Annotated in this window: 376 protein-coding genes, 6 tRNA genes, 3 rRNA genes, 4 pseudogenes and 2 riboswitches (2 of these 391 running past the window's edge); of the genes and pseudogenes, 114 read left to right on the forward strand and 275 right to left on the reverse strand. The window is 71.7% G+C overall.

Features of this window, described 5'->3' with window-relative positions; translation table 11 throughout:
- Both PZB77_RS06515 and PZB77_RS06520 read left to right on the forward strand, forming a co-directional pair.
- A protein-coding gene (locus PZB77_RS06515) for a hypothetical protein (protein WP_275491614.1) crosses the window boundary here: on the forward strand, positions 1 to 216 show its 3' portion. It extends 1,167 nt beyond the left edge of the window; the window shows 216 of its 1,383 coding nt (coding positions 1,168–1,383); its start codon lies off the left edge, out of view; the stop codon is at positions 214 to 216.
- A 49-nt stretch (positions 217 to 265) separates the two neighbouring features.
- Positions 266 to 559, forward strand: a complete 294-nt coding sequence (locus PZB77_RS06520) for a hypothetical protein (RefSeq protein ID WP_275491615.1) — start codon at positions 266 to 268, stop codon at positions 557 to 559.
- A gap of 80 nt (positions 560 to 639) precedes the next feature.
- Here the strand turns inward: PZB77_RS06520 and PZB77_RS06525 are convergent, their stop codons facing one another.
- The gene (locus PZB77_RS06525) at positions 640 to 1,134 is read right to left on the reverse strand and encodes an ATP-binding protein (protein WP_275491616.1); all 495 of its coding nucleotides are present in this window, start codon (positions 1,132 to 1,134) and stop codon (positions 640 to 642) included.
- A gap of 523 nt (positions 1,135 to 1,657) precedes the next feature.
- Here PZB77_RS06525 and PZB77_RS06530 point away from each other — a divergent pair.
- Positions 1,658 to 3,640: an RICIN domain-containing protein gene (locus PZB77_RS06530; protein WP_275491617.1), complete on the forward strand. Its 1,983-nt coding sequence runs from the start codon at positions 1,658 to 1,660 to the stop codon at positions 3,638 to 3,640.
- A gap of 357 nt (positions 3,641 to 3,997) precedes the next feature.
- Here PZB77_RS06530 and PZB77_RS06535 read toward each other — a convergent pair whose 3' ends face one another.
- From PZB77_RS06535 to PZB77_RS06575, 9 genes are all read right to left on the reverse strand, one after another.
- Positions 3,998 to 4,633 (reverse strand): hypothetical protein, encoded by a 636-nt coding sequence (locus tag PZB77_RS06535; protein WP_275491618.1) that lies wholly within the window; start codon positions 4,631 to 4,633, stop codon positions 3,998 to 4,000.
- 83 nt (positions 4,634 to 4,716) lie between these two features.
- Entirely contained in the window at positions 4,717 to 7,044 is a 2,328-nt protein-coding gene (locus tag PZB77_RS06540; RefSeq protein ID WP_275491619.1) for a hypothetical protein, read from the reverse strand.
- Positions 7,045 to 7,063: 19 nt separating this feature from the next.
- Positions 7,064 to 7,492 carry a hypothetical protein gene (locus PZB77_RS06545; protein WP_275491620.1) on the reverse strand — a complete coding sequence of 143 codons (429 nt, stop codon included), beginning with the start codon at positions 7,490 to 7,492 and terminating at the stop codon, positions 7,064 to 7,066.
- A 667-nt stretch (positions 7,493 to 8,159) separates the two neighbouring features.
- Positions 8,160 to 10,517 carry an Orn/Lys/Arg decarboxylase N-terminal domain-containing protein gene (locus PZB77_RS06550; RefSeq protein ID WP_275491621.1) on the reverse strand — a complete coding sequence of 786 codons (2,358 nt, stop codon included), beginning with the start codon at positions 10,515 to 10,517 and terminating at the stop codon, positions 8,160 to 8,162.
- Positions 10,518 to 11,018: 501 nt separating this feature from the next.
- Entirely contained in the window at positions 11,019 to 11,723 is a 705-nt protein-coding gene (locus PZB77_RS06555) for a phosphodiesterase (protein WP_275491622.1), read from the reverse strand.
- Positions 11,724 to 11,989: 266 nt separating this feature from the next.
- Positions 11,990 to 12,490: a metallophosphoesterase gene (locus PZB77_RS06560; RefSeq protein WP_275495935.1), complete on the reverse strand. Its 501-nt coding sequence runs from the start codon at positions 12,488 to 12,490 to the stop codon at positions 11,990 to 11,992.
- 270 nt (positions 12,491 to 12,760) lie between these two features.
- Positions 12,761 to 13,936, reverse strand: coding sequence for a zinc-dependent alcohol dehydrogenase (locus PZB77_RS06565; RefSeq protein ID WP_275491623.1), 1,176 nt, complete (start codon positions 13,934 to 13,936; stop codon positions 12,761 to 12,763).
- Positions 13,933 to 14,400 carry a hypothetical protein gene (locus PZB77_RS06570; RefSeq protein WP_275491624.1) on the reverse strand — a complete coding sequence of 156 codons (468 nt, stop codon included), beginning with the start codon at positions 14,398 to 14,400 and terminating at the stop codon, positions 13,933 to 13,935. The genes PZB77_RS06565 and PZB77_RS06570 overlap by 4 nt, the downstream gene beginning before the upstream one ends.
- A gap of 5 nt (positions 14,401 to 14,405) precedes the next feature.
- On the reverse strand, positions 14,406 to 14,618 hold the full coding sequence (locus PZB77_RS06575; RefSeq protein ID WP_275491625.1) for a hypothetical protein: 213 nt from the start codon (positions 14,616 to 14,618) through the stop codon (positions 14,406 to 14,408).
- Positions 14,619 to 15,010: 392 nt separating this feature from the next.
- On the opposite strand from PZB77_RS06575, the gene PZB77_RS06580 reads away from it, so the two are divergent.
- A complete protein-coding gene (locus PZB77_RS06580; RefSeq protein ID WP_275491626.1) occupies positions 15,011 to 15,586 on the forward strand; it encodes an SsgA family sporulation/cell division regulator in 576 nt (191 codons plus the stop codon).
- Positions 15,587 to 15,776: 190 nt separating this feature from the next.
- On the opposite strand, the gene PZB77_RS06585 is transcribed toward PZB77_RS06580, so the two are convergent.
- Together PZB77_RS06585 and PZB77_RS06590 are read right to left on the reverse strand one after the other, a co-directional pair.
- On the reverse strand, positions 15,777 to 16,385 hold the full coding sequence (locus PZB77_RS06585; protein ID WP_275491627.1) for a hypothetical protein: 609 nt from the start codon (positions 16,383 to 16,385) through the stop codon (positions 15,777 to 15,779).
- Positions 16,386 to 16,700: 315 nt separating this feature from the next.
- Complete coding sequence (locus PZB77_RS06590; protein ID WP_275491628.1) at positions 16,701 to 17,531, reverse strand: sugar nucleotide-binding protein; 831 nt, start codon at positions 17,529 to 17,531, stop codon at positions 16,701 to 16,703.
- 307 nt (positions 17,532 to 17,838) lie between these two features.
- On the opposite strand from PZB77_RS06590, the gene PZB77_RS06595 reads away from it, so the two are divergent.
- On the forward strand, positions 17,839 to 18,465 hold the full coding sequence (locus tag PZB77_RS06595) for a class I SAM-dependent methyltransferase (protein WP_275491629.1): 627 nt from the start codon (positions 17,839 to 17,841) through the stop codon (positions 18,463 to 18,465).
- Between the two features lie 316 nt (positions 18,466 to 18,781).
- Here the strand turns inward: PZB77_RS06595 and PZB77_RS06600 are convergent, their stop codons facing one another.
- Both PZB77_RS06600 and PZB77_RS06605 read right to left on the reverse strand, forming a co-directional pair.
- Positions 18,782 to 19,501, reverse strand: coding sequence for a class I SAM-dependent methyltransferase (locus tag PZB77_RS06600; RefSeq protein ID WP_275491630.1), 720 nt, complete (start codon positions 19,499 to 19,501; stop codon positions 18,782 to 18,784).
- A gap of 245 nt (positions 19,502 to 19,746) precedes the next feature.
- Positions 19,747 to 21,900 (reverse strand): RICIN domain-containing protein, encoded by a 2,154-nt coding sequence (locus PZB77_RS06605; protein WP_275495936.1) that lies wholly within the window; start codon positions 21,898 to 21,900, stop codon positions 19,747 to 19,749.
- A gap of 711 nt (positions 21,901 to 22,611) precedes the next feature.
- On the opposite strand from PZB77_RS06605, the gene PZB77_RS06610 reads away from it, so the two are divergent.
- Both PZB77_RS06610 and PZB77_RS06615 read left to right on the forward strand, forming a co-directional pair.
- Positions 22,612 to 23,643, forward strand: a complete 1,032-nt coding sequence (locus PZB77_RS06610; RefSeq protein ID WP_275491631.1) for a LacI family DNA-binding transcriptional regulator — start codon at positions 22,612 to 22,614, stop codon at positions 23,641 to 23,643.
- 330 nt (positions 23,644 to 23,973) lie between these two features.
- Positions 23,974 to 24,342 (forward strand): VOC family protein, encoded by a 369-nt coding sequence (locus PZB77_RS06615; protein WP_275491632.1) that lies wholly within the window; start codon positions 23,974 to 23,976, stop codon positions 24,340 to 24,342.
- Positions 24,343 to 24,432: 90 nt separating this feature from the next.
- Here PZB77_RS06615 and PZB77_RS06620 read toward each other — a convergent pair whose 3' ends face one another.
- From PZB77_RS06620 to PZB77_RS06635, 4 genes are all read right to left on the reverse strand, one after another.
- Positions 24,433 to 25,659, reverse strand: a complete 1,227-nt coding sequence (locus tag PZB77_RS06620) for an FAD-dependent oxidoreductase (protein ID WP_275491633.1) — start codon at positions 25,657 to 25,659, stop codon at positions 24,433 to 24,435.
- Positions 25,656 to 25,862 (reverse strand): ferredoxin, encoded by a 207-nt coding sequence (locus PZB77_RS06625; protein WP_275491634.1) that lies wholly within the window; start codon positions 25,860 to 25,862, stop codon positions 25,656 to 25,658. Before PZB77_RS06625 ends, PZB77_RS06620 begins: the two co-directional genes overlap by 4 nt.
- 250 nt (positions 25,863 to 26,112) lie before the next feature.
- The gene (locus PZB77_RS06630; protein ID WP_275491635.1) at positions 26,113 to 27,033 is read right to left on the reverse strand and encodes a pyridoxamine 5'-phosphate oxidase family protein; all 921 of its coding nucleotides are present in this window, start codon (positions 27,031 to 27,033) and stop codon (positions 26,113 to 26,115) included.
- 91 nt (positions 27,034 to 27,124) lie between these two features.
- A complete protein-coding gene (locus PZB77_RS06635) occupies positions 27,125 to 27,580 on the reverse strand; it encodes a VOC family protein (RefSeq protein ID WP_275491636.1) in 456 nt (151 codons plus the stop codon).
- A 156-nt stretch (positions 27,581 to 27,736) separates the two neighbouring features.
- On the opposite strand from PZB77_RS06635, the gene PZB77_RS06640 reads away from it, so the two are divergent.
- Positions 27,737 to 28,312, forward strand: coding sequence for a CGNR zinc finger domain-containing protein (locus PZB77_RS06640; protein WP_275491637.1), 576 nt, complete (start codon positions 27,737 to 27,739; stop codon positions 28,310 to 28,312).
- Positions 28,313 to 28,380: 68 nt separating this feature from the next.
- Here PZB77_RS06640 and PZB77_RS06645 read toward each other — a convergent pair whose 3' ends face one another.
- The 6 genes from PZB77_RS06645 to PZB77_RS06670 form a co-directional block, all read right to left on the reverse strand.
- Positions 28,381 to 30,114, reverse strand: coding sequence for an AMP-binding protein (locus tag PZB77_RS06645; protein ID WP_275491638.1), 1,734 nt, complete (start codon positions 30,112 to 30,114; stop codon positions 28,381 to 28,383).
- Positions 30,111 to 32,138, reverse strand: a complete 2,028-nt coding sequence (locus tag PZB77_RS06650; protein WP_275491639.1) for an FAD/NAD(P)-binding protein — start codon at positions 32,136 to 32,138, stop codon at positions 30,111 to 30,113. Before PZB77_RS06650 ends, PZB77_RS06645 begins: the two co-directional genes overlap by 4 nt.
- Before the next feature lie 289 nt (positions 32,139 to 32,427).
- The gene (locus PZB77_RS06655; protein ID WP_275491640.1) at positions 32,428 to 33,762 is read right to left on the reverse strand and encodes a methylaspartate mutase; all 1,335 of its coding nucleotides are present in this window, start codon (positions 33,760 to 33,762) and stop codon (positions 32,428 to 32,430) included.
- Positions 33,759 to 34,175, reverse strand: coding sequence for a cobalamin-dependent protein (locus PZB77_RS06660; protein ID WP_275491641.1), 417 nt, complete (start codon positions 34,173 to 34,175; stop codon positions 33,759 to 33,761). Before PZB77_RS06660 ends, PZB77_RS06655 begins: the two co-directional genes overlap by 4 nt.
- A gap of 183 nt (positions 34,176 to 34,358) precedes the next feature.
- Positions 34,359 to 34,775, reverse strand: coding sequence for a cupin domain-containing protein (locus tag PZB77_RS06665; RefSeq protein ID WP_275491642.1), 417 nt, complete (start codon positions 34,773 to 34,775; stop codon positions 34,359 to 34,361).
- 213 nt (positions 34,776 to 34,988) lie between these two features.
- The gene (locus PZB77_RS06670) at positions 34,989 to 35,906 is read right to left on the reverse strand and encodes a LysR family transcriptional regulator (RefSeq protein WP_275491643.1); all 918 of its coding nucleotides are present in this window, start codon (positions 35,904 to 35,906) and stop codon (positions 34,989 to 34,991) included.
- 276 nt (positions 35,907 to 36,182) lie between these two features.
- Between PZB77_RS06670 and PZB77_RS06675 the strand changes: the two genes are divergently transcribed.
- Together PZB77_RS06675 and PZB77_RS06680 are read left to right on the forward strand one after the other, a co-directional pair.
- Complete coding sequence (locus tag PZB77_RS06675) at positions 36,183 to 36,818, forward strand: CGNR zinc finger domain-containing protein (RefSeq protein WP_275491644.1); 636 nt, start codon at positions 36,183 to 36,185, stop codon at positions 36,816 to 36,818.
- Positions 36,819 to 37,023: 205 nt separating this feature from the next.
- Positions 37,024 to 38,409 carry a vanadium-dependent haloperoxidase gene (locus PZB77_RS06680; RefSeq protein ID WP_275491645.1) on the forward strand — a complete coding sequence of 462 codons (1,386 nt, stop codon included), beginning with the start codon at positions 37,024 to 37,026 and terminating at the stop codon, positions 38,407 to 38,409.
- Between the two features lie 56 nt (positions 38,410 to 38,465).
- On the opposite strand, the gene PZB77_RS06685 is transcribed toward PZB77_RS06680, so the two are convergent.
- Positions 38,466 to 39,104 (reverse strand): ABATE domain-containing protein, encoded by a 639-nt coding sequence (locus PZB77_RS06685; protein WP_275491646.1) that lies wholly within the window; start codon positions 39,102 to 39,104, stop codon positions 38,466 to 38,468.
- 94 nt (positions 39,105 to 39,198) lie between these two features.
- Between PZB77_RS06685 and PZB77_RS06690 the strand changes: the two genes are divergently transcribed.
- Genes PZB77_RS06690 through PZB77_RS06700 form a run of 3 tightly spaced genes read left to right on the forward strand, consistent with a single transcriptional unit; the run spans position 39,199 to position 41,377 of the window.
- Positions 39,199 to 39,732: an HPP family protein gene (locus PZB77_RS06690; protein WP_275491647.1), complete on the forward strand. Its 534-nt coding sequence runs from the start codon at positions 39,199 to 39,201 to the stop codon at positions 39,730 to 39,732.
- 12 nt (positions 39,733 to 39,744) lie between these two features.
- Positions 39,745 to 40,389, forward strand: coding sequence for a pyridoxamine 5'-phosphate oxidase family protein (locus PZB77_RS06695; protein WP_275491648.1), 645 nt, complete (start codon positions 39,745 to 39,747; stop codon positions 40,387 to 40,389).
- On the forward strand, positions 40,379 to 41,377 hold the full coding sequence (locus PZB77_RS06700; protein WP_275491649.1) for a TIGR03571 family LLM class oxidoreductase: 999 nt from the start codon (positions 40,379 to 40,381) through the stop codon (positions 41,375 to 41,377). Before PZB77_RS06695 ends, PZB77_RS06700 begins: the two co-directional genes overlap by 11 nt.
- A 214-nt stretch (positions 41,378 to 41,591) precedes the next feature.
- Here PZB77_RS06700 and PZB77_RS06705 read toward each other — a convergent pair whose 3' ends face one another.
- The 3 genes from PZB77_RS06705 to PZB77_RS06715 all read right to left on the reverse strand — a co-directional run bounded on the left by PZB77_RS06705 (position 41,592) and on the right by PZB77_RS06715 (position 44,676).
- Complete coding sequence (locus tag PZB77_RS06705) at positions 41,592 to 42,575, reverse strand: FAD-dependent monooxygenase (RefSeq protein ID WP_275491650.1); 984 nt, start codon at positions 42,573 to 42,575, stop codon at positions 41,592 to 41,594.
- A 127-nt stretch (positions 42,576 to 42,702) separates the two neighbouring features.
- Entirely contained in the window at positions 42,703 to 43,746 is a 1,044-nt protein-coding gene (locus tag PZB77_RS06710) for a transposase (RefSeq protein WP_275491651.1), read from the reverse strand.
- Positions 43,747 to 43,794: 48 nt separating this feature from the next.
- The gene (locus tag PZB77_RS06715; protein ID WP_275491652.1) at positions 43,795 to 44,676 is read right to left on the reverse strand and encodes a ScbA/BarX family gamma-butyrolactone biosynthesis protein; all 882 of its coding nucleotides are present in this window, start codon (positions 44,674 to 44,676) and stop codon (positions 43,795 to 43,797) included.
- Positions 44,677 to 44,843: 167 nt separating this feature from the next.
- On the opposite strand from PZB77_RS06715, the gene PZB77_RS06720 reads away from it, so the two are divergent.
- Positions 44,844 to 45,479 carry a ScbR family autoregulator-binding transcription factor gene (locus PZB77_RS06720; protein WP_275491653.1) on the forward strand — a complete coding sequence of 212 codons (636 nt, stop codon included), beginning with the start codon at positions 44,844 to 44,846 and terminating at the stop codon, positions 45,477 to 45,479.
- Complete coding sequence (locus PZB77_RS06725) at positions 45,476 to 46,429, forward strand: NAD(P)-dependent oxidoreductase (RefSeq protein WP_275491654.1); 954 nt, start codon at positions 45,476 to 45,478, stop codon at positions 46,427 to 46,429. The genes PZB77_RS06720 and PZB77_RS06725 overlap by 4 nt, the downstream gene beginning before the upstream one ends.
- 473 nt (positions 46,430 to 46,902) lie before the next feature.
- Here the strand turns inward: PZB77_RS06725 and PZB77_RS06730 are convergent, their stop codons facing one another.
- Positions 46,903 to 48,132 carry an MFS transporter gene (locus PZB77_RS06730; protein ID WP_275491655.1) on the reverse strand — a complete coding sequence of 410 codons (1,230 nt, stop codon included), beginning with the start codon at positions 48,130 to 48,132 and terminating at the stop codon, positions 46,903 to 46,905.
- Positions 48,133 to 48,297: 165 nt separating this feature from the next.
- On the opposite strand from PZB77_RS06730, the gene PZB77_RS06735 reads away from it, so the two are divergent.
- The 7 genes from PZB77_RS06735 to PZB77_RS06765 all read left to right on the forward strand — a co-directional run bounded on the left by PZB77_RS06735 (position 48,298) and on the right by PZB77_RS06765 (position 55,042).
- Entirely contained in the window at positions 48,298 to 48,756 is a 459-nt protein-coding gene (locus PZB77_RS06735) for a MarR family transcriptional regulator (RefSeq protein WP_275491656.1), read from the forward strand.
- A 289-nt stretch (positions 48,757 to 49,045) separates the two neighbouring features.
- Entirely contained in the window at positions 49,046 to 50,263 is a 1,218-nt protein-coding gene (locus PZB77_RS06740) for a sedoheptulose 7-phosphate cyclase (protein WP_275491657.1), read from the forward strand.
- A complete protein-coding gene (locus tag PZB77_RS06745; protein WP_275491658.1) occupies positions 50,260 to 51,297 on the forward strand; it encodes an ROK family protein in 1,038 nt (345 codons plus the stop codon). Before PZB77_RS06740 ends, PZB77_RS06745 begins: the two co-directional genes overlap by 4 nt.
- Positions 51,294 to 52,421, forward strand: coding sequence for an alcohol dehydrogenase catalytic domain-containing protein (locus PZB77_RS06750; RefSeq protein WP_275491659.1), 1,128 nt, complete (start codon positions 51,294 to 51,296; stop codon positions 52,419 to 52,421). Before PZB77_RS06745 ends, PZB77_RS06750 begins: the two co-directional genes overlap by 4 nt.
- Positions 52,418 to 53,191 carry an SDR family NAD(P)-dependent oxidoreductase gene (locus PZB77_RS06755; protein ID WP_275491660.1) on the forward strand — a complete coding sequence of 258 codons (774 nt, stop codon included), beginning with the start codon at positions 52,418 to 52,420 and terminating at the stop codon, positions 53,189 to 53,191. The genes PZB77_RS06750 and PZB77_RS06755 overlap by 4 nt, the downstream gene beginning before the upstream one ends.
- Positions 53,188 to 54,066, forward strand: coding sequence for a TIM barrel protein (locus PZB77_RS06760; protein WP_275491661.1), 879 nt, complete (start codon positions 53,188 to 53,190; stop codon positions 54,064 to 54,066). The genes PZB77_RS06755 and PZB77_RS06760 overlap by 4 nt, the downstream gene beginning before the upstream one ends.
- Positions 53,984 to 55,042, forward strand: a complete 1,059-nt coding sequence (locus PZB77_RS06765) for a medium chain dehydrogenase/reductase family protein (protein ID WP_275491662.1) — start codon at positions 53,984 to 53,986, stop codon at positions 55,040 to 55,042. The genes PZB77_RS06760 and PZB77_RS06765 overlap by 83 nt, the downstream gene beginning before the upstream one ends.
- Positions 55,043 to 56,385: 1,343 nt before the next feature.
- Here the strand turns inward: PZB77_RS06765 and PZB77_RS06770 are convergent.
- The 4 genes from PZB77_RS06770 to PZB77_RS06785 all read right to left on the reverse strand — a co-directional run bounded on the left by PZB77_RS06770 (position 56,386) and on the right by PZB77_RS06785 (position 60,883).
- Positions 56,386 to 56,778, reverse strand: coding sequence for a type II toxin-antitoxin system death-on-curing family toxin (locus tag PZB77_RS06770; RefSeq protein ID WP_275491663.1), 393 nt, complete (start codon positions 56,776 to 56,778; stop codon positions 56,386 to 56,388).
- Positions 56,775 to 56,969 carry a ribbon-helix-helix protein, CopG family gene (locus PZB77_RS06775; RefSeq protein WP_275491664.1) on the reverse strand — a complete coding sequence of 65 codons (195 nt, stop codon included), beginning with the start codon at positions 56,967 to 56,969 and terminating at the stop codon, positions 56,775 to 56,777. Before PZB77_RS06775 ends, PZB77_RS06770 begins: the two co-directional genes overlap by 4 nt.
- A 336-nt stretch (positions 56,970 to 57,305) precedes the next feature.
- The gene (locus PZB77_RS06780) at positions 57,306 to 58,634 is read right to left on the reverse strand and encodes a class I SAM-dependent RNA methyltransferase (RefSeq protein WP_275491665.1); all 1,329 of its coding nucleotides are present in this window, start codon (positions 58,632 to 58,634) and stop codon (positions 57,306 to 57,308) included.
- 200 nt (positions 58,635 to 58,834) lie between these two features.
- A complete protein-coding gene (locus tag PZB77_RS06785) occupies positions 58,835 to 60,883 on the reverse strand; it encodes an APC family permease (protein ID WP_275491666.1) in 2,049 nt (682 codons plus the stop codon).
- 478 nt (positions 60,884 to 61,361) lie between these two features.
- Between PZB77_RS06785 and PZB77_RS06790 the strand changes: the two genes are divergently transcribed.
- Both PZB77_RS06790 and PZB77_RS06795 read left to right on the forward strand, forming a co-directional pair.
- Positions 61,362 to 62,030 carry a TrkA family potassium uptake protein gene (locus PZB77_RS06790; RefSeq protein ID WP_275491667.1) on the forward strand — a complete coding sequence of 223 codons (669 nt, stop codon included), beginning with the start codon at positions 61,362 to 61,364 and terminating at the stop codon, positions 62,028 to 62,030.
- A complete protein-coding gene (locus PZB77_RS06795) occupies positions 62,030 to 62,710 on the forward strand; it encodes a TrkA family potassium uptake protein (RefSeq protein WP_275491668.1) in 681 nt (226 codons plus the stop codon). Before PZB77_RS06790 ends, PZB77_RS06795 begins: the two co-directional genes overlap by 1 nt.
- A gap of 103 nt (positions 62,711 to 62,813) precedes the next feature.
- Here the strand turns inward: PZB77_RS06795 and PZB77_RS06800 are convergent, their stop codons facing one another.
- Positions 62,814 to 63,902 carry a LacI family DNA-binding transcriptional regulator gene (locus tag PZB77_RS06800; RefSeq protein ID WP_275491669.1) on the reverse strand — a complete coding sequence of 363 codons (1,089 nt, stop codon included), beginning with the start codon at positions 63,900 to 63,902 and terminating at the stop codon, positions 62,814 to 62,816.
- A gap of 141 nt (positions 63,903 to 64,043) precedes the next feature.
- Here PZB77_RS06800 and PZB77_RS06805 point away from each other — a divergent pair, with 141 nt between their 5' ends.
- Positions 64,044 to 64,865 (forward strand): phytanoyl-CoA dioxygenase family protein, encoded by an 822-nt coding sequence (locus tag PZB77_RS06805; protein ID WP_275495937.1) that lies wholly within the window; start codon positions 64,044 to 64,046, stop codon positions 64,863 to 64,865.
- Positions 64,866 to 64,978: 113 nt separating this feature from the next.
- Here the strand turns inward: PZB77_RS06805 and PZB77_RS06810 are convergent, their stop codons facing one another.
- From PZB77_RS06810 to PZB77_RS06860, 11 genes are all read right to left on the reverse strand, one after another.
- A complete protein-coding gene (locus tag PZB77_RS06810; protein ID WP_275491670.1) occupies positions 64,979 to 65,785 on the reverse strand; it encodes a DUF3159 domain-containing protein in 807 nt (268 codons plus the stop codon).
- A 3-nt stretch (positions 65,786 to 65,788) separates the two neighbouring features.
- Positions 65,789 to 66,139 carry an OB-fold nucleic acid binding domain-containing protein gene (locus PZB77_RS06815; RefSeq protein WP_275495938.1) on the reverse strand — a complete coding sequence of 117 codons (351 nt, stop codon included), beginning with the start codon at positions 66,137 to 66,139 and terminating at the stop codon, positions 65,789 to 65,791.
- Between the two features lie 151 nt (positions 66,140 to 66,290).
- Positions 66,291 to 66,983: a response regulator gene (locus PZB77_RS06820; protein ID WP_275495939.1), complete on the reverse strand. Its 693-nt coding sequence runs from the start codon at positions 66,981 to 66,983 to the stop codon at positions 66,291 to 66,293.
- A gap of 88 nt (positions 66,984 to 67,071) precedes the next feature.
- Positions 67,072 to 69,615, reverse strand: a complete 2,544-nt coding sequence (locus PZB77_RS06825; protein ID WP_275491671.1) for an ATP-binding protein — start codon at positions 69,613 to 69,615, stop codon at positions 67,072 to 67,074.
- 206 nt (positions 69,616 to 69,821) lie between these two features.
- A complete protein-coding gene (locus PZB77_RS06830; protein ID WP_275491672.1) occupies positions 69,822 to 70,490 on the reverse strand; it encodes a potassium-transporting ATPase subunit C in 669 nt (222 codons plus the stop codon).
- Between the two features lie 5 nt (positions 70,491 to 70,495).
- On the reverse strand, positions 70,496 to 72,640 hold the full coding sequence (gene kdpB, locus PZB77_RS06835) for a potassium-transporting ATPase subunit KdpB (RefSeq protein ID WP_275491673.1): 2,145 nt from the start codon (positions 72,638 to 72,640) through the stop codon (positions 70,496 to 70,498).
- Positions 72,637 to 74,301, reverse strand: coding sequence for a potassium-transporting ATPase subunit KdpA (gene kdpA, locus PZB77_RS06840; RefSeq protein ID WP_275491674.1), 1,665 nt, complete (start codon positions 74,299 to 74,301; stop codon positions 72,637 to 72,639). The genes kdpB and kdpA overlap by 4 nt, the downstream gene beginning before the upstream one ends.
- 6 nt (positions 74,302 to 74,307) lie before the next feature.
- Positions 74,308 to 74,397 (reverse strand): K(+)-transporting ATPase subunit F, encoded by a 90-nt coding sequence (gene kdpF / locus PZB77_RS06845; RefSeq protein ID WP_275491675.1) that lies wholly within the window; start codon positions 74,395 to 74,397, stop codon positions 74,308 to 74,310.
- A gap of 392 nt (positions 74,398 to 74,789) precedes the next feature.
- Positions 74,790 to 75,560, reverse strand: a complete 771-nt coding sequence (locus PZB77_RS06850; RefSeq protein WP_275491676.1) for a DUF3710 domain-containing protein — start codon at positions 75,558 to 75,560, stop codon at positions 74,790 to 74,792.
- Position 75,561: 1 nt separating this feature from the next.
- Complete coding sequence (dut, locus tag PZB77_RS06855) at positions 75,562 to 76,092, reverse strand: dUTP diphosphatase (protein WP_275491677.1); 531 nt, start codon at positions 76,090 to 76,092, stop codon at positions 75,562 to 75,564.
- Complete coding sequence (locus PZB77_RS06860) at positions 76,089 to 76,673, reverse strand: PaaI family thioesterase (protein ID WP_275491678.1); 585 nt, start codon at positions 76,671 to 76,673, stop codon at positions 76,089 to 76,091. The genes dut and PZB77_RS06860 overlap by 4 nt, the downstream gene beginning before the upstream one ends.
- A 58-nt stretch (positions 76,674 to 76,731) precedes the next feature.
- On the opposite strand from PZB77_RS06860, the gene PZB77_RS06865 reads away from it, so the two are divergent.
- Positions 76,732 to 77,205: a DUF3093 domain-containing protein gene (locus PZB77_RS06865; protein WP_275491679.1), complete on the forward strand. Its 474-nt coding sequence runs from the start codon at positions 76,732 to 76,734 to the stop codon at positions 77,203 to 77,205.
- 28 nt (positions 77,206 to 77,233) lie between these two features.
- Here the strand turns inward: PZB77_RS06865 and PZB77_RS06870 are convergent, their stop codons facing one another.
- The 4 genes from PZB77_RS06870 to PZB77_RS06885 all read right to left on the reverse strand — a co-directional run bounded on the left by PZB77_RS06870 (position 77,234) and on the right by PZB77_RS06885 (position 80,809).
- Positions 77,234 to 78,190, reverse strand: coding sequence for a hypothetical protein (locus PZB77_RS06870; RefSeq protein WP_275491680.1), 957 nt, complete (start codon positions 78,188 to 78,190; stop codon positions 77,234 to 77,236).
- Between the two features lie 12 nt (positions 78,191 to 78,202).
- A complete protein-coding gene (locus tag PZB77_RS06875; RefSeq protein ID WP_275491681.1) occupies positions 78,203 to 78,499 on the reverse strand; it encodes a DUF4193 domain-containing protein in 297 nt (98 codons plus the stop codon).
- Positions 78,500 to 78,905: 406 nt separating this feature from the next.
- Positions 78,906 to 80,147 carry an ATP-binding protein gene (locus PZB77_RS06880; protein ID WP_275491682.1) on the reverse strand — a complete coding sequence of 414 codons (1,242 nt, stop codon included), beginning with the start codon at positions 80,145 to 80,147 and terminating at the stop codon, positions 78,906 to 78,908.
- 8 nt (positions 80,148 to 80,155) lie between these two features.
- Complete coding sequence (locus tag PZB77_RS06885; RefSeq protein WP_275491683.1) at positions 80,156 to 80,809, reverse strand: response regulator transcription factor; 654 nt, start codon at positions 80,807 to 80,809, stop codon at positions 80,156 to 80,158.
- Between the two features lie 364 nt (positions 80,810 to 81,173).
- On the opposite strand from PZB77_RS06885, the gene PZB77_RS06890 reads away from it, so the two are divergent.
- Complete coding sequence (locus PZB77_RS06890; RefSeq protein WP_275491684.1) at positions 81,174 to 81,347, forward strand: hypothetical protein; 174 nt, start codon at positions 81,174 to 81,176, stop codon at positions 81,345 to 81,347.
- Between the two features lie 261 nt (positions 81,348 to 81,608).
- On the opposite strand, the gene PZB77_RS06895 is transcribed toward PZB77_RS06890, so the two are convergent.
- On the reverse strand, positions 81,609 to 82,409 hold the full coding sequence (locus PZB77_RS06895) for an inositol monophosphatase family protein (protein ID WP_275491685.1): 801 nt from the start codon (positions 82,407 to 82,409) through the stop codon (positions 81,609 to 81,611).
- Between the two features lie 68 nt (positions 82,410 to 82,477).
- On the reverse strand, positions 82,478 to 83,605 hold the full coding sequence (locus tag PZB77_RS06900) for a ferrochelatase (RefSeq protein ID WP_275491686.1): 1,128 nt from the start codon (positions 83,603 to 83,605) through the stop codon (positions 82,478 to 82,480).
- Positions 83,606 to 83,965: 360 nt separating this feature from the next.
- Between PZB77_RS06900 and PZB77_RS06905 the strand changes: the two genes are divergently transcribed.
- Positions 83,966 to 85,285, forward strand: coding sequence for a D-arabinono-1,4-lactone oxidase (locus PZB77_RS06905; protein ID WP_275491687.1), 1,320 nt, complete (start codon positions 83,966 to 83,968; stop codon positions 85,283 to 85,285).
- 91 nt (positions 85,286 to 85,376) lie between these two features.
- Here the strand turns inward: PZB77_RS06905 and PZB77_RS06910 are convergent, their stop codons facing one another.
- The gene (locus PZB77_RS06910) at positions 85,377 to 86,360 is read right to left on the reverse strand and encodes a hypothetical protein (RefSeq protein WP_343299844.1); all 984 of its coding nucleotides are present in this window, start codon (positions 86,358 to 86,360) and stop codon (positions 85,377 to 85,379) included.
- 586 nt (positions 86,361 to 86,946) lie between these two features.
- Here PZB77_RS06910 and sepH point away from each other — a divergent pair.
- Entirely contained in the window at positions 86,947 to 87,996 is a 1,050-nt protein-coding gene (gene sepH / locus PZB77_RS06915) for a septation protein SepH (RefSeq protein ID WP_275491689.1), read from the forward strand.
- 92 nt (positions 87,997 to 88,088) lie between these two features.
- On the opposite strand, the gene PZB77_RS06920 is transcribed toward sepH, so the two are convergent.
- On the reverse strand, positions 88,089 to 88,919 hold the full coding sequence (locus PZB77_RS06920; protein ID WP_275491690.1) for a sulfurtransferase: 831 nt from the start codon (positions 88,917 to 88,919) through the stop codon (positions 88,089 to 88,091).
- Between the two features lie 253 nt (positions 88,920 to 89,172).
- On the opposite strand from PZB77_RS06920, the gene PZB77_RS06925 reads away from it, so the two are divergent.
- A complete protein-coding gene (locus tag PZB77_RS06925) occupies positions 89,173 to 89,949 on the forward strand; it encodes a VOC family protein (protein WP_275491691.1) in 777 nt (258 codons plus the stop codon).
- Between the two features lie 84 nt (positions 89,950 to 90,033).
- Here the strand turns inward: PZB77_RS06925 and PZB77_RS06930 are convergent, their stop codons facing one another.
- From PZB77_RS06930 to PZB77_RS06960, 7 genes are all read right to left on the reverse strand, one after another.
- Positions 90,034 to 90,981: an AsnC family transcriptional regulator gene (locus tag PZB77_RS06930; RefSeq protein WP_275491692.1), complete on the reverse strand. Its 948-nt coding sequence runs from the start codon at positions 90,979 to 90,981 to the stop codon at positions 90,034 to 90,036.
- A gap of 256 nt (positions 90,982 to 91,237) precedes the next feature.
- Positions 91,238 to 92,827, reverse strand: a complete 1,590-nt coding sequence (locus tag PZB77_RS06935; RefSeq protein WP_275495940.1) for an MFS transporter — start codon at positions 92,825 to 92,827, stop codon at positions 91,238 to 91,240.
- Between the two features lie 307 nt (positions 92,828 to 93,134).
- Entirely contained in the window at positions 93,135 to 94,046 is a 912-nt protein-coding gene (locus tag PZB77_RS06940; RefSeq protein ID WP_275491693.1) for a sugar ABC transporter substrate-binding protein, read from the reverse strand.
- A 589-nt stretch (positions 94,047 to 94,635) separates the two neighbouring features.
- The gene (locus PZB77_RS06945) at positions 94,636 to 95,286 is read right to left on the reverse strand and encodes a thymidine kinase (protein ID WP_275491694.1); all 651 of its coding nucleotides are present in this window, start codon (positions 95,284 to 95,286) and stop codon (positions 94,636 to 94,638) included.
- Positions 95,287 to 95,346: 60 nt separating this feature from the next.
- A complete protein-coding gene (locus PZB77_RS06950; RefSeq protein ID WP_275491695.1) occupies positions 95,347 to 96,534 on the reverse strand; it encodes a nucleotide pyrophosphatase/phosphodiesterase family protein in 1,188 nt (395 codons plus the stop codon).
- Positions 96,534 to 97,157, reverse strand: coding sequence for a DUF5998 family protein (locus PZB77_RS06955; RefSeq protein ID WP_275491696.1), 624 nt, complete (start codon positions 97,155 to 97,157; stop codon positions 96,534 to 96,536). The genes PZB77_RS06950 and PZB77_RS06955 overlap by 1 nt, the downstream gene beginning before the upstream one ends.
- Positions 97,158 to 97,216: 59 nt before the next feature.
- Complete coding sequence (locus tag PZB77_RS06960; protein ID WP_275491697.1) at positions 97,217 to 100,108, reverse strand: bifunctional GNAT family N-acetyltransferase/acetate--CoA ligase family protein; 2,892 nt, start codon at positions 100,106 to 100,108, stop codon at positions 97,217 to 97,219.
- A 292-nt stretch (positions 100,109 to 100,400) separates the two neighbouring features.
- Between PZB77_RS06960 and PZB77_RS06965 the strand changes: the two genes are divergently transcribed.
- Positions 100,401 to 100,682: an HPr family phosphocarrier protein gene (locus PZB77_RS06965; RefSeq protein ID WP_275491698.1), complete on the forward strand. Its 282-nt coding sequence runs from the start codon at positions 100,401 to 100,403 to the stop codon at positions 100,680 to 100,682.
- Positions 100,683 to 100,853: 171 nt separating this feature from the next.
- On the opposite strand, the gene PZB77_RS06970 is transcribed toward PZB77_RS06965, so the two are convergent.
- The 4 genes from PZB77_RS06970 to PZB77_RS06985 all read right to left on the reverse strand — a co-directional run bounded on the left by PZB77_RS06970 (position 100,854) and on the right by PZB77_RS06985 (position 105,796).
- Positions 100,854 to 101,549, reverse strand: a complete 696-nt coding sequence (locus PZB77_RS06970; protein ID WP_275491699.1) for a GntR family transcriptional regulator — start codon at positions 101,547 to 101,549, stop codon at positions 100,854 to 100,856.
- A gap of 278 nt (positions 101,550 to 101,827) precedes the next feature.
- Positions 101,828 to 102,610, reverse strand: coding sequence for a M23 family metallopeptidase (locus PZB77_RS06975; protein WP_275491700.1), 783 nt, complete (start codon positions 102,608 to 102,610; stop codon positions 101,828 to 101,830).
- A 12-nt stretch (positions 102,611 to 102,622) separates the two neighbouring features.
- Positions 102,623 to 102,792: riboswitch (cyclic di-AMP (ydaO/yuaA leader) on the reverse strand.
- 218 nt (positions 102,793 to 103,010) lie between these two features.
- The gene (locus tag PZB77_RS06980) at positions 103,011 to 104,393 is read right to left on the reverse strand and encodes a pitrilysin family protein (protein ID WP_275495941.1); all 1,383 of its coding nucleotides are present in this window, start codon (positions 104,391 to 104,393) and stop codon (positions 103,011 to 103,013) included.
- 26 nt (positions 104,394 to 104,419) lie between these two features.
- Positions 104,420 to 105,796, reverse strand: coding sequence for a pitrilysin family protein (locus PZB77_RS06985; RefSeq protein WP_275491701.1), 1,377 nt, complete (start codon positions 105,794 to 105,796; stop codon positions 104,420 to 104,422).
- Positions 105,797 to 106,121: 325 nt separating this feature from the next.
- Here PZB77_RS06985 and PZB77_RS06990 point away from each other — a divergent pair, with 325 nt between their 5' ends.
- The gene (locus PZB77_RS06990; RefSeq protein WP_275491702.1) at positions 106,122 to 108,572 is read left to right on the forward strand and encodes a DNA topoisomerase IV subunit A; all 2,451 of its coding nucleotides are present in this window, start codon (positions 106,122 to 106,124) and stop codon (positions 108,570 to 108,572) included.
- 122 nt (positions 108,573 to 108,694) lie between these two features.
- Here the strand turns inward: PZB77_RS06990 and PZB77_RS06995 are convergent, their stop codons facing one another.
- Complete coding sequence (locus PZB77_RS06995) at positions 108,695 to 109,858, reverse strand: citrate synthase/methylcitrate synthase (RefSeq protein WP_275491703.1); 1,164 nt, start codon at positions 109,856 to 109,858, stop codon at positions 108,695 to 108,697.
- Positions 109,859 to 109,970: 112 nt separating this feature from the next.
- On the opposite strand from PZB77_RS06995, the gene PZB77_RS07000 reads away from it, so the two are divergent.
- The gene (locus tag PZB77_RS07000; RefSeq protein WP_275491704.1) at positions 109,971 to 111,374 is read left to right on the forward strand and encodes a citrate synthase; all 1,404 of its coding nucleotides are present in this window, start codon (positions 109,971 to 109,973) and stop codon (positions 111,372 to 111,374) included.
- A gap of 168 nt (positions 111,375 to 111,542) precedes the next feature.
- On the opposite strand, the gene PZB77_RS07005 is transcribed toward PZB77_RS07000, so the two are convergent.
- The 4 genes from PZB77_RS07005 to PZB77_RS07020 form a co-directional block, all read right to left on the reverse strand.
- On the reverse strand, positions 111,543 to 112,562 hold the full coding sequence (locus PZB77_RS07005) for a LacI family DNA-binding transcriptional regulator (RefSeq protein ID WP_275491705.1): 1,020 nt from the start codon (positions 112,560 to 112,562) through the stop codon (positions 111,543 to 111,545).
- A 160-nt stretch (positions 112,563 to 112,722) separates the two neighbouring features.
- The gene (locus PZB77_RS07010) at positions 112,723 to 114,315 is read right to left on the reverse strand and encodes a cation acetate symporter (RefSeq protein WP_275491706.1); all 1,593 of its coding nucleotides are present in this window, start codon (positions 114,313 to 114,315) and stop codon (positions 112,723 to 112,725) included.
- Positions 114,312 to 114,779: a DUF485 domain-containing protein gene (locus tag PZB77_RS07015; protein WP_275491707.1), complete on the reverse strand. Its 468-nt coding sequence runs from the start codon at positions 114,777 to 114,779 to the stop codon at positions 114,312 to 114,314. Before PZB77_RS07015 ends, PZB77_RS07010 begins: the two co-directional genes overlap by 4 nt.
- A gap of 273 nt (positions 114,780 to 115,052) precedes the next feature.
- A complete protein-coding gene (locus PZB77_RS07020) occupies positions 115,053 to 117,185 on the reverse strand; it encodes a DNA topoisomerase IV subunit B (protein WP_275491708.1) in 2,133 nt (710 codons plus the stop codon).
- Positions 117,186 to 117,626: 441 nt separating this feature from the next.
- Here PZB77_RS07020 and PZB77_RS07025 point away from each other — a divergent pair, with 441 nt between their 5' ends.
- Positions 117,627 to 117,860 carry a hypothetical protein gene (locus tag PZB77_RS07025; protein ID WP_275491709.1) on the forward strand — a complete coding sequence of 78 codons (234 nt, stop codon included), beginning with the start codon at positions 117,627 to 117,629 and terminating at the stop codon, positions 117,858 to 117,860.
- 189 nt (positions 117,861 to 118,049) lie between these two features.
- Here PZB77_RS07025 and PZB77_RS07030 read toward each other — a convergent pair whose 3' ends face one another.
- From PZB77_RS07030 to PZB77_RS07060, 7 genes are all read right to left on the reverse strand, one after another.
- Positions 118,050 to 118,877 carry a serine protease gene (locus PZB77_RS07030; protein ID WP_275491710.1) on the reverse strand — a complete coding sequence of 276 codons (828 nt, stop codon included), beginning with the start codon at positions 118,875 to 118,877 and terminating at the stop codon, positions 118,050 to 118,052.
- Between the two features lie 81 nt (positions 118,878 to 118,958).
- Positions 118,959 to 120,500, reverse strand: a complete 1,542-nt coding sequence (locus PZB77_RS07035; protein ID WP_275491711.1) for an RNA polymerase sigma factor — start codon at positions 120,498 to 120,500, stop codon at positions 118,959 to 118,961.
- Between the two features lie 354 nt (positions 120,501 to 120,854).
- On the reverse strand, positions 120,855 to 121,739 hold the full coding sequence (locus tag PZB77_RS07040) for an FCD domain-containing protein (protein WP_275491712.1): 885 nt from the start codon (positions 121,737 to 121,739) through the stop codon (positions 120,855 to 120,857).
- 183 nt (positions 121,740 to 121,922) lie between these two features.
- The gene (locus PZB77_RS07045) at positions 121,923 to 123,647 is read right to left on the reverse strand and encodes an ABC transporter ATP-binding protein (protein WP_275491713.1); all 1,725 of its coding nucleotides are present in this window, start codon (positions 123,645 to 123,647) and stop codon (positions 121,923 to 121,925) included.
- A 1,364-nt stretch (positions 123,648 to 125,011) separates the two neighbouring features.
- Positions 125,012 to 125,773: an NUDIX domain-containing protein gene (locus PZB77_RS07050; RefSeq protein ID WP_275491714.1), complete on the reverse strand. Its 762-nt coding sequence runs from the start codon at positions 125,771 to 125,773 to the stop codon at positions 125,012 to 125,014.
- A 336-nt stretch (positions 125,774 to 126,109) separates the two neighbouring features.
- Entirely contained in the window at positions 126,110 to 127,480 is a 1,371-nt protein-coding gene (locus PZB77_RS07055; RefSeq protein ID WP_275491715.1) for a DUF4192 domain-containing protein, read from the reverse strand.
- Between the two features lie 305 nt (positions 127,481 to 127,785).
- Positions 127,786 to 129,945 carry a RecQ family ATP-dependent DNA helicase gene (locus tag PZB77_RS07060; RefSeq protein WP_275491716.1) on the reverse strand — a complete coding sequence of 720 codons (2,160 nt, stop codon included), beginning with the start codon at positions 129,943 to 129,945 and terminating at the stop codon, positions 127,786 to 127,788.
- Positions 129,946 to 130,278: 333 nt separating this feature from the next.
- Between PZB77_RS07060 and PZB77_RS07065 the strand changes: the two genes are divergently transcribed.
- Complete coding sequence (locus tag PZB77_RS07065) at positions 130,279 to 130,917, forward strand: hypothetical protein (protein ID WP_275491717.1); 639 nt, start codon at positions 130,279 to 130,281, stop codon at positions 130,915 to 130,917.
- Positions 130,918 to 131,485: 568 nt separating this feature from the next.
- Here the strand turns inward: PZB77_RS07065 and PZB77_RS07070 are convergent.
- From PZB77_RS07070 to PZB77_RS07095, 6 genes are all read right to left on the reverse strand, one after another.
- Complete coding sequence (locus PZB77_RS07070) at positions 131,486 to 132,097, reverse strand: hypothetical protein (RefSeq protein WP_275495942.1); 612 nt, start codon at positions 132,095 to 132,097, stop codon at positions 131,486 to 131,488.
- A 58-nt stretch (positions 132,098 to 132,155) separates the two neighbouring features.
- Positions 132,156 to 132,866 (reverse strand): ribonuclease HII, encoded by a 711-nt coding sequence (locus PZB77_RS07075; protein WP_275491718.1) that lies wholly within the window; start codon positions 132,864 to 132,866, stop codon positions 132,156 to 132,158.
- A gap of 218 nt (positions 132,867 to 133,084) precedes the next feature.
- Positions 133,085 to 134,989, reverse strand: coding sequence for a DUF4173 domain-containing protein (locus tag PZB77_RS07080; RefSeq protein ID WP_275491719.1), 1,905 nt, complete (start codon positions 134,987 to 134,989; stop codon positions 133,085 to 133,087).
- 319 nt (positions 134,990 to 135,308) lie between these two features.
- Positions 135,309 to 136,223: an ADP-ribosylglycohydrolase family protein gene (locus PZB77_RS07085; protein WP_275491720.1), complete on the reverse strand. Its 915-nt coding sequence runs from the start codon at positions 136,221 to 136,223 to the stop codon at positions 135,309 to 135,311.
- A gap of 190 nt (positions 136,224 to 136,413) precedes the next feature.
- Positions 136,414 to 137,073, reverse strand: coding sequence for a histidine phosphatase family protein (locus PZB77_RS07090; RefSeq protein WP_275491721.1), 660 nt, complete (start codon positions 137,071 to 137,073; stop codon positions 136,414 to 136,416).
- Positions 137,074 to 137,150: 77 nt separating this feature from the next.
- Positions 137,151 to 137,759 carry a DUF4937 domain-containing protein gene (locus PZB77_RS07095; protein WP_275491722.1) on the reverse strand — a complete coding sequence of 203 codons (609 nt, stop codon included), beginning with the start codon at positions 137,757 to 137,759 and terminating at the stop codon, positions 137,151 to 137,153.
- 134 nt (positions 137,760 to 137,893) lie between these two features.
- Here PZB77_RS07095 and PZB77_RS07100 point away from each other — a divergent pair.
- Positions 137,894 to 138,106, forward strand: a pseudogene (locus PZB77_RS07100) (hypothetical protein); the annotation flags it as partial.
- 373 nt (positions 138,107 to 138,479) lie between these two features.
- Positions 138,480 to 139,028: a TerD family protein gene (locus PZB77_RS07105; protein WP_275491723.1), complete on the forward strand. Its 549-nt coding sequence runs from the start codon at positions 138,480 to 138,482 to the stop codon at positions 139,026 to 139,028.
- Between the two features lie 205 nt (positions 139,029 to 139,233).
- Here the strand turns inward: PZB77_RS07105 and PZB77_RS07110 are convergent, their stop codons facing one another.
- The 3 genes from PZB77_RS07110 to nrdR form a co-directional block, all read right to left on the reverse strand.
- Positions 139,234 to 140,178 carry a hypothetical protein gene (locus tag PZB77_RS07110; RefSeq protein ID WP_275491724.1) on the reverse strand — a complete coding sequence of 315 codons (945 nt, stop codon included), beginning with the start codon at positions 140,176 to 140,178 and terminating at the stop codon, positions 139,234 to 139,236.
- Between the two features lie 369 nt (positions 140,179 to 140,547).
- Positions 140,548 to 143,442: a vitamin B12-dependent ribonucleotide reductase gene (locus tag PZB77_RS07115; protein ID WP_275491725.1), complete on the reverse strand. Its 2,895-nt coding sequence runs from the start codon at positions 143,440 to 143,442 to the stop codon at positions 140,548 to 140,550.
- Between the two features lie 160 nt (positions 143,443 to 143,602).
- A complete protein-coding gene (gene nrdR / locus PZB77_RS07120) occupies positions 143,603 to 144,109 on the reverse strand; it encodes a transcriptional regulator NrdR (RefSeq protein WP_275491726.1) in 507 nt (168 codons plus the stop codon).
- Positions 144,110 to 144,655: 546 nt separating this feature from the next.
- Between nrdR and lexA the strand changes: the two genes are divergently transcribed.
- A complete protein-coding gene (gene lexA, locus PZB77_RS07125) occupies positions 144,656 to 145,453 on the forward strand; it encodes a transcriptional repressor LexA (RefSeq protein WP_275491727.1) in 798 nt (265 codons plus the stop codon).
- A gap of 144 nt (positions 145,454 to 145,597) precedes the next feature.
- Here the strand turns inward: lexA and PZB77_RS07130 are convergent, their stop codons facing one another.
- From PZB77_RS07130 to PZB77_RS07150, 5 genes are all read right to left on the reverse strand, one after another.
- Positions 145,598 to 147,568: an ATP-dependent DNA helicase gene (locus PZB77_RS07130; protein ID WP_275491728.1), complete on the reverse strand. Its 1,971-nt coding sequence runs from the start codon at positions 147,566 to 147,568 to the stop codon at positions 145,598 to 145,600.
- 38 nt (positions 147,569 to 147,606) lie between these two features.
- Positions 147,607 to 149,505 carry an IucA/IucC family siderophore biosynthesis protein gene (locus tag PZB77_RS07135; protein WP_275491729.1) on the reverse strand — a complete coding sequence of 633 codons (1,899 nt, stop codon included), beginning with the start codon at positions 149,503 to 149,505 and terminating at the stop codon, positions 147,607 to 147,609.
- A 60-nt stretch (positions 149,506 to 149,565) separates the two neighbouring features.
- On the reverse strand, positions 149,566 to 150,294 hold the full coding sequence (locus PZB77_RS07140; protein WP_275491730.1) for a GNAT family N-acetyltransferase: 729 nt from the start codon (positions 150,292 to 150,294) through the stop codon (positions 149,566 to 149,568).
- A gap of 275 nt (positions 150,295 to 150,569) precedes the next feature.
- Positions 150,570 to 152,450, reverse strand: coding sequence for an IucA/IucC family protein (locus PZB77_RS07145; RefSeq protein WP_275491731.1), 1,881 nt, complete (start codon positions 152,448 to 152,450; stop codon positions 150,570 to 150,572).
- 28 nt (positions 152,451 to 152,478) lie between these two features.
- Complete coding sequence (locus tag PZB77_RS07150; RefSeq protein WP_275491732.1) at positions 152,479 to 153,858, reverse strand: diaminobutyrate--2-oxoglutarate transaminase family protein; 1,380 nt, start codon at positions 153,856 to 153,858, stop codon at positions 152,479 to 152,481.
- A gap of 466 nt (positions 153,859 to 154,324) precedes the next feature.
- On the opposite strand from PZB77_RS07150, the gene PZB77_RS07155 reads away from it, so the two are divergent.
- Positions 154,325 to 155,548, forward strand: a complete 1,224-nt coding sequence (locus PZB77_RS07155) for a hypothetical protein (protein WP_275491733.1) — start codon at positions 154,325 to 154,327, stop codon at positions 155,546 to 155,548.
- A 111-nt stretch (positions 155,549 to 155,659) separates the two neighbouring features.
- Here the strand turns inward: PZB77_RS07155 and hflX are convergent, their stop codons facing one another.
- The 6 genes from hflX to miaA form a co-directional block, all read right to left on the reverse strand.
- Positions 155,660 to 157,180: a GTPase HflX gene (hflX, locus tag PZB77_RS07160; RefSeq protein WP_275491734.1), complete on the reverse strand. Its 1,521-nt coding sequence runs from the start codon at positions 157,178 to 157,180 to the stop codon at positions 155,660 to 155,662.
- Positions 157,181 to 157,352: 172 nt separating this feature from the next.
- Positions 157,353 to 158,828, reverse strand: coding sequence for a M1 family metallopeptidase (locus PZB77_RS07165; RefSeq protein ID WP_275491735.1), 1,476 nt, complete (start codon positions 158,826 to 158,828; stop codon positions 157,353 to 157,355).
- Between the two features lie 122 nt (positions 158,829 to 158,950).
- A complete protein-coding gene (locus PZB77_RS07170) occupies positions 158,951 to 160,930 on the reverse strand; it encodes an HD domain-containing protein (RefSeq protein WP_275491736.1) in 1,980 nt (659 codons plus the stop codon).
- 147 nt (positions 160,931 to 161,077) lie between these two features.
- Positions 161,078 to 161,953, reverse strand: coding sequence for a diaminopimelate epimerase (gene dapF, locus PZB77_RS07175; RefSeq protein WP_275491737.1), 876 nt, complete (start codon positions 161,951 to 161,953; stop codon positions 161,078 to 161,080).
- A 31-nt stretch (positions 161,954 to 161,984) separates the two neighbouring features.
- Entirely contained in the window at positions 161,985 to 162,422 is a 438-nt protein-coding gene (locus tag PZB77_RS07180; RefSeq protein ID WP_275495943.1) for a hypothetical protein, read from the reverse strand.
- 109 nt (positions 162,423 to 162,531) lie between these two features.
- Positions 162,532 to 163,470, reverse strand: a complete 939-nt coding sequence (gene miaA / locus PZB77_RS07185) for a tRNA (adenosine(37)-N6)-dimethylallyltransferase MiaA (protein WP_275491738.1) — start codon at positions 163,468 to 163,470, stop codon at positions 162,532 to 162,534.
- Positions 163,471 to 163,630: 160 nt separating this feature from the next.
- On the opposite strand from miaA, the gene PZB77_RS07190 reads away from it, so the two are divergent.
- The gene (locus PZB77_RS07190; RefSeq protein ID WP_275491739.1) at positions 163,631 to 163,936 is read left to right on the forward strand and encodes an antitoxin; all 306 of its coding nucleotides are present in this window, start codon (positions 163,631 to 163,633) and stop codon (positions 163,934 to 163,936) included.
- Positions 163,937 to 164,045: 109 nt separating this feature from the next.
- Here PZB77_RS07190 and PZB77_RS07195 read toward each other — a convergent pair whose 3' ends face one another.
- Positions 164,046 to 164,792: a class III extradiol dioxygenase subunit B-like domain-containing protein gene (locus tag PZB77_RS07195; RefSeq protein ID WP_275491740.1), complete on the reverse strand. Its 747-nt coding sequence runs from the start codon at positions 164,790 to 164,792 to the stop codon at positions 164,046 to 164,048.
- A gap of 66 nt (positions 164,793 to 164,858) precedes the next feature.
- The gene (gene miaB, locus PZB77_RS07200; RefSeq protein WP_275491741.1) at positions 164,859 to 166,382 is read right to left on the reverse strand and encodes a tRNA (N6-isopentenyl adenosine(37)-C2)-methylthiotransferase MiaB; all 1,524 of its coding nucleotides are present in this window, start codon (positions 166,380 to 166,382) and stop codon (positions 164,859 to 164,861) included.
- Between the two features lie 95 nt (positions 166,383 to 166,477).
- Between miaB and PZB77_RS07205 the strand changes: the two genes are divergently transcribed.
- Complete coding sequence (locus PZB77_RS07205; RefSeq protein WP_275491742.1) at positions 166,478 to 167,476, forward strand: TAXI family TRAP transporter solute-binding subunit; 999 nt, start codon at positions 166,478 to 166,480, stop codon at positions 167,474 to 167,476.
- A gap of 21 nt (positions 167,477 to 167,497) precedes the next feature.
- On the opposite strand, the gene PZB77_RS07210 is transcribed toward PZB77_RS07205, so the two are convergent.
- Both PZB77_RS07210 and PZB77_RS07215 read right to left on the reverse strand, forming a co-directional pair.
- Positions 167,498 to 168,892, reverse strand: a complete 1,395-nt coding sequence (locus PZB77_RS07210; protein ID WP_275491743.1) for a HAMP domain-containing sensor histidine kinase — start codon at positions 168,890 to 168,892, stop codon at positions 167,498 to 167,500.
- Between the two features lie 15 nt (positions 168,893 to 168,907).
- Positions 168,908 to 169,600, reverse strand: coding sequence for a response regulator transcription factor (locus tag PZB77_RS07215; RefSeq protein ID WP_275491744.1), 693 nt, complete (start codon positions 169,598 to 169,600; stop codon positions 168,908 to 168,910).
- Between the two features lie 384 nt (positions 169,601 to 169,984).
- Here PZB77_RS07215 and PZB77_RS07220 point away from each other — a divergent pair, with 384 nt between their 5' ends.
- From PZB77_RS07220 to PZB77_RS07260, 10 genes are all read left to right on the forward strand, one after another.
- Positions 169,985 to 170,770 (forward strand): amino acid ABC transporter ATP-binding protein, encoded by a 786-nt coding sequence (locus PZB77_RS07220; protein WP_275491745.1) that lies wholly within the window; start codon positions 169,985 to 169,987, stop codon positions 170,768 to 170,770.
- A gap of 33 nt (positions 170,771 to 170,803) precedes the next feature.
- Entirely contained in the window at positions 170,804 to 171,727 is a 924-nt protein-coding gene (locus PZB77_RS07225) for a glutamate ABC transporter substrate-binding protein (RefSeq protein WP_275491746.1), read from the forward strand.
- A gap of 145 nt (positions 171,728 to 171,872) precedes the next feature.
- Entirely contained in the window at positions 171,873 to 172,520 is a 648-nt protein-coding gene (locus PZB77_RS07230) for an amino acid ABC transporter permease (protein ID WP_275491747.1), read from the forward strand.
- Complete coding sequence (locus PZB77_RS07235; RefSeq protein ID WP_275491748.1) at positions 172,517 to 173,494, forward strand: amino acid ABC transporter permease; 978 nt, start codon at positions 172,517 to 172,519, stop codon at positions 173,492 to 173,494. The genes PZB77_RS07230 and PZB77_RS07235 overlap by 4 nt, the downstream gene beginning before the upstream one ends.
- Positions 173,495 to 173,664: 170 nt before the next feature.
- Entirely contained in the window at positions 173,665 to 175,308 is a 1,644-nt protein-coding gene (locus PZB77_RS07240; RefSeq protein WP_275491749.1) for an FAD-dependent monooxygenase, read from the forward strand.
- A 32-nt stretch (positions 175,309 to 175,340) separates the two neighbouring features.
- A complete protein-coding gene (locus tag PZB77_RS31235; RefSeq protein WP_327268118.1) occupies positions 175,341 to 175,430 on the forward strand; it encodes a putative leader peptide in 90 nt (29 codons plus the stop codon).
- Positions 175,431 to 175,626: 196 nt separating this feature from the next.
- Positions 175,627 to 176,151: a cysteine dioxygenase gene (locus PZB77_RS07245; RefSeq protein WP_275495944.1), complete on the forward strand. Its 525-nt coding sequence runs from the start codon at positions 175,627 to 175,629 to the stop codon at positions 176,149 to 176,151.
- Positions 176,148 to 176,582, forward strand: a complete 435-nt coding sequence (locus PZB77_RS07250) for a rhodanese-like domain-containing protein (RefSeq protein ID WP_275491750.1) — start codon at positions 176,148 to 176,150, stop codon at positions 176,580 to 176,582. Before PZB77_RS07245 ends, PZB77_RS07250 begins: the two co-directional genes overlap by 4 nt.
- Positions 176,579 to 177,100 carry a hypothetical protein gene (locus PZB77_RS07255; RefSeq protein WP_275491751.1) on the forward strand — a complete coding sequence of 174 codons (522 nt, stop codon included), beginning with the start codon at positions 176,579 to 176,581 and terminating at the stop codon, positions 177,098 to 177,100. The genes PZB77_RS07250 and PZB77_RS07255 overlap by 4 nt, the downstream gene beginning before the upstream one ends.
- A 228-nt stretch (positions 177,101 to 177,328) precedes the next feature.
- A complete protein-coding gene (locus tag PZB77_RS07260) occupies positions 177,329 to 178,153 on the forward strand; it encodes a hypothetical protein (RefSeq protein WP_343299848.1) in 825 nt (274 codons plus the stop codon).
- A gap of 131 nt (positions 178,154 to 178,284) precedes the next feature.
- Here the strand turns inward: PZB77_RS07260 and recX are convergent, their stop codons facing one another.
- From recX to PZB77_RS07280, 4 genes are all read right to left on the reverse strand, one after another.
- Positions 178,285 to 178,986, reverse strand: coding sequence for a recombination regulator RecX (gene recX / locus PZB77_RS07265; RefSeq protein WP_275495946.1), 702 nt, complete (start codon positions 178,984 to 178,986; stop codon positions 178,285 to 178,287).
- An 81-nt stretch (positions 178,987 to 179,067) separates the two neighbouring features.
- Positions 179,068 to 180,210: a recombinase RecA gene (gene recA, locus PZB77_RS07270; protein ID WP_275491752.1), complete on the reverse strand. Its 1,143-nt coding sequence runs from the start codon at positions 180,208 to 180,210 to the stop codon at positions 179,068 to 179,070.
- A gap of 471 nt (positions 180,211 to 180,681) precedes the next feature.
- Positions 180,682 to 181,902 carry an AI-2E family transporter gene (locus PZB77_RS07275; protein ID WP_275495947.1) on the reverse strand — a complete coding sequence of 407 codons (1,221 nt, stop codon included), beginning with the start codon at positions 181,900 to 181,902 and terminating at the stop codon, positions 180,682 to 180,684.
- 209 nt (positions 181,903 to 182,111) lie between these two features.
- Positions 182,112 to 182,306 carry a DUF3046 domain-containing protein gene (locus tag PZB77_RS07280; RefSeq protein WP_275491753.1) on the reverse strand — a complete coding sequence of 65 codons (195 nt, stop codon included), beginning with the start codon at positions 182,304 to 182,306 and terminating at the stop codon, positions 182,112 to 182,114.
- 79 nt (positions 182,307 to 182,385) lie between these two features.
- On the opposite strand from PZB77_RS07280, the gene PZB77_RS07285 reads away from it, so the two are divergent.
- From PZB77_RS07285 to PZB77_RS07295, 3 genes are all read left to right on the forward strand, one after another.
- The gene (locus tag PZB77_RS07285; RefSeq protein WP_275491754.1) at positions 182,386 to 183,318 is read left to right on the forward strand and encodes a hypothetical protein; all 933 of its coding nucleotides are present in this window, start codon (positions 182,386 to 182,388) and stop codon (positions 183,316 to 183,318) included.
- A 107-nt stretch (positions 183,319 to 183,425) separates the two neighbouring features.
- A complete protein-coding gene (locus PZB77_RS07290) occupies positions 183,426 to 188,105 on the forward strand; it encodes a DEAD/DEAH box helicase (RefSeq protein WP_275491755.1) in 4,680 nt (1,559 codons plus the stop codon).
- A 124-nt stretch (positions 188,106 to 188,229) separates the two neighbouring features.
- The gene (locus PZB77_RS07295) at positions 188,230 to 189,033 is read left to right on the forward strand and encodes a DNA-formamidopyrimidine glycosylase family protein (RefSeq protein ID WP_275491756.1); all 804 of its coding nucleotides are present in this window, start codon (positions 188,230 to 188,232) and stop codon (positions 189,031 to 189,033) included.
- On the opposite strand, the gene PZB77_RS07300 is transcribed toward PZB77_RS07295, so the two are convergent.
- From PZB77_RS07300 to PZB77_RS07350, 11 genes are all read right to left on the reverse strand, one after another.
- Complete coding sequence (locus PZB77_RS07300; RefSeq protein ID WP_275495948.1) at positions 189,009 to 189,296, reverse strand: hypothetical protein; 288 nt, start codon at positions 189,294 to 189,296, stop codon at positions 189,009 to 189,011. The genes PZB77_RS07295 and PZB77_RS07300 overlap by 25 nt on opposite strands.
- Positions 189,297 to 189,717: 421 nt before the next feature.
- Entirely contained in the window at positions 189,718 to 190,500 is a 783-nt protein-coding gene (locus PZB77_RS07305) for a nucleotidyltransferase domain-containing protein (protein ID WP_275491757.1), read from the reverse strand.
- A gap of 217 nt (positions 190,501 to 190,717) precedes the next feature.
- A complete protein-coding gene (locus PZB77_RS07310; RefSeq protein ID WP_275491758.1) occupies positions 190,718 to 191,188 on the reverse strand; it encodes a DNA starvation/stationary phase protection protein in 471 nt (156 codons plus the stop codon).
- 301 nt (positions 191,189 to 191,489) lie between these two features.
- On the reverse strand, positions 191,490 to 191,873 hold the full coding sequence (locus PZB77_RS07315) for a helix-turn-helix transcriptional regulator (RefSeq protein WP_275491759.1): 384 nt from the start codon (positions 191,871 to 191,873) through the stop codon (positions 191,490 to 191,492).
- Positions 191,874 to 191,982: 109 nt separating this feature from the next.
- The gene (locus PZB77_RS07320) at positions 191,983 to 192,492 is read right to left on the reverse strand and encodes a CinA family protein (RefSeq protein ID WP_275491760.1); all 510 of its coding nucleotides are present in this window, start codon (positions 192,490 to 192,492) and stop codon (positions 191,983 to 191,985) included.
- Positions 192,489 to 193,400: a CDP-diacylglycerol--glycerol-3-phosphate 3-phosphatidyltransferase gene (gene pgsA, locus PZB77_RS07325; protein ID WP_275491761.1), complete on the reverse strand. Its 912-nt coding sequence runs from the start codon at positions 193,398 to 193,400 to the stop codon at positions 192,489 to 192,491. Before pgsA ends, PZB77_RS07320 begins: the two co-directional genes overlap by 4 nt.
- On the reverse strand, positions 193,397 to 194,875 hold the full coding sequence (gene rimO / locus PZB77_RS07330; protein ID WP_275491762.1) for a 30S ribosomal protein S12 methylthiotransferase RimO: 1,479 nt from the start codon (positions 194,873 to 194,875) through the stop codon (positions 193,397 to 193,399). The genes pgsA and rimO overlap by 4 nt, the downstream gene beginning before the upstream one ends.
- A 190-nt stretch (positions 194,876 to 195,065) precedes the next feature.
- Complete coding sequence (locus tag PZB77_RS07335) at positions 195,066 to 195,866, reverse strand: helix-turn-helix domain-containing protein (protein ID WP_275491763.1); 801 nt, start codon at positions 195,864 to 195,866, stop codon at positions 195,066 to 195,068.
- A 234-nt stretch (positions 195,867 to 196,100) separates the two neighbouring features.
- Positions 196,101 to 198,875: a DNA translocase FtsK gene (locus PZB77_RS07340; RefSeq protein WP_275491764.1), complete on the reverse strand. Its 2,775-nt coding sequence runs from the start codon at positions 198,873 to 198,875 to the stop codon at positions 196,101 to 196,103.
- 139 nt (positions 198,876 to 199,014) lie between these two features.
- The gene (locus tag PZB77_RS07345; RefSeq protein WP_275491765.1) at positions 199,015 to 199,689 is read right to left on the reverse strand and encodes a response regulator; all 675 of its coding nucleotides are present in this window, start codon (positions 199,687 to 199,689) and stop codon (positions 199,015 to 199,017) included.
- Between the two features lie 291 nt (positions 199,690 to 199,980).
- Positions 199,981 to 205,410 (reverse strand): HAMP domain-containing protein, encoded by a 5,430-nt coding sequence (locus tag PZB77_RS07350; RefSeq protein ID WP_275491766.1) that lies wholly within the window; start codon positions 205,408 to 205,410, stop codon positions 199,981 to 199,983.
- A 463-nt stretch (positions 205,411 to 205,873) separates the two neighbouring features.
- Between PZB77_RS07350 and PZB77_RS07355 the strand changes: the two genes are divergently transcribed.
- Complete coding sequence (locus tag PZB77_RS07355; RefSeq protein WP_275491767.1) at positions 205,874 to 208,495, forward strand: SpoIIE family protein phosphatase; 2,622 nt, start codon at positions 205,874 to 205,876, stop codon at positions 208,493 to 208,495.
- 84 nt (positions 208,496 to 208,579) lie between these two features.
- Here the strand turns inward: PZB77_RS07355 and PZB77_RS07360 are convergent.
- The 7 genes from PZB77_RS07360 to thyX form a co-directional block, all read right to left on the reverse strand.
- A tRNA-Thr gene (locus PZB77_RS07360) sits at positions 208,580 to 208,652 on the reverse strand.
- A gap of 455 nt (positions 208,653 to 209,107) precedes the next feature.
- Positions 209,108 to 209,224: ribosomal RNA gene (gene rrf / locus PZB77_RS07365) — 5S ribosomal RNA — on the reverse strand.
- 74 nt (positions 209,225 to 209,298) lie between these two features.
- Positions 209,299 to 212,423: ribosomal RNA gene (locus tag PZB77_RS07370) — 23S ribosomal RNA — on the reverse strand.
- Positions 212,424 to 212,720: 297 nt separating this feature from the next.
- Positions 212,721 to 214,246: ribosomal RNA gene (locus tag PZB77_RS07375) — 16S ribosomal RNA — on the reverse strand.
- Together the 16S, 23S and 5S rRNA genes with 1 tRNA gene alongside form the textbook arrangement of a ribosomal RNA operon.
- A gap of 619 nt (positions 214,247 to 214,865) precedes the next feature.
- On the reverse strand, positions 214,866 to 216,551 hold the full coding sequence (locus tag PZB77_RS07380) for a ribonuclease J (protein ID WP_275491768.1): 1,686 nt from the start codon (positions 216,549 to 216,551) through the stop codon (positions 214,866 to 214,868).
- Between the two features lie 130 nt (positions 216,552 to 216,681).
- Positions 216,682 to 217,581 carry a 4-hydroxy-tetrahydrodipicolinate synthase gene (dapA, locus tag PZB77_RS07385; RefSeq protein WP_275491769.1) on the reverse strand — a complete coding sequence of 300 codons (900 nt, stop codon included), beginning with the start codon at positions 217,579 to 217,581 and terminating at the stop codon, positions 216,682 to 216,684.
- A gap of 152 nt (positions 217,582 to 217,733) precedes the next feature.
- Positions 217,734 to 218,471: an FAD-dependent thymidylate synthase gene (gene thyX / locus PZB77_RS07390; RefSeq protein ID WP_275491770.1), complete on the reverse strand. Its 738-nt coding sequence runs from the start codon at positions 218,469 to 218,471 to the stop codon at positions 217,734 to 217,736.
- Between the two features lie 173 nt (positions 218,472 to 218,644).
- Between thyX and PZB77_RS07395 the strand changes: the two genes are divergently transcribed.
- Together PZB77_RS07395 and PZB77_RS07400 are read left to right on the forward strand one after the other, a co-directional pair.
- Positions 218,645 to 218,884: a hypothetical protein gene (locus PZB77_RS07395; protein ID WP_275491771.1), complete on the forward strand. Its 240-nt coding sequence runs from the start codon at positions 218,645 to 218,647 to the stop codon at positions 218,882 to 218,884.
- Positions 218,885 to 218,978: 94 nt separating this feature from the next.
- Positions 218,979 to 219,527: a hypothetical protein gene (locus tag PZB77_RS07400; RefSeq protein WP_275491772.1), complete on the forward strand. Its 549-nt coding sequence runs from the start codon at positions 218,979 to 218,981 to the stop codon at positions 219,525 to 219,527.
- Between the two features lie 85 nt (positions 219,528 to 219,612).
- Here the strand turns inward: PZB77_RS07400 and PZB77_RS07405 are convergent, their stop codons facing one another.
- The 6 genes from PZB77_RS07405 to eccD all read right to left on the reverse strand — a co-directional run bounded on the left by PZB77_RS07405 (position 219,613) and on the right by eccD (position 226,819).
- A complete protein-coding gene (locus tag PZB77_RS07405; RefSeq protein WP_275491773.1) occupies positions 219,613 to 220,065 on the reverse strand; it encodes a hypothetical protein in 453 nt (150 codons plus the stop codon).
- A gap of 10 nt (positions 220,066 to 220,075) precedes the next feature.
- A complete protein-coding gene (gene dapB / locus PZB77_RS07410; RefSeq protein WP_275491774.1) occupies positions 220,076 to 220,828 on the reverse strand; it encodes a 4-hydroxy-tetrahydrodipicolinate reductase in 753 nt (250 codons plus the stop codon).
- Positions 220,829 to 220,888: 60 nt separating this feature from the next.
- Positions 220,889 to 222,268, reverse strand: a complete 1,380-nt coding sequence (locus tag PZB77_RS07415; RefSeq protein WP_275491775.1) for a pitrilysin family protein — start codon at positions 222,266 to 222,268, stop codon at positions 220,889 to 220,891.
- Positions 222,265 to 224,475, reverse strand: coding sequence for a polyribonucleotide nucleotidyltransferase (locus PZB77_RS07420; protein WP_275495949.1), 2,211 nt, complete (start codon positions 224,473 to 224,475; stop codon positions 222,265 to 222,267). The genes PZB77_RS07415 and PZB77_RS07420 overlap by 4 nt, the downstream gene beginning before the upstream one ends.
- Before the next feature lie 323 nt (positions 224,476 to 224,798).
- Entirely contained in the window at positions 224,799 to 225,089 is a 291-nt protein-coding gene (gene rpsO, locus PZB77_RS07425) for a 30S ribosomal protein S15 (protein ID WP_003965855.1), read from the reverse strand.
- A 227-nt stretch (positions 225,090 to 225,316) separates the two neighbouring features.
- Positions 225,317 to 226,819 (reverse strand): type VII secretion integral membrane protein EccD, encoded by a 1,503-nt coding sequence (gene eccD, locus PZB77_RS07430; RefSeq protein ID WP_275495950.1) that lies wholly within the window; start codon positions 226,817 to 226,819, stop codon positions 225,317 to 225,319.
- Between the two features lie 305 nt (positions 226,820 to 227,124).
- Here eccD and eccCa point away from each other — a divergent pair, with 305 nt between their 5' ends.
- Positions 227,125 to 231,096: a type VII secretion protein EccCa gene (eccCa, locus tag PZB77_RS07435; protein WP_275491776.1), complete on the forward strand. Its 3,972-nt coding sequence runs from the start codon at positions 227,125 to 227,127 to the stop codon at positions 231,094 to 231,096.
- A gap of 293 nt (positions 231,097 to 231,389) precedes the next feature.
- On the opposite strand, the gene PZB77_RS07440 is transcribed toward eccCa, so the two are convergent.
- The 7 genes from PZB77_RS07440 to eccB all read right to left on the reverse strand — a co-directional run bounded on the left by PZB77_RS07440 (position 231,390) and on the right by eccB (position 238,685).
- Complete coding sequence (locus PZB77_RS07440) at positions 231,390 to 231,689, reverse strand: WXG100 family type VII secretion target (protein ID WP_275491777.1); 300 nt, start codon at positions 231,687 to 231,689, stop codon at positions 231,390 to 231,392.
- 62 nt (positions 231,690 to 231,751) lie between these two features.
- Positions 231,752 to 232,102 carry a WXG100 family type VII secretion target gene (locus tag PZB77_RS07445; RefSeq protein WP_275491778.1) on the reverse strand — a complete coding sequence of 117 codons (351 nt, stop codon included), beginning with the start codon at positions 232,100 to 232,102 and terminating at the stop codon, positions 231,752 to 231,754.
- A gap of 105 nt (positions 232,103 to 232,207) precedes the next feature.
- Positions 232,208 to 233,497 carry a S8 family serine peptidase gene (locus tag PZB77_RS07450; protein WP_275491779.1) on the reverse strand — a complete coding sequence of 430 codons (1,290 nt, stop codon included), beginning with the start codon at positions 233,495 to 233,497 and terminating at the stop codon, positions 232,208 to 232,210.
- A gap of 25 nt (positions 233,498 to 233,522) precedes the next feature.
- The gene (locus PZB77_RS07455; protein WP_275491780.1) at positions 233,523 to 235,208 is read right to left on the reverse strand and encodes a hypothetical protein; all 1,686 of its coding nucleotides are present in this window, start codon (positions 235,206 to 235,208) and stop codon (positions 233,523 to 233,525) included.
- The gene (locus PZB77_RS07460) at positions 235,205 to 235,651 is read right to left on the reverse strand and encodes a hypothetical protein (protein ID WP_275491781.1); all 447 of its coding nucleotides are present in this window, start codon (positions 235,649 to 235,651) and stop codon (positions 235,205 to 235,207) included. The genes PZB77_RS07455 and PZB77_RS07460 overlap by 4 nt, the downstream gene beginning before the upstream one ends.
- 226 nt (positions 235,652 to 235,877) lie before the next feature.
- Positions 235,878 to 237,137, reverse strand: a complete 1,260-nt coding sequence (gene mycP, locus PZB77_RS07465) for a type VII secretion-associated serine protease mycosin (protein ID WP_275491782.1) — start codon at positions 237,135 to 237,137, stop codon at positions 235,878 to 235,880.
- An 18-nt stretch (positions 237,138 to 237,155) separates the two neighbouring features.
- Positions 237,156 to 238,685, reverse strand: coding sequence for a type VII secretion protein EccB (gene eccB / locus PZB77_RS07470; protein WP_275491783.1), 1,530 nt, complete (start codon positions 238,683 to 238,685; stop codon positions 237,156 to 237,158).
- Positions 238,686 to 238,867: 182 nt separating this feature from the next.
- Between eccB and eccE the strand changes: the two genes are divergently transcribed.
- The 9 genes from eccE to PZB77_RS07515 all read left to right on the forward strand — a co-directional run bounded on the left by eccE (position 238,868) and on the right by PZB77_RS07515 (position 250,822).
- Positions 238,868 to 240,205 carry a type VII secretion protein EccE gene (eccE, locus tag PZB77_RS07475; RefSeq protein ID WP_275491784.1) on the forward strand — a complete coding sequence of 446 codons (1,338 nt, stop codon included), beginning with the start codon at positions 238,868 to 238,870 and terminating at the stop codon, positions 240,203 to 240,205.
- Between the two features lie 8 nt (positions 240,206 to 240,213).
- A complete protein-coding gene (locus PZB77_RS07480) occupies positions 240,214 to 240,909 on the forward strand; it encodes a hypothetical protein (protein ID WP_275491785.1) in 696 nt (231 codons plus the stop codon).
- Between the two features lie 84 nt (positions 240,910 to 240,993).
- Entirely contained in the window at positions 240,994 to 241,227 is a 234-nt protein-coding gene (locus tag PZB77_RS07485) for a DUF397 domain-containing protein (protein ID WP_275491786.1), read from the forward strand.
- Positions 241,228 to 241,550: 323 nt separating this feature from the next.
- Positions 241,551 to 244,586 carry an SCO5717 family growth-regulating ATPase gene (locus PZB77_RS07490; protein ID WP_275491787.1) on the forward strand — a complete coding sequence of 1,012 codons (3,036 nt, stop codon included), beginning with the start codon at positions 241,551 to 241,553 and terminating at the stop codon, positions 244,584 to 244,586.
- Positions 244,587 to 244,783: 197 nt separating this feature from the next.
- Complete coding sequence (locus tag PZB77_RS07495; protein WP_275491788.1) at positions 244,784 to 246,652, forward strand: ABC transporter substrate-binding protein; 1,869 nt, start codon at positions 244,784 to 244,786, stop codon at positions 246,650 to 246,652.
- A gap of 3 nt (positions 246,653 to 246,655) precedes the next feature.
- Positions 246,656 to 247,747, forward strand: coding sequence for an ABC transporter permease (locus PZB77_RS07500; protein ID WP_275491789.1), 1,092 nt, complete (start codon positions 246,656 to 246,658; stop codon positions 247,745 to 247,747).
- Positions 247,744 to 248,667, forward strand: coding sequence for an ABC transporter permease (locus PZB77_RS07505; RefSeq protein ID WP_275491790.1), 924 nt, complete (start codon positions 247,744 to 247,746; stop codon positions 248,665 to 248,667). The genes PZB77_RS07500 and PZB77_RS07505 overlap by 4 nt, the downstream gene beginning before the upstream one ends.
- Positions 248,668 to 248,690: 23 nt before the next feature.
- Positions 248,691 to 249,803, forward strand: coding sequence for an ABC transporter ATP-binding protein (locus PZB77_RS07510; RefSeq protein ID WP_275491791.1), 1,113 nt, complete (start codon positions 248,691 to 248,693; stop codon positions 249,801 to 249,803).
- Entirely contained in the window at positions 249,800 to 250,822 is a 1,023-nt protein-coding gene (locus PZB77_RS07515; RefSeq protein ID WP_275491792.1) for an ABC transporter ATP-binding protein, read from the forward strand. The genes PZB77_RS07510 and PZB77_RS07515 overlap by 4 nt, the downstream gene beginning before the upstream one ends.
- A gap of 28 nt (positions 250,823 to 250,850) precedes the next feature.
- Here the strand turns inward: PZB77_RS07515 and PZB77_RS07520 are convergent, their stop codons facing one another.
- The 9 genes from PZB77_RS07520 to rimP all read right to left on the reverse strand — a co-directional run bounded on the left by PZB77_RS07520 (position 250,851) and on the right by rimP (position 262,930).
- A complete protein-coding gene (locus tag PZB77_RS07520) occupies positions 250,851 to 251,813 on the reverse strand; it encodes a bifunctional riboflavin kinase/FAD synthetase (RefSeq protein ID WP_275491793.1) in 963 nt (320 codons plus the stop codon).
- Between the two features lie 43 nt (positions 251,814 to 251,856).
- Positions 251,857 to 255,564: a trypsin-like peptidase domain-containing protein gene (locus PZB77_RS07525; protein WP_275491794.1), complete on the reverse strand. Its 3,708-nt coding sequence runs from the start codon at positions 255,562 to 255,564 to the stop codon at positions 251,857 to 251,859.
- Positions 255,565 to 255,852: 288 nt separating this feature from the next.
- Positions 255,853 to 256,752 carry a tRNA pseudouridine(55) synthase TruB gene (truB, locus tag PZB77_RS07530; RefSeq protein ID WP_275491795.1) on the reverse strand — a complete coding sequence of 300 codons (900 nt, stop codon included), beginning with the start codon at positions 256,750 to 256,752 and terminating at the stop codon, positions 255,853 to 255,855.
- Positions 256,749 to 257,192: a 30S ribosome-binding factor RbfA gene (gene rbfA, locus PZB77_RS07535; protein ID WP_275491796.1), complete on the reverse strand. Its 444-nt coding sequence runs from the start codon at positions 257,190 to 257,192 to the stop codon at positions 256,749 to 256,751. The genes truB and rbfA overlap by 4 nt, the downstream gene beginning before the upstream one ends.
- Positions 257,193 to 257,215: 23 nt before the next feature.
- Positions 257,216 to 257,512 (reverse strand): DUF503 domain-containing protein, encoded by a 297-nt coding sequence (locus PZB77_RS07540; RefSeq protein WP_275491797.1) that lies wholly within the window; start codon positions 257,510 to 257,512, stop codon positions 257,216 to 257,218.
- Between the two features lie 137 nt (positions 257,513 to 257,649).
- On the reverse strand, positions 257,650 to 260,772 hold the full coding sequence (gene infB, locus PZB77_RS07545; RefSeq protein WP_275491798.1) for a translation initiation factor IF-2: 3,123 nt from the start codon (positions 260,770 to 260,772) through the stop codon (positions 257,650 to 257,652).
- A gap of 140 nt (positions 260,773 to 260,912) precedes the next feature.
- Positions 260,913 to 261,200, reverse strand: coding sequence for a YlxR family protein (locus tag PZB77_RS07550; RefSeq protein WP_275491799.1), 288 nt, complete (start codon positions 261,198 to 261,200; stop codon positions 260,913 to 260,915).
- Positions 261,201 to 261,380: 180 nt separating this feature from the next.
- Positions 261,381 to 262,421, reverse strand: coding sequence for a transcription termination factor NusA (gene nusA, locus PZB77_RS07555; protein WP_275491800.1), 1,041 nt, complete (start codon positions 262,419 to 262,421; stop codon positions 261,381 to 261,383).
- 2 nt (positions 262,422 to 262,423) lie between these two features.
- Positions 262,424 to 262,930, reverse strand: a complete 507-nt coding sequence (rimP, locus tag PZB77_RS07560) for a ribosome maturation factor RimP (RefSeq protein ID WP_275491801.1) — start codon at positions 262,928 to 262,930, stop codon at positions 262,424 to 262,426.
- Positions 262,931 to 263,106: 176 nt separating this feature from the next.
- Here rimP and PZB77_RS07565 point away from each other — a divergent pair, with 176 nt between their 5' ends.
- From PZB77_RS07565 to PZB77_RS07575, 3 genes are read left to right on the forward strand one after another with little or no spacing between them, the layout of a single operon-like run.
- Complete coding sequence (locus PZB77_RS07565; RefSeq protein WP_275491802.1) at positions 263,107 to 263,685, forward strand: hypothetical protein; 579 nt, start codon at positions 263,107 to 263,109, stop codon at positions 263,683 to 263,685.
- Complete coding sequence (locus PZB77_RS07570) at positions 263,682 to 264,164, forward strand: DUF4439 domain-containing protein (RefSeq protein ID WP_275491803.1); 483 nt, start codon at positions 263,682 to 263,684, stop codon at positions 264,162 to 264,164. Before PZB77_RS07565 ends, PZB77_RS07570 begins: the two co-directional genes overlap by 4 nt.
- A gap of 28 nt (positions 264,165 to 264,192) precedes the next feature.
- Complete coding sequence (locus PZB77_RS07575) at positions 264,193 to 265,113, forward strand: aminoglycoside phosphotransferase family protein (RefSeq protein ID WP_275491804.1); 921 nt, start codon at positions 264,193 to 264,195, stop codon at positions 265,111 to 265,113.
- A gap of 79 nt (positions 265,114 to 265,192) precedes the next feature.
- Here the strand turns inward: PZB77_RS07575 and PZB77_RS07580 are convergent, their stop codons facing one another.
- The 12 genes from PZB77_RS07580 to PZB77_RS07635 all read right to left on the reverse strand — a co-directional run bounded on the left by PZB77_RS07580 (position 265,193) and on the right by PZB77_RS07635 (position 283,088).
- On the reverse strand, positions 265,193 to 266,896 hold the full coding sequence (locus tag PZB77_RS07580; protein WP_275491805.1) for a proline--tRNA ligase: 1,704 nt from the start codon (positions 266,894 to 266,896) through the stop codon (positions 265,193 to 265,195).
- 102 nt (positions 266,897 to 266,998) lie between these two features.
- Positions 266,999 to 267,562 (reverse strand): GNAT family N-acetyltransferase, encoded by a 564-nt coding sequence (locus PZB77_RS07585; protein ID WP_275491806.1) that lies wholly within the window; start codon positions 267,560 to 267,562, stop codon positions 266,999 to 267,001.
- A 98-nt stretch (positions 267,563 to 267,660) separates the two neighbouring features.
- Complete coding sequence (locus tag PZB77_RS07590; RefSeq protein WP_275491807.1) at positions 267,661 to 268,422, reverse strand: DUF1684 domain-containing protein; 762 nt, start codon at positions 268,420 to 268,422, stop codon at positions 267,661 to 267,663.
- Positions 268,423 to 268,577: 155 nt separating this feature from the next.
- A complete protein-coding gene (locus PZB77_RS07595; protein WP_275495951.1) occupies positions 268,578 to 269,420 on the reverse strand; it encodes a GNAT family N-acetyltransferase in 843 nt (280 codons plus the stop codon).
- A 214-nt stretch (positions 269,421 to 269,634) separates the two neighbouring features.
- On the reverse strand, positions 269,635 to 270,789 hold the full coding sequence (gene ispG / locus PZB77_RS07600; RefSeq protein ID WP_275491808.1) for a flavodoxin-dependent (E)-4-hydroxy-3-methylbut-2-enyl-diphosphate synthase: 1,155 nt from the start codon (positions 270,787 to 270,789) through the stop codon (positions 269,635 to 269,637).
- A 186-nt stretch (positions 270,790 to 270,975) separates the two neighbouring features.
- Entirely contained in the window at positions 270,976 to 272,286 is a 1,311-nt protein-coding gene (locus PZB77_RS07605; protein ID WP_275491809.1) for a site-2 protease family protein, read from the reverse strand.
- The gene (gene dxr, locus PZB77_RS07610; protein WP_275491810.1) at positions 272,283 to 273,536 is read right to left on the reverse strand and encodes a 1-deoxy-D-xylulose-5-phosphate reductoisomerase; all 1,254 of its coding nucleotides are present in this window, start codon (positions 273,534 to 273,536) and stop codon (positions 272,283 to 272,285) included. The genes PZB77_RS07605 and dxr overlap by 4 nt, the downstream gene beginning before the upstream one ends.
- 107 nt (positions 273,537 to 273,643) lie before the next feature.
- A complete protein-coding gene (gene aroA, locus PZB77_RS07615) occupies positions 273,644 to 274,891 on the reverse strand; it encodes a 3-phosphoshikimate 1-carboxyvinyltransferase (protein ID WP_275491811.1) in 1,248 nt (415 codons plus the stop codon).
- A gap of 78 nt (positions 274,892 to 274,969) precedes the next feature.
- Positions 274,970 to 276,979 (reverse strand): acyl-CoA dehydrogenase family protein, encoded by a 2,010-nt coding sequence (locus PZB77_RS07620; RefSeq protein WP_275491812.1) that lies wholly within the window; start codon positions 276,977 to 276,979, stop codon positions 274,970 to 274,972.
- A gap of 277 nt (positions 276,980 to 277,256) precedes the next feature.
- Positions 277,257 to 278,702 (reverse strand): aldehyde dehydrogenase family protein, encoded by a 1,446-nt coding sequence (locus tag PZB77_RS07625; RefSeq protein ID WP_275491813.1) that lies wholly within the window; start codon positions 278,700 to 278,702, stop codon positions 277,257 to 277,259.
- Between the two features lie 232 nt (positions 278,703 to 278,934).
- Positions 278,935 to 280,542: a PucR family transcriptional regulator gene (locus PZB77_RS07630; protein ID WP_275491814.1), complete on the reverse strand. Its 1,608-nt coding sequence runs from the start codon at positions 280,540 to 280,542 to the stop codon at positions 278,935 to 278,937.
- A gap of 182 nt (positions 280,543 to 280,724) precedes the next feature.
- Positions 280,725 to 283,088 (reverse strand): ATP/GTP-binding protein, encoded by a 2,364-nt coding sequence (locus tag PZB77_RS07635; protein ID WP_275491815.1) that lies wholly within the window; start codon positions 283,086 to 283,088, stop codon positions 280,725 to 280,727.
- Positions 283,089 to 283,427: 339 nt separating this feature from the next.
- Here PZB77_RS07635 and gabT point away from each other — a divergent pair, with 339 nt between their 5' ends.
- Together gabT and PZB77_RS07645 are read left to right on the forward strand one after the other, a co-directional pair.
- Complete coding sequence (gabT, locus tag PZB77_RS07640; RefSeq protein ID WP_275491816.1) at positions 283,428 to 284,768, forward strand: 4-aminobutyrate--2-oxoglutarate transaminase; 1,341 nt, start codon at positions 283,428 to 283,430, stop codon at positions 284,766 to 284,768.
- 392 nt (positions 284,769 to 285,160) lie between these two features.
- Entirely contained in the window at positions 285,161 to 285,862 is a 702-nt protein-coding gene (locus PZB77_RS07645; RefSeq protein ID WP_343299852.1) for a phosphatase PAP2 family protein, read from the forward strand.
- Here PZB77_RS07645 and PZB77_RS07650 read toward each other — a convergent pair.
- Complete coding sequence (locus PZB77_RS07650) at positions 285,850 to 287,679, reverse strand: glycoside hydrolase family 18 protein (protein ID WP_275491817.1); 1,830 nt, start codon at positions 287,677 to 287,679, stop codon at positions 285,850 to 285,852. The two genes, PZB77_RS07645 and PZB77_RS07650, sit on opposite strands and share 13 nt — an antisense overlap.
- Before the next feature lie 138 nt (positions 287,680 to 287,817).
- Positions 287,818 to 288,297, reverse strand: a complete 480-nt coding sequence (locus tag PZB77_RS07655; RefSeq protein ID WP_275491818.1) for a hypothetical protein — start codon at positions 288,295 to 288,297, stop codon at positions 287,818 to 287,820.
- Positions 288,298 to 288,563: 266 nt separating this feature from the next.
- On the opposite strand from PZB77_RS07655, the gene PZB77_RS07660 reads away from it, so the two are divergent.
- Positions 288,564 to 289,184 (forward strand): NADAR family protein, encoded by a 621-nt coding sequence (locus PZB77_RS07660; RefSeq protein ID WP_275491819.1) that lies wholly within the window; start codon positions 288,564 to 288,566, stop codon positions 289,182 to 289,184.
- Here PZB77_RS07660 and PZB77_RS07665 read toward each other — a convergent pair.
- Positions 289,139 to 289,849 (reverse strand): DUF4190 domain-containing protein, encoded by a 711-nt coding sequence (locus tag PZB77_RS07665; RefSeq protein WP_275491820.1) that lies wholly within the window; start codon positions 289,847 to 289,849, stop codon positions 289,139 to 289,141. The genes PZB77_RS07660 and PZB77_RS07665 overlap by 46 nt on opposite strands.
- A 152-nt stretch (positions 289,850 to 290,001) precedes the next feature.
- Between PZB77_RS07665 and PZB77_RS07670 the strand changes: the two genes are divergently transcribed.
- The 5 genes from PZB77_RS07670 to PZB77_RS07690 all read left to right on the forward strand — a co-directional run bounded on the left by PZB77_RS07670 (position 290,002) and on the right by PZB77_RS07690 (position 295,131).
- Positions 290,002 to 291,036, forward strand: coding sequence for an adenosine deaminase (locus PZB77_RS07670; RefSeq protein WP_275491821.1), 1,035 nt, complete (start codon positions 290,002 to 290,004; stop codon positions 291,034 to 291,036).
- A gap of 21 nt (positions 291,037 to 291,057) precedes the next feature.
- Entirely contained in the window at positions 291,058 to 291,762 is a 705-nt protein-coding gene (locus PZB77_RS07675; protein WP_275491822.1) for a glycerophosphodiester phosphodiesterase, read from the forward strand.
- 183 nt (positions 291,763 to 291,945) lie between these two features.
- Complete coding sequence (locus tag PZB77_RS07680) at positions 291,946 to 293,121, forward strand: histidine kinase (RefSeq protein ID WP_275491823.1); 1,176 nt, start codon at positions 291,946 to 291,948, stop codon at positions 293,119 to 293,121.
- Positions 293,118 to 293,777 carry a response regulator transcription factor gene (locus PZB77_RS07685; protein ID WP_275491824.1) on the forward strand — a complete coding sequence of 220 codons (660 nt, stop codon included), beginning with the start codon at positions 293,118 to 293,120 and terminating at the stop codon, positions 293,775 to 293,777. Before PZB77_RS07680 ends, PZB77_RS07685 begins: the two co-directional genes overlap by 4 nt.
- Before the next feature lie 157 nt (positions 293,778 to 293,934).
- Complete coding sequence (locus tag PZB77_RS07690; protein ID WP_275491825.1) at positions 293,935 to 295,131, forward strand: serine hydrolase domain-containing protein; 1,197 nt, start codon at positions 293,935 to 293,937, stop codon at positions 295,129 to 295,131.
- Between the two features lie 65 nt (positions 295,132 to 295,196).
- Here PZB77_RS07690 and PZB77_RS07695 read toward each other — a convergent pair whose 3' ends face one another.
- Together PZB77_RS07695 and PZB77_RS07700 are read right to left on the reverse strand one after the other, a co-directional pair.
- A complete protein-coding gene (locus tag PZB77_RS07695) occupies positions 295,197 to 295,787 on the reverse strand; it encodes a hypothetical protein (protein WP_275491826.1) in 591 nt (196 codons plus the stop codon).
- Between the two features lie 232 nt (positions 295,788 to 296,019).
- Complete coding sequence (locus PZB77_RS07700; protein ID WP_275495952.1) at positions 296,020 to 297,459, reverse strand: gamma-aminobutyraldehyde dehydrogenase; 1,440 nt, start codon at positions 297,457 to 297,459, stop codon at positions 296,020 to 296,022.
- A 527-nt stretch (positions 297,460 to 297,986) separates the two neighbouring features.
- Here PZB77_RS07700 and PZB77_RS07705 point away from each other — a divergent pair.
- Positions 297,987 to 298,724: an ATP-binding cassette domain-containing protein gene (locus tag PZB77_RS07705; protein WP_275491827.1), complete on the forward strand. Its 738-nt coding sequence runs from the start codon at positions 297,987 to 297,989 to the stop codon at positions 298,722 to 298,724.
- Positions 298,706 to 299,875 carry a hypothetical protein gene (locus tag PZB77_RS07710; RefSeq protein WP_275491828.1) on the forward strand — a complete coding sequence of 390 codons (1,170 nt, stop codon included), beginning with the start codon at positions 298,706 to 298,708 and terminating at the stop codon, positions 299,873 to 299,875. Before PZB77_RS07705 ends, PZB77_RS07710 begins: the two co-directional genes overlap by 19 nt.
- A gap of 277 nt (positions 299,876 to 300,152) precedes the next feature.
- On the opposite strand, the gene PZB77_RS07715 is transcribed toward PZB77_RS07710, so the two are convergent.
- The 9 genes from PZB77_RS07715 to rpsB all read right to left on the reverse strand — a co-directional run bounded on the left by PZB77_RS07715 (position 300,153) and on the right by rpsB (position 310,170).
- Positions 300,153 to 301,184 carry an ABC transporter ATP-binding protein gene (locus tag PZB77_RS07715; protein ID WP_275491829.1) on the reverse strand — a complete coding sequence of 344 codons (1,032 nt, stop codon included), beginning with the start codon at positions 301,182 to 301,184 and terminating at the stop codon, positions 300,153 to 300,155.
- Between the two features lie 2 nt (positions 301,185 to 301,186).
- Entirely contained in the window at positions 301,187 to 302,800 is a 1,614-nt protein-coding gene (locus tag PZB77_RS07720) for an iron ABC transporter permease (RefSeq protein WP_275495953.1), read from the reverse strand.
- A gap of 99 nt (positions 302,801 to 302,899) precedes the next feature.
- Positions 302,900 to 303,994 carry a thiamine ABC transporter substrate-binding protein gene (locus PZB77_RS07725; protein WP_275491830.1) on the reverse strand — a complete coding sequence of 365 codons (1,095 nt, stop codon included), beginning with the start codon at positions 303,992 to 303,994 and terminating at the stop codon, positions 302,900 to 302,902.
- 81 nt (positions 303,995 to 304,075) lie between these two features.
- Positions 304,076 to 304,193, reverse strand: a riboswitch (TPP riboswitch).
- Positions 304,194 to 304,297: 104 nt separating this feature from the next.
- Positions 304,298 to 305,404 (reverse strand): 23S rRNA (adenine(2503)-C(2))-methyltransferase RlmN, encoded by a 1,107-nt coding sequence (rlmN, locus tag PZB77_RS07730; protein ID WP_275491831.1) that lies wholly within the window; start codon positions 305,402 to 305,404, stop codon positions 304,298 to 304,300.
- Positions 305,405 to 305,578: 174 nt separating this feature from the next.
- Positions 305,579 to 306,664, reverse strand: coding sequence for a phosphatidate cytidylyltransferase (locus PZB77_RS07735; RefSeq protein ID WP_275491832.1), 1,086 nt, complete (start codon positions 306,662 to 306,664; stop codon positions 305,579 to 305,581).
- A complete protein-coding gene (gene frr / locus PZB77_RS07740; RefSeq protein ID WP_275495954.1) occupies positions 306,664 to 307,221 on the reverse strand; it encodes a ribosome recycling factor in 558 nt (185 codons plus the stop codon). The genes PZB77_RS07735 and frr overlap by 1 nt, the downstream gene beginning before the upstream one ends.
- 120 nt (positions 307,222 to 307,341) lie before the next feature.
- A complete protein-coding gene (pyrH, locus tag PZB77_RS07745) occupies positions 307,342 to 308,115 on the reverse strand; it encodes a UMP kinase (RefSeq protein WP_275491833.1) in 774 nt (257 codons plus the stop codon).
- A gap of 160 nt (positions 308,116 to 308,275) precedes the next feature.
- On the reverse strand, positions 308,276 to 309,112 hold the full coding sequence (tsf, locus tag PZB77_RS07750) for a translation elongation factor Ts (RefSeq protein WP_275491834.1): 837 nt from the start codon (positions 309,110 to 309,112) through the stop codon (positions 308,276 to 308,278).
- Between the two features lie 101 nt (positions 309,113 to 309,213).
- Positions 309,214 to 310,170, reverse strand: a complete 957-nt coding sequence (gene rpsB / locus PZB77_RS07755) for a 30S ribosomal protein S2 (RefSeq protein WP_275491835.1) — start codon at positions 310,168 to 310,170, stop codon at positions 309,214 to 309,216.
- Between the two features lie 276 nt (positions 310,171 to 310,446).
- On the opposite strand from rpsB, the pseudogene PZB77_RS07760 reads away from it, so the two are divergent.
- A pseudogene (locus PZB77_RS07760) lies at positions 310,447 to 311,139 on the forward strand (peptidoglycan DD-metalloendopeptidase family protein); the annotation flags it as partial.
- Positions 311,140 to 311,281: 142 nt separating this feature from the next.
- Here the strand turns inward: PZB77_RS07760 and PZB77_RS07765 are convergent.
- The 17 genes from PZB77_RS07765 to PZB77_RS07845 all read right to left on the reverse strand — a co-directional run bounded on the left by PZB77_RS07765 (position 311,282) and on the right by PZB77_RS07845 (position 324,916).
- Entirely contained in the window at positions 311,282 to 311,839 is a 558-nt protein-coding gene (locus PZB77_RS07765; protein WP_275495955.1) for a TetR/AcrR family transcriptional regulator, read from the reverse strand.
- Positions 311,840 to 311,933: 94 nt separating this feature from the next.
- A complete protein-coding gene (gene whiG / locus PZB77_RS07770; protein WP_275491836.1) occupies positions 311,934 to 312,770 on the reverse strand; it encodes an RNA polymerase sigma factor WhiG in 837 nt (278 codons plus the stop codon).
- Between the two features lie 250 nt (positions 312,771 to 313,020).
- Positions 313,021 to 314,214 (reverse strand): DNA-processing protein DprA, encoded by a 1,194-nt coding sequence (gene dprA, locus PZB77_RS07775; protein WP_275495956.1) that lies wholly within the window; start codon positions 314,212 to 314,214, stop codon positions 313,021 to 313,023.
- Between the two features lie 203 nt (positions 314,215 to 314,417).
- Complete coding sequence (locus PZB77_RS07780; protein ID WP_275491837.1) at positions 314,418 to 316,040, reverse strand: YifB family Mg chelatase-like AAA ATPase; 1,623 nt, start codon at positions 316,038 to 316,040, stop codon at positions 314,418 to 314,420.
- A 1-nt stretch (position 316,041) separates the two neighbouring features.
- Positions 316,042 to 316,404: a YraN family protein gene (locus tag PZB77_RS07785; protein ID WP_275491838.1), complete on the reverse strand. Its 363-nt coding sequence runs from the start codon at positions 316,402 to 316,404 to the stop codon at positions 316,042 to 316,044.
- A gap of 472 nt (positions 316,405 to 316,876) precedes the next feature.
- Positions 316,877 to 317,185, reverse strand: a complete 309-nt coding sequence (locus PZB77_RS07790) for a DUF2469 domain-containing protein (RefSeq protein WP_043444228.1) — start codon at positions 317,183 to 317,185, stop codon at positions 316,877 to 316,879.
- 64 nt (positions 317,186 to 317,249) lie between these two features.
- Positions 317,250 to 317,744 carry an NUDIX hydrolase gene (locus PZB77_RS07795; protein ID WP_275491839.1) on the reverse strand — a complete coding sequence of 165 codons (495 nt, stop codon included), beginning with the start codon at positions 317,742 to 317,744 and terminating at the stop codon, positions 317,250 to 317,252.
- A complete protein-coding gene (lepB, locus tag PZB77_RS07800; protein WP_275491840.1) occupies positions 317,734 to 318,549 on the reverse strand; it encodes a signal peptidase I in 816 nt (271 codons plus the stop codon). The genes PZB77_RS07795 and lepB (PZB77_RS07800) overlap by 11 nt, the downstream gene beginning before the upstream one ends.
- 49 nt (positions 318,550 to 318,598) lie before the next feature.
- Complete coding sequence (lepB, locus tag PZB77_RS07805) at positions 318,599 to 319,486, reverse strand: signal peptidase I (protein ID WP_275495957.1); 888 nt, start codon at positions 319,484 to 319,486, stop codon at positions 318,599 to 318,601.
- Positions 319,389 to 320,504, reverse strand: a complete 1,116-nt coding sequence (lepB, locus tag PZB77_RS07810) for a signal peptidase I (protein WP_275491841.1) — start codon at positions 320,502 to 320,504, stop codon at positions 319,389 to 319,391. Before lepB (PZB77_RS07810) ends, lepB (PZB77_RS07805) begins: the two co-directional genes overlap by 98 nt.
- Complete coding sequence (lepB, locus tag PZB77_RS07815; RefSeq protein WP_275491842.1) at positions 320,497 to 321,339, reverse strand: signal peptidase I; 843 nt, start codon at positions 321,337 to 321,339, stop codon at positions 320,497 to 320,499. Before lepB (PZB77_RS07815) ends, lepB (PZB77_RS07810) begins: the two co-directional genes overlap by 8 nt.
- A gap of 45 nt (positions 321,340 to 321,384) precedes the next feature.
- Positions 321,385 to 321,735, reverse strand: coding sequence for a 50S ribosomal protein L19 (gene rplS, locus PZB77_RS07820; RefSeq protein ID WP_266709644.1), 351 nt, complete (start codon positions 321,733 to 321,735; stop codon positions 321,385 to 321,387).
- Positions 321,736 to 321,865: 130 nt separating this feature from the next.
- Positions 321,866 to 322,687, reverse strand: coding sequence for a tRNA (guanosine(37)-N1)-methyltransferase TrmD (trmD, locus tag PZB77_RS07825; protein ID WP_275495958.1), 822 nt, complete (start codon positions 322,685 to 322,687; stop codon positions 321,866 to 321,868).
- Positions 322,687 to 323,325 carry a ribosome maturation factor RimM gene (gene rimM / locus PZB77_RS07830; RefSeq protein WP_275491843.1) on the reverse strand — a complete coding sequence of 213 codons (639 nt, stop codon included), beginning with the start codon at positions 323,323 to 323,325 and terminating at the stop codon, positions 322,687 to 322,689. Before rimM ends, trmD begins: the two co-directional genes overlap by 1 nt.
- Positions 323,326 to 323,492: 167 nt before the next feature.
- Positions 323,493 to 323,732, reverse strand: a complete 240-nt coding sequence (locus tag PZB77_RS07835; protein ID WP_275491844.1) for an RNA-binding protein — start codon at positions 323,730 to 323,732, stop codon at positions 323,493 to 323,495.
- A gap of 2 nt (positions 323,733 to 323,734) precedes the next feature.
- A complete protein-coding gene (gene rpsP / locus PZB77_RS07840) occupies positions 323,735 to 324,166 on the reverse strand; it encodes a 30S ribosomal protein S16 (RefSeq protein WP_266709635.1) in 432 nt (143 codons plus the stop codon).
- 156 nt (positions 324,167 to 324,322) lie between these two features.
- Complete coding sequence (locus PZB77_RS07845; RefSeq protein WP_275491845.1) at positions 324,323 to 324,916, reverse strand: hypothetical protein; 594 nt, start codon at positions 324,914 to 324,916, stop codon at positions 324,323 to 324,325.
- A 788-nt stretch (positions 324,917 to 325,704) separates the two neighbouring features.
- Here PZB77_RS07845 and PZB77_RS07850 point away from each other — a divergent pair.
- Positions 325,705 to 326,574, forward strand: a complete 870-nt coding sequence (locus PZB77_RS07850; protein ID WP_275491846.1) for a methyltransferase domain-containing protein — start codon at positions 325,705 to 325,707, stop codon at positions 326,572 to 326,574.
- A gap of 79 nt (positions 326,575 to 326,653) precedes the next feature.
- Here the strand turns inward: PZB77_RS07850 and ftsH are convergent, their stop codons facing one another.
- The 6 genes from ftsH to PZB77_RS07880 all read right to left on the reverse strand — a co-directional run bounded on the left by ftsH (position 326,654) and on the right by PZB77_RS07880 (position 336,496).
- Positions 326,654 to 328,573, reverse strand: coding sequence for an ATP-dependent zinc metalloprotease FtsH (gene ftsH, locus PZB77_RS07855; RefSeq protein ID WP_275491847.1), 1,920 nt, complete (start codon positions 328,571 to 328,573; stop codon positions 326,654 to 326,656).
- Between the two features lie 203 nt (positions 328,574 to 328,776).
- Positions 328,777 to 330,333: a signal recognition particle protein gene (gene ffh, locus PZB77_RS07860; RefSeq protein ID WP_275491848.1), complete on the reverse strand. Its 1,557-nt coding sequence runs from the start codon at positions 330,331 to 330,333 to the stop codon at positions 328,777 to 328,779.
- A gap of 167 nt (positions 330,334 to 330,500) precedes the next feature.
- Positions 330,501 to 332,951 (reverse strand): [protein-PII] uridylyltransferase, encoded by a 2,451-nt coding sequence (locus PZB77_RS07865; RefSeq protein ID WP_275491849.1) that lies wholly within the window; start codon positions 332,949 to 332,951, stop codon positions 330,501 to 330,503.
- Positions 332,952 to 332,982: 31 nt separating this feature from the next.
- On the reverse strand, positions 332,983 to 333,321 hold the full coding sequence (locus tag PZB77_RS07870; RefSeq protein WP_275491850.1) for a P-II family nitrogen regulator: 339 nt from the start codon (positions 333,319 to 333,321) through the stop codon (positions 332,983 to 332,985).
- Entirely contained in the window at positions 333,318 to 334,667 is a 1,350-nt protein-coding gene (locus PZB77_RS07875; protein WP_275491851.1) for an ammonium transporter, read from the reverse strand. The genes PZB77_RS07870 and PZB77_RS07875 overlap by 4 nt, the downstream gene beginning before the upstream one ends.
- Positions 334,668 to 335,020: 353 nt before the next feature.
- Complete coding sequence (locus PZB77_RS07880; protein WP_275491852.1) at positions 335,021 to 336,496, reverse strand: hypothetical protein; 1,476 nt, start codon at positions 336,494 to 336,496, stop codon at positions 335,021 to 335,023.
- Positions 336,497 to 336,938: 442 nt separating this feature from the next.
- On the opposite strand from PZB77_RS07880, the gene PZB77_RS07885 reads away from it, so the two are divergent.
- Positions 336,939 to 337,586, forward strand: a complete 648-nt coding sequence (locus PZB77_RS07885; RefSeq protein WP_275491853.1) for a bifunctional DNA primase/polymerase — start codon at positions 336,939 to 336,941, stop codon at positions 337,584 to 337,586.
- A gap of 86 nt (positions 337,587 to 337,672) precedes the next feature.
- Here PZB77_RS07885 and ftsY read toward each other — a convergent pair whose 3' ends face one another.
- From ftsY to PZB77_RS07910, 5 genes are all read right to left on the reverse strand, one after another.
- A complete protein-coding gene (gene ftsY, locus PZB77_RS07890; RefSeq protein ID WP_275491854.1) occupies positions 337,673 to 338,878 on the reverse strand; it encodes a signal recognition particle-docking protein FtsY in 1,206 nt (401 codons plus the stop codon).
- Between the two features lie 276 nt (positions 338,879 to 339,154).
- On the reverse strand, positions 339,155 to 340,573 hold the full coding sequence (locus tag PZB77_RS07895; protein ID WP_275491855.1) for a sugar porter family MFS transporter: 1,419 nt from the start codon (positions 340,571 to 340,573) through the stop codon (positions 339,155 to 339,157).
- A 208-nt stretch (positions 340,574 to 340,781) separates the two neighbouring features.
- The gene (locus tag PZB77_RS07900; protein ID WP_275491856.1) at positions 340,782 to 344,510 is read right to left on the reverse strand and encodes an AAA family ATPase; all 3,729 of its coding nucleotides are present in this window, start codon (positions 344,508 to 344,510) and stop codon (positions 340,782 to 340,784) included.
- 404 nt (positions 344,511 to 344,914) lie between these two features.
- Positions 344,915 to 345,124, reverse strand: a complete 210-nt coding sequence (locus PZB77_RS07905; protein ID WP_275491857.1) for a hypothetical protein — start codon at positions 345,122 to 345,124, stop codon at positions 344,915 to 344,917.
- Between the two features lie 435 nt (positions 345,125 to 345,559).
- Positions 345,560 to 345,841: an acylphosphatase gene (locus PZB77_RS07910; protein WP_275491858.1), complete on the reverse strand. Its 282-nt coding sequence runs from the start codon at positions 345,839 to 345,841 to the stop codon at positions 345,560 to 345,562.
- A gap of 159 nt (positions 345,842 to 346,000) precedes the next feature.
- Here PZB77_RS07910 and PZB77_RS07915 point away from each other — a divergent pair, with 159 nt between their 5' ends.
- A complete protein-coding gene (locus tag PZB77_RS07915; RefSeq protein ID WP_275491859.1) occupies positions 346,001 to 346,906 on the forward strand; it encodes a CAP domain-containing protein in 906 nt (301 codons plus the stop codon).
- A 42-nt stretch (positions 346,907 to 346,948) separates the two neighbouring features.
- Here PZB77_RS07915 and PZB77_RS07920 read toward each other — a convergent pair whose 3' ends face one another.
- The 3 genes from PZB77_RS07920 to PZB77_RS07930 all read right to left on the reverse strand — a co-directional run bounded on the left by PZB77_RS07920 (position 346,949) and on the right by PZB77_RS07930 (position 348,359).
- A complete protein-coding gene (locus PZB77_RS07920) occupies positions 346,949 to 347,770 on the reverse strand; it encodes a site-specific integrase (RefSeq protein WP_275491860.1) in 822 nt (273 codons plus the stop codon).
- Positions 347,767 to 347,982: a hypothetical protein gene (locus tag PZB77_RS07925; RefSeq protein ID WP_275491861.1), complete on the reverse strand. Its 216-nt coding sequence runs from the start codon at positions 347,980 to 347,982 to the stop codon at positions 347,767 to 347,769. Before PZB77_RS07925 ends, PZB77_RS07920 begins: the two co-directional genes overlap by 4 nt.
- Positions 347,983 to 348,065: 83 nt before the next feature.
- The gene (locus PZB77_RS07930) at positions 348,066 to 348,359 is read right to left on the reverse strand and encodes a hypothetical protein (protein WP_275491862.1); all 294 of its coding nucleotides are present in this window, start codon (positions 348,357 to 348,359) and stop codon (positions 348,066 to 348,068) included.
- A 283-nt stretch (positions 348,360 to 348,642) separates the two neighbouring features.
- Here PZB77_RS07930 and PZB77_RS07935 point away from each other — a divergent pair, with 283 nt between their 5' ends.
- Together PZB77_RS07935 and PZB77_RS07940 are read left to right on the forward strand one after the other, a co-directional pair.
- On the forward strand, positions 348,643 to 349,410 hold the full coding sequence (locus PZB77_RS07935) for a GntR family transcriptional regulator (RefSeq protein ID WP_275491863.1): 768 nt from the start codon (positions 348,643 to 348,645) through the stop codon (positions 349,408 to 349,410).
- Positions 349,407 to 349,970, forward strand: coding sequence for a GNAT family N-acetyltransferase (locus tag PZB77_RS07940; RefSeq protein ID WP_275491864.1), 564 nt, complete (start codon positions 349,407 to 349,409; stop codon positions 349,968 to 349,970). Before PZB77_RS07935 ends, PZB77_RS07940 begins: the two co-directional genes overlap by 4 nt.
- Positions 349,971 to 350,542: 572 nt before the next feature.
- Here the strand turns inward: PZB77_RS07940 and PZB77_RS07945 are convergent.
- The 13 genes and pseudogenes from PZB77_RS07945 to PZB77_RS08005 form a co-directional block, all read right to left on the reverse strand.
- Positions 350,543 to 350,917, reverse strand: a complete 375-nt coding sequence (locus PZB77_RS07945) for a DUF2283 domain-containing protein (protein ID WP_275491865.1) — start codon at positions 350,915 to 350,917, stop codon at positions 350,543 to 350,545.
- A 234-nt stretch (positions 350,918 to 351,151) separates the two neighbouring features.
- The gene (locus PZB77_RS07950) at positions 351,152 to 351,565 is read right to left on the reverse strand and encodes a hypothetical protein (RefSeq protein WP_275491866.1); all 414 of its coding nucleotides are present in this window, start codon (positions 351,563 to 351,565) and stop codon (positions 351,152 to 351,154) included.
- Positions 351,566 to 351,890: 325 nt separating this feature from the next.
- Positions 351,891 to 352,061, reverse strand: a pseudogene (locus tag PZB77_RS07955) (site-specific integrase); the annotation flags it as partial.
- Positions 352,062 to 352,274: 213 nt separating this feature from the next.
- Entirely contained in the window at positions 352,275 to 353,225 is a 951-nt protein-coding gene (locus PZB77_RS07960) for an RNA-binding protein (RefSeq protein WP_275491867.1), read from the reverse strand.
- A gap of 188 nt (positions 353,226 to 353,413) precedes the next feature.
- Positions 353,414 to 354,271: a bifunctional DNA-formamidopyrimidine glycosylase/DNA-(apurinic or apyrimidinic site) lyase gene (mutM, locus tag PZB77_RS07965; protein ID WP_275491868.1), complete on the reverse strand. Its 858-nt coding sequence runs from the start codon at positions 354,269 to 354,271 to the stop codon at positions 353,414 to 353,416.
- 84 nt (positions 354,272 to 354,355) lie between these two features.
- Entirely contained in the window at positions 354,356 to 355,180 is an 825-nt protein-coding gene (gene rnc / locus PZB77_RS07970) for a ribonuclease III (RefSeq protein ID WP_275491869.1), read from the reverse strand.
- Positions 355,181 to 355,199: 19 nt separating this feature from the next.
- Complete coding sequence (gene rpmF / locus PZB77_RS07975) at positions 355,200 to 355,373, reverse strand: 50S ribosomal protein L32 (protein WP_003965982.1); 174 nt, start codon at positions 355,371 to 355,373, stop codon at positions 355,200 to 355,202.
- Positions 355,374 to 355,375: 2 nt separating this feature from the next.
- On the reverse strand, positions 355,376 to 355,984 hold the full coding sequence (locus tag PZB77_RS07980; RefSeq protein ID WP_275491870.1) for a DUF177 domain-containing protein: 609 nt from the start codon (positions 355,982 to 355,984) through the stop codon (positions 355,376 to 355,378).
- 217 nt (positions 355,985 to 356,201) lie between these two features.
- A complete protein-coding gene (locus tag PZB77_RS07985) occupies positions 356,202 to 357,338 on the reverse strand; it encodes a cell division initiation protein (RefSeq protein ID WP_275491871.1) in 1,137 nt (378 codons plus the stop codon).
- Between the two features lie 97 nt (positions 357,339 to 357,435).
- Positions 357,436 to 357,915, reverse strand: coding sequence for a pantetheine-phosphate adenylyltransferase (gene coaD, locus PZB77_RS07990; RefSeq protein WP_275495959.1), 480 nt, complete (start codon positions 357,913 to 357,915; stop codon positions 357,436 to 357,438).
- 26 nt (positions 357,916 to 357,941) lie between these two features.
- A complete protein-coding gene (gene rsmD, locus PZB77_RS07995) occupies positions 357,942 to 358,526 on the reverse strand; it encodes a 16S rRNA (guanine(966)-N(2))-methyltransferase RsmD (protein ID WP_275491872.1) in 585 nt (194 codons plus the stop codon).
- 148 nt (positions 358,527 to 358,674) lie between these two features.
- Complete coding sequence (gene recG, locus PZB77_RS08000) at positions 358,675 to 360,930, reverse strand: ATP-dependent DNA helicase RecG (RefSeq protein ID WP_275491873.1); 2,256 nt, start codon at positions 360,928 to 360,930, stop codon at positions 358,675 to 358,677.
- 59 nt (positions 360,931 to 360,989) lie between these two features.
- On the reverse strand, positions 360,990 to 362,654 hold the full coding sequence (locus tag PZB77_RS08005) for a DAK2 domain-containing protein (protein ID WP_275491874.1): 1,665 nt from the start codon (positions 362,652 to 362,654) through the stop codon (positions 360,990 to 360,992).
- A gap of 258 nt (positions 362,655 to 362,912) precedes the next feature.
- Between PZB77_RS08005 and rpmB the strand changes: the two genes are divergently transcribed.
- Complete coding sequence (rpmB, locus tag PZB77_RS08010; RefSeq protein WP_019762972.1) at positions 362,913 to 363,098, forward strand: 50S ribosomal protein L28; 186 nt, start codon at positions 362,913 to 362,915, stop codon at positions 363,096 to 363,098.
- A gap of 125 nt (positions 363,099 to 363,223) precedes the next feature.
- Here rpmB and thiD read toward each other — a convergent pair whose 3' ends face one another.
- Complete coding sequence (gene thiD / locus PZB77_RS08015) at positions 363,224 to 364,030, reverse strand: bifunctional hydroxymethylpyrimidine kinase/phosphomethylpyrimidine kinase (protein WP_275491875.1); 807 nt, start codon at positions 364,028 to 364,030, stop codon at positions 363,224 to 363,226.
- A 117-nt stretch (positions 364,031 to 364,147) separates the two neighbouring features.
- Positions 364,148 to 365,119 (reverse strand): thiamine-phosphate kinase, encoded by a 972-nt coding sequence (locus PZB77_RS08020; protein ID WP_275491876.1) that lies wholly within the window; start codon positions 365,117 to 365,119, stop codon positions 364,148 to 364,150.
- Between the two features lie 284 nt (positions 365,120 to 365,403).
- On the opposite strand from PZB77_RS08020, the gene PZB77_RS08025 reads away from it, so the two are divergent.
- Both PZB77_RS08025 and PZB77_RS08030 read left to right on the forward strand, forming a co-directional pair.
- On the forward strand, positions 365,404 to 365,637 hold the full coding sequence (locus tag PZB77_RS08025; RefSeq protein ID WP_275491877.1) for an Lrp/AsnC ligand binding domain-containing protein: 234 nt from the start codon (positions 365,404 to 365,406) through the stop codon (positions 365,635 to 365,637).
- Positions 365,638 to 365,657: 20 nt separating this feature from the next.
- Complete coding sequence (locus PZB77_RS08030) at positions 365,658 to 366,140, forward strand: DUF3515 domain-containing protein (RefSeq protein ID WP_275491878.1); 483 nt, start codon at positions 365,658 to 365,660, stop codon at positions 366,138 to 366,140.
- A 55-nt stretch (positions 366,141 to 366,195) separates the two neighbouring features.
- Here the strand turns inward: PZB77_RS08030 and PZB77_RS08035 are convergent, their stop codons facing one another.
- Genes PZB77_RS08035 through PZB77_RS08045 form a run of 3 tightly spaced genes read right to left on the reverse strand, consistent with a single transcriptional unit; the run spans position 366,196 to position 369,165 of the window.
- Entirely contained in the window at positions 366,196 to 367,371 is a 1,176-nt protein-coding gene (locus tag PZB77_RS08035) for a D-alanine--D-alanine ligase family protein (RefSeq protein ID WP_275491879.1), read from the reverse strand.
- Positions 367,372 to 367,405: 34 nt separating this feature from the next.
- Positions 367,406 to 368,416, reverse strand: coding sequence for an NAD(P)H-dependent glycerol-3-phosphate dehydrogenase (locus PZB77_RS08040; RefSeq protein ID WP_275491880.1), 1,011 nt, complete (start codon positions 368,414 to 368,416; stop codon positions 367,406 to 367,408).
- Positions 368,413 to 369,165 carry a lysophospholipid acyltransferase family protein gene (locus tag PZB77_RS08045; protein WP_275491881.1) on the reverse strand — a complete coding sequence of 251 codons (753 nt, stop codon included), beginning with the start codon at positions 369,163 to 369,165 and terminating at the stop codon, positions 368,413 to 368,415. Before PZB77_RS08045 ends, PZB77_RS08040 begins: the two co-directional genes overlap by 4 nt.
- A 168-nt stretch (positions 369,166 to 369,333) precedes the next feature.
- Here PZB77_RS08045 and cofC point away from each other — a divergent pair, with 168 nt between their 5' ends.
- Complete coding sequence (gene cofC, locus PZB77_RS08050) at positions 369,334 to 370,029, forward strand: 2-phospho-L-lactate guanylyltransferase (RefSeq protein WP_275495960.1); 696 nt, start codon at positions 369,334 to 369,336, stop codon at positions 370,027 to 370,029.
- A 10-nt stretch (positions 370,030 to 370,039) separates the two neighbouring features.
- Complete coding sequence (locus tag PZB77_RS08055) at positions 370,040 to 370,243, forward strand: hypothetical protein (protein ID WP_275491882.1); 204 nt, start codon at positions 370,040 to 370,042, stop codon at positions 370,241 to 370,243.
- Positions 370,244 to 370,347: 104 nt separating this feature from the next.
- Here PZB77_RS08055 and PZB77_RS08060 read toward each other — a convergent pair whose 3' ends face one another.
- The 4 genes from PZB77_RS08060 to leuC form a co-directional block, all read right to left on the reverse strand.
- Positions 370,348 to 370,998, reverse strand: a complete 651-nt coding sequence (locus PZB77_RS08060) for an HU family DNA-binding protein (RefSeq protein WP_275491883.1) — start codon at positions 370,996 to 370,998, stop codon at positions 370,348 to 370,350.
- Positions 370,999 to 371,141: 143 nt separating this feature from the next.
- Positions 371,142 to 371,369, reverse strand: coding sequence for a hypothetical protein (locus PZB77_RS08065; RefSeq protein WP_275491884.1), 228 nt, complete (start codon positions 371,367 to 371,369; stop codon positions 371,142 to 371,144).
- Positions 371,370 to 371,473: 104 nt separating this feature from the next.
- On the reverse strand, positions 371,474 to 372,067 hold the full coding sequence (leuD, locus tag PZB77_RS08070) for a 3-isopropylmalate dehydratase small subunit (RefSeq protein ID WP_275491885.1): 594 nt from the start codon (positions 372,065 to 372,067) through the stop codon (positions 371,474 to 371,476).
- Positions 372,068 to 372,072: 5 nt separating this feature from the next.
- Positions 372,073 to 373,497, reverse strand: a complete 1,425-nt coding sequence (gene leuC / locus PZB77_RS08075; RefSeq protein ID WP_275491886.1) for a 3-isopropylmalate dehydratase large subunit — start codon at positions 373,495 to 373,497, stop codon at positions 372,073 to 372,075.
- Positions 373,498 to 373,686: 189 nt separating this feature from the next.
- On the opposite strand from leuC, the gene ndgR reads away from it, so the two are divergent.
- The gene (gene ndgR, locus PZB77_RS08080) at positions 373,687 to 374,400 is read left to right on the forward strand and encodes an IclR family transcriptional regulator NdgR (protein ID WP_275491887.1); all 714 of its coding nucleotides are present in this window, start codon (positions 373,687 to 373,689) and stop codon (positions 374,398 to 374,400) included.
- A gap of 306 nt (positions 374,401 to 374,706) precedes the next feature.
- On the opposite strand, the gene PZB77_RS08085 is transcribed toward ndgR, so the two are convergent.
- The 8 genes from PZB77_RS08085 to PZB77_RS08120 form a co-directional block, all read right to left on the reverse strand.
- Positions 374,707 to 374,779: transfer RNA gene (locus tag PZB77_RS08085), tRNA-Glu, on the reverse strand.
- Between the two features lie 38 nt (positions 374,780 to 374,817).
- A tRNA-Gln gene (locus PZB77_RS08090) sits at positions 374,818 to 374,889 on the reverse strand.
- Positions 374,890 to 374,901: 12 nt separating this feature from the next.
- Positions 374,902 to 374,974: transfer RNA gene (locus PZB77_RS08095), tRNA-Glu, on the reverse strand.
- A gap of 62 nt (positions 374,975 to 375,036) precedes the next feature.
- Positions 375,037 to 375,109 (reverse strand) — tRNA-Glu (locus PZB77_RS08100).
- A gap of 38 nt (positions 375,110 to 375,147) precedes the next feature.
- Positions 375,148 to 375,219 (reverse strand) — tRNA-Gln (locus PZB77_RS08105).
- A gap of 85 nt (positions 375,220 to 375,304) precedes the next feature.
- On the reverse strand, positions 375,305 to 376,021 hold the full coding sequence (locus PZB77_RS08110) for an HAD family hydrolase (protein ID WP_275491888.1): 717 nt from the start codon (positions 376,019 to 376,021) through the stop codon (positions 375,305 to 375,307).
- Between the two features lie 174 nt (positions 376,022 to 376,195).
- A complete protein-coding gene (gltX, locus tag PZB77_RS08115; RefSeq protein ID WP_275491889.1) occupies positions 376,196 to 377,671 on the reverse strand; it encodes a glutamate--tRNA ligase in 1,476 nt (491 codons plus the stop codon).
- Complete coding sequence (locus tag PZB77_RS08120; protein ID WP_275491890.1) at positions 377,664 to 378,449, reverse strand: fumarylacetoacetate hydrolase family protein; 786 nt, start codon at positions 378,447 to 378,449, stop codon at positions 377,664 to 377,666. The genes gltX and PZB77_RS08120 overlap by 8 nt, the downstream gene beginning before the upstream one ends.
- Positions 378,450 to 379,330: 881 nt before the next feature.
- Here PZB77_RS08120 and PZB77_RS08125 point away from each other — a divergent pair.
- From PZB77_RS08125 to PZB77_RS08165, 9 genes and pseudogenes are all read left to right on the forward strand, one after another.
- Entirely contained in the window at positions 379,331 to 383,170 is a 3,840-nt protein-coding gene (locus tag PZB77_RS08125; protein WP_275491891.1) for a nitrate- and nitrite sensing domain-containing protein, read from the forward strand.
- A 9-nt stretch (positions 383,171 to 383,179) separates the two neighbouring features.
- Positions 383,180 to 383,593: a roadblock/LC7 domain-containing protein gene (locus tag PZB77_RS08130; protein ID WP_323180487.1), complete on the forward strand. Its 414-nt coding sequence runs from the start codon at positions 383,180 to 383,182 to the stop codon at positions 383,591 to 383,593.
- Positions 383,594 to 383,726: 133 nt separating this feature from the next.
- Positions 383,727 to 384,134, forward strand: coding sequence for a DUF742 domain-containing protein (locus tag PZB77_RS08135; protein WP_266709549.1), 408 nt, complete (start codon positions 383,727 to 383,729; stop codon positions 384,132 to 384,134).
- Complete coding sequence (locus tag PZB77_RS08140; protein ID WP_275491892.1) at positions 384,115 to 384,696, forward strand: ATP/GTP-binding protein; 582 nt, start codon at positions 384,115 to 384,117, stop codon at positions 384,694 to 384,696. The genes PZB77_RS08135 and PZB77_RS08140 overlap by 20 nt, the downstream gene beginning before the upstream one ends.
- Before the next feature lie 351 nt (positions 384,697 to 385,047).
- Positions 385,048 to 388,332, forward strand: coding sequence for a nitrate- and nitrite sensing domain-containing protein (locus PZB77_RS08145; protein WP_275491893.1), 3,285 nt, complete (start codon positions 385,048 to 385,050; stop codon positions 388,330 to 388,332).
- A gap of 10 nt (positions 388,333 to 388,342) precedes the next feature.
- Positions 388,343 to 388,756 (forward strand): roadblock/LC7 domain-containing protein, encoded by a 414-nt coding sequence (locus PZB77_RS08150; RefSeq protein ID WP_266709517.1) that lies wholly within the window; start codon positions 388,343 to 388,345, stop codon positions 388,754 to 388,756.
- A gap of 90 nt (positions 388,757 to 388,846) precedes the next feature.
- Complete coding sequence (locus tag PZB77_RS08155) at positions 388,847 to 389,515, forward strand: DUF742 domain-containing protein (RefSeq protein ID WP_275491894.1); 669 nt, start codon at positions 388,847 to 388,849, stop codon at positions 389,513 to 389,515.
- Positions 389,496 to 390,077: an ATP/GTP-binding protein gene (locus PZB77_RS08160; protein WP_148021028.1), complete on the forward strand. Its 582-nt coding sequence runs from the start codon at positions 389,496 to 389,498 to the stop codon at positions 390,075 to 390,077. Before PZB77_RS08155 ends, PZB77_RS08160 begins: the two co-directional genes overlap by 20 nt.
- A gap of 185 nt (positions 390,078 to 390,262) precedes the next feature.
- A pseudogene (locus PZB77_RS08165) lies at positions 390,263 to 390,526 on the forward strand (pyridoxamine 5'-phosphate oxidase family protein); the annotation flags it as partial.
- A gap of 515 nt (positions 390,527 to 391,041) precedes the next feature.
- Here the strand turns inward: PZB77_RS08165 and PZB77_RS08170 are convergent.
- Positions 391,042 to 391,242: an acyl-CoA carboxylase subunit epsilon gene (locus tag PZB77_RS08170; protein WP_275491895.1), complete on the reverse strand. Its 201-nt coding sequence runs from the start codon at positions 391,240 to 391,242 to the stop codon at positions 391,042 to 391,044.
- 63 nt (positions 391,243 to 391,305) lie between these two features.
- Positions 391,306 to 392,889, reverse strand: a complete 1,584-nt coding sequence (locus tag PZB77_RS08175) for an acyl-CoA carboxylase subunit beta (protein ID WP_275491896.1) — start codon at positions 392,887 to 392,889, stop codon at positions 391,306 to 391,308.
- A gap of 510 nt (positions 392,890 to 393,399) precedes the next feature.
- Between PZB77_RS08175 and PZB77_RS08180 the strand changes: the two genes are divergently transcribed.
- Positions 393,400 to 394,626, forward strand: coding sequence for a glycoside hydrolase family 64 protein (locus tag PZB77_RS08180; protein WP_275491897.1), 1,227 nt, complete (start codon positions 393,400 to 393,402; stop codon positions 394,624 to 394,626).
- A gap of 73 nt (positions 394,627 to 394,699) precedes the next feature.
- On the opposite strand, the gene PZB77_RS08185 is transcribed toward PZB77_RS08180, so the two are convergent.
- Positions 394,700 to 395,221 carry a hypothetical protein gene (locus PZB77_RS08185; protein WP_275491898.1) on the reverse strand — a complete coding sequence of 174 codons (522 nt, stop codon included), beginning with the start codon at positions 395,219 to 395,221 and terminating at the stop codon, positions 394,700 to 394,702.
- A 344-nt stretch (positions 395,222 to 395,565) separates the two neighbouring features.
- Here PZB77_RS08185 and PZB77_RS08190 point away from each other — a divergent pair, with 344 nt between their 5' ends.
- Entirely contained in the window at positions 395,566 to 396,183 is a 618-nt protein-coding gene (locus PZB77_RS08190) for a YceI family protein (RefSeq protein WP_275491899.1), read from the forward strand.
- Positions 396,184 to 396,309: 126 nt separating this feature from the next.
- On the opposite strand, the gene PZB77_RS08195 is transcribed toward PZB77_RS08190, so the two are convergent.
- The 5 genes from PZB77_RS08195 to PZB77_RS08215 form a co-directional block, all read right to left on the reverse strand.
- Positions 396,310 to 396,966 carry a class I SAM-dependent methyltransferase gene (locus PZB77_RS08195; protein WP_275491900.1) on the reverse strand — a complete coding sequence of 219 codons (657 nt, stop codon included), beginning with the start codon at positions 396,964 to 396,966 and terminating at the stop codon, positions 396,310 to 396,312.
- Complete coding sequence (locus tag PZB77_RS08200) at positions 396,963 to 397,958, reverse strand: NAD(P)/FAD-dependent oxidoreductase (RefSeq protein ID WP_275491901.1); 996 nt, start codon at positions 397,956 to 397,958, stop codon at positions 396,963 to 396,965. Before PZB77_RS08200 ends, PZB77_RS08195 begins: the two co-directional genes overlap by 4 nt.
- Before the next feature lie 106 nt (positions 397,959 to 398,064).
- A complete protein-coding gene (locus PZB77_RS08205) occupies positions 398,065 to 399,468 on the reverse strand; it encodes a hypothetical protein (protein ID WP_275491902.1) in 1,404 nt (467 codons plus the stop codon).
- Between the two features lie 166 nt (positions 399,469 to 399,634).
- Positions 399,635 to 402,697, reverse strand: coding sequence for a glycoside hydrolase family 3 N-terminal domain-containing protein (locus PZB77_RS08210; protein ID WP_275491903.1), 3,063 nt, complete (start codon positions 402,695 to 402,697; stop codon positions 399,635 to 399,637).
- A 148-nt stretch (positions 402,698 to 402,845) separates the two neighbouring features.
- Complete coding sequence (locus tag PZB77_RS08215) at positions 402,846 to 403,820, reverse strand: LacI family DNA-binding transcriptional regulator (RefSeq protein WP_275491904.1); 975 nt, start codon at positions 403,818 to 403,820, stop codon at positions 402,846 to 402,848.
- A 400-nt stretch (positions 403,821 to 404,220) separates the two neighbouring features.
- On the opposite strand from PZB77_RS08215, the gene PZB77_RS08220 reads away from it, so the two are divergent.
- Entirely contained in the window at positions 404,221 to 406,098 is a 1,878-nt protein-coding gene (locus tag PZB77_RS08220; RefSeq protein ID WP_275491905.1) for a lectin, read from the forward strand.
- 56 nt (positions 406,099 to 406,154) lie between these two features.
- On the opposite strand, the gene cimA is transcribed toward PZB77_RS08220, so the two are convergent.
- Together cimA and PZB77_RS08230 are read right to left on the reverse strand one after the other, a co-directional pair.
- On the reverse strand, positions 406,155 to 407,762 hold the full coding sequence (cimA, locus tag PZB77_RS08225; protein ID WP_275491906.1) for a citramalate synthase: 1,608 nt from the start codon (positions 407,760 to 407,762) through the stop codon (positions 406,155 to 406,157).
- Positions 407,763 to 408,252: 490 nt separating this feature from the next.
- Positions 408,253 to 408,450 (reverse strand): CsbD family protein, encoded by a 198-nt coding sequence (locus PZB77_RS08230; RefSeq protein WP_275491907.1) that lies wholly within the window; start codon positions 408,448 to 408,450, stop codon positions 408,253 to 408,255.
- A gap of 157 nt (positions 408,451 to 408,607) precedes the next feature.
- Here PZB77_RS08230 and PZB77_RS08235 point away from each other — a divergent pair, with 157 nt between their 5' ends.
- Positions 408,608 to 409,261 (forward strand): HAD family hydrolase, encoded by a 654-nt coding sequence (locus tag PZB77_RS08235; protein WP_275491908.1) that lies wholly within the window; start codon positions 408,608 to 408,610, stop codon positions 409,259 to 409,261.
- 218 nt (positions 409,262 to 409,479) lie between these two features.
- On the opposite strand, the gene PZB77_RS08240 is transcribed toward PZB77_RS08235, so the two are convergent.
- Both PZB77_RS08240 and PZB77_RS08245 read right to left on the reverse strand, forming a co-directional pair.
- Positions 409,480 to 410,571 carry a branched-chain amino acid aminotransferase gene (locus PZB77_RS08240; protein ID WP_275491909.1) on the reverse strand — a complete coding sequence of 364 codons (1,092 nt, stop codon included), beginning with the start codon at positions 410,569 to 410,571 and terminating at the stop codon, positions 409,480 to 409,482.
- Between the two features lie 254 nt (positions 410,572 to 410,825).
- Positions 410,826 to 411,866, reverse strand: coding sequence for a 3-isopropylmalate dehydrogenase (locus tag PZB77_RS08245; protein ID WP_275491910.1), 1,041 nt, complete (start codon positions 411,864 to 411,866; stop codon positions 410,826 to 410,828).
- 129 nt (positions 411,867 to 411,995) lie between these two features.
- On the opposite strand from PZB77_RS08245, the gene PZB77_RS08250 reads away from it, so the two are divergent.
- Positions 411,996 to 413,588 (forward strand): metallophosphoesterase family protein, encoded by a 1,593-nt coding sequence (locus tag PZB77_RS08250; protein WP_275491911.1) that lies wholly within the window; start codon positions 411,996 to 411,998, stop codon positions 413,586 to 413,588.
- A 68-nt stretch (positions 413,589 to 413,656) separates the two neighbouring features.
- On the opposite strand, the gene PZB77_RS08255 is transcribed toward PZB77_RS08250, so the two are convergent.
- The 5 genes from PZB77_RS08255 to PZB77_RS08275 all read right to left on the reverse strand — a co-directional run bounded on the left by PZB77_RS08255 (position 413,657) and on the right by PZB77_RS08275 (position 418,583).
- The gene (locus tag PZB77_RS08255) at positions 413,657 to 413,788 is read right to left on the reverse strand and encodes a hypothetical protein (protein WP_275491912.1); all 132 of its coding nucleotides are present in this window, start codon (positions 413,786 to 413,788) and stop codon (positions 413,657 to 413,659) included.
- Positions 413,789 to 414,228: 440 nt separating this feature from the next.
- Positions 414,229 to 415,293, reverse strand: coding sequence for an iron-siderophore ABC transporter substrate-binding protein (locus PZB77_RS08260; RefSeq protein WP_275491913.1), 1,065 nt, complete (start codon positions 415,291 to 415,293; stop codon positions 414,229 to 414,231).
- Positions 415,294 to 415,441: 148 nt separating this feature from the next.
- Positions 415,442 to 416,269, reverse strand: coding sequence for an ABC transporter ATP-binding protein (locus PZB77_RS08265; protein ID WP_275491914.1), 828 nt, complete (start codon positions 416,267 to 416,269; stop codon positions 415,442 to 415,444).
- A gap of 134 nt (positions 416,270 to 416,403) precedes the next feature.
- Positions 416,404 to 417,450, reverse strand: coding sequence for an iron chelate uptake ABC transporter family permease subunit (locus PZB77_RS08270; RefSeq protein WP_275495961.1), 1,047 nt, complete (start codon positions 417,448 to 417,450; stop codon positions 416,404 to 416,406).
- 80 nt (positions 417,451 to 417,530) lie between these two features.
- Positions 417,531 to 418,583 carry an iron ABC transporter permease gene (locus tag PZB77_RS08275; RefSeq protein ID WP_275495962.1) on the reverse strand — a complete coding sequence of 351 codons (1,053 nt, stop codon included), beginning with the start codon at positions 418,581 to 418,583 and terminating at the stop codon, positions 417,531 to 417,533.
- A gap of 301 nt (positions 418,584 to 418,884) precedes the next feature.
- Here PZB77_RS08275 and PZB77_RS08280 point away from each other — a divergent pair, with 301 nt between their 5' ends.
- A complete protein-coding gene (locus PZB77_RS08280) occupies positions 418,885 to 419,478 on the forward strand; it encodes an MSMEG_1061 family FMN-dependent PPOX-type flavoprotein (protein WP_275491915.1) in 594 nt (197 codons plus the stop codon).
- 374 nt (positions 419,479 to 419,852) lie between these two features.
- On the opposite strand, the gene pruA is transcribed toward PZB77_RS08280, so the two are convergent.
- Positions 419,853 to 421,484, reverse strand: coding sequence for an L-glutamate gamma-semialdehyde dehydrogenase (gene pruA, locus PZB77_RS08285; protein WP_275491916.1), 1,632 nt, complete (start codon positions 421,482 to 421,484; stop codon positions 419,853 to 419,855).
- A 49-nt stretch (positions 421,485 to 421,533) separates the two neighbouring features.
- Positions 421,534 to 422,460, reverse strand: a complete 927-nt coding sequence (locus PZB77_RS08290; RefSeq protein ID WP_275491917.1) for a proline dehydrogenase family protein — start codon at positions 422,458 to 422,460, stop codon at positions 421,534 to 421,536.
- A gap of 223 nt (positions 422,461 to 422,683) precedes the next feature.
- Here PZB77_RS08290 and PZB77_RS08295 point away from each other — a divergent pair, with 223 nt between their 5' ends.
- On the forward strand, positions 422,684 to 423,856 hold the full coding sequence (locus PZB77_RS08295) for a helix-turn-helix domain-containing protein (protein WP_275491918.1): 1,173 nt from the start codon (positions 422,684 to 422,686) through the stop codon (positions 423,854 to 423,856).
- 132 nt (positions 423,857 to 423,988) lie between these two features.
- Here PZB77_RS08295 and PZB77_RS08300 read toward each other — a convergent pair whose 3' ends face one another.
- Positions 423,989 to 424,768, reverse strand: coding sequence for an SDR family oxidoreductase (locus PZB77_RS08300; RefSeq protein WP_275491919.1), 780 nt, complete (start codon positions 424,766 to 424,768; stop codon positions 423,989 to 423,991).
- An 85-nt stretch (positions 424,769 to 424,853) separates the two neighbouring features.
- Here PZB77_RS08300 and PZB77_RS08305 point away from each other — a divergent pair, with 85 nt between their 5' ends.
- Complete coding sequence (locus PZB77_RS08305) at positions 424,854 to 425,705, forward strand: helix-turn-helix transcriptional regulator (protein ID WP_275491920.1); 852 nt, start codon at positions 424,854 to 424,856, stop codon at positions 425,703 to 425,705.
- 81 nt (positions 425,706 to 425,786) lie between these two features.
- On the opposite strand, the gene PZB77_RS08310 is transcribed toward PZB77_RS08305, so the two are convergent.
- The 11 genes from PZB77_RS08310 to PZB77_RS08360 all read right to left on the reverse strand — a co-directional run bounded on the left by PZB77_RS08310 (position 425,787) and on the right by PZB77_RS08360 (position 441,577).
- Positions 425,787 to 426,311: a hypothetical protein gene (locus PZB77_RS08310; RefSeq protein ID WP_275491921.1), complete on the reverse strand. Its 525-nt coding sequence runs from the start codon at positions 426,309 to 426,311 to the stop codon at positions 425,787 to 425,789.
- A complete protein-coding gene (locus PZB77_RS08315; protein ID WP_275491922.1) occupies positions 426,308 to 427,009 on the reverse strand; it encodes a hypothetical protein in 702 nt (233 codons plus the stop codon). Before PZB77_RS08315 ends, PZB77_RS08310 begins: the two co-directional genes overlap by 4 nt.
- A 458-nt stretch (positions 427,010 to 427,467) precedes the next feature.
- Complete coding sequence (locus PZB77_RS08320; RefSeq protein WP_275491923.1) at positions 427,468 to 427,665, reverse strand: hypothetical protein; 198 nt, start codon at positions 427,663 to 427,665, stop codon at positions 427,468 to 427,470.
- 276 nt (positions 427,666 to 427,941) lie between these two features.
- Positions 427,942 to 428,682 carry an alpha/beta hydrolase gene (locus PZB77_RS08325; protein WP_275491924.1) on the reverse strand — a complete coding sequence of 247 codons (741 nt, stop codon included), beginning with the start codon at positions 428,680 to 428,682 and terminating at the stop codon, positions 427,942 to 427,944.
- Positions 428,683 to 429,051: 369 nt separating this feature from the next.
- Positions 429,052 to 431,451 carry a Tox-REase-5 domain-containing protein gene (locus PZB77_RS08330; RefSeq protein ID WP_275491925.1) on the reverse strand — a complete coding sequence of 800 codons (2,400 nt, stop codon included), beginning with the start codon at positions 431,449 to 431,451 and terminating at the stop codon, positions 429,052 to 429,054.
- 307 nt (positions 431,452 to 431,758) lie between these two features.
- Positions 431,759 to 433,351 carry a phosphoglycerate dehydrogenase gene (serA, locus tag PZB77_RS08335; RefSeq protein ID WP_275491926.1) on the reverse strand — a complete coding sequence of 531 codons (1,593 nt, stop codon included), beginning with the start codon at positions 433,349 to 433,351 and terminating at the stop codon, positions 431,759 to 431,761.
- Between the two features lie 341 nt (positions 433,352 to 433,692).
- The gene (gene ilvC / locus PZB77_RS08340) at positions 433,693 to 434,694 is read right to left on the reverse strand and encodes a ketol-acid reductoisomerase (protein WP_275491927.1); all 1,002 of its coding nucleotides are present in this window, start codon (positions 434,692 to 434,694) and stop codon (positions 433,693 to 433,695) included.
- Between the two features lie 135 nt (positions 434,695 to 434,829).
- Positions 434,830 to 435,357, reverse strand: a complete 528-nt coding sequence (gene ilvN / locus PZB77_RS08345; RefSeq protein WP_275491928.1) for an acetolactate synthase small subunit — start codon at positions 435,355 to 435,357, stop codon at positions 434,830 to 434,832.
- Positions 435,358 to 435,379: 22 nt separating this feature from the next.
- Positions 435,380 to 437,239, reverse strand: coding sequence for an acetolactate synthase large subunit (locus tag PZB77_RS08350; RefSeq protein WP_275491929.1), 1,860 nt, complete (start codon positions 437,237 to 437,239; stop codon positions 435,380 to 435,382).
- A gap of 202 nt (positions 437,240 to 437,441) precedes the next feature.
- Positions 437,442 to 440,285, reverse strand: coding sequence for an EAL domain-containing protein (locus PZB77_RS08355; protein ID WP_275491930.1), 2,844 nt, complete (start codon positions 440,283 to 440,285; stop codon positions 437,442 to 437,444).
- 341 nt (positions 440,286 to 440,626) lie between these two features.
- The gene (locus tag PZB77_RS08360; RefSeq protein ID WP_275491931.1) at positions 440,627 to 441,577 is read right to left on the reverse strand and encodes a 2-hydroxyacid dehydrogenase; all 951 of its coding nucleotides are present in this window, start codon (positions 441,575 to 441,577) and stop codon (positions 440,627 to 440,629) included.
- Positions 441,578 to 441,720: 143 nt separating this feature from the next.
- On the opposite strand from PZB77_RS08360, the gene PZB77_RS08365 reads away from it, so the two are divergent.
- Positions 441,721 to 442,713 (forward strand): aldo/keto reductase, encoded by a 993-nt coding sequence (locus PZB77_RS08365; protein WP_275491932.1) that lies wholly within the window; start codon positions 441,721 to 441,723, stop codon positions 442,711 to 442,713.
- A 225-nt stretch (positions 442,714 to 442,938) separates the two neighbouring features.
- A complete protein-coding gene (locus PZB77_RS08370; protein ID WP_275491933.1) occupies positions 442,939 to 444,093 on the forward strand; it encodes a PQQ-dependent sugar dehydrogenase in 1,155 nt (384 codons plus the stop codon).
- Positions 444,094 to 444,361: 268 nt separating this feature from the next.
- On the opposite strand, the gene PZB77_RS08375 is transcribed toward PZB77_RS08370, so the two are convergent.
- From PZB77_RS08375 to PZB77_RS08430, 12 genes are all read right to left on the reverse strand, one after another.
- The gene (locus tag PZB77_RS08375) at positions 444,362 to 445,072 is read right to left on the reverse strand and encodes a hypothetical protein (RefSeq protein ID WP_343299853.1); all 711 of its coding nucleotides are present in this window, start codon (positions 445,070 to 445,072) and stop codon (positions 444,362 to 444,364) included.
- Between the two features lie 138 nt (positions 445,073 to 445,210).
- Entirely contained in the window at positions 445,211 to 445,672 is a 462-nt protein-coding gene (locus PZB77_RS08380; RefSeq protein ID WP_275491934.1) for a signal peptidase I, read from the reverse strand.
- 114 nt (positions 445,673 to 445,786) lie between these two features.
- Positions 445,787 to 447,046 carry an SLC13 family permease gene (locus tag PZB77_RS08385; RefSeq protein ID WP_275495964.1) on the reverse strand — a complete coding sequence of 420 codons (1,260 nt, stop codon included), beginning with the start codon at positions 447,044 to 447,046 and terminating at the stop codon, positions 445,787 to 445,789.
- Between the two features lie 209 nt (positions 447,047 to 447,255).
- Positions 447,256 to 448,764: an Asp-tRNA(Asn)/Glu-tRNA(Gln) amidotransferase subunit GatB gene (gene gatB, locus PZB77_RS08390; RefSeq protein WP_275491935.1), complete on the reverse strand. Its 1,509-nt coding sequence runs from the start codon at positions 448,762 to 448,764 to the stop codon at positions 447,256 to 447,258.
- Between the two features lie 16 nt (positions 448,765 to 448,780).
- Complete coding sequence (locus PZB77_RS08395; protein WP_275495965.1) at positions 448,781 to 449,014, reverse strand: hypothetical protein; 234 nt, start codon at positions 449,012 to 449,014, stop codon at positions 448,781 to 448,783.
- A 5-nt stretch (positions 449,015 to 449,019) separates the two neighbouring features.
- The gene (gatA, locus tag PZB77_RS08400) at positions 449,020 to 450,522 is read right to left on the reverse strand and encodes an Asp-tRNA(Asn)/Glu-tRNA(Gln) amidotransferase subunit GatA (protein ID WP_275491936.1); all 1,503 of its coding nucleotides are present in this window, start codon (positions 450,520 to 450,522) and stop codon (positions 449,020 to 449,022) included.
- Positions 450,523 to 450,527: 5 nt separating this feature from the next.
- Positions 450,528 to 450,824, reverse strand: coding sequence for an Asp-tRNA(Asn)/Glu-tRNA(Gln) amidotransferase subunit GatC (gene gatC / locus PZB77_RS08405; protein WP_275491937.1), 297 nt, complete (start codon positions 450,822 to 450,824; stop codon positions 450,528 to 450,530).
- A 245-nt stretch (positions 450,825 to 451,069) separates the two neighbouring features.
- Positions 451,070 to 453,223, reverse strand: a complete 2,154-nt coding sequence (locus PZB77_RS08410) for a bifunctional diguanylate cyclase/phosphodiesterase (RefSeq protein WP_275491938.1) — start codon at positions 453,221 to 453,223, stop codon at positions 451,070 to 451,072.
- 370 nt (positions 453,224 to 453,593) lie between these two features.
- Positions 453,594 to 455,873, reverse strand: a complete 2,280-nt coding sequence (gene ligA / locus PZB77_RS08415) for an NAD-dependent DNA ligase LigA (RefSeq protein WP_275491939.1) — start codon at positions 455,871 to 455,873, stop codon at positions 453,594 to 453,596.
- An 88-nt stretch (positions 455,874 to 455,961) separates the two neighbouring features.
- Positions 455,962 to 456,987: a methionine synthase gene (locus PZB77_RS08420; protein ID WP_275491940.1), complete on the reverse strand. Its 1,026-nt coding sequence runs from the start codon at positions 456,985 to 456,987 to the stop codon at positions 455,962 to 455,964.
- Positions 456,988 to 457,076: 89 nt separating this feature from the next.
- Complete coding sequence (locus PZB77_RS08425) at positions 457,077 to 457,766, reverse strand: SDR family oxidoreductase (RefSeq protein WP_275491941.1); 690 nt, start codon at positions 457,764 to 457,766, stop codon at positions 457,077 to 457,079.
- A gap of 166 nt (positions 457,767 to 457,932) precedes the next feature.
- Positions 457,933 to 458,472 carry a TIGR00730 family Rossman fold protein gene (locus PZB77_RS08430; RefSeq protein WP_275491942.1) on the reverse strand — a complete coding sequence of 180 codons (540 nt, stop codon included), beginning with the start codon at positions 458,470 to 458,472 and terminating at the stop codon, positions 457,933 to 457,935.
- Between the two features lie 182 nt (positions 458,473 to 458,654).
- Here PZB77_RS08430 and PZB77_RS08435 point away from each other — a divergent pair, with 182 nt between their 5' ends.
- Both PZB77_RS08435 and PZB77_RS08440 read left to right on the forward strand, forming a co-directional pair.
- Positions 458,655 to 458,990: a DUF427 domain-containing protein gene (locus PZB77_RS08435; RefSeq protein WP_275491943.1), complete on the forward strand. Its 336-nt coding sequence runs from the start codon at positions 458,655 to 458,657 to the stop codon at positions 458,988 to 458,990.
- Between the two features lie 110 nt (positions 458,991 to 459,100).
- On the forward strand, positions 459,101 to 459,904 hold the full coding sequence (locus PZB77_RS08440) for an alpha/beta hydrolase (protein ID WP_275491944.1): 804 nt from the start codon (positions 459,101 to 459,103) through the stop codon (positions 459,902 to 459,904).
- A 124-nt stretch (positions 459,905 to 460,028) separates the two neighbouring features.
- Here the strand turns inward: PZB77_RS08440 and mnmA are convergent, their stop codons facing one another.
- On the reverse strand, positions 460,029 to 461,162 hold the full coding sequence (mnmA, locus tag PZB77_RS08445) for a tRNA 2-thiouridine(34) synthase MnmA (protein WP_275491945.1): 1,134 nt from the start codon (positions 461,160 to 461,162) through the stop codon (positions 460,029 to 460,031).
- A gap of 60 nt (positions 461,163 to 461,222) precedes the next feature.
- Here mnmA and PZB77_RS08450 point away from each other — a divergent pair, with 60 nt between their 5' ends.
- On the forward strand, positions 461,223 to 461,373 hold the start of the coding sequence (locus PZB77_RS08450; RefSeq protein WP_275491946.1) for an N-acetylmuramoyl-L-alanine amidase. It continues 536 nt past the right edge of the window; the window shows 151 of its 687 coding nt (coding positions 1–151); it begins with the start codon at positions 461,223 to 461,225; its stop codon lies off the right edge, out of view.

The raw sequence follows: 461,373 nt of genomic DNA on the forward strand, positions 1-461,373 counted from the left end.
GCGACCAATGTGTACATCGCGTCGGAGTACCTCGCGCAGCTGAAAGCGGAGAGCTCGTTCGCCGATGTGCCCGCCGAGCAGATGACTCCCGCCCAGTACCAGGAGCTCGCGGCCCGCTACAACGGCGGCCCGGGATGGCTGACCGACGACGCCCAGGCGTACGGGCGGGGGTTCGGCTACAACCTCGACCGGGCGCGCCAGGCTCTCCGTGACTGACACGCAGGGGAGCCGAGGAGCACGGCGGGCGGAAGGGAGACGACGGCCGGTGGGCGGGACCGCGGCCACCCTCCTCTGCGCGGGAGTCCTGCTGGCGCTGCACGCCCTCGGCGGCTTCCTGCTGCTCAACGCCCTGCTCACCGAGTCCGAGGGGCCGTGGGACCACACGGTCACGGACACCGTCCGTCTGATGGCGGTCCTCGCAGTGGTGACGGAGGCGCTGGCCGCCGGGCTCACCGGCGCCTTCACGAGGCTGGTCGGCCTTGGCCGGTGGTGGTACGCGGTTCCGGCTCTGCTGATCCTGACGGCGCTCACGCGCATGGTGTTCGCCCCGGCTCCCTGACCGGCGGGCGGTCACGCCGTTGGTCGTACGCCGCCCGAGCCGGGAGCCGCGAGGGCTTCGGGCCGCCTCGAGGTCCGGCCTCAGGTCCGGCCCGCAGGTCCCACACCCGGACGTGCTACGGACGGCAGGTCCCACTCCGCCACGACGGTCTTGCCGACAGGCGGACGGTCGAGCACCTCCCAGCGGTCGGCGAGCGCCTCCACCAGGAGCATCCCCCGGCCGCTCTCCGCGAGCGGCGGCATCGCGGGGGGTGGGGCACCCGGCGCGGGCGGCCGGGTTTCGCCCCGGGCGTCGGAGACCGCGAGGCGCGGGGTCCCGTCCACGATCTCCGCGGTGACCTCGAAGTCCCGGCCGGACACGCGGCCGTGCGTGGCCGCGTTGGCGGTGAGTTCGGCGACGAGCCGGGCGGCGGTGTCGGATGCCTCGCTGCCGTACGGGACTCCCCAGCCGTCGAGTTGGTGGAGCACGAACCTGCGGGCGAGGCGTGCGCCGCGCGGCGTGGAACGGAAGCGCTGGACGAACAGGGCTGCCGGAGGGAGCACGTGGCCGGTCGCGGACGAGGACGGAGGTGTCATGCGCCCACGATGGTGGCGCCGAGCCCCCCTGACCAGTGCCGACGCGCGTACGGCACTCCGGCGTACGCTCGGCCCGGCTGATCGGTACGCGGCACCAGCGCGAGGTTGCTCCGGGCTGCGAGCCGCCGGCCGCCTCGCCCCGGCCGGGACACCCGCATTTCGGTCCACTCGACCATGAGCCCGGCGGCCGAGTCCGGTGTGAGGGTGCGTCACCCACCGGCAGGTGCCGCCGCCGTGCGCCTGCCCGTGCACGCGCCGCAGGTGCCTGGCCCCATCGTGAGCCGCAGGGCGGTGGCGGTGACCGTCTGGCCGCTCTCTCCGCCGGACCGGACGCGCTCCTGCCGGACCACCCGGGCCATCGCCCCATGGGGTCCGGCGGCGACGCGATCTCTTGACGCCCTCCGCGTCCGCCCCTAGGGTCCGCAAACGGCAGACGTCAGACGTCTACCACTCCGCTCGACCGGCACCACACGTTCCGCATGACCATCCGGACTTCCACCTGACGTCTTCTCAGGGAGCCACCGTGCGTGTACGAAAACTCGCCTTGTTCCTCGCCGCCTCACTCCTGCCCCTGGCACCCGTGTGGGGGGGCGCCTCGCCCGCGCAGGCCTCGGTCCAGGCCGCGGCCTACTACGTGGATTGCGGGGCCACCGCGGCCGGAGACGGTAGCCAGGCCAGACCCTGGAACACCCTCGCGCCGGTCAACGGCAGCACGTTCCAGCCCGGCGACGCGATCCTCCTCAAACGCGGCGCCACCTGCACGGGACAGCAACTGTTCCCCAAGGGTTCGGGGGTGCAGGGCCGGCCCATCACGGTGGACGCCTACGGCACCGGAGCCAAACCCCGGCTGGCCGGCGCCGGTCAGGTGACCGATGTCGTGCGGCTCGCCGACCAGCAGTACTGGGAGATACACAATCTCGACGTCTCCAACAAGGGCGACACCGCCGCGACACGGCGCGGCGTGCACATCACCCGCACCGACTCCGGGACGGGCACCTACTACCGCCTCAGCGGGCTCGACGTCCACGACGTCAACGGCAACCAGACCAAGAAGGACGACGACGCCAGCGCGGGCATCTTCTTCGAGGTGCTCGGCAATACCACGGCCACCAAGTTCGACGATGTCGCCATCGTGGACAACACGGTCAGGACCGTGGACCGCTACGGCATCCACTTCTGGACCCGGTGGATGCAGCGCCCGGAGCTGAGGAACCCCAACTGCGGTGCGGCCTGCGGTACGTGGGTGCCGCAGACCGGCGTCGTGATCCGCAACAACACGGTCTCCGACATCGGGGGCGACGCGATCGTCCCTCACCACACCGAGAGTGCCGTCGTCGAGTACAACACGGTCGACGGCTTCCGCGAGCGCGAACCCCAGCACTGCGCCGCGGGCATCTGGGGGTGGAACACCAACCGCGCCCTGTACCAGTACAACGAGGTCAGCGGCGGTAAGAGCACCTGCGACGGACAAGGGCTGGACATCGACGAGGCGAACATCGCCACCGTCTACCAGTACAACTACAGCCACGACAACGAGGGTGGCTTCATCCTCCTGTGCAACGGCTCCGGCTCCACGAGCGCCGACAACGTGGTGCGCTACAACGTCAGCCAGAACGACGGCGGGCAGCTCTTCGACATGGTCTGCGCCAAGACCGCCAACACGCAGATCTACAACAACACCTTCTACCTCTCGAAGCCGGTCGACGTCATCAGCAACGGCAACGGCTCCACCGGAGACAACGCCGCCTTCCGCAACAACATCTTCCACGTGGTCACGTCCCAGGCCACCTACCTCAACGCGAGCGCCCTCACCTTCGACGCGAACGTCTTCTACGGCAACCACCCCTCCGGAGAGCCGGCGGACGCCCGCAAGGTGACCACCGACCCCGTGCTCACCGCGCCCGGTACGGCCACCTCCCGCGCCGACGCAGGTGGCTACCGCCTCGGGGCCGGGTCGTCCGCACTGGCCAACGGCGTGGTCATGACCTCCTCCGCCACCCGCGACTACTTCGGCAACCCGGTGCCGGGGAACTGCGCGCCCGACCGGGGCGCCCACCAGCTGTCGACGACGTGCACCCCGCCCCAGGGCCCGGCGAACGGTGTCCACCGGATCTCCGCGGGCACCCAGGCCATCGACGTCCCGGCCAACTCCACGGCGGGCGGGACCCGGTTGACCACCTGGCAATGGCACGGCGGGCAGAACCAGAAGTGGACGGTGACCGCCGACACGGACGGCACGTACGCGCTGAAGAACGTCAACTCCGGACTGTGCGCGGATGTCGGTGACAACTCCACCTCGTCCGGCGCCGCCATCATCCAATGGCCGTGCAGCGGCGCTCCCAACCAACGGTGGACCGCCACGGCCAAGGACGGCGGCTACACCCTCACCGCCCGGTCCAGCGGCCTGCTCCTGACCGCGGCGTCCACCGCTGACGGCGCACTGCTCACCCAGCGTCCGGCGGCTCCCGGGGCCATCCAGACCTGGGCCTTCACCAAAGTGTCCTGAGCCGCACCGCTCCGGACGGCCGTGGCCGGCCCAGCACGTCCGTCCCGAGGGCGGGGCGTGGCGCGGTCCGGCTACGGCGGGGCACCGGGCCGTTTCCCCACACCCCCGCCTGCCTCCCGGATGCTCCGGGTCTCCAAGGACCGGGAGAGCCCTGACCTCGCCCAGTCCCCCGCCGCCTGGCGCGACTTCGTCACCCCCGCCGCCCAGAGCCGAGCCGTACGCCCCGTGCCGGGCGAGCCGTGGTCAGGGGCGGCCCTCCTGCGCACGGGCGGGCCGCCCCTGATCACGGCCGTTCCCGCGTATGCCTGCCTACGGCCAGGGGGCAGGGCGGGTACGGGAGCGGGGCAAGGTCATCCCTTACGCAGGGTCCAGCGAAGGCCGGGCGGGCAGGCCGCCGTTCCCCTCGCAGTGCAGCTCCTTGGCCATGGCCAGCGAGAAGGAGTGGGCCACGGTCGCGTACGCGTCCTTCAACGCCCCGTTACCGTCATCGGGTTTCTCGGGCATACCCCAGCGCTGAACGCCGATCTCGATGTGGGCCGCTCCCGCCGACTGGCCCAACTTGTCGCTCGTGCACGCAAACTGGAGCAGCGCCTTCTCCGGGGAGGTCACGGCCCACTCCCCCATCTTCAGCGCGACGAACTCCTCGCCCGGGACGCCGGTCGAGACCTCGTCGGCCACTCGCCAGCTGATCTTGAGTTCGACCTCCGGCGTTCCGACGGGCGTGAAGACGAGGCAGGCGTCCTCGGTGCCGTCGGTGGGGGTGATCGGGTACTCGGCGACCAGGTTCTCCGCAGCCTGCGTGACGGTGTACTTCTTCCCCGATGCCTCGAAGCGCGAAGAGCCGGTCATCACCTTCAGGGCCTTCGCCGCGTCGGCGGACATCGCGTTCCCGCCGCAGAGTTGTGTCCCTGTCACGGCCTCGTCTGCCGCTTTCGAGGTGTTGTCCTCGTCGCCCCCGCAGCCGGTGGCGCCGACGAACAACGAGCCGGCCATGGCCGCAGCGAGGCACCCCCCGCGCACTGACCTACGACTGATCACTATCCGCATCCTTCTGTTTCCTCGGCCGTCCAGCAGCCTCAGTCGGTCTCCGGGTCGTTGCCCTGCTGGTTCTCGCGGTCGTTGCCCACCCCGTAGCCGATCAGCATCGATTCCTTCAGGTCCTCCCGGAAGGTGGGGCTGGCAGCCAAGCTGTTCCGGTTCAGGAACTCCTCCATCGGAGATTCGGCCATGCTCTCACCGGCCGAGTAGATCTTGGTCTTCTCCTCCCTGGTGAGGTCGTCGAGCTTGTCGGCGTTCGCGTCCACCGAGTTGTCGGAGATGCTGCCGACCACCTGGCCGATGACTTGTTCCGCCGCACCACTGGCGGTGTCGGTCGCCAGCGGGATGAGCACCGCGGCCGCGCCCACGGCCGCGGTCGCGGGCAGGAAGGCGACACCCGCCGCGATGCCCACCCCGGCACCGAACTCGACCCAGCCCGAGCGCTTGGCGACCGCCTTCTCGTACTCCTCGTGGGTCTTGAGGTTCGTCGCCTCGACCTGGTCGGCCCGGGACTGGTCGAGCATGCCCTGCACCTCGGAGCCCACGCGCACGGTCGCCCTGGCGGCGCCCTCGTCGATCTTTCCGTTCGGACCGACCGTCTCTTCCAGTGCACTGCGGGTGTAGACCTGCTCGGCGGTCGAGACCGTCGCGTAGGCGTCCGGGTGCTGGCCGAGGGTGCTGAGGAAGCTCCGGGCTACGCTCCGCCCGTCCTCGCCGGCGCCGGAGAAGCTGATGTGGCCGTCCGGATTCTTGCCCGGCGCGAACACACTGTCCGACGTGTTCTTGTCCAGAGCCCAGTTGATGTCGTCGATGTAGCCGGCGCCCATGGTGCCCAGGCTGTCGGCCATCGCCGCGTTCTCCTTGAGCAGCTTCGGGTCCGCGCCGTACTTCTCCATGACCTGTTGCATGACCTTGGCGTTGTCCGCGTCCCGCACCACGCTGCCGTCCGGCTCCCCCTCCGGGTAGCCGAGGGTCGCCGCCTCCAGGGCGTGGCCCAGCGCGTCGGGCATCTGGTCGAGCGAGGCCTCGAGCTCCTTCTGGTCCAGCGAGTTGACGTCGGGGAAGGACTCCCACTTCTCGTTGCCGAAGAAGTCGAGGTAGTTCTCGATCCCCTTGCCGAGGTCGGCCTTGGCGCCGGCCTTGACCGTGCCGTCCTCGTTGTAGGCGGTCGGCGGGTCCGCGAAGAACCTCTTGGCCGCCTCCGGACTGTTGCCCAGTGCCTCCAGCATGGCGGTGGCCGGGTCGTAGCCGGCCCCGTTCACACCGGAGGGGTTGAACGGGTTCTTGAACGGGCTGTTCACCACCTTGTTGTCGGCGAACATGTACGGGTCCTTCTGGTGCAGCTGCGCCACGTGCTCGGCGATCGGGTTGAGGAACTTCGCGTCGTAGTTCCCGTACCGCATGATCCCGCCGAGCAGCTGGTAGCCGTACGGCCCGTTGTAGTCGTTCTTGCCCAGCGGAACCCGCTCCGTGCCCAACTTGCGGAGCTCGGGGCCCCACTTGTCGGTGAACTCCTTGTCCTGGGAGGCGCTGGCCAGGTTGAGACCGAGGTTCTTCTGGAGCTCCTGGACGTCCTTGAGGCGCTCCGGGTCGACCTTGCCGTACTCGTACGTGTCCGTGGAGAGCTGACCGAAGAAAGCGAGTGACTTCTCCGGGCCGAGCTTGTTGTAGAAGTCCTTGGAGAACTCCACCGACGAACTGTTGTCCTTCAGCAGTTCGTTGAGCTGCTGGAGTTCGGTGTGCGTGAGGTCCCGGCCCTTGGATGCCAGGGCGGCGGCGCGGGCGGCCTCCTCCTGGTCCAGCTTCGTGTACGTCGGGGCCTGGAAGTCCTTGCGGTCGGTGACGTTGGCCTCGAGGGAGTTCTTGAAGGAGAGGTCGGCGTCGTTGCAGTTGTCGACGATGAGGTCGATCCTCTTCTGCCACGACGCGATGTTCGCCTTCTCCTGCCGCAGGAGGTCGGGGTAGTCGGGGTCGTGCCGCGCCGCGTTGCTCTCGGACAACGGGCTCCGTGCGGTGACCTGGCCCTTGCCGTCCACGCGTACGCCGGCTGCGGGACCTTCGTGGTCCCGGATGTTGACCAGGTCGTCCTTGGCCTTCTTGAAGACCGTGTAACCGTCCTCGAAGATCGACTTCACGCCCTTGGCCTCGGCCGCGGCGTCCGAGAACTCCTTGGCCGTCTTGCCGATGAACGACTTGGTGACCCCCGCGTTGACGCCTTCCCAGGTCGCCCCGTCCGCCTTGGCCTTCATGCCGTCGGCGGCGTCGGTGGCGAGCTTGTCCAGCTTCCCCGCCATCTCCGACCAGTCGTCGGCGGCGGCCTTCAGCTTCGCCACCGGAGCGTCGACTATGTCCTCGTACTTCAGCATGCGCGTGCTCCCCCGAGCCCTAGTTCATGTATTCAGTGAGCACGGATATCTTCGCCAGATCGCCCTCGATCTTCGCCTCGTCCTTGGCGTTCTGCGCCTTGCTGTAATCGAGGTGATTCGAGATCTGCGCGCAGGAATCCAGCAGTGTCCGCAGGTGGGTCTGCCAGAAGTCGTGCACCTTTCGCACGGCCCCACCGCTCACGAAGTTCGCGCTGGTCAGCGCCGTCGCCGCGTCGGCCGTGGAGGCGCGGGCGATGTCGCCCTCCTTCGCCAGGCGAACCCGCAGGTCGTAGGCGGCGTTGCCGATGGCGCCGAGGTCGTCCCGATTGACCACCAGGTCCCCGCTGCCACCGCCTCCGCCGCCGTCGGCCGGAACGTGGTCGATCTGCATGGCAGTCCGCTGGGCCGCCGCCGCGCGCAGTTCGGCCCATTCTTGATCGAACGTCACCAATTCCCCCAAGTCCTACCGTGCGGGCCGCTCCACCGTATTCACGCGGCCCCCGACCCGGTCACCGTATCGCTTGTGCCACCGGCGGCGCCCGGAAGGCCTGTGAGGATTGCGCGAACCGAATTCCGGGCGAAAGCGAGCGAACCGGGGAATGGGGCCGAACGGCTGAGCGCCGCCCGATGCCCGGTCAACGTCTGCGCACCAGCTTGCGGAGACCGGCGATGAGCGCCGGAACATGGCGCGCGAGCGGGGCAGGTGCCGCCGCCGGGCCGGGCGACTGCGGCGCCCGGGGATGTCTGGTCCGTCGACGTGGGGTGATCAGCCGGCGACCGCGCGCGGCAGCGTCCGTACCACCTGTTCGCCAAGAGGGACGAGGCGGTGGTGCACACGGTCGAGGCACCCACGGCCACCATGATCCCCGCCCCGCTCACCCTCGGCGACGACGTGCTGTGGCGACTGCGCTGGACGACCCCCGGCCGCCCGCCACTCCCCGCTCGTCACCCCATGACGGTGGGGCCCGCTACCTCGAACGGGGCTCACGGCGTGCTGCCCGGGAACGGAGTCCCCGGGCCTCGCCCCGATTGACCTCACCGTCATGCCCCCTGGGCGGGTGACCGCTGGGGAGACACCGGCGAGTGCGGCCTCCACGGTGGCGCCAGGAGCGGGATCACCGTTCCGGGACGGCGGGTTCCGGCCGTACGCACTCGATCATGTAGTCGCCGTTCTCGTCGACGGTGACTCCGTGGGCTTCGCTGTGGAAGCCGGGGAAGAGGCGGTCGAAAGCCTCGAGCGCGCCGAGATACCGCAGGAGTGGTCCGTCTGGCTCGCCGAGGTGTTCGCCGGGCATGAGGACGGGGATTCCGGGTGGGGTGACGGTGACCATGGCGGCCGCGACGCGGCCTGCGGCCTCGCTGAGGCGTACGCGTTCCGTTCCGCCGCGGATCAGGCGGCGGTAGCAGGCCTGCGGGGGCAGGACGGGGCGTGGCAGTTGTTGGAAGGCATCGTCGAGGGAGGTGATGAGTTCGGCCCGGGTGAGGTGTTCGTGCATGTCCTGGCAGAGACCGCTGAGCGTTGTGCCCGCGTAGCGCCGGGGGTGTTGCGCGGTAAGGGTCGGCAGGACGCGGTCGAGGGGGGTGTCCACGTCGTACAGGGCCTTGAAGTCGATCAGGGCATCGAGGAGGGTGCCCCATTTGCCCTTGGTGATGCCCATGGAGAAGAGGATGAGGGTGCTGTAGGTGTCCGTCTTCTCCACCACGACACCGCGGTCGGCGAGGTAGGCGGTCAGGATGCGGGCGGGGATGCCCCGGCCGGCGACCTGACCGGTGGCGTCCACACCGGGGCAGGTGACGGTGACCTTGACGGGATCCAGCATGCAGTAGCCGTCGTCCAGGTCGGGAAAGCCGTGCCAGTCGGCGCCCGGTTCGAGTTGCCAGCAGGTGGGTTCGCGACCGAGGAGGGCGAGCGGGGCATCGGCGAAGGGAATGCGTTCGCCGTCTGCCGGGTCGGTGACCGTATCGGGTTGCCAGACACCGAAGAACCAAGTCGGCCGGTCACCTGCCTCTGCGATACGGCGTCCGGTGCGGACGACGGCCTGGCGGAAGCGGATGGCCTCGGTCACCGCCTCGTCGATCAGCCACTGGCCCTGCGGGCCGTCCATCATCGCGGTGGCCACGTCCAGCGATGCGATGGCGGGATAGAGCGGTGAGGTGGTGCCGTGCATCATGAACGCCTCGTTGAAGCGCTCGTGCTCGACGGGTGCCCGGGGGGCGGACTTGACGTGGACCATTGCGGTCTGGGAAAGCGCGGCGAGGAGCTTGTGGGTGGACTGGGTGGCGAAGACGGTCGGCCGTTCCGGACCGGTGAAGGTGTCCGGGCCGACGGCCATGCCGTACCGGCCGGCGTACAGGGGGTGGAAGCGTGCGTAGGCGAACCAGGCTTCGTCGAAGTGGAGCCGGGGAGAACTGGGCGCGAGGGCACGGGTGACGTGGAGGGTGTCGTAACACAGGCCGTCATAGGTGGAGTTGGTGATGACGGCGTACTGGGCCGCGTCCGTGACCGCCTGTGCGGTGAGGGGGTTGGCGGCGACGCGCGCTGCGACGGCGTCCCGGTCGAGGACCCGCGGGGGCAGCGGACCCGCCAGCCCGTAGCCGTTGCGGGTCGGGACCAGGTAGACGGGCCGGGCCCCGGAGATGACCAGGCCGTGCAGCACGGACTTGTGGCAGTTGCGGTCCACGAGGGCGATCTCGTCCGCGGTGACGCTGTAGTGCCCCACCATGCGGTCCGCGGTCGAGTCGCCGTGCAGCACGAAGTACGTGCGGTCGGCGCCGAAGACCCGGGCGGCGTTGCGCTCCGCTTCACCGATCGGGCCGGTGTGCTCAAAGAGGGAACCGAGCTCCCCGACCGAGATCGAGAGATCGCTGCGGAAGAGCCGCTCACCGAAGTAGTCGAAGAAGGCACGGCCGACCGGTGACTTGAGGAACGCGACGCCGCCCGAGTGCGCGGGGGTGTGCCAGGAGTACTCGTGCGCGTTGTCGAACCGCTGCAGCGCCTTGAAGAACGGCGGAAGGAGATTGTTCCGGTAGGCCTCCGCAGCGCTGGCGACTCGTCCCGCGATGAAGGGGGCCGTGTCCTCCAGCGGCCACACGTAGCCCACGACGGTCTCGGAGACCCACAGGGGCAGTCGCTCCAGGGCGTGGTCCGACTCGTCCGTCATGGCCAGGAGCACGGGCAGGTCCTTGAAGCGCCGGTTGATCCGGCGCAGCACCTCGGCACCACCGCCGTCTTCGGTGTCGCTGCCGCTGCCGTTGCCGCCGGCGGGAGAGCCGGGCAGGTCCCAGCCCACGAGCGCCGCCGTCAGCACTGACTCGGTCCGCAGGGCGGCGAGAGCGTCACGACCCGTCCTGGCCCAGCGCACTTCGAGCCCGCGGTTCTCCAGCTCCTTCGCGATACGCCGGAGTTGTTCGTCGTCCGCTCCACCTCCGAGGGGATCCGTGCGCAGCGCGAACAGGATCGTGCCCTTCGCCATGAGTTCTTCTTCCTCCGGTCGGCATCCGTTTCCGGAGGATCATCCGGCCGCGAAAGCACCGGCCTCACCCGTGCGCATCCAAACCACCCGTAGGAAGGAGAGCACCGCTCGCAGGGGCTGCCCGGAGACGGGGGTGTTCGCTCGCGGGTCTCACTGCCCGCGCAGGTGTCCCCCGGCGGTCGCGTGCCGGGGGCCTGCTTCCTGTGGGGCAAGTCGCCGGACACGGCGCGGTCCGCGCAGAGGGGCGATCGCGCCACGGGCCGGGACGCGGTCGATGAGGTGCACGGCGTCGTGCGGATGCCGGGCGAGGGACACCCGGACGCCGACGCGGCCGACGGCGACCGCCACGGCGCCGGTCGCGCTGGGGCGGTCGTCGAGCGCTCGGAGCGCTTCCGGCTCGCACGGTGCGCCCGGCGCCGCAGCCGCCGGTGTCTCCGGTGCTCCGCCGGCCACCGGCGGAGTTCGCCCGGCTGCGGGCGTGCCGCGTCGGGAAGGCCGGTCTCAGCCGGGCGGCCCGGCGTGCCGCCCGGCGCGGGAACCCGCGTAAGCGGCGACACGCAGGGAACGCAGACGGTCCACGGGACGGACGTCCGGCAGCAGGTTGCGGTAGGGGTCGAACGCCTCGCCGTCCTCGGACCGCGCGGCGGCATCCGCTCCGAGCAGAATCAGCCGGGCCAGCGGCCGCCAGGCCGCCCTCTCGCCGATACAGAGCCTGAACGCGAGGGGCCGCACGGCGGTGGCGGCCCCCACCGCCGCCGGTCGGGCGGGGACGCGCCCGGTCCGGGGCTCCGGGAAGAGAGCCAGCACCCCACGCCGTCCGCCGACGACGTACGGCAAGAGGGTGGAGTACGGGCCGGCGGTGGCGGATGTGCGGGGAAGCGGCACGTGGCGGGACCAGCGGCCGCGGCCGCTGGTCGTGAGCAGCAGGTCGAGGGGGCGGCCCGGTCCGCCCGCGTCCGCCACCCGGAGCGCCAGTCCCGCGCCGTCGGGCAGGAGTCGGGGAAGCCCGGCGGCACGCGACCAGCGCGCCGTGACCGCGTACGAGCCGGGGGCGCCCAGCCATGGCACGTCCCAGTGGGTCGCTCGCGCGGGCACGTCAAGGCGGCCCACCATGATCACCCCGTCGGGGTGCAGGGCCGGCCGGCTGCCGCGCCGACGGGCGGCGGCGCGAGCCGTGCGGAAGGCGAGCCGCTCCAGACGGTTCATGCGTCTCTCCGTCGGTGTTGTCGGCGGTCGTTTTGTGTCGTCGGCAGCGGTCCGGGCGTTTCCGGGCCCATGGCAGCGGATTCCCGTGCGCGACCGTTCGTCAGGGTTCCCCGTCGCCCGGGCCGCGCCGGCCTGCGGTGGCGTCGCGTGCGGGGATACCGCACGGAGGAGCGCTGCCGGACCGCGACGCTCGCGCCGTGGCGTCCCGGCCGTCCACGCGGCCCGACCCGCCCGACCGCCCGGCACGACGGGAGCGGCGGCTGCGGTCAGCGCCTCGGCAGGCGGTGCAGGACGACCTCGCCGAACACCCCGTCCGCCACCGTGCACGTCATGTAGGTGCAGTACGGCTGCCGTCTGCGGTCCGTCGGCGATCCCGGATTCAGCAGGCGCATACCGCCCGGAGCCTCGGTGTCCCAGGGAATGTGGCTGTGGCCGAAGACGAGGACGTCCAGGTCGGGATAGAGAGCGGCGCAGCGCGCTTCCCGCCCGCGGGCTGACCCCGTCTCATGGACGACACCGAAGCGCAGGCCCCCCAACCGGGCGCGGGCCACCTCCGGCAACCGGTCCCGCAATTCCGGTCCGTCGTTGTTCCCGTACACGCCGACCAGGCGTCGCGCGCGTCCTTCCAGCAGATCCAGAGTGGCTACGTCCACCCAGTCCCCGGCGTGGACGACGACGTCCGCCCGGTCCGCCTCCCTCAGCAGTTCGTCGGGGAGTTGCCTGGCGCGCCGGGGCACATGGGTGTCCGCGACGAGCAGGAGCCGCACGGGAGGGTCCGTCGCCACCCCGGTCGTGTCGTTCTCCATCCGCCTGCCTTCCCGGTTGTCCCGAGTCCCCAGGGTTCCGCCGCTTCCGACGGTTCCGCCGGTTCTCCGGGTTTCTCGCGATTCACCTTGCCCGCCGGGTCCGGTCGGGCGCCCGGAGTGCGTGGTCGAGGGGTCGGCCCCGTGCGCCACGGCCCCGGGGCGGCGACGGGGGTGGAAGGGTTGTCGTTCTCACCCGCCCGCCCCGCACTGCCCCTGTCGCCGCCCGGCCCTTCAGTGTCCGGGGCGGATGACCGCGCGGACGCAGCCGTCGGTCTTGTGCTTGAACATGTCGTACGCGGTGGGCGCCTCGTCCAGAGTGACGCTGTGCGTCGCCAGATGGGACGTGCTCAGCTCACCGGCGGCGACACGGTCCAGCAGCATGGGGATGTAACGCTGGCCGTGCATCTGTGCGCCGCGCAGGGTCAACCCCTTGTTGATCACCGGGCCGAGGGGGAACTTGTCGACAGCGCCGGCGAACACGCCGAGCACGAAGACCGTGCCGCCCTTGCGGCAGGCGTGCACGGCCTGCCGGACGGCGGTGGGGCGGTCCGTCTGGAGCCGTAGTTGCTGCTTGACCTGGTCGTAGAGGTACATCGGACCGTCGCTGTGTGCTTCCATGCCGACCGCCTCGATGCACACGTCCGGGCCGCGACCACCGGTGCGTTCCCGCAGTTCCGCCCCGACGTCCGTGTTCGTGTAGTCGATGACCTCGCTGCCGACGAACCGTTTCGTCATCTCCAGCCGTTCGGGGATCCGGTCGATGGAGATGACCCGCTCCGCACCGAGCAGGATCGCGGCGCGGGCGGCCATCTGTCCCACGGCGCCGCATCCCCACACGGCGACCACGTCACCGGGCTTCACTCCGCCCAGGTCCGCGCCCATCCAGCCGGTCGGCACCGAGTCGGAGACGAAGAGTGCGCTCGTGTCGTCGACGCCTTCGGGAATGGTGAAGGCGCCGTAGTCCGCGAACGGGACGCGCACGTACTCGGCGTGGCTGCCGCGCAGTCCTCCCATGGCGTGGGAGTAACCGAAGATGCCGCCGGTGTCGGCGCCGAAGAGCGCCTGGCCGATACCGGGATTGGTGTTGGTGTTGTCGCACAGGGACCACAGATCATGGGTGCAGTACCAGCAGCGCCCACAGCCCACGAACGAGCAGACGACCACCCGGTCACCCACGGAGTGCCGACGCACGGCAGACCCGACCTCGACGACCTCTCCGACGAACTCGTGGCCGATCACGTCGCCGGCCCGCATGAACGGGATGTAGCCGCCGATGAGGTGGAGGTCCGATCCGCAGGTCGTGCCGGCGACGAGCCGGACGATCACGTCCTGGTCGTTGCGCAGGACCGGGTCGGGCACCTGCTCGACGGACAGCTTGTTGACGCCTTCCCAGCACAGGGCTTTCACAGCACTCCCTCCCCGCCCGAACGGCGGCTCAGCAAGCCGAGCAGTTTCCCGCCGGGGGTGTCGTGGGTGGTGGGTGGCGCGTCGGCCACCATGATCTCGCCGGTCTCCCACAGCGCCTTCGCTTCGCGCAGGGCCAGGCGCAGATCCTGCTGAGGATCGTCGCCGGAGATCCGGGCGATGACGGAGTGGGGGCCTTGCAGCCGCGGCTGCCTGAAGCGGACGGCGATCTCGGTGCCGCGGTCGCCGGGCGCGGGGGTGATGCGCGTCTCGATCCGGTCGCCGAAGTCCCGCAGCGGTGTCGGCAGTGGGTCGGACCGTATCTCGCCCGGACTCCGCTGGACGGTGACCACCAGCCAGCGGTCCTGGCTCGCGGGCTCGGCGTCGCGCACGGTCAGCCGACGCAGTACGAGGGCACTGGCGGCGAGTCCTGCGGCGGTGGCGAGCAGCCTCTTCCCGGTGGACATGGCTCTCACACTCCCGGCGTGCTCGTGGAGCGGGTGGGCAGCGCGATATCGCGCGTGATCACGGCGAGCCCCAGGACGCCGAGCAGCCCCGGGACGAAGTGCGGCCGGTCGACGACCCCCGGAAGGAGGAACGCCGTCCCCACCATCATCGCGCTCATCCGGACCGTCGCCTCCTGGATCGGGGTGCGCCTCCGTGTGGGAGGAGTGTGCGTGGTCATTCGGGCCTCCTTTTTCGAGGGGCTTGTCCCAGCGAACCCGGAGTACCCCGTCGACCGCGGAAATATCGCCGGGAAATCGCCGGAAAAAGGATGGACGCGGCGGAGCCCCGGCTGCCTGGCCGTGGACGGCCCCGCCGGGCAGGTCTGCTCGTTCATGAGGCGGATTCCGTCCGTGGCGTTCTCGTCGCCCGGCGGTTCTCGGTCGGCCGCGCCCTGATCCTCGCCCCGCCCACGCGGCGTCCCGCGACCAGGCTGGAGAGAAGAGCGAAGGTCCGATGGCCTCACCCACGGCTTTGAGCGTGGAAGTGAGTAGGACGCCCGAAGACGGGTACCCCGGAGGGTCCAACGGTCAGGAAGCGGCTGTTCTCCTCCATCTCTTCTCCGGGAGCCTCATGCTCTTCCTGCTCGTTCTCCGTCGCCGGCTGGCCGGCTTCGTCGCGCTGCTCGGGCGTCCGGCGCCTCGCCCCCGAGACATGCGGTCGCGCATCGACCGTTCTCACGCGGATCAGCCGGGAACATCGGCGAGAACGCGGGCCGTGGCCGGCTGTGGCACGCCCGGGTCTCCTCCGTTCTGGGTCCCGGCGCTGCTGCATGTCACCGATGGACGCTGGGCGCCAGTCCTCATAAAACTGCGCTACGAACGCGACGACCCTCTGGCCGTCGAGTTCGTGTTCCACGGCCCGGCCGGGGTCATGGCCAGGTGGCGGTTCTCGCGCGACCTCCTGCTGGAAGGCATGGACAGGATCGTGGGACAGGGCGAAGTGATGATCTGGCCCTCTGCGAAGAACGCACCCGACCGCGCCTTGTTCTTGCGTCTTGGGCTCGAAGAGCGCCAAGCCCTTCTGACGGTACGCCGTTCGCCCGTCCAGCACTGGCTCTCCCGCACCCTCACAGCCGTTCCGGTCGGTCAGGAGATGGCAGAGGTCGACTGGGACGAAGAGCAGCGACAGCTTCTGCGCGCCGTGTGAACGTCACCGTAGGCTCCCAGCGGCCTGGGAGGTCTCTGCGCGGGACCCGGGTGAGCTGCACCGGCACAAGCCGCTGGCGTGCGCGCGGCTTCCGGGGGAGCTGCTGCTGAGAAGAGTTCCGCCGCCGTGAGCGGCGGCGAGCCTCCGCGGACGGCGGATGAGGGATGACCGTGGTGTGCCGACCGGACGGTCAGGAGCGCAGCACGTCGGCGGTGATCTCCGCCAAGGTGCGCCCGGTCGCGAACGCGCGTGCGCGCATGAATGCCAGGGCGTCGTCCGTGTTCATCTCTTTTTTCACGGCCACGACTCCGATGGCACGATGCGTGTCGGACCAGTGTGCGCGCACCACATCGGCCGGCTCCCACGGCGGATGCCCGTCCTGGTCGAGGAGCATCCGCTGTGCGGGCAGGAGAGCTGTCGAGACGGCGTCGGTAGCGGCGGCCATCCGATCGATCGCCTCGGCGGACAGTCCCCCAGGGGTCCGTGTGGCCACGTCCACGGATCCGAGGATGTAGTCGCCGAACCAGAGAGGGAAGGCATGCACCGCCTGGACGTCCGGGTACCGGTCGCGGAAGGCGGACACGAACAGCGGCCACTCCCGCGCCCCGGCGTCCCAATCGGTCAGGTGCACTTCGTCACCGGATTCCGCCGAGGTGATGCACGGCCCCTGCACCACCGTGAACTGCACTTCTTCCAAAGCCGCCGCCATCGCGTTCGACGCGCACAGCAGCTGCCGCGACGGGGTGTCGGTAAGCAACGACATCGTCACCGCGTCCGCCGGAAGTTCCCGGGCCAGCACCCGGCACAGCCGGCGTGGCACTTCTTGAGGGGGACAGCCCGTGGCCGCCCATCCAACCTCACGCGCCAGATCCCCGGACCACATCGATCAGGCCCACCTCTCCCTCGTCCCATGGCTGACATCGGCGCATGAGTACCCGGGACAGTCGCCCGCACACACTCCGCCGCGACTGCCGTCGTCCGCGACACGGGTCAGCATGGAGTCCCTGCGGCGAACCATGGCCCAGGACGGCCCGCGGGTGATTCGCGTCCACGCTGAGAGCGGTCCCCTCGCCCGTAGGTGAGCCGCGGCAAGCACGGGGCCCGCCCGCGCATGTCATCGAGCCTCGCTGAGGAACTCCCTTGCGCCGCGCAGTCGGACACTCAACCGACGCTGTGTGGCGTCGCCGTCCAGGCGCACGTCCAGGGCCCCCAGGAGCTTCGTGTCCGCCCGGCGCCCGGTGGGCAGCAGGGAGGGCTCGATGCCGTCGCGCCGAGCGATGAGCAGACCGAGTTCATGGCGGCTGACGGCATCGGCTCCGCCGAGGTGGAAGACGCCGGCCGCGTCGGAGACCGCGAGTTCCCAGAGGGCGGCCGCCAGATCGGCAACGTGCACGGGACAGCGGATGTCGTCCGTGAACAGGGACCCCTGCCGCGTGCCGGCAGCCAGTTCGTGCACCATTCGCTCGTGGGGGGAACCGCCATCGCCGATGATCAACGAGGTCCGGGCGACGGCCGCTGCGGGATGGAGGAGACGCACAGCGGTCTCGGCGGCGGCCTTCGCGGCGCCGTAGGGAGTCACCGGATCGGGAAGGGCCGTCTCGTCGTAGCGGGCGCGGTGTCTCCCGGAGAAGACGGCGTCACTGGATACGTGCACAAGGCGGATGCCACGCTGTGCGGTGGCTTGGGCAAGGCGGACGGGGCCGTCGGCGGTCACCGCCCAGTTCGCTTCTCCGCTGGACGCGTTGACCACCACGCTGGGTCCCACCGCGTCGATGACCTCGTCAAGGGATCGGGGATCGCCGAAGTCCAGGCGGTGCCACGAGAGGGCGGGCGCGCTGCCTGGGCGGGAGTTGTACGTCGCGGCCGTGGCGCGACCGGCGACAGCCGCCTGGCGCACCAACTCGTTCCCCAGGAATCCACTTCCACCGATGATCAGCACACTCATGCGAGTACACGCTAACGGCACCGCACGCCACCCGTGAGGGAAGAGCCGTCTCGGCTCCCATCCCCCGGACGCTCCTAGGTGATCGGCACAAACGTGGATACTGACCGCTTCACACCGACCCTGACCGCGTCCATCTACGCCGAGCCCACACCGGGCAGGCACTCGGCCGACCACTGCCGGTGGGCCGGTGGGCCGGTGGGCCGGTGTGACCGGAGGTCCTCACTCTCCTCACCTGCGAAAATAGATCGATACAACCGCCCTCGACCTCACTCCCGCGGGACGACGCCGATCGGAAGGCACATCGAACATGACCGGGCAACACGACCGCTGGGCGGATCTGACCGGCGGACAGGCCGGCGAGGAGTACGCCCGGCGTTTCGCGAAGCTTGCCGCATCCGGCCAGGACGTCCACGGCGAGGCCGCCTTCTGCACCACGCTGCTGAACCCGGGCGCCCGCGTACTCGACGCGGGCTGCGGCACCGGTCGGATCGCGATCCGCCTCGCCGAACTGGGCCATCACTGCACCGGCGTGGACGTCGACGCCTCGATGCTCGCCGTCGCCCGGCGCGACGCCCCCACGCATGAATGGCTTCTCGGCGACCTGACGCGTCTGGACACCCTCGGCCTGAAGCCGGGCTACGACCTGGCACTCGCCGCCGGAAACGTCATTCCCCTGCTGGCCCCCGGCACCGAGCCGGGCGTCGTCCGGCAGCTGGCTGCCGCGCTGCGCCCCGGCGGCCTGCTGGTCACGGGCATGGGGCTGGACGCGGCCCACCTGCCGCTGCCGGAACCGCCGTTGACCCTCCCGGACTTCGACGGCTGGTGCACCCGCGCCGGCCTGGTCCTGGACCAGCGCTACGCGACGTGGAGCGGCGATCCGTACCAGCCGGGCTGCGGCTACGCCGTCAGCGTGCACGTGCGCCCCGCCATGTGAGCCCACACCCTGGTCCGCACGGTGAGCACGGCTGACGTGCGGCATCGCCCATGTGTGTCCGCAGGGCCGAAGGACGCCCGAGAGGCAACGGCCATCTCCAGGTCGTCGTGCGTCAGGAAACCGGGAACCAGGGACCGACGACATCCAACGGCTGGGAGCGCGGGGCCGGCCGCAACACCGGGTCCGACAAGACCGCAGGGGCGATCGTCAGCGTCCCTGCTCTCCGGCTCCAGCCCCAGCCGCTGACGACCCTGCCGTCGCCCACGGCGACTCGCGCCGCAGATCACGTCCGGAGACCTGCCGCACAGGATCCGGATCAGGGGCGGCCGGCGACGAACCAGCGGGCGGGAAGTTCCACCGCCGAGCCATCGGTGCGGGTCTCGCTCATGGCGAGGGCAGTGTCACCTTCGGCGAGAACGGTGAGCCCCGCTGCCCCCAGCAGGGCGGCGATTTCGCCCTCAGCGACTTCGCCTGGGCGCAGGTCGTGTTCCTTGACCCGGCGCAGTTTGAGGGAAGGGCCGCCGGGCTGAGCGGCGACGGCGGCGATGACCTCCTTGGCCTGACCCGTCGGCTCCAGGAGCAGGGCCCTGCCGCTCGCGCCGACCAACCGGGCGACGGCGGCGGCCACGGCGGGGCGGTCCTCCCGGTCGCTCTGGTGCAGGACTGCCCGCATGTAGACGTTGCTGTCGCCGAGGCGCTCGTGCAGCGCGCCGGCCTGCACCGGATCGGCGAGGTTGAGCTGCTCGTACGTCGCAACTCCGCTCGGATCGATCCGTCGGGCATGGGCGACAGCGGCGGCGGAGAGATCGACACCGACGGCTCGCGTGAAGCGCGTCGCGAGGAACCTGGTCTGGGTGCCGTTGCCGCAACCGAGGTCGGCGACCGGCAGGGAGGGGTCGGCGTACGGAGTGAGGTGCTCCACGTCGCGCCGCGCCGTCAACGCCGGATCCGCGTCCCAGAAGGGTTCGCCCTGCTCGCCGGAGCTCTGCTCCCAGAAGCCTTCCCAGGCGGTGCGGTAGCGCTCGGACACGGTCATGGGATCTCCGTAGGGTGTGCGGGCGGATCAGTGTGCCGGTGACCCAGCGTCTCTGATGGCTACCCGAGCCGCGTCCTGTTGATGTTGACGGACCTGAAGTACGCCGGGGACATCACCTACCTGCCCACCGCGGGCGGGAAGGCCTACCGGCGACCGTCGTCGACCTCGCATCACGCCGTCCGCCGGAGGGCCACCGCCGGCCGGTCTTCGGACCCGGCCGGCGGCGCTCCTCCAGAGGGCTGGGCTCAGCCGAGCGTCCACCGTTGGAGGGCCGAACCGGTGTCGGTCTGCTGGGTGAGCAGGGCTCCCGGGGCCGTGGACGCCGAGGTCAGCCTCAGGTTGCTCCTGACGGAGGCGACGGTGTAGCTGCCGTCGGACTGGCGGGTGAAGGTCCAGCGCTGGTTGGTACCGCCGGTGCAGGTCCACTGGACGACCTTGGCGCCGGCGGTGGTGGAGCCGTCGGAGACGTCGGCACAGAGTCCGGACTCCGCGTTGCGCAGTTCGTAGGAGCCGTCGGTCTGCCGGGTGAGGGTCCAGGTCTGGTTCGCGCCGCCGTTGGCGGTGTAGGTGATGAGCTGGGTGCCGGGTGTGGTGCTGTGACCGGGGTTGTCCAGCGCCAGCCCGCCGGTGGTGAGGGTGTGGTTGCCGTTCAGCCCGGCGGAGGAGGTGCCGACCGCCGTGACGGTCAGCGTCTGCTCGGCGGCGCCGCGTCCGCCGCCGACCGCACTGCCGCCCGTGTCGGTCCAGGCGCGTACGGGGGTGGTCTCGGCGAGCCTGCCGTTGACGCCGGAGAGGCCGATGACCAGGCCGCTGTAGCGGTTCACCAGTCGGTACGAACCCGTGGCGGCGCCGTCGGCCGAGGAGGTGGTGGGTACGACGAACCACTGCTGGCCGACGGTGGGGCCGGCACTGCCGGGTGCGGTGACGGTGGGCGCGCTGCCCCAGGCGCGTCCCGTCGCGGCGGTGACGGGCACCCCGAGGAGTTGTCCGGTGGCGGCGTTGGCGATGCGGTAGGAGCCGTCGCCGACGCCGGTGAAGGTCCAGGCGTCCAGCCCCGTGCCGGTGGCGGTGGCGGTCGAGGTGGTGGCGGAGGAAGTGGACGACACCTGTGCCAGCACCCGGCCGCCGCCGCCGGCGATGCGATAGGTCTTGGCCGGATCGAAGGGTGCGGCGGCCGGGGCGGTGGAGTTGATCGTCAGGTTGACGTATGCGCCGGAGGCGCCGCCCGAGCAGCCGAAGGAGCAGTAGGACCGGAAGTTCTTGCCGACCATCGATGAGCTGGTCTTGCTGGTGCTGTCGAGAAACCAGCGGTACCAGGAGGCGGTGTGGTAGCTGCCGGTGTCGCCGATCAAGCGCCACTTCTGGGTGGCCAGGTTGTCGGTGGCGTACAGCTGCTGTGGCGCGTTGCCGGACTGGTCGACCGCCTGGGGTTCGCCGATGTAGAGGCCCAGGTAGGCGTTGTAGGTGATGTCCATGACGAACAGCGGCGAGGTGGGCGGGGTCTTCCCCGCGGCGACCTGCTGCTCCACGCTGCCGGTGTTGGCGGGGTCGTACTCCTTGGCGGTGGGTGTGTGACCGGTGGTGTCGGTGGCGGTCACCGGGACCGTGTTGCTCTCCTTCCCGCCGACTCCCGGCTGGGACCAGGAGCCGCCGTACCACTTCTGCCAGGTGCCGGACGCCATCTTGCCGGACAGCGGTGCGCGGGCCACGTGGGAGTAGAACGCCTTCCAGCCGCCGTTCTTGTCGATGAGTCGGGAGCCGTAGAAGACGTAGAAGTAACCCGAGGCGGCGTCGACGTAGAGGCGCTGGTCGCCGTCACCGTAGGAGTAGGTCTGCTGCGGGAAGGCCGCGGTGTCGCCGCGCGTGGTGCTGTACGGGGAGGTGAGGGCGTGGCCCTTGATGGTCCAGTGCCGCCCCTGGTCGGTGGAGACGGCGTAGTCGATGGCGTCGAAGTGGCTGCTGTCACCGAAGGGTTGGGGGGTGAACTCGTTGTGCACCAGGCCGTACCAGTGCCCGGTGTCGGGATCGACCCACACGCCGGCCAGATCGCAGAAGTTGCGCTGCGTGTAGCCGGAGCCGCTGGGCGGGAAGGTCGCTCCGGCGCCGGTCGGACTGTTGTTGCACAGCGTGGTGGTGTCCGCGTTGGTTCCGGAGTCGCTGACCGGGGCCGAGCGGGTGGCGGTGTCGAAATCGGAGCCCGTGTAGAAGGTCCACGCCCGGCTGTCACTCGCGCCGTACAGCGAGTGGGCCTGCTGGTAGTAGAACGTCCCGTCCTTGTCGACGTACGGGTAGGCCGGTGTGTCGTCCGGGTGGGTCCAGCTGCCCTGCGCGCCGACGGTCACCGTGTAGGCGGGGTCGGCGGCCGCGACGGCCGGGACGTCCAGCACCGCGCCGGCCACGGCGATGGCCGCCGCGGCGAGTGCTCCGGCAACTCTGGTGCGCCGTGCGGTCCTTCCGGCGCTTTTGGTGGTGCCGGTACTTCTGCGAGAGGCTGACACGGCGTTCTCCTTGCTGTCGGGGTGTGCCGGCGTGCGGGAATGCAGGGGTTGTCGGGCTCCGCGGGTCAGCCGGAGGTCTCGACGGACACGTGCGGTCCACCGGGTTCCAGCCGGTCGCGTGGAGCGATCTGCGTGCCCGGGTGCTCCGTCCACTCGTCCGGAGGGCGGTACGCACTCAGGCCGTGCACCGGCCGCCGGTCCGCGCCCGCGAAGGACACGCGAGGCACCCGCGCTGTTCGCGTACGGTCCACCGCGCCCGGCGGCGGTGAGCACAGGGGGCTGAGCGCCGGGGAGACAGTGAGCGCCGGGACGACGGTGGTTCCCGCTTCCCGAGCGTGTACGGCCGAACGGTTCATGGCTCCTCCAAAGTGCTGCGGCAGAGCGGGGAGGACCGATCCGAGAAGGCCGCGCGACGAAGGGATGCCGCCGGTCACAGGGACCCGGTGCGATGTCGATGGCCGGAACTATGACAGAGAATGTTAACGATGCCAACAGGGTCTTCCTCGCGAAATCTCCGGCTGCACGCCCAGGAAGAACAGCGAAGAACAGGAACGAGCAGCCCACCGTGGCAGCGATATCATGAGGTCGTCGGAGAGCGGGGGAAGGGAAGCCATGGTGAAGCCGCACGGCAAGAGCGACGACCGTCCGCCGGGCATGCTGGACGTGGCCCGGGTCGCCGGGGTGTCCGCGCAGACGGTCTCGCGGGTCCTCTCGGGACGCCCCCACGTGCAGCCGCAGACGCGGGAACGGGTGCTGGCCGCGGTGGAGAAGCTCGGCTACCGGCGCAACAACGCGGCCCGCGTGCTCTCCTCCGGGCGCAGCCGCACCCTGGGCGTGGTGACCCTGCGGACCACGTTCTACTCGCGGGCGGCCCTCACCGCGGGTATCGAGAACGCCGCGCGGGCCGCCGGGTACGAGGTCAGCACGGCGGCCGCCGCCTCCCTGGACACCTCCGGCATCGAGGCCGCGCTGTCGCGGCTGGCCGACCAGGACGTCGAGGGCGTCATCCTCGCCGTGCCGTTGATCCACACCAGCGCGCGCATCGAACAGTTCACCCGGACCACACCGACGATCGCGGTCGACGGATCCCGCACCGACACCACGGACGTCGTCGCGGTCGACCAGGCGCTCGCGGCCCGCAAGGCCACCCAGCACCTGCTCGACCTCGGGCACGAGACCGTCTGGCACATCGCCGGGCCCGAGCACTGGCTGGAGGCCGCCCGCCGACGCGAAGGATGGCGCGCCACCCTCGAAGAGGCCGGCCGGCCCGTGCCGCCGCAACTGGAGGGGGACTGGTCACCGGCTTCCGGTTACCGCAACGGGCTCCTGCTGGGCCGGATCCCGGAGGCGACCGCCGTCTTCGTGGCCAGCGACGAGATGGCGTTCGGTGTGATCAGGGCGCTGACCGAACTCGGACGGCGCGTGCCCGAGGACGTCTCCCTGGTCAGCGTGGACGACATCGACCTGGCCGCCTACTGCACCCCGCCGCTGACCACGGTCGCCCAGCCGTTCGCCCGGACCGGCGAACTCGCCGTGGCCCATCTGCTGCGGCACATCAACGACCCGGCCGGCACGATCGTCCCGGAGTCGGTCGAACCACGACTCGTGGTGCGCGCGAGCACGGCCCCGTACGCCGGGACGTGACACCGCCTCGACGACGCGCCGGGGCGCTGACGGATCGGCAGGGGGGCGACCCGCGTGCCCCTGCTCCCCGGACGCGATCGCGGGGTGGCCGGAGACCTGCGCGAGGCCGGGCAGGCGTGGTACCCGGCTCAGAAGCCGCGCGCGTCACCTTCGGGGCTGCGGCCTCCTGAAGCGGCTGGTCAGCAGGGGTGGCAGGCCTTCGGTTCGCGGTGCTCGTACGGGTCGTGCGCGGCAGCGTCGACGGTGCGGATCCTCCGGCAGGGCGGCCGATGAGTTCACCGTCCTCGAAGGGTCTACCGGGTGACACGACCGTTCTCGACAAGGAGTGCCATGTCCACCATCCAGCCCGTGATCCTCACGGCGAACCAGGACGGCCTGCTCGGCTTCTACACGCACGTGTTCGGCGCCGAGGAGGTCTTCCGGGAACCGGCGGAAGGCCCGGCCTTCTACCTCGGCCTGCGCATCGGCGACACCGTCCTCGGGCTGGTCGCCAGGACCGATACCGGGACCGGGGCGGCACCGCGGATCCTGCTCGACATCACTGTCGACGACGTCGAGGCGACGCTCGGCCGGGTGACGGCCCTGGGCGGCACGGTCCGCGGCGGCCCCACCGACATGCCGTGGGGACAGCGCGTCGCCCACATCCTGGACCCCGACGGCAACCCGGTGAACCTCACCCAGCCGATCCCGGCCCGGTGACCCCGCACCGGAACATCACCGTCGGGCGACCGTCCGTGGCCGTGCGCGCAGAATTGACGCAGCGGCATGCCGTCCTCCGACAGTCGACCGTCACACGGCCCGGTGGTGTGCGCGGGACGCCTCGGCCAACGACCGGTGGTAGGCCGCGAGACGGGACGTCCGGCCGATCGTCAGGGCACCGACCAGACGTCCCGCCCGGTGGTAACTGGCTTCCAGCCGCCGGGTGGAGGTGTCGATCTCGTGGACCTTCACCGTGTCGGCGACGGCGGGGAGACCCACGGAACGAATCCGGACGCCGTGCAGGTCGGACCAGAAGGACGGCACCTCGTCGAAGGCGGGGCTGTCCGCACCGCGCAGCAGGGTGCGGGCCGCAGTCACCGCCTGATCCACCGCGTTGGTCCAGTGGCCGAGCGCCATGGGCGTTCCGTCCGCCAGGGGTTGCGGAGCCCTGGCGACGTCTCCCGCGACGACGACGTCGGGTACGGGCGTGCCGTCCAGGGCCAGGGCTCGCAGGCGGGTGTCGCAGTGCACGCCGCCCTCGGTGCGCAGGCCGGAGTCGCTGAGCCAGTCGGTGGCGGGCAGAGCGCCGAGGGCCAGGACCGCGGCATCGGCCGTGACCTCGGTGCCGTCGGTCAGTCGCGCGCCGGAGAGGCTGCCGTCGGCGGTGGTCCGGAATTCCGTCACGGCCGTGTCGGTACGGAGGTCGATGCCCGCCTCGCGGTGCAGCATGCCGACGAATGCCCCCACCTCGGGTCCGACGACGCGCTCCAGGGGTGCGGCCCCCGTCTCCACGAGCGTGACGTCGAGGCCGCGGGCCCGGCCGGCCGCGGCGATCTCGCCGCCGAGGAAGCCCGCGCCGACGACGAGCAGGGAGCGGCCCCGGGCGAGTGCGCCCCGCAGCCGCGTGGCGTCGTCGTGGCCGCGCAGGGTGAACACGCCGCTGGACGGAGCCGGGGGCCCGGCGCTCGGGCGGGCCGTGGCACCGGTGGCGATCACCAACCCGTCGTACCGCAGTCGTGCCCCGTCCGAGAACGTGACGGCCCTGTCCCGGAGGTCCAGTGCGACCGCGGTCCGCCCCAGCAGCCAGCGGGCGCGGAGTTCGTCGGAGACCGGGAGTCTCGTGGCCGGCGGATCGTGCTCGGCGGTGAGGAACCCCTTGGACAGCGGGGGGCGGTCGTAGGGGGTGAGGCGTTCGTTCCCCACGAGGGTCAGCCTCCCGGTGAAGCCTTCGGCCCGCAGTGTCTCCGCTGCTCTGACGCCGGCCAGGGAGGCGCCGACGATCACGATGTCCCGGGGGCGGGGCGGGGTGGCGGTCATGAGGCGGTCGCCGGGAGGGGGGACACGGTGATGGCGCGGACGGGGCAGGCGGCGGCGGCCTTCTCGACCTTCTCGCGCAGCGCGTCGTCGGGGGTGGCGTCGTGGACGAGGTAGTCCTCGTCGTCGAAGGAGAAGACCTCGGGCGCCGCGAAGACGCACTGCCCGTGGCTCTCACACAGGTTCATGTCCACGGAGATCTGCATGGGGGCTCCTGCGGTGTTCGGAAGGGGTGGGTGAGCGGCGCGCGCCCGCGGGTCGGCCCGCGCTGCGTGGTGGGACGGTGCCCGGCCTCGCACGCGGTGCGTCCCGCGCGGCGTCGAGGCGGTGCGTCGCCGGGCGGAGGGGCGTCCGCACACGGGACGTACGGGGACGTTCCGGCAAGACGGTGGGACGACAACGCGGCGAGGCGCCGTCACGGACCTCGCGCACCCGGCAGGAAGTGCGGGGCGGCCCTCAGGCGGCCGGCGGGTTGAAGCGGGAGTAGGCGGGGTCGGACCACCGCAGCGGGGAGGCCGCACCGACCTCCCGTACGCCCGTGACGGCGAACTCGACGATGCGCTGCGCGCCGGGGATGCCGGCGGTCTCGTCCGCGTCCCAGACCGTGCGGGCGCTGCCGGTGAGGTGGAGGGCCCTCCCCGTGGTCCAGCCGGGTACGAGGATGCCCGCGGACGCGTTGCGTTCCAGGTTGCCCAGAGTCATGAACATGGCGTTGCCGACGTAGTCGGGCCAACGCAGCAGGGTCGGGGAGAGGACGCGGACGAAACCGGGGTTGCCGCCCCGGTGGGAGGCGTCCGCGTCGCCCCGGTCCGAGGCGGTGGCGATGAAGAAGGTGTCCGCCTCGCGCAGTGTCCGCTGCTGGTCGGCACTGAGTTCGGTGCCGTCGACGACGGTGCGCACGGTTTCCCCGTCGTCCGGTGCGAGCGCGCGGTGGTCTCGTTTCTGTATGTACTTGGGGCAGTTGGCGACCACCAGGTCGAGGGCGACGCGCAGGTGGTCACCGGTTCGGACGGCCCGTCCGTTGACGCGCATCCTGCGGCGGGTGGCCGGTTCGATCGCGATCATGCCGATCCGGGCGGGTGCGCCGGTCCGGGCCTCGGTGAGGAGTCCGGCCAGCGGGTCCTCGGGCGGCGGCAGCGCGCCGATGGTCAGGGTGGAGCCCGCCGCTTCGAGGAAGCCGGGAGGGCCGGTGAGCTGGGTGGCCCAGATACGGCCGTCGCGGTCCGTGCCGCCGATCACGATCATCGGCTGTTGGGCCAGGAAGTCGGCCGCGACGTCGGGGACGGCGTTCTGGATGGCTCCGCGTGAGAACTCCGCCTGCTGGGCGAGGCCCGCTCGCCCCTGCACGGCGATCTCGCCGCTGTGATAAGCGATCACGGCATGTCCTTCCGGCTGCGGAGCCCGTGCGTACGCCCGGGGGACGTGGCGTACGCACGGGGCGGGGTGGTGGCTCGACGCCGTGCGGTGTTTAGAAGAAGCCGCAGGTGGGGGCGCCGGCGGTCGGGGCGTCGGCCGGGTCGGCGCCGGTGGGCGCGTAGATCTCCAGGCGGATGCCGTCGGGGTCGGTGAAGAAGATCCCGCCGGAGGCTCCGCTCTCGCCGTGCGGCACGACTCCCTGGTAGGTGAACTCCGCGCCCAGCGTGCGCAGGACCTCCTCCGTGGCCCTGACCTCCTCGATCGTGTCGACCTGGAAGGACAGGTGGTGCAGGCCGGGCTTGTCGGTCGCGAAGCGGCCCTCGCTCTGCTGCCAGAGGGTGACGAGGAGTCGTGAACCGCGGCCCAGGAACGCCCAGCGCCGGCCGTCCTCCTTGCCCTCGGCCAGCACCTCGAAGTCGAAGACCTCGCGGTAGAAGGCGAGCGAACGGTCCAGATCGGTGACGTTGAGGCCGATGTGGCCGGTCTGCAGGTTCTTCGCCTTGCTCATGGTCTCCCCAAGGTGTCGTGGGGCCGCGAGACGCTCTCGCAACCGTTGAAAATGACTTTAGCGGTTAGAGACGGAGGCGGTCAACCGCTGATCTTCCTTTGGCCGGTTAGTATCGGGAGGGCAGCTCCGACTGCCCCGCGACGGAAGGATCCAGCCATGCCGCACCCCCTCGGCGCCGACCCGCGGCCGCTCACCGGCGAACCGCTCGCGCTCGATCTGCTCAACACCCGCTGGATCGACGCCGAGGGTCCCCACGACCTGCTCGACTCGGTCGACGGGCTCGCCGTATGGCTGGCCGGCGCGTCCGTGCGGTCCCGCACCGGCCCCCTCACACCGACGGCGGACCGCGCCACGCTCGACCGGCTGCTGGAGACCCGCGCGGCGCTCGACGCCCTGGTCCTGCGGGAGGACCCGTCCCCGGCGCGGGCCGTGGCCGCGCTCAACGAGATCCTGGCGAACGGCCGCATACGCCGACGGCTGGAAGCCGACGGAGCACCGGGGTCCGTGGTCGAGCTGACCCGGCCGGAGTGGGCCCCCGCCTGGTACGCGGCCGAGAACTGGCTGCACCTGGTGGCCGAACGGCCCGACCGGATCCGCCCGTGCGCGAACGAGGCGTGCGTACTGCACTTCTACGACGTGTCCAAGAACGGCACCCGCCGCTGGTGCTCGATGGCCGGATGCGGGAACCGGGCGAAAGCGCAGCGCCACTACGCGCGCCGCAGCACTTCCTGAGCCGGCGGCACACGCGGGACTGGCCCGGACCACCCTCAGGTGGTCCGGGCCAGTCGTCGGGCACCGCTTTACGGCTGGGGCGTCGGCCGCGGCTCCCCGGGCGCCAGCGGGAACTCCTCGCCGGCCCGGCGGTCGCGCAGCTGTGCGCGGCGCACCTTGCCGGAGGCGGTGCGTGGCAGCACCGGCACGAACTCCAGCACCTTGATCCACTTCTCCGGGGGGAGCTCGGCACACGCCAGCGCCAGGAGGGTCCGGGCGGTCTCCGGGCCGGGCAGGTGGCCTTCGGCCGGAACCACGTACGCCTTCGGAGCCCACAGGCCCACCGGATCGGGCACCGGCACGACCGCCGCGTCGTCGACCGCCGGATGGTGCAAGAGGACTTCTTCCAGTTCCCGCGGCGAGATCCGGTGGTCGAAGGACTTGAACATGTCGTCCGAGCGCGCCAGGTAGGTGAGCGATCCGTCCGGCTCCCGCCGTGCCAGGTCGCCCGTGCGGTAGTGCCCCCCGCTCAGTACCCTGTGCGTCCGTTCGGGGTCTCCGACGTATCGGCGCATCAGCCCCAGCGGCCGTTCGGAGAGGTCCAGGCAGAGCTCGCCCGGCTCGCCGTCGGGGACGGGCGACCCGGTCTCGGGATCCAGGAGCACGACCGCGTAACCGGGCAGCGGGAAGCCCATGCTGCCCGGCCGGCCGGGGCGACCGGGAGGGTTGCCGATCTGGGCGGTGGTCTCGGTCTGGCCGTATCCGTCGCGCAGGTCGAGTCCCCAGTGCGTGGCCACCAGCTCCACCAGGGCCGGCTCCAGGGGCTCGCCGGCGGCGACGACCTCCCGCAGTTCGGGCGGCCGCTCGCCCAGCCCTCGCGCCGCCAGACCGCGCCATACGGTCGGCGGGGCGCAGAAGGTCGAGACCGCCCGGGTGCGCAGGACGTCGAGCACCTGCTCAGGAGTGCTGCGGGCGGCGTCCAGCGCGAGCACGGTCGCCTCGGCGTTCCACGGTACGAAGAAAGAGCTCCAGGCGTGCTTGGCCCACCCCGGCGCGGAGATGTTGAGGTGCACGTCCCCGGGGCGCACGCCGTTCCAGTACATGCCGGAGAGGTGGCCCACGGGGTAACTGACGTGGGTGTGCTCCACCATCTTCGGCTGGGAGGTGGTGCCGGAGGTGAAGTAGCGGAAGAGCGGGTCGTCCGCCCCGGTCGGGGCGTCGGGGGTGAAGTCCTCGGATGCGGTTTCGGAGTCGGCGTACGGGTGCCAGCCCGCGGCTTCGCCGCCGACGGCGATGCCGGTCCACTCACCCGTACGCGGGCCGAAGAGCGGGGTCAGATGCGCCTCGGCGACGACGTGGCGCACGCCTCCGCGATCCAGGCGGTCCCTCAGCTCGGCGGCCGTCGCCGTGGTGTAGGTCGGGATGACGACGGCCCCCAGTTTGATGGCGGCCAGCATCGTCTCCCAGACCTCGACGCGGTTTCCGAGCATGAGGAGCACGGGGTCGCCGCGGCGCACCCCCTGGGCGCACAGCCAGTTGGCGACCTGGTTCGAGCGGCGGGACAACTCGCGGTACCCGATGAGCCGGTCCGTCCGGGGTCCGCCGGTTCCGACGATGCGCAGTGCGGTGCGGTGGTGCCGGGCGGCGGCCGTGTCGAAGTGGTCCAGGGCCCAGTTGAAGTGCTCGAACCGGGGCCACCGGAAGTCCGCGACGGCTTTCGCGAGGTCCGTGCCGTGCAGCAACAACAGGTCGCGGGCGGCCAGGAACCGCTGGGTGGCCGTCTGCGCCGCGGAGGTGTCGCCGGGTGCGGTGTCACGCGTCATGAGGCGTCGCTCCTTCGCGCGCCGGCGACGGCCTCGACCGCGGTGTCCTTCGGCTGCCGGCCGGGGACGACGACCGGCTCGGCCGCGGGGGCTTCGGCGCGCAGCGGGCGGAGCGCGTCCGAGGCGATGGCGTCGGCGTCCCGGTAGAAAAGGGTGCCGACCCCCGGGCGGCTGCTTCCCACCTGGGTGAACCAGCGGGTGTGCTCGGTGGGGATGCCGAGGGCGTACACGTCCGGGAGGCTGCGGCCGTCCGCGTCGATGACGTGGAACGGGCTCGTGGTGACGTCCAGACCTCCGGTGACGTGGAAGCTGCCGTCCGGTCCTTCGATGGTGTAGGGCCGCACCCTGCCCTCCGCGACGAGTTGCCGGGTCAGGGGGGAGGTGTCCCGGTGCAGATCGGGCGTGGGGATACGGGCGTCGATCAGCGTGTGCACCAGCCGCTCGGAACCCCGCACCTGGGGGGAGACGACGCGGAACGCGCCCTGGGCGTCGTCGGTCTCGAAGCGGGTACCGGGGCCGGCGACCTCGACGACACCCTGGCGGATCAGTGCCCTGAGCTGTTCCACCCGCTCCATGGGCGGACCCGCGGAGAGAAGGGCGTTGACCGGCAGGAAGCGGCCGTGGAAGAACTCGGTGTGCGAGGCGGGCAGCAGGCCTCCGTGGTCGACCGCCTCGCGCACCACGTTCCGGATGTCGCGCAGCACGTCGAGGGCGGCTTTCAGGGGACCGTCGACGGTACCGAGGGCCGCCTGGGCGAGGTCCTCCTCCATCACCTTGAGCAGCTGTTCGCGGAACTCGTCGACGGAGGCGAAGTGCTGGGCGCCGAACGGCCTCGCGAGGGCGTCGAGGTCGATCGGCGGCATCTCCCCGAGCCCCGCGGCGCTGAGCAGCTCCGCCCGGTCCCCGCCCGACCGGAGGATCTCGGCGTACTCACGTGCGAAGCGGTCGGCCGCGTCGGGCCCGTCGACGACGCGCACCTGCGTCGTGCGGTAGACGTGGTCGATCTCCTGCTGCAGCAGGGGCAGCACGTCCTCGGCGAAGTCGAGTTGTCCGCTGCCGCTGCGCAGCGACCGGCTCGCGCGGGCCGACTCCAGGGCGCCCCGGGTGAGGAACTGCGCCTTGTGGCTGTAGTCCGGCCGCTTCTGGTTCCTTCCGCGGGCCGGGATCGGCAGCCCGCTGCGGGATCCGGCCACGATCCGTGGTTCGCGGCCGCTGGGCAGGTAGCACAGCTCGCCGTGCCGGTCGGTGCGGAAGACGCCGCCGCGGCCGACGGTGAGGGAGAGCATCACGTCGTAGAACGACAGGCCGAGACCTTTGACGCCCACGGCGCTGCCCGCCGGGACGGTGTCCTCCCCCAACGCCATGTCGGCTGCCGAGTCACCGCAGAGGTAGTGGGTGCCCGGAGTGCGCCGGGTGAATGCGAGCATCGACTGCTCGAAGGCGTCGGGGGCGTTGAAGGGATGTCCGGTGGCGAGGACGACCCGGTCCGCTTCCAGCAGGTGCGGTGCCGTTTCCAGGCTGAGCAGGTACCCGCCGTCGGGTCCGGGCCGCACGGCCGTCACCCGGCCGGTGACCGGGACCAGTTCGACGTGCGGGGGCAGACCTTCGGCGACCGTCCGGTAGACGTGATTGAGGTACTGGCCGTAGCGGACCCGCGACGCGTAGTCGTCCGGGCCGAGCAGTGTCTCTCCCGCCTGCTCGTGGCGGCGGGCGATCCACTGTCCGAGCGAGGGACCCGCGCCGGCGCGGTCGGGCCCCTCGTCGGGACCGCCGGAGTACATGGTCACCTGGCTGATGACCGTGTTCATGGTGAACCAGTCGTCCTGGTCGGTGCGCCACACCCGGCCGGCGCCGATCTCGGTGGCGTCCACGAGATGGACGCGCACCGGCCGGGGAGCCGGGCCTTCGGTGGCCGCCTCGGCCGCGGCCCGGACCGCGAGGCGTTCCAGGACGGAGATGCCCCGCGGGCCGCTGCCGACGATGACGAGGGAGAGCGGGCGCGTATCGGATGGGTTTCCGGACACAGGAGCTTCCTAGGAGTGAGGAGGTACGAACGTCGATGAGGGCCGCGTCGGCGGACCGTGGCGGAGGAGAAGCGCCGGCCGCCCGGAAGGCGGGGTGGCGCGGGGCCGGTACGGGCGGTCCCGTTCGGCGGAGGGCCGCCGGCAGGACCGAGCCGTGCGCGGTGCGACCGGCGAGGCGTGTCCCTGACGTTCCGGCTCGTCCCGCGCGGGGTGGACCGGATGCGCGTCCTGCCCCCGCACGGATGGCGGGAGCGTGCGGCGCGGGCTCAGCGGGGCCGGCGGCGGGGATTCAGTGGGACAGGGCGTTCCGCGCCGCGGTCCCCTCGTTCCGGGCCAGTGCGGCACGGTCGAACGATTCCTGCGTGTGCGACAGCATGCCGAGCAGGTCGTCGGCGCGCAGCCTCTCGCGTCCCGTCACGGGCAGTGCGGGGATCGGCATGTCACCCGTCGAGTGCCATTGGAGCGCTCCGCGTCCGTCGATGTAACTGCGCGACCGGTTGGCGTTGTCGGCGTGGAGGCAGTAAGGAACGTCGAGCAGTCCGCGCCGGAAGGCCTCGATGAGGGCCTGACCGACGTCGTGATGGAGTTCGAGGACCGCGTGCACCAACGCCCTGGCCTCGGACAGCACACCGAACTCCGCCGGATCCGCGCCCCCTTGGTACGGAGGGGCGGCCGAGGCGGCGGCGGACGCCTCCTCGAGGGCCATGATGTTGTCCTGGATGGTGGGAATGCGGTGGGCCTCGGCCGGCGTCTTCACGATCATGCGCTCGGTCCCGGTCTGCGTGGCCAGCGTCGCACTGGCGCGCAGCAGGTCGAGGGCTCCTGCCGTCGTGCGGGGGAACACGCCCATGTAGGTGTACAGCACGATGTGCCAGTCGAGTCCGGCCAGGTGCTCCCCGGCCAGGGTGCGCAGGGCGAGCAGCGCTTCGACGTCCTGGCCGTGGTGGGTCTGCTGGGCGTAGCTGAGCGAGACGCTGCGCAGTCCGTGCTGCCGGAAGAAGATCCCTTCCAGCACGGAGAGGGCCACGAGGAGTCCGGGCGGGCAGAGTTGGCCCAGCATGCAACCGCCGAAGCTCTCCAGGTGGGTGCCGGGCCGCGACGCGAGCAGTTCGCAACTACGGGCCCACGCCTGGATGGAGCTCTTGATCGGTGTGCGGCTGTAGGGCAGGCAGTAGGAGATCGGGCCGCCCTCCGTCGCGTCGAGACCGGCGGCCAGCAGCGCGCGGATGATGCCGGTGGGATCGGCCGAACCGTGCCGGACCTGGACGGCGAAACGGTCGTCGGTCAGTCCGGCGACCAGTCGGCGGGTCGTCTCGGGGCCGTGGGCGACGATCGGATAGCCGTTGAGGTCGGTCCCTTCCGCGAGGGCGCGGGCGGCGGACTCGTTGTCGCCGACCCGTGTGTAGCTGTCGATCGTCAGGGTCCCCACCGTGCGGGCGTGGGACTGCTGGACGGCGAGCAGTCCTTCGCGCATGCGGGGCAGGTCGGCGAAGCCCATGCGCGGCTGCACCACCAGCTCTCCCGCTTCCTTCGCGGCCGCCACGGCCGCCGCGAAGGCTCCCGGGGACGGCCGGGTTCCGGCCGCCGTGTCGGTGAGGGCTCCCCCAGGGTGCGGGTCCGTCACCGTGCACCGACGAGTTCGGGCTGCTGCGACTGGGCCACGTAGCGGCGGAAGTCCGCGATCCCGGCGGCGTCCTCGAAGACCGCGTCGAATCCGGCGGCGACCAGGTCCGGCCCGTAGGAACCGGCTTCGGCGCCTCGCACACCGAGTTTGCCGCCGATGACGACGCGCAGGTCGAGCAGGTCGGGCTCGTCCCGCAGCCGGCGCACGACACGGGCGCCGTCCAGCGCCCCGTGGCCGTTGACGCTGCTGATGACCACGAGGTCGGGCCGATGGCGCCGGCACTCGGCGATGAGCAGCTCGTCGGGGACGCAAGAACCGATGTTGGTCACTTCGTGCCCCATCTCCTCCAGCAGAAGCTGGAGGAACACGAGATTCCAGGTGTGCGAGTCGGACGAGACGCTGGAGACGAGCACCCTCCGTCCGCGGTGCTCGCTCGGGACCGGGGCGCCGGCCGGGTGCTGGTGCGTTTCCTGCCCACGACGGGCGAGGGGTTGGACGCTGTACGACGACAAGGGACTGCTCTCTCGATGAGTCGGAAGGGATGCGGCACGGGAGGGGCAGGGGCATCCGGCGGGGGACGGATGCCCACCCGCCCCTCAGAGGGCGGCAGTGACGCCGACCCGCCGGAGCGGCTTCTGCGGAGTGCGGGCGGCTGCCGGACGGGTGCGGATGGCAAGCACCGTGCAGCCGGTGCGGCTGGACATCTGGTGCTCGGTGCCCGGACCCTCGACGACGAGATCTCCCTTGACGTAGGAGAGGCCGTCGCTGTGGTCCAGGACCCCGTCGAGCACGAGCATCAGCTCGTGGCCGAGGTGCTCGTGGAAGTCACCGTGGGCGCCGGGCGGGAAGCGCAGGAGCAGACCCACCGAGTCCTCGCCCTTCTCCTCGTCGGGGGCCCACAGGACGTGGTGCTCCACGCCGGCCCTGCCGGGTTCGGACCAGTCGACCCAGTCGAGGTCCTCCAGGTCGTAGCCGCTGCGGAACACGTTGGGTATGTAGCTGATATCGGACACGTGCGTACCTCTCAGTGCGTGGTTCTCGCATTCATGAGAAGGCTATGCAGCCGGACCGGCGGCAGATGCGCGCATTCACCGATAGGCGGTATCACTTTTTTCGATTTCTCCCGCCCCGGAAACGGAAGGGGAGATTCATTCCGAACGAAAGGGCGGGGCAGGAGCGGACCTCCGCTCCTGCCCCGCCCTTTCGGTGGCACTTCCGACCCGTGCCTACGTCAGTTGCCGCACCTTTTCCTGGCCGCTGCGGACCGCGACGTCACGCACCGCGGACACGGCGGCCGCGGACATCTCACGGCCGAGCCAGAAGGCCCGTACCCCCAGCCGCACACGGGGCAGGCCGGGAAGGCCGGCGAGGCCGCTCCCCTCCCCGTCCGGTTTGACCGACTCGGCGGGGAGCATGGCGATGCCGTATCCCATGCGGGCCAACTCCCTCGCCCCACCCATGGAACCGGCCTCGATGACCGGCGGATCGATGCCGTGCACCTCGCGCAGGGCGGTGACCAGCACCTGGTGCGACGCACAGTCGGGATCCACCGCGAGGACCTTCAACATCGGCAGAGCGGCCGCCCAATGGGCCGGATCGGCCAGGGACGCGGCCCCCACCGGGACGACTTCCAGGTCGGGCAGCTCCTCCATGGTGATGCCCGCCGGAGCCACTTCGGCGCCGGTGAAATCCCCGTGCACCAGGGCCATGTCGAGCTCTCCGCCGAGCACCGCCGAGGTGGCGCCGCCGATCGAGAGCTGCCGGGGCGAGACGCTCACCTTGGGGTAGCGGTACCGGCAGTCGCGGATGAGGGAGCCGACCCTCGTCTCCAGCAGCAGGGCCGATGCGCCGACGGCGGTACGCCCCTCGAGCTCACCGGGCGGATTGAGCGCCGTGGCCATTTCGTCGACCACATTGAATATACGCTTCGAGTATTCGTGGAATATTTCTCCGGAGGGCGTCAGACGGACACCGTGCGGTAATCTCTGCACCAACAGCATGCCGACCTTCGATTCCAGCAACCGAATATGCGCGGTGACACTGGACTGGGCATATCCCAGGCTGCGGGCGGCCTTCGTGAAGCTGCCGAGACGCGCAACTTCCCTGAACGTTCTCAACTGGTACATCGCAAGATCTAAAGTCATGTCTCCCCCATGAAACGCAACGCGTCCCGGAAGTACCGGCGCCCCGGCTCCCACGGCTCCGGCCGCGTCGGCGATGACGTGACCGGGCGGGGGGCCGGAATGCGGCCGTTCCGGACAGGGGGCCGGCGCCCCTTCGGGCGGCCCTTCCCCTGCACAGACACCCTGTACTAACGGTTCAAACATACATTTTGCGTTATATTTGCAGTCTACTCACAGGCCTGCGCCGTGAACAACCCGCCTCGCCCCCACGCCCCCCAGTCCCACTCAAGGATCCCCATGACCCGTCCCGGCTGCTCCTGCGCGCCTCCACCGGAGGGCGCCCCTCCGCTCAACGGCCAGCCCCTGCCCCTCGAGTTCGTGAACACCGTCCATCCGGTCCGCGGAGTCATGCGGGACGGCTTCGCCTCGCCCGAGCTGGTGGCCTGGTGGTTGAGCGCGTGCCGCTCCGCGTTCCGGACCGATCTTCCCGATGAGGAGCTCGCGAGGGTCACCGCAGCCGACGCCCACTGCTTCGCGCTGCTGCGTGACTCCGCCCGCCGGCTCACCGAGGCCCTCGTCCGCCGACAGGATCCCGAGCCCTGGGACGTGGCGCAGATCAACCGTGCCTCCGCACTCGGCGGCCGGTGGCCGGCCCTGCGGTGGGAGGCGGGTGGGCGGCCGTCCCCCTTGCAGTGCGGCACCCCGCCCATCGCCGCCGTCCAGTCGGAGATCGCCCAGGCCGTGATCGACATGCTGACCGGCTCCTCCGGCACGGAACCGACCCCCTGCGAGGCCCCCGGCTGCGTCTTCTTCTTCGATGCGAGCCGCTCCCGACGCCAGTGGTGCTCGTCCGGCTGCGGCAATCGCGCCCGCGCCGCCCGGCACTACGCCCGGCACCATGCCCCCTCCTCCGTCCAGTCCTCCGAAGCCTAACGCCTCATGGGGTACGTGGGCATTAGAATTACATGACGAGTGTAGAAACCGCGCCCTGCCACCCGGTGCCATCGGATTTGCCGATGGGCGGCATCTGCGAAGCCATCGGTGACGGAGCCCGGCAGCGATCTACGTTTTCTGTCGAAGCACCCGCCACGGCGACGGCCAGTGACCGTTGCCCGGACTCGACAGACAGGGATCACGCATGCTCCGCTCCGTACACCAGGGCAGAACCTCGCTCCGCACCGCCGTGGTCGGCCTCGCCCTCGCGGGGGTGGCCACCCTGGCACCCGCCACGTCGGCGGTGGCCGAAGACCCCACCGCACCCGCGTCGGCCCGCGGCACCCAGGACCACGTCCTGTACTGGAACAACGCGCTCCTCGACGTCTTCCGCAAGACCGGCGGCACCCCCGGTCCGCTGACCCGGGGCGGCGCGATCATGGACCTGTCGATCTACGACGCGGTCAACTCGATCCGCACGATCGGCAAGCCGTACCTCACCAAGGACACTTCGGCGGCCGGCGCCTACGGTGCGCTCAACTCGGCCATCGACCACGCGGCGTACACCGCTCTTCGCGGCGCCTTCCCGAACTACCCCCAGGCCGACCTCGACGCGAAGCTCGCGGCGGCCAAGGCCCTGCCCGACTTCGGGAACGCCACCGACCGCGCACGGGGCGAAAAGCTCGGCACGAACACGGCCACCGCGCTTCTCGCCGTCCGGGCGAACGACGGCTCCGCCGACACCACGCCCTACGTCGCCACCCTTGCGCCCGGCCACTGGCAGCCCGCACCCGGCAAGCCCGCCGGAGCGCCCAACTGGGGCAAGGTCAAGCCCTTCGCCCTCGCCTCCGGCAGCCAGTTCCGGCCCGGACCGATCGGCGGATTCACCTCCCCCGAGGCCCTCCTGCAGAGCCCCGAGTACGCGGCCCAGGTGAATGAGATCAAGCGCATCGGGGGCAAGAACTCCCCCAACCGGACCGCCGACCAGACGAAGCTCGCCCACTTCTGGGCCAACGACCTGGACGGCACCTACAAGCCCGTCGGCCAGCAGTACGACCACACCGCGACGATCTTCCGCAAGTACCGTCCCTACGGCAGCTCCTTCGAGAGCGCCAAGCTCTTCGGCCTGACCTCGGCCGCCCTCGCCGACGCCGCGATAGCGATCTGGGACTCCAAGTACGGCACCGACTGGGACGTCTGGCGCCCGACGGACGCCATCACCCGCGCCGGCGAGGTCCCGAATCCCGGCATCGTCGCCGATCCGGCCTGGCAGCCCGAGGAGCAGGACATCGCCGGAAACAGCTTCTCGCCCAACTTCCCGACCTACGTCTCCGGCCACTCGGGCGTCGGCGCGGCCTGGGCCGGCATCCTCAAGGACTACTTCGGCACGGACAACCTCTCGTTCACCGGGGGCACGGACGACCCGCTGGCCAAGGGAGTCACCCGCACCTTCACCAGCCTGAGCGCCGCCGCGAAGGAGAAGGCGGACAGCCGCAAGTACATCGGGGTCCACTTCGAGTGGGACAACGCCGCGGCGCTGAACCTCGGGTACAAGGTCGCCGACGAGGTCTACGGCACGATCCTCAACTGATCCCGCGGGCCGGTACCGGCCACCCGCACCGCGACCGGGGCGGCTCCTGACCGCACTCACCGTCCCGCGTCACGGCCGCGTCGGCTGTGCCGCGCCACCCGCACCCGGTTCCCGCAGCCGACCGTGCACCACTCGCGACGGGTGTGGCTCTTGACGAAGTAAAGGACACAACCCGGCGCGGGGCATGCTCTCAGCAGCTCCGCGCCGGTGCCCGCGAACAGCGCCACCGCCTCGGCCGCGATCTGGGCCAGAGCCGCGCGCCGCGGATCGTCCTCGGACCGGCGGCCGACCGCCGTGACGAGCCCTTCCTCCTGCACCAGCTCCTGCCACGAGGCGGCCCGGCGGGCCCAGGTGTTGAGCACCGCGAGATCGTCCGGGGGTGCGGTGCCACCCGCCGTACACACACCGGCGAGTGCCCGCAAGGACCGCCGCACTTCCAGGAAGTCCTCGAAGAGAGACGCATCCGCAGGGCCGGCCCGGAGCATTTCGCCGGCGACCGGGGCGGGGAACCGGACACGCTGCGCGGCAAGCCAGGCATCCAGGTCCGGCGGTCCGGCGAGGGCGTCGATCATCCGACCGCGCACACCGCCCTTGATGAAGACGGTGTTCACCAGATCGAGGGGCAGCGGTTCGCCGGTGAGCGGCAGCTCTCCGATCGCGGTCGACCGCGGGTCCTGCATGTCGCTCTCGCCCATCGGTCCATCCTGCCTCGTGGAAAGCAATGCACCAAGCTAATGGACAGGATACTCTCCATCCATTAGTTCACTCCTGTGTGTGAAGGGATCCTCCGTGTCCGAAACCCAGTTGCCCCTCGCCGCGCCACGACGCTGGACCGCCGCCCTCGCGGGCAAGGCGCCCGCCCGCCCGGCCCCCGCCTTCATCTCCGTGGCCACCCTGGGCGGTGTGACCGCACTGGTGCTGCTCGTCGCGATCGGCACCCTGCTGGACCAGACGGTGCTCATCCCACCGCTCGCCGCCAGCGCCGCCCTCGTGTTCGCCGCCCCCGCCCTGCCCCTGGCCCAGCCGCGCAACGTCATCGGCGGTCAGCTGGTCTCCGCCCTGGTCGGCTTCCTGGTCCTCGCCGTGGCGGACAGCTCGGTGTGGGCCTCGGCCGTCGCCGGCGGCCTGGCCATCGGCGCCATGGCCCTCACCCGCACCTCGCACTCCCCCGCCGCGGCCACCGCCGTCATCGTCGTGGTGGCCGAACCCTCGGCGGTCCTCTTCCTTCCCCTGCTCCTGCTCGCCACCCTGGTGATCGTCGGCGTCGGCATCCTCGCGGGGCGGTCCGGCAAGACGGTCCGCTACCCGTCCTACTGGTGGTAGGACCGGACCCGGATGACCAGCCGATACGCGCAACTGCTCTTCACCCCCGCGGTCCAGGAGCACCAGACGCGCCACGCGAGCAGACGCAATTACGCGGCGATGAGCCAGGGGCCCGCGCGCGCCGACTCCCTCACCCGCGCCGAGACCGAGTTCATCGCAGGCATGGACAGCTTCTACCTGGCGAGCACCGGATCCACCGGCTGGCCGTACGTGCAGCACCGGGGCGGTCCTCCCGGTTTTCTGCGCGTACTCGACGAACAGACCCTCGGCTTCGCCGACTTCCGGGGGAACCGGCAGTACATCACCACCGGCAACCTCGACACCGACGACCGTGTGTCGCTCTTCCTGATGGACTACCCGGCACGCAGACGCCTGAAGGTCCTGGGCCGGGCGAGGACCGCCGGCACGGAGGAATGGCCGAGCACGGCGAGCCCTCTCCTGCCGGACGGCTACTCGGCCGTGGTCGAGCGGATCGTGCTCATCAGCGTGGAGGCGTACGACTGGAACTGCCCTCAGCACATCCAGCCCCGCTTGACCCCCGCCGAACTGGGCGAGGCGCTCGGCCCCGTGCGGGAACGCATGGCCGCCCTGGAAGAGGAGAACGCGCGGCTGAAGCAGGCCCTCGCCGCGGGGAGGGCCCCGGGCCGTGAGCACTGAGACGTCCGCGCCTCCCACGACGGAGAGATCCGCGCGCGACCACCCGGGGATGCGCCGCGCGTTCCCGGGCGGCCGTACCACGCTGGGGCTGATCACACCTCTGGAGTCCTTCACCGGCGACGTCCCCACCATGGCGAACCACCTGGCACTGGCCCGCGCGGCCGAGACAGCGGGGTTCGCCTCGCTGTGGGTGCGCGACGTGCCGCTCCTCGTACCCGGCCAAGGTGACGGCGGACAGCTCTTCGACCCCTGGGTCTACCTCGGAGCCCTCGCCGCCGTCACCGAGCACATCACCCTCGGCACAGCCAGCACGGTCCTTCCGCTGCGCCATCCCGTCCATGTCGCGAAGGCGGCGGCCTCGGTGGACCTGCTCTCGGGCGGCCGCATGCTCCTCGGACTGGCCGCCGGCGACCGGGCCGACGAGGTACCGGCGTTCGGTCTGGCGAAGACGGACCTGCCCACCCGCCTACGGGACGGCTGGGCCTACATCCGGCACCTGCACGACTCCCCGGGAGACCGTCACGCCTCGCCTCTGGGCGAACTGCCGACCGGATCGAGCCTGCTGCCCACCCCCGCCCACGGGCGCATCCCGCTGCTGATGACCGGCAGGGGCGGGCAGCGGCTGGAGTGGACCGCCGCACACGCCGACGGCTGGCTGTACACGGCTCTCGAGCCGGAGGCGCAACGGGCCAACACCGCCCGTTGGCGCAGGCTGACGGGCGAACCGGGAAGCCCTCGGCACAAGCCCTACGCCCAGGCCGGCTACCTCGTCCTCGACGAGGATCCACGCGCCGCGCCCCGCCGCCTCCCCCAGGGGTGGCGAATGGGGCGCGAGCCACTCCTGGACCTCTTCAAGACCTACGAGGCCGGCGGCGTCGACCAGTTGATGCTGAACCTCCGCTTCAACACCCGCCCGGCCGAGGACGTCATGGGGGAACTGGCCTCGTACGTGCTGCCGCACTTCCCGTCCCCGGGCACGGGCGGGTAGGGACTGTCCCGTACACCGTGGTGGCCCCACCAAGGTCGCCTCCCGCATCAACGGCACCCTCGGCGCGGACGTCCGGGTCGGCGTCGTGCAGCGGGGTGACGGATCCGGCCGAGCGGGAGCGCGGCCGCACGGGGCGCGGGGCGGGCACCCGGTCGCGTGGAGCGCGGCGCGGGACGGCGGGCTGACGGACTGCCGGGATCCTGCCGGCAAGAGCTCAGAAGCGCATCATGGCGGCGACGCGCGCGGCGTGCTCGTCACGGTGGGCGGCGTAGCCGGCGAACCAGCGTCGCACCGAGCCGCAGGAGATGTCCCATGACGTGGCGAGTGCGGCGACGTCGGCCAGTGTCTGCTCCACGTCGGCCGTCTCCAGGGGCCAGTGACGGTTCGACGCGCCGCCGACGCGGGCGACTCTGTCGCCCCGGCGGATCATCGGCGCGTGATCGCGGGCCCCGGAAAGACGCCAGTGACGACCCGTGGTGAGGACGTTGCGCGCGAGGTAGCCGATGTCCGGGAACGCCGCGAGCACCTGCTCCAGATCGGCCCTGTCGTCCAGGATGTGGCCGGTGGAGCGGTGGTGGACGGCGGAGAGGGCCACGTACCGGTAATCGGGCAGCGGGTAGTGGGAGACGTGCCAGTCCTCACCCACCCAGTAGGTCGCCGCGTCCGCGTCCCACAGGTCGGCGATCAGCTCCGTCGGCACGACCGTGCTGTAGACCGCCGGCCGTTCCCTGGTGAGGACCAGCGCGTCTCCGGTGATCTCCCGCCCGTCGGCCAGCGCGACGACGACGGACTCGGCGTGCTGGTAGTGATCGACCACTTCGCTGCCGGGGCACAACGAGACGGAGTCCAGCTCCTCACAGGCGTCGAGCAGCGGCTCGTAGAGGTCGAGATGGTGGGCCGACGCGAGCGGCGTGCTGGTGTTGAGGTCCCACGCGAAGAGCGGGTCACGGGCGAGACGGTCCCCGGACACGCCGTCCATGAAGCGGAGATCGTCGATCGTCAGCGACCGGTCGCGCACGGCCTCGCCGACCCCGAGCAGTCCGAGCAGCCGCAGGGTCCGCGGCGTCAGTTGCACACCGGCAGCCCGTCCCAGGAAGTGCAGCCGCGGTTCCAGGACGAGCACATGGTGCCCGCGCCCGCCCAGTGCGACCGCTGCTGCCAGACCGCCGAGGCCGCCCCCGGCTACGAGAATTCGCATGCCTCGATGATGGCGCGCGGTGGTCACACGGGGCGACGAGGTGAGGGCACGTATGTCAGGGCCTGCCGTGAATCTGACACTCTTCGATAAACGATGTTTAGTCAACGCGAAGTCCGTTTCGTGAGCTTCAGGCTGAGAATCCGACGCGTTCCATGGAGGCCATGCACTGGCTCCACGGCCGGACCCGCGACCTGGCCGCCGCGACGACCTGGGCGACGTGCGCGGCGGCCGCCAAGGTCATGTGCCGATGCCATCCGTCGGAACTCCGCCCCTCGTAGTCGAGGGTGCCCACGTGCGAGGCCGACTTGGCGAAATCCTGCTGGGTGCGCTGGGAGAACGTGGTGAGCCGGAGCAGGACCCCGAGCGGCGTACCGGTCAGGTTGGTCAGCCAGCACCGTACCGGCTGCCCCTGGCCCTGATCCCACCGCCCGAGCAGCAACAGCGGATGCCCCGCCCATTCCACTGGGACGCCGGCCACCAGCCCGGTGCGCACGGCGCCCGTGGCCGGGTCCGTCCACTCCACGGGGCGGCGCAGCATCCGGCTCAGCTGGAGGAGACGGGCGGCAGGTACGGCACGGTGCCCGCCGTGCCCCTGGGAGGTGACCGGGAGTCCGGCGGGGATGGCCGCCAGCAGCGGGGAACCGATCCGCATGTGCCGGTCGAAGACGGGACGCAGGCAGAGGCCCGGGAGGTCCAGGACCACCGGACGGGGCCCGACCGCGCTGTGATCGAAACCCACCGTCGCGGCGGCGACGTCATGGGCTCCCGGCTCACCCGGAGGCAACAGCGTCCACCTGACGGGCACGGAGACGTCCTTGGCTATGCCCCATACTCCGAGCGCCTGTTGGCCTCTCCTGGGAATGGGGTGCGCCTGTACCACCCAGGCCCCGAAACCCAGTTCGCGGTCCGCGTAGCGCTGTAGGGAACGGCTGACGGCAGCCCAGTCCCAGGGGGACTCGGCGATGAAGTGGTGCAGGCTCTGCGCCACTTCGGGGCCGCCGATGTGCGAGGCGATGTTGCGGACCGACTTGCGACCCTCGACCGCGGTCAGCCCGCGCAGATACTGGGTCGCCCGGCGCCTCTGGTCGCTGCGCCGCAGCTCGGTGAAGAGCGACTGGGACAACTCGTCCAGAACACCATGATGGTACGGATCGGCCGGTGAACGGCGCATTCGGTCCCCCTGAAGCACGTCTGCGGTGGTCAGCCCCTGGTGACCGGTTCATGCACCGGTGAGGGTGACGAGCGCTGTGAAGATCTCCTGATCGCTCTGCCGGGCGGTGACCAGCACCCGCCGTACTCCGACGTCGTCGTCGGAGTACGGATGGGCCGTTATCCAGCAGGGCGTGTCGAGTTCGGCGTAACGCCGAAAACGCGTCTCCATCCCGATGACCACTGCCGCGTCGGCGACGGACCGCACGGTGGCGTACGCGGCCTGGCGAGCCGCCTCCAGAAGCAGCATGCCGGGGGTGTGGTCGACCGGGTGGTCGAAGAGGAACCGATGCGAGGTGTCCACCCTCAGCTGCCAGCCGGCCCCGGAGGTAGGAGAGAGGACGACGTCGTCGGCACGGCCCCGCCCCACTTGGTCCGCCGGAACGGGTGGGCCGGCGGGGAGGGCTATGGTCCGGACATGGGCGACATCGGCGTAGCCCCCGCGCAGGCGGGCGTAGACTTCGGGGTCCTGAACCGTGAAATCGGTGCGCGCGTCCGCGAGTTGAACTCCATTTCGGTAGACCTCCATGGAGAGGCTGAGGGCCGAGGCTCTTCCCTTCCGGTACTTCACCCGATCGCATCCGATCCTCAGCTCCAGGTCTGCCGCGTCACCGTCGAAACGCAGCAGGGCGGGCAGGAGATTCCAATCGTAGGTCTGCCAGAGCAGGTGATGCCCGAACGGCACGTGGAATGCGGAATGGGAGAGCAGAGGAAATGTCTGCCGCACCGTCTCACTCAGTCGCAGCGGGTCGTGCAGCCCGTGGCGTACTTCGTAGAAGGGGTGCGCTCCAGGCCAGTTGGCGTGAACCGTGAAGTCACTCGGGCCGGTCCGCTGCCAATCGGTGAGCAGGACCTCGGCCGAATCGGTCTTGTGGGTGTGGGCCTGGGGCACGGGTGAGCGGGGCGAATCACCGACTCCTCCTTCACGGACATGCTCAAGTGGCGACAAGGCGTTCTTCCCTGGTGCATCCTTCCGGCGCGGTAGGCACCGGCATCGTGATCCACGATACATATAACATAAAGATCATTATCTTTGTTTTACGGAAAGGATGTACGCAGGTGGACCGGAGTTCACGACCCTTGCAGCCGAGGGCGGCGCGCACACGGGAGATACTCCTCAGAGCTGCGGCGGACGTGTTCGCGGAGGTGGGTTACACCCGCGCGAGCCTCGTCAAGATCATCGACCGAGCCGGGCTCACCACCGGCGCCGTGTACTTCCACTTCAAGTCCAAGGAAGGACTCGCCCGCGCCGTGATCCACGAGCAGGCAGCGGACTTGGAGTTCCCCCAGGGCGAGGCCGGGCTCCAGCGCCTGATCAACACGACCACCTACCTGGCTGTGGAACTGCAGCACAACACGCTGCTGCGCGCGGGGGTACGGCTCGCCGTGGAGCAGAACGAGGTGGACCTCCAGGAGTACGAAATCTACGCCTGGTGGGCCGAACGGTTCCAGGAGGAGCTGTTCGCCGCCCGGTCGAAGGGTCAGTTGCTCCCGTCGGTCGACGAAGCCGCGTTCGCCTCCGTGCTGGTGGCGGCGTACACGGGGACGCAGATCATGTCACAGCTCGCCACCAAGAGGCTCGATCTGCCCCGTCGCATCTGCGACTTGTGGTGCTGTCTGCTTCCTGCCCTCGCTCCCGCCGAGGTCATGGCCCGCCTTATGGTCCCGGTGGCCGCCGCTCAGGACGGCGGATGACCTCTCCGCAGATCGTGCTGACGGGGGCGAGCGGGTTCATCGGTTCCAAGGTCCTGCGCCGTGTACTGGACCAGAACCCCGCGTCCGGGGTCCGCGCCGTCGTCCGGGGCCGCCCTCCCGAAGGGTTCGACCAGGCCCGACTCCACTGGTTCCAGGGCGATCTGACGCGGCCCGGGACACTGGAGGGTCTGTGCGAGGGCGCGGACGTCGTGCTCCATCTGGCGTCGAGGATCGCCGGGACCGAGCCCGAGTGCGCGGCGGTGAACGCCGACGGCACGGCCGCCCTCGTCGAGGAGGCGAGAAGGGGTGGCGTACGGCGGATCGTCCAGCTCTCCACTGCCGCTGTGTACGGCCACGGGCCGCATCGCGGAATCACCGTGGACGAGGTACCCCCCGCACCGGTGTCCCCGGCCAGCCGTACGCGGCTGCGGGCGGAGCGTGTCGTCACGGAGGCGGGAGGCACGGTCCTGCGGCCCGGGCTCGTCACCGGTCACGGCGACCGCTGGGTCGTGCCGGCCCTCGCCGACCTGGTGGAGCGGGTGCCCGCCCGCTGGAACGGCGGCAAGGGGCTCACGTCGATGGTGGACGCCGACGACCTGGCACGGCTCATCGCGCGGATGGCGACGCTGCGGGACGAGCCGCCCGCAGGAGTCCATCACGCCAGCCACCCCGTGCCGGTACGCAACCGGGATCTGATGGCGGAACTCGATCGCCTCGGCATCCTGCCGCTCGCTACGGCGGACTGGACCTGGCAGCAGTGCCTGGACCATCTGCGGCGCTCGCCGGGCCGGGTGGGCGAGCGCCAGTTCGCCCTCCTGTGCGGCGACAACTGGCAGCGCAGTGACACGATCTGGCGGCTGGCCGGGCTTGATGCGGGCCCCGGTCCGCTGGAGCGCCTCACGTCCGCGGCGCCCTGGTACCGCGCGTACCTCGCCGGCCGGAACGGTTGAGGACGAGGACGGGAACCCGGTCGAGGGCTGGAGCGTGCCCCGGCCACCGGTGGGGCGCCCGGCACGGTGGCCGGGTTCGTGCCGGGCCGGGTGGCGGCGACCTCGCTGCCCGTCTTCTCCTCCGGCACCGTGCGAGGAGGCGGCTCCCGGCCAATGCTGCGTAGTGGAGCGCGGGTGCCGCGCCGTCGGGGCCGGCCACGGAGTGGATCAGCAGGCCGGTCGTCCGTGGGTGACGCTCGACGCGCCTGGTCGGCAAGGCGACCAGCGGCCCACCGCCCGCCGTGGGGACGGGGGGGACGGTTACGAGGCGGCCCGCGGTCGAGAGGCTCGTCGCGGGGCCGGCGGAGAGTTCGAGCGGCGTGCCGCTGAGCACGGGTTCGGCCGTGCCCGCACGGAAGACGGCCACGACACAGCCGGTCGGGTCGGGCACGCACGAGAATCCCGGGCGGCGGCAGATGGCGGGGGCACTGCGGTCAGGGCGCCTTCGGGGCGAGCACCGCCTCGTGGGAGGTCTCTTCCAGCGGGGCCGGAGCCGGGACGTCGCGTCGGCCGCGCGCCCACATGGCCAGCGAGAGAACCAGCGCGACGGAGGTGGCGAGCGCGGCGGTGAGGGTGACGTCACGCACTCCGAAGCCGAGGTCGATGGTACTGCCTCCGAGCCAGGCTCCGAACCCGTTGCCGAGGTTGAAGGCGGACACGTTGGCCGAAAGCGCGAGGGCGGGGGCAGCTGCGGCCACGGCCAGGATCCGGGCCTGCAGCGCCGGGATGATGGAGAATCCCGCGGCGCCGAACACGAACAGCGCGGCGGCCGCCGGGATCTGGAAGGGGGCGGCGAACCAGAAGATCACCAGTGCGCCGAGCAGCGCGGCCTGCGCGCCCAGAACCCCGCGCATCACGTTCTTGTCGGCGGCCTTTCCACCCAGGATGTTGCCCAGGACCGAACCGATGCCGAAGACGATGAGCAGTACTCCCACCATGGGAGCCGCGAAGTGGCTGACGTCGCGCAGCAGCGGAGCCAGATACGTCGAGGTCGTGAACACCGCTCCCTGGGCCAGGACGGTGATCAGCATGGAGAGCTGGAGGCTCCCGCTGCGGAACACCTTCATCTGCTCCCGGAGCGAGAGTTCTTCCCCGGTCGCCTCCTGACTCTCGTGGGCGAGCACCCTGGGCACGAACTTCTGGATCAGCAGGCCGCACAGGACGGCGAAGAGCGTGACGTAGACGAAGGTCGCCCGCCAGCCGAACTGCTGGCCGATGACCGTGCCGATGGGAGCGCCGAGGACATTGGCGAAGTTGAAGCCGAGGGCGATCTTGGCCATGGCGGTTGCCTGCTTGTCCGGCGGGGACATGAGCGCGGCCACGTGCCAGGCCACCGCGGCGAAGGTGCCGTGGCTGAGCGAGGTGAAGACGCGCGCGCCCATCAGCGTGCCGTAGTTGGGGGCCAGCGCGGCGATGACGTTGCCCACGATGAACACCCCCATGAGGGTCAGCAGGAGAACCTTCCGGGAGACCTTGGTGGTGAGCAGGGTGATGATCGGGCCGCCGATGGTCACCCCCAGCGCGTAGCCGGTGACCAGCATGCCGACTGTCGGGATGGACACGTTCAGGTCGGCTGACATCTCGGGCAGGATCCCGGCGATGACGACCTCCGCGGTGCCCACGCAGAAGACCCCGAGCATCAGGGCCAGGAGAGGCAACGGCATGATGACCCGATCCTTTCGTAGAAAGCTGGCTTTTTATCAATGCATATGAATGCATGTAGATGATGACCGAACGAGGCTGCCTGGTCAACTCCGCAAGGAGTTAGGCTGGAGGAAGCGGCGACGGAACGCGCTGCATGTCCAAAAAACCACTGGAGGGCCACGTCGATGGAGACTTGGGTACCGGGAGCCGGACGGGACGAGGTCGCGCTCTGGCGACAGCTCACCCTCTTGATGGAGCAGGCCAATGCGACCGCGGGGAAACGGCTGACCCGATGTCATGGCGTCTCCGTGAACGAGCTGCTCCTGCTGCTCCCCCTGGCGGAGCGGCGTGACGGCACTCTCCGGATGTCCGAACTGATCCGGAGCCTGGGCGTCAACCAATCGGTGGTGAGCCGCATGGCCGCCCGGCTGGAGGACGCCGGGTGGGTCACCCGTCGCAGCGCCCCCGACGACAAGCGCGGGGTGGACGTGCAGATCACCGTGGCGGGCCGGCGCCTGGCGGGCGAGGCCGAGCAGACCCTGCGCAGGACGCTCGCCGAGGTTCTCGACGCGGCGGCACTCAACGACCCCACGGCTTCCCTGGTGGCTCGCCTGCGCTACGCGCCGGCCACCCCGCTCGGCTGATCCCGACTCGGCCCGGCCCCGCCTGTACCACCAGGGCTTCTTGAGCAATTACATGCATTCACATGCATTCAAAGTGGCGCGCATCACGTTGCGGTTCATGCGTTCGACGGAATAGTGTCCGGTCTCGTCGGGATGCGGGGTGGCCGGATCCGCCCAAAACCTCCCGCAGCCCTCGCAATGGCTCCTGTACGTGCCGCACCGGCCACACCCCACGAACGGGGTGACCGGCGGTGCGGTGATGTCCCCTGCTTGCTCTCGGCGACTCAGAAGCTTCCCTGGAGGTCCTGCCATGACCACTGCCACCGTGTCCACCGACATGAAGCTGCCCGTCGATCTGCCCAAGCCGCCCGGCCTGCACTGGAACGTCCGCGCGCATCAGCCCGTCGACTACAGCGTCAGGATGGTCCGCGGGCTCCTCGATCTGGACAACCCCGCGCTCGCCCGTGCCTGCGGCGGCGGCCTCGGGACCCCGCAGCGCTGCCTGCTGGCCATCGACGCCGTCGTCGACACCCTCTACCGGGACCGGTTCACGGAGTATTTCGCCCACTGGCAGATCGAGCCGTACTGGCAGGTCGTCCAGGGAGACGAGGACGCCAAGTACCTGGACCAGGCCGTCCGCGTCACCGAGGCCATGTCGTCCATGGGCATCCTGCGCCGCGCCGAGAAGGTCATCGCCATCGGCGGAGGCGTCGTCCTGGACATCGTGGGCTTCGCCGCCAGCATGTACCGCCGGGGCATCCCCTACGTACGGATCCCCACCACGCTGGTCGGGCAGATCGACGCCGGGATCGGCGTCAAGACCGGAATCAACTACGGACACCACAAGAACCGGCTCGGCGCCTACTTCGCCCCCGAACTCGCTCTGATCGACCCGAACTTCCTGCGCACCATCGAGCCGCGCCACGTCGCCAACGGTCTCGCGGAGATAATAAAGATGGCGCTGGTCAAGGACGCCGCGCTCTTCGATCTGCTCGAAACGGCGGTCGGCACCATCACCCCCGAGTCCCTGGCCGTGTGCGGCTCGGCGGTCAGCGAGGTCCTGTCCCGGGCGATCTCGGGCATGCTCGACGAACTGGAGCCCAACCTGTGGGAGCAGGTGCTCGAACGGTCCGTCGACTACGGGCACACCTTCAGCCCTTCCCTCGAACTCCGGGCCGACCCTCCGCTCCTGCACGGCGAGGCGGTCGCCGTCGACATGGCGATCTGCGTGGCCGTCGCCCACCTGCGCGGACACCTGTCGCGGAGTGACGCCGACCGCGTCCTCAAGCTGCTCCAAGGTTTCGAGCTCCCCGTGTCCCACCCGGTCTTCACGCGCGAGCTCCTCGAAGAGGCGCTCGCCGACGCGGTCAAGCACCGCGACGGGCTCCAGCGGGTTCCGCTGACCGAGGGCATCGGCTCCGTCGTCTTCGCCAACGACCTCACCGGCGAAGAGCTGGGCGGGGCTCTGGAGTTCATCGAATCGTGGAAGGCCGGCACCGACGCCGACCTGGTCGGTGCGTCGGCGTGAGCCCTGCCATCACTGTCTTCGACGTGGGCGGAACGCACATACGTCAGGCTTGGTGGCTGAGGGAGGGGGAACTGCGGGGGCGCACCTCGCGCCCGTCCCCCGGCTTCCGCCGCCATCCGGGGGCGAGCGTCGCGGAGCTTCAGCGGATGATGGTCCATGAGCTGTGCGACGCCGTCGCGGAGACGCCCGACCCCGTCGTCGGCGTCTCGTTCGGCGCCGCCCTCGACCACCGCTCCGGAGTCGTCTACGCGTCCGCGCCGCTGTGGGGTGACCACAGCGAGCCGTTCGACTTCAAGGCCGCGCTGTCGGCCCGACGGCCCGACGTCACCTGGCACGTCGTCAACGACGTCACGGCCGCGCTGCTGCACGCGGCTGCCGACCCCGGCCGCGCACGGCACCGCAAGGTTCTGCTGGCCACCATCAGCACCGGCATCGCCTGCCGCACCGTCGACCGGCGACAGGGCCGGGACCGCATCCCGGTGGACGGCTGTGGGCTGCAGGGCGAGATCGGCCACCTGCCGGCGGTCACCGAACTGGCCGGCCGCGCGGTGAAGCTGCCCTGCGACTGCGGGGAGGTGGGGCATCTGGCGGCCTACTCCTCGGGACCCGGCATCGCGCGGATGGCTCAGATCCTCAAGGAGCGGGAACCGGCCGGGTGGAACGCGTCACTGCTCGGCACGCTGACCGCCGACGGCACCGCGTTCGAGCCGGCCCTGCGGCGCGCCCTCGACGAACGGGACGTCCTGGCCGGTGACTTGCTCGACGCGGCGACTTCGCCGGTCGCGGCCGTGCTGCGCACCGCGCTCTGCCTCGACCCGGAGATAGACGAGGCGGTGCTGACGGGCGGTGTGGTCCACGGACTCGGACAGCACTACCGCGACGCCCTGATGAGGCACTTCGACCGGGACGGTCTGTACATGACCAGTGAGCGTGACCCCGCGTGGCTGGAGCGGCGCGTCACCGTCACCGGACCCGGCGAAGCCGACGCCCTGGTGGGCGCGGGGATCGCGGCGTACACCGGAGCGGTGGCATGAGCGGACCGGAGACGAGTCATCTGGCTCTCGTCCGGGAAGCCGGACGGGTCAGGCTGCGCGCCCGGCCCACCCAACGGCCCGCGCCGGGAGAACTGCTGGTGACCACGCCCACCGCGGGTCTGTGCGGCACGGACGTGCAGATGCTGCGCGGCCTCCGCGACGACCCCGCCCCGGTCATCGGCCACGAAGGCGTCTGCCGGGTGGTGGCCGCCGGGGCCGGGGTACCGGACGCGTTGGCACCGGGCACATCGGTCGTCATCAACCCGACGCACGGCTCCGACCCGTCGTTCCTGCTCGGACACAACGTCGACGGACTGCTCCAGGAACGCACACTCATCCCCGCGACCGCGGTACGGGACGGATTGGTCGTTCCGCTCGAAAGAGAGCTGGACCCGGTCCTCGGCGCGCTCGCGGAACCGCTGGCTGCCGTCGGGTACGCCCTCGGTCTGCTCGCCACCGCGGCCCCGCGCACGCTCGTCGTGTACGGCGACGGGACCATCGGACAGCTCGCCGTGCGCGCCGCCCGGCGCGGGCTCGGTGACGACGTCCGTGTCGTCCTCGTGCACCACACCCGTGAGGGCCTCGAGTGGAGCGCCCAGCGCCCCCTGCCGGGCGTCGAGCTGACGCTGGGCGAGGTGTCACGCGCGGAAGGGCCGGTGGCGGTCCTGCTCGCCACGCCCCGCACCGGCACGCTCCAGGCGCTGGAGGCGGCGTTGCGGATCGGCGGCGAGGACCTGACCGTCGACCTGTTCGGCGGTCTGCCGCCCGGCGCCGCCAGCACGCTGCTGCCCGGCGTGGACCTGGCAGCCGTACGGGCCGCCAACTGCGCGGGGCAGCCGGTACCGGCCGTGTTCACCACGGTGCGTACCGCAGAGGGGCACAGAGTCCGGCTGACCGGCCACCGCGGGGTGGCGAACTCCCATCTCCTGCGAGCCGCAGCCGAGTTGAGCGACTCCCCCGCCCTGTACCGCGACGTGGTGACCCACGTCGTGGGACCGCTGGAAGCCGCCGCGATCATGAGCCGTCTCGCGACCGGTCCCGGACGCACCGTCGACGGCGCACGCCTCATCAAACTCGCGGTGCGCTTCGCACAGGCACCGCCGCACTCACGGGAGTCGGCATGACAGACCAGAACGGAAACCGGCGCCGCGCGCTGGTGGTCGGGGGGTCCACCGGCATCGGCCGCGGCGTCGCGGACGCCTGGGCCCGGTCCGGACTCGACGTCACCGTGCTCAGCCGCTCCGTACCGGCGGGAGAGGGCGCCGACCGGCTGCGGTGGCTGCCCACCGACCTCACCGACGGTGCGCGGTTCGCCGAGAACCTGGCGCTCGTCACCGAACGCCCGCTGCACGGCGTGTGCTTCTCGGCCGTCCACTACGGCGACCGCCGAGCCCACTTCCGGGACTGCGGTGAGTCGGAGTGGCGCCGTCAGATCGAAGTCAATCTGCACGGTCTGTGGACGACGCTGTCCCGGACGCTGCCCGCACTGAGCCGTCCGGGCGACCCCGGTGTGTTCCTCGGCATCTCCTCCGAGGTCGTCTACAACGCGGGACCCGGACGTTCGGGTTACGCCGCGTCGAAAGCGGCGGCATCGGCCCTGCTCGACTCGGTCACGCAGGAGGAAGGCGCCCGGGGGCCCGGCACCGAGGCCGTACGCATCATCCAGGCACTGCCCGCCGCGATGGTCGACACGCCCGGCATACGGCGCCGGCGCCCCGACGGATTCGACTACAGCGCCTACATGGAACCCGCGAGCTTCGCACCGCTGGCCCGGGAACTGGCCCTTACCGCGGGTGCCGGGCTCCACGGGGCGCACCTCGTGGTCGACGGCGGAGGGACGTGGTCCCCGGTCGGCGAGCGGCTGCCGGTGTCGCAGAGCCGCGCGGTGTCATGAGCCGCGCTCCCCTCGTGGGGCTGGTCGACTGGCGGCTTCCCGGGGACCACTTCGACGCGGCCACCCTCGCACACGACGTGGGGGCCGACGGCCTCCAGCTCGATCTCGGAGGGCCGGGCCGCGGGCCGTGGCTCGACGCGCCGGGCGTCCTCGACCGCGTACGGGACACCTGCGCCCGGCTCGGTGTACGGCCACTCGCCGTGGCGGGCAACACCCTGAACGACATCGGCCTGCACACTCCCGCGGAAGGGCCCGTCCGCGGCGTCCTGACGCGGGTACTCGACGCGGCCGCGGCCCTCGACGCCCCGCTGGCGTTCGTCCCCAGCTTCCGGCGCAGTGAGATACGCGAGGTGGGGGATCTGCGGCGGACGGCCGCCCGGCTCAGCTGGGCCGCGAAGGAAGCAGCGGCCCGGGGACTGCTCCTGGCGAACGAGAACTCCCTGGCGCCGCGCCGGGCGCTGGCCCTCGTGGAGGAGGTTGCGGAGCCGAACTTCAGGCTGCTCCTGGATACGTACAACCCTCGCGCACACGGCGTCGACGTGGTGGAGCTCATCGAGGCGACCCATGCCTGGATCGCGCCCCAGATCCATCTCAAGGACGGCACGGACGGCGTCGTCGCCCGGGAACCGCTGGGTGAAGGAGACGGCCGCGTGTGGGAGGCACTCACCGCCCTGCACGGAGCAGGGAGCACACCGTACGCGCTGGTCCTAGAAAACGATTACCGCGACGGCGACCTGAGCCGTCTCACGGCAGACATCACACGTACCCTTCGGCACGCTCCTTGGAGTCACGTTGCAGAATCTTCCGTCCGCGTACACCTCGACCACGCTCCTGGACGGCACGGTGAGTCTCAGCAAACGCGTTTTCCCGTATGACGCGCTGCGCGAGGACACCGTCGTGATCAAGACCGAGTACCTCGGCATCTGCCGGGCGGACGCCAAGGAGATCCGTGGCTCCCGCGACGTCCCGCAGGACCGGGGACCGCTGTTCGGCCATGAACTCGTCGGCACCGTCTGCTACGCCGGTTCACGCACCAGGTTCCGGGACGGCGAGACAGTCACCTTCAACCCCAACATCACGCCGACCCGCACCACGGGATTCGCCGAGTACGTCTTCGTCCACGGCAGCGAGGAACAGTTGGAGCAGGCCGTGGTGCGCGTGCCCGCGGCGGGCATGGGGCAGGGCGCTTGGATGCCGGAACCGTTCGCCTGCATCGTGCACGCGGTCAAGAAGCTGCTCGAACTCGCCGGCCCCGCATCGTTGCGGGGAAAGCGGACGGGCATCGTCGGCGCCGGGTGCGCGGGCCTCATGTTCGCCATGTACGCCCGGCACCTGGGTGCCCAGGTCACGGTGTTCAACCGCGGCGAGCAGCGTCGTTCCTTCGCCCGCGAGCAGGAAATACTCGCTGCGCACGAGACACACGCGCTGGCGGACGCCGACTCCTTCCGCGACGAGTTCGATGTCGTCGTCGTCGCGCCCACCATCGCCACGACGCAGATCCTCGAAACCGCGGCCGGCATCACGGCCGACGGAGGACACCTCCTCGTCTACGGCGGCACACGCAAGGGCGACATCTTCCCCGCCGGCCAGGCGGACATCGACACGATCCGCAGGCAGGAACTGATCGAGCCCGTGTCGTACGGGACCAAGAGGTTCCACCTGACGGGTGCCTACGGCTGCTTCAAGGAGGACTACGAGGACGGATTCCGTCTGCGTGCCGAGCACCCGGAAGCGTTTCCCCTGGAACGGCTCGCCTCGCGGTCCATCGGCCTCCATGAGTTCCCCGAACTCATCATGGACATCGCCGCAGGAGCGACGGACCACCCGGGGAAGGTGCTGATCAGGATCTGACCGACCGGGCCGGGTGGCCCGGCGATCGAGGGTGGGGCGGCTGTGGGGGCGGCCGGAGAAATCGGTCGTCCCGCACGAGCGGAACCGCTCCCGCCGTTCACCTGCGCGGCGCAGCCCGGTCGGCCTGCACTCCCTCGTACGACGACCTCCGAAGACGTCCGGCCACCCGGCGGCCAACCCTCACCACCCGGCAAAGCCGCTGGCTGGCGGCGGCGCGACAGGATAAAGGTTGGGAATCAGATGGAGCCCCACGTCACGGTGGGTGGTCCTCGGACGTGCCCGAGCCCCCTGCCGGATTCGAACCGACGACCTACGCACGCCAGGGGCTGCAGGGTGACCCAGGGTGTGCTGGGCGGTGTCCGTGAACCGGCTCTGTCCCGTAATCAGTGGTGGCGCCGTGCAGTGATCGCTGGAGGAGAGAGCCAATTCCCCTGACACTCCCTCGGAACGAGCGTCGAGATATCGCCGCAACTCCCACGACGCACATAACGCACACCACCCAAACCCGCAGGTCAGGAAGCCTGTGCGAGGGGTTCCAGGATCGCCACACACTCCACGTGGTGCGTCATCGGAAAGTGTCGGCCTGGGCTGGTGACCGAAAAGACCAGGTCAGAGCAGTTTTTTCGGCTCGCCGCGCAGCCTGAGTGCACCCAGAGCGTCAAACGAGCGTGACGGTCGACAGCCTGTCCCGCCCACTCGGGCCAGGCCGAGCCGCCACGACCAGTTGCCCCAGCGGCCTCCGTCCCGCCACCGCAGAAGCCGGCCGCGTGGCGGGCGGACAGGCCAGAGCTGCACACGCGACTCCTGGCGAATGCGATCGCCCTCGGCTCCCCCGTATCCGCCGGTCTTCACCGGCGGATACGCCAGGCTTTCGATGTCGCAGCCGAAAATCCGGTATCCGTGGCCGATGGCTGCGCGATGATCGGCGCCCCTGGCGTACGCCCGACCGGTACAGGTCACCAGCTCCGCAACGGGCAGCCAACTGGACAGCGGATGATCCGCTCTTCGCCCGCGGGCCTGACAGCAGCTCGGCGAGCCGGCAAGGCGTGCTTCGCGGGACAGCGCCGCCGTGCGCGTCCTCGGGCAGCGTCTCGGGCATCGCAGAGCAGTGAAGTCGCCCGCCAGCTCCGCGAACGGGGCCGGCTCCAGATGGACCAGCTGGAGGCGTACGGCGACTACCTGTTCGGCGCCGTCGACTTCCTGGAGGGCGAGAGCGTCTGGCACCGCGACATCAAGCCGGACAACGAACGCCCCACCGGACGGGGCCGGCCCCCGGCGGAGCGCCAGAAGCCAGCACCGCACACGGAACCTCGTTCCACCCCGGGACGTCACGACATCGCACGTCAGGGCACTGGGAACCAGGTCGACAGGCGCTTTGCGATGACCGGCACATCGACGTTGTCCTGCGCGACTTCCTCGACGAACGGGCCGGCAATTGAGACCGGCGGCGGGGCAGTACTGGGGCTGACGCCGTTGAACCGCAGAAAGACACGCATGGCAAGCCAGGCCGTGCGTTTGTTGCCGTCAATCAGCGCGTGATTGCGGGCAACGGAGTGCAGAAGTGCCGCCGCCTTCTCGTGCAGGGTGGGATACAGCTCGGCTCCGAACACGTTGGTGCGGGGCCGTTCGATAGCTGACACCAAAAGTCCCATGTCACGCACGCTGTGCTCGGTACCGTTCACCGTGCGAGCGATGGCCAGGATTTCGTCGATCTGGATGTAGCGCACTTCGGTCACTTCAAGTAATCCAGGATCTCCGCGTCACTGTCCATGATCTCGGCCAGGACATCGTCGACCTTCAGCTCGGCCCGGTCCTGGGCGTCGCGGATGGCCTCGACAGCGAGCTCCTGCTTGCTTCGGCCCTCTCGACGAGCACGCTCGGTGAGCTTCGCGTCGAGATCGTCGGGGAGTCGGAGTGTCATCGCCATACAGCGATGATACCGGGCTGGTATCACGGTGGCGAGGTGATACCAGCCACTCGAGACCTCGAACCACAGCGCCACGTCCTGGGGCCCGGACGGGCCACGCGCTCGGCTGCAGAAGCGTGCGGCGGGACGGCAGTTCGCGGCGCCGCTGGGGGTGCGGAGGGACGCTCGTACCGGATTCCTTGACTCCGTGCCGACGGTCCGGTCCGCACAGCCCCAGCCGGAGAGGTCCGTGAGGTGGGGACTTCCGCTCTTCGAGCGTCAAGAATCTCGGATGAGACCCTGAAGGCGTCGCCCACTCAAGCGCGTCGCTGTCCAACCGGACCACAAGAGCGCAGGTCAGGCGCCCTTTGTGGCAGGCTCCAAAATCGCCACGCACTCCACGTGGTGCGTCATCGGGAACAGGTCGAACGCCCGCAGGGTGCGCACCTTGTACCCGCCCTCCCGGAAGTACGCGATGTCCCGGGCGAGCGCCGCCGGGTCGCAGGCGACGTAGGCGATCTTGCGGGCGCCCAGGCCCGAGAGGTGCTTGACGACCTGCTTGCCGGCGCCGGCGCGGGGCGGGTCGAGGACGATGAGGTCGCACTCGGTGATGCCGGTGCGGGGCAGGACCTGGTCGACTTTGCCGTGCTCGATGCGGACCCGGTCGAGGTCCTTCAGGTTGTGTCGGGCGTCCTCGACGGCGCGCTTGCCGGACTCGATGCCGAGGACCGCGCCCTTCTCGCCGATGCGCTGGCCGATGGCACCGGCGAAGAGGCCGACGCCGCAGTAGAGGTCGAGGGCCGTGTCGCTCTTGCGGGGCAGCAGGCCCTGCATGACGGCGCGGACCAGGGTGGTGGCGGCCTGCGGGTGGACCTGCCAGAAGCCGCCGGAGCCGACGCGGTAGGTGCGGTCGTCGGCCACCTCGCGGACGAAGGCGCGGCCGTGGACGCGGTGGACGCCGCCGTCGTGCTCTTCGACGCGCAGCACGGAGACCGGCTTGTCGAGCTCGACCAGGGGCAGTCGGCCGCCGGGCTTCGGGGTGAGGATGACCTGGCGGTCGTGGGAGCCGGTGGCGGAGATTGCCTCGACGCCGGCCAGCGTGGGCCAGGTGCGCTGCTCGATGCCGAGTTCGCTCACCCCGGGGGCGGCGATCATGCAGTGGTCGATCGGCTGCACGTCGTGGGAGCGGTGCTTGCGCAGGCCCGCGCGGCCCTCGTCGTCGACGGCGTACTGGACGCGGGTGCGCCAGGCGGGCACCTCGCCGGCGGGGAGCTTGTCGCCTTCGGCGGGCATGACGGTGCCGTCCCAGCCGGCCTCTTCCGGGGTGAGGCCCGCGAGGCGCTGGAGCTGCTCGGCGATGACCTCGCCCTTGAGCCGGCGCTGGGCGCCCGGCTTGGCGTGCTGCCAGTCGCAGCCGCCGCACATGCCGGGACCGGCGTACGGGCACGGAGCCGGCACGCGGTCCTTGGACGGCTCGATGACGGTGACGGCGTCGGCGCGCAGGAAGCGGGAGTCGGTGTCGCCGTCGGTGACCCGGGCGATGATCTTCTCGCCGGGGAGCGTGTGGCGTACGAAGAGGACCCGGCCCCCGTCGGTACGGGCGATGCAGTGGCCTCCGTGCGCGACGGGGCCGACCTCGACCTCGTACTCCTCCCCGACCAGCGACAACGTGGATTCGTTCTGCATGAGGGGAGGCTCCAGGGATCGGGGAGGACGAACAGGGGGGCCGGCGGCCGCGGACGGTGTTCCCGCGGCCTGAGCCGTACGGCGGTCCGACGCAGGCGGCCGGACAACAGCCCACCAGTCTACGTGGGTGCCGTCCGGCCGTTCACCACCGAAGGGCAGGAGGGCGACGCGCGCGCGGGAAGCCCGCCCGCGTCGCGGCGTCACGGCTTCTTCGCGTGCTCCTTCGGCCGGCGCTCGACCGGTCCGCGACGGACGGAGCCGGGGGCGGTCCACTCGGCGCGCCTGCGGGCCCGCTTCTTGGCGACCTCGGAGGACTCCAGCTGGTACGGCACGGAGGTGACCATGACCCCCGGGGTGAAGAGGAGACGCCCCTTCAGCCGGAGCGCGCTCTGGTTGTGCAGCAGGTGCTCGTACCAGTGCCCGACGACGTACTCGGGGATGTACACGCTCACCACGTCGCGCGGGCTCTCCCGGCGCAGCCCCTTGACGTACTCGATGACCGGGCGGGTCACCTCGCGGTAAGGCGAGTCGAGGATCTTGAGCGGGACGTTGATGCCGCGTCGCTCCCAGTCCTCGCGCAACGCCTTCGTCTCCTGGGCGTCGACGCTGATGGAGAGCGCCTCCAGGTGGTCCGTGCGGATCAGCTTGGCGTAGGCGAGGGCGCGCAGGGTGGGGCGGTGGAGCTTGGAGACCAGCACGATGGCGTGGACGCGCGAGGGCCGGACGGTCTCGTCGGAGGGGGTCTCGTCGGCGGCGATCTCGCGGGCGACGCGGTCGTAGTGCTTGCGGATCGCGGTCATCGTTCCGTAGAAGATGACCATGCCGAGGAGGGCGACCCAGGCGCCGTGGGTGAACTTGGTGGCGAGGACGACGACCAGCACCAGGCCGGTGAAGAACGCGCCGAAGGTGTTGATGGCGCGGGAGCGGATCATGTGGCGGCGCTTGGCCGGGTCCGTCTCGCTGCGCAGGTGGCGGTTCCAGTGCCGGACCATGCCCGTCTGGCTCAGGGTGAACGACACGAAGACGCCGACGATGTAGAGCTGGATCAGGCGGGTGGAGTCGGCGCCGTAGACCCAGACCAGCAGGATGGCCGCCCCGGCCAGCAGCACGATGCCGTTGGAGAAGGCGAGGCGGTCGCCGCGGGTGTGCAGCTGGCGCGGCAGGTAACGGTCCTGGGCGAGGATCGAGCCGAGCAGCGGGAAGCCGTTGTACGCGGTGTTGGCCGCGAGGAAGAGCACCAGGGCGGTGGCCGCCGCGAGGACGATGAAGAGGAACGAGCCGTCCCCGAAGACCGCTGCGGCGACCTGTGAGATCACCGGGTCCTGGACGAAGCCGGAGCCGACCGAGGAGCCGTTGTGGAACAGGTCCTTCGCCGGGTTCTCGGCCATCTTGACGTCGGTGACCATGGCCAGCGCGATGATGCCGCAGAACATGGTGACGGCCAGCAGCCCCATCATCGCGAGCGTGGTCGCGGCGTTCTTGCTCTTGGGCTTGCGGAAGGCGGGCACGCCGTTGCTGATCGCCTCGACACCGGTGAGCGCGGCGCAGCCGGAGGAGAAGGCGCGCAGCAGCAGGAAGACGAGGGCGAAACCGGCGAGGCCGCCCTGCTCCGGCTTGATGGTGAAGTCGGAGGTCGGCGCGTGCATGGAGTCACCGAGGACCAGCGACCGGAAGGCGCCCCAGGCGATCATGATGAAGACGCCCACGACGAAGAGGTACGTCGGGATGGCGAAGAGCTTCCCCGACTCCTTCACCCCGCGCAGGTTCATCAGGGTCAGCAGCACGATCGCGACGATCGCGCAGAGCGTCTTGTGCTCGATGACGAAGGGGATCGCGGAACCGAGGTTCTCCACACCGGAGGCGATCGACACGGCGACGGTGAGGACGTAGTCGACGAGCAGCGCGCTGGCGACGGTGAGTCCGGCCTTGGGGCCGAGGTTGGTGGTGGCGACCTCGTAGTCACCGCCGCCGCTCGGGTAGGCGTGGACGTTCTGCCGGTACGAGGCGACGACCGTGAACATGAGGACCACGACGGCGACCGCGATCCACGGGCTGAAGTGGTAGGCCGACACGCCCGCGATGGAGAGCACCAGGAGAACTTCTCCCGGGGCGTACGCCACCGAGGACAGCGGGTCGGACGCGAAGACGGGGAGGGCGATGCGCTTGGGGAGGAGCGTTTCCCCCAGCTTGTCGCTGCGCAGGGCCCGTCCGATCAGGATCCGCTTGGGCACGTCGGTCAGTTTGGACACGCACAGGATCGTAAGCGTTGCCCGAACGGCCGGTGCCCCCCGCCCGCACGTGGCACCCCAATCTCCTGCGATCAGCGGAGAAGTCGCCGGAATCCTTAACGCAATCCTTGCGCTTCCCCCGATCGGAGTCACGCCGCGCGGCCGGGACAACGCTGGGAGTCACGGGCGGGCGCCGACTCGGTGCGTCATGGCGGCGTACGCGCCCGCCCGAGCCGCTCCGCTCCTTCTCCCCCGCTCCTTTTACTCCGGCTTTGCCGCGGCTTTCACTCCTCTTGCACCGTCCTGGCTCCGCCTTTGCCGGGGCGCCCGGCCGAACGCACACTCGGGTGAGGCGGGCTGGGGGATGCCGCATAAGCTCATCCCCGGGCAACGACGGACGTGGTTGCCCCGTTTCTTTGCCCGGCAAGCCGAGAGAGAGTTGTGAGCACGGTGTTTTCGCAGGTCAGCCGGACGACCAGGACTGCGAGGTAGGCACAGGGTGCATATCGTCATCATGGGCTGCGGGCGAGTCGGAGCCGCTCTCGCGCAGACCCTGGAACAGCAGGGGCACACGGTCGCCGTGATCGACCAGGACCCCACGGCGTTCCGACGCCTCGGGTCCGGGTTCGGTGGCCGTCGTGTCACCGGGGTCGGCTTCGACCAGGACACCCTCCGTGAGGCGGGTATCGAGGAAGCGGGCGCGTTCGCCGCCGTCAGCAGCGGCGACAACTCGAACATCATCGCCGCCCGGGTGGCCCGCGAGATGTTCGGCATCGAGAACGTCGCGGCCCGCATCTACGACCCGCGCCGTGCGGAGGTCTACCAGCGCCTCGGCATCCCCACCGTGGCCACGGTCCGCTGGACCGCGGACCAGATGCTGCGGCGGCTGCTGCCGTCCGGCGCCGAGCCGCTGTGGCGCGACCCCAGCGGTGGCGTCCAGCTCGCCGAGGTGCACACCACTCCGGCGTGGATCGGGCACAAGATCAGCACGCTTCAGGATGAGACGGGGGTGCGCGTGGCCTTCCTCACCCGACTGGGCGAAGCGATCCTGCCGTCGTCCCAGACGGTCCTGCAGGAGGGTGACCTGGTCCACGTGATGATGCGTACGGACGAGGTCGCGAAGGTCGAGGCGGCCTTCGCCGAGGGCCCCGAGGAAGGCGGTCACTGATGCGCGTGGCGATTGCCGGCGCCGGCGCGGTGGGCCGTTCCATCGCGGCCGAGCTGCTGGAGAACGGGCACGAGGTCCTGCTCGTCGACAAGGCCCCCACCGCCATCTCGGTGGAGCGGGTCCCGATGGCCGAGTGGCTGCTCGCGGACGCCTGCGAGATCACCTCGCTCGACGAGGCGGCGCTCCAGCGCTGCAACGTGGTGATCGCGGCGACCGGTGACGACAAGGTCAATCTGGTCGTCTCGCTGCTCGCGAAGACCGAGTACGGCGTGCCGAGGGTCGTGGCCCGCGTCAACAACCCGAAGAACGAGTGGCTCTTCAACGAGTCGTGGGGCGTCGACGTCGCGGTCTCCACGCCGCGGCTGATGTCCGCGCTGGTGGAGGAGGCGGTGAGCGTCGGCGACCTGGTCCGGCTGCTGCGCTTCAGCCACGGCGACGCCAACCTGGTCGAGCTGACCCTGCCCCCGGAGTCGGCTCTGGCCGGTACGCAGGTGGGCGAGGTGGAGTGGCCCGAGGACACCTCTCTGGTGACCATCATCCGCGGTACCCGGGTACTGACCCCGAGCTCCGAGGAGACGCTGGAGGCCGGCGACGAGTTGCTGTTCGTGGCCGCGCAGGCACGCGAGGAGCAGTTGGAAGACCTGCTGTCGGTACGCCGGGGGGTATCGGCCGACGAGTGAGGGGCGCCGCGCCCGCGGCAGCCGTGACGGCGGAGGGGGCCGGGCCCCCGTGCGTACGCACGGGGGCCCGGCCCCCTCCGCCGTTTCCGCGGTGAGCGGGAGCTCACGCCCCGGGGTTCGTGCTCCCCCGGACGATCAGTCGGTGCGGGACCGTCAGGTCGTGGGCGGGGAGCTCGTTGCGGGGGCTGTAGATGCGGTCGGCCAGGCACTGCAGGGCCCGCGCCGCGATCTGGTGCTTGTCGGGCGAGACGGTGGTGAGGCCCGGGAAGCTGAACCGGCCGTCCTCGATGTCGTCGAATCCGACGATCGCCAGGTCCTCCGGCACCCGTACCCCCCGCGCGCGGGCCGTGTGCAGCGCGCCCAGGGCGAGTTCGTCGCTGAACGCGAAGACCGCGTCGGGGACGGGGCCACCGCCTCCGCCACTGCCACCTTCGCCCCCGCCGCTGCCGTCGCCGTCTTCGCCCCTGCCGTCGCCGCCCCCGGCGTCGAGCAGGTCCGCCATGGCGCGGGCCCCGTCGGCGCGGTGCAGCGAGGTCACGGGGCGTTCCCACCCGGGGCGGGGTTCGATGCCGGCTCTCCGCAGCGCCCGGCGGTACCCGGCGGTGCGCTGGTCCGCGGTGCCGTTCTCCAGGTGCGGCTGGAGGCCGATGGCGGCGATGCGGCGGCGACCGCGTTCCAGCAGATGGGTGGTGGCCTCGTCGGCCGCGGCGACGTTGTCCACCGCCACCCGGTCCGCGAGCCCTTCCGGGCTCCGCTCGCCGAGCAGGACGACCGGCAGAGCGCGGGCGGTGGCGGTCAGGTCCTGGGCCCTCAGCGCCCAGGGGCTGATGACGAGCCCGTCCATCACGCGGCCCCCGTCCCCGGTCAGCAGGCGCCGCTCCGCCTCGGCGTCCCCGAGGGTCTGATCGATGATCACGGTCCACGACCGGCGCCGGGCCTCGTCCACCAGGAGCCCGGCGAGCTCGGAGAAGTAGGGCGAGTGCAGCTCCGGGATGGCGAGGCCGATGATGCCGGTGCGGCCGGCCCGCAGGCTGCGGGCGGCGAGGTTGGGCCGGTACCCCAGCTCGTCGATCGCCTCCTGCACCCGCAGGCGGGTCTGCTCCGCGACCGGCGCGGAGCCGTTGACCACGTTCGACACCGTGCGTGCGGAGACCCCCGCGCGGAGGGCCACGTCCTTCAGGCTGCTGCTCACCCCCACATCGTGGCACACCGGCGAACACGGCATTGCCACGTTGCAATCAACGATGTAAAACTACCGGCAGACCACCCCGCTCAGCCATTGCTCAGCCCTCAGGAGGCATCTGTGAGCCGGTATGTCCACCCCCGCACCACCGTGGCCGGACTCGACGTCGACGTGACGCCGGACGTCGAGGCCCTGTACACGGACGGCATCACCGCACGGAAGGGAGCCTTCACCACCGAGTGGACCGACCGGCTCCGCGAGGACGTCGAGGCCGCCTTCCAGGAGGCGCTCGGACGGCCCGGCGGGGCGGTGGGACGCGGGCCGCACCGCTACTACGTGGAGATCCACCCCGAGCAGCTGCGCGGCTTCGTCGACCTCGTCGAACACCCCTGGGTGCGGTCGGTCTGCGAGGCGGTGCTCGGCCCGGAGTACCGCATCGTCGAGCTGGGCTTCGACGTCCCGCTCGAAGGCGCGGTCGACCAGCCGTGGCACCGGGACTTCCCCATGCCCGAGGAGACCCGCGCCGAACGGCGGCTGACCTCGCTCGCCTTCAACGTGACGGCCGTCGACACCGAGGAGGACATGGGCCCCTTCGAGATAGCGCCGGGCACGCAGTGGGACGACGGTCCGGAGTTCGGCCACGGCATGTTCCCGCCCCGGGCGCACTACCCGCGCTACGAGGAGCGGGCGGTCCGCAAGTACCCGCGGCGCGGGGACGTCTCCGCCCGCAGCGCGCTGACCGTCCACCGCGGCACCACGAACCGCTCGGCGAAGCCCCGGCCCGTGCTGGTCCTCGGGGTCGACGGTCCGGAGGCCGCGAACGGAGACCGGCACGACACCGCCGCGACCCGGTCGTACTGGGAGGGTCTGCCCGAGCGGGTCCGGCGCCACCTCGACTGCGCGGTGGTCGACGTGCTGGTCCCCGTGACGCAGAAGCACACCATCGAAGGACTCGTCATGGGCGACGCCTGAGCGGAGCCCTGGACTCCGGGACTCCAGGACCCGGGACTCCGGGAACACAGCGGCGGCAGGCACACCCTGTGCCTGCCGCCGGTGGAGAGAGGTGAGGTGCCCGAAGCGAAGCGTCAGGCGTCGTGGTTCCGTGCCGCCGCGGTCTCCGTGGACCGGGCCTCCGCCTCGCGCTCCGCGGCGCGCTCCGCCTCGCGGTCCTTCTCGGCCTGCTCGGCGGCCTCCATCTCGGCGAAGACGTCGATCGGAGCCGGTGCCTTGGCCAGGAACATCCAGGTGAAGTACACCGCGAGCAGGAACGGCGGGATCTTCAGCCCGACCAGCACCCAGCCGAGCTGCGCCGTGTCGGCCCACCAGTAGAGCGGGAAGAGGATCGCGCACTTGGCGAGCAGGATGAGGCCCCACGCGTAGCTCGCCTTGGCGTAGGCGCGCTTGCGGCCGGGGTTCCTCGTGCGCCAGGAGAGGTTCTCCTTGAAGACCGGGCCGAGGATCAGCCCGATCAGCGGGACTCCCGCGAGGGTGGTGATCAGGTAGGCCAGTGCCAGACCGAGCGTGTACAGCATGCCCGGGAGGTAGAAGTCCTTGGCGTTGCCCGTGATCATCGCGAAGACCACACCGAAGGCCACGCCGAAGACGCCGCTGAAGGCGTGCTTGACGGTGTCCCGGCGCACCAGCCGGACGACGACCAGCAGCAGGGAGACCGCCAGGGCCGCGATGGCCGAGACGTGCAGGTTCTTGTTGACGGTGAAGATGGTGACGAAGAGCAGTCCGGGCAGGACCGTCTCCACCATCCCCCGCAGACCGCCGAACGCCTCGAAGAGGGCGGCCTCGGTGACCGCCTTGTTCGCCGCGGCGTCCTGTTCGTCCGTGTGCGGGGTACGGGTACGGTCCCCGTCGTGCGTCGGCGTGTCGTCAGACGTCACCGGCTACTCCTTGCCGAGCGGTCGCAGTTCGTACGTGGGATTGAACAGCACCCGGCGCCCGTGGCTCATGGCGACGCGGCCCGAGACGATGAGCCTGCGGCCGGGTTCGATGCCGACGATGGAGCGACGGCCGAGCCAGACCACGTCGAGCGGCGCGGTGCCGTCGAAGAGCTCCGCCTCCAGGGCGGGCACTCCGGCGCGCGGACGCAGGGTGACGGTCCGCAACGTACCAGCCACCTTGACGATCTGGCGGTCCGAGCATTCGGAGATGCGGGTGCACCCCGACGCGTGCGCGTCCTCCCGCAGCTCCTCCGACTCCAGGTCCTCCTGGGAGGTGGAGAGCCGGTCGAGCATGCGGCGGAAGCGTCCGGTGGACCGCTCCGTCTTCCCGGCCTTGTCGAAACGGGGAACAGCACTCATACCCGAAGAGTACCGGTCCCGCGAGCGGGTCGCGGGCCCCGGGAAAGTCACTCGAACGAGTGCACCGCCCGGCGCCCGCGCCGGGTCATCCGCGCTCGAAGCGGTAGCCCATCCCCGGCTCCGTGACGAAGTGGCGGGGGTGCGAGGGATCGGCCTCCAGCTTGCGGCGGAGCTGGGCCATGTAGACGCGCAGGTAGTTGGTCTCGGTGCCGTAGGACGGGCCCCAGACCTCCTGGAGGAGCTGCCTCTGGCTGACCAGCCGGCCGCTGTTGCGGACCAGGACCTCCAGCAGGTGCCACTCGGTGGGGGTGAGGCGGACGTCACGGCCGTCGCGGTGGACCTTCTTGGCCGCCAGGTCGACGGTGAAGCCCTCCGTCTCGACGACCACCACGTCGTCGGCGCCTTCCTGGCCGACCGGTTCGGCCCGGCGGACCGAGGCCCGCAGCCGGGCCAGCAACTCGTCCATGCCGAAGGGCTTGGTCACGTAGTCGTCGGCGCCCGCGTCCAGCGCCTCCACCTTCTCGTCCGACGTGTGCCGGGCGGAGAGCACCAGGATGGGCACCCGGGTCCACCCCCGCAGCCCCTTGATGACCTCGACGCCGTCCATGTCGGGCAGCCCGAGGTCCAGCACTACCACGTCGGGGTGGCGGGCGGCGGCGAGCTGGAGCGCGGTGGCCCCGTCGGGCGCGGCGTCGACCTCGTACTTCCGCGCCTTCAGGTTGATCACGAGGGCGCGGACGATCTGCGGCTCGTCGTCGACCACAAGCACCCGGGTCATCGCGGTCCTGCCTTTCTGCTGCTGCACGAATGCTCCACGGAGCTGCTGTACGAAGGAGAGAGTCTGCTGCACGGAGATGTCGTACGTGTCACGACGTGACCTGCGGGGAGAGGTCCGGGGCGGCGGGGACGTGGCCGGCCGCCGTCTTGAGCGTGAGCACCATGGTCATGCCGCCGCCGGGGGTGTCCTCGGCGTCGAGGGTGCCGCTCATGGACTCGGCGAATCCCCGGGCGACCGCGAGGCCGAGGCCGACGCCGGCGCCGCGCGGGGCGTCGCCGTACCGCTGGAAGGGCTCGAAGATCCGCCGCTTGCCCTCGTCGGGGACGCCGGGGCCCCGGTCGGAGACCCGCAGCTCGACACGGTCGCCGAGGGTGCTGGCGGCCACCGTGACGGGGGTGCCGTCCGGGCTGTACTTGACGGCGTTCTCGACGATGTTGGCCACGGCCCGCTCCAGCAGGCCCGGGTCGACGGCGACCATCGGCAGCGTCTCCGGGATGTCGAGGTCGACGCTGCCCTCCGGCACTCCTCCGAGTGCCATCGGGACCACCTCGTCGAGGTCGATCTCGCGGATCAGCGGGGTGACGGTCCCGGTCTGGAGGCGTGACATGTCCAGCAGGTTGCCGACGAGGTGGTCGAGGCGGTCCGCGCCGTCCTCGATGGCTTCGAGGAGTTCGGCCTCGTCGTCCTTCGACCAGGCGACGTCGTCGGCGCGCAGGGAGCTGACGGCGGCCTTGATGGCGGCGAGCGGGGTGCGCAGGTCGTGGCTGACGGCGGCCAGCAGGGCGGTCCTGATGCGATTGCCCTCGGCGAGTCTGCGGGCCTTCTCGGCTTCTCCGACCAGGCGCTGGCGGTCCAGCACCACGGCCGCCTGGGCGGCGAACGCCCCGAGCACGCGGCGGTCCTCGGCGGGCAGCACCCGGCCGGAGAGGGCGAGCGCCATGTGGTCGCCGACCGGCATGTCCACGTCGGCGTCGTCGGGCCGGGTCACCGGGCTGGGCCCCACCGAGCCCGCGCAGGTCCACGGTTCGACGTCGTTCTGGCGCTCCAGCAGCGCGACGGACTCCATGGCGAAGGTCTCGCGGACCCGTTCCAGCAGGGCGTCCAGGCTGGTCTCGCCGCGCAGCACGCTGCCGGCCAGGAAGGAGAGGATCTCCGACTCGGCGCGCAGCCGGGCGGCCTGGTGGGTGCGTCTCGCCGCCAGGTCCACCACGGAGGCGACCGACACCCCCACCGCGAAGAAGATCACGATGGCGACGATGTTCTCCGGGTCCTGCACGGTGAGCGTGTGGGTCGGCGGGGTGAACCAGAAGTTCAGCAGCAGCGACCCGGCGGCGGCGGACGCGAGCGCCGGGAGCAGCCCGCCCAGCAGGGCGGCGGCCACGGTCAGGAAGAGGAAGAGCAGGACGTCGTTGGCGAGCCCGGGGCCGTTCTCCATGCCGCGCAGCAGTACGGCGAGGAGGGCGGGGCCGGCGACACCGACGAACCAGCCCCAGCTGATCCGGGCGCGGCCGAGCCGGGCGCCCCGGGCGATCGGCAGCCCCCGCCCCTTGGCCACTTCGTCGTGGGTGACGATGTGGACGTCGAGGTCCGGGCTGGATTCGCGGGCGACCGTGGCGCCGACCCCGGGGCCGTAGATGTACTGCCAGGTCTTGCGGCGGCTGGAGCCGAGGACGATCTGGGTGGCGTTGACCCCGCGCGCGAAGGCGAGGAGAGCGGCGGGGATGTCGTCGCCGATGACGTGGTGGAAGGTTCCCCCCAGGTCCTCGACGAGGGTCCGCTGGACGGTGAGTTCCTTGGGCGAGGCGGAGGTGAGTCCGTCGCTCCGGGCGATGTAGACGGCGAGGATCTCACTCCCGGAGCCCTTCGCGGCCATCCGGGAGGCGCGGCGTATGAGGGTGCGGCCCTCGGGTCCGCCGGTGAGCCCGACGACGATGCGTTCGCGGGCCTGCCAGGTGGAGCGGATGTCGTGCTCGCCCCGGTACTGCTGGAGGTACTCGTCGACCCGGTCGGCGACCCAGAGCAGGGCCAGTTCGCGCAGGGCGGTGAGGTTGCCGGGGCGGAAGTAGTGGGAGAGCGCGGCGTCGAGCTTGTCGCGCTGGTAGATGTTGCCGTGCGCCATGCGGCGGCGCAGCGCCTGGGGCGACATGTCGACCAGTTCGATCTGGTCGGCGCGGCGGACGACCTCGTCGGGGACGGTCTCGCGCTGGCGGACGCCGGTTATGGACTCGACGACGTCGCCGAGCGACTCCAGGTGCTGGATGTTGACGGTGGAGACGACGTCGATGCCGGCCCGGAGGAGGTCCTCCACGTCCTGCCAGCGCTTGGCGTTGCGGGAGCCGGGGACGTTGGTGTGGGCGAGTTCGTCGACGAGGGCGACCGCGGGGGCCCGCTCCAGCACCGCGTCCACGTCCATCTCGGTGAAGACCGCCGAGCGGTACTCGATCTCCCGGCGCCCGACCTGTTCGAGGCCGTGCAGCATCACCTCGGTGCGGGGCCGGTCGTGGTGCTCGACGAAGGCGACGACGCAGTCGGTGCCCCGCTCGACCCGCCGGTGGGCCTCCGCGAGCATGGCGTAGGTCTTGCCTACGCCGGGGGCCGCCCCCAGATAGATACGAAGCTTGCCGCGTGCCATGGCCCCATTGTCTTCTCTCGCCCTCGCTGCGGCCCACGCGGCAGCCTCGTACGACGCTACTCCCCAGAATTCCGACATTCCGGGCGGTGGCCGGACCCACCGCCCGTCTTTGACGCAACCCTGATGCCGGACGCCGGGCCGACCCGGTGCCGGGCGGGGCGCGGTCCCGCCCGGCGAGGGGCGGTCCCGGCCCGGGCCCCTGGATGTCAGCCGGCGGCGACCATCTCCTTCAGGGCGATGTTCAGGCGGAGGACGTTGACGCGGGGCTCGCCCATGAAGCCGAGGATCCGGCCGGTGGTGTGCGCGGTGACGAGCCGGGCGACGCGGTCGGCCGGGAGGTGGTTCCGCTCGGCGACCCGGCGGACCTGGAGGGCGGCGTACCGGGGGGAGATGTCCGGGTCGAGGCCGGAGCCGGAGGACGTGACCGCGTCGGCCGGCACGTCGTCGGGGTCGACCGGGTGGCCGGGGACGGAGTTGTCCTCGACGACGGCGGCCTTGGCGGCGGTGACCCAGTCGATCAGCTCCTGGTTGTCGCCGGAGCGGTTGGTCGCCCCGGAGAGGATGATCGTGTACTGGGTGTTGACGCTGTTGCTGCCGAGACCGTTGGCCGGGCGGGGCTGGAACCACTTCAGGTCCGGTTCCGCCGTCTCCTGACCGTCCTTCAGGGGCAGGTCGTAGCGCTGCCCGATCAGCTCGGAGCCGACGACCTCGCCGTCGCTGCCGACCTCGGAGCCGTTGGCCTTGCCGGAGAAGAACGCTTGGGCGACACCGGTGACCGCGAGCGGGTAGACGACGCCGCAGACCAGGGTGAGGACGAGCAGGGCCCTCAGCCCGGCCAGCAGCAGCCGGGTCGTGCTTCCTGCGGAGGTGTTCATGCGGATCAGCCGATTCCGGGGATGAGGGAGATGATCAGGTCGATGGTCTTGATGCCGATGAACGGGGCGACCAGGCCGCCGAGTCCGTAGATCCCGAGGTTGCGCCGGAGCATGCTGTCCGCGCCGGACGGGTGGTAGCGGACGCCCTTGAGGGCGAGCGGCACCAGCGCGAGGATGATCAGCGCGTTGAATATCACGGCGGAGAGGATCGCGGTCTGCGGGGAGTCGAGCCGCATGACGTTGAGCTTGTCCAGGCCCGGATGGACCACCGCGAACATGGCCGGGATGATCGCGAAGTACTTCGCGACGTCGTTGGCGAGGGAGAACGTGGTGAGCGCGCCGCGGGTGATCAGGAGTTGCTTGCCGATCGCGACGATCTCGATCAGCTTGGTGGGGTCGGAGTCCAGGTCCACCATGTTCCCGGCCTCCTTGGCGGCCGAGGTGCCGGTGTTCATCGCCACGCCGACGTCGGCCTGGGCGAGGGCGGGGGCGTCGTTCGTCCCGTCACCGGTCATCGCGACGAGCTTGCCGCCCGCCTGCTCCCGCTTGATGAGGGCCATCTTGTCCTCGGGGGTCGCCTCGGCGAGGAAGTCGTCGACCCCCGCCTCCTCGGCGATCGCCTTCGCGGTCAGCGGGTTGTCACCGGTGATCATGACCGTCCGGATGCCCATCCGGCGCAGTTCGTCGAACCGCCCCCGCATCCCCTCCTTGACCACGTCCTTCAGATGGACGACACCGAGGACCCGGGCGCCGTCCGCGTCGTCGACGGCCACCAGCAGCGGGGTGCCGCCGGCCCGGGCGATCGTGTCGGTCAGCGCCCGGGCGTCCTCGGCGACGGTGCCGCCGCGTTCCTCGACCCAGGCGGCCACCGAGCCGGTGGCGCCCTTGCGGACCGAGCGGCCGTCCACGTCCACGCCCGACATACGGGTCTGGGCGGTGAACCCGACCCAGACGGCGTGCGCCAGTTCGCCGCGGTCGCGCTCCGGCACTCCGTACCGTTCTTCGGCGAGGACCACGATCGAGCGCCCCTCGGGGGTCTCGTCGGCGAGTGAGGAGAGCTGGGCGGCGTCGGCGAGTTCGGCCTCGCCCGTCCCCCTCACCGGCAGGAGCCCGGCGGCCCGGCGGTTGCCGAGGGTGATGGTGCCGGTCTTGTCCAGGAGCAGGGTGGAGACGTCTCCGGCCGCCTCGACCGCCCGGCCGGACATGGCCAGGACATTGCGCTGCACCAGCCGGTCCATGCCGGCGATACCGATCGCCGAGAGCAGCGCGCCGATCGTGGTGGGGATCAGGCAGACCAGCAGTGCGGCCAGCACGATCATCGACTGCTCGCCGCCCGCGTAGATCGCGAACGGCTGGAGGGTCACGACGGCGAGCAGGAAGACGATCGTGAGGGAGGCCAGCAGGATGTTGAGGGCGATCTCGTTGGGCGTCTTCTGCCGGGCGGCGCCCTCGACCAGGTTGATCATCCGGTCGATGAAGGTCTCGCCCGGTTTCGTCGTGATCGTGATGACGATGCGGTCGGAGAGGACCTTCGTACCGCCGGTGACGGCGCTGCGGTCCCCGCCGGACTCCCGGATCACCGGGGCGGACTCGCCGGTGATGGCGGACTCGTCGACCGAGGCCACACCCTCCACCACGTCGCCGTCGCCGGGGATCACGTCGCCGGCCTCGCAGACGACGAGATCGCCGATGCGCAGAACGGTGCCGGGGACGCTCTCCTCGCGCGGGCCGTTCAGACGGCGCGCCACCGTGTCGGTCCTGGCCCGGCGCAGGGTGTCGGCCTGCGCCTTGCCGCGGCCCTCGGCCACCGCTTCGGCGAGGTTGGCGAAGATCGTCGTCAGCCAGAGCCACAGGGCGATGGCCCAGCCGAACCAGTCGGTGGGGTCGGTGGCCGCGAGGACCGTGGTGAGGACCGACCCGATCAGGACGACGAACATGACCGGGGACGTGACCATCACCCGTGGGTCGAGCTTGCGTACCGCTTCCGGGAAGGCGGTGAGCAGCTGTTTCGGGTCGAAGAAGCCTCCACCGACGCGGGTGGTGGCCGGCTCGTGGCCGGCGGACTTCGGGCGGTCCGGCCCGTCGTCGGGCGGTGCGGGGATCTGGCCGGGGGTGGACATCGTGTCCTCGTGCGGGGTTCGGACGGTCATGACGCCAGTCCTTCGGCGAGCGGGCCCAGAGCGAGGGCGGGGAAGTAGGTCAGACCGGTGACGATGATGATGGCGCCGACCAGCAGCCCGCTGAAGAGCGGCTTGTGGGTGCTGAGGGTGCCGGTGGTCTCCGGTACGGGCTGCTGCTCGGCGAGCGAGCCGGCCAGGGCCAGCACGAAGACCATGGGGACGAACCGCCCCAGCAGCATCGCGAGACCGATGGTGGTGTTGAACCACTGGGTGTCGGCGTCGAGGCCGGCGAAGGCGGAGCCGTTGTTGTTGGCGCCGGAGGTGTAGGCGTAGAGGATCTCGGAGAAGCCGTGGGCGCCCGTGTTGGTCATGGAGTCGCCGGGGGTGGGCAGCGCCATCGCCGCAGCGGTGAAGCCGAGCGCCAGGGTCGGCGTCACGAGGATGTAGCAGGCCGCGAGCTTGATCTCGCGGGTGCCGATCTTCTTGCCGAGGTACTCCGGCGTCCGACCGACCATCAGGCCGGCCAGGAAGACCGCGATGACCGCCATGACCAGCATGCCGTAGAGGCCGGATCCGACGCCGCCGGGCGCGATCTCGCCGAGTTGCATCCCCAGCAGGGTGATGCCGCCGCCGAAGCCGGTGTACGAGGAGTGGAACGAGTCCACCGCACCGGTGGAGGTGAGGGTGGTGGCGACCGCGAAGATCGAGGACCCGCCGACGCCGAAACGATTCTCCTTGCCTTCCGTCGCCCCGCCGGCGAGGTCGAACGCGGGACCGTGGTGGGCGAATTCGGTCCACATCATCAGGGCGGTGAAGGTCACCCAGATGACGGCCATCGTGCCGAGGATCGCGTACCCCTGCCGGAGCGAGCCGGCCATCCGCCCGAAGGTGCGGGTGATCGCGAAGGGGATGAGGAGGATCAGGAAGACCTCGAAGAGGTTGGTGAAACCGTCGGGGTTCTCGAAGGGGTGGGCGGAGTTGGCGTTGAAGTAGCCACCGCCGTTCGTCCCCAGCTCCTTGATGGCCTCCTGCGAGGCGACCGCGCCGCCGTTCCACTGCTGGGAGCCGCCCAGGAACTGGCCGACCCCGTGGATGCCGGAGAAGTTCTGGATGACGCCGCAGGCAACCAGCACCAGGGCGCCGGCCACCGCGAGGGGCAGCAGGATGCGGACGGTGCCGCGCACCAGATCGGCCCAGAAGTTGCCGAGTTCACCGGTTCGGGACCGGGTGAAGCCGCGTACGAGAGCCACCGCGACGGCCATGCCGACGGCGGCGGAGACGAAGTTCTGCACCGCGAGGCCACCGGTCTGCACGACGTGGCCCATGGCCTGCTCGCCGTAGTAGGACTGCCAGTTGGTGTTGGCGACGAAGGACGCCGCGGTGTTGAACGCCTGGTCCGGGTCGATCGACACGAAGCCGAGAGAACCGGGCAGGCTTCCCTGCGCCCGCTGGAGGAGGTAGAGGAAGAGACAGCTCACCGCGGAGAAGGCGAGGACGCCGCGCAGGTAGGCGGGCCAGCGCATCCGGGTGCCGGGGTCGGCGCCGATGGCGCGGTACATCCACTTCTCGACGCGCAGGTGCTTGTCGGAGGAGTACACGCGCGCCATGTGGTCGCCGAGGGGACGGTAGGCCAGGCCCAGCGCGACGATCAGCGCGAGCACCTGGAGCACACCGGCGAGGAGAGGGCTCATGTCGGGCTAGAACCTCTCCGGGTACAGGAGGGCGAGGACGAGGTAGCCCAGCAGGGCGACGGCCACGACGAGGCCGACGGCGTTCTCGGCAGTCACAGCTTCGCCACCCCCCTGGCGATGAGGGCCACCAGCGCGAAGACCGCGATCGTGGTGACGACGAAGGCCACGTCGGCCATCGTGTGCTCCTAGATGAGGATCGGTTTCTCGGACCCCCTGAGCAAACCCCCGGCCCGCCCCCGCGCAGCCGCCGTTGACGCCTTCCATACGAGGACGGGCGCTCCCTTGACGACGCCCATACGTGGTCCCTACGCGCCCCTGACACCGGCCGGACGCGACGCCGGGCGAGGTGCACCGGCGCGGGCCGGCGGGGTGCGGTCACCGCTGGACCGGACACGGAACGGCACGGGAAAAGGCCGGTGGGCCGCACCCCGGGTGAAGGGGGTGCGACCCACCGGCCCGGCGTCCGCCGGGCTCGTCGGTGCGAGCCCTCAGCGGATCTCGCTGATCTCCGGCCCGCGCTGCAGCTGGCCCATGCCGCCGGAGAACTTGGAACCCTCCTGCTCCTCCTGCTGGACACCCTCGGGCACCATCTGGGCATCGTTGGGGAGCTTGAGGACGATCGGGTCGCGGGGGGCCATCGGGGCCTCTCCACGGACGACCACGGTGTCCCGGAAGATCTGCTCCAGGAGGCCGGCGGCCTGCGGCTGCACGGCGCCCTGGCCCGAGATCACGCCGCGCAGGAACCACCGGGGTCCGTCGACGCCGACGAAGCGCACCAGCTGCACGCCGTTCTTCCCGTCGGGAAGCTGTACGGGTACCTGGGCACGCAGCTCCCAGCCGAGCGGGCCCTCGACCTCGTCGATGATCCCGCCCTGCTTGGTGATGCCCGAGGCGATCTCCTCCCGGACCTCGCCCCAGATGCCCTCCTTCTTGGGGGCGGCGAAGGCCTGCAGTTGGATCGCGCTGTCGCGCAGCACCACGGTGGCGGCGACGATCGCGTCCCCGGCCACCTCCACCCGCAGCTCCATGCCCTCGACACCGGGCACGAAGACGCCGCCCAGGTCGACCCGGCCCTCGCCGGGCCTGGAGACCTCGGAGACGTCCCAGGGTCCGTCCGGCCTCGGAGCCGGCGGGAGGTTCGACCGGCGCCCGCTCACCGCGCCGTCGGCGTCATCGAGCTCGTCGGCGACCTGCTCGGTCTCGCGCGCTTCGTCCACCGTGTCCTCGGCGGAACCACTCTTCTTGCGACGTCCGAACACGTCACTGTCCTTCCCGGTCGGATACGACCGACGTGTAGTTGTTCCCACCCGGGGTGATACCGCCCCCGACGCCGTCCACCGCGGCATGACCGCCGGTGGACCCGAATCCCCCCTCGGCCCGTGCCGAGCCGGGAAGTTCCGCGACCTCGTGGAAGCGCACCTTCTCGACCTGCTGGACGATCAACTGGGCGATCCGGTCGAAACGCTCGAACCGCACGGTCTCGCGCGGATCGAGGTTCACGACGATCACCTTGATCTCTCCACGGTACCCGGCATCCACCGTCCCCGGGGCATTCACGAGGGCTACTCCGCAGCGGGCCGCGAGGCCTGAGCGCGGGTGCACGAAGGCCGCGTAGCCGTCCGGCAGCGCGATCGACACGCCGGTGGGCAGCACCGCCCGCTCCCCCGGGGCGAGCTCCGCGGCCTCGGTGGTCACCAGGTCGGCGCCGGCGTCGCCGGGGTGACCGTAACCGGGAACCGGAACGTCGGGGTCGAGGCGCCGGAGGAGGATGTCGACGGGCGGGCGGGTCACGGGTTCACCTCGAAGGCTCGGGCACGCTTGATCTGGTCGGGGTCGGCCATCGCCGCACGGATCTCGTCGGGGCGGCCGTGGTCGATGAAGTGGTCGACCTTCACCTCGACGAAGAGGGCGTCGGCCCGTACTGCGACGGGGCCCTCGGGACCGCCGATCCGCCCCGTGGCGGTGGAGTAGATCTTCCTGCCGCGCACGGCGACGACCCGTGCGTCGAGGTGCAGCACGGTCCCCACCGGGACGGGCAGCGAGAAGTCGGTCTCCAGCCGGCCGGTGACCGCGATGACCCGCAGCAACCAGCTCAGCGAGCCGAGCGTCTCGTCGAGCGCCGCGGCGAGCACGCCGCCGTGCGCCAGACCGGGCGCGCCCTGGTGCTCGGGCCGGACGGTGAACTCGGCACTCACGCTCACGCCCTCACCGGCGCGGGCCGCGAGGTGCAGGCCGTGGGGCTGCTCGCCGCCGCAGCCGAAACACTGTGCGTAGTGCGAGCCGAGGAGCTCACCGGGCGCGGGCGCCTCGGCGTGCCGCACGGGTGCCACCGCGTCGGCCGGGGGTGTCAGAGCTGCAGATGTTCCACTCACAGGCGCAGACCTTACCCGCGAGTCCGCCCGCGGGCCCCGCCGTGCCAAGCTTGTTCCCATGCAGCCTTCCGCACCGCCCTTCGACGAACGCCTCACCGCGCCCCGCACCTGGTGGCTCCTCGCCCTCGGGGTGGGCGTCGCGTGCGCGCTGATGCTCCTGCCGTTCGGCGGCCTCCCCCTGCTCGCGGGACTGGTCGGCGGTACGGCGGCGACGGCGGTCGTGGTCAGCTCGTACGGCTCCGTCCGCATCCGGGTGGTCGCCGACTCCCTGGTCGCCGGGGACGCGCGGATTCCGCTGTCGGCGCTCGGCGGCGCCGTGGCACTGGACGAGGAGGAGGCGCGGGCCTGGCGGACGTACAAGGCGGACGCGCGGGCCTTCATGCTGCTCCGCGGCTACATCCCGACGGCGGTGCGGGTGGACGTCACCGACCCCGCTGACCCGACGCCCTATCTGTACCTCTCTACCCGTGAGCCCGAGGCCCTGATCGCGGCGCTCTCCGCGGCGCCGGCGACCGCGGCGCAGGAGCGGTAGGGGCGGGCCGCCGGGCCGTGTCCGACCCTCAGCGGCCCTCGGCCTCGGGAGGGACGCCGGTGGGATCGGCGGGCTGTTCCAGCGCCGGCAGGGCGACCAGCCGGTCCCAGGCGACCTGCTGCTCGCGCAGGTCCTTCCTGATGCGCTCGGCCAGCTTCCTGGTGTCACGGCGGTTCATGGCCGCGCCCACCGCCGCACCGATCATGAAGGGGATGAGGTTGGGCAGATCGCGCACCATGCGCTTCATGATCTGCTGGCGCAGCTCGCGCTTCATCTGGCCGCCCAGGGCCGCGTTGAGCGTGGCGGGGCGGATGACGTCGATGCCGCGCTCCTCCGTCCACGACGTGAGGTAGGCGGTGCTGCGCTGGGTGAGGTTGCCCGGGGGGCGCCTGCCGTAGACCTCGTGGAGCTCGGCGACGAGCTTCATCTCTATCGCGGCGACGCCGGTGATCTCGGCCGCCAGCTCGGCGACCATGGCAGGGGGTACAGGCATCATGGCCGCGGCCCCGATGCCGGCGCCGACGGCCGCGGTGGCCTTGCTCGCCCCCGAGACCAGACGGTCCGCGATCTCCTCGGGACCGAGTCCCGGGAAGTGGCGCCGGAGGGTGGCGAGGTCGCGCACGGGAACGCGGGGAGCCGTGTCGATGATCCGGTCGGCCAGATGTCCGGCGACCGCCCTGACGCTCTCCCCGCTCTTGTGCAGGCCCCGTCTGAACGCGTGCGACGGCCCGGTCGGGGCCGCCTCGGGAGCCGGAGCCCCCTGACCGGTCTTCCCGGCCCCGTCCGGCAGGCCGGCCACCGGGGCCACTTCGAGCGAGGCCTGGTGGCCCCGCTCGTCGTCGGTCGAGCCGGAGGGGTCGTACGGGGCCTTGTGACGCCCGTCGGAGGCTGTCGAGCCCTCCGCCGGGCCTGTGCCGCCCTCATTCGCCTCCGGCCCACCACTGCGCCGTGAGCGCCGCTTCCGGAACGGTATGTTGCCTGTCACGGCGTGCCTGCCTCAGTCGCAGTCGCGGCAGATCGGCTGGCCGTTCTTCTCACGAGCCAGCTGGCTGCGGTGGTGCACGAGGAAACAACTCATGCAGGTGAACTCGTCGGCCTGCTTGGGCAGGACGCGAACGGCGAGCTCTTCGTTGGACAGGTCCGCGCCGGGCAGTTCAAGGCCCTCCGCGGCGTCGAACTCGTCGACGTCCACGGCGGACGCGTTCTTGTCGCTCCGCCGGGCCTTCAGCTCCTCCAGGCTGTCCTGATCGACGTCTTCGTCGGTCTTGCGTGGGGTGTCGTAATCCGTTGCCATGGTGCTCTCCCCCTCTTGGGTTTCTGCGGGTGTCTCAGCGCACGTAACGCATGAGAGGCCGGACTTGTGCCCGACCTGAGGCGGAGATTTTGCCTCACATCAAGGTCTGTTACTCGATCGACACCCGAACCGGCCGCCGCTCGGCAGTCGGCTTGGGTGGCGAAGGGGACCGTACACGGTCCCGACGGTGTGTTTCACGGGCGCCACCCCGTGTACTTCCCGTGATACCTCGCCCCGAAAACCCGGGCGATTGCAGGCTTCACACCTGCGGGGAGTTCACGGAGAGTGCAAGCCGCCCCGAGCGTCCCTGTGATCGATCACACAGGGACAAACCGGGGGCGCATCCTGAAAATTCCGCTCAAAGCGAAAGCGTTGGACCCTCCCCGCGCTCCCGCCCCGACCCCGGTCAGACGGGCAGGGTGACGCGCATCACGAGACCGCCACCCTCCCGGGGCTCCGCGATGATACGGCCTCCGTGGGCCCTCGCAACGGATCTCGCGATCGACAGGCCGAGTCCCACGCCCTTGTCGCTCCCCGTCCGCTCCGTACGGAGCCTGCGGAAGGGTTCGAAGAGGTTGTCGATCTCGTACGCGGGGACCACCGGCCCCGTGTTCGAGACCACCAGGAGGGCCTGGCCCGGTCCGAGCCGGGTGGTGACCTCGACCCAGCCCGCCGCCGGGGCGTTGTAGCGCACCGCGTTCTGTACGAGGTTCAGGGCGATCCGCTCCAGCAGGACCCCGTTGCCCTGCACGACGGCCGACACGCGCTCGCCGCGGATCTCCACACCCTTCTGGACGGCCTCCGCGCGCGCCTGGTCGATGGCCCGCTCGGCGACCTCGGCCAGGTCGACCGGTTTCCGCTCGACGATCTGGTTCTCGCTCCGGGCCAGCAGCAGCAGGCCCTCCACCAGTTGCTCGCTCCGCTCGTTGGTGGCGAGCAGTGTCTTGCCCAGCTGCTGGAGCTCGGGCGGGGCCGCCGGGTCGGAGAGGTGGACCTCCAGCAGGGTGCGGTTGATCGCCAACGGGGTCCGCAGCTCGTGCGAGGCGTTGCCGACGAACCGCTGCTGCGCGGTGAACGCGCGCTCCAGGCGGTCCAGCATCTCGTCGAAGGTGTCCGCGAGCTCCTTGAGCTCGTCGTCCGGGCCGTCCAGCTCGATCCGGCGCGACAGGTCGGTCCCGGCCACCCTGCGGGCGGTACGGGTGATCTTGCCGAGCGGCGACAGGACGCGGCCGGCCATCGCGTAGCCGAAGGCGAACGCGATGATGCTGAGGCCGACCAGCGCCAGCAGGGCCCTGTTCAGCAGGCTGTCCAGCGCGTGCTGGCGCTGGGAGGAGGTGCACGCCTTGATGGCGTCGTTGAGCTGGTCGTTGTTCTGCGAGGCCGCGAGCTGCGGGCAGGTCGCGCTGGAGATCCGGACGTTGGTGCCGGACACCTGGAAGGCGGGGCCTCCCGCGTCGTGCAGCGCCTGCGCGGCCAGCATGTAGATGATCGCGAGCAGCACGATGCCCGCGATCAGGAACATCCCGCCGTACAGGAGCGTGAGCCGTATACGGATGGTGGGACGCAGCCAGGGCGGGGTGAGCTCGTGCTGCTTGGGGTCCCAGGTGGGTTTGGGAGGCGCCGGCAGCGGCGCCGAGGACGTGGCCATCGAGTCGCTCAGATCCGGTATCCGGAGCCGGGTACGGTGACGATGACCGGCGGCTCACCCAGCTTGCGGCGCAGGGTCATGACGGTCACCCGCACGACGTTGGTGAAGGGGTCGGTGTTCTCGTCCCACGCCTTCTCCAGCAACTGCTCGGCGGAGACCACCGCGCCCTCGCTGCGCATCAGGACCTCCAGCACGGCGAACTCCTTCGGCGCGAGCTGGATCTCCTGCTCGCCCCGGAAGACCTCACGGCGGTTGGGGTCGAGTTTGATGCCGGCCCGCTCCAGCACGGGCGGCAGCGCCACCGTCGTACGCCGGCCGAGCGCCCGGACCCGGGCGGTCAGCTCGCTGAAGGCGAAGGGCTTGGGGAGGTAGTCGTCGGCTCCCAGCTCCAGCCCTTCGACCCGGTCGCTGACGTCCCCCGAGGCGGTGAGCATGAGCACCCGGGTGGGCATGCCCAGCTCCACGATCTTGCGGCAGACGTCGTCCCCGTGGACGAGCGGGAGGTCCCGGTCGAGCACCACGACGTCGTAGTCGTTGACCTCGACCCGTTCCAGGGCCGCCGCTCCGTCGTAGACCACGTCGACGGCCATCGCCTCACGGCGGAGCCCGGTGGCCACCGCGTCGGCGAGCAGCTGCTCGTCCTCCACGACGAGTACGCGCACGGCACTGTCCCTTCTCTGGTGCGGATCCTGCGGACGTCCCGCGCGGTCCGGCCCGGTCGTCTCCCTCGGGGCACGACGGGCCGGGTGTTCGCGACCATCCTGCCCGCAACACCCATAAACCGGCGGTAAGGCGTCCTCGCCGACCTGCGGCTTCGAGGAAGCGGGCATATTCACGGGCCAGTTGAGGTTTCTCGCGTCCGCGGCCCGGGGAGGACGGATTTACACCCGCGATCACGCCACGTACGTGGCCCGCCACTGCCGTCCCTTTTTCCGGAGGGACCGCGTGACCGACGGACCCTCGGGGCCAGGCCCGAGACATCCCGGCACACCCCCGTGCCACCGACCCACGCCGAGGGGGCGCTTCATGGACGCTTTCACCGCAGGTCTGCTGCACCGCATCAGGACCACCGAGTCCGACCTCACCCACGCCCGCGAGACGGGCGACGACTTCCTCGCGGACGTCGAACAGAGTGAGCTGGACGATCTGCTGCGTCTCGCCGCCGAACACGGCGTCGAGACCGGCGTCACCGCCGTCTGACACCCCTCCTACCCGCACCGCGGAGCCGCACGCGCACCTTCCGCACGACCTGTACCACCCGTGTCACAGGCACCCCCGCACCACGCGCATGCCCCGTACCACCCGAGCCGCCCGTACCAGCAGAGCCGCACCAGGGACCCACTCGCGCCACCGCGCGGAACGCCCGCCGGCACCCCGTCCAGGGGCTCCGGCGGGCGTTCCGCGTGGAGCGGCGGCTTCCGGCCGCCCGTGGCCCGGTCCGTCGGTCCGTCGGATGGCCGGTCAGTCGTGCCAGGCTCCGAGCTCCTCCAGGATCTCCTGGAGTGGCCCGAAGACGCCCGGGGAGGCGGCCACCGTCAGATCCCCGTCGGCGGGCCGCCCCGGACGTCCGCCGGTGAGAGCGCCGGCCTCACGGGCGATCAGGTCGCCCGCCGCCAGGTCCCAGGGGTGGAGTCCGCGTTCGTAGTAGCCGTCGAGACGGCCGGCCGCCACGTCGCACAGGTCGATGGCGGCCGAGCCCCCGCGCCGGATGTCCCGCAGCCGGGGAATGAGCTGCCGGGCCACGTCGGCCTGGTGGGTGCGGACGGTGGCGACGTAGTTGAAGCCGGTCGACACCAGCGCCTGGTCCAGCGGCGGCGCCGGGCGGTACCGCAGGGCGGTGCCGTTCAGGTAGGCGCCGCCGCCGCGCACCGCGTGGAAGGTCTCACCGCGCATCGGCGCCTCCACGACGCCCACCACCCGCTCCCCGTCGAGTTCGGCGGCGATCGAGACCGCCCAGGTCGGCAGGGAGTAGAGGTAGTTCACGGTGCCGTCCAGCGGGTCGATGACCCAGCGCACCCCGCTGGTGCCCTCGCGGCTCGCTCCCTCCTCGCCGAGGAAGCCGTCCTCGGGGCGGTGCTCGGAGAGGTAACCGGTGATCAGCTTCTCGGCGGCGATGTCCATCTCGGTGACGACGTCGATGGGGCTCGACTTGGTGGCGGCCACCCCCAGGTCGGCGGGCCGGCCGTCGCGCAGCAGCGCCCCGGCCCTGGTGGCGGCGGCTCGGGCGAGCCCGAGGAGTTCGGCGAGCAGGGGGTCGGTCACGGCTCTCCCAGAAGGTCGGGGTTCGTTCGTCATCAGCGGCTGCCTCCGCGGCTACGGGCCGGCCGCCCTCAGGCGAACGGGCTGTCGGCGCCCGCGGCGGCCGGCTTCGGCGCCCTGGCCGGGCAGCAGCCGACCGGGCAGAGGTCGTGCGAGGGGCCGAGGGCGCCGAGCGCGCAGCGGTCCACCCGGTACCCCTGTTCGGTGGCGGCGCGCTCCAGCACGAGGTCACGGACGGCGGCGGCGAAGCGGGGGTCGGCTCCGACGGTGGCGGACCGGCGGACGGGCAGCCCGAGCTCGGCTGCCTTGGCCGTGGCCTCGGTGTCGAGGTCGTAGAGGACCTCCATGTGGTCGGAGACGAAACCGATGGGGACCATCACCACCGCCGGCACGCCGTCGCCGTGCAGCGTCTCCAGGTGGTCGCAGATGTCGGGTTCCAGCCACGGGATGTGCGGGGCGCCGCTGCGCGACTGGTAGACGAGCCGCCAGGGGTACGTGACGCCGGTCCGCTCGCGCACCGCTTCGACGATCACCCGGGCGACGTCGAGGTGCTCGGCGACGTAGGCGCCCCCGTCGCCGTGGGCCTCCTCGGGGCCGGAGGTGTCTGCGGCCGACACGGGGATGGAGTGCGTGGTGAACGCCAGGTGGGCTCCGGCGCGCTCCTCGTCGGTGAGGCTCGCGAGCGAGGCGAGGACGCCGTCGGTCATGGGCCCGACGAAGCCGGGGTGGTTGAAGTAGTGGCGCAGCTTGTCCACCCGGGGCACCGTCAGGCCCTCGGCCCGCAGGGTCTCCAGCGCCTCGGCGAGGTTCTCGCGGTACTGCCGGCAGCCGGAGTAGGAGGCGTAGGCGCTGGTGGCGAGGGTGAGGATGCGCCGGTGGCCCGCCCGGGTCATCTCCCGCAGGGTGTCGGTCAGGTACGGGGCCCAGTTGCGGTTGCCCCAGTGGACCGGGAGGTCCAGGCCGTGGGCGGCGAAGTCCTCCCGCAGGGCTTCGAGGAGGTCCCGGTTCTGCCCGTTGATGGGGCTGACGCCGTCGAAGAGGAAGTAGTGCTTGCCGACCTCCTTGAGCCGCTCCTCGGGGATGCCCCGGCCGCGGGTGACGTTCTGTAGGAACGGAACCACGTCGTCCGGGCCTTCGGGGCCGCCGAAGGAGAGCAGCAGCAGGGCGTCGTAGGGAGCGGGGTCGCGCAGATCGGACATGCTCCGATCCTGCCACCCGGGGACGGGAGCACCGCAACCGACATCCGTCGGCGGCCCCGTTCCGCGCTCGCTCCGCGCCGGACGCGGATCCGCCGGGAGGCGTGGCGGGTCCCGGCGGACCGCTCGGCGTCGGCTGGTGGGGAGGGGTGTGCGGGCCGTGAGTATGATCCCCCTCCAACTGGCCGGGAGCCTGCCGTTCCTGGCCGCGGCACTCTTCGTCGCGGGCCTCGTCGTCGGGGCGGCGCCCGGATCCCGGTCTCCGGCCGGACGGCCACCGGGGCGGGAGGGCTCGCGGCCGCTGCGGCGTCCCCGGGTATCGGCGGCCCGTGGGGCCGGCGCAGACGGGAAGGCGCGGGGAAGATGACCAGCACCGAGGCAAGGACCGTGCGAACGTGGCGCAACTGGGCGGGGAACGTCACCGCCCGGCCCGTACGGCAGGTCGCGCCCGCTTCCGTGGAAGAACTCGCCGCCGCCGTGCGCCGGGCCGCCGAGGACGGGCTGCGGGTGAAGCCGGTCGGCACCGGCCACTCGTTCACCGCCGCTGCCGCCACCGACGGGGTGCTCGTCCGCCCCGACCTGCTCACCGGGATCCGCGAGATCGACCGGACGGCGATGACGGTGACCGTCGAGGCCGGCACCCCGCTCAAGCGGCTCAACGCCGCTCTCGCCCGGGAGGGCCTCTCGCTCACCAACATGGGCGACATCATGGAGCAGACGGTCGCCGGGGCCACCTCCACCGGCACGCACGGCACCGGCCGGGACTCGGCGTCCATAGCCGCGCAGATACGGGCCCTGGAACTGGTCACCGCCGACGGCTCGGTGCTGCGCTGCTCCGAGCAGGAGAACCCCGAGGTCTTCGCGGTGGCGCGGATCGGGCTCGGGGCGCTGGGCGTGATCACCGCGATCACCTTCGCCGTGGAGCCGGTCTTCCTGCTGACCGCCCGCGAGGAGCCGATGACCTTCGACGCGGTCACCTCCCGTTTCGACGAACTGGTCACGGAGAACGAGCACTTCGAGTTCTACTGGTTCCCGCACACCGGGAACTGCACCACCAAGCGGAACAACCGCAGCGCCGGCCCCACCGCCCCGCCCGGCCGGATCAGCGGCTGGATCGAGGACGAACTCCTCTCCAACGGGATCTTCCAGGTGGCCTGCTCGGTGGGGCGCGCCTTCCCGGCGGCCATCCCCTCGATCGCCCGGATATCCAGCCGGGCGCTGTCCGCCCGTACGTACACCGACATCCCCTACAAGGTGTTCACCAGCCCCCGCCGGGTGCGCTTCGTGGAGATGGAGTACGCCCTTCCGCGCGAGGCGGCCGTGGTGGCGCTGCGGGAGCTCAAGGCGATGGTGGACGCCTCGCCGCTGCGGATCAGCTTCCCGGTGGAGGTCCGTACCGCTCCCGCCGACGACATCGCCCTCTCCACGGCGTCCGGCCGGGAGAGCGCGTACATCGCCGTCCACCTCTACCGGGGCACGCCCCACCAGGCGTACTTCACGGCCGTCGAGCGGATCATGACGGCGCACGGAGGCCGCCCGCACTGGGGGAAGGTGCACACCCGGGACGCCGCGTACCTCGCCCAGGCCTACCCGAGGTTCGGGGAGTTCACGGCCGTGCGCGACCGGCTGGACCCCGACCGGCTCTTCGGCAACGACTACCTGCGGCGTGTGCTGGGCGACTGACCCGCGGGACAACGGCAGGACTCCGGCCGCCACCCTCCACGGGTGGCGGCCGGAGTCCTGCCGGTACGAGCCGGTGGCGCCGGTATGCCGGTCACTCGCCGCCGGCGCCGGTGTCCGGGGCGTCGGGGACCGCGCCGTCGGCGGTCTCCTGGGGGGAGACGCTCGCACCATCGCCGGGCGCGGACGGGGTCGGCGTCGGGGTCGCGGCGCCGTCGGCCGGGGTGGTGGCCGGCGCCGGAGTGGTGGCCGTGCCGCCGTCGTCGCTGGTCGCGGGGGCCGACGGCCCGTCCTCGTCCTGGTCGGTTCCCGCAGTGGGAGAGGTGGAGGAGCCGGCCGGCCCGCCACCGCTGTCGCCGTCGTCGTTGCCGGTGGACGGGTCGGACGGGCCGGACGGGTTCGGACCGGCCCCACCGCTGTCGTTGCCGCGCACGACGGAGCCGACGGTCGTGCCGCTGCCGCCGCTGAGATCGTTGCCCGAGGCCAGCTCGAACGCCGTGATCCCGAGCATGGACACGAGAAAGACGACGACGGCCGCCACGACGGGCTTCCGGCGGCCCCGGCGGCCGGTGCCGTGGGTGGTCGCCTCGGAGAACTCCGCGGCCGGCCCGCTCCGGGTGATAGGCCCGCGGGGGGTGATCCTGAGCTGCCGGGTGCCCTCGTCCCGCGCGTCCACCGGAGCGGGGAAGGCCCGCAGCAGCCGGGTCCGGTCGTCTTCGGGCGGCATGGCGCCCGCCGGTCCGGTGCCCGGCATCCGGGTCCGGTCGTCGGCGAGGTCCATCGGCCGGGTGCTTTCGCCGGCCCCGGTGCGCTCCGCGGAGAAGGTGGTGACGCCGTCGCCGCGGGTCGTCTCGCGGGTCCGGACGGCGACCTGGCGGCCCCCCGGATGGGTCACCTGCACGGTGACCTCGCGGATCTGCTCGCCCGTACGACGGAAGAAGTGCTGGAAGACGGAGCCTCCGCAGGTGGCGACGACGCTCATCACGCCCGCCCCCACGATCGTCCCGTACACCCCGAGTTGCGAGGCCGCCACGGCGGCCGCGACCGCGGCCACGGCGCTGCCGGCGACCTGGGGCACATTCAGATCTATGCGCCTTTCCTTCGGTTCCGCCTCTGTTTCCGGCTTCCGCACCATTACCAGCCCTTGCTTGACATCTCTCCCACCCTGCACCAGGAAGAGACCTTTGGGCGAAGTGGATAGTTCCGTTTCTGGTGATTCTGTGAAGCAGGACACGCCTCGGGGGCAAACCGCCGCCGCCTGGGTATGCCCTCTTTCATGCCCTTCGCCAACCACCGACGCCCACGACACCCGTCGACAACTCGGACGGCGTGCCGGTCCACCCCGGTGGCCCGAATGGAGTACTGTGACGAGCCCTGGGGCCGGACTCCCGCGAGGGTGATCCGGGTCCTGCGGGAGGGGGCCGAAGGCGGCACTCGAACCGGCGGCGCCGACGCATCGCACGGAGACTCGTTGCACGGGGTGACCGCACCGGTCGCTCCGCGTCACCATGGGTAACCGTGTCACGTCGGCGTACCAGGGCCAAGGCCCGAAACCCGCCGGGCAACTTGGCAAGGTTGTGGCAGGCTGCACCCGGGCAGGCCACACTCGACTAGCGGAAGCAGCGACGCACGTGACGTCGGCAGGCACCACCCGGGAGGTCCCCATGCCCGAACTGCGTGTCGTGGCCGTCTCCAACGACGGCACACGACTGGTGCTCAAGGCTGCGGACAGCACGGAGTACACGCTTCCGATCGACGAGCGTCTCCGTGCCGCGGTGCGCAACGACCGGGCGCGGCTCGGTCAGATCGAGATCGAGGTGGAGAGCCACCTCCGCCCGCGGGACATCCAGGCGCGGATACGAGCCGGTGCCTCCGCCGAGGAGGTCGCCCAGTTCGCCGGCATCCCGGTGGACCGCGTCCGCCGCTTCGAGGGCCCGGTGCTCGCGGAGCGCGCCTTCATGGCCGAGCGGGCCCGCAAGACCCCCGTACGCCGTCCCGGCGAGAACACCGGCCCCCAGCTCGGTGACTCGGTGCAGGAACGTCTGCTGCTGCGCGGCGCCGACAAGGAAACGGTTCAGTGGGACTCCTGGCGCCGTGACGACGGCACCTGGGAAGTGCTGCTGGTCTACCGCGTCGCGGGCGAACCCCACTCCGCGAGCTGGACCTACGACCCGCCGAGGCGGCTGGTCCAGGCCGTGGACGACGAGGCGCGCTCCCTCATCGGTGAGTCGGACGTCGCCGCTCCGGAGCCGAGCTTCCCCTTCGTCCCGAGGATCGCCCGGCTCCCCCGCGACCGGCCCCTGGACCGGGCCCTGGACCGGCAGATGGACCGGTACGCGCCGCAGCACGAGCCGGAGGAGTACTCCGGTCCGACGGCCGCCGAACGCGATTCGCTGACCAGCCTGCTGGAGGCGGTACCGAGCTTCCGGGGCGACATGGTCGTACCGGAACGGCCCTCGCCGCCGGAGCCCGCGGCGATCGAGCCGGTCGACGACGAGCCGGAGGCCGGCGAACCGCCGGCCGCGGCGTCGGCGGGTGCCGGATCCGCGTACGCCGACGTGCTGATGCCGCGCGCCGTCGCCGGTCACCGCGACCGGTTGACCGGCACCACCGACCGGCAGGCCGAAGCGGACGGGGTCCGTCCGGGACGCCGGGCCGCGGTGCCCAGCTGGGACGAGATCGTCTTCGGGACCCGGCGCAAGAAGCAGGACTGACGCGGGACCGAGCCGTACCGGAGGGGCCGCACGCGCGGCCCCTCCGGCGTTTTGGGGGTCGTACCCGCCGGACACTCCCCCGGGGGTCGCGTCTACCGGGGCTCCGGCCCGGTCGCCACCGGGCGGGACTCGTCGGAGGTCCACTCCGACCAGGAGCCCGGGTAGAGCGCCGCCCGCCGGCCGGCGATCTCCAGGGCGAGCACCTCGTGCGCGCCGGAGACGCCCGATCCGCAGTAGACGCCGATCTCCCCGTCCGCCGGGACGCCGAGGGCGGCGAAGCGGTCGGCGAGGCGGTCGGCGGGCAGGTAGCGGCCGTCCTCCGCCACGTTCTCCACGGTCGGCGCGGACAGAGCGCCGGGGATGTGACCGCCCACCCGGTCGATCGGTTCGACGTCGCCCCGGTACCGTTCCGCGGCCCGCGCGTCGAGCAGCGTACCGGTACGGGCCAGGGCCGCCGCGCCGTCGGCGTCGAGCACCGGGAGCGCCCCGGGCTTCGGCCGAAAATCGCCCTCGTGGGGGCGCGGGACCTCGGTCGTCAGCTCGCCGTCCCAGGCGGCGAGACCGCCGTCCAGCACCCGGACGTCCTCGTGGCCGGCCCAGCGCAGCAGCCACCAGGCGCGGGCCGCGGCCCAGCCCTGTCCGCCGTCGTAGACCACCACGGGCCGGTCCGAGGAGACGCCCGCGCGGCGCATCACGGCACCGAAGCTCTCGGTGTCGGGCAGGGGGTGACGGCCGCCCCCGGCTCCCGCGGGACCGGCCAGCTCGGTTTCCAGGTCGACGTAGACGGCGCCGGGAAGGTGGCCGGCCTCGTAGGCGGCCCGGCCGTCGGGGCCGCCGAGCTGCCAGCGGACGTCGAGGACCACGGGCGGACGGGGTCCCGCCGACTCGCCCGCGTAATCGGATGCGGTGATGATGGGCTTCATGAGGGCCATCCTCGCGCAGCGCTCCGCCCGGAGGTGTGGCGTTCACATAAACGCTGACGACAAACCGGCCATATCGAGCGAATCGGTCCTGTTGCGCCGAGAACCGGGGATGCGCGGCGCGGTCGGTGCGTCTCCGGGCCCCGGTGGTGCGAGCATCGGGGCGGGGCACACGAGCCGTACCGCACCCCTGGACGGCGGTCCGTCCCCGATCTGCCGTACGGCCACCACGATGGTCCGAGGAGAGAAAAAGACGATGACCGAGGCTGTCTCCCGGCGCACGCCCGGCACCCCTTGCTGGGTGAGCCTGATCGTGCACGGCCTGAGCGCCACCCAGGACTTCTACGGAGCCCTCTTCGGATGGGAGTTCCAGCCCGGTCCCGAGCAGCTCGGCCCGTACGTGCGCGGCCGGCTCCGGGGCGAGGAGATCGCCGGCATCGGACAGCTGCCCCCGGACCGCCATCTACCGATCGCCTGGACCACCTACCTCGCCACCGAGGACGCGGACGCCACGGCCGAGACGATCCGCTCCTGCGGCGGCACGGTGGCGGTCGGCCCTCTCGACGCGGGCCCGGCCGGCCGGCTGGCCATCGCCTCCGACCCGAACGGGGCCGTCTTCGGCATCTGGCAGGCGGCCCGGCACACCGGAACCCGCATCTGGGGCACCCCCGGCACCCCCGTGTGGAACGAGCTGGTCACCCGGGAGACCTCCTCGGTCGCCAAGTTCTACCAGGCGGTGTTCGGTTACGAGATCCAGGCGGTCGTCTCGGCCGACTTCGACTACCAGACCCTCCACCTCGACGGCCGTCCGGTCGCGGCACTGCACGGCGTCGGGCACGCCCTGCCGCGCGACCGGGGCCCGCACTGGATGACGTACTTCGAGGTCGACGACACCGACCTCGCGGCGGCCCGCGTCGTCGAGCTCGGCGGCCACATCCTGCAGCCGCCCCGCGAGGGGACGAGCGGACGGCTGGCGACGGTCTCGGACCCGGAGGGCGCGGTCTTCACCCTCGTACGGAGCGCCGAGCACTGACCGCGACGCGTACGGGCCGACGGGAGGCCGGCCCGCAAGGCCGACGACCGGTGCACGGGCGGCGTGAGCGCCGGGGATCGCAGCTCAGCGCCTCACCTGGCGCAACGTCAGCGCGGTCTCGACGTGCTGCACGCCGCTCAGCGCGCCGATACCGTCCGTCAGGTAGGTGTAGAGGTGCGGGGTGTCCCGGCAGTGCACGGAGGCGACCGCGTTCTCGCGCCCGCTGACGGCCGCCGCGAACCGCACCTCGGGATGGGCCGCGAGGGCGTTCCCCACCGTCACCAGGGCGGAGGGAGCGACGGTGAGCCAGAGCATGGCCGCGGTTCCGTGGCCGAGCGGCTCCTGGTCGTACTCGACGTCGAAGTAGAGGATGCCGGTGCCCCGCAGCCGGTCCAGCCGCCGTTTGACCACGGCCTCGGACTGGCCGCTCCTGCTCTGCAGTTCCGCCATCGGCGCCCGGCCGTCCCGGCGGAGCACCCCGATCAGCGCCTCGTCGACGGCGTCCAGTGCCACCGGGGTGGCGGGCGGTTCCCCGGGTTCGGGGCGCAGGGCCGCTTCCTGGGCGGGGCTCAGGGCGCTGATCTTGTTGAGATGGCTCAACGGGCCGCCGTAGAAGAGGTTCAGTACGCAGTGGGCGTGGACGGAGACGACGCGCGGGGTGCGCGGAGGCCGTCCCAGGAGCAGCTCGTCGCGCTCCTGCTGGGTGCGTGGCCGCATCGCGCACATGACCTCGGTGCCGCCGGACATGACGCCGATGTAGGAGGTGTCGGCGCGACGGGCGAGCGCCGTGGCGAGCGGCTCCGCGGCGTCGGGCGTGCAGCGCAGCCGGACGATCCAGCTCGGGCGGCCGAGCCTGGTCTCGTCCGTCATGCCGGTGACCCGCAGACCGGTGTCGCGGCGCAGCCGCAGGACCCGGCGGGCCACGGTCTTGTCCGAGACGCCGAGGACCTCGGCGATCCGCACGAAGGAGGCCCGGCCGTCGAGTTGGAGGGCCTGCATCACCTTCAGGTCCAGGGCGTCGGGCAGCGCCACCGTCCTTCTCCGATCCGTCGAATCCGTCCCACACGCCGTCCCGCCGTACGGGCGTGCTGCGGGGGTGTGTGTCCGGGGTGTGGGTCCGTCCCCACAGCATGCCTGCTCCCGGCGGACATGCTGTGGGGACGGATCGAGGGCGGCCCGCGAAGGCCGGTTCGACGGTGTCCTGGGGCGCTCGGCGGACCAGGTTCGGTCCTGCCGCGTCCCCGGTCGCGCCCCTCGGCCGCTGCCCCGGGGGCGGGCAGCGGCTCCGTCAGCGGCGGGAGCCGCCGGGCGTGTTGCCGGCCGCTGCCGGAGCCCCGCCGCGCGGTGGCTCGTCGCCGGCTGCCGGGGCGCCGCGGTCCGTGCTCGCCGCCACCTGGACGGAGGGGGCGGGCCGGCGGGGGCGCAGGGTGACGAGCGCGACCAGCGCGCCGCACAGCATGAGGACGGCCGAGACGAGGAGACAGAGGTGGAGGCCGTCCACGAAGGAGAGCGACAGCGCGTGCAGCGCACGCCCCGTGTCGGCGCCCAGCGGCATCCCTGCGACGGCTTCGAGGCCGTCGCGGTCGACGGCCCCGGTGATGCGTGCGCCGGTGGCCCCCGTCAGCCCCTGGTCGGCCAGGTGCGCGGGCAGCGCGCCCACGGCCTCCGTGGTGAGCAGGGCGCCGAGGATGGCGGGCCCGAGTGCGGCGCCCACCTGGCGGAAGGCGTTGTTCCCGGCCGCCGCCATGCCGGCCTGGTGGGGCGGTACGGATCCGACGGCCGTGGCGGTGATGCAGGGGAACGCGATACCGAGGCCGGTGCCGAGCAGGGCCAGCCGCCAGGCCAGCGAGCCGAAGGAGGTGTCGATGCCGATGGTGGTCAGCGTGCAGAGCGCCACGGTGGTGATCAGCAGCCCGCCGGTGATCAGGAAGCGGGCGGAGAGCCGCTGGGTGAGCCGGCCGAAGACGGCGCCCAACAGGATCGGCATGATCGTGACCATGAGCAGACGCAGGCCGGCCTCCAGGGTGGTGAGTTGTTGCACCATGCCGAAGTAGAGGCTGAGCACGAAGAAGAAACCGATGAGCCCCAGGAAGCTGATCATGACCACCAGGGTGGAGCCGGTGAACGCGGGGCTGCGGAAGATGCGCAGGTCCAGCATCGGGCTGTCGCTCCGGCGTTCCGCCAGGACGAAGACGATGCCGCCGGCCACCGCGAGCGCGAGGGCCACGAGGACCTGCGGCTCGGTGAAGGAGGAGGCGCCGCCCTCGATGACTCCGTAGACCAGCGCCGTGATGGCCACGGCGGCGGTGATCTGACCGGGCCAGTCGAGCTTGCGGGGGTACGGGGACCGGGACTCGTCGAGCAGTCGCGCGCCGGCGGCCATGGCGGCGAGGGAGAGCGGAATGGGCAGCAGGAAGATCCAGCGCCAGTCCGCGTGCGCGGTGATCGAGCCGGCGATCAGCGGACCGACGGCGAGCGCGCCCATGAGGCAGGTCGTCCACAGACCGATGAACTTCCCGCGTTCGCGGTGGTCGGGAACGACGTGGCTGATGAGGGCGAGCGTCATCGGCAGCAGTGCGGCCGCCCCGGCGCCGGAGAGGGCCTGTCCGACCCAGACCGCGGCGATCGACTGCGCGCACAGGGAGACGGTGGCACCGACGGCGCACAGGGCGAGGCCTGCCTGGAACACCTTCTTGCGTCCGTGTACGTCGCCGAAGACGCCGGCCGTCAGGATCAGCGCGGCCACCGGCAGCACGAACGCGTCGGAGACCCAGGACAGGTCCGAGGTGGAGGCACCGAGCGCGCCCTGGATGACCGGCAGGCTCACCGACACCGTCGTGACCGGGAAGTAGGCCACGAACACACCTGTGCAGGCCATGATCAGGGTCGCCGCGCGCCGATCCGGGGCGCGGCCGGCGGTGGGGGGTGCGCTGTTGACTGCGCTGTTCACGTGGAGCTCCTCTGCGGCGGACGCCCGCCGCTGTCTGTCGATTGCCAGACGGAACTATCCGCAAGGAACCGCGCCGGTGCCAGCCAGGACGCCCCGATGCCGGATTCTCGACACGAGAGGTCCCCTGGTGCCGGATTCCCGACGTCTCGGACGGTGTCGCGGTGCGGCGGTTCCCGGCGGACGTGCCCGGCGTCCCGGAGGGCGGGAGCGTCCGCCGGGAGACGTTCCGCAGGCGTCAGGAGCAGTACGCCGGCGCCTCGTCCACGTTCTCCCGGGTGACGAGGAGGATCGGGGCAGAGGTGATCTTGTCGACGGCACCGCCCTCCATCAGTCCGAGACTGTTCTCCACGGCCAGCTCCCCCAGCGTCCGGGCGGAGTTGGCGACCGTGGCGGAGAGACGGCCGTCCTTCACCGCCTTGAGCCCCGTGTCGGTACCGTTGACCGTCACGATCTTGACGTGGGCGCCCGCGGCGTCGAAGACCTGCCGGGCGCTCAGCGCCATCTCCTCGTTCGCCACGAAGGCGTAGTCGAGATCGGGGTGGGCGTCGATCATGTCCCCCGCGACCTCAGCTGCTTTGCCGGGGTCGAACATCCCCGGGAGCTCCGAGACCACCTCCGCGTGGGCCGGGAGCGCCTCCTGGAATCCGGTGACCATCAGGTCCGACGCCGCGCCGGGGGCTCCCCCGATCACTCCCACCTTGACGTGCTGCCCGGCCGCGTCCTCCTCCACCCAGGCGGCGTCGAGCGCACCGAGGCGACGGAGGTCCACGACCACGGCCCCGAGTATCCCCGCCACGTTCTCGGCGTTCACCGAGGTGAGGAAGATCGGGATGCCGGCGGCTTCGGCCTTCGCGATGTCCACGTCGAGCGTGTTCACGTCCACGGTCTGGACGATCAGCGCGTCCACGCCCCGCGCCAGGAGGTCTTCGATGTGGGAGAGCTCGGTGACCGGGTTCTGCTCCGAGTTGGCGGCGATCAGGCGGACGTTCCGGGACGTCGCCGCCTGTTCCACCGCCTTCTGCAGGCAGGTGTGGAAGACGGTGTCGGCTCCGTTGACGAAGCCGATCGTCGTCGCCCCGTCGTCCTCGCCCTCGTCAGCGGTGGAACACCCCGCGAGCAGGGTGACCAGAGCGGCAGCGGCAGTCATCCGCCCGGGAAGACTGCGCGACGAAGAAGTCATGGAGCGGCCTTTTCTGCGGTGGGCGGATCGTACGAGGGGCGGTTGCCGCACGGCCGGCCGGGCACGGCAACGCACCCGCGCGGCAGGCATGGCCGAGTCGCCGTACGGACAGGTCCGAGAGGGCCGGTGCGAGCGCCCGGCCGCCCCGGGACCTCCGGCGGCGGCGCACAACGTAGCGCGCGCCAGGGCAGGTCGACCCCCGCACGGCGTGCAAGGTGTGCTTGCGGAATGCGGGATCGAGACGGGGCGGCATCGAGGAGGGCGGTCGCGGGAAGGGGCCGGTGCCGGGACGGGGCGAGTTCGGGAGGGCGGATTGTTCTCGGCAGGGCCGCGAGGGGCCTCGGCTGGACGGCGAGGGCGGGGTGCGGCCGGTGCGGCCGGAGCCGCCGCGCGCGGGCGGAGCGGCGTCCCGCCGGTCCCGGACACGGGGGAAAACCGGGTGGGGAGGTCGACTCCCGGAGAAGGACGTGTGCGGGGCCTCGACAGGCCGGCGTCGTGTCGTGGTCGGTCCCGTCGGCGACGGGCGGCCCCGGCCCTCACGCCGGGTCTCCCCGGGTCAGGCGGAGGACACCGGCAGGACGTCCGGGGACAGGGTGCCGACGCGGGCGGAGGCGGCGGTCGTTCGGCGGCGGTGGTGGCGCCGGCACAGCACCTCGTAACCGACTTCCTTCGCCGGGCGGTTGACGTCACCGACCACGACCTGTTCGCCCTCGACGACCATCTCCCCGTCCACCGTGCGGGCGTTGTGCGTGGCGCGGGCGCCGCACCAGCAGAGCGCCTCGACCTGGAGCTGCTCCAAGCGGTCGGCCAGTTCGATCAGGCGCTGCGAACCGGGGAAGAGCCTGGTGCGGAAGTCCGTGGTGATCCCGAAGGCGAACACGTCCATGCCGAGGTCGTCCACGATCCGGGCCAGCTGGTCGATCTGCCGCGGGGCGAGGAACTGCGCCTCGTCCACGATGACGTAGTCGGCCTTGCCGCCCTTCGACAGCTGGTTGACCACGTACGCGTAGAGGTCCATGCCGTCCGCGGCCTCGACGGCCTCCGTCACCAACCCCAGCCGGGAGGACAACTTGCCCTCGCCCGCCCGGTCGTCGCGGGTGAAGATCACGCCCTGGAGCCCGCGCGCCGATCTGTTGTGCCCGATCTGGAGGGCCAGCGTGCTCTTTCCGCAGTCCATCGTTCCGGAGAAGAACACAAGCTCGGGCATGAGAGGACGGGCGCCTTTCGGGAGTCGGTGAGGGCGGGGAGGGTGCCGGGGGCGGCAGCGTCAGGTGCGCACTTCGAGGAGCGGGACGAGCTGTTCGACGGGGGTCATCGAACCGTGCATCCCGACCATCTCGGACTCGTGCGGCTCGTTGACCGAGGCGGTGATCACCACGTCGTCGTGGGCGGCGGCGACCACGTCACCGATGCGGCCGTACACGCGCTCGTCGATGTCGGGGCCGAACCAGCCGGCGGCGATCGCCTCGTCCCGGCTCGCCACCCAGAACTGCTCGCCGAGCACCTCCTGCCACACGGTCAGGACATCGGCCTCCGCGCCGGGGACGGCGTAGACGTGGCGGGCGCGGCCCTCGCCGCCCAGCAGGGCGACGCCGGCGCGCAGCTCCCAGTCCTCGTCGAAGTCGATGCGGGACTGCTCGTCGAACGGGATGTCGATCATGCCGTGGTCGGCGGTGATGTAGAGCGCCGACCGGGGCGGGAGTTGCTCGGCGAGGCGCCGGGCGAGCCCGTCCACGTACATCAACTGCCCGCGCCAGGCGTCGGAGTCGATGCCGAAGCGGTGGCCCGCGCCGTCCACCTCGCTGTAGTACGTGTAGACCAGCGAACGGTCGCCCGCGGCCAGCCGCTGCGCCGCGACGTCCATCCGCTCCTCGCCGGCGAGCCGGCCCAGGAACGAGCCACCGCTGAGCGCGACCTTGGTCAGCGGCGTCTGCTCGAACGCGGGCGCCGAGACCTGGGCGGTACGCACCCCGGCGGCGTCGGCGAGACCGAAGACGGTGGGGTACGGCTGCCAGACCTTCGGTGAGGTCCACGGCTTCCAGCGGAGCTGGTTCATCAGCCGGCCGGTGGCCGGATCACGCACGGTGTACCCGGGCAGTCCGTGCTTCCCGGGCGGCAGGCCCGTCCCGACCGAGGCGAGGGAGGTCGCCGTGGTGGCGGGGAACCCGGCGGTGATCGGACGGCCGGTGCCGCCGCGCGAGGTCGGCAGCAGGGAGTGCAGGAAAGGGGCTTCGTCCGGGTGCGCGGTGATCTGTTCCCAGCCGAGGCCGTCGATCAGGAAGACGCAGTTGCGGTCGGCCGGGGTCAGCTCCGGGATCGACGCGGTGAAGCCGGGCACCTGCTGCCCGGCCGCGAGGGTCGGCAGCAGGTCCGCGAGCGAACCGGTGCCGTACTCGGGGAGGGGGGCGGTGCCGATCGGGAGCGGTACGGGATCCTGCCAGGCGGGCTGCACCATCAGCGGGTGGTCGCCGGGCCGGCCGTGCCCGCCGCTGTCGCCGCGATGGCCGCCGTGGCCTCACTGAGCGCCTGGGCGAAGGCGAGCGTCTGGCGCACGGTGTCCGGTCCGTCGCCTGCTTCACTGACACGCAGGCTGAGGTCGTCGGCGGTCGAGCTGCCGGTGTAACCGTGGTCGGCGTCGCAGTCGGGGTCGCCGCAGGCGGCCGGCTCCAGGTCGATCCGGGAGACCGCGCCCCAGCCGATGGTCAGGACGACTTCGCGGGGCAGCGATCCGGCCACGTACTTCTCGGGATCGGCCACGACCCGGCTCACCACGACGGACGAGATCCGGCCGAGGTGCACGGACTCCGTGGAGGTGGTCGCGTACGGCGTCGGGGACTCGGTCTCGGAGGTCTGCTCGTCGGTGTGGCTGACGATGAAGCGGGTGTCCGTCAGGACCAGGACCGTGACGTGGCGCCGCACCTCGTTGGAGTCGAAGGTGGTCTCCTGGTGCACGAGGTACGAGGCGACCGGCTCCCCGCCGACGGCGGCCTCCACCGCCTCGGCCACGAGGGCCGGGTAGTAGCCGCTGCGCTCGATCGCCGCGCGCAGCCCCTGGGTCGTCGTACCGGTCTTTGCCATGACCCCCATCTTACGGGCCCCCGTGACCGCCGGGGACGCTACGGGGAGGGGCGGGCCGGTCAGTAGTTCGGCAGCCGGCGGGGGCCGAGGTCGGTCCGCGCGGGGGGCGGGGCCAGCCGGACGCTCGCGCCGAGAACGGTCAGCCCCCGCGTGGCCACCACGACCGGCTCCAGGGTGACGGAGACCACCTCGGGGTGGTCGTCGACCAGGCGGGAGACGCGGAGCAGCAGCTCTTCTAGCGCCCGGGTGTCGACGGGTGAGGAGCCGCGCCAGCCGAAGAGCACGGGGGCGGCCCGGATGGACCGGATCAGTTCGGCGGCGTCCCGGTCGGTGGCCGGAACGAGTCGGTGGGCGACGTCCCCGAGGAGCTCGGAGGGGGTGCCGGCGAGGCCGAAGGAGAGCACGGCGCCGGCGGCGGCGTCGATCGAGGCGCGCACCACGGTGTCGACGCCCCGGGGCGCCATGGACTGCACGACGGGCTGGAGTTCGGCGGGGTTGCCGAGCAGGTCGGTGAGTTCGCCGTAGGCCCGGCGCAGCGCTTCCTCCCCCGCGAGGTCCAGGCGGACACCGCCCAGGTCGGCGCGGTGGCGCAGGTGGGGCGCGGTGGTCTTGAGGGCGACCGGCCAGCCGAGCCGCGCGGCCGCCGCCACGGCGGCGTCCGGGTCGGGGGCCGGAAGTGTCGCGCGTACCTCGACGCCGTAGCGGTGGAGGAGTTCGCGGGCCTCGTCGTGCCCGAGCGGCCGTCCGCGCGGATCGGGGTCGGGGCCGAGCAGCGCGTCGATGAGCGCGGCGGCGCCCGGTTCGTCGATGGTGTCGTCGAGGAACTCGGGCACCCGGCCGGGCGCGGCGGCCTGGCGGCGCCACTGGGCGTACTTGACCGCCTCGCTCAGCGCACGGACGGCCCGCTCGGCGGCCGGATAGGCGGGGATGCGGCCGGTGGGCGGTCGTACGGAGCCGTCCGGGCCGGGTTCGTCCGGTGCGGGTGGGGCCGGCGCCGACGCGTCCCGCACGGGCGCCTCCGGGGCGGGGTGCCCGGGGGGCGCGGTCCCGTCGGCCGGGGTGGTGCGGGGTCTCCCGGCCGTCGCCGACAGTGCCTCGGCGAGCCCGCCGATCTCCAGGTGGACGACGGCCACCGGTTTCGCCGGCCCGTCGGTCCGGTCCGCCACCGCCTCGCGCAGGGCGGCCGCCAGCACGTCGCCGTCGCCGCTCCGCATCTCCCCCTGGTCCCCGACGAGCGGGATGGCGGTCACGACCACGGCGTCGCAGTCCGGATCGGCGAGCGCTTCGGCGAGGGCCGCGCGGAAGTCCGCGGGTCCGGCCGCCGTGGTCAGGTCGCGGGGCGGCCGGGGGCGCAGTCCTTCCGTGAGGCAGGCGTCGTACGTGAGCAGGCCGAGCGACTCGGAGTTGCCGAGGATCGCCACGCGCGGGCCGGCGGGCAGCGGCTGGTCGGCGAGGAGGAGGGCCGCGTCGATCATCTCGGTCACCGTGTCGACCCGGATCACCCCGGCCTGCCGCATCAGGGCGGAGACGGTGGCGTCGGGGATCCGGCTGACGGGCACCGCGTGACCGGGCGGGGTGGCGCCGCTGTGCCGGGCGCCCTTGACCACCACGACCGGTTTGACGGCGGCGGTGCGGCGGGCCAGCCGGGTGAACTTGCGGGGGTTGCCGAGCGACTCCAGGTAGAGCAGGGCGACATCGGTGTCGGGGTCGTCGAACCAGTACTGGAGGAAGTCGTTGCCGGAGATGTCGGCGCGGTTCCCGGCGGAGATAAAGGTGGAGAGGGCCGCTCCGCTCCGGTGGAGACCGGAGAGGAGGGCGATGCCGATCGCGCCCGACTGGGTGAAGAGGCCGATGCGGCCCGGAGCGGGTGACTCGGGCGCCAGCGAGGCGTTCATCCGCACGGCGGCCGAGGTGTTGATGAGGCCGAAGGCGTTCGGGCCGATGAGCCGCATGCCGTAGGAGCGCGCCTGGCGCAGGAGCGCGCGCTGGCGCTCACGGCCCTGTTCCCCCCGCTCGGCGTAGTCGGCGGTGAGGACGACCAGGCCCCGCACTCCGTGTTCCCCGCAGTCCGCTACGGCGTCGGGGACCCGTGCGGCGGGGACGGCGATGACCGCGAGGTCGACCGGTGCGCCGATCTCCCCCACCGATCGGTGCGCGGGGACGCCGTCGACGGTGCCCTGGTCGGGGGCGTAGGCATGGTTGACGGCGTACAGGCGTCCGGTGAAGCCGGAGTTCGAGAGGTTGCGGAGCACGGTCCGCCCCACTCCGCCCGGGGCGCGGCCGGTGCCGACGACGGCCACCGAGGCGGGGGCCAGGAGTCGCTGGACGGAACGCGCCTCGGCGCGCTGTTCACGGGCGCGCTGCACGGCGAGGGACGCGGCGGTCGGTTCGATGTCGAGCGTGAGGTGGACCGAGCCGTCCTCGAAGCTGCGCTGCTGGGTGTAGCCGGCGTCCCGGAAGACCTTGATCATCTTCGTGTTGGCGGGGAGCACCTCGGCGGCGAACCGCCGGATGCCCCGTTCCCGGGCGACCGCGGCGATGTGTTCGAGCAGCACGGAAGCGACGCCGCGGCCCTGGTGGGCGTCCTGGACGAGGAAGGCGACCTCCGCCTCGTCGGCGGGCGCGGAGGCGGGCCGGCCCCTCTCGTCGATCCGGTCGAAGCGGACGGTGGCGATGAACTCGCCTCCCACGGTGACGGCCAGGCCCACCCGGTCGACGTAGTCGTGGTGGGTGAAGCGGTGCACGTCGCGGTCGGAGAGCCGGGGGTACGGGGCGAAGAAGCGGTAGTACTTCGACTCGTCGGAGACCTGTTCGAAGAAGCTGACCAGCCGTCCGGCGTCGTCCGGGGTGATGGGCCTGATCCGCGCGGTGCCGCCGTCCCGCAGCACCACGTCTGCTTCCCAGTGGTCGGGGTACGCGTGATGCGGACTCTGTTCCGGCGTGGGGTGCATGCGGAAAGCGTACGGCGGGCCCGCGCGGTGGGGCGGGTGCGCGCCGGGCGGGAACGGAGATCGGGGACGGGGATCGGAGAGTACGGACGGAGCGGATCCGCCATGACCCGTGTCGTGCGCCACCCCTGCCCGGCTGGACACGGGTAGCGGCGGATTCGGTGCGGGGGCAGGCTGGGAAACCCACCGGCCGGCGTCCGTCGGCGGGAGGTGGGCCGGTCCGCACCCCGTGACACAATGGTCTAGACAAATCGATCACCGGTCAGGACATCGCAGATTCACGAAGGGCAGAACCATGGTTGAGCGCCGTGTCAACGTCGGATGGGCCGAAGGCCTGCACGCCCGCCCCGCTTCCATCTTCGTCCGCGCCACCACGGCCTCCGGAGTCCCGGTGACCATCGCCAAGGCCGACGGCAGTCCGGTCAACGCCGCGTCCATGCTCGCGGTCCTCGGGCTGGGCGCACAGGGCGGCGAGGAGATCGTCCTCGCCTCCGAGGCGGACGGTGCGGACGCCGCACTGGACCGTCTGGCGAAGCTGGTCTCCGAAGGGCTCGACGAACTCCCGGAAACGGTCTGACTTCCCATAGCCGTCGGGCAGTGCGCCCGAATTCCGCGCACGACCGGGCCGCGCCGCTCCTCAGGGACGGAGCGGCTCCGTCATTTCACCGGGCAGCCGCGGGCGGAGGAATTCGGGCGGCGGGAGAAACTCCCCGGGAATTCGCTCTCCTCTTTGTATACGGCGGCTTTGTTAATGCCGGACACCCGAGGTGTTTACGGGATGTTGCGAAGTACTCACCCGGGTCTGCTTCACCGCACGCGCCGGACGCCGCAACCGGTGGGCGGCCAGCGAGCGTTCCGCGTGCTGCGCGGCCAGACCGCGGGCCCGCTCCGCGTCGCCCCGCGCCACCGCGTCCACGAGAGCGCCGTGCTCGGCCCAGGACTCGACCGGGCGGACCGGCTGGTCGACCGCGTACATCCACGCGATCTTGTGCCGGAGCTGGGTCAGCAGCGCGATGAGACCGGGACTGCCGGATGCCTGCGCGAGCGTCTCGTGGAACCAGCCGCCGAGGGAGCGCAGGTCCTCCCCCTCGCCCCGGCGTGCCCGCTCCTGTCCCAGTTTGACCAGCCCGCGCAGGACCTTGAGGTGCGCCTCGGTGCGCCGCTGCGCGGCCCGGGCCGCGCCCAGCGGCTCCAGCAGCAGCTTCACCTCCAGGAGGTCCGCGGCCTCCTGCTCCGTCGGCTCGGCGACGCATGCCCCGGCGTGTCTGCGGGTCACCACGAAGCCCTCGGACTCCAGGGTTCGCAACGCCTCACGCACCGGCACCCGGGACACGCCGTAGCGCCGGGCCAGGAGCTCCTCGGTGAGGCGGCTGCCGCGTTCGTAGACACCCGAGACGATGTCGTCACGGATTGCCGTGCATACCGAGTGCGCGGGAATACGCATGTCCGAACCTCCGCATTGATCCCCGCGAATCGCGGCCGATCGAAGCCTGCACCGTGACTCTATTGCAATCTGCGTGAATTTCCGATGGCGTACCGGAATTCACACATATCTTTTGCCGAAGGAGTCGGTGGCCGGTGGGGTTTCGGGCGGTATGCCGAAGCCCCGGCACGGGGCCGGGGCTTCGGCAGGTTCGGCCCGCCGCGTCGGGTGGCGCGGCCGACGACACCGCTGGGCGGTGTCCGGCCGGGGCCGTCCCGTCGTTCCTGGCGGGACGCTCGTCACACGGTGAGGCCGCGCGCCCGCAGGTACGCCACCGGGTCCATGTCGGAGCCGTACTCCGGCCCGGTCCGGGCCTCGAAGTGCAGATGGGGGCCGGTGGCGTTGCCGGTGGCGCCGGCGAGGCCGATCCGTTCCCCGGAGGAGACGCGCTGCCCGGCGAAGACGCCGAGGGAGGAGAGGTGGCCGTACTGGGTGTACGTACCGTCCGCCATCCGCAGCACGATGTTGTTGCCGTACGAACCGCCCCAGCCGGCCTCGACGACCGTACCGGCCCCGACGGCGAGGACGGGGGTGCCGACGGCGGCGTGGAAGTCGATGCCCGAGTGGCTGCCGGAGGACCAGAGGGAACCGCTCGACTGGTAGCCGGTGCTGACGTACGAGCCCGCGACGGGCAGGTGGAAGGAGTTCAGGCGGGTGCGCTCGGCGGCCCGGGCGGCTCGCGCCTTCTCCTCGTGGGCCGCCCTGACCCGTGCGGCGGCTTCGGCCCTCGCCCGCGCACGGGCTTCCACGGCGTCGGCGTGACGCTGCTGGGCGGCCGCCTGGTCGGCGATCCGGGCGGCGACGGAGTCACCGAGCGACACGGCCCGGACGAGTCCGGTCGTCTCGGCCGAGGAGGTCGCGGTGTCCGCGGAGGAAGCGGCGGTGTCGGCTGCGAGGGCGGGAGCGGCCGTCGAACCGACGACGCCGGCGGCGGCGAGCGCCGCGACGCCGGCGAACCGGGCGGTGGTACGCGTCAGACGGCCCGGGGCGCGATGCGTCCCGGTGGCACGGGTGAACGCCATGGAGGAGCGGATCCTTTCCTTCCTTCTCGCCTACCGGGTTAGCTGACGGGTTCGGAGCAGGAAGGTCTCCTACGGGCGCTCGCACCTCTCACGAGACGCGGTGCACCCGATTCACCCCAGGGACATCACGGGTCCCCGGCTCCCCAGGCTCGCGCCGGACGGGGACTCGGCGATGACTGTCCGGCACCACGATTGCGGTGCACGGTCGACGGACAGCCGGATCGACGCTAGGCCGAGGCGCTTTCGATCACCAAACGGACAAGGGGTTTTGTCATACATCCCACAGGGCAGACGTGGATCTTCCCATCAAAGCGGACATACGGCGCGGCCCCGGCGAGATCGCTCCCGCCGGGGCCGCGCCGTACGTCCGGGAGCTGCCCGGACCGCCGTTGACGACCGGTCAGCCGTTGACGACCGTCACGTCGCCGATGTTCAGCGCGCGGACCGGCTCGGCGATCTGCGCCGCGTCGCCCACCAGGACCGTCACCAGTCGGTCGACCGGGAACGCGCTGACCACGGCGGCGGTCGCCTCGACCGTGCCGGTCTCGGCGAGTCGCGCGTACAGGTGGGCCTGGAAGTCGTCGGGCAGCTGCTGCTCGACTTGGTCGGCCAGGGTCGCCGCGACGGAGGCCGCCGTCTCGAACTTGAGCGGGGCGACCCCCACGAGGTTTTGCACGGCCGTCTCGCGCTCGGCGTCGGTCAACCCGTCCGCCGCGAGGGTCCGCAGGACCTTCCAGAGGTCGTCGAGGGCGGGGCCGGTGGACTCGGTGTCCACCGAGCCGCTGATGGCCAGCATCGCCGCACCGGCCGGGCCGGAGTCCGGACCACCGGCGGTGGAGCGGAGCACCTGGGCGAAGGCGCGCACGCCGTAGGTGTAGCCCTTCTCCTCGCGCAGCACCTTGTCGAGCCGGGAGGTGAGCGTGCCGCCCAGGCAGTACGTGCCGAGGACCTGCGCCGGCCAGACGCTGTCGTGCCGGTCGGCGCCGATGCGGCCGATGAGCAGCTGCGTCTGCACGGCGCCCGGACGGTTCACGATGACCACGCGGCCGGTGTCGTCGGCGGTGATCGGGGCCACCGGGCGGGGGGTGCCCGCGTTGCCCGACCAGTCGCCGAGGGTGTCGGCGAGCAGGGCGTCCAGGTCGATGCCGGTGAGGTCGCCGACGATGACCGCGACCGCCGTGGCGGGGCGGACGTGGGCGTCGTAGAAGGCGCGCACGGCGGCGGTGTCGATCCGCCGCACGGTCTCCTCGGTGCCCAGGCGCGGGCGTGACATGCGGGCCGTGGCCGGGAACAGCTCCTTGGAGAGCTGCTTGGCGGCGCGGCGCGCGGGGTTGGCCTGCTCGTGCGGGATCTCGTCGAGGCGGTTGCCCACCAGGCGTTCGATCTCGCTGTCGGCGAAGGCGGGGGCCCGCAGCGCTTCGGCCACCAGCCCGAGCGCCTTGGCCAGCCGGGAGGCCGGGACCTCCAGGGAGACCCGCACACCGGGATGGTCGGCGTGCGCGTCGAGCGTGGCACCGCACCGCTCCAGCTCGGCGGCGAACTCCTCCGCGCTGTGCTTGTCGGTCCCCTCGGAGAGGGCCCGCGCCATGATGGTGGCGACACCGTCGAGCCCTTCGGGCTCGGCGTCGAGCGGCGCTTCGAGGTGGATCTCGACGGCGACGACCTGCTGGCCGGGGCGGTGGCTGCGGAGCACGGTCAGCCCGTTGGGCAGGGTGCCGCGTTCGGGGGCCGGGAAGGCCCAGGGGCGGGCGGTACCCGGGGTCGGCTGCGGGTGGAAGTCCATGGCTACTCCAGTCACGGCGGCGTCGCTCACTTGCCGGCCTCCTCGTGGGCGTCGGCGTCCACGCCGTCCTCGCTACCGGCGTCTGCGTCGGCTTCAGCCGGTTCGACGGGCTCGTAGACGAGCACGGCCCGGTTGTCGGGGCGCAGCGTGGCGGCGGCGATCTCCCGGACCTCGTCGGCGGTGACCTCCAGGACCCGCTGGACGGCCGTCAGCGCGAGCTGCGGGTCGCCGAACAGCACGGCGAAGCGGCAGAGTTCGTCCGCGCGGCCGGCGACCGTGCCGAGGCGGTCCAGCCACTCGCGCTCCAACTGGGCCTGCGCGCGTTCCATTTCCTCCGGCGTGGGGCCCTCGGCGGCGAACCGCGCGAGCTCCTCGTCGACCGCGGTCTCGATGCGCTCGACCTCCACGCCGCCGGACGTCTTGACGTCCAGCCAGCCCAGCGAGGGCGCGCCGGCCAGCCGCAGCAGCCCGAACCCGGCGGCCACCGCCGTGCGGTCACGGCGTACCAGGCGGTTGTGGAGCCTGGACGATTCGCCGCCGCCCAGGACGGTCAGGGCCAGGTCGGCGGCGTCCGCCTCGCGGGTGCCGTCGTGCGGCAGGCGGTAGGCCGCCATCAGCGCGCGGGCCGGGACCTCCTCGCGCACCTCCTCGCGCAGCTGCCCGCCGATGGTCCCGGGGAGGGTGCCGTCGCGGGGGGGCTGCTTGCCGTCGTGGGACGGGATGGAGCCGAAGTACTTCTCGATCCAGGCGAGCGTCTGCTCGGGGTCGATGTCGCCGACGACGGAGAGCACCGCGTTGTTGGGCGCGTAGTACGTACGGAAGAACGCCCGGGCGTCCTCCAGCGTCGCCGCGTCCAGGTCCGCCATGGAGCCGATCGGGGTGTGGTGGTACGGATGGCCCTCCGGGTAGGCGAGGGCGGTGAGGCGTTCGAACGCGGTGCCGTACGGGACGTTGTCGTACCGCTGGCGGCGCTCGTTCTTGACGACGTCCCGCTGGTTCTCCATGGACTCCTCGTCGAGCGCGTCGAGGAGGGAGCCCATGCGGTCGGCTTCCAGCCAGAGGGCGAGCTCCAGCTGGTGGGTCGGCATCGTCTCGAAGTAGTTGGTGCGCTCGAAGCTCGTGGTGCCGTTGAGCGAACCGCCCGCGCCCTGGACGAGCTCGAAGTGGCCGTTCCCCTTGACCTGCCCCGAGCCCTGGAACATCAGGTGCTCGAAGAGGTGCGCGAGACCCGTGCGCCCCGCCACTTCGTGGCGGGAGCCGACGTCGTACCAGAGGCAGACAGCGGCGACCGGGGTCAGGTGGTCCTCGGAGAGCACCACGCGCAGGCCATTGGCCAGACGGTGCTCGGTCGCTGTCAGGCCGCCGGAGCCGGCCTGTGCGGTGGCCGTGTGACCCATGGGCATGTACGTCCCTTCGATCGCGGTACTGGACTTTCTGCCAGACCTGCCACTGTAAGCAAGCGCGCGGGGACCTGGCGAAGTTCCCGTTCCTTCGGTGTTGTGGGGTTGTTGTCGACGACTGATGTTGACGCGTGGTGCCGGCGCGTGCGCACCGGGGGTGGGCCGGGGCGTCGATCGCCCTGCGAAGGCCCCGGGGGCGGGCGCTCCGGCGGCCCCGGGCAGGGCGCTGGGACGGGTCGAGGTCGGCGCTGTCGGCGGGGCGGTCCACAATGGTCCGCGTCAGAACCTCAGGTTGCCCGACAGAATCTGTGAAGGAGTCGCAGCCGCGATGGCCCGCCGCAGCACGAAAACCCCGCCGCCGGACGACTTCGAGGAGAAGATCCTCGACATCGACGTCGTCGACGAAATGCAGGGCTCCTTCCTCGAGTACGCGTACTCGGTGATCTACTCCCGGGCCCTGCCCGACGCGCGCGACGGCATGAAGCCCGTCCACCGCCGCATCGTGTCCCAGATGAACGAGATGGGACTGCGCCCCGACCGCGGCTACGTCAAGTGCGCCCGTGTGGTCGGCGAAGTGATGGGCAAGCTGCACCCGCACGGGGACGCGTCGATCTACGACGCCCTGGTGCGCATGGCGCAGCCGTTCTCGATGCGGCTTCCGCTCGTCGACGGACACGGCAACTTCGGTTCCCTCGGCAACGACGACCCGCCGGCCGCCATGCGGTACACCGAGTGCCGGATGGCCGACGCCACGTCCCTCATGACGGAGTCGATCGACGAGGACACCGTCGACTTCCAGTCGAACTACGACGGCCAGGAGCAGGAGCCGGTGGTTCTCCCGGCCGCCTACCCGAACCTGCTGGTCAACGGCGCGTCGGGGATCGCGGTCGGTATGGCGACCAACATGCCGCCGCACAACCTCGGTGAGGTCGTCGCCGCCGCGCGTCACCTCATCCGTTACCCGAACGCCGATCTCGAAGCGCTGATGCGGTTCGTCCCCGGTCCCGACCTGCCGACCGGCGGCCGCATCGTGGGCCTGAGCGGCATCAAGGACGCCTACGCCGCCGGGCGCGGCACGTTCAAGATCCGGGCGACGGTCTCCGTGGAGAACGTCACCGCGCGCCGCAAGGGGCTCGTCGTCACCGAACTGCCCTTCACGGTCGGTCCGGAGAAGGTCATCTCCAAGATCAAGGACCTGGTCTCGTCGAAGAAGCTCCAGGGCATCGCCGACGTCAAGGACCTCACCGACCGCTCGCACGGGCTGCGGCTGGTCATCGAGGTGAAGAACGGCTTCGTGCCCGAGGCCGTGCTGGAGCAGCTCTACAAGCTGACGCCGATGGAGGAGTCCTTCGGCATCAACAACGTCGCGCTCGTCGACGGACAGCCGCTGACGCTGGGGCTCAAGGAACTCCTGGAGGTCTACCTCGACCACCGCTTCGAGGTCGTGCGCCGGCGCAGCGAGTTCCGCCGCACGAAGCGGCGCGACCGGCTGCACCTCGTGGAAGGACTGCTCGTCGCCCTCGTCGACATCGACGAGGTCATCCGGATCATCCGGGACAGCGACAACTCCTCGGCCGCGAAGGAGCGGCTCATGGAGCGCTTCTCGCTGAGTGAGATCCAGACGCAGTACATCCTGGACACGCCGTTGCGCCGGCTGACCCGGTTCGACCGGATCGAGCTGGAGAGCGAGCGCGACCGGCTGAACTCCGAGATCGGGGCGCTGACCGTGATCCTGGAGTCCGACGCGGAGCTGCGCAAGCTCGTCTCGTCCGAACTCGCCTCGGTGGCGAAGAAGTTCGGCACCGACCGGCGCACGGTGCTGCTGGAGTCGGCGGGTTCGCAGGTCTCGGCCGTACCGCTGCAGGTAGCGGACGACCCGTGCCGGGTGCTTCTCTCCTCGACCGGTCTGCTCGCACGGACGGCCAACGCCGACCCGGTCGCGGAGGACGAGGACGCCAAGCGCGTCAAGCACGACGTGATCGTGTCGGCCGTGGCGGCGACCGCCCGCGGGGAGGTGGGGGCGGTGACGTCCACCGGGCGGCTGCTGCGCCTGGCGGTGATCGACCTGCCCCGGCTTCCCGACACCCACGCGGCGCCCAACCTCTCCGGCGGGGCCCCGGTGCCGGAGTTCCTCACCCTGGACGAAGGTGAGGAACTGATCTGCCTGACCACCTTGGAGGAGGCGTCGCCGGGACTGGCGATCGGCACCCTCCAGGGTGTGGTGAAGCGTGTCGTGCCGGACTATCCCGCCAACAAGGACGAGCTGGAGGTCATCTCCCTCAGGGAGGGCGACCGGATCGTCGGCGCGACGGAGCTGCGTTCGGGCGAGGAGGACCTGGTCTTCATCGCGTCCGACGGGCAGCTGCTGCGGTACCCGGCGGCGCAGGTGCGTCCGCAGGGGCGCGCCGCCGGTGGCATGGCCGGCATCAAACTCGCGGACGGCGCCGAGGTGCTGTCCTTCACCGCCGTCGACCCGGCCGCGGACGCGGCGGTGTTCACGGTGGCGGGTTCGCACGGCACGCTGGACGACTCGGTGCTCACCTCGAAGCTGACGCCGTTCGACCAGTACCCGCGCAAGGGCCGCGCCACCGGAGGCGTGCGCTGCCAGCGGTTCCTCAAGGGTGAGGACGTCCTCGTCTTCGCCTGGGCGGGTCCCTTGCCGGCGCGGGCCGCGCAGCAGAACGGCACCCCCGCGCGGCTGCCGGAACCCGACCCGCGCCGCGACGGCTCGGGCACCCCGCTGATCGACCCGGTCGCCTCGGTCGCGGGACCGGTGTGACGACGGCGGAAGCGTGACCGGGAAGGGGGGTGGGTCCGCCGCGGCGGACCCACCCCCCTTCCCGTCCCCGTCGGTCCTCGCGCCCCGGCCGTGGTGCGCCGGGCGCTGCGCGGCACGCCGGTTCAGGGCGCCGGGACCGGCTGCGGCGGAGGCGTCCCGACGTAGCGGGCCGCCGGGCGGATGATCTTCGAGTCCGCCGCCTGTTCCAGGACGTTGGCGCTCCATCCGACCACCCGGGCCGTGCAGAAGGTGGGGGTGAACATGGCCCGCGGCAGTCCGCAGAGCTCCATCACGACCCCGGCGTAGAACTCCACGTTGGTGTGCAGCTCACGGCCCGGCTTGAGCTCGGCGAGGATCACCTCCACCTGCCGTTCCACCTCGACGGCGAAGTCGGCGAGCGGGCCGCCGAACTCCTCCGCGATCCCCCGCAGCATGCGCGAGCGCGGGTCCTCGGTGCGGTACACGGGGTGGCCGAAGCCCATGATCCGTCCGCCGGAGAGGACCTGCTCCCGGATCCAGCCGTCGATCCGGTCCGGGGTGCCGATCGCGTCCAGGGTGTCGAGGGCGCGGCTGGGCGCGCCGCCGTGCAGCGGTCCTGAGAGCGCGCCGACCGCCGCGACCAGACAGGCTGCCATGTCGGCCCCGGTGGAGGCGACGACCCGCGCGGTGAAGGTGGAGGCGTTGAAGCCGTGGTCGACGGTGGAGATGAGGTAGCGCTCGACGGCCCGTGCGCGGACCGGATCGGGTACCTCGCCGGTGAGCATGTAGAGGTAGTTCGCCGCGTGCGGCAGATCGTCGCGCGGCTCGACGGGTTCGAGCCCTTCGCCGAGCCGGTGCAGCGCGGTCAGCAGGGTCGGCACCGCCGCGCAGACGGCGAGCGCGTCGTCGCGCCGGCGGTCGGGCCCGATGTCGTACAGCGGGCGGTGACCGGCCGAGGCTCCGAGCAGTGAGAGCGCGGTACGCAACCCTGCCAGCGGGCCGGAGATCGCTCCGGCGCGGGCGAGGGCGGGCAGCGCCGCGCGCACCTCGTCGGGCAGGTGGCGCAGCTCGGCGACCCGGGCGGCGAAGGCGGCACGGGCCGGGGCGTCGGGCAGCTCGCCGTGGAACATCAGGTGCCAGACGTCCTCGAAGCTCCGGGTCCCGGCCAGCTCCACCGCCGAGTACTGGCGGTAGTGGTAGAAGCCCTCGGCGCCCCGGACATCGCCCAGGACGGTGTCGGTGACGACGACGCCCGCGAGGCCGCGGGGCACTCCGGAGGGCGCGGGGGTGTGGGTGGTGGTGGGCATCGCTGACTCCCTCTTCGGTCCATCCCTAGTATTGATTCGACTATTCATGCTTGACTCCAAATGCGTCAACATTGATTGAATCAACACATGGCGGAGTGGATACGGTGAGCGCATGACGGATCAGGGAGCGCATGACGCCGGCACGGCGGGCGCCGAACGGCTCAGCACGCGCGAGGCGGCCGCCCTGCTGGGCGTGAAGCCGGAGACGGTGTACGCCTATGTCAGCCGGGGCCAGCTCAGCAGCGTCCGCGCGCCCGGCGGCCGGGGCAGTACGTTCGACGCCGACGAGGTCCGCGCGCTGGCCCGCCGTTCCGGCCGACGCGAGGCCGTACCGCCGACGGGCGGCGCCGACCTGGTCTTCCGCACCGGCATCACCCTCATCGACCACGACCGGTACTACTACCGGGGCGTCGACGTCGGCGAACTCGCGCACAGCCACTGCTACGAGGAAGTGGCGGAGTGGCTGTGGACGGGCGAACTCCGCCCGGGAGTCCGGTTCACCGCTCCGGAACAGGCCCTGGCGGCGGCCCGGCGGGCCGTCGCCGCCCTCCCCGCGCACAGTGGGACGACGGACCGGCTCCGGGTCTCCGTCATCGCCGCGTCGGCCGCCGACCCGCTCCGGTTCGACCTCTCCCCCGTCTCGGTCATCGGCGCGGCGCGGGGCCTCGTCCCGACCCTGGTGGGCGCACTGCGCCCGGCGGCCGGCCCACCCGGCGGCACGGTACCGGGAGGGACGGTCCCGCAAGGCACCGGCATCGCGGGGCCGGCCCACGGCGGTACGGACGAAGGTGCCGCGGGGTACGGCGGTACGGGCCCCGGCATCGTGGCGTGCGGTGCGGGCCCCGGCATCGCGGCGTGCTTGTGGCCCGCGCTCACCGCGCGCGCCGCCGACGCCGCGTCACTCGCGGTGCTGGACACGGCGCTGACGCTGCTCATCGACCACGACCTCGCCGCGTCCACCCTCGCCGTCCGGGTGGCCGCCTCCGCACACGCGCATCCGTACGCCGTCGTCTCGGCGGGACTCGGGGTCCTGGAAGGGCCCCTGCACGGTGCGGCCAGCGGGCTCGCCCACCGGATGCTGCGCGAAGTCCTGGAGCGGGGCGGCGCCGCACCGGTGGTCGCCGACCACCTCCGGGCCGGCCGGCGCGTTCCCGGGCTCGGCCACCGCCTCTACGGCGGGGAAGACCCGCGGGCCCGGGTCCTGTTCGGTCTGCTGGAGGAGGTGCCCGAGGCAGCCGCGCCGCTCGCGGCCGCACGCGACGTGGTGTCCACCGCCGCCCGGCACACCCCCCTGCACGCCAATGTCGATCTGGCGCTGGCGGTCCTCTCGGTCTCCGCGGGGATGCCCGCGGAGGCGGGCGAGACCGTCTTCGCGGTGGCCCGTACGGCGGGCTGGATCGCGCACGCCCTGGAGGAGTACGCGGAGCGCCCCCTGCGTCTGCGGCCTCGCGGCCAGTACACCGGACCCCGCCCGCCCCAGGCGCTGCCACGGCCGGCTGGGCCGGGCCGCGCCTGACCCCGCCCGGCATTCCCACCGGGCGCGCACGGCCCGGCACGGCCCGGCAGGGCCGGCGTGCCCTTCGACCGGCGGGGTCGATCGGGGCCCGGGGCCAATCCGGGGAGTGCCGCGTCGCTCCCTGGGAAAGCGCCCTGGAACACCCCGGGGGCGCAAGATAGTGACAGATCAGTGCGAATTCTCGCGCGACGGCGGGGCGGTCGAGCCGCGCACCACCAGTTCGGGCTCGAAGAGCAGTTCGTCGGAGGGCACGGCCTTGCCCCCGATCTGCACGGACAGCAGCTCGACGGCAGCCCGGCCCATGGCCTCGATGGGCTGGCGGACCGTCGTCAGGGGCGGTTCGGTGCAGTTCATGAAGGCGGAGTCGTCGTAGCCGACCACGGAGACGTCACGGGGCACGGAGAGCCCTCGGCGGCGGACCGCCCGGACCGCGCCGAGCGCGAGCGGGTCGCTGCCGCAGATGATGCCGGTGACGCCCTGGTCGAGCAGCCGGGACGCTGCCGCCTGACCGCCCTCCAGCGAGAACATGGCCCGCGCGACCCGCTCGTCGGGGATCGACGTCCCGTACTCACGGGCCAGTTGGCGTGCGGCGTCGAGCTTGCGCTGGGAGGGGACGTGGTCGGCGGGGCCGAGCACCAGACCGATCCGCTCGTGACCGAGTGAGGCGAGGTGCCGCCATGCCTGCTCGACCGCGACGGAGTCGTCGCAGGAGACGCCCGGGAAACCGAGTTCGGCGATGGCCGCGTTGATGAGCACGACGGGGATGCGCCGGTCCGCGAGCAGCTTGTAGTGGTCGTGCGCGGCGTCCGCCTGGTGGTACAGCCCGCCGGCGAAGACCACGCCGGACACCTGCTGCTGGAGCAGCAGGTCCACGTAGTCCGCCTCGGAGACACCGCCCTTGGTCTGCGTGCAGAGCACGGGCGTGAGCCCCTGCTGGGCGAGGGCGCCGCCGACCACCTCCGCGAAGGCGGGGAAGATGGGGTTCTGGAGCTCGGGCAGGACGAGCCCGACCAGCCTGGCCCGCTCGCCCCGCAGCTGGGTCGGGCGCTCGTAACCGAGCACGTCCAACGCGGAGAGCACCGCCTGCCGGGTGGCGTCCGAGACGCCTGGCTTACCGTTCAGCACCCGGCTGACCGTGGCCTCGCTGACCCCGACCTTCTGCGCCACCTGAGCAAGTCTTCGCGTCATGACCGCAAGATTAGCGCAAGTCACGCAAACCAATTGCGTGCTCGTGGCAACTTCTGCCCGTCCGCGGTGTACCGGCTCCCCTGCGCCCCGTCCGTCCGGTCGCGGTCCCCGCACCGAGCTTCGCCGGGCAGCCGTGGGCTCCCCGCCGGGTACCGGCTCCTCAGACCGCGCCCGCTCCGGTCAGCGACCTGACTTCCATCTCCGCGTGCTTGTCCTCGTCGGCCGGGGCGGCGGAGGTGACGGTGCCGATCCACCCCGCGAGGAAGCCGAGCGGAATGGAGACGAGACCGGGATTCTCCAGGGGAAAGAGCTGGAAGTCGACCCCCGGGAAGAGCGAGGCGGGTCCGCCGGAGACGACCGGCGAGAGCAGAACGAGTACGAGCGCGGGGACGAGTCCTCCGTACACCGCCCAGACGGCACCGCGGGTGGTGAAGCTCTTCCAGAAGAGCGAGTACAGCAGCGCCGGGAGGTTGGCCGAGGCGGCCACCGCGAAGGCCAGCCCGACGAGGAAGGCGACGTTGAGGTCCTGGGCGAGCAGCCCGAGACCGATGGCGACCACCCCGATCCCGGCAGCCGCCACCCGGGCCACGGCGACCTCGCCGAACGGCTCGCCGCCCGGGCGGCGGAGCGAGGCGTAGAGGTCGTGGGCGACCGAGGCCGAGGAGGCGAGGGTGATCCCCGCGACCACGGCCAGGATCGTGGCGAAGGCGATGGCGGCGACCACGGCGAAGAGGATCGTCCCGCCGGTGGACCCCTCCCCGCCGCCCAGCTCCAGCGCCAGCAGGGGCACCGCCGTGTTTCCGGCCCCGCCGGAGGCCCGGACCTCCGCGGGACCGACGACCGCGGCGGCGCCGAGGCCGAGCACGATGGTCATCAGGTAGAAGCACCCGATCAGCCCGATCGCCCAGATCACGGACCGGCGGGCCGCGCGGGCCGTCGGGACCGTGTAGAAGCGCGACAGGATGTGCGGCAGCCCGGCCGTCCCGAGCACCAGTGCCACTCCCAGGCTGATGAAGTCGAACCGCGCCGTCCAACTGCCTCCGTACGTGAGGCCCGGCGCCAGGAAGTCCGCACCGTGGCCGCTGCGCTCGGCGGCCGTGGTGAGCAGCGCGTCGACGTCTCCGTGGAAGTGGACCAGCACGGTCACGGTGAGGGCGATCGCGCCCGCCATGAGCAGCACCGCCTTGACGATCTGGATCCAGGTGGTCGCCCGCATGCCGCCCAGGGAGACGTAGACCACCATGAGCGCGCCGACCCCGACCACGGTCCAGGAGCGGGCGGCACCGCTGGTACCCCCGAGGAGCAGGGCGACCAGGCTGCCGGCACCGACCATCTGCGCGACGAGGTACAGCACGGAGACGGTCACCGAGGACGCACCGACCGCGGTGCGCACCGGTCGCTCGGCCATGCGTGCGGCGACCACGTCGGCGAGGGTGAACCGCCCGCAGTTGCGCACCAGTTCGGCCACGAGCAGCAGCACGACCAGCCAGGCGACGAAGAAGCCGACCGAGTACAGCATCCCGTCGTAGCCGAAGAGGGCGATCAGCCCGGAGATACCGAGGAACGAGGCGGCGGACAGGTAGTCGCCCGCGAGGGCGAAACCGTTCTCCATGGGCGAGAACAGGCGACCGCCGGCGTAGAACTCCTCCGCGGAGCCCTGGCGGGTACGGCCCGCCCAGGTGGTGATGCCGAGGGTGACGGCGATGAACGCGCTGAACAGCACCAGCGCCAGGGTCTGCTGGCTCCCGCTCACCGCTCGGCCTCCCGGGTCAGCTCCTGCGTCTCCCAGCGCAGGTCCAGCGCGGCCCGGTCCCGGCGGAGCCGCGCGTGGCGCGCGTACGCCCAGGTCAGCAGGAAGGTGGTGAGGAACTGACCGAGCCCGGCGATCATGGCGACGTTCACCGCCCCGGCCACCGGACGGGCCATCAGCCCGTGCGCACCGGTGGCGGCGACCACGTAGGCGAGGTACCAGAGGAGGAACGCGAAGGTCGTCGGCAGGACGAACCGGCGGTACCTTCGCCGCACTTCACGGAAGGCTTCGCTGCGCTGGACCTCCCGGTAGATGTCGGCAGCGCCGGGGCCGCTCCGCGGAACCCCGGCCACCGGACCCGCGTCGGGCCGCGTGCCGTCCTGCTCGCCCCGTCCCGGGGCAGGCGCGTCGTACCACGGGCCGTCGAGCCGTGTCGCCGCAGCCGCCCGCCCTGCTTCCTTCTCCACCGAACAACTCCCTTGTCCGCGAACCTTTTCGGCCGCTCGGCCAAGAGTGTCCGGACAGGGGGGACCTCGGACGCAGCATGCACCGCTTTCACCTGTTCAGGTGATATCCGCGCCGGGCGCCCGTGCGCGAGCCCGTATGTGTGCGTCCCGCACCGCCGGTACCCGCCGCACCGGCCCGCCGCGGAGCGGCACGGCAACGGCCCCGCGCCACACGACAGCGCGCCGCTGCGCCCCGGTGCGAACCGGCGGGCACAGCGGCGCGGGCGAGGTGGCTCAGGCGTCGATGCGCGAACGGTCCAGGGTCGCCGCCGAGTTGGTGATGAACTCCTTGCGGGGCGCGACCTCGTTGCCCATCAGCAGGTCGAAGACGCTCTCCGCGGAATCCAGGTCGCCGATGTTGATCCGTCGCAGTGTCCGGAAGCGGGGGTCCATCGTGGTCTCGGCCAACTGGTCGGCGTCCATCTCACCGAGACCCTTGTACCGCTGGATGGAGTCCTTGAACCGGACGTTCTTACGCCGCAGGTCCACCAGCGTCTGGCGCAGTTCGCCGTCCGAGTACGTGTAGATGTACTTGTCCTGGCCCTTCTTCGGCTGGACCAGCTCGATGCGGTGGAGCGGGGGCACCGCCGCGAAGACCCGGCCGGCTTCCACCATGGGCCGCATGTACCGCTGGAAGAGCGTCAGCAGCAGGATCCGGATGTGCGCGCCGTCGACGTCGGCGTCCACCAGCAGGACGATCTTGCCGTAGCGGGCGGCGTCGATGTCGAAGGTCCGCCCGGACCCCGCCCCTATGACCTGGATGATCGCCCCGCACTCGGCGTTCTTCAGCATGTCCGAGACGGATGCCTTCTGGACGTTGAGGATCTTGCCCCGGATGGGCAGCAGCGCCTGGAACTCGCTGTTGCGCGCGAGCTTGGCCGTGCCCAGGGCGGAGTCCCCCTCGACGATGAAGAGCTCGCTGCGGTCCACGTCGTCGCTGCGGCAGTCGGCCAGCTTCGCGGGGAGGGAGGAGGACTCCAGAGCCGTCTTGCGGCGCTGGGCGTCCTTGTGCTGCCGCGCGGCGATACGGGTGCGGGCGGCGGCCACGGCCTTGTCGAGCACGGCCCTGGCCTGGGCCTTGGCGTCGCGCTTGGTCGACGTGAGGAAGGCCTTGAGCTCCTTGGCCACCACGGCGGAGACGATCCGGTTGGCGGCCGAGGTGCCGAGCACCTCCTTGGTCTGGCCCTCGAACTGGGGCTCGGCGAGCCGGACGGTGACGACTGCCGTGAGGCCCTCCAGGGCATCGTCCTTGACGACGTCGTCCTCGGCGACCCGGAGCAGCTTGGCGGCGCGCAGCGACTCGTTGACCGTGCGGGTCAGCGAGCGCTCGAATCCGGCCACGTGGGTGCCGCCCTTGGGGGTGGCGATGATGTTCACGAAGGACTTGACCACGGTGTCGTAGCCGGTGCCCCAGCGCAGTGCGATGTCGACGGCCAGCTCGCGGGTGACCTCGGTGGGGGTCATGTGTCCGCGCTCGTCGAGGACCGGGACGGTCTCCTTGAAGGTGCCCTGCCCGGTCAGCCGCTGCACGTCGCAGACGGCCTTGTCCTGGGCGAGGAACTCGCAGAACTCACTGATGCCGCCGTCGAAGCGGAACGTCTCCTCCGACGGGCCCACGCCGTCCAGGCCGCGCTCGTCGCGCACGACGATGGTGAGCCCGTTCACGAGGAAGGCCGTCTGGCGGGCGCGCTGGTACAGCGTCTCCAGGTCGAGCTTGGCGTCCTTGAGGAAGATCTGCCGGTCGGCCCAGTACCTGATCCTGGTCCCGGTGCGCGCCTTGGGCACCCGCTTGGTCTTGCGGAGCCCGTTGGCCGGGTCGAACGGACTCTCCGGCCCCTGCGCGACGAAGGCGCCCGGCACCCCGCGCCGGAAGCTGATGGAGTGGGTGGAGCTGTTGCGGTCCACCTCCACGTCGAGCCGCGCGGAGAGCGCGTTGACGACGGAGGCGCCCACACCGTGCAGACCGCCGGACGCGGCGTAGGAGCCGCCGCCGAACTTGCCGCCCGCGTGGAGCTTGGTCATGACGACCTCGACGCCGGAGAGCCCGGTCTTGGGCTCGACGTCCACGGGGATGCCGCGGCCGTTGTCGCGGACCTCGACCGAGGAGTCGTCGTGGAGGATCACCTCGATGTGGTCGCAGTGGCCGCCGAGGGCCTCGTCGACCGAGTTGTCGATGATCTCCCAGAGGCAGTGCATGAGGCCGCGGCTGTCGGTCGACCCGATGTACATGCCGGGGCGCTTGCGGACGGCCTCCAGCCCTTCGAGGACGAGAAGGTGCCGCGCGGTGTAGTTGGAGCTGTCCTTGTCGACGACGCCGCCGGCTCCGGTCAGCAGCGCAGTGGACGGCACGGACGTATCGGCGGTCACGCGGTTCGCTCCTCGCTGAATTTCATGGGGGCCCGTGGGGGTACCGGGCGCGGCCGTGGTGGCCGCTGAAAGCGTACCGAGGCCTGGTAGAGCGGTTGTCACGCCACCCTCGGGGAATCATCATGCTAGTCGAGCCCCTTCCGGGGTCGCATGGATGTTCGATCATTCCTCGGACTGACGTGTACATCACGTTCCATTCGAGGCATGAACCATTTAGGCTCCGGGCACGTCCTCATGAACAACCGGCAAGCCAGCCGGGGACCGACCGACACCAGCAACGCGAAACCGTAGCGCCCCATGCCACGGCACATTCGCCGCCAACCGTCGGCAGCCCAGCCGTCCGAAAAGAAGTTTCGAAGAAATGCCACGAGCGGGAACGTTTTCGGCCTGGTTGGATGTTGACCCTGGTACGACAGCTCGTCGAGCTAGAGAAGAGGCGACGTGACTACTGTTCTGACCCCCGCGAGTCCGCTGACCGCAGCAGACCGCTGTGACCGTTGCGGCGCCCAGGCCTATCTGCGCGTCGTCCTCGTCAGCGGCGGTGAACTGCTCTTCTGCGCCCACCACGGGCGCAAGTTCGAGCCCGAGCTCAAGAAGATCGCCGCGGATATACAGGATGAGACGGATCGGCTCACCGCCGTACAGGCCGGTGCCGCCGACGAGGCACAACACTGACACCTCGCGTCCACGACGAGCCATGGGCCGGTCCCCGACCGTCCGACGGGCGGCTTCCCCGGTGTGGGGGAAGCCGCCCGTTCTCGTATGCGCTGCGCAGGCCCTTGGTGCGGGCGTCGTTCGTCCGGCGTGCGTGTTCCGTGACCGCTCGTTCGCGCCCCCGGGGGCGGCGGTGCGGTCAGGTGGTGCTCAGATCCTGCCGTCCGCCCACGTGACCGCGGCGGAGACCCGTGTGTAGACCCCCGGGCTGTCGGCGCGGGCGCAGCCGTTGCCCCAGGAGACCAGTCCGATGAGGCGCCCGTCGACCACCAGCGGCCCCCCGCTGTCTCCCTGGCACGCGTCGTAGCCCCCCTGGGGGTCGCCCGCGCAGACCATCGAGGAGGCGTCGTACGTCCCGCGCGTACCACCCGGGTAGGCGAGGGCGCAGGCCTCGTCCGACAGGACCTGTACCTCGGCCGCGCGCAGTGTCGACGCGTACGTGCCGTATCCCGACGTGTCCCCCCACCCGTAGACCAGCGCCTTCGAGCCCGCGAGGTAGGCCGCGTCACCGTCCCGGGCGACCGGGAGAGGACTTTCCTCCGGCAGGGCCGTGGCCAGTGTCAGCACGGCGACGTCCCCCACGTTGGTACCGGGGTCGTACGAGGGGTTGATCCAGGCGTCCTTCACCGGCAGCTCCTGCCCTCCGGCGCCGCGCAGGTCGTCCCGGCCCGCGACGACCCGCAGATCCGGTACGTCGGCCACGTCGCCTCCGAGGACGTCGGGGCCGAGGCAGTGGGCTGCCGTGATCACCTTGGCCGGAGCGATCACCACCGCCCCGCAGAACTGCCCGCCGCGCGACTCCCCGAACAGGGCGCGGCTGGACAGCGCCACCACCCACGGGCTGTCGGCCACGCTGGCGGGCTCCCCTCCGATGATGATGCCGCCGGTCGCCGCCGACGCCTGGGATCCGGCCGCGAGCGCGGCGGCGGTCGACAGCGCGACCGCTCCGGTCAGGGCACGAGCGAACCTGTGGGACATGGACACTCCTGACTCCGAGGTGGATATCACCTACTCAGAGTCATTCAGTCCGAACCGGCCCGTACTCTGCGCCTGCTCGACCTAGTCGAGGTAGTCCCGGAGGACCTGCGACCGCGACGGGTGCCGGAGCTTCGACATCGTCTTCGACTCGATCTGCCGGATGCGCTCGCGCGTCACGCCGTAGACCTTCCCGATCTCGTCCAGCGTCTTCGGCTGGCCGTCGGTGAGACCGAAGCGCATGGAGACCACGCCGGCCTCACGCTCGGAGAGGGTGTCGAGCACCGAGTGCAGCTGCTCCTGGAGGAGGGTGAAGCTCACGGCGTCGGCCGGGACGACTGCCTCGGAGTCCTCGATCAGGTCACCGAACTCGCTGTCCCCGTCCTCACCCAGCGGAGTGTGGAGGGAGATCGGCTCACGCCCGTACTTCTGGACCTCGATGACCTTCTCGGGGGTCATGTCGAGTTCCTTGGCCAGCTCCTCCGGGGTGGGCTCGCGGCCCAGGTCCTGGAGCATCTGCCGCTGGACGCGCGCCAGCTTGTTGATGACCTCGACCATGTGCACCGGGATACGGATGGTGCGGGCCTGGTCGGCCATGGCGCGGGTGATCGCCTGGCGGATCCACCAGGTGGCGTACGTGGAGAACTTGTAGCCCTTGGTGTAGTCGAACTTCTCGACGGCTCGGATCAGACCGAGGTTGCCCTCCTGGATCAGGTCCAGGAAGAGCATGCCGCGACCGGTGTACCGCTTGGCCAGCGAGACCACGAGACGGAGGTTGGCCTCCAGCAGGTGGTTCTTGGCCCGGCGGCCGTCCTCGGCGATGATCTCCAGCTCACGCTTGAGCTTCGGCGCGAGCTTGTCGGCGTTCGCCAGCTTGTCCTCGGCGAAGAGACCCGCCTCGATGCGCTTGGCGAGCTCCACCTCCTGCTCGGCGTTGAGGAGGGGGACCTTGCCGATCTGCTTCAGGTAGTCCTTGACCGGGTCGGCGGTGGCGCCGGCGACGGCGACCTGCTGCGCGGGCGCGTCGTCCTCGTCGTCGTCGGAGAGGACGAAGCCCTTGTTCTCGCCCTCGCCCTCCTCGTCCTCGGCCTTGCCGACCTTGGCGTCCTCGACCGCCTCGTCACCGTCGAGGAGGTCGTCGTCCTGCTTGCCCGACTTCTTGGCGGCGGTCTTCTTGGCCACGGTCTTCTTCGCGGCGGTCTTCTTCACGGCGGCCTTCTTGGCCACCGCCTTCTTGGCGGGGACGGCGCCGGACTCCCCGGCCGCGTCCGCGCTGTCGACGGCGGGGGCGGCGGACGCCGCGACGGTCCTCGTCACGGTCGTCTTCGCCGCGACCGTCTTGGTGGCGGTGCGCTTGACCGGGGTCTTCGCGGCGACGCTCTTGCGGGCGCGCTTCGGCGACTCCGCGGCACTGACCATCAGCGTCACACCCTCTTCCTCGAGGATCTGATTGAGGCTGCGCAGAACATTCTTCCACTGGGTTGGCGGAATCTGGTCAGCCTCGAAGGCCCGACGCACGTCGTCGCCGGCGATCTGCCCATCAGCCTTTCCCCGCTCAATGAGCGCCGTGACGGACTCGGACTCGGCGATCTCCGGCGGGAGCGTACGGGATGTGCTGGCCGACACGAACAACCTCTCGGAACGATGGAAACGGCTTCCGGCCCAGCCCTGGAGAGCTGGAGCCGACGTCCGCCGACTGGAGTGTCGCCGACGGCGCGGGCTTGGCCTGGGATCTGCACAGCACGCCTCTCGGCTGCTGTATTCCTTCCGCGGCGGTCACCTCTTAGGTCATCGCACTGCTTCGAGGAGTGTTACGCCCAATCCGCGTGGCCCGAGTCACACCTCATTTACGACGAAGGGGTCCGGGGATGACATCCCCCCACAATTGTGCCGCCGGACCGCCCGGTCCGGCGGCACAAGGTGCTTGTACCCCGGCCGTACCGCTTTCAGTGCGCTTCCCGGTGCTCGCCCCGGTGTCGCTCAGTGCTCGCGAGGAGCCGGGACCACTCGCTCCACCTCGGGGTGGACGACGAGGAGCTGGCGCATGGCCGACTCGGCGCCGGCCGCGTCGCCGGCGGCGAGGGCGTCGGCGATCCGGGCGTGCTGACCGACCGACGCCTCACTGGGCCGCTCGCATCCGGTGATCGCGTTGCCGGAGACGTGGAGAGCGGCGGAGACGATGCCGGAGAGGTGATCCAGCATCCGGTTCCCCGCGGCCTGGATCAGCAGCGCGTGGAACTCCGCGTCGGCTCGGGAGAAGGTGACCCCGTCCCCCTGGCCCAACGCGTGCCCCATGATCTCCACCATGTCGCCCAGCCGCTGCTGCACGTCCTCCCGGCCGTGCCCGGCGGCGAGCCGTGCCGCGAGCGGCTCGATCGTCCACCGCAGCTCCGCCAGCTCACGGCGCTGGTCGTCCCGCTGGGGGCCGTAGGCTCGCCACTCGATGATGTCGGGGTCGAGGAGATTCCAGTCACTGACCGGGCGTACCCGGGTGCCCACATTGGGCCGGGCACTGACCAGCCCCTTGGCCTCGAGGACGCGGAGGGACTCGCGTACGACGGTGCGGGAAACCTCGAAGCGCTGCCCGATCTCCTCGGGCACGAGAGGACGGTCGGCGCCGAGATCTCCCGAAACGATCATCTGACCGAGCTGCTGGACAAGTTGACCGTGCAGGCCGCGGCCGCGGCTGGCGGACCCCCGCCGACCGGTGCGCCCCAGCTCGGAGTCGGCCCCGCCCCAGGAACGCGGCGCCGCGCGGTCGCCGGCCGGCTCCGTATAGGGATAACGATCGAGATCGCCCGGACCGGCGAGGCCGGAGTCGGCGGAACGGGCGGTGGTCATCATGGTGTGCGCAAGGGTACTCACGCATCCTTTGTCGGCGTGGCTCGCGCGCCCCTTGAGGTCTTTGCTGAAAAGCACACGAAAGGGTGATCGTCGCTCGCGCCACAATTGACGCTTTATCGCCCCAATTCGGTCAAGCGAAGCCAAGTTGAGGTACGGCCCACCCTTCAACCCTCGCCCGCGCGGCCGCCGCGCGCACCGCCGCACTCACCAACGCGCCCTGTTCCGGAGGGCCGTACCGGCATAGGCGCAGATCAGAGCGATCAGTGAGACGAGGAGCGCCAGGCCGACGGGCTGCGCCAGGATCCGACCCACCGCCACCAGCCACCGGTCCGGCCCCGGCGGGATGTCGAGCCAGGCCAGCCCTCGCAGGCGTGCGGGAAGTCCGGTCAACGCGTGAGCGGCGGGGCCGGCGAAGACCTTCTGCAGGAGCGGCACCACGAGGACGGGGACTGCGAGTACCGCCGCCACTCCGGCCCCTGCCACCCGGAAGGTTCCCGCGGCGAGCAGTCCGGCCCAGGCGCAGCCGACCGCCAGTCCGACCCAACTCGCGGCCAGGAGGATCGCGTTGCCGGGTACGGCGCTCACCTGGTCCCCGTAGAAGAGGCGGAGCACCTGCATGTCGCAGACGACGACGAGCAGCGAAAGGGCCGTCGCCGCCGCCCCGGTGACGAGGAGCTTCGCCACGAGCAGTCCCAGCCGCCTCGGCACCGTCCCCCGGCTCGCCGCGAGGGCCGGGTAGCGGAACTCGTCGCCGTAGGAGAGCGCCCCCAGCAGACCCGCTCCGAGCGCCGCCGGGGGAAGCGGCAGCAGCGCGGGCCAGCCGGCCAGCAGATGCGGTCGCGGGGCCCCACCGATGCGCGCCAGGAGCACCGAAGCCGCCGCCGAGGCGAGCAGAACCACCGCCATGATCAGCGTCGTTGTCCGCACCCCCAGCATGCGCCTCACTTCGTAGCGCATCGGGCGCAGCGGACCTCGCGGGGGGCGCACCGTGATCGGCGGCGGCAGCTCCGAGAGCGCGGCGGCGGAGGCCGGAGCGGGAGCGGGGGGTGCGGGCGGGCCGGCGTCGCCGAGTTCGTCGGCGAGGCGGTGCACGGGGATGCCGTGCCGGAACGCGACGTCCCCGATCTCCGCGCAGTTGCTCCCGTACACCGAGAGGCGGGCACCCTCCTCGGCCACGACCTCCACGGACCGGCGCGCGTCCCGGGCTTCCCGGCCGACGACTGCGGCGAGGCGGGCGGCATGGGGGGACTGGACCGCGACGCGGGGGCGGAGCCGGGTCCGTGCGAAGTCGGCGACCTCCTGGTCCGCCACCAGCCTGCCCGCGTCGATGGTGACGACCCGGTCCGCCGAGCGGATGGCCTCCTTGGGATCGCTGGTGGTCCACAGCACCGTGCCGCCCTGGGCCGCGTGCGCCCGCATCAGTCCGTAGAGCCAGCCGCTCTCGCGCGAGGAGAGCCCGTCGGCCGGATCGTCGAGCAGCAACGTATGGGGATCACCCAACAGGGCTGCGGCAAGGCCCAGTCTGCGGTCCATCCCCACGGAGAGGCCGCCGATGCGCTGGTCGCCGAGGCCGGAGAGACCGACGAGGTCGAGCATCTCGTCGGCGCGCGACAACGGCGCTCCAGCGGCGGCGCAGAGCATGCGCAACTGTCCCCGGGCGCTCCGGGCCGGATGCCCCGGTACGTCCCCGAGGAGTACTCCGACCTCCCGGGGCGGGTGCCCGATCCGGTGCAGGGGACGGCCTCGGAAGTAGGTGACTCCACGCCCGGGGTCGAGTTCGAGCATCAGCCGCAGGGCCGCCGTCTTTCCGGCGCCCGGTGCGCCGAGGAGCGCGGTGACACGGCCCGAGCGGGCTTCGAAGGTGAGATCGTCCACCGCGGGCGGCAGGTCGCGGCGGCGGGCACTGGTCAGTCCGATGGCCTGGAGCATCGCTTCTCTCGCGGAAGGTGTGACCGCTCGGCGGCAGGGAGCGTGCGTACCGCAGCAACATAACGCGACATTTACGACTTTTTGTGCAGCGGGAGACTCACGAGTGTTCCGCGCTCGGGGAGCGCGCGGGAGGCATCTCGTGGGCTCGCCCGTGCGAGCCAGGATTCAGGGGAGGACGGGGACGACGAAGACGACGGGGACGACGGGGCGGGTCCGCAGGTGGGGCTCGGGCGTCGGCGAGGGGCAGACGCCACTGGAGGGCGGCCGACCGGTCCTCGTGCTGGTGGCGGATGCTCGCCCGGCGGGCTCCGGATACTCGCCCGGCGGGCTCCGGCGGGCTCCGGCGGGCTCCGGCGGGCTCCGGCGGGCTATGAGGCACGTACCGCAGTGTCGGGCGGCGGGTGTCAGCCGGGTCGCCCCGTCAAGGGGAGAGGCAGCAGGTCACTCGTCGGCTGAGGGGACCTTCGATGGCACGGTGGCACGGTCAGCTGGTAGGCGTGTCGGACCTCGGTCAGGTCCGGCTACTCGCTCCCCCAAGCGCCCCCCGCTCTCATTCACCGGTTCTCGCCGAGCCGGACCCCCTCGGTGACCTGAACCTCAGGCGGCCAAGGCGTTTCTGTGGTGGTGCGCTGCCGGGTGGCGGGCCCGGCCGGCGGCGGAGCGCATACGGTCGGCTCTTCTGGCGACCGACGGTGGAGTCGTGCGCATGGATCGTGTGCGCCCCTCTCGCGGAGAAGGCTGCCACGCCACTCCCCCATGGGCGGTGAGCAGGTGGCTGTGACCGAGATGCTGCCCGTCCGTGACGTCGCATGCCTCCGTCAGCAAGCAGGCGGCACCTTCGACGCCCAGCCCGCCCACGCAGGTACGCGGGTATCGCGGATGCACAGTGCTGCGGGACCGCACAGGCCCACGAGGGCCTCGGCGAGCGTATGCCCCCTCGGCGCGGGACGCCGTGTACACCGCTCGGAACTGTCCACAGCGTCGAGGCGGCCGTCCCGTTCCTGTCCACGTGCGGCCCGGCCACCATCGGGACCAGGAGTGCGCCCTGACTGGCTCCCCAACCGGAGCCGGGCGCCGGGCAGGTCCGGCTTCCCACCGGCCCGATCGGCCGCGACATCGAGATCCACGCGGCGGCAACACCTGCTGAGGTCGTCGCATCCGTTGCCCGCACGGAGCGCCTCACGCGCCCTGCCGTGTCATCGCCGCGACACCCCGAGAGGTCGCTCCCTCGCCTGCCGGCACCGTCGCCAGGCTGCTCGGACCCCGCGCCGCCTGTCGATTTCCAGGGCGCGGACTGGAAACCGAGGGGCGGCGGCACGGACAACCGGCTACCGGCTACCGGCTACCGGCTACCGGCTACCGGCTCAGACTTCCGGCCTCAGCATCGGCGGGTTGAGGACGGTGGCGGAACCCGCGCGGAACAACTGGGCGGGGCGTCCGCCCTGTCGGGTCGTCGTGCCTCCGGAGGGCACCAGAAATCCTGGTGTACCGGTGACCTTGCGGTGGAAGTTCCTGGGATCCAGGACCACTCCCCATACGGCTTCGTAGACGCGCCGCAGTTCTCCGACCGTGAACTCCGGCGGACAGAAAGCTGTGGCGAGCGAGGAGTACTCGATCTTGGACCGCGCCCGCTCCACACCGTCTGCGAGAATCCGGGCGTGGTCGAACGCCAGGGGTGCGGCCTCCGTCTCCCCCACCGGGTCCTCGTCCGCCGCGAGCAGCTCGTCCACCGGCGCCCAGCGCGCGCTGTTGGCATCGCCTCCCGCCCGGGGAGCGGGGAGGTCGGGCGCGAGCGCGAGATGCGCCACGCTGACCACCCGCATGCGGGGGTCGCGGGACGGGGCGCCGTACGTGGCCAGTTGTTCGAGGTGCGCGCCGTGGCCGGCGGAGGGAACGGCCGGATCGTGTGCGCAGAGCCCGGTCTCCTCGACCAACTCGCGCGCGGCCGCGGCGCCCAGGTCCTCGTCCTCGCGGACGAAACCGCCGGGCAGCGCCCAACGGCCCTGAAAGGGCGTTTCTCCGCGCCGCACGACCAGCGCGCAGAGCGCGTGGCGTTGGACTGTCAGCACGACCAGGTCGACGGTGACAGCGAAGGGCGGGAACGTCGACGGGTCGTAGGACGGCATGGCTCGATCATAGTCGTCTCCTTGACGATAAACACTCCGATCCCGCACGCCCGACAACGCGGCGCGGCGCGATCCGCGCGAGGTGGCGGGTGTGGGGGACAGGAGCGAGGTGGGGCGGCGGGCCCCCGCCACCCCAGTGGCGGGGCGGTGCGGTCTCCTGCGGAAAGCCACACCAGCGCGCCGTCCCACCTGCCGCTCTGGCACCCCCGGTCGGCGCGGGCGCGGGCTGCGCCGACCGGGGTGCTCTCCGTCTCTCCCGGCGAGGGCGGAGCAACCCGGGGCTCCCCCGCGGGAGCAGCCCGGGGGCTCTCCCTGCGCACTCGGCTCGGGGCCGGCTCAGCCGCCGGTGGTGCCGTCCCTGTCCTCCTGACCCCGCGGCAGGCGCTCCCTGCGCCGAACGCGTGCCGCCCCCGGGTTGCTCGGAGTGACGGGGCGGGTGCGGCTGGAGATCCTCCTGCTCCGCGCGCCGGCGGAGGGAACCGCCGACGCACCGGCACCCGCGCGACTCGCCTGGCGCGGCACTGTCTTTTGCGGGAGCGGTGCACCGGTCTTGGCGGCGACCTTCCGAGCTTCTTCTTCTTCCTCCTCCCGGAGACAGCGCCGCAACTTCTCCGGGTCCACGCCTTCGTTGCAGGCCTGATGGAGAAGCTGGGCGAAGGTGTAGTCCGGGTCGGCCCGCAGGGCGAGCGACAGGGCCACCCGTGCGCCGGACTCGTCCCCGGTGGACCAGGAGACCCAGGCGGCCAGCGCCAGCGGAGCAGCGGCGTGCTCCACGTACGGGCCCACACAGCGCCGGGCGAGTGCCCGCCAGAGGCGCAGGGCCGCGGGCGCGTCCGGGCCCTCCATCCACCGCGCGGCCCGGTCCCGGGTCTCGCGGTCCTGGAGCCCGAGGATCACGGCGGCCGCTTCGTCATGGCTGATGAGGCCGTCGTCGCAGAAGTCGGCCGCGCCCGCGACCGGGGGCGCGGTGACGGCGCCGACGCGCTGGAGCAGTCCCCCGGCCAGGTCCAGGGTCTCCCTGGCCACCTGCCCGCGTCCGTCGGTGTCGAGGATGCGGACCACCATCGCCGCTCCCACCTCGTCCAGCGCGCGGAGTTGGGCCGAGGCGTGGGTTCCGGTCCAGGGCGTGAGCCGCTGCTCCAATTCGCGCAGTGATCCCCTGACTTGGATCCCTGCGTACGCGGCGGCGGCCGCCATGACCGTGGTGCCCGGAAGGGCGAGCGGAGTGCCCTCCGGCGGACAGCACCGGATGTCGGGGCAGCAGTAGGACCAGTACTTGCCGCCGGAGACGCAGAGCGCCTCCAGCACGGGGACGTCGAGCGCGCCGCAAGCGGTGCGCAGGAGTTGGGTGAAGGGCCGCAGTCGCTCCATGACGTCGCACGGGGTCTCCCCCGGCGCCGGGTCCTGACACAGGAAGAGGACGATCGCGTCCGGGCGGGCCCCGCGCCGCCCGCTCCCCGAGATCAGACAGTCCGCCAACTCCTGCGCGCTCCCGGCCCAATCGGCGTCCGACGGTGGAATGGCATGGCGCAGCCGACCCCCGAAGCGGCCACGGCCGCCGTGCAGGCCCACCATGACGACACTGTCCGTCGGATGGAAGCCCAGCAGATAGGGAAGTGCGTCGGCGAGGTCCGCAGGGCCACGCAGAGTGACGTGCTGAACGTCGGCGGGGCCGGTGGAGCCGGTGGATTCATGGTGCTTGTTCATGGCATGACCGTCTCGCACCACGCCATTTTCCGCGACCCCCTGTGGATAACTTATCCCCAGGCACGCAGGGTCACTGGCGGATTGTCAGAAGCGGGGGTTCTCATGGGTGCATGACCACTCCGCATCACGTGCTGTCACCCGTCGGCCAGGACACCCCGGCGCTCCCCGTCTTCTCCCGCCGTCCGGGCGGCGGCAGTCGGCGCGGCCCGTTCCTCACCCGCGCCCGATGGCCGGGCGGTCGCCGGCACGGGCGCGCGCCGGACGACACCGTGCCGGGGACCAACCGCCCGGGAGGGTCCGACATCTCAGCCCGCGGCGGCCAGCACCAGCGGAAGGACCTGTTCGGCGCCTGCTCGGCGAAGCAGCCGTGCGGCGACCGCGAGGGTCCAGCCCGAGTCGGTGGAGTCGTCCACCAGCAGGACGGGTCCGGGCGAAGCCGCCAGCGCGGTCTTCAGCTCGTCGGAGACGGTGAAGGCGCCCGTCAGCGCACGGACGCGCTGCGCGGAGTTGCTGCGCCGGGCGGTGTGCGCCCCCTCCGGCCCGCTGTACGTCAACGCACCCAGGAGGGGCAGGCGGCCGACGGCCGCGATTCCCTGGGCGAGGGAGCCGACCAACTGCGGGCGCGAGAGGGACGGCACCGCGACGACGCCGACCGGTCGGGCGGAGGCCTCGGGGGAGTTCGACGCCCAACCCCCCGCGGAACGCGCCCAGTCGGCGAGGACGTCCACCGCCGCCCGCAGGACATCGTCCGGCACGGGCCCGTCCGGCGCGTTCTCGGCGAGCAGCGGGCGCAGCCGGTTGCCCCAGCCGATGTCCGAGAGGCGGCCCAGGGCCCGCCCGGTGGAGCACTGCTCCTTGGCCGGGATGCGTCCCTTCAGTTCGATGCCCAGGAGGGGGAGGCCCGTGGGCCACATCCGGCGCGGTTCGACCTCCACGCCCGGGCGGTCCAGTTCCTTCGCCGCGCCCGACAGTGTCTCCGCCGAGACGGAGGAGTCGGCCCAGGCTCCCGCACAGTTGTCGCAGCGTCCGCAGGGGGCCGCGCCCTCGTCGTCCAGCTGGCGGCGCAGGAACTCCATCCGGCATCCGGAAGTGCTCACGTAGTCGCGCATGGCCTGCTGCTCCGCCGCTCGCTGCCGGGCCACCCACGCGTAGCGCTCGGCGTCGTACACCCACGGGGAGCCGGTGGCCGTCCAGCCGCCTTTGACCCGCTTCACCGCGCCGTCGACGTCCAGCACCTTCAGCATCGTCTCCAGCCTGCTGCGCCGGAGATCCACCGACGCCTCGAGGGCGGGGACCGAAAGGGGCCGGCCCGCGCCTTCCAGCGCCGCGAGGGTCTGCCGCACCTGCGGCTCGGGCGGGAAGGCCGTGTCGGCGAAGTAGCGCCAGATGGCCTCGTCCTCCTTGCCCGGCAGCAGCAGCACATCGGCATGGGCCACGCCGCGGCCGGCTCGTCCGACCTGCTGGTAGTAGGCGATGGGCGACGACGGCGAACCGAGGTGGACGACGAAGCCGAGGTCCGGCTTGTCGAAGCCCATGCCCAGGGCCGAGGTGGCGACGAGCGCCTTGACCCGGTTCTCCTGGAGGTCGGTCTCCGCCTGGAGCCGGTCGGCGTTCTCGGTGCGTCCGGTGTAGGAGGCGACCGTGAATCCGCGCTGGCGCAGGAAGGCGGTGGCCTCCTCGGCGGTGGCGACGGTGAGGGCGTAGATGATCCCGGAACCGGGCAGCTCCTCCAGGTGCTCGGCGAGCCAGCCCAGGCGGTGGGCGGCGTCGGGCAGCCGTACGACCCCGAGTCGCAGGCTCTCCCGCTCCAGCGGGCCGCGCAGGACGAGTGCCTCGCCCGCACCCGTACCCAGTTGGTCGGCGACGTCCGCGGTGACCCGCGCGTTGGCGGTGGCGGTGGTGGCCAGGACCGGGACTCCGGGGGCGAGCTCGGCGAGCATCGCCCGCAGGCGGCGGTAGTCCGGGCGGAAGTCGTGGCCCCAGTCGGAGATGCAGTGCGCCTCGTCGACCACCAACAGACCGGTGGTGGCGGCGAGCCGGGGAAGTACCTGGTCGCGGAAGTCGACGGAGTTGAGGCGTTCCGGGCTGACGAGGAGGACGTCGGTCTCGCCGCGCTCGACCTCCCCGTAGATGGTCTCCCACTCCTCCGGGTTGGCCGAGTTGATGGTGCGCGCCTGGATCCCGGCTCGCGCAGCCGAATCGACCTGGTTGCGCATCAGGGCGAGCAGCGGGGAGACGATCACCGTGGGACCGGCGCCGCGCCGGCGCAGCAGGGCCGTCGCGACGAAGTACACCGCCGACTTGCCCCACCCGGTGCGCTGCACCACCAGGGCACGGCGGCGGTCCTCCACCAGGGCCGAGACCGCCTGCCACTGGTCCTCCCGCAGCCTCGCCGAGCCGCCCGGATCACCGACCAGTTCGGCGAGGATGGCGTCTGCTTCGGTGCGGAGTTCCAGGGTGTCCATGCCCCCCATGCAACCCGATGCCCGGGCAGCTCGGCCACCTCACGCAGGGTGACGAACAGAGGTACGGAGAGATCGAGGGCCGATCTCCCTTCCGGGAGGCTCTTTCCGTGCCGTGCTGTTCGGAGGGGACGAAAGGCGTCATCAGAGCCCGCGGCGGGCAGGGATATCCGTGTCTTTACGGTGGATATCCCTCAGGTGTTCCAATTGCTCGTTGCCGCCCGCCGATACGCCAGGAAGAATTGGAGGTGCCTCCCGCACGGTCATCCCACGGCCCGTATGGGCGTGCCCTCTGTCATCCTGCCCGCTCCGTGGGCGCGTAACGAAGGGAGAACCGTGACCTTCGGATTCGCACCGTCGGCAGACACTTCACCGTGGGCGTCCTCGCACCCGGCCGCCTCCACCAGTCGTCTCGCCCGGGTACTCGAGCCCACCGAATGGGCATCGGCGGGCATACCCCTGCTGCGCAACCCGCGTGACGTGGTCGGCGGCCTGCACGCCCGTCATCGCCCCACCCCCGCCACCGCCGTCGTCGCCGTGCTCGACCACGAGGAACGTCTCAGCGCCAGCGCCTCCCTCACCCGGCGAGGCTCCGGAGCAGCGGACGGCTGGGAGTTCCGCAACGCGCTCCTCTCCCACCTGCGGCGGGTCATCCCGCACGACCTGCGACGCCGTACGCCGGTCCGTACGGCTGTCCTGCTCTACTGCCGTGAGGGCGACGAACGCTGGACGGAGGAGGACGGCGCCTGGATGTGGGGGCTGCGGGACGCCTGCACGCTGCACGGGCTGCGCTGCGGGGCGTACATCACGCTGACCAGGGGCGGATGGCAGGTGCTGGGCGAGGGCAGGGGAGGACGGCAGCCGAATTCGCTGTCCACGCCGGCATCGCTCGCGGAGACCTTCACCAGCGCCCCGGTACCGCTGCGTACGGGCGGTGGAGCGGCAGAGGCGATGCTGCGCGCCGCTGCCCGCTGAGCCCGTCCCGCCCGGCGGGCCGGCCGCACGCCCACCGGACACCCGCAGCCCTCCGGCCGACGGAAGCGGCGTCGTAGGACGGTTCCCGGCGTAGCGGACGGCCGCCCGCACGACCGCCCGCCGAAACCGCCGCCCGGTGAACACGTCCCTCCCCGTCTCGCCCGCCTGGCGAAACGGCCCCTCGGCGGATGATCGACCGACCGCCTGGCCGGCCACCCCATCACGTTGCGGGACGGCCGCCCCGCCGATCAGCTACCGCCGCAACGACCCCCGGGCCGACCGGCCACTCACGGGAACGACCTGTTCAGGGAGGTGTCCTCGGGTCACGCGCTGGACCGCCACCACCCGGACCGCCACGCGTACTCGGAGCCACCCCGTACTCCGGACCACTCCGTGCTCCGGACCACTCCGTGCTCCGTCCTGCCCCGGGCCCGACCGCCCAGGGCAGGACGGTCGGGCCCGGCCGCTTCGGGACCCGGCCGCTTCGGGACCCGGCCGCTTCGAGACCGGGGCACGTCGGGGCCGGGCGGTGTCCGCGCGGCCCCGCCCCAGCGGGTTCGCGGTCGGGTCAGACGCCCGCGCCGAGCGCGGCGTTGATCGACTGCGCGTCGCCGCACACGATCAGCAGCGTGCCGGCCCGCTGCCGCGCGAGCGACAGCCGCTCGGCCGCCTCACCGGCGAGCTCACCGTTGACGGCGACGACCACGACCGGCCGAGCCGCCGCACGGCCCACCGCCGACAGATCCGCGAAGAACACGTCGTCGCCGGCCTCGTGCTGCGCCCAGTAGGCGGCCTCACCGAAGGTGAGTTCGTGCATGGCCCACGGGTGCTGCTCGCCCGTGGTGAACACGAGGATGTCGCCGGGGGCGCGGCCGTTGTCGAGCAGCAGGTCGACGGCTTCCTGGGCAGCGTCGAGCGCTCCGGCGGAGGGCGCCGGGATCACCTGCAGTTGCGGCACGGAACGGTTCTCCGCGTGCGCGGCCGGGCCGGGCACGGGGCGAGGGCGCTGCACCGGAGGGGCAGGCCGTGCGGGCCCCGGGTGTCCGGGGCGCGGGGTGGCCGCGGAACGCGGCCCAGGAACGGGACGAGGGGTCGACGCGGTGCGGCCGGCGGCCGGAATGACGCGGGGACCCTGGGCGCTCTCGTGAATCTGAGGCTCCTCGAGGTGAGAGGCATGAATGGTTGTCTGTACGAATGCCGGCACGCCTGGTGTCGGCGGGGTGGGTGCGCAAGCGCGATCAGAAGTCGAAACCGAGCTGGCCCCCGCTTTCGAGTGCTGCCGCCTCGGCGGAGAAGCGGACCTTCTTCAGGTGGTGCCACCGCGGCAGCGCGTCGAGGTACGACCAGGACAGCCGGTGGTGGGGGGTGGGTCCCCGCTCCTCCAGCGCCGCCCGGTGCACCGGCGACGGGTATCCCGCGTTGGCGGCGAAAGCGAAGTCCTCGAACTCCCCGGTGTCCGCGCCCAGTTCCGCCATCATCGAGTCGCGGTGCACCTTGGCGATGACCGAGGCGGCAGCGACCGCGATGCAGGACTGGTCTCCCTTGATGACGGTGCGCACACGCCACGGGCTCCCGAGGTAGTCGTGCTTGCCGTCGAGAATCACCGCGTCCGGACGGACCGGCAGCTCTTCCAGCGCGCGCACCGCCGCGAGCCGCAGGGCAGCCGTCATCCCGAGCGCGTCGATCTCCTCCGGAGAGGAATGGCCGAGACCGTAGGCGGTGACCCAGTCCCGCAGGACGGGTGCCAACTCGGCACGGCGCCGGGGCGTGATCAGCTTGGAGTCGGTGAGTCCCTCGGGGGGCCTGCGCAGGCCGGTGACCGCCGCACAGACGGTTACGGGACCTGCCCACGCTCCGCGTCCGACTTCGTCGACACCGGCGACGGTCCGGGCACCGGTGGTGGCACGGAGCGAGCGCTCAACGGTGTGCGTGGGTGGTTCGTACGGCATGGCGCCAGTCAGCGTACGCCGACCGGGGCAGCGGCGACACCCCGGGGGACCCGCCGACCCGCGAACCGCCCCGCCGACGCACACCCGCACCGGCCGGTCCGGGTGTGCGACCGGGCGGGCACGCTCGCCGTAGCCGGTCCGACCGGCCGCGGTGGACTCCGCGTCAGCGGCTGCGCGGTTCTTCCGTCGGCGGCAGCCGCAGCGGACGGGCCGGCCCGTCAGTAGGGGTCGTACGGGTCGTACTCAGGGTCGGACGGATCGGGCTCGGGAAAATCGCGGTCGCCAAAATCGGGATCTACGGAGTCGCGGTCGACGGAGTCGTCCAGCGGGTAGCACGGCGTCGCGGTCGAGGGAGCGGGACGTTCGGCGAGGATGTCCCGTGCCCGCGCCTCGCTCAGACTCATGGCGTACCACGGTGTGTCCGAGCGCCGGAGCGCGCTCTGGATCTCCCGGAGCGCACAGGCCCGTATCCGCTCGTCTGGGATCGTGTCCAGCGCGGGAACCGCGTCGGCCGACAGCTCCTGCAGGTAGGAGATGTCGATGGCCTTCCCCTCCCGGTAGCGCTGGACGTTCTGCTCGGCGATCAGGCGGTCGGGCGACATCAGCCCGAAGGCGAGGACACCCACCGCGGCGCTGACGGCGACCGCCCGGGGAAGATGCCGTGCGCCGAGGATTCCGGCCGCGACGATCAGCAGCAGGACCACGCCGAGCCAGAGTTCGACCGCCGCGACCGAGATGCGCAGCCGGGTGAGTCCGAAGGCGTCCACGTACAGGTCCATGCGGCGCAGCGCCGAAGCCACGACGACGAGGGTCAGTACGCAGAGGGTGCCGAGCACGCCCTTGACGAGCAGGCGGTCCCGGGCGCCGCCGCGCGGGGCCATGCGGAGGGCCAGCGCGACGACGAGGAGGGTGAGGAGGGTGGCCCAGAGGAGTTGCCAGAAGCCCTCGCGCGCGTACTCGGCGGGCTTCAGACCCGTCTCCCGGAGCACACGGTCGTAGCCGCCGAGGAGCACGACGAGCTGGAGTGCGATGAACGCGGCGAACAGCACGTCGAGCACGATCAGGGGAAGTGCCCATTCCACTCTCCCCCGCGCCCGACCGGGCCGGACGGTGATCCTGTCCCAGTGCGCGGGGGCCGCAGCCGTGTGCGCGGCGGCGAGGGCACCGGCGAGGCCGAGTCCCAGGAGGAAGATCCGCCAGGGCCCCTCCGCCAGGGAGACGTCTGGCAGCACATCGCCGAGAAGGTCCGCGAAAGCCGCGTCGGCGCTCGCGAAGAGCGTTCCGAAGACCAGCAGCAGCACCACCGCGACGGCAACCGTCCGGAACACCGAGCCCCAACGCGCCCGCGAGCCGGTGAGCCGCCCCCGGATGCCGCGCCAACCCCACCCGACGGCCGGGACCACGGCGTCCACGATGCCCAGGGAGCCCGCGATGACGCCGAGCCAGCTCCGGTTGCCGTGCAGGGCGAGCGAGCCCAGCGCGGCGGCGGACACCACGGCGAGGAAGGTCGGCCACCCCGCGTCCAGCAAGGCGGGGACCGCCAGCAGCGCGAGGCCGCCGACCGCCCAGGTCAGTGTCCACGCGCGTGCCCGGCGCCCCGCCCTGCGCGCCTCCAGCCAGGCGGCGACGGCGGCGGGCAGCGCCACGAGGAGAAGGTTGATCCCCAGGCCGTCGCCGAGCAGGAGCGCGCTGAGAACGCCGGTGGCCAGAACCGCCCCGAGCGTCGCGCCGCTGACGGGCAGGGGGGCGACGGGGCGGATGCGCGCGAACCCCCCGGGCTTCGCCGGACGGGTCCGCCCGGGGCCACCGGGTCCCGGCCGATCTCCGGGCCCCGCCCCCGGATGCGGGTACGCAGAGGGGTACGCGGCGCCACCGGGCTGCTGCGCGCGACCCGGGGGTCGCTGCCCCAGGGACCCGCCGGGCTGCCGGGCGGACCCGCCGGGCTGCTGGGCGGACCCGCCGGGCTGCTGGGCGGACCCGCCGGGCGGCGAGCCCGCGGCCTGCGCGGGCGTGCCGTCGGCGGACTGCGCGGGCGGCGCGGCCGCCGATGGGGCTGCCCGGGACGCGTCCGGCGGTCCGGGTATCCCGGGTGGCAGATCTGGCGACTGATCGGACGTGGTCATGGGACCCCTCCCCCGCGCGGGCCCGCCGTACGGCCGTGGCCCGGCGCGTCACCCGCTGTCTCGTTCCTCGGGCGCGCCGGCGCGGATCTCCTGGGCGCGCGAGGACAGAAGCTCGCGCGCCGGTGGAGCTCACCGGCGGACGCGTGGCCGAAACAGTAGCGGCGCACCAGCCGCGCGCACCGGCCTCGGCTCCCCTGTGGCAGGACCGTGACACGGGGGCGGTACGCGTCGCTCCCCGCTCCCGGGGGTGCGGGTCCGTGCACATGCGCGACGACCGCGGAGTGCGACGGGTCGCACGGTCGGACCCGGCCGGAAGGGATCAGCGGGGTTCGGCGGGCACCCAGGACGGCGGGGCCTCGGTCTGCCGCAGCCACGCGGCCGGCGGGGCACCGGCCGCGCCCGCCGCGACGATCCCGCCGACGATGGCGCAGGTGGTGTCCACGTCGCCGCCCGCCTGGGCGGTGACCCAGAACGCGTCCTCGTACGAGCCGAGGGCGCGAGCCGCCGACCACAGGGCGAAGGGAACCGTGTCCTGGGCGCTGGTACGGCGGCCGTTGCCGAGGACGGCGGCGACCGTCGTGGGGTCCTCGTAGTCGAGCATGTCCTTCGCCCGCCGCAGCCCGGCCACCACCGCGCTGCGCGGCAGCAGTGCGATCACCGTGTCGAGCAGTTCTTCCGGCGGGGGCGGCCCGCCGGGGGAAGCGGCGAGCGCCGCTGCGGCAGCCACGGCCATCGACCCGGCCACGGCCTCGCGGTGCTGGTGGGTGGTGTACGAGGAGATCTCGGCCTGGTGGGTGGCCTGCTCGGGGTCGTCGGCGTACCAGGCACCGAGTGGGGCGATGCGCATGGCGGAACCGTTGCCCCAGGATCCCTGGCCCTGGAACAGCCCCGCGGCGAGTTCCCGCCAGTCACCGCCCTCGCGCACGAGCCGCAGCATCCGGTTGACCGCGGGGCCGTAGCCGCGGTCGAAGTCGTGGTGCTCGGCGAAGGAGCGGGCCAGCGCGTCCTGGTCGACGCGGCCGTGCTCGGCGAGCACGGCCACCACCGAGCAGGCCATCTCGGTGTCATCGGTCCACTGCCACGGCCCGGGGGGCAGGGTGCGGCTCCGCAGCAGCGGGTAGTTCACGGGGACGAAGAACTGGGAGCCCAGGGCGTCTCCGACGGAGAGGCCGCGCAGGCTGGCGAGGGTGCGTGCGTACCGACGTCCGAAGGTTTCGGAGGAGTAAGAGGCCATCGTCCCCCCACTCTATCCAGGGACGCCGCACGGGACCGGGTCCGTTCCGTCCCGCGGTGCGGAGTCCGCTCCGTCCGGCGCAACGAGTCCTTCCCTCACCTACGGCGGGTGCGCGCCGTCCCGCGCGACCGGTCCGCTTCGTCCCGTGATGCCGTCCCGCGCGACCGGCCCGCCGTGCGCCCGGTCCGCCCTATCCCGTGATGCCGTACGGCTCCGGGGTCCGCCAGCGCGCGAACGGACGGTCGAGCGTGTAGCGGCCGTCGGGTCCCAGCAGCAGGGTCCGGGTCTCGCCGTTTCCCGGGTTGGAGAGCGACTCGAACTCGGCGACCGACCAGTGCAGCCAGCGCATGCAGAACAGTCTCATCGTCAGCCCGTGCGTCACGAGCAGCACGTTCGGTGGGTGGTCGGGGTCCTGGAAGCTCCGGTGCAGGCTCTCCAGGAAGGCGCCGACCCGGTCGTAGACGTCCGCACCGGACTCACCCTGGGCGAAGCGGTAGAAGAAGTGCCCGTAGGCGTCCCGGTACGCCTTCTGGAGCCGCACGTCGTCCCGGTCCTGCCAGTTGCCCCAGTCCTGTTCCCGCAGCCGGGGCTCCTCGCGCACCCGCACCCGGCTGAGGTCGAGGCCGAGGGCGCGGAAGGTCTCGTGGGTGCGGCGGTAGGGGGAGATGTAGACGCTCACCCGCTCATCGCCGAAGGTCTCGCGCAGCCGGAAGCCCGCCGCCTCCGCCTCGCGCAGCCCGGTGGGCGTCAGCCGCAGGGCGTGGTCGGGCTCACGCTCGTACACCGTGTCGTCTGCGTTGCCCTCGGACTCTCCATGCCGAACGAGGACGATGCGCTGCGGTCGTGCCATGGGAAAACCCTACGGGCTGCGCACACATTCGCCTCGTTCGAACAGCCGCGCGCGGGCTGCCGGGCGCGACGACGGGGTCAGGCGACCGTCCAGGAGGGTTCCAGCTGGACCACGTCCCCGGTCAGCGCCAGTACGTCGGCCTCCGTCTCGGCGCGTTCCGACAGCCGCTCGGCGCTCTGGAGCCGGTATTTCCCGCGCTCCGCGCTCGACTGCCACATGGACAGCACCAGGAACTCGTGGCCCGGGGCCTCCCCGAAAACTCCCCGCAGCATCCCCGGGGAGCCCGCCATGGCCGGGTTCCAGACCCGGTACTGCATGAGCGCGAAGTGCTCCACCCGGTCCTCGCGGACCTTGCTGTGGGCCACCCGGACGACGTCGGCATCGGTGAAGTCGGGCTCGAAGCCCGTCTTCACGTCGAAGCGGTGCTCGAACAGCTTGACCTGTGCGTCCCGGTACGCGCCCGGACGCCCCGCCGGGGTGCCGTCCCCGGTCCGCGCTGCGGAGGAGTCGTAGAAGACCCGGTTCTCCCAGAACGCGAAGACGTGGGCGATGTCCGGGTGCCTTCGGCTCCACCCGCCGCCCTGCCCTCGGAACCCCGGCTCATCGAGCAGCCCCGCCCCCTGTCGCTGCGCCTGTTCGAACCCAGGACGGTCCACCACGGCACAGCGCATCCACTTGACCAGCACCGCTCAATCCTACGGCTCCGGGCGTGGCGCGGGTCACTCTCCGGCAGAGTGGGTCCGAACTCCTCACCTCCTCCGGGACGGGAGCCACAGAATGATCTCCATGACCGGTTCGCGCGCTCGTCCGCCCTTCTCCCGCCTCCGTCGCCGCGCTCGCCGGGATCGACCTGGCACAACGGCTGATCGTCTCCGCGGGCTTCGGCGTGGCCGCCTTCCACGGGGTCGGCCACGGTCTCGTGCGGGAGGACATCGCCGCACTGGAGCGGGACGGCGCCCGCCTCGGCGCATTCCCGCTCTCCGGGTCGCCGCACGAGGGAGCTCTCCACCTCGACGCGGTCGCGCCCGCGCAGGAGCGCAACTGCCTCTGTCTCGACCGCATCGAGGACACCCGGCCGATGCGGCGGAGCAGCAGCAGGATCGAAGCCTTCTCCGCGAGAGACGGCCCTGCACCGCGCCAGACGCATACCCCACTGACGGGACAGGCCGGTCGGCACCGAGAGGGCCGATACGGGGCCGTTACGGGGAAGGCAGGGGGCAGGGCCCCGCAGGAAGGCAGCAGCAGGCCCGCACAGGAAGGCGCAGGCGGGACGGACCGCTTCGCGCCACTTCTGGCCGGACATGGCCCGATCCGGCTGCCCGGGACCAACGCGGTTGGATCCGGGATGCGTTATGGACATCATCAGGTGGTAGGACCGGTGGCACGGCGGCATGAGAGGAAGTCCGATGAGCACCCCCAACAGCACTCCCGACAAGGACATCGACAAGGTCGAAGTACGGCTCAAATGGGACCCCAGCGAACTCGGTGAACCCCCCAACGACCTGGACATCATCGCGGGCACCTACGTCGCCGACGCCCCCTTCGGCGACCCCGCCTACCTCGTGCACTTCGACAGCCGCTCCCCCGACGGCACGATCACCCTCAACCGGGACAGCCGGAACGGCCAGGGGTTCGGGTTCGACGAGGTGATGACCCTGGAACTCGGCCGGCTCGCCGAGCGGTACGTACGGGTCGTCGTCGGTGTGGCGATCCAGCAGCGCGACGGCCGCAAGACGTTCGGCGCGGTGGCCGGGACCGGTGTGCAGATCCGCGAGGGGTACACCGAACTGGCCGAGGACGACTTCTCGCGCGTGGCCTCGGACACGGCGGCGGTCGTGGCGGAGTTCACCCGGGACGGCGCGGGGATCTGGACCTTCCACTCCGTACTGCAGGGCTTCGACGGCGAACCCAGCGCCTTCGCCGCGGAAATGGGCGCCGGAACGCCGCCCGTCTGAGCGCTTCCCGGCAGGACGGAAGCGCATCGCCGGAGAACACCCGCCAGGTGACGGCACCCGGTGGGAGCACCCTGTCGCATGACCGCCGAGGGCGGCGGTCCCGGTCTCCCGGGCCCGCCGCCCTCGGCGGTCATGCACCGCTCACCCGGGGGTCCCCCGGGTGAGCGGACGGATACTGGCGGAGACCACTTGTTCCTGGCGTGCGCTATTCCCCGGCATCCGATCCACGATCGGGAAACGCACGCAGCCTCAACTGGGGCGCCCGGTGATCGGCGAGCCATCGCATCCGGTTGTCATCCGTCGCGAGCCCGGCACGGGCGGCCTGGGTCCACTGTTCTCGGTCGAGCACCTCAAGGTAGGTCGCCCGGAGCGTTTCCTGCTGCGCCGCAGTGCATCCCGCAGCCTCGGGAGGCTCTGTCGTCAGGTGCTGGGCGAGCAACGCGATCGTGAAATAGCGCTCGATCGTCGGGCTGAGCAGACCCACATGGCGAGCATGAGCTTCCAGGACCGTTCCCGAATGGGGGTAGTGAGCGAGGGTGAGTCCCATCCCCCCGCAGTCACTCATCTGATGGAGCAGGCGACCGACGTGGTCGACCATCTCGCTGTCATCGTCGAGGTCTGCCAGTGCCTCATGGAGTTTGGCGACTGTGGCGACGTTGCCGGCGAAGTATCCATTGAGGAAATCGCCGTCACAGGCTCTGCGAAGCAGCCAGGGCCGGGCAGCCGGATCGTCGAGTCTGCAGAGCGTTTCGACGACGTGGACGCGTCCCCAGCCGGTGACGCGCTCGGCCAGCCAAAGCAGGGCCTCGACTCCCCCTGTCTGTCGCGCGAATGCGTGCGCCGCGAGTGGCCCGAAGCGGTGGGAAAGCAGCCCGATCGTCTGAATCAGCGGGATGTCGTCGGCTGTGCCCACGGCAGCCAGCAGGGCAAGTCCAACGGTGACCGCGCATCGATCGGTCCCGCATCGGACCAACCAGCGGCCCGTTTGGCGAACACGTTCTCTGCCCGCCCGCTCAGCCGCAGCGGCAATGTGCCTGTTCCGGTGAATCGGGACGTAGACGTCGTGGAAGGCATCGGCCAATTCGCTGGGCAGGGCCGAAGCCCTGGCGAAATGCGCGTCCAGGACGAGGGCAACGTCCTTGCCGGCCAAGTGCCGGTCCTCAGGCGCCTTCGGGCCTCGCCGACGACGGTGCGACTCGTCGTCGGGAAATGGTTCCCCGTCGCGCGGAAGTGGCTCCCCTGGAGCCAACTGATGTAGCCGGAGGGCGTGATCGAACAGCGATGTCGGTGACCCGGGCAGTCCCGTCCCGGTCGTCTCGCTCATCGGCGGACGGAGGACTCGATTCTCTTGATCATGGCTCGGAGCCTGCCACGACAGCAATCGTCGCGACAAGCCCTCGACTCGCGGGCGGGTTGCATCACACTCAACAGCCAGGCGTCACGAGCGTCAGGGCGGTGAAGCCGCGAGATCGGCTCCACCGCCCTGACCAGCTACTTCACGCCCTCAAGGCGCTCGGTGTCAGCTGCAACCGCTGGTCGAGCCGCAGCCCTCGCAGATGTAGCAGGAACCGGCGCGCTGCATCTTCGTCCCGCAGGAGAAGCAGAGCGGGGCGTCGGCGCTGATGCCGAGCTGCATCTCGACCAGCTCGGCCGAGGTGTGCGCGGTGCGGGGCGCCGGCTTCTCGGCGGCCTGGACCGGGGCGGCGACGGCCTTGAGCGGCTCCACGTGCAGCGGGGCCGACTGGGCCAGCGCCTCCGTGTCGACGTCGTCCTCCTCGGACGGCTCGTAGGAGCCGGTGTCGAGGTGACGCTGACGCTCCTCGGCCGAGTGGATGCCGAGGGCCGAGCGGGTCTCGAAGGGCAGGAAGTCGAGCGCCAGGCGACGGAAGATGTAGTCGACGATCGACTGCGCCATCCGCACGTCCGGGTCGTCCGTCATACCGGCCGGCTCGAAGCGCATGTTGGTGAACTTGGAGACGTACGTCTCCAGCGGGACGCCGTACTGCAGACCGACCGAGACGGCGATGGAGAAGGCGTCCATCATGCCGGCGAGGGTGGAGCCCTGCTTCGACATCTTCAGGAAGACCTCGCCGAGACCGTCGTCCGGGTAGGAGTTGGCGGTCATGTAACCCTCGGCGCCACCGACCGTGAAGGAGGTGGTGATCCCCGGACGGCCCTTGGGCAGACGCTTGCGGACCGGGCGGTACTCGACGACCTTCTCGACCGCGGTGCGGATGGTCTCCTCGGCCTTGGCGGTGACCGCCGCCTTCTCCTTCTCCTTGGTCTTCGCGGAGAGGGGCTGGCCGACCTTGCAGTTGTCGCGGTAGATGGCGAGCGCCTTGACGCCCATCTTCCACGCCTCGAAGTAGACCTCTTCGACGTCCTCGACCGTGGCCGTCTCCGGCAGGTTCACGGTCTTGGAGAGCGCGCCGGAGATCCACGGCTGGATGGCCGCCATCATCCGGACGTGGCCCATGGCCGAGATGGAACGCTCGCCCATGGCGCAGTCGAAGACCTCGTAGTGCTCAGTCTTCAGGGCCGGGGCGTCGACGACGTTCCCGTTCTCCGCGATGTGGGCGACGATCGCCTCGATCTGCTCCGGCTGGTAGCCGAGGCGGCGCAGCGCCTGCGGCACGGTGCCGTTGACGATCTGCATGGAGCCGCCGCCGACCAGCTTCTTGAACTTGACCAGGGCGAGGTCGGGCTCCAGGCCGGTGGTGTCGCAGGACATCGCCAGACCGATGGTGCCGGTCGGGGCGATGACGGACGCCTGGGCGTTACGGAAACCGTTCTTCGCGCCGAGACGGATCACGTCCTGCCAGGCCTCCGTGGCCGCGGCCCAGATCGGCGAGTCCAGGTCGTCCACGTGGACGGCCTTGGTGTTGGCGTCCGCGTGCTGCTGCATGACGCGCTGGTGGGGCTCGGCGTTGCGGGCGTAGCCGTCGTACGGGCCGACGACTGCGGCGAGCTCGGCGGAGCGGCGGTAGGAGGTACCGGTCATCAGCGAGGTGATGGCGCCGGCGAGCGCGCGGCCGCCCTCGCTGTCGTACGCGTGGCCCGTCGCCATCAGCAGGGCGCCGAGGTTGGCGTAGCCGATGCCGAGCTGGCGGAAGGCGCGGGTGTTCTCGCCGATCTTCTGCGTCGGGAAGTCCGCGAAGCAGATCGAGATGTCCATCGCCGTGATGACCAGCTCGACGACCTTGGCGAAGCGCTCGGACTCGAAGGACTGGTGGCCCTCGCCGTCGTCCTTGAGGAACTTCATGAGGTTGAGCGAGGCGAGGTTGCACGAGGTGTTGTCCAGGTGCATGTACTCGCTGCACGGGTTCGAGCCGTTGATGCGCCCGGACTCCGGGCACGTGTGCCAGGCGTTGATGGTGTCGTCGTACTGGATGCCCGGGTCGGCACAGGCCCAGGCGGCCTCGGCCATCTTGCGGAAGAGGGACTTCGCCTCGACCTCTTCGATGACCTCGCCGGTCATGCGGGCGCGCAGGCCGAACTTCCCGCCGGCCTCCACGGCCTTCATGAACTCGTCGTTCACGCGGACGGAGTTGTTGGCGTTCTGGTACTGGACGGACGTGATGTCGTCGCCGCCCAGGTCCATGTCGAAGCCCGCGTCGCGCAGGGCGCGGATCTTCTCTTCTTCCTTCACCTTGGTCTCGATGAAGTTCTCGATGTCGGGGTGGTCGACGTCGAGGATGACCATCTTGGCCGCACGGCGGGTGGCGCCGCCGGACTTGATCGTTCCGGCGGAGGCGTCGGCACCGCGCATGAAGGAGACCGGGCCCGAGGCGTTGCCGCCGGAGGAGAGGAGCTCCTTGGAGGAACGGATGCGGGAGAGGTTCAGGCCGGCGCCGGAGCCGCCCTTGAAGATCATCCCCTCTTCCTTGTACCAGTCGAGGATCGACTCCATGGAGTCGTCGACGGAGAGGATGAAGCAGGCGGAGACCTGCTGCGGCTGGGGGGTGCCGACGTTGAACCAGACCGGGGAGTTGAAGCTGAAGACCTGGTGCAGGAGCGCGTAGGCCAGCTCGTGCTCGAAGATCTCGGCGTCCGCGGGGGAGGCGAAGTACTGGTGCTCCTCGCCGGCCCTGCGGTAGGTCGTCACGATCCGGTCGATCAGCTGACGCAGACCGGTCTCGCGCTGCGGCGTGCCGACAGCTCCGCGGAAGTACTTGCTGGTGACGATGTTGACCGCGTTCACCGACCAGAAGTCGGGGAACTCGACGCCACGCTGCTCGAAGTTGATCGAGCCGTCGCGCCAGTTGGTCATGACGACGTCACGGGACTCCCACGCCACCTCGTCGTACGGATGCACGCCGGGGGTGGTGTGGATGCGCTCGATACGCAGACCCTTGCTCGGCTTGATCCCCTTGGTGCGGGAATTCCGTGCCGGGCCGCTCGTCGTCTCTGTCATTGCCGCCTCCCATACGTGGGCAAAAACGCCCTGAAGTGCCCAGTTCTTCCCGGGGCACGGTGTTCTGTCTGGTGCTCCGACGCCGCCCTCGGCGCCGAAAGCAGGTCTGTGGACCACCCTGCCGCCGTCCGGCAGACCTCAGCCGGACGGCGTGTACCGCTCAGCGGGCGGGAACGGAGGGAGCGGGGACCTCGGGGGTCTCCCCGGCCTCTCCGGCGCGCGGCCGCCGCTCACGCAGTTCCGCGATGGCGGCCTCGAAGTCTTCGAGCGAGTCGAACGCCCGGTACACGGACGCGAAACGCAGGTACGCGACGAGGTCGAGTTCCCGCAGGGGGCCGAGTATGGCGAGTCCCACGTCGTGGGTGGTCAGCTCGGCGCTGCCGGTGGCGCGCACCGCCTCCTCGACCCGCTGGCCGAGCTTGGCGAGGGCGTCCTCGGTGACCGGCCGCCCCTGGCACGCCTTGCGGACGCCGGAGATGACCTTGGTGCGGCTGAAGGGCTCGGTGACCCCGCTGCGCTTGACGACCATGAGCGAACAGGTCTCCACCGTGGTGAACCGGCGGGAGCAGTCGGGGCACTGCCGGCGACGCCGGATCGACGTGCCGTCGTCCGTCGTACGGCTGTCGACGACCCTGCTGTCGGGGTGCCTGCAGAAGGGGCAGTGCATAGTTCCCAAGGCTCCTTCACGGCACGAGTGATAGGCCTCGCCGAGCCTGTTCGGGGCCCTTCGAAGCAGTCACCAGCATAGGGGATGGCCGATGCCCGCGGGACCGCGGACCACAACCTCTGGGCGACGGGGGCAATCCAACCACTAGATCTAGGGTTTTGCTTCGATTCGGCCCCAGGCGTGTCGGATCGGCCCGGGGCGCCCGGGCCGCGCACGGCCAAGGCACGAGGGTACGGGAGACCCCCGCGCGGCGGGACGCCGGGTGGCGGCTTCCCGGGGTTCGGCGGCCACCCCGCCCGCGCCCCCGGAAGCCCCTTCGCCGTCCGCCGCGGGAAGGGCTGGAGAAAGCCCCGACACAACCGTGCAAAGGGGGCGGCGGTACCGTTACGACCGCATTCCCCCGCCGTCGGGGTGCGAGCACATACACCCGGTCACGAATACCTGGCAGGCCTTTATCCGTTTTTCACTCGAACGTGTGTTTGGCGCAACCTTTCGAAAGCTACTACCGTTGTGCCAGCCAGGGAGAACATTTCGAGAGGGGCCGATGTGACCACCAGCGCCGACAGTGCCACGTTCACTGCCCGGGACCACCGCTCTCCGAGCCGACCTGAGCCGGTGCACGCCATGAATGACTCTGTCACGAACCCGGACGGGCCGGAGCCCCCCAGGGCCGCGCGCTCCCTGCCGGGGCGACCTCCCGGTATCCGGGCCGACAGTTCGGGCCTCACCGACCGGCAGCGGCGGGTCATCGAGGTCATCCGCGACTCGGTGCAGCGCCGGGGGTACCCGCCGTCGATGCGGGAGATCGGCCAGGCGGTCGGCCTCTCCAGCACCTCGTCCGTGGCGCATCAGCTGATGGCCCTGGAGCGCAAGGGTTTCCTGCGCAGGGACCCGCACCGTCCGCGTGCGTACGAAGTCCGGGGCTCGGACCAGCCCATCTCGCAGCAGACGGACACCACCGGGAAGCCCGCCGCCTCGTACGTCCCCCTGGTCGGCCGGATCGCGGCCGGCGGCCCGATCCTCGCGGAGGAGTCGGTGGAGGACGTCTTCCCGCTCCCGCGCCAACTGGTCGGGGACGGTGAGCTCTTCGTACTCAAGGTCGTCGGCGACTCCATGATCGAGGCCGCGATCTGTGACGGTGACTGGGTCACCGTACGCCGTCAGCCGGTCGCCGAGAACGGCGACATCGTCGCCGCGATGCTGGAGGGCGAGGCGACGGTCAAGCGGTTCCGCCGCGAGGACGGCCACGTATGGCTCCTCCCGCACAACGCCGCGTACCAGCCGATCCCCGGTGACGAGGCGACCATTCTCGGCAAGGTCGTGGCCGTGCTCCGGCGCGTCTGACGCCCCGGGCGCCACCTCCGCGGACGAACGCGGGACCCACCCGGAAGACCCAGCCCTGGCATGCGGAGCCCCGGTGGCCGGCCCGAAGAATCGGAGACCGGTCGCCGGGGCTCCGCCATGCGCGCGGCGCGGGCCCGGGCGGCGTCAGCGCCCCTCGGCCCGTGCGGCCGCGTCGATCGCCGCCAGTGACCGCCGGGCCTGGTTGCGGTCCGTGGTGTACCAGAAGTCGGGCATGGAGGCCCGCAGATAGCTGCCGTACCGGGCGTTGGCGAGACGGGGGTCGAGGACCGCCACCACGCCCTTGTCGCCGGTGGCCCGGACGAGGCGGCCGGCTCCCTGTGCCATCAGCAGTGCGGCGTGGGTGGCGGCCACGGCCATGAAGCCGTTCCCGCCCGCCTGCTCCACGGCCTTCTGGCGGGCGCTCATCAGCGGGTCGTCGGGCCGGGGGAAGGGGATGCGGTCCATGACCACCAACTGGCACCCGGCGCCCGGCACGTCGACGCCCTGCCAGAGCGACAGGGTGCCGAAGAGACAGGTCTCCGGGTCGGCGGCGAAGTTCTTGATCAGCTCGCCGAGGGTCTCCTCCCCCTGGAGCAGGATCGGCTTCTCCAGCCGCCCGCGCAGCTCCTCGGCCGCCGCCTGGGCCGCGCGCATCGAGGAGAAGAGCCCGAGGGTGCGGCCTCCGGCGGCCTCCACGAGTTCAGCCAGCTCGTCCAGCATGTCGGTGCGGGAGCCCTCCCGGCCCGGGGTGGCCAGATGGCGGGCGACGTAGAGGATCCCCTGTTTCGGGTAGTCGAAGGGGGAGCCGACGTCGAGCCCCTTCCACTGCGGGACGTCCTCCCCCGCGGTGCCTTCGGGGGCGAGGCCCAAGGAGGCGCCGACCCCGTTGAAGTCCCCGCCGAGCTTCAGGGTGGCCGAGGTCAGCACCACCGAGCGATCGGCGAAGAGCTTCTCGCGCAGCAGCCCGGAGACGGAGAGCGGGGCCACCCGCACCGACGCGCCGAACCGGTCGTGGCGTTCGTACCAGACGACGTCCCATTCGGAGCCCTGGGTGATCCGCTCCGCCACCGCGTGAATGGACTCGACCGATGCCAGCGCCTGCTTGCGGACTGCGTCCTCGTCCTGCACGGACTTGTCCCGGGTGGAGCCGAGCGCGGAGATCACGGTGCGGGCGGCGTCGCGCAGCAGCATCAGCGCGTGTCCGAGGTCTTCGGGTACCTCTTCGAGCCGGCCGGGCTGGGCGAGCTCCATGACGCGCTCGAACCCCTCCGACGCGGTCTGGAGCGCGTCGGCCGCCTTCTCGTTGACCAGCTTGGCGGCGCGCCGCACCGCCCGGCCGACCTGGCCGGGGGTGAGCTCGCCGGTCGCGACGCCGGTGACGCGGGAGACCAGCTCGTGCGCCTCGTCGACGATCAGCACCTCGTGCGGCGGAAGGACCGGTGCCCCCTCGATCGCGTCGATGGCGAGCAGGGCGTGGTTGGTGACCACCACGTCGGCCAGCTTGGCCCGCTCCCGGGCGGCCTCCGCGAAGCACTCGGCGCCGTACGCGCACTTCGAGGCGGAGAGGCATTCCCGGGAGGAGACGGAGACCTGGGCCCAGGCACGGTCCGAGACACCGGGGGTCAGGTCGTCACGGTCGCCGGACTCGGTCTCGTCCGACCAGTCGCGCAGCCGCAACAGGTCCTGGCCGAGCTTGCTGGAGGGCGCCGCCGCCTCGAACTGGTCGAAGAGCCCTTCCGCCTCGTCCTGCGGAACGCCCTCGTGGAGGCGGTGCAGACAGAGGTAGTTGGAGCGCCCCTTGAGCATCGCGTACTGGGGGCGGCGGCGCAGCAGCGGGTGCAGCGCCTCCACGGTGCGCGGCAGGTCCCGCTCCACGAGCTGGCGCTGGAGGGCGAGGGTGGCCGTGGCGACCACGACCCTCTCCCCGTGCGCCAGCGCGGGGACGAGATAGCCGAGGGACTTGCCGGTGCCCGTGCCGGCCTGGACGAGGAGGTGCGCGTTGTCGTCCACGGCCCCGGCGACGGCCGCGGCCATCGCCGCCTGGCCGGGCCGTTCCGAACCGCCGACGGCGGTGACGGCGGCGTGGAGGAGCTCGGTGAGGGATGGCTTCGTCATAGCCGTACCAGCCTACGGCGCGGCGGTGACAGCGGCGGTCAGTCCAGGACCGATCCGGCGAAGTGCAGCGGATTGGGGACGTGGCCGTGCACGGCCGCGTGCGGGCGGTCCGGCCGGTCCCGGTAACCGTCCACAAGCAGACGGTTGCGGTTGAGACAGAGGCGCTCGATCTGCGGCGTCATCATGTCGAACATCTCGAACCGTTCCTTCAGTTCCGGGAAGCGGGCGTGGTGGCGCAGCACCTCCGCCCGGACGAGCGACCAGAACTCGTCCTCCGGGACCCCCAGTTGCTCTTCGCAGAGCGGGGAGAGGTAGCGGAAGACTCCCACGAAGAGTCCGGAGTGGATGAACTGCGTGAGGAAGGAGGGTTCCTCGGTCAGCAGGACGGCGCGCACGTCCTCGGGCATGGTGGCGTGCTCGGGCAGCGGGTGGGCGCTGACGTTGACGTCGTCGACGAAGTCCTTGATCGCGAGCCGCACGGGTACGTCCCGGTCGTCGAAGACCACGATGGCGTTCTCCCCGTGCGGCGAGAAGACGGTCCCGTACCGGTAGAGGAAGTGCAGCAGCGGAGGCAGCAGGGCGGCGAAGAGGCGGATCAGCCAGGCTCGGGGGGCCAGCCCCGAGCGTTCGACCAGTTCGGCGGTGAAGGCCCGGCCCGACGGGTCGGTGTGCAGCAGCGAGGCGAGGGTGCGCGCCCGCTCGCCCGCCGCCAGCCTCGGCGGCAGCGGCTCGCGCCAGATGGCGCCGAGAATCTCCTTGAACTGGTAGGGCACCTCGGGCAACCGGTCGTAGAGCGGGTGTTCCACCGCCACGGAGGCGACCTCGCCGAGCAGGATCACCCCGCAGGTGTCGCGCAGGAAGGCGTCGTTCTCGCACAGCCCCCGCACCCATCCGGTGACGGCGGGGGCGGCGAGGGTGCGTTCGGTCGGCAGTCCCCGCCAGACGAGGGTGTTGAGGATCGACAGGGGGAGCTTCACGGTGAAGCGGTCGGGGCGTCCCACGTTGGCGAAGGTTCGGATGGACTGCTGGGGCAGCCGCGGATCGTCGTCGGTGTGCAGGGGGACGATGTCGTTCGCCGCGAGGGCGGGGGCGTAGAGCGGCACGATCCACTCGTCCCACTGCCAGGGATGGACCGGCAGGTAGAGGTACTCCTGCGGGTCGAGGCCGCGGCCGGCGAGCAGGGTCGCGAAGGCGTCGCGTACCGAGGGGTCGAGCTCGCGGGCGTAGAGCTGGTCGGGTGCGGCGAGCGCCGGGACCCCGCGGTAGCCGGCGATCCGGGTACTGACGGCGATCCACGGCAGGGTGGTGGCGGTGCGCGCCTCGGGGGTGAAGCGGGCGGCGTCGGCGGCGGAGAAGCCGAGGCGGCCCTTGTTGGCGACGAGCCAGGGGTGGCCGGTCTGGTGGCCTTCGAGTTCGGCGTAACCGAGTCCGGCGAGCTCAGCCGCGCTGAGGGCGGTGTGGGCGAGGTGCGCGTCGGCGGCGAGGGTGCGGGTGAGTTCGCGCACGAGGTGGCCGAGGGTGGCGCCGTCCAGGCCGAGGAGGCGGCGGGCGCGGGTGAGGAAGAGCAGCGGGTCGCGGAACGGCCGGCCCGGGGCCGCGGGAGCGCCGTCGCCGTCCCGGTCACCGGTTTCGCCGGTCCGCGGGATCTCGCGGACCGAGGCGGCGTCGACGCGCCAGCTGCCGTACACCCCGCGGCGGGCCCGGAAGGCGAGGGTGGCGCCGTCGTCGAGGAGCAGGGCGTACGGGTCGCCCGTGCCGGCCGGGGCGACGAAGGTCTGCTGGGGGACCGGCCGGAGGATCTCCTCGTACGCGAACTCGCCGAGCATCTTCGCGAGCAGTGCGGCCGTGACACGGTCCCAGACGGCTCCGTTCAGTTCCGGGTGGTCCGACAGCGGCCGGCGCTCCGCCGGTTCAGGGCTCACGGGATATGTCTGCACTAGGACTCCTCGGGACGGAACCGACGGGGTTCGAGCGGTGTGCGTGCTGCGGCGTGTTCATCACAGGTGGTCTCGGTGGGCTCGGTCGCGGATCATCAGGGCGGCCCTCTTCTCGGGCAGCTCGACTTCGGCGGAGAAGCGGAATCCCGCGCTCAGGAAGGCTGCGACGGAAGGGGTGTTGCGCAGATCGGGCTCCGCGACGACGCGCGCGCACGGGGGACGATGGTCGAGCACGAGGTCGGCCACGGCGCGCAGCAGGGTGGTGCCGACCCGTCGTCCCCGGTCGCCGACCCCGCCGATCAGCAGGTGCACCCCGGTGTCGTGCGGACGCGCGGGGTAGTGGCGCGCGAGCGGGTCGAGGTCGGCGCGGTAGATCTCCCAGTAGCTCATCGCCTTGCCGTCGAGCACGCCCAGACACGGGACGCTCCGCCCGTCGCCGTCGAGCTGCGCGGCGAGGTGACGCGCCGTCACCTCCTCGGGGCCGGCGAGCTCCCAGAAGGCGGCGACGGCCGGATCGTTCATCCAGCGGGTGAGGACGGGCAGGTCGCGTGGGAGCGTCACGGGCACGAGCCGGAAGATGCCGGCCGAGGTGGTGGCGGGACGCCAGGTACCGGGGGCGTCGAGGAGCGCGGAGTCGGCGGGGCCGCTCGGTGCGGGCGGGGTGTCGGCGGCGAAGAGGGCGAGGAGCTCCTCGGTCAGACGCAGGTCCAGCGTGTCCTCGACGGTGGTGGCGGGCGCGTGCGCGCGGGGCGCTCCCCCGGTCGTCCGGCCGTCCTCGGCTCTCGTCACCCTGGGATCTTGTCCGTCGGCGGCCGTCCGTGAAACCGGTCCGGCCGCGGGGTTCCCGGGCGGGTCTGCGGGTGGCACTGCGGTGCTCTCCTCTCCTGGGTACCGGCGGGTCCGGTGTTCTGGCGGACGAACCTGTCCGGGCGGTGCGCCGGGACTCCGCTGCCGACGGGCGCGCGGGGTCCCGGCGCGGGGGCGCCGTGCGGATCGGGCGGGTTCGTGCGCACGAACCGGCACGAGCCGGACGGGGCGCCTCTGGGGCGGTGTCCGGCGTGCGGTCAGGAATGCAGCGGGTTGGTGAGTGTGACGTAGACGGACTGGGTGTCGACGGGCCCGACGAGCTCGTCCATGCCGTTCAGCCGGGTCAGCAGGTTGGCCTTGCAGCGCAGCTGGGGGGTCTCCAGGAGATACGAGGGAAGCGGCGAGCCCATGGCCGCGGTGGAGCGCAGGAAGCGGCGGAAGGCGTCGAGAAGGAGGCGTTCGTCGGCGAGCCGCTGGGCGCCGAAGGCTCCGATCAGCCCGAAGACGTTGTTGATGCCGAGGTAGTAGGCGAACCGTTCGTCCGTGACCGTGTCGGAGACGAAGGTGTCGCTCTCGGCGCCGATGCCGGGCAGCCGGCGGTCGAGCGCGTCACGGTGCGACTCGCGGAAGTAATACCCCTGGTTGTCCCGGTACCGGCCGCCCACGGGCCAGCCGTCCGCGTCGAGCAGGACGAGGGTGTTCTGCTGGTGGGCTTCGAGCGCGACACCGGCCGTGGCGTCCAGCCAGAGGACGGGGCGCACGACGCGGTCGAGGTAGCGCAGGAACCACTCGGCGCAGACCGCGCCGACGGTGCGGCCGGTCCGCTCGGCCAGGCGGGACACGGTCTCGGCCAGCCGCGAGCGCATGGCGGTGCGCCAGGGCCGGGGACGCAGGGCGGTGAGCCCCGCGATGCAGAGGGCGTCGTCGTGGGGGCCGAAGGGATTGTTCCGCAGCACCACGTCGAGTCCCTGGACGGGGTTGCCGTCCTTGGTGTCGACGGCGAGCCAGGCCGGGTCGCGGACGATGTCGAACCCGGGGTGGGCCCGGCGCCACTCGGCCGACAGGCCGCCGCTGAGGAGCCGGTGCACCTCCGCTCCCCGATGGAGCTCCTTGCGGAGGTTCTCCCGGCGGGAGTTGGTGATGCGCACGCCCAGCGAGAGCTTGAGCATGACCCCCGCGCCCGGTCGGTAGACGGTCCGTACCGACGAGGTCGGGTGCCAGTCGGCGCCCGACCGGCCGAGGTCGTGGAGGAGCCCCGCGTCCAGGAGTTCGGTGACCTCGGGCCGCCGCAGGAGCTCCTCGGCCTGCCAGGGGTGGACGGGCATCGCGACCGTGCCGCCGGGCAGGCGCACTCCTGCCGCGTGCGGGGCGAGGAGTTCCTCGGCGCTGACCGGGCGGCCGTCGGGGGTCCAGGCGGAGTCGGTGGCGAGCACACCGCGGTCGACGGCCATCCAGTGGAGCGGGAAGCTGCCGTGGAGTTCGGGCGAGTAGAGCCGGGCCTCCGACTCGGAAAGCCCTTCGCGGCTCTTGGGCGTGGGGTGGAGCGGGTGCCCGTGCAGCAGGGACTGTTCGGCTGCGAGGAAGGGGTCGGTGCCGGGGGGCTCCTCGGGGGTGCGGCGCCGCTGGGTGAGGAAGTCGGTGGTGTGGCGTACCGAGTCGGCGACGCGGCCCACGAGTTCGGCGGCGGCGTGCTGGTCGCCCTCCCGGCAGAGCAGGGCGGCGACGGTGACCGCGTCGGCCGCCGGGGCCCCGGCGGGGGCGCCTTCGAGGGCGGCCGGTCCGAAACGGTGGTGACCGGTGGGCGACCAGTACAGGACGGGCACGAGGAGGGCGGTGCCGCTGGCGGGGAGGGGGATGCGCAGGGTCTCCCGCTCCGGGCGGAGCAGGTCGTTCTCGCGCGCCCAGCAGCGCAGGAGGCTCTCGGCGCCGGCGACGTCGGCCGCGCGGTACGGGTCCGGATCGTCCAGCGGGTCCCCGCACGGGGCCGGCCCGGCCGGGGCGCTCTCGCCCTCGTGGTGGCCGGCCTTCTGGCGGGGGACGGTCGGCGCGTCGGCCGTACGCGGGCTCCGAGGCTCCTCCTGCCCTCGGAGCTGGCTGGTGAGGGGGGTGACGGCCTCGGACGCGGGGGTGGGGTTCACGGCTTCTTCCTTGTGAGGGGTTGCGGGGTCAGCGGAGCGACCCGGCGGCGGCGCGCCGGTGCGGCGAGCCTTCCGCGGCTTGCAGCGCGTCGGCGAGACGGTCGACGACCGCCGTCGCCTGTTCGTCGGTGAGGGTGAGGGGCGGCAGCAGCCGGACGACGGCGTTGTGGCGGCCGCCGAGTTCGACGATGAGGCCGCGGCGCAGGCATTCCTGCTGGACGGCGGCGGCGAAGGCCGGATCGGCCGGGGGCGGTCCGCCGTCGTGGTCGGGGGCGGCCTCGGGGTCGACGAGTTCGACGCCGATCATCAGGCCGCGCCCCCGGACGTCCCCGATGCCGCGGTGGAGCGCGGCGAGCTCGCGCAGGCGCCCGAGCATGCGCGCCCCGAGCACGGCGGCGCGTTCGGCCAGCCCGTTCTCGCGGACGTACGCGAGGGTGGCCGCGCCCGCCGCCATGGCGAGCTGGTTGCCGCGGAAGGTGCCGGCGTGAGCGCCCGGCTGCCAGAGGTCCAGCGAGGAGCGGTAGACGATCACGGCGAGGGGCAGCGAGCCGCCGATGGCCTTGGAGAGCACCATGACGTCGGGCACCACCCCGCTGTGCTCGACCGCCCAGAAGCGGCCGGTCCTGCCGACGCCGGTCTGCACCTCGTCGGCGATCAGGGGGATGGAGCGGTCGGCCGTGATCTCGCGCATCCGGCGCAGCCAGCCGTCGGGGGCGGGGTTGACGCCGCCCTCGCCCTGCACGGGTTCGAGGATCATGCCGGCCGGCGCGGGCACCCCGCCCTTGGGGTCGTCCAGCAGGTGCCGGGTCCAGTGGGCGGCGACCTCCGCGCCCCGTTCCCCGCCGATGCCGAAGGGGCAGCGGTACTCCTGGGGGAAGGGCAGGCGCGTCACACGGACCTCCTGGGCGCCGCCGGAGGCATCGAGCGCCCCCGCGGTCATGCCGTGGTAGGCACCCGTGAACGCGAGCAGTCCGGTGCGGCCGGTGGCCGCCCGCACCAGCTTGAACGCGGCCTCGACGGCGTCCGTCCCGGCGGGCCCGCAGAACTGGATGCGGGCGTCACGGGCGAGTTCTCCGGGGAGGGTGGCGAAGAGTTCGGTGACGAAGGCGTCCTTCACGGGGGTGGCGAGGTCGAGCACGTGCAGGGGGGCACCGGAGTCGATGACCTTGCGGATGGCCTCCAGCACCACGGGGTGGTTGTGACCGAGCGCCAGGGTCCCCGCGCCGGATAGGCAGTCGAGGTATCTGCGGCCGTCGGCGCCCTCGATGGTCAGTCCGCGCGCCCGCACCGGCACGATCGGCAGGGAGCGCGCGTAGGTGCGCGCCGCCGACTCGCGCAACGACTGGCGCCGGAGAATGCCCTCGTGCGCCGCGGGCAGGACCTCCGGCGCTGATTCGGTCACTGCCACGGCTGCTGGTCCTCCTGCGTTCACGGTTGCGTTGCACGTCGTCGCGTCGCCCCGGAGTACGTTCTCCCGGCGACGGAACGCGCGGGTGAACTCCGAGCACGTGTCCCCCGGACGGTCCAACGAGCCAGGGGGCCGGGGATCACGGGTGCATCGGAAGATCCCCGCGGCAGCGGAAACCGACGGAACGCAACCGCTGCCCTGCCCGGCACGGTCCGGGACGGCACCGGCATAGTAGAGGCCGCTCAGCATAGGGCCGTTGCTCAACCGGGCGCGGGGTAGGGGGGAATGAGGCAGTGTCCACCGGACACCGCCCCGGCCCTCTCCGCCCGTGCGGTCGGATCGGCCCGGTGGTCCCGTGCCCCGCCCCGTGCGGCACGGGACCGCGGTGACGGACGGGCGGGGCGCGCCGGCGACACCGGGGCGCCGTACACAGCGACGAACGACGACGTCCCAGGGGGATCTCCAGATGCGACCCATTCACCCGAACGATGGCGCCCACGACCGGAGGGGCGGGCGCCGCAGGTCCTCGTCCGTGCTGGCCGCCGCCGGTCTGGCCACCGTGCTCGCCCTCACGGCGACCGCCTGCGGTCCCGAGGAGGACGGCGCGGCAGCGGAGCCCAGCGGCTCGGCCGCCGCTTCCCGTGACGGGAAGATCGTCATACCCGACGAGCTGAAGAACCGGCTCAAGGAGCACGGGATCGATCTCGACAAGTGGCGCGACGGGGAGTGGAAGAACTGGGACAAGGACCAGTGGCTCCGTGAGGCGAAGGACTACGTCAACCCGATCATCGAAGACCTCTGGAACCCGGAGCGGATGCGGGACGCGGACACCACCCCGGAGCAGCCGGTCGCCGCCGACATCTCCGGCGACGCGGGGGTGACCGACCCGACCCCCTCCGTCCGGAGGGCGACCGGGGTGAACACCCCGTACCACAAGAACGTGCCGGAGAGCGGCAAGCTGCTGTTCGACGGCCCCGAGGGCTCGATGGTCTGCTCCGCGACCGTGGTCAAGGACCCGGCGCACCCGGGCAAGTCGAACCTCGTGTGGACCGCCGGTCACTGCGTGCACGCGGGCAAGGAGGGCGGCTGGTACCGCAACATCGCCTTCGTCCCCGGTTACAACGACAGCGGCATGGAGCTGTCGGAGCTGGAGACGGCGTCCAAGGAGGAGATCGCTCCGTACGGCGTGTGGTGGAGCGACTGGGCGTCCACCTCGGACCAGTGGATCTCGCAGGGCGCGGCTTCCGGTGGCCAGGGCGCCCCGTACGACTTCGCGGTCCTGCACGTCACGCCGGAGACGGGGGCGTCCGGCACGTCGCTCGAGGAGACGGTGGGATCCGCACTGGCGGTCGACTTCGACGCGCCCGCGGTCTCCGGCATCCCGTCGCTGACGGCGACCGGCTACCCGGCCGCGCCTCCGTACGACGGGCAGAAGGCCCTCCAGTGCGAGGACACCCCGGGCCGGCTCTCGGTCTTCCAGGACCAGCCCACGATGTACCGCATCGGCTGCTCGATGACCGGCGGCGCCTCGGGCGGCGGCTGGGTCGGCGAGGGAGCGGACGGTGAGCCCGCCCTCTTCTCCAACACCTCGATCGGCCCGGTCTCGGCGGGCTGGCTCGCGGGGCCGCACCTGGGCGACGAGGCCCGGGCGGTCTACGAAGAGGTGAGCGGCAAGTACGCGAAGCGGTGACCAACGCCGGAGGCCCGGTCGTTCCCCCGCCGGGGGAACGACCGGGCCTCCGGTCGGTGCACTCGCGCCGCGCCTCGCGCGATCAGCGCGGTGCGGTGCGGGGACGGACGATCAGTGCGGTGCGAGGACGAACACCGCGAGTTCCGCGGCGAGTTCCTCGTGGACCCTCGCCTTGAGCAGGGTGCCCTCCGCGGTGTGCTCCTCGGAGATCACCTCGCCGTCGGCGTGCACCCGCGAGACCAGGGCGCCCTGGATGTACGGGACCAGAGCCTCGATCTCCACGGACGGCCGGGGCAGTTCGGCGTCGACCAGCGCGAGCAGCTCGCCGATCCCGGCGCCGGTACGGGCCGAGACGGCGATGGCGTGCGGCTCCGCGCGCAGCAGCCGTGCCAGGACCAGCGGGTCCGCGGCGTCCGCCTTGTTGATCACGACGATCTCGGGGACGCCGGTGGCGCCGACCTCCCGGATCACTTCACGCACGGCGGCGAGCTGCTCCTCCGGGACGGGGTGCGACCCGTCCACCACGTGCAGGATGAGGTCCGCGTCGCCGACCTCCTCCATGGTGGAGCGGAACGCCTCGACCAGGTGGTGCGGCAGGTGCCGGACGAACCCGACGGTGTCGGCGAGGGTGTAGAGCCGGCCGCTGGGGGTCTCCGCCCGGCGGACGGTCGGGTCCAGGGTGGCGAACAGGGAGTTCTCCACCAGGACACCGGCCCCGGTCAGGCGATTGAGCAGCGACGACTTGCCGGCGTTGGTGTAACCGGCGATCGCGACCGAGGGCACCTTGTTGCGCCGTCGCTCCTGCCGCTTGATCTCGCGGCCGGTCTTCATCTCCGCGATCTCCCGGCGCATCTTCGCCATCTTCTCGCGGATGCGGCGCCGGTCCGTCTCGATCTTGGTCTCACCGGGACCACGCGTGGCCATGCCGCCACCGCCGCTGGAACCGCCGCCGCCCATCTGCCGGGAGAGCGACTGGCCCCAGCCGCGCAGGCGCGGCAGCATGTACTGCATCTGTGCCAGCGAGACCTGCGCCTTGCCCTCACGGGACTTGGCGTGCTGGGCGAAGATGTCGAGGATCAGCGCGGTCCGGTCGACCACCTTGACCTTGACGACGTCTTCGAGGTGGATGAGCTGACCGGGGCTGAGTTCACCGTCGCAGACGACGGTGTCGGCGCCGGATTCGAGCACGAGGTCGCGCAGCTCCAGCGCCTTGCCCGAGCCGATGTAGGTGGCCGGGTCCGGCTTGTCGCGCCGCTGGTAGACGGCGTCGAGCACCTGGGCGCCCGCGGTCTCGGCGAGCGCGGCGAGCTCCGCGAGGGAGATCTCCGCGTCGTGCACGGTCCCGGAGGTCCACACACCGACGAGCACCACGCGCTCCAGACGGAGCTGGCGGTACTCGACCTCGGTGACGTCCTCCAGCTCGGTGGAGAGACCGGCCACGCGTCGCAGCGCGGCACGCTCGGACCGGTCGAACTGGTCGCCGTCCCGCTCTCCGTCGATCTGGTGGCTCCAGGCGACGTCCTCTTCCATCAGGGCGTCGGCCCGAAGGCTCTCGGTGGCACGTGTGGAGTCGGACTCCGTGGCGCTCTGCGCGTCCTGCGCGTCCTGGGGAAGGGAAGAAGAGGAGGTCATTGGATCCTTACGTCGAAGATTTTCCTGGTGACAGTCACAACGCGTCACGTCGCCGGATGATTCCCGCGGGACTCACCGGCCGGGGCCGCGTCGCCGCCCCCTGATAGTGGCACGCGGTCCTCGGGCCCGTCATGCGGTTTCCCCGTGGCGTCGTGGAGAACGGGAGGGGCGGTCAGCCGGTCGGGGACGGTGTCGGGGCGGGCGCGGCGGCACGCCACTCGGGGTGGCCGGGCATGGCGGGAGTCCTCTCCCCGTGGAGCCAGCCGTCGAGGAAAGCGGTGAGGTCGCGGCCGGCCTCCTGGGAGGCGAGCCGGACGAAGTCGGACGTGGTGGCGGACGCGTCGCGGTACCGGCGCGTCCAGGCGCGCTCCAGCCGGTCGAACGCCGGGGCGCCGATCTCCTGGCGCAGCGCGTAGAGGACGAGCGCGCCGCCGTCGTAGACGACCGGCCGGAACAGGTCGAGCTTCTGCCCCGGCTCCGGCGGGAGGGGCCGGGCGGGGGGCCCGCCGGCGGCCCGCCAGCCGTCGGACCGGGTGTAGGCGTCCCGCATGCGCCGCTCCAGCGCCGGGCCGCCCCGTTCCTCGGCGTAGCGCGCCTCGTACCAGCTCGCGTGCCCCTCGTTGAGCCAGAGGTCGGACCAGGACGCCGGGGAGACGCTGTCGCCGAACCACTGGTGCGCCAGCTCGTGGACCATCACCGACTCGACGTGCCAGGCGGGGTGGGCCTCCTCGGTGAAGAGCCGGCGTTCGAAGAGCGACAGGGTCTGGGTCTCCAGCTCGAAGCCGGTGACCGTGTCGGCGACCAGCAGTCCGTACGTCTCGAAGGGGTAGGGACCGACCTGCCGTTCCATCCACTCCATCTGGGCCGGTGTCCTGCTCAGCCAGGGCTCCAGGACCGCCTGGTCGGCCGCCGGGACGACGTCGCGCAGGGGAAGGCCGCCCGGGCCCTCGCGGCGGAGCACCGCGGAGGTGCCGATGGAGACCTGGGCGAGTTCGGTGGCCATCGGGTGCTCGGTGCGGAACGTCCGGGTCGTCGTGGTGCCCCGGTGACGCACCCCGGCCGGCAGGCCGTTGGCGACCGCCGTCAGCGCGTCGGGGGTGGTGATCCGGAAGGTGACGTACGCCTTGTCCGAGGGGTGGTCGTTGCAGGGGAAGACCCGGTGCGCGGCGTCGGCCTGGTTGGCCATGGCGAGGCCGTCGCGGGTGCGGACCCAGCCGCCGCTGTCCGTGCTCGGGCCGGGGTCGCTGGTGTGCCGGACGGTGAGGCGCAGCGGTACTCCGGCCGGGAGCCGCGCGGGCGGGGTGACGATCAGGTCCTCGGCCTCGGTGGTGAACCCGGCGGTGAACCCGTTCACCTCGACCGAGCGGACCTCGCCGCGGGCGAAGTCGAGGTTGATCCGGTCCAGCGGCTCGGTGGTCCGTGCCCTGATGACGGTGGTGGCGTCCAGCGGCTCGGTGTTGCGGCCGCCGTAGGTGAGGCCGATGTCGTACGAGAGGACGTCGTATCCGGGGTTGCCGAGCGTCGGGAAGAGAGGGTCCCCGATTCCGAGGGCGGCGGGGGGCACCGGGGCGGGCGGGGCGGCGGCGATCAGGCCGGCCGACGCGGTGGCCAGCAGGACGGTGCGCAGGCGACGGAGGGAGGGCGGCATGGACCACCGCTATCAACCGGCCCCGTCGTTCGGGGGTGTGACGCGCTGTCGGTCCACCCGAACGAGGTGGCGGGCGGCCCCGCCCGGCGGGGAGTGCCGTGCGGCTCCCGCTCCGCGGGTCCTCAGGCGCGGCTGACGTCGTAGACCCCGGCCACGTCCCGCATCGCGCGCACCAGGGCGGGCAGTCCGTCCGCGTCGGTGAGCTGCAACGTGTAGGTGTGGCGCACCCGTTGTTCGCTGGGCGGCTCGACGGTGGCGGAGACGATGGCGGCGTCGGCGGTCGCGATCGCCTCGGTGAGGTCGGCCAGGAGCCGGGGCCGCCCGAAGGACTCGGCGACGAGGGTGACCAGACATGCGGGGGCGGCGCCGTCCGCCTCTCCCGCGGACCCGGCGAAGACGGCCGGCCCGGGGTGTGCCGGGGGCCAGTCGAGCCCGTCGGGCCCTCCGTCGCCGCCGGCTTCCGTACCGGCCGGGCCGTCGGCGTACGCGGCGTTCCGCGCGTCCTCGGCGTCCTGCGAGGCGGCGTCCTCCGGATGGGCGTCGAACCAGCCGGCGATCGCGATGCGCGCGGCGGGGGTGCGCGCATGGTCGAGCCACTCCCGGGAGGGCCCCGAGGCGGTGTCGCGGGCGAGCAGCAGCTGCACCGTGTCGCCGTCGCCGAGGGCGGTGGCGAGGGTCGCGAGGCGGCCGTTGACGCGTGCCCCGATGCAGCGGTGCGCGCCGTCGCCGTACTGCGCGTAGGCGGCGTCCACGCAGCTGGCGCCGGCGGGGAGGACGAGGGTGCGGCCGTCGGTACGGAAGACGGTGATCTCGCGGTCCTCGGCGAGATCGGCACGGAGCGTGCTCCAGAACGTGTCCGGGTCGGGTGCGGACTCCTGCCAGTCGAGCAGCCGGGAGAGCCATCCGGGCCGGGTGGGGTCGGCGCGTTCGCCGTCGGCCGGTTCCTCCCCGGCGGGGGCCGCGGGGTCCGGAGCGTACGGATTGCCGAGGGCGACGACACCGGCCTCGGCGACCTTGTGCATCCGGTGCGTACGGATGAGGACTTCGGCGACCGCGCCGCCGGGGCCGACGACGGCGGTGTGCAGCGACTGGTACAGGTTGAACTTGGGGGCCGCGACGAAGTCCTTGAACTCGGAGATCACCGGGGTGAAACAGGTGTGGAGCTCGCCGAGGACCGCGTAACAGTCGGCGTCCTCGCCGACCAGCACGAGCAGCCGGCCGAAGTCGGTGCCGCGCAGCTCGCCGCGTTTGGTCCGGACCCGGTGGACGGAGACGAAGTGGCGCGGCCTGATGAGGACTTCGGCCGCGATACCCGCCTCGCGGAGCGTGGTGCGGACGTTCTCGGCGATGGTGGCGAGGGGGTCCTGCCCGCTCTCCGACTCGGCGATCAGCGTCTGGGTGTGCGCGTGTTCCTCGGGGCACAGGATGGCGAAGACGAGGTCTTCCAGCTCGGTCTTGAGCGCCTGTACGCCGAGGCGCTCGGCGAGCGGGATGAGGACGTCCCGGGTGACCTTGGCGATCCGCACCTGCTTCTCCGGGCGCATGACGCCGAGGGTGCGCATGTTGTGGAGGCGGTCGGCGAGTTTGATCGACATCACCCGGACGTCGTTGCCGGTGGCGACGAGCATCTTGCGGAAGGTCTCGGGTTCCGCGGCCGCGCCGTAGTCGACCTTCTCCAGTTTCGTGACCCCGTCGACGAGGTAGCTGACTTCCTCGCCGAACTCCTCGCGTACCTGATCGAGCGTCACCGCCGTGTCCTCGACCGTGTCGTGGAGCAGGGAGGCGGTCAACGTCGTCGTCTCCGCGCCGAGTTCGGCGAGGATCAGCGTGACGGCGAGCGGGTGGGTGATGAAGGGCTCACCACTCTTGCGCATCTGACCGCGGTGGGAGGTCTCGGCGAGGACGTACGCCCGGCTCAGCACGGACAGGTCGGCCTCGGGGTGGTGCGCGCGGTGCGCCTCCGCCACGTGGCCGATGGCGTCCGGCAGCCTTCCCCGGGAAACCGGGCCGAGGAGCGCCACCCGCCCGAGTCTGCGGAGATCGATCCGGGGGCGGGAGCGTTTGCGGACGGGGACACCTGGGCTGGCGGCCTCTGCACTCATGGGCACCTCCGGCGACGTCGACCGGCGGTGAGAGGCAGACCTTGTGTCTCCGGGCCGGTGCTTGATGCTACCGACCCCACCACGTACGGCAGTCCGCCTCTCGTCCAGCGTGAAGCGGATCACCCGTTCGAGCGAAACGGGGTCGGTTTATCGTCCGAGCGCCGATGCGAGCCAGTCGGCGTCGAAGGACCCTTCGGCGACGATGACGGCGGGTCCGGTCATCTCGACGGCCCCGTGGGGGTGTTCGGTGATCACCAGCGTGCCGCCGGGGAGGTCCACCGTGTACACGACGGGCGTACCGGTCACCGCGGGGTCGATGCCGTCCCGGCGGGCCGAGGCGACGGCGACGGCGCAGGCGCCCGTGCCGCAGGAGCGGGTTTCGCCGGAGCCCCGCTCGTGCACCCGCATCGCGACGTGGCGGGTGCCCCGCCGGACGACGAACTCGATGTTCACACCGTCGGGGTAGGCCGACGCGGGGGCGTACGAGGGCTCCGTGAACAGGTTTCCGGCGTGCGCCAGATCGTCCACGAAGGCGACCGCGTGCGGGTTGCCCATGTTGACGTTGCGCGCCTCCCAGTCGCGGCCGCCGACGGTGACGGTGACCCCCTCGGCGGGCAGTTCGGCGCGCCCCATCGACACCGTGACGTCACCGTTCTTGGCGAGGTGCACCCGCTTCACACCGCCGCGGGTCGCGATGGCGAGGTCACCCTGCTCGGCGAGGCCGGCGCGCTGGAGGTGGCGGGCGAAGACACGCACGCCGTTGCCGCACATCTCGGCGATCGAGCCGTCCCCGTTGCGGTAGTCCATGAACCACTCGGCTTCGTCCGCCATGGCGCGGGCCTCGGGATGGGCCGCGGAGCGCACGACGTGCAGGAGGCCGTCCCCACCGATACCGGCCCGGCGGTCGCAGAGGCGCGCGACGGCCGCCGGAGGCAGGTCGAGGGTGTTGTCCGGGTCCGGAATGATCACGAAGTCGTTCTCGGTGCCGTGACCCTTGAAGAAGGTGATCTGCTCGGTGCTCACGGGTCAACTGTACGGGCGAGGAGCGGGCGCGTCAGCGCAGGCGGGCCACGCGCCAGACGGCCAGGGCGACGAGGGCGAGGGTGAGCACTCCGTAGAGGAGGACCACGCGCCAGTCCGGGCGGGTGCCGGAGCCCCTGGCGGGCAGACCGGGCCAGGTGTACCCCACGCGGCGGGCGGCCATCATGCCCCAGCCCGCCGCACAGCCGCTGATCAGCAGGCCCAGCATGGCGACGACGGCGCCGCCGTCACCGATCTCGAAGGCGAGCGGGAAGGCGAACATGAGGGAGCCGACCGCGGCGAGCACCACGATGGGCGCGAGCTGCCAGATCCGCAGTCTGCGGGCCGGCCGGAGCTCGACCTCGACCTCGGGCGCCACCACGCTCTCGTCGGGCAGGTCGGAGCCGAGCGGATCGGCGGCGAGCCGCATCTCCAACGCTTCCCGCTCCGTGTCACGAGGGCCGGCCTCCATCGCCACGCGCCCTCCCGACTCGCAACTTCCCTGGATCGATCGTCGCTCGATGATGGCACGCCCGCACGGGCCGGGAGGACGCGCGGAGCGTCCCGATGCCATCACGTGATCAGAGTGTGACCGCTCGTTCGACCAACGTCAGCGCCCGGTCCGGGAGTTCCTCGCGGTCCGTCTCACCGCCCGCGAGCCAGTGGACCCGCGGATCGCGGCGGAACCAGGAGTCCTGGCGGCGCGCGAACCGCTTGGTGGCGCGCACCGTTTCGACGCGGGCCTCCTCCTCGGTGCACTCGCCGGCCAGCGCCGCCAGCACCTGCTGGTAGCCGAGCGCGCGGGAGGCGGTGAGTCCTTCGCGCAACCCTCCGGCCTCCAGCGTCCGGACCTCGTCCACCAGCCCCGCCTCCCACATCCGGTCGACGCGCAGGGCGATCCGGGCGTCGAGCTCCGGGCGCTCGACGTCCACACCGATCTGCACGGCGTCGTAGACCGGCCGGTCGCCGGGGAGGTTGGCGGTGAACGGCTTGCCGGTGATCTCGATGACCTCGAGGGCGCGGACGATACGGCGGCCGTTGCTGGGCAGGATCGCCCGGCCCGCACCGGGGTCGGCGGCGCTCAGCCGCTCGTGGAGGGCGCCGGGGCCCCGCTCGGCCAGCTCCTCCTCGAGGCGGGCGCGCACGTCGGGGTCGGTGCCCGGGAACTCCAGGGCGTCGATGGTGCCCTTCACGTACAGTCCCGAGCCGCCGACCAGGACGGGGGTCCGGCCCTCGGCGAGCAGCCGGTCGATCTCGGCGCGGGCGAGCCGCTGGTACTCCGCGACGCTGGCCGTCCGGGTCACGTCCCACACGTCCAGCAGGTGGTGCGGGACACCGTCGCGTTCGGGGAGCGTCAGCTTGGCGGTGCCGATGTCCATGCCCCGGTAGAGCTGCATGGAGTCGGCGTTCACCACCTCGCCGCCGAGCCGCTGGGCGAGGAACACCCCCAGATCGGACTTGCCTGCTGCCGTGGGGCCGACGACGGTGATGACACGGGGGGCGGGAACGGGTCTTCTCACCGCCCCAGTCTCCCTGAGCTGCCGCCCGCCACCGCACCGGCCACCCCCTATGGGCACGAAAGCGCGATGTGTCGCCCACGAGTAAAATCGGCGGCACCGGACAGGAGTAACGGTGCGGGAGCGTGTTCGGCCCGGCCAACCACGGCACGGAAGGTGACCCATGGGGTTCCTGGACAATCTGAAGGCCCGGCTCGGGCCGGCCAAGGAGAAGGTCGGCGGCAAGGTGGGCGACCTCGCGCACCAGCACGGGGGCAAGATCGAGCAGGGCCTGGACAAGGCCGCGCGCACGGTCGACCAGAAGACCAAGGGCAAGTACACCGGCAAGATCCAGAGCGGCACGCAGAAGGCCAAGGAGACGGTGGACCGTCTGGGCCACAAGGACACGCCCGGTCCCGGCCCGACGCCCGGCTTCGGCGGCTCCACCGGCGGTACGCCGCCGCCTCCGCCGGCCCCGCCGGTTCCCTGACGCGGTACGGCGCACGGCGCCGGCAGACCCTCTGCCGCACACACGCGCGAAGAGAACGAGACGGCCGCGGAGCCCCGCTCCGCGGCCGTTCCGTGTCCGAGTGCGCGCCTCAGGACCAGACGGCGACGGTGTAGCCCACCCCGTAGGGCGCGTCCTCGTACAGCGGGCGCCCCCGGAGCCCGGCTCCCTCCGCGGCACCGGCGAGTACCTGCCAGGGAGCCCGGCCCGCCGCCTTCAGTTCGTACGCGAGTGACGCGTCCAGTGCCGCGAGGGCGGCCACGTCCGCCGCGCCCAGCGCCCGTGCGGCGAGGGCGTCGAAGCCCTCGGCGCGGGGGTCGAGATAGCCGGGTGCCTTGACCGTGCGGCAGGCACTGCCGTCGCCCATCACCAGCAGGGCCACCCGTTCGGCCCGCTCCGCCAGTCCTCGTCCGGCCTCGGCGCACCGCTGCGGGGAGAGGGACTCGCCGACGCCGAGTCCTTCCACCGGTGACGCGGTCCAGTCGGCCGAAGCGAGCAGCCAGGCGCCCACCGCGAGCGGGGCGGGCAGCGTCCCGGAGGGGGTTGTGGCGGCGCGCGCACCGGCGCCGCCGTCGGCGGCGCGGTCGTCCCGGCCCAGCCGGACGTCGAGGTCCACCCCGAAGCCGCGGAAGGTGCCGGCCGATCCCGCCGGGAAGGGACCGCGCCCGCCCTCGGGAGCCGGGCCGACCACGACCAGCAGACCGGGGCGGGCCGCCGCCAGGACGGCGAGCGCCTCGGCGCAGGCGGCACGGGCCGGTTCGAGCTCGGGGGCGGCCCCGACGGCGACCTCGGGAACCAGCAGGGGCGGGCAGGGGCTCACGGCGGCGGCGACAAGCATGCCGGTCAGCGTACTGGCCGCCGCTCGGCGGGAGACGTCACAGGTCCCGGTGCCCGGCCGCGCGGGTCAGTCGCAGCCGCAGCCGGGGGCGGAGGCGAGCGGGGCGGGTGCTCCGACGGTGGGCAAGCCCAGCATCACCCCGACGGGCTGGGCGGCCGCCGCGGCGTTCCGCTTCTCCCAGGCGTCGCCGGACCGGGTGGAGCGCACGGCGAGCGTGGCGCCCTCGGCGAGCAGGTGGTGCGGGGCCGCGTAGGTGATCCCGACCGTGACGACGTCACCGGGGCGCACGGGGGTCTCCGGCTTGGTGAAGTGGACGAGCCGGTTGTCGGGGGCGCGGCCGGAGAGCCGGTGGGTCGAGCCGTCCTTGCGGCCCTCACCCTCCGCGACCATGACCTCCAGGACGCGTCCGACCTGCTTCTTGTTCTCCTCCCAGGAGATCTCCTCCTGGAGGGCGGAGAGGCGCATGTAGCGCTCCTGCACGACCTCCTTGGGGATCTGCCCGTCCATGTCGGCGGCCGGCGTCCCGGGGCGCTTGGAGTACTGGAAGGTGAAGGCGTTGGCGAAGCGGGCCTCGCGCACGGCGTGCATGGTCTGCTCGAAGTCCTCCTCGGTCTCGCCGGGGAAGCCCACGATGATGTCGGTCGAGATGGCGGCGTCCGGCATGGCGGCGCGCACCTTCTCGATGATGCCGAGGAAGCGTTCCTGCCGGTAGGAGCGGCGCATGGCCTTGAGGATGGTGTCCGAGCCGGACTGCATCGGCATGTGGAGCTGCGGCATGACGTTCGGTGTCTCGGCCATCGCGGCGATCACGTCGTCCGTGAAGTCGCGGGGGTGCGGCGAGGTGAAGCGGACCCGCTCCAGGCCTTCGATCTTCCCGCAGGCCCGCAGCAGCTTGGAGAACGCCTCGCGGTCGCCGATGTCGGAGCCGTAGGCGTTGACGTTCTGGCCGAGCAGGGTGATCTCGGAGACGCCCTCGGCGACCAGCGCCTCGATCTCGGCCAGGATGTCGCCGGTGCGGCGGTCCTTCTCCTTGCCGCGCAGGGCGGGCACGATGCAGAAGGTGCAGGTGTTGTTGCAGCCGACGGAGATGGAGACCCACGCGGCGTAGGCGGACTCGCGGCGGGTGGGGAGCGTGGAGGGGAATGCCTCCAGGGACTCGGCGATCTCGATCTGCGCCTCCTCCTGGACACGGGCGCGCTCCAGCAGCACCGGGAGCTTGCCGATGTTGTGGGTGCCGAAGACCACGTCGACCCAGGGGGCCCGCTCGACGATGGTGTCGCGGTCCTTCTGCGCGAGGCAGCCGCCGACCGCGATCTGCATCCCGGGGCGCTTGGTCTTCATCGGGGCGAGCCGGCCGAGGTTGCCGTAGAGCTTGTTGTCGGCGTTCTCACGGACCGCGCAGGTGTTGAAGACCACGACGTCGGCGTCGCCGTCCGCGTCCCGCGGCGCCCGGACGTACCCGGCCCCCTCCAGCAGACCCGACAGCCGCTCCGAGTCGTGGACGTTCATCTGGCATCCGTACGTACGGATTTCGTAGCTCTTGGGTTCTTGAACGTCCACTGCGAGGCTCCGGTCGCTGCTGCTGGTCATCCCTCAAGGGTAGGCGCTCCGGGGAAGGCGCCTTCCCCGCGGCCGCGGCCACCCGGCCTGGCCGTCGGGGGACCCGGGCTGGCAGGATCGCGGCCATGTCCCCGACAGGCCCGCCCACCAGCCGCCGCCGCCTCCTGCGCGCGGGCGCCGTCGCGGCGGTCGCGGTGGGGCTCCCGCTCTGGTGGGTGCTCCCGCTCGACAGCCCTTCGCCCAGCGGCTCCCTGGTCTTCTCCACCGGTGTGCGCTCAGGCGTCTACCAGCGGTACGGGGAGCGGCTCGAAGGCGCGCTGGCCACCGACATGCCCCGGGTGTCCATACAGCTGCGGACCAGCCAGGGGTCCCAGCAGAACATCGAGCGGGTCGCGACCGGTGAGGCGGACTTCACCATCGCCACCGCCGACGCGGTGGCGACGTACCTGCGCAGCGGCCGGCCGGGGGCGCGGCGGCTGCGCGGGTGTGTGCGGCTCTACGACGACTACGTGCAGCTGCTCGTACCGCGCTCCTCCCCGGTACGCGGCGTCGCCGATCTCCGGGGCAAGCGGGTGGGGGTGGGGCAGCTCGGGTCGGGGGTGAAGCTGGTCGCCGACCGGCTGATGACCGCCGCGGGGGTCGACCCGGCCAAGGGGGTCACGCCGGTGACCGCGGGGATCGACACCATGCCGTCGCTGCTGGTGAAGGGGGAGCTCGACGCCTTCTTCTGGTCCGGCGGTCTGCCGACCAGCGCGGTGCAGCAGCTCTCCGAGCGGTTCGACGTCCGGCTGGTGCCGCTGGAGGACGCGCTGATCCGCCGCCTCCAGGCGGTCGGCGGATCGACCCGCTACTACCGGGCGGCCGTCATGCCGGCGGACGCGTATCCGCGGGTGCAGCGGGGACAGGCCGTGCCCACCCTCGCGGTCGCCAACCTGCTGCTGACCACGGACCGGACGGACGCGACGATGACCGAGGCGTTCACCCGTACCGTGATCAACAGCCGCGACCGGATCGGGCGGGAGGTGCACTCGGCGCAGCTGGTGGACCTGCGGACGGCCATCTACACCGACCCGCTGCGACTGCACGACGGCGCTCAGCAGTACTACCGCTCCGTGAAGCCCTGACCGCCGGGCCGGGACCGCGCGTCAGTCGTGCGGGGCGTCGCGGGGGACGGAGACCGTGACCCGCAGGCCGTGGGGGGTGTTGCGGCCGTACTCGATGGTGGCGCCGCCCGCCGCGAGCAGGACCCGGGAGATGGACAGCCCGAGGCCCGAGCCGCGGACGTTCTGATGGCGGTTGCTGCGCCAGAAGCGGTCGCCCACCCGGGCCAGCTCCTCGTCGGTGAGGCCGGGGCCCAGGTCGGCGACCACGACGGTGGCGACGGGGCCCTCCGCGGCGACGGTGACCCTTACCTCCTGGCCGGGCGGGGTGAACTTCAGCGCGTTGTCGATCACCGCGTCCAGTGCGCTGGAGAGCGCTATGGGATCGGCCCAGGCGGTGACCGCCGGGGCCCCGTCCTGGGTGAGGTCCACCCCGTTCCCGTCGGCGACGGGGTGCCAGGCGGCGACGCGCTCGGCGGTGAGGGCGGCGACGTCGGTGAGGGCGAGGTCGGCCGCGGTGTGCTCGGCGAGCGCCAGGTCCAGCAGGTCGTCGAGGACCTGGGCCAGCCGCTTCCCCTCCAGCCGCACCGAGGCGATCTCCTCGTTCCCCTCGGGGAGTTCGAGGGCGAGCAGCTCGATCCGCAGCAGCAGCGCGGCCAGCGGGTTGCGCAGCTGGTGGGAGGCGTCGGCGACGAACGCCCGCTGCTGTTCGAGGACTTCCTCGACGTTGTCGGCCATCTCGTTGAACGAGTGGGCCAGCCTGCGGAGTTCGGGCGGGCCACCGCCCTCGACCACCCGGGAGCGCATCCGGCCGCGCGCGATGTCGTGGGTGGCGGCGTCCAGGGTCCGCACCGGGAGCAGCACCCAGCCGGTGAGCCGGAACGCGGCTCCGACGGCCACCAGCATGGCCACGGCCTCGCCGGCGGCGATGATCAGCCAGCCGTGCAGGGTGCGGGCCCGCATCTCGTCGGTGGGCGAGTCGATGACGACGACGGCGACGACGTCCCCGTCGCGCACGACGGGTGAGGCGACGACGACGCGTCCGTGCTGCCAGGGCCAGACCTGGGGCGGATCGTGGGAGCGGCGGCCGAGCAGCGCCTCCTGGAAGGCGGCGCGCCCCTCGCCCTCCCGGGGCAGGTTCCAGGTGGAGGGCGCCCGGGCCAGCGAGCGGTCGTCGCGGTAGAAGATCCCGGCCCGGATGCCGTACACGGAGTCGTAGGCGTCGAGGTCCGCCTGGAGGGTCCGGCGGCGTTCGTCGTCGGGGGCGACGGGTTCGCTGATGAACTGGGCGAGCGCGGCGAAGCGCGCGGTGTCGTCGATCCGGTCGATGACGACCTGCTGCTGCTGGGCGCCGGCCACGCTCATGGCGAGCGGGAAGCCGAGCGCGAGCAGCACCGCGGCCATGAGGACGATGAGCAGGGGGAGCAGACGGGTACGCACCGGAGCGGCGAACTCTCAGGCGACCGGCGGGACGAGCCGGTAGCCGACTCCCCGCACCGTCTCGATGAGCGCGGGCAGCCGCAGTTTGGCGCGGAGCGAGGCGACGTGCACCTCCAGGGTGCGGCCCGTGCCCTCCCAACTGGTCTGCCAGACCTCGCTGATGATCTGCTCGCGCCGGAAGACCACACCGGGGCGCTGGGCGAGCAGGGCGAGGAGGTCGAACTCCTTGCGGGTGAGCTGGACTTCGGCACCGTCCACGCTGACCCGGCGGGTGGGCAGCTCCACCCGTACGGCGCCCAGACGCAGTGCGGCGAGCGGGATCGGGCCGGTGTCCTCGCCACCGGTGGTGCGACGGGCGACGGCGTGGATGCGGGCGAGCAGCTCGCCGGTGTCGTAGGGCTTGGTGACGTAGTCGTCGGCGCCGAGGTTGAGCCCGTGGATGCGCGAGCGCACGTCGGCGCGGGCGGTCACCATGATCACGGGGGTGGAGGTGCGTTTGCGGATCTTGCCGCAGACCTCGTAACCGTCCTGGTCGGGCAGCCCGAGGTCCAGCAGGATGACCCCGAAGGGCTCCTTCTCGGCCGGCAGCAGGGCCCGCAGGGCCTCCTCGCCGCTGCGGGCGTGCACGACCCGGAAGCCGTGGCGGGCGAGCACGGCGGACAGGGCCGCGGCGACGTGGTTGTCGTCCTCGACGAGCAGCAGTCTCACAGGCCCTCCTCTCCGTGCACCCGGCACTCGTGTGCGCTCGGCGGTCGCTTTACGGCATTACAGGGCGTTACCCCACGAGGAGACGATAGACGCCGTTCGCGCCCGGTGGCACGAGTCCGGGATCCGGCACCGCTCTCCACTGTGCTCCGTCGCCCCTCCGGGCATCCACGCCGACGGACTCCCCCCAGTCAATACCCCGCCCGTCACAACGGGGTTTCCGTTACCCACCCGGTACGCCACGGCGCTCCACGCGCCTTCGGCGCTCACGCCCCGCGTCCCGGCGCATGCCGGATCGTTATCCTCAAACTTCCCTCAGATCTGCTGACGGTCATCGCACTGCGTCACTAGTGTCCTAGCCACCCGAGGAGGACGGAGCTAGAGCCGATGAGCGGAGTTTCAGTGACGAAGGCCGCCGAGGATGCCACGCCCGAGGCGGACGACCTCGTCGTACTGAGCAACGTCAACAAGCACTTCGGCGCGCTGCATGTGCTCCAGGACATCGATCTGACCATCGCCCGCGGCGAGGTCGTGGTCGTCATCGGGCCGTCGGGGTCCGGCAAGTCCACGCTGTGCCGCACGGTCAACCGCTTGGAGACGATCGACTCGGGAGCGATCACGATCGACGGCCGCCCGCTCCCCCAGGAGGGCAAGGAACTCGCCCGTCTGCGCGCCGATGTGGGCATGGTCTTCCAGTCGTTCAATCTCTTCGCACACAAGACCGTGCTGGAGAACGTCATGCTGGGCCAGATCAAGGTCCGCAAGGCAGACAAGAAGACCGCCCAGGACAAGGCGCGGGCCCTGCTCGACCGGGTCGGCGTGGGCGTGCAGGCGGACAAGTATCCGGCGCAGCTCTCCGGCGGCCAGCAGCAACGCGTCGCCATCGCGAGGGCGTTGGCGATGGACCCGAAGGTCATGCTCTTCGACGAGCCCACGTCGGCGCTCGACCCGGAGATGATCAACGAGGTCCTCGAAGTCATGCAGCAGCTGGCCCGGGACGGCATGACGATGATCGTCGTCACCCACGAGATGGGCTTCGCCCGCTCGGCCGCCAACCGCGTCGTCTTCATGGCGGACGGGAAGATCGTCGAAGAGGCCGCGCCCGACCAGTTCTTCAGCAACCCCCGCAGCGACCGGGCCAAGGACTTCCTGTCGAAGATCCTTCACCACTGACGCCAACGACCTACGACAGAAGGAACGTTCACGATGCAGCTCCGTAAGTCGGCCGCTCTCGCGGCCATCGCCGTCATCGCTTTGACCGCCACCGCCTGCGGGGGCAAGGAAGGCTCGGCCGGTGACAAGCCGGCGGGCACGAAGCCCGGCGCGTCCGACGCCCCCGCCCTGCCCACGTACACCGTCGCCACCGGCGTCGACCTGGACTCGCCGACGTTCAAGGAGGCGAAGTCGCGCGGCAAGCTGATCATCGGCGCCAAGGCCGACCAGCCCTACCTGGGCTTCGAGGACCAGTCGACGAAGGTGCGCTCCGGCTTCGACATCGAGATCGCCAAGATGGTCGCCGCCGACCTCGGCTTCTCGGACAAGCAGATCGAGTGGAAGACCGTCGACTCCGGCATCCGCGAGACGGCGATCTCCAAGGGCCAGGTCGACTACTTCGTCGGTACGTACACGATCAACGACAAGCGCAAGAAGCTGGTCGGCTTCGCTGGTCCGTACTACAAGGCGGGCGCCGACCTGCTGGTCCGCAAGGACGAGAAGGACATCACGAGCAAGGACACGGTGAAGGGCAAGAAGGTCTGCTCGATCGTCGGCTCCACCCCGCTCCAGGAGATCAAGAAGCCGGAGTACGGCGCGAGCGTCGTCGAGCTGGCCAAGTACTCCGACTGCGTCCAGCAGCTGCTCACCAACCAGGTCGACGCGGTCACCACCGACGACTCGATCCTCAAGGGTTACGCCGCGCAGAACCCGGAGAAGCTGCGGGTCATCGGCCAGCCCTTCACCGAGGAGCCCTACGGCGTCGGCCTGAACAAGGACGACAAGGCGCTGCGCGACGCGATCAACGACTCCCTGGAGAAGCACATCCAGGACGGCACCTACAAGAAGATCTACGACGCGACGCTGGGTCTGTCCGGCTCGCAGTACACCGAACCGCCGGCCATCGAGCGCTACTGACGGAACGCCGCCCGGCGTCGCCTCCCCGACTCCGGGCGGTCCCGTCCGCCCCCGCCCGCGTACGCCGCCGCCCCGGTAGGAGCGCGGCGGCGTACGCGGAGCCCGCCCCGGCCCCGATGCCGCTGACTGCCGACGCGGAGACCTCATGAACGTACTGCTCGACAATTTCCCGGAGTTCCGCGACGGCTTCATAGGCACGGTGTCGATCACCGCGGTCAGCTCGGTCATCGCGCTGGTGCTCGGCGTCCTCGTCGCCGGCATGCGGGTGTCACCGGTGCCGCCCCTGCGGTACTTCGGCACGGCCTGGGTGACGCTGCTGCGCAACACCCCGCTGACCCTGCTCTTCCTGATCTTCTTCTTCGTCGTGCCCCAGATCTTCTTCTCCGGCCTGAGCCCGTTCGTCCTCGGCTCGCTGGCCCTGGGCTTCTACACCTCGTCGTTCGTCTGCGAGGCCGTCCGCTCCGGCATCAACACCGTGCCGCTGGGCCAGGCCGAAGCCGCCCGCTCGATCGGCATGTCGTTCCCGCAGACCCTGCGGCTCGTCGTCCTCCCGCAGGCGACCCGCTCCGTGATCCCGCCGCTGAGCAGCATCTTCATCGCCCTCACGAAGAACTCCGCCATCGCCGGAGCCTTCAGCGTCGCCGAGCTCTTCGGCTGGCAGAAGCTGATGAGCGACCGCGGTTACGCGATCACCCCCGTCTTCATCTGGGTCGCCCTCGGCTACCTGGTCGTCACCTTTGTCATCAGCGGTCTCTTCCGGCTGCTGGAGCGCCGTATGGAGGTCGCCCGATGAGTGCCAGCGTTCTCTACGACGCACCGGGTCCCAAGGCCACCGTCCGCAACCGGATCTACGCGGTGGTCGGCGGCGCCGCCATCGTGGCGCTGATCGTCTTCGCCCTCAAACGGCTGTCCGACACGGGCAACCTCGCCCCCGAGATGTGGGACATCTTCAACTACTCGGGAATCCGGCAGAACATCGCCGACGCGGTGCTGGCCACCCTCAAGGTCTTCGGTCTGGCCGCGGTCGGCTCGGTCCTCCTCGGTGTGCTGCTCGCCGTCGGCCGCCTCTCCGACCACCGGCCGGTACGCCTGGTGGCGACCACGTTCATCGAGCTCTTCCGCTCGATCCCGCTCCTCATCACGATCTACGCGATCTGGGTCGGCTTCCTCACCGACTACTCGATGTGGGCACTGGCCCTGGGCCTCTCCGTCTACAACGGCTGTGTCCAGGCCGAGGTGCTGCGGGCCGGCATCAACTCGGTCCCCCGGGGCCAGAGCGAGGCTGCGTACGCCCTGGGCATGAGCAAGACACAGGTGATGCTCGGTGTGCTGATGCCGCAGGCGGTACGGGCGATGCTGCCGACGATCATCAGCCAGCTGGTGGTGACCCTCAAGGACACCTCGCTCGGCTACATCATCCTGTACCCGGAGCTGCTCCAGACCGCGCGGCTGATCGCCTCCAACACCCAGGTCAACGGGCAGTACCCGTACGTCTCGACGATCGTCGTCGTCGGCACCATCTACGTGACGATGTGTCTGCTGCTGTCGGCGCTCGCGACCTGGATCGAGCGGCGCGGCCGCCGGGCGAAGACCGGGCTGGTCCCGGCTCCGGCCGGTGGCGCCGCGGCCCCCGAGGCGACGGTCACCGTTCCGGCCGCCCGTACGGGGGGCGCAGGGGGCGCGGAGGGTGCGCCGGCCGCCGGTACGGGCGCGGCCCAGGAGGCGCCGGGGTCCGAAGGGGACGCCGGGACCGTCGGGAAGCCGTAGCGGACCCATGGTCGGCCAGAGCATTCGAGGCAGCGGCGCGTGCGCCGCTGCCTCGCTCGCTTGACGCGGGCACCCCCAGTGGGTTGCATACGTTCTGTGATCACGCACCGGACTTCGACCGCTTCGACCGCCAGTTTCCGCACGACCCTCCGGGCCGGAGGGCACACGTCGTGGAACCGGTGATCGTCGTCGGCGCCGGGCCCGCGGGTCTGACGCTCGCCCTCGCCCTCGCGGCACAGGGCGTCCCGTCCGTCCTCCTCGACGAGGGCCCCGGGAAGGACGAGCCCCGCCCCGCCCGCACGGTCGTGCTGCGCGAGGACACCGCCGACCTGGTGATGAGGCTCGGCTGCGCCACCCCCGACCGGGCCGCGCTGACCTGGTCCGGCTGGCGTTCGCTCCGCCGTCACCAACTGGTGCGCGAGGTACCGCTCGGCGAGGGGGCGGAGAGCGGATCGCTCCCGGCGCCGGTCCATCTGCCGCAACACGCGCTGACCCGGGGGCTGCGGGCCGCCGTGGCCGCGCACGAACTGGTCCGGCTCGTCCCGCTCAGCCGGGTCGACACCCTGGAGCAGGACGCGTCCGGTGTCACCGTGCACACCCGGGGGACCGACGCGACCTGGTGGCGGGGGAGTTATCTGGTCGGTTGCGACGGAGCGCGCTCCGTCGTGCGCAAACTGCTGGAGGTCAGGTTCCCGGGCCGGACCGCCGTGGAGCGCCATGCCGTCGCGGCGCTGCGGGTCGAACTCCCCTGGTCGGGCGAGGCCGTGCTGCACCGGCAGCCCCCCTGGCGTTCGGGCGGCACCGAGGTGACGGCCCGTCCGCTGCCCGGCGGGGTCTGGCGGCTCGACTGGCTGCTCCCCCCGCGCGGTGAACTGGTCACGCCCGAGGCGCTGATCGCCCGGACCCGCGAGACACTGGCCGGCTGGTGCGGGGAGACCCCGCCCTACGAACTGCTCGACACCGGCGTCTACACCGTCCACCACCGGCTCGCCCTGCGCTGGCGGGTGAAGCGGGCGTTCCTCGCGGGGGACGCCGCGCACCTGCTGGGCGCGCTGGGGACCCAGGGCGTGGACGAAGGGCTGCGGGACGCCGAGAACCTCGCCTGGAAACTCGCCCAGGCCTGGCACCACGGCGCCTCCGAACTGCTCCTCGACAGTTACCAGGCCGAGCGCCGGACCGCCGTGGCGGCCCGGCTGCGCGCCGCCGACCAGTCGCTGCCGATACTGCGCGGTGGGGGTGGTCTGCGGAGCCTGGTGGCGGGCGGCGCACGGGGGCACGACGCCCTCCTCTCCGACGCACATCTGGGGTGCGGCCCGCTGGGCGCGCCCCCTTCGTACACGCACTCCCCTCTCGCACCACAGCACGCCCAGGCGCACGTGGCGGTCGGCACGCCCCCCGGTGCGCCGGTGACCGACGTGCGGGCCACCGCTCCGGACGGCACGTCCGTGCGGCTGCGCGCCCGGCTGGAACACGGCCGGTTCCTGGTGGTGCTGGTCGCTCCGGGCACGGGGGTCTGGGACCGGCGGCACTGGATGACGGCGGGGGTGATGCCGCGTCTCGCGGACGCCGTGCGCGCCCTGCCGGTGGAGAGCGAACTGCTCGTCACGGAGAGCTATCCCGGCGCGACGGCCCATACGGTGCTGCTGATCAGGCCGGACGGGCACCTGGTGGCCTCCTTCTCGGGGGTACGGCCGGCGGACCTCCTCGCCGCCGCGGAGGCCGCGCGGGGTGGACCGCCCGGCGCCACGTCCCCGGACGACGACCCGCCCCCGCGCACCTCTGCGCGCTCCGACAGGGCGGCCACCGTCAATTGACCCGCGTGGACACGCGTGGTGTACTCCAGAACATGACCGACGACAGCTGCGTACGCCTGTGGCGGAGGGTCCACATGGACCTCGTCCGCTACGCGGGCTGCGTCTGTCGCCCTTCCTGCTGACTCGCCTCCCCGCCGTACCGTGCCGCCTGCGCACCGGTGCGCGCCTCTCACGCGAACTCTCAGGACGGTCACCGTGTCTGTGCTCCCCGTTTCCCCCACGCCCTCGCCCGTGCCCCGGGCGTCCTACGAAGGCCTGGCCACCCTCGAACCCCGTCCCGACGCCGTCGCGGCGGCGGTGACGACGACGGCAGGCGTCGTGCCGGCCCGGTCCACCCCGGCCGCTCCGACCGCTCCGACCGTGGCCGAACTGCTCGACTTCGCCCGCCGGACCGCCGCCGACGCGGAGTTGGTCGCCTCGTTGCCCCTCGACCCCGAGGGTCGCACCTGGGTACGGCTCGACGGCCCCGCGGGGAGCGAGGCCTGGCTGATCGGATGGCCTCCCGGTACCGGCACCGGCTGGCACGACCACGCGGACTCGGTCGGCGCCTTCCTCACCGCTTCCGGGACACTCAAGGAGCACTCGCTGGCGGCCCGGCTGCCCACCGAGGGGTGGAAGACGCTGGAGCTGGCCGAAGGGATCGACCGCAGCCGCGAGTTGACCGAGGGTCAGGGACGCGCGTTCGGCCGCCACCACGTGCACGAGGTGCTGAACGAATCCGCCGACGAGCACGCCGTCTCCGTCCACGCCTACTACCCGCCGCTCCCCCGCATCCGCCGCTACAGCCGTACGGGCGCGGTGCTCAGACTGGAGCAGACCGAGGTTCCGGAGGACTGGCAGTGACCACGCACGAGGACGGCCGCACGCACGGCGCCGCCCACCAGGGCGGACCGGTCGGCATCGACGACTACCTCGACCGGGTACGGCAGAGGTACGAGCGGATCGGCCCCCGGCGGGCCGCCGAGGAAGCCGCCGGGGGCGCGCTGCTGGTCGACATCCGCTACGCCGCACTGCGCGAGCGGGACGGCCTGATCCCGGGCGCCCTGGTCGTGGAACGCAATGAACTGGAGTGGCGGCTCGACCCGTGGGGGAGCCACCGCGCGGAGCAGGCGGTGAGCCACGACCTGCGGATCGTGGTCGTCTGCAACGAGGGGTACGCGTCCACCCTCGCGGCGGTCTCCCTGCACCGGCTGGGCCTGAGCCGCGCCACCGACCTGATCGGCGGCTTCCAGGCGTGGCGGAGCGCGGGACTCCCGGTCGTCGGCCCCGGGTGACCGAAGCCGTCCGGAGCTACCGGTACGTGGGGCCGCCCGGGCCGCTGACGACGGTCCGGCCCGGCAGCGCCGGCTGCCGGATCGCCTCTTCGACCGCTTTCGCCCGGTGGGTGGCGCTGCGGCCGGCGCCGGAGCTGTGCGAACCCTTCACCTACGCCGTCGCCGACGACGGGGTGCTGCTCCTGGCGCCACGCCGGAGCGAGCACGTGGCCTGTGCGGGCGGTGGCGCCGTGCTGGGCGCGGGCGAGATCGGCTTCGCCCGCGACGCCGGCGGGTGGATGGTGGACGGGGTCAGCAACCTGTCGACCGGCTACTGCCCGGACACCAGCTCCTGGACCGCCGTCGCGCGGGCGGTGGACCGGACGGGGCTCGCCCGTCCGGACGGCTTCACCCACGAGGTGGTCTTCCGCCGCTGCCCCGGCTGCCAGGAGCACTCCGTCGTCCGCGAGGACCACTTCTTCTGCGTCTTCTGCGACGGAGCGCTGCCCCCGGAGTGGAACGTGGACCCGGCGGGCTGAGACGGTGCGCCGTCCCCCGGGACGCACCGTGCCGTCCCCGTCACCGTGCTGTGCCCGTCCCCGTCCCGTCCCCGCTCGCGGGCCTCCCGCCGACCGGACCCGGACCGCGGGGAGCACCCCTCCGGTGCCGCGCCCCGCGGTGCCCGTTCGCAGTCACGCGCACCCGGGGCCCACCCGATCGGACGCTCCCCGGTGGAGGGGCCCTCGCTCAGGCCCGACATTCGCCTCATGCACCCCGAGGCCGATCTGCACCGACGTGGCACGCCGATGGACCTGGACTCCCCCGTCCTCACCCCGGACGAACTCGACCTCCACGCTTCCCGCCTCCAGGAATCCGACCTCTGGCAGCGGATCGTCACCGGCTGGGACCACTCGGCCCCCGAGCCCGTACGGCTCCGCCCCGCTGATGACGCCGACCCAGTCCCCCGTGCTTCCCTCGCGGTGGCCCCCGCACCCCCCAGCGCCGGTGACCGGGCCGGCAGCGGTCCCGCCGAGGCCGACGCTCCTGCCGGTGCCGGTGCCGGTGCCGGTGCCGAGGCCTGTCCCGGTGCTGTAGCCGCGCTGCCGGCGCGATCGCCGGAGCACTGGCGTGGGCTGCTCTCCGTACCCGTCGACCAGCTCGTGGCGGACTCCCTGCGCGCCCTGCCCGCCCCGTCTCCCGTCGAGCGGCGGCTCCCGGGGCGGCTCGGGGCGATGCTGCCGGACCGGCTCCACTCCTGGCGGCGCATCGGCCGGAGCGACGTACGCCCCTCCGTCCACCTCGCGTACGCGCGGCAGATCCTGACCGAGTGGGGATGGCAGAACACGCCGTACCGGCTGCGCGACGCGCGCGGCGCGCGATGCGTCTGCGGGGCGATGCTCACGGCGCACCGGCTCGGCTACGGCTCCGTCGGCACGGTCGACCGGGCCGGAGCGTGGATGATCACCGAACTGCGCGCCCAGGGCTGGACCGATCTGATCGGCCCGTGGAACCGGGCACCCGGCCGTACCGTTTCCGACGCGCTCGCCCTGATCGACGCCACCATCCGCCGCGCCTCCCGGGCCGGCGACTGACCGCTCGGCCCTGGCCACGCGCAGCCTGACCAGGCCAGTGCCGTGCGACGGACGCGGCCCGGACCTGCCTGGAGGGAGTGGGGGCTCCACCCCCACCGCCGCTCGGGACGGGCGGGACAGGACGGGGCCGGTCAGTACGGCTCGTCCAGTCCTTCCGTGTCCTCCCCCTCGGCCTCCAGCGCCTGGCGCACCACGCGGAGCGCCATACCCTCGCCGTACCCCTTCCGGGCGAGCATCCCCGCCAGACGGCGCAGTCGCTTGTCCCGGTCGAGTCCTCGGGTGGACCGGAGCTTGCGCGCCACCAACTCCCGGGCGGTCTCCTCCTCCTGCGCGGAGTCGAGGTTCCCGACCGCCTCGTCGATCACCGCCGAATCGACGCCCTTGGTACGGAGTTCACGGGCGAGCGCCCGGCGGGCCAGTCCTCTGCCGTGATGTCTCGACTCCACCCAGGAGTCCGCGAACCTCGCGTCGTCGATCAGCCCCACGTCCTCGAACCGGGACAGCACCTCCTCCGCCACCTCGTCGGGAATCTCCCGCTTGCGGAGCGCGTCGGCGAGCTGCTTCCGGGTGCGCGGAGTGCCGGTGAGCAGGCGCAGACAGATGTTCCGCGCCTGCTCGACCGGGTCGCGCGGCTCCCCCTGCTCGGCCCTCGACGAGGAAGGGGAGCCGCCGTTCCTGGAGCGGGAGCGACGGCTCGCCCCCTCGCCGAACCCCGCACCGCCGCCGAATCCCGTCCCCGAGCCCGCCCCCCGACGGGCTCCGGAACGGGATCGCGCTTCGGTTCCGGTGTCCGGCCCCGGCTCCGCAGCCGGTCCGCGCGCGAAGTCGGCCATGCCCCCCGCAGAGGGCTCCGCACCGCTCTCCGCACCGAATCCGGTGGCCGGTTGCGACCACTCCGTACGCCGTGTCACGGACTAGCTCTTGGCCGCCGCGGCGGTCTTGGTGGCCTTCGCCTTGGCCGCCGCGGCCGTGGTCGCGGGCTTCGCGGTGCCGTCGGCCGCCGCCGGCGTCGTGGCGTCCGCCGCGTCCACGCCGGCCGCCGGGGTTTCGGTGCTCTCCGGGCGGACGCCGATGCCGAGCTTCTCCAGGATCTTCCTCTCGATCTCGTTGGCGAGGTCGGGGTTGTCCTTGAGGAAGTTGCGGGCGTTCTCCTTGCCCTGGCCGAGCTGGTCGCCCTCGTACGTGTACCAGGCGCCGGCCTTGCGCACGAAGCCGTGGTCCACGCCCATGTCGATCAGACCGCCCTCGCGGCTGATGCCCTGGCCGTAGAGGATGTCGAACTCGGCCTGCTTGAAGGGCGGCGCGACCTTGTTCTTGACGACCTTGACGCGCGTGCGGTTGCCGACCGCGTCGGTCCCGTCCTTGAGCGTCTCGATACGGCGGATGTCGAGGCGGACCGAGGCGTAGAACTTCAGCGCACGGCCACCGGTCGTGGTCTCCGGGGAGCCGAACATCACGCCGATCTTCTCGCGGAGCTGGTTGATGAAGATCGCGGTGGTCTTGGACTGGTTCAGCGCACTGGTGATCTTGCGGAGCGCCTGGCTCATCAGACGGGCCTGGAGACCCACGTGGGAGTCGCCCATCTCGCCCTCGATCTCCGCGCGCGGCACCAGGGCCGCCACGGAGTCGATGACGATCAGGTCGAGCGCACCGGAGCGGACCAGCATGTCCACGATCTCCAGAGCCTGCTCGCCGTTGTCCGGCTGGGAGAGGATCAGGTTGTCGATGTCGACGCCGAGCTTCTTGGCGTACTCCGGGTCGAGCGCGTGCTCGGCGTCGATGAACGCCACCTGACCGCCCAGCCGCTGCGCGTTGGCCACGGCGTGCAGGGTCAGGGTCGTCTTGCCGGAGGACTCCGGGCCGTACACCTCCACCACGCGGCCGCGCGGCAGCCCGCCGACACCGAGGGCCACGTCGAGCGCGGTGGATCCGGTGGGGATCACCTCGATGGGTTCGTTCGGACGCTCGCCGAGGCGCATGACCGCGCCCTTGCCGAATTGGCGCTCGATCTGGGCGAGAGCGGCGTCCAACGCCTTCTCGCGGTCGTTACCTGCCATGGGTTCCACCCGATTTGCTTGAGTCGATCGCTTCACGTCTCAGACGCTAACCCCTGCCACTGACAATGGCCCTCGACGTCCTCCCGGCCTGTGGACAACTCCACCGCCGCACGCCCGGTCGAGCCGGGCCCGCAGGCCATGCGAACGGATGTTCGATTTTAGTGTCAAGCGCACCACGCCGCAGCCCACACCCCGTCCGACAGGGGTCCCGCGCCCTGTCGCACCCCTCCGCGCCCTGCGCTCCCGGACGCGCACCGGCACTGCTGGACCGTCGAAGGCAGTGAGCGAAGTCATGTTCGCGGGAGGGCTCGTCGCCGGCCCTCTCCGCACCCCGTACCCCGCGATCCCCACGAGCACCGCATCGAAAAGCACCCCCGGCGCGCGGTGCGTCGGGCCGCCGGGGAGACCATCGGGCTCGGGCTGCTCGGCGAAGGCGCCGTCGGAACCGTCGGACCCGCCGGCTACCTCCCGCTACCGCCCGCCCGGCTCCTCGCCCCGCGTACTGCCGCCGTGGCTCCCGTCGCCCGCACCCTCCGCCTCGGGTGTCCGGTTCGGGCCGGCCCCCCGCCCCGGCCCGACCACCAGGTGGCGGACCCGGGAACCGAGCGGCCGGCGCTGCCGCTGTCGCGGCTGCCGGCTGCTTCCGCCGCCCACCCGGGGATCGTCGGTCACCGCGTACCGCTTCACGTACGCACCGAGGAACGCCTGGAGGGTGGCCACCGCGGGGATCGCGATCAGCGCCCCGACCGCGCCGAGCAGGGCGGTTCCGGCGATCACCGAGCCGAAGGCCACCGCGGGATGGATGTCGACGGTCTTCGACGTCAGCTTGGGCTGCAGCACGTAGTTCTCGAACTGCTGGTAGATCAGGACGAAGCCGAGGACCCACAGCGCGTACCAGGGATCGACCGTGAACGCGATCAGCATCGGCAGGGCGCCCGCGAGGTAGGTGCCGATGGTCGGGATGAACTGCGAGACCAGACCGACCCAGACGGCGAGCGCCGGGGCGTACGGCACTCCGAGCACCACGAGCAGGATGTAGTGCGCGACGCCGGAGACGAGGGCCATGAGGCCGCGGGAGTAGAGGTAGCCGCCGGTCTTGTCGACCGCGATCTCCCAGGCCCGCAGCACCTCGGCCTGGCGCGACGGCGGGAGTACCGAGCAGAGCGCCCGCCGCAACCGGGGCCCGTCCGCCGCGAAGTAGAACGAGAACAGGAAGATCGTCAGCAGCCGGAACAGTCCGCCCAGCACCGTGGTGGAGATGTCGAGCACTCCGGTCGCGCTGTTCTGGACGTACTTCTGGAGCCAGTCGGAGTGCAGCAGGCTGTCCTGGACCTCGACCCGGGAGAGTTCCGTGTGGAACGTCTGGTTGACCCACTTGATCACCGAGTCGAGGTACTTCGGGAACTCGTCGACCATGTCGACGATCTGCCCGGCGAGCATCGAACCGAGCAGCACCACGAACCCGATGCCGAACACGAAGACGACGAGGAAGACCAGGAAGGTCGCCAGGCCGCGCCGCATGCCCCGTCCGGCCATGCGGCCGACCGCCGGCTCTATGGCCAGGGCGAGGAAGAAGGCGATCAGGATGTTGATCAGCAGACCGATGAGCTGGTCGAACGCCCAACTCCCCAGCCGGAAGCAGGCGTAGAGCGCCAACGCCATGACGACGGCGCGCGGGAGCCACCGGGGCATGCGCGCGGGCTCGCCGTCCGCAGGCCGCTCCGGAGGCGCGGCAGGGGGAAGGGGAGGCGCGGCGGAGTGCCGCGGGTTCTGCACGGTCTCGTCTGTCGGTGCCACGCCCACCAGTCTCGCCTACCGGCGGGGCCGCCCGTCCCCAGCCCCGTGCCCCCTCGCCCCCCGCGGTCCACCGCGCCGGAGCGCGGTCCGCCGGCGGCGCGGGCTCAGCGCCGGTCGGCGGGGATGTCCATCGCCGCGCAGACCGCTCGCCAGACGTCCTTCGTCTCCCACCCCGCGTCGAGCGCCTGCTGGACGGTGAGGCCGCGCAGCTCGGTCATGACGTGGTCGCGCGCGAAGGAGTCCGCGTACGCACTGCCGAAGTGGTCCGCCATCCGCTCCCAGAAAATCGTCAACCGCATGCCCCCAGTATCCCGCTCCTTGGGGTGCGGTCCCCCCGCCGCAGGCGTCCCGCGGCGCATTCCGCTCTACGGTCGGTCCATGCCAGGAACCGCAGCACGTCCCCTCGCCCGCGCCGAGCAGTTCATCTGGCTCACGGCCCGCGTTCTCGAGCAGCGGAGGTTCGCCCACGACTTCCTCGACGGAGGCGCGGACGCGGTCGAGACCGCGCTCGCCGCCTACCGCAACGAGGACGGCGGCTACGGCCACGCCCTCGAACCCGATCTGCGCGGCCCGGTCAGCCAGCCCCTGCACACCGCGCACGCGCTGAGCGTGCTGGACTCCGTCGGCCGGTGCCACGGGCCCCGGGTGGACCGGATCTGCGGTTACCTGACGGCGGTCTCCACCGGCGAGGGAGCGCTGCCCGCGCTCCGTCCCTCGCAGCGCGGCTACCCCACCGCTCCCTTCATCCCCGTCGTCGACGACCCGCCCGCCGAGCTGCTGGCCACCGGTCCGGTCGTGGGGCTGCTCCACCGCAACCAGGTCTGGCACGCGTGGCTCTTCCGTGCGACGGACTTCTGCTGGTCGGCCGTGGAGTCGCTGACCGTCTCCCACCCGTACGAGATCGAGGCGGCGGTCGCGTTCCTGGACGGGGCGCCGGACCGGGCGCGGGCGCGGGCCGCGGCGGAGCGGCTGGGCCGACTCGTACGCGACCAACGGCTGGCCGTGCTGGACGCGCGCCGGCGCGAGGAGTACCCCCTGGCGCCCGGGTACGCGCCGGGCGAGTACCACTTCCCGTACGACTACGCCCGTCACCCCGCCTCGCTGGCGCGCGGCTGGTTCAGCGAGGCGGAGATGGCGCGCTCCCTCGACCACCTCGCGGCCGAGCAGCGCGAGGACGGCGGCTGGCCGCTCACCTGGCGGCAGTGGGCCCCCGGTACGGCCCTGGAGGGACGCCCTCTGGTCACCCTGCGCGCCCTCCAGATCCTGCGAGCACACGGCCGCGACCTGGGCCGACCGGCGCCCGCGGGGTAGGCGCGGCCCTCCGGACACCGGCCCGGGCGGTGTGCGGCACCTCGGGGCCGACGCACGGTGGCCGCCGCTCACCGGCCGATGTCAGTGCCGGGGTGCACGATGGGGGCATGGTCGGCTCTGCCCTGGATTCGTTCTCGCCCGCGACCCGCAGTTGGTTCGCGGGTGCCTTCCACGCGCCCACCGCCGCGCAGGAGGGCGCCTGGTCCGCGATCGCCGAGGGATCGGACGTGCTGGTCGTCGCGCCGACCGGTTCCGGCAAGACGCTGGCGGCGTTCCTGGCCTCCCTCGACCGACTCGCCTCCGAACCGCCCCCCGCCGAGCCGAAGAAGCGCTGCCGGGTGCTGTACATCTCGCCGCTGAAGGCCCTCGCCGTCGACGTGGAGCGCAACCTCCGGTCGCCGCTGACCGGCATCCGCCAGGAATCGGAGCGGCTGGGGCTCCCGGAGCCGGACATCCGGGTGGGCATCCGCTCCGGCGACACCCCGCCCGCCGAACGCCGCACCCTGGTCACCAAGCCGCCGGACATCCTGATCACCACACCCGAGTCGCTCTTCCTGATGCTGACGTCCTCGGCGCGCGACGCCCTCGCCGGGGTGGAGACGGTGATCCTGGACGAGGTGCACGCCGTCGCCGGCACGAAGCGCGGCGCCCACCTCGCGCTGAGTCTGGAGCGGCTCGACGAGCTGCTGCCGCGCCCGGCCCGCCGGATCGGGCTGTCGGCCACGGTCCGGCCGGTCGACGAGGTGGCGCGGTTCCTGTCGCCGCAGCGCCGGGTGGAGATCGTGCAGCCGCCCTCGGCCAAGGAGTTCGACCTCTCCGTGGTCGTTCCGGTGGAGGACCTGGGTGAACTGGGCGGCTCACCGGCCACCGACAGCGGAGGCGACCCGCCGGACAAGCCCTCGATCTGGCCGCAGGTGGAGGAGCGGATCGCCGATCTCGTGCAGGCGCACCGCTCGACGATCGTCTTCGCCAACTCCCGGCGCCTCGCCGAGCGGCTCTGCAACCGGCTCAACGAGATCGCGTACGAGCGGGCGACCGGCGAGGCGATGCCGGAGGCGCACTCCCCCGCCGACGTCATGGCGCAGTCGGGCGGGGCGAAGGGCGCCCCCGCCCTGCTGGCCCGCGCCCACCACGGCTCCGTCTCCAAGGAGCAGCGGGCCCAGGTGGAGGAGGACCTCAAGGCCGGCCGGCTGCCCGCCGTCGTCGCCACCTCCAGCCTGGAGCTCGGCATCGACATGGGCGCGGTGGACCTGGTGATCCAGGTCGAGTCGCCGCCCTCGGTCGCCTCAGGGCTCCAGCGGGTGGGCCGGGCGGGCCACCAGGTGGGGGCCGTGTCGACGGGCGTGGTCTTCCCGAAGTACCGCGGCGACCTCGTGCAGGCGGCCGTGGTGACCGAGCGGATGCGCGAGGGCGCCATCGAGGCGCTGCGGGTCCCTTCGAACCCGCTGGACGTGCTGGCGCAGCAGCTCGTGGCCATCGTGGCCCTGGACGTCCGGCAGGCGGACGACCTGCTGGCGCTCGTCCGGCGCGCCGCGCCGTTCGCGTCGCTGCCCGAATCCGCGTTCACGGCCGTGCTCGACATGCTGGCCGGCCGCTACCCGTCGGACGCCTTCGCGGAGCTGCGCCCGCGCGTGGTCTGGGACCGCGTGGCGGGGACCGTCACCGGGCGGCCCGGGGCGCAGCGCCTCGCCGTGACGTCCGGGGGCACCATCCCGGACCGCGGACTGTTCGGTGTCTTCCTCGCCGGGTCGGACCCGAAGAAGGGCGGCGGCCGGGTCGGTGAGCTGGACGAGGAGATGGTGTACGAGTCCCGGGTCGGGGACGTCTTCACGCTGGGCACCACGTCCTGGCGGATCGAGGACATCACCCGTGACCGGGTGCTGGTCTCCCCCGCCCCCGGGGTGCCGGGCCGCCTCCCGTTCTGGAAGGGCGACCAGCTGGGGCGCCCGCTGGAGCTGGGCCGTGCGCTGGGCGCCTTCCTGAGGGAGATCGCAGGGCTTTCGCCGGAGGACGCCCGGCTCCGTCTGCTCACCGCCGGTCTGGACGCCTGGGCGGCCGGCAACATCCTCTCCTACCTCGACGAACAGCGGCGGGCCTGCGGCCACGTCCCCGACGACCGCACGATCCTCGTCGAGCGTTTCCGGGACGAGCTGGGCGACTGGCGGGTGGTGGTGCACTCCCCCTTCGGTGCGCAGGTGCACGCCCCGTGGGCACTCGCCCTCTCCGCCCGCCTCGCCGAGCGGTACGGCATGGACGCGCAGGTCATGCACGCGGACGACGGCATCGTGTTGCGGCTGCCGGACGCGGACCTGATGAGCCTGGACCTGCTCGACTTCGACGGCCCCGGTGGGTCCGGCGGCGGCGAGGGAACGGACGCCGACCGGAGTCGGGGTGCCATGCTCCCGGACGCCGCCTACGACAGCGGGCAGCCGCCCGTGGGCGCCGCCGACGTCGCCTTCGACAAGGGCGAGGTCCAGCAGATCGTCACCGACCAGATCGGCGGCTCCGCGCTCTTCGCCTCGCGCTTCCGCGAGTGCGCGGCGCGGGCGCTGCTGCTCCCCCGGCGCAGCCCCGGCAAGCGCACCCCGCTGTGGCAGCAGCGCCAGCGCGCGTCCCAGTTGCTCCAGGTGGCCTCCGAGTTCGGGTCTTTCCCGATCGTCCTCGAAGCAGTGCGCGAATGTCTCCAGGACGTGTTCGACGTACCGGGGCTGACCGAGCTCATGGGCGACCTCGAAGCGCGCCGCATCCGGCTCGTCGAGGTGACCACCACCGAGCCCTCGCCGTTCGCCCGTTCCCTGCTCTTCGGCTACGTCGCGCAGTTCCTGTACGAGGGCGACTCCCCGCTCGCCGAGCGGCGCGCCGCCGCGCTCTCGCTCGACTCGCACCTGCTGGCGGAGCTGCTCGGCCAGGCGGAGCTGCGCGAACTGCTCGACGCCGACGTGCTGACCGAGCTGGAGCAGGAGCTCCAGTGGCTGACCGGGGAGCGGCGGGTCAAAGACGTCGAGGGCGTCGCCGATCTGCTGCGGGTCCTCGGCCCGCTCACCCCGGCGGAGCTGGCCGAACGCGGCGCGGAGCCGTCCTGGGCGCCCGAGCTGGAGACGGCCCGCCGGGCCCTGCGGGTCCGTGTCGCCGGCGCCGACCACTGGGCGGCGGTCGAGGACGCGGGCCGGCTGCGCGACGCGCTGGGCACAGCCCTGCCGGTCGGGGTCCCCGAGGCGTTCACCGAACCGGTCAAGGACCCGCTGGGCGATCTCCTCGCCCGGTACGCCCGCACGCACGGCCCGTTCACCTCGGCGCGGGCGGCGGAGCGCTTCGGGCTCGGTCCGGCGGTGACGGAGGGTGCCCTGCAGCGCCTTGCCGCGTCGGGACGGGTCGTCCAGGGCGAGTTCCATCCGGCGGGCATCGGTCAGGAGTGGTGCGACGCCACGGTGCTGCGCCGGCTGCGCCGCCGTTCGCTCGCGGCGCTCCGGCACGAGCTGGAGCCGGTGCCGCCCGCCGCCCTGGCGACGTTCCTGCCGCAGTGGCAGCACCTGGACGGCCACGGGTTGCGGGGCATCGACGGGCTGGCGCGTGCGATCGAGCAGTTGCAGGGGGCTCCGGTGCCCGCTTCGGCGCTGGAGAAGCTGATCCTGCCGAGCCGGGTCGCCGGGTTCTCCCCCGCGCTGCTGGACGAGCTGACCACGACCGGCGAGGTCGTCTGGGCCGGCGCGGGCGCTCTCCCGGGCAAGGACGGCTGGCTCGCGCTCTACCCGACGGACAACGCCCCGCTGCTGCTGCCGCCGCCCCACCCGCTGGAGCTGACCGCGCTGCACGAGTCCGTCATGGCCTCCCTCCAGGGCGGGTACGGCCTCTTCTTCCGCCAGATCGCCGACCAGGTCCGGGCCACCACGCACCCGGCCGCCTCGGACGCGCAGCTGGCGGACACGCTCTGGGACCTCGCCTGGTCCGGGCGGCTCACCAACGACACGCTGGCGCCGCTGCGCGCACTCCTCGGTTCGGGACGTACGGCCGGGGCGACCGCGCACCGGGCGAGACGTTCGGTGCCGCGCGGCCGGTACGGCTCGCTCACCGCCTCCGCCCGTGCCACGTCCCGGACCGGACCGCCCACGGTCTCCGGACGGTGGGCGCTGCTGCCCGGGCCGGAACCCGAGCCCACCCACCGCGCCCACGCGCTGGCCCGCACCCTGCTGGACCGGCACGGCGTGGTGACCCGGGGCGCGGTGCAGGCCGAGGGGGTGGAGGGCGGCTTCTCGGCGACGTACCGCATCCTCGCCGCCTTCGAGGACAACGGCCAGGCCAGACGCGGGTACGTCGTCGAGGGTCTCGGGGCCGCCCAGTTCGCGATGGACGGTGCCGTGGACCGGCTGCGTGCGGCGTCGACCGCCCGTGACCGCCGTGACCCGGGAAGTGTTCCGCGGGCCGTGGTGCTGGCGGCCGCCGACCCCGCCAACGCCTACGGCGCGGCCCTGCCCTGGCCGGAGTCCCCCGACGGCGCCGGGCACAAGCCCGGCCGCAAGGCGGGCTCCCTCGTGGTCCTCGTCGACGGGGAGCTGACGCTCTACATGGAGCGCGGCGGCAAGTCCTTGCTGGCCTGGCCCCCCGATCCCGAGGCCCCCGCGTTGCGCGCGGCGGCCGAGGCGCTCGCGGCGCAGGCGAAGGCGGGCGTCCTCGGCACCGTCACGGTGGAGCGCACCAACGGCGCGTCCAGCCTGACCTCACCGGTGGGCAAGGTTCTGGAGGCCGCAGGCTTCCTGGCCACCCCGAAGGGCATGCGGCTGCGCGCCTGACCGGACACCTGACGAGCTGGCACACGGACGAACGAGCCCCTTGGTTCCGGCCCGCTCCCCGTAGAAAGCCGTCGGGGCCCGGTGGTACGGGCCGCGCGGGGCGGTGCTGCCGCATGATGGAGGCATGCCCGAAGGAGACACCGTCGCGCGCACGGCGAAGCATCTGCACGCGGCGCTCGCCGGACGCGTCCTCACCCACGCGGATCTGCGGGTGCCCCGGTTCGCGACCGCCGATCTGACCGGTCGCACCGTCCTCGACGTGACGCCGCGCGGCAAGCACCTCCTCACCCGGCTGGAGGGCGGCCTCACCCTCCACAGCCATCTGCGGATGGACGGCGCCTGGCGGATCTTCGCCCCCGGGGAGCGGTGGCGCGGCGGTCCCGCGTACGAGATCCGGGCCGTGCTCGGCAACGCCGACCACACCGCCGTCGGGTACCGCCTCCCCGTGCTGGAGCTTCTGCGCACCCCGGACGAGGACCGGGTGGTCGGCCATCTGGGGCCGGACCTGCTGGGGCCCGACTGGGACCCGGGGAAGGCCCTGGGGAATCTGCTCGCCGCCCCGGACCGCCCTCTCGGGGAGGCCCTCCTCGACCAGCGCAACCTGGCCGGGATCGGCAACGTCTACAAGTGCGAGCTCTGCTTCCTGGCCCGCGTCACGCCCTGGCTGTCGGTCGGCGAACTGCCCCCGGCCCTGCTCCCCCGCATCGTGCGCGCCGCCGAGCGGCTGCTGGACGAGAACCGCGACCGTTCCACCCGCACCACCACCGGCCGGATCGCCGCCCTCAGCCGCACCCGCGAGCCGGTGTACGTGTACGGGCGCGCGGGTCGCCCCTGTCTCCGCTGCGGCACCCCCATCCGCAAGGCGGACCAGGACGACCGCCCCACGTACTGGTGCCCCCGCTGTCAGGAGGGCCCCGTCCCCGGCTGAGCCCGTTCCTCTTCCCCCCGCTCGCCACCGCTCGGGTGTCTCCCGCGCCCGGAACAAGGCCGCCCCCCGCGCCGGGTTCCGCGCCACCACCGGCCGCGGAGGCGCCTGCCGGTCGGTCCCGCGGCAGCCGCGTGGACCGGCAGCAGGCTCAGCCCCCAGCCGCCCGCGGCCACCGCTCCCTCCACCGCTCCGGTCTGCCCGGGGTCGAGGACGAGCCGCAGGACGGCCCACCACCACACGCCGACGCCGGTGCCGGCGCATATGAGGAGGCCGGCGGATATCAAGGCCGGCCGCACCCGTCTCCGTATCACCGCGGCCTCCTCCGGCCGATGCCCGGCCCGCGTCAGCGGTGGACGGGTGACCGCCGCCCCGGGGTGAGGTCTCACGCCGGCACCCCGCGACCGCGACCGGCCCGCCCGGCCAGGTCCTTCCTCCGGCAGTCTGCCCCGGGACCGGGCACGCTGCATCCAGAGGCGACGGCAGGCGCGCCGCAGGGCCTCGCGCCGCCGGCCGCGGGCCGCGGTACGAGGCCCGGTCAGGGCCGCCGGGCCCGGATCCCATCGAAGGCGACGCTGACCCGCGTGCGGCCCGCGTGCGGCCCGCCGGAGGGGGACGGGCGGTCCGTGCCGGGCGGTGCACCGCACACGCCCCCCACGATGCCGCCGCGCGCCCAGCCGTCGCCGCTCACGGGTGTGTACCGGTTCCCGGCCGGAACTCGGCGATCAGCCCGCCGACGGCTGTCCTCGCGAAGTCACGCGCCAGCCGCCCCCGGCGGACGGTCCACCCCTCGGTGGCCGGTGCGGGGGATCCGTACCGGCGCTCCTCGATGTCGGCCACCACCTCCGGCGGCGCGTCCCACGAACGGAGGACCTCCAGTGCCTCGCCCTTGGTGATGAGCCGGCCGGTCCGCAACGTGACGGCCGCCCGGGCCGGTGTCAGCAGGGCGAGGTCGACCCAGATGTCGTGGCGCATGTACTCGGTGTGATCGGGATGGTCGAGCGCGGGCAACCAGAAGCCCTCCAGGTCGCCGAGGATGAACTCCGCCAGCTCCTCGTCGGTCACCGGCGGCAGCACGGAGGCGACGGGCCGCCCGTGCAGGACGGCCCCGAACGACGCGAGTTCGCGCCGGGTCACCGGGGTGACGGACCGCCGTGTCAGCTCCTCGTGCGCCCACGTCGTGTGGGTGAGCGCCGTGTCCGCCAACTCGGGCACCGCGACGTAGCTGCAGTGCAGCTTCGCCGCCAGGGGATCACCGTGGGCGACCGCGTGGTGCACCGCTGCCAGCCGCCGCTCCTGCTGCGGGGTCGGGGGCAGATCGGTGACGGCGATGAGGTCGAGGTCGCTGCGGCCGGGCCGGTAGTCACCGCCGGCGAGGGAGCCGTGGGCCCACAGGGTGACTCCCGGCAGGACCTCCCTGATCCCGCGCAGGAAACGATCGATGAGCGCCAGGGTGGCGGAGTCGTCCATGCGCCACACCCTGCCCCGGGGAGGACGGGTGCGACAAGGCCGGGGTCGGCACGCGGTCCCGCCTGTCCCACCGGCCCCCGTCCCGCCCGGCGGAAGGGCCGGGGCCGGACGGACGCGGGAAAGCCCCGATCCGGATGTTCCGGAATCGGGGCCTTCGGCCACTCCCGCGCGGTCCGGGGCTCGACGAGCCCTTCGTGCGCGCAGGCGCTGAGCCTGCTCAGGCACTCTCCGCCTGGAACATCCAGGCGTGCTTCTCGAGGTCGGCCGTCACGGCGATCAGGATGTCCTGGCTCACCGGATCGGGGTCGGCGGTGACTTCGATGCGCTGCCGCATCCGGCCGATCACGATCTCCAGGGCGTCGACGAGGACCTTCACCGCGTCGGCGTCCTTGATCCAGCCGTCCGGTACGACGTCGATGGCCGTCGTACGGGCGATGGTGGCGGACCGGCCGTCCGGGTTGACGCCGACTGCGGAGGCGCGCTCGGCCACCGTGTCGGAGTGCTGCCGGGCGGTGTCCACGACGTCGTCGAGCTGCAGGTGCACGGAGCGGAAGCGCGGACCGACGACGTTCCAGTGGACCTGCTTGGCGGCCAGCGAGAGGTCGACCAGGTCGACCAGGGCGCCTTGGAGCGCTTCGCCCACCGTCTTGAGGTCGGCATCGGAAAGCGGGCTCTTCACGACAGACATGCACTCTCTCCGTTCTGTCAGCGTCCAGGGGGCCACCCGCAGGGGGCCTGCTCCCGTCGCGCCGGCGGTTGCGTCGGCTGGTTCGACAGCCGCTGTCAGCACGCCATCCACGATGGCACACAAGGCGACAAAGCGACCATCCCGCAGCCTCGTTCTCCGTGTGCCCCGCGCACCGCGCCGCACACCCGGCGAACTGCCGCACGCGTCTCCACCGCACCCGTCGGCCCCGGCCCGCACATGACGGAACCCCGGCCGGCCCACGAGGGGCCGACCGGGGTTCACTGTCACCGGACCGCGCGGTTCAGGCAGCGACGACATCCACCGCTTCCGCGGGCGCCTTGATCGTCACCCGTCCCGCCGGCACACCCGCCACCGAAGCCACGGAGACGGAGTTGAGCATGGGGCGTACCGGCACATGGACCGGATCACTGGCTGCCGCCGACTCGGCGAGTTCGGCGAGTGACAGCTCATCGCTCACTTCACGCATGAGCTCGGACATCCGTACGTCAAGCGCGTCGCAAATCGCGGAGAGCAGCTCGGAGGATGCCTCCTTCTGCCCCCGCTCCACCTCGGAGAGATAGCCGAGCGAGACCCGGGCGGACGAGGAGACTTCGCGCAGAGTACGGCCTTGGCGCTGGCGCTGCCGACGCAGCACGTCACCCAGCAGGCGACGGAGCAGAATCATCGGTGGCTCCCTCCTCGGACCGCGTAGCCGCATCCTTCACGCCCCACCGTACCGCTAAGCGCTGCGGCCGTGCGGGGAGCGATGTCGTGTTCTCTCAGGGCTGCAAACATCAATTCCCCCCGTTCTGTTCCGTATCCTGTGTCCCCGCGTCTTCCGCGAGTTCGCCGGAGAGCAGTTCCAGGACGCCGAGCACGCTCTCTCTACGGATGTCCGTCCGGTCGCCGTTCAACCGCAGTGCCGTGACTTTACCGAGTCCACGCGGTCCCGCGACCGCGACGAAGACCGTGCCCACCGGCTGCCCGTCCTGGGGTTCGGGCCCGGCGACCCCGGTCGTCGAGATGCCCCAGTCGGCGCCGAGCGCCGCGCGCACCCCCGACGCCATACCGCGGGCGACGTCGGAGTCCACCGCCCCGCGCTCCGCGAGCAGACCCGGGTCGACCCCCAGCAACCGGTGCTTCAGCGGAGTCGCGTAGGCGGTCACGGATCCCCGGAAGGCTCGCGACGCGCCCGGCACGGAGGTGATTTCCGCCGCGACCAGGCCACCGGTCAGGGACTCGGCCACGGCGAGGGTCTCACCGCGCTCCACGAGCTGCCGCAATACCCGGGCGGCGGCCGTCACCTCTCGGCCTCCGCGGGGTCTCCCACCACGGCTCCCGGGGCGTCGCCGCCGGTCTTCGCCGCCACACCGGGGAGGTCGTGGTGGGCCGCGGCCACCGGAGCCCGGCCCGGAACGGCCTCCCCTCCGGCGACCACCGGGTCACCGGCAGCAGCCGCGGCCACGGCTCCACCCGCGGCGCCCACCGGCTCCGCGGAGCCGGCCACGTCGGCGTCCGCGTTCGCGTGCGGGTCCAGCGCCAGAGCGACCGCTTCCAGCGCCGCGACCCGCTCGGCCGCCAGCCCTTTGCGGCGCAGCGAGACCGCTTGGCGTACGTAGTCGAGACCGGTGACCACCGTCAGCACGACGGCGACCATCATCACCCAGAAGCGGAGGGTGGCCAGGGGGCCGGTGAGGGCCAGTACGTACATTCCGGCGGCCGTCCCCTGGGCCAGGGTCTTCAGCTTGCCGCCCCGGCTCGCCGGGATCACCGCGTGCCGGATCACCCAGAACCGCATGAGCGTGATGCCCAGCTCCCGGAAGAGGATCACGCCGGTGATCCACCACGGCAGGTCGCCCAGACACGACAGGGAGATCAGCGCGGCACCCATGATCGCCTTGTCGGCGATGGGGTCGGCGATCTTCCCGAAGTCGGTGACCAGGTTGTACGTCCGCGCGAGGTGGCCGTCGAACAGGTCCGTGATCATCGCGACGGCGAAGGCCGCCCACGCGAAGGAGCGCCAGGCGGGGTCGTCCCCGCCGTTCGCCAGCAGCAGCATCACGAAGCCCGGCACCAGCAGGAGCCGGAGCATGGTGAGGATGTTGGCGATGTTCCAGAGGCTGGCCTGATTGACGGCCGCGGTGCCCAGCTTGCCGCCGCGGACCTGTGTCGCGCCGGAACCGCCTGTCGCGGATGCCGGGGCTCCCGTCATCTGGCCGCCTCCGAGAGTGTGTGATGTTCGGCCACCAGGTCGACGCCCTCGGTGCCCACTGCCTTCGCCTCGACCATAAGGCCCGGGACGAGCCCTTCGCGTGTGGTGAAGACCACCTGTCCGTCCGTTTCGGGTGCCTGGTGGGCGGCACGGCCGAACGCGACCGGGCCGTCCTCCTCGGATCCCACGGACTCGACGAGCACCTGGAGGGTCTCGCCCACCCGCTCCTCGGCACGCTGCGAGGTGAGTTCCTCGGCGAGCCTGCTGATGTGGGCGAGGCGTTCGGCGATGGTGTCGGCGTCGAGCTTGTTCTCGTAGCCGACCGCTTCGGTGCCCTCCTCGTCGGAGTAGCCGAAGACGCCGATCGCGTCGAGCCGGGCACCGGTGAGGAAGCGCTCGAGTTCGGCGAGGTCGGCCTCGGTCTCGCCGGGGAAGCCGACGATGAAGTTGGACCGGGCGCCGGCCTGCGGGGCCTTGCCGCGGATGGTGTCCAGGAGTTCGAGGAAACGGTCCGTGTCGCCGAAGCGGCGCATGGCGCGCAGCACGCCGGGAGCGGAGTGCTGGAAGGAGAGGTCGAAGTAGGGGGCGACCTTCGGCGTGGAGGTCAGGACGTCGATGAGCCCGGGGCGCATCTCGGCGGGCTGGAGGTAGCTGACCCGGATGCGCTCGATGCCGTGGATGTCGGCGAGCTCGGGCAGCAGGGTCTCCAGCAGGCGGATGTCGCCGAGGTCCTTGCCGTAGGAGGTGTTGTTCTCGGAGACCAGCATGACCTCCTTGACGCCCTGCTCGGCGAGCCAGCGGGTCTCGCCCAGCACGTCGGAGGGGCGGCGGGAGATGAAGGAGCCGCGGAAGGACGGGATGGCGCAGAAGGTGCACCGGCGGTCGCAGCCGGAGGCCAGCTTCACCGAGGCGACGGGGCTGGTGCCCAGCCGGCGGCGCAGCGGGGCGCGAGGTCCGGAGACCGGAGCGACGCCTTCCGGAAGGTCCGCGGGGGCGGCGGCGATCTCCTGGGCGTGGCCGGGCAGGGCCACGGCGGCGTCCTGCCGTTCGGCCGGGCTGATCGGGAGGAGCTTGCGCCGGTCGCGCGGGGTGTGCGAGGCGTGGATACCGCCGTTGAGGATGGTCTGGAGCCGGTCGGAGATGTCGGCGTAGTCGTCGAATCCGAGGACCCCGTCCGCCTCCGGCAGCGCTTCGGCCAGGTCCTTGCCGTAGCGCTCGGCCATGCAGCCGACAGCGACGACGGCCTGGGTCCTGCCGTGATCCTTCAGATCATTGGCTTCGAGGAGGGCATCGACGGAGTCCTTCTTGGCGGCTTCGACGAAGCCGCAGGTGTTGACGACGGCGACATCCGCGTCGGAGGCGTCCTCGACGAGCTCCCAGCCGTCCGCTGCCAAGCGGCCTGCAAGCTCCTCCGAGTCCACCTCGTTACGGGCGCAGCCAAGCGTGACGAGGGCGACGGTACGGCGTTCGGGCATGGAATCAAGACTACTTCGTCGCAGCGGACCCCCCGCCGCGCAGGGTTCCCGCTACCCAAAGTCACCTCCATCGCGCCGGAGTCGACGCCGCTCCCGCGCGCGGACGGGCCAGAACGCGGCGAGCGCCCGGCCGCGTGGGCCGGGCGCTCGTCGTGATCGGGTAGGCACGTGTACGTGAGGCGGGGTGTTCTCAGCCCGCCTCGGGGTCACCCTTCGTGTACGAAAGCCGCTCGACCTGTCCAGATTCGAACTGGTCTTCGACCTTTTTCCCGTTCACGAAGAGTTCGATGGAGCCGGCGTTCCCGAGGACGAGATCGACGCGCTCCTCGTCCTGGAACGTCTTCGACTGACCCTGCAGGAGCAGTCCGTCGAAGAGTGTCTGCCCGCTGTGGTCCTTGGCGGAGATCCAGCTCTTGCCCTGTGTGGCGCTGAGCTTGACCGTCACCTTGTCCAGCGGAGCCGCCGCGATGGCGCTCTCCGACGGCACGGGCTTGGGGTCGGCGGGCTTGGTGGGGGTCGGTTTGGCCGTGGCCTTGTCGGGCGAGGAGCCCTCGGCCACATGGGCGGTACTGGTTCCCTCGTCCTCACCGCTGAAGAGGGTGAATCCGACGAAACCGACGACGGCGACGATGGCCGCGACCATGGCCGCGGTCCAGTTGGGCCGCCGGGGCTCGGATCGGATGCGTTCCGCTTCGAAGAGCGGAGCCGCGGGCGTGGGCACAGGACGGCCGCCGTGTTCGGCGTCGTACTGCTGAACCAGAGGTTCCGGATCGATGCCGACGGCACGCGCGACGGTCCGGATGTGACCGCGCGCGTAGACGTCGCCGCCGCAGCGCGAGAAGTCGTCGTCCTCGATCGCGTGCACGATGGGGATGCGCACCCGGGTGGAGCTGCTGACTTCTTCGACCGTCAGACCTGCGGCGATACGCGCCTGCTGAAGCACACGACCGATCGAAGGCCGGTCGTCTTCGGGGGAGTTGCCGATGGACACGGGGGCGCCTTTCGAGCGTGAGCCACCTGCTGGATGTTCAGTCTAGGGGGGGTGCGAAAGGGTGGGGCAACCGGGCGCGACGACTTTGTACGCCATCGGGTCCGCCGGACAACCCCTTGGGCCGAATGGCGGGAGCGGCCGGGCCGCACCCTCCACGTGAACTTGACGTACGGCCGCGGGAAACGGTTGCCCCCGTTCCGCCGTGAAAGCCCTTCCGCGACACTTCCGTGACCGTCAGGGAGCTGTTTCCCCGCGGATCAGCGCCAACACCCCGTCCAGCTCTTCCGGTTTCACCATCACGTCGCGGGCCTTCGACCCCTCGCTGGGGCCGACGATGTTCCGTGACTCCATCAGGTCCATCAGCCGGCCCGCCTTGGCGAACCCGACCCTCAGCTTCCGCTGGAGCATCGAGGTCGAGCCGAACTGCGTCGAGACGACGAGCTCCGCCGCCTGGCAGAGCAGGTCGAGGTCGTCGCCGATGTCCTCGTCGATCTCCTTCTTCTGCTTCGTGCCGACCACCACGTCGTCGCGGAAGACCGGGGTCATCTGGTCCTTGCAGTGCTGGACGACGGCGGCGACCTCGTCCTCGGTGACGAAGGCCCCCTGCATGCGGGTCGGCTTGTTCGCCCCCATCGGAAGGAACAGGCCGTCACCCTTTCCGATGAGCTTTTCGGCGCCCGGCTGGTCCAGGATGACCCGGCTGTCCGCCAGCGACGACGTCGCGAACGCCAGCCGGGAGGGCACGTTGGCCTTGATGAGACCGGTGACCACGTCCACGGAGGGCCGCTGGGTCGCGAGCACGAGGTGGATCCCGGCGGCGCGCGCCAGCTGGGTGATGCGGACGATCGAGTCCTCCACGTCACGCGGCGCGACCATCATCAGGTCCGCCAGCTCGTCCACGATGACCAGCAGGTACGGGTACGGGGAGAGCTCGCGCCCGCTGCCCTCGGGCACCTTCACCTTGCCGTCGCGCACCGCCCGGTTGAAGTCGTCGATGTGCCGGAAACCGTACGCGGCGAGGTCGTCATAGCGCAGATCCATCTCCCGCACCACCCACTGGAGCGCCTCCGCCGCCTTCTTCGGGTTGGTGATGATCGGCGTGATCAGGTGCGGGATGCCCTCGTAGGCGGTGAGCTCGACCCGCTTCGGGTCGACGAGGACCATACGGACGTCCTCCGGGGTGGCCCGGACCATGATCGAGGTGATCAGACAGTTGATGCAGGACGACTTCCCGGAGCCCGTCGCCCCCGCCACCAGCACGTGCGGCATCTGCGCGAGGTTGGCCATCTCGTAGCCGCCCTCGACGTTCTTGCCGAGCGCGACCAGCATCGGGTGGTCGTCCTCGGCCGCGTCCGCGAGGCGCAGCACGTCACCGAGGTTGACCATCTCCCGGTCCGAGTTGGGAATCTCGATGCCGACCGCCGACTTGCCGGGGATCGGCGAGATGATCCGGACGTCGGGGCTGGCGACCGCGTAGGCGATGTTCTTGGTGAGCGCGGTGATCCGCTCGACCTTCACCGCCGGCCCGAGCTCCACCTCGTAGCGGGTGACCGTCGGGCCCCGGGTGAAGCCGGTGACGGCCGCGTCGACCTTGAACTCGGTGAAGACGTTGGTCAGCGAGGCGACCACCGCGTCGTTGGCGGCGCTCCGCGTCTTGCCCGGGCCACCGCGCTCCAGCAGGTCGAGGGAGGGCAGCGCGTAGGTGATGTCACCGGAGAGCTGGAGCTGCTCGGCCCGGGCGGGCAGTGCCCGGGTCTGCTCCGGCGCGGGCTTGGTCAGATCCGGTACGCCGGCGGGCGGAGCACCGGCGGGCCCGCGCCCGGTCCGCTCCCGGCCGGTGACCTCGGAGGGACGCGCACCGGGCACGGGGGTCCGCTCCCCCGTCCGGTCGCGGTCGGCCACGCCGTGGGTGAGGTCGGCGACGACGGGTGAGGGCGAGATGCCGTTGAGCACCGCTCCGTCCAGGGCTGCTGCGGCCGCCGCCGCGACGTCGACGGCGTCCATCGGCCGGTTCGCCCCGGGCTGCGCCGACTGCCGCCGGGGCCTGCGACGCCTGGCCGGCGCCTCGGTCTCCGCGTCCTTCGGGTCGTACACCCCGGCGGGACCTCGCCCGGGGGCGTGGCGCGTCCGGCCGGGAAGCGCCTCGCGCCACTGGTCGTCGTACCGCTCGTCGTCCGCGTACCCCTCGTAGCCGTCCTCCGGTACCGGGGAGGCGACGATGCCCAGCTTCACCCCGAGCAGCCTGAGCCGCTGCGGAATCGCGTTGACCGGAGTGGCCGTGACGACGAGGAGGCCGAACACCGTCAGCAGGAGCAGCAGCGGAACGGCGAGGACGTCGCCCATGGCGAAGACGAGTGGGGTGGAGGCGCCCCAGCCGATCAGACCGCCCGCGTCCTGTATGGCCTCCGTGCCCTCCCCGCGTCCCGGGCTGCCGCAGGCGATGTGGACCTGGCCGAGGACACCGATGACCAGCGCGGAGAGGCCGATGACGATCCGTCCGTTGGCCTCCGGCCGCTGCGGATAGAGGATCAGCCGCACGGCGACCGCCCCCAGCAGAACCGGCACGAGCAGGTCGAGCCGGCCGAACGCCCCGGTCACCAGCATCTGCACCAGGTCGCCGACGGGGCCGCGCAGGTTCGACCAGGTGCCCGCGGCGACGATCAGTGCGAGTCCCAGCAGCAGCAGTGCCAGACCGTCCTTGCGGTGGGCCGGGTCGAGCCCTTTGGCGCCACGCCCTATGGAGCGGAGCAGCGCGCCCACGCCGTGCGCCATGCCCAGCCAGACGGCACGCACCAGCCGGAACACCCCGTTGACGGGAGGCGCGACGGGCTTCGGCGCGGGCCTCCTGGCCACCGCCTTCTTGACGGGCGCCTTGCGCGGGGGCGCCGGTCTGCCGGCCGGGGCCCTCTTGGCGGGCGCGGCTTTTCTCGCCGGCGCCGGAGTACGGCCGACGTTCTTGGCGGTGCCCGCCGTGCCCTGGGAACCCTTGCCGGACGTACGTGAAGCCATGGTGCCGAGGTTACCGGTGCCGGCGCGTCCGTACACGTGCCCGTCGGGTTCACCCGACCGTGTCGGCCTGCGGACGCGACGAACTGACGTCGTCTCACCGCGGGACGCGGGTGCGGGGAGGGTGAGTGGCGGGGTGGGATCAGTTCGGCGAGGGCAGGATGCCCGGGGAGCCGGTCGTGCCGGGCTCCAGCGCGTCGAGCGCCCGCCGCAGGCCGGTCAGCTTCCGTTCGAGATGGGCGGCGGTGGCCACCGCCGCCGCGTCGGCCGACTCGTCGTCCAACTGCTTGGAGAGCGCCTCGGCCTGTTCCTCCACCGCGGCGAGCCGTGCGGAGAGTTCGGCGAGCAGCCCGGCGGGTTCGCGGTCCTCGCCGGACCGGCCGCCGTCGAGCTGGGCCCGCAACAGGGCCGCCTGCTCGCGCAGCTTGCAGTTCTTCATGTAGAGCTCGACGAAGACGGACACCTTGGCGCGCAGCACCCAGGGGTCGAACGGCTTCGAGATGTAGTCGACGGCACCGGCCGCGTAACCCCGGAAGGTGTGGTGCGGGCCGTGGTTGATGGCGGTGAGGAAGATGATCGGGATGTCCCGGGTCCGCTCGCGGCGCTTGATGTGCGCCGCCGTCTCGAAGCCGTCCATGCCCGGCATCTGGACGTCGAGCAGAATGACCGCGAAGTCGTCCGTGAGCAGCGCCTTGAGCGCTTCCTCCCCTGACGATGCCCGCACCAGCGTCTGATCCAGCGCGGAGAGGATGGCCTCCAGCGCGAGCAGATTCTCCGGCCGGTCATCGACCAGGAGGATCTTGGCCTTCTGCATCATGGCCCGCCCTCCTCATCCCGGCGTCGCACCGGGTGCCGCCCCAGGGAACGGCTCTGATTCGCCGTCCGTCTTGTGCCGGTCATCGTAGCCGCACCCCGGCCGTCGCCACACCCTGTCACCGCGATGTCACTGTGCACATATCAAGAACGCGGCGGGAGTTCAGAAAGTTCCCGCAATCGGGCACCTCCACACTTCCCCCGCACGCGGAAAGTGCGGGAAAGGCTGGCCGCGGTGTCCGGGGAGGGCCGACGGCACCGCTCCCCCGCCGCCCTCCCGGACATCGTGGCCGGATCATTCGCCCCGCATCCACCGCTCCATGACGCCCAGCAGGTAGTCCGGATCGACCGGTTTGGTGACGTAGTCGGAGGCACCGCAGTCGAGCGCCTTCTCCTTGTCGCCCTTCATGGCCTTCGCGGTCAGCGCGATGATCGGCAGGGCGGCGAACTGCGGCATCCGCCGGATCGCCGTCGTCGTCGCGTACCCGTCCATCTCGGGCATCATGATGTCCATCAGCACGACTGCCACGTCGTCGTGCTGCTCCAGCACCTCGATCCCCTCGCGGCCGTTCTCCGCGTAGAGCACCGAGAGTCCGTGCTGTTCCAGGGCGCTGGTGAGGGCGAAGACGTTGCGGATGTCGTCGTCGACGATCAGCACCTTCTCGCCGCGGAACCGGAAGGTCTTGCGGGCCGCGGGCGTCTGCGCCCCCTGGACCCACTCCTCCTGCGCGGCGTTCTCCACTCCAGCGGCCGCCCCGGCACCGGGCCGGTCGGGCGCGGGGAGCGCCGGACGGCGGCGCGGATCGCCGAGAGCCTGGCGCCGCCGCCGGAACACCCCGGCGGAGTTGGCCGGGTCGCCCAGCGGAGCCGAGCCCGCCGGAGACCCGTACTCCCCGTCGGCGGAGGGCAGTTCGATTCCGCCCTGGCCCGGCTGCGGGTATCCCTGGGCCGGGGCCTCACCGCGGCGCAGCGGGAGGTAGAGGGTGAAGGTGGAACCGCGGCCCGGCTCGCTCGCCGCGTGGATCTCCCCGCCCAGCAGCCGCGCGATCTCCCGGCTGATGGAGAGGCCGAGGCCGGTGCCGCCGTACTTGCGGCTGGTGGTGCCGTCGGCCTGCTTGAACGCCTCGAAGATCACCATCATCTTGCTGGACGCGATCCCGATCCCGGTGTCGGTGACCGAGAAGGCGATCAGGTCGGCGTCGGCGTCCCGCAGCGATCCCGTCTCCAGCAGGTTCTCCCGGATGGCGTTCGGGACGTCCGGTCCGGCCGGGCGGATCACCAGCTCCACCGCCCCGCCGTCGGTGAACTTGACCGCGTTGGAGAGCAGGTTGCGCAGCACCTGCAGGAGGCGCTGCTCGTCGGTGTGGAGGGTGGCGGGCAGCTCGGGCGAGACGCGTACGGAGAAGTCGAGTCCCTTCTCGGCGGTGAGGGGCCGGAAGGTCGCCTCCACGTAGTCGACCAGCTGGACCAGCGCGATGCGGGTCGGGCTGACGTCCATCTTCCCGGCCTCGACCTTGGAGAGGTCGAGGATGTCGTTGATCAGCTGGAGCAGGTCGGAGCCGGCCCCGTGGATCGTCTCGGCGAACTCCACCTGCTTGGGCGAGAGGTTGCCCTCCGCGTTGTCCGCGAGCAGTTTGGCCAGGATCAGCAGGGAGTTGAGCGGGGTCCGCAGCTCGTGCGACATGTTCGCCAGGAACTCCGACTTGTACCGCATCGAGACGGCGAGCTGTTCGGCGCGCTCCTGCAGGACCTGCCGGGCCTCCTCGATCTCGGTGTTCTTCAGCTCGATGTCGCGGTTCTGCCGGGCCAGCAGCTCGGCCTTGTCCTCGAGTTCGGCGTTGGAGGCCTGGAGGGCCTTCTGCCGGTTCTCCAGCTCCTCGGAGCGGTCCCGGAGCTGTTCGGTCAGCTCCTGCGACTGCTCCAGCAGCTTCTCCGTGCGGGTGTTGACGCTGATGGTGTTGACGCTCGTGGCGATCATCTCGGCCAGCTGGTTGAGGAAGTCCTGCTGGATCTGGGTGAAGGGCTGGAACGAGGCGAGTTCGATCACCCCGAGGACCTTGCCCTCGAAGAGGACCGGCAGCACGATCACGTGGGCCGGGGGCGCTTCGCCGAGTCCGGAGGAGATCTTCAGGTAGGCGGGCGGCGCGCTGTCCACCTGGATCGTCCGCTTCTCGTAGGCGGAGGTGCCGATGAGCGACTCGCCGGGCCGGAAGGAGGTCGGCATCGAGCCCGCCGAGTACCCGTAACTCCCTCGCATGCGCAACTCGTACGCGTCCTCGTCGCCCCCGTCCGCGCCCACCTCGTCGGTGTCGCCCGCCGCCATCGCCATGAAGAACGCGCCGTGCTGGGCGGAGACGACCGGGGTCAGCTCGCTCATGATCAGCGAGGCGACGTCGTCCAGGTCGCGGCGGCCCTGCATCAGGCCGGAGATCCGGGCGAGGTTGCCCTTCAGCCAGTCCTGCTCCTTGTTGGCGAGGGTGGTGTCGCGCAGGTTGGCGATCATCGTGTTGATGTTGTCCTGCAGCACCTGGATCTCGCCGGCCGCGTCCACGTCGATCTTGAGATTGAGGTCGCCGCGCGTCACCGCGGTGGCGACGGCGGCGATGGCCCGCACCTGCCGGGTGAGGTTCCCGGCCATCTCGTTCACCGACTCGGTGAGGTCGCGCCAGGTGCCGTCGACGTCCCGCACCCGGGCCTGACCGCCCAACTGACCCTCGGTACCGACCTCGCGGGCCACCCGGGTCACCTGCTCGGCGAACGACGACAGCTGGTCGACCATCGTGTTGATGGTGTCCTTCAGCTGCAGGATCTCGCCCTGCGCGTCGATGTCGATCTTCTTGGTGAGGTCGCCCTTGGCGATGGCGGTGGTGACCGTCGCGATCTGCCGCACCTGTCCGGTGAGGTTGGAGGCCATCGAGTTCACCGACTCGGTGAGGTCCTTCCAGGTCCCCGAGACGCCGGGGACGCGTGCCTGGCCGCCGAGGATGCCCTCGGTGCCCACCTCGCGGGCCACCCGGGTCACCTCGTCGGCGAACGAGGAGAGCGTCGTCACCATGGTGTTGACGGTGTCGGCCAGCTCCGCGACCTCGCCGCGCGCCTCGACGGTGACCTTCTTCGTCAGGTCGCCGTTGGCGACCGCCGAGGAGACCCGGGAGATGTTGCGCACCTGACTGGTCAGGTTGTTGGCCATCAGGTTGACGTTGTCGCTGAGGTCCTTCCAGATGCCCGTCGCGCCGCGCACCCGGGCCTGCCCGCCGAGGATGCCTTCGGTACCCACCTCACGGGCCACCCGGGCGACCTCGTCGGCGAAGTTCATCAACTGGTCGACCATGGTGTTCACGGTCGTGACCAGTTCGAGGATCTCGCCCTTGGCGTCGACGGTGATCTTCTTCGACAGGTCGCCCTTGGCCACCGCCGTCGTCACCTCGGCGATGTTCCGCACCTGCAGGGTGAGGTTGTTGGCCATGCCGTTGACGGACTGGGTGAGGTCCTTCCACGTACCGGAGACCCCCTGCACCTCGGCCTGACCGCCGAGCATGCCCTCCGTACCCACCTCGCGGGCCACCCGGGTCACCTGCTCCGCGAAGTTCGAGAGCTGGTCGACCATCGTGTTGAGGGTGTTCTTCAGCTCCAGGATCTCGCCGCGCGCGTCCACGTCGATCTTCTGCGACAGGTCACCGCGCGCCACCGCCGTGGCGACCTGCGCGATGTTGCGGACCTGGGCGGTGAGGTTGCCGGCCATGCCGTTCACCGAGTCGGTCAGATCGCGCCACACGCCCGCCACACCGGGCACCTGCGCCTGGCCGCCGAGCCGGCCGTCCGTACCCACCTCGCGGGCGACCCTGGTCACCTGTTCCGCGAAGGCGGAGAGCTGGTCGACCATCGTGTTGATGGTGTTCTTCAGTTCCAGGATCTCGCCGCGCGCGTCCACGTCGATCTTCTGCGACAGGTCACCGCGCGCCACCGCCGTCGTCACCTGGGCGATCTGGCGGACCTGGTCGGTGAGGTTGCCCGCCATGAAGTTGACGGAGTCGGTGAGCTCCTTCCACGTACCGGAGACACCGTCGACGCGGGCCTGACCGCCGAGGCGCCCCTCGGTGCCCACGTCACGCGCCATCCGGGTCACCTGGTCGGCGAAGGAGGAGAGCTGCGACACCATCGTGTTGACGGTGTTCTTCAGCTCCAGCATCTCCCCGGCGACATCGACGGTGACCTTCTGCGACAGGTCGCCGTTGGCCACCGCCGTCGTCACCTGCGCGATGTCGCGCACCTGGCCGGTGAGGTTGCGGAACGCCGTGTTGACGGAGTCGGTGAGGTCCTTCCAGGTGCCGGCGGCCCCGGGCACCTCCGCCTGGCCGCCCAGCCTGCCTTCCACCCCGACTTCCCGCGCGACCCGCGTCACCTCGGAACCGAAGGACTGGAGTTGCGACACCATCGTGTTGACGGTGTTCTTCAGCTCCAGCATCTCCCCGGCCACGTCCACGGTGACCTTCTGCGACAGGTCCCCGCTGGCCACCGCCGTCGTCACCTGCGCGATGTCGCGCACCTGGGTGGTCAGGTTCCGGAAGACGGTGTTGACCGAGTCGGTCAGGTCCTTCCAGGTCCCCGCGGCGCCGGGCACTTGGGCCTGGCCGCCGAGCAGCCCCTCGCCACCGACCTCGCTGGCGACCCGGGTCACCTCGTCCGCGAAGGTGCGCAGCGTCTCGGTCATCTGGTTGATCGTCTCGGCGAGCTGCGCCACCTCGCCGCGCGCGCTCACGGTGACCTTCTGCGACAGGTCGCCGTTGGCCACCGCCGTCGTCACCTCGGCAATGCCGCGCACCTGGCTGGTGAGGTTTCCCGCCATGGTGTTGACCGAGTCGGTGAGGTCCTTCCACACCCCCGCGACGCCGGGCACGGTGGCCTGGCCGCCGAGCTCGCCCTCCGTGCCGACCTCGCGGGCGACCCGGGTGACCTCGGAGGAGAAGGAGGATAGCTGCTCCACCATCGTGTTGACGGTGTTCTTCAGCTGGAGCATCTCCCCGGACACATGGACGGTGACCTTCCGCGACAGGTCGCCCTTGGCCACCGCCGTCGTCACCAGCGCGATGTCCCGCACCTGGGCGGTGAGCCGGTACGCCATCGTGTTGACGGAGTCCGTGAGGTCCTTCCAGGAGCCGGACATGCCGCGCACCTGCGCCTGGCCGCCCAGCTTGCCCTCGGTCCCCACCTCGACCGCGACCCGCGTCACCTGCTCGGTGAACGCCGACAACTGGTCGACGAGGTTGTTGACCGTACGGGCGACCTTCAGGAACTCGCCGCGCAGTGGCCGTACCGTCTCGTCCGCGGTGTGGGAGCGCAGCTCCATCCGCTGGTCGAGATCGCCCTCCGCCACCGCGGACAGCACCCGGCCGACCTCGGAGACGGGACGCGCGAGGTCGTCGACCAGGTCGTTGGACGCGTCGATCGCGGCGGCCCAGGAACCCTCGCAGGCACCGGTCTCCAGCCGCTCGGTGAGCTTCCCCTCCCGGCCGACCACCCGCCGGACGCGGGCGAGTTCACCCGTGAGGTGGAGGTTGCGGTCGGCGACCTCGTTGAAGACGGCGGCGATCTCCGTCAGAGGGCCCTCGCCGGTGACGGTGAGCCGTCTGCGGAAGTTGCCGTCACGCATCGCGAGCAGAGCGGCGAGCAGTCTGTTCAGAGCTGCCGCGTCCACCTCGACAGTTCCTTGACGCTGATTTTTCACGGGCTGTCCGCCTCTTGTACGCGTGCTTGAACCCCGCGCCGCCACGTCAGACTCCACCGTGTCCCTCCCGCAGGGTTGACCGTTTCGCTCGGGTGACTCTGGGAGCTTTCCCAGTCCCGAGGCACCTCACCGCCACAGCACACCGTCGACGAGTGCCCATGGGGACGTCAAATCCTTGAAACGTACCAGGCCGGACCCCGCCCGAGGGGACCGATGTGGTCCGTCCGGCCTCCGTCCCTCCCGGGTGACGCCCGCAGGAACGGCTTCCGTGCGCCCGCCTGCGCCATTCCCCCCGTCCGGGGTGAAGTCCGGCCTCGTGTACCCGGCGGCCCCGGCGAGCGTCTAGCCTGGCGGAGGGCCGGCCACCGGTCCGTCGCCCACCACCAGGGACGCGACGGACGGCTCCGGCGGATCGAAGCGGCGACATACGGGCTCTGGACTCGGGGAAGCGACGCGACACCATATGGGGAGTGCAGTGATCACCGCGCGGGCGGCCGCCACCTTCGAGCCTGCCGGGCGTTCGGTCGCGACGGCGCGCGCCTTCGTCCGGGACACGCTCCAGGGATGGGGCTACACCGATCTCATCGACGACGCCGTCGTCCTCACCAGCGAACTCGTGACCAACGCGGTGGTGCACGCGGGTACGGCCGCGGACGTCCTGTGCCTGCGCGCGGAGGACGGGGTGCGCGTCGAGGTCGCCGATCACTACCCCGAGCGTGAGGTCCCGCTCCAGAGCACGGCGGTCGACTTCGGCAGCCCCGACCGGGAGAGTGGCCGGGGGCTGCTGCTCTGCGCCGCCCTGGCGGCCCGCTGGGGCGTGGAGTACACCCCCACCCGCAAACACGTCTGGTTCCAGCTGGACCTGCCCGACCGGCCGGTCGGCATCCGCTCCGCCGGCCCGCTGCTTCCCGTCGAGAGCCTGCCGGTCGCCGACCGGCGCGTCCGGGTCGCCGTGGTGCAGATCGACACCTCCGGTGCCGTGGACTCGTGGAACGAGGACGCCTCCTTCCTCTTCGGGTACGCCCCCGAGCAGGTCGTCGGCAAGCAGCTCACCGACTTCGCCGCCTGGCCGCAGACCCCCGGCACCAGCACCGGCATCGCCGCCGCCCTCCAGCTCTCCCGGTGGGAGGGGAGCTACGGCTTCCGGTGCGCGGACGGGCGGGTCGTCCCCGTCTACGCTTCGCACCTGCGGGTCCGGGACACCGGCGGTTCTCCGTCCACGGTCTGCCTGATGGTCCGCGACGACGAACGGGCCGTGCTGCAGAGCCCGGTACGGGCACCGGTCGGCGACGGCGAGAGCCGTTCGGCGGACCCCTTCGAGGTGTTCATCGGCTCCCCCGCCCCCGACGACCTCGACGGGCTGCTCCAGCGCACCGTCGAGCGCGCCCGGGACATGCTCGACGCGGACGCCGCCTTCCTGCTCCTGGCCACCGACGACGAGACGGAACTCGAAGTCCGCGCCACCACCGGCCTGCCCTCCGCCCGCCAGCGCTTCGCCCGGGTCCCCGTCGAGGCGGGCGCGGGCCGCTACGGCTCCGCCCGGATGCCGGCCGTCCACGACGACCTGATGGCCGTGGAGGGAGCCGTGCCGCTGCTGGGCGGCACGGGTATGCGCTCGGTGGTGACGGTCCCGCTGAAGGTGGAGGGCCGCCTCACCGGCTCGCTGGGCGTCGCGACCGAGGCGCCCGGGCGGTACACCAACGAAGAGGCGCTGCGTCTCCAGTTCGCCGCCGACCGCATCGCGCTCGCCGTCGAGTCGGCCCGCCTGGGCGAGTTGGAACGTCTGCGCAGGGGCTCCCTCTCCTTCCTCGTTGAGGCGTCCGACCTGCTCGCGGGAACACTGGACCGGGACCAGACGCTGGCTCTCATGGCCCAGATGACCGTGCCGAAGCTCGCCACCTGGTGCGCCGTCTACACCATCGCGGACCCTTCCTCGGACCCGTTCCTCTCCTTCGTCCTGCACGAGGACGAGGATCTGATCGACGGGATCAAAGCACTGCTCTCCCGTATCGATCCGCCGGACCCGGTGCCGTCCCCGGGTGCCCGTGTGTGGGGCGCCCCGGCCAAGGCGGCCCACGAGGCCGCGTTGCGCACCTCGATGCGGAGCCTGAGCGACGACGCCCCGCTGAGCATGGCGAACTCCACCCGCACGACGCTCGCCACGGCAGCGGCGGTGGGTGGGGAGACGGTCGTGGTGCCCCTCGTCGCCCGCAACCGCGTCATCGGGATGCTGACGCTGGGCAAGCCGTCGGACGACCACTTCCGCCAGGAGATCCTGGAGCTCGCGGAGGACCTCTCCCGCCGGGCCGCCCTCGCGCTGGACAACGCCCGTCTCTATTCCGAGCGCACGGCCATCAGCCAGGCCCTCCAGCGCAGCCTGCTGCCCCCGAGTCAGCCCGTGGTGCCCAACCTGGAGATCGAGGTCATCTACCGGGCGGCCGGCGAGGGCAACGAGGTCGGCGGCGACTTCTACGACGTCTTCCCGATCCGCGACGGCGTCTACGGCTTCGCCATCGGCGACGTCTGCGGTACGGGCCCCGAGGCCGCGGCCGTCACGGGCCTGGCCCGGCACGCCCTGCGCCTGCTGGCCCGCGAGGGCTTCAGCGGCCCGGCGGTACTGGAGCGGCTCAACGCGGCCATCCTCGACGAGGGTTCCCGCAGCCGCTTCCTCACCCTGCTGTACGGGGAGCTCCGCCCCCAGGAGGACGGCAGTGCCGTCCTGAAGGTGGTGTGCGCCGGTCACCCCCTGCCGCTCCGCCTCCGCCAGGACGGATCGGTCCAGGCCGCCGCCGAGCCACAGCCGCTCCTCGGCGTCATCGAGGACCTGGAACTGTACGAGGAGGAGATCACGCTCGCCCCGGGCGACGTGCTGCTCTGCGTCACGGACGGCATCACCGAACGCCGCGAGGGCACCCGCATGCTGGGCGACGACGGTCTGGCGGAGGTCCTCGCCAACTGCACGGGCCTGACGGCCGGTGCGGTGGCCGCGAGGGTCCTGCGGGCGGTGGAGCGGTTCGCCGCCGAGCCGGCCTCGGACGACATGGCCATCCTCGCCATGCGCGTCCCGGAGCCCCAGAACCTCTGACCGAAGGTTGACCGTCCTGGCCGCCCTCGGGCGGCCAGGAAAAGCAAGAAGGCCCCCACCGAATGGTGGGGGCCTTCTTTGCCGAGCCCCAATGCGGAATCGAACCGCAGACCTTCTCCTTACCATGGAGACGCTCTACCGACTGAGCTATTGGGGCCTGCTGCGCTGTGCAACGAGATAAAGCATACCCCAGTTCGGGGCCGTCCAGAGCCACCGCGCGCACAGCGTTCGGGACGGCCGGGGAACGCCCCGCGCGAGCTCGTTCCGGGCCGCCGTCTCCTCGCACGCCCGCCGGCGAACGGGACCGGGCGCCCCGGTCGGGCACCTGGGCAGGCCTGTGAGCTGACGTGCGTCAAAAGCGCCTTCGGCGGTCACCGATCGTCCAGCCCTCGCGCCCGCAGCTCCAGGGGCAAAGGCCCCATCGGGTCGTCCGGTCGAGCGGACCGGTACGGCTCGGCGAGTCTCGTCAGCTCGCGGTGGGCGCCGGCGGTGGTGGACTGCCCCTGGAATCACACGCTCCGGGAAACGGCCCCCAGCCGGGGTGGGTGAGGAATGACCCCGGAACGCAGAAGACCCCCGTGCCCAAAGGCACGGGGGTCTCCCGGAAAAATTGTTCGGCGGCGTCCTACTCTCCCACAGGGTCCCCCCTGCAGTACCATCGGCGCTGAAAGGCTTAGCTTCCGGGTTCGGAATGTAACCGGGCGTTTCCCTAACGCAATGACCACCGAAACACTATGAAATCAACCAACCGGAAAAACACAGCGGATTGTTATTTCAGAACAACACAGTGGACGCGAGCAACTGAGGACAAGCCCTCGGCCTATTAGTACCAGTCAGCTCCACCCGTTACCGGGCTTCCACATCTGGCCTATCAACCCAGTCGTCTACTGGGAGCCTTAACCCCTCAAAGGGGGTGGGAATACTCATCTCGAAGCAGGCTTCCCGCTTAGATGCTTTCAGCGGTTATCCTTTCCGAACGTAGCCAACCAGCCATGCCCTTGGCAGGACAACTGGCACACCAGAGGTTCGTCCGTCCCGGTCCTCTCGTACTAGGGACAGCCCTTCTCAATATTCCTACGCGCACAGCGGATAGGGACCGAACTGTCTCACGACGTTCTAAACCCAGCTCGCGTACCGCTTTAATGGGCGAACAGCCCAACCCTTGGGACCGACTCCAGCCCCAGGATGCGACGAGCCGACATCGAGGTGCCAAACCATCCCGTCGATATGGACTCTTGGGGAAGATCAGCCTGTTATCCCCGGGGTACCTTTTATCCGTTGAGCGACAGCGCTTCCACAAGCCACTGCCGGATCACTAGTCCCGACTTTCGTCCCTGCTCGACCCGTCGGTCTCACAGTCAAGCTCCCTTGTGCACTTACACTCAACACCTGATTACCAACCAGGCTGAGGGAACCTTTGGGCGCCTCCGTTACTCTTTAGGAGGCAACCGCCCCAGTTAAACTACCCATCAGACACTGTCCCTGATCCGGATCACGGACCGAGGTTAGACATCCAGCACGACCAGAGTGGTATTTCAACGGCGACTCCACAACCACTGGCGTGGCCGCTTCAAAGTCTCCCACCTATCCTACACAAGCCGAACCGAACACCAATATCAAACTGTAGTAAAGGTCCCGGGGTCTTTCCGTCCTGCTGCGCGAAACGAGCATCTTTACTCGTAGTGCAATTTCACCGGGCCTATGGTTGAGACAGTCGAGAAGTCGTTACGCCATTCGTGCAGGTCGGAACTTACCCGACAAGGAATTTCGCTACCTTAGGATGGTTATAGTTACCACCGCCGTTTACTGGCGCTTAAGTTCTCAGCTTCGCCGACCCGAAAGTCAGCTAACCGGTCCCCTTAACGTTCCAGCACCGGGCAGGCGTCAGTCCGTATACATCGCCTTACGGCTTCGCACGGACCTGTGTTTTTAGTAAACAGTCGCTTCTCGCTGGTCTCTGCGGCCACCCCCAGCTCATGGAGTAAATCCAATCACCAGTGATGGCCCCCCTTCTCCCGAAGTTACGGGGGCATTTTGCCGAGTTCCTTAACCATAGTTCACCCGAACGCCTCGGTATTCTCTACCTGACCACCTGAGTCGGTTTAGGGTACGGGCCGCCATGAAACTCGCTAGAGGCTTTTCTCGACAGCATAGGATCATCCACTTCGCCACAATCGGCTCGGCATCAGGTCTCAGCCTCATGTGTGACGGATTTGCCTACCACACGGCCTACACCCTTACCCCGGGACAACCACCGCCCGGGCTGGACTACCTTCCTGCGTCACCCCATCGCTTACCTACTACAAGTCTGGTTCATCGGCTCCACCACTACCCTCAACTCCGAAGAGATCGGGCCGGCTTCACGGACTTAGCATCGCCTGATTCAGTACTGGGCGTTTCAAAGCGGGTACCGGAATATCAACCGGTTGTCCATCGACTACGCCTGTCGGCCTCGCCTTAGGTCCCGACTTACCCTGGGCAGATCAGCTTGACCCAGGAACCCTTAGTCAATCGGCGCACACGTTTCTCACGTGTGTATCGCTACTCATGCCTGCATTCTCACTCGTGAACCGTCCACAACTCGCTTCCGCGGCTGCTTCACCCGGCACACGACGCTCCCCTACCCATCCCAGCCCCCGTTGGGGGTATGTGCTGGAATGACACGACTTCGGCGGTACGCTTGAGCCCCGCTACATTGTCGGCGCGGAATCACTTGACCAGTGAGCTATTACGCACTCTTTCAAGGGTGGCTGCTTCTAAGCCAACCTCCTGGTTGTCTCTGCGACTCCACATCCTTTCCCACTTAGCGTACGCTTAGGGGCCTTAGTCGATGCTCTGGGCTGTTTCCCTCTCGACCATGGAGCTTATCCCCCACAGTCTCACTGCCGCGCTCTCACTTACCGGCATTCGGAGTTTGGCTAAGGTCAGTAACCCGTTGGGGCCCATCGCCTATCCAGTGCTCTACCTCCGGCAAGAAACACACGACGCTGCACCTAAATGCATTTCGGGGAGAACCAGCTATCACGGAGTTTGATTGGCCTTTCACCCCTAACCACAGGTCATCCCCCAGGTTTTCAACCCTGGTGGGTTCGGTCCTCCACGAAGTCTTACCTCCGCTTCAACCTGCCCATGGCTAGATCACTCCGCTTCGGGTCTAGAGCGTGCAACTCAATCGCCCTGTTCGGACTCGCTTTCGCTACGGCTTCCCCACACGGGTTAACCTCGCTACACACCGCTAACTCGCAGGCTCATTCTTCAAAAGGCACGCAGTCACGACTGCATGTGCAAGCACATACAGCGACGCTCCCACGGCTTGTAGGCACACGGTTTCAGGTACTATTTCACTCCGCTCCCGCGGTACTTTTCACCATTCCCTCACGGTACTATCCGCTATCGGTCACCAGGGAATATTTAGGCTTAGCGGGTGGTCCCGCCAGATTCACACGGGATTTCTCGGGCCCCGTGCTACTTGGGTGTCTCTCAAACGAGCCGTTGATGTTTCAGCTACGGGGGTCTTACCCTCTACGCCGGACCTTTCGCATGTCCTTCGCCTACATCAACGGTTTCTGACTCGTCTCACAGTCGGCAGACTATGAAAGAGAGATCCCACAACCCCGCATGCGCAACCCCTGCCGGGTATCACACACATACGGTTTGGCCTGTTCCAGTTTCGCTCGCCACTACTCCCGGAATCACGGTTGTTTTCTCTTCCTGAGGGTACTGAGATGTTTCACTTCCCCTCGTTCCCTCCACACTGCCTATGTGTTCAGCAGTGGGTGACAGCCCATGACGACTGCCGGGTTTCCCCATTCGGAAACCCCCGGATCAAAGCTAGGTTGACAGCTCCCCGGGGACTATCGTGGCCTCCCACGTCCTTCATCGGTTCCTGGTGCCAAGGCATCCACCGTGCGCCCTTAAAAACTTGGCCACAGATGCTCGCGTCCACTGTGCAGTTCTCAAACAACAACCAGCCACCCGTCACACACCACTACGTGATGCTTCACCGGGACCGGACTGAAGGCAGCCTTACGGCCGTACCCTCAGATACCCAACAACGTGCCCGACACAATCGATCCATCATTACTTTCCACGCCGAAGCAGTACTCGCAACAACCAACCAACCGTGCCGAATAGTCAACGTTCCACCCATGAGCAACCAGCACCGAACATTCGCCGGTGTACTGGCCTCTGACCCAGCCGAAACCGGGTAAGAAATGCTCCTTAGAAAGGAGGTGATCCAGCCGCACCTTCCGGTACGGCTACCTTGTTACGACTTCGTCCCAATCGCCAGTCCCACCTTCGACAGCTCCCTCCCACAAGGGGTTGGGCCACCGGCTTCGGGTGTTACCGACTTTCGTGACGTGACGGGCGGTGTGTACAAGGCCCGGGAACGTATTCACCGCAGCAATGCTGATCTGCGATTACTAGCAACTCCGACTTCATGGGGTCGAGTTGCAGACCCCAATCCGAACTGAGACCGGCTTTTTGAGATTCGCTCCGCCTCGCGGCATCGCAGCTCATTGTACCGGCCATTGTAGCACGTGTGCAGCCCAAGACATAAGGGGCATGATGACTTGACGTCGTCCCCACCTTCCTCCGAGTTGACCCCGGCAGTCTCCTGTGAGTCCCCATCACCCCGAAGGGCATGCTGGCAACACAGAACAAGGGTTGCGCTCGTTGCGGGACTTAACCCAACATCTCACGACACGAGCTGACGACAGCCATGCACCACCTGTATACCGACCACAAGGGGGGCACCATCTCTGATGCTTTCCGGTATATGTCAAGCCTTGGTAAGGTTCTTCGCGTTGCGTCGAATTAAGCCACATGCTCCGCTGCTTGTGCGGGCCCCCGTCAATTCCTTTGAGTTTTAGCCTTGCGGCCGTACTCCCCAGGCGGGGAACTTAATGCGTTAGCTGCGGCACCGACGACGTGGAATGTCGCCAACACCTAGTTCCCAACGTTTACGGCGTGGACTACCAGGGTATCTAATCCTGTTCGCTCCCCACGCTTTCGCTCCTCAGCGTCAGTAATGGCCCAGAGATCCGCCTTCGCCACCGGTGTTCCTCCTGATATCTGCGCATTTCACCGCTACACCAGGAATTCCGATCTCCCCTACCACACTCTAGCTAGCCCGTATCGAATGCAGACCCGGGGTTAAGCCCCGGGCTTTCACATCCGACGTGACAAGCCGCCTACGAGCTCTTTACGCCCAATAATTCCGGACAACGCTTGCGCCCTACGTATTACCGCGGCTGCTGGCACGTAGTTAGCCGGCGCTTCTTCTGCAGGTACCGTCACTTTCGCTTCTTCCCTGCTGAAAGAGGTTTACAACCCGAAGGCCGTCATCCCTCACGCGGCGTCGCTGCATCAGGCTTTCGCCCATTGTGCAATATTCCCCACTGCTGCCTCCCGTAGGAGTCTGGGCCGTGTCTCAGTCCCAGTGTGGCCGGTCGCCCTCTCAGGCCGGCTACCCGTCGTCGCCTTGGTAGGCCATTACCCCACCAACAAGCTGATAGGCCGCGGGCTCATCCTTCACCGCCGGAGCTTTTAACCCCGTCCCATGCGGGACAGAGTGTTATCCGGTATTAGACCCCGTTTCCAGGGCTTGTCCCAGAGTGAAGGGCAGATTGCCCACGTGTTACTCACCCGTTCGCCACTAATCCACCCCGAAAGGCTTCATCGTTCGACTTGCATGTGTTAAGCACGCCGCCAGCGTTCGTCCTGAGCCAGGATCAAACTCTCCGTGAATGTTTTCCCGTAATCGGGATCACAACACGAGAGCGGAACGACCAGGTCGGAATATGACCGGTCGTTCACAGCGTCCTCGCTGTTGTTGCCCACCGGACCGTTAAGTGCCGACAGGACTTTTCAAAGGAACCACCAACCTGCCGAAGCAGGCCGGGGTATCAACATATCTGGCGTTGACTTTTGGCACGCTGTTGAGTTCTCAAGGAACGGACGCTTCCTTCGGTCCCGTTTCACCGGGGCCCTCCGGGCGCTTCCCTTCGTTCTTGCGTTTCCGACTCTATCAGACGCTTTCGTGTCTGTTTCCCGGTCGAAGCGGGAGGAACATTCTCGCTTTCCAGTTCTTCGCTTTCGCGTTTCCCTTTCCGGCGAGTCCGACTTTACCAGAGCCATTTTCGTTCCGTCTCCGGTCCGAAAGTAATTCCAGCGGCCTGTCGGGGGCCTTTGCCTTTCGGCGGATCCGACTTTATCAGAACTACTGAGTCGTCATCCCCGCACCGAATCGGACGGCCCGCGCGCACCAGTGCGCGCTGCTTCCCGTTCTGCGGAGGCCCAAACGTACTGGAGCGGGGTGCCTCGATGCAAATCGAGGCACCCCGCTCCAGTGGGCGGTCGGCGAGGGTCAGACCTCGACGACGACCGGGAGGATCATCGGGCGCCGACGGTAGGTGTCGGAGACCCACTTGCCCACGGTGCGACGGATCATCTGCTGGAGCTGGTGCGGCTCCATGACGCCGTCCTGGGCCTGCTTGTTGAGGGATTCCTCGATCTTCGGAACGACGGCGGTGAACGCCGCGTCGTCGATACCGGAGCCCCGGGCCTGGATGTGGGGGCCGCCCACGATCTTGCCGGTGTTGGTGTCGACCACGATGAAGACCGAGATGATGCCCTCGTCGCCGAGGATCCGGCGGTCCTTGAGGGAGGTCTCGGTGACGTCGCCGACCGAGAGGCCGTCCACGTAGACGTAGCCGGCCTGGACCTTGCCGACGATCTTCGCCTTGCCGTCGATGAGGTCGACGACCACGCCGTCCTCGGCGATGACGATGTGGTCCTTGGGGACCCCCGTCAACGCGCCGAGTTCGGCGTTGGCCCGCAGGTGGCGCCATTCGCCGTGCACCGGCATCAGGTTCTTCGGCTTGCAGATGTTGTAGAAGTACAGCAGCTCGCCGGCCGAGGCGTGGCCCGAGACGTGGACCTTGGCGTTGCCCTTGTGGACGACGTTGGCGCCCCAGCGGGTCAGGCCGTTGATCACGCGGTAGACCGCGTTCTCGTTGCCCGGGATGAGCGAGGACGCCAGGATGACGGTGTCGCCCTGGACGATCCGGATCTGGTGGTCGCGGTTGGCCATGCGCGACAGCGCGGCCATGGGCTCGCCCTGCGAACCCGTGCAGACCAGCACCACCTCGTCGTCCGGGAGGTCGTCGAGCGCCTTGACGTCGACGACGAGGCCGGCCGGCACCTTGAGGTAGCCCAGGTCACGGGCGATGCCCATGTTGCGGACCATCGAGCGGCCGACGAAGGCGACCCTGCGGCCGTACTCGTGGGCGGCGTCCAGGATCTGCTGGATGCGGTGGACGTGGCTGGCGAAGCTCGCCACGATGATCCGCTTCTGCGCGTTGGCGAAGACCGTGCGCAGGACGTTGGAGATGTCCTTCTCCGGCGGGACGAAGCCCGGGACCTCGGCGTTCGTCGAGTCGGCGAGGAGGAGGTCGATGCCCTCCTCGCTGAGCCGGGCGAAGGCGTGCAGGTCGGTGAGCCGGCCGTCCAGCGGCAGCTGGTCCATCTTGAAGTCGCCGGTGGCGACCGCCATGCCCGCGGGGGTGCGGATGGCGACCGCGAGGGCGTCCGGGATGGAGTGGTTGACCGCGATGAACTCGCAGTCGAAGACGCCGATGCGCTCGCGCTGGCCCTCGATGACCTCGAGGGTGTACGGGCGGATGCGGTGCTCCTGGAGCTTCGCCTCGATCAGCGCGAGCGTCAGCTTGGAGCCGATCAGCGGGATTTCCGGCTTCAGGCGCAGCAGGTAGGGCACGCCACCGATGTGGTCCTCGTGGCCGTGCGTGAGGACGATGCCCTCCACGTCGTCCAGGCGGTCCCGGATCGTGGTGAAGTCCGGCAGGATCAGGTCGATGCCCGGCTGCTCCTCCTCGGGGAAGAGGACGCCGCAGTCGACGATGAGCAGGCGGCCGCCGTATTCGAAGACCGTCATGTTGCGGCCGATCTCGCCGAGGCCGCCGAGGGGGGTGACCCTCAGGGCGCCCTTGGGGAGCTTCGGCGGCGTACCGAGTTCGGGATGCGGATGACTCAAAAGACTCTCCTTACCACGCACGCCACGTACCGCTTGGGCACGTGGCGCGTGTGTCATTCGTGCACTTGCTGTTGTCAGGGGATGAACGTGTGCGAGCTCTTCCTCGCGTATTCAGTTGTGAAGTCCGTGGTTACAGCTCTACCCCACCGGCGGCCAGGTCGACCTTGAGCTGTGCCGTCTCCTGGGCGGTGAGTTCCACCAGGGGCAGACGCAGGGGTCCGGCCGGGAGTCCCTGCAGGGTGAGGGCCGCCTTGGTGGTGATGACGCCCTGCGTGCGGAACACGCCGGTGAAGACCGGGAGCAGCTTCTGGTGGATCTCGGTGGCCTTCTGCACGTCGCCGCCGAGGTAGGCGTCGATCAGGGCCCGCAGGTCGGGGGTGACCACGTGGCCGACGACGGAGACGACGCCCACCGCGCCGACCGAGAGGAGCGGCAGGTTGAGCATGTCGTCGCCGGAGTACCAGGCGAGGCCGGAGCGTGCGATGGCCCAGCCGGCGCGGCCGAGGTCGCCCTTGGCGTCCTTGTTGGCCACGATGCGCGGGTGCTCCGCGAGCCGGACGAGCGTCTCGGTCTCGATCGGCACGCCGCTGCGCCCGGGGATGTCGTACAGCATCACGGGGAGGCCGGTGGAGTCGGCGATCGCGGTGAAGTGCCGGTACAGGCCCTCCTGCGGCGGCTTGTTGTAGTACGGGGTGACCGCGAGAAGACCGTGCGCACCGGCGTGCTCGGCGGCGCGGGCCAGTTCGACGCTGTGGCGGGTGTCGTTGGTGCCGATGCCGGCGACGACGTGGGCCCGGTCTCCGACCGCGTCGAGTACGGCTCGTACGAGCTGGTCTTTCTCCGCGTCGCTGGTGGTGGGCGACTCGCCCGTGGTGCCGTTGACGACGAGGCCGTCGTTGCCGGCGTCCACCAGGTGGGTCGCGAGCCGCTGGGCGCCGTCGAGGTCGAGCGCGCCGTCCGCCGTGAACGGCGTGACCATCGCGGTGAGGACCCGCCCGAAGGGGGTCTGCGGAGTGGAGATCGGAGCCATGGGTAACACGCTACTCGTTGCTCGGCCCGGGTTGTCCCCTCGGGGGACTTCGATCGTGGAACCCGGCACTGCCTGCTCGGGGGTTCAAGCAGTGCCGGGTCCGTTTGATCAGCCTAGATGAACTTCACGAAAGGCCGCAATACGGACACCGCCTACGGGGCTACCCGTCCGTTTTTGTTGAAGGCGGCATGAGTCAGGGGCATGAGCCGCGCCCAGTGCTCCTCCATCCGCTCGCCGACCATCTCGATCTCGCGCTGCGGGAAGGACGGGACCGTCGCCAGTTCGTGCTGGGTGCGCAGGCCGAGGAAGTGCATCAGCGAGCGCGCGTTGCAGGTGGCGTACATCGACGAGAAGAGGCCGACGGGCAGGACGGCCCGGGCCACCTCACGGGCGACACCGGCGGCGAGCATCTCCTGGTAGGCGTCGTACGCCTGGCGGTACGAGTCCTCCATGGCGCGACCCGTGAGTTCGGCCTGCTCGGCGGTTCCGTCGACGAACTCGTACTTCCCGGGGCGGCCCTGCTGGACGAGTTTGCGGGATTCGCCGGGTACGTAGAAGACGGGCTGCAGCTCCCGGTAGCGGCCCGATTCCTCGTTGTACGACCAGCCGACCCGGTGCCGCATGAACTCACGGAAGACGAAGATGGGGGCGCTGATGAAAAACGTCATCGAGTTGTGCTCGAAAGGGCTGCCGTGGCGGTCACGCATCAGATAATTGATGAGACCCTTGGAACGCTCCGGATCCTTGGTGACCTCCTCCAACGACTGCTCCCCCGCCGTCGAGACGCGGGCGGCGAAGAGGACATCGGCATCGCCCGCGGCGTGTTTCACCAGCTCCACGGTGACGTCGCTGCGGAAACTCGGCTTCGCGGGTTCGGGGATGTCGCTCACCGGCGGGGTCCTTCCAGTTGCTTCGCTCGGGCGGCGTCCACTCTACGGGGCCGCGTACCGGGCTCGGTCCGGGGAAAACTCCGAAAGGTGCGGCCGAGTGGGCACCGATCCGGTGTTCCGCGCGTCTGACACTTCAGCAGCACCTTCACCCCAGCTCCAAGGAGATCTTCCTCATGTTCCGCCGGCGTGAATCCGTACCGTTCTCGTTCGTTGCCGAGGCCGAGCGATTCCGCAGCAATGTCACTCCGCCGCCCCGGGAACGCGCCAGCGTCTCCGAGTTGGCGGCCCGCTCCCTCGTGGGACTCACCGTGGTCGCCGGTCTGGTGGGTTCGCTCCTCTTCGGCCTGCCCGCCCTCGACCCCGGTCAGGCGCCCGCGCACCACCAGAAGTCCGAGGCGTCCCAGGGGCGCTGACTCGTACGGCCCCCTGGGGTGGTCGGACCGGGGACCCGTCGGTAGCCTCACCGGGCACAGCAATAACGAGCGTGCTTGTGAGTGAGGATCAGTCGTGCCCCTGCCCTTCCTGACGGCCGACCGCGCGTTCGACGCGGGCGCGGAGGACGTCGCGCTGCCGTTCGACGACCACGACAGCTGGAGACGGCCCTACCGTCCCGGGCCCTGGCGGGTCTCGGCGGCGGCGGGGCTGCTGCTGCTGGCGTCGTTCGTCCTGTTCGCAGCGGTGATCATCGGTGTGGCCGGTGAGCCTTCGGGCGCACTGCTCTGCATGACGCTCGCCGCGGTGGTGATCGCCGGCGCGCTGCGGTTGCTCCGCGTCGGCGCGTGGGTGAGCCGGCACGGTGTGCGCCGGGTCGGTTTCTTCCGCACCACCACGGTGGCGTGGAGCCGGACCGGAGCGGTGCGTACGGTTCAGCAGCCCGTGAAGTGGCTCGGTCTGCCCCGGACCGTGCAGGGTCAGGCCCTGGTCGTGGCCCGTCGGAGCGGTGGCTCGCTGCCGCCCCTGATGACGGACCGCAACGCGGACTTCCTGGCCCGGCCCGAGGCGTTCGACCGGGCCACCGACACCATCGAGGCCTGGGCGGACGAGTACCGGCGCTGACGCGCCGCTCCCCGTCCCACCAGGTCTTCCGCTTTCCCGTGGTACCCCCGGTGAGTCCGGGGCCGACAAGCCGGTACGGCGCCGATCAGGCGCGTACCGGCTTGTTCGCGTGCAGGGCGATGGCGCGCTGCATCGCCTTGCGGGCCCTGGGCGTGTCACGGGCGTCCTGGTAGGCGACGGCCAGCCGGAACCAGCAGCGCCAGTCGTCCGGCGCGTCCTCGGTCTCCTCCCGGCGGCGGGCGAAGACGGCGTCGGCGGAGTCGCGGTCGACCCGGCCGGACGGGGTCCGGACGAGTTCGTCGACCGGGAGCCCGCCCTCGGCGTCCAGCTCCGCCGCGAGCGCGTTGGCCCGCCGGACGAACTGGGTGTTCTTCCAGAGGAACCAGACGCCGATCACCGGCAGGATCAGCACCGCCACCCCGAAGGCGACGGTGATCAGGGTGCCGTGCCGGATGAGGAGGAGACCCCGGCTGCCGGCCAGGACGAAGTAGAAGACCAGGACGGCGGCGGTGACGAAGTACGAGATCTTTGCGCGCATGGCGGGACCGTCAGTTCAGATCGAGGAAGTGTTCCAGCCCGAACGTCAGGCCGGGGGTGGTGACCACGCGGCGGACCCCCAGCAGGATGCCGGGCATGAAGCTGCTGTGGTGCAGGGAGTCGTGGCGCAGGGTGAAGGTCTCCCCCTCGCCACCGAGCAGCACCTCCTGGTGCGCGAGGAGCCCGCGCAGCCGCACGGAGTGCACCGGTACGCCGTCGACGTCGGCGCCCCGGGCGCCCTGGAGGCCGGTCGCTGTGGCGTCCGGCTGGGGGGCGAGTCCTGCCTCGGCGCGGGCGGCGGCGATGAGCTGAGCCGTCCGGGTCGCGGTCCCGGAGGGGGCGTCGGCCTTGTTCGGGTGGTGGAGCTCGATGACCTCGACCGACTCGAACCAGACCGCCGCCGCCTGAGCGAACTTCATGGTGAGGACGGCTCCGATGGAGAAGTTCGGCGCGATGAGCACGCCGGTCCCCGGGGACGCGTCCAGCCGGCCGGTGAGCCGGGTGAGGCGCTCCTCGGTCCAGCCGGTGGTGCCGACGACGGCGTGGACACCGTTGCCTACGCAGAACTCCAGGTTCTCCATCACCGCGTCGGGGTGGGTGAGTTCCACCGCGACCTCCGCGCCGGCGTCGGTGAGGGCGTCCAGCGAGTCGCCCCGGCCGAGAGCCGCCACCAGCTCCATGTCCTCGGCGGCCTCCACGGCCCGTACCGCTTCCGATCCGATGCGGCCCTTGGCGCCGATGACGGCCACGCGCAGCTTGCTCATGTGCTCTGCTTTCCTGATCGAAGGGAGGGTACGGGCCGGCGGAGCCCACCCGGCGCGGTCTTAGGACACCGCTGTGTGGAGACGGTCCGCCTGCTTGTCCTTGAGCGGGCCGATGACCGCGAGCGAGGGGCGCTGACCGAGGAGGTCGGCGGCGACCGCGCGCACGTCGTCGGGGGTGACCGCCGCGATCTCCGCCAGCATCGCGTCGACCGACATCTGTTCGCCCCAGCAGAGCTCGCTCTTGCCGATGCGGTTCATCAGCGCGCCGGTGTCCTCCAGGCCGAGGACGGTCGAGCCGGAGAGCTGCCCGATGGCGCGGACGATCTCGTCGTCGGGCAGGCCGTCGGCCGCGACCTTGTCGAGCTCGTCGCGGCAGATCTTCAGGACGTCGTGGACCTGGCTCGGGCGGCAGCCCGCGTACACGCCGAAGAGGCCGCAGTCGGCGAAGCCCGAGGTGTACGCGTACACGCTGTAGGCCAGACCGCGCTTCTCGCGGACCTCCTGGAAGAGGCGCGAACTCATGCCGCCGCCCAGAGCGGTGTTGAGGACGCCCAGCGCCCAGCGGCGCTCGTCGGTGCGGGGAAGGCCGGGCATGCCGAGGACGACGTGCGCCTGCTCGGTCTTGCGGCCGAGGACCTCGACCTTGCCGGCGGTGCGCAGGGTGCGGGAGCCCGCGCGGGGGCCCACCGGCACCGCCTCGGTGCGCGAGAGCGCGCCGGCCCGGTCGAAGGCCCTGCGCACCTGGCGTACGACCGTGGCGTGGTCGACGTTGCCCGCGGCCGCGACGACCAGGTTGGTGGGGTCGTAGTGCTTCTTGTAGAAGCGGGCGACCTGCCCCCGGTCCAGCGCGTTGATCGTGTCGACGGTGCCGAGGACCGGGCGGCCGAGGGGGGTGTCGCCGAACATGGTGTGCGCGAACAGGTCGTGCACGCAGTCGCCCGGGTCGTCCTCGGTCATCGCGATCTCTTCGAGGATGACGCCGCGCTCGGCGTCCACGTCCTCGGCCCTGATCAGCGAGCCGGTCAGCATGTCGCAGACCACGTCGACGGCGAGCGGCAGGTCGGTGTCGAGGACCCGCGCGTAGTAGCAGGTGTACTCCTTCGCCGTGAAGGCGTTCATCTCGCCGCCGACCGCGTCGATCGCGGACGAGATGTCCAGGGCGCTGCGCCGGCCGGTGCCCTTGAAGAGGAGGTGTTCGAGGTAGTGGGTCGCGCCGTTCAGGGTGGGGGTCTCGTCGCGCGAACCGACGTTGACCCAGATCCCGAAGGTGGCGGAGCGTACGGAGGGCAGGGTCTCGGTGACGACACGGAGACCGCCGGGGAGCACCGTACGGCGGACCGTACCGATGCCGTTGGCGCCCTTGAGAAGCGTTTGGGTACGGGCGACGGCCCGCGCCTTCGAAGAGGCGCGGGCCGTCGTCACGGAACTACGGGACGTCACTTGGAGGCGTCGTCCTTCTCGTCGTTTTCACCCTCGACGACGGGGATGAGGGAGAGCTTGCCGCGGGAGTCGATCTCCGCGATCTCGACCTGGACCTTGGAGCCGACCGCGAGCACGTCCTCGACGTTCTCCACGCGCTTGCCACCGGCGAGCTTGCGGATCTGCGAGATGTGCAGCAGACCGTCCTTGCCGGGCATGAGGGAGACGAAGGCACCGAAGGTGGTGGTCTTGACGACCGTACCCAGGTACCGCTCGCCGACCTCCGGCATGGTCGGGTTGGCGATCGCGTTGATCGTGGCGCGGGCGGCCTCGGCCTGCGAGCCCTGCTGGGCACCGATGTAGATGGTGCCGTCGTCCTCGATCGTGATGTCGGCGCCGGTGTCCTCCTGGATCTGGTTGATCATCTTGCCCTTGGGGCCGATGACCTCACCGATCTTGTCCACCGGGATCTTGACGGTGATGATCCGCGGGGCGTTCGGGGACATCTCGTCCGGGACGTCGATGGCCTCGTTCATGACGTCCAGGATGTGCAGACGCGCGTCACGGGCCTGCTTCAGCGCGGCGGCCAGGACCGAGGCGGGGATGCCGTCGAGCTTGGTGTCGAGCTGGAGCGCGGTCACGAACTGCTTCGTGCCGGCGACCTTGAAGTCCATGTCGCCGAAGGCGTCCTCCGCACCGAGGATGTCGGTGAGGGCGACGTAGTGGGTCTTGCCGTCGATCTCCTCGGAGATGAGGCCCATGGCGATACCGGCGACGGCGGCCTTGAGGGGCACACCGGCGTTCAGCAGCGACATGGTCGAGGCGCAGACCGAGCCCATGGAGGTGGAGCCGTTGGAGCCCAGCGCCTCGGAGACCTGGCGGATCGCGTAGGGGAACTCCTCGCGCGAGGGCAGGACCGGGACGATGGCGCGCTCGGCGAGCGCTCCGTGGCCGATCTCGCGGCGCTTGGGCGAACCCACGCGGCCGGTCTCGCCGACCGAGTACGGCGGGAAGTTGTAGTTGTGCATGTAGCGCTTGCGGGTCACCGGGGAGAGGGTGTCCAGCTGCTGCTCCATACGGAGCATGTTGAGGGTGGTGACGCCCAGGATCTGGGTCTCGCCACGCTCGAAGAGCGCCGAGCCGTGCACGCGCGGGATGGCCTCGACCTCGGCGGCGAGCGTACGGATGTCCGTGACGCCGCGGCCGTCGATGCGGACCTTGTCCTTGATGACGCGCTCGCGGACCAGCTTCTTGGTCAGCGCGCGGTAGGCACCGGAGATCTCCTTCTCGCGGCCCTCGAAGGCCGGGAGGAGCTTCTCGGCCGCGATGTCCTTGATGCGGTCGAGCTCGGCCTCGCGGTCCTGCTTGCCGGCGATGGTGAGCGCCTTGGCGAGCTCGGTGGAGACGGCCTTGGCGAGGGCCTCCAGGACGTCGTCCTGGTAGTCCAGGAAGACCGGGAAGTCGCCGACCGGCTTGGCGGCCTTGGCGGCGAGCTCGGCCTGCGCCTTGCAGAGGGCCTTGATGAAGGGCTTGGCGGCTTCCAGACCGGCTGCCACGACCTCTTCGGTGGGGGCTTCCGCACCGTCCTGGACGAGCTGGACGGTCTTCTCGGTGGCCTCGGCCTCGACCATCATGATCGCGACGTCGCCGTCCTCCAGGACGCGGCCCGCGACGACCATGTCGAAGACGGCGTCCTCGAGCTCGGTGTGCGTCGGGAAGGCGACCCACTGGCCCTTGATCAGGGCGACGCGGGTGGCGCCGATCGGGCCGGAGAAGGGCAGGCCCGCCAGGATCGTGGACGCCGAGGCGGCGTTGATCGCGACCACGTCGTACAGGTGGTCGGGGTTGAGCGCCATGATCGTCTCGACGATCTGGATCTCGTTGCGCAGGCCCTTCTTGAAGGAGGGGCGCAGCGGCCGGTCGATCAGGCGGCAGGTGAGGATCGCGTCCTCGGAGGGGCGTCCCTCGCGGCGGAAGAAGGAGCCGGGGATCTTGCCGGCTGCGTACTGCCGCTCCTCGACGTCCACCGTGAGGGGGAAGAAGTCGAGCTGGTCCTTGGGCCGCTTGGAAGCGGTGGTGGCCGACAGCACCATGGTGTCGTCGTCCAGGTACGCGACGGCGGAGCCGGCGGCCTGCTTGGCCAGGCGGCCCGTCTCGAAGCGGATGGTGCGGGTGCCGAAGGTGCCGTTGTCGATCACGGCTTCGGCGTAGTGGGTCTCGTTCTCCACTAGTGATTTCTCCATACTCGTCGTCATCATCGTCTTTCGTCCTCACGCCCGTGTGGCGGAGGACGGTGCGGGGAGAAGCGCACCTGGTGTGCGGGCCGGTCTTCGATCGAAGCCCCCGGGCGTTCTTTCCCGGGCGCCACTACCGAGGACCGGCGGCTGCGGGAGCGCGCTTCTCCTCGTGTCGTTCGGTCCTGCTGGTCGTGCGGTGGTGCTGGTGGTGCGGTGGTGCCTACGCCCAGGGTACGGAGATTGCCCCCGGTGGCGCACGTACGGCAAAGGGAGCGGCCCCCGGGAAGTGGGCGCCGCTCCCTCTCACAGCGTGCTTACTTGGCGCCGCCGGCGGCACCGCGGCGGATGCCGAGGCGGTCGACGAGGGCGCGGAAGCGCTGGATGTCCTTCTTGGCCAGGTACTGCAGGAGGCGGCGACGCTGGCCGACCAGGATCAGCAGACCACGACGGGAGTGGTGGTCGTGCTTGTGCGTCTTGAGGTGCTCCGTCAGGTCCGAGATCCGGCGGGAGAGCATGGCGACCTGGACCTCGGGGGATCCGGTGTCACCCTCCTTCTGGGCGAACTCGGACATGATCTGCTTCTTCGTAGCGGCGTCGAGCGGCACGCGTACTCCTCTTGGTGTTCGATGCGCCCACGAGTGCCCCTGGTCTTGATCTCAGGGGAGCTTCCGTGACTCGGAGGCGAAGGTCCGATGGGCGCTGCCCCCAGAAGGAAACCGGGGACGCGTACACAAACGGCCACCGCACAGACTACCAGCCGTACGACAGCGCCCTCGCCGGTCCCCCCTCGCGCGGGGAGGCGGACCGGCGAGGGCGCGGCAGCGGGCCGGAATCAGCTGGTGAGCGACCGTATCGACGTGTACACATCGAAGACGGCGAGGCAGAGCGGCAGGAGCGTCAGCAGGACGAACGCCTCGGCGATCTCCAGGAAGCGGCCCCAGAACGGGGTCACCCCCTTGCGGGGCACGATGAGCCCGATGGCGGTGATCAGCGCGGCGGTCGCGGCGACGGCCGCGGTGAGCCAGATCGTCCGGATGTCGAGCGCCGCGGTGTCGCCCCGCAGCGCGTCGATCATGATGCCCGCCGGGGGGCGCAGGCAGAGCCCGAGGCCGAGCAGGACCAGCGCGCCGAGGCCCGCCGCCAGGGTGCAGGCGACCTGGGCGGTGTAGCGGAAGAGGTGGGCGCGCATCAGCATGGCGCAGCCCGTGGCGAGCGCCAGCAGTTGTCCGTAGACGTTCGCGGAGAAGCCGAGGACCGCCGCGCCGGAGACGGCCACCATGGCGCAGCCGCCGGCCAGGCCGAGCAGCAGTTCGTGGCCGCGCCGGGCCTGCGCGGCGATGCGGACCGCGTCCACCGGTCCCTGGGGGGCCTGCTCGGTGGCCCCGTAGTCGCCGACGGTGGTGCGGGGCGGCTCGAAGCCGATGGGGAGGCGGGCGAAACGGGTGGAGAGGCCCGGCAGGAAGCCCAGCGCCCCGACGGAGAGCGGGGCGCAGACGGCGGCGGTCTCGGTGGGCTTTAGGTCGGTGAGGATCGCGGCGAAGGTCACCAGCACCCCCACGGCGGAGGCGAAGACGAACGCGACGAAGGGGCCGTCGCCGGTGGGGGCGACGATCACCAGGATCACCGAGACGACGAGCACGGCGGCGCAGGCCAACAGGAACTGCAGGCGGCCGATCCCCTCACCGGCGCCGAGCGGCAGCAGTCCGGAGCCGGCGACCGCGGCGTGGACCAGGGCGCCCGTGCCGAGCGCGACGGCCGAGCCCCGGTCCTCGTACACCCGGGCGCGCACTCCGGCGACGGCGAGCAGCAGGACGGCGGCGACGGCGGCGAGGACGCCGGGGAGGCCGTGCATGTCGTGCAGCGGGTCGGCGGTCCACAGGACGAAGCCGAGGAGGACGAGCAGGACCGCGCCGCCGAAGAGGCCGGAACCGCGCATCAGCGCGTCGCCCCAGAGCGTGCGGTCGCGGGCCACCGCGGAGGCGACCGCGTCGGAGACGTCGTCGAAGACGGCGGGGGGCAGCGATTCGGAGAACGGGCGCAGCGAGAGGAGCTCGCCGTCGAGTATGCGCTGGGCGGACAGGGTGCGTCCGCTGTCGAGCACGGTGCCGTCGCGGCGCACGAGGTGGTAGCCGACGGGGGCGCCCTCGGCGGGGCTCTGCCCCGAGAGCCGGAGGATCTCCGGGTAGAGGTCGGCGAGGGGGACGTCCTCGGGCAGGGCGACGTCGACGCGGCTGTCGGGCGCGACGACGGTCACCCTGCAGAATCCGGTTCCGTTGCCGGCCGGGACCCCGGGGCCGGTCCGGCCGGGTCCGGTGGTCGCCGCTCGGGCCGTCATGGTCACCTGTTGCTCCCCCTGCTTCGCGATGTCTCCGGGCCGAGACGTGCCGGTGCCTTTCCGCCGAGACGTGTCACCGTCTCTCCGCCGAAACGTGCCGCTGTCTCTCCGCTGATGTGCGCGTGGTCGCCGCCCGTCCCGAATGACCGGTTTTTTGGCGGTAGTTCGCGGGTGCGTACACGCGTCGCGCTACCCTACCGCTCTCCGTCGGGCCGCTCCCTCAGTAGGATCTTTGCCCGGGCGGGGCCCGTCGCCACGGGGGCGTCGAGAGGAACAGTTCTGTCCGGCAAGGGAATTGGTGAGCTGTGAGCCACATCGTCGTCAAGCGCCCTCCGCGCGCACTGCCCTCCGAAGTGCCGGACGTGGAGGTGCAGTTGCAACCTCCTCCGGAACTGCCGCGCGGGCAGCAGGAGGGCGCGATGATGCAGCTGCTGCCGATGCTCGGCATGGGTGGCTCGGTGGTCTTCTTCTTCATGACGCCGAACCCGATCATGCGGATCATGGGGATGGTGATGATCGCGTCGACGATCGCCATGGCCATCTCGATGCTGGTCCGTCACCGGCGGGGGACGCAGGGACAACTCGCCGACATGCGGCGCGACTACCTGAAGTACCTCACCCAGACCCGCCGCGAGGTGTTGCGGACGGCACGCCTCCAGCGCGACGCGCAGTTCTACCTGCACCCCTCCCCCGAGCAGTTGTGGGCGCTGGTCGCCGAGGGCAGCCGGGTCTGGGAGCGGCGGGTGGGCGACGGTGACTTCGGGCAGGTCCGCATCGGTCTGGGTGTCCAGGAGCTGTCCACTCCACTGGTCCCGCCGCAGACGGCGCCGGTGGACGAACTGGAGCCGCTGACCGCCGGGGCGATGCAGCAGTTCCTGACGACCCATTCGACGCTCGACGGGCTGCCGATGGCCGTCTCGCTGCGCGCCTTCTACCACGTGACGGTCAGCGGTGATCCGGAGTCCGTGCGCGCGGCGGCCCGGGCGATGATCGGCTCGCTCGCCTCGCTGCACTCCCCCGAGGACCTGGTCGTCGCGATCGCGGCCGGCCGGCAGTCGTCCGCGCACTGGGAGTGGGCGAAGTGGCTCCCGCACGTCCAGCTCCCGGACTCCACGGACGGGGCGGGCAGCAGGCGGCTCATCTCGACGAGCTCCTCCGAACTGGAGGAGCTGCTCGGCAGCCGCCTCGAAGGGCGGCCGCGGTTCCAGTCCGGCGGGCAGCCGCTGATGGACCAGCCGCACGTGGTGGTGGTGCTCGACGGGGAGTCCGTGCCGCCGATGTCGGTGCTGGCCTCCCCCGAGGGTGTGCAGGGCGTCACGGTCGTCGAGGTCGTCCCGGGTGAGGTGACCGGCGCGCGCGGCGGGCTCTCCGTGGTGGTCCACCCGCACTCGCTCCAGCTGGAGTCGGGCCACGGGCTGGTCTACGAGGGCGTGCCCGACCTGCTGAGTTACGAGACCGCGGAGGCGCTGGCCCGCCAGCTCGCCCCGCTGAACGTGGCGGCGGGCGGCGACGACGACGAACCACTGCTGGCCAACCTGGAGTTCACCGACCTGCTCAACCTGGGGGACGCCTCCTCGGTGGACGTCTCGCGGACCTGGCGTCCCCGCTCGCAGGCGGAACGGCTGCGCGTCCCGATCGGCGTCGGCGAGGACGGCACCCCCGTCATGCTCGACCTCAAGGAGGCCGCGCAGGAGGGCATGGGCCCGCACGGGCTGTGCGTGGGCGCGACGGGTTCCGGCAAGTCGGAGCTGCTGCGCACCCTGGTGCTGGGGCTCGCCGTCACGCACTCCTCGGAGACGCTCAACTTCGTCCTCGCCGACTTCAAGGGCGGTGCCACCTTCGCCGGGATGGCGCAGATGCCGCACGTCGCCGCGGTGATCACCAACCTCGCGGACGACCTGACGCTGGTCGACCGCATGGGCGACTCCATCCGCGGTGAGCTGAACCGCCGGCAGGAGATGCTCCGCGACGCCGGCAACTACGCCAACATCCACGACTACGAGAAGGCGCGCGCGGCGGGTGCCCCGCTGCGGCCGATCCCCTCGCTGGTGCTGGTGATCGACGAGTTCAGCGAGTTGCTGACCGCCAAGCCGGACTTCATCGAGATGTTCGTGCAGATCGGCCGTATCGGGCGTTCCCTCGGGGTGCACCTGCTGCTCGCCTCGCAGCGCCTGGAGGAGGGCCGGCTGCGCGGGCTGGAGACGTACCTGTCGTACCGGATCGGTCTGCGGACCTTCTCGGCGGGCGAGTCCCGTGCGGCGCTCGGGGTGCCGGACGCCTACCACCTGCCGAACGTGCCGGGTTCCGGCTATCTGAAGTACGGCACCGACGAGATGGTCCGCTTCAAGGCGGCGTACGTCTCCGGGGTCTACCGCACGGGCGCGGAGCGGGCGTCACTGCCCGGCGGGCCGCTGCCGGTGGACCGCAGGCCGGTCGTGTTCACGGCGGCGCCGGTGCCGGTGCGGTACGTCGAGCGGGAGCCGCAGCCGGAGGTGCCGGAGGCCCGCAAGCCCGAGGACGACGCGCTCGCGGACACCGTGCTGGACGTGATCGTGCGCCGGCTGGAGGGGCGCGGAGCCTCGGCGCACCAGGTGTGGCTGCCGCCGCTGGACAACCCGCCGTCGCTGGACGAGCTGCTGCCCGGCCTGGCGCCGGTCCAGGGCCGGGGGCTGACCCAGCCGGGGTTCGAGGGCGCGGGGCGCCTGGTCGTCCCACTCGGTGTGGTGGACAAGCCGTTCGAGCAGCGGCGCGACACGCTGTACCGGGACTTCTCCGGTGCCGCCGGTCACATGCAGATCACCGGCGGGCCGCAGTCGGGGAAGTCGACACTGCTGCGGACGCTCATCGCGGGGTTCGCCCTCACCCACACCCCGCACGAGGTGCAGATCTACGGACTGGACTTCGGCGGTGGCGGCATGGCCTCGGTCAGCGGTCTCCCGCACGTCGGCGGGGTCGCCTCCCGTCTGGACCCCGAGCGGGTGCGCCGCACGGTCGCCGAGGTGTACGGCATCCTGACCCGGCGCGAGGAGTACTTCCGCAGCTCGGGGATCGACTCGATCGCCACCTTCCGCCGGATGCGCGAGCGCGGCCAGGTGTCGGTGGAGGACCAGCCGTGGGGCGACGTCTTCCTGATCATCGACGGCTGGGGCAACTTCCGTACCGAGTACGAGGGTCTGGAACCGGCCGTCCTGGACATCGCGGGGCGCGGTCTCGGGTACGGCATCCACCTGGTCGTCACCGCCTCGCGGTCCATGGAGGTGCGGGCCAACCTCAAGGACCACCTGATGAACCGGCTGGAGCTGCGGCTCGGTGACGTCATGGACTCCGAGCTGGACCGCAAGTCGGCCGTCAATGTGCCGGCCGGTGTGCCGGGCCGGGGTCTGACGCCCGAGAAGCTGCACTTCATGGCGGCGGTGCCGCGGATCGACAGCATCAACTCCGACAGCGACCTCTCCGAGGCGACCGCCGCGATGAACCAGGAGGTCGCCCGCCACTGGACGGCCTCCCCCGCGCCGGCAGTACGCCTGCTCCCGCGCGAACTGCCCGTATCGGCGCTGCCGCCGGGCCACGCGCACCCGGACCGGGGTATCGCGTTCGGGATCGACGAGAACAACCTGGAGCCGGTCTTCCTCGACTTCGAGCACGACCCGTTCCTCATGGTGTTCGGCGAGAGCGAGTCGGGCAAGTCCAACCTGCTGCGCCTGATCATCAAGCAGCTGTCGGAGCGTTACGACGGCGACAGCTGCAAGCTCTTCGTGATCGACAACCGGCGCTCCCTGCTGGACGTCACGCCGCCGTCGCACCTGGCGGAGTACGTGCCCATGTCCAACAACATGGAGCACCACATGGAGGCGCTCTACGACCTCATGCAGCGGCGCACCCCATCGGCGACGGTCACGGCGCAGGAGCTGCGGGACCGCAGCTGGTGGCGGGGGCCGACGGTCTACGTGGTCGTCGACGACTACGACCTGGTCTCCACGTCGAGCGGCAACCCGCTGGCCCGCCTCACCGAACTGCTCCCGTTCGCACGGGACGTGGGCGTGCGCTTCGTCATCGCCCGCAACTCGGCGGGCGCGGGGCGGGCGGCGTACGAGCCGTTCATCCAGCGGATGACGGAACTGGGCGCCCAGGGGCTGCTGCTCTCCGGCGACCCGAACGAGGGCGACATCATGGGCAGCGTCCGCCCGCGTCCGATGCCCGCCGGCCGGGGCGTGTTCGTCTCCCGGCGCCGGGGCAACCCGCTGGTGCAGACCGGACTGGTGGGCGGGGAAGGGTAGACACTCCCCCGCACCTGGGCACGTCCCCGGGCCGCACGGTTCGCTGCCGGGCCGGGTCCGCCCTCCGGGGAGCCCGGCCCGGCCGTGTGCGGGACCCCGGCTGCCGGGCGCTGCCGGGGAACGGCAGCCTTTCGTGACGGTCACGGCAACGGCGACGGCGCCCCTCCCGTCCAGGAAGGGGCGCCGTCGCTCGTTCGCTGCCGTGCCCGCGTGCGTGTGCGGAACGGGGTGGGCACCTCCCGCGCATGCCCACGGCCGCCACCGCGTACCGCGCCCGGAGGCGTCAGCGGCCGCTACATGAAGTTCTGTGCGGCCTTCTTGTCGCCACCCTGGTACGCCGGTGCGGCCTCGCGCACGGCGCGGGAGATGGCCAGCAGGGACTCGTGGATCGCCCGGGCGTCCTTGTCCCAGCCCGCCTGGGCGGTGTCGTACGCGCCCTTGGCCTCGCCCTGCCAGAGCTCGGAGACGGAGGCGACCCGGCGCTTGATGGCGGCGAGATCCTCGTCGAGCTGCTTGCCCTGCCGCTCGATGGAAGCCGCGGCGGCCTCCAGGCTGGAATAGGTGACAACGGTCGTACCGTCGTTGTTCGACATGTGGTCCTCCGATTCGGGGTGCGTACGGGCGACCGCCGCTCGGTGCGGCCGGTCGCGCGGGGTCAGAAGCTGTTGAGGCTGGAGGGCGGCGTGTCGCCACCCGTGTAGCCCGACACCACGTTGACGCCCTGGAGTGCGGCCTTGACCTCGTCCTCGGTGTTGCCGGAGATGGTGCGGGCGGCCTTGATGGCCTCCTGGAAGTTCTGCAGCCGGATGCCGATCGACGCCATGTGGTCGTTGATCTCACGCTGCTTCTGGTTGAAGGCGTTGGCACCGACACCCTTCCAGGCGCCTTCCACGCCGTCGATCGTCGCCTGCAGGGCCTTGACCTGTCCCCGGACGGAGTCGAACCGCGTGGAGAGTTCGTTCTCCAGCTGGACGAGACTGTGTTCTGTGACCTTCTGATCTGCCATGGACCTGGCTTCCTTTCGGGTTCTCGCTACGGACCGGCGGTTGCCGCCGGAAGTTCATGGGTGGCCCGGCCGCCCGGGCGGCCGTCGCTCCGGCCGGTCACGCGGTCAGAGGGCGCTGCGGCGCCTGCGCTGGAAGTAGAGGGTGGCGCCGCCGAGAACGACCACGGCCACGACGCCGCAGGCGATCAGGCCGAGACCGTTGCCGCCGTCGTCCGGCTCGCTGGAGCCTGCCACAACGGGGTCGTCCCCGGTTTTGTCCTGCGGAGGCTGTGACGAAGCTGCAGCAGACGCGTCGGGGGAGGCGGAGCCGGAGGGAGCCGCCGACGCGGTGGAGCCCGCTGCGGTGGTCCTCTCCTTGGTGAGCGGGCTGACGTCCGGGTCGCCGGGTGCGCCCTTCTTCTTGAGCAGGTTCATCGACGGCCGGATCAGGCCGTGGCCGAGGTAGGTGCTGATCTGGTCGTCGGGCCAGTCCCTGCCCGCCGTGTCGAAGAGCACACGGAGGACCTGGTTCGCGGTCCACTCGGGGTGCAGGGACCAGACGAGGGCTGCGGAGGCGGAGGCGATGGCCGTGGCCTGGCTGGTTCCGGTGCTGCCGCAGTACGACTGGAAGGTGCTGTCGCACCAGGTGGGGACGTTGGTTCCCGGCGAGGCGAGATCCACGTAGTCACCGTTCTGGGAGGTCTTGGCCACCTCGCCGCTCGGGTCCGCCGAGGAGACCCCGATGACCTCCAGGTAGGCAGCCGGATACTGCACCTTGTTGGCCGCCGCACCGTCGTTCCCCACGGCGGCGAAGAACAATTTTCCCTTGGACAAGGCGTACGCCGCAGCCTCACGTTCCTCGTCCATCGCGAACTCGCTGCCGAACGACATGCTGATGATCCGCGCGTCACTGTCGGCAGCCGCGCGGATGGCGTCCGCGCTGTCCGTCGCGTTGACGTGCTTGTTGCTGTGCTGGAACTCCGTGTTGGCGATGCGGTACGGAATGATCTTCGCGTCCGGGGCGAGCCCCTGGAGACCGCCTCCGCTCCCCGTTCCCGCGATGAGTTCGGCCATGGAGGTGCCGTGACCGTCGTAGTCGTCGGTCTCGTCGCCCTCGGCTTCCGTTGCGTCCCAGCCCTTGAGTACCCGGCCCCGCAGGGACGAGGTATCCGGATTCACGCCGGTGTCGATGACCGCGACCGTGATGCCCTTGCCGGTGGAGACCTTCCACATCTCCTCGGCCTGCATGGCGTCGAGGTACCACTGCTTCGCCTGTACGTCCTCGGCCACGGCGGACGGAGCCGGCCCGGCGAGACAGACGCTCCACGCGGCGGTCGCGGCCAGCGCGCCGATCAGTCGCCGCCGCGTGCCGCGGGATCCGCGGGGCGTCCGGGCATGGCTCACTTCTGCGGTCATCCTGACTTCCGAACCTTCCACGTGCCTACTCGATCACCGGTGGTGCGGCCTCGGGCCGTCCGGCCGTCCAGGTCTCTTCGTCTTCCGTCAGGTAGTCGGGCCGCGCCGAGGCGTTGTTCTCTTCCTCGTCCTCGCGCTCCTGTCGCCCTCCGGGGCGCACCAGGCCGGCCCCTCCGGAGGTGAAGCCCTTGCCGCCCGAACGGCCGCGGGGCGTGCCGACGACGCCGTTCGAACCCGGAGTCCCCCGGCCGGCCGGGCGGTTCGCCGCCGCGCCGTTGCCGATGACTCCGCGCTGTCCGGTGCTCCGCGCGGCCGCACCGCCCTGGCCCGTGTTCTGACCGCCGATCACCGTGCCGCGTCCACCCGCCCGAGTGCCCGAGGTACCGGGGGCGGACGCCTTCTGCTGCGGGGTCCCGCCGGTGATGCCGCCGCGACCCGCCCGGGGAGCGGAGCCCGTGCCGGAGCCGCTCTGCCCCGTGACCGGACGGCCCCCGCTCACGCCGGACCGTCCCGTCGCCGAGGCCGTGCTCCCGGTGCCGGCCGAGCGCCCGAGGGCCTGGGAGCCCCCGGCCCGTCCCGGGGTTCCGCCGGCCGTACGGCTGGTCGACGAGGCTGCCCCGCCCGGAAGTCCGCTGCGCACCGATCCCTTCGGGGTACCGGCGGTACCGCCGGCCGGCTTCACGGTGCCGCCCCGGACCCCGGGGCCGATCGGCCCGGTCGGCGGGAACGGCGTGCCGCTGGGGCCCGGGGTCCCGCCCGTGGCGGCGGGGACGGTCGGGGGACCCGTGACGGTGGGCGGCGCGGGCGGCGCGGCGACACTGTCGATCTCGGTCCGGGTCCCGCCGTCGATCGTGGTTCCGGTGATGATCTCCGCGGCGCCCGTGACCGGATGGTCCGGCGAGCCGCTGCTCACCTCGCCGGTCGACACCCGCTTGACCGCTCCGGTGCCGTCGGTGTGCCCGGGAAGCCTGTCGCCCGCGGACCCGGAGCCCCCGGTCGAACCTCCCGGGGTGAACTCCCCCTGCGGACGCGGCATCTGCACGTCCAGCTGCATGTCGAACCGGGGCGGCTCCTGCGCGGCGAGCACCTCCGAGGTGACGGAGTAGTACGAGGCCAGCCGGTTCACCTGGTTGATGGCCTCCTGCCGGTGCTCCTCGACCCGGACGGCCGCCGTGTACTCCGGGTTGCTGTCGGTGCGCTCCAGGGCCGGGATGTCCTTGACGTCCTTGCGGACCGTCCGGCTGTCGCGCGGCGGGAGGGAGCTCTTGACCGAGGCGAGTCCGGTCCCGGCGACGGTGATCTGGGTGGCTGCCGCGTCCGCGAAGTCGCCCAGCCGGGTGGCGTGGGCCACCAGGCCGCCTCCCCAGTCGCGGAAGGCGATGTTCGCCTCACCGGTCCACTCCACGGCGGCGATGTGGTCGCCGAGTTCCTTCGCCGCTTCCCTGATCGCGTCCCGGGCCTTGTAGAGCGCCTGCCCGGCGCTCTCCAGGTCCGCCGGGTTGGACTGCTCGACCAGGTCGATCATCGCGTTGAGGTCGTGGCCCTCGAAGGAGGTCCGGCCCGCCGGCCGGCCGCTGCCGCCGAAGAACGAACCTGCCACCTCGCGGACCCGCTCGGTGACGTCCGTACCGAAGATCTGGGCGGTGACGCGGCCCTGGTCGTACTGCTGTTGCTCGGCCGGGGTCAGCTCCGGCTGGTTCTCTTCGGTCATTCGGCTGCCCACCCGGCGTCGGACTTCTTGTCGTGCTGGCCTTCGTACCTGGTCCGCTCCTGTTCGCGGTCCAGACGTCCCTTGATCACGAGGAACCGGCGCCGCACCTCGTCCTCGGTGTTGTCCATGCCGACGGCGGCGGCGTGCACGCCGAGGCTGAGGTATTCGATCTGGTCGCTGAGCGTCTTGGAGAGCGAAGTGAGCGACTGGTGGACGCGGTTGTACTGCGAGTAGAGGGCGTCCGCCTCGGCGAAGCCGGCGTTCTGGCCACTGAACGAGGTACGGGACACCTCCTGGCCGCCCATCCTGGTCCGGCCCGCCGCCGAGCTCTCCAGGTCGCCGAGGAGTACGTCCACCCGCGACTTGAACCGCTCCAGCGCGCCGACGCCATGCTCCAGGTCGGCTTTCCCGCCGGTCGAGCTTCCTCCGTCATCTGCGAGCACGGTGACTGCCTTTCCCCCGTTGTTCTCGTTTGCACAAACCGTCTTGCGTTGCGATCGCACCGGGCCGGGCCACAGGGATCGCGCACCCCATACTCTATCCACAGCCCCTGAGGCATCCAACTGTGTTGTCAGCCATGTGACTTACCGGTGAACTCGTCACACAAACAGCACGCACCGGCATCTTCTTCCCCAGGGATCCTCGTGCGAACACCGCGGAGGAGCGCGCTCATCCGCCCCGCACCGCCGAGCCCCGGCGCCTGCGCGCGTCGCGCGACGCCACGGCGACTCCCGCTATCGCCGCCACCAGGACGAGAGCGCCCACCACGACGTACGTGGCGAGACGGGCATCGCGTTCCTCCGCCGTTTCTCCCAGGGTGAGTTCGGCCGGGGTCGGAGCCTCGGCGTTGCTCACTCCTTCGCGCGCGGTCGGCTCCCTGACGGGCTTGTCGTCCTCGGTGAGGGCGCGTACCGGGTCCACGACCCCCCAGCCGACGAGTCGGTCGTGGCCCGCGACGGACCGCTCGGCGGTCTGCTCGATCTGGGCGACGATCTCCTCCTGCTCCCACTTCGGGTGCCGGGACTTGATCAGGGCGGCCACTCCGGCCACGTAAGGGGCGCTGAAACTCGTGCCGTTGTCGGCGCAGTGGCCGCCGCCCGGCACGGTGGAGACCATGTCCACGCCGGGAGCGGCGACGCTCACCCAGGAACCGGTCTGGGAGAAGGCGGCGCGTTCGTTGTTGCGGTCCGAGGAGGCCACCGCCAGCACGCCGGGGTACGAGGCGGGGTAGGTCCTCTTGTCGGTGGCCATGATGCCGTCGTTGCCCGCCGAGGCGACCACGACGACCTCTGCGGCGAGTGCGTGGTCGACGGCCTCCCGCAGCGAGGCGGCGGGCTCCACGGCGTTGGCGGTGTCCTGCGAGATGTTGATGACGTCGGCGTGGGCGGTGTCGACGGCGTAGCGGATGGCGGCGGCCAGGGTCTTGGCGGTGCCGTGGCCCTCGGCGTCGTTCTGCTGGATGGGGATGATCGTGGCCTCGGGGGCGAGGCCCACGAAACCGGTGCCCTTCGCTTCGCGCGCGGCGATGATGCCGGCCACCTTCGTGCCGTGGCCGACGGTGTCCGTCGTGCCGTTCTCCTTGCCGCGCGGGAGGGGCTGGCCGTTCTCGTCCTTGATGCCCCTGTCCATCAGATTGATGCCCGCCGAGGTGTCGACGGCCGCCCTCAGCTGGGGGTTCCTGACGTCGACTCCGGTGTCGATCACCGCGACCCGGACGTTCTTCCCGGTGGAGCGGGTCCAGAGTTCGTCGAGCAGCACGCGCTGGAGCGACCAGGGGCGCCCGGCGTACGACGGGGAGGGGAAGGTGCACGGGGTCATGTCGTCCGCGACGGCGGGGACGGCCGGCACGGAGACCAGGGCGACCGCCGTCGCCGCGGTGGCCGTCAGCAGGCGGCGGCCGGCGGGGGTGAGGGAGCGGTACGGGTTCACGGGTGTCCGCCGTCCTTCTCAGGAGCCCTGCGGCTGGCGTGCGGCCGCGGTCGACAGTCGGGGGCCGGTCGGCAGGAACTCGGACCAGGCCGCCGGGACGGGCGCCGGCGTGACCTTCTCGTACCCGAGCCGGTTCTGGGCCTGCTGGGCCTCGGCCAGCCGCTCCGCCTTCTCCTTGGCCGTACCGGACTCACCGATGCCCGAGTCGCCCTGCGCGCTGTCGCCGTTGGACTGCATCGCGTACCGCAGCCCGGTGTCGGTGACCAGGAACAGGAAGCCGGTGTGGGTGTCCGATCCGATGAACTGGCGGAAGAGCTGGCCCGATCCGGGGGTGACGTAGGCGCTGCTGGAGCCGGTGGGCAGGATGGCAGGGAAGCCGGTGCCCGCCCAGGTGGAGAGGGTGGTGGCACCGGTGTCGGCGTCCACCTCGCGCAGCACGGAGCACACGGTGTTGCGGCTGCCGCGAGCGGTGCCGGCGGAGTTGACGGCGCTGGGGGCGTCCTTCGGCCACTTCTTCTCGTCGCCGAACGCCCGGCCCGGCGCGATGGCGGCGGCGCTGACCGCCTTCGCGGTGCCCGCCTGGTCGAGGCCGATCAGGTCGCGGCTGCTGAGGAGCAGTTTGGCGGTGAAGTCGGAGACGGGCGCCACCCGTCCCCGGAGCACCACGTACTTCTGGGTCGTGGTGCCCGAGGTCGCTTCGAGGACCATGCCGACCTTGTCGAGTGCCGGGTCGAGATCGCCGCCCACCCCGGCGTCCGCGCCGGGAGTGCCGGGGACGGTGGGGAAGGTGACGGGGTCGCCGGTGTGCAGGGTGGCCAGCCAGGCCGCGGAGACCCGTTGCGGGGCGCGGCGCAGGCCGACGAGAGTCCGCAGCAGCAGTTCGTTCTCCTTGTCGACGGTGTAGGCGCGTCCCTGGGCGTCCACGACGTGGCGGACGCCGTCCGGGCCCTCGACGTACATCAGTTCACCGGCGGTGAGACGCTGGGTTCCCTCGGTCTTCTTCTTCTCGCGCTCGGCGAAGACGAAGGCGGCCTTCTGGATCGCCCGGCCGCCCTCGCCGGGGCGCTCGCAGACCGCCCAGCGCTTGGCGGCGCCGGCGTCGCCGCTGTCGGGCAGACGGTCGGGGGCGTACGGGATGCCGAGGGTCGCTCCGTGCGGGATCCGGCCGCTGTCGAGTTCGGACTCGGCGACGTTGACGACCTTGCCCTTGTCCGGGTCGAGCAGCAGCTTCGCCGAGGACATGTTGAGGACCGGGTGGAGCTGGCTCTTGCCGTCGGTCTTCAGCACGACGTAGCGGGTCGTCGACTTGCTGGCGATGATGACGTTCTCGTTGGGGGTGTCCCAGCCGGTGGGTGCCACCGGCTTGAACATGCCCCAGGCACCGAAGACCGCGAGGATCACGACACCGGCGACGGTCCCCGGGACCACTGCGCGCAGGGGGCGCGGAGCGCCTTCCTCGGAGCCGCTCGGGTGCGGTTGTACGAACTGCGCGATCAGCCTCCGCTTCGCGAAGGTGTAGGCGTTGAGTTCGTCCCGCCTTGATGCCATGGTCCGCTGCCCCTTCTCCCCGACGGGCGACCAGATAACCACATCCGTTGGCGGATTCAGTTGTCGCACCGGCGCCCCTACTATGCCTGTTGACGGTTCGCGGACACCCCTCAGGTAGGGTGATCGCCCCGTCAACACCCGCGGGAAAAAGCTGAATAGGGACACGAGGGGGCATCACGCCGATGGGCACTGCGACGCGCGAGCGTACGGGTCGGGGTTCCGCGAGTGCGTCCGGCACTTCCCGACGGCAACGCCGCGACCGGCGGTCCGGGAACGCGCCCGCCGGCTCGGCCGCGCCCGCCGCCACCGTCCTGAGGTCCGCCCCGCGGACCGGCCGGGTCAGCCCCCTGCTCCGCCAGCTGGTGCTGGTCGAGGTGGCGTTGGCGGCCGCTGCGGTGGGCGCCGCGCTCGGCGGGACGTGGCTGGTGCCCGGCCTGGTGGTCGCCGGTGTCCTGGTCGTGGTCGCGGTGATCCGGCGGCGCGGCACCGCGCTGCAGGACTGGATGTCCACGGCGCTCGCCCTGCGCGCCCGGCAGCGGCTGCCCGTGCGCCACGCGCCGGACGCGGAGGCGTCGTTGGCGCCGATCGCGGAGAGCGTGCCCGGCTTCGCCCCCTTCGTCTACATCGACCGGGAGCGCCGTACGGTCGGGATGCTCGGTGACGGCACCTTCCTCACCGCCGTGGTGCGGGTCGAGGCGAGTGGTGAGGCGCTCCGCCCCGCGTTCGGTGCCCGGGCACTTCCGCTGACGCTGCTCGGCGGGGCCCTGGAGGTGGACGACATCGTGCTGGAGTCCGCGCAGTTGGTGCAGCAGGTCCGCTGCGCCCCGGCGCCGCACCTTCCCGCGCGGTCGGTGGCCCGGCTCTCGTACGCCCCGCTCCAGGAGCAGACCGGCGCTCCGGCGCTGCGGATGACGTGGGTGGCGGTGAAGCTCGACCCGGAGCTCTGCCGCGAGGCCGTGGAGGCCCGCGGCGGCGGGATCGTCGGCGCCCAGCGCTGTCTGGTGCGGATGGCGGACCACGTCGCGAGCCGGATCACCGGAGCCGGCTTCCGGGCGACCGTGCTCGACCAGGAGGAGCTGAACTCGGCCGTGGCGACCTCAGCCTGCGCGAACCCGATCCAGGCGGCCCGGGCGGTGCGCCAGGAGGCGGAGACGCAGCGCAGGACCAAGGAGACCTCCCGGGTGTGGCGGTGCGACGACCGGTGGCACACGACCTACGCGGTCGACCGCTGGCCCGAACTCGGCCGGGGCGCGACACCGCTGCCGAAGCTGGTGGCGCTGCTGACCTCGGTACCGGCGTACGCCACGACGTTCAGCCTCACCGTGCGGCGCGGCGCGCACCGGGGCGCGGTCTCGGTGGCCGGTCACGTCCGGATCACCGGCGGCTCGGACACGGAACTGGTGAGCGTGCGCAGGACCTTGGTACAGGCGGCCCGGGTCGCGAAGGTCGGCCTGGTCCGGCTCGACCGTGAGCAGCTGCCCGGTGTCCTCGCCACTCTTCCGCTGGGAGGCGCGCAGTGAGCCGGATCATGTCCCGACACGGACTGCGGGGTCCCCGCCATGCGGGCCACACCATCGCGGCGGACCACCTGGGCGCCCTGTCGCTGCCGGTCGGCGACGACGGTGTGGTGATCGGCAACGATGCGGAGAACCGCCCGCAGATCATCGGTTTCCACCGTCCGGCCCCCTACGACGTGCTGCTCATCGGCGGTCTGTGGACCGCTCAGGTGCTGGCGCTGCGGGCGGCGGGCACGGGTGCGCGGGTCGCGGTGGAGACGGGCCGCACGCAGGCGTGGACCACGCTGGCGCAGGCGGCGGGCGCCGGACTCGAGTGCGTCTCCCTGCACGACGTGGGCCGGGTACCGCCCACGGGTGCGACGGTGGGCAGTCCGGTGGTCGTCGTACGGGACTGCGGTATGCGGCCGCCCCGCGGCCGGGTGGTCTCCTCCCCCTGGCAGTCCGTGCTGACGCTGCTCCCCTATCTGAGCCCGGTGGCCCCGCGGTTGATGCGCTCCTCGGCGCTGGTGGGCGTCCAGCGGGTCTCCCCCGCCGAGGCGGAGCAGATCGGCCGCATCCTGGGGCTCTCGCGGATCGAGAGCGAGGCGCTGCCCACGCTGGCGGACGGCGTCACTCTCTGGGTCTCGGGCCGTGAACACCACTGGGTCATGACGACCGCGACGGACGCGGAGACCGGACTGCTGGGCACGGCCCGCAGGATGGACTGAATCCGACCGGTTCCGGCCCGGGGCGGGTCCGGACCGTGGACGATGGACCCGCAAGGTCACCATGCGATCGAAAGGGGCGCCGCGATGGGCACCCAGCAGGAGAAGGACGAGCTCTACGCGCTCGACATCACGGATGCCGTGTGGCTGAGCGCGCCCGGGACCGAGAACGAGGAGGAGCGGGTCGAGATCGCGCACCTGCCGCAGGGCGCGGTCGCCATGCGTTCCTCGCTGGACCCGGAGACGGTGCTGCGCTACACCGAGGCGGAGTGGCGGGCCTTCGTACTCGGCGCCCGCGACGGCGAGTTCGACCTCACGTAGCGGCCGTGGTGAGGGCGGTGGCCGGACGGGCCGCCGCCCTTTTCGCGTATCCACAGGTGGGAGGAGCGCCGGGCCGGCCGTCGTCGCGCGGGCGCGGGCACATGTGACGGACCGGACCGCCCCCGCCCCGGGTACGGCCTGACGGAGGGGGCCCGAGGGCGATTAGGGTGGGGTGTGGGCGTGTCGTGGGACCCGTGGGCGTGTCGCAGAACCCGTGGGGCCGCGGTACGCGCCCCGGGGGGAGAGCCGGGCGGATCGGACAACGGGAGACGTCGCCCCCACCCACCGCGGTACAAGGGTGCTCGACCACACCAGGAGGCATAGTGAACAGCGATCGGGACGAGATGCGCGAGGGATGGAACACGCCCGGCGACGAGTCGTCCGACGCGGATCCCGCCGAGCTGACGGGTGAGTTCACCATCGACTACACCCCGCCGGCCTGGTACACGCAGAACACCGTGGGTGACTCGTCGGGCGGGGCGGGCACCCCTCTCGCGCCCCCGCCGCCCCCGCACGGATCGCCGCTCTCCGTACCGGAGTTGCCCTCCCAGGGCGGATACGAGCGCGCGTGGACGGCCGGGGCGCCCGTGCCGCCGGCGCCGCAGCAGCCCGGGACGCCGCAGCAGCCCGGGACGCCCCTCCCCGGCGAACAGGGCGGTGGCGCACCGGCGTTCGCACCCGCGACGCGGGCCCCGCACGCCCCTGAGCGGGAGCCGTCCGCGCCGAGCGCCGCTCCGGTCGCCCCCGGGCCGTTCGGGGACGGCGATGTGGAGAGCGGCGCCACCATGCGCTTCTCGGCGGCGGCGCTGAAGCAGGAGATCGCCGCGCGCGACGCCGAGGCCGCCGCCCCGGGCGGTGCCGGAGCCGCCGGCAGTGGGGACGTGGGCGCCAGCGGTAGGGACGCGGGCGGCGGCAACGGAGCCGGGCGCGCTACGGACGGGGCGCCCTCGCCGGCGCTCGCGCTCCCCGCCTCCCCCGCGCCGGACGAGGCGTCCGCCGCCTCCCCGGCCGACGGAACCCCGGCCGACGGAACCGCAGCCGCCGGAGACCCGGCCGCCGGAGCCCCGGCCGACCGACCCGCGGACGACGGGACCGCGGCCGACGGGACCGCGGACGACGGCCCTCGGGAGCACGCAGAGGACGGTGCGCCGGCCCCGGACGACGCGGCCCGCCCGGAAGCCGCCCCGGCCGAGCCGGACGCCGCCCCGGCGGAGACGCCCGCCTCCGAGGTCGCCGCCCCCGCCCCGGACGGGGCCGCGGTTCCCTCCGCCACCGCCTCGGCGGACGCGTCGGCGACCCCGTGGGACACCGCCGCCCAGGCCGCACCGGCGCCCTGGCCTCCCGCACCCCTGGCGCTGGAGGCCCCGGAGCCCCGGGCAGCACCGGTTCCCCTCGCCCCGCAGACACCCCCGGCACCGCACGCGGCTCAGGCGCCCCGGTCCCCGCAGGCGCTGCCACCGCTCCCCCCGGCCTTCCATCCGGCGGGGGCCCAGCCCACCGCACCGGAGCCGGCGAGCCAGTGGCCGCCCTCCGCCGACCGCTCCGGCGCGGCGTACGGCTTCCCGCCGGCCCCCCAGCCGCCGCAGGTCCCGCAGCCCCAGCATCCGCAGCCGGCCTCGCCGTACGGGCCGGGCGGATACGGTTCCCCGCAGGGTCAGCAGCCGTACCAGGGCGGTCAGCTGCCGCCGCAGGTACCCCAGCAGGGCGCTTACGGGTTCCCCCAGCCGCCGCAGGTCCCGCAGCCACCGGCTCCGCGGCCGCCCGCTCCGCTCCCGCCGCAGGCGCCCGACGCCCAGGCCGGGTACGGCTACCCGCAAGGGCCCCCGCAGCCGTACGGCCAGGTGCCGCAGCAGGGGCTGCCGCCGCAGGATCCGCGGGCGCACGTGCCGTTCCCCGCCCAGGCGGCTCCGGCATCCACGCCCTCCCCGCAGCAGGAGCCCGCTCAGCAGGGGCCCGCGCAGCAGCCCGTTGACCCCCGGACCGGTCTCGCGTGGCCGACCCCGGTCACCCACGACCAGCGCGAGCGCTCCGTGCCGGGCGCGCCGCTCGGGTACACCGCTGCCGTCGAGCTCTCCTCGGACCGGCTGGTGCGGGGCAAGCAAAAGGCGAAGAGCAGCCGCAACCCCTCCCCGGCCTCCCGTTTCAAGCTGGGCGGCAAGAAGGAGGAGGCGGACCGGCAGCGCAAGCTCGAACTGATCCGGACGCCGGTGCTCTCCTGCTACCGCATCGCCGTGATCAGCCTCAAGGGTGGCGTCGGCAAGACCACGACGACCACCGCGCTGGGCTCGACGCTCGCCACCGAGCGGCAGGACAAGATCCTCGCCATCGACGCCAACCCGGACGCCGGCACGCTCGGCCGCAGGGTGCGCCGGGAGACCGGGGCGACCATCCGCGACCTGGTCCAGGCCATCCCGTACCTCAACTCGTACATGGACATCCGCCGCTTCACCTCGCAGGCGCCCTCCGGACTGGAGATCATCGCCAACGACGTGGACCCGGCGGTCTCCACGACCTTCAACGACGAGGACTACCGCCGGGCGATCGAGGTGCTGGGCAAGCAGTATCCGATCATCCTGACCGACTCGGGCACCGGCCTGCTCTACAGCGCGATGCGCGGCGTGCTCGACCTGGCCGACCAGCTGATCATCATCTCGACCCCCTCGGTGGACGGTGCCTCCAGCGCCTCCACGACGCTGGACTGGCTCTCCGCGCACGGGTACGCGGACCTGGTGCAGCGCTCGCTCACCGTCATCTCCGGGGTCCGCGAGACCGGAAAGATGATCAAGGTGGACGACATCGTCCAGCACTTCCAGACGCGCTGCCGGGGCGTCGTGGTCGTCCCGTTCGACGAGCACCTGGCCGCCGGCGCGGAGGTCGATCTCGACATGATGCGGCCGAAGACCCGAGAGGCGTACTTCCACCTCTCGGCGCTGGTCGCGGAGGACTTCGCGCGGGCCCAGCAGCAGCAGGGGCTGTGGACCTCGGACGGCCAGAACCCGCCGCCGCAGTACGCGCCGCCGATGCCGGGGCACCAGCAGTACCCGCCGCAGTCGCACCCCCAACAGCCGTATCCGCAGCAGCCGTACGGGGGACAGCAGCCACCGCAGCAGCCGTACGGAGGCCCGCAGCCGTACGGGGGACAGCAGCCGCCCCAGCAGCCGTATCCGCCGCAGCCCTACCCCCCGCAGCAGAACAACGGCTGGCAGCAGGCGCCGCCTCCGCCCGCACAGCCGTACGGGGGACAGTCGTCCCAGGAGGGGCAGGCTGGCCAGGCAGGACAGCCCGGGCCGGCGGGTCCGGACGGCCCGTGGCCCGCGCCGGGGTGGCAGCAGCCGCCGTCCGCGCCGCCCCACCAGTAGCGCCGAGAGGACTAGACCAATGAGGGCCCGCACCGTGGTGACGGTGCGGGCCTTTTGCGTATTCCCGCAGACCACACGCCGTTTCGCCGACCGTTGACTCCAGTTGGCCGCCGCTGATAGACCTCTCCCTCACCGGCTGGCGAACCACTGCTCAACCGCCGCCCCACCAGCGAGTCATGACGCGAGGTCGACGTCCCATGGTCACAAGAAGTCCCGTCCGTACCGCCCGGCCAGGCCATCGTCTGCGCCTCCTCACGGCCTCGGGTGCCGCCGCGCTGGCGCTCGCCGCCGGCTCGCTCGTACCGGGCGCCCCCGCTCCGCTCGCCGCCCCGCCCGCCCAGGCCGACGACGGGAAGACGACGCTCACGGTGGCGGTCGCACAGAGCGTGGACTCGCTGAGTCCCTTCCTGGCGCAGCGGCTGCTGAGCACCAGCGTCCTGCGGCTCATGTACGACTACCTGACGAACTATGACCCGAAGGACAGCCACGCGGTCCCGGGTCTCGCCACGAAGTGGGAGCCGTCACCGGACAAGCTGACGTGGACGTACACGATACGGTCCGACGCGAAGTGGTCGGACGGGGAGAAGGTCACCGCGAAGGACGCGGCGTGGACCTTCAACACCATGATGGAGGACGAGGGGGCGGCCACCGCCAACGGCTCCTTCGTCACCAACTTCGACTCGGTGACCGCGCCCAGCCCGGACAAGCTCGTCATCACACTGAAGAAGCCGCAGGCCACGATGGCCGCGCTCGACGTGCCGATCGTCCCCGAGCACGTCTGGAAGGACGTCTCCGACTTCTCGAAGTTCAACAACGACACGAAGTTCCCCATCGTCGGTGACGGTCCCTTCGTGCTGACCGACTACCAGGTCGACAGCTACGTCAAGCTCAAGGCCAACAAGGACTTCTGGCGCGGGTCGCCCAAGTTCGACGAGATCGTCTTCCGGTACTACAAGGACCAGGACGCCGCCGTCGCCGCCCTGCGCAAGGGCGAGGTCTCCTTCGTGGCGGGCAGCCCGAGCCTGACGCCCGCTCAGGCGGCCTCGCTCAAGACCGCTCCGGACATCAAGGTGAACGAGGGCCCCGGGCGGCGCTTCTACGCACTGGCCACCAACCCGGGCGCGCGCACCAAGGACGGCCAGAAGTTCGGCGACGGCAACCCCGCGCTGCTCGACCAGAAGGTCCGCCAGGCACTCTTCCTCGCGGTCGACCGGAAGACCATCATCGACAAGGTCTTCCAGGGCCACGCCGTGGAGGGCGCCGGCTACATCCCCCCGCGCTTCTCCGCATACCAGTGGCAGCCCGCCGCCGGTCAGCAGCTGGGGTACGACCCCGCCCGCGCGGCCTCCCTCCTCGACCAGGCCGGATACCGGAAGAACGGCGACGGCAAGCGGGTCGGCAAGGACGGCAAGCCGCTGGACCTGCGCATCCTGTGCCACGCCACCGACCCGAACGACAAGGCGGTCGGCAAGTACCTCCAGGAGTGGTGGGGCGACCTGGGCGTCGGCCTGAAGGTCGACTGCCTCGACAACGTCTCGGACCCCTGGTACGCGGGTGAGTACGACCTCGCCTTCGACGGCTGGTCGGTCAACCCGGACCCGGACTTCGTCCTCTCCATCCACACCTGCGGCGCCCTGCCCGCCAAGGCCAAGGAGTCGGCCGCGACGGACAACTTCATCTGCGACCCGCAGTTCGACGACCTCTACGCCAAGCAGCTGGCGGAGTACGACCCCGCCGCCCGCGCGACGCTCGTCAAGGACATGCAGTCGCGGCTCTACGACACCGGGTACATGAACGTCATGGCGTACCCGAACGCCGTGGAGGCCTACCGCACCGACCAGATCGCGTCCATCACCACGATGCCTTCGGACGCCGGCAACATCTACGGCCAGGACGGCTACTGGAGCTGGTGGTCCGCGGTCCCCGCCGCGTCGGCGAGCGGTTCCTCGGACTCGGGCGGCTCCACCGGAGTGCTCGTGGGCGTCGGCATCGCCGTCGTCGTCCTGGCCGCCGGCGGACTGCTGTTCGCCCGGCGCCGCCGTTCCACCGCGGAGGACCGGGAATAACCGATGAGCACTGACAGCACTCCCCTGCCGGGCTTCGGCCCGGCGGGCGTGGAGGGCGCGGGAACCGCCGGTCCGGCTCAGCCCGGACCGGCGGTCCGCACGCCGCACGCCCGCTCCACCACCGCCTACCTCCGCTACGCGGCGGGCAAGCTGGGCGGCGCCGCCGTCTCGCTGTTCGCCGTCCTCGTCACCAGCTTCTTCCTCTTCCGGCTGATCCCCGGTGACCCGGTCAAGCAGATGACCGGCGGGCGGCAGGTGACCACCGAGCAGATCGCGGCCATGCGCCGGGAGTTCGGGCTCGACCTGCCGCTCTGGCAGCAGTTCACCCAGTACTGCGGCAACGCGCTCACCGGTGACTTCGGCACCTCGTACCAGTTCCGTGCCCCGGTCATCGACAAGATCACCGAGGCGCTCCCCGCGACGCTGCTGCTCACCGGTACCGCGTTCGTGATCTACACGGTGATCGGCATCTGGCTGGGCTCCCGCTCCGCCTGGCGCAACGGCTCCTTCGGGGACCGCTTCCACACCGCGTTCGCGCTGACCCTCTACTCCGTACCGTCGTTCTGGCTCGGGCTGCTGCTGATCGTCACGCTCTCGGTCGGCATCGGCCCGATCCCGGGGCTCTTCCCGACCGGCGGCATGGAGTCCGGCGACTCGTCCGGCTTCGGGTACGTGCTGGACGTCGCCCACCACCTGGTGCTGCCCGTCGTCACGCTGGTGGCGGTCGAGTACGCCCGCACCCTGCTGGTGATGCGCTCCTCGCTGCTGGACGAGATGGGCGGCGACTACCTGACGACGGCCCGCGCGAAAGGGCTGCGGGACGACCAGGTCCGCCGCCGGCACGCGGTGCCGAACGCGATGCTGCCGACGGTGACGCTGCTCTTCGTCAACCTCGGCAACACGGTCGCCGGAGCGATCCTGGTCGAGACCGTGTTCTCCTGGCCGGGCCTCGGCGGCCTCTTCTACCAGGCGCTGAGCGTCCCCGACCTGCCGTTGGTGCAGGCGCTGTTCTTCGTCTTCGCCGCTGCGGTGATCCTGATGAACACCCTCGCCGACGTGCTCTATCCGCTCTTCGATCCCCGGGTGGGCCGATGACGACCTCGACGGACGCGCTGGGCCCGGGCAGCGGCCCGCGCGCACTGACGTGGACCCGCAGGCGGCGGGCCGCGGCCCGTTTCTGGGCGCAGTACCGGACGCACCGGGCCGGGATGGTGGGGCTCGGGGTGCTGGTGGTCATCGCCGTACTGGCACTGGCGGCCCCCCTGCTGGTGGGGACCGACTCCAAGAGCGTCACCCAGGCTCCCGGCGGACCGATGGAACCGCCGAGCGCGGAGTTTCCCCTCGGCACCGACCAGTTCGGCCGGAGTCTGCTGGCGCTGCTGCTCTGGGGCGCCCGGGTGTCGCTCACGGTAGGGCTGCTCGCGGCCTTCCTCTCGGTGGCCATCGGCACCCTGGTCGGCGTCACGGCGGGTCACTTCCGGGGCTGGTACGGGGCGGTCGCCATGCGGGTCACCGACTGGTTCCTGGTGATGCCGACGCTGGTGCTCGCCATCGCCCTGGCCACCGTGCTCTCGCGGTCGCTCTGGACGACGGTGCTGGCGATCGGTGTGACGACCTGGCCGACCACCGCCCGGCTGGTGCGCGCCCAGACGCTCTCGGTGGAGTCGCGCCCCTACATCGAGCGCTCCCGGGCGCTGGGCGGCGGACACGGCCACATCATGAGCCGCCACGTGCTGCCCAACGTGATGCCGATGGTCCTCGCCCAGGCCACTCTGGCGATCTCCACCGCCATCCTCACCGAGGCGACGCTCGCCTTCCTCGGGCTCGGCGACCCCACGATCGTCTCCTGGGGCGGCCTGCTCCAGGACGCCCGCGAGGCCGGGGCCGTCAGCTCGGGCGACTGGTGGTACCTCGCCCCGCCCGGAATCGCCATCGCGGTCGTCGCCCTCGCCTTCACCCTCTGCGGGCGGACCATCGAGTCGGTGCTCAACCCCAAGCTGGGGAGCGAACGTTGAGCGCCCCCGAAGAACGGACCAGCATGACAGCCACCGTCTTGGGCGGCCCCCTGCTGGAGGTGCGCGACCTCCACGTCACCTACGGCTCCGGGTCGTCGGCCGTACCCGCCGTACGCGGCGTGGACCTGCGGGTCGACGCCGGGCAGAAGCTCGGCATCGCCGGGGAGTCGGGCTGCGGGAAGTCGACGCTGGCGCTCGCGCTGCTGCGGCTGCTGCCCGCCTCGGCCACCCTGCGCGGCGAGATCCTCCTGGACGGAGAGGACGTCCTGACGATGAAATGGGGCCGCCTGCGGGCGGTCCGCTGGGCAGGGGCGTCCATCGTCTTCCAGGGAGCGATGCACTCCCTCAACGCGGTGCACCGCGTGGGCGACCAGATCGCCGAACCGATCCTGCTGCACCGACGGGCGACCCCGGCGGCCGCCCGGGTCCGTGCCGGCCAGCTGCTGGAGCAGGTGGGGCTGCCGGCGGCGAGGGCCGCCGCCTACCCGCACGAACTCTCGGGCGGCCAGCGGCAGCGGGTCATGATCGCCATGGCGCTCGCCTGCGACCCCCGGCTGATCGTCGCCGACGAACCGACCACCGCGCTCGACGTGATGATCCAGGCTCAGATCCTCCGGCTGATCGAACAACTCGTCGCCGACCAGGACCTCGGGCTCGTCATGATCAGCCACGACCTGGCGGTGCTCTCCGACACCTGCGACCGGCTCGCCGTGATGTACGCGGGCCGGGTCGTGGAGGAGGGTCCGGCCCAGGAGGTCTACCGGCACGCCCGGCACCCGTACGGGGCGGCGCTCTCCGCCGCCTTCCCGCGCATCGGCGACCCGGCCTCGCGGCACGCCCCGCGCGGGCTGCCCGGCGACCCGCCGGACCCGGCGGCGCTGCCCACGGGCTGCGCCTTCCACCCCCGGTGCTCGGCGGCGCTGGAGTCCTGCGCCGAGGAGGACCAGTGGCTGCGGGACGCCGGGCCGGGACGGCGCGCGGCCTGCGTGCTGGTGGGCCCGGCGGCTCCGGCGCCCGCCACGCGGCCCGCACCCGTCTCGCTCCCCGTCGTCGGGGCGGCGCCGGCCGAGCCCGCCGGGGACTCGGAGACGGGCACGAGCGAACCCGGAGCAGAGGAAGCGAGGAGCACCCCATGACGACCACCCCAGTGACGACCACTCCGCTGCTGAGCGCGCAGGAGCTGGAGGTCACCTTCCCCGGCCGCCGGGGGGCCGGACCCGCGCGGGCCGTGGACGGGGTGGCGCTCGACATCCGGCCCGGCGAGATCGTCGCCCTGGTGGGCGAGTCGGGATGCGGCAAGACGACGCTCGCCCGGTCGCTGCTGGGCCTGGTGGCACCGACCGCGGGCAGGATCACCTTCGAGGGACGGCCGCTCGACCCTTCGGCCCGGGCCATGAAGGCGTACCGCAAGCGCGCCCAACTGGTGCTCCAGGACCCCACCGGTTCCCTCAACCCCCGTCACACGGTGTACGACGCGGTGGCGGAGGGGCTGCGCATCCACGGCCACCGGGGGGACGAGCGGGCCGCGGTGGCCGGCGCACTGTCACGGGCCGGGCTGCGGCCGCCGGAACGCTTCTTCCTGCGTTACCCGCACGAGCTCTCGGGCGGCCAGCGCCAGCGAGTCGTCATCGCCGGGGCGCTGGTGCTGGAACCCGAACTCCTGGTGGCCGACGAACCGGTGGCGTCGCTCGACGCCTCGGTGCGCGGCGAGATCCTGGCGCTGCTGCTGCGGCTGCGCGACGAACTCGGTCTTTCCGCGCTGATCGTCACCCACGATCTGGGGCTCGCGTGGAACATCGCGGACCGGGTGGCGGTGATGTACCTCGGGCGGATCGTGGAGACCGGCGCGGTCGAGGAGATCCTGACGGCCCCCCGGCACCCGTACACCAGGGCGCTGCTCTCCGTGCTGCCGGAGGCGCCGGGTGAGCCGGTGGTGCTGGCCGGCGAGGCGCCGGATCCCTCGAACGTGCCGGGAGGATGCCGGTTCCACGTCCGGTGCCAGGTCTTCGCCTCGGGCGAGGCCGAGCGGGCGGGGGTGGCGGACGCCTGCCGTACGAAGGACCTGCCAGTGCTCGACGGCGGGGGCGCGGGACAGGTCGCCTGTCACTGGGCTCACGCGACCGCCGGGGAGGAACCGGCCGCGGCCCCGGCGTAGCTTCCCGCGGACGGGGCCGGGTACGGCGTCAGGCGCCGTGCTCGGCCTCGTACGCGGCGATCAGCTCGGTGCACCGCACGACGTCGGCGGCCATCGCCACCATCAGGTCGTCGACGGAGTCGAACCTCAGCATCCCGCGCACGTAGGCCAGGAAGTCCACCGCCGCGTGCATGCCGTACAGGTCCAGGCCGACCCGGCCGATGGCGTACGCCTCCACGGTCCGCTCGACCCCGTCGAACTGCGGGTTGGTGCCGACGGAGATCGCGGCGGGCATGCACTCGCCGTCGACGTCGAGCCAGCCCGCGTAGACGCCGTCGGCGGGGATCGCGCTGTGCGGGACCGTCTCGACGTTGGCGGTGGGGAAGCCGAGGTCACGGCCGCGCTGCGCGCCGCGCACCACGACGCCCTCGACCCGGTGCGGACGGCCCAGGATCTCGGCGGCCCCGGAGACGTCGCCCTCGGCGATCAGGCGGCGGGTGAGGGTGGAGGAGAACGGGAGGCCGCCGCCCGCCCCGCCGCTGACGAACAGGTCGACGACCTCGACGGTGTAGTCGTAGGTGCGGCCCAGCTCGGCGAGGAGTTCGACGTTGCCCGCCGCCTTGTGGCCGAACCGGAAGTTCGGTCCCTCGATCACGGTGCGCGCGTGCAGCCGGTCGACCAGCACCTTCACGATGAAGTCGGCGGGAGCGAGCTTCGAGAACTCCAGGGTGAACGGCAGGATGAGCAGCGCGTCGACGCCCAGCTCCGCCATCAGCTCCGCGCGGCGCAGGTGCGGGGCGAGCAGCGGTGGGTGGCTGCCCGGGCGGACGACTTCACTGGGGTGCGGATCGAAGGTCACGACGACCGACGGCACACCGAGCGCGCGGGCGCGTTCCACCGCCCTGCCGATGATCAGCTGGTGCCCTCGGTGCACCCCGTCGTAGGACCCGATGGTGACGACGCTGCGCCCCCAGTCCTCGGGGATGTCCTCCAAGCCGCGCCAGCACTGCACCGTGACCGCTCCTCGCCCGAACCTGTGTACGTGTGTGTGTCGATTACGCAGGTCTAAGACTGCCATGCTCGCGCCCCGCCGCCTGCATCGGCACCGTCATCGTGCGCCGGGAGGCCGCCAGTCGCTCCAGGGCCGCTCGGGCTTCCGCCCCCAGCACGGCCGCCCACTCCTCGGGGGCGGCGGCCAGCCACCGGCAGACCATCGCCGCGAAACCCGGCACGACGGAGGCGAGTTCGACCAGCTCGCGGTCGAACCGGCCGGCTCCCTCCTCCGAGCGGACGAGCAGCGTCCCGGTCCGGTGGACCAGCGCCCGGGTACGGGGCTCGGGACGCCTCGCCGAACCGGTCGCGGCCGCCCGGAGCAGGGCGTGCAGCACCTCGGGGTCGCCTCCGGTGGCCTGCTCGTACTCCATCAGCGTCTCCAGCAGCTCGGCCCGGGCGGGGCGGGACGCGGGACTCCCCCCGCAGGCGAGCGTCCGGGCCAGCGCCGCGCGGACCGGGGCGGGCGCGGGCGGGTCCCGCAGCAGCGAGGCGACCAGGGGCAGCAGCAGCGCCCGGGCGGCGGCGCCCTGCTCCAGCCGCAGCTCCACCAGGGCGGCGACCGGCGCGCCACCGTCACCGGAGCCCCCGGCGTGCCGGAGGTAGGTGCGGACGAGCCCGGCGGTGTGCAGGGAGAGCGCCGGAAGGTCGAGGGCGGCCAGCTCGACGAGCGTCTCGCCGGCCTCCCCGCCCGGGCCGGACAACCGGGCGCGGAGCGCGGCCAGCACGGGCTCCGGGAACGCGGGCAGTGCCTCGGCGACCAGGTCGGTCGGCACCCCGGGCGCACCTTGGGCGTAGGCCCGCAGCGCCTGCGGCAGCCACCGCTCCCGGGTCTCCGGGTCGCGGACGAGCAGGGCGAGGGCCGGGCCGTGCAGCGGGGCGTCCTCGGTACGGCCCAGCAGGGCGAGGGCGGCGGCCCGCACCAGGGCACGGTCCTCGGCCGTCCCGGCGCGGCCGAGCACGGCGGCGGCGTGGCGCGCGGCGGCCGTACGGCGCTCGGGGCGTTCGTCGTCCCGGGCCCAGCGCGCGACGGCGCGGCACAGGGTGCCGGGCGTGTCCTCGGCGAGGTCGCCGAGGAGTTCCTCGGCGCGTGGGTGCGGGGTGTCCACCAGCGCCTCGGCGAGATCGTCCGGGTCGAGGTCCCGGTGGGCGTGGAGCAGCGCCTGTGCGGCGGAGGCCACCGTGGGCCCTCCCGGGGCCGGGACGTCCCCGGCCGCGGCGTGCAGCGGGCGCTCGTCCGTGAACCAGCCGCAGAGCATCCGCCGCACCGGCGCCGGGTCCTCCGTCAGCAGCCGGCCCACCGCGTCGAGGAAGCCCTCCCCGCCGTCCCGGGCCGCCACGAGGCCGTCCCGCGCCGCGTCCCCGCCGTGCGCCCCCGCTCCGCCGCCGTGCCGCACGGCGAGCACGGCGTCCCGCACCGTGAGCCCGCTGTCCCGCACGGTGAGCCCGGTGGCCCCGTCGACGGGCACCAGGGCACGCAGCAGCTCGATCCGGTCCTCGACGGGGAGCCCCAGCCGCCGCCAGAACCAGGGAGCGAACGCGGCGAAGGTCCCCTCCCCCACGGCTCCCCCCGATGCGGTGTCGTGGACGATCCGCCCGGCGAGCACCCGCAGCACCCCGGCGTACGGACGGGCATCGGTGATCCTGAGCAGGGTCTCGCGCAGCAGCCGGGCCGCCCACCACGCCGCGTCCTCGTGGCCGGGACGGGAGGGGCGGCCGTCCCGCACGCGGGCGCCCAGCCGGTCCAGCGCCTCGATCAGGTCGGCCATGCGGTGCGCCAGCGCGGCGTCGCCCTGGCGCCGGCCGGTCAGCAGCATCGCCCGGACGACCGGCCCGATGCGGTGGCGGGGCACGGGGAGGTGGTGCGGGGGTGCGGGGTCGCCCTCCGGGCCGGGGGCCGGGGCCGGGCCGTCCTCGGTGTGCCAGCGGTGCACCAGGAAGCCCAGGGCCGCGTCCAGGTCGAGGTGGGCTCCCTGCACCCAGTCGCCGAGGTCCTCGTGGGCGAAGCGGTAGCCCTCACCGGCCGGGACGAGGAGACCCTCGGTCAGGACTGCGGCGGCCCACCCGGTGCGCCGGGGGAAGAGTTCCTCGAAGGCCTCCCGGCCCAGCTCTCCCTGGCCGGGGCCCAAGCACCGGCGGGCCGCCTCGTGCACCTGGCCCGCCACGCGCGCGGCGAGCCTGCGCACGGCGGTGCCGCCCATGGGCGGGTCTGCCGGCGCGGCGATCCGGACGGCCACCCGGGCGCAGGTCAGATCGAGGTGGGCGGCGTAGACGTCCTCGGTGTCCGGGGTGCCCGGCACGTCGGGCGGCAGCACCGCGCGGAGTTCGGCGAGGAGCCGCAGGGTCAGCGGGTGCCGGTCGTGGCCGGGTGCGACGGCGCCGTCCCCGATGCCGTACCGCTCCCGGACCCGGGCCGCCTGCGCCGTGGTGAGTTCCGCGAGCGCCACGGCGGGCGGGAGGCCCACGGCGGGGCGCGCGGGGTGGTGGAGGACCCCCGGCGGGTACAGACCTCCCACCGCCTCCCAGTGTTCGGGGCGGCAGGCGACCACCATGCGGGCCTCGTGCGCCCGGAGCCAGCCCGCGGTGGCGGCGGTCCACCCCGCCAGGTGGTGGACGAGCACGGGCGGCATCTCCTCGGGCCCGTCCAGGAGGACGAGGAGCGGGCGGCCGGCGGACGCGGCGAGGGCGGCCACCCGCTCCGGAGTCGCACCGGCCGCCTCCTCGGAGCCGTGCTGACGGCCCGCCGCGCCCTCGATGCGGGCGGAGCGCTCCAGGGTCCGGGCGACGGCGTCGGCCACCGAGCGGTCGTCGGACCGCAGGTCGGCGCCGCGCAGCCAGAGGGTGGGCGCGCGGACCCCGGCCTCCGCGCGGCGGGCGGCGAGGGCGGCGAGTTCGGTGGTGCGGCCGGAGCCGGGCACGCCGACCAGGCCGAGGACGGTGGCCGTACCGCGCTCGAAGGCGGCGAACTCCTCGGTGACGTCCTCGCGTTCCACCGGCGGGGGGCTCTGGTCGGCGGAGCGGGCCGTGCCGACCGAGGCGGCGGTGAGCCGGCAGGCACCGGCCAGGTTGAGGTCGGGGCCGTAGCCGGGAACGGTGCGGGCGTTGCGGGCGAGGAGCTCGTCGAAGGGGCCGTGGTCGCCGGGGCGCAGCGGCACCGCGAGCCCGGCCGCCTCGTGCCCGGCGCGCAGGGCGGTGCAGAGCACCCCGAGGACGGCCCCGGTGTGGGGATCGGTGACGGGCCCGCCGACGGCGGCTCCGCCGGAGCGCAGCGCGTCGCGGCCGTCGGTGCCGACCGCGAGTTCCAGCGCGGTGGGCACCGGGTACGCGCGGCCGTCGCGTGGGGTGTAGGTGGCCGCGGTGGTGCCGAGGACGCGGGCCTGGCGGATGCCGTGGGCGGCGATGTGGACGTACGCGCCCGGCTCCGCCCGGTCGGGGGCGGCGATCGGCAGGGGGTCGAGGCCCAGGGCGGCGGTGCCCTCGGTGCGCAGCAGGGCGAGGCCGAGGGAGGGCAGCGCGACGGCGTCACCGGGGCCGACGGGGCAGGGTGCGCCCCCGGGCCCGTGCAGGAGGAGGTGTCCCCCGCGCGTCAGGGTGTCGAGGACCTGGTGGCTCGTCACGACGGTGCCGCGGTCGTCGGCCAGGAACCCGGTGCCCCGGGGCCGGCCGGCCTGGTCGCAGATCCTCACCAGCGTCGTCCGATCCCCGCTCCTCATGGTCAGAAGGTAGGCGGGCGAAGGTGCCCGTACGGGCCGGAACGGGTGAATGCGCCCTCTCGCGCCCCTGCTTCACTCCGAGCGCCCGTCCATTGGGGGGAGTTCGGGGGCCGAAATGGACAGGGTGCTCGGCGGAGGGGGGTTCGTGGGGCGTGGGAAGCGAGGGGGTCCGCTCCACGACAGCGGCCCGCTTCCCGGTCGGTGGTTACCGACCGGGAAACGGGCCGTGCGGGGGACCGGGTGGGACGGGTGCCCGGCCGCTCCCCGAGGACGGGCCGGCACTCGCCCTCAGGCGAAGACGGCGAGGCTCTTGGCCTTGCCCTTCTCCTCCTCCACCAGCACCAGGAAGGCGCCGTCCGGTCCGAAGACCGCGACCGGACCCGGCGGGTAGGAGGGCATGTCCAGCCGGACGCCGTTGAGCAGCAGCTTGGCCCGCTTCTCGTCCACGTCCCAGCGCGGGAACGCCGACCCGGCGGCCTCGGCGACCGGCATCACCGCCAGCTTCTCCTGGTGCTGCTCCAGCGTCCGGGCGGCGTCGATGCCGTACGGGCCGACCCGTGTGCGGCGCAGCGCGGTCAGGTGTCCGCCGACGCCGAGTCCGGCGCCGAGGTCCCGGGCCAGGGCCCGGATGTACGTCCCCGAGGAGCAGACGACGGAGACGACCAGGTCCCTGACCGGGGTGCCGTCTTCCGCGACCGCCTCACGGACGTCGTAGACGCGGAACGAGGAGACCGTCACCGGACGGGCCGGGATCTCGAACTCCTCGCCGCCGCGCACCCGCGCGTACGACCTCTTGCCGTCGATCTTGATGGCGCTGACCTTCGACGGGACCTGCATGATCGGCCCGCTCAGCGCGGCGACACCGGCGTCGATGCCCTCACGGGTGACCCGGGAGGCGTCCGTGGACGAGGTGATCTCGCCCTCGGCGTCGTCGGTGACGGTGTCCTGGCCGAGCCGGATCGTCCCGAGGTACTCCTTCTCGGTGAGCGCGAGGTGGCCGAGCAGCTTGGTGGCCCGTTCCACGCCGAGCACCAGCACCCCGGTCGCCATCGGATCCAGCGTGCCGGCGTGGCCGACGCGGCGGGTCCGGGCGATGCCGCGCATCTTGGCGACGACGTCGTGCGAGGTGAAGCCGGACGGCTTGTCGACGATGACAAGGCCGTCCGGCGTCTTGATCTGCTCTGTCATGCGGAGGTGTCGTCCTCGTCCTCCGGCTTGCGGTACGGGTCGGCGCCACCGGCGTACGTGGCGCCCGAGGACGCCTCCCGCACCTTGGCGTCCAAGGCCCGCGCCCGGTCGAGGAGGTCCTCGATCGCCTGGGCGTTCTCCGGCAGGGCGTCCGCCACGAAGGCGAGGGTGGGGGTGAACTTCGTCCCCGCCGCCGCCCCGACCGCCGAACGCAGCACGCCCTTGGCGCTCTCCAGGCCCGCCGCCGCGCCCGCCCGGTCCTCGTCGTCGCCGTAGACCGTGTAGAAGACCGTGGCCTCCCGCAGGTCACCGGTGACGCGGGTGTCCGTGATCGTCACGTGGGTACCCAGCCGGGGGTCCTTGATCCCGCGCTGCAGTTTCTCGGCGACCACCTGCTGGATGAGGTCCGCCAGCTTCTTCGCCCGCGCGTTGTCGGCCACTGGTCCGTCTCCTTCTGCCTTGCTCAATCGTCTTCGTCGCTGTGCAGCCGCCGCCGTACGGACAGCAGCTCCACTTCCGGCCGGCCGGCGACGAGTCGCTCGCACCGGTCCAGCACGTCTGTGAGGTGCCGGGTTTCCCCGGAGACCACGGCGAGGCCGATTTCGGCCCTGCGATGGAGGTCTTGATCGCCCGTCTCCGCCACGCTCACCGCGAACTTGCGCTGGAGCTCGGCGACGATCGGCCGGACGATGGAACGCTTCTCCTTCAACGACCGTACGTCGCCGAGGAGGAGATCGAAGGACAGAGTGCCCACATACATGGATGCCCGGATGTCCCGCCGGTGCGGGTTCGCGTCCTGCTCACGCGTGGCAGGAACACCAGAACCGTACCGGAACGGCCGGGGCCGGTCGACGGGAATTCCCACCCGTCGACCGGCCCCGACTGTTGAGGTACGGATCAGCCTCGCGGCTTCTCGCGCATCTCGTACGTCGCGATGACGTCGTCGATCTTGATGTCGTTGAAGTTTCCGAGGTTGATACCGCCCTCGAAGCCTTCGCGGATCTCGGTGACATCGTCCTTGAAGCGGCGCAGACCGGAGATGTTGAGGCTCTCCGCGATGACCTTGCCGTCGCGGAGCAGGCGCGCCTTGGTGTTGCGCTTGACCTCGCCGGACCGGACCAGGACACCGGCGATGTTGCCCAGCTTGGACGAGCGGAAGACCTCACGGATCTCCGCCGTACCGAGCTCGACCTCTTCGTACTCCGGCTTGAGCATGCCCTTGAGGGCCGCTTCGATCTCTTCGATCGCCTGGTAGATGACCGAGTAGTACCGGACGTCCACGCCTTCGCGCTCGGCCATCTGCTGCGCGCGCCCTGCGGCACGCACGTTGAAGCCGATCACGATGGCGTCGGAGCCGGTCGCCAGGTTGATGTCCGACTCGGTGACCGCACCCACACCGCGGTGCAGGATCCGGATGTCGACCTCGTCGCCGACGTCGAGCTGGAGCAGCGAGGACTCGAGAGCCTCCACCGAACCGGACGCGTCGCCCTTGATGATGAGGTTGAGTTCCTGGACCAGACCGGCCTTGAGCGCCTCGTCGAGGTTCTCCAGGGAGAACCGGACACCCTTGCGGGCGAAGTTGGCGTTGCGCTCGCGGGCCGCACGCTTCTCGGCGATCTGCCGGGCCGTGCGGTCCTCGTCGACGACCAGGAAGTTGTCGCCGGCACCCGGGACGTTGGTGAGACCGAGGACGAGGACGGGGGTCGAGGGACCCGCTTCCTCGACGTTCTCGCCCTTGTCGTCGAGCATGGCGCGGACTCGGCCGTAGGCGTCGCCCACGACCATCGTGTCGCCGACCCGCAGCGTGCCTCGCTGCACCAGGACGGTGGCGACGGCACCGCGGCCGCGGTCGAGGTGGGACTCGATCGCGATGCCCTGCGCGTCCTGCTCCGGGTTGGCCCGCAGGTCGAGCGAGGCGTCGGCGGTGAGGACGACGGCTTCCAGCAGGGATTCGATGTTGAGACCCTGCTTGGCGGAGATGTCGACGAACATGGTGTCGCCGCCGTACTCCTCGGCCACCAGCCCGAACTCGGTGAGCTGACCGCGCACCTTGACCGGGTCGGCACCTTCGACGTCGATCTTGTTGACCGCGACCACGATCGGCACGTCGGCCGCCTTGGCGTGGTTCAGCGCCTCGATCGTCTGGGGCATCACACCGTCGTTGGCCGCCACCACGAGGATCGCGATGTCGGTCGACTTCGCACCACGTGCACGCATGGCGGTGAACGCCTCGTGACCCGGGGTGTCGATGAAGGTGATCTTCCGGTCCTCGCCGTTGACCTCGGCGGAGACCTGGTAGGCACCGATGTGCTGGGTGATGCCGCCGGCCTCGCCCGCGACGACGTTCGTCTTGCGGATCGCGTCCAGCAGTCGGGTCTTACCGTGGTCGACGTGACCCATGACGGTCACGACCGGCGGACGGGCGATGAGTGCTTCCTCGCCGCCCTCGTCCTCGCCGAACTCGATGTCGAAGGACTCGAGCAGCTCGCGGTCCTCCTCCTCCGGGCTGACGATCTCGAGGACGAAGTTCATCTCGTCCGCGAGGAGTCGCAGCGTCTCGTCGGAGACGGACTGCGTGGCGGTGACCATCTCGCCGAGGTTCATCATCACGCCGACGAGCGACGCCGGGTTGGCGCCGATCTTCTCCGCGAAGTCGGTGAGGGAGGCACCGCGCGACAGACGGACGGCCTGCCCGTTGCCGCGGGGCAGCATGACGCCGCCGACCGACGGGGCCTGCATGGCCTCGTACTCCTGGCGCCTCTGCCGCTTCGACTTGCGACCACGACGCGCCGGACCGCCGGGACGGCCGAACGCACCCTGTGTGCCACCGCGGCCACCGGGGCCGCCGGGACGACCGCCGAAGCCGGGACGACCGCCGAAGCCGCCGCCACCGCCACCGGGACGACCGGCACCGCCGCCGCCACCGGGACCGGCCGGACGGCCGGCGAAGCCGCCACCGCCGCCGCCACCGGGACGACCCGCGAAGCCGCCGCCGCCACCGGGACGACCGGCACCGCCGGCGCCGCCGGGACGACCCGCACCACCGGTGCCGGGACCACGGCCACCGCCGGGGCCACCGCCGGGACGCGGACCCGCGGCGGGACGCTGCGGCATCATGCCGGGGTTGGGACGGTTACCGGCGGGGGCGCCGGGACGCGGAGCCTGCGGGCGGGGCATCCCGCCCGGGCTCGGACGTGCGCCGCCCTGGGCACCCTGCGGACGCGGGGCGCCACCGGGACCACCGGTGTTGCCCTGGGGGCGCGGAGCGCCGGGGCGCTCCTGACCACCGGGGCGCGGGGCACCGCCGGGACGGGGCGCCTGGGGGCGCGCCATGCCGGTGGTACCGCCGGAGGTGAAGGGGTTGTTGCCCGGACGGGGACCGGCCGGACGTGCGCCGCCGGGGCGCGGGGCGCCCTGACCGGCGGGACGCGCGGGGCGGTCGCCGCCACGCTCGCCACCGCGCTCGGGGCGGCTGTCGCGCTGGCCGCCGTCACGCTGACCGCCGGCCGGAGCCGGACGGGCGGGGCGGGGGCCCGGGGTGGCACCCGCGGGACGCGCGGCCTGGGGCTGCTGCGGCGCGGCCGGCTGGGCCGGCTCCGGCGCCGAGAACTCGGCGGCGGGGACCGGGGTCACCGGGGCGGGACGGGGTGCCGGACGCGGACCCGGGCGGGGGCCGGCCGACGGTGCGGCGGAAGCCGCGGGGGCGCTGGTCTCAGGCGCGGCGGCCGGCTTGGGAGCCGGTGCGCCGGGCTTGGGGCCGGCGGGACGTGCCGCAGCGGCCGGGGAGGGCGCCGCGGGCTTGGCGGGGGCGGCCTTGCGAGGCGCTCCCGGCTTGGCAGCGGACTTGCCGGCGTTGCCGCCGGGCCCCTGCAGTGCGTCAGTCAACTTGCGTACAACCGGCGCCTCGATCGTCGAGGACGCCGAACGGACGAATTCACCGAGTTCTTGGAGCTTGGCCATGACGACCTTGCTCTCGACGCCGAACTCCTTGGCGAGTTCGTATACCCGGACCTTAGCCACATCGCTCCTTTTAGGTCCGGGTTACCGCCGGACCGTCGCTACTTCATGGGCGTACTCATCGCGTACTCATCGAGTGCTCATCGCAATCTCGACCTACTTCCAACTCGCGAGGTACCTGACCGCACGGGGACCCGTGCCGTTCACTTGTCTTGCGGTGTCACCCGCTCGACGAACCGCTGCAACGCGGAGGTGTCGAACGGCCCCTTGGCCTTGAAGGCCCGGGGGAAGGCCCGGCGGCGGACCGCCAGGTCGAGACAGACGGAGGCGGGGTGCAGATAAGCACCCCGGCCGGGCAGCGTACCGCGTGGATCAGGGGTACACGCTCCCTCGTCCACCACGATGCGCAGCAGCTCGCTCTTGACCGCTCGCTCCCGGCATCCCACACAGGTGCGTTCGGGACAAGCGCGGGCTTGCGTCCGGCCAGACACGGCTAAGTCTACCTCCCCGCGCCGACCTCACCCCTTGGGGGCAAAAATCGAACGGATGTTGTCGTGATCTCAGCGGACTCCCGCCTCGATCTATTCCTCGTTCCGGCCCCGGCCGGAACGGGCGGCGCCGTCCGCAGCCACGGCCGCCGGGGCTCCCGGCAGCCGTGCGGTGGACCGCCGTCAGCCGCGCTCCGACCGCTCCCGGGCCCGCTCGGCCCGCTCGCGGTCGGCGACGTCGCGCTCCTCGTCGGTCTCGGTGTCCGGGCGGATGTCGATGCGCCAGCCGGTGAGCCGGGCGGCCAGACGGGCGTTCTGCCCCTCCTTGCCGATCGCCAGCGAGAGCTGGTAGTCGGGCACGGTCACACGGGCGGAGCGGGCGCCGAGGTCGACGACCTCGACCTTGCTCACCCGGGCGGGGGACAGGGCGTTGGCGACCATCTCGGCCGGGTCGTCGGACCAGTCCACGATGTCGATCTTCTCACCGTGCAGCTCGGCCATGACATTGCGCACACGGCCGCCCATCGGGCCGATGCAGGCGCCCTTGGGATTGATGCCGGACCGGGTGGAGCGGACCGCGATCTTGGTGCGGTGGCCGGCCTCGCGGGCGATGGCGCAGATCTCGACGGAACCGTCGGCGATCTCCGGGACCTCCAGCGCGAAGAGCTTCTTCACCAGGTTGGGGTGGGTCCGCGACAGCGTCACGGACGGGCCCCGGACACCCTTGGCCACGCGCACGACGTAGGTGCGCAGCCGCAGGCCGTGGGTGTACTCCTCGCCCGGGACCTGCTCCTGCACCGGCAGGATCGCTTCGAGCTTGCCGATGTCGACCAGGACGTTGCGGGGGTCCTTGCCCTGCTGGACCACGCCGGTGACGACGTCGCCCTCGTGCCCGGCGTACTCGCCGAAGGTGCGGTCGTCCTCCGCGTCGCGCAGCCGCTGCAGGATGACCTGCTTGGCGGTGGTCGCCGCGATCCGGCCGAAGCCGGACGGGGTGTCGTCGAACTCCTTGGCCTCCTGGCCTTCTTCCAGGTCGGCCGGGTCCTCCGTGGCCCAGACGGTGACGTGGCCGTTGGCGTCCAGCTCCACGCGTGCGCGGCGGTAGCTGCCGTCGGTGCGGTGGTACGCGATGAGGAGGGCCGACTCGATCGCCCCGACGAGCACGTCGAACGGGATTCCCTTGTCCTGCGCCAAGCCCTTCAGAAGCTTCACATCGATGTCCACGGCTACGCCTCCTCTTCCTTCTTGTCCTTGCGGTTGAATTCGATCTCCACGCGCGCCTTGTCGATCTCGGCGAAGGCGATCCGGCGGGAGGTGGGCTTGCGGCCCTTGACTCCCGGGACCTCGAGGTCGAGGCCCTCGTCGTCGGCCTCCAGGATGCGGGCGATCAGCTCGCCGGCGCCCGCATCGGCGGTCAGGGTGAACTTGACCAGCCGGCCGGTGGCGCGGACGTAGTGGCGGTGCTCGGTCAGCGGGCGGTCGGCGCCCGGCGAGCTCACTTCCAGGACGTACTCGTCCTCGCCCATCGCGTCGGTCTCGTCGAGCTTCGCGGAGAGGGAGCGGCTCAGTTCGGCGCAGGTGTCGAGTTCGACGCCGTCGTCCGAGTCGACGACGATCCGCAGTACCCGGCGGCGGCCGGCCCGGGACACCTCGATCTCCTCGAGGTCGAGCTGCGATGCGGCGACGAGCGGTTCGAGCAGCCCGCGCAGCCTCTCGCTCTGGTTGGTGCTCATCCGGGTGACTCCTCGGCCGCGTCTGCTGTTGTGGGGATCGTCGTGCGTCAGGACAAAGGGTATCCGGTCCCGGGGGGTGTTGCCGTCCCCGGGCCGCCCTCGCGCGGGTACGCTCACGTGCGGTGATCACTTCAGAACAGATCTTGTCAGGATCTGTCAAGGCCCGGAGGAGAACAGTGCGGCGCACGGGGACGACGCGCAGGGGGGCGCTCACCGCCGCCGGGGCGCTCGCGGCGGGAGGCCTCCTGACCGGCTGCGACGGCGGGGCACGGCCGGCTGCCGAGCGGCCCGGCAGCGCACGGGCCGTCCGGACGACCCCGGAACAGCGGCTGCGTACGGCTTCCGTGCGGACCAGCGCCGCCCTGCTCGCACGGTACGACGAGGTCGCCGCCGCCCACCCCGCTACCGCGGCCGGCCTGGCCCCCCTGCGGATCGCCGTGCGGCAGCACACCGAGGCGCTCGCCGAGGGCGCCGCGCCCGCCCCGACGAGCCCCGCGCCGACGGTCTCCGCGAGCCCTTCGGCCACGACCGAGGCGGTGCGCGACCCGGGGGATCCCCGTGCGACCCCGTCCGGCGACGCACGGGGAGCCCTGAAGGAGCTCGCGGCCGAGGCGCGACGGGCCTGCGACGCCCACACCGCGTCGCTGCTGGAGGCGGAGCCCGAACTGTCCCGGCTGCTGGCCTCCGTCGCCGCGGCCTGCGGGGTGCACGCCTACCTGCTGACCGAACTGGCCAAGGAGACCCCCGCATCATGACGGCCCAGGCACTGAAGGCGGCCCAGGCCGCCCTGGCGGCGGAGCACGCGGCCGTCTACGGCTACGGCGTCGTCGGCGCACGGACCACCGGGAGCCGCCGTTCCGAGGCGACGAGCGCCTACCACGCGCACCGCGCCCGCCGCGACGCGCTGGCCCGGGCGGTGCGGGACCTGGGCGGTGTCCCGGTGGCGGCGGACGCCGCGTACGCTCTGCCGTTCGCGGTGCGTGACGGGGCCGCGGCGCTCCGGCTGGCGGCCCTCCTGGAGGACGGCGTCTCGGGCGCCTGCTCCGACCTCGTACGGGCCACGGAGGGCAGCGCCCGGCGGGACGCCGCGCTCGCCCTGCGGGAGGCCGCCGTGCGCGCGGCCCGCTGGCGGGGCTCCGCCACCGCCTTCCCGGGGCTAGCGGAGCGGGCCGGCCGGGTGGGGACCGCGTCCTCGCCTCCCCCGGAGGCCGCCGGCGCAGCCGGGACGGACTGAAACGGGCTCTGAAAGGTACAAGGCAGGTATGGGTTTCGAACCGCCGCAGCGTCTGGCGCGAGCGCTGGACGAGCAGTACGGGAAGGCCGTGGCCGAGGGCTGGCTGGGTTCGCTCGGCGCGCTCGTGGAGGCGGAGCTGTCCGCCGGCGGCCGGGACCTCACTGTCGACCGGGTGGCCGCACCCGGCGGGCGTACCAGCGTGGTCCTGCTGGTCCGCCGGGCGGACGGCGTCCCCGCCGCGCTGAAGATCGCCCCGCCCGGGGCGGCGCCGGAGGCCGAACGGGCCGCGCTGGCCCACTGGAACGGCTGGGGTTCGGTGCGTCTCCTGGAGACGGGCGGTGAAGCGGCGCCCGGTGACGGGATGCTGCTGGAACGGCTGCACCAGGAGGTGTCGCTGCGTTCGCTGCCGGAGGCCAAGGCGCTGCTGGAGGCGGCGGGCACCCTCCGCAGGCTCTGGGTCCGACCGCCCGAGGGGCACATCTTCGAGACGGTCGCGGAGCGGACCGGGCGGCGCACCTCCGCGATGCGGGAGTTCGCCGCCGCCGACCCGGAGCTGGCCCCCCTCGTGGAGGCGGCGCTGACGGTCCGCGAGGAGCTGGTCGCGGACCCCGCCGAGGAGCTGCTGCTGCACGGCAACTTCCGCCAGAGCAAGGTGTTGTCGGGCGAGCGGGCCCCCTGGCTGACGGTCGGGCCGGAGCCGCTGGTGGGCGAGCGCGCCTACGACCTGGCGCGGCTGGTGCGCGACCGGGTGGAGGATCTGATCGCCTCGCCCGGCGGACCGGCGACCGCCCGCCGCCGGGTGCGCAAGCTCGCGGACTCGCTGGAGGTCGGCCAGGAGCGGCTGCACGGGTGGACGCTGTTCCGGGCGGTCGAGTCGGGCACGAGGGCGCTGGCCGAGGGGCGGCGGCAGACGGGCGAGATGTCACTGGAGTTCGCCGGCTGGCTCTGACCCGCTCCCTTTCGTATCCACGGGAAGACCCCCGCGCACCGGGTGCGCGGGGGTCTTCCCGTGGGCGGGGGCCGGGAGGTCAGCCCAGGTCGGCGGCGATGCGGGCGATCGCCTCGTCGACGGTCAGCTCCTCGCGCTCACCGGTGCGGCGGTCCTTGAGTTCGACGACGCCCTCGGCGGAGCGGCGGCCGGCGACGAGGATGGTCGGCACGCCGATGAGTTCGGCGTCGGTGAACTTCACGCCCGGGGAGACCCCGGCGCGGTCGTCGACCAGCACCCGGGCGCCCGCCGCCTTCAGCTTCTCCGAGACCTCCAGGGCCAGCTCGGTCTGGAGCGCCTTGCCGGCGGCGACCACGTGCACGTCGGCCGGGGCGATCTCGCGGGGCCAGCACAGGCCCTTGTCGTCGGCGGTCTGCTCGGCGAGGGCGGCCACCGCACGGGAGACGCCGATGCCGTAGGAGCCCATCGTGACGCGGACCGGCTTGCCCTGCTGGCCGAGGACGTCGAGCTGGAAGATGTCGGCGTACTTGCGGCCGAGCTGGAAGATGTGGCCGATCTCGATGGCGCGGTCGACCTGGAGGCCGGTGCCGCACGCGGGGCACGGGTCACCCGCCTGCACGACGACGACGTCGAGGTAGTCGTCCACCTCGAAGTCGCGGCCCACGACGACGTTCTTCGCGTGCTTGCCGTCCTTGTTGGCGCCGGTGATCCAGGAGGTGCCGGCGGCGACCCGGGGGTCGGCGATGTAGCGGACCTTCTCCAGGCCCTGCGGACCGACGTAACCGCGCACCAGGTCGGGCCGGCCCACGAAGTCCTCGGCGGTGACGAGCTCGACGACGGCGGGGGCGAGGTGCTCGCCCAGCTTGCCGAGGTCGACCTCACGGTCACCGGGGACGCCCACGGCGACGATCTCGCCGTCGACCTTGACCAGGAGGTTCTTCAGCGTGGCGGAGGCCGGGACGCCGAGGTGGGCGGCGAGGGTCTCGATGGTCGGGGTGTCCGGGGTGTCCAGCTCCTCGACCGGGCCGTGCGCGGAGCCGTCCACCGCGGTGGCCTTGAAGGTGACGGCCTCGGTGTTGGCGGCGTAGTCGCAGTTCGGGCAGTCCACGAAGGTGTCCTCGCCGGCGGGCGCGGGGGCGAGGAACTCCTCGGAGGCGGAGCCGCCCATGGCGCCGGAGACGGCGGAGACGATGCGGTGGTCGAGGCCGAGGCGCTCGAAGATCCGGATGTAGGCGGCGCGGTGCAGCTGGTACGCCTCGGCCAGGCCCTCGTCGGTGGTGTCGAAGGAGTACGAGTCCTTCATCTGGAACTCGCGGCCGCGCAGCACACCGGCACGGGGGCGCGCCTCGTCGCGGTACTTCGTCTGGATCTGGTAGAGGATGACCGGCAGGTCCTTGTAGGACGAGCACATGTCCTTGACGACCTGGGTGAAGATCTCCTCGTGGGTCGGGCCGAGGAGGTAGTCGGCGCCCTTGCGGTCCTTGAGCCGGAAGAGCAGGTCGCCGTACTCGTCGTACCGGCCGCTCGCCTCGTACGCCTCCTTGGGCAGCAGGGCGGGGAGCAGCACCTCCTGGCCGCCGATGGCGTCCATCTCCTCGCGGACGACGCGGGTGATGTTCTCCAGGACCTTCTTGCCGAGCGGCAGCCAGGACCAGATGCCTGCGGCGGTGCGGCGGACGTAACCGGCCCGGACGAGCAGCTTGTGGTTGAGCGTCTCGGCGTCCGCCGGGTCGTCGCGCAGTGTCTTGATCATCAATCGGGACATGCGCTGGACCTGGGCCATGATGAACTCCTGCTCGACTGTGTCTTCCGGGGGGACGCCCCCGGACCCCCGAAGGTGATGGGCCCGAGATTAGCCGGGCGGCGGGTGCGGGCGGAAATCCATTCAGATTCCGCGCCGCAGCGGCAGCGGGGCTCCCATCACGGCGTACGGCAGCGGTGCGCTGGGGAAGACGACCTGGCGGGCGAGGTCGCGGTAGCCGAGAGCGCGGTAGAGCCCCCGGGCGGGGCTGTCGGTGTCGATGGCCGACAGGATGGAGCGCGGCTCGGCTGCGGCGTCGGTCAGCCTGGTGATGAGCGCCCGGCCGATGCCGTGCTGCTGGGCGTCGGGGTGGACGTGGAGTTCGGTGATGACGAAGGACTCGTCGAGCCACTCCTCGCTCCCGGTCGCGCGGAGGTAGGGCTCCACCACCCCCGACCACCAGTGGGCGCGGTCGTTGGGCAGTCCGTAGACGAAGCCGAGCAGTCGCCCCGAGGGGTCGGTGGCGCCCAACGCCCGGGCGCCGGGCAGGGTGAGGTGGCGCAGCACGATCTGCCGGCGTACGGCGATCTCGCCGGGTCCGAGTCCGAAGGCGACGGCCTGTACCTGGAGCGCCTCGTCCACGCGGGAGGCGAGGTCGAGCGGCCCGATCAGGGGTGGTTCGCTGAGGTCTCCGGGAAAGCGCGGCATGGCACCGGAGACTACTCCGGCCGGCGGGCGCGGTGTCGGGCGGTCGCTGCCAGACCGGGGCGGGTGCCCTCCCACGAGGGCGGGCACCCGAGGGTCCTTCAGTGCGCCGGGGCGGCGGTCCCCTTGGCGAGGGGGAGCTTCTCGCCTGCTTCGACCGGCAGGTGGAGCCGGTTCTGCCGGGGCGGCATCGGGCAGTTGTACTGGTCGGAGAAACCGCAGGGCGGCACGAAGGCGCGGTTGAAGTCGAGGAGGACCCGGTCGCTCCCGGTCTCGTGCGGGACGAAGAGGAAGCGGCCCGCGCCGTAGGTGGTGCGGCCGTTGGTGGGGTCGCCGAAGACCAGCAGCAGGGTGCCGTCGTCGTCGAAGGCGCTCAGTGTGTAAGCGGTGCCGTCCAGGGTCAGGGCGATGTCCCCGGGGACGACCAGGTCGCGGGTGCCGCCGTTGTCCCGGATGTGTTCGAACGCGACCTTGCGGGCGCCCTCCACCGGCGTGTACGCGGCTTCGAGCACCCAGGCGGGGTCGTACGGGAAGGTGTCGATCCGGTCGAAGGAGCGGATCGCGGGGGCCTCGGCGTCCCAGAAGCGCAGGAAGGGTGCGGGGGCACCGGTGACGGGTTCCGTCCGCTCCACGACCGTCACCGTGACGCTGTCCGGCAGACCCGCTCCGGCCGCCGCGGGATCGGGTGGCTCGCCGGGCGGCAGCGGACGGGTCTCCACCAGAGCGAGGTTGCCGGTGGGCGCGGTGACCGAGGCATGGCGCTCCGCACGCCACGCCTCCCAGGCCGCCCGGGCGTCCGCCCACTCCCAGCCGGGGGCGGCGGCGGCGACGTGGTCGTCGGCGGGGGGCACGGTCTCGGTCATCAGCGGTGCTCCACGTCACAGGGGGCGACGGCGCGCCGGTTCCGGTACGCCGCTCCCGGCGGTCCCCCTGCCGACTATAAGTCGACTTGGCGACACTCACCGGACGGGGACCGGCCCACCGGGGGCCGTCCGGCGGCCCGGAGGCCGCCCGCCCGTCAGAACAGGACGCTCATGAAGGCGCCGGTCTCCCGGAACCCGACCCGGCTGTACGCCCTGCGGGCCGCGGTGTTGAAGTCGTTCACGTACAGGCTGACCAGCGGGGCCACGTCGGCGAGCGCGTGGTTGAGCACGGCGGACATCCCCGTCTCGGAGAGGCGGCGGCCCCGGAACTCGGGGGCGACCCAGACGCCCTGGATCTGGCAGGCCTGGGTGGTCGCGGCGCCGATCTCGGCCTTGAAGACGACCTTTCCGTCGTCGATGCGGGCGAACGAGCGGCCCGCGCCGATGAGTTCGGCGACCCGGGCCTGGTAGAGGAGGCCGCCGTCACCGGCCAGCGGGGAGATGCCGACCTCCTCGGTGAACATCGCCACGCAGGCCGGCAGGATCACGTCCATCTCGTCCTTGCGGATGCGGCGGACGTAGGGATCGGGGTCCACGGTGGTGGAGGGCCGGTCGGTGACCATCAGCGGCTGGTTGGCGCGGACTTCGCGGGCGGGCCCCCAGCCGGGTTCGAGCAGACGCCACAGCAGGGTGGTGGGCTCGACGGGGCCGACGATGGAGGAGCAGCGCCGGCCGGCCCTGCGGGCCCGGTCCGCGAAGGCGCGTACGGCCTCGGGGCCCGCGCAGATCGGGACGAGGTTGGCGCCGGAGTAGCAGAGCGAGCGGAGCATCCCGTCCGCGTACCAGCCCCACATCTCGCCACCGAGGCGCCACGGGTCGAGCCCGGCGATCTGGACACGGGAGGTCACGAAGGCGTTGGCCACGGGATCGCTCTCCAGAATGGCCAGCGCGGCGCCGAGGTCACTGGGTTCGAGGACCCGGGTGGTGGTGTGCGTCAACACGAGGGGGCCTCACCATACGGTCTGCTGATTTCCGCACTGTACCCAACAAGGCTGAGCGACGCCGCCGCGTCCGGGAACCGGGCAGCCCACCGCACGGGAGGGGCGGGGCGCCATGCGGTGCCGTCGCCGGGAACGGCACCGCGCCCCGCCCGGACGGTGTGCCGTCCTGGCGGGGCGCGGAAGTACGGCGGGGCCGAGGCCCGGCGCCTCGTCAGCCGACGGCCACCTGGGGCTCGCCGGAGGCGATGCCGTCCTTCTCCATCTGCTCGGCGATCTTCAGCGCCTCCTCGATGAGGGTCTCGACGATCTTCGACTCGGGGACGGTCTTGATGATCTCGCCCTTCACGAAGATCTGGCCCTTGCCGTTGCCCGAGGCGACGCCGAGGTCGGCCTCACGGGCCTCGCCCGGGCCGTTGACGACGCAGCCCATGACGGCGACGCGCAGCGGCACCTCCATGCCTTCGAGACCGGCGCTGACCTGGTCAGCGAGCTTGTACACGTCGACCTGGGCACGGCCGCAGGACGGGCAGGAGACGATCTCCAGGCGGCGCTGCTTGAGGTTGAGGGACTCCAGGATCTGGAGGCCGACCTTGACCTCCTCGACCGGCGGGGCCGAGAGGGAGACGCGGATGGTGTCGCCGATGCCCTCGGAGAGGAGCGCGCCGAAGGCGACGGCGGACTTGATGGTGCCCTGGAACGCCGGGCCGGCCTCGGTGACACCGAGGTGCAGCGGGTAGTCGCACGCGGCGGCCAACTGGCGGTAGGCGTTGACCATGACGACCGGGTCGTTGTGCTTGACCGAGATCTTGATGTCCCGGAAGCCGTGCTCCTCGAAGAGGGACGCCTCCCAGAGGGCCGACTCCACCAGCGCCTCGGGGGTGGCCTTGCCGTACTTCTTCATCAGCCGGGCGTCGAGGGAACCGGCGTTCACGCCGATCCGGATCGGGGTGCCGGCCGCGCCCGCGGCGCGGGCGATCTCCTTGACCTTGTCGTCGAACTGCTTGATGTTGCCCGGGTTGACCCGGACCGCGGCGCAGCCGGCGTCGATGGCGGCGAAGACGTACTTGGGCTGGAAGTGGATGTCGGCGATGACCGGGATCTGCGACTTGCTCGCGATGGTGGCCAGGGCGTCGGCGTCGTCCTGGGTGGGACACGCCACCCGCACGATCTGGCAGCCGGACGCGGTCAGCTCGGCGATCTGCTGGAGGGTCGCGCCGATGTCCGAGGTGCGCGTGGTCGTCATCGACTGCACCGAGACGGGTGCGTCCCCGCCGACGGCCACCGACCCGACCTGGATCTGACGGCTGACGCGTCGGTCGGCGAGCTTGGTCGGAACGGACGGCATTCCGAGAGAAATCGCAGTCATGCGCTGAGCATCCCCAAGGTGTGGATCGAGGCCCGGAAATCGGCGGGCTACAGCTTTCGAGGTTACGGCACCGGCCGTCCCGCGCACGCATCCCCCGGAGCGAAACACCCGGAGGAGAAGGGGCGAGGGGCGGCCGGGCGTCCCGTGCGGGCCCGGGCGCCCCTCCTGATGCGGGCGGGCCGGGGGTCAGGTGATCTTGACCGGGTTCACGATGTCGGCGACGAGCACCAGCAGCGTGAAGCAGATGAAGATTCCGGCCACCACGTACGCGACCGGCATGAGCTTCGCCACGTCGAAGGGGCCGGGGTCGGGCCGCTTGAAGACCTTCGCCACGTTGCGGCGCAGTGCCTCCCAGAGGGCGCCCGCGATGTGGCCGCCGTCCAGGGGCAGCAGTGGCAGCATGTTGAAGAGGAAGAGCGAGAGGTTGAACCCGGCCAGCAGGAACAGCATCATCGCGATCTGGTTCTGCGCGGGCACGTCGAGGGTCATCACCTCGCCGCCGATCCGCGCGGCCCCCACCACGCCCACCGGGGAGTCCTCGGCGCGCTCGCCACCGTCGAAGGCGGCGTTCCACAGGTCGGGGATCTTGGAGGGCAGGGCGACGATCGACTCGACGCCGTTCTCCATCATGTCGCCCATCCGTACGACGGAGTCGCCGAAGGAGAGGGGCACGATCTCGCTCCTCGCGGCGAAGCCGAGGTAGCCGGCGTCGACGAACTTCTTCGGGATCACCTCTCCGTCGGAGTCCTTCCGCGCCACGACGTTCTTGGCCAGGACGGCGTGCAGGACGACCTCCTGGCTTCCCCGCCGGACGGTGATGTCGGCGGGGCCGATGGTCTGCCGGATGAGGTCGGAGAGGGTGTCCCAGTCGTCGACCCTCCTGCCGTCGAAGGCGACGATCGTGTCGCCCTCGCGCAGTCCGGCGGCGAGCGCCGGTGAGACCGGGTCTCCGGCCGCGCACTTCTCCCGGTTCTCGCTCTGCTCGATGACGCACTTCTGGACGCCGGCCACCTCGGTGGTCTGGGTCTGGAAGCCGAAGGTCATGGAGACGCCGAGGAAGATCGCGACGGCGAGGACCAGGTTCATGAAGGGCCCGGCGAACATCACGATGACGCGCTTCCACGGCTTGCGCGTGTAGAAGAGGCGGGTCTCGTCGCCGGGTTCGAGCTCCTCGAAGGCGGCGGATCTCGCGTCCTCGATCATGCCGCGCCAGGGAGAGGTGGAGCGTGCCTCGATCCTGCCGTCCGGGCCGGGCGGGAACATGCCGATCATGCGGATGTAGCCGCCGGCCGGGATGGCCTTCACGCCGTACTCGGTGTCGCCCTTCCTGCGGGACCAGATGGTGGGGCCGAAGCCGACCATGTACTGCGGGACCCGGATGCCGAAGAGCTTGGCCGTGGAGAGGTGACCGAGCTCGTGCCAGGCGATCGAGAACAGCAGCCCCACGACGAAGATGGCGATCCCCAGGACCGTCAGCAGGATCGTGCTCAGACTCATGCGTGCGCCTCCGCCGTCGACTTCGCCGAGAGTTCGCGGGCCCGGGCGCGTGCCCAGGTCTCCGCCTCAAGGACGTCCGCGACCGTCAGTGAAGTTCCCGGGGCGGGGGTGCCGTGTTCGGCGACCACCGCGGTGACGGTGTCCATGATGCCGTTGAAGGGGAGCGCGCCGGAGAGGAACGCGTCGACGCACTCCTCGTTGGCGGCGTTGAAGACGGCCGGCGCGGTCCCGCCGAGCGCGCCCACGTGCCGGGCGAGGCCGACCGCGGGGAACGCCTCGGTGTCGAGCGGGAAGAACTCCCAGGTGGACGCCTTCGTCCAGTCGAAGGCCGGGGCGGCGTCCGGAACGCGCTGCGGCCAGCCGAGCCCGACGGCGATCGGTCCCCGCATGTCGGGCGGGGTGGCCTGGGCCAGCGTGGAGCCGTCGGTGAACTCGACCATGGAGTGCACGTACGACTGCGGGTGGACGACGACCTCGATGCGCTCGAACGGGATGTCGTAGAGGAGGTGCGCCTCGATGACCTCCAGCCCCTTGTTGACGAGGGTGGCGGAGTTGATCGTGATGACCGGGCCCATCGCCCAGGTGGGGTGGGCGAGCGCCTGCTCCCGGGTGACGTCGGCCAGTTCGCTCCTCGTCCGCCCCCGGAACGGGCCGCCGGAGGCGGTGACGACGAGCTTGGCCACGTCGGCGCGGGTGCCCGCGGCGAGGGCCTGGAAGAGCGCGGCGTGCTCGGAGTCGACCGGGATGATCTGGCCGGGCGCGGCCAGCGCCTTGACCAGCGGGCCGCCGACGATGAGCGACTCCTTGTTGGCCAGGGCGAGGGTGCGGCCCGCCTCCAGCGCGGCCAGCGTCGGCGCGAGGCCGATGGAGCCGGTGATGCCGTTGAGCACCGTGTGGCAGGGGCTCGCGGCGAGCGTGCTCGCGGCGTCGGGGCCGGCCAGGACCTCGGGGAGCGGCTCCCCGACGCCGTACTCCGCGCGCAGCGCCTCGCGCAGGGCGGGTACGGCGTCCTCGGAGGCGACGGCGACCGTGTCCACCGCGAGCCGGCGTGCCTGGGCGGCGAGCAGGGCGACCCGCCCGCCCGCCGCCGAGAGCGCGGTCACCCGGAAACGGTCGGGGTTGCGCAGCACCAGGTCGATGGCCTGGGTTCCGATGGACCCGGTGGAGCCGAGGACCACGAGGTCCCGGCGGCCTTCCGTCGCGTCGTGGACGAGATGCGGGTCGGCGAGGGGGGCAGGGCTGTCGGTCATGCCCCCATTGTTGCCGCTCCCGCCGTGCGCGAGGACAGGGCGTCCCGGGAGGTGCCGTCGCGGGCGCCGGTCCGGCCTCCCGCGACGGCGCCTCCCGCCGTCCCGTTCTACTTCTCCCGCGCCGGCAGGCCCGCGCTGAACTCCGCGAACACCTCGTGGAAGTCCGGGAAGGTCTTGCGCACGCAGCCCGGGTCGTCGTACGTCGTCCCGGGGTTGCGCAGGGCTGCGACGGCGAAGGACATGACGATGCGGTGGTCGCCGTGGGTGGTGACCTCGGCGGGGCGCGGGGTCCCGGGGTGGATCTCGATCCAGTCGGGTCCGGTGTGCACGGTGACGCCCATGGCGCGGAGGTTCTCGGCGCACGCCTCCAGCCGGTCGCACTCCTTGACCCGGGTGTTGGCGACGTCCTCGATCCGGACCGGCCAGTCGGCGTACGGGGCGAGGGCGGCGAGCGTCGGCATGGTGTCGGAGATGTCCCGCATGTTGACGGTGAGGCCGCGCAGGGTGCCGTCCGAGCGGACCGTGGTGGCGTCCTCGGTGATGACCACCTCGGCGCCCATCCGCCGCAGCACGTCGACGAAGCGCAGGTCGCCCTGGAGCGCCCCGGTGCCGAGGCCGGGGACGGTGACCTCCCCGCCGGTGAGGGCGGCGGCGGCGAAGAAGTAGCCGGCGGTGGAGGCGTCCGGCTCGACGGCGTACGTGGTGGCGCGGTAGCCACCGGGCGGCACGGTGAAGGTGTCACCCTCACGGGTGACCTCGACCCCGAAGTCCCGCATCATCGCGAGCGTGATCCCGATGTACGGCGCCGAGACCAGCCGGGTGACGTCGATCGTCAGGCCGGTGGAGGTCAGCGGGCCGAGCATCAGCAGGGCGGTGAGGTACTGCGAGGACTCCCCCGCGTCCAGCGTGATCCTGCCCCCCTCGATCCCGGCGGCGCGCACGCGCAGCGGGTGGTGCCCCTCCTGCTCGTCGTGGCGCAGGTCGACGCCGAGGGTGCGCAGCGCCCGGCTGAGCGGGGCGAGCGGGCGGCGCCGCATCTGTGCGGAGGCGTCGAAGCGGTACGTGCCCGAGGGGGCGGCGGCGACGAGGGTGGGCAGGAAGCGGGCCGTGGTCGCGCCGTCGCGGCAGAACACGTCGGTGTCGGTGACGCCGGGGCCTGTCGGGCGGCCCTCGACGTGCCAGCGGTCCGGCTCCTTCGTGACCGCGTAGCCGAGGCGGGCGAGGCCCTCGGCGAACCCTTCGGTGTCGTCGGAACGGAGCGGGTGCAGGAGGGTGGTGGTGCCGTCCGCCGCCGCGGCGAGGAAGAGGGCGCGGGCGGTGACGGACTTGGAGCCGGGGATCTGGATGACGGTCACGGTGGGGGATCCTGCCGTGTCCCCGCCCGCGGGGCGGGGCGCGTCCAGCGGGTGGACGCGCCCCGCTCACCGCCCGGCTCAGCGGTAGGGGCGGCGGGCGTTCTCGCCCCGGGCCGGCCCCGGAGCGGCGTCCGCGATCCAGGGGCCGTCGCCGCTGGGGTCGATGACTCCCTCCTCCAGCCACGTGTACGAACCCGCGAGGACCCGGTCGACCACGCGCCGGTCGAGCGTGTCGGTGTTGGCCCAGAGGCGGCCGAACAGCTCCTCCGTCCTGAGCCGGGCCTGCTGGCAGAAGGCGTCGGCGAGCTGGTAGGCCTCGCGGCCGTGTTCGCCGCGGCTGCGCAGAAGTTCGGCGCGGACGCAGGCGGCGCTCATCGCGAAGAGCTCGGCGCCGATGTCGACGGTCCGGCCCAGGAAGCCCTGCTTGGTCTCCATCCGGCCCTGCCAGCGCGACATGGCGTAGAAGGTGGAGCGGGCCAGCCGGCGCGCGGCGCGCTCGGCGTACCGCAGGTGGTGCGAGAGGTCCGGATGACCGGCGGGACGGAACTCCGGGTACGAGGAGGGGAGCTGGCCCGGACCGGCGACCAGCTTCGGCAGCCAGCGGGCGTAGAAGCCGGCCGCCGCCGCGCCGGCCCTGGCCTTGTCGGCGAGCGGCTTGTCGGGGTCGACGAGGTCGCCGGCCACCGTGAGGTGGGCGTCGACCGCCTCCCGGGCGATCAGCAGGTGCATGATCTCGGTCGAGCCCTCGAAGATGCGGTTGATCCGCATGTCGCGGAGCATCTGTTCGGCGGGGACGGCCCGTTCGCCGCGGGCGGCGAGGGAGTCGGCGGTCTCGAAGCCGCGGCCGCCACGGATCTGCACGAGTTCGTCGGAGATGCGCCAGCCCATCTCGGAGCCGTAGAGCTTGGCGAGGGCTGCCTCGATGCGGATGTCGTTGCGGTCCTCGTCGGCCATCTGGGAGGCGAGGTCGACCACGGCTTCCAGGGCGAAGGTGGTGGCGGCGATGAACGAGATCTTCGCGCCGACCGCCTCGTGGCGGGCGACCGGCCTGCCCCACTGCTCGCGCGCCGCCGACCATTCGCGGGCGATCTTCAGGGACCACTTGCCCACGCCGACGCACATGGCCGGCAGGGAGAGCCGGCCCGTGTTGAGCGTGGTCAGCGCGATCTTGAGTCCGGCGCCCTCGGGGCCGATGCGGTGGGCGGCGGGGACCCTCACCCGGTGGAAGCGGGTGACGCCGTTCTCGATCCCGCGCAGTCCCATGAAGGCGTTGCGGTGCTCAACGGTGATGCCGGGTGAGTCCGCCTCGACGACGAAAGCAGTGATGCCGCCCCGGTGCTCCGGCCCCTCGGGGACCCGGGCCATGACGACCAGCAGGTCGGCGACGACCCCGTTGGTGGTCCAGAGCTTCACGCCGTCCAGGACGTAGGAGTCGCCGTCCGGCACGGCGGTGGTGGCGAGCCGGGCGGGGTCGGAGCCGACGTCGGGCTCGGTGAGCAGGAACGCCGAGATGTCGGTGCTCGCGAGCCGGGGCAGGAAGGTGTCCTTCTGCTCCTGGGTGCCGAACATCTTCAGTGGCTGCGGTACGCCGATCGACTGGTGGGCCGAGAGCAGCGCGCCCACCGCGGGGCTGGCCGAGCCGGCCAGGGCGAGGGCCCGGTTGTAGTAGACCTGGGTGAGGCCGAGGCCGCCGTACTTCGGTTCGATCTTCATACCGAGCGCGCCGAGCTTCTTGAGTCCGGCGATCACCTCGTCGGGGATGCGCGCCTCGCGTTCGATGAGGGCGCCGTCCACGTGGTCGAGGCAGAACGCGCGCAGTCGGGAGAGGAACTCCTCGCCGCGCCGGACGTCCTCGTCGGCGGGCAGCGGGTGCGGGTGGATCAGGTCGAGGCGGAGGCGGCCGAGGAAGAGCTCCTTGGCGAAGCTGGGCCGGTGCCAGTCCCGCTCCCGGGCGTCCTCCGCGACGCGGCGCGCCTCGCGTTCGGTGACCCGGGTCCGCTGCGGACGGGTGCGGGCGGCGGGACCGGTGGCCCCACCGGTCGCGTCGGGGCGCTCGGGGAGGTCCTGCGGGGCCTGCGGTGCGGACATGGGGGCTCACCTCTCCGCGGGGCGGATCGGGGGTTCGGCCTGACGGCGGGTGACCGGCTCCGCGCCCGCGGGGTTGCGACCGGTGGCACATGTCCGTATCTACCCGATTCGCCCGACCTCCACCACCGCAACGCCGGGACCCCGGCACCCCCGAACGCAGCCCGGCGGTGTCCCCCCGGGTGCGGCCTCCGGGCGCGGACGCACCACCGGCCGGAGACCCGCGCGCAGCGGGCTCCGGCCGGTGGTGCGTGTCCGGCGTGCCGGGGCCGGACTCCGCTCAGAGAGCGAGGCCGGTCAGGACCAGGACGCGCTCGTAGGTGTAGTCCTCCATGGCGTAGCGGACTCCCTCGCGGCCCACCCCGGACTGCTTGGCACCGCCGTACGGCATCTGGTCGGCCCGGTACGAGGGGACGTCACCGATGATCACGCCACCGACCTCCAGGGCGCGGTGGGCGCGGAAGGCCGCCTGCAGGTCGTGCGTGAAGACACCCGCCTGGAGGCCGTACTTCGAGGAATTGACGGCCGCGAACGCCTCCGCCTCGCCGTCCACCTTCTGGATCGAGAGGACCGGCCCGAAGACCTCCTCGCGGGCGAGGGTCGTCGTGTCGGGGAGCCCGGTCAGGACGGTCGGCGCGTAGGTGGCGCCGTCGCGCGTGCCGCCGGTGAGGAGTTCGGCGCCCGCTGCGACCGCCTCGTCGACCCAGGACGCGACGCGCTCGGCGGCGGCCTCGCTGACGAGCGGGCCGACGTCGGTGGCGTCGTCGGAGGGGTCGCCGGTGATCAGGGCCTCGGTCGCGGCGACGATCTTCGGGACGAGGCGGTCGTGGAGCGAGGCGTCGACGATGACCCGCTGCACCGAGATGCAGGACTGGCCGCCCTGGTAGTTGGAGAAGGTCGCGATCCGGGTCGCGGCCCAGTCCAGGTCCTCCTCCGAGGCGTAGTCGCCGAGGACGACGGCCGCGCCGTTGCCGCCGAGCTCCAGGGTGCAGTGCTTGCGCGGCACCGACTCCATGATCGAGTAGCCGACCGGGCCGGAGCCGGTGAAGGAGATCACCGGCAGCCGCTCGTCCTGGACGAGGGCGGGCATCCGGTCGTTCGGGACCGTCAGCACGGACCAGGAACCGGCCGGCAGGTCCGTCTCGGCGAGCAGCTCGCCGAGGATCAGCGAGGAGATCGGGGTGGCCGGCGCGGGCTTGAGGATGATCGGGGCGCCGACGGCGAGGGCGGGGGCGACCTTGTGGGCGCTCAGGTTGAGCGGGAAGTTGAACGGCGCGATGCCGAGGACCGTGCCGCGCGGGAAGCGGCGGGTGAGACCCAGGCGCCCGGTGCCACCGGCGTCGGTGTCCAGCCGCTGCGCGTCGCCGCCGTTGAAGCGGCGGGCCTCCTCGGCGGCGAAGCGGAAGACGGAGACGGCGCGGCCGACCTCGCCGCGGGCCCACTTGACCGGCTTGCCGTTCTCGGCGGAGATGAGCCGGGCGATCTCCTCGGTGCGCTCCACGAGGCGGCGTACGACGTGGTCGAGCGCGGCGACCCGGACGTGTGCGGGGGTCGCGGCGAACTCCTCGCGAACGGCGTGCGCGGCGGCGACGGCCTCCTCGGTCTGCGCGTCGGTCGGCACGCTGACGGTGCCGACGAGCCGGCCGTCCCACGGGTTGGTGACGTCGAAGCTGTCCTCGCCGGTGGCCCGGCGGCCGGCCAGCCAGAAGGCGTGGGTGGAGGTCATGGAGGTCCGGCCCTTCGGGAGGTCGTGTGGTGCGCGCCGTGCGGTGCGCGGGGCGTGCGGTGCGCGGGGCGTGCGGTGATCGCGCGCGGGGGCGGCTGCTCGCCGTCGCGGGTGTCGCCCGCCCACCGTAGGGCGCACCCGGGCCTGTGCGGTTTGTCCGCGGTGGAGCAGGTGGCGGTGGCGGGGCGCCGAATTGTCGAAGAGGCGAGGAGGGGACGGCAGCCCGCCCCGCTCAGCCCTCCGCCGCCGGGGAGGCCGTCGCCTTCAGGGCGAGCCAGAGTTCCATCCGGGCGTCCGGGTCGTCGAGCGAGCGTCCCAGGATCTCCTCCACCCGCCGCATCCGGTACCGAAGGGTGTGCCGGTGCACGCCGAGGTCGGCGGCGGCGGCGTCCCACTGGCCGTGCCGGGAGAGCCAGGCGCGGAGCGACGCCACCAGGTCGCCGCGGCCCTTGGCGTCGTGCTCGTACAGGGGGCGCAGCATCCCGTCCGCGAAGGCGCGTACCGCGTCGTCCGCGAGGAGCGGCAGCATCGACCCGGCGGCCAGTTCCTCGTGCTCCACGAGGGTCCTGCCCCGGCGGCGGGCGATCGAGAGCGCCTGTTCGGCCTGTTTGTACGCGGCGGAGACCGCTATGGGGCCGGCGGGAGCGGAGAGCCCCACCACGATGTGCGCCCCCTCCGCGCCCTGGTCGCGCGCCGGGCGGGCGTCCAGCGCTTCCGCGTACGCGGCGCACGCGCCGACCGCCTCGCCCCCGTCCACGGCCAGCACCACGAGCCGTTCGCCGTCGGGGACCGCCAGCAGCGGTTCCCCGGTCCGGGCGGCCGCCGCGTCGAGTGCCTCGGCGAGGGCCTCCGCGACGGACGCACCGGCGTCACCGGTCGGGACGGGCGCGCCCGCGGGGAGTGCCGGCTCCGCGATGAGCAGCCGGAACGGGGCGTCCAGGAGGCCGCCCCATAGGTCGCCGGCGACCGCCCGCGCGTGGTCGGGCTCGCCGGAGAGCAGCATTCGCAGCACCGCCGCGCCCAGGCGCTGCTCGGCGCCGTACAGGGCGCGCGAGCGGGCGGTGGTCAGGGTGAGCAGGGCGACGGCCGAGTTGACCGCGTACCGCTCGGCGGTGCCCGGGGCCGCGCCGGTACCGACGGCGAGGACGCCCCGGGCCCGGCGGCCGGTGCCGAGCGTCTGGAGTTCGACCCGGTCCTCGGCGGAGCCCACGACGGCGCTCGACGGGGCGGGCCGCTCGCGCAGCCGGGTCACGTCCGGGGTGAGCCGGGCGGCCCGGCGGGCGGCCCACTCCGGCGCCGCGGCGACGAGCGCGCCGGACGTGTCGTACAGGGCGGCCCAGCCGTCGACGTGGGCGGCCAGGCGGGAGAGGAGCGGGGCGGGGCCGTCGGCGGTGAGCGCGGCCCGGGTCAGTTCCCGCTGGGCCTCGAACCCGGCGGTGACCGCGCGGTACTGGTCGGCCGCGATGGCGGCGGAGACCGCCTTGCTGATGGCGAGGAACGGGGTCGGCCGGGGCACTTCCAGGAGCGGCATCCCCGCCTCCTCGGCGGCGTCCACCAGGGCCGGGGGGACCGACTCGTGCACCACGCCGACGGCGAAGCCGAGCCCGGCGACGCCGGCCGCGGACAGCCGCCGCACGTAGCGGCGCATCTCCTCCGGGTTCTCGGCGTCGAGGTTGGCGGCGGTCACCAGCAGCAGTTCACCGCCCTCCATGTACGGGACGGGGTCGGCGAGTTCGCTGGCGTGGGCCCAGCGCACCGGGGTGTCGAGGCGGTCCGCCGCGGCGCGGACGCGGAGTTTGAGGGCCGTGTGCTGGACGAGGGAGGCGAGCGTGGGGGGCATGGAACGGAACCCTCGGGATCGAGTGGGGGTCGGGCCGGGCGGGGGTCGGGCCGTCGCGACCGGCTCGGGACGGCCGGCGTCGTACTGCGCCGTCCTGTACGAACGGCCACCTCCGATTGTGCCAGGGCGGCACAATCACCTCGTCGCCCGGCCGGACGATCCCCCGCTCTCCGCTCCCCGGCTCAGCCGCCCAGCTCCACCAGGAGGGGCGGGGTGTGCTCGCCCGCGACGTTGGTCAGGGAGAGCACCGCATGGCCGGCCGGGACGGCGTACGCCAGTTCGGAAGCCGACCAGCGCTCCCGCTCGACCCGGCGCACGGTCACCGCGTCGCGGGTCACCGCCTTCCCGGTCACCAGCTTGCGCAGCGCGTGCAGCGCCCGGGTGACGCTCTGGTCGGCGAAGACGGCGTGCTGGGCGACCTCCCGGGTCTCCATCCACTCCTTGCCCCACGCCTCCGAGAAGCGCTTGCCGTCCCAGGTGGTCACCCCGGCGAAGGCGACCCCGCAGCCGACCGCGCCGAGCAGGGCGGTGTGCAGCCGTTCGGGGACGTCGTCGACGGTCCGCAGGGTGAGCAGCACGCCCGCGTTGACGGAGCGGAGCCGGCGGATGCCGCGCACCGTCTCGTCGGTGACGGCCCGCGTGGCGTCGTCCAGCACCAGCCCGAGGAAGAGGGAGCGGTCCGGGCGGGCGGAGGCGACGGCGGTGAACTGGGCGAGCACCAGCCGGGCGAGGAGCCTCGACGCCTCGGCGTGCGCGCGCTCCGGCAGGTCGATCCGGACCCGCAGCGGCAGCTGCTCCATCGACCGCAGGGAGAAGGGGGCGGTGTCGGGGCCGGTGGCGAAGGACGCGGTGAGCGCGGGCCGGTCGAGCAGGGCGAGCCGGTCGGCCAGGACCGGTCCGGCGTCGCCGGGTCCGCCCGACTGCCGGGCGCGGGCGTCCAGCTCCCGGAGCATCGCGTGGTGGCCGCCGGCCTCCGCGGCCGCCCGCAGCGCGGCGAGCGCGTCCGGATGGCCGTCGAGGAGCTCCCTCAGCTCCGGTACGGACGGGAAAAACCCGTGCACGGCGCGGTACGGGCCGAGCAGCTGGGCGAGGACGGTGACGGCACGGCGTACGTCGACCGTCTCCACGTCTCCGACGAGCCCTTCGGCGAGGACCGCCGCCGCCTCGTCGGGGTCGGTGGTGCCGCCGTACAGGTCGAGGCCGTGGGCGGCGCCGGGGCGGCCGATCGCCACGACGACGTCGTAGAGGTCGTCCGGCCCGAGGTCGGCGCCGGCCCCTCCCACCGCGAGGACGGCGGCCCGTCCGGCGAGCGCCTGCAGGGCGAGGCACTCGACGGCCGGGCGCACCAGCCGGGCCGACTTGCCGCTTCCCGGCGGTCCGACCGCAAGCAGGGATGTGCCGAGCAGGGCGGGTTCCAGGGCGACGCCGGAGCCGCGCCGGGCGTAGGGGTTGTGCGGGTCGTCGGAGCAGCGGCCGATGCGGACCTGCCCGGTGAGCAGGTCGTGCGGGGCGGTGCGCACCGGCAGGTCGCGGTGGCCGGAGGGGTGCAGGAAGGCGGCCCCGCCCCGGCGCAGCACGGTAGGGGTGAACCGGGCGGCCGTGTCGGGCCGTTGCCGGGCCGTGGTCCAGGCGTGCCGGAGCCGGGCGCAGTCCACGTCGTTCATCCGGCCGGCCCGGACCTCCGCCGTGAGGGTCTCGGCGGCCTCCGTCTGGCCGTCCGCGCGGAGTTCGGGCCAGTCGGCCGGGGAGGGCTCACCCTCCCCGGGGCCGGGTCCGGGGGCCGCCGCGGCGGGTCCGGTCCGCCGTCCTCCGGGCAGCAGGGTCCGCCACCCGCCGAGGACGGCGAACGGCGCGAGCACCGCGAGGGTGATCGCCGCGTAGATCCAGTTCGAGGCGGCCTGGCTCTGGAGGAACTGCCCGCCCGCGACGGACACCACGAGGGCGAACACGGGGTCCGCCACCGGGATCGCCTCCTTCCACACCAGGAGCTGCGCGAAGGCGGCCAGCCCCAGCGCGGTCACCGCCCGGAACGGCTGCCCGCGCTCGGCGACGTACCTGCGGAAGACCTCGGACCAGTTGCCCAGCCGGCCGCAGCCGTAGAGGAGGAGGCCGAAGAGGATCCCCTCGTAGACGCTGATCGCGTCCCGGCCCTCGACGGTGGCCGGGCTGTTGGTGCCCGCGTACCACCAGTCACCGGGGGTGAACGCCCGCAGGGGCAGCAGGCGGTAGGGGAGGTAGCCGTTGCGCCAGAGCGACCAGATCAGGATGCCGGCGAGTACGGAGATCAGAGCGCCGGTCAGCAGCTGGCGGCCCTCCGCCTCCTCGGACTTCTCGGGCGGCGGCGGCCGGTGGCCGTAGCGCCAGACGCCCGGTTCCTCGGCGGGGCGCGGGGTGCTCAGCCAGACGTCGACCGGGGGCCCCGCCAGGGGCGCGGCGCGGGGGCGGGGCGGGACCCCGGGGGGTGGGGTGGAGGGCGGAGGTCCCACGGGGTGCGGCACCCGCCCCGACCGCGTGTCCCACGCACCGTGCGCGCCGTCTTTCTCCATGAACCGTTGCCCCCTGACCAGCCGGGTCCGTCCGCTGCCCCGGCCAATCTAGTGGGCCGCGGCAGGGAGTTCAGCAAAGGCGCCCGGATGGTGAACACCGGTCGGCCTCGCCGCCGCGCCCGGCGGCCCGGCACGCCGCCGGGGCGGGCCGGGCGCCACGTCCGGCCCGTTCTGTCCGCGGCGGACAAGGACACGCGCCCACCACTCCCGATCGGAGCATGACCGGTTCCCCGCCGCACCCCTAGCCTGCAAGCAGGAGAGGCGCTCGCACCACCACGTCCGCGCCGCCCGCCGCACCACCCCGGTCCACCCGCACCGCCCCACCCCCAGGAGCCCCGCATGTCCGCTGTCCCGCAGGAGCGCCGCGTCGTCACCGCGATCCCCGGCCCGAAGTCGGTGGAGCTGCAGGCCCGCCGTGTCGCGGCGGTCGCCGCGGGCGTGGGCTCCACGCTGCCCGTCTTCACCGCGCGCGCCGGGGGCGGGATCATCGAGGACGTGGACGGGAACCGTCTGATCGACCTCGGCTCCGGCATCGCCGTGACGTCGGTGGGCGCCTCCGCCGAGGCCGTGGTGCGCCGTGCCTCCGCGCAGCTCGCCGACTTCACCCACACCTGCTTCATGGTGACGCCGTACGAGGGGTACGTGGAGGTCTGCGAGCAGCTCGCCGAGCTCACCCCGGGCGACCACGCCAAGAAGTCCGCGCTCTTCAACTCGGGCGCCGAGGCCGTCGAGAACGCGGTGAAGATCGCCCGCGCCTGGACCAAGCGCACCGCGGTCGTGGTCTTCGACCACGGCTACCACGGCCGGACCAACCTCACGATGGCGCTGACGGCGAAGAACATGCCGTACAAGCAGGGCTTCGGTCCGTTCGCCCCCGAGGTCTACCGCGTTCCGGTCGCGTACGGCTACCGCTGGCCGACGGGTGCCGAGAACGCCGGCGCCGAAGCGTCCGCGCAGGCCATCGACGAGATCACCAAGCAGATCGGCGCGGAGAACGTCGCCGCGATCATCATCGAGCCGGTGCTCGGCGAGGGCGGCTTCATCGAGCCGGCCAAGGGCTTCCTGCCGGCCATCGCGCGGTTCGCCCGGGAGAACGGGATCGTCTTCGTCGCCGACGAGATCCAGTCCGGCTTCTGCCGCACCGGCCAGTGGTTCGCCTGCGAGGACGAGGGCATCGTGCCGGACCTGATCACCACCGCCAAGGGCATCGCGGGCGGGCTGCCGCTCTCCGCCGTCACGGGCCGCGCCGAGATCATGGACGCCGCGCACTCCGGCGGTCTCGGCGGCACCTACGGCGGCAACCCGGTCGCCTGCGCCGGTGCGCTGGGCGCCATCGAGACGATGCGCGAGCTGGACCTGAACGGCAGGGCCAAGCGCATCGAGGCGGTCATGAAGGACCGGCTCTCCGCGATGCGGGACAAGCTGCCCAACGGCGACATCATCGGTGACATCCGGGGCCGCGGCGCCATGATCGCGATCGAACTGGTGAAGTCCGGTTCCAAGGAGCCGGACGCGGCGGCCGCGGGCGAGCTGGCCAGGGCCTGCCACGCCGAGGGCGTCCTGGTGCTCACCTGCGGCACCTACGGCAACGTGCTGCGCTTCCTGCCCCCGCTGGTCATCGGCGAGGACCTGCTGAACGAGGGTCTCGACATCCTCGAACATGCCTTCGCCACCCTCTGACCTGTGCGAACGCACGTCCGCCGCGACGAGCCGTTTCCCAGGGGATTCGCGGCAGGCGGTTGAGGGCCTGTGAAGAAGGTGTGCGAGGGCGATGGCGGGACCGCGTGGTGCCTGTCCCCCGGCCACCGGCTGTCGTACGGTTTCCGCAGATGAGAGAAACACCCCGTGCGCGGGACACCGCGGACAGCATCGGGCCGGGGCTTCCCCCGCACCTGCCCGGTGGCGCCCTCGCGCGCACCCCTGGAGCCTCCGGCTCCGGAACTCCTCACCGATCGGACGGCCGCCCGCCCCACACCCCCCGGGGCGCGCGGCGGACCGATCCCGCCGGCCGTCCCGGAACAACCCCCCCTGTTCCCGGGCGGCCGGCCCTCCTTCTCTCCTGGGCCGGCCTGATGGCGGCCCTCTTCGCCCTGACCACCTGGCAGGTGGTGGCCGCCGGCCCGTTGCTGCGGCTGGACGAACGCGTCGGCGAGGGACTCATCGGCCACGGGCCCCGAGGGGTCGCCCAGGTCTTCTCGGACCTCGGAGGGATGCCGGTCGCGCTGCCGGTCCTCGCCTGCGCGCTGCTGTTCGCGCTGTGGCGCGGCGCCCGCTCCACCGTGCTGGTGGCGGCGCTGACCATGGTGGCGGTACCGCTCCTGGTCGTGCCGCTCAAGGTCTGGGTCGACCGCCGGGGTCCGCTGGTCCCCTACACCGGCTACTACCCGTCCGGCCACACGGCGACTGCGGCGGTGGCGTACGGGGCCTCGGCCCTGCTCCTCATGGCGTACACGCCACGGCGCTGGATGGCGCCCGTCGCCGCCGCCCTGCTGACGGCGGCGACGGGCGCCGGTCTGATGCTGCGGGGATACCACTGGCCGCTCGACGTGCTCGGCAGCCTGTGGCTGAGCGGTCTGCTCCTCGTCCCGCTGTGGTGTGTCCGGCACCGGCCCGGGCGGACCGCCACCGGTTCCGTCCCGGCCGGCTCCGCCCCGGCCGGCGACGCGACGGCCGGCGACGCGACGCCCGGGGAGGGACCCGGGCGGGCCGCCGGCGCCGGTGGGGTCCCGGCCGGGGACGGGCCCGCGGCCGGGGGTCCGGATCAGCCGAAGTAGGCGTCGAAGTTCCGGGCGAACTCCCCGTTGTTGTAACGGTCCCAGTTGATCGACCAGGTCATCAGACCGCGCAGCCCCGGCCAGGTGCCGTGGGTCTGGTAGCTCCCGCAGTCGGTCTTCTTCGTGAGGCAGTTGAGCGTCTTGGTGACCTCGGCCGGGGTGGTGTAGCCGTTGCCGGCCTGGGTGGATGCGGGGAGACCGATGGCGATCTGGTCGGGCCGCAGCCCCGGGAAGATCTTCGTCTGGTCGCCGGCCACCGGGAAGCCGGTGAGCATCATGTCGGTCATGGCGATGTGGAAGTCGGCGCCGCCCATCGAGTGGTACTGGTTGTCCAGCCCTATGATGGAGCCCGAGTTGTAGTCCTGGACGTGCAGCAGGGTCAGGTCGTCGCGCAGGGCGTGGATCACCGGCAGATAGGCACCGGCACGGGGGTCCTGCCCGCCCCAGGGGCCCGACCCGTAGTACTGGTAGCCGAGTTGGACGAAGAAGGTCTCGGGCGCCATGGTGAGCACGAAGTCGGAGCCGTACTTCGCCTTGAGCGACTTCACCGCCGAGATCAGGTTGACGACGACGGGCGTGGTGGGCGAGCGGAAGTCGGTGTCACCGGTGTTCAGCGAGAGGGAGTGCCCCTCGAAGTCGATGTCCAGACCGTCCAGGCCATAGGTGTCGATGATCTTGGACACCGAGGTGACGAAGGCGTCCCGGGCGGCGGTGGTGGCGAGCTGGACCTGCCCGTTCTGGCCGCCGATCGAGATCAGCACCTTCTTGCCCGCTGCCTGCTTGGCGGCGATGGCCGCCTTGAACTCTGCCTGGGTCTCGACGTTCGGGCACTCGGTCACCGGGCAGAGCGAGAAGCGGATGTCGCCCGAGGTGACGGAGGTCGGCTCGCCGAACGCGAGGTTGATGACGTCCCAGGAGGCGGGCACGTCGGCCATCCGGGTGTAGCCGGAGCCGTTGGCGAAGCTGGAGTGGAGGTAGCCGACGAGCGCGTGGGCGGGCAGCCCCGCGTCGCCCCCGCCGCCGGTGGAACCGCCGGCCGCGGTCGTCGCGCCGACGGCGGCGGACTTCGCGGACTCGCCGGCGGCGTTGGTGGCGGCGACCTGGAAGCTGTACGCCGTGGAGGCGGTGAGGCCGCTCACGGTGGTGGAGGTGCCGGTGACCGACGCGGCCTTCGCACCGTCGCGGTAGACCGTGTAACCGGTCGCGCCGGATGCGGCCGTCCAGGAGAGCGGTACGGAGGTGGCCGTGGGGGTGCCGGCCTTCAGCCCGGTGGGAGCGGCCGGCACGGTGGCGGGGGCGCCGCCGGGGCCGATCAGGCTGAGGTCGTCCGCGTAGTAGGCGGAGGTGCCGTACCAGCCGTGGGTCCAGACCGTGACGGACGTGGTGGCGGAGCCGGTGGTGAAGGTGGTGGAGAGCTGCTTGTAGGCGCCGGAGGACTGCGTCCAGGTGGAGACGTCGGTGGTGCCGGTGCCGGTCGCGCCGAGGTAGACGTAGTCCCCGCGCACCCAGGCGCTCAGGGTGTACGTGGAGGCCGGCTTCACCGTGACGGTCTGGGAGCAGTTGGCGTAGTCGCTGCCGGCCGGGGTCGCCTTCAGCGCCGAGGTGCCGGCGTGCACGGGCGTGCTGACGGTCACTCCGCTCCCGGCCGAGCAGGTCCAGCCGGTCAGTCCCGACTCGAAGCCGCCGTTGCGCGCCAGATCGGTGTCGGCGGCGAGGGCGGTGGGGGCAGTGGCGGCAAGCATGCCGCCCGCCAGTACGGCCCCGGTGAGGGCGGCGAGAAGTCTGGTGAAGCGGGCGGGCCATCGCGTGCGTTCCACAACTGCCTCCGAGCAAGGGGGGAATGGGGCGGCGCGCACAACATGGTCCAGACCAATCGAGTTGTCAAGACCACTGGCAGCCGCGCTCCGGATCGAACCCGGGCGGCGCCGCTCCTCCCGGGGCCCCGCACCGACGCGTCAGCCCAGGTCACCGCCGTCCGGGTAGCGCTCGCGGGTCGCCAGGACGGCGGCCGCCTCGTGCAGGGCGAGTTCGAGCAGAACGGGGTCGGTGAGCGTGCCCGACCCGTCGGGCGGCACCAGCCAGCGCACTCCCCCGGCCGCCCGACCCGGGTACGGGACCACGATCCAGGTCCCGGCCCCCAGGCCCCGCACCCCCGTGCCGATCCAGCGCGAGGCGGTGCCGGGTGGCACGAGGAAACCCGTCCGGGCCTCGCCGGAGTCGGCCAGGACGGGGCCGGGCCGGTCGATCAGACGGGTGAGCACGTCGAGCGTCGGGTACCCCAGCCTCGACGACAGGACCAGCACGTCCCAGCGCCTGCCGGCGGGAAGGAGCGCGATCCCCCGCGGATCGCGCTCCCAGGCCCGCCGGCACCCCTCCGGATCGGGTGCCACCGATGCCAGCCATGCGACCGCCGCTCCCACCCTCGTGCCAGTCACGCAGGGGCTCCCTTCCGTGTGCGGAGAAACGCGGACGACGCGTTCCACACGGTGAGAGGGTGGTGGGCCGGGAACATGACGCGGGTGGAGCCACCGACTTCCTGTGACGTGCGCCACAGGGTGGGCGACCGGCCCCGCCGCGGTCGCGGGCGGGGTGCCGCAGCGACACCCCGTGACGGCGCGGGCGGTGCGCCGGGCCGCGCTCCCGCGGACGTGGGGGCCGGGGCCCGGGCCGGTGTCGGTGAGGGCTGACAGACTGTCGTGTCATGGAACAGATGGACGAGCTCGTCGCCAGGACCGACCGCGGTGAACGGGTCAAGTACCTCCACTTCTGGGGTCATCGGCCCCTCCCGGACGGCAGCGTCGGCGCTTCCTGTCTGAGCCAGTGGTGGCCGTCGCCGTTCACCGTGGACGGGGTGACGTACCCCTCGGCCGAGCACTGGATGATGGCAGGCAAGGCACGGCTCTTCGGCGACGCCGAGGCGGAGCGGGCCGCGCTGGGCGCGGGCAGTCCGGCCGCCGCGAAGAAGGCGGGGCGGCTGGTCCGGGACTTCGACGAGACCGTGTGGGTGCGCGAGCGCTTCGGTCTGGTGGTGGCGGGCAGTGTCCACAAGTTCGGCCAGGACCCGCGGTTGCGCGCCTATCTGCTCGCCACGGGGACCCGCGTCCTGGTGGAGGCGAGCCCCCTGGACCGGATCTGGGGGATCGGGCTGGCGAAGGACGACGAGCGGGCCGCGGATCCCCGGCGCTGGCGCGGCCTGAACCTGCTGGGTTTCGCGCTGATGGAGGCGCGGGAGCGGCTCCGGAACGCTGCGCCGGGGCCGGCCGGGGCTCCGGAGGGTCAGCTCCGGTCGATCACCAGCGACGTGGCGAACGGGTCGTCGTAGTACGAGTCGTCGTCCTCGAAGTCGTCCGCGTGGACGGCGAAGGCCCAGATGAGGAATCCGATAATCACCGCGCCGATCAGGATGCCCACGGACCCGGTGATGATGCCGGCGAGCGCCTGACCCCCGTTGGTGGCCTCGCCACGCTGGGCGCGCTTGCGGCCGAGGATCCCGAAGATCAGGGCCAGCACGCCCAGGATGATGCTCGCGACCCCGTACATGCAGAACAGGCAGATCGACAGGATGCCCAGCACCATGGCCGTGATGCCCATGCCGTTCGCGGGTACGGGCGCCCAGAGCCCCTGACCGCCGTAGGCGTCGTAGCCGGTGTAACCGGGGTACTGCTGCTGCGGCGGGACGGCCGGGTAACCGTACTGGCCCACCGGCTGCTGCCCCGGGCCGTTCGGGGAGTACGGCGGAGGGGGCATCTCGGCGGGCCCGGGTCCGAAGCCGCCCTGTGCGGGCGGCGGGCCGTAGCCTCCGGCGAACGGCCCGGGACCCTGCTGCGGGCCCTCGAACCCCGGCATGGAGGTGACGGTCGGCTGGTCGTGCACCGCCGGCGGACGGACCTCACCGCCCTGCTTGCCCAGCTCGACCCGGCCGTCCGGCGCCGCCCAGGGATCGCGGGGCTCCTGCCCGCCCCCGGGCAGCTCGGTGTTCTCTGACATGTGACTCCCCCCTCGTGGTCCCGTCATGCTACGGCCCGGGCGGAGCGCCTCCGGCGGCGCCTACGATGATCGGTGCCACCGGCGGTCCGTGCCGGAGAACCGGGTGCCCTGGGCGGTCGGTGCCGGCGTACCGAGACTCCCGGAGGCTTCTCATGAACGATCCGCACCCCTTCGTCGCGGGACTGCCCAAGGCCGAACTCCACGTGCACCACGTGGGGTCGGCCTCCCCGCGCATCGTCGCCGAACTCGCCGCCCACCACCCGGACTCCAAGGTGCCGACCGACCCGGAGGCGCTGGCCGACTACTTCACCTTCACGGACTTCGGACACTTCATCGACGTCTACCTCTCGGTGGTGGACCTGATCCGTACACCCGAGGACGTCCGGCTCCTCACCTACGAGATCGCGCGCGACATGGCACGGCAGAACATCCGGTACGCCGAGCTGACGTTGACGCCGTACAGCTCCACCCGGCGCGGCATCCCCGCGCAGGGATTCATGGAGGCCATCGAGGATGCGCGCAAGGCGGCCGAGGCGGAGTGGGGGACCGTACTGCGCTGGTGCTTCGACATCCCCGGCGAGGCGGGGCTCGAAGCGGCCGAGGAGACCACCCGTCTCGCGCTGGACCTGAGGCCCGAGGGCCTGGTCTCGTTCGGGCTCGGCGGCCCGGAGGTGGGCGTCGGGCGCCCGCAGTTCAAGCCCTACTTCGACCGCGCCATCGCCGCCGGGCTCCACTCGGTGCCGCACGCCGGCGAGACGACGGGCCCGGGGACGGTGTGGGACGCGCTCACGGCGCTGCGCGCGGAGCGCATCGGGCACGGGACGAGTTCCGTGCAGGATCCCGCGCTGCTGGCACACCTCGCGGAGCACCGCATCGCACTGGAGGTCTGCCCGACGTCCAACATCGCGACCCGAGCCGTCGCGGACCTCGACGCCCACCCGATCAAGGAGATGGTGGCGGCCGGGGTGCTGGTCACCGTCAACAGCGACGATCCGCCGATGTTCGGCACCGACCTGAACAACGAGTACGCGGTGGCGGCCCGGCTGCTGGAGCTGGACGAACGCGGCATCGCCGAGCTGGCGAAGAACGCCGTCGAGGCGTCCTTCCTGGACCCGGCCGGAAAGCGGAAGCTGGCGACCGAGATCGACACGTACACGGCCCGGTGGCTGGCGGCCCCCGGACACTGACCCGGCCGCGACAATGGCCCCATGGCACACACCGTCACCGCCGTGGGGCATCGCGGAGATCCCTACCGCGTCCGTGAGAACACCCTGTCCTCGATCCGGTCCGCCCTCGAACGGGGGGCGGACGCGGTCGAGATCGACGTCCGGGTGACCCGGGACGGGGTTCCGGTACTGCTCCACGATGCCTCGCTGCAACGGCTCTGGGGCCACGACCGCGCACTCGCCACCCTCGGCCACGCCGAGTTGACGGAACTCACCGGCGGCGGGGTGCCGACCCTGCGCGAAGCGCTGGCGGCCGCGGGACCGCACCGGGTGATGGTGGACCTGCCCGGATCCACCGACGCCTCGGTGCGGACGATCGTGGGCACGGTGCGCGAGTGCGGCGCGGCGGACCGCGCCTACTACTGCGCCGGACCCGAGGCGATGCTCCGGGTGCGTACGGCCGACCCCTCGGCGGAGATCGCCCTGACCTGGACGACCCTTGCCCCGCCGCGTCCCGAACTCCTCGCGGCGATCGGTCCGCGCTGGCTGAACTACCGGTTCGGGCTGGTGACGCGGGAGGTGGCGGACCGCGTGCACCGGGACGGGCTGCTCGTCTCGGCATGGACCGCCGACACCGGGCGCACCATGCGGCGGCTGATCGACCGGGGAGTGGACTCCATCACCACCAACCGGGTCGACGTGCTGAGCCGGCTTCTCGCCGGCTCCCCTCCGACGAAGCCCGGTTGAGCCCTCCCGGAACGCATCGCGCGGGGCGGGGAGTGCCCGTCCCGCGCCCTCGTCCGGCAAGATGACCGCCGGGTGGTTCCGCCGCGGCGCGGACCGGCGACCGGGGGCGCGGTGGACGTAACGAGAAGGTGGGCGCGGGCCCGCACGGGGTGGCCCGGTCGCCCCTGGGCGACGGACACCGGGGTGGCGCTGCTGGTGCAGGCGGCGGTGAGCGTGCCCTGGCTCCTCCCCCGCGACCCGGGTCAGGATCCGGCGGATCTCACCGCCTACCTCCTGACGACGCTGACGGTGCTGCCGCTGGTGTGGCGCCGCCGGGCCCCGGCCACGGTGCTGCTGGCCTGCATGGCGACCCTGGGGCTCTACACGGGTGCGGTGGACGGGCCGGGGCAGACCCTGCCGTACACGGCGCTGGTCGCCCTCTACACGGTGGGCGCCGCGTGCCCCTCCCCGCGTCGCCAGCTCCTGCTGGCCCTCTCGCTGGCGACGGTCTTCCCCGCCAGCGCGTGGAACACGGGCGAGATCCGGGAACTCGTTTTCTCCCTCATGGTCCTGACCGGCGCCTACGGCTTCGGCCGCCTCGCCCGCGTCCGCCAGGAGTACACCAGGGCCGTGGAGGAGAGGGCCGAGCAGTCGGAGCTGACCCGACGCGTCGAGGCCGAGCGCGCCGCCGCCCGCGAACGGGCCCGGATCGCCCGGGAGATGCACGATGTCCTGGCGCACGCGGTGAGCCTGATGGTGGTGCAGGCGGAGGCCGGTCCGGTGGCGGTGCGTACGGCGCCGGAGCGCGCGGAGGCGGCCTTCGAGGCGATCTCGGAGGCGGGCCGGGACGCGATGACGCAGCTGCGCCGCATGCTGGGCGTGCTGCGGGAGGACGGGGTGGACGGACGCGTCCTCCTGGAACCCCAGCCCGGGGTGGGCGAGTTACCCGCCCTGCTGGAACGGGTGCGGGCCGGCGGTTCGGAGGTCGTCCACGTGGTGACGGGCTCCCCCGTGCCGGTCCCGGCGGATGTGGGGGCAGCCGTGCACCGCATCGCCCAGGAGGCCCTGACCAACGTGGTGAAGCACGCACCGGCTTCCCGCGTCACCGTCGGACTCGACTATTTGGACGACGCGTTGCGGATCTCGGTGACCGACGACGGAGGTGGCGCCGGCCTCGGCTCCGCCCCGGCTCCCGCCCCGCCGCGACCGTACCCGTCGCCCTCCGCGGTCCCGTCCGGGGGCTTCGGCCTGGTGGGGATCCGCGAGCGGGCGGCGGCGCACGGAGGTACGGCCCGAGTGGGCCCCGCTCCGACGGGCCGCGGGTTCCAGGTCGCGGCCACGATCCCGCTCACCCTTCCCGTTCAGGAGGACGGCAGTTGACGATCCGCGTGGTGGTGGCCGACGACCAGGAGCTGGTACGCAGCGGCTTCTCGATGATTCTCGGCGCGCAGCCGGACATCGAGGTGGTCGCCGAGGTGGGCGACGGGGCGGCGGCCGTGGCGGCGGTGCGCGCGCTCGGGCCGGACGTGGTCCTGCTGGACGTGCGGATGCCGGTCATGGACGGCATCGAGGCGTGCCGGACGATCAGTGCCGAGAGCGACTGCCGCTCCGTCATGCTCACCACCTTCGACTCGGACGCGTACGTGTACGAAGCGCTGCACGCGGGGGCGAGCGGCTTCCTCCTGAAGGACGTCCGCCGGGACGACCTGGTGCACGCGGTACGGGTGGCGGTGGCCGGGGACTCCCTGCTGGCGCCCTCCGTCGCACGTCGGCTGATCGCCGCGTACACGGCCCGGCCGGCGCCGAGCGCCACGCCCACCGCCGAGGCCCGGCTGGCGCGGCTGACCGGCCGCGAACGGGAGACCCTGCTCCACCTCGCCCGCGGGCTCTCCAACGCGGAGATCGCCGAGGCGCTCGTCGTCAGCGACCACACGGTGAAGACGCACGTGGGGAACGTGCTGTCCAAGCTCGGGCTGCGCGACCGCGTGCAGGCGGTCATCTGCGCGTACGAAACGGGGTTGGTGACACCTCGGTGATCTTCCTCCCCCGAGCGGGGGAGGAAGATACCGCGTCTCCCCCGTGCGGGTGAGGGAAGCTCCCCCGGACAAACCCCCGCTCGGGTGATCCGCCGGGCCCCCGGGATCAACAGGATGGAACCACCGAAGCGTTACCCCATCCGTCACGGAGGCTCCGATGAAGAACCGCACCCGCGCCCTGCTCGCCTCGTCCCTGATCCTCGGAGTGCTGGCCGGACCGGCCGCCGTACCGGGTCACGCCGCGACCGGCCCGGCCGTGGTCGGCGCCGCCCGCGGCGGCACCGGCGCCGTGGACACCGCCGCCCTGTCCGAGGCGCTCGCGGGGCTCCCCCGGGCCGACGCCACCGCCGCACTCGTCCGGGTCTCGGGCACCGACGGCACCTGGCGGGGCAGCGCGGGCGTGCACGACCTCGCCTCCGGCCGCCCCGCCGACCCGGGCGCCCGCTTCCGGGTGGGCTCCGTGACCAAGGTCTTCACCGCCGCAACGGCCCTCCAACTCGTCGGTGAGCGGAAGCTGTCGCTGGACCGCACGGCCCGCTCCTACCTCCCCGCCCTCGTCCCGGCCGCGTACGCGCGGGTGACCGTCGGCCAACTGCTCAACCACACGAGCGGCATACCGGCGGCCGACATGCCGGGAGAGACGGTGGAGGAGTGGTACGCCCACCGCTTCGACCCGCACACCCCGCAGGAGATGCTCGCCTCCGCGACCGCGAAGGAGCCGGAGTTCGCGCCGGGCCGCAGTCAGCACTACCTCAACATCAACTACACCCTGCTCGGCCTGCTCATGGAGAAGGTCACCGGTGACAGCTACGCCCACCAGGTCTCGGCGCGTGTCCTGCGCCCGCTCGGCCTCGACGCCACGTACCTCCCGGAGGGCGAGGCCCGCATCCGGGGCCCGTACAACCACGGCTACCAGATCTTCCCGGCGGCCGACGGCACGACGGAGCTCAGGGACGTCTCCGTCTGGGGCACCGCGGACGCGTGGGCGGCGGGCGATCTCGTGTCGACCGCCGCCGACCTGGAGCGCTTCACCCGCGCGCTGTTCCAGGGCGACGTGGTGCGGGGTCCGCTGCTGGAGGAGATGTTCACCCTGCCGGACGCCTCGGTGCGCATGTACGGCTCCGGCGACCCCGCCCGGTTCAGCGCGGGCCTCTCGGTGATGACGCTGGGTGGGCGGCAGGTCTGGGGGAAGACGGGCGGCCGCTACGGCTACAACAGCGCGATAGCGGCGACCCGCGATCTGTCCAGGACCCTCGTCTACAGCGTCAACTCCACGGACGCCAAGGGCGAGGCGGCGAACTCCACGGCGCTGAGCATCGTCGTGGCGGCGTACGGCGCCCCGAGCGCGCCCTGAACGACGGTGGCCGGCGGATGCCGCGGCCGGACCGAAAGGCGGGGTTCGGCGGACCGCGGTCGGCGTCACGGCGCCCTCCCGCCTGCGACCGCCGAGTCGTTAGCGCGCGGACGCGGACGCTCCGAGGGGGACGGTTCGGCCGCGCGCCACCCCGCCGCCCGGTCGTCCTCCAGCCGTTTGATCATCCGCCACACCACCAGCAGCGGAATCACCCCGAAGACGCCGAACGACATGTCGATCACCGTCCACCAGAACGGAATGCCCCGCAGCGGCCCGCAGACCAGGGCGAGCGGCAGGATGCCGGCGCAGGCGATCATGCCGAACTCCACGACCCAGATGTTGCGGACCGGATCGCGGTAGGGACCGTAGAACGCCACCGCGATGACGAGATGGGCGAAGGCCAGCCAGTCGGTTCCGTACAGCAGGAAGGGATGACGCGCGTCGGCCTCGTCGAGGCCGGTGCGCACCCGGGTGATCCACTCCATCAGGGCGGGCGCGCGCTCGGGGACCGGTGACGCCGAGGAGGCCAACAGCTGATCGGCCCAGCGGAGTTCATGGACGAGCGGGAAAGCGGTGAGCCCGCTCAGCACCAGGCAGACGATGAAGACGACCAGCCACACGCGTATGCGCCGCACCAGGGCGGCCTGCTCGTTCATGGCCCGCACTCTACGCCTTTATGAACGTGTTCAAAACTCTCGGGCGCCGCATTCTCCCGGGACGGCCGAGAGCTCCCCGGGACGGCGAACGGCCCCCGGAGAGCCGGGGGCCGTTCGTGGAGTCCTGCGACGCGGACGAGCCGTCGGCCGCCGCCACTCGTACGACGCGAAAGAGGCCCAGCGCGACGAGGCGGCCGGCACGGGACGCGGTCGGCCGCCGTCGAAGGACCGGTCAGCCGTCGAGGGAGGTCATGACGTGCTTGACGCGGGTGTAGTCCTCGAAGCCGTACGCCGAGAGGTCCTTGCCGTAGCCGGACTTCTTGAACCCGCCGTGCGGCATCTCGGCGACCAGCGGGATGTGGGTGTTGATCCAGACGCAGCCGAAGTCGAGGTTCTTCGACATCCGCATGGCGCGGGCGTGGTCCTTGGTCCACACCGAGGACGCCAGGGCGTACTCCACGCCGTTGGCGAACTCCAGGGCCTCGGCCTCGTCGGTGAACGACTGCACGGTGATGACCGGGCCGAAGACCTCGTTCTGGACGATCTCGTCGTCCTGACGCAGCCCGGAGACGACGGTCGGCGCCCAGAAGTAGCCCTTCTCGCCGACCCGGTGCCCCCCGGCCTCGACGACGGCGTGGGCGGGGAGGCGGTCGATGAACCCGCTGACCTGGGCGAGCTGCTGGGCGTTGTTGAGCGGGCCGTACAGCACGTCCTCGTCGTCGGGCAGGCCCGTCTTCGTACCCTTCGCGGCCGCCGCCAGCGCCGTCACGAAGGCGTCGTGCACCGACGCGTGCACCAGCACCCGGGTCGCGGCCGTACAGTCCTGGCCGGCGTTGAAGAAGCCCGCCTCGCAGATGCCGGCCACGGCCTTCTCCATGTCCACGTCCTCGAAGACCACGACGGGCGCCTTGCCGCCGAGCTCCAGGTGGACACGCTTGACGTCCTTCGCCGCCGAGGCGGCGACCTCCATGCCGGCGCGCACGGAACCGGTGATGGACGCCATCGCCGGGGTCGGGTGCTCCACCATCGCCCGCCCGGTCTCGCGGTCGCCGCACACGACGTTGAAGACCCCGGCGGGGAGGATCTCGCCGATGAGCCCGGCGATCAGAACGGTCGAGGCCGGGGTGGTGTCGGACGGCTTGAGGACGACGGTGTTCCCGGCGGCGAGCGCCGGAGCGAACTTCCAGACCGCCATCATCATCGGGTAGTTCCACGGCGCCACCTGGGCGCAGACACCGACCGGCTCGCGCCGGACGATCGAGGTGAGGCCCTCCATGTACTCCCCGGCCGAGCGGCCCTCCAGCATCCGGGCCGCGCCCGCGAAGAAACGGATCTGATCCACCATCGGGGGAATCTCTTCGGTGCGGGTGAGACCCAGCGGCTTGCCGGTGTTCTCGGACTCCGCCGCGATCAACTCCTCCGCGTGCTCCTCGAACGCGTCGGCGATCTTGAGCAGGGCCTTCTGCCGCTCGGCGGGGGTGGTGTCGCGCCATGCGGGGAACGCCGCGGCGGCGGCCGCCATGGCGGCGTCCACGTCGGCGGGGCCGGAGAGCGGCGACGTCGCGTAGACCTCCTCGGTGGCCGGGTTGACCACGTCGAGGGTCCTCCCGTCCACGGCGTCCCGGAACTCTCCGTCGATGTAGTTGCGCAGTCGGCGCACCTCGGTGGTCACAGCCACCCCTCCTAGTCGTCGGTCTCTTGCGTCGGCCCGTGTCTCCCGGCCAGCCTACGGCGCGCCCACCGACACGCCGACACTTTCTGCTTGCCGAAGCCGCGAAGACTGCGAATCGTGTGGCCCGGCCTCCCTTCCGCGACGAATTTCGTCGTTTCCGCCCGGCGGAGATCGGCTGCGCGACCACGAATGGCCCTGAGCCGATCGGCCCTCGGGTCCGGACCCCTCCGTGCGCGCGCTTCCCACGAGGCTCGTCCACCGGATGCCGATGCCGAGGCCCCAGCCGAAGCTGAAGCGGAGAGTCCGCACGGCGGCCCAAGGGCCCACCGCGCCCCTTCTCACCGCAGCCGGTCCGCCGCGACGGCGTTGCCCCGGATCCACCCGTTCGAGTGGGAACGGACTCGTCCGGGCCGCGTGCGGTACGCACTCCCCGGTCCCACTCCTTACCGTGCCCAGTGACCGATCGGCCGCGTCTTCGTTCCCCCGTACGAGGGAACGGGAAACTGACCTGAACCGAGGTGTACGTCATGGTGGCCCCGCCGGACAACGATGTGATCTGGGCGCGCTCCCTGCACCACTCCCACAACGGATCGCCGGGCCTCAGCGGTGTCTCGCTCGGCGTCCGCGACGGCGAGATCCTCGCCGTGACCGGGCCGCGCGGCAGCGGCAAGTCCACCCTGCTGCACTGCCTCTCCGGCCGACTGGTGCCGCAGCAGGGAGAGGTGTGGTTCAACAGTGTGCCCGTCCACACCATGGGCCCGCGCCTGCGCGAACAGCTGCGCCGCGACCGGTTCGGCTGGATCGCCTCCGATCCGCAGCTCGTTCCCGAACTCAACGCCTGGGAGAACGCGGCGCTGCCCCTGCTGCTGCGCGGCATCTCCCACCGCGCCGCGAAGAAGGCCGCCATGGAGTGGCTGGAGCGCATGGACATCGGACAGCTCGCCAAGAAGCGGCCGCACACACTGCTCCAGGTGCAACGCCAGCGGGTCTCCGTGGCGCGCGCCCTCACCGCCGCCCCGTCCGTGATCTTCGCCGACGAACCGACCGCGGCCCTGCACGGGGCCGACCGCGCCCACCTGCTGCGCACGCTCACGGCGGCGGCCCGCTCGCACGCCATCACGGTGGTGCTGGCCACCCACGACGTGGAGGTCGCCGCCCTCGCCGACCGTACGGTCCCGATGCTGGACGGCCGCCGCGTCGCCACCCTCACTCTTCCCGCCGCAGCCGATACGGAAGGCCGCTCGGCGTGCTCGCTCTCCGTCTAGCCCGCGGCTCCCACCCCCTCGTCCTCGCCAGGCGCCTGCTGGTCTCCTGCGCCTCCGCCGGGGTGGGCTTCCTCCTGCTCAGCACGCTCGGTCACGCCGCGGGGAACCCGGCCCAGGCCACGGGCTCCGTACTGCGGCTGCTGTGGTGTCTCGTGCCGCTGGCGGCCACCGTGCAGTTCGCCGTCGCGGTGGCCCGGACGGATCCGAGCACCCGGCCGCGCGCCGGGCTGTCCGCCGTCGGCCTCGGGCCGGTCCGGCTGTCGGTCCTCGCCGCGGTCTCCACGGCCGTGGCCACCACCCTCGGCTCGATGGTCGCCCTGCTCTTCTTCCTGCATCTGCGCGGCGATCTGAGGGGACTTCCCTTCGACGGTGGAGCGGCGGCCTTCCTGGGCGCCGGCACCCCGCTGCCGCTCCCCGCCGCGCTCACCCTGCTCGCGCTCGTTCCCGTGACGGCGTCCGTGGCGAGCGCGCTGGCACTGCGGTCGCGCCCCGAGGTACCCGCCCCCGAGGAGCCGCTCCCGGCCGAGGCCCCCCTCTCCCCCGTTCCCGCACCCTCGGGACTGCCCTGGGGTGTGGCGCTCGCCGCCGCCGGGCTGGCGGTCGAGGCGTACGCGAGCCGGGGCTCGGGCGGCAGCCCCTTCCCGCTGCCCGGCCGGCTCGACTCCACCCCGGCCGGGGTGCTGGCCGGCTGGGTGCTCACCGCGATCGGCCTGGCGATGGCCGGCCCCGGCCTCACCCACCTCTGCGGCCGGCTGCTCCAGTCGGCGCGACCGGGGGCCGCACGACTGCTGGCCGGACGGGTCCTGATGGACGAGTCCCGCCGCATCGGCCGGCCGCTCGGCATCGTCTGCGCCGTGGTGTCGGGCGCCATCGCGGCAACCGCCCTGTACGAGGAGGGGACGCGCCCGTACGGCCCGCTCACCGCACTGGGAGCCGTCCTCGTCCTCGGCTGCACGACGGCGTCGCTGCTGACCTCGGCGATCGAGGCGAAGCAGGACCGGGTACGGACCGCGGAGGCGCTGCGCCGCATGGGTGCCCACGCCTCCGTCCTGCGGTCCGCGACCGCGCTGCGCGCGGCGTCGCTGCTGCTGATGTTCGCCCCGCTGACCTGGGTGCTCGCCCAACTGGCGGCGTTGCCCCTCTCCGGCTGACGGTGCCGGGGTCCCGCCACCGCCGGACCCCGCGCCGGGGCGCCGATGACGGGTCGTCGCGCCGGCCTTCTCGACATGCGTCAGGGACGGGGGCCTCGGGGTCACCGTCACCCGGCAGGTGCGCGGAGAGGTCCTCGCGCCGGACACCGGGTCCCCCCATCCCGAGGACGCGGGGAACGTGTTCCGGGTACGGCGGAGCGAAGCCGTCGGTCCGCCGACCTCGTACAGGCGTACGGATATGCCGGGGTCAGACGCTTGGGGCTGCCGGCTCAGCCGTTCAGGCCTCCGGGACGGCCGCCAGGACCACGGTTCCCGCAGCGTCGAAGGTGACTCCCACGTGCGCACCCTCGGCCGGGGTGTCGGCGAGCGCGCATTCCGCCTCCACGACCGGGCCGTGCTCGGGGGTGAGCCGTACGGCGACCCGGTCACCCCGGAACGTCCGCGCTCCCGCCGTGCACCCGAGGCCGTCACCGGCGGCTCCGATGCGCACGCCCGCGGGGCGTACCAGCAGGTCGCAGCGGCCCTGCGGCGATCCCTCCGGTACGGGCACCTCGCCCCACGGGGTCCGGGCGGACGTGCCGGTGACCGTCGCCCCGACGACGTTGTCGAAGCCGAGGAAGCGGGCGACGAAGGCGGAGGCCGGGTGCTGCCAGACCTCCAGCGGCGTGCCCGCCTGGGCGATCCGGCCGTCCCGCATCACGACGACCCGGTCCGCGAGGGCGAAGGCCTCACCCTGGTCGTGGGTGACGGCGAGCACCGTCGTGCCCAGCTCCGTGAAGAGCGAGCGGAGCTCGACGACGAGGCGCTCGCGCAGGCCTCGGTCGAGCTGGCCGAGGGGTTCGTCCAGCATCAGCAGCCTCGGGCTGGGCGCGAGGGCGCGGGCCAGCGCCACCCGCTGCTGCTCACCGCCGGAGAGTCCGGCGATCGCCCGGGGCCCCGCGCCGGAGAGGCCGACCAGATCGAGGAGTTCGGCGACCCTCTCCCGCCGGGCGGTGCGGTCCATCCCGCGCATCCGCAGCCCGAAGGCGACGTTCGCCGCCACGTCCCGGTGCGGGAAGAGCTGGTGGTCCTGGAACATCAGCCCGAGGCCGCGCCGGTGCACCGGGACACCCGCCTGGTCGGCGCCGTCGAGGAACACCCGTCCGTCGTCCGGTTGCCGGAGTCCGGCCACCACCCGCAGCAGGGTGGACTTCCCGCTGCCGCTCGGGCCGAGGACGCAGACGATCTCGTGGTCGGCGACCGAGAGGTCCACCGCGTCCAGCACGGCTCGTCCGCCGAAACGGACCGTGGCCGACTCCAGTTCCAGCATGGTCAGAACTCCCCGGATCGGTCGGTACGGATGCGTTCGAGGAGCAGCAACGAGACGGCGCACACCAGCATCAGGATGGTGCTGAGCGCCATCGCCTGCCCGTAGTTGAGGTCTCCGGACCGTCCCAGCAGGCGGGCGACGGCGACCGGCAGGGTCGGGCGGTCGGGACGGGCGATGAAGACGGTCGCGCCGAACTCGCCCAGCGAGACGGCGAAGGCGAAGCCGGCGGCCACCAGCAGCGCCCGGCGCACCAGCGGGAGGTCCACCTCGCGCCAGGCCCGTAGCGGCGAGGCGCCGAGGACGGCCGCGGCCTCGCGCAGCCGGGCGTCCACCGCCCGCAGCACCGGCAGCATGGTCCGTACGACGAAGGGGACGCCCACCAGCGCCTGCGCGAGCGGCACCAGGATCCACGAGGTGCGCAGGTCGAGCGGCGGTTCGTCGAGGGTGATGAGGAAACCGAAGCCGACGGTCACCGCCGAGACGCCGAGCGGCAGCATGAGGAGCGCGTCGAAGCCCCGCACCAGCCGGCCCGCCCGGCGGGTGAGCGCGGCGGCGGCGAGGCCGCCGACGACGAGCGAGATGCCGGTGGCGGCGAGGGCGTACTGGAGGGAGTTCCCGATCGCCTCCAGCGGGGCGACCAGGAAGGTGGAGCCACTCGCCTCGGCGGAGCCCAGGGCCCGGTAGTAGGCGAACCCGTGCCCGCCGGGCTGGTCGAACGAGCGCTCCACCAGCACCCCGAGCGGCAGCAGGATCAGCAGCAGCGCGGTGAGCAGGAGTCCGCCGAGGAGCGCCCACTGGCCGGCGCCGCGCGGCCGGTGGGAGGTCAGGGCCGGATCGACGAGGCGCAGTGCGGTCTCCCGGCGGCGTACCGTACGCGCGTGCACGGCCAGGATGGCGCCGACGGCCGCGAACTGGACCAGGGTCAGTACCGCGGCGGTGGGCAGGTCGAGGAGTTGCGCGGTCTGCCGGTAGATCTCCACTTCCAGCGTGGAGTAGGCGGGGCCGCCGAGGATCTGCACGACACCGAACGAGGTGAAGGTGAAGAGGAAGACCATCAGCGCGGCGGCGCCCACGGCGGGGGCGAGCGCGGGCAGGGTCACCTTGCGCCAGGCGGCGAACCGCCCCGCGCCGAGCACGCGTGCGGCCTCCTCCTGGCGGGGGTCGAGTTGCGACCAGAGGCCGCCGACGGTCCGGACGACCACAGCGTAGTTGAAGAAGACGTGGGCGAGCAGGATCGCCCAGACGGTGGTGTCGAGCCGTACGCCCCAGAGTTCGTCGAGCAGTCCGCCGCGTCCGAGCAGGGCGAGGAACGCCGTGCCGACGACGACGGTCGGCAGCACGAACGGCACGGTGACGATCGCGCGGAGCACCTGCTTGCCGGGGAACTCGAGGCGGGCGAAGACGTAGGCGCCGGGCAGTGCGATCAGCAGGGTCAGCGCGGTGGACGCCACCGCCTGCCAGGTGGTGAACCAGAGGACGTCCAGCAGATCGGCCCGGCCGAGGACGTCGCCGAAGCGGCCCCACTGCCAGCCGTCCTCGGTCTTCAGCCCCCGGCCGACGATGGCCGCCACCGGGTAGGCGAAGAAGAGCGCGAAGAACGCGACGGGCACGGCCATCAGGCCGAGCCGCGTCGCGATGGAGCGGGCCCCGCCGCGGGTGGTGCGGCGGAGCACGGCGGGGCGGGCGCTCTTGGTCACTTGCCGGTCACTCCAGGATCACTTCACGACGAGCGAGGACCACGTCTGGACCCACTGCTCACGGTTGGCGGCGATCTTCGCCGGGTCCACGGTGAACGGCTTCTCCACGGTGGAGCCGAACTTCGTGTAGAGCTCCGGCAGCTTCGCGTCGTCGACGACCGGGTCGACGAACATCTGGAGCGGCATGTCCTCCTGGAAGGTCTTGCTGATGAGGAAGTCCAGCAGCGCCTTGCCGCCCGCCTCGTTCTTCGCCCCGTCGAGCAGGCCCGCGAACTCGATCTGGCGGAAGCAGGTCGCGGTCGCGACGCCGGTGGGCGCCTCGGCCGGCTGCGGGTCGGCGTAATACACCTCGACCGGCGGGCTGGAGGCGTAGGAGACGACGAGCGGGCGGTCGGCGTTCGCCTTCTTGCCGCCCGCCGAACCCGAGAACTCCTCGTTGTAGGCCTGCTCCCAGCCGTCGACGACCTTCACGCCGTTGGCCTTCAGTTTCTTCCAGTACTCCTGGTAGCCGTCCTCACCGGAGTCGGCGATCGTGCCGAGCAGGAAGCCGAGGCCCGGCGAGGACGTCGCGGCGTTCTCGGTGACCAGCAGGTTCTTGTACGCCGGCTTCAGCAGGTCGGCGAAGGAGTGCGGCGGGTCCAGCTTCTTGTCGGCGAAGTACTTCTTGTCGTAGTTGACACAGATGTCGCCGGTGTCGACCGGGGTGACCCGGTGCTTGTCGTCGAGCCGGGTGGCGGCCGCCACCCGGCCCAGCCCCTTCGCCTCGTACGGAGTGAAGAGATCCTGGTCGAGGGCGCGGGAGAGCAGGGTGTTGTCGACACCGAAGAAGACGTCACCGCGCGGGGATCCCTTGGTGAGGATCTCCTGGTTGAGCGCCGCCCCGGCGTCCCCGCTCTTGAGGACCTTGACCGTGTAGCCGGTCTCCTTCGTGAACGCCTTCAGCACGTCGTCCGAGGCGGCGAAGGAGTCGTGGCTGACCAGGGTGACGGTCTTGGAGCCCTTGGCTGCGTCCGAGCCCGACGGTTCGTCGTCGGAGCCTCCGCAGCCGGCGAGGGCGGTGACGCCGAGTGCGGCGGCGAGCGCGGTCGCCGCGTACTTCGTCGTGGTGTGCATGTGATTCCTCCTGGAAGTGACCAGGAAGAGACGCGGCCCCGCCCGCACCGGCGGTGGCCGGACGCGGGCAGGGCGCAACAGCTTGAGTAAGGTCCGAACTTCCTACCCGGAATGACCCGGGCGAGGTTCAGAGGGTCTGCGGCCATCCGTTTCACCGGTGCCGCACTCTCAGCGCTGTGGCGCTCCCCTGTCGGAATATGAAGTTGACGAATGCGGGGCCAGGTTACACGGGCCCCGTCCGGGGGTTTTCCCCGGTCAGGCCGTGAGCCGCGGCCCGGCCGGGGAAACCCCGATGACGTGGGGTCAGCGCTCGGAAGCGGCGAGCTGTCCGCAGGCGCCGTCGATCTCCTGGCCCCGGGTGTCGCGCACCGTGACCGGCACGCCGTGGGCCGCGATGGCCTCCACGAACGCCTTCTCGTCCTCGGGACGGGATGCCGTCCACTGGGAACCGGGCGTCGGGTTGAGCGGGATCAGGTTGACGTGCACCCGCTTGCCCTTGAGGAGCCGGCCGAGCCGGTCGCCCCGCCACGCCTGGTCGTTGATGTCTCGGATCAGGGCGTACTCGATGGAGATGCGGCGGCCGGACTTCTCGGCGTACTCCCATGCGGCGTCGAGCACCTCGCGGACGTTCCAGCGGGTGTTCACCGGGACGAGGGTGTCGCGGAGCTCGTCGTCCGGGGCGTGCAGTGAGACGGCGAGACGGCACTTGAAGCCCTCGTCCGCGAAGCGCAGCATCGCGGGCACCAGACCCACGGTGGAGACGGTGATGCCCCGCTGCGAGAGCCCGAGGCCGTCGGGCTCCGGGTCGGTCAGCCGGCGGATGGCGCCGACGACACGGTTGTAGTTGGCCAGCGGCTCCCCCATCCCCATGAAGACGATGTTGGAGAGGCGCGCGGGCCCGCCCGGCACCTCGCCGTCCCGCAGCGCCCGCATGCCGTCCACGATCTGGTGCACGATCTCGGCGGTCGAGAGGTTCCGGTCCAGCCCGGCCTGCCCGGTCGCGCAGAACGGGCAGTTCATCCCGCAACCGGCCTGCGAGGAGATGCACATCGTCACGCGCTCCGGGTAGCGCATGAGGACGGACTCCACCAGCGTCCCGTCGTGCAGCTTCCAGAGCGTCTTGCGGGTGGTGTCGTCGTCACAGCTGATGTGGCGGACCACGGACATCAGGTCCGGGAACATCGCCTCCGCGAGCTTCTCCCGCGACCCGGCCGGGATGTTCGTCCACTCCGCCGGGTCGTGCGCGTACCGCGCGAAGTAGTGCTGCGAGAGCTGTTGCGCGCGGAACGGCTTCTCGCCGATCGCGGCGACCGCTTCCTTGCGCTCGGCGGGCGTGAGGTCGGCGAGGTGCCTCGGGGGCTTCTTGGCTCCGCGGGGCGTGACGAAAGTGAGTTCTCCGGGCTTAGGCATGGTTCTTCCAGTGTCGCAGACGTGACGCGAAGGGCCCGCCGTCCTGTGGACGGCGGGCCCTTCGCGCACATCGGCGCAGGTGGAGCGGGGTGGAGCGGGTGTGCGGAGGTTCCGGGCGACGGGTAGGGCCGGTGCGTCGCAGCCCTGCCGGAACGTATCGCCTGAGCCTGAGTCTCAGCCGCTGCCGACGAACAGCACCAGCAGCAGCCAGACCACCGGAGCGGTCGGCAGCAGCGAGTCCAGCCGGTCCATGATCCCGCCGTGACCGGGCAGCAGCGTGCCCATGTCCTTGATGCCGAGATCCCGCTTGATCATGGACTCGCCCAGGTCGCCGAGGGTGGCGCTCGCGGCGACCGCCAGCCCGAGCAGCAGCCCCTGCCACCAGGCGCCGTCCTCGATCAGGAACTGCACGCACAGCGCACCGCCGACCATCGCGAAGGCGATGGCCCCGAAGAGTCCCTCACGGGTCTTGCCGGGGCTGATGCGCGGGGCGAGCTTGTGCTTGCCGAACCGCCAGCCGACCGCGTACGCCCCGGTGTCGCTGACCACCGTCAGCAACAGGAACGTCAGTACCCGCCACGGACCGTCGTCCGCGGCCAGCATCAGCGCGACGAACGTCGCCAGGAAGGGTACGTAGAACGCGGCGAAGACACCCGCTGTGACGTCCCGGAGGTACCCCTCCGGCTTGGTCGTCATCCGCCACACCAGCACGGCCAGCGAGGTGAGCGCCATCGCGATCCAGGCGCCTTCGGCCCCCCGGGCGTACCCGGCGACGACCATGGCGACGCCGCCCACCGCGAGCGGGACGAGCGGCGCCTTGATCGACTTCCGCTCGTCCAGCCGGGAGGTGAGCTCCCAGAGGCCGACCACGACGGCGAGGGCGACCACGCCGACGAAGACGGCCTTCACGACGAACAGCGAGGCGATGACGACCGCGCCGAGGCCCACGCCGACCCCTATGGCGGCCCGCAGGTCACGCCCCGCCCGCTTCTTCTGCGGAGCGGGGGGCGGCGCGGGCACGGGCGCCTGCTGCACCTCGTCGCGGAACAGGGGGCCACTGATGTGGGTGGCGCCCCCGTCCCGGCCGTCGTGGTCGTCTGCGTCGTCTCTACCTGCGTCGGGAGTGTCCGGCACGATGGGCATGGGCCGAGTCTGCTGGGCGCCGTGCGCATCGTGGGCGGGACCCGCCGGAGCGGCCGGGATCTCGGACGTGCCCCAGTAGCCGGCTCCCTGCGGGGCGCCCCAGGAGGAGTCGTTCATCAGACTTCGAGCAGCTCGGCTTCCTTGTGCTTGAGCAGCTCGTCCACCTGCGTGACGTACTTCGCGGTGGTGTCGTCGAGCTCCTTCTCCGCGCGGCGCACCTCGTCCTCGCCGGACTCCTTGTCCTTGACGAGCTTGTCGAGCGCCTCCTTGGCCTTGCGGCGGATGGAGCGGATCGAGATCTTGGAGTCCTCGGCCTTGGTCTTGGCGACCTTGATGTACTCCTTGCGGCGGTCCTGGGTGAGTTCCGGGAAGACCACTCGGATGATATTGCCGTCGTTGCTCGGGTTGACGCCCAGGTCGGAGTCGCGGATCGCCTGCTCGACGTTGCGCAGCGCGGTCTTGTCGAACGGCGTCACCACGGCCATCCGCGGCTCGGGAACCGAGAACGAGGCCAGCTGGTTGATCGGGGTCAGCGCGCCGTAGTAGTCGGCGACGATCTTGTTGAACATCGCCGGGTGCGCGCGGCCGGTCCGGATCGCGGCGAAGTCCTCTTTCGCCACGACAACGGCCTTCTCCATCTTCTCCTCGGCCTCGAGGAGGATTTCTTCGATCACCACGTGCTCCTGCGTGTCTTGAGTGGGCCCGGCATCGTCATCGCCCGGCCCTGCGGGTCCTGCGTCGCGTCCTCACCTGCACGGTGTCCGACCGGCAGGCCGTTGTCCATCCGTGGGCCGTCAGGCCCGGGTGCTCTCGTCACTCACGAGCGTGCCGATCTTCTCACCGTTGACGGCGCGCGCGATATTGCCGGCGGTGGTCAGTTCGAAGACCAGGATCGGGAGCCGGTTGTCGCGGCAGAGCGTGATCGCGGTGGCGTCGGCGACCTTCAGATCGCGGGCGAGCACCTCGCTGTACTCCAGCGCGTCGAACTTCACCGCAGCGGGGTTGGTCTTCGGGTCGGAGTCGTAGACCCCGTCCACCCCGTTCTTGCCCATCAGGAGCGCCTCGGCGTCGATCTCCAGGGCCCGCTGGGCGGCGGTGGTGTCGGTGGAGAAGTACGGCATCCCCATGCCGGCGCCGAAGATCACGACGCGCCCCTTCTCCAGGTGCCGCACGGCACGGAGGGGAATGTACGGCTCGGCGACCTGACCCATGGTGATGGCGGTCTGCACGCGCGAGTCGATGCCCTCCTTCTCCAGGAAGTCCTGGAGGGCGAGGCAGTTCATCACGGTGCCGAGCATGCCCATGTAGTCGGACCGGGCCCGGTCCATGCCGCGCTGCTGGAGCTCGGCGCCGCGGAAGAAGTTGCCGCCGCCGATGACGACGGCGATCTCCGCGCCGTCGCGCACCACTGCGGCGATCTCGCGCGCGATGGCGTGCACGACGTCCGGGTCGACGCCGAGTCCGCCGCCTCCGGCGAACGCTTCGCCGGACAGCTTCAGCATGAAGCGTCCGGGCACCTTCTCGTCGCGCTTGTGGTCAGCCTGTTTGGCGTCCGCGCCCTTGTCCATGGAAATTCTCCTCGTGCACATACGAAGAAGGCCATTGCCGGTGGGTCTCATGTCCCTCAGCGGCAATGGCCTCCTCGTCAGATCTGCGGTCACTCGGCAGGTGTGCGGCCGACGACTGCATCAGACCCTATCCGGGTCCACCGTCATTCGCGGACGGGACTCAGATGCCGACCTTGATGCGCGTGAAGCGCTTCAGGGAGACACCGGCCTCGTCGAGAACCTTCTGAACCGACTTCTTGGCGTCCTTGGCGAAGGACTGCTCGACGACGACGACGTCCTTGAAGAAGCCGTTGACGCGACCTTCGACGATCTTCGGGAGGGCGGCCTCGGGCTTGCCCTCCTCGCGCGAGGTGGCCTCGGCGACACGACGCTCGTTCTCGACCGTCTCGGCCGGGACCTCGTCGCGGCTCAGGTACTTGGGCGCGAACGCGGCGATGTGCTGCGCGACGTCCTTGGCGACCTGGGCGTCCGGCTTGTCCAGCTCGACGAGCACGCCGACCTGCGGCGGGAGGTCGGGCATGGTGCGGTGCATGTACGCGGCCACGTAACCGCCGCTGAACTGCGCGAAGCGGTCCAGGACGATCTTCTCGCCGAGGTTGGCGTTGGCCTCGTCCACGAACGCCTGGACGGTCTTGCCGGGCTCGATCTCGGAGGCGAGCAGCGCCTCCAGGTCGGCCGGGGAGGACGCGGCGACGTGCGCGGCGAGCGTGTTGGCGACGGCCTGGAACTTCTCGCTCTTGGCGACGAAGTCGGTCTCGCACTTCAGCTCGAGCAGAACGCCGGAGGTCTGGTCGTCGGAGATGAGCGAGACGACCGCACCGTTCTCGGCGGAACGGCCCTCGCGCTTGGCGACGCCCTTCTGTCCCTTGATACGGAGGGCCTCGACGGCCTTGTCGACGCTGCCGTCGGCCTCGTCGAGCGCCTTCTTGCAGTCCATCATGCCGGCGCCGGTGAGCTCGCGGAGCTTCTTGACGTCAGCGGCGGTGTAGTTCGCCATGAGTCTGGGTTCTCTCTCGAAGTCTGAAAGATCTACGGGTGAACGGCGGGGGCGGTGCGCATGGCACCGGCCCCCGCCGTCAGTCAGCCGTGACGGAGGTGTCAGGCCTGCTGCTCGGTCTCGGCGGCAGCCTCGACCTCGGAGGACTCAGCGGCGGGCTTGGCCTCGGCGGACTCGGCGGCAGCCTCGACCTCGGCGGTCTCGGCAGCGGCCTCGGCCGGCTCGGCGTCCGCGGCCTTCTCGGTCTCGGCGGAGGCCTGGACCTCGGCGTCGTCCTTCTTGTCGCCCTCGAGCAGGTCGCGCTCCCACTCGGCGAGGGGCTCGCCGGCAGCCTTCTCGCCCGGCTTCGAGTCACCGGTGGCGGCACCGGAACGGGCGATGAGGCCCTCGGCGACGGCGTCGGCGATCACGCGGGTGAGCAGGGTGACGGAGCGGATCGCGTCGTCGTTGCCCGGAATCTTGTAGTCGACCTCGTCGGGGTCGCAGTTGGTGTCGAGGATCGCGACGACCGGGATGTGGAGCTTGCGCGCCTCACCGACGGCGATGTGCTCCTTCTTGGTGTCGACGATCCAGACGGCGCTGGGCACCTTCTGCATCTCGCGGATACCACCGAGGGTCTTCTCCAGCTTGGCCTTCTCGCGCGAGAGGACCAGGAGCTCCTTCTTGGTGAGGCCGGAGGCGGCCACGTCCTCGAAGTCGATGAGCTCGAGCTCCTTCAGACGCTGAAGGCGCTTGTAGACGGTGGAGAAGTTGGTGAGCATGCCACCGAGCCAACGCTGGTTGACGTACGGCATGCCGACGCGCGTCGCCTGCTCGGCGATGGCCTCCTGGGCCTGCTTCTTGGTACCCACGAACATGATGGAGCCGCCGTGCGCGACGGTCTCCTTGACGAACTCGTAGGCGCGGTCGATGTACGACAGCGACTGGAGCAGGTCGATGATGTAGATGCCGTTGCGCTCGGTGAAGATGAAGCGCTTCATCTTCGGGTTCCAGCGACGGGTCTGGTGACCGAAGTGGACGCCGCTTTCCAGCAGCTCCCGCATCGTGACGACGGCCATGGCCGTACTCCTTGAGGTACTCGGTTCCGCGACCGCAGGATTGCTGTCGCGCCTGACGCCCCACGCGCCGTGCCACGGAGGACCGAGAAGCGCGGCCACCGTCCGCTGAGAGGGAGGTGGCGGGGCGTGCGAAGTCGACCCGGTCACCCGGGTCGCCACAAGAAGTGTACGGGACCCTTCGAGTGCCGGGTGACGGCGTTCTCCACAACCCGCGAGTACTCCCCAGGCGAGCCCCGCCGTCCCCCCGGCCGGCGGTTTCCGGGGGAGGGTTCCGGCATGCAGCGGACACGCACGACCACGGGCCGGCCACCGGTGCGGGGGGCGGCTCGGGCCGGCCCCGCACTCCTCCTCGTCCTCGCGCTCCTGAGCCTCGGCGCCCCGGCTCCGGCCCGCGCTTCGCAGGGGGCCCCGGGTACGGCTTCGGCGGATCCTCCGAGAGGCTCCGCGGAAGTCCCGGCGGAGACTCCGCAGGGTCCGGCGGCAGGACACGGGGGCGGTCCTGCCGTACGCGGTCCCGCGGGACGCCGCCCGGCGTGGAGCTGGCCCCTCGCCGGGCGGCCGACGGTCGTACGGGGCTGGGAACCACCGGCCGGCCCGTACGCCCCCGGCCACCGGGGCGTCGACCTGGCCGCGCAGCCGGGGACGCCGGTTCGCGCGGTGGCCACCGGGCGCGTCACCTTCGCGGGACCGGTGGCAGGGCACGGGGTTCTCGTGGTGGAGCTGGCTCGGAGCGGCGAGCCGCCGTTGCGTACGACGTACGGACCCGTGCGCTCCCAGGTGCGCGTCGGGGACGAGGTCGTGGCCGGCGCGCCGGTCGCGGCGGTGGAGGCGGGCCCTTCGCACTGCGCGGCCGGGTGCCTGCACTGGGGGGTGCGGCGCGGCGACACCTACGTCGATCCGCTCTCGCTGCTGCCGCCCGCTCTGTTGAAGCGCGGACCGTCACGGCTGCTGCCGGTGTCGGGCGTCCCCCTGCCCGAGGACCTGCCCGCAGCTCTGCCGGTGGATCCGTTCGGGGATCTCCCGGCGGATCCGCCGGAGGACCTGCCCGGAGAAGCGGAACAGCCGGTCCCGGGTCCTACGGTCCTCGCCGCCGCACGTGGGGACGGTGGGCTCAGCCGCGTACGCCGCGCAGGATCATGCCGACGGCGGTCTCGGCGATGACACCCGGCTCCTCGGCCACGACGAGCTCGATCCGCCGCACCGCCGCGTCGACGGAGCCCTGGAGCAGCATCGCGGCGAGCCTCGGCTGGGTGTGCCCGAGATCGCCCAGCGCCTCGACGATCATGGTGATGAGACCGCCGTGCGCCGCCCTGATCTTCTCGCGGGCCCCCGCGTCGAGTTCGCCGGCGGAGATGGCGACCACGGCCCGGTGGCGTCGGTCCCCGACCAGTTCGAGCTGCTTGCGGACGTACGCCTCGATCTTCTCCTCGGGCGTACCGGCGCGGGCCATGGCGTTCTCGACCTCGGCGGCCCACACGGGGAAGTCGACGGCGCAGAGTTCCTCGACCACGGCTGCGCGGGACCGGAAGTACTCGTACACCGACGACCGGGCGAGACCCGTGCGTTCGGCCAGCGCGGGGAAGGTCAACGCCTCCGTCCCGCCCTCCGACAGCAGGGAGCGCGCGGCGTCCAGGAGGGCTCCGCGCTGCATGGTCCGGTGCTCGGCCACGGAGGCCGCTCGAATCCTGGGCACGGCTCCACTGTACGGCGGAGGGAGCGCCGGCGAGGTGCTCGACCTCGGCGCCCGGTGGGGGGAGGACCGCTCAGCGGCCGGAGTCGGCCAGTTTCGCGCGCAGCTGGAGGACGGACTTGGTGTGGATCTGGCTGACCCGGCTCTCCGTGACGCCGAGGACGTTGCCGATCTCGGCGAGCGTCAGCCCTTCGTAGTAGTAGAGGGTGACCACGGTCTTCTCCCGCTCCGGGAGGGTGTTGATGGCACGGGCGAGCAGCCGCCTGAGTTCGCGGCCTTCGGCGACCTCCACGGGGTCGTCGGCAGCCGTGTCCTCCAGCGTGTCCATCAGGCTGAGCCGGTTGCCGCCCTCGCCGCCGACGTGCAGCAGCTCCTCCAGGGCCACCACGTTCGCCAGGGACAACTGGCTGAAAACAGCATGCAGTTCCTCCAGGGCGATCCCCATCTCGGCGGCCACCTCGGACTCCGACGGGGTACGCCGCAACTGCGCTTCGAGCGTGGTGTAGGCACGCTCGACGTTCCGCGCCTTCTGGCGTACGGATCGCGGGATCCAGTCCAGCGCCCGGAGTTCGTCGATCATCGCGCCCCGGATGCGCGTGATCGCGTACGTCTCGAACTTGATGGCCCGCTCGATGTCGAACTTCTCGATGGCGTCGATCAGCCCGAAGACGCCCGAGGAGACGAAGTCCGCCTGCTCGACGTTGGACGGGAGCCCCACGCTGACCCGGCCCGCCACGTACTTGACGAGCGGTGAGTAGTGCAGGATCAGCTGCTCCCGCAGCCGCTCGTCCCCCGTGGACTTGTACGAGCGCCACAGCTCTTCGAGCGAGGAGGGGGCGGAGGGCCGCACAGTGCCACGCGCAGCGGGTGGTACTGCCGCGCGGTCAGACCCGGAGGTGTGCTGGGGCATGTGGTGCCTTGAGCCGTTCTGCCGTGAAGTGCGGGGGACTTGTGGGGAGCGGAGTCCTGTGAGCGTAGCGTGACTGAGACGTCGCGGTGCGCGTCGGACGGGGCCGGGAGGAGCGCACCGGTACCGTGCGCGCTCCCGTCGCCGGGCGCACCGTACGACCGGGGCCGACGGCGTGCGCACCGGCCCCGGGAGTGGCGCCGGACGAACTCCCGAGGTCACCCCGCTTACCTTTTCACCCGAATGCTCCAGGTCAAGTACCGCCTCGCCGGGTGTCGTCGTTGGGTCTCGGGCCGGAGGCCGGCCGCCAGGTGTCGCCCTCCCGTTCGACGAACCCCAGTGAGTGCAGTTCGTACAGGCGGGCGAGCGCCTCGTCGGCCGAAGTACCCGCGGACCGGGCGACGTCGCGGACCCCCGCGGTGCCTTGGCGGGGCAGCGCGTCCAGGACCGCGGCGGCGACCGGAGCGAGCAGGTCCCTGGGCAGGACGGGTCCGCGGCGGACCGGGGCGAGGTCGCCGATCTCCCCGACGAGTTCCGCCACTTCGGAGGCGTCGGTGACCAGCACGCCTTCCCCGCGCAGCAGTTCGTGGACGCCTGCCGACAGTCCACTGGTCGCGGGGCCGGGTACGCCCATGGTGTGGCGGCCGAGCCGCTGGGCGCCGCGGGCGGTCGCGAGGGAACCGCTGCGGTACTCGGCCTCCACGACGACCGTGCCCCTGGTCAGCGCGGCGATCACCCTGTTGCGGAGGACGAATCTGCTGCGCGTCGGGTGGGTGCCGGGCGGCAGCTCCCCGACCAGGAGACCCTCCTGGGCGATCCGGCCGATCAGCTCGGCGTGCCCGCGCGGGTAGGGGACGTCCACCCCGCACGCCAGCACCGCGACCGTCGCGCCTCCGGCGGCCAGCGCTCCCCGGTGCGCCGCGCCGTCCACTCCGAAGGCGGCGCCGGAGACCACCACCCAGCCCCGCTCCGCGAGTCCCGCGCCCAGCGTCGCCGCCATGTGGGCGCCGTACGGGGTACATGCGCGCGCCCCGACCACGGCGACCGACCGCAGCGCCCAGAGCCGAAGGTCCGGGGCGCCCCGGATCCAGAGCCCCACCGGGCGGGCGTCGCCGAGGTCGTCCAACTGCCCGGGCCACTCCGGGTCGCCCGGGGCGACGAACCGCCCTCCGGCCCGGGCCACGGCTTCCAGGTCGACCGCGGGGTCCGCCGCGGCGGCCCTCATCCGGTACCCGGCGAGCCGTGCCGCCGTCATCCCCGGCAGAGTCTCGGGAGCGCCGTCGTACGCGGTCAGACGCCGCAGCACCTCGGCGGGCCCGTGTTCGCGCAGCCACCGGCCCGCCCGCTCGTCGCCGGGTTCGACGATCCTGGTGAGCGCCACCCGTGCCAGCCGCTCCTCCTCCGGCGGACGGCTCCCGGGGGCACCCGGGTCCCCGGACTCCCGCACCGCCTCCCCTCTCTCCCGCCGCTCGTCCCGATCCCGCACCGCCTCCCCTTCCTCCCGGTCCCGCACCGCTCCGGCCCGTTCCCGTCGCTCCTCCCGGTCCCCCACCGCTCCCGCGGATTCCTGCCACTCCTCGCGGTCGGGCAACTCCTCGCGGTCGGGCAACTCCTCACCGTCCTGAGGCCGCGTCCCCCGCGGCCCCCCGGTCACAGGGCCCTCGCTTCCATGGGCACCCCGCGCTGCACACCGGTCCGCAACTCCAGCGCGACGGCCACGTCCGATGCGTCCGGGCAATCCGCTCCCCGCAGGTCCGCGACGGTCCAGGCCACCCGCAGCACCCGGTCGAGCCCTCGCGCGGTCAGAGCGCCCCGCTCCATGTCCCGCTCGGCGGCCCCCAGCGCGCCGGGGGCCGCGAGCAGCCGGGTGCGAAGCTCATGGCCCGGAACCTCGCTGTTGGTGGTCCAGGGCGTGCCGGTCAGACGCCCGGCCGCGCGGGCACGGGCCTCCGCCACCCGGGCCGCCACCGCAGCCGTCGACTCGCCCCTGCCGCCGCCTTCCACCAAGTCGGCCCTGGTGACGGGCTCCACCTCGACCCGGAGATCCACCCGGTCCAGCAACGGGCCGGAGAGCCGGGCCTGGTAGCGGCGGATCAGCGAAGGCGGGCAGTCGCAGCCGGCCCCGCCGAGGGTGTGCCGACCGCAGGGGCAGGGGTTGGCCGCTAGAGCCATCAGGAAGCGCGCGGGCAGTCTGACCACCCCCGCCGCCCGGGCCACCACCACATGGCCGGACTCCAAGGGCTGGCGCAGGGCGTCCAGGGCCCTGGCCGAGAACTCGGGCGCCTCGTCGAGGAAGAGGACGCCGCGGTGGGCCAGGGAGACGGCACCGGGTTTCGGCAGTCCGTTGCCGCCGCCGATGAGCGACTGCATGGTGGCCGAATGGTGCGGGGCGCAGTACGGAGCGGTACTCACCAGCGGTTCGCCCGGCGGGAGCACCCCCGCGACCGAGTGCACCGCCGTCACCTCCAGGGCTTCCCGCCGGGTCAGCGGCGGGAGGATGCCCGGCAGCCGCTCGGCCATCATCGTCTTGCCTGCGCCGGGGGGCCCGGAGAGCAGCAGATGGTGGCCGCCTGCCGCCGCGATCTCCAGGGCCCGGCGCGCTCTGGCCTGCCCGGCGACGTCGCTCATGTCCTTGCGGTAGGCCCCTTCGCCCCCGCCGACGGGGGCGAACCCCGCGCCGAAGCCGGAGCCGGGCACCATCAGTCCGGCGAGCAGGGTGTCGGGGCGGCTCTCGTGGCCCGCCGGCTCGTCGGGAACGGGTTCGTCGCCGAGGATCGCGATCAGTTGACGCAGGCTCCGCACGCCCAGGACCGAGACGCCCGGGACGAGCGCGGCCTCTCCGGCGGTCTGCTCGGGGACCACGACGTGGTGGTATCCCGCCTCGGCGGCGGCCAGGACGGCGGGCAGCACCCCGCGCACCGGGCGCACCCGTCCGTCCAGGCCCAGCTCCCCGATCATGACGACGTCGGCGATCGCCGCCGGATCGATCCGCTCGGCTGCACCGAGCACGGCGCACGCCACCGCGAGGTCGAACCCCGAACCCGATTTCGGTACGGAGGCCGGCGAGAGGCCGACCGTGAGCTTCTTCTGCGGCCACTGGGCACCGGAGTTGACCACAGCGGCCCTGACCCGGTCCCTGCTCTCGACCAGGCTCTTGTCCGGCAGCCCGACCAGGGCGAACGTCGCCACCCCCGGCTCCAGGTCCGCCTGGACCTCCACCACCACGCCTTCCACCCCGACCAGGGCCACGGAACAGGCTCGTGCGAAGCCCATCTCAGGCCACCCCCCGTGCGTGCTCCGTGACGGGACCGCCCCGCCGGGGCACGATCACCCCGACGAGGTCGATGCGGACGCCGCCCTGCGGCGGCCCCCCGTGCGCGTCCAGCCACAATTCCGCCAGCCGCCGCAGCCGTTCCGCCTTGGTCGGCGTGATGGCCGCCATCGGGTGCTGGTACACCACTGATCTGCGGGTCTTCACCTCGCAGACGACGAGGGCGTCGCCGTCGCGCGCGACGATGTCGATCTCTCCGGCCCGGCAGCGCCAGTTGCGCTCCACCACGGCCATCCCGGCGTCGGTCAGCAGCCGCGCCGCCAACTCCTCGCCGTACCGCCCGAGTGCACCCCGTGCGTTCTTCATCCGGCACCACCTCCGGCACCGACTCTGCGCCGGGCGGCGCATCCGTGTGGATCTTGGTGGACAACCTCCCGCATGGGGAAAACCCGGCCACCCCTGAGGATGACCGGGTCGTCCGGCTTGACGAGGGCCGGAGGGGCAGCGGTGGGCCGGATGGGCGGTGGGCCGGGACCTGACCCGTGGCCCGCCACGCGCGGGCCGGGGGCCGGGGGCTCGGGGCCGGGACCCGTCCGCCGCGGCCCGGGGACACACCGGCTTCCGCTGCTCGGGGAGCTTCTCCGCCCGGCCGTCGTCTCTGCCGCGATCCTCGCGAGGCCCGTGCCGCGGCCTCCCGCAGGTCTCACGCGCCCGGTCCGCGGCCCCCCGCAGGTCTCCCGATGCGCCTGCCGCGCCGACGCCCCCGCCCGAACCACCCCGCACAGCGCAGCCCACCACCCCCGCAGGCGTGGGCCCGCCTCCGGCGGGTTACGGGCCCTCAGCCGCCCGGAAGTTCGAGATCGCTCTTGTTGAGCTCTTCGATGTTCACGTCCTTGAAGGTCAGCACACGCACCTGCTTGACGAACCTCGCCGGCCGGTACATGTCCCACACCCAGGCGTCCGCCATGGACACTTCGAAGAACACCTCTCCCTGGACCGAGTGCACCTGCATCTCGTAGTCGTTGGTGAGGTAGAAGCGACGTTCGGTCTCGATCACGAATTTGAACAGACCGACGACGTCGCGGTACTCCCGGTAGAGCTTCAGCTCCATCTCGGTCTCGTACTTTTCGAGGTCCTCGGCGCTCATGGCATGCGTCCCCTTCAGCCGTGCGTTCCCCCATTGTGCTGCAGCCGGTGACGCCTCCGGACGTTCAGGCGATTTCGGGGGCGAGAATCTGCGGAACAGCCGGAGGACCCTCGTCGAACAGCCTGCGCAGCAGTTCGGCGAGCTTGGTCGGATACACCGTCTCACGGGTCGCACGCAGTTCGGCGGAAGTCCACCACCTGAGACCCGCGACACTGCGGCGTTCCAGTTCGGTCAGACCTCGCAGGTCGGTGGCGGTCCGTTCGGTCCGCGCGAGAAAGTACCACTCGTCCTGTTCCCAGCGGCGGCCGTCGAAGGGGAACGAGCACCGGCGCTTCCAGAGCACCGGACCGAGCGCGACGCCGGTGATGCCCGTCTCCTCGGCGAGCTCGCGGCGGACGGCGTCTTCGCGGCTCTCGTCGCCCTCCAGCCCGCCCCCGGGCGTGAACCACCAGCTCTTGGCGGGGTCCTGGGGCTCGAATCCGTGCATCAGCAGGATCCGGTCCTGCGGGTCGAGGAGGACCACCCGCGCGACCGAACGGATCACGGTCTCACCGGACACCCGTCGCCGCCTTCGCGGGCTTCCCGCGCCGCCGTGTCCAGGCGGCCACCGGCCCGTAGGCGCAGCCGCCCAGGATCAGGACCACACCCACCACCAGGGCGGCCAGTTGGAGCATCAGCGGCCCCCGGGACGAGATGCCGCCGGGCAGGGCGGCGAACCCCTCCGGCGGGTCGAGCAGGCCGGCCGACGGCCAGGCCACCGCGTCCACGCGCGCCACGACCGCGTCGCGCCGCACCGAGCCCTGGCCCTGGTCCGTCAGATGGACGCGGGAGTCGAGCGAGATCGCACGGTCGTCACCGAGGAGGAAGAGCTCCCCGTCGGGGACCTTCGCGCTGAACTCCGTCGAGGAGGCACCGGGGGCCTCCCCCTCTCCGGAGCCGGTCGAGCCCTCGGAGTCCCCCGAGCGCCCGGAATCCCCGGCCCCCTCGGACGCCGTGCGCAGATACGGTTCCTCGATCGGCTCGCCGTTGACGCCGAGCCGGCCCTCCGCGTCGCAGCAGGCCACCGTGTCGCCCCCGATCCCGACGACCCGCTTGACCATCGGCACGTTGCTCCACGCCTTGTCGGTGAAGACCACGACGTCACCGCGTCGCACCTCGTCCCCCGATATCCGCTCGGCGAGCACCTTGGCCCCGGTCTCCACGGTCGGGGCCATCGACCCGGTCGGCACGGTGTACGGGCGGTACACCAGCGCCGCCCAGGCGAAACCGCCGAGGAAGAGCACACAGCCGACGGCCACGGCCAGGCCCGACAACACAGTGCCGAGCCGGCCGCGGCCGTCTTCCGTACGTCCTGATCCACTCATCCCAGCGTCCCCCATCGGAGATCGACAATCGCTGATCCGAGTCGGCACACTACCCGTCGGTACGCCCCCGGGTCAGCTTCCTGCGGCGCCAGAAGACCAGGGGCAGCGCCCCCGCCACACCGAGGGCGGCCGGCGCGGTCGCCGCGGCCGCGTTCAGGCCGGACTGGTCGAAGGTGCCCGGCACGGGCAGCGTCGCCCAGCGGTTGACGGGCCAGGCCACCAGCACGGCACGGCCGACGACGTCGTCGACGGAGACGGTGCCCTGGCCGGGGAGGTTCTGGTGGTAACGGGAGTCCAGGGAGTCCTGGCGGTGGTCGCCCATGACCCAGATCCGGCCGTCGGGGACCTTGATCGGACCGAACGGCTTGTCGTCGCAGGCGGTGTTGCCGGGGTAGATGAACGACTTCTCGTCGAGCGCCTTCCCGTTGACCGTCACCGGGCCGTTCTGCTTGCACTCGACCGTGTCACCGCCCACCGCGATGACCCGCTTGATCAGGTCCTTCTCCTCGGCGGAGGGCATGAGCCCGATGAAGCTGAGGAACTTCTGCGCCACGTTCGGCTCGGGGGTGGTCGTCCCCTCCAGCCAGCCGCCCGGGTCGTGGAAGACGACCACCTCGCCGCGTTCCGGTTCGGAGCCGAACCACGGGGTGAGCTTGTCCACGAGCACCCGGTCACCGCGCTGGAGCGTGTCCTGCATGGAGTCCGAGGGGATCGAGAACGCCTGGACCAGGAAGGTCTTGATCAGCAGGGCCAGGACGAGTGCGATCCCGATGAGGAGCGGGAGCTCCTTCCAGAAAGAACGTTGCTTGGGGCCCTCGGCGGCGCCGTCGGGGGCGTCGTCATCCCCCGTCCGGTCCGCCGCCGTCTCCGAGGGGTCCCCGCTCCGTCCGGGCCGGTCCTCGGGTTCGTCGTGTCCGGATCGTGCGCCGACCGCCAAATCCCCCACATCCACTCCTCAATCCGTGCCACCGCCCGCGCCGGATGCGACGCAGGCCCATTACTCCCATAACGAGCGGGAGTTCCGCAGGGGTCGGGAGCGGGATCATTCCGTAGGGATCCTGGTGGGACACACTATGCGAGAGAGCGGGCGCGGCCGACGTGCCGGCCGACGCGTCCGGTACGCCGGAGAACGCGTCCCGCTGCCCCAGCGAGGTCCAGCTTCCGACCGGCCAGGCGGTGACCACGGCACGCCCCACGACGTCCGTGAGGGGCACGGTGCCCTGAAAGCCGTTGCCCATGTGGAAGCGGGAGTCGGCGGAATTGGACCGGTGGTCGCCCATGACGAAGATCCGGCCCCGCGGAACCTTTACCTCGAATTGGATGGCCGATGGCACGTCGCCAGGATTCAGGTAGGGCTCGTCGACGGCCACACCGTTGACCGTGAGCCGGCCGTCCTTCCCGCAGCACTTGACGGTGTCGCCGCCGACCGCGACCACACGCTTGATCAGGTCCTGCTCATCGGCGGAGGGCAGCAGCCCGATGAAGGTGAGCAGTTCCTTCGCCTGCTTGATCCCGACCGGCGGGGAGCCGGTGGCAGTGGTCGTGCTCCCCTCCTCCCCGAGCCAGTTCCCGGGGTCCTTGAAGACGACCACGTCGCCCCGCTCCGGATCGGCGTGGAACCAGGGCGTCAGCTTGTCCACCAGGACCCGGTCGCCGATCTTGATGGTCTGCTCCATCGAGCCGGAGGGGATCACGAAGGCCTGGACGAGGAAGGTCTTGAGGAACAACGCGATGAGCAGGGCGAAGACCAGCAGGAGGGGGACCTCGATCACCCGGGACCTGCGGCGCCGCCGGGCGACCCGCCGTGCCAGCCTGCGGCGCTCGACCCGGGTCGGGAGCGTACGGGCCTCCTCACCCCCGGCGCCCCGTACGGAGCCGGGTCCGGCGCTCGACCCGGCGTCGTGCCCCGGCTCCTCCCGGGGGGCGGAACGGCTCTCCCGGCCGCGGCTACCCATGGGAGCCGCCCGGCTCCGGCACACCGTCGAACGCGCCGCCGGGTCCGGCCGGCGCTCCCGCCCGCCCCCAGGGCCAGCCGATCCGGTCCACCCGTCCGATCACCCGGTCCACCGGCACCATGCCACCGCCGGGCTCACCGAGATGGCTGCGCGAGTCGCTGGAGCGGTCCCGGTGGTCGCCCATCATCCAGAGGGTGCCTTGGGGGACGACGATGTCGAACGGCACCCGGGACGGTGCGTCCCCCGCGTGCAGGTACTCCTCGTCGAGAGGGCTCCCGTCGACCTCCAGCCGGCCGTCCCGGTCGCAGCAGACCACGTGGTCGCCGCCCACTCCGACGACGCGCTTGACGAAGTCGGTGTCCGGGGGGTCCGCCAGTCCGAGGACCGACGCGGCGCCGCGCAGCAGCCCGGCGACGGGGTTCTCCCCCGCCGTCTCGGGCACGAAGGAGCCGGTGCCGTCGAAGACCACCACGTCACCCCTTTCCGGGACGGAACCGAATCGGTACGCCAGCTTGTTCACGAGCACCCGGTCGCCGACCCGCAGCGTGGGCTCCATCGAACCGCTCGGGATGAGGAAGGGCTGCACGACGAAGGCGCTGAGGAGGAGCACGGCGACCGGCAGGGCGATGCAGAGGAGCATCGCGCGGCGGAGCCACGGCCTGCGCCCGGCCCGCTCCCGGCCGCCGGTGGCGAGGGGGGCGTCGGAGCCGGGGCCGGAGTCCGGACGAGAGCCGGAAGCCGCTGCCCCCGAACGCGGGAAGCGCGACCGCGCCCGGGGACCTTTCGCAGGTCCGCCGGGGCGATCGCGCTTCGTGTGCTGTTCTTCCGTGTCCATCGCGGCCGAAGCCTATCCGGCCGCGCTATGGACGTCGGTGTCAGCTCAGCGGTCGCGCTTCTCCTTGATCTTCGCGGCCTTGCCGCGCAGCTCACGGAGGAAGTACAGCTTGGCGCGACGGACGTCACCGCGGGTGACGAGCTCGATCTTCTCGAAGATCGGGCTGTGCACCGGGAAGGTGCGCTCGACGCCGACGCTGAAGGAGACCTTGCGGACCGTGAAGGTCTCGCTGACGCCCGCGCCCTGGCGGCGGATGACGATGCCCTTGAACTGCTGGATACGGGAGCGGTTGCCCTCGATCACGCGCACGTGGACGTTGACGGTGTCACCGGCGCGGAACGCCGGGAGGTCCGAACGCAGGGAGGCGGCGTTGACGCCATCGAGCAGGGAAGCCATGGTTTCTGCTTTCTTCGCCGATGCCACAGGTCATCGACGGGAGATCGTCTGGAAGATCGAAGAGCTGATCACGTCGGGCGGACGTCATTCCCCCTGTGGCAGGGGCGCACGTCGGACGCACAGCAGCTGCTCATTCTTCCACGGAGGACGGCCTGCGCCAAAATCGGCCACCGGGCTCCGGTGCCCAGCCGAGGATCGAGAGGATCTCGCGGTCCTTCTTGTCGAAGTCGCTCGCGGCGCAGCGTTCGATCAGATCGGGCCTGTTCAGCGCGGTGCGGGCGAACGCCTGGTCCCGGCGCCACCGCGCGATCTTCCCGTGGTGGCCGCTGAGGAGGACGTCGGGGATGGCCCGGCCGCGCCACTCGGGCGGCTTGGTGTAGACCGGGCCCTCCAGCAGGTTGGCCATGGCTCCGGGGGCGAAGGAGTCGTCGCGGTGCGACTCGGCGTTGCCGAGGACGCCGGGCAGCAGACGGGCCACCGCCTCGGTGACGACCAGCACGGCGGCCTCTCCGCCGGCCAGGACGTAGTCGCCGATGGAGACCTCGACGACCGGCATGCGGGTGGCGTACTCCTCCGTCACACGGCGGTCGATCCCCTCGTAGCGCGCCGGCGTGAAGACCAGCCACGGCCGCTCCGAGAGTTCGACCGCCAGCTCCTGGGTGAAGGGGCGTCCGCTGGGCGTGGGCACGACCATGACGGGGCTGTGCGCGCCGGCCTCGTAACCGTCGGCGAGCACCTGGTCGAGGGCGTCGCCCCAGGGCTCGGTCTTCATGACCATGCCCGGGCCACCGCCGTACGGGGTGTCGTCCACCGTGTTGTGCCGGTCGTGCGTCCACTCCCGCAGGTCGTGCACGACCACGTCCAGACTGCCGCGGGTGCGGGCCTTGCCGACGAGCGAGACGTTCAGCGGTTCGAGGTACTCGGGGAAGATGGTGACGACGTCGAGACGCATCACGCCTTGCTCCCCGCACCGGTCGCGGCGTCGCCGTCGTCCCCGGCGGACGCGTCCGCGGTACCGGCGGGCGCCTCTTCGGACTCCTCGTCCGATGCGCCGTCGCGCGCGGAGGCGACGACCGCCTCGCTCTCGTCGATCAGCCCCGGCGGCGGGGTGATGACGACCCGCTGCTCCTCCAGGTCGATCTCGCCGACGATCTCCTCGACGAAGGGGATCATCACCTCGCTGCCGTCCGGGCGCTCCACGATGAAGAGGTCCTGCGAGGGCAGGTGGGTGATCTCGGTGATCCGGCCGATCTCCGTACCGTCGGCGAGCACCACGTCGAGGTCCATCAGTTGGTGGTCGTAGAACTCCTCCGGGTCCTCGGGGAGTTCGTCCGGGTCCACGTCGGCGATGAGGAGGGTGTTGCGGAGCGCCTCGGCGGCGGTCCGGTCGTGCACGCCCGCGAAGCGGAGCAGCAGCCGGCCGCTGTGCACCCGGCCGGTCTCGATCGTGAGGGGTCCCGTGGCCGCCGGGTCGGTGGCGAGCACGGCGCCGGGGCCGAGCCTCAGCTCGGGCTCGTCCGTGCGGACCTCGACGGTGACTTCGCCCTTGATGCCGTGGGCGCGGCCGATCCGCGCAACTACCAACTGCACGCTGCTTCTCCGTTTGATGGGGCGGGCGCGGACGTTCCGGCGGGAGCCGGTCGGACAGCGCCGGGGTACGGGGGACGGCCCCGGACGCTCCCGAGGGGGCCGGAGCGACGACAAGGGCCGGGGACGGCCGCGAAGCCCTCCCCGGCCCTGGCCGGTGGTCCACTCTTTCAGCGCACCTGGTCCACGTCGACGAGGTCGACGCGGATGCCACGGCCGCCGATGGCGCCCACGACGGTGCGCAGAGCACGCGCGGTGCGGCCGTTGCGGCCGATCACCTTGCCGAGGTCGTCGGGGTGTACCCGGACCTCCAGCACGCGGCCGCGACGCAGGTCGCGCGAGGCGACCTGCACATCGTCGGGGTTCTCGACGATGCCTTTCACGAGGTGCTCGAGAGCCTCCTCGAGCATGCTCAGGCCTCGGTCGACTCGGCGGCGTCGGCCGCCTCGTCAGCCTTCTTCTCGGACTTCTTGGCCTTGGGGGTGATGGCCTCACCCTTGGCCTCGTCGCCGTCGGAGGTCAGAGCCTCGAACAGGGCGCGCTTGTCAGCCTTGGGCTCCGGCTGCAGCAGCGGCGCGGGGGCCGGGAGGCCCTTGTGGGCCTGCCAGTCACCGGTCAGCTTGAGGATCGCGAGGACGGGCTCGGTCGGCTGGGCGCCGACGGACAGCCAGTACTGCGCGCGCTCCGCGTTGACCTCGATGCGGGACGGGTTCTGCACCGGGTGGTACAGGCCGATCTCCTCGATGGCCCGGCCGTCACGGCGGGTACGGGAGTCGGCGACGACGATGCGGTAGTGAGGCGAACGGATCTTGCCCAGACGCTTCAGCTTGATCTTGACTGCCACGGAAGTGGTGTCTCCTGGTCTTGACGTGGTTGGGCACAACAAAATGCCACGTGGGGTTGTGGCACTCGAGGTGCCCGATGGACGCGTCAGTCGGAGGCGAGAGGGTTCCTGTGCGACTGTCGAGTGCAGCTGTCCATTGTGCCACACACCATCGGCTCACCCCACCGCGACGGTGGCTTCCGGAATACGGAACGGCTTGCCGCATCCACCGCAGACGATCGGCGCCTGCGCGAGGACGGAGGGGACGACCCGGACGTTGCGTCCGCAGTCGCAGACGGCCTTGACGCGGACGCCGCCGCCGGACGAGCCGTGCCGGGCCGCCGGGCCCCGGAAGGACCGCTTGGTGTCGGCCGCCGTCGCCACGGTGTGCGCCTTCAGCGCGCGCTGGAGGCGTTCGGCCGTGGGGCGGTACCGCCTCTTGGCCTCCGGGTTGAGGGTGACCAGCGAGAAGCCGCTGCTGGGGTGGGGCTCCTCGGTGTGGTCGAGGCCCAGCTCCTCGGCGATCGCGAGGAATCGTCGGTTGTGGTAACGGCCGGCGCGGGAGGTGTCGCGGACACCTCGGGCGGCGGCGATGCCGTGGACTGCCTCGTGGAGCAGTCGCTCGAAGGAGAGCTCGGCGCCACAGGCGGACGAGGACTCTCCGATCAGGGACTCGGGTGCGGCGAGATCGGGCAGCTCGGAGTGGTACCGCTGAATGTCGGCCCACGCCTGTGCCAGCTCTGCGGCAAGTACAGGTGGTGTCGTGCTCACGTCGTGACAACGAGCCGGGGGCCCTCGGTGTTCCTATTCCGGGGCATCCCAAATAATTTGCACGTACCAGCCGGTTGGCGGCGATGCCCCGTGTACACGGGCGGGTACGCCGATCTGCGGAGAAGCCTCACAGCTCCCACCAAGGCCGTACGTAATAACGCGTAGACACTCTCGTCGGGTGGCGGGATCCGGGCCGCACCCGCGCACCCGAGGCGCATCCCGTCCGGCGGGGCCCGCGGAGGCCGGAGCGGGCCCTCGCCGACGCAGCGTCCCCGGGCCGGACCGGTACACGGCGAGGCTACCGGTCCTGTCCCCCGGACGGCCTACCGGCCCCGCACCCCGCCTCCGCGAGTCTCCGCGCCCGACCGGGGCACGCGCACGGGCCCTCGGTCCGGCCCCGCGCCCCGCCCCGTGACCACGTCGTACGCGGACGCGGGGTGCTCGACGTGCTGTGCTCCGCGTGTCGGGTAAGACTGACGGGAGGAACGGAAGGCCCGTGCACCGGGCGTCCGCCGCTCCCCGGCGGGTCACCGTTCCCCGTGGCACCACCTCGCGGACCGGCGGGTCCGCGACGAGAAGTCGGTACCGCCTTCCCCACGGCGAGAGTCGGCGGTGCGGCGCATCCCGCGCCCCGGAGGGGCGCACAACCGGGGCGCGCGATGAATGACCCTGCGCCCTCTGGACGCGGCGACACATGCGCAGTTCCCTGGCATACGGGGATGCGGACGCCCACACGCGGGGGCGCCCATTCGGGCATGACCGAACCTCTTGGCGATTGGGGTACATCCATGACACCAACGCTCGTCCGGCACCACAGGTACGCGGACACCCCCGCTCCGGTGGACACCGGTACCCGTGCCCGCGACTGGGCAGAGATCCAGGAGCGGATGCTGTCACCGCTGTACGAAGCGGTGTACGAACGACTCGACGTGGGCACCGGCACCCGCATGCTCTCCCTCGGCTGCGGTTCCGGGCTCGCCCTGCTGATCGCGGCGGCCCGCGGAGCGCGGGTCACCGGGGTGGAGACCGACCCCGACCGGCTCGCCCTGGCCCGGGAGCGGCTGCTGCCCCCGGGGGCGGACGGTCCCGCCGGACGGGCGGGGCCGTACGCCGCCGGCCCCGGCGTACCGCCCCGGCTGGTCGACGGTGACCCGTCGGCGGCGCCGGCGGACGGAGCGCCGTACACGCTGCTCACCGCGTTCGACCCGATCGGCGGCACGGCCGGCGACTCCGAGGCGCTGACCCCCGAGCTGCGGTCCGCCGTGCCGCTGGCGGCCCGGGGCGCGGCCGTGGTGCTGACCGGCTGGGGACCGCCCGAACGGTGTGCCACGGCGGCGGTGCTGGAGGTGGCGGAGCGGCTCGCCGATCCGTCCGGCGGCGCCCGGCGCCCGGCCAGGCGGGACGACCTGGAGGAGGTCGCCGCACGGGCGGGGCTCCGGCCGGACGGCTCCGGCCGGGTGTCCTGCCCGTTCGGCTACGCCGACCTGGAGAGCGCGGTCCGCGGGCTGCTCTCGACGGGGCTCTTCGACGCGGCGGTGCGGGCCACCGACCGCGACCAGGTCGCCGGGGAGATCGCGGAGGCGCTCCGTCCGCACCGGCGGTCCGACGGCACGGTCTGGATGCCGAACGTCTTCCGCTACCTGGTCTGCCTCTGCTGAAGCCGGCCCGTCACGGCGGGCGGTGTGCGGGGCACGGGCGACCGCCCGTGCCCCGCACGCCGCCGTCCGCCCGCGTCCCTCACACGGAAGGCGGCTTCTCCAGCCGGGTGATGCCCGCCGCGCGGTACGCCTCGGCCTCCTCCAGCGTCTCCTCGGCGAGCAGCGCCTCGGCGAGCGAGTCGAGGCGGTCGCGGTTCTCCCGCAGCAGCCGGCAGGCGTCCTCGTAGCACTCGTCGACGATGCGCCGCATCTCCTCGTCGATCGCGTCGAGCGTGCCGGGCGCCGCCGACAGGCCGTACGCCTGCTGGGCGTCGGCCGGGATGGCCGTGAGACGGCCCACCCGCTGACTCATCCCCCACCGCCCGACCATGCCGCGCGCCAGGCTGGTGACCTGCTCCAGATCGCTTTCGGCGCCCGTGGTGATCACGTCGTAGACCACGTGTTCGGCGGCCATGCCGCCGAGCGCGCCGATGATCCGTCCGCGCAGGTACTCCTCGGTGTAGGCGTACTTGTCGGCGTCGGGGGTGGAGAGTGTCACGCCCAGGGCGCGGCCGCGCGGCACGATGGTGACCTTGCGCACCGGGTCGGCGCCCGGCTGGACCATCCCGAGCAGGGCGTGGCCGCTCTCGTGGTAGGCGGTCCTGCGGCGCTCCTCCTCCGGCATGACCAGCGGTCGTTCGGCGCCCAGCTGGACCTTCTCCAGGGCCCGGGAGAGGTCCGTCTGCTCCACCTCGGACCCCTTGCGCTTGACGGCGAGCAGCGCCGCCTCGTTGGCGAGGTTGGCGAGTTCGGCTCCGGTCATGCCCGGGGTGGAGCGGGCCACCCGGGAGAGGTCCACGTCGTCGGCGAGCGGGATGCGCCGGGTGTGAATCTTCAGGATGGCCTCGCGGCCGCCCCGGTCCGGCGGGCTCACCTGCACGATGCGGTCGAACCTGCCGGGCCGGGTGAGAGCGGGGTCGAGGACGTCGGCCCGGTTGGTCGCGGCCAGGACGACCACGCCCTCCGAGCCGGAGAAGCCGTCCATCTCGGTGAGGATCTGGTTGAGCGTCTGCTCGCGCTCGTCGTGGCCGCCCATGCCGGCGCCGGCGCCCCGGACCCGGCCGATGGTGTCGATCTCGTCGATGAAGACGATGGCGGGGGCGACCTTGCGTGCCTCCGCGAAGAGTTCGCGCACCCGCCCCGCGCCGACGCCCACGATCATCTCGATGAACTCGGAGGCGGAGGCGGAGAAGAACGGCACCCCGGCCTCACCCGCGACCGCGCGCGCCAGCAGCGTCTTGCCGGTGCCGGGCGGCCCGGCGAGCAGGACCCCGCCCGGCATGCGGGCGCCCATCTTCCGGTAGGCGTCCGGGTTCTTCAGGAAGTCGACGACGTCGGCGAGCTCGCCCTCCACCTCGTCGATGCCCGCGACGTCGGCGAAGGTGGTGCGGGTGCCGCTCTCCAGCGCGACCGGTCTGGGCGGCGCCTTCCGTCCGAAGCCGCCCATCGCGCCGCCCGCCCCGCGCGACATCCGCCGGGCGACGAGCACCCAGAGCAGGATGAGGAGCAGCATCGGCGCCAGCGAGATCAGGAGGTTGGCGAGGAAGCTCCGTTGCTGGACGACCGGCTCGGCGGTGACCGTGACGTCGTCCTCGACCAGTTCGTCCCAGAGGTCGTCGTCGGCGAAGGCCGGCCGCTGGGTGGTGAACTTGGTGTACTCGGTGTCCTCTCCGGGGACCTTCGCCTTCTTCTTCAGCTCGCCCTGGATGGCGTCCCCCTTGGAGTAGATCTTGGAGACGTTGCCCGCGCTCACCTGCTTGGTGAACTCGGTGTAGGAGACGGTCGGTTCGTCGTCGCCGTTGAAGAAGGAGAGGACCAGATTGGCGATGAGGTAGACGATCAGGGCGGTGAGCAGCAGCCGGCGCCAGCCGCCGGGCATCCTGCGCCGCTGCGGCGGGGGCGCCCCTTCGGAGCGCCAGGGCTGGTCGGGGCGCTCGCGGGGAGGTACGGGGGTGGTCACACGCTCTCCTTCGCCGACGACCGCACGACCGCCGGCGACCGTGCGGGGCGGTATGCGTGACATTAGGCGAGAAAGCGCCCCCGAGCCCGTGGAGGGTCCGCTCCCTGGGCCGTACGCGGCACGCCGGAGGGGCGCGCACCGTCGCGGTGCGCGCCCCTCAGCAGCGTTGCCGGCGGGCCCGTGGGCCGGGCCGGCTCCGGGTGTCAGCCCATGAACTTCTTGAACTCGTCCGGCAGCTCGAAGTCCTTGCCCTGCGCCTCCTGGCCCGGTACGCCGAAGGCGTTGCCCTGCGCGGCGGCCTGCTCGCGACGGTCCGCGGCGGCCTGCTCCTCGGCCTTGCGCTTCATCGGGTTGCCGCTCTTGCGCTTCCCCTTGGCCTGCTTGATCTGCTTCTTCTGCCGGCCGGCACCGCCGCCCATGCCCGGCATCCCCGGCATGCCCGGCATGCCGCCGCCCTGGGCCATCCGCGACATCATCTTGCGGGCTTCGAAGAAGCGCTCCACGAGGTTCTTCACCGCGGAGACCTCGACGCCCGAGCCCTTGGCGATACGGGCCCGGCGCGAACCGTTGATGATCGTCGGCTCGGCGCGCTCCTTGGGCGTCATCGACTTGATGATCGCGGCGGTGCGGTCCACGTCGCGTTCGTCGATGTTGGCGATCTGGTCCTTGATCTGCCCCATGCCGGGCAGCATGCCGAGCAGTTTGGAGATGGAGCCCATCTTGCGGACCTGCTCCATCTGCGCCAGGAAGTCGTCGAGCGTGAAGTCCTTGCCCTTGCTCGACGCCAGCTTGGAGGCCATTTTGGCGGCCTCTTCCTGGCTGAACGTCTTCTCCGCCTGCTCGATGAGGGTGAGCAGGTCACCCATGTCGAGGATGCGGGAGGCCATGCGGTCCGGGTGGAAGGCGTCGAACTCGTCGAGCTTCTCGCCGTTGGACGCGAACATGATCTGCTTGCCCGTGACGTGGGCGATCGACAGGGCAGCACCACCGCGGGCGTCACCGTCGAGCTTGGAGAGCACCACGCCGTCGAAGCCGACGCCGTCGCGGAAGGCCTCCGCGGTGTTGACGGCGTCCTGACCGATCATCGCGTCGACGACGAAGAGGATCTCGTCCGGGTCGACGGCGTCGCGGATGTCCGCGGCCTGGCGCATCAGCTCCTGGTCGATGCCGAGGCGGCCCGCGGTGTCGACGATGACGATGTCGTGGACCTTGGCCTTGGCGAACTCGATGGAGTCCTTCGCGACCTTCACCGGGTCACCGACGCCGTTGCCCGGCTCCGGCGCGTACACGGCGACGCCCGCGCGCTGGCCGACGACGCTCAGCTGGTTGACGGCGTTGGGGCGCTGGAGGTCGCAGGCGACGAGGAGGGGGGAGTGCCCCTGTCCCTTGAGCCAGAGGCCGAGCTTTCCGGCGAGGGTCGTCTTACCGGCGCCCTGGAGGCCCGCGAGCATGATCACGGTGGGCGGATTCTTCGCGAACCGCAGCCGCCGGGTCTCCCCGCCGAGGATGGAGACGAGCTCCTCGTTGACGATCTTGACGACCTGCTGGGCCGGGTTCAGCGCACCGGAGACCTCGGCGCCGCGCGCCCGCTCCTTGACGTTGGCGATGAAGGCACGGACCACCGGCAGCGCGACGTCCGCCTCGAGCAGGGCGATACGGATCTCGCGAGCCGTGGCGTCGATGTCCGCCTCGGACAAGCGGCCCTTGCCCCGGAGGTTCTTGAAAGTCGCGGCAAGGCGGTCGGAGAGAGTATCGAACACGGCGCTCGTCGGTCCTCAGGGTCGGGGGCGTGGCAGGTCGCCTCCTAGAGTATCCGGCCCGGGCGAGCGGCCGTCCTCGCCGGTGGCGATCGGTACGAACGGGGCGGGGCCCGGCGCGCGGGGAGGACTCCCGCGCGCGCCGGGGCCCGCCCGGGACGGCACGCGGCTCAGCGCAGGGCGGCTTCCAGCGACTTCGCCACGGTGGCGGCCTCCTCGTCGGAGAGGAGTGTCCCGTCGGGGCGGGTGACGTAGACGGTGTCCACCGCGTTGGCGCCGAGGGTCGAGACGTGGGCCGAGCGCACGCGGACCGCGCTCTCCTCCAGTGCCCGGCCGATCCGGTGCAGCAGTCCGGGGGCGTCCTGGGCGCGGACCTCGATGACCGTGGCCTGCCGTGAGGCGGCGGATGCGACGGTGACCCGGGGCGGCGGGGCCTTGATGCCGCGCCGCCTGGGGTAGGCGGACTCCCGTTCGGCGAGGCGGGCCTGGATGTCGAGCGTGCCGTCGAGCACCCGCAGCAGGTCGGCGCGCAGGCGCGACGCCTGCGGCAGCGAACCGTACTCGGCGGCCACCCGCCAGCTGAGCAGCAGCAGGTCGGCGGATTCGCCCACCTCGGTGGGGGGCTCGACGGCCCGCAGGTCGGCGGCGCGGACGGTGAGGCGGTGCAGGGCGAGCACCCCGGCGACGGCGGGCAGCACCCCGGGGCGGTCCGGCAGCGCGATGAGGAGTTCGACGCCCACCGGTCCCGGGTCGCCCGACTCGGAGGGCGGTTCGGGCTGGGTGTGCAGGGCGAGGACGGGTTCCCCGGTGCACAGCGCCTCGACGGCGAGGCGCTCCTGTTCGGCGTCGGGCACCGCGGGGCCGGGGTCGAGGGGTGCCTCCCCGGCCAGCACGGCGGCCACCCGCCCGACGAGGTCGTCGACGAGGGAGGCGCGCCACGTGCTCCAGGCGGCGGGCCCGGTGGCCAACGCGTCGGCCTCGGTGAGCGCGTGGAGCAGTTCCAGGGTGGAGAGGGAGCCGACCGTCCCGGCGACCGAGGCGACGGTGTCCGGGTCGTCGAGGTCGCGCCGGGTCGCGGTCTCGATCAGCAGCAGGTGGTGGCGCACGAGGGTGGCGACGACGGCGACATCGGCCTTGTCGAACCCGATGCGGGTGGCCATGTCGCGGGCGATGACCTCCCCCGCGACGGAGTGGTCCCCGGGCCAGCCCTTGCCGATGTCGTGCAGCAGGGCGGCGACCAGCAGCAGGTCGGGGCGGCCGACCCGGCGGGTGAGGGAGGCGGCGCGGACGGCCGTCTCGACGAGATGGCGGTCCACGGTCCAGGTGTGGACGGCGTTGCGCTGCGGGCGGCAGTGGACCCGCTCCCAGTCGGGCAGCAGCCGGGTGACGATGCCCTCGGCTTCCAGGGCCTCCCAGACCGCGATGGTCGCCTCCCCGGCGCCGAGCAGGGTGACCAGTTCCTCGCGCGCCTCGGGGGGCCAGGGCACGGAGAGGGGGGCCGCCGCTCCGGCGAGGTGGCGCACCAGGTGACGGGAGAGCGGGAGCCCGGACTCGGCGGCGGCCGCCGCCGCACGCAGGGTCAGCACGGGGTCGCGCTCGGGGCGGGCGGAACGGGCGAGGACGACCTCGCCGTCCGCCTCGACCACGCCGTCGGCGAGCGGGGTGCGTTCCGGGGCGGGCTTCGCGCCGCCGAGCATGGCGCGGAGCCGGGGGCGCGTGGAGCGGGCGCGCAGGACGCGGTTGACCTCCCGCCAGGTGACGTCGGTGGCGTACGAGACGGTGCGGGCGGCCTCGTAGACCTGGCGCAGCAGGGCGTCGGCGTCGAGGAGTCCGAGCGCCTCGGCGACCTGGTCCTGTTCCTGGAGGGCGAGCCGGTCGGTGGCCCGGCCGGTCGCGAGGTGCAGGGCGTCGCGGGTGTCCAGCAGGGTGCGGCGCGCCTCGGCGAGTCCTTCGCGGGGGGCGTCGGCGACCCAGGAGGCGGCGACGGCCCGCAGCGCGGTGGCGTCGCGGAGGCCGCCGCGGGCTTCCTTGAGGTCGGGTTCGAGGAGGAACTGGAGCTCGCCCATGCGTTCGGCGCGCTCCTGGCACAGGTCGTGGAGGGCGGGCAGCCGCTTGGCGGCCTGGTTGCGCCAGTCGGCGAGGACGTGGGTGCGCAGCGCGGCGACGAGTCCCACGTCACCGGCGACCGCGCGGGCGTCCAGCAGGCCGAGGTGGACCTTGAGGTCGTCGCCGGCGGCCTTGCGGGCCTCCGCCGGGGTGCGTACGGAGTGGTCGAGCGCGAGGCCGAGGTCCCAGACGGGGTACCAGATGCGGTCGGCCAGCGCGGAGACGGCCGCGGCGTCGGCCGAACCGTCGTGCAGCAGGAGCAGGTCGAGGTCGCTGCGCGGGGAGAGCTCGCCGCGGCCGTACCCGCCGACGGCGACGAGGGCGGCGCCGCGCACTCCCGCGTGTTCGGCGGCGGCGGTGAAGAGGCCGTTCAGCCAGTCGTCGGTGAGACCGGCGAGGGCCGCACGGCGCGGCGGCCCGGACCGCGTCTCCTGCTGGAGGAGACGCAGCCGGGCCGCCGCATAGCCGCTGGGTCCCGAGTCTTCGGTTTCGGTGGTCACTTCGGTACTCGTCACCCAGCTGCCTTCCGTTCCACGGGCGTCGTTGTCAGAGGGCGTCCGGGCCGCGTTCGCCGGTCCGTACGCGGACCGCCGTGTCGACCGGCACGCTCCAGACCTTGCCGTCACCGATCTTGCCGGTGCGGGCCGCCTTCACGACGACGTCGATGAGCTGTTCGGAGTCCTCGTCCTCGACCAGGACCTCGATGCGGATCTTGGGTACGAGGTCGACGGTGTACTCGGCACCGCGGTAGACCTCGGTGTGGCCGCGCTGGCGTCCGTAGCCGCTGGCCTCGGTCACCGTGAGCCCGTGGACGCCGAAGGCCTGGAGGGCTTCCTTGATCTCGTCCAGCCGGTGGGGCTTCACGACCGCCGTGATGAGCTTCATGCGTCCACCTTCTTGTTCGGAGCTGCCGGGGTGTCCAGGACCGGTGCCGCGGTGCGGGAGGCCGCGCCGCCGCCGGCTCCGCTGAAGTCGTACGCGGTCTCGGCGTGCTCGACCTGGTCGATCCCGGAGATCTCGTCGTCCTCGGTGACCCGCATACCGATCGTCTTGTCGACGAGGAAGGCGAGGATCGCGGACACCACCAGAGAGTAGGCCAGGACGGAGAAGACACCGACGGCCTGCTTGCCGAGCTGGTCGAGTCCGCCCCCGTAGAAGAGGCCCTTGGCGTCGGACTGGACACCGCCGGTGGCGAAGAAGCCGATGAGCAGGGAGCCGGCGACACCGCCGACGAGGTGGACGCCGACGACGTCGAGCGAGTCGTCGTAGCCGAACCTGTACTTCAGGCCGACCGCCATGGCGCACAGGACACCGGCGATGAGACCGATGGCGATGGCGCCGAGCGGGCTGACGGCGCCGCCCGACGGGGTGATGGCGACGAGACCGGCGACGGCGCCGGAGGCGGCACCGAGGGTGGTGAAGGAGCCGTGGCGCAGCTTCTCGTAACCGAGCCAGGCGAGCATCGCGGCGGCGGTGGCGACCTGCGTGTTGACGAACATCACGGCGCCCACGCCGTCGTCGTTGCCCAGCCACGAGCCGGCGTTGAAGCCGAACCAGCCGAACCACAGGAGACCGGCACCGAGCATGACGAGCGGCAGGCTGTGCGGCCGCATCGGGTCGCGCTTGAAGCCGACCCGCTTGCCGATCACGAGGATCACGCCCAGGGCCGCGGCACCCGCGTTGATGTGGACGGCCGTACCACCGGCGAAGTCGATGACTCCCAGGTCGAAGAGCCAGCCGCCGGCTCCCCACACCCAGTGCGCGACGGGGAAGTAGACCACGGTCACCCAGAGGGTGATGAAGAGCGCCCAGGCGGTGAACTTCACGCGGTCGGCGAGGGCTCCGCTGATCAGCGCGGGGGTGATGATGGCGAACATCAGCTGGAAGACGGCGAAGACGTACACCGGGATGGTGTAGCCGTCCCAGAGCTCGTTCACACCGATGCCGCTGAGGCCGACATAGTCCGAGGACCAGCCGATGATCGAGCCGGAGTCGGTGCCGAAGGCGAGGCTGAATCCGTAGAGCACCCAAAGGATCGTCACGATCCCGAGGCTGATGAAGCTCATCATCAGCATGTTGAGGCTGCTCTTGACCCGGACCATGCCTCCGTAGAAGAAGGCCAGGGCCGGGGTCATGAGCATCACCAGGGCCGAGCAGATGAGCATGAACCCGGTGTTGGCGGCAGACAGCTGAGGGGTGTCTGCGGCAAGCGTCGTGATGCCTGGGGGCATCGGCGTCTCCTCGTCGTCGGAGCGGCCGCGGCGTGCGGGGGAAGGCTGCGGGACCACTGGGAAAAGGTGCGGGCCTTATGCGCCATGAGATTGGCCGAGCGCCGTTTCCAGGAATGCCGCTGGGTGTTTCGCCTCAGTGACGAAGCCACCGGGAGTGTTACGTCGGCATGAACCGGGAGCGTCGCATCCGGTGTCCCGCCTACCATGCCGCCCATGCCGCATACGGTGCGGTTGAACTCCCGCGACACGCGAATCGGCCACGGCGGTCCCCGTCCACCTGCTCCGGAAGGGGCCGGCCCGGGGTGGCGGGGCGGCCGCCGCGGCCGGTGGCCGCGGGGCGGAGCGGGGTGGTGTCAGACCGCTTCGGCGGTCTCCGGCAGCTGCTCGCCGAGCACCTCGGTGAGGTGCGCGACATCGGCCACGTCGCCGAAGTCCCTGGCAGCGGCGTCGACGGTCTTGCGCAGTCGGGTGTTGACGCGCTCGGAGCGGACCTTCTTGGCGACTTCGAGCGCCTGGCCGGCCAGCACGGTCGCCTGCTCGGGCTCGCGGCGCAGCAGATGGACGGTGGCCATGCCGATGAGGTTGAGCGCGTACGAGCGGTGATGCTCGTCGTCCTCGGCGAAGAGTTTGACGGCTCTGGTCATCGCGGGTTCGGCGAGCGAGGCGTACGTGGGACTGCGGCCGGCCACATAGGCCAGGTCACGGAAGGAGTGGGCGTTCTCGCCGTTGAGTTCGGCCTCGGAGAAGAACTTGATCCAGTCGGGCTCGGGCTCGTCGTCCAGACCGGCGTCGAGGTAGGTGTCCTCGGCCATGCGGACCGCGCGCTTGCACTTCCCGGGCTGGCCCATGTTGGCGAAGGCACGGGCCTCCATCGCATACAGCATCGCCTGGGTGCGGGAGGTCGCGCAGTCCCGGCTGCCGTACTGCGCGAGGTGGATCAGCTCCAGGGCGTCGTCGGGGCGGCCGAGGTGGATCATCTGGCGGCTCATGCTGGAGAGGATGTACGAACCGAGCGGCTTGTCCCCGGCCTCCTTGGCGGCGTGCAGCGCGAGGACGAAGTACTTCTGCGCGGTGGGCTGGAGACCGACGTCGTAACTCATCCACCCCGCCAGTTCGGCGAGTTCGGCGGCGCAGCGGAAGAGGCGGACGGCGGTGGCGGCGGGCTGCGGCTCCTGCAACAGGTCGGTGACCTCGTGGAGTTGACCGACGACCGCCTTGCGGCGCAGTCCGCCGCCGCACTGCGCGTCCCACTGGCGGAACATCGCCGTGGTGGACTCCAGCAGGTCGAGCTCGGGCTTGGAGAGGCGCGAGGGGCGGCGGGCGGAGGCGGGCGACTCGGGTTCGACCGCTCCGCCGGGGGTGACGGGAACCAGCCAGCGCTGCATGGGCTCGATCAGCGTGGGTCCGGCGGCGAGCGTCAGCGAGGAGCCGAGGAAGCCCCGGCGGGCGAGCATCAGGTCGCTGCGGGAGAACTCGCTGAGCAGCGCGATGGTCTGCGGGGCCGCCCAGGGCAGGTCCACGCCGGAGACCGAGGGCGACTGGTGGGCGGTCCGCAGGCCCAGGTCCTCCACGGCGACGACGCTGCCGAAGCGCTCCGAGAAGAGCTCCGAGAGGATGCGGGGGATCGGCTCACGGGGCTGCTCCCCGTCGAGCCAGCGCCGCACGCGCGAGGTGTCCGTACTGATGTGGTGGGCGCCCATCTGGCGGGCCCGGCGGTTGACCTGGCGCGCGAGCTCGCCCTTGGACCAGCCGCTGCGGACGAACCATGACTGTAGTTGTCCGTTGGGGCGCTTTCCGGCATTCGTGTCGCCTGCGCCACTGCCACTCACCGGAACGCCCCCCATCTCGCCGAAACCCCTTCGCGCGAACCTCTGCCCGGTTACCCACAATGCCGTAACCCGGCGCCGCCCGTACGGAAGTTGGCCGCCATCGAACAAGAAATCGGGTTGCCCTCGGCATACCCGCGGGGACTCATACTCCCAGAATCCGTGTACCGACGGTAATCCTACGATCACCCTCCCGGCGAGGGCGAATGGAGAAACGCCACCATTCGCCACCCCTTCGAATGAACACGTCCGGCCCGGGGCGCGCTTGACTTGACAGGCGCCTAACAACAGGGGGCGCGAAAGAGTGCTGCGGTGGTGCGCATCGGATCGCACCACCCCCCGCGCTCAGGTGCGCCACCCGTTCGGGGGCGACCGCGGCGGGCGCCCGATCCACCTGCGGCCGCCGCCACGTAACCATCGGCGCGTCGGACCCGTTGGAGGGGGCATGGGCTTCACGATCGGCGGCATCCGTGAGCTGGGATCCGGGTCGCGGCGGCGCGACCGCACGGCCGGCAGCACGTTCGTGGCGGAGTACACGGGGCGGTGGGGGTGGGCCGTGCGGCCCGGGGCCCGCGCGCGGACCGGCACCTGCTCCTGCGGCGACCGCCGCTGCGACGCGCCGGGCGCGCACCCCCTGGAGTCCGCCCGCGAGGTTCCCGCCGGAGCCTCCCCCGACGTCGCGGCCTGCGCGTGGGCGGACGTCCCGGGAGCCTCGATGATGCTGCCGGTGGGCCGCGCCTTCGACATCCTGGAGGTGGCGGAGGCGGCCGGACGGCGGGCGCTGGTGCGACTGGAGCGGATGGGGCTGCCGCTCGGCCCGGTGGCGGTGACCCCGGACGGCCGTGCACAGTTCTTCGTCGCTCCCGGAGCCGCCGCCCAACTGCCCAAGCTGCTCTACCGGATGGGCTGGGACGACGCGCCGCTCGACCTGCGCGCCCTCGGCCCGGGCACCCACATCACCGCGCCCCCCTGCGACCTCGGCGGCCTCGGCCCGGTGCGCTGGCTGCGGCCTCCCGCCCCCGGCACGGCGGCCGCTCCCCCGCCCGCCCGGCTCCTGCTGGGCACGCTGGCCTACAGCTGCCACCGCACCTGACCCCCGGCGGCGGGAAACGCCGAGGGGCGGCGGTCCCCGGTCGGGGACCGCCGCCCCTCGGCGTGCGTACGGAGTGCGTGGAGCGGTCAGTCGCCGATCAGCGCGTCGACGAAGGCGCCCGGCTCGAAGGGGGCCAGGTCGTCCGGGCCCTCGCCGAGCCCGATGAGCTTCACCGGTACGCCCAGTTCGCGCTGGACGGCGATGACGATGCCGCCCTTGGCGGTGCCGTCGAGCTTGGTCAGGACGATGCCCGTGATGTCCACGACCTCGGCGAAGACGCGGGCCTGGACCAGACCGTTCTGACCGGTGGTGGCGTCGAGCACGAGCAGGATCTCGTCGAGGGGACCGTGCTTCTCCACGACGCGCTTGACCTTGCCGAGCTCGTCCATCAGACCGGTCTTGGTGTGCAGCCGGCCGGCGGTGTCGATGAGGACGACGTCCGCACCCTGGGCGATGCCCTCCTTCACGGCGTCGAAGGCGATGGACGCCGGGTCGCCGCCCTCCGGGCCGCGGACCGTACGGGCGCCGACGCGCTCGCCCCAGGTCTGGAGCTGGTCGGCGGCGGCGGCGCGGAAGGTGTCGGCGGCACCGAGGACCACACTGCGGCCGTCCGCCACGAGGACCCGGGCGAGTTTCCCGGTCGTGGTGGTCTTGCCGGTGCCGTTGACGCCGACGACCATGACGACGCCCGGGGTCTCGGGCCCGCCCTCGGTCCTGACCTCACGGTCGAGGCCGGGACCGAGCAGGGTGATCAGTTCTTCGCGCAGCAGGGCGCGCAGCTCCTCGGGGGTCCGGGTGCCGAGCACCCGGACGCGTTCGCGGAGGCGTTCGACGAGCTCCTGGGTGGGAGCCACGCCGACGTCGGCGGTGAGGAGGGTGTCCTCGATCTCCTCCCAGGTGTCCTCGTCGAGGTTGTCCCGGGACAGGAGCGCGAGCAGCCCCTTGCCGAGGGAGTTCTGCGAGCGGGCGAGCCGGGCACGGAGCCGTACGAGGCGGCCCGCGGTGGGTTCGGGTACGTCGAGGGCGGGGGCTTCCTCCCCGACGACGGGCGGAGCCTCCTCGGCGGGGGCCCCGGTGTCCGGGAGACCGCCCTCCTCGGCGGTGCGCCGCGCTTCGTCGCGCGGCGCCTCGGGCTCCTCGCCGGCGCGGGGTCCGGCGGGAGGCGTGATGGTCGGCGTGCTCGACGGAGCCGAGGGCGGCAGCTGCTTCTTCTTGCGGCTGCTGACCACGAGCCCACTGATCAGGCCGACAGCGACCAGGGCGATGACTACAGCAAGGATGACGATGTCCATAACCCGTCCAGTATCGGCCACGGGCGGGGTCGCGGAGCTGCCTCCGCAGACCCCTGCGCATACGATGCCCGACTTTGCGCCTTTTGGCGGTCAGGGAGCAGGCCGGCCGACGGGGCGGGCGGGGCTCCGGTGCGGGGCGGGGACACCTCGCGGCCGTGGGTGGCGGGAGCCCTCGCGGCGCCGGGATCTCCCTGTGCGTCGAGGCACCCCGACACGCCGACCGCCCCGGCCGGAGCCGGGGCGGTGGGAGCGGTGCGGGCCGACGGGGCGGGCGGGTCAGCCCATCTCCTCCAGGGCCTTGCCCTTGGTCTCCTTCACGAAGAGCACCACGAAGGGGATCGAGAGGGCCGCGAAGCAGGTGTAGATGATGTACGTCCCCGAGAGGTTCCAGTCCGCGAGGCTCGGGAAGCTCGCGGTGATGGCCCAGTTGGCGATCCACTGCGCGGACGCGGCCACGCCCAGGGCGGCGGCGCGGATGCGGTTGGGGAACATCTCACCGAGGAAGACCCAGACGATGACACCCCAGGAGAGGGCGAAGAAGAGCACGAAGACGTGGGCGGCGATCAGCGCCACGGTGCCCTCGGTGTTGGGCAGTTTCCCGTCGACCAGTTTGGCGGAGAAGGCCCACGCCTCGAAGGCCAGCGCGACGGCCATGCCGATGGAGCCGGTGAGGGCGAGCGGTTTGCGGCCGACCCGGTCGACCAGGACCATCGCGATGACCGTACCGATGATGTTCACGATCGAGGTCGTGAACGAGTAGAAGAACGAGTCCGTCGGGTCGATGCCGACCGACTGCCACAGCGTCGCCGAGTAGTAGAAGGCGACGTTGATGCCGACGAGCTGCTGGAAGACCGAGAGTCCGATACCGACCCAGACGATGGGCAGGAAGCCGAAGCGGCTGCCCAGCAGGTCCTTGAAGGAGGACTTGTGCTCCCGGTGCATCGCCGTCTCGATCTCGGTGACGCGGGCGTCCAGATCGACGTTCTTCCCCTCCACCTCCGAGAGGATCTTGCGGGCCCGGTCCTTCTTGCCGACCGAGATCAGATAGCGCGGCGACTCCGGGATGGCGAAGGAGAGCAGTCCGTACAGGACCGCCGGCACCACCATCACGCCGAGCATCCACTGCCAGGCCTCCAGGCCGCCGATCTTGCCGCGCTGGTCACCGTCGGCGATCTGCAGGATGCCGTAGTTGACCAGCTGCGAGATGGCGATGCCGATGACGATCGCGGCCTGCTGGAAGGAGCCGAGGCGGCCGCGGTAGGCGGGCGGCGAGACCTCGGCGATGTAGGCCGGGCCGATGACGGAGGCCATGCCGATGCCGAAGCCGCCGATGATGCGCCACATCGCCAGGTCCCAGAGGGCGAAGGGGAGCGCCGAACCCACCGCGCTGATGGTGAACAGCACGGCGGCGATCTGCATGCACCGGATACGGCCGATGCGGTCGGCGATGCGCCCCGCCGTAGCGGCGCCGATGGCGCAGCCGATGAGGGCGATGGCGATGACCTGGGCGAGGGTTCCGGACCCGATGTCGTACCGGTCGCGGATGGCTTCGACGGCGCCGTTGATCACGGAGCTGTCGTAGCCGAACAGGAAACCGCCCATCGCGGCCGCGGCCGTGATGAAGATGACGTGCCCGATGTGGTCCGGGTGGGCCCCCCTGGCTCCGGACTCCGGTCCTTGCACTCTGCTGGTCACATGAACTCCTGGTGCCTGCCCGCAACGTCAGACGTGGATGGATGAGCCCTTCAAGTGGTACATACGAAACAGCTCGCCACCACTTGAATACGGAGCGGATGCGCCGGAGACCCTCCGTCGCACCGTCGTATGCGGACGTGTCTGAAAGCCGACTCCTACCCCGGTGCCCGCCATTCGCGTGAAGTCACCCGGGGAATTTCGTGAAGATTCAGCGAAGACGCTGACTGATGACTTTCGATACTCCGTCACCCTGCATGGAAACGCCGTAGAGCGCGTCGGCGACCTCCATCGTCCGTTTCTGATGCGTGATCACGATCAGCTGGGAACTCTCCTGGAGTTCCTCCATGATGCGGATGAGCCGCTGCAGATTGGTGTCGTCGAGAGCCGCTTCCACCTCGTCCATCACGTAGAACGGGCTCGGCCTGGCCTTGAAGATGGCGACCAGCAGGGCCACCGCCGTCAGGGACCGCTCGCCCCCGGAGAGCAGCGAGAGACGCTTCACCTTCTTGCCCGGGGGCCGCGCCTCCACGTCGACACCGGTGGTGAGCATGTGGTCCGGGTCGGTGAGGATCAACCGGCCGTCGCCGCCGGGAAAGAGCCGCGAGAAGACGCCCTCGAACTCGCGGGCAGTGTCCCGGTACGCCTCGGTGAACACCCGCTCGACCCGCTCGTCGACCTCCTTGACGACCTGGAGGAGGTCGGCACGGGTCTTCCTCAGGTCGTCGAGCTGCTCGGCGAGGAACTGGTGGCGCTCCTCCAGCGCGGAGAACTCCTCCAGGGCGAGCGGATTCACCTTCCCGAGTTGCTGGTACGCCCGTTCGGCCAACTTCAGCCGCTTCTCCTGCTCCGCCCGGACGAAGGGCCGTGGCCGGTTGCGCGGGTGCTCGGGGTCCTCGGGCAGCTCCTCGCCCTCCGCCGGCGGCGACGGCGGTACGGGCTGGCCGGGGCCGTACTCGGCCTCCAGCGTCGGGGGGTCGACGCCCAGCTCCTCCAGCGCCTTCGTCTCCAGCTGTTCGATGCGCAGCCGCTTCTCGGCGCCCAGCACCTCGCCCCGGTGGACCGAGTCGGTGAGCTTGTCCAGCTCCTCCTTGAGGTCCCGGCCGGCTCCGCGGGCGGCGGAGAGTTCGTCCTCCCGTCCGGCCTTGGCGGCCTCGGCCGCCGCCCGCTCCTCCTGCGCACGGACCACGGACACCTCGACGTGCGCGAGGAGCTGGCGGGCGCCGGAGGCCACGGCGGTGGCGACGGCCGCCTCGTGGCGCAGCCGGGCGCGGCGCTGCTCGGCGCGGGCGCGGGCCTCGCGTTCGGCCCTGGCCCCCCGGTCGAGGGAGTCGGCCCGGCCCGCGAGCCCTTTGACCCGCTCCTCGTGGGTACGGAGCTGGAGACGGGCCTCCATCTCGGTCTGGCGGGCGTTGGCACCGTCGGCCGCGAGCCGGTCGCGCCGCGCGGTGTCCGGTTCTTCCTCCAGGGGTGTCTCCTCGGCGACCAGCAGGCGTTCGGCCAGCACCTCGGCGTCTTCGGTGGCGCGGTCCAGCGCTTCCTGGGCGCGCACGGCCGAGGCGGCGGCCCGTTCGGCCTCGCCCGCCGCTCCCCTGGCCTGCCCGGCGAGGCGGCCCAGCTCCTGGGCCACCTGGGACTTCTCGCGCTCCGCGCTCCTGCGGCTCGCCCCCAGCTCGTCCACGCGGGCGGAGGCTTCCGCCCGCCGCTCGCCGGCCAGCCGCTGGATTTCGGCGAGTTCTCCGCACGCCACGGCGAGCGCGGCCAGCTCCGCCGCCGCCTCGTCGACGGATGCCTGCACCTCCAGCAGGCTGGGTGCCCCGGCCGACCCGCCGTGCGCGAAGTGGGCGGAGAGCACGTCTCCCTCCGCGGTCACGGCGGTGAGTCCCGGTGCGGCGGCGACGAGCCGCTCGGCGTCCTCCAGCGTCGCCACCACGACCATGTCACGGGTCAGCTCCCGCACGGCGGCCACGAGTCCACCCGGCGCTCGGACGAGCCCGGAGACCGGCCGGGCGGCGCCGGCTTCCCCCCGGCCCGTCCGCCCGGCGGCCGTGCCGGACCCGCTCGCGGACCCACCGGCCGGCGCTGCCGGCGCGGCGGGCACGGAAACCTCCGACGGGGCGGCGACGGCCTGCGGCGGAACCGCGGCCGGCTGCCCGGAGGCGTGCTCGGCGCCCTGTGCCGGTACCCGCCCCGCCTCCTCGCCGGTGCCGCCGCCGGGCCCTGTGCTTCCGAGCAGCAGTGCGGCGCGGCCCGCGTCCTCGGCACGGAGCAGCCGGATCGCGTCGGCGGCGGACGCGGTCCCGGTCACCGCGACGGCGTCCGCCGCCGCTCCGAGCGCCGCGGCCACCGCCACCTCGTACCCGGGTTCGACGTCGAGGAGGCGGGCGGCCGGACCGAGCAGCCCGGTCAGCCGGTCCCCCGCTCCGAGCAGCGCGCCGGTGCCGTCCTTGCGGCGCAGCCCGAGCGCGAGGGCGTCGTGGCGGGCGGCGGTCGCGGCCCTGCTCCGTTCGGCCTCGGTCACGGCGTCGCGGGCGGCACCGTGTGCGGCCTGCGCCGCCGCGAGGTCCCGCTGTGCGCGGGTGTGCGCCTCGGTCAGTTCGGCGTCGTCCGCGTCGAGTCCGTCGACCTCGGCCTTGAGCTGCTCGTACTCCTCCTGTGCGGCGGCGGCCCGCTCCCCCGCCCCGTCCCGGGCGTCGGCGAGGCGGTCGATCTCGGCCTGGGCGGCGGCGGCCCGGCCGCGGGCGGCGTTGACCTGGCCGCCGAGCCGGGCCAGCCCTTCCCTGCGGTCGGCGAGGGCCCGCGCGGCGTCCTTGAGCCGGCGTTCCTCCGCCGCCAGCTCCCGTTCCAGCTCGGCCCGGTGTGCGGCGGTGTCCTCCAGCGCGTACTCGGCGGCTTCGAGGGCGGCGGTCGACTCCGCTTCCTGCTCCCGGATCCGGGCGGCCTCGCGTTCCATCTCCTCGGGGTCCCGCCCGCGCCGCTCCTCCTGAGGTGCGGTGGCGGCGCTCTTCACCCGGGCGTCGGCGAGCGAGACCGTGCCGCGGACCCGCTCGGCGAGTTGCGACAGCTCGTACCAGCTCTGCTGCGCCCGCTGGAGGCGCGGGGCGAGGCGGCGGACCTCGCCCTCCAGCTCGGCCTCCCGCGTCTGCGCCTCCCTCAGCCGCGCCTCGGCGACGTCCTTGCGGCGTTTCAGCTCGGCCTCGTCGGCGATCTCCTCGCGCAGCGCGCCGCGCAGGGTCACCAGGTCGTCGGCGAGCAACCGCAGCCGTGTGTCGCGCAGGTCGGCCTGGATGACCGCGGCGCGCCGGGCCACGGCGGCCTGCCGGCCGAGCGGCTTGAGCCGGCGCCGGAGTTCCTCGGTGAGGTCGTGGACGCGGGCGAGGTTGGCGCCCATCGCGTCGAGCTTCCGCAGCGCCTTCTCCTTGCGCCTGCGGTGCTTGAGGACGCCGGCGGCCTCCTCGATGAACGCCCGGCGGCCCGTCGGGTCGGCGTGCAGGACGGAGTCCAGCTGTCCCTGGCCGACGATGACGTGCATCTCGCGGCCGATGCCGGAGTCGGAGAGGAGCTCCTGGATGTCGAGCAGCCGGCAGGTGTCGCCGTTGATCTGGTACTCGCTGCCGCCGTTGCGGAACATGATCCGGGTGATCGTCACCTCGGCGTACTCGATGGGCAGCGCGCCGTCCGAGTTGTCGATGGTCAGCGAGACCTCGGCGCGGCCGAGCGGCGGGCGGCCGGTCGTCCCGGCGAAGATGACGTCCTCCATCTTGCCGCCGCGCAGCGACTTGGCGCCCTGCTCCCCCATGACCCAGGAGAGCGCGTCGACCACATTGGACTTGCCCGACCCGTTGGGGCCGACGACGCAGGTGATCCCCGGTTCGAAGCGCAGCGTGGTGGCGGAGGCGAACGACTTGAAACCGCGCAGGGTCAGGGCCTTGAGGTGCACGCCGCCGGACTCTACCTTTCGCGTCCGGTTTCACCGCTGAGGGCGCAGGGCACATCTGACGTTAACCGCAGCACCGATCGCCCCGGTGGACGGGATGCGGGACGGTGACGGGGCAGGGGGCTGACCCGGGTGCGCGGGGTTGACGCGAGGGGGAAAGAAAGAGGGGACGCCGAAGCGTCCCCGGTGGAGCGTGGCACGTGCGCGATACCGCTCGCGCACGGTCCTGCCGGCTCTGGAATGACCGGCTGTGCGGATCGTCCCGGACGGCGGATCAGTGGCCGAACAACCGTGATCACAGGAGACCACGATGTCCGGTTCCGCCGATCCGCGGTGAAGACGATGCCGAGGTGCTCCGGGGCCGCTGAGGTGTCTGCGGGCCCGGCCGGCCCCGTGCGGGCGACCGGTCAGGTCAGAGCGGGCTCTGCCTGGGGTACGTCGATGTCGATGCTGTCGAGCAGCGACTGGTGCTGAGCGGCGGCGTTGAGCGCGTCGTTCTCGTCCTGGATCCGTACGAGCTCGGATTCCAGGTCCTGGACGCGCTTTTGGAGCCGTCGCATCTCGGCGAGGAGTCGCGGGTCGGAACCGCCGACGTAACCGAGAAGCGCCTTTGCCATGATGGATGGTCCTCCACACTGAGTGACCGACCGAAGCGGTGTGGGTCGTGAGGGAATCGCACCCGCGATGCCCGGCAGTGCTCTTGTCATCACTGCGGTTACTGCGGAAACAGCCCTGTCGAACAGCTGAGGTGCGCGGGGATTTCAGAGTCTCACCAAAAACTTTGACGGTCAACACGATCACACCCCGTGGGCGCCGCCATCCGCGGGGCCGGTGTCCGGACGATCTCGCGGCCCGGGGCCGCCGGGGGTGCTCACCGCTCCGGCGATCTTGGGCAATCGGGTAGCTTTGCACGCTCGCCCGCCTTTGGCAAGAACGGATCCTCCCCGTGCTTCCCGCAGGTCATTCGCGGTACGGCGCTGCGGCGCCGACGGGGAGGGAGGCCGGTGGGCGCCGCGTGGCCGGCGCGGGGAGCCGGGCACACCGCCCCCCGGTCACCGGATCGCGAACCCGTCGTATCCGCCGCGCGGCGTGTCCCAGATCTCAGTGACTCCGTCCACGCGTCCGGGCGTGTCGTCGGAGCGGAGCCACTCCAGCAGACGGTGGCAATTCTCACGCGGTCCCTCGGCGACGACCTGCACCCTGCCGTCGTCCAGATTGAGGGCGAACCCGGCCAGTCCACCGATCTCCAGAGCGTTTGCCCTGGTGAACCAGCGGAACCCTACTTGCTGTACTCGGCCGCGTACCCACACCACGAGCCGTGCGTCTTCACTCATACCGGAACGCTAACCGGGCCGGCCCGCGCGAACCCTCTCGGAGGCCGTCCGCCATGGCGTACAGTCCGGTCGCAATGCTCACCCGTTCGGGTGAGCGCCACGGACACGGTGACGTCCCGGGGAGCCCCGGGCCGCCGAGGCACGAGGAAGGCACAGCGCATGGGACGCCACCGACGATCCGCCGCTGACGACGACGCCGCCGTTCCCTCCGGGGCCCGGCACTCGGGCGGTCCCCGGAGGAACAAGCGCCGGGTCCCCCTGCCGGTGCGCGCAGGACTGCTCGGGGTCTCCGCCGCCGTGGCGGTGGGTGCCGTCGCGGTCGCCTCCGGAATGCTTCCGGGCGGGCAGACGTACAGCCTGGGCGAGAACTCGCACGACGAAGGGGTAGCCGACTCCGGCGGCGCCCCGGACCTGCTCACGCAGGGCACCGCGAGCGCCGACCCGACGGGCAGCGGCCCGGCCACCACCCCGGCGAGCCGGGGCGGCGGGCGTCCCGCGTCCCCCTCGGCGCCGGCCTCCGCCTCCCCCTCCGCGTCGCCCACCGAGAAGAGCGCGAGCCCGGCCCCGTCCGCCACCCCCACCGTGCGGAAGACGACCGCCGCCCCGGTCGTGACCACGTCCGCGCCCCCCGCGCCGCCGGAGACGACCTCGGCGGCGCCGGAGTCCGAGGCTCCCGAACCGGCCACCGACACCACGGCGCAGACGGCGGTGCTGACGCTCGTCAACCAGGAGCGGTCGAAGGCCGGCTGCAGACCGGTGACGCTCAGCTCCTCCCTGACCTCACTGGCCCAGGACTTCAGCCGGGACATGGCGGCCCGGAACTTCTTCGACCACACCGACCCGGACGGCGACACCCCCTGGGACCGTGCCGACGCGGCCGGGATCACCAACCTCGGCGGGGAGAACATCGCCCGCGGCCAGGCCGACGCGCAGGCCGTGATGGACAGCTGGATGAACAGCGAAGGCCATCGAGCAAACATTCTCAATTGCGATTACACGACCCTGGGCGTCGGCGTCCACATCGCCGACGGCGGCCCGTGGTGGACCCAGGACTTCGGCTTCTGAGAAGCCCGCAGGTCAGAGGCTCCTCCTTTCCTCTGGGCCGTATCAGGGCCGTGACGCCTCCCCGCGCCCTCTGAAAACACCGTCCACCGCCGCCCGGGTGCGAGTCTCGCTCGCAGGCATTAGGTGGGTGTACGTCCGCAGCGTGAAGCCGGGGTCATGGTGCCCCAGGTACTCGCTGAGCGCCTTGATGCTCTCCCCCGCGTCCAGCAGCACCGACGCGTAGAAGTGCCTCAACGCGTGCGTGCCGTTGTCGCGGATCATCGGCACGCCGGCGGCTTCAAGAGTGGGCTTCCACACCCTGTGATTGAAGCGGTTGCGGTTCAGCGCCAGGCCCTCGGGCCCGTAGAGAATGAGCGTCGCGGTCACGAGCGGCCCGTTCAGGTCCTTCCACGGCAGGGTGACCTCCCGCGCCGGGTATTGCGCGATGTGCGCCCGCAGTGCTTCCGCAACCGACTCCGGCAGGGGAACGTCCCGCTCCTTGCCCCCCTTGGGCGGAGCGAACACAGGACGGTTCCGCAGGAGCTTCACCTGCCGTGCCACGTGCACGACGCCGCCGCCGAGGAAGTCCACGTCCTCGATCGCAAGCCCGAAGACCTCCCCTTGCCGCAAACCACAACCGGCGGCAGGCTCGACCAGCACGCGGTAGCGGTCGGGAAGCGCCGCGCGCACGGCCATCACCCGATCGACCGACCAGGGCTTCACCTTGCGGGGGTCGCAGCCGCCCGTACGGCGCACCTGCTCCTGCCACCGCTCGAAGCCTGGGGCGTTGGCGACCCGTAAGAGGTCGGCGAGGGTCAGGGGGTCGGTGCTCAGGGAGGCCGCGGAACCGGCAACGGCCTCCGGGGCGACGGGGAAGGAGGTCACTGGTGGTCCTCCGCCGGGTAGCCGTGCCCGATCGGCGGGTAGAAGCCGCGCACCTTCGCGTCTTCCTCGGCGTAGTGCGCGTCATCGACCACCGTGAAAAACCGGGTGTTGGGGCGGACGTCGTGAGCGTCGAGGTACATACCGATCTGCTCGGTACGCCTCTCGTCCGCCCACTCAGCCGCGTGCAGGGCGTCATCGGGAAAGGCGGTCACACGCCCACCTCGTCCACGTCATCGCCGTACGCGCGGTAGACCCGGAAGGTGTCGTCCCCAACGAAGCCGTACACCGGTTCGTGCTAGCCCAGGCGGAAGGTCAGCATCGCGTTGGTCTGCTCGACACAGTCGAGCCGCGCACGGTCGGGGAAACGACCACGGAACCAGCGCCGCGTCTCTGCCGGGACCGGACCGTGCAACCGCAGAACCCGGTAGTACTGCGACTCCATGCCGGAGCGGTACACGTCTTCGAAGCCGAGCCGATCAACGCCCTGCGCCACCCAGGCGAGCACCTGCGGCGGGACGCCCCTCGACCAGGAGAAGCCCGTGGGCATGTCGGAGGCGTACAGCGCGACCGCTCGTTCCGCGCCCGTCATCCGCAAGATTGTGAGCAAGGCACGCTCAGCGGAAGTATCCGAACTGGGACGCGCAGCTAAGAGCGTTGCAGGCATGATGGAAGCTCCCTCAGGGGATGGGGAGCGGCACATCTGCTTGGCCGTAGGGTGCTGCTCCCGGCTACTCAGCTAGCGGTTCACTTAACCCGCTTGCTCAACTTGTTGGTACAAGTTGATGTGATGATGCTGCACCGCACGAAGCTCCGCGTCAAGAGATTCGACGTACATGTACCAACAAGTTGCGCGAGTGCGCGATGATGAGCGAATGAGCAAGCAGCCGAAGTACCGACAAGTGGCCGACGCACTGCGCCGAGAGATCGACTCGGGGACCTTCTCTCCGGGGGCGCGCCTCCCTTCCGAGAGCGAACTTTCGGCCCGCTTCGACGCCTCCCGGAACACCATCCGGTCCGGCCTGGGGCTTCTCGTCGGCGAAGGTCTTATCTCATCGAGCCAGGGCCTGGGCTACGAAGTTCGCAAGCACGAGGTGTTCGAGCTGAACGCCTCTCGCTTCGAAGACCTGAACTTCCCGCAGAACGGCGACGCCTACTCGACCGACGTGACGAACGCCGGGCGCCGGCCGCACCAGACGTTCAGGGTCGAGGTCACCACCGCGCCTGAGGATGTGGCGAAGCGGCTTGAAATCGAGCCCGGCTCCACGGCCGTACTCCGGTTCTGCCATCGCTTTGTAGACGACGTCCCCTGGTCGACACAGGCCACTCACTACCCCGAATGGCTGGTGAAGAAGGGCCCCCGACTCACTGAGCCCGGAGACATAGCGGAGGGAACCACGCGCTACCTGGCAAGTCTCGGCATCGAGCAGATTGGGTATGCCGACGAGATCGCTACCCGCATGCCGACTCCCGAGGAGGCCCGACTGCTGGAGGTCGGCTCTGGTGTTCCCGTCTTGCTCTGGACACGCACTGGCTACTCCAACGCGCATCCGATTCGGTGCACAGTCACCACCTTCCGAGGCGACCTGAACCGGATGAACTACGAGATCGGCGATCTGTCTGCCCGGGACGGTGTTCAGTGAGGATCACAACTGCGGTCCCGGAGGATTTGGATCACCTTCTGGCCTTCCGCAAGGAAGCTGCATCTTGGATCAGCGAGCTCGGAAGCGACCAATGGAGCCGCCCATACCCTGCTGATCGTCTCCTTGCCACGATCGACGCTCGAACCGTCTTCATGGTGCGCGACGGGGAGCGGACAGCCGCGACCATCACGCTGACTCCCGAAGCCGAAGAAGGACTCTGGTCGGATGAAGAGTTGAGGGAAGCGTCCCTGTTCGTCAACAAGCTGACGGTGTCACGCGACTATGCGGGCACGAATCTAGGGGGAAAGATCCTCGACTGGGCGGGAGATCGGGCTGCTCAGGCGTCAGCGAAGTGGCTACGGCTGGATGCATGGACGAGCAATGTCGCGCTTCAGCGCTACTACATCCGGCAGAACTTCCAGCACGTCAGGACGGTCCTGGAAGGCGGTGCCGTCAACGGCGGTCCCCGTGTCTCCGGTTGGCTTGCTCAGCGTGCCGCACACCCTTCTGCCCACGGATTCGTTGACGAGACTCCCAGGCCGGAGCCTGTCCATAGCTGACGCAGTTACAGGTTTCTCTACCTCATCAAGGCACCCGGCTGCGCTCTGCTCCGCCGGGCGCGCTTCCCGGCTCTGGCTGCGCCCGCGCTCCTGCCTTCGGCCCGCTCGGCGCTGCCGCCGCCGACGCGCGCCCACAACTGGATAGGCCCGGGGGCATGAGACGAGAACCAAGCCCGCGGCTTCACGACGATGCCTCCGGCGGGGGCGCTCAGACTCCGGGATGGGAGGGGCGCCGTTCGCGGGTGCCGGTTGGAGCGTGGCGCGCGTCGTGGTGGCTCCCATCCCGACCACCTTCGACCCAGGCAGAGCCGAGCAGTCGCGGCCCAGGGCGTCAAGGTCGTTCGTACAGTGGTGCGCTCCACCTTGACGCCCTGAACCACGACCGCTCCACGGTGTGTGGGTCGAAGGCGGACGGGATGGGAGCCGGGGTGAGTGGTGGGTGAGATGAACGTGTCAGCAGGCAGTGGGTTACAAACCATCGCGCCCCCTGACCGTCTCAGCAGGTCAGGGGGCGCGGAGCTGCACACGAGAATCGACCTACATAGGCCGACCGCCGCGTCGAGTCTCGGACGCTAACCGCACTCAGTCAGCACAGCCGAGTTCGAGGGCTTCAGCACTCCGTAAGAAGGACGACGGCTCTGTTCCCTCTCCACCCGACGTGAGGTCGCCTGCTGGCTCAAGTGAGCCACAGCGTTAAGAGCAACGGGCAGGACCTCCAGCACCTGCGAGGGAACGTGGTACTCGGACGCCAGACGTGCGCGCAGCTCAGCGTCGAAATCAACACTGAGTGTCAGAAGCTCGATCCCCAGCACCATGCCGTAAGAGTCAAGATCGACAGTCACCTCGTCCGTAAACTGGACGGTACGAGCGACCTCGCCGTGCCCAAGTTCCACGTACGCAAGGGCAGCGACAGGGTCGATTTCAACCTGAATCATTGATTCAGTCATCGTCAACTCCATCCCAGGCAACACTTTTGATGATCTTGTCCGAACTCGGGGCAGCGTCCGGGACCACCCAGACCTTCAGTATCGCTCCACTTAGGCCAGGGCCGCGATACCTGATGCTGTTCTTGGGCGTAGTGATTCTCTCACTATAGTTACTTAGCGCATTCTCGATGTCACTCTCAGCTATGCGGCGCTGGCGCATCCGCCGCCTGGCGTGGTTCGTGTACGTCAGGATCATCAGGCATCGGCCTGCTCGGGAGGTCGTTGAACCTCCACCTCAAAGGAGATGTCGTCAGACCGCTCGTCATTGACCGATACCTCAAAGGTATAAGTACCCGGCGAGGAGACCGGCAAGCCAAAAGTCGCCGCGAACGCCACACCAACCAGCCCCTTGTGAGGCTTAGCATCAGTCGGTGCGGCCAGAACCGTGTCCATCCTCAGGCCAACCCCGCTCGGCGGGCGCAAGGATACACTGAGCCTCGCATCCTTCTCTGACTCGGTCAACTGCACCCGCAGGGCGCACGCCAGCGGAATCTGAGACGGCAGCGCGTTCACGGCGATGCGGTCAAAACCGGCGCCGACGACAGTCAGCAGACCACTGGCATCTACACGTGCATACTCTGCCAGAACCACGTACTGCAAGCGGGCCATCTAAACCTCCGTGAGTCAAAGTACGGGACGCGACATGTCTATGTCTCAGTCTTGGCAAGGTAGCCGCATCAAAGAGTGCACCTCGAAGAAGACGCCTCATGATCACTAAACAACCGTTCGACTCTAGACGTTGGTGTCACGCCTGGGCCGTCGTGGGGCCGTCCGAGGGCAACCAGCGACAACAAACTTTGACAAGTGATCGCCGACAACGCGCACCTCACACGCCCTGCTCACGCCAGAAGCGCAGGTCGCCCGACCAGGCGGTCACTACTTCGGCTTCTGAGAAGCCCGCGAGTCAGGGCCGTTCGCACTCCCATGGGCCGTATCAGGGACGTGGCGCGTGCCTGCGGCCCCCGAGAACGCCGTCCACCGCCGCTCGGGTTCGGGTCTCGCTCGCGGGCATGAGGTGGGTGGACCTCCCCGGCGTGCAGCCGGGATCGTGAGACCCCAGGTACGCGCCAAGCGCCTTGATGCTCTCCCCCGCGTCCAGCAGGACGCGCAGGAGACCTCGCAGTCACCCGTGAGACCGTCGCCGGCCTCGTCCGACCGGCTCCCGCTCCCGGCCGTCGCGCCGGAGCCGCCCGAGAGCATCCGGACCATCTCCCCGTCCTCGCTGCCTTCCCCCACGGGACCGGGCCACGACGGGCCGGGAACGTACGCGTGAGCGCACACCGCCGCGCACGGATGAACGGGAAACGGCGAAGCCAGGTCACCACCGGGCGCGGAGCACGCCGTCGCTGTCGGGCAGAGCGGCCTGGAAGAGCGGAGGGTGTCGGTCGAGGGACACGGGCAGGACGCAGGCAGCACGCGAGCCCGCCACCAGGGTGGCGAGTTGCCGGTGGTCGCTCTCGTCAACGGTGACGTGGTGGATCGTCGCATCCGGCGCTTCCCAGACGAACTCAACGGATTCGTCCTGGGGCAGCGCGGCGAGGACGGCCTCGACATCAGGGGTGAGGTCGGGCCAGAGAGTCACCAGCGCGCGGGGGCCCAGAGCGACGCGCACCGTGTGGAGAGTCTCCTCGGTGAGGCGGTGCCATCGGGTGGCGTTTCGGAGGTATGCCTCTTCCAGGAGCAGCGCCCGTGATGAGGCCAGTGCTGCCCGTACCCGTTCCCAGAAGTCCTCGTCCGCGGCCTGTGTCACCTCTGGTTCCTCAAGGTCCGCGGCATAGGGCGAGACGGTGATCGGTTCCGCGAACAACCCGACTTCGCGGGTACGGGCGACGGCTTCGTCGCAGGGCTGATCGCTGCCGACGTACACGTACTGGTCCCACCCGACGTGCACGGTGAAGGTGTCCCGCCACTCCAGTCTGCACCAGGCACCATTGTCCCGGAGCATGGCACGGACCAGCTCCAGCGCGACCGGCACCGGGACCTCGGCCCCGTCGTGGTAGCCGGTGAGGTCGGGTGGGAACAGTCCGGCGAGGCCGTGTCCGTCGACCGGCGCCTCCAAGCCGAAGTTGACCTGGCAGGCGAGCTCCGGCTCGCGGATCTCCAGCCGGCGCGTACCCGAGTCCCGTGCGAAAGCGGCGATCGCCTCCAGGTAAGCCGCTTCGACCGGCCCGTGGTCGCTCACCGTGTCCTCGGTGCCGTTGTAGCGGCCGTGCTCGTCCCGGTCGGCGGGGTTGTACTTGGTTATCCGGTAGGCGAAGGACGGCGACATGCTGCTCCCTGAGCGGTGGGAAGGGGTGCCTGCGTGGTGGGTGACAGCCGCCTGCCGGGTTGCGCGCTCGGCAGTGCCGGCACTCCGCGCCTGCCAAAGGCGAACAGCGGATCTGCTGCTGCGTGGCTCCGGACCGGGCCTGGGCCTGTTCGGCGCTCAGGTACTTCCCGTGCGACGGGGAGTACGCCTCACCGGGCCCGGGGCACCCGCTGGCAGTGGGGGCAGAAGTAGCTGGACCGGTTCATCCAGGGGCGGCGCCGCATCGGGGTGCCGCAGCGGTGGCAGGGCTCGCCCTCCCGGCCGTAGGCGTCCAGCGAACGGTCGAAGTAGCCGGATTCGCCGTTCACGTTGACGTACAGGCTGTCGAACGAGGTGCCGCCCTGGGCGAGCGCCTCGTTCATCACCTCCCGGACGTGGCCGAGCAGTTCGGCGGACTTCGGGCGGGTGAGGGTCGCGGTCGGCCGGTCGTAGTGGAGCATCGTGCGCCAGAGCGCCTCGTCCGCGTAGATGTTGCCGACCCCGCTGATCAGCGACTGGTCGAGCAGCGCCCGCTTGAGCGTCGTACGGCGCAGCCGGAGCGCGGTGTGGAAGGCCGCGTCGTCGAAGGCCGGGTCGAGGGGGTCGCGGGCGATGTGCGCGATGACGTCGGGGAGCCCGTCCGGGGTGGTGGGGTGGAGGGAGAGTCCGCCGAAGGTGCGCTGGTCGACGAAGCGCAGATCGGTGCCGAGGGCGTCGTCGAAGCGCATCCGGATCCGCAGGTGCTTCTCGGTCGGAGCGCCGTCGGGTCGCACCAGCAGCTGACCGCTCATCCCGAGGTGACCCAGGAGAGAGACGGGCGCGTCCTCCAGGGGGATCCACAGGTACTTGCCACGCCGCATCGCGGCCCCGAAGCGCGTGCCGCGCAGCCGCGCCGCGAAGTCCACCCCTCCCGCGAGGTGGCGCCGGACCGCACGCGGGTGGAGGACCTCCACCTCACGGACGGTCCGGCCGGCGACCCAGCGCTCCAGACCCCGGCGTACGACTTCGACCTCGGGCAGTTCGGGCACGGTGACGCTCCTCCAGGGGCACCAGGGGGACGGGAAATGCCGCGACCCCCCGGTGCACGGGGCACCGGGGGGTCGCGAACGGGGTCAAGCCGGAGAAACGTCCGTGTCCCGCGGGGGTTCGGCAGGGGTGTCGGCGGCCCCTGATTCGACCGCGGACTTCTCCGCGATCGCCCTCGCTTCGGCGGCGGCGCTGATCTCGCGCCAGGCGGACTCCGCCGCCTGCTGCTCCGCTTCCTTCTTGCTACGGCCGGTGCCGGTGCCGTACGAGACACCACCGACGCGAGCTGCAGCGGTGAAGGTCTTCTCGTGGTCCGGGCCGGTCTCCGTGACGAGGTACTCGGGGACTCCGAGACCCTCGCTCGCGGTGAGCTCCTGGAGGCTGGTCTTCCAGTCCAGGCCGGCGCCGAGGTTGGAGGACCGGTCGATGAGCGGGTCGAAGAGCCGGTGGACCAGCTCCGAGGCCGCGTCGAGGCCCTGATCGAGATAGACCGCGCCGATCACCGCTTCAAGGGTGTCGGCGAGGATGGAAGCCTTGTCCCGGCCACCCGTGCCCTCTTCACCGCGGCCGAGCCGGATGAAGGAACCGAGTTCGAGGCCGCGGCCCACTTCCGCGAGTGCACGTGAGTTGACCACCGCGGCCCGCAACTTGGCCAGCTGGCCTTCGGGCAGGTCGGGGTGGGTGCGGTACAGCGTGTCCGTGACCACCAGGCCGAGCACCGAATCCCCGAGGAATTCGAGTCGCTCGTTGGTGGGCAGACCGCCGTTCTCGTACGCGTACGAACGGTGGGTCAGCGCACGCACCAGAAGGGCGGACTCAAGGTGATACCCGAGCCGCCCTTCCAGAAGCGTGTGGGACGAGGCCGTGTTGATGTTGTCTGCCTGCTTCTTGGCGTGGGACAACTCAGACATCGCGCCTCTCACCGGCCGCTCAGACTTCGAGGACCTGGCGCTTGTTGTACGTGCCGCAGCTCGGGCACGCGATGTGCTGGAGCTTCGGCTCCTGGCAACGCTCACACGAAACCAGGGTGGGGACCGCAGCCTTCCACTGCGACCGGCGGTGGCGCGTGTTGCTGCGCGACATCTTCCGCTTCGGAACAGCCACGGCTACTTCTCCTGCTTCTCGTCGACGCCAGGCTCGGCGCCGCCCATGTTGTCCTTCTCGCCGTCCTGAACGGTCTCGGCGAGTCCCTGCAATGCCGCCCACCGGGGGTCGGCGGCATCATGGTGGTGGCCCGGATTCTCATCCAGCCTGATTCCGCATTCGGAACACAGACCGGCACAGGTCTCCGTGCACACCGGCTGCATCGGCAGTGCGAGCACTACCGCGTCACGCAGCACCGACTCGAGGTCGAACAGGCCGTCCTCAAGGAAAAACTCGTCCTCGTCGTCCTCGGCGTCGTCGGCCGGGTCCGCCGTCCTGCTGCGGCCCCGGTCGTCGGCGTCAGGGTACGAGAACAGTTCCTGGAAGTCCGCCTCGACCTCGAAGGTCAGCGGCTCCAGACACCTTACGCACTCCCCCTCGGCGGATGCACGGGCGGTGCCTGTGACGAGCACCCCTTCCATGACCGATTCGAGGCGGAGGTCCAGCGCCAGCGGGGCGCCTTCCGGCACTCCGATGACTCCGTCGATACCCAGATCCCTCGGTGCTTCCACCGAACGGGTCAGCCGCTTCAGGGCACCGGGACGCCGACCCAGCTCGTGCGTATCGAACACGAGAGGATTGCGGTGGTCGAGGTGGCCGTTCAGGGCTTCTCCTGCTTTCGGAAATCATGTGCGTCGCACGGCGTCGGGAGGGGCCGGCCCGCTCCGGAATCGAAACGGGCAGCCGGGATCGCGGAGATGCGCGCGACCGAAGAGCCAGGATACTTGACGTAACGCCCAGCACCCAATCCGGTCCGGTCGGGGCGGACCGGGCCCCGCGGCGGACGGATCAGCGGTCCTGCTCGTACCGGCGCAGCTGCTCCAGGTCGATCATGCTGGTGTCGAAGAGGCTGGTCTCGTCGAGCGCGCTCTGCGGCTGCTGGTCCTGCTGCGGCTGCTGGTCGGCCCACCCGTACTCCGGGTGACCCGCCTGGTCCTGCTGCGGCTGGTAGACGTTCGGGTCGTACGCCTGCTGGTAGGCGTACCCGTCCTGCGAGGGCTGCTCGTACCCGTCCTGGGGCGCCTGCTCGTAACCGTCCCTGGTCTCCCGGCCGTAGACGTCCCCGGACGGCTGCTCGTACCCGTACGGGTCCTGCTGGACCGGCTGCTGGTAGTCGTACGCCTGGGCGTAGGACGGTTCGGGCCGCGCCGGGGCGGAGTAGCGCGGGGACGCCTGCGCCGGCTGCGGGTCGGCCAGCTCGGCGAGGCCGGCCAGGTAGTCGGCGTCGCTGGTGTGGCCCTGGTCGCCCGCGGCGTCCTGGGCGGCCATGTGCGCGCCGAGCTCGTCGGTCGCCACCCGGCCGTGCAGTTTCTGCCTGCCGCGCCCGACCGCCTCCAGGGTCTTGCCGAGGACGGCCTCGAAGGCGCCGAGCTTGGTGTCCACGTACTCGTCGGCACGGCGCCGGAGCGTCTCCGGGTCGGCGCTGCGCTCGGGCGCCTCGGCGTAGTCCGGGTCCTCGTAACCCTGCTCGTCGGGGCCCTGGCCGCGGCCGAGCAGCTTCTCGCGGCCCCGGTCCACGGAGCCGATGGTCTTGGTGAGGACGACCTCGAAGTTGGCGAGCTTGCTGTCGACGTACTCGTCGGCCTCCGCCTTGACCTCGGCGGCCTCCCGGCGGGCCTCGGCCAGGATGCGGTCGGCCTCGTTCTGGGCGCGCACGACGACCTCGGTGCCGGAAACCAGCGAGCCGCGCTCGGCGTGGGCGGACTCGATGATCCGCTCCGCCTCCTGGCGCGCCCGGTCGACGAGCTGTTCGCTGCCGCCGATGACCTCCTCGGCATGGGCCAGCGAGCCGGGCAGCGCTTCGCGGAGCTCTCCGAGCATCCCGAGCAGGTCGGCGCGGTTGATCACGCACGAGGCCGACATGGGCATGGACCGGGCGTTCCCGACCGCTTCGACGATGTCGTCGAGCTTCTTCTGCACGTCCACCGTGTGCTCGCCACTTCCTGCTGCTGTTGGAGACGGACGGGACGACTGTAAGGCCAGTCGGCTCCCGCCCGACACCGGGTGACGGGCGGTCAGGCGGTCACGCGCGCCCCAGCCGATCCTGGAGCGCCGTGTGGACGGTCGGCGGCAGCAGGTGGGAGACGTCTCCGCCCCAGGTCGCGACCTCCTTGACCAGGGAGGACGACAGGAAGCTGTAGGTGGGGTTGGTGGGGACGAAGAGCGTCTCCACTCCGGAGAGGCCGTTGTTCATCTGGGCCATCTGCAGTTCGTAGTCGAAGTCGCTGACCGCCCGGAGCCCCTTCACGATGGCGGGGATCTCCCGCTGCGCGCAGAAGTCGACCAGCAGGCCGTGGAAGGATTCGACCTCGACGTTGCCGAAGCCGGAGGTGACCTCGCGGATCAGCTCGATCCGCTCGTCGACGGTGAACAGCCCTTTCTTGGACTGGTTGATCATCACCGCGACGTGTACGACGTCGTACAGCTTCGAGGCTCGGCCGATGATGTCGAGATGTCCGTTGGTGATGGGGTCGAACGACCCCGGACAGACGGCGCGGCGCAACATGGTTCCCTCGCTCCCGGGTCCGGTCATCGTGCGTCTTCGCACGAGGAGGCGGCGCGACCGTACCAAAGGGTCGCCTCGCCGTAACGGCGGGATCTCAGCGGCTCGTAACCGTCCGGCCAGTCGAATTCCCCGCCTCTGGTGGCACGTTCCACGGTGACGAGTGCGTCCTCTCCGAGCCAGCCCCGCGTGCGGAGTGTGAGCAGGATCTCCCGAAGATCGTCGTCGGTGACGACGTAGGGCGGATCGAGGAAGACGACGTCGTACGGGTCGGCGGGCACCGGTCCGCCCACGGTCTGCTCGGCCTTGCCGGGACGGATCTCGGCGCCGGGCAGGCCGACGGTGCGGGCGTTCTCGCGGACGGTGGCGACGGCTGTGCGATCGGCTTCCACGAGGAGCGCGTGGGCCGCGCCCCGGGAGAGCGCTTCGAGGCCGACCGCGCCCGATCCGGCGTAGAGGTCGGCGATCCGGATGCCGTCGAGGGTGCCGAGCAGCGCTTCCCAGGTCGAGAAGAGGCCCTCGCGCGCCCGGTCGGAGGTGGGGCGGGTGCCGTTGCCGGGCGGTACGGCCAGGCGGCGTCCGCCGGCCGAGCCGGCGATCACGCGGGTCATGGGAGTCGGTCCTCGGGTCGCGGGGCGGCACGCGGGAGGTTCGCGTGCTTCGGTGCGCGGACGTCTCCCGCGCGCCTCGGCTCCCACGATATGGCGTGCGGGCGGCGGTGGCCCGGGCGGACCCGGTGCGTCCCCCACGCGGTGCGGCTCATCCCTTGTCGAGGTACTCCTCGCGGTCCTTGTCCAGCAACGCGTCCAGGGCGACGCGCAGCTCCGGGTGGCCGGTCAGCTCCGGGTCGGCGGCGACGGTCCGCACCGCCTCGGCGCGCGCAGCGGCGATGACCTCCTCGTCGTCGATGACGGTGAGCATCCGCAACGAGGAGCGCACCCCGGACTGAGCCTGGCCGAGCACATCGCCCTCGCGGCGCTGTTCCAGGTCGATGCGGGAGAGCTCGAAGCCGTCCAGGGTGGCGGCGACCGCGCCGAGCCGGGCACGGGCCGGGCTCGCCTCGTGGGCCTCGCTGACCAGCAGGCAGAGCCCGGCGGCGGAGCCGCGGCCGACCCGGCCGCGGAGCTGGTGGAGCTGGGAGACGCCGAACCGGTCGGCGTCCATGATCACCATCGCGGTGGCGTTCGGGACGTTGACCCCGACCTCGATCACCGTGGTGGCCACCAGCACGTCGACCTCGCCGGCGGCGAACCGGCGCATCACGTCGTCCTTGTCGTCGGGGTGCATCCGCCCGTGCAGCACCTCGGTGCGGAGCCCGGCGAGCGGTCCGGCGGCGAGCTGGGCCGCGATGTCGAGCACGGCGAGCGGCGGCCGCTTGTCGCCGTCCGGCGCCTTCTCCTGCGCCTTCGCCTTCTCCGGCGCCTTCTTGCCGCCCTTGGTCCCGGCCGTCTCCTCGTCGTCGCCGATCCGGGGACAGACGACGTACGCCTGGTGGCCGCCCTCCACCTCCTCGCGGACCCGCTCCCAGGCGCGGGCGAGGAAGTGCGGCTTGTCGGTGGCGGGCACGACGTGGGTGGCGATCGGCGAGCGGCCGGCGGGGAGCTGGTCCAGGACCGACGTCTCCAGGTCCCCGAAGACCGTCATCGCGACCGTGCGCGGGATGGGTGTGGCGGTCATCACCAGCAGGTGCGGCGGCTGCTTGCCCTTGGACCGCAGGGCGTCGCGCTGCTCCACCCCGAAGCGGTGCTGTTCGTCGACCACGACCAGGCCGAGGTCGTGGAAGGACACCTTGTCCTCGATCAGCGCGTGGGTGCCGATGACGAGGCCGGCCTCGCCGGTGGCCAGGTCGAGCAGGGCCCGGCGGCGGGCGGCCGTCCCCATGGAGCCGGTGAGCAGGACCACCTTCGTGCCGAGCGCGGAGCCGCCGAGCATCCCGCCCTCGGCGAGGTCGCCCATCATCTCGGTGATGGAGCGGTGGTGCTGCTGGGCGAGCACCTCGGTGGGGGCGAGCATGGCGGCCTGGCCGCCGGAGTCCACGACGGCGAGCATCGCGCGCAGGGCGACCATCGTCTTGCCGGAGCCGACCTCACCCTGGAGCAGCCGGTGCATGGGGTGCTCGGTGGCGAGGTCGTCGAAGATCTCGCCGGAGACCTTCCGCTGGCCCTCGGTGAGGGTGAAGGGGAGCCGGGCGTCGAAGGCGTCGAGCAGCCCGTCGGGGGCGGGGCGGCGGGCTACCGCGGGGAGCTGGGTGTCGGCGTACCGGCGGCGGGCGAGCGCGACCTGGAGGACGAACGCCTCGTCCCACTTGAGCCGCTCCCGGGCGGCCTCGACGTCCGCCTTGCTCTGCGGCCGGTGCACCTTGACCAGGGCGTCGGGCAGGGAGACGAAACCGCGCCCTTCCCGCAGCGGGGCGGGCAGCGGGTCGACGGCCTCCCGGGCGCTGGGCAGCACCGTGTCGACGGCCTTGGCGATGCGCCAGGAGTCGAGCTGCTTGCAGGCGGGGTAGAGCGGCAGCAGGCGTCCGGCGAAGGCGTCCACGGCCTCCCGCTCACCGGCTTCCCGGTCCGCTGCTCCGGCGTCGGCGCCGGGGTCGGCGTCCAGGAGCTGGTACGTGGGGTGGGCGAGCTGCGTCTTGCGGTTGAAGACGCCGACCTTGCCCGCGAACATCGCCCGGCGACCGGGGAGGAGATCCTGGTGGGGCTTGTGCACGCCGTGGCCGAAGAAGACCAGTTGGAGGCGGCCGCTGCCGTCGGTGAGGGTGACCTCCAGGCGTTTGCCGCGCCCGTTGTTGAAGCCGTGCACCCGGGCGTCGGCGACCTGGGCCACCACGGTGACGTGTTCGTCCAGCGGGAGGTCGGAGAGCGGGGTGAGCCGCCCCCGCTCCTCGTACCGCCGCGGGTAGTGGTGCAGCAGGTCGCCGACCGTGTGCAGGCCGAGGTGTTCGGCCATCACCTTCGCGGTGGCGCCGCCGAGCAGCTTCTTGAGGGGTTCATCGAGCGCGGACACGGGTTCCATTGCACACCACACCACCGACAGTCGTCCGGCGGGAGGGCCCGGGGGCGTGTCCGGCGCCGCTACTCGACGCCGATCAGCAGCGGGGTCGCCGGGTGCCCGCCCCGGTAGACCACGGTGTCGACGGCGAGGTGGCGCTCGCGTACGTACGCCTCCAGCGTGTCGCCCAGCGCGTCCGGCGCGTGCTCGCCGAGGACCAGGGTGACCAGCTCGCCGCCGGCCGCGAGCATCCGTTCGAGGACCGTACGGGCGGTGGTGGGGACGTCCGCGCCGATGACGGCCACGTCCCCGTCGATCAGGCCCAGCACGTCGCCGGCCTGGCAGATGCCGGCCGTGGTCCACGACTGCCGTTCGGCGACGGCGAGTTCGGCGTAGCGGGTGGCCCCGGCGGCGGCGGTCATGGCGACGACGTCCTCGTCGAAGCTGCGGCCGGACTCGTGGACGGCGAGCGCGGCGATGCCCTGGACGACGGCGCGGGTCGGGACGACGGCGACCCGGACGCCCTCGGTCCTGACCTGCTCGGCGGCCGCCGCCGCGACGTGGCGCAGGCCTGCGTCGTTGGGGAGCAGGACGACCTCGCGGGCGTGGGCGCGGCGGATCGCCTCGACGAGTTCGCCGCTGGCGGGCGGCTGCCCGGGGCGGGCGAGCACCGTGACCGCGCCCGCTCCCGCGCAGAGGGCTCCGAGCTCCTCACCGGGGACGACCAGGACGACCGCGCGCGGGGCGGGCCCGGGGCCGGGGGCGGGGTGGGCGCGCTCGGCACCGAAGTGGGTGATCCTGATCCGGTGCGGGCGGCCCGCCTCCACGCCCGCCTCCACGGCGGCCCCGGCGTCGTCCACGTGCACGTGGACGTTCCACAGGCCGTCCCCGCCGACCACCACGAGGGAGTCGCCGAGGGTGTCCAGCCGGTCGCGGAGCCGGTCCACCGCCGCGTCCTCGGCCTCCAGCAGGTAGACGACCTCGAAGGCGGGTCCGTCACCGGGCACCGCCTCCGTGCCGTCCACCGGGCCGGGGACGGGTTCGGGGGCGCCGTCGGCGGACGCGGGCACCGGGGCGGCGGCCGGCCGCCGGGTGCGTACGGGGGCCCGGCCGGACACGGTCTCCACCAGGGCGCCCAGGACGGTCACCAGGCCCTGGCCGCCGGCGTCCACCACTCCGGCGCGGCCGAGCACCGGCAGCCGCCGGGGGGTGTCCTCCAGCGCCTCGGCGGCGCCCGCGTGCGCCGCCCGGGCGACCGCCGCCAGGCCGCCGCCCCCGGCACCGGCCGCTCCGGCGGCCCGTGCCGCGGCGGTGGCGACGGTGAGGATGGTGCCCTCCACGGGGTGGGCGACCGCCCGGCGGGCGGCGGCGGCGGCGCGCGTGAGCGCCCGCGCCAGGTGGTCCGCGTCCCCGCCCTCCGCGAGCACGGAGGCCATGCCGCGCAGGAGTTGGGCGAGGATGGTGCCCGAGTTGCCCCGGGCGCCGAGGAGCGCTCCGTGCGCCATGGCGCGTACCGCGTCCGCGGCGGCGGGCACGGCGGGGCCGGTGGCGCGGGCCGTGAAGACGGCCTCCACGGCGGCCCGTGCGGACTCCACGGTGAGGAAGAGGTTGGTGCCGGTGTCCCCGTCGGGGACCGGATACACGTTGATCGCGTCGATCGCCGCGCGCTCCCGGCCCAGGGCCTCCAGGGCCAGCGAGCACCAGGTGCGTACCGCGACGGCGTCGAGGTCGTCGGGGAGCTGCGGCACCTGGGTCCTCCTTGAAGCGGCCGTGTACGGCGGGCTGCTCCGCAGGTTAACCCCGGCCCGACGGGGAGTGGCCCGGTACGGGGAGCGGGAGGGCGGTGGGCTCGGACATGGTAGTTTCGTTGTACCGACGCAGCCGTTGTATGGTGTTTCGGTTGCCCGATGAGAGTCGGGCTATTCCTCCGGTGCCGCCACTTCAGTTCACTGATTCCGGCGCGCCGGATTTCACTGTAAGTGCACCTGAAGTCTTTGGAGTGACCCGTGGCTGCCAACTGCGACGTCTGTGGCAAGGGGCCGGGCTTCGGCAACAGCATCTCCCACTCGCACCGCCGTACGTCTCGTCGCTGGAATCCCAACATCCAGCGCGTGCGTGCCGTGGTCGGTCGGACGCCGAAGCGGCTCAACGTCTGCACCTCGTGCATCAAGGCCGGCAAGGTCGCGCGCTGACGTCCCCGTCGTAGCGCAGCCTTCCGGTTGCCCAAAAAGCCGGCCCACCTCGGTGGGCCGGCTTTTTGCTGTGCCCGGGCGGGGATCCGCCCCCGGTCCGCCGGGTCCGGGGGCGTTCCGCGGCCTCAGGCCCGGCGGCTCCGCCAGCCGTGGTCGACCGGGCCGATCCCGGCGCCGAGCGGGAAACCGGCTTCGATCGCCCCGGTGACGTAGCTCTTCGCGTTCCGTACCGCCGTGGGCACGTTCTGGCCGCGGGCCAGTCCGCAGGCGATCGCCGAGGCGAGGGTGCAGCCCGTGCCGTGGGTGTGCCGGTTGTCGTGGCGCGGGGCACGCAGCCAGTGCTCCTGGTCGCCGTCGGTGAGCAGATCGACGGCTTCGCCGGGCAGATGGCCGCCCTTGATCACCACCCAGCGCGGGCCGAGCGCGAGCACGGCGTCGGCGGCCCGCCGCATGTCCGCCTCGTCGGCGACCTCCACGCCCGTGAGCTGCACCACTTCGTCCAGGTTCGGGGTGGCGACCGTGGCGAGCGGCAGCAACACCGTCCGTACCGAGGCGAGGGCCTCGACGGCGAGCAGCGCGTCGCCGTGCTTGGAGACCCCGACGGGGTCGACGACGACCGGGGCGCCGGTGTCCGCGAGGAGTGCGGCGACGGTCTCGACCAGCGCGGCGGAGGAGAGCATGCCCGTCTTCACCGCCTGGACGCCGATGTCGTCGACGACGCTGCGGTACTGGGCCCGTACCGCGTCGGCCGGCAGTTCCCAGGCACCCTGCACGCCGGTGGAGTTCTGGGCGGTCACGGCGGTCAGCACGCTCATGCCGTGCACACCGAGAGCCAGCATCGTCTTGAGGTCGGCCTGGATGCCGGCACCGCCGCCGGAGTCGGATCCGGCGACGGTGAGGACACGGGGAGGTACGGCGGCAGGTATCGGCATGCCCCGCAATCTACTGGCCGCGGACGCGCGGCCGTGATCCGCGGGGCCCGGTCCGCGGCCGTGGACCGCGGGGCGGACCGACCCGGTCGGAGCCCCGGGCGTGCTGACGGGACCTGGCTACGGGGCGTCCTCGATGTCGCCGAAATGGTCCCAGCCGCCCCGGGTGGTCCAGGGCGCTCCGTCGACGGTGACCTGGGGCAGGGCCGAGGGGTTGAGGACCTCGCCGATCACCTTCCAGCGGGCGGGCAGCTTCACGTCGGGCCCGAAGGTCGCCACGATCGCGTGGTCCTCTCCCCCGGTGAGCACCCACTGGAGCGGGTCGACTCCGACCGCCTGTCCGATGTCCGACATCTGGGACGGGATGTCGATGAGCCCGGAACGCAGGTCGATGCGGACCTTGCTCGCCTCGGCGATGTGGCCGAGGTCGGCGACGAGGCCGTCGCTGACGTCGGTCATCGCGGTGGCGCCGAGCCCGGCCGCCGCGGGGCCCGCGTGGTACGGGGGTTCGGGGCGGCGGTGGGCTTCGACGAAGGCGCGCGGCGAGCGGAACCCGCGGGAGAGCACGGCGTATCCGGCCGCGGACCAGCCGAGCCAGCCGGTGACGGCGACGACGTCGCCCGGGCGGGCGCCGCCCCGGGTGACCGGTTCGTGGTTGCGGAGGTCGCCGAGCGCGGTGATCGCGACGGTGATGGTGTCCCCTCCGACCACGTCGCCGCCGACCACGGCCGCCCCGGCGACCTGGCACTCGTCACGGAGCCCGTCCATGAGTTCGGTGGCCCAGGTCACGGGGAGGCTCGCCGGTACGACGAGGCCGAGGAGGAGCGCGGTGGGCACGGCGCCCATCGCCGCGATGTCGGCGAGGTTCTGCGCGGCGGCCTTGCGTCCGACGTCGTACGCCGTCGACCAGTCGCGGCGGAAGTGACGTCCTTCGATCAGTACGTCGGTACTGGCCACCACCCTGCGGTCCGGAGCCGCCACGACCGCGGCGTCGTCGCCGGGCCCCAGCCGTACCGCCGGAGTGGTGGTGAGCCGGGCGGTGAGCTCTCTGATGAGCCCGAACTCCCCCAACTCGCCCACGGTTCCCTTCACCGAGTGTCACCTCTCGTTCGTCGCACCGGACGTCCGGTGCGGGCTGCTCCGACGGGTCCGCGTCCGTTCTCCGGCCTGTGCCGGACCGGTCCGCGCTCGCGGGTGGCCGGCGTCGCCCCGGGCGCCGCGGCAGGCACCGGTGCTGAGGGAGGCGTCCGCCGCGCTCCCCCGTACGCCACGCTAGGGACGTCTCCCGGCCCCGGGGTCTCCCCGCTCCCGTCGGCGACGCGATAACGTGGCGTTCCTCTCCCCCACATGATCCTCGTGGCCGCCCTGGAGGTTCCGTGGTACAGGCGTACATTCTTATTCAGACCGAGGTGGGCAAGGCGTCGATCGTCGCCGAGACCATCGCGAGACTTCCGGGAGTGATCCAGGCAGAGGACGTCACCGGTCCCTACGACGTGATCGTGCGCGCGCAGGCCGACACGGTCGACGCCCTCGGCCGCATGGTGGTCGCCCGGGTCCAGCAGGTGGAAGGCATCACGCGAACGCTGACCTGCCCCGTCGTCCACCTCTGACCCCCGTCTACGCTGGACCGGTGACGTCTTCCCGCCGCCGGTCGCTCCGCCCGTCGTTCCTCGTGCCGTCCGCCGCCGCGCTCCTGCTGGCGGCGGGCTGCTCCGGCGGCTCCCAGCCGTCGGTCGCGGTCCCCACGCCGTCCCGTGAGGCGGCCGCGCTCTGTTCGGACCTGGACAAGGCGCTGCCGAGAACCGTGGCCGGGCTGGAACGCGGCGATCCCGCACCGGAGTCCGAGCTGACCGCCGGCTGGGGGGACGGGGCGATCGTACTTCGCTGCGGGGTGCCCCGGCCCGCCGCCATGGCGGACGCGGATTCCAAGGCGATCGACGCGGACGGCGTCAACTGGATGCTGGAGCAACGCCCGGACGCGGGACCCCGGTTCACCACGACGTACCGCGAGGCGTACGTCGAGGTCACGATGGGGCGCGCGTACGCACACGACGCCAGCCCGCTCGCCGCGTTCGCGAAGCCGGTGCGGGCGACGGTCCCCGAAAGCCTCTGAGGCCCACTCCCGCCGGCCGGTCGTGTCGTCCGGCCGGCGGGGTGCGCACCGCGGGTCAGCGCAGTCCGGTGGACCGGTTCAGGGCCGCCTTCACGAGCCGGTCGACGAGCTCGGGGTAACCGACTCCGCTCTCCTGCCACATCCGCGGGAACATCGAGATGGGTGTGAAGCCCGGCAGGGTGTTGATCTCGTTGATGACGAACTCGCCCTCGTCGGTGAGGAAGAAGTCGGCGCGCACCAGGCCCTCGCAGGAGACGGCCTCGAAGGCGGCGACGGCGAGGCGCTGGACCTCCGCGGTCTGCTCCGGGGTGAGCGGGGCGGGCACGAGCCCGGCCGCCGCGTCGATGTACTTCGCCTCGAAGTCGTAGAAGTCGTGTGCGGTGACCGGCGGGATCTCGGCCGGCACGCTCGCGCGCGGCCCGTCCTCGAACTCCAGTACCCCGCACTCGATCTCGCGTCCGCTCAGCAGCGACTCCACGAGGAACTTCGGGTCGTGGCGGCGGGCCTCCTCGATCGCCTCGTCGAGGCCTTCGAGCCCGTCGACCTTGGTGATGCCCATGGACGAACCACCGCGCGCGGGCTTCACGAAGAGCGGCCAGCCGTGCTCACCGGCGAAGTCCACGATCCGCTTGCGGGCGGCGGCGGGGTCGCTCTCCCACTCGCGGGGGCGGACGACCACGTAGGGGCCGACGGGGAGTCCGAAGGAGGTGAAGACCCGCTTCATGTACTCCTTGTCCTGGCCGACGGCGGAGGCGAGCACGCCCGCACCGACGTAGGGGACGCCGGAGAGTTCCAGGAGGCCCTGGAGAGTGCCGTCCTCACCGTACGGGCCGTGCAGCACGGGGAAGACGACGTCCACCTCGCCGAGTGCGCGGGGCACCGATCCGGGTTCGGTGAGGACGACTTCGCGGCTGCCCGGGTCCACGGAGAGCACCACGCCGCCCTTCTCCGACTCGGCGAGCGCGTCCACGTCGGGCACCTGCCGGTCGGTGATGGCCATGCGGGCCGGGTCATCGCCGGTGAGGGCCCAGCGGCCGTCCTTGGTGATGCCGATCGGCAGGACGTCGTAAACGTCGCGGTCGATGGCGTTCAGGACGGCGCCGGCCGTGACGACCGAGATGCCGTGTTCGGAGCTGCGTCCGCCGAACACGACAGCCACACGCGGCTTGCGGCGCTGCTGCGCGGGGCCCTTCGGACGCTCAGGGCTCTGGGGGAGGTTCTCGCTGCTCATATCGCGATGAGCGTACCTGCTGGTCCCCGCCGGGTCAGCGCCGCTCGGGCTTGGCGCTCCGCGACATCAGCTCCTTGAGCGCGACGACCGGCGGCTTGCCCTCGTGGACGATCCCGACGACGGTCTCCGTGATCGGCATGTCGACCCCGTGCCGGCGGGCCAGGTCCAGCACCGACTGGCAGGACTTGACGCCCTCCGCGGTCTGGCTGGTGGCGGCGATCGCCTCCTGGAGCGTCATGCCCCGGCCGAGGTTGGTGCCGAAGGTGTGGTTGCGCGAGAGCGGCGAGGAGCAGGTGGCCACCAGGTCGCCGAGGCCCGCGAGTCCGGAGAACGTCAGCGGGTCGGCACCCATGGCGAGGCCCAGCCGGGTGGTCTCGGCGAGCCCGCGGGTGATGAGCGAACCCTTGGCGTTGTCCCCGAGTCCCATGCCGTCGGCGATGCCGACCGCGAGGCCGATGACGTTCTTGACCGCGCCGCCGAGTTCGCAGCCGACGACGTCGGTGTTGGTGTAGGGGCGGAAGTACGGGGTGTGGCAGGCGGCCTGCAGCCGCTGGGCCACCGCCTCGTCGCGGCAGGCGACGACGGCCGCCGCGGGGCGCCGTTCGGCGATCTCCCCGGCGAGGTTGGGGCCGGTGACGACGGCGACGCGGTCGGCGGAGACCTTCGTCACGTCCGTGATCACCTCGCTCATCAGCTTGGCGGTGCCGAGCTCGACGCCCTTCATGAGGGAGACGAGCACCGTCTCCGGCTCCAGGTGGGGAGCCCACTCGGCGAGGTTGGCGCGCAGCGTCTGGGAGGGCACGGTGAGCACCGCGAACTCGGCCCCGCGCAGTGCCTCGGCGGGGTCGGTGGTGGCCCGTACCGAGGCGGGCAGTTCCGCACCGGGGAGGTAGCCGGGGTTGGTCCGGGTGGTGTTGATGGCGTCGACGACCTCGGCGCGACGGGCGCAGAGGGTGACCTCGCAACCGGCGTCGCCCAGGATCACGGCGAAGGCCGTGCCCCAGGAGCCCGCCCCGAAGACGGCCACTTTGCGCGGGAGTGTCACTGGGAGCCCTTCTCTTCGGCCTCGCGCCGCTGGTCCGCGCGGGCCTTTCGGTGGTCGTACGGCTCGGCGGGAGCCTCTTCGCCGCGCACGATCGCCAGTTGTTCGGTGATCGCGGCCATGATGACCTCGGTGACCTCGCGCAGGACCTCGGGGGTCGGCTCACCGGCGTAGAAGCGGCTGAGGTCGACGGGGGGTCCGGCCTGTACGCGGAGGGTCTTGCGGGGGAAGAACCGGTACTTGTTCTCCTTGGCGTACGGCGGCATCGCGAGGTTGGCGCCCCACTGGGCGACGGGGATGACGGGGGCCCGGGTCGTCAGTGCCACGCGGGCGGCGCCGGTCTTGCCGTTCATCGGCCACATGTCCGGGTCGCGGGTGAGCGTGCCCTCGGGGTAGAAGGCGACGCACTCCCCGTCCTCGATCGCGGCGACGGCGGCCCGGAAGGCGTTCAGCGCGTCGGTGGTCTCGCGGTAGACGGGGATCTGGCCGGTGCCGCGCAGCATCATGCCGACGAACGGGGCGCGGAAGAGGGCCGCCTTCGCCAGGAACCTCGGCACCCGGCCGGTGTTGTACTGGAAGTGCCCGTAGGAGAGCGGGTCCACGTAGGAGTTGTGGTTGACGACCGTGAGGAAACCGCCGTCGGCCGGAATGTGCTCCATTCCCCGCCAGTCACGCTTGAAGAGGACCAACAGGGGCGGCTTCGCGATGACCGCCGCCATGCGGTACCAGAAGCCGATTCTGCGGCGGGACACTCGGACACCCTTCACTCGGACCTGACCTGCTGCCTTGGCCACGGACGGTCATGTCACGCCCCAGGCCCCTGCTCTGTCGAGAACACCGTACGCCCCGCCCCACGAACCGGACCGGCAGCCCGTCGTAGCGGCAGGCGAGAATGGGGACCGACATTCACGGAGGGGGAGATCGCCACGAACACCGACCCGGCCGGCCGCTGGTCCCTGGTCGTTCCGCTGAAGCCCTTGGCGTACGCCAAGAGCAGGCTGCGGGTCTCGACCGGTGAGCGCCTGCGGCCCCGACTCGCCCTGGCCTTCGCACAGGACACGGTCGCCGCGGCGCTCTCCTGCCCCCAGGTACTGGATGTGTTGGTCGTCACGGACGACGTGGTCGCCGCCGGCGCCCTGGCGGCGATGGGCGCCCGCGTGGTGGCCGACCTCCCGGGAGCCGGCCTCAACGCGGCGCTCGCACACGGCGCGGACCGGGTCCGGGCCGGGCGGCCGTCGGCGCCGGTGGCGGCGCTAAACGCGGATCTCCCCGCACTGCGTGCCTCGGAATTGTCGCGCGCACTCGCCTTCTCGTCCGAATTTCCCCGGGCATTTCTTTCGGACGCCGAGGGAATCGGGACGACATTTCTCTCGGCCGGGTCCGGAGTGGAATTGCGGCCGGCTTTCGGCGGCCCGTCCCGCCTGCGACATCTCGCGTCGGGGGCGCGGGAGGTACCGCCCGCGGGACTCGACTCGGTCCGCCGGGACGTGGACACCGGGGAGGACCTGCGGGTGGCGCTGGCCCTGGGGGTGGGGCCGCGTACGGAGGAACTGCGGGACGCCGTACGGCTGCGGGACGTCACGCGGTCCGCGGGACCCGCGCCCACCGGGCGATAGGCTGCGGGCCATGCAGGCGACCGCGTACACGTACGACCCCGTGACCCGCAGCGGCAGTGTGCTGCTCGACGACGGCACCCCGGTGGACTTCCCCGCGTCCGCGTTCGACGCGGGCGGCCTGCGGCTGCTCCGCCCCGGCCAGCGGGTGCGCATCGAGGGCCGGGGCGAGGGTTCCTCGCTCCGGATCGACCTGGTCACGCTGCAGACCTTCTAGCGGTACGCCGCTCGGCCGCGCGGCGCGCCGGACAGCCCGCGGGCCGGGCTCCCCGAGGGGAACCCGGCCCGGCGCGACGTGCGAGAGCGAGCGCGTGCCCGGTCTCACTTCTTGCGAGCGACGGCCTTCTTGGCCGTGGTGGTGCGCGCCGTGGTCTTCTTGGCGGGCGCCTTCTTGGCCGTGGCCTTCTTGGCCGGGGCGGTCTTCTTCGCCGTGGCCGTGGTCTTCTTCGCCGGCGTGGCCGCCTTCTTCGCGGCCGCCGTGGTCTTCTTCGCCGCTGCGGGGGTGGTCTTCTTCGCGGGCGTGGCGGCGGTCTTCTTCGCCGTCGCGGTGGCCGCGGAGGTGGTCTTCTTCGCCGTCGCCGCCTTACGGGCGGTGGCCTTCTTCGCCGCGGCCTTCGTGGTCGTACGGGTGGAAGCACCGCCCGAGAGGCTGCCCTTGGGGGCCTTCTTCACGGCCACGTCGTTCTTGGGAAGCTTCTTGGAGCCGCTCACCAGGTCCTTGAAGCCCTGACCCGCGCGGAAGCGGGGCACCGAGGTCTTCTTGACCCGGACGCGCTCGCCGGTCTGCGGGTTGCGGGCGTACCGCGCGGGGCGGTCGACCTTCTCGAACGATCCGAAACCAGTGACCGAGACACGGTCTCCGGCCACGACGGCACGGACGATCGCGTCCAGTACCGCGTCGACCGCGTCCGCGGCCTGCTGGCGGCCGCCGACCTTGTCGGCAATCGCTTCTACGAGCTGTGCCTTGTTCACGTCTTCCCCTTCGGAGACATTGCCAGAACGAAAGTGTTCAAGCGTTTTCGCACGTTAGGCAGATATATACCGCAAATCAAACACGAAACGGGCTAATCACCCTAGTGCCGCAACGAAGTCGACTGATGCGGACTTCCGCGGAGTCAGTCACCTTCGGGGAATCGGCCCTCATCGAGGTCCTTCATCAACCGGTCCAGGCGCCTTGCCGCGCCTGAGAGATCGTGCTTCGCCGTCGCCGTCACGGCCAACAGCTTCCGGGACAGCGCCATCCGTACGCCCTCCGGGACTTGCAGTGTGCGCACCGTCGCGTGCGCTTCCTTCAATTGGTCGGCGACTTGGCCATAGAGCTTGAGTTGGTTGTCGCCTTCCATGCACCGATTGTGCCATCTGGGGCGAGTTGTCGCCCGACGGGGTCTCAACAAGCCACTGCGCCCCCTACCCGAAGGCAGGGGGCGCAGTCTTGGAAAAGCGCTGCTCAGACCTGAATGGTACGCGGCTTGAAGGTCGGCCTTGACACCTCATATGCCGCGATGTCCGCTTCGTTCTGAAGGGTGAGGCTGATGTCGTCCAGCCCGTTCAGCAGCCGCCAGCGGGCGTTCTCGTCGAGTTCGAAGCCGGCTTCGATGCCCTGGGCGCGCACCTGGCGGGCCTCCAGGTCGACGGTGACCTCGGCGGTGGGATCGGCCTCGGTCAGCTCCCACAGCGCGTCCACGACCGCCTGGTCGAGAACGACCGTCAACAGGCCGTTCTTCAGCGAGTTGCCGCGGAAGATGTCCGCGAACCGGGCCGAGATCACGGTCTTGAAGCCGTAGTTCTGGAGAGCCCACACGGCGTGCTCGCGGGACGAGCCGGTACCGAAGTCGGGGCCGGCCACCAGGACCGAGGCGCCGCGGCGTTCGGGGCGGTTGAGGACGAAGTTCTCGTCCTTGCGCCAGGCTTCGAAGAGGCCGTCCTCGAAGCCGTCGCGGGTGACCTTCTTCAGCCAGTGCGCGGGGATGATCTGGTCGGTGTCGACGTTGCTGCGGCGCAGCGGGACGGCCCGGCCGGTGTGTGCGGTGAAAGCTTCCATGGTTCTCAGACTCCGGCAGGCGTGCGGTCGTCGGACAGGTCGGCGGGCGAGGCCAGGTGGCCGAGGACCGCGGTGGCGGCGGCGACCTGCGGGGAGACCAGGTGGGTGCGGCCGCCCTTGCCCTGCCGGCCCTCGAAGTTGCGGTTCGAGGTGGAGGCGGAGCGCTCACCGGGGGCCAGCTGGTCCGGGTTCATGCCGAGGCACATCGAGCAGCCCGCGTGGCGCCATTCGGCGCCCGCCGCGGTGAAGACCTTGTCCAGACCCTCGGAGACCGCCTGCAGGGCGACCCGGACCGAGCCGGGGACGACCAGCATCCGTACGCCCTCGGCGACTTTGCGGCCCTCGACGATCGCGGCGACGTTGCGCAGGTCCTCGATGCGGCCGTTGGTGCAGGAACCCACGAAGACGGTGTCCACGGCGATCTCGCGGAGCGGCTGCCCGGCGGTCAACCCCATGTACTCCAGGGCCTTTTCGGCGGCGTTGCGCTCCGAGGCGTCCTCGTACGAGGCCGGGTCGGGCACGTTCGCGGAGAGCGGAGCGCCCTGACCGGGGTTGGTGCCCCAGGTGACGAACGGGGCGAGCGCGGCGGCCTCGATGACCACCTCGGCGTCGAAGACGGCGTCGTCGTCGGTGCGCAGGGTCTTCCAGTACGCGACGGCGGCGTCCCACTCCTCGCCCGCGGGGGCGTGGGCCCGGCCCTCGAGGTAGGCGAAGGTGGTCTCGTCCGGGGCGATCATGCCCGCGCGGGCGCCGGCCTCGATCGACATGTTGCAGATGGTCATCCGGGACTCCATCGAGAGCTTCTCGATGGCGGAGCCGCGGTACTCGAGGATGTAGCCCTGGCCGCCGCCGGTGCCGATCTTGGCGATGACCGCCAGGATGAGGTCCTTGGCCGTGACGTCCTCGGGGAGTTCGCCGTCGATGGTGATGGCCATCGTCTTCGGGCGGGCCAGCGGCAGCGTCTGGGTGGCCAGGACGTGCTCCACCTGGCTGGTGCCGATGCCGAACGCCAGGGCGCCGAAGGCTCCGTGCGTGGAGGTGTGGGAGTCGCCGCAGACGACGGTGGTGCCCGGCTGGGTCAGGCCCAGCTGGGGGCCGACCACGTGCACGACGCCCTGCTCGACGTCGCCCAGCGAGTGCAGCCGGACGCCGAACTCCGCGCAGTTCTTGCGCAGGGTCTCCAGCTGGGCGCGGGACACCGGGTCGGCGATCGGCTTGTCGATGTCGAGGGTCGGGGTGTTGTGATCCTCGGTGGCGATGGTGAGGTCGAGGCGCCGTACCGGGCGTCCGGCCTGCCGCAGACCGTCGAAGGCCTGCGGGCTGGTCACCTCGTGCAGCAGGTGCAGATCGATGAAGAGGAGGTCGGGCTCGCCCTCTGCGCGCCGGACGACGTGGTCGTCCCAGACCTTCTCCGCGAGTGTCCTACCCATCGCTTTCCCTCCGACCGGCGCCCTCGCCGGCCCAACTAGAGATTCGGTGTGCCACTGTCCGGCCCGTGCGGGACGGTTCCCCCGAGCGGGGCGGCGGCTACGGGCCGTCGTACGGCCGTCGGTACAGGTTCGCAACTTCCAGCGAAAATTGAACTTGCGTTTCACAGAGTGAGACGCGAATATCGTCGTATGGACAACTCTAGCGGCGTCGGCGTTCTCGACAAGGCTGCACTCGTACTGAGCGCTCTGGAGTCCGGTCCGGCCACCCTCGCCGGGCTGGTCGCGGCGACCGGTCTCGCTCGCCCCACGGCCCACCGACTGGCCGTGGCCCTCGAGCACCACCGCCTGGTGGCCCGGGACATGCAGGGCCGGTTCATCCTCGGCCCGCGGCTCGCCGAGCTCGCCGCGGCGGCGGGCGAGGACCGCCTCCTGGCGACGGCCGGACCCGTGCTCACCCACCTCCGCGACATCACGGGCGAGAGCGCGCAGCTCTACCGGCGCCAGGGCGACATGCGCATCTGTGTCGCCGCGGCCGAGCGGCTGTCCGGGCTCAGGGACACGGTGCCGGTCGGCTCCACGCTCACCATGAAGGCGGGATCCTCCGCGCAGATCCTGATGGCCTGGGAGGAGCCCGAGCGGCTTCACCGGGGCCTCCAGGGCGCCCGGTTCACCGCGACGGCCCTCTCCGGGGTACGCCGCCGGGGATGGGCCCAGTCGATCGGCGAGCGCGAGCCGGGCGTCGCCTCGGTCTCCGCGCCGGTGCGCGGTCCGTCGAACCGGGTGGTGGCAGCCGTCTCGATCTCCGGACCGATCGAGCGGCTGACCCGGCACCCGGGCCGGATGCACGCGCAGGCAGTCATCGACTCGGCGGCCCGGCTGAGCGAGGCGCTGCGCCGCGGCTGACCCGTACCCCGACGCCCGTCTCCCGCCCGCCCCGCCGGCCCCCGTTCCTCCGCCGGCCCGTCCGTGCCCGCCGTCCTCACCTTTCCTCGTGGCCGCCCCAGCGTCGTGGCGGCCTTCCTCATGTCGAGACTCCGGCAACCGGGCGACAGCGGCAGGGGCAGGCGACCGCCGCCAAGGCCTTGGCACCCACACCAACGGCCGCTCCCCGCCCGGGAGTTGCCCGCCCGTCGGAGAGCCCCGCGTGTCCGGACAGACGAAGAAGGCCCTTCACCTGCGTGAAGGGCCTTCCGCTTCCTGCTCTGCTTGTACCCCCGACCGGATTCGAACCGGCGCTACTGCCGTGAGAGGGCAGCGTGCTAGGCCGCTACACAACGGGGGCTTGTTACTTCGGACTTGCTGTGGTGCTTCGGTCTTGCGCTGGGCTACCAGGACTCGAACCTAGAATGACGGTACCAGAAACCGTAGTGTTGCCAATTACACCATAGCCCATGGTGTGGTACGTACCCCCGACCGGATTCGAACCGGCGCTACTGCCGTGAGAGGGCAGCGTGCTAGGCCGCTACACAACGGGGGCCCTAGCGATCCTGCATCGAGTACATCGGGTGCGACCCGGTTTGTTCCCGCGGGAAGGATCTGTACCCCCGACCGGATTCGAACCGGCGCTACTGCCGTGAGAGGGCAGCGTGCTAGGCCGCTACACAACGGGGGCTTGTTGCTTCGATCGTGCTGTCTTGCTTCGGTCTTGCGCTGGGCTACCAGGACTCGAACCTAGAATGACGGTACCAGAAACCGTAGTGTTGCCAATTACACCATAGCCCACTGAAACGCAACCCCTGCGGGTCTTGTCCCTGTCTGCGCTTCCCGGCCGGATCTTTCGGCCCGCTCGGGCGGCGCAGAAAGAACATTACCCGAAGGTGTCCGACGCTCCAAAACGGGTATCGCCCGACAGCAGCGCCGGCAGCTGCCCGAGGCCCGTGATCCGTACGAGATCGGCCCGGCCGCCCCGCTGCCCGCGGTCCAGCCAGATCCCCTTCAACCCCGCCGCGACCGCCCCGGCGGCGTCGATGTCCGGCTCGTCCCCGACGTACGCCACCTCGTGCGGCTCCAGCGCGAGCGCCTCGCAGGCGGCGTGGAAGGCGCCCGGCTCCGGCTTGGAGACACCCAGCTCCACGGCGCAGAGCAGGGCCTCGAACCGGTGCCGGACGCCCAGCGCGACCAGTTTGCGGTCCTGGTGGCCGGAGCTGGAGTTCGACAGGACGCCGTGGCGGTAGCCGTCCAGCAGGTCGAGGACCGGGATCACGTCCGGGAAGAGGCTCCAGGCGGCTTCGTAGTGGGCCGCGTGCCGCCGGAACCACGCGTCGGCCTCCGTGTCCTCCAGGTCACGCGCCAGGAACTCCCGCACCCGGTCCCTGCGCTGCCCGCCGAAGTCCGCCTCCCCGGCGGCGAACCGCGCCCAGTGGCGTGCGGTGATCACCCGCCAGGCGTCCAGCGCCTCCTCGGGCGTGGTGTAGCGGGCGGGCAGTCCCTCCAGCTCCAGCAGCCGCGCCATGGCGATGCGGTCGGCGCCCGAATAGTCGAAGAGCGTGTCGTCGATGTCCCAGAGCACGGCGCGGATCGGCATGTCCGCCACGCTACCGGCCCCTCGCCCGGCGGGCCCGGCGACAACCGGCCAAGGACGGGGGCGCGCACGGGCGCGGTGCAAGGGGCCGGCGAGGCGCCGGACATGCCCGAGGGGGCGGAGCGCCGGGGTTCCGGCGCTCCGCCCCCTCGGGAGGTGCGTACGTGCGGTGGTGGGTTACGCGGTCAGCTTGGCGAGGGCCGCGTCCACCCGGGCCAGCGTCTTCTCGCGGCCCAGGATCTCCATGGACTCGAAGAGCGGCAGGCCGACCGTACGGCCGGTGACGGCGACGCGCACCGGGGCCTGAGCCTTGCCGAGCTTGAGGCCGTGGGCCTCGCCCGCCGCGAGGACGGCGCTCTTGAGTGCCTCGGCGTTCCACTCGGCGCCGGCGAGGTTGGCGCGGGCGGTGGACAGCAGGGCGTCGGAGCCCTCCTTCATCGCCTTGGCCCAGGACGCCTCGTCCTCGACGGGCCGGTCCAGGAAGAGGAAGTCGACGTTGGCGGTGATGTCCGAGAGGACCGTCACCCGTGTCTGGGCGTGCGGCGCGATCGCGGCGAACCGGTCCGCGTCGAACGCCTCGGGGGCCCAGTTCGCGTACGGCGCCCGCAGCCAGGGGCCGCACGCCTCGGTGAAGTCCTTCACGTCGAGCCGGCGGATGTGCTCGGCGTTGATGTGTTCGGCCTTCTTGAGGTCGAAGCGGGCCGGGTTGGCGTTGACGTCCGCGATGTCGAAAGCGGCCACCATCTCCTCGACGGAGAAGATGTCGCGGTCCTCGGCGATCGACCAGCCCAGCAGCGAGAGGTAGTTGAGCAGCCCTTCCGGGAGGAAGCCGCGTTCCCGGTAGAGGTTGAGCGACGCCTCGGGGTCCCGCTTGGACAGCTTCTTGTTGCCCTCGCCCATGACGTAGGGCAGGTGGCCGAAGAGGGGGGTGGCCTTGGCGATGCCCAGCTCGGTCAGGGCCGCGTACAGGGCGAGCTGGCGGGGGGTGGAGGAGAGCAGGTCCTCGCCGCGCAGGACGTGGGTGATCTCCATCAGCGCGTCGTCGACGGGGTTGACGAGCGTGTACAGGGGGGCGCCGTTGGCGCGGACGATGCCGTAGTCCGGCACGTTCTCCGGCTGGAAGGTCAGCTCACCGCGGACCAGGTCGGTGAAGGTCTGCGGCACGTCGGGCATCCGGAAGCGCACGATGTGCGAACGGCCCTCGGCCTCGTACGCCGCCTTCTGCTCGGCGGTGAGGTCGCGGCAGGCACCGTCGTACCCGGAGGGCTTGCCGGCCGCGCGGGCGGCGTCGCGGCGGGCGTCGAGCTCCGCGGTGGTGCAGTAGCAGTCGTACGCGTACCCGCCGGCCTTCAGCTTCTCGGCGACGTCACGGTAGACGTCCATCCGCTGCGACTGCCGGTACGGGGCGTGCGGGCCGCCGACCTCGGGACCCTCGTCCCAGTCGAAGCCGAGCCACCGCATCGAGTCGAGCAACTGCTGGTACGACTCCTCGGAGTCGCGCGCCGCGTCGGTGTCCTCGATGCGGAAGACCAGCGTGCCCTGGTGGTGTCGGGCGAAGGCCCAGTTGAAGAGGGCCGTCCGGACCAGGCCCACGTGGGGGTTTCCGGTCGGGGAGGGACAGAACCGGACACGGGGAGAAGAGCCGTTAACCACGCGTGATCACCTTGTTGGTGAGAGTGCCGATGCCTTCGATGGTGACGGCGACCTCGTCGCCGACGTGCAGGGGGCCGACCCCCGCGGGAGTGCCGGTGAGGATGACGTCGCCCGGGAGGAGCGTCATCGCCTCGGTGATGTGGACGACCAGGTCCTCGATGGAACGGACCATCTCGCTGGTGCGGCCGAGCTGGCGCTGTTCTCCGTTGACGGTCGTCTGGATCGTCAGGTCGGACGGGTCGAGGTCGGTCTCCACCCAGGGGCCGAGCGGGCAGGAGGTGTCGAAGCCCTTGGCCCGCGCCCACTGCTTCTCGCGCTTCTGCGCGTCACGGGCGGTGACGTCGTTGGCGCAGGTGTAGCCCAGGATGACGTCCTTCACGCGCTCGCGGGGGACCTCACGGCACATGCGGCCGATCACCACGGCGAGTTCGCCCTCGTAGTGGACCTCGTCCGAGAAGGAGGGGTACTCGATGGCGTCGCCGGAGCCGATCACCGAGGTGGTGGGCTTGAAGAAGGCGACCGGGACGTCCCCGACCTCGTTGCCCAGTTCGGCGGCGTGCTCCGCGTAGTTGCGGCCGATGGCCACGACCTTGTTGGGCAGCACGGGGGGCAGGAGCCTGACCTTGCTCAGCGGGACCTTGGTGCCGGAGAGCTCGAAGTCGGCGTACGGAATGCCCTTGATGATGTCGAGCACGAGGCCACCGGATTCCACGGTGCCCTCACCCTCGACGGCGCCGAAGGCGACATTGCCGTCGATGGAGAACCTGGCGATGCGCACGGGATGCTGTCGCCCCTCACTTGCTGGCTGGCTGAAGACTGACGCTCCAGGCTATCGCCTCGCCGTGCGGAGACCGGGAGTGTCCGGCCGACCGCCGACCGCCACTCCCCGGATCTCCCCCGGCGCACGGGTGCCGGCATGTGCGCCTGCCGGAGGACGGTGCGGCGCGGGTCGGTCGTCCGCGCGCGGGCAGGTCGACCGGGTGAGCGGGTCGCTCGGGGGCGCTCGGCGTGGAGGGGTCGTCGGGATGCGCCGGCGTGGTGCGCCGGGAGTTGGCGAGCTCGCGGGGCCGCGTGGTGTTCGTCCGCCGTGCGACCTTGCCGCCGGGGGCGTACCCCGGGGGCCCGTCCGTGGGGTCGCCATCCCAAGTAATGCGTCAGGCTAAACATCGATTTCCCGACATTGGCCGGGATGAGACGGCGATCATCATGTGAGTTTCCTCACGAATGAGGTAACAAATGCCGCATAGCGGAATGATGATCACGCAAGAGGAAACGGACAATGCAGTACTGAATGCTCCATTCCGCTCCTGATCATCAGGGATGGGACACCGCACTCTTCCAGCCTCCCCGTCCGGAATGATCCACTTTCCACGGGAACGCGCTGCACGGCTGGTCACGCCCCCATCACAGGACGTCACGCCCGCCCATGGGGAGTCCGCGGCCCTTGTTGGAGGTCCGGCACTGTGCTGGAATTCCACGCACCGCCGCGGGTAGAGACCGGCGCGCAGGGGCGCAACGCAGCGCCGAGTGGCGGCGGAGGGGGTTCAAGAACGCCGGTCGTTCATCGACCACCATGGGGCGCGTCCAGTGCCCCGACACGCCGACACCGTCACCACCGCGTCATGCGGAGGGACGCCTGGTCCAGAGGTTGCGACGCTAGTGCAGGGACGTTTCAAGAGGGATGGCAGCGCTCCGGCGGAACAGGAGCCGCGCGGCGGGACCGACCGCGGTTCCTCGCCCCAGCACGCCCAGAATCCCGGGGCCGCGGGGTCCGGCGACGGTCCGGAGCCGACTTCGCGCCCGGGATCCACGACGACCGAAGCCGCCGAACCGGCAGCGGCGGCACAACCCCGTGAGCGGGCCAGTACGGGTTCACGCGTAGCACTGCGTAACTGGCGCATCAGCACCCGTCTCGTCTCCCTCCTGGCGCTCCCCGTGGTCGCGGCGACCTCGCTCGGCGGGCTCCGTATCAACGAGTCCATGAACGACATCCAGCAGCTGGAGCACATGCAGCTGCTGACGCAGATGACCAAGCAGGCCACCGCGCTCGCGCAGGCCCTGCAGGTCGAGCGCGACCAGTCGGCGGGACCGCTCTCCAACGGTGTCAAGGCGACCAACTACAAGGTCACCGAGCCCCGGAAGAAGACGGACCGGGCCAAGGACGCCTTCCTCGAAGCCACCATGGCCATCGGGGACACCGAGGACGACGAGGCGCTGGAAGGCATCCACGCCAGCGTCAACATGATCGCGACGCAGCTCGGGCAGATCCGCGACATCCGCAAGACGGCCTACGCCCAGGGCAGCCCGAGCGTCAACACGATCGACCAGTACAGCCAGTTGATCACCTCGCTGCTGAGCCTCTCCCAGGACATGGCGCAGGCGACCTCCAGCCCGGAGATGATCAAGCGCACCCGTGCGCTGGCGGCCTTCTCCTCCGCCAAGGAGTACGCCTCGGTCCAGCGGGCGGTCATCGCCGCCGCTCTGCCGGGCGGCAACAGCAAGACGACGCACCTCGGTGACAACGACAAGCAGTTCGGTCGCAACGCCCTCCGCAAGGAGAGCCTGTCGATGAACTCCTTCGAGACGATCTACGCGACCACCGGCAACAGCGCCTCCGACCTCACCGCGCCGCTGACCAGTGGCAACCCGGAGATCCAGGCCGCCGACACCTACGCCAAGCAGGTGCTCGACACGACGGTCGGCATGAAGGGCCGCAAGTCGCGTTCGTACCTCGACTGGTACGACCAGAGCTCGACCAAGATCCAGGCGATGGAGACCATCGAGGCGACCCTCCTCAGCGACATGGAGGGCAAGGCGCGCGAGCTGCGCGAGGCCTCCCAGCGCGAGGCGATCCTCAACGGTGCCATCATCCTGCTGGTGCTCGGCGTCTCCCTCGTGGGCGCGTTCGTCGTGGCGCGGTCCATGATCCGCTCGCTGCGCCGTCTCCAGGACACCGCGACCCGGGTCGCCCAGGACCGGCTGCCCGAGCTCGTGCGCCAGCTCTCCGAGACCGACCCGCAGGACGTCGACACCTCCGTCGAATCCGTGGGTGTGCACTCCCGGGACGAGATCGGCCAGGTGGCCGCGGCCTTCGACGACGTGCACCGTGAGGCCGTCCGCCTCGCCGCCGAGCAGGCGCTCCTGCGAGGAAACGTCAACGCGATGTTCACCAACCTCTCGCGCCGCAGCCAGGGCCTCATCCAGCGTCAGCTCTCGCTCATCTCCGAACTGGAGTCGCGCGAGGCCGACCCGGACCAGCTCTCCTCGCTCTTCAAGCTCGACCACCTCGCGACCCGTATGCGCCGGAACGGCGAGAACCTCCTCGTCCTCGCCGGTGAGGAGCCGGGCCGCCGGTGGACGCGCCCCGTCCCGCTGGTCGACGTGCTCCGCGCCGCCGCCTCCGAGGTGGAGCAGTACGAGCGCATCGAACTGGCCGCGGTCCCCGCCACCGAAGTGGCCGGCCGGGTCGTCAACGACCTCGTGCACCTCCTCGCCGAGCTGCTGGAGAACGCCACGTCGTTCTCCTCGCCGCAGACGAAGGTCCGGGTCACCGGTCACGCGCTGCCGGACGGACGGGTTCTCGTCGAGATCCACGACACCGGCATCGGCCTCTCGCCCGAGGACCTCGCGGCGATCAACGAGCGGCTCGCCTCGCCGCCCACCGTGGACGTGTCGGTCTCGCGCCGCATGGGCCTCTTCGTGGTCGGCCGGCTCTCCCTGCGTCACGGCATCCGCATCCAGCTCCGGCCCTCGGACTCCGGTGGCACCACGGCGCTCGTCATGCTGCCCGTGGACGTCGCGCAGGGCGGCAAGCAGCCCCCGTCCAAGAGCGGCGCGGGGCAGGCCCCGAGCGCGCCGGGCGGTCTGCTCGCCGGCGGCAACTCCGGTGCGGGTGTTCCTCGCGCCGGTCTCGGTGGCTCGCAGGCCGCCAAGGGTCTCGCCGCTTCGGCGCCCGCCCGCGGTCAGGTCGGCACGGGCTCCGGCCCGCGTGCGGCGCTGCCCTCCCGGGACTCGGGACCGCGTGGCCCCCAGGGGCCCGGCCGGCAGGGCGGACCGCAGACCGGGGGACCTCAGCGGCAGCCCGGCGGCCCGTCCGCTCCCCAGGGCGGTCCGCAGGCCGGCCGGCCGCAGGGTCCGCAGGACTTCGGACGGCCCGAGCCTCAGCGGCAGGGCGGTGGCGCCCGGCTGGGTGCCCGCGGTCCGCGGGGCGGTCAGGAGCAGGACCAGCCGAACCTCTTCGGACACAACGCCGGGGCCACGCAGACGCCGATGGGCCGGCCGGAGCAGGGCGGCAGGCCCGCGCGGCAGGACGTGTTCGGCGCCCCCGGACAGCAGCAGCCGTGGCAGGGCCAGGGCAATCCGGCCCACCAGGGCCAGGGCCAGAACGGTCCGGCCGGTCAGTTCGGCCAGGACCCGCAGCAGGGCCGGGGTGGGCAGCCGCAGTACGGCCGTCCGCCGGGCCACGGCGACCAGCCTCAGCAGGGGCAGGGCAACCAGCCGCAGGGCGGGTACCAGCAGCCGGGCGGCCCCGGCCGTCAGCTGCCGCCGCCCGGTGGTCCGCGTGCCGAGCTGCCCGGCGGCAACCCCCCGCAGCAGCACCCGCAGAGCACCACCTGGGGCATGGAGGAGCAGGGCGCGCAGCGGCGCGGTCCCTCCGACGTTCCCCGCGGTCACGAAGAGGCCGAGTCCACGGGCCCGTTCGCGGCCGGGACGGGTCCTCTCCCGAACCGGGGGTTCAACTCGCCGCTGGACCGGCGTACTCCCGGCGACGACCGCCAGGTGCCCGCCGCCACCGCGGAGTTCGCCCGCCCCGACTTCTCGGCGCCGCCGGTCCCGCAGCAGCAGGACCCGGCGAGCACCGCGCAGTTCGCCCGCCCCGACTTCGGGGCCCCTGGCCAGGGCCAGGGGCTGCCCGCTCCGCGCCGGTACGGCAGCGGCGAGGAGCAGGGCGTGCCGCGTCCGGCTCCGGCCGGGGAACTGCCTCCGCGCTCGCTGCCGCCGCGCCGGTCCGCCCCCGAGGCGCTGCCGCCGGCCGGTCCCGGCGACGGCCGCACCCCGCTGTACGACACGCTGGAGACCAACTGGTTCCACGGTCCGCAGCAGGGCGGCCCGCCGGCCGACGCGACGGTGGATCCCTCGCGGCCCGAGGGCGTCCCGACCCCGCCGGCCCCGCGCCGGTCCTCCGGGGACGCGACGCCGACCGGACCGTGGCGGGCCTCGCCCAACGACGAGCTCGTACGTCAGGCCGAGCGTGTCAAGAAGCCGGCCGCCGGCGGTGTCACCACTTCGGGGCTTCCCCGCCGGGTACCGCGTGCCAATTTGGTTCCTGGTACCGCCCAGCAGCAGAATCACCAGTCCGGACCTCAGGTTTCGCGTGCGCCCGATGACGTGCGCGGGCGTCTGACCAATCTCCGCCGGGGCATCCAGCAGGGTCGGCAGGCGAACAGCCAGTCGACCGGCAGCTTCCCACTCGGCCCCACTCACCACCAGGAGCGTTAGTTGAGCCCCATGAGTCAGGCCGCGCAGAATCTGAACTGGCTGATCACCAACTTCGTGGACAACACCCCCGGGGTGTCGCACACGGTGGTGGTCTCCGCCGACGGACTCCTGCTGGCCATGTCCGAAGGATTCCCGCGCGACCGTGCCGACCAACTGGCCGCGGTCGCCTCCGGGCTCACCTCGCTGACCGCCGGTGCCTCCCGGATCTTCGAGGGCGGCGCCGTCAGCCAGACGGTGGTGGAGATGGAGCGCGGCTTCCTGTTCCTGATGTCGGTCTCGGACGGTTCGTCGCTGGCCGTTCTCGCCCACCCGGAGGCCGACATCGGCCTCGTGGGTTATGAAATGGCTCTGCTCGTCGACCGTGCCGGCACCGTCCTCACGCCCGACCTGCGCGCCGAGCTCCAGGGCAGTCTGCTCCACTAGGCGGCCGCGCAGCGGAAATCCCTCACGATCTCCTCAGGTACTGCCCACCACCCTCACTCGTCCGGCCGCTACCGCCCCCACCGGCCCCTTGCAGACGGCGAGTGGACACCTCGCCGTCACGCCCGGAGGATTCATGACCCCGCCACCCGCCTCACCCGATCCGTACGGCGCCCTGCACCACGCGTCGTACGACGGGGAGGGCGACCAGCCGCTGGTCCGTCCGTACGCCATGACCGGCGGACGGACGCGGCCGCGTTACCAGCTCGCCATCGAGGCGTTGGTCAGTACGACGGCCGACCCCGCGCACCTGGGAACGCTGCTGCCCGAGCATCAGCGGATCTGCCACCTCTGCCGCGAGGTCAAGTCGGTGGCCGAGGTTTCGGCTCTGCTGTCCATGCCGCTCGGTGTGGCCCGGATCCTGGTCGCGGACCTGGCGGAAGCCGGCATGGTGGCCATCCACCAGCCGGGCAATGGAGAGGCCGGCGGCACGCCGGATGTGACACTGCTCGAAAGGGTGCTCAGTGGACTTCGCAAGCTCTAGCGGCGGGACGACCCGCTCCACCACGTCGGCGAAGATCGTGGTGGCAGGGGGCTTCGGCGTGGGTAAGACCACGTTTGTCGGTGCCGTTTCGGAGATCAACCCGCTGCGCACCGAAGCCGTGATGACGTCCGCCTCGGCGGGCATCGACGACCTGACCCACACCGGGGACAAGACCACCACCACAGTGGCCATGGACTTCGGACGCATCACCCTGGACCAGGACCTGATCCTCTACCTGTTCGGAACCCCCGGGCAGGACCGTTTCTGGTTCATGTGGGACGACCTGGTACGCGGCGCCATCGGCGCCGTCGTCCTCGTCGACACCCGCCGCCTCGCCGACTGCTTCCCCGCCGTCGACTACTTCGAGAACAGCGGCCTCCCCTTCGTCATCGCCCTCAACGGCTTCGACGGACACCAGCCGTACACCCCCGACGAAGTACGCGAAGCACTCCAGATCGGACCGGACGCCCCGATCCTCACCACCGACGCCCGGCACCGCGCGGACGCCAAGAGCGCCCTCATCACCCTCGTCGAACACGCCCTCATGGCCCGTCTGAAGTAGGCATAAGTCGGTAGAGACGTAGGCAAGTTGCCGTAGCCGCGCGAGGGCGGGCCCTGTGTCCTTCGACACGATCCGCCTCCGCGTTCATAACGTTTCGACGATGAATTTCCCGCGGGCCGACACCCGACGCATCCGTCCGGTGCCGCTCTGCTCATACGAGCCCCGCCTTTTGGCGGGGCTCGTTCTTTATGCCCGTTTTATCTGAGGCGTACGCCACGGGGAGTGATCCGGTTCAAGTGTTTGGAACGCGGCCGGTCCCCATGCTGAAATGCGGCGAACTCCCGAGTAGTACGGCCCTGAACGAATTTACCGGCACAACGTAGGTGCCGACGCCGAGAGGTTGTTGGTCGAGTGAGGCGAAGCAACGAAGGCTCCCCGACGCAGCCTGAGCGGGGCAACTTCACGCCGCCGCGCACTGTGGGATCCCCCGGGGAGCGCACCGACCGTGCGGAGGCGGCCGCCGACGGATCGCCCGTCGGCAGTACGAGCAAGCTGTCTCCCCGCAACTGGCGGGTGGCGACGCGGCTGAACGCGATCCTCCTGATCCCCGCACTGGTGGGCCTCACCATGGGCGGGTTCCAGGTGAAGGGGTCGATCGACACCTGGAACGAGGCCCAGGACGCGGAGAAGACCGCGCTCGTGGTGCGTGCCGCCTCGGTGTACGGGCAGGCGCTGCTGAACGAGCGCGACCTCACCGCTCAGCCCCTCCTGTCGAAGGAGACGAACGCCTCCGTCGTCGCGGAGACCCGTGCCGCCACCGACAAGGCGGCGACACAGTTCACCGACTCCGTCGCCCGGATGCCCCAGAAGGCGGGCCTGCTGCGCCGTCTGAAGCTCTTCAAGGCCGAGGAGCCGAAGCTGGAGGCGCTGCGCAAGAGCGCGTACGCCACGGCGATGGACCCGGTGAAGACCGAAGAGGCGTACACCCAGATCCAGCACTCGCTGATGGAGTTCGCCAACGAGCTCGGCCTCGGCACCGGCAACGTCACCAGCTACGGCCGGACCGTCTACGCGCTGGAGCTCTCGCAGGGAGCGGCCTCGCTCCAGCGGTCGATCGGACTGCACCTGCTGGTGCGCCCGAGCGGGAACGACAAGAAGTTCAACGACCAGGTGAAGGCCTTCGGGTCGTACAACTACCTGGAGCAGATAGCGCTCGGTGAGTTCAACTCCGGCGGCACCCAGGCGAGCATCAACCGCCTCAAGGACGTCATGGCGGGCAAGGCCGCCGAGGGCGCGGAGCAGCTGAAGGCCGCCAAGGAGCAGGCCGAGGCGCTGGGCAAGCCGTTCGTGGCCCCGCCCAGTGTCGACGGCTCCGTCTTCGACGGAATGGCAGCGGCGATCGGCCAGGGCCTCTCCCCGTCCGAACTGAAGGCGAAGGGGATCACCCCGGAGACCTGGAGCGCGGCGTCGACCGCGAAGTTCCAGGGGTACGCCACCGTCACCGACGAGCTCGTGGACAAGGCGGTGGAGGAGGCCGCGCAGATCTCCTCCGATGCCAAGACCGACGCCATCGTGAACGCCTCGATCGTCGTCGTCGCGCTGCTCGCCGCCTTCGTCGTGGCCGGGTTCATGGCCCGCCAGATGAGCCGGGCGATGCGCCGGCTGCGCAACGCCGCCTTCGGCGTCGCCGAGCAGCGGCTGCCGTCGCTGGTCGACCAGTTGTCGCGGACCGAGCCGGGCCGGGTCGACACCCGGGTCGAGCCCATACCGATCAACACGAGCGACGAGATCGGCGAGGTCGCCCGCGCCTTCGACCAAGTGCACCGCGAGGCCGTCCGGCTCGCCTCCGAGCAGGCGATGCTGCGGGGGAACGTCAACGCGATCTTCACCAACCTCTCGCGCCGCAACCAGTCGCTCATCGAGGGCCAGCTGACCCTCATCACCGGCCTGGAAAACAACGAGGCCGACCCGGACCAGCTGGAGAGCCTCTTCAAGCTGGACCACCTGGCCACCCGTATGCGCCGCAACGGCGAGAACCTCCTGGTCCTCGCGGGCGAGGAGCCGGGCCGGCGCTGGAACCAGCCGGTGCCGCTGGTGGACGTGCTGCGCGCCGCCTCCTCCGAGGTGGAGTCGTACGAGCGCATCGAGCTGACCGGCGTCCCGGACACCGAGATCCACGGTCAGGCCGTGACCGACCTCGTGCACCTGCTGGCGGAGCTGCTGGAGAACGCCACGGTGTTCTCGTCGCCGCAGACCAAGGTCCGTGTCACCGCGACCCGGCTGCCGGACGGCCGCGTGATGATCGAGATCCACGACAAGGGGATCGGCCTCACCGCCGAGGACTTCGCCGACATCAACCACAAGCTCGCCAACCCGCCGACGGTGGACGCCACGGTCTCGCAGCGGATGGGGCTGTTCGTGGTCGGCCGGCTCTCCGACCGCCACGGCGTCCGGGTCCAGCTGCGTCCCTCCGGTGAGCAGGCGGGCACGACCTCCCTGGTCATGCTGCCCGACGCGATCACCCACGGGGGCGGTGGCGGATCGGCCACCGAACCGGCCGACTTCACCGTCTCCTCGATCATCCCGGAGCAGGAGCAGCCGTCCTTCGCTCCGGCTCCGCAGCTCTCGGGGATGCGTACGGCCGCCGATCTGGGCTTCGACGACTCGCGCTACGAGAGTGACCCGTCGGCGCTCGACCCGGTGGGCCGCTCGCTGATGCGCGAGGAGCGCCGGGCTGCCCTGGAGGCCGCCCACACCGGCGGCGAGGAGCAGCCGCAGTTCGAGCAGAACGGCTACCCCGGGACCGGGTACGAGCCGCAGCAGGCGCCGTACGGCCAGAACGACTACGCCCCGGGTGGGTTCGAGCAGCCGCAGCAGGGCGCCTTCGAGCCGCAGGGGTCGTACGAGCAGGGGTCCTTCGAGCCGTCCCCCCAGGGTTTCGAGCAGACCGGCCACCAGGTGGCGTACGACCCGTACGCCTCCGGCGCCACCTACGCGACGGACGCCCAGCAGCCTGCGGCCAACGGCTATACGGAAGCGGCGTACGCGGCTCCGGATGCACAACAGCCTTCGTACGGTGACGGGTTCACGCCCCTCGGTGACCAGCACCAGCAGGTCGGATGGCCGGATCAGTCCGGTTTCCAGGGCGGTTACGCGACCCCCGTCCAGGAAGAAGCGGAATCCGCTCCCGCAGCCCCCGAGGAGACTTCCGAGCGCGTAGGCTTCGATCATTCGGGCCCCACCGCGAACGCCGGTCACGAGATGACCGATGCGGGGCTTCCGCGCCGGGGCGGGCAGCAGCACCGTCCGTCCTCCGGGGCGGCGAACGACGCTCCCGCAGCGGCCGCTCCACCCCGGCGGCAGGACGCCCCGGCGGCCGCCGACCCCCAGGACGGCGAGCCGCAGGACGGCCAGGGTCCGGACGACTGGCGCTCGACCAACGACGAGCGCTGGGTCCGGGCCGAGAAGCTCCGGGACCCGAAGGCCGGCGGAATAACCCCCTCGGGGCTTCCCCGGCGGGTGCCCAAGGCCAATCTGGTCGAGGGCACCGCGGAGCAGACCCAGCAGGGCGGCCCCCAGATCTCCCGTGCCCCCGAGGACATCCGCGGCAGGTTGAGCAACCTGCGGCGCGGCATCCAGCAGGGACGCAAGCAGGGGTCGGACAGCAGTGGTAACACCTACAACCAGGAGCGTTAGTGTGAGCCCGATGAGCCAGGCGGCGCAGAATCTCAACTGGTTGATCACCAGCTTCGTGGACAGCACCCCCGGGGTGTCGCACACGGTGGTGGTCTCCGCCGACGGACTCCTGCTGGCCATGTCCGAGGGATTCCCGCGGGACCGTGCCGACCAGCTGGCGGCCGTCGCCTCCGGTCTGACGTCGCTGACCGCGGGTGCTTCCCGGATATTCGAGGGCGGCGCCGTCAACCAGACCGTTGTGGAGATGGAGCGGGGGTTTCTCTTCATCATGTCGATCTCGGACGGATCCTCGCTGGCCGTCCTCGCCCACCCGGACGCCGACATCGGTCTGGTTGGGTACGAAATGGCACTTCTGGTGGACCGCGCCGGCGGTGTTCTGACGCCGGATCTGCGCGCCGAACTCCAGGGAAGTCTTCTCAACTAGGAGACAGACCGTGCGTTTCTCGTCACCGCGCCATAGGGTGCGGTGGCGCGGACCCACGGGGACCGGCGACTGGCAGCAGGAGGAGGAGACGTGGCAGCACCCACAGGCGGACACCCGTACGACGGCAGTCAGCGGGTTCCGGACGAGCGCGGGGACGACCGCTTCACCTTCCCCTCCGCCTCGGCCGGCGAGGGCGGGCAGCAGGGTCACGACCCGTACTTCCCGCCCCGGCGGGCCGCGCAGCCGCATCCGCGCGGAGCCGACTGGCCTCAGCAGCCGGGGCCCGGGTGGTCCCAGCGGCGGGACACCGAGTGGCAGCCCCGCCAGGAGCCGCCGCAGCGGTACGAGGCCCCGGCGCCCCGGATCCAACCGGTGGCGCAGCGGCCTCCGGGGCCCGCGCAGCCCGCGCCCGCCGCGCACAACCCGTTGGTCCGTCCGTACGCCATGACCGGCGGACGGACGCGGCCGCGTTACCAGCTCGCCATCGAGGCGCTGGTCAGTACGACGGCCGATCCGTCCCAGCTGCAAGGGCAGTTGCCCGAGCACCAGCGGATCTGCCGGCTCTGCCTGGAGATCAAGTCGGTGGCCGAGATCTCGGCCCTTCTCTCGATCCCGCTCGGCGTTGCCCGGATCCTCGTCGCCGACCTGGCCGAGGCCGGACTCGTCGCTATCCATCAGCCCGGCGGCGACGAGACCGCCGGCGGCCAGCCAGATGTGACACTGCTCGAAAGGGTGCTCAGTGGACTTCGCAAGCTCTAGCGGCGGAGCGGCCCGCTCCACCACCTCGGCGAAGATCGTGGTGGCAGGGGGCTTCGGCGTGGGTAAGACCACGTTTGTCGGTGCCGTTTCGGAGATCAACCCGCTGCGCACCGAAGCCGTGATGACGTCCGCCTCGGCGGGCATCGACGACCTGACCCACACCGGGGACAAGACCACCACCACGGTGGCCATGGACTTCGGACGCATCACCCTGGACCAGGACCTGATCCTCTACCTGTTCGGAACCCCCGGGCAGGACCGTTTCTGGTTCATGTGGGACGACCTGGTACGCGGCGCCATCGGCGCCGTCGTCCTCGTCGACACCCGCCGCCTCGCCGACTGCTTCCCCGCCGTCGACTACTTCGAGAACAGCGGCCTCCCCTTCGTCATCGCCCTCAACGGCTTCGACGGACACCAGCCGTACACCCCCGACGAAGTACGCGAAGCACTCCAGATCGGGCCCGACACCCCGATCCTCACCACCGACGCCCGCCACCGCTCGGACGCCAAGAGCGCCCTCATCACCCTCGTCGAACACGCCCTCATGGCCCGTCTGCGCTAGGGGTCCGGCGGATCAGGGTCACGACCGGGTACGACCGGGTACGACCGCGTGAAAGAGAAGCCCCGCCCTCCGGCCGTCGCCGGGGGGCGGGGTTTCTTCGCGGGGCGCCGGTGGCGGCCACCGCGGAGGGGTGCTCCGCTCCGGAGCGGGAACCCCGGTGCGGCGTACCGCTGTTGGGGGCGGACGTGACGTCGTGCGCGGGCTTCGCCCCCGCCTCCACCGCTCTTCTGGACGCCGAGAACTCCGCCACCCTCGCCACGGTCGACCCGGCGGGGGACCGCGGGCTTCCGGTGGTGTGGTTCGAGGGCGGGGGCGACGCGGTCCTCGACTCCCTGACCGCCGGACGCGAGAAGGCCCGGAACATCGGGCGCGACCCGCGCGTCAGCCCCCCGGTCTTCGATCCGGGCGACCCGTACCGGTCGGCCGAGATCCGGGGAGCCGCCGAACCGCTGCCCGATCCGGACGAGGCGCTGCGCCGGCGGCTCTCGCGGCGCCGTCCGGGCGATGATCCGCCGCCGGAGGAGGCGGAGGAGGTCCGGCTGACCGTCCGGATCGCCCCGGAGCGCGTCAACGGCTTCACGGCGGAGGACCGGTCCGGCCCGTCCGCCCGTCCCGGCGTCTTCCCCCGGGCCTCCCGATGCCCTTTTCCCGGCTCGGGGCGTCCCTCGCCTCCGCCGCCGGCAGGCCCGCGGCCGGCTTCCCGGCGGCCTCTCCGGGTCCCGACGCCGGGAGAGCCGGAGCCGCCCTCCGCCCGGGGCCGTCGCCTTCCCGGCGTCCCCGTCGGCCGACGGCGGCCGTGGTGGCCGTTTCCGGCCATGCAATGGCCCCGGCCGGAGGTTGTTACCCGGCCGGGGCCACAAGGGCACTCAAGGGCCCTCCAGGGGCCTTCTGGCGTCGTGCGTGCGCGGGGCGTCGCGTGGTCCGGAGGGCTCGGGCTCTCGCCGGAGGCCTCCGGGGAGCGGTCTCAGCCCTGCCAGCTGTGCGGCGCACGGAAGCCGGGGGTGCGCTCAAGGCGGCGCCATCCGGCCATCTCCCGGCGCCGGGAGACGGGACCGGGCCGGCCCGCCGCACGGGCGAGCAGCACGGCGGTGATGGCCGCGAGCTCCTCGGGGGCGGCGTGGCCCTTCTCGACGCGCAGCACGGACTCGGCTGAAGTGACGCTCATGGGGTGTCTCCGTCTTTCTGGGCAGGGTGTCGGACCGGTGCGCGGATCGCGCGCGGCCGTCGACTACTGCGGGGGGTTGCCGTGTTTGCGGGACGGCAGGTCGGCGTGCTTGTTCCGGAGCATCGCGAGCGAGGCGATCAGCACCTCGCGGGTCTCGGCCGGGTCGATGACGTCGTCGACCAGACCGCGCTCCGCGGCGTAGTACGGGTGCATCAGCTCGGCCTTGTACTCCTTGACCATGCGGGTCCGCATGGCCTCGGGGTCCTCGGCCTCGGCGATCTGGCGCCGGAAGATGACGTTGGCGGCACCTTCGGCTCCCATGACCGCGATCTCGTTGGTCGGCCAGGCGTAGGTCAGGTCGGCACCGATGGACTGGCTGTCCATGACGATGTACGCACCGCCGTACGCCTTGCGCAGGATCAGGGAGATCCTCGGCACGGTGGCGTTGCAGTACGCGTAGAGCAGCTTGGCGCCGTGCCGGATGATCCCACCGTGCTCCTGATCCACGCCCGGGAGGAAGCCGGGTACGTCCAGAAGAGTGATGATCGGGATGTTGAAAGCGTCGCACATCTGGACGAAGCGGGCGGCCTTCTCGGACGCCTCGATGTCCAGGACACCGGCCAGGGACTGCGGCTGGTTGGCGACGATGCCGACGACCTGGCCGTCCAGACGGGCGAGGGCGCAGATGATGTTGCGGGCCCAGCGCTCGTGGATCTCCAGGTAGTCGCCCTCGTCGACGAGCTCCTCGATGACCTTGTGCATGTCGTACGGGCGGTTCCCGTCGGCGGGCACCAGGTCCAGCAGGACGTCGCTCCGCCGGTCCGCGGGGTCGTCGCTCGCCACCGCCGGAGGGTTCTCCCGGTTGTTCGAGGGGAGCATCCCGATGAGGTAGCGGACCTCGGCGATGCAGGTCTCCTCGTCGTCGTACGCGAAGTGCGCGACGCCCGAGGTCTCGGCGTGCACGTCGGCGCCGCCGAGGCCGTTCTGGGTGATCTCCTCGCCGGTGACCGCCTTGACGACGTCCGGGCCGGTGATGAACATCTGCGAGGTCTCGCGGACCATGAAGACGAAGTCGGTGAGGGCGGGGCTGTACGCCGCGCCGCCCGCGCACGGGCCGAGCATCACGCTGATCTGCGGGATGACACCGGACGCCCGGGTGTTGCGCTGGAAGATGCCGCCGTAGCCGGCGAGCGCGCTCACGCCCTCCTGGATGCGGGCACCGGCGCCGTCGTTCAGTGAGACCAGCGGAGCTCCGGCCGAGATGGCCATGTCCATGATCTTGTGGATCTTGGTGGCGTGCGCCTCGCCCAGCGCCCCGCCGAAGATGCGGAAGTCGTGGGCGTAGACGAAGACCGTCCGGCCGTCGACGGTGCCCCAGCCGGTAATCACACCGTCGGTGTAGGGCTTCTTCGACTCCAGACCGAAGCCGGTGGCCCGGTGCCGCCTGAGCTGCTCGACCTCCCTGAACGAACCGGCGTCCAGCAGGAGTTCGATGCGCTCGCGGGCGGTCAGCTTGCCCTTGGCGTGCTGCGCCTCGGTGGCCCGGTCGCTCGGACCCCGCCGCGCCTGCTCGCGCAGGGTCAGCAGTTCGGCCACCCGGCCACGCGTGTCGCTCGGCTCACCCGGGATTTCGTCCACAACGGTCATGTACCGACCCTACGAATCAGGCAGCGGAATACCGCCGTCGAATCCGTACAGTCTCCTGACCCGTTTCCTGGCAAGGAGCGACAGAACAGTCGCACCATGCGTGCGATCCACCATCCCGACCCCTCTTCCCCTTGTGGATTTCCCACAAAGTGCCGTCGAGCGCCCGAGCGGCCGCGCAGGGAGTCCGCGCGGCAAAGAGCCTAGTGGTCCCCCGGCCCCGGGGGCCGCTCGCGCGCCTTTCCGGCCCGGCGGCCGACGCGCCCCCGCCCCCTCGCAGAACCTTCACTTCTTGACCGCGCAGACGGCACCGTCGCCCCTCTTACATGCCAACAACGGTTTGGTGAAGACGAGTTGTGAAGAAACGCCGATTCTGAGAGCGCTCTCAGTCACATCCCTTGACGCCTGTGACGGGCGTGACGAGAGTGGTCCGCACCACAGGCGGCCCCCACCGCCCCGCGCGGCCCCGTCGCGCTCCGTACACCCCCACCCCCCACCCCTCCGGAGCTCCTCGTGATCTCTCGTCGCACGTTCTTCGCCGGCGCCGCCGCTTCGGCAGCCGCCCTCAGCTATCCCGTCTGGGGGAGTGCCCTCTCGCCGCGCGCCTCGGCCGCCGCCGCGACGTGCGAGCTGGCGCTGGTGAACCGCTCGCTGCCGGGCACGGTGCGCGCCTACGTCACCGGACACGAGCAGGGCACCGACCGCTGGGTGCTGCTCCGCGCGGACGGCAGCCTCTACCGGCCGGACTCCCCCGCCGCCGCGCGGACTCCGCTGCCGGTCGACTGCTCGATCCCGCTGAACGCGGCGGGCGGCGCGCCCGTCGTCCTGACGCTCCCGCAGATGTACGGCGCCCGGGTCTACTTCGTACGGGACGACACCCTCGACTTCTACCTCGACCCGGGGCCGTCCCTGGTGGAGCCGGCCTTCGCCACCTCGGCGGACCCGAACTACGGGCGCACCTGGTCCTTCTGCGAGTTCACCTTCAACCCGCAGCAGCTGTACGCGAACATCAGCTACGTCGACCTCGTCACGGCGCTTCCGATCGGGCTCACGCTGGAGGGGGACGGCACGCACACCGTCGCTCCGCTGCCGGACGGCGCGGTGCAGCGGATCGCGGACGGCCTGATCGCGCAGGCGGCGGCCGACGGACAGCCGTGGGACGAGCTGGTCACCCGGGACGCGGACGGCCGGGTGCTGCGGGTGGTCTCGCCGCAGAACCTCATGGCTCCGTACTTCGACCGTCCCGACCGGATGCCCTTCCGGGACCTGTTCACCGCGCAGATCGACCAGGTCTGGGAGACCTACCGCTCCACCGACCTGCGGATCGACCTCCAGGGCGGCCGGGGCGTGCGGACCGGCCGGGTCAGCGGGGACACCCTCGTCTTCGAGGGCGGCCATACGTTCACCAAGCCGGTCTCCAAGGACGTCTTCACCTGCAACCACGGGCCCTTCACCAACGACCCGGCCGACTCCGACGACAAGAAGGCCCTGCTGGCGCGGCTGGCGGCCGGGTTCAACCGGTCGATCATGCTCGGCCACCCGGACCAGCCGAACGGCACGAGCGCCGCGGACTACTACCAGGGGCCGGTGACCAACCACTGGTCCCGCATCGTGCACGCCAACAGCCCGATCGGTTACGCCTTCCCCTACGACGACGTGCGCCCCGACGGCCGGCCGGACGTCTCGGGCGCCGCCGACGACGGCAACCCGCGGCGCTTCACCGTGAGCGTCGGTTCCTGACTCCCCCATGGTGCGTGTGCCCCCTCTCCCACGGTGGGAGAGGGGGCACACGCGCAGGTGGGAGGCCGAGGCGTCAGCAGCCGCCGCAGTTGTAGTACGTCACGTCCCAGTGGTTGCCCTCGTTGACGTAGAGGTTGCCGGAGGCCGCCTGGTACTGGGCGTACCCGTCACCGCGGAGCCCGATGTAGGTGAAGGTGCCGGTGACGTAGTTGTTCAGGCAGGTGTTCTTCGCGAAGTCGAGCTTGTAGCCGTTCCAGTGCGAGTAGGTGCCGCCCGCATGACCCGTCTCCGTCCCGCCGGTGATGTTGAGGGCGCAGCCGGTGGCGCTCTTCAGGGTCTGGGCGCCCTGGGCGGTGGCCAGGTTGAGCTGGTCGAAGGAGGTGCACGTCGCGACGTTCCGGTTGGAACAGCCGCCCGAGGACGACCAGGTGATCCCGGACGAGCTGAACCGGGCGGTGGCCTGGGCGTGGGTGAGCTTGGTGGCGGCGTGCGCGTCGGTGGCGCCGCCGAGGACACCGACCCCCGGCGCGAAGAGGGCGCCCAGCACGAGGGCGAGGGCGGTGAGTGCGGAGCGGAGCCTGGGGCGGTTCAACATGGGGGATTCCTCCTGCTCATGACAACTTTCGGACAGTCGCCCGCGACGGCGTGGGGGGTGGGGTTCGAGGGGCGTCGCGGGAGCGGCTAGGGCGATAGTGCCCGAGTTCTACGCGCGTCCGCCAGACCGCGTCCGTGGCGACGCGATGAATACCGGAGAACGGCGGATCCGCCGGTGGCGGCGCGCCCGGCGCCGGCGGATCGGAGAGGCTCCCCGGGGCGGGAGGGAAGAGACCGGACGCTTGATGTTGAACTTTGAACTAAACGGGGCTACAGTCAAACTCGTTGAAGGTTGAACAACCCAGGGCCTTCGACTCCGCCGCACACGTCTCCCGAGGAGGAGCCATGGCTCTGTTCAACCGCAAGCCGGTCGCCGCCACCACCACCGCTGTCGCCGAGAAGCCCGCCGTGGACCCCGCGCTCGCCGCCCTGACCGGCACGTACACGATCGACCCGGCCCACAGCAGCATCGGTTTCACGGTGCGCCACGCCATGGTGACGAACGTGCGCGGCTCCTTCGGTGAGCACGAGGGCACCCTGGTGCTGAACGGCACCGACCCGCACCACTCCACCGCCTCCATCGACGTCAGGATCGCCAGCATCGACACCGGCATCGCCGACCGTGACGGCCACCTGCGCAGCGGCGACTTCTTCGACGCCGAAGCCTTCCCGCTGATGACGTTCCGTTCCACCGGCGCCGAGCAGCTCGGTGGCGACGACTACCGCGTCACCGGCGATCTCACCATCAAGGACGTGACCCGCCCGCTCTCCATCGACCTGGAGTTCAACGGCTCGGCCACCGACGTCTACGGCAACGAGCGCGTCGGTTTCGAGGGCTCGGCGACCATCCTCCGCTCCGACTGGGGCCTCACCTGGAACGCCGCCCTGGAGACCGGTGGCGTGATGGTCAGCGACAAGGTCAAGCTGACCTTCGACATCTCCGCGATCAAGGCCGCCGCCTGATCCGAGCGGCACCCGAGCGCGCCCGCCCCACCCTCCCCCGCCGGGGAGACCGGGGCGGGCGCTCGCGCGTCACGCGGCCGGGAGACCGTCTCCGGGGTCCGGGCCCCGGGCGCCCCCGGACGGGGGTCACCCCCTGCGCCGGACCTTCAGCGCGTTGTCCGTACGGTTGGTGGGGTTGCCGTCGGGGTCGTTCTGCACCCGCTCGTGCTCACCGCTGAGGAGCACCTCCCACTCCCCCGGCGCCGGTTCCAGTGACGCCAGCACCTCCTCGGGCGTCGGGAAGGCCACCGTGGGGTCCGGGTTCTTCTCCCAGTGCGGGAAGCCCGCGTGGCCCACGACCAGCAGGATCCCACCGGGCGCGACGGCGACGGCCGCCCGCCGCAGGATGCGCTCCCTCGGCAGGTCCCCCATGGAGTGCAGGAACTGCGCCGACACCAGGTCGAACTCCCCCTCGGGGAAGGTCGCTCCCAGGTCGTGCCACTGCCAGTCGATCCGGTCGGCGACCCCGGCGTCTGCCGCGTGGCCGGCCGCCCGCTCCAGCGCCACCCGGGAGAGGTCGGTCGCGGTGACCCGCCAGCCCCGGCGGGCCAGCCAGACGGCGTCGGCGCCCTCCCCGCACCCCAGGTCCAGCGCGCGCCCCGGCTCCAGGTCCGCCACCTCGCGCACGAGCACGGTGTTGGGGTTCCCGCTCCAGATCCGGTCGCTCTCGCGGTAGCGGTCGTCCCACATCTGCGCGGCGGTACGCGTCCCGGCCGCGGTGGGCGCGGTGCTGTCGTCGGTCATACGGTCTCCTGGGCGTTCGTGGCCGAGCGGCGGTCTTCCACCGCGCGGCGGGTGTCTTCGACGACGAGATCCGCGTTGATCGCGGCGGCTGCCTTCAGCCCGGCCGCGGCGGAGCCGATCACCTGTTCCATCAGGTTGGCGACGTTGCCCGCCACCCACACCCCGGGCACCTCGGTGGCGCCCGTCGGGTCGGCGGCGATGTAGGTCCCCAGGACCTGTCCGGCCATCTCCATGGCGGTGGGCTCCAGCCCGAGGCTCTCCAGTACGCCGGAGCGTGCGGTGAAGCGGGTCTGGACGGCGAGGGCCTCGCGCGGCACCACCCTGCCGGAAGCCAGCCGGACCCCGGTGAGCCGGCCGTCCCGTGTCGCGATCCCCGCCACCTCGCCGTCCACCACGGCGATGCCCCGCGCCGCGAGCTGTTCGTACGCCTCGTCGCCGAACTCGTCCGCGAGGTGGCGGAAGAGCGTCACGTCGTCGGTCCACTGCCGCCACAGCAATGCCTGGTGCACGGCCGTCGGACCGGTGGCCAGGACGCCGACGGGCCGGTTCCGCACCTCCCAGCCGTGGCAGTACGGACAGTGCAGCACCCCGGTGCCCCACTGCTCGGCCAGGCCCGGGACGGTGGGGAGTTCGTCCACGAGGCCGGTGGTGACGAGGAGCCTGCGCGCCTCGACCGCCGTGCCGTCCGTGCGTTCCACCCGGAACCCCCCGTCCCGCAGGGGCCGGGCCGCCGCCACCTCGCCCGGGATGATCCGCGCGCCGTACGCGGCCGCCTCGGCCCGGCCGTCCGCCAGCAGCTCCAGCGGCGGAACGCCCTCCCGGCCCAGGTAGTTGTGGGCGTGCGCCGCGGGCGCGTTCCGCGGCCGGCCCGCGTCGATCACCAGCACCGACCGCCGTGCCCGGGACAACGTCAGAGCCCCGCTCAGTCCGGCTGCCCCGCCGCCGACCACCACCACGTCGTACCGGTCGTGCCCCTGTGTCGAGTCGTTCATGGTGCACCACCTCCTTCGACGGAGATGGTGCGCCCGCGCAGCCGGTGCGACAAGTTCGTTTGCCGGAACGGCAAAAGAGACGCGGGCGTGCGGCCGGGAGGGCCGGTCAGAACCCGCCGCCCCCGTCGAAACCACCGCCGCCGCCGAAGCCGCCCCCGTCGCCGAACCCGCCCCCGTCGCCGAACCCGCCGAAGCCGGAGGAGTCGAAGTCGGAGCCGGAGACGTCGCCGCCGGACCAGTCACCGCCCGAGCCGAAGTCACCGCCGCCGTACTCGGCCGCGTAGGCGGGCGTGGAGAGCATCGAGCCGAGCATCGTGCCGACCAGCAGGCCGGGGAGCAGCCCGCCGCCGAAGTAACCGCCGGCCCAGGGGCCGTAGGCCGGCCCGGCCTCCCAGTACGGGCGACGGCGGCCGGAGCCCACGTCCACGGTGCGGCCCTCGGGGTCCTCGCCGTCCGCCAGCCGCGTCCGGTCGGCGGCGCAGACCGGGACCTCGCGGGGCGAGCCGCCGGCCGGACGCCACCGCGCGTCGGCGACCGAGGGGCCGTGGCGCGGGTCGAAGAAGCAGGGGGGCCGCCGGTCGGGCAGGGGGGATCCGGTGCGGCGGGCCTCCAGCACGGCGAGGGAGTAGCGGCCGTCCTCCAGGGCCTGGGTGACGGGACGGACGTCGGCGGGACGTTCGGCCCTGCCCATGCGGGACTTGGCGCTCTCGTAGGAGTCGAGAGCGCGTTCGTAGTCGGCGCGCATGGCCTCGTCGGCGCCGGCCTCGGCGGGGTGGAAGTCGAGCCGCTCCAGGGTCTCGCCGTAGGCGGTGATGTCCTCGTCGACGACGACCCGGAGCTTGTCGAGCGCGGCGCGTTCCTCCGCGCGGGCCCGCCGTCGGTTGCGGCGCAGGACCGCGTACGCTCCGGCGCTCCCCGCGACGGCGACGCCGGCGAGGACGAGCAGTCCGGTACCGGCGGACCCGGGGGCCGCGGAGCCGTTCTCCTGGCCGGACCAGGAGGCGGGGGCGGTGCCCTTGGCCTGTTCGAGCGCGCTGTCGACGAAGGCGTCGAGCTGGGCGTCGGTGGAGGTGTCGGCGGCGGGGGCCTTCACCGAGGCGGTGAGGTTGTCGACCGCGCGGACCGGCATCACCCGCGGGTCCGCGCCGGCGTCGAATCCGTCACCGAGGCGGACGGCGTACACCCCGGTGATGCCGGTGTCGGCGCGCAGCGTGGCGAGGAGGCCCTCCTCGGGGAAGGCGGGGGTGTTCGGGAGGACGGCGACGAGGACCGGCTTGTCGGCATCGGTGATCCGGTCTTCGAGTGCCTTCTCCTGCCGGGTGGAGAGCTGGTCGCGGGCGCCCGGATCCACGTAGACCGGGTCCTCGCGCAGGGCCCGGGCCGCGTCCGCGACGGTGGCGTCCGGCGCGCGGGCGGGCGACGCCGTCGCGGCGGGGGCGAGGGCCGACAGCACGGTGGCGAGGGCCAGCAGCAGGCCGGCCAGAAATGCGAATACCTGACTTTTTCGCATACTTCACGCTACTCCGGAAGGCTCGTCCCGCGCGTCGCCACGGGCGGGAACGGGCGGGAACAGCCGGGACCGGGCGGGACCGGAACCGGGGCGGAACCCGCACAGGGGTGTGCCCGGGCGCTGAATCTCCGCCCGGGCACACCCCCGTACGCGTCCTACCGCGGGGTCAGGCGGCCCGGTAGGCCGCCCGCAGCTTGGCCACCGCGCCGGTGAGGTCACCGGTGAGCAGCAGGTGGTCGGCTTCGGCGAACGGCTTGGAGACCGCCGCCGTCGGCTTCCCACCGGTCTTCTGCTGGACCAGCAGACGGGCCTGATCCACGATCGCCTTGCCCGCCGGGGTGGTGCCGAGGTGGAGCTTCTCCGCGATCTGGGCGGCCACCGCGAGGGCGGTCAGCGTGGCTTCGCCGCCCGCGGGCGCCTTCTTGAGGGTGGTGAGGCCCCAGCCGAAGGGGAACTGCGGGTCGTAGGCCGCGTCGCCCACGTTGATGGGCAGCTGGCTCTCGGACTTCGGCCAGGTGACGGGCAGCTGTCCGGTGAAGGCGCGCTTGCCGTAGAGCACGTCGGCCACGCCGTCGCCCTCGGTGCCCGGCAGCCAGGAGGCGACCAGGGAGTCGATGGCGCCGAGGCGGTCACCGATGAGCTGAGGGCGGCCGGAGACGATCAGGACGGCGCACTTCATCGCGGCGCAGACCTTGTCGACGGCGGCCTTGTCGGCGGCCGTCAGCTCCAGGTCGTTGCCGTTGCCGACGTCCCCGATGCCCTCGGCGTAGGGGGTCTCGCCGACGACGACCACTCCCACGTCGTAGCCGTCGGTGGGGGCGGAGGCGTCCTGGGAGTAGGTGACCGAGGAGGAGTCCTTCCTCATCCCCTCCAGGATGGTGGTGCCCTCGGTGATGTCGCCGGAGGAGCCCTGCCAGCTGACGGTCCAGCCACCTGCCTGGTTGCCGATGTTGTCGGCGTTGGAGCCGGCGACGTAGACCTTCTGGTCCGCCTTCAGCGGGAGGACGGCGCCGTCGTTCTTGAGCAGCACCTGGGACTTGGCGGCCGCTTCGCGGGCCACCGCGCGGTGGCCGGCGGAGCCGATGTCGTCGATGTTCGAGGTGTCCGCGTACGGCTCCTCGAAGAGACCCAGCTTGAACTTCTGGGTCAGGATGCGGGACACCGCGTCGTCGATCCGGGCCTGGCTGATGCGGCCGGCGGTGACCTCGCCCTTGAGCGTCGTGGTGAAGTCCTGGTACGCGGTCGGCACCATGATCATGTCGAGACCGGCGTTGACCGAGGTGCGCACGTCGCTGGCGTAGTCACCGGGGATCTGGTCGATGGCCTGCCAGTCGCTGATGACGAAGCCGTCGAATCCCATCCGGTCCTTGAGGACGCCGTTGATCATCTCGGCGTTGGCGTGCATCTTCACCGGACCCTGGTCGTCGCCCAGGATGTCGAGGGAGGAGTACGACGGCATGACGGTACCGACACCGCGGTCCACCGCCTCCTGGAACGGCGCGAGGTGCACCGCCTCCAGCTCTTCGCGGGTGACCTTGGTGACGCCCTGGTCGATCGTGTACGCACCGGTGGTGGAGGAGCCGAACTCGGTGCCGCCGTCGCCGACGAAGTGCTTCGCGCTGGCGAGCACCTTGTCGTTGCGGTCCAGGTCGTTGCCGGAGGCGGCGCCCTGCATGCCCTGGATCACGGTCTCCATGGACTCGACGAGTGCCGGGTCCTCGCCGTACGCCTCGTAGGACCGGCCCCAGCGCTCGTCACGGGTGACGCAGAGGCAGGGGGCGAAGTCCCACGGGATGCCGGTGGCGCGGACCTCGTTCGCGGTGACCGCGCCGGTCTTCTGGGCGGTCACCGGGTCGCGGGTGGCGCCGATGCCGATGTTGTGCGGCATGATCGTCGACCCGATGACGTTGTTGTGGCCGTGCACCGCGTCCACGCCGTAGATCAGCGGGATCTGGAAGCGGGTCGCCTGGGCGCGCAGTTGGTACGAGTCGATCATCGACGCCCACGCCTCGGGGGTGTTGGGCGTGGGGACCGAACCGCCGCCGGAGAGCAGCGAGCCGAGGTCGTAGGAGGCGATGTCGCCGGGGGTGCGCAGCGCGTTGCGCTCGGCCTGCGTCATCTGGCCGGCCTTCTCGGCGGGCGAGAGCCGGGACAGCAGGTCGGCGACGCGCTGCTTCACCGGGAGCTTGGCGTTCTGGTACGGCAGCCCGTGGGCGTTGATGACGACCTGCGGGTTCTCCGCCGGGGTCTTCGCGCCGGTGACGGTGAGGGCGAGCGGCACCGTCCGGGCCTCGGCCGCCTTCCTCGCCTTCTTCGTGGTCACCACGACGTTGTGGGTGGCGCCGGAGGCGGTGCCCGCCGGGAAGGTGTAGGTGCCGGTGACCGGGGTGTAGTCGGTGCCGGCCACCGCGGTGCCGCCCTGCGTGGTGTAGGCGACGGTGACGGGCTCCTCGATCGGCAGGCCGCCGGTGGTGGAGAGGGTGAGGCGAAACGTCGCGGCGCCGCCGTTGTCCACCGGGTGCACGGCGGCGTCGGTCGAGACGCTCGCCTTCAGTGCCGGGTCGGCCTTGCCGTAGAGCTCCATGCCGTCGATGGCGAAGGAGCCGGGGGCGCCGGTCGGCAGGGTGAGGGCGTAGCCCCACATCCTGTCCAGGCCGAGGATGTGGTCGATGCCGCCGACGGGCTGGTAGTCGCCGCGGTAGACGAAGTCCGCGAACGGGACCTCGACCTGGTGCCACCCCTCCCAGTCGTCGGTGAAGGACATGGTCCACAGCTCGGACGCGCCGCCGTGGGCGCCGCCGTCCTTGATCTCGAAGTTGATCTTCTTGCCGGAGCCGGGGGGCAGCGGAGCCTTGTTCTGCCCGTACCACCAGAAGCGGATGCCCTTGTGGGCGCTCCAGTTCTGGGGGGCCTGGTCGACGGCGAACTCGTGGCTCAGGCCGCCCCAGCCGCTGATGTCGTAGGTGCCTTCGAGGACCTTGGAGCCCTCGGGGGCGTCGGCGCGTTCGGTGAGGGCGAGCTTCGGCTGGTCGTCGGCGTCCGAGCCCCAGGTGAAGATCGAGTCGGCGGGCGGGGCGCCGAGGGGGACCTCGCCCTCGAACCGGTCGACGAGCACCGGTGCGGGGTCGTCCGCGGCCGCGGGGACGGCTGCCGTGATCAGTCCGGCGAGAACCGTGACGGCGGCGAGGAGGGCCCGGGCCGATCCTCTTCGGTGTCGGGTAGCTGGCATGGTGGCTCTTCTCTCGTCTCGGCTGCGCGGGTCCGGCAGCGGTCCGGGCGGGGGGTGCGGGGTGGGGCGGCGGTGCGTGGGGGATCCCGCGGGGGTGGGTGGGTCCCGGTGCGGGCGGCTGTCCGAAGCCGCCGGCACCGGGACGGGGTCAGGGCGCCGAGCGGCGGACCACCAGTTCGGTGGGGAGCACGACGGGTTCGTCCGGGGCGGGGGTGCCGCCGAGGTGGGCGAGGAGCATCCGGGCCGCCGTCTCCCCCATCGCGCGGGTGGGCTGGCGGACGGTGGTCAGGGGGGGTGCGGTGTGCGCGGCCATCGGGATGTCGTCGAAGCCGATGACGGCGACGTCGTCCGGCACCCGCCGGCCGGCGGCGTGGAGCGCTCTCAGGGCGCCGGTGGCGGTGACGTCGTTGTGCGCGAAGACGGAGTCGAACGGGATCCCCGCGTCGAGGACTTCGGCCATGGCGCGTTCGCCGCCGCGTTCGGTGAAGTCGCCCCGGACGACGCGGGCGTCCGGCAGCACCGACCGGAACCCGTCGAGCCGTTCGCGTACGCAGCCGTAGTGCGCGGGCCCGGTGAGGACGAGCGGGCGGGTGCGCCCGTCGGCGTGCAGGTGCCGGGCCGCGCTCGCGGCGCCCTCGTGGTTGGTGGTCGCGACCGAGGGGAACTCGGGGTGGTGGCCCCGGTCGTCGATGAGCACGATCGGCAGGCCGCTGCGGTGGAACGCGGTGAGGTGGCCGAGGGTGTTCTCGGGTTCCACGACCACGAGTCCGTCGAAGGCGCGGGCCGACACCTGGGTGGTGAAACGGCGGACGGACTCGGCACCCCGGTTGCACGTGAAGAGCAGCAGGCCGTACTCGGCCGCCTCGACGGTGTCCACCACGCCCTGGAGGACCTCGCCCATCCAGGACCACGTCAACGAGGGCACCAGCATGCCCACCGTGCGGCTGCTGCCCCGGGCCAGGCCGACCGCGCCGGAGCTGGGCACGTAGCCGAGGTGCGCGATCACTTCACGAACGCGCGAGGCGGTGGAACGGTCCACGTCCGCCTTGGTGTTGAGCACCCGCGACACGGTGGTCTTACTGACTCCGGCGGCCCGGGCCACATCGGCGATGGTGACGCGCAACGGAACCTCCCTGACACGGCGGAACCTGGGTGGAACATGGCGTACGGGACGTTTCGCCACCGGCGTGGCGGTCGCCCTTCCGGTGGACACGACGAGGGCGCGGAGCGCCGGCCACCGGGGCGGCCGGTCGGCGGTACCGGTCCCGGAACCGGTACCGGCGTCGCGGCTGGAGTTAACTCCGCCGCAGCAGAGGCGTCAATACTTCACACCGACATTGATCCATGCCCATCTGCCAAGCAGGCGGCGGCACTTGTGACTTCACTTCTTGTACGCACGCTCCCTCTTGACGGGGCCCCGCGGGGGCAGTTCACTCACGCCTCGATCGACGGCAACGCCCCACTCCGTGCCGAAGAAGTCTCCGAGACGTTCCGAAGAAGTCCCGAAGAAGGGCAATTCCCCCATGATCCGATCGAGCAGAACCGCCGCGGCGGCCCTGGCGACCGCACTCGCCGCCGCCGGCCTCGCCGGCATCACCGCGCCCGCCGCGCAGGCGGCCGGCGAGAGTGTCTCCATCGTCCTGACCACCACCGACGACTCCGGCGGCCGCCATGTCACCCGCGGCCTCCAGGCCCAGACCCCGGTCGCCTTCACCGCCGGCAGCGGGAGCGCGGGCACCACGGTGACGGTCGACGAGAACACCCGGTACCAGACGTTCACCGGCGGCGGCGCGTCCTTCACGGACACCGCGGCCTGGCTGATGAAGAGCAGCGGGGCGCTGAGCGACGCGACCCGGGACGCCACGATGAAGAAGCTCTTCTCGCCGACCGAGGGCATCGGGCTCTCGTTCGTCCGCAACCCGATGGGCGGTTCGGACCTGGCGAGGACGGGGTACACCTACGACGACCTCCCCGCCGGGCAGACCGATCCCACGCTGGCGAAGTTCTCGGTGGCGCACGACCTCGCGGACGTCCTGCCGCTGACCAAGCAGGCGAAGCAGCTCAACCCGGCCCTCACCACGATGGCCTCGCCCTGGACCGCCCCGGCCTGGATGAAGGACAGCGGGCAGCTCAACGGCGGCTGGCTGAAGGCCGAGAACTACGGCACGTACGCCGACTACTTCGTGAAGTACCTCCAGGCGTACCAGGCCCAGGGCGTCCCGGTTCAGTACGTCACCGCGCAGAACGAGCCGACCTGCTGCTCGGGTTACCCCTCGATGAGCTGGAACGGATCGGGGCTCGCCTACTTCACCAAGAGCGAGCTGCTGCCGAAGCTCCAGGCGGCGGGGCTCTCCACCAAGGTGCTGGCGCACGACTGGAACTGGGACACCTACGACGCGTACGCCGCGCCGACCGTGGACGACGCCGCGGTGCGCAGCCACCCCAACTTCGGCGGGATCGCCTGGCACGGCTACGGCGGGGACATCGCCAAGCAGACCGCGGTGCACAACCAGTACCCCACGACGGACGCGTTCCAGACCGAGCACTCGGGCGGCACCTGGATCGCCGACCAGCAGCGCGAGGACATGCTCAACATCATCGACTACACCCGCAACTGGGCGAAGTCGGTCACCAAGTGGTCGCTCGCGGTGGACCAGAACCGGGGCCCGCACAACGGCGGTTGCGGCACCTGCGACGGTCTGATCACGGTCCACAACGGTGACAGCAGGAGCGGGCAGGTGGACTACACCGTCGAGTACTACACGATGGGCCACCTGACGAAGTTCGTACGCCCGGGTGCCTCCCGCATCGCGTCCACCGCCAGCTCCGCGATTCCCAACGTCGCCTGGCGCAACACCGACGGCTCCAAGGCGCTGATCGCCTACAACGGCGGCTCCTCGGCCCAGCAGCTCACCGTCAACTGGGGCGGCTCGACCTTCGGCTACTCGCTGCCCGCGCGTACCTCGGCCACCTTCACCTGGTCCGGCACCCAGTCCGGCACCGGCGGTACGCCCGGCACCTCCGGGGCGTTCACCGGCACCGGCGGCAAGTGCCTGGACGCGGCGAACGGCAGCGCGGCGGACGGCACGGCGGTCCAGCTCTACGACTGCAACGGCTCGGCGGCCCAGCGCTGGACGGTCCAGGCCGACGGCACGATCCGCGCCCTCGGCGCCTGCCTGGACGTGACCTCGGCATCGACCGCCGACGGCGCGAAGGTCCAGCTCTACACCTGCAACGGCACGGGCGCGCAGCGCTGGACGTACAACGCCACCACCGGGGACGTGGTGAACACGGCGGCGAACAAGTGCCTGGACGTCACGGACGCCTCGACCGCCAACGGGGCGCGCGCCCAGATCTGGAGCTGCACCGGGGCCGCCAACCAGAAGTGGCGGCTGCAGTAGTTCCGCGGTGACGGCGGCGGCCGTCCCGCGGTCCGCGGGACGGCCGCCGCCGGCTCCTACTCCGTCGGCTCGATCCCGGCGCGCAGCAGACCGTAGGCGTACGCGTCCTCCAGCGCCTGCCAGGACGCGGCGATCACGTTCTCCGCGACACCGACGGTCGACCACTCACCGGTTCCGTCGCCCGTGGTGATCAGTACGCGGGTGGTGGACTCGGTGCCGGTGCGCCCCTCCAGGATGCGGACCTTGTAGTCGACCAGCTCCAGCTTCGCGAGCTGCGGGTAGATCCTCTCCAGGGCCACCCGCAGCGCCCGGTCGAGGGCGTTGACGGGTCCGTTGCCCTCGGCGGTGGCGACGAGCCGCTCGCCCTTGGCCCAGAGCTTCACGGTCGCCTCGTTGGCGTGCACCCCGTCGGGGCGGTCCTCGACGATGGCCCGCCACGATTCGGTGCGGAAGTAGCGGGGCGGGCGGCCGTCGACCTCGCCGCGCAGCAGGAGTTCGAAGGAGGCGTCGGCCGCCTCGTAGGTGTAGCCCTTCAGCTCGCGCTCCTTGACCCGCTCGACGACGCGGCCGACCAGCTCGCGGTCGCCACCGAGGTCGATGCCGAGCTCCTTGCCCTTCAGCTCGATGGAGGCGCGCCCCGCCATGTCGGAGACGAGCATCCGCATGCTGTTGCCGACCAGGGCGGGGTCGATGTGCTGGTAGAGGTCGGGATCGACCTTGATCGCGGAGGCGTGCAGCCCGGCCTTGTGGGCGAAGGCGGAAACTCCCACGTACGGCTGATGCGTGGAGGGCGTCAGGTTGACCACCTCGGCGATGGCGTGGGAGATGCGGGTCATCTCGCCGAGCGCTCCCTCGGGCAGCACCGTCTTGCCGTACTTCAGTTCCAGGGCGGCGACGACCGGGAAGAGGTTGGCGTTGCCGACGCGTTCGCCGTAGCCGTTGGCGGTGCACTGGACGTGGGTCGCGCCCGCGTCGACGGCCGCCAGGGTGTTGGCGACGGCGCAGCCGGTGTCGTCCTGGGCGTGGATGCCGAGACGGGCGCCGGTGTCGGCGAGGACGGTGGCCACGACGGCCTGGACCTGGGCGGGGAGCATCCCGCCGTTGGTGTCGCAGAGGATGACGACGTCGGCGCCGGCCTCGGAGGCGGCGCGGACGACGGCCTTCGCGTACTCGGGGTTGGCGCGGTACCCGTCGAAGAAGTGCTCGCAGTCGACGAAGACCCGGCGGCCCTGCTCGCGCAGGTGGGAGACGGTGTCGCGGACCATCTCCAGGTTCTCGTCCAGGGTGGTGCGCAGGGCGAGTTCGACGTGCCGGTCGTGGGACTTGGCGACCAGCGTGATCACCGGAGCACCGGAGTCGAGCAGCGCCTTGACCTGCGGGTCCTGGGCGGCCTTGCCGCCGGCCCGGCGGGTCGCGCCGAACGCCACCAGTTGGGCGTGGGCGAAGGTGATCTCCTGCTGGGCGCGGGCGAAGAACTCGGTGTCCCGGGGGTTGGCGCCGGGCCAGCCGCCCTCGATGAAGCCGACGCCGAAGTCGTCCAGGTGCCGGGCGATGGTCAGCTTGTCGGCGACCGTCAGGTTGATGCCTTCACGCTGTGCACCGTCGCGCAGGGTGGTGTCGAAGACATGGAAACTGTCGTCGGTGGCGGTGGCCTTGGTGGTCATGCTGATGCGACTCCTGTCGGATGAGTGGATCCGGACGATCGGGCTCCACTTGCCCCCATGATCTCGCGCACCCCGCCCCGGCCTGGGTGGGGGCCGGAAAACGAAAAAACCCCTCGCGGGTGCGAGAGGTCTGCGCGCGGGTCTGAGGCACGGTGGCCGTGCCGTACGTGGTGGTACGGGACGGTCACTGCGGACCGGCGCGCCTGCTGCCAATAATCGTGGACAACGAGGACACGGCAGCAGTCTGGCACAGCACCGCCTCCGTGACGGGCCCGTCTCAGAATGCGGTCGTGACTCACGTCTCCTGGGGACCGTCCTTCGCGGGGCTCCCGCCGCCTCCCCGCGTCCGGTCCCGCGCGGGCGCGGGTCCGGCCCGCCCCGGGCTTGCCGCCCGCTCCGTCCACCCGGCCCGGTGCGCCGGCTCCGGGCCCTGGCCGACGACGGGCCCCCGCCCGGAAAAGGCGGGGGCCCTTCGTGGGGGGCTGGCACGTCACTCGTCGTCGGTGATCAGCGGGTCCTTCGGGCCGGAGGTGTCGCGGAGGTTCCTGCGGGCATCGCCCACGGCGTCCTTCGCCGCGCCCTTGGCCTGGTCCGCCTTGCCCTCGGCGACCTTGCCGCGGTTACCGGTCATCTTGCCCATGGCTTCCTTGGCCTTGCCCTTGACCTTGTCCTTGCTTCCGTCAGTCACGGGGCCTCCTCGGATGGACGAACCTTGCACTGCCAACGTAGGTCACCTCGGCAGTGCCTGCAGTCCGCGCCTGCCCGACGCGGCCCGGGTGAAACAGGAGGCGGGTGCGGCGGGGGGGCCGCTCCCGCCGCCGGGCCCGCCCAGTAGGGTCGGCCCGATGATCGAGACCATCGTCTTCGACGTCGGCGAGACGCTGACCAACGACAACCGCTACTGGGGCGCCTGGGCACGGTGGCTGGACATCCCGCGGCACACCCTGAGCGCCCTGGTGGGGGCGGTGGTGACCCAGGGCCGCGACAACTCCGACGCGCTGCGCCTCGCCCGCCCGGGCCTCGACGTCGATGCCGAGTGGCGGGCCCGGGAGGCGGCGGGACGGGGCGAGTACCTCGACGAGTCGGACCTCTATCCGGACGTCCGCCCGACCCTGGGCGGCCTCCGTGAACTCGGCGTCCGGGTCGTCGTCGCCGGCAACCAGACCGCCCGCGCCGGTGAGCTGCTGCGGGCGCTGGGGCTGCCCGCCGACCTCGTCGTGATGTCCGAGGAGTGGGGCGCGGCCAAACCGGACCCCGCCTTCTTCGCCCGTGTCCTCGGCGTGTCCGGTACCCGTGCCGAACACACCCTGTACGTCGGCGACCACCCGGCCAACGACGTCTTCCCCGCCCACGCCGCCGGCCTGCGCACCGCCCACCTGCGGCGCGGGCCCTGGGGCCACTGGTGGGCCGACGACCCGGCGGTCCGGGCGACCGCGGACTGGTCGGTCGGCTCGCTCGGCGAGTTGGCGGACCTGGTGCGGGGGGAGCGGGAGGCGTAGGGGATCCGTACGCGCTCCCCCCGTGGGCCACGTCGTCGCCCGCCGCGACCCGGGTGCCCCCGCCGCGCGTCCGCACGCACCACCACCCGCCTCCGAACGGCCCGAGCCGTCGCGACGAGCTTTTCGGACACAACCCGCGCACACGGAGGCCGCACCCGGCGAACTCCCGGGTGCGGCCTCGGTGCGCGGTGAGTCGTACGCAGCCCCGTCCTCGGGCGTCAGTCGCCCAGCGGGTGCATCCAGCCGTGGGTGTCCTCGGTGGTGCCGCGCTGGATGTCGAGGAGGCGCTCGCGGAGCCTCATGGTGACCTCGCCGGGGGTGCCGTCGCCCTGGACCCACTCGCCACCGGCCGACTTCACCGTGCCGACGGGGGTGATCACGGCAGCCGTGCCGCAGGCGAAGACCTCCTTGAGGGTGCCGTTCGCGCTGTCCTCGCGCCACTGGTCGATGGAGACGCGGCCTTCCTCGGAGCCGTAACCGAGGTCGCGGGCGACGGTGAGGAGGGAGTCACGGGTGACGCCGGCGAGGAGGGAGCCGGTGAGGGCGGGGGTGACGATGCGGTCCTCGTACACGAAGTAGAGGTTCATCCCGCCGAGTTCCTCCACCCACTTGTGCTCCACGGCGTCGAGGTAGGCGACCTGGTCGCAGCCCCTGGCGGTGGCCTCGGCCTGGGCGAGCAGGGACGCGGCGTAGTTGCCGCCGGTCTTGGCGTCGCCCATGCCACCGGGGACGGCGCGGACGCGGTCCTCGGAGAGCCAGATGGAGACCGGCTTCACCCCGCCGGGGAAGTAGGCGCCGGCCGGGGAGCCGATGACGAGGAAGAGGTACTCGTTGGCCGGCTTCACGCCCAGGCCGACCTCGGTGGCGATCATGAACGGGCGGAGGTAGAAGGACTCCTCGCCGCCGTGTGCCGGGACCCATGCCTTGTCCGTCTGGACCAGCACGTCACAGGCTTCGATGAAGGTCTCCACCGGGAGCTCGGGCATGCCGAGGCGGTGGGCGGAGCGCTGGAAGCGCTTGGCGTTGGCCTCGGGGCGGAAGGTGGCGACGGTGCCGTCGGGCTGCCGGTACGCCTTCAGTCCCTCGAAGATCTCCTGGGCGTAGTGCAGCACCATGGTCGCCGGATCGAGGGAGAGGGGGGCGTACGGGACGAGCTGAGCGTCGTGCCAGCCGCGGCCCTCGGTCCACCGGATGGTGACCATGTGGTCGGAGAAGTGGCGGCCGAATCCGGGGGCGGCGAGGATCGCCTCGCGCTCCGCGTCGGACAGCGGGGACGAGGTGGGCTTGAGCTCGATCGTGGGCGTCGTCATGAGTGCGTGTCCTTCACCGTATCTGTGTGTGAGGGACCGTGCTCCCGCCCATCCCCGCCCGCAGGTGCGAGCAGACGCGAGGACGTCCGAGCAGTGCCATGAGCCGCGGCCCCACGTTCGATTATCACGCGGGGAGGGCCGGGCACGAAACGCGGCGGGAGTGCGGTCCCGGATCGAGGGTGGCACCCGGGGCCGCACGTGAAGAAGCCGCCGGGCGCTTTCGCGACCCGGCGGCTTCCTGGAGAGTCGTCGGGTCAGCCTGCTACGCGTACCGCGAGCGCGTCGCCGATCTCGTCGGTGGTGCGGGTCTTCCCGTCGCGCTCCGCCAGGTCGGCGGAGACAGCGTCCTCGATGCGCGCGGCCTCGGTCTCGTGGCCGAGGTGACGCAGCAGAAGGGCGACGGAGAGGATCGTGGCCGTGGGGTCGGCCTTGCCCTGGCCGGCGATGTCGGGGGCCGAGCCGTGGACCGGCTCGAACATCGACGGGAAGGCGCCGGTCGGGTTGATGTTGCCGGAGGCGGCCAGGCCGATGCCACCGGTGACGGCGGCGGCGAGGTCGGTGAGGATGTCGCCGAAGAGGTTGTCGGTGACGATGACGTCGAAGCGCTCCGGCTGCGTGACGAAGAAGATCGTCGCCGCGTCGACGTGCAGGTAGTCGGTGGTGACCTGGGGGTACTCGGCCGCGACCTTGTCGAAGGTGTTCTTCCACAGGTGCCCGGCGTAGACGAGGACGTTGTTCTTGTGGACCAGCGTCAGCTTCTTGCGGGGGCGGGCGGCGGCGCGGTCGAAGGCGTCGCGGACGACGCGCTCGACACCGTACGCGGTGTTGACGCTGACCTCGGTGGCGACCTCGGCGGGCGTACCGGTGCGCAGCGAGCCGCCGTTGCCGGTGTACGGGCCCTCGGTGCCCTCCCGCACGACGACGAAGTCGATGTCGGGGCGGCCGGCCAGCGGGGTGGCGGTGTTCGGGAAGAGCTTCGACGGCCTCAGGTTGATGAAGTGGTCGAAGGCGAAGCGCAGCTTCAGCAGGAGCCCGCGCTCCAGCACGCCGGACGGGACCGAGGGGTCGCCGATCGCGCCGAGCAGGATGGCGTCGTGGTCCTTGAGGGAGGCGAGCTCCGCGTCGGGGAGGGTTTCACCCGTGCGGTGCCAGCGCTGGGCGCCGAGGTCGTACTCCTTGGTCTCCAGCTTCACGTCCTGCGGGAGGACGGCGTTGAGGACCTTGAGGCCCTGGGCAACGACTTCCTGGCCGATTCCGTCACCGGGGATCACTGCGAGATTGATGCTGCGAGACATGACGGCAGCTTATCCACGCGTCCCATCTCATGACACACACCGTCCACTATACGGACAGATGGTGAGCTGTACGCGTGGCGTTCACCTGTCGATGGGGATCGGGACACCCGGAAAGTAGATGTTCTGGCCATGGACATCCCCCGCTTCGGCATCCCCGAGAAGCTCGCCGCCCGCATGAGCATGGCGGAGCAACACGAGTATCTCCGCACCAGGCTGACGCGCCGCGGCGTGCTGCGTACCAGCGTGGCGACCGCCGCCGTCACCGGCGCGGGTCTGGGCACCGGCCTCCTCACCGCCTCGCCGGCCGCCGCCCACCCTGCCGCGCCGGGCTCCCCGACCGTGCTCACCTCGCGCTCCACCACGCGGGTGGACGGGTCGCTGGTGGCCCCGTTCGGCCGCCACCTCGCCTACGGCGCCGACCCGAAGACGCAGATGAGCGTCTCGTGGCAGGTCCCCTTCGCCGTCAAGCGCCCCTACGTCCGCATCGGTCTCAAGCCGTGGTCGCTGAGCCGCCGCATCGACGCCGAGGTGCGCCGGCTCTCCACGCCGTCGCTGAACAACGGCGCGATCTCCGCCGCCGAGCAGTTCTACGTGCACGCGGGTCTGGAGCGGCTGCGGCCGGGCACGACGTACTACTACGGCGTCGGGCACGACGGCTTCGACCCGGCGGACACCCGCAACCTGGGCACGCTCGGCACATTCACCACCGCGCCCTCGCGCGCCGAGAACTTCACCTTCACGGCCTTCGGCGACCAGGGCGTCAGCTACCACGCCCTCGGCAACGACCAGTTGCTGCTCGGTCAGAACCCGGCCTTCCACCTGCACGCCGGCGACATCTGCTACGCCGACCCCTCGGGCCAGGGCCGGGAGACCGACGTCTACGACGCGCGCACCTGGGACCAGTTCCTCGCCCAGACGGAGACCGTCGCGAAGACGGTGCCGTGGATGGTGACCACCGGCAACCACGACATGGAGGCCTGGTACTCCCCCGACGGCTACGGCGGCCAGAACGCCCGCTGGTCGCTGCCGGACAACGGCCCGGATCCGGTCGGCCTGCCGGGCGCGTACTCGTTCGTCCACGGCAACGTCGGTGTCGTCGCCCTGGACGCCAACGACGTCTCGAACGAGATCCCGGCCAACCTCGGCATCAGCGCGGGCCGGCAGACCAAGTGGCTGGACCGCCGTCTCGGCGAGCTGCGCGCCCGCGAGGACGTCGACTTCGTCGTGGTCTTCTTCCACCACTGCGCCTTCTCGACCACCAACGCGCACGCCTCCGAGGGCGGGGTCCGCGAGGCATGGGTGCCGCTCTTCGAGAAGCACCAGGTGGACCTGGTGATCAACGGCCACAACCACGTCTACGAGCGCACGGACGCGATCCTGAGGAACACGGTCGCCCGCACGGTGCCGATCGGCGAGCGCACGGACCCGACCCGTGACGGCATCGTCTACGTCACGGCGGGCGGCGCGGGCAAGTCGCTCTACGACTTCCCGGCCCCCGACACCTACGAGGGTCACGTCAGGGACCAGGAGAGCGTGGACACGTACTACGTGGCCAGGGGCGGGGTGCACGCGGCGGAGACCGTGGAGTGGTCCCGGGTGCGCTACACCGGCTACTCGTTCCTCGCGGTGGAGGTCACGGTGGGCCCGCACCCGAGGATGAAGGTCACCGCGCTCGCCGAGTCGGGTGCCCGCATCGACCACTTCGAGGTCGCGCGCGGCTGACCGGCACGGCTCGCCGCGGTCAGGAGGCATCCGCCGCCACGGGCGGAGGCCTCCGGGCCCCGGTGGGTTCAGTGGCCGGTGGCTCCGCCGTTGTCGCGGCGGTCCAGGGCGCGCTGGAGGGCCGCGGCGGCGTTCTCGCGCTCGGTTTCCGTGGGGCGGGGGGTGTGACGGACGCGGCGGCGGACGGTTGCTTCTGCCATGGGGAACGCCTCCTGGAGATCACGGGTGTCACGGGAATCAGGGGTATCGGGTACGGCCGGCGGCGCGCGCGGACCGGGGCCCGGCCGCGGACGAAGTACGGCGGCGGGTGACGCGCTGCCGTCGGCCTGGCCGGAACCGGGGGGTGACGCCGGAAGGTGCGGGAGCGGACGCCGCAGGGGTGGCCTGCATCGGGCGTGTCCGTTCACCGCCACCAGTCGCTGGTGGAAGCGAATCGTTCGGCTCCTACAAAAGTAGGACACCCGGGCCGCCCTGTCTCCACAGTTACTCGGACTTCCTACTATCTGAGACGGCCGCTCCACCGCGGCGCGAGGTCCGGGGGACGGAAACGGGCCGGCGGGACGGGCGCGACCGTGCGCCCGTCCCGCCGGCCCGTCGGCCCGCGTGAGGTGGTGCCCGCACACCGCGGGCCCCTTCGTGCCTACTTCTCGACGTACTTCGCGAACTCCGGCACGACGTGGTCGATCGCGTAGGAGGTCGAGAGGACCGAGTCGGTGGCGAACGCCTGGCTCAGACCGTCCTGGTCGAAGACGATCGCGTGGCCGCCGGCGACCGCGGGGATCTTCTTGTACAGGGCGTCGGAGGTGACCTGGGCGGGCGCGACGCCGATGGGCGCCATCACGAGCAGGTCCGCGTCGAACTGGTCGAGGTTCTCCTCGGAGACGCTGACCGAGAACGCGTCACCGGCCTGCTTCTCGATGACCGGGTTGTTCTTGAAGCCGAGCCGCTCGACGAAGTCGACGCGGCCGGTGCCCGAGACGTACGCGCCCCAGCCGACCGAGGTCTTCGAGGCGAGGGTGACCGTCTTGTCCTTGAACTCGGGGTGCGCCTTCGCCGCGGCGGCGAACTTGTCCTCGATGCCCTTGATCAGCTTGTCGCCCTCGGCCTTCCTGCCCAGGGCGGTGGAGACCATCCGGGTCTGCTGCTCCCAGGACAGCTTGTACTGGTCGCCGCCCTCGGGGACGCCGATGACCGGCGCGATCTTGCTGAGGGTGTCGTAACGGGCCTGGTCACCGCTGGACTTGGTGTCGAGGATCAGGTCGGGCTTGAGGGCCGCGATCTTCTCGTACTCCGGCTCCATGGTGCCGATCTTCTCCGGGCTCTTGGTGTAGAGACCCTTGGCCCACGGGCCGACGCCGTCGCCGCCGAAGGCGAGCCAGTCGCTCGCGCCGACGGGCTGCACGCCGAGGGCGAGCGCGGTCTCCGCGTCGCCCCAGCCGAGTGCGACGACCCGCTCGGGCTGCTCCTTCACCGTGACGGAGCCGAACTTGGTGTCGACGGACACCGGGAAGGCGCCGGTGGAGGCGGAGGAGGCGGACGCGTCCTTGGCCGAGTCGCCCGACGTGTCGGAGTCGTCGGAGGAGCAGCCGGTCGCACCGATCAGCACGGCGGCGAGCGGAAGCGCCAGCAGGCCGAGGGAGGCGCGGGAGCGGGTGGGGGTGCCGGAACGACGGGCAAGAGGGTTCCGGAGACGCACGTTCTTCATGCCCTTGAGGTTAGCCTAACCTTATTTCGCACCCGCCGCGGGGCCTGCGAAAAGCGCGGTACAGGCCGCTTCAGGGGGAGTTGAGCCGCCTCACGAGAGGTTTCGGCGGACGCTCGGAGGCGGCCCGGCGAAGCAGCGGACACGCCGCTCAGGCGGAGGAGGCGGCCGGCCGTGCGTCCGGCACGTGGTGACGGCCGATCGGCACGATCATCGGGGTGCCGGAGGCCGGGTCGGGGACGACGGAGCAGCGCATGCCGAACACCTCGGTGACGAGCTCCGCCGTCACGATCCCGGCCGGGCGGCCCTCCGCCACGATCCGGCCGTCCTTCATCGCGACCAGGTGGTCGGCGTACCGGCAGGCCAGGTTCAGGTCGTGCAGGACGGCGACGAGCGTCACCCCGCGCTCCCGGTTGAGATCGGTGAGCAGATCGAGGACGTCCAGCTGGTGGCTGATGTCGAGGTAGGTCGTCGGCTCGTCGAGCAGCAGCACGTCGGTGTGCTGGGCGAGCGCCATGGCGATCCAGACGCGCTGGCGCTGCCCTCCGGAGAGCTCGTCGACCGGCCGCTCGGCGAGCTCCAGCACGTCGGTGGCGACGAGCGCCTCGGCCACCGCCGCGTCGTCCTCGGCGGTCCAGGAGCGCAGCCAGCCCTGGCGCGGGTACCGGCCCCGGCCGACCAGGTCGGCGACGGTGATGCCTTCGGGGGCGACGGGGGTCTGCGGGAGGATGCCGAGGATCCGGGCGACCGCCTTGGTGGGCAGCGACCGGATGTCCTCGCCGTCGAGCAGTACCGACCCCGCCGAGGGGGTGAGCAGCCGGGCGAGGGACCGCAGGAGCGTGGACTTCCCGCAGGCGTTGGGGCCCACGATCATCGTCACCCCGCCCGCCGGGATGTCGATGTCGAGGTCCTTGACGATGTCCCGGCTGCCGTATCCGAGGCGCAGTCCGCGCGCTCCCAGGCTGTGTTCCACGCTCACGCGGTGTTCCTTTCCCGATGCTCCCGGCAGTCCTGATGGTCCCGACGGGTCCGACGGGCCGGCCGGACCCGATGGCTCCGCCGGTCGTGCGCGCACGGACGGCGGGGGTGGCGTCCGGCCGGCGGGCGGGCGGGTCATCCGCCCCGGCCCGCGCGGTTGGTGCGGATCAGCAGCCACATCAGGTACGGGGCACCGATCACGCTGGTGACGATCCCCACGGGCAGTTGCCCCGCCGATCCGGCGGGCAGGTCCACCAGGTCCAGCACGTGCTGCGCGGCGAAGTCGGCGACCAGTACCAGCAGCGCTCCGGTCAGACCGGAGGCGACGAGTGAGGCGCCCCGCCCGGGAGCCAGCCGGCGGGCGACCGGCGCGGAGACGAACGCGACGAAGCCGACCGGCCCGGCGGCGGCGGTGGCCACTCCGGCGAGGGCGACGGCGCAGGCGAGCAGCGCCGGCCGGCCCCGTTGGGTGCGCCCGCCCAGCCCCGCGGCGGTGTCGTCGCCGAGCTGGAGCACGGGCATCTGCCGGGCCGCCAGGAAGAGCAGCGGCAGCACCACCACGAGCGACCAGGCCAGCGGCCGCAGCAGGTCCCAGGACCGGCCGTTGAGACTGCCGGTGAGCCAGAGCAGCGCCGACTGCGCCTCGGTGACCTCGGAACGGGTCATCAGGTAGGAGACCACGCTGGAGAGTCCGGCGCCGATCCCGATGCCGACGAGGACGAGCCGTGCACCGGTGACCCCGCGCCGCCAGGCGAGCGCGTAGATCAGCAGGCCGGTGAGCACCGCTCCGGCCAGCGCGAACGCGGAGAGGAGCACCCCGCTCACGGCGAACAGCGAGGAGGCGAGCACCGCGGCGACCGAGGCTCCCGAGCTGATGCCGATCACGTCCGGGCTGGCGAGCGGGTTGCGCAGCACGCTCTGGAAAACCGCGCCGGAGAGCCCGAAGGCGACGCCGACCAGGATGGCCATCAGGGCGCGGGGCATCCGCAGTTCCCCGACGATGAACCAGGTGGCGGGGTCGGCGCGCCCGGTGAGGGCGGCGACGACGTCGGAGAGCGGGACCGCCATGTCCCCGTACGCCAGCGAGGCGCAGAGGACGGCGACGGCGGCGACGGCGAGGACCACGCAGACGAGCAGGTAGCGGGCGCGGCCGGCGCGGCGCACCCGGGCCACCTCGTGCACGGCCGCGCGGGCCTCGTCGGTGGCGCCGGCCCTCCCGGCCCCGTCGGTGCGGCCGCGCGCGGGCGGGGCGGCGGGGGCGGTCACAGCTCCACCAGCTTCCGGCGACGCACCAGGACGATGAAGGGGATGCAGCCGATCACCGCGGTGACGATGCCTGCCTGCACTTCGGCGGGGCGGGCGACCAGGCGGCCCACGATGTCGGCGGCGAGCAGCAGGATCGGGGCGAGGACCGCGCTGTAGGCGAGGACCCAGCGGTGGTCGGGGCCGGTGATCAGCCGGGCGGCGTGCGGGACGACCAGTCCGACGAACCCGATGGGTCCGGCGATCACGGTCGCCGAGCCGCAGAGCAGCACCACGGCGAGGGCTGAGGCCGCGCGGGCCGGGCCGACCCGCTGCCCGAGGCCGCGCGCCACGTCGTCGCCGAGGGCGAGGGCGTTGAGCTGGGGACCGACGGCGAAGGCGAGGAGGGATCCGGCCACGATGAAGGGCAGTACCTGCCAGAGCGCATCGGTCTCCCGTCCGGAGAGCGAGCCGACCTGCCAGAAGCGGAACTGGTCGAAGGTCTTGCTGTCGGTCAGCAGGATCGTGGTGGTGAGCGACTGCAGGAGCGCGGTGGTGGCCGCTCCGGCGAGCGCCAGTTTGACGGGGGTGGGGCCCTCCCTGCCCACCGAGCTGACGCCGTAGACGAAGAGGGCGGCGAGCAGTGCGCCGCCGAAGCCGAACCAGATGTACTGCCCGGGGGCGGTGAGGCCGAGGACGCCCATGGCGAGGACCACACAGGCGGAGGCTCCGGCGTTCACGCCGAGCAGTCCCGGATCGGCCAGGGGGTTGCGGGTGACGCCCTGCATGAGCGCTCCGGCGAGCCCGAGGGCCACTCCGGCGAGGAGGCCGGCGAGGGTGCGCGGGACGCGGACCGTCCGGACCACGAGGTGGGTGCGCCGGGAGTCGTCGGGGCTGAACAGGGCGTGCCACACGTCGGCGAGCGGGACGTGCCCCGACCCGACGGCGAGGCTGATCCCGGCGATCAGTACGAGCACCACCACTGCGGCCACGAGGCCTGCGGCGAGAGCGGGACGGGAACCCTCGCGGCGGGTTCCGCCGCCGGCCGGCGGGGCGGTGGGCGCCGTCGGCAGGGTGGCGGAGGCCGGCCTCACCGGGCGCCTCTCACGGTGGCCGGTATCGCATCCGGCATGGTTCGCTCCTCAACGGCTCCTCGTGGAGCCGTTGCCACGCTCCACGCAGGGTTCATGCCCGCCAGGAGATCACCCGAGGGCCTACAGTAAGGTGACCCTAACATCGTATGCATGGCCGGAAAAAACCGGTCTGCGCCCCGAGGGTCCGGGTGGCGGACCGCGTAGATCCGGCCACCCACGCGTACCGGCGAGGGCGACCCCCGTCCGTGCGTACCCTCAGGTCACCTGCCAGGAAGTCGCCTTGCACCTCAGCACCGCAGCGCCCGCCCCCGCTCCGTCCTCCGCGGCCTCCCGCGACGGTCACGTCGAGCTCACCGACGCCGACGAGCTGACCGCGCTCCTCGGCGCCCCGCATCCGATCGTCATCGAGAAGGTGCACGACACGCTGACGGAGGAGGACCTGCGGCTCATCGACCGGTCCCCGCTGTGCACGATCGCCACCTCCGACGCGCAGGGCAACTGCGACGCCTCACCGAAGGGCGGGGCGGCCGGCTTCACGCTCGTCCTGGACGAGCGCACCCTCGCCCTGCCGGACCTGCCGGGGAACCGCCGCTCGGACGGCTTCCGCAACATCCTGCAGAACCCGCACGTGGGCCTGCTCTACCTCATCCCCGGCGTCATGGACGTGCTGCGGGTCAACGGCCGCGCCCGGATCCTGCGGGACGCGCCGTTCTTCGACGACCTGGCGGACGCGGCGGGCACCCGGCCGCAGCTGGCGCTGCTGGTCGAGATCGACGAGATATTCCGGCACTGCCCCGCATCGCTGCGCCGCTCCGGCGTCTGGCAGCCCGGCACCTGGGGTACGGCGCCGAAGGTGCCCGGACAGCGCGGCTGAGTCCGCCGGGACCCGAAAGCTGCGCGGAGGCGCCGGCCACGGGCCCGGACGCCGCCCGACCGCACCCCTGTCCGCCGTTCGTCGGCGGGCAGGGGTGCGGTGCGTCCCGGCCCGGACGCACCGCGAGGCCGGGTGCCCGCGCCCGTCGGGGCCGGGTGCCGGTCAGGAGGGAACGGACCCGTGGCTCGGGACGAAGCAGAGCCCGCAGCGGGACGCGGTGCGGGACCGCCACGGGGGCGGCGCGGGGACGGGCGGCCCGCACCACGGCGGACCGCCCCCGTCCGGCAGGGGGGATGCCGGGCGGGGGCGGGGTTCTGGGCGGGACGCCGGCCTCGTTGTCACGAGCGAGCTGCGGCCGGCGGCCCCTGGGGGCGTCAGCCCTGGTGGGGGTAGGTGTACTCGGTCGGCGGGACCAGCGTCTCCTTGATGGCGCGGGTCAGCGTCCACCGCTGGAGGTTCTGCGGGGCACCGGCCTTGTCGTTGGTGCCCGAGGCACGGCCGCCGCCGAAGGGCTGCTGGCCGACGACGGCACCGGTCGACTTGTCGTTGATGTAGAAGTTGCCCGCCGCGTAGCGGAGCTTCTCCATCGTGTGGGCCGCGGCGGCGCGGTCGTTGGCAATGACCGAACCGGTCAGGGCGTAGTCGGAGACCGACTCCATCTGCTCCAGCATGGCGTCGTACTGGTCGTCCTCGTACACGTGCACGGCGAGGATCGGGCCGAAGTACTCGGTCGTGAAGACCTCGTTCTCCGGGTCGGTGCACTCGATGACGGTCGGGCGGACGAACCAGCCCACCGAGTCGTCGTAGGTGCCGCCCGCGACGATCGTGCACGCCGGGTCGGCGGCGGCGCGGTCGATGGCGGCCTTGTTCTTCGCGAACGCCCGCTCGTCGATGACGGCGCCCATGAAGTGCGACAGGTCGGTGACGTCGCCCATGGTGATGGCGTCGACCTCGGCCGCGAACTTCTCCTTGAAGCCGGAGTTCCAGAGGGAGGCCGGGACGTAGGCGCGCGAGGACGCCGAGCACTTCTGGCCCTGGAACTCGAAGGAGCCGCGGGTCAGCGCGGTCTTCAGGACGGCCTGGTCGGCCGACGGGTGCGCGACGACGAAGTCCTTGCCACCGGTCTCGCCGACGAGCCGCGGGTAGGTGCGGTAGTGGGCGATGTTGTTGCCGACCGTCTTCCACAGGTGCTGGAAGGTGGGGGTCGAACCGGTGAAGTGGATACCGGCGAGGTCGCGGTGGTTCAGCGCCACCTCGGAAACGGCGATGCCGTCGCCGGTCACCAGGTTGATGACGCCCTTGGGCAGACCGGCCTCCTCCAGGAGCTGCATCAGCAGCACCGCGGAGTGGGTCTGGGTCGGGGACGGCTTCCACACGACGACGTTGCCCATGAGCGCCGGGGCGGTCGGCAGGTTGCCCGCGATGGCCGTGAAGTTGAACGGCGTGATCGCGTAGACGAAGCCCTCCAGCGGGCGGTGGTCCATGCGGTTCCACACACCGGTGGAGTTGGCCGGCGGCTGCTCGGCCAGGATCTGGCGGGCGTAGTGCACGTTGAAGCGCCAGAAGTCGACGAGCTCGCAGGGGGTGTCGATCTCGGCCTGCTGGGCGGTCTTGCCCTGGCCGAGCATCGTGGAGGCGGCCAGCGTCTCGCGCCACGGACCGGAGAGCAGCTCGGCGGCGCGCAGGATGATCGCGGCACGGTCGTCGAAGGCCATCGCGCGCCAGGCCGGTGCGGCGGCGAGCGCGGCGTCGATCGCGTCCTGCGCGTCCTGCTCGGTGGCGCCGGCGAAGGTACCGATGACGGCCCGGTGGTTGTGGGGCTGCACGACGTCGAAACGCGCGCCGCCGCCCATCCGCTTCTCGCCGCCGATGGTCATCGGCAGGTCGATCGGGTTCTCGCCGAGTTCCTTGAGCTTCGCCTCCAGGCGGGCGCGCTCGGGGGAACCCGGGGCGTAGGAGTGGACCGGCTCGTTGACCGGCGCGGGGACCTGGGTGACAGCATCCATGAGTGCCTTGTCTCCTTGGTTCGTCGGGGTGGGGATCGCCGGGGCGAGATCAGCCCTTGGTGAGGACGGAGCGGGCGAAGAAGAGGAGGTTGGCCGGCTTCTCCGCGAGGCGGCGCATGAAGTAGCCGTACCAGTCGGTGCCGTACGCGGTGTACACGCGCATCCGGTGACCCTCGGCGGCGAGGCGGACGTGCTCGTCGCTGCGGATGCCGTAGAGCATCTGGAACTCGTACTCGTCCAGCTTGCGGCCGGACGTGCGGCCGAGCTCCTGGGCGATGGCCACGAGGCGCGGGTCGTGCGACCCGATCATCGGGTAGCCGTCGCCCTCCATGAGGATCTTCAGGACGCGGACGTACGCCTTGTCGATCTCGGCCTTGTCCTGGTACGCGACGGAGGCGGGCTCCTTGTACGCACCCTTCACGATACGCACGCGGCTGCCGGCGGCGGAGAGGCGGCGGGCGTCGTCCTCGGTGCGGAAGAGGTACGCCTGGATCACGCAGCCGGTCTGCGGGAAGTCCTTCCGCAGCTCCTCGTGGATGGCGAACATCGAGTCCAGCGTGGTGTGGTCCTCGGCGTCCAGGGTGACCGTGGTACCGATCGCGGCGGCGGCCTCGACGACCGGGCGGACGTTCGCGAGGGCCAGCTCGTGGCCGTTCTCGAGGGCCTGGCCGAACATCGAGAGCTTGACGGACATCTCGGCCCTGGTGCCGTGGCCCAGCTCCTTCAGACGGCCGACCAGCTCCAGGTAGGCGTCGCGCGCGGCGGCGGCCTCGGCGGGGGTGGTGATGTCCTCGCCGACCACGTCGAGGGTGAGCTCCAGGCCCTTCGCGACGGAGGACTCGACGACCGGCAGGACCTGGTCGACGTTCTCACCGGCGATGAAGCGGTCGACGACCTGCTTGGTGCCCGGCGCGGCCGAGACGAACCGGCGCATGCGGTCGCTGCGCGACGCGGCGAGAATCACGGGACCCAGCACGGGGCACCTCCACATAAGTACGGATGGACGACTGCGGGAACGGTCTTCCGCGGCCCTGCACGGGCCGGACGAACGGGCGAGGACGCCCGCACGGTCCGGACCCCGACGGCACGGAGACCCACGCTGAAATCTATGGATCCCCCCGAGCGTCTGCCATCGACAGCTGTCACGCATCCGTGCTCACCACCTCAGACATGTGTCTGAAGGGTGCGAGAATGGCGGGATGAAAGGCGACTACCAGGAACTCGTCGACGAGATCTCCGGGCTGCTCACCGCTCCCGCCACCCTGGAGAACCGCGACTTCGGCCTGATCGCCTTCGGCGTGCACGACAGCGACGACGACACGGCCATGGACCCGGTCCGCACCCGGTCGATCCTGACCCGGCGCTCCACCCCGGCGGTCCGTGCCTGGTTCGAGGGCTTCGGCATCACCCGCGCCACCGGGCCGGTCCGGATTCCGGCGGGCCCGGAGGCCGGGGTCAACCGCGGCCGGATCTGCCTCCCGGTACGCCACCGGGGCGTGGTGCTCGGCTACGTCTGGCTGCTGGACACGGAGCCCGGCCCCACCGACGAGCGGCTGGCGGCGGCCATGGAGGTGGCGGACCGGATCGGGGCGCTCCTCGCCGACGAGGCGCGGGCGGGCGCCGGCCTCTCCCGTGAACTGGGCGCCGCCCTCACCTCGGGGCACGGCTGGCAGCGAGACATGGCACTGACCGCGCTCCGGGAGTCGCTGGGGGCCGACGCGGACGGGCCGCACGCGATGGTCTGCGTCCTGCCCTGGACCGCGGACGACACCCCCTCGGCCCGTACGGTGCCGTCGGCGGCGGCGCTCGCGGTGGTGGCATCCCCGGCCCGGGCACTCCCGGGGGCGCCGCCGGGAGCCGAGGCGCTCTCTCTGGCCGCGTTGGTACGGCTCCGCTCCCCGGACGCACCCGGCCCCGCGCACTCGGCGGCCGAGCGGTTGCGTGCCGACGCGGGCGCGGCCGCGACCGCCGGGGTGGCCGCTCCGCGCCGGGGCCTCGCCGGGCTGGCCGACGCCTGGCACGAGGCGGTGTCGGCGGCCCGCGCCGCAGCGGCCGAGCCCCGGTTCGGGCCGGTCGCCCCGTGGTCGGGCATCGGCCCGTACCGCCTGCTGACCGCGCTCCCCCGCTCCGGTGCCGGCCCGGACCCCGCGGTGTCCACGCTGCTGGCGCCCGTCCACGCGGAACTGGCCCGCACGGCGGAGACCTTCCTCGACCTCGCGGGGCAGGCCGGCCGGACCGCGGCCGAGCTGGGCATCCACCGCCAGACCCTCTACTACCGGCTCTCCCGGATCCAGCAGCTCACCGGTCTCGACCTGAGCGACGGCGAGGACCGGCTGCTGCTGCACATGGCGTTGAAGGCGGCACGGATCTGAGCGGCCCCGGATGCCGTGCACCGACGGGAACCCGAGCGCCGACGGGACCGGCCGTGCCGTCGGTGAGGCCGGGGAGAAGATGCTCGCCCGCCACGTCACCGGTCGCCGGAGGCAGTCGGCCGGCGCCTGCCGTCAGGCGCCGGCCCCGCCGTCCACCGGCAGCATCACGCCGGTCACCATCGCCGCACGGTCGCTGAGCAGCCATGCGGCGGCCTCCGCGACCTCGTGCGGCTCCGCCATCCGCCCCAGCGGGATGGATGTGGTCAGCCGCGCCGTGATGCCGGGGGTCTCCGCCTCCCACCTGTCGATCATCTCGGTGGTGGTGCCGCCCGGGGTGATGCCGTTGACGCGGATACCGTCGCCGGCCCAGCTCACGGCGGCGGTCTCGGTGAGACTGTTGAGCGCCCGCTTCATCGCGCCGTACGCCGGCAGGGCCGGATTGGCGCGGCGGCTCCCGATGCTCGACGTGTTGACGATGGCGCCGCCGCCGCGCCGCATGAGGGCCGCCTGCGCGTTCATGGCCGTCCAGTGCGCCCGGAAGTTCACGGCGAACTGCTCGTCGATGTCGTCCTCGCTGGTGGTGTCGAGCGGGCCGGGACGCTGGATCGCCGCACCGTTGTTGAAGGCGCCGTCCAACCTGCCGTGCAGTTCCTCGACGCGGTCGACGGCCGCACGGATGCTCACGCGGTCGGCGAGGTCCATGGGCACGGCGTGGGCCACGCCGCCGTCGGCACGGATGCCGGTGACGATCTCGTCGAGGGCGCTCGTCGAACGGGCTGCGAGGACCACGGCCGCCCCCTCACGGGTGAAGAGCCTGGCCGCCGCGGCGCCGATGCCGCGGCTGGCGCCGGTGATGAAGACGACCTTGTTGGTGAGCAGGCCGACAGGGGGGAATTCCTGGTTGTTCGTCATGACAGCAGTCTTGGGCCGGGGCCGGACCGGATACAGGCACAGGTAGTACCAGGGAACGCCGCCGTACCCCGTGCACACTGGGGCCATGGACAGACAGGAACTGGGCGCCTTCCTCCGCAGCCGCCGCGAGCGGCTCCCGCCGCAGGACGTCGGTCTCCCCTCCGGACCACGCCGGCGCACCCCCGGGCTGCGCCGCGAGGAGGCCGCGGTCCTCGCGCACATCTCCACGGAGTACTACGTCCGTCTGGAGCAGGGCCGCGCGCCCCGGCCGTCGGGCGAGGTCCTCGCCGGGATAGCGGGTGCACTGCGGCTCACCGACGCCGAGACCGACCATCTCCACGTCCTCGCGGGCACCGCGCCGGTCCGCAACCGGCTGCACCGGCGGGACGTCCGGCCGAGCATCCTCGCGCTCCTGGAGCGACTGCCGCAGACGGCGGGCGTCGTGATGTCCGCCGCGTTCGAGGTGCTCGCCTGGAACCCCCTCGCGGCCGCTCTCATGGAGGACTTCGCGGCCGTCTCCCGCGAGGAACGCAACCTCGCCCGCCGCGCCTTCCTCGGGGAGCGGCGGCCCGGCCGCCCGCTGTACGGGGTGTCCGACGCCTCCGAGTTCCGGCACCACGTCGTGAGGGAGCTGCGCGCCACCGCGGCCCGCTATCCGGCCGACCCCGACGTGACCGGCCTGGTCGACGAACTCCGCAGCGGCAGCCCGGACTTCGCCCGCCTGTGGGAGCGGCACGACGTGCAGGTCGCCCCGACTCTCAGGAAAACCTTCCACCACCCGGTCGTCGGCGAGGTCACCGTGAACTGCGACAGCCTCGCTCTCAGCGACTGCGACCAGCACGTGGTGCTCTACAGTGCACCGCCGGGGTCGTCCGACGCCGAGGCGCTGGCCCTGCTGAACGTGCTGGGGACCGAGGCCGTCGACTACCGGCGGTAGCGAACCTTCCGGCGGCCGACGGCACAAGCAGCCCGTGGGCGTGGTCCACCGCCGCCGCGTCGGCCGTCCGTACGGGGAACGTCACTCCTCGTCCGGGTCCAGCTCGACGACGGGCGACTCGCTGACCAGAGTGACCATCACTAGGGGCGCGTCCCCGTCGCTGTGGCCGACGCTCACTCCCACCCAGCGGTCGCGTCCGGGCAGCGGTCCCCAGACGCTCAGGTCGCCGTAGCAGTCCTCGTCGAGCAGTGCGGCGAAGGGCTCGGGCAGCGGCCGGCCCGCCCGCCGTCGGGAGAGCGCCGGGTGCATCGCCACCCGCCGGTGCGGCCCCCATCGGACGTCCAGCTCCGCGACGAGCAGGCCGAGTTGCCGCTGGGCCGCACCTTCCGCGTCGGTCCAGTCGCTCCCGTACGCCCCGGTCAGGTCGTCGCTCTCCCAGAGCGGGACGAGGCGGAACCCCTCTCCGGCGGTCGCCCGCCACTCCCCCGTCACCGGGTCGCCCTCGCCGAGGGTGGGCCCCCGCGCCGGTACGGGGCCGGCCGCCAGAGCCGCCACCTCGGCGACGGCCCGCCGCGCGTCGAAGGCCTCCCCGGCCCGCACGCTCACAGCACCGCCCGGTCCAGGGGACGGGGCAGCGGGCGGAGCGCCCCCGCCGCGCCCAGCGCCTCGTACGCCGTGAGCACCTGCGCCGTACCGCCGAGGGCGAGCAGGACGCCCCCGCCGGGCAGTTCCCGCCGGCCGGCCCCGAGCCCGTCCGGGATCAGGGCGGCCCGGGCGGGCGAGAGGTAGCCGTACCGGCCGACGAGCGGGTCGCCGACGGTGTGACCGGCCTCGTCCTCCAGTGCGTCGAGGAGGTCGTCGTCGCTGACGTCCCCGAAGTCCGGGTCCCAGACGTGCGCGAGCGCGGCGAGCAGTTCGCCCTCGGGGACCTCGGCACCGTCGGGCGCCTCGACGGCCACCACGACGGAGTGGAGCAGGAACTCCGGTGCCCCGCCCGCGAGTCCGCTGATCTCCACGCGAACCCCCGCGCCCGGGGCGGCGATCACCCGGAGCCCGGTCCCGACCCGGTCGGACCAGTCGTCGGCCGTGCGCGCCTCGCGCAGGACCCCGGCCAGCGGCTCCCGCCCCCGCGCGAGCGGGGTGTCGTCCGCTCCGGACGCCCGTACGCGCCGCCACTCCCACACGGTCCCCGACGCGTCGCCGAGCAGCTCGGCCACCTTGTGGAGCGTCAGGTCCCAGCGCTCCGCCAGCGCTTCGACGGATTCCACCCGGGGGCCCCAGAAGCCCCGCACCACACGCCGCATCCGCTTCCTCCGTCGCCCGTGTCCACGCCTCTCGCGTCAGCAGAGTAGAGGCTGTCCGGCGGTTCGTGGCGGATCGGTGCGCGGCGTCGGTCGCGGTGCGTCGTCGGGTGGAGACGAGGACCGGGCGACGATCGCCTCGACCCACTCTCCCTCCCGATGTCGTGACCCTCCTGTCCGCCGATCCCGACCCGGAGATACGGGCCGGATCGCGCGCCGCACCGACCTCCGCCCGCCGAGCGCCGGGCACCGGGCACTGGCCGCCGCTCCCGACCCGGACGTACCCGGGAAGGTCGCCCACCACGCGGACCTGGGACCGGCCGAGCGCCGCACGCTCGCGACGGACCCCGACACGGCCGGCCGGCCGTGTCCGTCGACCCCGGACTGAGCGAGGAGGAACGCGTCGGATCGACTACGAGGTCCCCCTGGACGACGACTTCGTCCTGCCTGTCCAGGCAGGGTCACCCCAGGATCCCGAGGCCGTCCGCCGGAACGCACTCTCCGGACACCCCCTGCTGCGCCGGCGTGCGGCCAGGGATCACCTGCTGCCGCCGGACCTCGTCACTCGCCCGGCCGACGACGATCTCGGCGTACGCGTCCTGCGCGCCCAGAACCATCCGGACGCCCCCGCACCCCTCGACGACGAGGAACCGGCCCACGCCGCTGCCGCGAACCCGGCGCTGAGTCCGGACTCGGTCCACCGGCTGGTGGAGGTGAACGGCCGATGACCGGGTCACCGGCTCCGTGACCCGCTCCGGTCACTCGTCGAATCCGCTTACGGGGACGGGGACATGGTGTCGAGCGACTCCCACGAGGCCCGCGGCCCGGTGATCGCCCGGCGACCCGGGGAGTTCACCCAGCGGTGCGGAGACTGCCCCGAGCAGGGTGCGGGCCCTGCCGGGGTCGGCAGGGCCCCACCTCCTACAAGGTGCCGCTCAGCTCAGGTGCCGGGCGAGGAAACGTTCCGCGGCCTCCCCCGCCGACTGCGGGACGCCGGTGTGGCCGCCCATGCCGGCGAGCAGCGTCTTCTCCTCGGAGCCGAAGGCGTCGAAGAGGTCCAGGGCCGCCTGCCGGTCGTTCCCTTCGTCGTCCCACTGCAACAGGACGAACAGGGGAACGGTGACCCGGCGGGCCTCCTCGACCATCGAGCGGGGGACGAAACTCCCGGCGAACAGGACGGCGGCCGCGATGCGCGGCTCGACCACCGCCAGCCGGATTCCGAGGGAGATCACTCCTCCCGAGTACCCGACCGGCCCGCCGATCCCGGGCAGTGCGAGGAGGGCGTCGAGGGCGGCCTGCCATTCCGGGACCGCCTGTTCGACCAGCGGGAGGACGAGCGCGTCGACGGTCTCGTCCCCGACCGGTTCGCCGGCCTGAACGGCCCTGCGCATGTCCGCACGAGCCCGGTCGACGGCGGCCAGACGGGGCCGGTCGCCGCTTCCGGGAAGTTCGACGGTGGCTGCGGCGAAGCCGTCGGCCACGGCCTGCCGGGCCCGCCCCACCAGCCGGGGGTACATCGTGCCCAGACCGAGCGGGGGGTGGCCGAGCAGGATCAGCGGCACCGGTGCGGACGCGGATGCCGAGGCGGGCGTCCACAGGATGCCGGGAATGTCGCCGAGGGTGAACTCGCGCTCGACGACGTCGTCGTCGAGGCGCTGTTCGGAGGTGAAACGCATGGTCGTGCCTTTCGGGAGAGCTCGCGTACGGCGCTCCCGGACGACCTATCGCCCGACCGTGACCCCGGAGGAGAGCACCACAGTGAATGGGTTCACGGGTACCACCTCCTCGTTCTCTCGCACGGCCTCCGGAAGGCTAGCACCTGCGCCGTGCCGGGCCGAGGGGGTTCTCCCTCCGGGCTCCGGGCTCCGGGCTCCGGGCCGCACGGGACCGTGTCCGGCGGATCACGGCCGGCCGGTGACACGACGTCCGCTGCGACGCGGGGCGCCGTGCCGGATGCCGAGCCCTCGCGTCGATCCGCCGGACACCTCTCGCGTCGACCTGGCCGGACACCCCCGGGCACCCCCCGTGTCGCCGCCGGACACCCCTCAGTCGAACGCCCCCGGCTTCCTCGCGCTGTCGATCGGCTTCTGCGCGGTGTGCACCACCTTGATCGGCAGCCCTTCCTCGCGGAAGGCGGCGCGGGCGGCCTTGGCCACGTCCGGGTCGGAGAAGTGCCATTCGACGGCACGGCCCCCGGACGCCTCCACCTGGGCGCGCGCTTCCGCGAGGAACTTCTCCTTGCCGGAGGCGGTGAGCGCCGCCCTGCCCGGCTGGGCGAGGTAGCTGGTGTAGCCGTTCTTCGCCTCCAGGAACGTCTGCCTGCTGGAGTCCCAGCCGTCGTACTCGACCGCAGGCTTCCCCTCCCTGGGGTTCGGCACGACGTACTCGCGGCCCCGGACCGTACCGGTGACCTGCTCCTGGTAGCGGAGCCAGGACTCGTTGGTCCAGTTGGGCGGCGGGTTGCGGTCACGGCTCGCCCAGTAGCCGTCGCCGAGGTCGGCGGAACCCAGCTCGGGGTCGTTCAGGTCCTTCGCCCAGGGCGCGGGCTCGTAGTTGCGCGGGTCCGAGGTGTCGTTGCGCCGGGGCTCCGGGTACTGCTTCAGTTCCTCGGCCGCCTTGCGGGCGCGCTCCGGCTCCTCCAGCCGTTTCTTCTCGAGCGCGGCCGCCTGCGCGTCGGCGCGGGCCTTCTCCGCCGCCGCCTTGGCCTCCGGGTCGCAGCCGCCCTCCGCGAGGACGATCCGGCCGGCGGAACCTGCGGCGAGGATGCCGGTGCCCGGCCCCGGGACGCCGCCGGATCCGCCGCTGCCACCGCCCGCGCCGGTGGGCACGAGCGGTCCGGAGGCGATGACGCAGCCGCTTCTGCGGGCCGCGTCCTCCGCCTTGTCCGCGGCCTCGTCGGCCTCCTTCGCCGCCTTGCTCAGCCCTTCGAGGTCTCCCGCCTCGGCTGCCGCGGCCGCCCGGCGAGCGGCCGCGCCGGCGTCCCCGGCCGCGTCGGCGACCTCTTCGGCGATCTTGCCGAGCTTTCCGAGTTTGCCGACCTTGCCGACGACCTTCGCGACGTCGTAGCCGGGGATGAAGAGCGAGCCGACGTTCCAGATGACGTCGGTGACGGCGCGCGTCTTCTCCCCGTTGTTCCACCGGTCGCGCACCTCGTCGCCGACGAACACGGTGTCACCGACGCTGACGACGGTGCCGACCGACGCCTTGCCCCAGTCGAAGACCGCGCCCAGGTAGTCGCCGTCGCTCCACTTGCCCGCGGCGTCCTTCGAGTCCTGTGTCCACTGGTTGCCCAGTTGCTTGCCGTAGTCGGCGAGGCCCGACCATGTGTCGGGCTTGAAGAGGTCGACGATTCCGGTGACGTCGCCCCAGAAACCGTCGACCGCGACACCCTTGACGACCTGGGTGGTCTGGTCCCACGCGCAGCCGAAGATGCCCCAGCCGCCGCAGTCCTGCTTCTCGTCGTCCCCGTCTCCGCCGTCGCCGCCCTCGTCGTCGGAACCGCTGGAGTCGACGGCCCGGACCGGCGGGTCGTACGCGGCTTCCGGTTCCTCGGTCGTCCCGGGGTAGGTGTCCGTGCCGCCGGTGGGGCCGGCCGTGGAGCCGGAGGTGCCGCCGGACGCGGCCCCGCCGCTCGAACCGCCCTCCGCCCCGCCGCCGGTGGTCGTGGAGCCGCCGTCGGAGCCCGCACCGCCGGTCGTCGTCGTGGAACCGCCCGGGGAGCCCGTGCCGCCGGTGGTCGTGGAGCCGCCGTCGGAGCCCGCACCGCCGGTGGTCGTCGTGGAACCGCCCGGGGAGCCCGTGCCGCCGTCCGTCCCGGCGCTCCCGCCCGTACCGCCGCTCGTGCCGCTTCCCGCCTCGACCGATCCGCTGCCGGAGACCGGGCAGGAGGAGCCGGTGAGGGAGCAGATCGCGGAGTGGAGGCCCTCGGTGATCCGGCCGCCCAGGCCGCCGACGGTCAGCGCCCCGACGAGCGCGACGACGATCAGCACCAGGCCGAGGTACTCCAGAGCCGTCTGGCCCCGGTCGCGGCGCCAGGTGATCAGGTGCGGGACGGAGAACTCCGGCCGTGCCGCGCGCCGGCCGGGCGGCAGCCGGAACCACTCCCGGCTCCGCCGCCGGGAGACGAGGATCAGGATCAGGGACGGTACGAGGAGCTGGGTGAGGCCGTGCGCCGAACCGCCGGCCAGGTTGGACGCCCCGCCTGCCACCAGCCAGATCTGGAGGGTGGTGACCGCCCACCGGAGGCCGTTGCCGCCCTCGTGCAGCCGGCGCGAGAGCCACCAGGCGGCCGCCCCGGGCAGGGCCGCCCAGGCGACGATGCCGAGGAGTTCGCCGCCCACCGCGTCCACGGCGAAGGCGGAGCCGAAGAGACCGACCGCGCCCACGGCGGTCGCCGCGACCAGCACCAGGAGGAGGACCTGCGTGAGCGCCAGGGCGCGGGGCATCGGCTGCCGGCCACCCGGTGCCGGAGCCGCACCACTGGTCCCGTCGGCCCCTCCGGCCCCGCCGTGGGGGTGTATGCCATCGAAAGCCGACATGATGACCCCAACCCCCGGTGCACGTGCACGACATGACTGCCGGACACGCTAGGGCGGGGTGGCGTGCGCGTCGTGGGCCCCAGGACCCAACTCCAGGCCCATGACCGGACGTTCGACCACACGTCGGGGCGGCCCGGGACGAAGACGCACCCGGGCCCGGACGTCGACGAGGACGTACGGGCCCGGGTGCGGGGTCACACCGTGCGGGGGCCGCTCAGGCGACGAGGTTCACCGAGCGGGCCATGGCGGCACCGATCTCCTCGGAGATCTCGTTCAGCACCGGCTGCGGAACGGTGTCGTCGACGGTGAGGACGACGAGCGCCTCGCCGCCCACGTCCGCGCGCGAGACCTGCATGCCCGCGATGTTGAGACCGGCTTCGCCGAGGATGCGGCCGACGGTGCCGACGACACCGGGACGGTCCTGGTAGCGCAGGACGACCATGTGGTCGGCGAGCGCCAGGTCGACGTCGTGCTCACCGATCGCGACGATCTTCTGGAGGTGCTTGGGGCCGGCCAGCGTGCCGGAGACCGAGACCTCCTCGCCGCCCGCGAGCGTACCGCGCACGGTGACGACGTTGCGGTGGTCGGCCGACTCGGAGCTGGTGGTGAGGCGGACCTCGACACCGCGCTCCTGCGCGAAGAGCGGGGCGTTGACGTAGCTGACGGTCTCGTCGACGACGTCCTCGAAGACGCCCTTGAGCGCGGAGAGTTCCAGCACCTTCACGTCGTGCTGGGTGATCTCGCCGTACACCTCGACGTCGAGGCGGGCCGCGACCTCGCCGGCGAGCGCGGTGAAGATGCGGCCGAGCTTCTCGGCGAGCGGCAGACCCGGGCGCACGTCCTGGGCGATGACCCCGCCCTGGACGTTGACCGCGTCCGGCACCAGTTCGCCGGCGAGCGCGAGGCGCACCGACTTGGCGACGGCGATGCCGGCCTTCTCCTGGGCCTCGTCCGTGGAGGCGCCGAGGTGCGGGGTGCAGACGACCTGGTCGAACTGGAAGAGCGGGGAGTCCGTGCAGGGCTCCTTGGCGTACACGTCGAGGCCGGCTCCGGCGACGCGCCCCTCCTTGAGGGCGGAGGCGAGCGCCTCCTCGTCGACGATGCCGCCGCGGGCGGCGTTGACGATGCGCACGGTGGGCTTGACCTTGTGCAGCGCCTCGTCGCCGATGAGACCGACGGTCTCCGGCGTCTTGGGCAGGTGCACGGTGATGAAGTCGGAGACCTCCAGCAGCTCGTCCAGGCTGAGGAGCTTGACGCCCATCTGCGCGGCGCGGGCCGGCTGCACGTAGGGGTCGTACGCGACGATCTTCATGCCGAAGGCCGACATGCGCTGGGCGACCAGCACGCCGATGCGGCCGAGGCCCACCACGCCGAGGGTCTTCTCGCTGAGCTCGACACCCGTGTACTTGTTGCGCTTCCACTCGCCGTTCTTCAGGGCGGTGTTGGCCTGCGGGATGTGGCGGGCCGTGGCGACCAGCAGACCGCAGGCGAGCTCGGCCGCCGTGACGATGTTGGAGGTCGGCGCGTTGACCACCATCACGCCGGCCTTGGTGGCGGCGGAGACGTCGACGTTGTCCAGACCGACACCGGCGCGGGCCACCACCCGGAGCTTCTTGGCGGCGGCGATGGCCTCCGCGTCGACCTTCGTGGCGGAACGCACCAGGATCGCGTCCACATCGGCGATGGCCGGGAGCAGTTCGGCGCGGTCGGCGCCGTTGCAGTGCCGGATCTCGAAGTCCGGTCCCAGGGCGTCGACCGTGGCGGGCGACAGCTCTTCGGCGATGAGTACGACAGGTTTCGAGCTCACGTGTGTCCTCACAAGTCCAGTGCGGACGGCCGTCCCGACGGCCGCAGGCGGTGGAGGCTAGCCGCGTGGAAGACGCACGACATTGTGGGCCTGACGCGTATATGTGTTGAGCAGTGTAGTCATGCGAAGAGGTTCTGACTGCGCCCCGGAGGAAGGATCACCCTCACGAGGGTGGACCCCCTGGACGCGCGTGCGCGCGCGGTGTTGACGGGCGGCGCCCGCGGGGGTCCTTCCGCCCGTTCGGGCCCTTCGGCGACCGTGGCGGCGCGGAGCCGGGCGCGGTGCGGTGCCCGCCGGGCGGGCCCGCTGATGGGGGCGGGCCCGCCCGGCGGCCGTGAGGCTTACGCCTGGTCGTCGTTGACCCAGCTCATGAGCTTGCGGAGCTCACGGCCGGTGGTCTCCAGCAGGTGGTCGCTGTCGGCCTTCTTGTACTCGTTGTACTGGGGCAGACCGTTGTGGTACTCGGCCATCCAGTTCTTGGCGAAGGTGCCGTCCTGGATCTCGGTCAGGACCTTCTTCATCTCGGCCTTGGTGTCGGCCGTGATGATGCGGGGGCCGGTGACGTAGTCGCCCCACTCGGCGGTCTCCGAGATGGACCAGCGCATCTTCTCCAGGCCGCCCTCGTACATGAGGTCCACGATGAGCTTCAGCTCGTGCAGGCACTCGAAGTACGCGATCTCCGGCTGGTAACCGGCCTCGGTCAGCGTCTCGAAACCGGCCTTGACCAGGGCGGCGGTGCCACCGCAGAGGACGGCCTGCTCGCCGAAGAGGTCGGTCTCGGTCTCTTCCTTGAAGGTCGTCTTGATGACGCCGGCGCGGGTGCCGCCGATGCCCTTCGCGTAGGAGAGTGCCAGCTCCAGGCCCTTGCCCGAGGCGTCCTGCTCGACGGCCACGATGCAGGGGACGCCGCGGCCCTCTTCGTACTGGCGGCGGACCAGGTGACCCGGGCCCTTGGGGGCGACCATGCAGACGTCGACGTTGGCCGGCGGCTTGATGAAGTCGAAGCGGATGTTCAGGCCGTGCCCGAAGAACAGCGCGTCGCCGTCCTTGAGGTTGTCCTTGATGGACTCCTCGTAGACCTGGGCCTGGATCGGGTCCGGCACGAGGATCATGATGACGTCGGCCTCGGCCGAGGCCTCGGCCGGGGTGACCACGCGCAGGCCCTGCTCCTCGGCCTTCGCCTTGGACTTGGAGCCCTCGTGCAGACCGACGCGGACGTCGACGCCGGAGTCGCGCAGCGACAGCGCGTGGGCGTGGCCCTGGCTGCCGTATCCGATGACCGCGACCTTGCGGCCCTGGATGATGGACAGGTCGGCATCGGCGTCGTAGAACAGCTCGGCCACTGGGTTTTCTCCTTGGTGTGCAGGTGTTGCGTCCCACCGTACGGCGGGGGGCGCCGTGTACGTTCTCCGGTCTCGCCATCCGAGCGGCGAGGCGGGGGGCGGAGGGCCGGGGCGCGTGCGCCGGCCCTCCGGTGGTCATGCCGTGCGGTCGAGTGCGCGCAGGGACCGGTCGGTGATCGAGCGCGCGCCGCGCCCTATGGCGATGGTGCCGGACTGGACGAGCTCCTTGATGCCGTACTGCTCCAGCATCTTGAGCATCGCGGACAGCTTGTCGGCGCCTCCGGTCGCCTCGATCGTGACCGCCTCCGGGGAGACGTCCACGGTCTTGGCGCGGAACAGCTGGACGATCTCGACGATCTGCGAGCGGGTTTCGTTGTCCGCGCGGACCTTCACCAGGACGAGCTCGCGCTGGATCGCGGCGCCGGGCTCCAGTTCGACGATCTTCAGGACGTTGACCAGCTTGTTGAGCTGCTTGGTCACCTGCTCCAGCGGCAGGTCCTCGACGTTCACCACGATGGTGATGCGGGAGATGTCGGGGTGTTCGGTGGTCCCGACGGCGAGCGAGTCGATGTTGAACCCGCGCCGGGAGAAGAGGGCGGTGATCCGGGCGAGGACACCGGGCTTGTTCTCGACGAGAACGGAGAGCGTGTGCTTGGTGGACATGGAGTCGGTCTCTCTCTGTCTCTCAGTCGTCTTCGTGGTCGCCGAAGTCGGGGCGGACGCCGCGGGCGGCCATGACCTCGTCGTTGGAGGTGCCCGCGGCGACCATCGGCCACACCATGGCGTCCTCGTGCACGATGAAGTCGATCACGACCGGGCGGTCGTTGACGGCGTTCGCCTCCTCGATGACCTTGTCGAGGTCGGCGGGGTCCTCGCAGCGGATGGCGTAGCAGCCCATCGCCTCGGACAGCTTGACGAAGTCCGGCACCCGGGTGCCCTTCGCCGGGACGCCGTCGACGTCGGCGCCGCCGCCGCTCAGCACGGTGTTGGAGTACCGCTGGTTGTAGAAGAGGGTCTGCCACTGCCGGACCATTCCGAGGACGCCGTTGTTGATGATGGCGACCTTGATCGGGATGTTGTTCAGGGCGCAGGTGGTGAGTTCCTGGTTGGTCATCTGGAAGCAGCCGTCACCGTCGATGGCCCAGACGGGGGCGTCCGGCCGGCCGACCTTGGCGCCCATCGCGGCCGGGACCGCGTACCCCATCGTCCCGGCGCCGCCGCTGTTGAGCCAGGTGGCGGGCTTCTCGTACTGGATGAAGTGCGAGGCCCACATCTGGTGCTGCCCGACGCCCGCGGCGAAGATCGTTCCCTCGGGGGCGAGTTCACCGATGCGCTGGATGACCTGCTGCGGCGAGAGGCTGCCGTCCTCCGGCATGTCGTAGCCGAGGGGGTAGGTCTCGCGCCACCGTTCGAGGTCCTTCCACCAGGAACCGTAGTCGCCGGTGTTGCCCTCGTTGTGCTCGGCCTGGACCGCCTGGACCAGGTCGGCCAGGACCTCGCGGGCGTCGCCCACGATCGGCACGTCGGCGTGACGGTTCTTGCCGATCTCGGCCGGGTCGATGTCGGCGTGCACGATCTTCGCGTACGGGGCGAAGCTGTCCAGCTTCCCGGTGACGCGGTCGTCGAAGCGGGCGCCGAGGGCGACGATCAGGTCGGCCTTCTGCAGGGCGGTGACGGCGGTGACCGAACCGTGCATGCCGGGCATGCCCACGTGCAGCGGGTGGCTGTCGGGGAAGGAGCCGAGCGCCATCAGGGTGGTGGTGACCGGGGCTCCGGTGAGCTCGGCGAGGACCTTCAGTTCGGCCGTCGCGCCGGCCTTCATCACGCCGCCGCCGACGTACAGCACCGGGCGCTTGGCCTGGGTGATGAGCCTGGCGGCCTCGCGGATCTGCTTGGCGTGCGGCTTGGTGACCGGGCGGTAGCCCGGGAGGTCCTGGGTGGGCGGCCAGCTGAAGGTGGTCTGCGCCTGGAGGGCGTCCTTGGCGATGTCGACGAGGACGGGGCCCGGACGCCCGGTGGAGGCGATGTGGAAGGCCTCGGCGATGGTGTGCGGGATGTCGTCGGCGTTGGTCACCAGGAAGTTGTGCTTGGTGACCGGCATGGTGATGCCGCAGATGTCGGCTTCCTGGAAGGCGTCGGTGCCGATGAACGCGGAGGCGACCTGACCGGTGATCGCGACGATCGGCACGGAGTCCATGTGCGCGTCGGCGATCGGGGTGACGAGGTTGGTGGCACCGGGTCCGGAGGTGGCCATGCAGACGCCGACCTTGCCGGTGGCCAGGGCGTAGCCGGAAGCCGCGTGACCCGCCCCCTGCTCGTGCCGCACCAGGACGTGGCGCACCCGCGTGGAGTCCATCAGCGGGTCGTAGGCGGGGAGAATGCAGCCGCCGGGGAGGCCGAATACCGTGTCGGCGCCGACTTCCTCGAGAGAACGGATGAGGGACTGCGCACCCGTGACGTGCTCAACGGTGGCGGACGGCTGTCCGCCGGTACGGGACCGCGACTGGGGGTGCTGGGCCCCGGTGGCCTGCTCGGTCATCGGCATTCTCTTCTCGAGGCTGAGGGTTTTGCGGGGTTTTGGGGAGTGCCAGTGCAACAAAAAACCCCTCGTGCCGTGAGGCAAGCGAGGGGAGCGCGCCGGTGCGGTAGGCGGAGTGTCGTGTGACTCCGCTTCAGCCGACGCGCTTTCCACGTACGAGAATTCGGGTGCGCATGGCATTGACCCTCTCTCCGGCACGGCGACCGTGTCAAGCGGGTGGGACGGACGTCTCATCATGTGAGCCGCCGAGCGGGTGGGGCGAGCCTCCCGCGAGCACGGGTCGAGGTGCGGGGACGCCGGGTACGGGGAAGTGTCCGCGCCGCAGCGCGTGGCGCAGCCGGTACTCGTCCAGCGGCCCCGTGAAGGCCATCCCCTGGCCGTGGGTGCACCCCATGGCCCGCAGGGCGAGGACCTGCTCCGGGACGTCGACGCCGTCGGCCACCGACTGCATGCCGAGGTCGCGGGCGATCCGCAGCAGTCCGCTGGTGATCTTGTGCAGCCGGGCCGACTCCACCACGCCTTCGACGAGGCCCCGGTCGAGCTTGAGGACGTCGATGGGGAGGCGGCGCAGCGCGTTGATGGCGGCGTACCCGCTGCCGAAGCCGTCGAGTGCGATACGGACGCCGAGGCGGCGCAGTGCCACCAGGCGGCGTTCCAGCTCGTCGAAGGAGATCCGGGGGTCGCTGTCGCCCACTTCGATCATCAGTGCGCCGGAGGGCAGGCCGTGCCGGGTCAGCAGCGCCTCGACGGAGCCGAAGGGCAGGGCGTTGTCCAGCAGCCGTGCGGCGGAGAGGCGGACCGACACGGAGACCGGGTATCCGGCCCTGGTGCGTTCGGCGGCCTGCTGGACGGCTTCCTCGAGGAGCCAGCGGCCCAGCTCGGCGGTGCGGTCGCCGTCGTCGGGGACGCGCAGGAACTCGGCGGGGGTGAAGAGGATGCCCTGCGAGGACCGCCAGCGGGCCTGCGCGGCCACGGCGGCGACCGTACCGGTGGCCAGGTGCACCACGGGCTGGTGGAGCAGGGCGAACTCGCCGTCGCGCAGTGCGGTGCGCAGCCGGACCGCCAGCTCGGAGCGGCGTACGACGTCCGCCTGCATCTGGGGGGCGTAGAGCTCGACCCGGTCCTTGCCGGCCGCCTTGGCGCGGTACATCGCGAGGTCGGCGTTGCGCATGAGGTCGTTCGGGGTGATCCCGGGCTCGGCGAAGGCGACGCCGATCGAGGCCGCCACCCGCACCTCGCCGGGGCCGACCAGGTACGGCTGGGAGAGGGTGAGACGCAGCCGGTCGGCGATCTCGTGGACCTGGTACTCCCGCGCGGCCTGGTCGCGGGTGCCGTCGCCGACGATCAGCGCGGCGAACTCGTCCCCGCCGAGGCGGGCGGCGGTGTCCCCGGCGCGGACGGAGTCGGCGAGCCGCTTCGCGGCCTGGACGAGGAGTTCGTCGCCCGCCTGATGACCGACGGTGTCGTTGACGGCCTTGAAGCCGTCGAGGTCGATGAAGAGCACGGCGGTGCCGGGGTCGCCCGCGCGCCGTCCGCCGAGCGCCTGGCGCACCCGGGAGGTGAAGAGGGCGCGGTTGGGCAGGTCGGTGAGCGGGTCGTGCTCCGCGTTGTGCTGCAACTGGGCCTGGAGGCGCACGCGTTCGGTGACGTCACGGCTGTTGAGCAAGAGGCCGCCGTGGTGGCGGTTGACGGTGGACTCGACGTTGAGCCACTCGCCGCCCCCCGACCGGAAGCGGCACTCGATGCGGGTGGTGGGCTCCTCGACCGGGTGGGAGGCGAGGAAGCGGCGGAGCTGGTGGACGACCCTGCCCCGGTCGTCCGGGTGGATGATCGAGACGAGCTCGGTGTGGACGAGGTCCTCCGCCGGGCAGCCGTACACCCCGGCCGCGGACGGACTGACGTAGCGGAGCGTGCCGCTGGGCGCGGCGATCATGATGACGTCACTGGAGCCCTGGACCAGGGAGCGGAAGTGGTTCTCCTGCAGGGCGAGTTCCTGGGTGAGGGTGAGGTTGTCCATGAGCATGATGCCCTGGCGGAGCACGAGGGCCAGCACGACGGCGCAGCCGGTGAAGACCACCACGCCGTCGACCCGGCGGCCCTCGACGACGTTGTACAGGATGCCGAGGGTGCAGACGGCCGCCGCGAGGTAGGGCGTGAGCGCGGCCAGTGATCCCGCGATGGGGCGGCTGGTGGTGCGCGCCCGGCGGTCGGGGTCTTCGGCTCGGGCGTCGTGTCCGGCCTGGGCGGCGGAGTGGCGTACGCCCCAGGGCGCGTACGCGAGCAGGAGGGAGCCGGCGAACCAGCCCGCGTCCAGGAGCTGCCCGGAGTGGTAGGTCGAGCGGAGCAGCGGGGAGGTGAACAGGGCGTCGCTGACCACGGTCAGGGCGAGTCCGGCGATGGCCGTGTTGACCGCCGAGCGGTTGACGTTGTTCCGCCGGAAGTGCAGGGCGAGGACCATCGAGACGAGCACGATGTCGAGGAGCGGATAGGCCAGCGACAGGGCGGCGCGGGCGACGCTCTCGCCCTCGGGGGCGGCGACGTCGGCGGCGTGCGCGAGGGCGAGGCTCCAGGAGAGGGTGAGCAGCGAGCCGCCGATCAGCCAGCTGTCGAGCACCAGGCAGACCCAGCCGGCCCGGGTGACGGGGCGCTTGGCGAGCACCAGCAGTCCGATGATGGCGGGCGGCGCGAAGCAGAGGAAGAAGAAGTCGGCGGCGGAGAGCGGGGGTACGTCCGCCCCGAGGACGACTTCGTACCAGCCCCAGACGGCGTTGCCGCAGGCGCCCATGGCGGAGGAGAAGGCGAAGAGCAGCCAGGCGGCCCGGGAGGGGCGGTCGACCGCACCCGCGTAGAGGAGGCAGGAGACGGCGGCGATGAGTGCCGCGAGGCTGAGGCCGAAGTCGCCCATGAAAAGGGCGAGTCGGGGCGAGCCCCAGCCGACGGCGGCACCGACCGCGTAGCCCGCGCAGACGACGGCGAGCAGGATCTGGGGCAGCACTCTCGTGCGGGCGGACGCGGCGGCCCGGCGGGAGAGCGACGCGTCCAGGGCGCTCACCGGAGGGCCCTTGGCTCGTGGGCGGTCCGGTGGGCGGTGGTGGGCACCGCCGGCGCACCGCGCACCCCCGGCAGCCCTCGCGCGGGCCCGTGTCCGCCGGGCAGCGCCCCTGCCGGGACCCGCCGTCGCCGGTCCCGCGTCCGTCCGTCCCGCTGTCGGCCGCACATCGCCACTGCCCCCTCGCGTCCAGCTGCCCGCCCCGCCGCCGTCCTTCCACGGCGCAGCCCCCCGCCTCCGGACGATACACCAGACTCGTCACGCATAGCCATACTCCTTCTACTCTCCGTGACGAGCTGGGACGTTGTCGGTACGTGGTGTGGCCGGACGGCTCCGGAACGCTGTCAGCCGGTGGTGTGCACGACGTTGTGCAGGGGCTCCCCCGCGGCGAACCGGGTCAGCTGACCGGCGATCAGCCGCTTGGCGCGCGGCAGGAAGGCGGAGGTGCTGCCGCCCACGTGCGGGCTGATCAGGACGTGCGGTGCGTGCCAGAGCGGGTGGCCGGCGGGCAGCGGTTCCGGGTCGGTGACGTCGAGCGCGGCCCGCAACCGTCCGGCCTCCAGTTCGGCGAGCAGCGCCCCGGTGTCCACCACGGGCCCGCGGGAGACGTTCACCAGCAGCGCGCCGTCCGGCATCGCGGCGAGGAACGCGGCGTCGACCAGGCCCTTCGTGGAGGGGTTCAGGGGAGTGGAGAGGATCACGACGTCCGCCTCGCCGAGCAGCGCGGGCAGGTGGCCGAGCCCGTGGACGGGGCCGCGCGCGGTGGTCCGGGGCGTGCGCGCGACGCGCGCGATCCGCGCGCACTCGAAGGGTGCGAGCCGGTCCTCGACGGCCGAGCCGATGGAGCCGTACCCCACGATGAGCACCGACTTGTCGGCGAGCGCCGGGTAGAAGCCGGACCGCCACACCTCGGCGTCCTGGCCGCGCACGAAGCCGGGCAGGTCCCGCAGGGAGGCCAGGACCAGCGCGAGGGCGAGTTCGGCGGTCGACGCCTCGTGCACCCCCTGCGCGTTGCAGAGGCGTACGCCGGCGGGGAACCCCCGCAGGGCGGGTTCCACGTGGTCGGTGCCGGCCGAAAGGGTCTGCACGACCCGTACCGCCCGCATCCCGGTGAGGGGCCGGACCGACACCTCGGGACCCTTCATGTACGGCACCACGTAGAAGGCGCACCGCGCGGGGTCGGCCGGGAAGTCGGCTCCGCCGTCCCAGAAGTGATAGGTGGGGCCCTCGGGGAGGCCTTCGATCTCGTCGGCGGCCAGGGGGAGCCACACGTCGGTACGGGTCGTGGAATTCATTCCACGAGGCTAAGGGCGGGCCGTCCGGGTGCATTCGGGTGGGGCCGTCACCCGAGCCGCGTGACGGACCGTGGCTGTCCACTCCCTATCGTGGGACGAGCACGGGGCGAGCCCTGGGCGGGGCCGAGGGAGGGTTCGGGGAGTTGGAGCGCAGGACGATCGGTGGAGCGGCGCTCGCCGTGGGCGCGGTGGGGCTGGGCTGCATGACGATGAGCTGGGGCTACAGCGCGTCACAACGGCTCGGTGAGCGCTCGCTGCGTACGGTGCACGCGGCACTCGACGCGGGGGTCCGCCTGCTCGACACGGCCGACATGTACGGCCCGTTCACCAACGAGCGGCTGCTCGGCCGGGCCCTCGAAGGGCGGCGCGAGGACGCCTTCATCTCCACCAAGTGCGGGCTGATGGTGGGCGATCAGCACATCGTCGCCAACGGCCGTGCCGGGTACGTCCGCCGGGCCTGCGACGCCTCGCTGAGACGGCTGCAGACCGATGTGATCGACCTCTACCAGCTGCACCGGGCCGATCCGGAGGTGCCGGTGGAGGAGACCTGGGGCGCGATGGCGGAGTTGGTGACCGCCGGGAAGGTGCGCGCGCTGGGGCTGTGCGCCGTGGGGGCGCGCGTTCCGCGCCGGTCACGGGCGGGGCTGCACGATGCGACGATCCGGCAGCTGGAGCGCGTGCAGCAGGTCTTCCCGGTCAGCGCGGTCGAGGCGGAGCTGTCGGTGTGGTCGCCGGAGGCGCTGGTCTCCCTGCTGCCCTGGTGCACCGCGCGCGGAGTGGGGCTGCTGGCCGCGATGCCGCTGGGCAGCGGCTACCTCACCGGCACCCTGAAGCCGGGGCAGGGCTTCGAACCGGACGACCCCCGGGCCCGCCATCCCCGGTTCACCGCCGAGATGATGGCCGCGAACCAGCCGGTGGTGGCGGGGCTGCGCCGGGTCGCGCAGCGGCACGGGGCGACACCCGCACAGGTGGCGCTGGCCTGGGTGCTGCGGCAGGGGCCGCACGTGGTGCCGGTGCCGGGCGCCAAGCGGGAGGAGTGGGCGGTGGAGAACGCCGGGGCCGCCGAACTGGAGCTCACCGAGGGCGATCTCGCCGAGATCGCCGCGCTTCCGCCGGCCCTCGGTTCGTGGGACTGACGGGCCCGCGCCCGGCGCTCCGCGGGCGTGACTCCGGTCCGGAGCACGGCCGGATCGGCGCGATGCCCGCCTGCGCGGCGTCCGTGCGGGCACCATGGCGGGGGACGGTCCGCGACGGGCGGCCCGGGAACGGACGACGGGGCCCGACGGGCCCGGAGAAGGATCGGTGCGGTGCGCGGTGCGAGGTTCGGATCAGTACGTGTCCCCGGGACGCGCGGAACGGCGGTGGCCGTGCTCACGGCGGGCGCCCTGGTGGTGACGGCCGGCTGCTCCTCCGCGCCGGACGCGAACACCCCGGCCGCCCCCTCCCACGCCTCCCCGGCGGTCTCCGCGTCGGCCTCCCCCTCCCCCACGGCCTCGCTGCCGCCGGCCGAGGGATCGGCGAAGGTCGTCTCGACGCTCACCACGGGCCTGGTCTCGCCGTGGGGGGTCGCGGTGCTGCCCGGCGGCGACCTGCTGGTCTCCTCCAGGGACGAGGCCACGGTGACCCGCGTCGACGCCACGAGCGGGAAGAAGACGCTGCTGGGGTCGGTCCCCGGGGTGTCGCCGACCGGTGAGGGCGGGCTGCTGGGTCTCGCCGTCTCCGCGACGTACGGCGCCGACCACCAGGTGTACGCGTACTTCACCACCGAGTCCGACAACCGCATCGCCCGGATGACGTACGACGAACGGCGCCCTGCGGGGCAGCAGTTGGGGGCGCCGGACACCATCCTGCGCGGCATCCCGAAGGGGGTGGTCCACAACGGCGGCCGGATCGCCTTCGGTCCGGACCGGATGCTGTACGCGGGCACCGGCGAGACGGGCGACGACGGGCTGGCCCAGGACGAGGACTCACTGGCGGGCAAGATCCTGCGGATGACCCCGGACGGGGAGCCGGTGCACGGCAATCCGGAGGCGGACTCGGTGGTCTACTCGCCCGGCCACCGCAATGTGCAGGGGCTCGCGTGGGACGGCGAGAAGCGTTTGTGGGCCTCGGAGTTCGGTCAGGACACCTGGGACGAGCTGAACAGGATCGAACCGGGCGGCAACTACGGCTGGCCCGAGGTCGAGGGCGTCGCGCCGAAGGGCGCGGGCGGCGACTTCCTGGACCCGGTCGCGCAGTGGAAGACCGCCGACGCCTCGCCCAGCGGCATCGCGTACGCGCGGGGCTCGATCTGGATGGCGGGACTGCGTGGGGAGCGGCTCTGGCGGATCCCGCTGACCGGCTCGGAGAAGGAGCCGCTGGCGAAGCCCCAGGCGTTCTTCGAGGGGACGTACGGCAGGCTGCGCACGGTCGTCGCGGCGGGTCGCGACACGCTGTGGCTGGTGACCGGCAACACGGACGGGCGCGGCGACCCGAAGCCGGGCGACGACCGGATCCTGCTGGTGAAGGTCGGTTAGGCGGGTCCGACCACGCGCGTCGGATCAGCGGGGGTGTCCGGTGCGGTGCATCGCGGGGCGGAGGATCGCCCGTGCACCGGATGTACTCGGACGTTCCGACGACGCCGCGAGGTGCCGTGCCGGGCGCCGTCCGCCCGGCGCGCGTGGTCGGACACGGCCGGTTGGTGTCCGGCGGGTGCCCGAGAGCGTGCCCCGGCTGGGATCCGCCGGACACCGCCCGGTGGCCGGTCCTCCGGGGGGAGGGCCGACCACCGACGTGCGGAAGGGGTCAGGAGGCGTTCGGCAGTCCGACGATCAGGTCGAAGTACATGGCGATCGAGAGAACCACGCCGAACGCGCCCAGGACCACGCCGCCGAGGGCGACGGAGCGGATCCAGGACGGCTGCGGCCGGGTGGAGGGCGTGCCGAAGGCGGGTCGTACCAGCACGAAGACGCCGACGAGCAGGGCGAGGACGGCGAAGAGGCCGTTGACGAGAGCCGTGGCGTGCCAGGAGTCGCCGTAGATTTCGGAGACCTGCCGGGCGGCGCTGCCGCCGCCGGAGGTCTTGATCTGGCCGATCAGAGTCTCGCGCTCGGAAGCGACCTTGCCGCTCCAGCCACCGACGAGACCGACGACACCGAGGGCGGCCGAGACGACGGCTCCGGCGCCGGAACCGACGCTCCGGGAGGACGGGTCGTCGTCCTCCTCGTCGACGTGTTCGCCGTCCAGGTCCTCGACGTCACCGGACCCGTCGGTCCCGGTGCCGGCTCCGGGCATGGCGGGGGCACCGGTCCCGGGGAGCGGGTCGGTGGGGGCGAGCGGGTCGGCCTCGGTGAGCGGGTCGGCCTTGGCGAGCGGGTCGGAGGCGCCGTTCTTCTCCCCTGCGGACGGGGAGCCGTCCCGCGCCACCGCGCCGGCGGCGGCCGAGGTGGGCGGCTGCTCCTCGCGGTCGTCTTCGGCGGCGGGGGCGGTGGAGGTCTTGGAGGGGGTGGTCTTCATGCGCCGCACGCTAGGTGTTTCGTATGAGAACCCTCTTAACGCGCCGGCCCGCCCGGTGCCGTGACGGGGCCGTTCCTCCCCACGGGGCCCGGCGTTCCGGGGCGGGGACCGGCCGGATCCCGTGTCGTGACGCACACGTCACCGCGACCGTGGCCCACCGCGACCGTCCGGCTCCCCCGTCGCCGGCGCCCCCTGCGTCCTGTCTCCGCCGGGGACCCCCGCCCCGGAGTCCACCGCCGCGGGGACCGCGTAGCCGGGCACCGAGGGCCACCGGACCGTGAGGACGACCGACTCCTCCTCCGCGTACCAGGAGTGGTCGACGCCGTGTCCCCAGACGACGTAGTCGCCCTGCCGCGAGAGCACCACGTCGCGTCCGGGCAGCTCCACCCGGAACCGCCCGCCGATGAGGACCAGCAGCGCGGTCCGCTCCTCGCCCCGCACCCACTGCGCCCGCTCGTCGCCCCGCGGGTGGACGCCCCACTTGATCTCCACCTGCTCGCTGTGGCGGGGGTCGCCGGCACCCTTGAAGTGTCCGAGGATCCATCCCCGGTCGAGGGCCGCGTCGGCGCCCGCGTTGCCCACGTACACGCTGTCGTCCATGCGTACGGACCTTACTGATCGTTCCCGACGGACGGCCGGCACGGGCAGGCGGCCCGGCCCGGCCCGGCCACCTGACGGCGGAGCGGTCCGTGACCGTACGCCTCGCCCGGCCCCTCACACGCCGATCAGCCGCAGCGACCCCCACAGCGCGACCGTGGAGAGGGCGAGGGTGGCGGGGACGGTCAGCAGGCCGAGCCGGGTGAAGTGCCCGAGGTCGGGCGGGGAGTCGTGGGCGTGCAGGATCCGGCGCCACAGCAGGGTGGCCAGCGAGCCGACGTACGTGAGGTTGGGGCCGAGGTTGACCCCGATCAGCGCGGCGAGCAGCGGGCCGGGGCCGGCCGCCGCGACCACCGGGAGCAGGGCGAGGATCGCCGGCAGGTTGTTGATCAGGTTGGACAGGACGGCGGCGACGGCCGCGACGGCGAGGAGCGCGGTCAGCGAGGAACCGTCGGGGAGCACCCTGCCGATGCCGGTGCCCAGCCCGTGGTCGACGACGGCCTTGACCACGACCCCGAGGGCGAGCACGAAGAGGCAGAACGGCAGGTTCGCCGAGCGCAGCAGCCGCAGCGGGGTGGTCCGGCGCTGCCCCAGCGCGCGCACCCCGAGGACCAGGGCGCCGGCCAGGGCCGCCCAGAGGGGTTCCGCGCCCGCGAACGAGGTGACGACGAAGCCCGCCAGGGTGAGGAGCAGCACCACGAGGGTGAAGACGGGCACCTCGGTGCGTTCGGCCTCCGGGTCCGGTGCGTGCGCGCCGGCCGCGAGGTCCTCGGCGAAGACCCGGCGGAAGACGGCGTACTCGACGGCGATGGCGGCCAGCCAGGGCAGCGTCATCAGCGCGGCGAACCGGGTGAAGGAGAGCCCGCTCGCGGTGAAGGCGAGGAGGTTGGTGAGGTTGGAGACAGGCAGCAGCAGCGACGCCGAGTTCGCCAGGTGCGCGCAGGCGTAGACGTACGGGCGGGGCCGCGCGCCCACCCGTGCGGCGGTGGCGAAGACGACGGGGGTCAGGAGCACGACGGTGGCGTCCAGCGAGAGGACGGCCGTGATCACGGAGGCCACCACGAAGACCCCGCCGAGCAGCGTGGTCGTACGCCCTCCGCAGAGCCGCGCGACCAGGTCGCCGGCGGCCGCGAAGAGACCCTCGTCGGCGCAGAGCTGGGCGAGGACGAGGATGGCCGCGAGGAAGCCGACCACGGGCAGCAGGTCCGCCGTCTGCTCGCGCGCCTCGCTCAGCGGTACGGCCCCGGTCACCACGACCAGCACGGCGGCGGGGACCGCCAGGACGGCCTCGGGCAGTCCTCGGGGGCGTACGACGGCGAAGGCCAGGACCGCGAGGAGGACGGCGACGGAGACGGTCGCGGCGAGGACGGTGTTCAGCGGACCCTCCGGGACCGACGGGCCCGCTGTCGGCGGCGGGCGGGGATGGCGACGGACGGGGATGGTGACGGACGGGATCGGGGACGGGCCACACCGGCGCGGGTGCGCACGGCGGGCGGGCGGCACACGCGCGAAGGGGCGGCGCACCCGGTGACCGGATGCGTCGCCCCTTCGTTCGAAAGAGCCCGCCGACGGGAGCTGACCGCAGGTCAGCCCTCGACGCCGAGCTTCTCCAGGATCAGCTCGCGGACCCGGGCCGCGTCGGCCTGACCGCGGGTGGCCTTCATGACCGCACCGACGAGCGCGCCCGCCGCCGCGATCTTGCCGGCCCGGATCTTGTCCGCGATGCCCGCGTTGGCGGCGATGGCCTCGTCCACGGCCGTGGACAGCGCGCCCTCGTCCGAGACGACCTTGAGGCCGCGCGCGGCGACGACGGCGTCCGGGTCGCCCTCACCCGCGAGGACGCCCTCGATGACCTGGCGGGCCAGCTTGTCGTTGAGGTCGCCCGAGGCGACGAGCTCGGCCACCCGGGCGACCTGCGCCGGGGTGATGGGCAGCTCGTCGAGGCCGCGGCCGGTCTCGTTGGCGTTGCGGGCCAGCTCACCCATCCACCACTTGCGGGCCTGGTCCGAGGGGGCGCCCGCCTCGGTGGTGGCGACGATCAGGTCGACGGCACCGGCGTTGAGGATCGACTGCATGTCGAACTCGGAGACGCCCCACTCCTCGCGGAGCCGGTTGCGGCGCAGGCGCGGCAGCTCGGGGAGTCCCTCGCGGAGCTCCTCGACCCACGCGCGGGCCGGGGCGACCGGTACCAGGTCGGGCTCGGGGAAGTACCGGTAGTCCTCGGCGTTGTCCTTGATGCGGCCGGCCGTGGTGGAGCCGTCCTCCTCGTGGAAGTGCCGGGTCTCCTGCACGATCGTGCCGCCGGAGGAGAGCACCGCGGCGTGCCGCTGGATCTCGAACCGGGCGGCGCGCTCGACGGAACGCAGGGAGTTCACGTTCTTCGTCTCGGAGCGGGTACCGAAGGTCTCGGTGCCGTTCGGGCGCAGCGACAGGTTCACGTCGCAGCGCATCTGGCCCATCTCCATGCGGGCCTCCGAGACGCCGAGCGCCTTGATGAGCTCGCGCAGCTCGGCGACGTAGGCCTTGGCGACCTCCGGGGCGCGGGCGCCCGCTCCCTCGATCGGCTTGGTGACGATCTCGATGAGGGGGATGCCGGCCCGGTTGTAGTCGAGCAGCGAGTGCGAGGCGCCGTGGATGCGGCCGGTGGCACCGCCGACGTGTGTCGACTTGCCGGTGTCCTCCTCCATGTGGGCGCGCTCGATCTGCACGCGGAAGATCTCGCCGTCCTCCAGCTGGACGTCCAGATAGCCGTCGAAGGCGATCGGCTCGTCGTACTGGGAGGTCTGGAAGTTCTTCGGCATGTCCGGATAGAAGTAGTTCTTCCGGGCGAAGCGGCACCACTCGGCGATCTCGCAGTTCAGCGCGAGGCCGATCTTGATGGCCGACTCGACGCCGATCTCGTTGACGACGGGGAGCGCGCCGGGCAGACCGAGGCAGACCGGGCAGGTCTGGGAGTTGGCGTCCTGCTTGAGCTCGGTGGAGCAGCCGCAGAACATCTTGGTCTTGGTGCCCAGCTCGACATGGACTTCGAGGCCCATGACGGGGTCGTACGTCGCGAGAGCGTCCTCGTACGACACCAGGTCGATGACAGTCACGGTGAAACTTTCCCTCTCAGCCCAGCAGGACGTCGTCGTCGCCGAGACGCTTCAGTTCGCGGTACAGGATCGCGAGGCCGGTGACGATCGCGGCGGCGGAGACGGCCGCGTCGATGAGCCGCAGCACGTCGTTGTCGCTGCGGGCCAGTTTGGCCTGCTTGGCGACGCTGATCGCACCGAAGGCGGTGCTGCCCAGCGAGACGTACAGACCGGTCCGGGACTTCTTGAAGTTCTTGGCCTTCTTTGCCATGGCACTCACAGCGACGGAGCCTCCTCGAGCAGTGGGTGCCCCCACTGTTCCACGAACGCGGCTTCGACAGCGGCTCCGACCTTGTACAGACGGTCGTCCTTCATCGCCGGGGCAATGATCTGGAGGCCGACCGGCAGGCCGTCCTCGGGCGCCAGGCCGCAGGGGAGCGACATGGCGGAGTTGCCGGCGAGGTTGGTCGGGATGGTGCACAGGTCCGCGAGGTACATCGCCATCGGGTCGTCGGCGCGCTCGCCGATCGGGAAGGCGGTGGTCGGCGTGGTCGGCGACACGATGACGTCGACCTGCTCGAAGGCCTTCTCGAACTCGCGGGTGATGAGGGTGCGGACCTTCTGCGCCGAGCCGTAGTACGCGTCGTAGTAGCCGGAGCTCAGCGCGTACGTGCCGAGGATGATGCGGCGCTTGACCTCGTCGCCGAAGCCCGCCTCACGGGTGAGGGCGGTGACGTCCTCGGCGGACCGCGTGCCGTCGTCGCCGACCCGCAGGCCGTAGCGCATGGCGTCGAAGCGGGCCAGGTTCGAGGAGCACTCGGACGGCGCGATCAGGTAGTACGCGGAGAGCGCCAGGTCGAAGGAGGGGCAGTCCAGCTCGACGACGGTGGCGCCCAGCGAGCGGAGCAGCTCGACCGACTCGTCGAACCGCTGGACGACACCGGCCTGGTAGCCCTCGCCCGAGAACTGCTTGACGACGCCGACGCGCATGCCCGCGACGGAACCGTTCCGCGCGGCCTCGACGACCGGGGGGACCGGCGCGTCGATGGAGGTGGAGTCCATCGGGTCGTGCCCGGCGATGGCCTCGTGCAGCAGGGCCGCGTCCAGCACCGTGCGGGCGCAGGGGCCGCCCTGGTCGAGCGAGGACGAGAAGGCGACCATGCCGTAGCGGGAGACCGAGCCGTAGGTGGGCTTGACGCCGACGATGCCGGTGACGGCCGCGGGCTGGCGGATCGAGCCGCCGGTGTCGGTGCCGATGGCGAGCGGCGCCTGGTACGAGGCGAGGGCCGCGGAGGAGCCGCCGCCGGAGCCGCCGGGGATGCGGGTGAGGTCCCACGGGTTGCCGGTGGGGCCGTAGGCGCTGTTCTCGGTGGAGGACCCCATGGCGAACTCGTCCATGTTGGTCTTGCCGAGGATGACGACGTCGGCCGCGCGCAGCTTCTGCGTGAGGGTCGCGTCGTACGGGGGGACCCAGCCTTCGAGGATCTTGGAACCGACGGTGGTCGGCATGTCCTTCGTGGTGAAGATGTCCTTCAGCGCGAGCGGGACGCCGGCCAGCGGGCCGAGCTTCTCGCCCGCGGCCTTCTTGGCGTCGACGGCGCGGGCCTGCGCGAGCGCGCCCTCGCGGTCGATGTGCAGGAAGGCGTGGACCTTCTCGTCGACGGCGTCGATCCGGGCCAGGTGGGCCTCGGTGACCTCGACGGCGGTGAGCTCGCCGGAGGCGATGGCCGACGCGATCTCGGCCGCGGTGAGCTTGATGATGGTGCTGTGGTCCGTCATGGCTGTTACTCCTCCCCCAGGATCTGCGGCACCTTGAAACGCTGCTGCTCCTGCGCGGGAGCGCCGGAGAGCGCCTGCTCGGCGGTGAGCGACGGGCGGACCACGTCGGCCCGCATGACATTGGTCAGCGGCAGCGGGTGGGAGGTCGGCGGTACGTCTTGGTCGGCGACCTCGGAGACGCGGGCGACCGCGCCGATGATGTCGTCGAGCTGACCGGCGAAGTGATCGAGCTCTTCGCCCTTCAGCTCCAGACGCGCCAGCCGGGCGAGGTGGGCGACCTCCTCGCGCGTGATGCCAGGCATGCAGCGATCCTCAGGGGTTGGGGTGTGTGGCTTGGGTGGTGTCGCTTCGGCCAACGGGATTGGCCACGTCGTTTTGGCCCAATCCTATGGGGTCGCCCGCGTGCCCCTCCGCCACCGGGTGCCCGGTGGCCCGGGCTGCCGCTCGCGGGCCGTGCGGGGCCGCTGCGCGCACCCGCGCCCCCGCCCGTACCGCCGCGCACCGCTGCCGGTCCGCCTCCGGGCCGCGCCGCCCGGCCCGTGTGGCTTCAGGCCGGGGAGGGGCGGGACTTCACGGTCCGGCCCGAGGGGCGCTGCTCCGGCTCGGGAGCTGTTGCCGCCGCCGCGGCGGCCGCGGCGGCCTTCAGCTCGGCCGGGCGCCGCCAGCCGTGCTCACCACGCGCCCGCAGCCACGCCGTCGCCTCCCGCGGCGGCATCGCGGCCGCCACCAGCCAGCCCTGTACGGCGTCGCAGCGCAGGTCCCGCAGCCGCTCCCAGGTCTCGTCGTCCTCCACGCCCTCCGCCACGACCAGCAGCCCGAGCGAGTGGGCGAGGTCGATCGTGCAGCGGACGATCTCCGCGTCCTCCTGGTCGACGGCGAGCCGGGCCACGAACGACCGGTCGATCTTGAGTTCGCTCACCGGCAGCCGGCGCAGGTGGACGAGCGAGGAGTAGCCGGTACCGAAGTCGTCGAGCGACATCTTGACGCCGTGCCCGGTGAGTCCGGCGAGAGTGTCGGCGGCCCGCTGCGGGTCCTCCAGCAGCACGTGTTCGGTTATCTCCAGCTGGAGGGAGCCGGCCGGGACGCCGTGCCGGGCCAGCCGGGCGGCGACACCGCCGGCGAATCCGGGGGTGTGCACGTCCCTCGGGGAGACGTTGACCGCGACGGGCACGTCGAGGCCCTCCGCCCGCCAGCGGGCGACCTGGGCGAGCGCCGTCTCCAGGACGTAATCCGTCAGGTGGGGCATCAGGCCGGACGATTCGGCGATGGCGATGAACTCGTCCGGGGGGACCCGGCCGCGCTCGGGGTGCACCCACCGCACCAGGGCTTCGAGGCCGGCCACCTGGCCGTCGAAGCGGACCTTGGGCTGGTAGTGGAGCTCCACGTCTCCCGCGTCCAGCGCCCGGCGGAGGTCGCCGAGGAGTCCCAGCCGGTCCGGCGTGTTGCTGTCCCGCTTCGACTCGTACACCTCCACGCCGGTGCGGTCCCGCTTGGCCTGGTACATGGCGACGTCCGCCCGGCGAAGCAGCCCTTCGGCGTCCTGCGCGTGGTCGGGGTGGACGGCGACCCCGGCGCTGGCCTCCAGGACCAGGGAGAGCCCGTCGAGGTCCAGCGAGGAGGAGAGTTCGGCGACCAGGTGCCGGGCCACGCGCTGGGCACTGGTGGTGGACTCGGTGTACGGGAGCAGCACCGCGAACTCGTCGCCGCCGAGGCGGGCGGCCTCCGCGCCGCGCGGCAGGGCGAGCCGGAGCCGGTCCGCGATCTGGAGCAGCAGCCGGTCACCGGCCAGGTGGCCGAGGGTGTCGTTGACGGCGCGGAAGCGGTCCAGGTCGATGAGGACGAGGGCGGAGCGGGTGCCCAGGGGTTCGGCCTCCTCCAGCGCGGACCAGATCCGCTGGAGCAGCCACTGCCGGTTGGGCAGACCGGTGAGCGGGTCCCGCAGTTGTTCCTCGGCGCGGGCGCGGGCGATCCAGAGCGTGGAGTCCAGGGCGATGAGCGGCACCGCGAAGAGGGGCAGCAGGACGGGCATGGCCATGGCGACCACACAGATCAGCGGGGCGATGCCGAGCAGGGCGACGGCGACGAGGGCCTGGCGCAGGAGCGCGGTACGGGCGATGGTCGGCAGCCCGCCGCCCTGGGGTGCGCGGGCGTACCAGAGGAGGGCCCGCGTGACGAAGAGGTGGGTGCCGGCGCAGAGCACCACGGCCGGCAGGGTGCCCATGTCCCAGTCCCGCGGCTGCCAGGGCGTCTCCACGGTGGGTACGACGTGGAAGGCGGCGAGCACGAGGGCCGCGGCGCCGATGCCGAGGATGTCCACGGCGCCGTGGAGTAACCCCTGCGACCAGCGGTGCCGCCGGGCCACCCCGACGAGGACGACGACGATCACGCTGACGAGTCCGGCGGGCACCCAGCCGTAGAGCAGCAGGACGGCGAGGGTCAGTGCCGCACCCGAGCCGGTGCCGCCCCACCACCGGTCCCGGCCGAGGGCGACGAGGTGGCCGACGATGACACCGGTCAGGACGGCGAGGGCCCAGCCCGCGGTGCCGTCCGGGAAGAGGGCGTCACCGGCGCGCAGGGCACGGCCGAGGCCGGTGACGAGCAGAACGGCGGCGAGGGCCACGAGGGCGGCACCGACGTGCGGCACCGGACCTGCGAAACCCTGCGTGCGTGACACCGGTGCGGCGTTCTCGGTCGGCTTCATTCCGTCCCTCTCACAGCCTGCGGTGCCGATGTCACACGGTGGCCCCCGCTCCCATGCCACCACGGCCCGCTCCCCCCTCGCAGCCGTGCACGGGGGGCGCAGGAGCCAACAGTAGGACGCCGAGGGCTTCCGGGTCAGCGCTCCGCGCCTCTTGGGGCCGGAGCGGGCCGGTCGTCCTGTTCTCCGCCGTGGTCCGAACGGGTGGTGCGGGCAGGCCGGACGGACCCGCGGCCTGCCGCACGTGCGGTGTCGTCCCCGTGTCGGCCGCTTCCCGGCAGGGCCGCGAAGACGCCTCGATGCCCCGTCCCGCCCGGGCCCTCGCGTCCCGCCCGGGGGTCGCGCCCGCCGCACCGCTGGGGACGCTCCCGGGTCACCGCTCCTCGGGGAGCCGCTCTTCCGGGGCCTGCTCGCCGGAAGCTCGCTCGTCGGGTCCCGGCTCGACGGGGGCCTTCGCCTCGGCCGGCAGCGCCGCCGCGCGCGCGGCCTCCGGTCCCTCGTCGAGCAGGACCGCGAACCCGGCCTCGTCGAGGACCGCCAGTCCGAGCTGCATCGCCTTGTCGTACTTCGAGCCGGGGTTGTCGCCGACGACGACGAAGGAGGTCTTCTTCGACACCGAGCCGGTGACCTTGGCGCCCCTGCTCTGCAACGCGTCCTTGGCACCGTCCCGGGTGTGCGAGGCGAGGGTGCCCGTGACGACGACGGTGAGCCCTTCCAGCGGGCGCGGCCCCTCGTCCTCGCCGGTGCTCTCGTCCTCCATGCGCACCCCGGCCTCCCGCCACTTCCGCAGGATCTCCCGGTGCCAGTCGACGGCGAACCACTGCTTGACCGAGGCGGCGATGATGTCGCCGACGCCGTCGGCGTCCGCGAGTTCCTTCTCGGTCGCGGCGTCGATGTCGTCCATGGAGCGGAACTGGCGGGCCAGCTGCTCGGCGGCGACCGGGCCGACGTGCCGGATGGAGAGCCCGGTCAGCAGCCGGGCCAGTGGGGCCTGCTTGGCGGCTTCGATGCCCTCCAGCATGGCGAGCGCGTTCTTCTTCGGCTCGCCCTTCTGGTTGGCGAAGACGGTGGCGATCTTCTCCTCGCCGGTCCTGGGGTCTCGCTTGGGCAGTCCGCCGGCCGGGTCGAGGACGTAGGCGCGGATCGGCAGCAGCCGCTCGATGGTCAGGGAGAAGAGGTCGCCCTCGTCGAGCAGGGGCGGCTGTGCGGGTTCCAGCGGCTGGGTCAGCGCCGCGGCGGCGACGTAACCGAAGTGGTCGATGTCGAGGCACTTGCGGCCGGCGAGGTAGGCGACGCGCTCGCGCAGCTGGGCGGGGCAGGAGCGGGCGTTGGGGCAGCGGAGGTCGATGTCCCCCTCCTTGGCCGGTTTGAGCGGGGTGCCGCACTCGGGGCAGTCGGCCGGCATGACGAACTCCCGCTCGGTGCCGTCGCGCAGGTCCACGACCGGTCCGAGGATCTCCGGGATCACGTCTCCGGCCTTGCGCAGGACGACGGTGTCGCCGATGAGGACGCCCTTGGCCCGGACGACCTCCTGGTTGTGCAGGGTGGCGAACTCGACCTCGGAGCCGGCCACCTTGACGGGCTCCACCTGGGCGTACGGGGTGACCCGGCCGGTGCGGCCGACACCGACGCGGATGTTGACCAGCTTGGTGTTGACCTCTTCGGGGGCGTACTTCCAGGCGATGGCCCAGCGCGGGGCGCGGGCGGTGGAGCCGAGCCGGCCCTGGAGCGGGATCTCGTCGAGCTTGACGACGACCCCGTCGATCTCGTGCTCCACGGAGTGCCGGTGCTCGCCGAAGTACCGGATGAACTCCCGTACGCCGTCGAGGGTGTCCACCACCTTGTTGTGCCGGGCGGTCGGCAGCCCCCACTCGCGCAGGAGTTCGTAGGCGTGGGAGAGGCGGTCGATGTCGAAGCCCTCGCGGGCGCCGATGCCGTGGACCACTATGTGCAGCGGGCGGGAGGCGGTGACCTTGGGGTCCTTCTGGCGGAGCGAGCCGGCCGCCGCGTTGCGGGGGTTGGCGAAGGGCTTCTCACCGGCTTCGACCAGTCGGGCGTTGAGCCCTTCGAAGTCCTCCATGGGGAAGAAGACCTCGCCCCGGATCTCGACCAGCGCGGGGACCCGCTCGCCCTCCAGCCGGTCCGGGATCTCGGCGATGGTGCGGACGTTGGGGGTGATGTCCTCGCCGGTGCGGCCGTCGCCCCGGGTGGCGGCACGGGTCAGCCGCCCGTGTTCGTAGGTGAGGTTGACGGCGAGGCCGTCCACCTTCAGCTCGCAGAGGAAGGAGTGGCCGGTGGCACCGACGTCCTTGGCGACGCGCTCGAACCAGGCGGCCAGCTCCAGGTCGTCGAAGGCGTTGTCCAGCGAGAGCATCCGCTCACGGTGCTCGACGGAGGTGAACTCGGTGACGTACGGGCCGGCGACCTTCTGCGTCGGCGAGTCCGGGGTGCGCAGCGAGGGGTGCGCCTCCTCCAGCGCCTCCAGCTCGCGCATCAGCCGGTCGAACTCGGCGTCGCTGACGACCGGCTGGTCCTTCACGTAGTACCGGAAGCGGTGGTCCTCCACCTGCTCGGCGACGAGGGCGTGCCGCTCCCGGGCCTCGGGGGGCGCCACCGTGTCCTGCTGGGTCCGCTCGTCGCCGGTGCCGGCCATCGTCCCGTCCTCCTGTTGGGGCCTGTCTCTCCAATGGCGCGGGTGCGCGGCGCGGGCCCCCGGCCGGGGGCCCGCGCCGCGCCTCCCGTCACTCGGGGTTGTCCGCGAGGGATCGCGCCGCCCGGGCGCAGTGGGCGAGCGCGGCGCGGGCGTACGCGGGCGAGGCGCCCGCGAGGCCGCACGCCGGGGTGAGCACGACGGACTCGGCGAGAGTCCCCGGGTTCAGCCCCAGCCTGTTCCACAACGTCCTGACGCCCATGACGCTACCGCCCGGGTCCGACAATCCGTCCGAGGCGGCATCGGTGCCCGGGACGATGCCGAGGAGGAGCTGGGTGCCGCCCTCGACGGCTTCGCCGATGGTCTCCTCCTCACGCTCGGTCAGCAGCGAGAAGTCGAAGGAGACCGCGGCCGCTCCGGCCCGCCGCAGCAGGGCGAAGGGGACGTCGGGGGCGCAGGAGTGCACCAGAGCGGCGCCGTCCCCGGCGACCGCGAGCAGGTCGCGCAGGGTGCTCTCGACGACCTGGCGGTCCACCGCGCGGTAGGTGCGGTAGCCGCTGGCGGTCCTGACCCGGCCGCTGAGGACGGCGGTCAGGGACGGTTCGTCGAGCTGGAGCACCACGTCGGCGCCGGGGATGCGGCGGCGCACCTCGGCGAGGTGGGCGCCGAGGCCCTCGGCGAGCGATCCGGCGAGGTCGCGGCAGGCGCCGGGGTCACCGAGGACCGCCTCCCCGGTGCGGCGCTCCAGGGACGCGGCGAGCGTCCAGGGGCCCACCGCCTGGACCTTGAGGACCCCTTCGTACCCCTGGGTGAACTCCTCCAGGGCGTCGAGGTCCTCGCCGAGCCAGGAGCGGGCCCGCCGGGTGTCGCGGCCGGGGCGGTCGCTGATCCGCCAGCCGCTGGGCTCGACGTGGCCGTACATCTCGACGAGGAGTCCGATGGTCCGCCCGATCATGTCCGCGCCGGGGCCCCGGGCGGGGAGTTCCGCCAGGTGGGGGATGCCCCGGCCGTCCGCGAAGGACCCGGTGACGGTCTTCGCGGTCTCCCGCGCGTCGCCTCCCGGCATGGACCCGACACCGGTCGCCGCGCACTCGCTGAACCTGCTCTTCTCGCTCACCCGGGAAGCGTACGGTCCCGGAGCGGCGGCCCCGCTCCGAGGGGCGGGCCCGGTCCGAGCGGCGGCCGGGGTCCGAGCGGCGGCCGGGGTCAGGCGCCGGGACGGACCGTCAGGTCGTTGACCTCGGCGTCACGGGGCAGGTCGATCGCCATGACGAGGGTGGTGGCCACCGACTCGGGGTCGATCCACTGACCGGCGTCGTACTCCTTGCCCTCCTGCTGGTGGACCTTGGCCTGCATCGGGCTGGCGGTGCGCCCGGGGTAGACGGAGGTGACGCGGACCCCGTTGCCGTGCTCCTCGTGGCGCAGCGAGTCGGCGAGCGCCTTGAGGCCGTGCTTGCTGGCGGCGTAGGCGCCCCACTGGGCGTGCGCGGCGAGGCCTGCGCCGGAGTTGACGAAGACGACGTGGCCCCGGGCGACCCGCAGTTGCGGCAGCATCAGCCGGGTCAGCTCGGCGGGGGCGATCAGATTGGCGTTGAGCTGGAAGTGCCAGGCCTTCGGGGTGAGGTCGCCGACGGTGCCGAGTTCGACGACGCCCGCGATGTGCAGCAGCGAGTCGAGGCGCTCGGGCATCGGCTGCTGGCCGAACGCCCAGGAGAGCCGGTCGGGGTTGCCGAGGTCGCCGACGAGCGTGCGGGCCCCGGGGTGGAGGGCGGCGAGTTCCTTGGCGCGGCCGGCGTCGCGGGCCAGCAGGACGAGGTCGTCGCCCCGGTCCCGGAGGCGGCGGGCGACGGCTGCTCCGATGCCGGAACCGGCGCCGGTGATGAGGTGGGTAGGCATGGGCTCCATGATCCCACCCCGGTCCCGGCCACCGGGGACCGTGCTCCGGTCGGCACCGGCGGGAGGACGGGACCGGCGCGGTCGGACGGGACCCGGCGTGAGCACGGGCCACCGCGCGGTCGGGCAGGACCCGGCGGAAGGACGGGACCCGGCGCGGCCGGACGGGTCAGGGCCGGCCCGCGGACTCCTCCAGGTAGGCCAGCGCACCGACGCCGTCCTCGGCGAAGAAGACGAGTTCGGTCAGGGGCAGCGGGAGGAAGCCCTCCTCGTCCATCCGCAGGAACTGCTGCCGCAGACCGTCGTAGAAGCCGTCCGCGTTGAGCAGGACCACCGGCTTGGTGTGCTTGCCGTGCTTCTTGAGCTCCAGGATCTCGGTGGCCTCGTCCAGCGTTCCCATGCCACCCACCATGATCACCACGGCGTCGGCCTTCTCCAGCAGCAGCGCCTTGCGTTCGGCGAGGTCGCGGGCGAAGACCATCTCGTCGGCGTTCTCGCGCGCGTGGTGCGCCATGAAGTCCACGGACACGCCGACCAGGCGCCCGCCGGCCTCCTGCACGCCGTCGGCGACGACTTTCATCAGCCCGCTCTCCGAGCCGCCCCACACGAGGGTGTGGCCGCCGCGCCCGAGCAGCTCGGCGAACTCGCGGGCGGGGCGGGTGTAGCGCTCGTCGAGGTCGGCGGCGGAGAGGAAGACGCAGATGTTCATGCCGCCACCGTACGGCGGTGCGCACAGGAGGCGGCCCCCGGCCGGGGCGCGCACCGCGGACGCGGGGGCCGGCCCCCGGGACCGGCGCGCGGTTCCCGGGCTCCCGGGACGCGCACGCGCCGCGCCACCACCCGCTCCGGCCGCGCGGGAAGAAAACGCGCGCCCCCTCCGCTGCACCTGTCATGACTTCCGTCACAGGACACCGCATCACCGTGGAGCCCGGTACCGAGCACGTCCGCGTCGTCCGGGACGGCCGGGTGCTGGCCGAAAGCCGCCGGCCGCTCGTGCTGCGCGAGACCGGCTGCCCGGTCCGCTACTACCTGCCGCCCGAAGACGTCCGCACCGGTCTGCTGACGGCCTCCGGGACCCGGACGCACTGTCCCTTCAAGGGAGACGCCTCCTACTGGTCGCTGCCGGGGGCGGCCGACCTCGTCTGGGCCTACCCAGACCCGAAGCCCGACGTCGCCGCGATCAAGGACCACTTCTGCTTCTACGACACCGAGATCGTCGCCGACTGACGGCCCGGGAGGGCCCCGCGGGCGGTGTTTTCGAGCCTCTTCCGGCCCGGGGCGGAGAAAGCTCGTGCGGCGGCGATGAGTTCCCCGGGTGCCGGGGGTCTGCCCCTTTCATGGACAGGATTCTCTCGCTGGACGGCACCCCGATCGCCTACAACAGACAGGGCGGCGGGGCGCCGGTGGTGCTCGTCGGTGGCGCGCTCAGCACCGCCGCGACCGACGCCCCGCTGGCCGCGCTGCTCGCACGCCGCTTCACCGTCGTGACGTACGACCGCCGGGGCCGGGGCTCCAGTGGCCCCGGCCCCGGCGACCCCTGCGTACCGGCCCGGGAGATCGAGGACCTCGCGGCGGTCACCGGCGTCGTGGACGGGCCGGTCGCGATGTTCGGCATGTCGTCGGGCGGGGCCCTGGCCCTGGAGGCGCAGGCGGCGGGTGTCCCCATGGAGCTGCTGGCGGTCTTCGAGCCGCCCTACACCCCGGGCGTCCGGGGGCGGGCCTACAAGGCACGGTGCACCCGGGAGTTGCGGGAGCGGCTCGCGGCCGGCGACCGGGGCGGGGCGGTGGAACTCTTCCTCGGCCGCACGGGCGTGCCTCCGGAGACGGTGGCGCGGATGCGGCGGGCACCGCTGTGGGAGGGCCTGGAGGCGCTGGCGCCCACGCTGGAGTACGACGACGCGCTGCTCGGTGACGGGACTCCGCCGCTCGGACGCCTCGGGGCGGTGACCGCGCGCACCCTGATCGTCAGCGGCGGGTTCAGTGCGGACCCGGTGCGGCAGACGGCGCTGGCCTTGGCGGAGGCGGTTCCCGGGGCCCGGCACCGGACGCTGACCGGCCAGACGCGGGAGCTCGCTCCGCACGTCCTCGCTCCGGTGCTGGCCGAGTTCTTCGGCCGGCGCGGGCTCGTCCGCCAGGCCTGATCCCCGCTCGCCGCGGGTGGGAGCGGCGATCAGGCCTGGCGGACGGCCGGGCGGTCGGCGCCCCGGCGCACAGCCAGGCGTCGGGTGCCCGTCAAAAGGCCGTCCTGCTGCCGGCCGACGCCCGTCAGGAGGCCGCCGGCGCCGTCTCGCGGCGGACGGTGGTCGCGATGGTGGCCGATCCGACCACCCGGGTGCCGTCGTACAGCACGACCGCCTGGCCGGGGGCGATCCCGCGCACCGGCTCGGTGAAGGTGACGTGCAGCGTGCCGTCGACGAGTTCGGCGCGGACCTCGCTCTCACCGCCGTGGGCGCGCAGCTGCGCGGTGTACGTGCCGGGGCCGGCCGGGGCGGTACCGCACCAGCGCGGCTTGACGGCGGTGAGCGCCGTGACGTCCAGCGCCTCCACCGGCCCGACGGTCACGGTGTTGTTCACCGGGGAGATGTCCAGGACGTAGCGCGGCTTCCCGTCGGGCGCGGGGTGGCCGATGCGCAGGCCCTTGCGCTGGCCGATGGTGAAGCCGAACGCCCCGTCGTGGGTGCCGAGCTTGGCACCCGACTCGTCGACGATGTCGCCCTCGGCCCTGCCGCCGAGCCGGCTCGCCAGGAAGCCCTGGGTGTCGCCGTCCGCGATGAAGCAGATGTCGTGGCTGTCGGGCTTCTTGGCCACGGCAAGTCCGCGCGCCTCGGCCTCGGCGCGGATCTCCTCCTTGGTGGTGAGGGTGTCACCCAGCGGGAACATCGCGTGCGCGAGCTGCTTCTCGTCCAGCACTCCGAGGACGTAACTCTGGTCCTTGGCCATGTCCGAGGCGCGGTGCAGCTCACGGCTGCCGTCGTCGTTCAGCACGACGGTGGCGTAGTGGCCGGTGCAGACGGCGTCGAAGCCCAGGGCGAGCGCCTTGTCGAGGAGTGCGGCGAACTTGATCTTCTCGTTGCAGCGCAGGCACGGGTTGGGCGTACGGCCTGCCTCGTACTCGGCGACGAAGTCCTCCACCACGTCTTCGCGGAAGCGTTCCGCCAGGTCCCAGACGTAGAACGGGATGCCGATGACGTCCGCCGCGCGGCGGGCGTCGCGGGAGTCCTCGATGGTGCAACAGCCGCGTGCTCCGGTGCGGAACGACTGCGGGTTCGCGGAGAGGGCGAGGTGCACACCGGTCACGTCGTGCCCCGCCTCGGCGGCGCGTGCGGCGGCGACGGCGGAGTCGACTCCGCCGGACATGGCGGCGAGCACACGGAGGGGGCTCTGGGAGGTCTGAGTCATAGCCCGTCCAGAGTACGGGGCGCCGGGAACGGAACGCCTGCGGATATGCGTTGCAGCGACATGGGAACCACGGGAAGCGGCCGGCCGGGGCCGGACGGGCCGACGGGCGGTGTGAGCCGTCGCACGCTCCTGATCGGCGGCTCGGCCGCGGCCGCGGTGGTCGGTGGCGGCACGCTGGCACGGGACCGGCTCCGGCACGCCTGGTGGGGTC

Source organism: Streptomyces sp. AM 2-1-1 (assembly GCF_029167645.1).
Lineage (GTDB): Bacteria > Actinomycetota > Actinomycetes > Streptomycetales > Streptomycetaceae > Streptomyces.

What these genes read in the sequence shown, in the direction of transcription:
- PZB77_RS06525 (WP_275491616.1), bottom strand. Translation starts at nt 1,134, where the DNA reads ATGACACCTCCGTCCTCGTCCGCGACCGGCCACGTGCTCCCTCCGGCA.
- PZB77_RS06535 (WP_275491618.1), bottom strand. Translation starts at nt 4,633, where the DNA reads ATGGCCGGCTCGTTGTTCGTCGGCGCCACCGGCTGCGGGGGCGACGAG.
- PZB77_RS06540 (WP_275491619.1), bottom strand. Translation starts at nt 7,044, where the DNA reads ATGCTGAAGTACGAGGACATAGTCGACGCTCCGGTGGCGAAGCTGAAG.
- PZB77_RS06550 (WP_275491621.1), bottom strand. Translation starts at nt 10,517, where the DNA reads ATGGCGAAGGGCACGATCCTGTTCGCGCTGCGCACGGATCCCCTCGGA.
- PZB77_RS06555 (WP_275491622.1), bottom strand. Translation starts at nt 11,723, where the DNA reads ATGAACCGTCTGGAGCGGCTCGCCTTCCGCACGGCTCGCGCCGCCGCC.
- PZB77_RS06570 (WP_275491624.1), bottom strand. Translation starts at nt 14,400, where the DNA reads ATGTCCACCGGGAAGAGGCTGCTCGCCACCGCCGCAGGACTCGCCGCC.
- PZB77_RS06575 (WP_275491625.1), bottom strand. Translation starts at nt 14,618, where the DNA reads ATGACCACGCACACTCCTCCCACACGGAGGCGCACCCCGATCCAGGAG.
- PZB77_RS06580 (WP_275491626.1), top strand. Translation starts at nt 15,011, where the DNA reads ATGCTCTTCCTGCTCGTTCTCCGTCGCCGGCTGGCCGGCTTCGTCGCG.
- PZB77_RS06590 (WP_275491628.1), bottom strand. Translation starts at nt 17,531, where the DNA reads ATGAGTGTGCTGATCATCGGTGGAAGTGGATTCCTGGGGAACGAGTTG.
- PZB77_RS06595 (WP_275491629.1), top strand. Translation starts at nt 17,839, where the DNA reads ATGACCGGGCAACACGACCGCTGGGCGGATCTGACCGGCGGACAGGCC.
- PZB77_RS06600 (WP_275491630.1), bottom strand. Translation starts at nt 19,501, where the DNA reads ATGACCGTGTCCGAGCGCTACCGCACCGCCTGGGAAGGCTTCTGGGAG.
- PZB77_RS06610 (WP_275491631.1), top strand. Translation starts at nt 22,612, where the DNA reads ATGGTGAAGCCGCACGGCAAGAGCGACGACCGTCCGCCGGGCATGCTG.
- PZB77_RS06615 (WP_275491632.1), top strand. Translation starts at nt 23,974, where the DNA reads ATGTCCACCATCCAGCCCGTGATCCTCACGGCGAACCAGGACGGCCTG.
- PZB77_RS06620 (WP_275491633.1), bottom strand. Translation starts at nt 25,659, where the DNA reads ATGACCGCCACCCCGCCCCGCCCCCGGGACATCGTGATCGTCGGCGCC.
- PZB77_RS06625 (WP_275491634.1), bottom strand. Translation starts at nt 25,862, where the DNA reads ATGCAGATCTCCGTGGACATGAACCTGTGTGAGAGCCACGGGCAGTGC.
- PZB77_RS06635 (WP_275491636.1), bottom strand. Translation starts at nt 27,580, where the DNA reads ATGAGCAAGGCGAAGAACCTGCAGACCGGCCACATCGGCCTCAACGTC.
- PZB77_RS06640 (WP_275491637.1), top strand. Translation starts at nt 27,737, where the DNA reads ATGCCGCACCCCCTCGGCGCCGACCCGCGGCCGCTCACCGGCGAACCG.
- PZB77_RS06645 (WP_275491638.1), bottom strand. Translation starts at nt 30,114, where the DNA reads ATGACGCGTGACACCGCACCCGGCGACACCTCCGCGGCGCAGACGGCC.
- PZB77_RS06670 (WP_275491643.1), bottom strand. Translation starts at nt 35,906, where the DNA reads ATGACTTTAGATCTTGCGATGTACCAGTTGAGAACGTTCAGGGAAGTT.
- PZB77_RS06675 (WP_275491644.1), top strand. Translation starts at nt 36,183, where the DNA reads ATGACCCGTCCCGGCTGCTCCTGCGCGCCTCCACCGGAGGGCGCCCCT.
- PZB77_RS06680 (WP_275491645.1), top strand. Translation starts at nt 37,024, where the DNA reads ATGCTCCGCTCCGTACACCAGGGCAGAACCTCGCTCCGCACCGCCGTG.
- PZB77_RS06685 (WP_275491646.1), bottom strand. Translation starts at nt 39,104, where the DNA reads ATGGGCGAGAGCGACATGCAGGACCCGCGGTCGACCGCGATCGGAGAG.
- PZB77_RS06695 (WP_275491648.1), top strand. Translation starts at nt 39,745, where the DNA reads ATGACCAGCCGATACGCGCAACTGCTCTTCACCCCCGCGGTCCAGGAG.
- PZB77_RS06705 (WP_275491650.1), bottom strand. Translation starts at nt 42,575, where the DNA reads ATGCGAATTCTCGTAGCCGGGGGCGGCCTCGGCGGTCTGGCAGCAGCG.
- PZB77_RS06710 (WP_275491651.1), bottom strand. Translation starts at nt 43,746, where the DNA reads ATGCGCCGTTCACCGGCCGATCCGTACCATCATGGTGTTCTGGACGAG.
- PZB77_RS06725 (WP_275491654.1), top strand. Translation starts at nt 45,476, where the DNA reads ATGACCTCTCCGCAGATCGTGCTGACGGGGGCGAGCGGGTTCATCGGT.
- PZB77_RS06730 (WP_275491655.1), bottom strand. Translation starts at nt 48,132, where the DNA reads ATGCCGTTGCCTCTCCTGGCCCTGATGCTCGGGGTCTTCTGCGTGGGC.
- PZB77_RS06735 (WP_275491656.1), top strand. Translation starts at nt 48,298, where the DNA reads ATGGAGACTTGGGTACCGGGAGCCGGACGGGACGAGGTCGCGCTCTGG.
- PZB77_RS06740 (WP_275491657.1), top strand. Translation starts at nt 49,046, where the DNA reads ATGACCACTGCCACCGTGTCCACCGACATGAAGCTGCCCGTCGATCTG.
- PZB77_RS06750 (WP_275491659.1), top strand. Translation starts at nt 51,294, where the DNA reads ATGAGCGGACCGGAGACGAGTCATCTGGCTCTCGTCCGGGAAGCCGGA.
- PZB77_RS06755 (WP_275491660.1), top strand. Translation starts at nt 52,418, where the DNA reads ATGACAGACCAGAACGGAAACCGGCGCCGCGCGCTGGTGGTCGGGGGG.
- PZB77_RS06760 (WP_275491661.1), top strand. Translation starts at nt 53,188, where the DNA reads ATGAGCCGCGCTCCCCTCGTGGGGCTGGTCGACTGGCGGCTTCCCGGG.
- PZB77_RS06775 (WP_275491664.1), bottom strand. Translation starts at nt 56,969, where the DNA reads ATGGCGATGACACTCCGACTCCCCGACGATCTCGACGCGAAGCTCACC.
- PZB77_RS06780 (WP_275491665.1), bottom strand. Translation starts at nt 58,634, where the DNA reads ATGCAGAACGAATCCACGTTGTCGCTGGTCGGGGAGGAGTACGAGGTC.
- PZB77_RS06795 (WP_275491668.1), top strand. Translation starts at nt 62,030, where the DNA reads ATGCGCGTGGCGATTGCCGGCGCCGGCGCGGTGGGCCGTTCCATCGCG.
- PZB77_RS06815 (WP_275495938.1), bottom strand. Translation starts at nt 66,139, where the DNA reads ATGCTCGACCGGCTCTCCACCTCCCAGGAGGACCTGGAGTCGGAGGAG.
- PZB77_RS06820 (WP_275495939.1), bottom strand. Translation starts at nt 66,983, where the DNA reads ATGACCCGGGTGCTTGTGGTCGACGACGAGCCGCAGATCGTCCGCGCC.
- PZB77_RS06825 (WP_275491671.1), bottom strand. Translation starts at nt 69,615, where the DNA reads ATGGCACGCGGCAAGCTTCGTATCTATCTGGGGGCGGCCCCCGGCGTA.
- PZB77_RS06830 (WP_275491672.1), bottom strand. Translation starts at nt 70,490, where the DNA reads ATGAACACCTCCGCAGGAAGCACGACCCGGCTGCTGCTGGCCGGGCTG.
- kdpB (WP_275491673.1), bottom strand. Translation starts at nt 72,640, where the DNA reads ATGACCGTCCGAACCCCGCACGAGGACACGATGTCCACCCCCGGCCAG.
- kdpA (WP_275491674.1), bottom strand. Translation starts at nt 74,301, where the DNA reads ATGAGCCCTCTCCTCGCCGGTGTGCTCCAGGTGCTCGCGCTGATCGTC.
- PZB77_RS06865 (WP_275491679.1), top strand. Translation starts at nt 76,732, where the DNA reads ATGCAGCCTTCCGCACCGCCCTTCGACGAACGCCTCACCGCGCCCCGC.
- PZB77_RS06875 (WP_275491681.1), bottom strand. Translation starts at nt 78,499, where the DNA reads ATGGCAACGGATTACGACACCCCACGCAAGACCGACGAAGACGTCGAT.
- PZB77_RS06880 (WP_275491682.1), bottom strand. Translation starts at nt 80,147, where the DNA reads ATGGCCACGTCCTCGGCGCCGCTGCCGGCGCCTCCCAAACCCACCTGG.
- PZB77_RS06890 (WP_275491684.1), top strand. Translation starts at nt 81,174, where the DNA reads ATGGACGCTTTCACCGCAGGTCTGCTGCACCGCATCAGGACCACCGAG.
- PZB77_RS06900 (WP_275491686.1), bottom strand. Translation starts at nt 83,605, where the DNA reads ATGTCCGATCTGCGCGACCCCGCTCCCTACGACGCCCTGCTGCTGCTC.
- PZB77_RS06905 (WP_275491687.1), top strand. Translation starts at nt 83,966, where the DNA reads ATGACCAGCACCGAGGCAAGGACCGTGCGAACGTGGCGCAACTGGGCG.
- sepH (WP_275491689.1), top strand. Translation starts at nt 86,947, where the DNA reads ATGCCCGAACTGCGTGTCGTGGCCGTCTCCAACGACGGCACACGACTG.
- PZB77_RS06920 (WP_275491690.1), bottom strand. Translation starts at nt 88,919, where the DNA reads ATGAAGCCCATCATCACCGCATCCGATTACGCGGGCGAGTCGGCGGGA.
- PZB77_RS06925 (WP_275491691.1), top strand. Translation starts at nt 89,173, where the DNA reads ATGACCGAGGCTGTCTCCCGGCGCACGCCCGGCACCCCTTGCTGGGTG.
- PZB77_RS06935 (WP_275495940.1), bottom strand. Translation starts at nt 92,827, where the DNA reads ATGGCCTGCACAGGTGTGTTCGTGGCCTACTTCCCGGTCACGACGGTG.
- PZB77_RS06940 (WP_275491693.1), bottom strand. Translation starts at nt 94,046, where the DNA reads ATGACTGCCGCTGCCGCTCTGGTCACCCTGCTCGCGGGGTGTTCCACC.
- PZB77_RS06945 (WP_275491694.1), bottom strand. Translation starts at nt 95,286, where the DNA reads ATGCCCGAGCTTGTGTTCTTCTCCGGAACGATGGACTGCGGAAAGAGC.
- PZB77_RS06950 (WP_275491695.1), bottom strand. Translation starts at nt 96,534, where the DNA reads ATGGTGCAGCCCGCCTGGCAGGATCCCGTACCGCTCCCGATCGGCACC.
- PZB77_RS06955 (WP_275491696.1), bottom strand. Translation starts at nt 97,157, where the DNA reads ATGGCAAAGACCGGTACGACGACCCAGGGGCTGCGCGCGGCGATCGAG.
- PZB77_RS06960 (WP_275491697.1), bottom strand. Translation starts at nt 100,108, where the DNA reads ATGCACCCCACGCCGGAACAGAGTCCGCATCACGCGTACCCCGACCAC.
- PZB77_RS06965 (WP_275491698.1), top strand. Translation starts at nt 100,401, where the DNA reads ATGGTTGAGCGCCGTGTCAACGTCGGATGGGCCGAAGGCCTGCACGCC.
- PZB77_RS06970 (WP_275491699.1), bottom strand. Translation starts at nt 101,549, where the DNA reads ATGCGTATTCCCGCGCACTCGGTATGCACGGCAATCCGTGACGACATC.
- PZB77_RS06975 (WP_275491700.1), bottom strand. Translation starts at nt 102,610, where the DNA reads ATGGCGTTCACCCGTGCCACCGGGACGCATCGCGCCCCGGGCCGTCTG.
- PZB77_RS06980 (WP_275495941.1), bottom strand. Translation starts at nt 104,393, where the DNA reads ATGGACTTCCACCCGCAGCCGACCCCGGGTACCGCCCGCCCCTGGGCC.
- PZB77_RS06985 (WP_275491701.1), bottom strand. Translation starts at nt 105,796, where the DNA reads ATGCCCATGGGTCACACGGCCACCGCACAGGCCGGCTCCGGCGGCCTG.
- PZB77_RS06990 (WP_275491702.1), top strand. Translation starts at nt 106,122, where the DNA reads ATGGCCCGCCGCAGCACGAAAACCCCGCCGCCGGACGACTTCGAGGAG.
- PZB77_RS06995 (WP_275491703.1), bottom strand. Translation starts at nt 109,858, where the DNA reads ATGCCCACCACCACCCACACCCCCGCGCCCTCCGGAGTGCCCCGCGGC.
- PZB77_RS07000 (WP_275491704.1), top strand. Translation starts at nt 109,971, where the DNA reads ATGACGGATCAGGGAGCGCATGACGCCGGCACGGCGGGCGCCGAACGG.
- PZB77_RS07005 (WP_275491705.1), bottom strand. Translation starts at nt 112,562, where the DNA reads ATGACGCGAAGACTTGCTCAGGTGGCGCAGAAGGTCGGGGTCAGCGAG.
- PZB77_RS07030 (WP_275491710.1), bottom strand. Translation starts at nt 118,877, where the DNA reads ATGTCCCACAGGTTCGCTCGTGCCCTGACCGGAGCGGTCGCGCTGTCG.
- PZB77_RS07045 (WP_275491713.1), bottom strand. Translation starts at nt 123,647, where the DNA reads ATGCTCCAGGCCATCGGACTGACCAGTGCCCGCCGCCGCGACCTGCCG.
- PZB77_RS07050 (WP_275491714.1), bottom strand. Translation starts at nt 125,773, where the DNA reads ATGCCGTCCTACGACCCGTCGACGTTCCCGCCCTTCGCTGTCACCGTC.
- PZB77_RS07055 (WP_275491715.1), bottom strand. Translation starts at nt 127,480, where the DNA reads ATGAACAAGCACCATGAATCCACCGGCTCCACCGGCCCCGCCGACGTT.
- PZB77_RS07060 (WP_275491716.1), bottom strand. Translation starts at nt 129,945, where the DNA reads ATGGACACCCTGGAACTCCGCACCGAAGCAGACGCCATCCTCGCCGAA.
- PZB77_RS07075 (WP_275491718.1), bottom strand. Translation starts at nt 132,866, where the DNA reads ATGCCGTACGAACCACCCACGCACACCGTTGAGCGCTCGCTCCGTGCC.
- PZB77_RS07080 (WP_275491719.1), bottom strand. Translation starts at nt 134,989, where the DNA reads ATGACCACGTCCGATCAGTCGCCAGATCTGCCACCCGGGATACCCGGA.
- PZB77_RS07085 (WP_275491720.1), bottom strand. Translation starts at nt 136,223, where the DNA reads ATGGCCTCTTACTCCTCCGAAACCTTCGGACGTCGGTACGCACGCACC.
- PZB77_RS07090 (WP_275491721.1), bottom strand. Translation starts at nt 137,073, where the DNA reads ATGGCACGACCGCAGCGCATCGTCCTCGTTCGGCATGGAGAGTCCGAG.
- PZB77_RS07105 (WP_275491723.1), top strand. Translation starts at nt 138,480, where the DNA reads ATGAGCACCCCCAACAGCACTCCCGACAAGGACATCGACAAGGTCGAA.
- PZB77_RS07115 (WP_275491725.1), bottom strand. Translation starts at nt 143,442, where the DNA reads ATGACAGAGACGACGAGCGGCCCGGCACGGAATTCCCGCACCAAGGGG.
- nrdR (WP_275491726.1), bottom strand. Translation starts at nt 144,109, where the DNA reads ATGCACTGCCCCTTCTGCAGGCACCCCGACAGCAGGGTCGTCGACAGC.
- PZB77_RS07130 (WP_275491728.1), bottom strand. Translation starts at nt 147,568, where the DNA reads ATGACGAAGCCATCCCTCACCGAGCTCCTCCACGCCGCCGTCACCGCC.
- PZB77_RS07155 (WP_275491733.1), top strand. Translation starts at nt 154,325, where the DNA reads ATGCGACCCATTCACCCGAACGATGGCGCCCACGACCGGAGGGGCGGG.
- hflX (WP_275491734.1), bottom strand. Translation starts at nt 157,180, where the DNA reads ATGACCTCCTCTTCTTCCCTTCCCCAGGACGCGCAGGACGCGCAGAGC.
- PZB77_RS07165 (WP_275491735.1), bottom strand. Translation starts at nt 158,828, where the DNA reads ATGCCGCCCTCCCTCCGTCGCCTGCGCACCGTCCTGCTGGCCACCGCG.
- PZB77_RS07170 (WP_275491736.1), bottom strand. Translation starts at nt 160,930, where the DNA reads ATGAGTGCAGAGGCCGCCAGCCCAGGTGTCCCCGTCCGCAAACGCTCC.
- PZB77_RS07180 (WP_275495943.1), bottom strand. Translation starts at nt 162,422, where the DNA reads ATGGAGGCCGGCCCTCGTGACACGGAGCGGGAAGCGTTGGAGATGCGG.
- PZB77_RS07190 (WP_275491739.1), top strand. Translation starts at nt 163,631, where the DNA reads ATGGGGTTCCTGGACAATCTGAAGGCCCGGCTCGGGCCGGCCAAGGAG.
- PZB77_RS07195 (WP_275491740.1), bottom strand. Translation starts at nt 164,792, where the DNA reads ATGCTTGTCGCCGCCGCCGTGAGCCCCTGCCCGCCCCTGCTGGTTCCC.
- miaB (WP_275491741.1), bottom strand. Translation starts at nt 166,382, where the DNA reads ATGACCAGCAGCAGCGACCGGAGCCTCGCAGTGGACGTTCAAGAACCC.
- PZB77_RS07205 (WP_275491742.1), top strand. Translation starts at nt 166,478, where the DNA reads ATGTCCCCGACAGGCCCGCCCACCAGCCGCCGCCGCCTCCTGCGCGCG.
- PZB77_RS07220 (WP_275491745.1), top strand. Translation starts at nt 169,985, where the DNA reads ATGAGCGGAGTTTCAGTGACGAAGGCCGCCGAGGATGCCACGCCCGAG.
- PZB77_RS07225 (WP_275491746.1), top strand. Translation starts at nt 170,804, where the DNA reads ATGCAGCTCCGTAAGTCGGCCGCTCTCGCGGCCATCGCCGTCATCGCT.
- PZB77_RS07230 (WP_275491747.1), top strand. Translation starts at nt 171,873, where the DNA reads ATGAACGTACTGCTCGACAATTTCCCGGAGTTCCGCGACGGCTTCATA.
- PZB77_RS07235 (WP_275491748.1), top strand. Translation starts at nt 172,517, where the DNA reads ATGAGTGCCAGCGTTCTCTACGACGCACCGGGTCCCAAGGCCACCGTC.
- PZB77_RS31235 (WP_327268118.1), top strand. Translation starts at nt 175,341, where the DNA reads ATGACCGACGACAGCTGCGTACGCCTGTGGCGGAGGGTCCACATGGAC.
- PZB77_RS07260 (WP_343299848.1), top strand. Translation starts at nt 177,329, where the DNA reads ATGCACCCCGAGGCCGATCTGCACCGACGTGGCACGCCGATGGACCTG.
- recX (WP_275495946.1), bottom strand. Translation starts at nt 178,986, where the DNA reads ATGGCCGACTTCGCGCGCGGACCGGCTGCGGAGCCGGGGCCGGACACC.
- recA (WP_275491752.1), bottom strand. Translation starts at nt 180,210, where the DNA reads ATGGCAGGTAACGACCGCGAGAAGGCGTTGGACGCCGCTCTCGCCCAG.
- PZB77_RS07275 (WP_275495947.1), bottom strand. Translation starts at nt 181,902, where the DNA reads ATGCCCCGGTGGCTCCCGCGCGCCGTCGTCATGGCGTTGGCGCTCTAC.
- PZB77_RS07280 (WP_275491753.1), bottom strand. Translation starts at nt 182,306, where the DNA reads ATGCGGTTGACGATTTTCTGGGAGCGGATGGCGGACCACTTCGGCAGT.
- PZB77_RS07285 (WP_275491754.1), top strand. Translation starts at nt 182,386, where the DNA reads ATGCCAGGAACCGCAGCACGTCCCCTCGCCCGCGCCGAGCAGTTCATC.
- PZB77_RS07290 (WP_275491755.1), top strand. Translation starts at nt 183,426, where the DNA reads ATGGTCGGCTCTGCCCTGGATTCGTTCTCGCCCGCGACCCGCAGTTGG.
- PZB77_RS07295 (WP_275491756.1), top strand. Translation starts at nt 188,230, where the DNA reads ATGCCCGAAGGAGACACCGTCGCGCGCACGGCGAAGCATCTGCACGCG.
- PZB77_RS07305 (WP_275491757.1), bottom strand. Translation starts at nt 190,500, where the DNA reads ATGGACGACTCCGCCACCCTGGCGCTCATCGATCGTTTCCTGCGCGGG.
- PZB77_RS07310 (WP_275491758.1), bottom strand. Translation starts at nt 191,188, where the DNA reads ATGTCTGTCGTGAAGAGCCCGCTTTCCGATGCCGACCTCAAGACGGTG.
- PZB77_RS07315 (WP_275491759.1), bottom strand. Translation starts at nt 191,873, where the DNA reads ATGATTCTGCTCCGTCGCCTGCTGGGTGACGTGCTGCGTCGGCAGCGC.
- pgsA (WP_275491761.1), bottom strand. Translation starts at nt 193,400, where the DNA reads ATGACGGGAGCCCCGGCATCCGCGACAGGCGGTTCCGGCGCGACACAG.
- rimO (WP_275491762.1), bottom strand. Translation starts at nt 194,875, where the DNA reads ATGCCCGAACGCCGTACCGTCGCCCTCGTCACGCTTGGCTGCGCCCGT.
- PZB77_RS07340 (WP_275491764.1), bottom strand. Translation starts at nt 198,875, where the DNA reads ATGGCTTCACGTACGTCCGGCAAGGGTTCCCAGGGCACGGCGGGCACC.
- PZB77_RS07345 (WP_275491765.1), bottom strand. Translation starts at nt 199,689, where the DNA reads ATGATGCAGAAGGCCAAGATCCTCCTGGTCGATGACCGGCCGGAGAAT.
- PZB77_RS07355 (WP_275491767.1), top strand. Translation starts at nt 205,874, where the DNA reads ATGGGGAGTGCAGTGATCACCGCGCGGGCGGCCGCCACCTTCGAGCCT.
- dapA (WP_275491769.1), bottom strand. Translation starts at nt 217,581, where the DNA reads ATGGCTCCGATCTCCACTCCGCAGACCCCCTTCGGGCGGGTCCTCACC.
- PZB77_RS07395 (WP_275491771.1), top strand. Translation starts at nt 218,645, where the DNA reads ATGTTCCGCCGGCGTGAATCCGTACCGTTCTCGTTCGTTGCCGAGGCC.
- PZB77_RS07405 (WP_275491773.1), bottom strand. Translation starts at nt 220,065, where the DNA reads ATGCGCGCAAAGATCTCGTACTTCGTCACCGCCGCCGTCCTGGTCTTC.
- dapB (WP_275491774.1), bottom strand. Translation starts at nt 220,828, where the DNA reads ATGAGCAAGCTGCGCGTGGCCGTCATCGGCGCCAAGGGCCGCATCGGA.
- eccD (WP_275495950.1), bottom strand. Translation starts at nt 226,819, where the DNA reads ATGACGGCCCGAGCGGCGACCACCGGACCCGGCCGGACCGGCCCCGGG.
- PZB77_RS07440 (WP_275491777.1), bottom strand. Translation starts at nt 231,689, where the DNA reads ATGTCGAACAACGACGGTACGACCGTTGTCACCTATTCCAGCCTGGAG.
- PZB77_RS07445 (WP_275491778.1), bottom strand. Translation starts at nt 232,102, where the DNA reads ATGGCAGATCAGAAGGTCACAGAACACAGTCTCGTCCAGCTGGAGAAC.
- PZB77_RS07450 (WP_275491779.1), bottom strand. Translation starts at nt 233,497, where the DNA reads ATGACCGCAGAAGTGAGCCATGCCCGGACGCCCCGCGGATCCCGCGGC.
- PZB77_RS07455 (WP_275491780.1), bottom strand. Translation starts at nt 235,208, where the DNA reads ATGACCGAAGAGAACCAGCCGGAGCTGACCCCGGCCGAGCAACAGCAG.
- eccB (WP_275491783.1), bottom strand. Translation starts at nt 238,685, where the DNA reads ATGGCATCAAGGCGGGACGAACTCAACGCCTACACCTTCGCGAAGCGG.
- eccE (WP_275491784.1), top strand. Translation starts at nt 238,868, where the DNA reads ATGGGCACTGCGACGCGCGAGCGTACGGGTCGGGGTTCCGCGAGTGCG.
- PZB77_RS07480 (WP_275491785.1), top strand. Translation starts at nt 240,214, where the DNA reads ATGTCCCGACACGGACTGCGGGGTCCCCGCCATGCGGGCCACACCATC.
- PZB77_RS07485 (WP_275491786.1), top strand. Translation starts at nt 240,994, where the DNA reads ATGGGCACCCAGCAGGAGAAGGACGAGCTCTACGCGCTCGACATCACG.
- PZB77_RS07495 (WP_275491788.1), top strand. Translation starts at nt 244,784, where the DNA reads ATGGTCACAAGAAGTCCCGTCCGTACCGCCCGGCCAGGCCATCGTCTG.
- PZB77_RS07500 (WP_275491789.1), top strand. Translation starts at nt 246,656, where the DNA reads ATGAGCACTGACAGCACTCCCCTGCCGGGCTTCGGCCCGGCGGGCGTG.
- PZB77_RS07505 (WP_275491790.1), top strand. Translation starts at nt 247,744, where the DNA reads ATGACGACCTCGACGGACGCGCTGGGCCCGGGCAGCGGCCCGCGCGCA.
- PZB77_RS07510 (WP_275491791.1), top strand. Translation starts at nt 248,691, where the DNA reads ATGACAGCCACCGTCTTGGGCGGCCCCCTGCTGGAGGTGCGCGACCTC.
- PZB77_RS07515 (WP_275491792.1), top strand. Translation starts at nt 249,800, where the DNA reads ATGACGACCACCCCAGTGACGACCACTCCGCTGCTGAGCGCGCAGGAG.
- PZB77_RS07525 (WP_275491794.1), bottom strand. Translation starts at nt 255,564, where the DNA reads ATGAGGAGCGGGGATCGGACGACGCTGGTGAGGATCTGCGACCAGGCC.
- truB (WP_275491795.1), bottom strand. Translation starts at nt 256,752, where the DNA reads ATGACAGAGCAGATCAAGACGCCGGACGGCCTTGTCATCGTCGACAAG.
- PZB77_RS07540 (WP_275491797.1), bottom strand. Translation starts at nt 257,512, where the DNA reads ATGTATGTGGGCACTCTGTCCTTCGATCTCCTCCTCGGCGACGTACGG.
- rimP (WP_275491801.1), bottom strand. Translation starts at nt 262,930, where the DNA reads ATGAGCACCAACCAGAGCGAGAGGCTGCGCGGGCTGCTCGAACCGCTC.
- PZB77_RS07570 (WP_275491803.1), top strand. Translation starts at nt 263,682, where the DNA reads ATGACGGCCCAGGCACTGAAGGCGGCCCAGGCCGCCCTGGCGGCGGAG.
- PZB77_RS07575 (WP_275491804.1), top strand. Translation starts at nt 264,193, where the DNA reads ATGGGTTTCGAACCGCCGCAGCGTCTGGCGCGAGCGCTGGACGAGCAG.
- PZB77_RS07580 (WP_275491805.1), bottom strand. Translation starts at nt 266,896, where the DNA reads ATGGCCCAGGTCCAGCGCATGTCCCGATTGATGATCAAGACACTGCGC.
- PZB77_RS07585 (WP_275491806.1), bottom strand. Translation starts at nt 267,562, where the DNA reads ATGCCGCGCTTTCCCGGAGACCTCAGCGAACCACCCCTGATCGGGCCG.
- PZB77_RS07590 (WP_275491807.1), bottom strand. Translation starts at nt 268,422, where the DNA reads ATGACCGAGACCGTGCCCCCCGCCGACGACCACGTCGCCGCCGCCGCC.
- ispG (WP_275491808.1), bottom strand. Translation starts at nt 270,789, where the DNA reads ATGACTGCGATTTCTCTCGGAATGCCGTCCGTTCCGACCAAGCTCGCC.
- PZB77_RS07605 (WP_275491809.1), bottom strand. Translation starts at nt 272,286, where the DNA reads ATGAGTCTGAGCACGATCCTGCTGACGGTCCTGGGGATCGCCATCTTC.
- dxr (WP_275491810.1), bottom strand. Translation starts at nt 273,536, where the DNA reads ATGACCGACAGCCCTGCCCCCCTCGCCGACCCGCATCTCGTCCACGAC.
- PZB77_RS07620 (WP_275491812.1), bottom strand. Translation starts at nt 276,979, where the DNA reads ATGTCCGCACCGCAGGCCCCGCAGGACCTCCCCGAGCGCCCCGACGCG.
- PZB77_RS07625 (WP_275491813.1), bottom strand. Translation starts at nt 278,702, where the DNA reads ATGACCTCCACCCACGCCTTCTGGCTGGCCGGCCGCCGGGCCACCGGC.
- PZB77_RS07630 (WP_275491814.1), bottom strand. Translation starts at nt 280,542, where the DNA reads ATGCCCCCCACGCTCGCCTCCCTCGTCCAGCACACGGCCCTCAAACTC.
- PZB77_RS07635 (WP_275491815.1), bottom strand. Translation starts at nt 283,088, where the DNA reads ATGGAGAAAGACGGCGCGCACGGTGCGTGGGACACGCGGTCGGGGCGG.
- gabT (WP_275491816.1), top strand. Translation starts at nt 283,428, where the DNA reads ATGTCCGCTGTCCCGCAGGAGCGCCGCGTCGTCACCGCGATCCCCGGC.
- PZB77_RS07645 (WP_343299852.1), top strand. Translation starts at nt 285,161, where the DNA reads ATGGCGGCCCTCTTCGCCCTGACCACCTGGCAGGTGGTGGCCGCCGGC.
- PZB77_RS07660 (WP_275491819.1), top strand. Translation starts at nt 288,564, where the DNA reads ATGGAACAGATGGACGAGCTCGTCGCCAGGACCGACCGCGGTGAACGG.
- PZB77_RS07665 (WP_275491820.1), bottom strand. Translation starts at nt 289,849, where the DNA reads ATGTCAGAGAACACCGAGCTGCCCGGGGGCGGGCAGGAGCCCCGCGAT.
- PZB77_RS07670 (WP_275491821.1), top strand. Translation starts at nt 290,002, where the DNA reads ATGAACGATCCGCACCCCTTCGTCGCGGGACTGCCCAAGGCCGAACTC.
- PZB77_RS07675 (WP_275491822.1), top strand. Translation starts at nt 291,058, where the DNA reads ATGGCACACACCGTCACCGCCGTGGGGCATCGCGGAGATCCCTACCGC.
- PZB77_RS07690 (WP_275491825.1), top strand. Translation starts at nt 293,935, where the DNA reads ATGAAGAACCGCACCCGCGCCCTGCTCGCCTCGTCCCTGATCCTCGGA.
- PZB77_RS07695 (WP_275491826.1), bottom strand. Translation starts at nt 295,787, where the DNA reads ATGAACGAGCAGGCCGCCCTGGTGCGGCGCATACGCGTGTGGCTGGTC.
- PZB77_RS07705 (WP_275491827.1), top strand. Translation starts at nt 297,987, where the DNA reads ATGGTGGCCCCGCCGGACAACGATGTGATCTGGGCGCGCTCCCTGCAC.
- PZB77_RS07715 (WP_275491829.1), bottom strand. Translation starts at nt 301,184, where the DNA reads ATGCTGGAACTGGAGTCGGCCACGGTCCGTTTCGGCGGACGAGCCGTG.
- PZB77_RS07720 (WP_275495953.1), bottom strand. Translation starts at nt 302,800, where the DNA reads ATGGCCGTGCCCGTCGCGTTCTTCGCGCTCTTCTTCGCCTACCCGGTG.
- PZB77_RS07725 (WP_275491830.1), bottom strand. Translation starts at nt 303,994, where the DNA reads ATGCACACCACGACGAAGTACGCGGCGACCGCGCTCGCCGCCGCACTC.
- rlmN (WP_275491831.1), bottom strand. Translation starts at nt 305,404, where the DNA reads ATGCCTAAGCCCGGAGAACTCACTTTCGTCACGCCCCGCGGAGCCAAG.
- PZB77_RS07735 (WP_275491832.1), bottom strand. Translation starts at nt 306,664, where the DNA reads ATGAACGACTCCTCCTGGGGCGCCCCGCAGGGAGCCGGCTACTGGGGC.
- pyrH (WP_275491833.1), bottom strand. Translation starts at nt 308,115, where the DNA reads ATGGACAAGGGCGCGGACGCCAAACAGGCTGACCACAAGCGCGACGAG.
- tsf (WP_275491834.1), bottom strand. Translation starts at nt 309,112, where the DNA reads ATGGCGAACTACACCGCCGCTGACGTCAAGAAGCTCCGCGAGCTCACC.
- rpsB (WP_275491835.1), bottom strand. Translation starts at nt 310,170, where the DNA reads ATGGCCGTCGTCACGATGCGGGAGCTGCTGGAAAGCGGCGTCCACTTC.
- whiG (WP_275491836.1), bottom strand. Translation starts at nt 312,770, where the DNA reads ATGCCCCAGCACACCTCCGGGTCTGACCGCGCGGCAGTACCACCCGCT.
- PZB77_RS07780 (WP_275491837.1), bottom strand. Translation starts at nt 316,040, where the DNA reads ATGGGCTTCGCACGAGCCTGTTCCGTGGCCCTGGTCGGGGTGGAAGGC.
- PZB77_RS07785 (WP_275491838.1), bottom strand. Translation starts at nt 316,404, where the DNA reads ATGAAGAACGCACGGGGTGCACTCGGGCGGTACGGCGAGGAGTTGGCG.
- PZB77_RS07790 (WP_043444228.1), bottom strand. Translation starts at nt 317,185, where the DNA reads ATGAGCGCCGAGGACCTCGAAAAGTACGAGACCGAGATGGAGCTGAAG.
- lepB (WP_275491840.1), bottom strand. Translation starts at nt 318,549, where the DNA reads ATGAGTGGATCAGGACGTACGGAAGACGGCCGCGGCCGGCTCGGCACT.
- lepB (WP_275491841.1), bottom strand. Translation starts at nt 320,504, where the DNA reads ATGGGTAGCCGCGGCCGGGAGAGCCGTTCCGCCCCCCGGGAGGAGCCG.
- lepB (WP_275491842.1), bottom strand. Translation starts at nt 321,339, where the DNA reads ATGGACACGGAAGAACAGCACACGAAGCGCGATCGCCCCGGCGGACCT.
- rplS (WP_266709644.1), bottom strand. Translation starts at nt 321,735, where the DNA reads ATGGCTTCCCTGCTCGATGGCGTCAACGCCGCCTCCCTGCGTTCGGAC.
- trmD (WP_275495958.1), bottom strand. Translation starts at nt 322,687, where the DNA reads ATGCGTCTCGACGTCGTCACCATCTTCCCCGAGTACCTCGAACCGCTG.
- PZB77_RS07835 (WP_275491844.1), bottom strand. Translation starts at nt 323,732, where the DNA reads ATGCTCGAGGAGGCTCTCGAGCACCTCGTGAAAGGCATCGTCGAGAAC.
- PZB77_RS07850 (WP_275491846.1), top strand. Translation starts at nt 325,705, where the DNA reads ATGACACCAACGCTCGTCCGGCACCACAGGTACGCGGACACCCCCGCT.
- PZB77_RS07870 (WP_275491850.1), bottom strand. Translation starts at nt 333,321, where the DNA reads ATGAAGCTCATCACGGCGGTCGTGAAGCCCCACCGGCTGGACGAGATC.
- PZB77_RS07875 (WP_275491851.1), bottom strand. Translation starts at nt 334,667, where the DNA reads ATGCCCCCAGGCATCACGACGCTTGCCGCAGACACCCCTCAGCTGTCT.
- PZB77_RS07885 (WP_275491853.1), top strand. Translation starts at nt 336,939, where the DNA reads ATGGGCTTCACGATCGGCGGCATCCGTGAGCTGGGATCCGGGTCGCGG.
- ftsY (WP_275491854.1), bottom strand. Translation starts at nt 338,878, where the DNA reads ATGGACATCGTCATCCTTGCTGTAGTCATCGCCCTGGTCGCTGTCGGC.
- PZB77_RS07905 (WP_275491857.1), bottom strand. Translation starts at nt 345,124, where the DNA reads ATGGCAAAGGCGCTTCTCGGTTACGTCGGCGGTTCCGACCCGCGACTC.
- PZB77_RS07910 (WP_275491858.1), bottom strand. Translation starts at nt 345,841, where the DNA reads ATGAGTGAAGACGCACGGCTCGTGGTGTGGGTACGCGGCCGAGTACAG.
- PZB77_RS07915 (WP_275491859.1), top strand. Translation starts at nt 346,001, where the DNA reads ATGGGACGCCACCGACGATCCGCCGCTGACGACGACGCCGCCGTTCCC.
- PZB77_RS07930 (WP_275491862.1), bottom strand. Translation starts at nt 348,359, where the DNA reads ATGACGGGCGCGGAACGAGCGGTCGCGCTGTACGCCTCCGACATGCCC.
- PZB77_RS07935 (WP_275491863.1), top strand. Translation starts at nt 348,643, where the DNA reads ATGAGCAAGCAGCCGAAGTACCGACAAGTGGCCGACGCACTGCGCCGA.
- PZB77_RS07945 (WP_275491865.1), bottom strand. Translation starts at nt 350,917, where the DNA reads ATGACTGAATCAATGATTCAGGTTGAAATCGACCCTGTCGCTGCCCTT.
- PZB77_RS07950 (WP_275491866.1), bottom strand. Translation starts at nt 351,565, where the DNA reads ATGGCCCGCTTGCAGTACGTGGTTCTGGCAGAGTATGCACGTGTAGAT.
- PZB77_RS07960 (WP_275491867.1), bottom strand. Translation starts at nt 353,225, where the DNA reads ATGTCGCCGTCCTTCGCCTACCGGATAACCAAGTACAACCCCGCCGAC.
- rnc (WP_275491869.1), bottom strand. Translation starts at nt 355,180, where the DNA reads ATGTCTGAGTTGTCCCACGCCAAGAAGCAGGCAGACAACATCAACACG.
- rsmD (WP_275491872.1), bottom strand. Translation starts at nt 358,526, where the DNA reads ATGACCCGCGTGATCGCCGGCTCGGCCGGCGGACGCCGCCTGGCCGTA.
- recG (WP_275491873.1), bottom strand. Translation starts at nt 360,930, where the DNA reads ATGGAACCCGTGTCCGCGCTCGATGAACCCCTCAAGAAGCTGCTCGGC.
- thiD (WP_275491875.1), bottom strand. Translation starts at nt 364,030, where the DNA reads ATGCCGATACCTGCCGCCGTACCTCCCCGTGTCCTCACCGTCGCCGGA.
- PZB77_RS08035 (WP_275491879.1), bottom strand. Translation starts at nt 367,371, where the DNA reads ATGAGCAGCGAGAACCTCCCCCAGAGCCCTGAGCGTCCGAAGGGCCCC.
- PZB77_RS08055 (WP_275491882.1), top strand. Translation starts at nt 370,040, where the DNA reads ATGCAGGCGACCGCGTACACGTACGACCCCGTGACCCGCAGCGGCAGT.
- PZB77_RS08065 (WP_275491884.1), bottom strand. Translation starts at nt 371,369, where the DNA reads ATGGAAGGCGACAACCAACTCAAGCTCTATGGCCAAGTCGCCGACCAA.
- leuD (WP_275491885.1), bottom strand. Translation starts at nt 372,067, where the DNA reads ATGGAAGCTTTCACCGCACACACCGGCCGGGCCGTCCCGCTGCGCCGC.
- leuC (WP_275491886.1), bottom strand. Translation starts at nt 373,497, where the DNA reads ATGGGTAGGACACTCGCGGAGAAGGTCTGGGACGACCACGTCGTCCGG.
- ndgR (WP_275491887.1), top strand. Translation starts at nt 373,687, where the DNA reads ATGGACAACTCTAGCGGCGTCGGCGTTCTCGACAAGGCTGCACTCGTA.
- PZB77_RS08110 (WP_275491888.1), bottom strand. Translation starts at nt 376,021, where the DNA reads ATGCCGATCCGCGCCGTGCTCTGGGACATCGACGACACGCTCTTCGAC.
- PZB77_RS08130 (WP_323180487.1), top strand. Translation starts at nt 383,180, where the DNA reads ATGAGTCAGGCCGCGCAGAATCTGAACTGGCTGATCACCAACTTCGTG.
- PZB77_RS08135 (WP_266709549.1), top strand. Translation starts at nt 383,727, where the DNA reads ATGACCCCGCCACCCGCCTCACCCGATCCGTACGGCGCCCTGCACCAC.
- PZB77_RS08150 (WP_266709517.1), top strand. Translation starts at nt 388,343, where the DNA reads ATGAGCCAGGCGGCGCAGAATCTCAACTGGTTGATCACCAGCTTCGTG.
- PZB77_RS08170 (WP_275491895.1), bottom strand. Translation starts at nt 391,242, where the DNA reads ATGAGCGTCACTTCAGCCGAGTCCGTGCTGCGCGTCGAGAAGGGCCAC.
- PZB77_RS08175 (WP_275491896.1), bottom strand. Translation starts at nt 392,889, where the DNA reads ATGACCGTTGTGGACGAAATCCCGGGTGAGCCGAGCGACACGCGTGGC.
- PZB77_RS08185 (WP_275491898.1), bottom strand. Translation starts at nt 395,221, where the DNA reads ATGTTGAACCGCCCCAGGCTCCGCTCCGCACTCACCGCCCTCGCCCTC.
- PZB77_RS08190 (WP_275491899.1), top strand. Translation starts at nt 395,566, where the DNA reads ATGGCTCTGTTCAACCGCAAGCCGGTCGCCGCCACCACCACCGCTGTC.
- PZB77_RS08195 (WP_275491900.1), bottom strand. Translation starts at nt 396,966, where the DNA reads ATGACCGACGACAGCACCGCGCCCACCGCGGCCGGGACGCGTACCGCC.
- PZB77_RS08200 (WP_275491901.1), bottom strand. Translation starts at nt 397,958, where the DNA reads ATGAACGACTCGACACAGGGGCACGACCGGTACGACGTGGTGGTGGTC.
- PZB77_RS08205 (WP_275491902.1), bottom strand. Translation starts at nt 399,468, where the DNA reads ATGCGAAAAAGTCAGGTATTCGCATTTCTGGCCGGCCTGCTGCTGGCC.
- PZB77_RS08210 (WP_275491903.1), bottom strand. Translation starts at nt 402,697, where the DNA reads ATGCCAGCTACCCGACACCGAAGAGGATCGGCCCGGGCCCTCCTCGCC.
- PZB77_RS08220 (WP_275491905.1), top strand. Translation starts at nt 404,221, where the DNA reads ATGATCCGATCGAGCAGAACCGCCGCGGCGGCCCTGGCGACCGCACTC.
- cimA (WP_275491906.1), bottom strand. Translation starts at nt 407,762, where the DNA reads ATGACCACCAAGGCCACCGCCACCGACGACAGTTTCCATGTCTTCGAC.
- PZB77_RS08235 (WP_275491908.1), top strand. Translation starts at nt 408,608, where the DNA reads ATGATCGAGACCATCGTCTTCGACGTCGGCGAGACGCTGACCAACGAC.
- PZB77_RS08240 (WP_275491909.1), bottom strand. Translation starts at nt 410,571, where the DNA reads ATGACGACGCCCACGATCGAGCTCAAGCCCACCTCGTCCCCGCTGTCC.
- PZB77_RS08245 (WP_275491910.1), bottom strand. Translation starts at nt 411,866, where the DNA reads ATGTCTCGCAGCATCAATCTCGCAGTGATCCCCGGTGACGGAATCGGC.
- PZB77_RS08250 (WP_275491911.1), top strand. Translation starts at nt 411,996, where the DNA reads ATGGACATCCCCCGCTTCGGCATCCCCGAGAAGCTCGCCGCCCGCATG.
- PZB77_RS08255 (WP_275491912.1), bottom strand. Translation starts at nt 413,788, where the DNA reads ATGGCAGAAGCAACCGTCCGCCGCCGCGTCCGTCACACCCCCCGCCCC.
- PZB77_RS08260 (WP_275491913.1), bottom strand. Translation starts at nt 415,293, where the DNA reads ATGAAGAACGTGCGTCTCCGGAACCCTCTTGCCCGTCGTTCCGGCACC.
- pruA (WP_275491916.1), bottom strand. Translation starts at nt 421,484, where the DNA reads ATGGATGCTGTCACCCAGGTCCCCGCGCCGGTCAACGAGCCGGTCCAC.
- PZB77_RS08295 (WP_275491918.1), top strand. Translation starts at nt 422,684, where the DNA reads ATGAAAGGCGACTACCAGGAACTCGTCGACGAGATCTCCGGGCTGCTC.
- PZB77_RS08300 (WP_275491919.1), bottom strand. Translation starts at nt 424,768, where the DNA reads ATGACGAACAACCAGGAATTCCCCCCTGTCGGCCTGCTCACCAACAAG.
- PZB77_RS08305 (WP_275491920.1), top strand. Translation starts at nt 424,854, where the DNA reads ATGGACAGACAGGAACTGGGCGCCTTCCTCCGCAGCCGCCGCGAGCGG.
- PZB77_RS08315 (WP_275491922.1), bottom strand. Translation starts at nt 427,009, where the DNA reads ATGCGGCGTGTGGTGCGGGGCTTCTGGGGCCCCCGGGTGGAATCCGTC.
- PZB77_RS08325 (WP_275491924.1), bottom strand. Translation starts at nt 428,682, where the DNA reads ATGCGTTTCACCTCCGAACAGCGCCTCGACGACGACGTCGTCGAGCGC.
- PZB77_RS08330 (WP_275491925.1), bottom strand. Translation starts at nt 431,451, where the DNA reads ATGCCCCGCGCCCTGGCGCTCACGCAGGTCCTCCTCCTGGTGCTGGTC.
- ilvN (WP_275491928.1), bottom strand. Translation starts at nt 435,357, where the DNA reads ATGTCCACCAAGCACACGCTCTCCGTTCTCGTCGAGAACAAGCCCGGT.
- PZB77_RS08350 (WP_275491929.1), bottom strand. Translation starts at nt 437,239, where the DNA reads ATGCCGATGACCGAGCAGGCCACCGGGGCCCAGCACCCCCAGTCGCGG.
- PZB77_RS08360 (WP_275491931.1), bottom strand. Translation starts at nt 441,577, where the DNA reads ATGAATTCCACGACCCGTACCGACGTGTGGCTCCCCCTGGCCGCCGAC.
- PZB77_RS08375 (WP_343299853.1), bottom strand. Translation starts at nt 445,072, where the DNA reads ATGAAGACCACCCCCTCCAAGACCTCCACCGCCCCCGCCGCCGAAGAC.
- PZB77_RS08380 (WP_275491934.1), bottom strand. Translation starts at nt 445,672, where the DNA reads ATGGACGACAGCGTGTACGTGGGCAACGCGGGCGCCGACGCGGCCCTC.
- PZB77_RS08395 (WP_275495965.1), bottom strand. Translation starts at nt 449,014, where the DNA reads ATGGCAAAGAAGGCCAAGAACTTCAAGAAGTCCCGGACCGGTCTGTAC.
- gatA (WP_275491936.1), bottom strand. Translation starts at nt 450,522, where the DNA reads ATGACGGACCACAGCACCATCATCAAGCTCACCGCGGCCGAGATCGCG.
- gatC (WP_275491937.1), bottom strand. Translation starts at nt 450,824, where the DNA reads ATGCCTGGCATCACGCGCGAGGAGGTCGCCCACCTCGCCCGGCTGGCG.
- PZB77_RS08410 (WP_275491938.1), bottom strand. Translation starts at nt 453,223, where the DNA reads ATGAAGCCGACCGAGAACGCCGCACCGGTGTCACGCACGCAGGGTTTC.
- ligA (WP_275491939.1), bottom strand. Translation starts at nt 455,873, where the DNA reads ATGGCCGGCACCGGCGACGAGCGGACCCAGCAGGACACGGTGGCGCCC.
- PZB77_RS08425 (WP_275491941.1), bottom strand. Translation starts at nt 457,766, where the DNA reads ATGCCTACCCACCTCATCACCGGCGCCGGTTCCGGCATCGGAGCAGCC.
- PZB77_RS08430 (WP_275491942.1), bottom strand. Translation starts at nt 458,472, where the DNA reads ATGAACATCTGCGTCTTCCTCTCCGCCGCCGACCTCGACGAGCGCTAC.
- PZB77_RS08435 (WP_275491943.1), top strand. Translation starts at nt 458,655, where the DNA reads ATGACTTCCGTCACAGGACACCGCATCACCGTGGAGCCCGGTACCGAG.
- PZB77_RS08440 (WP_275491944.1), top strand. Translation starts at nt 459,101, where the DNA reads ATGGACAGGATTCTCTCGCTGGACGGCACCCCGATCGCCTACAACAGA.
- mnmA (WP_275491945.1), bottom strand. Translation starts at nt 461,162, where the DNA reads ATGACTCAGACCTCCCAGAGCCCCCTCCGTGTGCTCGCCGCCATGTCC.